At 59.0% G+C, this 458,196-nt stretch carries 419 protein-coding genes, 3 tRNA genes and 3 pseudogenes (1 of these 425 only partly in view); 154 read left to right on the top strand and 271 right to left on the bottom strand.

Annotated elements, in window-relative coordinates; genetic code table 11:
- Positions 1-29, bottom strand: partial view of a hypothetical protein gene (locus J0G10_RS07200; protein ID WP_077571372.1) — the start only. Its footprint begins 166 nt before the window's first position; 29 of the gene's 195 nt are visible here — the first part of the coding sequence; the start codon lies at positions 27-29; its stop codon lies off the left edge, out of view.
- Positions 30-379: 350 nt separating this feature from the next.
- Between J0G10_RS07200 and J0G10_RS07195 the strand changes: the two genes are divergently transcribed.
- A complete protein-coding gene (locus J0G10_RS07195) occupies positions 380-1,498 on the top strand; it encodes an LOG family protein (protein WP_220558217.1) in 1,119 nt (372 codons plus the stop codon).
- A gap of 55 nt (positions 1,499-1,553) precedes the next feature.
- On the opposite strand, the gene recX is transcribed toward J0G10_RS07195, so the two are convergent.
- From recX to J0G10_RS06945, 50 genes are all read right to left on the bottom strand, one after another.
- Positions 1,554-2,024: a recombination regulator RecX gene (gene recX / locus J0G10_RS07190; protein WP_095050442.1), complete on the bottom strand. Its 471-nt coding sequence runs from the start codon at positions 2,022-2,024 to the stop codon at positions 1,554-1,556.
- Positions 2,025-2,032: 8 nt separating this feature from the next.
- A complete protein-coding gene (recA, locus tag J0G10_RS07185; RefSeq protein WP_007908746.1) occupies positions 2,033-3,088 on the bottom strand; it encodes a recombinase RecA in 1,056 nt (351 codons plus the stop codon).
- 83 nt (positions 3,089-3,171) lie between these two features.
- A complete protein-coding gene (locus J0G10_RS07180) occupies positions 3,172-3,672 on the bottom strand; it encodes a CinA family protein (protein WP_095050441.1) in 501 nt (166 codons plus the stop codon).
- 67 nt (positions 3,673-3,739) lie between these two features.
- Positions 3,740-4,258 carry a lysis system i-spanin subunit Rz gene (locus tag J0G10_RS07175; RefSeq protein ID WP_220558215.1) on the bottom strand — a complete coding sequence of 173 codons (519 nt, stop codon included), beginning with the start codon at positions 4,256-4,258 and terminating at the stop codon, positions 3,740-3,742.
- Positions 4,237-4,803, bottom strand: a complete 567-nt coding sequence (locus J0G10_RS07170) for a glycoside hydrolase family 19 protein (protein WP_095050439.1) — start codon at positions 4,801-4,803, stop codon at positions 4,237-4,239. Before J0G10_RS07170 ends, J0G10_RS07175 begins: the two co-directional genes overlap by 22 nt.
- Before the next feature lie 36 nt (positions 4,804-4,839).
- The gene (locus tag J0G10_RS07165; RefSeq protein ID WP_220558213.1) at positions 4,840-5,094 is read right to left on the bottom strand and encodes a hypothetical protein; all 255 of its coding nucleotides are present in this window, start codon (positions 5,092-5,094) and stop codon (positions 4,840-4,842) included.
- A complete protein-coding gene (locus J0G10_RS07160; RefSeq protein WP_220558211.1) occupies positions 5,094-6,254 on the bottom strand; it encodes a glycine-rich domain-containing protein in 1,161 nt (386 codons plus the stop codon). Before J0G10_RS07160 ends, J0G10_RS07165 begins: the two co-directional genes overlap by 1 nt.
- A gap of 18 nt (positions 6,255-6,272) precedes the next feature.
- Entirely contained in the window at positions 6,273-6,719 is a 447-nt protein-coding gene (locus tag J0G10_RS07155; protein WP_093436448.1) for a tail fiber assembly protein, read from the bottom strand.
- Entirely contained in the window at positions 6,720-7,616 is an 897-nt protein-coding gene (locus J0G10_RS07150; RefSeq protein WP_220558209.1) for a gp53-like domain-containing protein, read from the bottom strand. It lies immediately after the preceding gene.
- A 35-nt stretch (positions 7,617-7,651) separates the two neighbouring features.
- Positions 7,652-8,119 (bottom strand): phage tail assembly chaperone, encoded by a 468-nt coding sequence (locus tag J0G10_RS07145; RefSeq protein WP_220558208.1) that lies wholly within the window; start codon positions 8,117-8,119, stop codon positions 7,652-7,654.
- Positions 8,119-9,042, bottom strand: coding sequence for a hypothetical protein (locus J0G10_RS07140; RefSeq protein ID WP_220558206.1), 924 nt, complete (start codon positions 9,040-9,042; stop codon positions 8,119-8,121). The genes J0G10_RS07145 and J0G10_RS07140 overlap by 1 nt, the downstream gene beginning before the upstream one ends.
- Before the next feature lie 83 nt (positions 9,043-9,125).
- A complete protein-coding gene (locus tag J0G10_RS07135; RefSeq protein WP_220558205.1) occupies positions 9,126-9,686 on the bottom strand; it encodes a tail fiber assembly protein in 561 nt (186 codons plus the stop codon).
- A gap of 7 nt (positions 9,687-9,693) precedes the next feature.
- Positions 9,694-10,734, bottom strand: a complete 1,041-nt coding sequence (locus J0G10_RS07130; RefSeq protein WP_220558203.1) for a phage tail protein — start codon at positions 10,732-10,734, stop codon at positions 9,694-9,696.
- Positions 10,735-10,873: 139 nt separating this feature from the next.
- Positions 10,874-11,389 (bottom strand): phage tail protein, encoded by a 516-nt coding sequence (locus J0G10_RS07125; RefSeq protein ID WP_220558201.1) that lies wholly within the window; start codon positions 11,387-11,389, stop codon positions 10,874-10,876.
- A complete protein-coding gene (locus J0G10_RS07120; protein ID WP_220558199.1) occupies positions 11,386-12,537 on the bottom strand; it encodes a phage tail protein in 1,152 nt (383 codons plus the stop codon). Before J0G10_RS07120 ends, J0G10_RS07125 begins: the two co-directional genes overlap by 4 nt.
- A gap of 14 nt (positions 12,538-12,551) precedes the next feature.
- The gene (locus J0G10_RS07115) at positions 12,552-13,151 is read right to left on the bottom strand and encodes a YmfQ family protein (protein WP_016985041.1); all 600 of its coding nucleotides are present in this window, start codon (positions 13,149-13,151) and stop codon (positions 12,552-12,554) included.
- On the bottom strand, positions 13,139-14,185 hold the full coding sequence (locus J0G10_RS07110; RefSeq protein WP_093436475.1) for a baseplate J/gp47 family protein: 1,047 nt from the start codon (positions 14,183-14,185) through the stop codon (positions 13,139-13,141). Before J0G10_RS07110 ends, J0G10_RS07115 begins: the two co-directional genes overlap by 13 nt.
- Positions 14,175-14,573: a phage GP46 family protein gene (locus tag J0G10_RS07105; RefSeq protein WP_093436478.1), complete on the bottom strand. Its 399-nt coding sequence runs from the start codon at positions 14,571-14,573 to the stop codon at positions 14,175-14,177. Before J0G10_RS07105 ends, J0G10_RS07110 begins: the two co-directional genes overlap by 11 nt.
- On the bottom strand, positions 14,573-15,082 hold the full coding sequence (locus J0G10_RS07100) for a phage baseplate assembly protein V (protein WP_220558197.1): 510 nt from the start codon (positions 15,080-15,082) through the stop codon (positions 14,573-14,575). Before J0G10_RS07100 ends, J0G10_RS07105 begins: the two co-directional genes overlap by 1 nt.
- Positions 15,083-15,219: 137 nt before the next feature.
- Positions 15,220-16,269 (bottom strand): phage baseplate assembly protein, encoded by a 1,050-nt coding sequence (locus J0G10_RS07095; RefSeq protein WP_220558195.1) that lies wholly within the window; start codon positions 16,267-16,269, stop codon positions 15,220-15,222.
- Between the two features lie 2 nt (positions 16,270-16,271).
- Positions 16,272-17,510, bottom strand: coding sequence for a DNA circularization protein (locus J0G10_RS07090; RefSeq protein ID WP_095126528.1), 1,239 nt, complete (start codon positions 17,508-17,510; stop codon positions 16,272-16,274).
- Positions 17,497-19,269 carry a phage tail tape measure protein gene (locus J0G10_RS07085; protein ID WP_220558193.1) on the bottom strand — a complete coding sequence of 591 codons (1,773 nt, stop codon included), beginning with the start codon at positions 19,267-19,269 and terminating at the stop codon, positions 17,497-17,499. The genes J0G10_RS07090 and J0G10_RS07085 overlap by 14 nt, the downstream gene beginning before the upstream one ends.
- 130 nt (positions 19,270-19,399) lie before the next feature.
- The gene (locus tag J0G10_RS07080) at positions 19,400-19,696 is read right to left on the bottom strand and encodes a phage tail assembly protein (RefSeq protein WP_095050430.1); all 297 of its coding nucleotides are present in this window, start codon (positions 19,694-19,696) and stop codon (positions 19,400-19,402) included.
- A complete protein-coding gene (locus J0G10_RS07075) occupies positions 19,693-20,040 on the bottom strand; it encodes a phage tail tube protein (RefSeq protein WP_007908779.1) in 348 nt (115 codons plus the stop codon). The genes J0G10_RS07080 and J0G10_RS07075 overlap by 4 nt, the downstream gene beginning before the upstream one ends.
- A gap of 67 nt (positions 20,041-20,107) precedes the next feature.
- Entirely contained in the window at positions 20,108-21,604 is a 1,497-nt protein-coding gene (locus J0G10_RS07070) for a phage tail sheath subtilisin-like domain-containing protein (protein ID WP_220558192.1), read from the bottom strand.
- Complete coding sequence (locus tag J0G10_RS07065; RefSeq protein ID WP_034154909.1) at positions 21,604-21,783, bottom strand: DUF2635 domain-containing protein; 180 nt, start codon at positions 21,781-21,783, stop codon at positions 21,604-21,606. Before J0G10_RS07065 ends, J0G10_RS07070 begins: the two co-directional genes overlap by 1 nt.
- Entirely contained in the window at positions 21,780-22,364 is a 585-nt protein-coding gene (locus tag J0G10_RS07060) for a phage tail terminator protein (RefSeq protein WP_095126525.1), read from the bottom strand. Before J0G10_RS07060 ends, J0G10_RS07065 begins: the two co-directional genes overlap by 4 nt.
- 141 nt (positions 22,365-22,505) lie before the next feature.
- Entirely contained in the window at positions 22,506-23,534 is a 1,029-nt protein-coding gene (locus tag J0G10_RS07055; protein ID WP_220558190.1) for a phage late control D family protein, read from the bottom strand.
- Positions 23,535-23,543: 9 nt separating this feature from the next.
- Positions 23,544-23,756, bottom strand: a complete 213-nt coding sequence (locus J0G10_RS07050) for a tail protein X (protein WP_095050426.1) — start codon at positions 23,754-23,756, stop codon at positions 23,544-23,546.
- Complete coding sequence (locus J0G10_RS07045; RefSeq protein ID WP_095050425.1) at positions 23,749-24,132, bottom strand: phage tail protein; 384 nt, start codon at positions 24,130-24,132, stop codon at positions 23,749-23,751. Before J0G10_RS07045 ends, J0G10_RS07050 begins: the two co-directional genes overlap by 8 nt.
- On the bottom strand, positions 24,132-26,351 hold the full coding sequence (locus J0G10_RS07040; RefSeq protein WP_220558188.1) for a phage tail tape measure protein: 2,220 nt from the start codon (positions 26,349-26,351) through the stop codon (positions 24,132-24,134). The genes J0G10_RS07045 and J0G10_RS07040 overlap by 1 nt, the downstream gene beginning before the upstream one ends.
- A 129-nt stretch (positions 26,352-26,480) precedes the next feature.
- Positions 26,481-27,062 carry a phage tail assembly protein gene (locus J0G10_RS07035; protein ID WP_137217533.1) on the bottom strand — a complete coding sequence of 194 codons (582 nt, stop codon included), beginning with the start codon at positions 27,060-27,062 and terminating at the stop codon, positions 26,481-26,483.
- A 155-nt stretch (positions 27,063-27,217) separates the two neighbouring features.
- Positions 27,218-27,724, bottom strand: a complete 507-nt coding sequence (locus J0G10_RS07030) for a phage major tail tube protein (RefSeq protein ID WP_134825665.1) — start codon at positions 27,722-27,724, stop codon at positions 27,218-27,220.
- Complete coding sequence (locus tag J0G10_RS07025; RefSeq protein WP_220558186.1) at positions 27,724-28,890, bottom strand: phage tail sheath protein; 1,167 nt, start codon at positions 28,888-28,890, stop codon at positions 27,724-27,726. The genes J0G10_RS07030 and J0G10_RS07025 overlap by 1 nt, the downstream gene beginning before the upstream one ends.
- A gap of 2 nt (positions 28,891-28,892) precedes the next feature.
- On the bottom strand, positions 28,893-29,078 hold the full coding sequence (locus J0G10_RS07020) for a hypothetical protein (RefSeq protein WP_007964321.1): 186 nt from the start codon (positions 29,076-29,078) through the stop codon (positions 28,893-28,895).
- Positions 29,079-29,180: 102 nt separating this feature from the next.
- Positions 29,181-29,618, bottom strand: a complete 438-nt coding sequence (locus J0G10_RS07015) for a phage tail protein (RefSeq protein WP_245398027.1) — start codon at positions 29,616-29,618, stop codon at positions 29,181-29,183.
- A 2-nt stretch (positions 29,619-29,620) separates the two neighbouring features.
- Positions 29,621-32,089 (bottom strand): phage tail-collar fiber domain-containing protein, encoded by a 2,469-nt coding sequence (locus tag J0G10_RS07010; protein ID WP_245398026.1) that lies wholly within the window; start codon positions 32,087-32,089, stop codon positions 29,621-29,623.
- Positions 32,090-32,725 carry a phage tail protein I gene (locus tag J0G10_RS07005; protein WP_220558184.1) on the bottom strand — a complete coding sequence of 212 codons (636 nt, stop codon included), beginning with the start codon at positions 32,723-32,725 and terminating at the stop codon, positions 32,090-32,092.
- Positions 32,722-33,717, bottom strand: a complete 996-nt coding sequence (locus tag J0G10_RS07000) for a baseplate J/gp47 family protein (protein ID WP_220558183.1) — start codon at positions 33,715-33,717, stop codon at positions 32,722-32,724. Before J0G10_RS07000 ends, J0G10_RS07005 begins: the two co-directional genes overlap by 4 nt.
- Positions 33,714-34,046 (bottom strand): phage baseplate protein, encoded by a 333-nt coding sequence (locus J0G10_RS06995; RefSeq protein WP_220558181.1) that lies wholly within the window; start codon positions 34,044-34,046, stop codon positions 33,714-33,716. The genes J0G10_RS07000 and J0G10_RS06995 overlap by 4 nt, the downstream gene beginning before the upstream one ends.
- Before the next feature lie 15 nt (positions 34,047-34,061).
- Positions 34,062-34,670 carry a phage baseplate assembly protein V gene (locus J0G10_RS06990; protein WP_095126492.1) on the bottom strand — a complete coding sequence of 203 codons (609 nt, stop codon included), beginning with the start codon at positions 34,668-34,670 and terminating at the stop codon, positions 34,062-34,064.
- A gap of 3 nt (positions 34,671-34,673) precedes the next feature.
- Positions 34,674-35,195 (bottom strand): hypothetical protein, encoded by a 522-nt coding sequence (locus tag J0G10_RS06985; RefSeq protein ID WP_095050417.1) that lies wholly within the window; start codon positions 35,193-35,195, stop codon positions 34,674-34,676.
- Between the two features lie 70 nt (positions 35,196-35,265).
- Positions 35,266-35,604, bottom strand: coding sequence for a phage holin family protein (locus J0G10_RS06980; protein WP_095050416.1), 339 nt, complete (start codon positions 35,602-35,604; stop codon positions 35,266-35,268).
- A 143-nt stretch (positions 35,605-35,747) separates the two neighbouring features.
- Positions 35,748-36,188 carry a tail fiber assembly protein gene (locus J0G10_RS06975; RefSeq protein ID WP_095126491.1) on the bottom strand — a complete coding sequence of 147 codons (441 nt, stop codon included), beginning with the start codon at positions 36,186-36,188 and terminating at the stop codon, positions 35,748-35,750.
- Between the two features lie 554 nt (positions 36,189-36,742).
- Positions 36,743-37,477: an XRE family transcriptional regulator gene (locus J0G10_RS06970; RefSeq protein WP_007908821.1), complete on the bottom strand. Its 735-nt coding sequence runs from the start codon at positions 37,475-37,477 to the stop codon at positions 36,743-36,745.
- A 138-nt stretch (positions 37,478-37,615) separates the two neighbouring features.
- Complete coding sequence (locus tag J0G10_RS06965; RefSeq protein WP_007908822.1) at positions 37,616-37,798, bottom strand: hypothetical protein; 183 nt, start codon at positions 37,796-37,798, stop codon at positions 37,616-37,618.
- Between the two features lie 89 nt (positions 37,799-37,887).
- Positions 37,888-38,268: a DUF1090 domain-containing protein gene (locus J0G10_RS06960; RefSeq protein ID WP_220558178.1), complete on the bottom strand. Its 381-nt coding sequence runs from the start codon at positions 38,266-38,268 to the stop codon at positions 37,888-37,890.
- Positions 38,265-38,624, bottom strand: coding sequence for a hypothetical protein (locus J0G10_RS06955; RefSeq protein ID WP_220558176.1), 360 nt, complete (start codon positions 38,622-38,624; stop codon positions 38,265-38,267). Before J0G10_RS06955 ends, J0G10_RS06960 begins: the two co-directional genes overlap by 4 nt.
- 201 nt (positions 38,625-38,825) lie before the next feature.
- Positions 38,826-39,317, bottom strand: a complete 492-nt coding sequence (locus tag J0G10_RS06950; protein ID WP_095050412.1) for a hypothetical protein — start codon at positions 39,315-39,317, stop codon at positions 38,826-38,828.
- Complete coding sequence (locus J0G10_RS06945) at positions 39,284-40,039, bottom strand: winged helix-turn-helix domain-containing protein (RefSeq protein WP_095126499.1); 756 nt, start codon at positions 40,037-40,039, stop codon at positions 39,284-39,286. The genes J0G10_RS06950 and J0G10_RS06945 overlap by 34 nt, the downstream gene beginning before the upstream one ends.
- Before the next feature lie 250 nt (positions 40,040-40,289).
- On the opposite strand from J0G10_RS06945, the gene mutS reads away from it, so the two are divergent.
- Positions 40,290-42,860: a DNA mismatch repair protein MutS gene (gene mutS / locus J0G10_RS06940; RefSeq protein WP_220558838.1), complete on the top strand. Its 2,571-nt coding sequence runs from the start codon at positions 40,290-40,292 to the stop codon at positions 42,858-42,860.
- Between the two features lie 163 nt (positions 42,861-43,023).
- The gene (gene fdxA / locus J0G10_RS06935) at positions 43,024-43,347 is read left to right on the top strand and encodes a ferredoxin FdxA (RefSeq protein WP_007908827.1); all 324 of its coding nucleotides are present in this window, start codon (positions 43,024-43,026) and stop codon (positions 43,345-43,347) included.
- Between the two features lie 526 nt (positions 43,348-43,873).
- On the opposite strand, the gene rpoS is transcribed toward fdxA, so the two are convergent.
- The 8 genes from rpoS to J0G10_RS06895 form a co-directional block, all read right to left on the bottom strand.
- Positions 43,874-44,884: an RNA polymerase sigma factor RpoS gene (gene rpoS / locus J0G10_RS06930; RefSeq protein WP_038357938.1), complete on the bottom strand. Its 1,011-nt coding sequence runs from the start codon at positions 44,882-44,884 to the stop codon at positions 43,874-43,876.
- A gap of 106 nt (positions 44,885-44,990) precedes the next feature.
- Complete coding sequence (locus J0G10_RS06925; RefSeq protein WP_220558837.1) at positions 44,991-45,860, bottom strand: peptidoglycan DD-metalloendopeptidase family protein; 870 nt, start codon at positions 45,858-45,860, stop codon at positions 44,991-44,993.
- Between the two features lie 212 nt (positions 45,861-46,072).
- Positions 46,073-46,708, bottom strand: coding sequence for a protein-L-isoaspartate(D-aspartate) O-methyltransferase (locus J0G10_RS06920; RefSeq protein WP_171057346.1), 636 nt, complete (start codon positions 46,706-46,708; stop codon positions 46,073-46,075).
- Between the two features lie 41 nt (positions 46,709-46,749).
- Positions 46,750-47,499, bottom strand: coding sequence for a 5'/3'-nucleotidase SurE (gene surE / locus J0G10_RS06915; protein ID WP_007908831.1), 750 nt, complete (start codon positions 47,497-47,499; stop codon positions 46,750-46,752).
- Complete coding sequence (gene truD / locus J0G10_RS06910; RefSeq protein WP_220558175.1) at positions 47,487-48,545, bottom strand: tRNA pseudouridine(13) synthase TruD; 1,059 nt, start codon at positions 48,543-48,545, stop codon at positions 47,487-47,489. The genes surE and truD overlap by 13 nt, the downstream gene beginning before the upstream one ends.
- Complete coding sequence (gene ispF / locus J0G10_RS06905) at positions 48,542-49,015, bottom strand: 2-C-methyl-D-erythritol 2,4-cyclodiphosphate synthase (protein WP_038979164.1); 474 nt, start codon at positions 49,013-49,015, stop codon at positions 48,542-48,544. The genes truD and ispF overlap by 4 nt, the downstream gene beginning before the upstream one ends.
- Positions 49,016-49,058: 43 nt before the next feature.
- Positions 49,059-49,910, bottom strand: a complete 852-nt coding sequence (gene fghA, locus J0G10_RS06900) for an S-formylglutathione hydrolase (protein WP_220558836.1) — start codon at positions 49,908-49,910, stop codon at positions 49,059-49,061.
- A 90-nt stretch (positions 49,911-50,000) separates the two neighbouring features.
- On the bottom strand, positions 50,001-51,113 hold the full coding sequence (locus J0G10_RS06895) for an S-(hydroxymethyl)glutathione dehydrogenase/class III alcohol dehydrogenase (protein WP_093436558.1): 1,113 nt from the start codon (positions 51,111-51,113) through the stop codon (positions 50,001-50,003).
- Positions 51,114-51,228: 115 nt separating this feature from the next.
- On the opposite strand from J0G10_RS06895, the gene J0G10_RS06890 reads away from it, so the two are divergent.
- Positions 51,229-52,125: a LysR substrate-binding domain-containing protein gene (locus tag J0G10_RS06890; RefSeq protein ID WP_095050408.1), complete on the top strand. Its 897-nt coding sequence runs from the start codon at positions 51,229-51,231 to the stop codon at positions 52,123-52,125.
- A 117-nt stretch (positions 52,126-52,242) separates the two neighbouring features.
- Here the strand turns inward: J0G10_RS06890 and ispD are convergent, their stop codons facing one another.
- From ispD to rpsB, 23 genes are all read right to left on the bottom strand, one after another.
- Positions 52,243-52,950 carry a 2-C-methyl-D-erythritol 4-phosphate cytidylyltransferase gene (gene ispD / locus J0G10_RS06885; RefSeq protein ID WP_220558173.1) on the bottom strand — a complete coding sequence of 236 codons (708 nt, stop codon included), beginning with the start codon at positions 52,948-52,950 and terminating at the stop codon, positions 52,243-52,245.
- Positions 52,947-53,225, bottom strand: a complete 279-nt coding sequence (gene ftsB / locus J0G10_RS06880; RefSeq protein WP_007908838.1) for a cell division protein FtsB — start codon at positions 53,223-53,225, stop codon at positions 52,947-52,949. Before ftsB ends, ispD begins: the two co-directional genes overlap by 4 nt.
- A 171-nt stretch (positions 53,226-53,396) precedes the next feature.
- A complete protein-coding gene (eno, locus tag J0G10_RS06875) occupies positions 53,397-54,686 on the bottom strand; it encodes a phosphopyruvate hydratase (RefSeq protein WP_220558171.1) in 1,290 nt (429 codons plus the stop codon).
- A 157-nt stretch (positions 54,687-54,843) separates the two neighbouring features.
- Positions 54,844-55,689, bottom strand: a complete 846-nt coding sequence (gene kdsA, locus J0G10_RS06870; RefSeq protein WP_095050406.1) for a 3-deoxy-8-phosphooctulonate synthase — start codon at positions 55,687-55,689, stop codon at positions 54,844-54,846.
- 5 nt (positions 55,690-55,694) lie between these two features.
- On the bottom strand, positions 55,695-57,326 hold the full coding sequence (locus J0G10_RS06865; RefSeq protein ID WP_093436570.1) for a CTP synthase: 1,632 nt from the start codon (positions 57,324-57,326) through the stop codon (positions 55,695-55,697).
- Between the two features lie 274 nt (positions 57,327-57,600).
- Positions 57,601-58,929, bottom strand: coding sequence for a tRNA lysidine(34) synthetase TilS (gene tilS, locus J0G10_RS06860; RefSeq protein ID WP_220558169.1), 1,329 nt, complete (start codon positions 58,927-58,929; stop codon positions 57,601-57,603).
- Positions 58,930-59,061: 132 nt separating this feature from the next.
- Positions 59,062-60,009, bottom strand: coding sequence for an acetyl-CoA carboxylase carboxyltransferase subunit alpha (locus J0G10_RS06855; RefSeq protein ID WP_038357918.1), 948 nt, complete (start codon positions 60,007-60,009; stop codon positions 59,062-59,064).
- Positions 60,010-60,148: 139 nt separating this feature from the next.
- The gene (dnaE, locus tag J0G10_RS06850; RefSeq protein WP_038357916.1) at positions 60,149-63,670 is read right to left on the bottom strand and encodes a DNA polymerase III subunit alpha; all 3,522 of its coding nucleotides are present in this window, start codon (positions 63,668-63,670) and stop codon (positions 60,149-60,151) included.
- 76 nt (positions 63,671-63,746) lie between these two features.
- Positions 63,747-64,373 (bottom strand): ribonuclease HII, encoded by a 627-nt coding sequence (gene rnhB / locus J0G10_RS06845; RefSeq protein ID WP_093436573.1) that lies wholly within the window; start codon positions 64,371-64,373, stop codon positions 63,747-63,749.
- Between the two features lie 11 nt (positions 64,374-64,384).
- Positions 64,385-65,515, bottom strand: coding sequence for a lipid-A-disaccharide synthase (gene lpxB, locus J0G10_RS06840; RefSeq protein ID WP_220558167.1), 1,131 nt, complete (start codon positions 65,513-65,515; stop codon positions 64,385-64,387).
- Between the two features lie 2 nt (positions 65,516-65,517).
- Positions 65,518-66,294, bottom strand: coding sequence for an acyl-ACP--UDP-N-acetylglucosamine O-acyltransferase (lpxA, locus tag J0G10_RS06835; protein ID WP_038357910.1), 777 nt, complete (start codon positions 66,292-66,294; stop codon positions 65,518-65,520).
- Complete coding sequence (fabZ, locus tag J0G10_RS06830) at positions 66,291-66,731, bottom strand: 3-hydroxyacyl-ACP dehydratase FabZ (RefSeq protein ID WP_003222142.1); 441 nt, start codon at positions 66,729-66,731, stop codon at positions 66,291-66,293. Before fabZ ends, lpxA begins: the two co-directional genes overlap by 4 nt.
- A 106-nt stretch (positions 66,732-66,837) precedes the next feature.
- Complete coding sequence (gene lpxD / locus J0G10_RS06825) at positions 66,838-67,893, bottom strand: UDP-3-O-(3-hydroxymyristoyl)glucosamine N-acyltransferase (protein ID WP_095050403.1); 1,056 nt, start codon at positions 67,891-67,893, stop codon at positions 66,838-66,840.
- A gap of 3 nt (positions 67,894-67,896) precedes the next feature.
- Complete coding sequence (locus J0G10_RS06820) at positions 67,897-68,400, bottom strand: OmpH/Skp family outer membrane protein (RefSeq protein ID WP_007908849.1); 504 nt, start codon at positions 68,398-68,400, stop codon at positions 67,897-67,899.
- A 45-nt stretch (positions 68,401-68,445) separates the two neighbouring features.
- Positions 68,446-70,821 (bottom strand): outer membrane protein assembly factor BamA, encoded by a 2,376-nt coding sequence (gene bamA, locus J0G10_RS06815; RefSeq protein ID WP_095050402.1) that lies wholly within the window; start codon positions 70,819-70,821, stop codon positions 68,446-68,448.
- Between the two features lie 74 nt (positions 70,822-70,895).
- Positions 70,896-72,248 carry a sigma E protease regulator RseP gene (gene rseP, locus J0G10_RS06810; protein WP_220558166.1) on the bottom strand — a complete coding sequence of 451 codons (1,353 nt, stop codon included), beginning with the start codon at positions 72,246-72,248 and terminating at the stop codon, positions 70,896-70,898.
- 54 nt (positions 72,249-72,302) lie between these two features.
- Positions 72,303-73,493, bottom strand: coding sequence for a 1-deoxy-D-xylulose-5-phosphate reductoisomerase (ispC, locus tag J0G10_RS06805; RefSeq protein ID WP_220558164.1), 1,191 nt, complete (start codon positions 73,491-73,493; stop codon positions 72,303-72,305).
- Positions 73,490-74,296, bottom strand: coding sequence for a phosphatidate cytidylyltransferase (locus tag J0G10_RS06800; RefSeq protein ID WP_093436592.1), 807 nt, complete (start codon positions 74,294-74,296; stop codon positions 73,490-73,492). The genes ispC and J0G10_RS06800 overlap by 4 nt, the downstream gene beginning before the upstream one ends.
- Positions 74,296-75,051 carry a polyprenyl diphosphate synthase gene (gene uppS, locus J0G10_RS06795; protein WP_007908854.1) on the bottom strand — a complete coding sequence of 252 codons (756 nt, stop codon included), beginning with the start codon at positions 75,049-75,051 and terminating at the stop codon, positions 74,296-74,298. The genes J0G10_RS06800 and uppS overlap by 1 nt, the downstream gene beginning before the upstream one ends.
- Positions 75,052-75,065: 14 nt before the next feature.
- Positions 75,066-75,623 carry a ribosome recycling factor gene (gene frr, locus J0G10_RS06790; RefSeq protein ID WP_095050399.1) on the bottom strand — a complete coding sequence of 186 codons (558 nt, stop codon included), beginning with the start codon at positions 75,621-75,623 and terminating at the stop codon, positions 75,066-75,068.
- Positions 75,620-76,363: a UMP kinase gene (pyrH, locus tag J0G10_RS06785; RefSeq protein WP_003222124.1), complete on the bottom strand. Its 744-nt coding sequence runs from the start codon at positions 76,361-76,363 to the stop codon at positions 75,620-75,622. The genes frr and pyrH overlap by 4 nt, the downstream gene beginning before the upstream one ends.
- Before the next feature lie 210 nt (positions 76,364-76,573).
- Positions 76,574-77,437 carry a translation elongation factor Ts gene (gene tsf / locus J0G10_RS06780; RefSeq protein ID WP_093436595.1) on the bottom strand — a complete coding sequence of 288 codons (864 nt, stop codon included), beginning with the start codon at positions 77,435-77,437 and terminating at the stop codon, positions 76,574-76,576.
- 192 nt (positions 77,438-77,629) lie between these two features.
- Positions 77,630-78,367 carry a 30S ribosomal protein S2 gene (rpsB, locus tag J0G10_RS06775; RefSeq protein ID WP_003222119.1) on the bottom strand — a complete coding sequence of 246 codons (738 nt, stop codon included), beginning with the start codon at positions 78,365-78,367 and terminating at the stop codon, positions 77,630-77,632.
- 373 nt (positions 78,368-78,740) lie between these two features.
- On the opposite strand from rpsB, the gene map reads away from it, so the two are divergent.
- From map to dapC, 3 genes are read left to right on the top strand one after another with little or no spacing between them, the layout of a single operon-like run.
- Entirely contained in the window at positions 78,741-79,523 is a 783-nt protein-coding gene (gene map / locus J0G10_RS06770) for a type I methionyl aminopeptidase (protein WP_007908857.1), read from the top strand.
- 41 nt (positions 79,524-79,564) lie between these two features.
- Complete coding sequence (locus tag J0G10_RS06765) at positions 79,565-82,267, top strand: [protein-PII] uridylyltransferase (protein ID WP_093436598.1); 2,703 nt, start codon at positions 79,565-79,567, stop codon at positions 82,265-82,267.
- A 43-nt stretch (positions 82,268-82,310) separates the two neighbouring features.
- Positions 82,311-83,510, top strand: coding sequence for a succinyldiaminopimelate transaminase (gene dapC, locus J0G10_RS06760; RefSeq protein ID WP_095126487.1), 1,200 nt, complete (start codon positions 82,311-82,313; stop codon positions 83,508-83,510).
- Positions 83,511-83,555: 45 nt separating this feature from the next.
- Here the strand turns inward: dapC and J0G10_RS06755 are convergent, their stop codons facing one another.
- Positions 83,556-85,187: a Na+/H+ antiporter gene (locus J0G10_RS06755; protein ID WP_220558162.1), complete on the bottom strand. Its 1,632-nt coding sequence runs from the start codon at positions 85,185-85,187 to the stop codon at positions 83,556-83,558.
- A gap of 286 nt (positions 85,188-85,473) precedes the next feature.
- Here J0G10_RS06755 and J0G10_RS06750 point away from each other — a divergent pair, with 286 nt between their 5' ends.
- From J0G10_RS06750 to J0G10_RS06735, 4 genes are all read left to right on the top strand, one after another.
- Positions 85,474-85,836, top strand: coding sequence for an ArsC family reductase (locus tag J0G10_RS06750; RefSeq protein WP_003222107.1), 363 nt, complete (start codon positions 85,474-85,476; stop codon positions 85,834-85,836).
- Between the two features lie 33 nt (positions 85,837-85,869).
- Positions 85,870-86,904 carry a 2,3,4,5-tetrahydropyridine-2,6-dicarboxylate N-succinyltransferase gene (dapD, locus tag J0G10_RS06745; protein ID WP_095050395.1) on the top strand — a complete coding sequence of 345 codons (1,035 nt, stop codon included), beginning with the start codon at positions 85,870-85,872 and terminating at the stop codon, positions 86,902-86,904.
- 133 nt (positions 86,905-87,037) lie between these two features.
- Positions 87,038-88,243: an aminotransferase class V-fold PLP-dependent enzyme gene (locus tag J0G10_RS06740; RefSeq protein WP_220558160.1), complete on the top strand. Its 1,206-nt coding sequence runs from the start codon at positions 87,038-87,040 to the stop codon at positions 88,241-88,243.
- A complete protein-coding gene (locus tag J0G10_RS06735) occupies positions 88,240-88,644 on the top strand; it encodes a SufE family protein (RefSeq protein WP_095050393.1) in 405 nt (134 codons plus the stop codon). The genes J0G10_RS06740 and J0G10_RS06735 overlap by 4 nt, the downstream gene beginning before the upstream one ends.
- 126 nt (positions 88,645-88,770) lie before the next feature.
- On the opposite strand, the gene tcdA is transcribed toward J0G10_RS06735, so the two are convergent.
- Positions 88,771-89,589 carry a tRNA cyclic N6-threonylcarbamoyladenosine(37) synthase TcdA gene (tcdA, locus tag J0G10_RS06730; protein ID WP_095050392.1) on the bottom strand — a complete coding sequence of 273 codons (819 nt, stop codon included), beginning with the start codon at positions 89,587-89,589 and terminating at the stop codon, positions 88,771-88,773.
- Positions 89,590-89,803: 214 nt separating this feature from the next.
- On the opposite strand from tcdA, the gene J0G10_RS06725 reads away from it, so the two are divergent.
- The 4 genes from J0G10_RS06725 to J0G10_RS06710 all read left to right on the top strand — a co-directional run bounded on the left by J0G10_RS06725 (position 89,804) and on the right by J0G10_RS06710 (position 95,008).
- Positions 89,804-92,392 (top strand): glycosyltransferase, encoded by a 2,589-nt coding sequence (locus J0G10_RS06725; RefSeq protein WP_220558153.1) that lies wholly within the window; start codon positions 89,804-89,806, stop codon positions 92,390-92,392.
- 202 nt (positions 92,393-92,594) lie between these two features.
- Complete coding sequence (gene dapE, locus J0G10_RS06720; RefSeq protein WP_220558151.1) at positions 92,595-93,746, top strand: succinyl-diaminopimelate desuccinylase; 1,152 nt, start codon at positions 92,595-92,597, stop codon at positions 93,744-93,746.
- Positions 93,746-94,555: a putative RNA methyltransferase gene (locus J0G10_RS06715; RefSeq protein WP_220558149.1), complete on the top strand. Its 810-nt coding sequence runs from the start codon at positions 93,746-93,748 to the stop codon at positions 94,553-94,555. Before dapE ends, J0G10_RS06715 begins: the two co-directional genes overlap by 1 nt.
- A gap of 75 nt (positions 94,556-94,630) precedes the next feature.
- Complete coding sequence (locus J0G10_RS06710) at positions 94,631-95,008, top strand: hypothetical protein (RefSeq protein WP_220558148.1); 378 nt, start codon at positions 94,631-94,633, stop codon at positions 95,006-95,008.
- 200 nt (positions 95,009-95,208) lie between these two features.
- Here J0G10_RS06710 and J0G10_RS06705 read toward each other — a convergent pair whose 3' ends face one another.
- Entirely contained in the window at positions 95,209-95,418 is a 210-nt protein-coding gene (locus J0G10_RS06705; protein ID WP_007908870.1) for a cold-shock protein, read from the bottom strand.
- A 237-nt stretch (positions 95,419-95,655) separates the two neighbouring features.
- Between J0G10_RS06705 and plsB the strand changes: the two genes are divergently transcribed.
- The 3 genes from plsB (at position 95,656) to J0G10_RS06690 (ending at position 99,402) form a co-directional block, all read left to right on the top strand.
- Positions 95,656-98,157 carry a glycerol-3-phosphate 1-O-acyltransferase PlsB gene (plsB, locus tag J0G10_RS06700; protein ID WP_095050388.1) on the top strand — a complete coding sequence of 834 codons (2,502 nt, stop codon included), beginning with the start codon at positions 95,656-95,658 and terminating at the stop codon, positions 98,155-98,157.
- Positions 98,158-98,273: 116 nt separating this feature from the next.
- A complete protein-coding gene (locus J0G10_RS06695) occupies positions 98,274-98,672 on the top strand; it encodes a YbaY family lipoprotein (RefSeq protein ID WP_093436640.1) in 399 nt (132 codons plus the stop codon).
- Positions 98,673-98,712: 40 nt separating this feature from the next.
- Positions 98,713-99,402 (top strand): DUF4197 domain-containing protein, encoded by a 690-nt coding sequence (locus J0G10_RS06690; protein WP_007908873.1) that lies wholly within the window; start codon positions 98,713-98,715, stop codon positions 99,400-99,402.
- Positions 99,403-99,462: 60 nt separating this feature from the next.
- On the opposite strand, the gene J0G10_RS06685 is transcribed toward J0G10_RS06690, so the two are convergent.
- The 3 genes from J0G10_RS06685 to J0G10_RS06675 all read right to left on the bottom strand — a co-directional run bounded on the left by J0G10_RS06685 (position 99,463) and on the right by J0G10_RS06675 (position 104,880).
- Positions 99,463-99,720, bottom strand: coding sequence for a DUF6124 family protein (locus J0G10_RS06685; RefSeq protein ID WP_160038485.1), 258 nt, complete (start codon positions 99,718-99,720; stop codon positions 99,463-99,465).
- Positions 99,721-100,704: 984 nt separating this feature from the next.
- A complete protein-coding gene (locus J0G10_RS06680; RefSeq protein ID WP_220558146.1) occupies positions 100,705-103,773 on the bottom strand; it encodes an efflux RND transporter permease subunit in 3,069 nt (1,022 codons plus the stop codon).
- A 6-nt stretch (positions 103,774-103,779) separates the two neighbouring features.
- On the bottom strand, positions 103,780-104,880 hold the full coding sequence (locus J0G10_RS06675; protein WP_095050385.1) for an efflux RND transporter periplasmic adaptor subunit: 1,101 nt from the start codon (positions 104,878-104,880) through the stop codon (positions 103,780-103,782).
- 94 nt (positions 104,881-104,974) lie between these two features.
- Here J0G10_RS06675 and J0G10_RS06670 point away from each other — a divergent pair, with 94 nt between their 5' ends.
- A complete protein-coding gene (locus J0G10_RS06670; protein WP_007908881.1) occupies positions 104,975-105,610 on the top strand; it encodes a TetR/AcrR family transcriptional regulator in 636 nt (211 codons plus the stop codon).
- 132 nt (positions 105,611-105,742) lie between these two features.
- Here the strand turns inward: J0G10_RS06670 and J0G10_RS06665 are convergent, their stop codons facing one another.
- A complete protein-coding gene (locus J0G10_RS06665) occupies positions 105,743-106,525 on the bottom strand; it encodes a class I SAM-dependent methyltransferase (protein WP_408980827.1) in 783 nt (260 codons plus the stop codon).
- Positions 106,526-106,617: 92 nt separating this feature from the next.
- Here J0G10_RS06665 and J0G10_RS06660 point away from each other — a divergent pair, with 92 nt between their 5' ends.
- A complete protein-coding gene (locus tag J0G10_RS06660; protein WP_093436665.1) occupies positions 106,618-107,238 on the top strand; it encodes an energy transducer TonB in 621 nt (206 codons plus the stop codon).
- 3 nt (positions 107,239-107,241) lie between these two features.
- Here the strand turns inward: J0G10_RS06660 and J0G10_RS06655 are convergent, their stop codons facing one another.
- The 7 genes from J0G10_RS06655 to ppc form a co-directional block, all read right to left on the bottom strand.
- Positions 107,242-107,934, bottom strand: a complete 693-nt coding sequence (locus tag J0G10_RS06655; RefSeq protein ID WP_220558137.1) for an extensin-like domain-containing protein — start codon at positions 107,932-107,934, stop codon at positions 107,242-107,244.
- A gap of 2 nt (positions 107,935-107,936) precedes the next feature.
- Positions 107,937-108,758, bottom strand: a complete 822-nt coding sequence (locus J0G10_RS06650) for an isocitrate lyase/PEP mutase family protein (protein WP_095050383.1) — start codon at positions 108,756-108,758, stop codon at positions 107,937-107,939.
- A gap of 31 nt (positions 108,759-108,789) precedes the next feature.
- A complete protein-coding gene (locus J0G10_RS06645; protein WP_095126477.1) occupies positions 108,790-109,650 on the bottom strand; it encodes a DUF72 domain-containing protein in 861 nt (286 codons plus the stop codon).
- Positions 109,650-109,961: a hypothetical protein gene (locus tag J0G10_RS06640; RefSeq protein ID WP_220558127.1), complete on the bottom strand. Its 312-nt coding sequence runs from the start codon at positions 109,959-109,961 to the stop codon at positions 109,650-109,652. Before J0G10_RS06640 ends, J0G10_RS06645 begins: the two co-directional genes overlap by 1 nt.
- Positions 109,962-110,183: 222 nt before the next feature.
- Positions 110,184-110,858, bottom strand: coding sequence for a tRNA (adenosine(37)-N6)-threonylcarbamoyltransferase complex dimerization subunit type 1 TsaB (gene tsaB / locus J0G10_RS06635; protein ID WP_095050380.1), 675 nt, complete (start codon positions 110,856-110,858; stop codon positions 110,184-110,186).
- Between the two features lie 93 nt (positions 110,859-110,951).
- Positions 110,952-111,602 (bottom strand): adenylate kinase, encoded by a 651-nt coding sequence (gene adk / locus J0G10_RS06630; RefSeq protein WP_095050379.1) that lies wholly within the window; start codon positions 111,600-111,602, stop codon positions 110,952-110,954.
- A gap of 299 nt (positions 111,603-111,901) precedes the next feature.
- Positions 111,902-114,532 (bottom strand): phosphoenolpyruvate carboxylase, encoded by a 2,631-nt coding sequence (gene ppc / locus J0G10_RS06625; RefSeq protein WP_095050378.1) that lies wholly within the window; start codon positions 114,530-114,532, stop codon positions 111,902-111,904.
- Between the two features lie 213 nt (positions 114,533-114,745).
- Between ppc and J0G10_RS06620 the strand changes: the two genes are divergently transcribed.
- From J0G10_RS06620 to J0G10_RS06610, 3 genes are all read left to right on the top strand, one after another.
- Complete coding sequence (locus J0G10_RS06620) at positions 114,746-115,090, top strand: pilin assembly protein (RefSeq protein WP_095050377.1); 345 nt, start codon at positions 114,746-114,748, stop codon at positions 115,088-115,090.
- 367 nt (positions 115,091-115,457) lie between these two features.
- Positions 115,458-115,862 carry a DUF4398 domain-containing protein gene (locus J0G10_RS06615; protein WP_093436697.1) on the top strand — a complete coding sequence of 135 codons (405 nt, stop codon included), beginning with the start codon at positions 115,458-115,460 and terminating at the stop codon, positions 115,860-115,862.
- Positions 115,863-115,917: 55 nt separating this feature from the next.
- Positions 115,918-116,706, top strand: coding sequence for an OmpA family protein (locus J0G10_RS06610; protein ID WP_016983302.1), 789 nt, complete (start codon positions 115,918-115,920; stop codon positions 116,704-116,706).
- 361 nt (positions 116,707-117,067) lie between these two features.
- Here J0G10_RS06610 and J0G10_RS06605 read toward each other — a convergent pair whose 3' ends face one another.
- The 15 genes from J0G10_RS06605 to J0G10_RS06535 all read right to left on the bottom strand — a co-directional run bounded on the left by J0G10_RS06605 (position 117,068) and on the right by J0G10_RS06535 (position 134,251).
- Positions 117,068-117,397, bottom strand: a complete 330-nt coding sequence (locus J0G10_RS06605) for a hypothetical protein (protein ID WP_095050376.1) — start codon at positions 117,395-117,397, stop codon at positions 117,068-117,070.
- Positions 117,394-118,299 carry an alpha/beta hydrolase gene (locus J0G10_RS06600; protein ID WP_095050375.1) on the bottom strand — a complete coding sequence of 302 codons (906 nt, stop codon included), beginning with the start codon at positions 118,297-118,299 and terminating at the stop codon, positions 117,394-117,396. Before J0G10_RS06600 ends, J0G10_RS06605 begins: the two co-directional genes overlap by 4 nt.
- 147 nt (positions 118,300-118,446) lie before the next feature.
- Complete coding sequence (locus J0G10_RS06595; protein WP_175559644.1) at positions 118,447-119,697, bottom strand: flavohemoglobin expression-modulating QEGLA motif protein; 1,251 nt, start codon at positions 119,695-119,697, stop codon at positions 118,447-118,449.
- Positions 119,698-119,757: 60 nt separating this feature from the next.
- Entirely contained in the window at positions 119,758-120,312 is a 555-nt protein-coding gene (locus J0G10_RS06590) for a hypothetical protein (protein WP_220558125.1), read from the bottom strand.
- A gap of 157 nt (positions 120,313-120,469) precedes the next feature.
- On the bottom strand, positions 120,470-121,183 hold the full coding sequence (locus tag J0G10_RS06585; RefSeq protein WP_095050372.1) for a TetR/AcrR family transcriptional regulator: 714 nt from the start codon (positions 121,181-121,183) through the stop codon (positions 120,470-120,472).
- Positions 121,184-121,288: 105 nt separating this feature from the next.
- Positions 121,289-122,791: a lysine--tRNA ligase gene (gene lysS / locus J0G10_RS06580; protein ID WP_095126473.1), complete on the bottom strand. Its 1,503-nt coding sequence runs from the start codon at positions 122,789-122,791 to the stop codon at positions 121,289-121,291.
- A gap of 114 nt (positions 122,792-122,905) precedes the next feature.
- A protein-coding gene (gene prfB, locus J0G10_RS06575; RefSeq protein ID WP_102900567.1) for a peptide chain release factor 2 occupies positions 122,906-124,001 on the bottom strand; the annotation gives its coding sequence in 2 pieces (ribosomal slippage) (positions 122,906-123,928 and positions 123,930-124,001; 1,095 coding nt in all).
- A 710-nt stretch (positions 124,002-124,711) separates the two neighbouring features.
- Complete coding sequence (locus J0G10_RS06570) at positions 124,712-125,713, bottom strand: response regulator (protein WP_095050370.1); 1,002 nt, start codon at positions 125,711-125,713, stop codon at positions 124,712-124,714.
- Between the two features lie 48 nt (positions 125,714-125,761).
- Entirely contained in the window at positions 125,762-126,772 is a 1,011-nt protein-coding gene (gene cheB / locus J0G10_RS06565; RefSeq protein ID WP_095050369.1) for a chemotaxis response regulator protein-glutamate methylesterase, read from the bottom strand.
- Positions 126,769-129,057, bottom strand: coding sequence for a hybrid sensor histidine kinase/response regulator (locus J0G10_RS06560; RefSeq protein WP_220558123.1), 2,289 nt, complete (start codon positions 129,055-129,057; stop codon positions 126,769-126,771). The genes cheB and J0G10_RS06560 overlap by 4 nt, the downstream gene beginning before the upstream one ends.
- A complete protein-coding gene (locus J0G10_RS06555; RefSeq protein WP_095050367.1) occupies positions 129,054-129,737 on the bottom strand; it encodes a chemotaxis protein CheW in 684 nt (227 codons plus the stop codon). Before J0G10_RS06555 ends, J0G10_RS06560 begins: the two co-directional genes overlap by 4 nt.
- Positions 129,734-131,005, bottom strand: coding sequence for a CheR family methyltransferase (locus J0G10_RS06550; protein WP_220558113.1), 1,272 nt, complete (start codon positions 131,003-131,005; stop codon positions 129,734-129,736). The genes J0G10_RS06555 and J0G10_RS06550 overlap by 4 nt, the downstream gene beginning before the upstream one ends.
- On the bottom strand, positions 131,002-131,538 hold the full coding sequence (locus tag J0G10_RS06545; RefSeq protein ID WP_095050365.1) for a chemotaxis protein CheW: 537 nt from the start codon (positions 131,536-131,538) through the stop codon (positions 131,002-131,004). Before J0G10_RS06545 ends, J0G10_RS06550 begins: the two co-directional genes overlap by 4 nt.
- Positions 131,538-133,160, bottom strand: a complete 1,623-nt coding sequence (locus J0G10_RS06540; protein WP_095050364.1) for a methyl-accepting chemotaxis protein — start codon at positions 133,158-133,160, stop codon at positions 131,538-131,540. The genes J0G10_RS06545 and J0G10_RS06540 overlap by 1 nt, the downstream gene beginning before the upstream one ends.
- A 368-nt stretch (positions 133,161-133,528) precedes the next feature.
- Positions 133,529-134,251 carry a tellurite resistance TerB family protein gene (locus J0G10_RS06535; protein WP_095050363.1) on the bottom strand — a complete coding sequence of 241 codons (723 nt, stop codon included), beginning with the start codon at positions 134,249-134,251 and terminating at the stop codon, positions 133,529-133,531.
- Between the two features lie 178 nt (positions 134,252-134,429).
- On the opposite strand from J0G10_RS06535, the gene J0G10_RS06530 reads away from it, so the two are divergent.
- The 9 genes from J0G10_RS06530 to J0G10_RS06490 all read left to right on the top strand — a co-directional run bounded on the left by J0G10_RS06530 (position 134,430) and on the right by J0G10_RS06490 (position 145,724).
- Positions 134,430-135,344, top strand: a complete 915-nt coding sequence (locus J0G10_RS06530) for a LysR family transcriptional regulator (RefSeq protein ID WP_053117503.1) — start codon at positions 134,430-134,432, stop codon at positions 135,342-135,344.
- A 131-nt stretch (positions 135,345-135,475) separates the two neighbouring features.
- Positions 135,476-136,933 carry a gamma-aminobutyraldehyde dehydrogenase gene (locus tag J0G10_RS06525; RefSeq protein ID WP_095050362.1) on the top strand — a complete coding sequence of 486 codons (1,458 nt, stop codon included), beginning with the start codon at positions 135,476-135,478 and terminating at the stop codon, positions 136,931-136,933.
- A gap of 83 nt (positions 136,934-137,016) precedes the next feature.
- Entirely contained in the window at positions 137,017-138,168 is a 1,152-nt protein-coding gene (gene ydcS / locus J0G10_RS06520; RefSeq protein ID WP_220558111.1) for a putative ABC transporter substrate-binding protein YdcS, read from the top strand.
- 364 nt (positions 138,169-138,532) lie between these two features.
- Complete coding sequence (locus tag J0G10_RS06515; RefSeq protein ID WP_220558109.1) at positions 138,533-139,570, top strand: ABC transporter ATP-binding protein; 1,038 nt, start codon at positions 138,533-138,535, stop codon at positions 139,568-139,570.
- A 1-nt stretch (position 139,571) separates the two neighbouring features.
- A complete protein-coding gene (locus tag J0G10_RS06510; RefSeq protein WP_220558107.1) occupies positions 139,572-140,507 on the top strand; it encodes an ABC transporter permease in 936 nt (311 codons plus the stop codon).
- Positions 140,497-141,324: an ABC transporter permease gene (locus tag J0G10_RS06505; protein WP_095050358.1), complete on the top strand. Its 828-nt coding sequence runs from the start codon at positions 140,497-140,499 to the stop codon at positions 141,322-141,324. Before J0G10_RS06510 ends, J0G10_RS06505 begins: the two co-directional genes overlap by 11 nt.
- Before the next feature lie 160 nt (positions 141,325-141,484).
- Positions 141,485-142,909 carry a gamma-aminobutyraldehyde dehydrogenase gene (locus J0G10_RS06500; RefSeq protein WP_095050357.1) on the top strand — a complete coding sequence of 475 codons (1,425 nt, stop codon included), beginning with the start codon at positions 141,485-141,487 and terminating at the stop codon, positions 142,907-142,909.
- A gap of 225 nt (positions 142,910-143,134) precedes the next feature.
- The gene (locus J0G10_RS06495; protein WP_095050356.1) at positions 143,135-144,619 is read left to right on the top strand and encodes an APC family permease; all 1,485 of its coding nucleotides are present in this window, start codon (positions 143,135-143,137) and stop codon (positions 144,617-144,619) included.
- Positions 144,620-145,217: 598 nt separating this feature from the next.
- A complete protein-coding gene (locus J0G10_RS06490; protein ID WP_095050355.1) occupies positions 145,218-145,724 on the top strand; it encodes a BRO-N domain-containing protein in 507 nt (168 codons plus the stop codon).
- 49 nt (positions 145,725-145,773) lie between these two features.
- On the opposite strand, the gene J0G10_RS06485 is transcribed toward J0G10_RS06490, so the two are convergent.
- Positions 145,774-145,959 carry a hypothetical protein gene (locus tag J0G10_RS06485; protein WP_007908956.1) on the bottom strand — a complete coding sequence of 62 codons (186 nt, stop codon included), beginning with the start codon at positions 145,957-145,959 and terminating at the stop codon, positions 145,774-145,776.
- A gap of 392 nt (positions 145,960-146,351) precedes the next feature.
- Here J0G10_RS06485 and J0G10_RS06480 point away from each other — a divergent pair, with 392 nt between their 5' ends.
- Entirely contained in the window at positions 146,352-147,980 is a 1,629-nt protein-coding gene (locus tag J0G10_RS06480) for a glucan biosynthesis protein D (protein WP_095050354.1), read from the top strand.
- A gap of 202 nt (positions 147,981-148,182) precedes the next feature.
- Here the strand turns inward: J0G10_RS06480 and J0G10_RS06475 are convergent, their stop codons facing one another.
- The 3 genes from J0G10_RS06475 to J0G10_RS06465 all read right to left on the bottom strand — a co-directional run bounded on the left by J0G10_RS06475 (position 148,183) and on the right by J0G10_RS06465 (position 151,887).
- Positions 148,183-149,289 (bottom strand): NADH:flavin oxidoreductase/NADH oxidase, encoded by a 1,107-nt coding sequence (locus J0G10_RS06475; protein ID WP_095119340.1) that lies wholly within the window; start codon positions 149,287-149,289, stop codon positions 148,183-148,185.
- Between the two features lie 290 nt (positions 149,290-149,579).
- Entirely contained in the window at positions 149,580-151,289 is a 1,710-nt protein-coding gene (recJ, locus tag J0G10_RS06470; protein ID WP_220558099.1) for a single-stranded-DNA-specific exonuclease RecJ, read from the bottom strand.
- 55 nt (positions 151,290-151,344) lie between these two features.
- Positions 151,345-151,887 (bottom strand): YaeQ family protein, encoded by a 543-nt coding sequence (locus tag J0G10_RS06465; protein ID WP_007908961.1) that lies wholly within the window; start codon positions 151,885-151,887, stop codon positions 151,345-151,347.
- A 146-nt stretch (positions 151,888-152,033) separates the two neighbouring features.
- Here J0G10_RS06465 and J0G10_RS06460 point away from each other — a divergent pair, with 146 nt between their 5' ends.
- Together J0G10_RS06460 and J0G10_RS06455 are read left to right on the top strand one after the other, a co-directional pair.
- Positions 152,034-153,233, top strand: a complete 1,200-nt coding sequence (locus tag J0G10_RS06460; RefSeq protein ID WP_095050351.1) for a CaiB/BaiF CoA transferase family protein — start codon at positions 152,034-152,036, stop codon at positions 153,231-153,233.
- Positions 153,160-154,140 carry a TIGR02285 family protein gene (locus J0G10_RS06455; RefSeq protein ID WP_220558834.1) on the top strand — a complete coding sequence of 327 codons (981 nt, stop codon included), beginning with the start codon at positions 153,160-153,162 and terminating at the stop codon, positions 154,138-154,140. The genes J0G10_RS06460 and J0G10_RS06455 overlap by 74 nt, the downstream gene beginning before the upstream one ends.
- 176 nt (positions 154,141-154,316) lie before the next feature.
- Here the strand turns inward: J0G10_RS06455 and J0G10_RS06450 are convergent, their stop codons facing one another.
- The 7 genes from J0G10_RS06450 to xerD all read right to left on the bottom strand — a co-directional run bounded on the left by J0G10_RS06450 (position 154,317) and on the right by xerD (position 161,564).
- Positions 154,317-154,598 (bottom strand): DUF3509 domain-containing protein, encoded by a 282-nt coding sequence (locus tag J0G10_RS06450; RefSeq protein ID WP_093436783.1) that lies wholly within the window; start codon positions 154,596-154,598, stop codon positions 154,317-154,319.
- Positions 154,599-154,762: 164 nt separating this feature from the next.
- Positions 154,763-155,170 carry a response regulator gene (locus tag J0G10_RS06445; protein ID WP_095050349.1) on the bottom strand — a complete coding sequence of 136 codons (408 nt, stop codon included), beginning with the start codon at positions 155,168-155,170 and terminating at the stop codon, positions 154,763-154,765.
- 117 nt (positions 155,171-155,287) lie between these two features.
- On the bottom strand, positions 155,288-156,661 hold the full coding sequence (locus tag J0G10_RS06440; protein WP_095050348.1) for a transporter substrate-binding domain-containing protein: 1,374 nt from the start codon (positions 156,659-156,661) through the stop codon (positions 155,288-155,290).
- Between the two features lie 120 nt (positions 156,662-156,781).
- Positions 156,782-158,191 carry a threonine synthase gene (gene thrC / locus J0G10_RS06435; protein ID WP_093436796.1) on the bottom strand — a complete coding sequence of 470 codons (1,410 nt, stop codon included), beginning with the start codon at positions 158,189-158,191 and terminating at the stop codon, positions 156,782-156,784.
- Between the two features lie 66 nt (positions 158,192-158,257).
- Positions 158,258-159,562, bottom strand: a complete 1,305-nt coding sequence (locus J0G10_RS06430; protein ID WP_095050347.1) for a homoserine dehydrogenase — start codon at positions 159,560-159,562, stop codon at positions 158,258-158,260.
- 131 nt (positions 159,563-159,693) lie between these two features.
- A complete protein-coding gene (gene dsbC / locus J0G10_RS06425) occupies positions 159,694-160,425 on the bottom strand; it encodes a bifunctional protein-disulfide isomerase/oxidoreductase DsbC (RefSeq protein WP_095050346.1) in 732 nt (243 codons plus the stop codon).
- 242 nt (positions 160,426-160,667) lie between these two features.
- Complete coding sequence (gene xerD / locus J0G10_RS06420) at positions 160,668-161,564, bottom strand: site-specific tyrosine recombinase XerD (RefSeq protein ID WP_095126459.1); 897 nt, start codon at positions 161,562-161,564, stop codon at positions 160,668-160,670.
- Between the two features lie 107 nt (positions 161,565-161,671).
- On the opposite strand from xerD, the gene J0G10_RS06415 reads away from it, so the two are divergent.
- Entirely contained in the window at positions 161,672-163,480 is a 1,809-nt protein-coding gene (locus J0G10_RS06415; RefSeq protein ID WP_095050344.1) for a cation:proton antiporter, read from the top strand.
- Positions 163,481-163,599: 119 nt separating this feature from the next.
- On the opposite strand, the gene J0G10_RS06410 is transcribed toward J0G10_RS06415, so the two are convergent.
- The 6 genes from J0G10_RS06410 to ffh form a co-directional block, all read right to left on the bottom strand.
- Positions 163,600-164,013 (bottom strand): acyl-CoA thioesterase, encoded by a 414-nt coding sequence (locus J0G10_RS06410; RefSeq protein WP_093436815.1) that lies wholly within the window; start codon positions 164,011-164,013, stop codon positions 163,600-163,602.
- Positions 164,014-164,104: 91 nt separating this feature from the next.
- On the bottom strand, positions 164,105-164,455 hold the full coding sequence (gene rplS / locus J0G10_RS06405) for a 50S ribosomal protein L19 (RefSeq protein WP_003175895.1): 351 nt from the start codon (positions 164,453-164,455) through the stop codon (positions 164,105-164,107).
- A gap of 45 nt (positions 164,456-164,500) precedes the next feature.
- Entirely contained in the window at positions 164,501-165,253 is a 753-nt protein-coding gene (gene trmD, locus J0G10_RS06400; RefSeq protein WP_008081628.1) for a tRNA (guanosine(37)-N1)-methyltransferase TrmD, read from the bottom strand.
- Between the two features lie 2 nt (positions 165,254-165,255).
- Positions 165,256-165,792 carry a ribosome maturation factor RimM gene (gene rimM, locus J0G10_RS06395; protein WP_093436819.1) on the bottom strand — a complete coding sequence of 179 codons (537 nt, stop codon included), beginning with the start codon at positions 165,790-165,792 and terminating at the stop codon, positions 165,256-165,258.
- 5 nt (positions 165,793-165,797) lie between these two features.
- Positions 165,798-166,049, bottom strand: a complete 252-nt coding sequence (rpsP, locus tag J0G10_RS06390; protein ID WP_016986371.1) for a 30S ribosomal protein S16 — start codon at positions 166,047-166,049, stop codon at positions 165,798-165,800.
- A 311-nt stretch (positions 166,050-166,360) separates the two neighbouring features.
- On the bottom strand, positions 166,361-167,737 hold the full coding sequence (gene ffh, locus J0G10_RS06385) for a signal recognition particle protein (protein ID WP_007908988.1): 1,377 nt from the start codon (positions 167,735-167,737) through the stop codon (positions 166,361-166,363).
- A gap of 210 nt (positions 167,738-167,947) precedes the next feature.
- Between ffh and J0G10_RS06380 the strand changes: the two genes are divergently transcribed.
- The 3 genes from J0G10_RS06380 (at position 167,948) to J0G10_RS06370 (ending at position 171,641) form a co-directional block, all read left to right on the top strand.
- On the top strand, positions 167,948-168,760 hold the full coding sequence (locus J0G10_RS06380; RefSeq protein WP_095050342.1) for a cytochrome C assembly family protein: 813 nt from the start codon (positions 167,948-167,950) through the stop codon (positions 168,758-168,760).
- 12 nt (positions 168,761-168,772) lie between these two features.
- Positions 168,773-170,014, top strand: a complete 1,242-nt coding sequence (locus tag J0G10_RS06375; protein ID WP_095050341.1) for a transporter associated domain-containing protein — start codon at positions 168,773-168,775, stop codon at positions 170,012-170,014.
- Between the two features lie 310 nt (positions 170,015-170,324).
- Positions 170,325-171,641 carry an MFS transporter gene (locus tag J0G10_RS06370; protein ID WP_095050339.1) on the top strand — a complete coding sequence of 439 codons (1,317 nt, stop codon included), beginning with the start codon at positions 170,325-170,327 and terminating at the stop codon, positions 171,639-171,641.
- A gap of 120 nt (positions 171,642-171,761) precedes the next feature.
- On the opposite strand, the gene purT is transcribed toward J0G10_RS06370, so the two are convergent.
- The 5 genes from purT to J0G10_RS06345 all read right to left on the bottom strand — a co-directional run bounded on the left by purT (position 171,762) and on the right by J0G10_RS06345 (position 175,226).
- Positions 171,762-172,943: a formate-dependent phosphoribosylglycinamide formyltransferase gene (gene purT / locus J0G10_RS06365; RefSeq protein ID WP_093436840.1), complete on the bottom strand. Its 1,182-nt coding sequence runs from the start codon at positions 172,941-172,943 to the stop codon at positions 171,762-171,764.
- 100 nt (positions 172,944-173,043) lie between these two features.
- Complete coding sequence (locus tag J0G10_RS06360; RefSeq protein ID WP_220558097.1) at positions 173,044-173,511, bottom strand: 7-cyano-7-deazaguanine/7-aminomethyl-7-deazaguanine transporter; 468 nt, start codon at positions 173,509-173,511, stop codon at positions 173,044-173,046.
- Between the two features lie 322 nt (positions 173,512-173,833).
- Complete coding sequence (locus tag J0G10_RS06355) at positions 173,834-174,043, bottom strand: DUF1289 domain-containing protein (protein ID WP_093436849.1); 210 nt, start codon at positions 174,041-174,043, stop codon at positions 173,834-173,836.
- The gene (locus tag J0G10_RS06350) at positions 174,040-174,564 is read right to left on the bottom strand and encodes a gamma carbonic anhydrase family protein (protein WP_134174792.1); all 525 of its coding nucleotides are present in this window, start codon (positions 174,562-174,564) and stop codon (positions 174,040-174,042) included. The genes J0G10_RS06355 and J0G10_RS06350 overlap by 4 nt, the downstream gene beginning before the upstream one ends.
- A gap of 62 nt (positions 174,565-174,626) precedes the next feature.
- On the bottom strand, positions 174,627-175,226 hold the full coding sequence (locus tag J0G10_RS06345; protein WP_099758082.1) for a CoA pyrophosphatase: 600 nt from the start codon (positions 175,224-175,226) through the stop codon (positions 174,627-174,629).
- A gap of 147 nt (positions 175,227-175,373) precedes the next feature.
- On the opposite strand from J0G10_RS06345, the gene J0G10_RS06340 reads away from it, so the two are divergent.
- The 7 genes from J0G10_RS06340 (at position 175,374) to nagE (ending at position 184,110) form a co-directional block, all read left to right on the top strand.
- Complete coding sequence (locus J0G10_RS06340; RefSeq protein WP_007909002.1) at positions 175,374-175,925, top strand: NUDIX hydrolase; 552 nt, start codon at positions 175,374-175,376, stop codon at positions 175,923-175,925.
- Between the two features lie 113 nt (positions 175,926-176,038).
- Positions 176,039-176,554 carry a L,D-transpeptidase family protein gene (locus J0G10_RS06335; protein ID WP_095050942.1) on the top strand — a complete coding sequence of 172 codons (516 nt, stop codon included), beginning with the start codon at positions 176,039-176,041 and terminating at the stop codon, positions 176,552-176,554.
- A 283-nt stretch (positions 176,555-176,837) separates the two neighbouring features.
- Positions 176,838-177,569 (top strand): GntR family transcriptional regulator, encoded by a 732-nt coding sequence (locus J0G10_RS06330; RefSeq protein ID WP_093436861.1) that lies wholly within the window; start codon positions 176,838-176,840, stop codon positions 177,567-177,569.
- Between the two features lie 40 nt (positions 177,570-177,609).
- Positions 177,610-178,716, top strand: a complete 1,107-nt coding sequence (gene nagA, locus J0G10_RS06325; protein WP_095126660.1) for an N-acetylglucosamine-6-phosphate deacetylase — start codon at positions 177,610-177,612, stop codon at positions 178,714-178,716.
- Complete coding sequence (locus J0G10_RS06320; protein WP_220558095.1) at positions 178,697-179,719, top strand: SIS domain-containing protein; 1,023 nt, start codon at positions 178,697-178,699, stop codon at positions 179,717-179,719. Before nagA ends, J0G10_RS06320 begins: the two co-directional genes overlap by 20 nt.
- Before the next feature lie 138 nt (positions 179,720-179,857).
- Positions 179,858-182,371, top strand: a complete 2,514-nt coding sequence (gene ptsP, locus J0G10_RS06315; protein ID WP_220558077.1) for a phosphoenolpyruvate--protein phosphotransferase — start codon at positions 179,858-179,860, stop codon at positions 182,369-182,371.
- 23 nt (positions 182,372-182,394) lie between these two features.
- On the top strand, positions 182,395-184,110 hold the full coding sequence (gene nagE / locus J0G10_RS06310; RefSeq protein ID WP_220558075.1) for an N-acetylglucosamine-specific PTS transporter subunit IIBC: 1,716 nt from the start codon (positions 182,395-182,397) through the stop codon (positions 184,108-184,110).
- A gap of 244 nt (positions 184,111-184,354) precedes the next feature.
- On the opposite strand, the gene J0G10_RS06305 is transcribed toward nagE, so the two are convergent.
- The 3 genes from J0G10_RS06305 to purL form a co-directional block, all read right to left on the bottom strand.
- Positions 184,355-184,717, bottom strand: a complete 363-nt coding sequence (locus J0G10_RS06305) for a DUF6124 family protein (protein WP_220558073.1) — start codon at positions 184,715-184,717, stop codon at positions 184,355-184,357.
- Positions 184,718-185,940: 1,223 nt separating this feature from the next.
- A complete protein-coding gene (locus J0G10_RS06300; RefSeq protein ID WP_016986104.1) occupies positions 185,941-186,252 on the bottom strand; it encodes a YqfO family protein in 312 nt (103 codons plus the stop codon).
- Positions 186,253-186,257: 5 nt separating this feature from the next.
- Entirely contained in the window at positions 186,258-190,154 is a 3,897-nt protein-coding gene (gene purL / locus J0G10_RS06295) for a phosphoribosylformylglycinamidine synthase (RefSeq protein WP_095050949.1), read from the bottom strand.
- 285 nt (positions 190,155-190,439) lie between these two features.
- On the opposite strand from purL, the gene mltF reads away from it, so the two are divergent.
- A complete protein-coding gene (gene mltF / locus J0G10_RS06290) occupies positions 190,440-191,900 on the top strand; it encodes a membrane-bound lytic murein transglycosylase MltF (protein WP_093436891.1) in 1,461 nt (486 codons plus the stop codon).
- 124 nt (positions 191,901-192,024) lie between these two features.
- On the opposite strand, the gene pdxJ is transcribed toward mltF, so the two are convergent.
- The 8 genes from pdxJ to lptF all read right to left on the bottom strand — a co-directional run bounded on the left by pdxJ (position 192,025) and on the right by lptF (position 200,591).
- The gene (gene pdxJ, locus J0G10_RS06285; protein WP_093436895.1) at positions 192,025-192,768 is read right to left on the bottom strand and encodes a pyridoxine 5'-phosphate synthase; all 744 of its coding nucleotides are present in this window, start codon (positions 192,766-192,768) and stop codon (positions 192,025-192,027) included.
- A 204-nt stretch (positions 192,769-192,972) separates the two neighbouring features.
- The gene (gene recO, locus J0G10_RS06280) at positions 192,973-193,662 is read right to left on the bottom strand and encodes a DNA repair protein RecO (RefSeq protein ID WP_093436899.1); all 690 of its coding nucleotides are present in this window, start codon (positions 193,660-193,662) and stop codon (positions 192,973-192,975) included.
- 166 nt (positions 193,663-193,828) lie between these two features.
- Complete coding sequence (gene era / locus J0G10_RS06275) at positions 193,829-194,731, bottom strand: GTPase Era (RefSeq protein ID WP_007909024.1); 903 nt, start codon at positions 194,729-194,731, stop codon at positions 193,829-193,831.
- On the bottom strand, positions 194,724-195,413 hold the full coding sequence (gene rnc / locus J0G10_RS06270) for a ribonuclease III (protein WP_093436904.1): 690 nt from the start codon (positions 195,411-195,413) through the stop codon (positions 194,724-194,726). Before rnc ends, era begins: the two co-directional genes overlap by 8 nt.
- A 169-nt stretch (positions 195,414-195,582) precedes the next feature.
- Entirely contained in the window at positions 195,583-196,437 is an 855-nt protein-coding gene (gene lepB / locus J0G10_RS06265) for a signal peptidase I (RefSeq protein ID WP_095050950.1), read from the bottom strand.
- A 5-nt stretch (positions 196,438-196,442) separates the two neighbouring features.
- Positions 196,443-198,242: a translation elongation factor 4 gene (lepA, locus tag J0G10_RS06260; RefSeq protein ID WP_008083639.1), complete on the bottom strand. Its 1,800-nt coding sequence runs from the start codon at positions 198,240-198,242 to the stop codon at positions 196,443-196,445.
- 173 nt (positions 198,243-198,415) lie between these two features.
- Complete coding sequence (gene lptG, locus J0G10_RS06255; protein WP_093436914.1) at positions 198,416-199,477, bottom strand: LPS export ABC transporter permease LptG; 1,062 nt, start codon at positions 199,475-199,477, stop codon at positions 198,416-198,418.
- Entirely contained in the window at positions 199,470-200,591 is a 1,122-nt protein-coding gene (lptF, locus tag J0G10_RS06250; RefSeq protein WP_095050952.1) for an LPS export ABC transporter permease LptF, read from the bottom strand. Before lptF ends, lptG begins: the two co-directional genes overlap by 8 nt.
- 576 nt (positions 200,592-201,167) lie before the next feature.
- Here lptF and J0G10_RS06245 point away from each other — a divergent pair.
- The 4 genes from J0G10_RS06245 to J0G10_RS06230 all read left to right on the top strand — a co-directional run bounded on the left by J0G10_RS06245 (position 201,168) and on the right by J0G10_RS06230 (position 206,589).
- Positions 201,168-202,658: a leucyl aminopeptidase gene (locus J0G10_RS06245; RefSeq protein WP_095050953.1), complete on the top strand. Its 1,491-nt coding sequence runs from the start codon at positions 201,168-201,170 to the stop codon at positions 202,656-202,658.
- A 57-nt stretch (positions 202,659-202,715) separates the two neighbouring features.
- Positions 202,716-203,144: a DNA polymerase III subunit chi gene (locus J0G10_RS06240; protein WP_064118423.1), complete on the top strand. Its 429-nt coding sequence runs from the start codon at positions 202,716-202,718 to the stop codon at positions 203,142-203,144.
- A gap of 8 nt (positions 203,145-203,152) precedes the next feature.
- On the top strand, positions 203,153-203,548 hold the full coding sequence (locus J0G10_RS06235) for a DNA polymerase III subunit chi (RefSeq protein WP_127925934.1): 396 nt from the start codon (positions 203,153-203,155) through the stop codon (positions 203,546-203,548).
- Between the two features lie 194 nt (positions 203,549-203,742).
- Entirely contained in the window at positions 203,743-206,589 is a 2,847-nt protein-coding gene (locus tag J0G10_RS06230) for a valine--tRNA ligase (protein ID WP_095050955.1), read from the top strand.
- Positions 206,590-206,647: 58 nt separating this feature from the next.
- Here the strand turns inward: J0G10_RS06230 and J0G10_RS06225 are convergent, their stop codons facing one another.
- Positions 206,648-207,055, bottom strand: a complete 408-nt coding sequence (locus J0G10_RS06225; protein ID WP_220558054.1) for a hypothetical protein — start codon at positions 207,053-207,055, stop codon at positions 206,648-206,650.
- Between the two features lie 218 nt (positions 207,056-207,273).
- Between J0G10_RS06225 and rlmF the strand changes: the two genes are divergently transcribed.
- Positions 207,274-208,293: a 23S rRNA (adenine(1618)-N(6))-methyltransferase RlmF gene (gene rlmF / locus J0G10_RS06220; protein WP_220558046.1), complete on the top strand. Its 1,020-nt coding sequence runs from the start codon at positions 207,274-207,276 to the stop codon at positions 208,291-208,293.
- Between the two features lie 178 nt (positions 208,294-208,471).
- Here the strand turns inward: rlmF and J0G10_RS06215 are convergent, their stop codons facing one another.
- A complete protein-coding gene (locus J0G10_RS06215; protein WP_003221909.1) occupies positions 208,472-208,753 on the bottom strand; it encodes an HU family DNA-binding protein in 282 nt (93 codons plus the stop codon).
- Between the two features lie 395 nt (positions 208,754-209,148).
- On the opposite strand from J0G10_RS06215, the gene yejK reads away from it, so the two are divergent.
- Together yejK and J0G10_RS06205 are read left to right on the top strand one after the other, a co-directional pair.
- Positions 209,149-210,153: a nucleoid-associated protein YejK gene (gene yejK / locus J0G10_RS06210; RefSeq protein ID WP_016984999.1), complete on the top strand. Its 1,005-nt coding sequence runs from the start codon at positions 209,149-209,151 to the stop codon at positions 210,151-210,153.
- Positions 210,153-210,503, top strand: coding sequence for a glutaredoxin family protein (locus J0G10_RS06205; RefSeq protein WP_108226232.1), 351 nt, complete (start codon positions 210,153-210,155; stop codon positions 210,501-210,503). Before yejK ends, J0G10_RS06205 begins: the two co-directional genes overlap by 1 nt.
- Before the next feature lie 116 nt (positions 210,504-210,619).
- Here the strand turns inward: J0G10_RS06205 and J0G10_RS06200 are convergent, their stop codons facing one another.
- Entirely contained in the window at positions 210,620-211,555 is a 936-nt protein-coding gene (locus J0G10_RS06200) for a glutathione S-transferase family protein (RefSeq protein WP_220558036.1), read from the bottom strand.
- 536 nt (positions 211,556-212,091) lie between these two features.
- Between J0G10_RS06200 and J0G10_RS06195 the strand changes: the two genes are divergently transcribed.
- Complete coding sequence (locus J0G10_RS06195; protein ID WP_095050959.1) at positions 212,092-212,475, top strand: DUF6124 family protein; 384 nt, start codon at positions 212,092-212,094, stop codon at positions 212,473-212,475.
- A gap of 51 nt (positions 212,476-212,526) precedes the next feature.
- On the opposite strand, the gene J0G10_RS06190 is transcribed toward J0G10_RS06195, so the two are convergent.
- The 7 genes and pseudogenes from J0G10_RS06190 to J0G10_RS06165 form a co-directional block, all read right to left on the bottom strand.
- The gene (locus J0G10_RS06190; RefSeq protein WP_220558028.1) at positions 212,527-212,763 is read right to left on the bottom strand and encodes an ogr/Delta-like zinc finger family protein; all 237 of its coding nucleotides are present in this window, start codon (positions 212,761-212,763) and stop codon (positions 212,527-212,529) included.
- 158 nt (positions 212,764-212,921) lie between these two features.
- The gene (locus tag J0G10_RS06185) at positions 212,922-213,149 is read right to left on the bottom strand and encodes a hypothetical protein (protein ID WP_220558026.1); all 228 of its coding nucleotides are present in this window, start codon (positions 213,147-213,149) and stop codon (positions 212,922-212,924) included.
- Between the two features lie 158 nt (positions 213,150-213,307).
- Positions 213,308-213,535, bottom strand: a pseudogene (locus tag J0G10_RS29945) (phage portal protein); the annotation flags it as partial.
- 8 nt (positions 213,536-213,543) lie between these two features.
- A complete protein-coding gene (locus tag J0G10_RS06180) occupies positions 213,544-213,846 on the bottom strand; it encodes a GIY-YIG nuclease family protein (RefSeq protein ID WP_095050962.1) in 303 nt (100 codons plus the stop codon).
- Positions 213,847-213,886: 40 nt separating this feature from the next.
- Positions 213,887-214,357 (bottom strand): nuclear transport factor 2 family protein, encoded by a 471-nt coding sequence (locus J0G10_RS06175; protein ID WP_077571232.1) that lies wholly within the window; start codon positions 214,355-214,357, stop codon positions 213,887-213,889.
- A gap of 204 nt (positions 214,358-214,561) precedes the next feature.
- A complete protein-coding gene (locus tag J0G10_RS06170; RefSeq protein WP_093436962.1) occupies positions 214,562-215,866 on the bottom strand; it encodes a CynX/NimT family MFS transporter in 1,305 nt (434 codons plus the stop codon).
- The gene (locus tag J0G10_RS06165; RefSeq protein WP_095050963.1) at positions 215,856-216,515 is read right to left on the bottom strand and encodes a FadR/GntR family transcriptional regulator; all 660 of its coding nucleotides are present in this window, start codon (positions 216,513-216,515) and stop codon (positions 215,856-215,858) included. Before J0G10_RS06165 ends, J0G10_RS06170 begins: the two co-directional genes overlap by 11 nt.
- A gap of 166 nt (positions 216,516-216,681) precedes the next feature.
- Here J0G10_RS06165 and J0G10_RS06160 point away from each other — a divergent pair, with 166 nt between their 5' ends.
- The gene (locus J0G10_RS06160) at positions 216,682-216,993 is read left to right on the top strand and encodes a type II toxin-antitoxin system MqsR family toxin (protein ID WP_099758064.1); all 312 of its coding nucleotides are present in this window, start codon (positions 216,682-216,684) and stop codon (positions 216,991-216,993) included.
- Positions 216,990-217,478 carry a type II toxin-antitoxin system MqsA family antitoxin gene (locus J0G10_RS06155; protein ID WP_095050965.1) on the top strand — a complete coding sequence of 163 codons (489 nt, stop codon included), beginning with the start codon at positions 216,990-216,992 and terminating at the stop codon, positions 217,476-217,478. Before J0G10_RS06160 ends, J0G10_RS06155 begins: the two co-directional genes overlap by 4 nt.
- Positions 217,479-217,531: 53 nt before the next feature.
- Here J0G10_RS06155 and J0G10_RS06150 read toward each other — a convergent pair whose 3' ends face one another.
- From J0G10_RS06150 to J0G10_RS06135, 4 genes are all read right to left on the bottom strand, one after another.
- The gene (locus J0G10_RS06150; RefSeq protein WP_008080191.1) at positions 217,532-218,296 is read right to left on the bottom strand and encodes an amino acid ABC transporter ATP-binding protein; all 765 of its coding nucleotides are present in this window, start codon (positions 218,294-218,296) and stop codon (positions 217,532-217,534) included.
- Positions 218,297-218,307: 11 nt separating this feature from the next.
- The gene (locus J0G10_RS06145) at positions 218,308-219,402 is read right to left on the bottom strand and encodes an amino acid ABC transporter permease (protein ID WP_220558024.1); all 1,095 of its coding nucleotides are present in this window, start codon (positions 219,400-219,402) and stop codon (positions 218,308-218,310) included.
- Positions 219,403-219,412: 10 nt separating this feature from the next.
- On the bottom strand, positions 219,413-220,594 hold the full coding sequence (locus J0G10_RS06140; RefSeq protein ID WP_095050967.1) for an amino acid ABC transporter permease: 1,182 nt from the start codon (positions 220,592-220,594) through the stop codon (positions 219,413-219,415).
- A gap of 66 nt (positions 220,595-220,660) precedes the next feature.
- Positions 220,661-221,692 (bottom strand): amino acid ABC transporter substrate-binding protein, encoded by a 1,032-nt coding sequence (locus J0G10_RS06135; RefSeq protein ID WP_095050968.1) that lies wholly within the window; start codon positions 221,690-221,692, stop codon positions 220,661-220,663.
- A 467-nt stretch (positions 221,693-222,159) separates the two neighbouring features.
- Here J0G10_RS06135 and J0G10_RS06130 point away from each other — a divergent pair, with 467 nt between their 5' ends.
- The 5 genes from J0G10_RS06130 to J0G10_RS06110 all read left to right on the top strand — a co-directional run bounded on the left by J0G10_RS06130 (position 222,160) and on the right by J0G10_RS06110 (position 227,469).
- A complete protein-coding gene (locus J0G10_RS06130) occupies positions 222,160-222,816 on the top strand; it encodes an alpha/beta hydrolase (protein ID WP_220558012.1) in 657 nt (218 codons plus the stop codon).
- Between the two features lie 97 nt (positions 222,817-222,913).
- Positions 222,914-224,392 carry an ATP-dependent RNA helicase RhlB gene (gene rhlB / locus J0G10_RS06125; RefSeq protein WP_095050970.1) on the top strand — a complete coding sequence of 493 codons (1,479 nt, stop codon included), beginning with the start codon at positions 222,914-222,916 and terminating at the stop codon, positions 224,390-224,392.
- A 136-nt stretch (positions 224,393-224,528) separates the two neighbouring features.
- Positions 224,529-225,473 carry an ornithine cyclodeaminase family protein gene (locus J0G10_RS06120; RefSeq protein ID WP_220557993.1) on the top strand — a complete coding sequence of 315 codons (945 nt, stop codon included), beginning with the start codon at positions 224,529-224,531 and terminating at the stop codon, positions 225,471-225,473.
- 150 nt (positions 225,474-225,623) lie between these two features.
- Positions 225,624-226,751, top strand: coding sequence for an NAD(P)/FAD-dependent oxidoreductase (locus J0G10_RS06115; protein ID WP_220557991.1), 1,128 nt, complete (start codon positions 225,624-225,626; stop codon positions 226,749-226,751).
- A gap of 91 nt (positions 226,752-226,842) precedes the next feature.
- The gene (locus tag J0G10_RS06110) at positions 226,843-227,469 is read left to right on the top strand and encodes a helix-turn-helix transcriptional regulator (protein ID WP_220557989.1); all 627 of its coding nucleotides are present in this window, start codon (positions 226,843-226,845) and stop codon (positions 227,467-227,469) included.
- Between the two features lie 107 nt (positions 227,470-227,576).
- On the opposite strand, the gene J0G10_RS06105 is transcribed toward J0G10_RS06110, so the two are convergent.
- From J0G10_RS06105 to J0G10_RS06080, 6 genes are all read right to left on the bottom strand, one after another.
- Positions 227,577-228,353, bottom strand: a complete 777-nt coding sequence (locus J0G10_RS06105; RefSeq protein WP_007914314.1) for an ABC transporter substrate-binding protein — start codon at positions 228,351-228,353, stop codon at positions 227,577-227,579.
- 264 nt (positions 228,354-228,617) lie between these two features.
- Positions 228,618-229,070, bottom strand: coding sequence for a molybdopterin synthase catalytic subunit MoaE (gene moaE / locus J0G10_RS06100; protein WP_038357637.1), 453 nt, complete (start codon positions 229,068-229,070; stop codon positions 228,618-228,620).
- Positions 229,071-229,073: 3 nt separating this feature from the next.
- A complete protein-coding gene (gene moaD / locus J0G10_RS06095) occupies positions 229,074-229,316 on the bottom strand; it encodes a molybdopterin converting factor subunit 1 (RefSeq protein ID WP_077571219.1) in 243 nt (80 codons plus the stop codon).
- The gene (gene moaC / locus J0G10_RS06090) at positions 229,313-229,786 is read right to left on the bottom strand and encodes a cyclic pyranopterin monophosphate synthase MoaC (protein ID WP_093437022.1); all 474 of its coding nucleotides are present in this window, start codon (positions 229,784-229,786) and stop codon (positions 229,313-229,315) included. Before moaC ends, moaD begins: the two co-directional genes overlap by 4 nt.
- A gap of 227 nt (positions 229,787-230,013) precedes the next feature.
- The gene (locus J0G10_RS06085; RefSeq protein WP_016985016.1) at positions 230,014-231,408 is read right to left on the bottom strand and encodes a PhoH family protein; all 1,395 of its coding nucleotides are present in this window, start codon (positions 231,406-231,408) and stop codon (positions 230,014-230,016) included.
- A gap of 337 nt (positions 231,409-231,745) precedes the next feature.
- Positions 231,746-232,885 carry a polysaccharide deacetylase family protein gene (locus J0G10_RS06080; protein ID WP_425355397.1) on the bottom strand — a complete coding sequence of 380 codons (1,140 nt, stop codon included), beginning with the start codon at positions 232,883-232,885 and terminating at the stop codon, positions 231,746-231,748.
- Between the two features lie 312 nt (positions 232,886-233,197).
- Between J0G10_RS06080 and yaaA the strand changes: the two genes are divergently transcribed.
- The 13 genes from yaaA to J0G10_RS06015 all read left to right on the top strand — a co-directional run bounded on the left by yaaA (position 233,198) and on the right by J0G10_RS06015 (position 251,630).
- Positions 233,198-233,977, top strand: a complete 780-nt coding sequence (yaaA, locus tag J0G10_RS06075; RefSeq protein ID WP_095050977.1) for a peroxide stress protein YaaA — start codon at positions 233,198-233,200, stop codon at positions 233,975-233,977.
- 809 nt (positions 233,978-234,786) lie between these two features.
- Entirely contained in the window at positions 234,787-236,103 is a 1,317-nt protein-coding gene (locus J0G10_RS06070) for a nucleotide sugar dehydrogenase (protein ID WP_095050978.1), read from the top strand.
- 228 nt (positions 236,104-236,331) lie between these two features.
- Complete coding sequence (gene alg8 / locus J0G10_RS06065; protein ID WP_371857746.1) at positions 236,332-237,813, top strand: mannuronan synthase; 1,482 nt, start codon at positions 236,332-236,334, stop codon at positions 237,811-237,813.
- Positions 237,814-237,848: 35 nt separating this feature from the next.
- The gene (locus J0G10_RS06060) at positions 237,849-239,018 is read left to right on the top strand and encodes an alginate biosynthesis protein Alg44 (RefSeq protein WP_007914303.1); all 1,170 of its coding nucleotides are present in this window, start codon (positions 237,849-237,851) and stop codon (positions 239,016-239,018) included.
- A gap of 9 nt (positions 239,019-239,027) precedes the next feature.
- Entirely contained in the window at positions 239,028-240,539 is a 1,512-nt protein-coding gene (gene algK, locus J0G10_RS06055; RefSeq protein WP_245398024.1) for an alginate biosynthesis TPR repeat lipoprotein AlgK, read from the top strand.
- On the top strand, positions 240,536-242,017 hold the full coding sequence (locus tag J0G10_RS06050) for an alginate export family protein (RefSeq protein ID WP_095050981.1): 1,482 nt from the start codon (positions 240,536-240,538) through the stop codon (positions 242,015-242,017). The genes algK and J0G10_RS06050 overlap by 4 nt, the downstream gene beginning before the upstream one ends.
- A 26-nt stretch (positions 242,018-242,043) precedes the next feature.
- Positions 242,044-243,615: a mannuronan 5-epimerase AlgG gene (algG, locus tag J0G10_RS06045; RefSeq protein ID WP_095050990.1), complete on the top strand. Its 1,572-nt coding sequence runs from the start codon at positions 242,044-242,046 to the stop codon at positions 243,613-243,615.
- Positions 243,616-243,625: 10 nt separating this feature from the next.
- Positions 243,626-245,086: an alginate O-acetyltransferase gene (locus J0G10_RS06040; RefSeq protein WP_220557956.1), complete on the top strand. Its 1,461-nt coding sequence runs from the start codon at positions 243,626-243,628 to the stop codon at positions 245,084-245,086.
- Between the two features lie 8 nt (positions 245,087-245,094).
- On the top strand, positions 245,095-246,219 hold the full coding sequence (locus tag J0G10_RS06035) for a mannuronate-specific alginate lyase (RefSeq protein WP_095125434.1): 1,125 nt from the start codon (positions 245,095-245,097) through the stop codon (positions 246,217-246,219).
- A 329-nt stretch (positions 246,220-246,548) separates the two neighbouring features.
- Positions 246,549-248,114: an MBOAT family O-acyltransferase gene (locus J0G10_RS06030; protein WP_095050984.1), complete on the top strand. Its 1,566-nt coding sequence runs from the start codon at positions 246,549-246,551 to the stop codon at positions 248,112-248,114.
- 10 nt (positions 248,115-248,124) lie between these two features.
- Positions 248,125-249,300: an alginate O-acetyltransferase gene (locus J0G10_RS06025; RefSeq protein ID WP_095125432.1), complete on the top strand. Its 1,176-nt coding sequence runs from the start codon at positions 248,125-248,127 to the stop codon at positions 249,298-249,300.
- A 14-nt stretch (positions 249,301-249,314) separates the two neighbouring features.
- On the top strand, positions 249,315-249,971 hold the full coding sequence (locus tag J0G10_RS06020) for an alginate O-acetyltransferase AlgF (protein ID WP_007914291.1): 657 nt from the start codon (positions 249,315-249,317) through the stop codon (positions 249,969-249,971).
- A 207-nt stretch (positions 249,972-250,178) separates the two neighbouring features.
- Positions 250,179-251,630 (top strand): mannose-1-phosphate guanylyltransferase/mannose-6-phosphate isomerase, encoded by a 1,452-nt coding sequence (locus J0G10_RS06015; protein ID WP_095050986.1) that lies wholly within the window; start codon positions 250,179-250,181, stop codon positions 251,628-251,630.
- 281 nt (positions 251,631-251,911) lie between these two features.
- Here the strand turns inward: J0G10_RS06015 and J0G10_RS06010 are convergent, their stop codons facing one another.
- Complete coding sequence (locus J0G10_RS06010; protein WP_095125431.1) at positions 251,912-254,746, bottom strand: RHS repeat domain-containing protein; 2,835 nt, start codon at positions 254,744-254,746, stop codon at positions 251,912-251,914.
- 178 nt (positions 254,747-254,924) lie between these two features.
- Between J0G10_RS06010 and J0G10_RS06005 the strand changes: the two genes are divergently transcribed.
- The gene (locus J0G10_RS06005) at positions 254,925-255,389 is read left to right on the top strand and encodes a multidrug transporter (RefSeq protein ID WP_095050988.1); all 465 of its coding nucleotides are present in this window, start codon (positions 254,925-254,927) and stop codon (positions 255,387-255,389) included.
- A 35-nt stretch (positions 255,390-255,424) separates the two neighbouring features.
- Complete coding sequence (locus tag J0G10_RS06000) at positions 255,425-256,249, top strand: SDR family oxidoreductase (RefSeq protein WP_220557954.1); 825 nt, start codon at positions 255,425-255,427, stop codon at positions 256,247-256,249.
- A 109-nt stretch (positions 256,250-256,358) separates the two neighbouring features.
- Here J0G10_RS06000 and J0G10_RS05995 read toward each other — a convergent pair whose 3' ends face one another.
- Positions 256,359-257,240 (bottom strand): LysR family transcriptional regulator, encoded by an 882-nt coding sequence (locus J0G10_RS05995; protein WP_095049817.1) that lies wholly within the window; start codon positions 257,238-257,240, stop codon positions 256,359-256,361.
- A 109-nt stretch (positions 257,241-257,349) separates the two neighbouring features.
- Here J0G10_RS05995 and J0G10_RS05990 point away from each other — a divergent pair, with 109 nt between their 5' ends.
- On the top strand, positions 257,350-258,798 hold the full coding sequence (locus J0G10_RS05990; RefSeq protein WP_245398023.1) for an MFS transporter: 1,449 nt from the start codon (positions 257,350-257,352) through the stop codon (positions 258,796-258,798).
- Positions 258,716-259,114, top strand: a complete 399-nt coding sequence (locus tag J0G10_RS05985; protein ID WP_220557952.1) for a DUF4440 domain-containing protein — start codon at positions 258,716-258,718, stop codon at positions 259,112-259,114. Before J0G10_RS05990 ends, J0G10_RS05985 begins: the two co-directional genes overlap by 83 nt.
- Positions 259,115-259,234: 120 nt before the next feature.
- Here J0G10_RS05985 and J0G10_RS05980 read toward each other — a convergent pair whose 3' ends face one another.
- From J0G10_RS05980 to J0G10_RS05965, 4 genes are all read right to left on the bottom strand, one after another.
- Positions 259,235-260,101 (bottom strand): efflux RND transporter periplasmic adaptor subunit, encoded by an 867-nt coding sequence (locus J0G10_RS05980; protein WP_095049814.1) that lies wholly within the window; start codon positions 260,099-260,101, stop codon positions 259,235-259,237.
- Between the two features lie 10 nt (positions 260,102-260,111).
- Positions 260,112-260,312, bottom strand: coding sequence for a DUF1656 domain-containing protein (locus J0G10_RS05975; RefSeq protein WP_007914106.1), 201 nt, complete (start codon positions 260,310-260,312; stop codon positions 260,112-260,114).
- Positions 260,302-262,494, bottom strand: coding sequence for an FUSC family protein (locus J0G10_RS05970; protein WP_095125429.1), 2,193 nt, complete (start codon positions 262,492-262,494; stop codon positions 260,302-260,304). Before J0G10_RS05970 ends, J0G10_RS05975 begins: the two co-directional genes overlap by 11 nt.
- A gap of 140 nt (positions 262,495-262,634) precedes the next feature.
- Positions 262,635-264,134 carry an efflux transporter outer membrane subunit gene (locus J0G10_RS05965; protein WP_095049812.1) on the bottom strand — a complete coding sequence of 500 codons (1,500 nt, stop codon included), beginning with the start codon at positions 264,132-264,134 and terminating at the stop codon, positions 262,635-262,637.
- Between the two features lie 276 nt (positions 264,135-264,410).
- Here J0G10_RS05965 and J0G10_RS05960 point away from each other — a divergent pair, with 276 nt between their 5' ends.
- From J0G10_RS05960 to J0G10_RS05935, 6 genes and pseudogenes are all read left to right on the top strand, one after another.
- On the top strand, positions 264,411-265,379 hold the full coding sequence (locus tag J0G10_RS05960; RefSeq protein ID WP_007914118.1) for a LysR family transcriptional regulator: 969 nt from the start codon (positions 264,411-264,413) through the stop codon (positions 265,377-265,379).
- 404 nt (positions 265,380-265,783) lie between these two features.
- On the top strand, positions 265,784-266,158 hold the full coding sequence (locus J0G10_RS05955; RefSeq protein ID WP_220557950.1) for a DUF6124 family protein: 375 nt from the start codon (positions 265,784-265,786) through the stop codon (positions 266,156-266,158).
- Positions 266,159-266,498: 340 nt separating this feature from the next.
- Positions 266,499-266,963: a hypothetical protein gene (locus J0G10_RS05950; RefSeq protein WP_220557943.1), complete on the top strand. Its 465-nt coding sequence runs from the start codon at positions 266,499-266,501 to the stop codon at positions 266,961-266,963.
- An 83-nt stretch (positions 266,964-267,046) separates the two neighbouring features.
- Positions 267,047-267,262: pseudogene (locus J0G10_RS05945) on the top strand (DUF6124 family protein); the annotation flags it as partial.
- A gap of 611 nt (positions 267,263-267,873) precedes the next feature.
- Positions 267,874-268,848, top strand: a complete 975-nt coding sequence (locus tag J0G10_RS05940; protein ID WP_220557941.1) for a 2-hydroxyacid dehydrogenase — start codon at positions 267,874-267,876, stop codon at positions 268,846-268,848.
- A 148-nt stretch (positions 268,849-268,996) separates the two neighbouring features.
- Positions 268,997-269,506, top strand: coding sequence for a DUF2165 family protein (locus tag J0G10_RS05935; RefSeq protein ID WP_123451815.1), 510 nt, complete (start codon positions 268,997-268,999; stop codon positions 269,504-269,506).
- Between the two features lie 19 nt (positions 269,507-269,525).
- Here the strand turns inward: J0G10_RS05935 and J0G10_RS05930 are convergent, their stop codons facing one another.
- Positions 269,526-270,428 carry a DMT family transporter gene (locus J0G10_RS05930; RefSeq protein WP_220557939.1) on the bottom strand — a complete coding sequence of 301 codons (903 nt, stop codon included), beginning with the start codon at positions 270,426-270,428 and terminating at the stop codon, positions 269,526-269,528.
- 139 nt (positions 270,429-270,567) lie between these two features.
- On the opposite strand from J0G10_RS05930, the gene J0G10_RS05925 reads away from it, so the two are divergent.
- Positions 270,568-271,443: an AraC family transcriptional regulator gene (locus J0G10_RS05925; RefSeq protein ID WP_220557912.1), complete on the top strand. Its 876-nt coding sequence runs from the start codon at positions 270,568-270,570 to the stop codon at positions 271,441-271,443.
- A gap of 12 nt (positions 271,444-271,455) precedes the next feature.
- Here the strand turns inward: J0G10_RS05925 and J0G10_RS05920 are convergent, their stop codons facing one another.
- The 7 genes from J0G10_RS05920 to J0G10_RS05890 all read right to left on the bottom strand — a co-directional run bounded on the left by J0G10_RS05920 (position 271,456) and on the right by J0G10_RS05890 (position 278,568).
- Positions 271,456-271,995: a hypothetical protein gene (locus J0G10_RS05920; RefSeq protein ID WP_220557910.1), complete on the bottom strand. Its 540-nt coding sequence runs from the start codon at positions 271,993-271,995 to the stop codon at positions 271,456-271,458.
- 168 nt (positions 271,996-272,163) lie between these two features.
- Complete coding sequence (locus tag J0G10_RS05915; protein ID WP_220557908.1) at positions 272,164-274,593, bottom strand: TonB-dependent siderophore receptor; 2,430 nt, start codon at positions 274,591-274,593, stop codon at positions 272,164-272,166.
- 206 nt (positions 274,594-274,799) lie between these two features.
- The gene (locus J0G10_RS05910; RefSeq protein WP_095049804.1) at positions 274,800-275,789 is read right to left on the bottom strand and encodes a FecR family protein; all 990 of its coding nucleotides are present in this window, start codon (positions 275,787-275,789) and stop codon (positions 274,800-274,802) included.
- Positions 275,786-276,352, bottom strand: coding sequence for an RNA polymerase sigma factor (locus tag J0G10_RS05905; protein ID WP_095049803.1), 567 nt, complete (start codon positions 276,350-276,352; stop codon positions 275,786-275,788). The genes J0G10_RS05910 and J0G10_RS05905 overlap by 4 nt, the downstream gene beginning before the upstream one ends.
- Position 276,353: 1 nt before the next feature.
- Positions 276,354-276,680: a DUF3325 domain-containing protein gene (locus J0G10_RS05900; protein WP_095049802.1), complete on the bottom strand. Its 327-nt coding sequence runs from the start codon at positions 276,678-276,680 to the stop codon at positions 276,354-276,356.
- On the bottom strand, positions 276,680-278,266 hold the full coding sequence (locus J0G10_RS05895) for a PepSY-associated TM helix domain-containing protein (RefSeq protein WP_220557906.1): 1,587 nt from the start codon (positions 278,264-278,266) through the stop codon (positions 276,680-276,682). The genes J0G10_RS05900 and J0G10_RS05895 overlap by 1 nt, the downstream gene beginning before the upstream one ends.
- Positions 278,263-278,568 (bottom strand): DUF3649 domain-containing protein, encoded by a 306-nt coding sequence (locus J0G10_RS05890; RefSeq protein WP_095125425.1) that lies wholly within the window; start codon positions 278,566-278,568, stop codon positions 278,263-278,265. The genes J0G10_RS05895 and J0G10_RS05890 overlap by 4 nt, the downstream gene beginning before the upstream one ends.
- A 190-nt stretch (positions 278,569-278,758) precedes the next feature.
- On the opposite strand from J0G10_RS05890, the gene J0G10_RS05885 reads away from it, so the two are divergent.
- From J0G10_RS05885 to J0G10_RS05870, 4 genes are all read left to right on the top strand, one after another.
- A complete protein-coding gene (locus tag J0G10_RS05885; RefSeq protein ID WP_095125424.1) occupies positions 278,759-279,247 on the top strand; it encodes a sigma-70 family RNA polymerase sigma factor in 489 nt (162 codons plus the stop codon).
- On the top strand, positions 279,244-280,176 hold the full coding sequence (locus tag J0G10_RS05880) for a DUF4880 domain-containing protein (protein WP_220557904.1): 933 nt from the start codon (positions 279,244-279,246) through the stop codon (positions 280,174-280,176). The genes J0G10_RS05885 and J0G10_RS05880 overlap by 4 nt, the downstream gene beginning before the upstream one ends.
- A 90-nt stretch (positions 280,177-280,266) precedes the next feature.
- Positions 280,267-282,600: a TonB-dependent Fe(3+) dicitrate receptor FecA gene (gene fecA, locus J0G10_RS05875; protein WP_220557902.1), complete on the top strand. Its 2,334-nt coding sequence runs from the start codon at positions 280,267-280,269 to the stop codon at positions 282,598-282,600.
- 331 nt (positions 282,601-282,931) lie between these two features.
- Positions 282,932-283,300, top strand: coding sequence for an endonuclease domain-containing protein (locus J0G10_RS05870; protein WP_095125421.1), 369 nt, complete (start codon positions 282,932-282,934; stop codon positions 283,298-283,300).
- Between the two features lie 387 nt (positions 283,301-283,687).
- Here the strand turns inward: J0G10_RS05870 and J0G10_RS05865 are convergent, their stop codons facing one another.
- Positions 283,688-284,092, bottom strand: a complete 405-nt coding sequence (locus tag J0G10_RS05865; RefSeq protein ID WP_095125420.1) for an HPF/RaiA family ribosome-associated protein — start codon at positions 284,090-284,092, stop codon at positions 283,688-283,690.
- 200 nt (positions 284,093-284,292) lie between these two features.
- A complete protein-coding gene (locus tag J0G10_RS05860) occupies positions 284,293-285,240 on the bottom strand; it encodes a LysR substrate-binding domain-containing protein (protein ID WP_093436172.1) in 948 nt (315 codons plus the stop codon).
- Positions 285,241-285,375: 135 nt separating this feature from the next.
- Between J0G10_RS05860 and J0G10_RS05855 the strand changes: the two genes are divergently transcribed.
- The 3 genes from J0G10_RS05855 (at position 285,376) to J0G10_RS05845 (ending at position 288,762) form a co-directional block, all read left to right on the top strand.
- Positions 285,376-286,752 carry an L-serine ammonia-lyase gene (locus J0G10_RS05855; protein WP_095049795.1) on the top strand — a complete coding sequence of 459 codons (1,377 nt, stop codon included), beginning with the start codon at positions 285,376-285,378 and terminating at the stop codon, positions 286,750-286,752.
- Between the two features lie 86 nt (positions 286,753-286,838).
- Positions 286,839-288,140 (top strand): serine/threonine transporter, encoded by a 1,302-nt coding sequence (locus J0G10_RS05850; protein ID WP_095049794.1) that lies wholly within the window; start codon positions 286,839-286,841, stop codon positions 288,138-288,140.
- Between the two features lie 304 nt (positions 288,141-288,444).
- Entirely contained in the window at positions 288,445-288,762 is a 318-nt protein-coding gene (locus J0G10_RS05845; protein WP_220557900.1) for a DUF3509 domain-containing protein, read from the top strand.
- A gap of 88 nt (positions 288,763-288,850) precedes the next feature.
- On the opposite strand, the gene J0G10_RS05840 is transcribed toward J0G10_RS05845, so the two are convergent.
- The 3 genes from J0G10_RS05840 to J0G10_RS05830 all read right to left on the bottom strand — a co-directional run bounded on the left by J0G10_RS05840 (position 288,851) and on the right by J0G10_RS05830 (position 291,801).
- Positions 288,851-289,741 carry an HNH endonuclease gene (locus J0G10_RS05840; protein ID WP_220557898.1) on the bottom strand — a complete coding sequence of 297 codons (891 nt, stop codon included), beginning with the start codon at positions 289,739-289,741 and terminating at the stop codon, positions 288,851-288,853.
- The gene (locus tag J0G10_RS05835) at positions 289,734-291,236 is read right to left on the bottom strand and encodes an AAA family ATPase (protein ID WP_220557896.1); all 1,503 of its coding nucleotides are present in this window, start codon (positions 291,234-291,236) and stop codon (positions 289,734-289,736) included. The genes J0G10_RS05840 and J0G10_RS05835 overlap by 8 nt, the downstream gene beginning before the upstream one ends.
- A gap of 64 nt (positions 291,237-291,300) precedes the next feature.
- A complete protein-coding gene (locus tag J0G10_RS05830) occupies positions 291,301-291,801 on the bottom strand; it encodes a phosphate-starvation-inducible protein PsiE (protein WP_026000737.1) in 501 nt (166 codons plus the stop codon).
- Positions 291,802-292,128: 327 nt separating this feature from the next.
- Between J0G10_RS05830 and J0G10_RS05825 the strand changes: the two are divergent.
- A pseudogene (locus tag J0G10_RS05825) lies at positions 292,129-292,383 on the top strand (YebG family protein); the annotation flags it as partial.
- A gap of 144 nt (positions 292,384-292,527) precedes the next feature.
- On the opposite strand, the gene J0G10_RS05820 reads toward J0G10_RS05825, so the two are convergent.
- Positions 292,528-293,547 carry a Leu/Phe/Val dehydrogenase gene (locus J0G10_RS05820; RefSeq protein WP_095049791.1) on the bottom strand — a complete coding sequence of 340 codons (1,020 nt, stop codon included), beginning with the start codon at positions 293,545-293,547 and terminating at the stop codon, positions 292,528-292,530.
- Between the two features lie 185 nt (positions 293,548-293,732).
- Here J0G10_RS05820 and J0G10_RS05815 point away from each other — a divergent pair, with 185 nt between their 5' ends.
- Positions 293,733-294,536, top strand: coding sequence for a SirB1 family protein (locus J0G10_RS05815; RefSeq protein ID WP_095049790.1), 804 nt, complete (start codon positions 293,733-293,735; stop codon positions 294,534-294,536).
- An 87-nt stretch (positions 294,537-294,623) separates the two neighbouring features.
- Here the strand turns inward: J0G10_RS05815 and J0G10_RS05810 are convergent, their stop codons facing one another.
- From J0G10_RS05810 to hmgA, 4 genes are all read right to left on the bottom strand, one after another.
- Positions 294,624-295,979: an MFS transporter gene (locus J0G10_RS05810; protein ID WP_095125417.1), complete on the bottom strand. Its 1,356-nt coding sequence runs from the start codon at positions 295,977-295,979 to the stop codon at positions 294,624-294,626.
- Between the two features lie 163 nt (positions 295,980-296,142).
- Entirely contained in the window at positions 296,143-296,778 is a 636-nt protein-coding gene (gene maiA / locus J0G10_RS05805) for a maleylacetoacetate isomerase (protein ID WP_220557894.1), read from the bottom strand.
- Positions 296,779-296,790: 12 nt separating this feature from the next.
- Positions 296,791-298,095, bottom strand: coding sequence for a fumarylacetoacetase (gene fahA, locus J0G10_RS05800; protein WP_095125414.1), 1,305 nt, complete (start codon positions 298,093-298,095; stop codon positions 296,791-296,793).
- A 3-nt stretch (positions 298,096-298,098) separates the two neighbouring features.
- Entirely contained in the window at positions 298,099-299,403 is a 1,305-nt protein-coding gene (gene hmgA / locus J0G10_RS05795) for a homogentisate 1,2-dioxygenase (protein WP_220557892.1), read from the bottom strand.
- A 164-nt stretch (positions 299,404-299,567) separates the two neighbouring features.
- Here hmgA and J0G10_RS05790 point away from each other — a divergent pair, with 164 nt between their 5' ends.
- Positions 299,568-300,356, top strand: a complete 789-nt coding sequence (locus tag J0G10_RS05790) for an IclR family transcriptional regulator (RefSeq protein WP_095125413.1) — start codon at positions 299,568-299,570, stop codon at positions 300,354-300,356.
- A gap of 52 nt (positions 300,357-300,408) precedes the next feature.
- Here J0G10_RS05790 and J0G10_RS05785 read toward each other — a convergent pair whose 3' ends face one another.
- From J0G10_RS05785 to J0G10_RS05770, 4 genes are all read right to left on the bottom strand, one after another.
- Entirely contained in the window at positions 300,409-303,921 is a 3,513-nt protein-coding gene (locus J0G10_RS05785) for a dermonecrotic toxin domain-containing protein (RefSeq protein ID WP_220557890.1), read from the bottom strand.
- Positions 303,922-304,096: 175 nt separating this feature from the next.
- On the bottom strand, positions 304,097-306,649 hold the full coding sequence (locus tag J0G10_RS05780; protein WP_095125411.1) for a LuxR C-terminal-related transcriptional regulator: 2,553 nt from the start codon (positions 306,647-306,649) through the stop codon (positions 304,097-304,099).
- Between the two features lie 139 nt (positions 306,650-306,788).
- A complete protein-coding gene (locus J0G10_RS05775; protein ID WP_220557888.1) occupies positions 306,789-308,156 on the bottom strand; it encodes a DUF1329 domain-containing protein in 1,368 nt (455 codons plus the stop codon).
- Positions 308,157-308,179: 23 nt separating this feature from the next.
- The gene (locus J0G10_RS05770) at positions 308,180-309,973 is read right to left on the bottom strand and encodes a DUF1302 domain-containing protein (protein WP_095049782.1); all 1,794 of its coding nucleotides are present in this window, start codon (positions 309,971-309,973) and stop codon (positions 308,180-308,182) included.
- Between the two features lie 669 nt (positions 309,974-310,642).
- Here J0G10_RS05770 and J0G10_RS29940 point away from each other — a divergent pair.
- Positions 310,643-311,266, top strand: coding sequence for a hypothetical protein (locus J0G10_RS29940; protein WP_245398022.1), 624 nt, complete (start codon positions 310,643-310,645; stop codon positions 311,264-311,266).
- Between the two features lie 48 nt (positions 311,267-311,314).
- Here J0G10_RS29940 and J0G10_RS05760 read toward each other — a convergent pair whose 3' ends face one another.
- From J0G10_RS05760 to J0G10_RS05740, 5 genes are all read right to left on the bottom strand, one after another.
- Positions 311,315-312,226 (bottom strand): SDR family oxidoreductase, encoded by a 912-nt coding sequence (locus tag J0G10_RS05760; protein ID WP_095049781.1) that lies wholly within the window; start codon positions 312,224-312,226, stop codon positions 311,315-311,317.
- Between the two features lie 225 nt (positions 312,227-312,451).
- Complete coding sequence (locus J0G10_RS05755) at positions 312,452-313,354, bottom strand: alpha/beta fold hydrolase (protein WP_220557886.1); 903 nt, start codon at positions 313,352-313,354, stop codon at positions 312,452-312,454.
- Positions 313,354-314,136, bottom strand: coding sequence for a class II aldolase/adducin family protein (locus tag J0G10_RS05750; protein ID WP_093436071.1), 783 nt, complete (start codon positions 314,134-314,136; stop codon positions 313,354-313,356). Before J0G10_RS05750 ends, J0G10_RS05755 begins: the two co-directional genes overlap by 1 nt.
- Before the next feature lie 131 nt (positions 314,137-314,267).
- A complete protein-coding gene (locus J0G10_RS05745; protein WP_095125407.1) occupies positions 314,268-314,954 on the bottom strand; it encodes an LrgB family protein in 687 nt (228 codons plus the stop codon).
- On the bottom strand, positions 314,944-315,330 hold the full coding sequence (locus tag J0G10_RS05740) for a CidA/LrgA family protein (RefSeq protein ID WP_095049777.1): 387 nt from the start codon (positions 315,328-315,330) through the stop codon (positions 314,944-314,946). Before J0G10_RS05740 ends, J0G10_RS05745 begins: the two co-directional genes overlap by 11 nt.
- Positions 315,331-315,425: 95 nt before the next feature.
- Here J0G10_RS05740 and J0G10_RS05735 point away from each other — a divergent pair, with 95 nt between their 5' ends.
- On the top strand, positions 315,426-316,313 hold the full coding sequence (locus J0G10_RS05735; RefSeq protein ID WP_220557884.1) for a LysR family transcriptional regulator: 888 nt from the start codon (positions 315,426-315,428) through the stop codon (positions 316,311-316,313).
- Here J0G10_RS05735 and J0G10_RS05730 read toward each other — a convergent pair.
- A complete protein-coding gene (locus J0G10_RS05730; RefSeq protein WP_095049775.1) occupies positions 316,303-316,758 on the bottom strand; it encodes a flavodoxin in 456 nt (151 codons plus the stop codon). The two genes, J0G10_RS05735 and J0G10_RS05730, sit on opposite strands and share 11 nt — an antisense overlap.
- A gap of 154 nt (positions 316,759-316,912) precedes the next feature.
- Between J0G10_RS05730 and J0G10_RS05725 the strand changes: the two genes are divergently transcribed.
- Positions 316,913-317,389, top strand: coding sequence for a PAS domain-containing protein (locus tag J0G10_RS05725; RefSeq protein WP_095049774.1), 477 nt, complete (start codon positions 316,913-316,915; stop codon positions 317,387-317,389).
- 54 nt (positions 317,390-317,443) lie between these two features.
- Positions 317,444-318,049: a hypothetical protein gene (locus J0G10_RS05720; protein WP_016987019.1), complete on the top strand. Its 606-nt coding sequence runs from the start codon at positions 317,444-317,446 to the stop codon at positions 318,047-318,049.
- A gap of 3 nt (positions 318,050-318,052) precedes the next feature.
- Here J0G10_RS05720 and J0G10_RS05715 read toward each other — a convergent pair whose 3' ends face one another.
- Positions 318,053-319,012, bottom strand: coding sequence for a MerR family transcriptional regulator (locus J0G10_RS05715; RefSeq protein ID WP_095049773.1), 960 nt, complete (start codon positions 319,010-319,012; stop codon positions 318,053-318,055).
- Positions 319,013-319,226: 214 nt separating this feature from the next.
- Between J0G10_RS05715 and J0G10_RS05710 the strand changes: the two genes are divergently transcribed.
- The 6 genes from J0G10_RS05710 to J0G10_RS05685 all read left to right on the top strand — a co-directional run bounded on the left by J0G10_RS05710 (position 319,227) and on the right by J0G10_RS05685 (position 322,314).
- Positions 319,227-319,793, top strand: a complete 567-nt coding sequence (locus J0G10_RS05710) for an antibiotic biosynthesis monooxygenase (RefSeq protein WP_093436046.1) — start codon at positions 319,227-319,229, stop codon at positions 319,791-319,793.
- A 133-nt stretch (positions 319,794-319,926) separates the two neighbouring features.
- Positions 319,927-320,637 carry a dihydromonapterin reductase gene (folM, locus tag J0G10_RS05705; RefSeq protein WP_093436042.1) on the top strand — a complete coding sequence of 237 codons (711 nt, stop codon included), beginning with the start codon at positions 319,927-319,929 and terminating at the stop codon, positions 320,635-320,637.
- Positions 320,638-320,657: 20 nt separating this feature from the next.
- Complete coding sequence (gene folE, locus J0G10_RS05700; RefSeq protein ID WP_220557883.1) at positions 320,658-321,218, top strand: GTP cyclohydrolase I FolE; 561 nt, start codon at positions 320,658-320,660, stop codon at positions 321,216-321,218.
- A complete protein-coding gene (gene folX, locus J0G10_RS05695) occupies positions 321,219-321,590 on the top strand; it encodes a dihydroneopterin triphosphate 2'-epimerase (RefSeq protein WP_007914273.1) in 372 nt (123 codons plus the stop codon). It begins immediately after the preceding gene.
- Between the two features lie 96 nt (positions 321,591-321,686).
- Entirely contained in the window at positions 321,687-321,983 is a 297-nt protein-coding gene (locus J0G10_RS05690) for a DUF1244 domain-containing protein (protein ID WP_093436032.1), read from the top strand.
- A complete protein-coding gene (locus J0G10_RS05685; RefSeq protein ID WP_095049771.1) occupies positions 321,976-322,314 on the top strand; it encodes a HopJ type III effector protein in 339 nt (112 codons plus the stop codon). The genes J0G10_RS05690 and J0G10_RS05685 overlap by 8 nt, the downstream gene beginning before the upstream one ends.
- A 171-nt stretch (positions 322,315-322,485) precedes the next feature.
- Here the strand turns inward: J0G10_RS05685 and trxB are convergent, their stop codons facing one another.
- Positions 322,486-323,448, bottom strand: coding sequence for a thioredoxin-disulfide reductase (gene trxB / locus J0G10_RS05680; RefSeq protein ID WP_007912350.1), 963 nt, complete (start codon positions 323,446-323,448; stop codon positions 322,486-322,488).
- Between the two features lie 311 nt (positions 323,449-323,759).
- Between trxB and cysZ the strand changes: the two genes are divergently transcribed.
- Complete coding sequence (cysZ, locus tag J0G10_RS05675; RefSeq protein ID WP_220557880.1) at positions 323,760-324,515, top strand: sulfate transporter CysZ; 756 nt, start codon at positions 323,760-323,762, stop codon at positions 324,513-324,515.
- Between the two features lie 27 nt (positions 324,516-324,542).
- Here cysZ and J0G10_RS05670 read toward each other — a convergent pair whose 3' ends face one another.
- Positions 324,543-325,118: a hypothetical protein gene (locus J0G10_RS05670; RefSeq protein ID WP_095049768.1), complete on the bottom strand. Its 576-nt coding sequence runs from the start codon at positions 325,116-325,118 to the stop codon at positions 324,543-324,545.
- 116 nt (positions 325,119-325,234) lie between these two features.
- Here J0G10_RS05670 and J0G10_RS05665 point away from each other — a divergent pair, with 116 nt between their 5' ends.
- Positions 325,235-326,434, top strand: coding sequence for a glycosyltransferase family 4 protein (locus J0G10_RS05665; protein ID WP_095049767.1), 1,200 nt, complete (start codon positions 325,235-325,237; stop codon positions 326,432-326,434).
- A 108-nt stretch (positions 326,435-326,542) separates the two neighbouring features.
- On the opposite strand, the gene J0G10_RS05660 is transcribed toward J0G10_RS05665, so the two are convergent.
- The 3 genes from J0G10_RS05660 to J0G10_RS05650 form a co-directional block, all read right to left on the bottom strand.
- Complete coding sequence (locus tag J0G10_RS05660; protein ID WP_093436019.1) at positions 326,543-327,646, bottom strand: NADH:flavin oxidoreductase; 1,104 nt, start codon at positions 327,644-327,646, stop codon at positions 326,543-326,545.
- Between the two features lie 194 nt (positions 327,647-327,840).
- Positions 327,841-328,323 carry a glutathione peroxidase gene (locus J0G10_RS05655; RefSeq protein WP_095049765.1) on the bottom strand — a complete coding sequence of 161 codons (483 nt, stop codon included), beginning with the start codon at positions 328,321-328,323 and terminating at the stop codon, positions 327,841-327,843.
- A 123-nt stretch (positions 328,324-328,446) separates the two neighbouring features.
- The gene (locus J0G10_RS05650; RefSeq protein WP_008085027.1) at positions 328,447-328,932 is read right to left on the bottom strand and encodes an FKBP-type peptidyl-prolyl cis-trans isomerase; all 486 of its coding nucleotides are present in this window, start codon (positions 328,930-328,932) and stop codon (positions 328,447-328,449) included.
- On the opposite strand from J0G10_RS05650, the gene J0G10_RS05645 reads away from it, so the two are divergent.
- Genes J0G10_RS05645 through J0G10_RS05635 form a run of 3 tightly spaced genes read left to right on the top strand, consistent with a single transcriptional unit; the run spans position 328,901 to position 332,290 of the window.
- Complete coding sequence (locus tag J0G10_RS05645; protein ID WP_093436299.1) at positions 328,901-329,227, top strand: DUF3565 domain-containing protein; 327 nt, start codon at positions 328,901-328,903, stop codon at positions 329,225-329,227. The genes J0G10_RS05650 and J0G10_RS05645 overlap by 32 nt on opposite strands.
- A 60-nt stretch (positions 329,228-329,287) precedes the next feature.
- Positions 329,288-331,387, top strand: coding sequence for a phosphate acetyltransferase (gene pta / locus J0G10_RS05640; protein ID WP_095049764.1), 2,100 nt, complete (start codon positions 329,288-329,290; stop codon positions 331,385-331,387).
- Positions 331,388-332,290: an acyltransferase gene (locus J0G10_RS05635; protein WP_095125402.1), complete on the top strand. Its 903-nt coding sequence runs from the start codon at positions 331,388-331,390 to the stop codon at positions 332,288-332,290.
- Positions 332,291-332,592: 302 nt separating this feature from the next.
- On the opposite strand, the gene cysN is transcribed toward J0G10_RS05635, so the two are convergent.
- The 3 genes from cysN to J0G10_RS05620 all read right to left on the bottom strand — a co-directional run bounded on the left by cysN (position 332,593) and on the right by J0G10_RS05620 (position 336,424).
- Entirely contained in the window at positions 332,593-334,491 is a 1,899-nt protein-coding gene (gene cysN / locus J0G10_RS05630; RefSeq protein WP_095049761.1) for a sulfate adenylyltransferase subunit CysN, read from the bottom strand.
- Between the two features lie 9 nt (positions 334,492-334,500).
- Positions 334,501-335,418: a sulfate adenylyltransferase subunit CysD gene (cysD, locus tag J0G10_RS05625; RefSeq protein ID WP_007912374.1), complete on the bottom strand. Its 918-nt coding sequence runs from the start codon at positions 335,416-335,418 to the stop codon at positions 334,501-334,503.
- Between the two features lie 247 nt (positions 335,419-335,665).
- Positions 335,666-336,424, bottom strand: coding sequence for a Nif3-like dinuclear metal center hexameric protein (locus J0G10_RS05620; RefSeq protein ID WP_095049760.1), 759 nt, complete (start codon positions 336,422-336,424; stop codon positions 335,666-335,668).
- A 103-nt stretch (positions 336,425-336,527) separates the two neighbouring features.
- On the opposite strand from J0G10_RS05620, the gene algW reads away from it, so the two are divergent.
- From algW to J0G10_RS05600, 4 genes are all read left to right on the top strand, one after another.
- A complete protein-coding gene (gene algW, locus J0G10_RS05615; protein ID WP_038357545.1) occupies positions 336,528-337,685 on the top strand; it encodes a Do family serine endopeptidase AlgW in 1,158 nt (385 codons plus the stop codon).
- Positions 337,686-337,773: 88 nt separating this feature from the next.
- A complete protein-coding gene (locus J0G10_RS05610; RefSeq protein WP_095049759.1) occupies positions 337,774-339,879 on the top strand; it encodes a TonB-dependent siderophore receptor in 2,106 nt (701 codons plus the stop codon).
- A 12-nt stretch (positions 339,880-339,891) separates the two neighbouring features.
- Positions 339,892-340,611: a DUF4198 domain-containing protein gene (locus J0G10_RS05605; RefSeq protein ID WP_095049758.1), complete on the top strand. Its 720-nt coding sequence runs from the start codon at positions 339,892-339,894 to the stop codon at positions 340,609-340,611.
- Positions 340,612-340,729: 118 nt separating this feature from the next.
- Positions 340,730-341,872, top strand: a complete 1,143-nt coding sequence (locus J0G10_RS05600) for an IS481 family transposase (protein ID WP_220556126.1) — start codon at positions 340,730-340,732, stop codon at positions 341,870-341,872.
- A gap of 353 nt (positions 341,873-342,225) precedes the next feature.
- Here J0G10_RS05600 and hisC read toward each other — a convergent pair whose 3' ends face one another.
- The 10 genes from hisC to J0G10_RS05550 all read right to left on the bottom strand — a co-directional run bounded on the left by hisC (position 342,226) and on the right by J0G10_RS05550 (position 350,182).
- A complete protein-coding gene (hisC, locus tag J0G10_RS05595) occupies positions 342,226-343,278 on the bottom strand; it encodes a histidinol-phosphate transaminase (RefSeq protein ID WP_220557868.1) in 1,053 nt (350 codons plus the stop codon).
- 3 nt (positions 343,279-343,281) lie between these two features.
- Entirely contained in the window at positions 343,282-344,619 is a 1,338-nt protein-coding gene (hisD, locus tag J0G10_RS05590) for a histidinol dehydrogenase (RefSeq protein WP_095049756.1), read from the bottom strand.
- 125 nt (positions 344,620-344,744) lie between these two features.
- The gene (gene hisG / locus J0G10_RS05585; protein WP_007912384.1) at positions 344,745-345,380 is read right to left on the bottom strand and encodes an ATP phosphoribosyltransferase; all 636 of its coding nucleotides are present in this window, start codon (positions 345,378-345,380) and stop codon (positions 344,745-344,747) included.
- A gap of 124 nt (positions 345,381-345,504) precedes the next feature.
- The gene (gene murA / locus J0G10_RS05580) at positions 345,505-346,770 is read right to left on the bottom strand and encodes a UDP-N-acetylglucosamine 1-carboxyvinyltransferase (protein WP_007912385.1); all 1,266 of its coding nucleotides are present in this window, start codon (positions 346,768-346,770) and stop codon (positions 345,505-345,507) included.
- 22 nt (positions 346,771-346,792) lie between these two features.
- Positions 346,793-347,032, bottom strand: a complete 240-nt coding sequence (locus tag J0G10_RS05575; RefSeq protein ID WP_008085051.1) for a BolA family protein — start codon at positions 347,030-347,032, stop codon at positions 346,793-346,795.
- A 115-nt stretch (positions 347,033-347,147) separates the two neighbouring features.
- A complete protein-coding gene (locus J0G10_RS05570; RefSeq protein ID WP_034154488.1) occupies positions 347,148-347,453 on the bottom strand; it encodes an STAS domain-containing protein in 306 nt (101 codons plus the stop codon).
- Positions 347,450-348,097, bottom strand: coding sequence for an MlaC/ttg2D family ABC transporter substrate-binding protein (locus tag J0G10_RS05565; protein ID WP_220557859.1), 648 nt, complete (start codon positions 348,095-348,097; stop codon positions 347,450-347,452). Before J0G10_RS05565 ends, J0G10_RS05570 begins: the two co-directional genes overlap by 4 nt.
- A gap of 11 nt (positions 348,098-348,108) precedes the next feature.
- Entirely contained in the window at positions 348,109-348,576 is a 468-nt protein-coding gene (gene mlaD, locus J0G10_RS05560) for an outer membrane lipid asymmetry maintenance protein MlaD (protein ID WP_007912400.1), read from the bottom strand.
- Positions 348,576-349,373, bottom strand: coding sequence for a lipid asymmetry maintenance ABC transporter permease subunit MlaE (gene mlaE / locus J0G10_RS05555; protein WP_064119368.1), 798 nt, complete (start codon positions 349,371-349,373; stop codon positions 348,576-348,578). The genes mlaD and mlaE overlap by 1 nt, the downstream gene beginning before the upstream one ends.
- A complete protein-coding gene (locus J0G10_RS05550) occupies positions 349,373-350,182 on the bottom strand; it encodes an ATP-binding cassette domain-containing protein (protein ID WP_007912403.1) in 810 nt (269 codons plus the stop codon). Before J0G10_RS05550 ends, mlaE begins: the two co-directional genes overlap by 1 nt.
- 275 nt (positions 350,183-350,457) lie before the next feature.
- On the opposite strand from J0G10_RS05550, the gene J0G10_RS05545 reads away from it, so the two are divergent.
- From J0G10_RS05545 to J0G10_RS05500, 10 genes are all read left to right on the top strand, one after another.
- Positions 350,458-351,432 carry a KpsF/GutQ family sugar-phosphate isomerase gene (locus tag J0G10_RS05545; protein ID WP_007912405.1) on the top strand — a complete coding sequence of 325 codons (975 nt, stop codon included), beginning with the start codon at positions 350,458-350,460 and terminating at the stop codon, positions 351,430-351,432.
- Positions 351,432-351,956, top strand: a complete 525-nt coding sequence (locus J0G10_RS05540) for a KdsC family phosphatase (protein WP_095049755.1) — start codon at positions 351,432-351,434, stop codon at positions 351,954-351,956. The genes J0G10_RS05545 and J0G10_RS05540 overlap by 1 nt, the downstream gene beginning before the upstream one ends.
- 8 nt (positions 351,957-351,964) lie before the next feature.
- Entirely contained in the window at positions 351,965-352,537 is a 573-nt protein-coding gene (gene lptC / locus J0G10_RS05535; RefSeq protein ID WP_038357537.1) for an LPS export ABC transporter periplasmic protein LptC, read from the top strand.
- Positions 352,524-353,069 (top strand): lipopolysaccharide transport periplasmic protein LptA, encoded by a 546-nt coding sequence (gene lptA / locus J0G10_RS05530; protein ID WP_038357536.1) that lies wholly within the window; start codon positions 352,524-352,526, stop codon positions 353,067-353,069. The genes lptC and lptA overlap by 14 nt, the downstream gene beginning before the upstream one ends.
- Complete coding sequence (gene lptB, locus J0G10_RS05525) at positions 353,069-353,794, top strand: LPS export ABC transporter ATP-binding protein (RefSeq protein WP_008085069.1); 726 nt, start codon at positions 353,069-353,071, stop codon at positions 353,792-353,794. Before lptA ends, lptB begins: the two co-directional genes overlap by 1 nt.
- A 187-nt stretch (positions 353,795-353,981) precedes the next feature.
- On the top strand, positions 353,982-355,475 hold the full coding sequence (locus J0G10_RS05520) for an RNA polymerase factor sigma-54 (protein ID WP_038357535.1): 1,494 nt from the start codon (positions 353,982-353,984) through the stop codon (positions 355,473-355,475).
- Between the two features lie 73 nt (positions 355,476-355,548).
- Positions 355,549-355,857: a ribosome hibernation-promoting factor, HPF/YfiA family gene (hpf, locus tag J0G10_RS05515; RefSeq protein WP_008085073.1), complete on the top strand. Its 309-nt coding sequence runs from the start codon at positions 355,549-355,551 to the stop codon at positions 355,855-355,857.
- An 11-nt stretch (positions 355,858-355,868) separates the two neighbouring features.
- Positions 355,869-356,333, top strand: coding sequence for a PTS IIA-like nitrogen regulatory protein PtsN (gene ptsN / locus J0G10_RS05510; RefSeq protein ID WP_095049754.1), 465 nt, complete (start codon positions 355,869-355,871; stop codon positions 356,331-356,333).
- A gap of 2 nt (positions 356,334-356,335) precedes the next feature.
- Complete coding sequence (gene rapZ / locus J0G10_RS05505; protein WP_038357533.1) at positions 356,336-357,193, top strand: RNase adapter RapZ; 858 nt, start codon at positions 356,336-356,338, stop codon at positions 357,191-357,193.
- A 15-nt stretch (positions 357,194-357,208) separates the two neighbouring features.
- A complete protein-coding gene (locus tag J0G10_RS05500) occupies positions 357,209-357,484 on the top strand; it encodes an HPr family phosphocarrier protein (protein WP_008085079.1) in 276 nt (91 codons plus the stop codon).
- A gap of 79 nt (positions 357,485-357,563) precedes the next feature.
- Here J0G10_RS05500 and J0G10_RS05495 read toward each other — a convergent pair whose 3' ends face one another.
- From J0G10_RS05495 to pmbA, 6 genes are all read right to left on the bottom strand, one after another.
- A complete protein-coding gene (locus J0G10_RS05495; protein ID WP_095049753.1) occupies positions 357,564-358,457 on the bottom strand; it encodes a ZIP family metal transporter in 894 nt (297 codons plus the stop codon).
- 30 nt (positions 358,458-358,487) lie between these two features.
- Complete coding sequence (locus tag J0G10_RS05490; RefSeq protein ID WP_220557856.1) at positions 358,488-359,099, bottom strand: superoxide dismutase; 612 nt, start codon at positions 359,097-359,099, stop codon at positions 358,488-358,490.
- Position 359,100: 1 nt separating this feature from the next.
- On the bottom strand, positions 359,101-359,541 hold the full coding sequence (locus J0G10_RS05485) for a hypothetical protein (protein WP_016984162.1): 441 nt from the start codon (positions 359,539-359,541) through the stop codon (positions 359,101-359,103).
- A 27-nt stretch (positions 359,542-359,568) separates the two neighbouring features.
- Positions 359,569-360,945 carry a class II fumarate hydratase gene (locus tag J0G10_RS05480; protein WP_220557855.1) on the bottom strand — a complete coding sequence of 459 codons (1,377 nt, stop codon included), beginning with the start codon at positions 360,943-360,945 and terminating at the stop codon, positions 359,569-359,571.
- Entirely contained in the window at positions 360,926-361,333 is a 408-nt protein-coding gene (locus J0G10_RS05475) for a FagA protein (protein WP_095049750.1), read from the bottom strand. The genes J0G10_RS05480 and J0G10_RS05475 overlap by 20 nt, the downstream gene beginning before the upstream one ends.
- 251 nt (positions 361,334-361,584) lie before the next feature.
- Complete coding sequence (pmbA, locus tag J0G10_RS05470; protein WP_093435945.1) at positions 361,585-362,931, bottom strand: metalloprotease PmbA; 1,347 nt, start codon at positions 362,929-362,931, stop codon at positions 361,585-361,587.
- 108 nt (positions 362,932-363,039) lie between these two features.
- Here pmbA and yjgA point away from each other — a divergent pair, with 108 nt between their 5' ends.
- Positions 363,040-363,564, top strand: a complete 525-nt coding sequence (yjgA, locus tag J0G10_RS05465) for a ribosome biogenesis factor YjgA (protein ID WP_007915377.1) — start codon at positions 363,040-363,042, stop codon at positions 363,562-363,564.
- Between the two features lie 51 nt (positions 363,565-363,615).
- Here the strand turns inward: yjgA and tldD are convergent, their stop codons facing one another.
- The 8 genes from tldD to mreB all read right to left on the bottom strand — a co-directional run bounded on the left by tldD (position 363,616) and on the right by mreB (position 374,778).
- Positions 363,616-365,058 (bottom strand): metalloprotease TldD, encoded by a 1,443-nt coding sequence (gene tldD, locus J0G10_RS05460; RefSeq protein WP_220557853.1) that lies wholly within the window; start codon positions 365,056-365,058, stop codon positions 363,616-363,618.
- 4 nt (positions 365,059-365,062) lie between these two features.
- Complete coding sequence (locus J0G10_RS05455; RefSeq protein ID WP_095049749.1) at positions 365,063-365,923, bottom strand: carbon-nitrogen hydrolase family protein; 861 nt, start codon at positions 365,921-365,923, stop codon at positions 365,063-365,065.
- A gap of 58 nt (positions 365,924-365,981) precedes the next feature.
- Positions 365,982-369,788 carry a YhdP family protein gene (locus J0G10_RS05450; RefSeq protein ID WP_220557842.1) on the bottom strand — a complete coding sequence of 1,269 codons (3,807 nt, stop codon included), beginning with the start codon at positions 369,786-369,788 and terminating at the stop codon, positions 365,982-365,984.
- Positions 369,789-369,863: 75 nt separating this feature from the next.
- Positions 369,864-371,321 (bottom strand): ribonuclease G, encoded by a 1,458-nt coding sequence (gene rng / locus J0G10_RS05445; RefSeq protein WP_007915369.1) that lies wholly within the window; start codon positions 371,319-371,321, stop codon positions 369,864-369,866.
- A 58-nt stretch (positions 371,322-371,379) separates the two neighbouring features.
- The gene (locus J0G10_RS05440) at positions 371,380-371,976 is read right to left on the bottom strand and encodes a Maf family protein (protein WP_095049747.1); all 597 of its coding nucleotides are present in this window, start codon (positions 371,974-371,976) and stop codon (positions 371,380-371,382) included.
- 37 nt (positions 371,977-372,013) lie between these two features.
- The gene (mreD, locus tag J0G10_RS05435) at positions 372,014-372,505 is read right to left on the bottom strand and encodes a rod shape-determining protein MreD (protein ID WP_034154468.1); all 492 of its coding nucleotides are present in this window, start codon (positions 372,503-372,505) and stop codon (positions 372,014-372,016) included.
- Positions 372,505-373,599 (bottom strand): rod shape-determining protein MreC, encoded by a 1,095-nt coding sequence (mreC, locus tag J0G10_RS05430; protein WP_220558833.1) that lies wholly within the window; start codon positions 373,597-373,599, stop codon positions 372,505-372,507. The genes mreD and mreC overlap by 1 nt, the downstream gene beginning before the upstream one ends.
- A 141-nt stretch (positions 373,600-373,740) precedes the next feature.
- On the bottom strand, positions 373,741-374,778 hold the full coding sequence (gene mreB / locus J0G10_RS05425) for a rod shape-determining protein MreB (protein ID WP_002555108.1): 1,038 nt from the start codon (positions 374,776-374,778) through the stop codon (positions 373,741-373,743).
- Between the two features lie 211 nt (positions 374,779-374,989).
- On the opposite strand from mreB, the gene gatC reads away from it, so the two are divergent.
- The 6 genes from gatC to J0G10_RS05395 all read left to right on the top strand — a co-directional run bounded on the left by gatC (position 374,990) and on the right by J0G10_RS05395 (position 380,203).
- Positions 374,990-375,277 carry an Asp-tRNA(Asn)/Glu-tRNA(Gln) amidotransferase subunit GatC gene (gene gatC / locus J0G10_RS05420; protein ID WP_007901429.1) on the top strand — a complete coding sequence of 96 codons (288 nt, stop codon included), beginning with the start codon at positions 374,990-374,992 and terminating at the stop codon, positions 375,275-375,277.
- A 16-nt stretch (positions 375,278-375,293) separates the two neighbouring features.
- The gene (gene gatA / locus J0G10_RS05415; protein ID WP_220557806.1) at positions 375,294-376,745 is read left to right on the top strand and encodes an Asp-tRNA(Asn)/Glu-tRNA(Gln) amidotransferase subunit GatA; all 1,452 of its coding nucleotides are present in this window, start codon (positions 375,294-375,296) and stop codon (positions 376,743-376,745) included.
- A gap of 10 nt (positions 376,746-376,755) precedes the next feature.
- Positions 376,756-378,201, top strand: a complete 1,446-nt coding sequence (gene gatB / locus J0G10_RS05410) for an Asp-tRNA(Asn)/Glu-tRNA(Gln) amidotransferase subunit GatB (protein WP_095125392.1) — start codon at positions 376,756-376,758, stop codon at positions 378,199-378,201.
- Positions 378,202-378,346: 145 nt separating this feature from the next.
- Positions 378,347-378,721 carry a septal ring lytic transglycosylase RlpA family protein gene (locus tag J0G10_RS05405; protein ID WP_095112682.1) on the top strand — a complete coding sequence of 125 codons (375 nt, stop codon included), beginning with the start codon at positions 378,347-378,349 and terminating at the stop codon, positions 378,719-378,721.
- A gap of 46 nt (positions 378,722-378,767) precedes the next feature.
- Positions 378,768-379,829, top strand: coding sequence for a calcium/sodium antiporter (locus tag J0G10_RS05400; RefSeq protein WP_095049742.1), 1,062 nt, complete (start codon positions 378,768-378,770; stop codon positions 379,827-379,829).
- Positions 379,826-380,203 carry a carboxymuconolactone decarboxylase family protein gene (locus J0G10_RS05395; RefSeq protein WP_007915345.1) on the top strand — a complete coding sequence of 126 codons (378 nt, stop codon included), beginning with the start codon at positions 379,826-379,828 and terminating at the stop codon, positions 380,201-380,203. Before J0G10_RS05400 ends, J0G10_RS05395 begins: the two co-directional genes overlap by 4 nt.
- An 84-nt stretch (positions 380,204-380,287) precedes the next feature.
- On the opposite strand, the gene J0G10_RS05390 is transcribed toward J0G10_RS05395, so the two are convergent.
- From J0G10_RS05390 to kdgD, 5 genes are all read right to left on the bottom strand, one after another.
- On the bottom strand, positions 380,288-381,229 hold the full coding sequence (locus tag J0G10_RS05390; protein WP_016984178.1) for an AEC family transporter: 942 nt from the start codon (positions 381,227-381,229) through the stop codon (positions 380,288-380,290).
- Positions 381,230-381,509: 280 nt separating this feature from the next.
- Positions 381,510-383,063 (bottom strand): galactarate dehydratase, encoded by a 1,554-nt coding sequence (garD, locus tag J0G10_RS05385; protein ID WP_034154460.1) that lies wholly within the window; start codon positions 383,061-383,063, stop codon positions 381,510-381,512.
- A gap of 11 nt (positions 383,064-383,074) precedes the next feature.
- A complete protein-coding gene (locus J0G10_RS05380; RefSeq protein ID WP_095049741.1) occupies positions 383,075-384,436 on the bottom strand; it encodes an MFS transporter in 1,362 nt (453 codons plus the stop codon).
- Between the two features lie 146 nt (positions 384,437-384,582).
- On the bottom strand, positions 384,583-386,028 hold the full coding sequence (locus J0G10_RS05375) for an aldehyde dehydrogenase family protein (protein WP_093435896.1): 1,446 nt from the start codon (positions 386,026-386,028) through the stop codon (positions 384,583-384,585).
- Between the two features lie 75 nt (positions 386,029-386,103).
- Positions 386,104-387,015 carry a 5-dehydro-4-deoxyglucarate dehydratase gene (kdgD, locus tag J0G10_RS05370; RefSeq protein ID WP_093435890.1) on the bottom strand — a complete coding sequence of 304 codons (912 nt, stop codon included), beginning with the start codon at positions 387,013-387,015 and terminating at the stop codon, positions 386,104-386,106.
- 296 nt (positions 387,016-387,311) lie between these two features.
- On the opposite strand from kdgD, the gene J0G10_RS05365 reads away from it, so the two are divergent.
- Positions 387,312-387,692, top strand: coding sequence for a hypothetical protein (locus J0G10_RS05365; RefSeq protein ID WP_095049740.1), 381 nt, complete (start codon positions 387,312-387,314; stop codon positions 387,690-387,692).
- Positions 387,693-387,696: 4 nt separating this feature from the next.
- Here J0G10_RS05365 and J0G10_RS05360 read toward each other — a convergent pair whose 3' ends face one another.
- The 4 genes from J0G10_RS05360 to J0G10_RS05345 form a co-directional block, all read right to left on the bottom strand.
- Entirely contained in the window at positions 387,697-388,446 is a 750-nt protein-coding gene (locus J0G10_RS05360; RefSeq protein WP_175559635.1) for a FadR/GntR family transcriptional regulator, read from the bottom strand.
- 190 nt (positions 388,447-388,636) lie between these two features.
- Positions 388,637-390,364: an ABC transporter ATP-binding protein/permease gene (locus J0G10_RS05355; protein ID WP_095125389.1), complete on the bottom strand. Its 1,728-nt coding sequence runs from the start codon at positions 390,362-390,364 to the stop codon at positions 388,637-388,639.
- Positions 390,365-390,460: 96 nt separating this feature from the next.
- Positions 390,461-391,021, bottom strand: a complete 561-nt coding sequence (locus J0G10_RS05350) for a response regulator transcription factor (RefSeq protein ID WP_003221630.1) — start codon at positions 391,019-391,021, stop codon at positions 390,461-390,463.
- Entirely contained in the window at positions 391,014-392,276 is a 1,263-nt protein-coding gene (locus tag J0G10_RS05345) for an ATP-binding protein (protein ID WP_038357512.1), read from the bottom strand. The genes J0G10_RS05350 and J0G10_RS05345 overlap by 8 nt, the downstream gene beginning before the upstream one ends.
- Before the next feature lie 315 nt (positions 392,277-392,591).
- On the opposite strand from J0G10_RS05345, the gene J0G10_RS05340 reads away from it, so the two are divergent.
- The gene (locus J0G10_RS05340) at positions 392,592-393,308 is read left to right on the top strand and encodes an SIMPL domain-containing protein (protein WP_220557795.1); all 717 of its coding nucleotides are present in this window, start codon (positions 392,592-392,594) and stop codon (positions 393,306-393,308) included.
- 171 nt (positions 393,309-393,479) lie between these two features.
- Here J0G10_RS05340 and J0G10_RS05335 read toward each other — a convergent pair whose 3' ends face one another.
- Positions 393,480-393,836, bottom strand: a complete 357-nt coding sequence (locus J0G10_RS05335; RefSeq protein WP_099757991.1) for a DUF6124 family protein — start codon at positions 393,834-393,836, stop codon at positions 393,480-393,482.
- Positions 393,837-394,815: 979 nt separating this feature from the next.
- Here J0G10_RS05335 and J0G10_RS05330 point away from each other — a divergent pair.
- The 9 genes from J0G10_RS05330 (at position 394,816) to J0G10_RS05290 (ending at position 407,455) form a co-directional block, all read left to right on the top strand.
- Positions 394,816-396,417 (top strand): ABC transporter substrate-binding protein, encoded by a 1,602-nt coding sequence (locus tag J0G10_RS05330; RefSeq protein WP_095125388.1) that lies wholly within the window; start codon positions 394,816-394,818, stop codon positions 396,415-396,417.
- A 260-nt stretch (positions 396,418-396,677) separates the two neighbouring features.
- A complete protein-coding gene (locus J0G10_RS05325) occupies positions 396,678-398,303 on the top strand; it encodes an ABC transporter substrate-binding protein (protein ID WP_007917611.1) in 1,626 nt (541 codons plus the stop codon).
- Between the two features lie 301 nt (positions 398,304-398,604).
- Complete coding sequence (locus tag J0G10_RS05320) at positions 398,605-400,203, top strand: ABC transporter substrate-binding protein (protein ID WP_095049736.1); 1,599 nt, start codon at positions 398,605-398,607, stop codon at positions 400,201-400,203.
- 176 nt (positions 400,204-400,379) lie between these two features.
- Complete coding sequence (locus J0G10_RS05315) at positions 400,380-401,801, top strand: OprD family porin (protein ID WP_093435862.1); 1,422 nt, start codon at positions 400,380-400,382, stop codon at positions 401,799-401,801.
- 77 nt (positions 401,802-401,878) lie between these two features.
- Positions 401,879-403,474, top strand: coding sequence for an ABC transporter substrate-binding protein (locus tag J0G10_RS05310; protein ID WP_095049735.1), 1,596 nt, complete (start codon positions 401,879-401,881; stop codon positions 403,472-403,474).
- A 73-nt stretch (positions 403,475-403,547) separates the two neighbouring features.
- Positions 403,548-404,558 (top strand): ABC transporter permease subunit, encoded by a 1,011-nt coding sequence (locus J0G10_RS05305; RefSeq protein ID WP_075947650.1) that lies wholly within the window; start codon positions 403,548-403,550, stop codon positions 404,556-404,558.
- A gap of 11 nt (positions 404,559-404,569) precedes the next feature.
- Complete coding sequence (locus J0G10_RS05300) at positions 404,570-405,496, top strand: ABC transporter permease subunit (RefSeq protein WP_095049734.1); 927 nt, start codon at positions 404,570-404,572, stop codon at positions 405,494-405,496.
- A gap of 10 nt (positions 405,497-405,506) precedes the next feature.
- Positions 405,507-406,475, top strand: coding sequence for an ABC transporter ATP-binding protein (locus tag J0G10_RS05295; protein ID WP_095125386.1), 969 nt, complete (start codon positions 405,507-405,509; stop codon positions 406,473-406,475).
- Complete coding sequence (locus tag J0G10_RS05290) at positions 406,475-407,455, top strand: peptide ABC transporter ATP-binding protein (RefSeq protein ID WP_007917625.1); 981 nt, start codon at positions 406,475-406,477, stop codon at positions 407,453-407,455. The genes J0G10_RS05295 and J0G10_RS05290 overlap by 1 nt, the downstream gene beginning before the upstream one ends.
- 198 nt (positions 407,456-407,653) lie before the next feature.
- Here J0G10_RS05290 and J0G10_RS05285 read toward each other — a convergent pair whose 3' ends face one another.
- From J0G10_RS05285 to J0G10_RS05275, 3 genes are all read right to left on the bottom strand, one after another.
- A complete protein-coding gene (locus J0G10_RS05285; RefSeq protein ID WP_095049732.1) occupies positions 407,654-407,911 on the bottom strand; it encodes a hypothetical protein in 258 nt (85 codons plus the stop codon).
- A 160-nt stretch (positions 407,912-408,071) separates the two neighbouring features.
- Positions 408,072-409,268, bottom strand: coding sequence for an MFS transporter (locus J0G10_RS05280; protein WP_220557784.1), 1,197 nt, complete (start codon positions 409,266-409,268; stop codon positions 408,072-408,074).
- Positions 409,269-410,109: 841 nt separating this feature from the next.
- Positions 410,110-411,693, bottom strand: coding sequence for a peptide chain release factor 3 (locus J0G10_RS05275; protein WP_064387905.1), 1,584 nt, complete (start codon positions 411,691-411,693; stop codon positions 410,110-410,112).
- A gap of 357 nt (positions 411,694-412,050) precedes the next feature.
- Between J0G10_RS05275 and J0G10_RS05270 the strand changes: the two genes are divergently transcribed.
- The 5 genes from J0G10_RS05270 to J0G10_RS05250 all read left to right on the top strand — a co-directional run bounded on the left by J0G10_RS05270 (position 412,051) and on the right by J0G10_RS05250 (position 417,271).
- Positions 412,051-412,740: an ABC transporter permease gene (locus J0G10_RS05270; protein ID WP_169844036.1), complete on the top strand. Its 690-nt coding sequence runs from the start codon at positions 412,051-412,053 to the stop codon at positions 412,738-412,740.
- Between the two features lie 21 nt (positions 412,741-412,761).
- Complete coding sequence (locus J0G10_RS05265; protein WP_220557782.1) at positions 412,762-413,655, top strand: glycine betaine ABC transporter substrate-binding protein; 894 nt, start codon at positions 412,762-412,764, stop codon at positions 413,653-413,655.
- Between the two features lie 12 nt (positions 413,656-413,667).
- Complete coding sequence (locus tag J0G10_RS05260) at positions 413,668-414,321, top strand: ABC transporter permease (protein WP_007915307.1); 654 nt, start codon at positions 413,668-413,670, stop codon at positions 414,319-414,321.
- Positions 414,318-415,475: an osmoprotectant ABC transporter ATP-binding protein OsmV gene (locus J0G10_RS05255; RefSeq protein ID WP_095125383.1), complete on the top strand. Its 1,158-nt coding sequence runs from the start codon at positions 414,318-414,320 to the stop codon at positions 415,473-415,475. The genes J0G10_RS05260 and J0G10_RS05255 overlap by 4 nt, the downstream gene beginning before the upstream one ends.
- 632 nt (positions 415,476-416,107) lie before the next feature.
- Positions 416,108-417,271 carry a type III PLP-dependent enzyme gene (locus J0G10_RS05250; protein ID WP_034154440.1) on the top strand — a complete coding sequence of 388 codons (1,164 nt, stop codon included), beginning with the start codon at positions 416,108-416,110 and terminating at the stop codon, positions 417,269-417,271.
- 265 nt (positions 417,272-417,536) lie between these two features.
- Here J0G10_RS05250 and J0G10_RS05245 read toward each other — a convergent pair whose 3' ends face one another.
- Both J0G10_RS05245 and J0G10_RS05240 read right to left on the bottom strand, forming a co-directional pair.
- On the bottom strand, positions 417,537-418,277 hold the full coding sequence (locus J0G10_RS05245; RefSeq protein ID WP_095049727.1) for a tetratricopeptide repeat protein: 741 nt from the start codon (positions 418,275-418,277) through the stop codon (positions 417,537-417,539).
- Positions 418,274-418,954, bottom strand: coding sequence for a Fe2+-dependent dioxygenase (locus tag J0G10_RS05240; protein ID WP_220557780.1), 681 nt, complete (start codon positions 418,952-418,954; stop codon positions 418,274-418,276). The genes J0G10_RS05245 and J0G10_RS05240 overlap by 4 nt, the downstream gene beginning before the upstream one ends.
- Positions 418,955-419,161: 207 nt before the next feature.
- Here J0G10_RS05240 and J0G10_RS05235 point away from each other — a divergent pair, with 207 nt between their 5' ends.
- The 3 genes from J0G10_RS05235 (at position 419,162) to J0G10_RS05225 (ending at position 425,651) form a co-directional block, all read left to right on the top strand.
- Complete coding sequence (locus J0G10_RS05235; RefSeq protein ID WP_095125380.1) at positions 419,162-421,483, top strand: TonB-dependent receptor; 2,322 nt, start codon at positions 419,162-419,164, stop codon at positions 421,481-421,483.
- 235 nt (positions 421,484-421,718) lie between these two features.
- The gene (locus J0G10_RS05230; protein ID WP_095125438.1) at positions 421,719-424,247 is read left to right on the top strand and encodes a PepSY domain-containing protein; all 2,529 of its coding nucleotides are present in this window, start codon (positions 421,719-421,721) and stop codon (positions 424,245-424,247) included.
- A gap of 258 nt (positions 424,248-424,505) precedes the next feature.
- Complete coding sequence (locus tag J0G10_RS05225) at positions 424,506-425,651, top strand: integrase core domain-containing protein (protein ID WP_220557779.1); 1,146 nt, start codon at positions 424,506-424,508, stop codon at positions 425,649-425,651.
- An 88-nt stretch (positions 425,652-425,739) separates the two neighbouring features.
- On the opposite strand, the gene J0G10_RS05220 is transcribed toward J0G10_RS05225, so the two are convergent.
- From J0G10_RS05220 to ptsP (J0G10_RS05205), 4 genes are all read right to left on the bottom strand, one after another.
- Positions 425,740-427,281: an alkaline phosphatase D family protein gene (locus tag J0G10_RS05220; RefSeq protein WP_095049724.1), complete on the bottom strand. Its 1,542-nt coding sequence runs from the start codon at positions 427,279-427,281 to the stop codon at positions 425,740-425,742.
- A gap of 186 nt (positions 427,282-427,467) precedes the next feature.
- Entirely contained in the window at positions 427,468-429,201 is a 1,734-nt protein-coding gene (locus tag J0G10_RS05215) for a PTS fructose-like transporter subunit IIB (protein ID WP_095049723.1), read from the bottom strand.
- A gap of 11 nt (positions 429,202-429,212) precedes the next feature.
- Positions 429,213-430,154: a 1-phosphofructokinase gene (gene pfkB, locus J0G10_RS05210; protein WP_093435812.1), complete on the bottom strand. Its 942-nt coding sequence runs from the start codon at positions 430,152-430,154 to the stop codon at positions 429,213-429,215.
- Entirely contained in the window at positions 430,154-433,015 is a 2,862-nt protein-coding gene (gene ptsP, locus J0G10_RS05205; protein ID WP_220557768.1) for a phosphoenolpyruvate--protein phosphotransferase, read from the bottom strand. Before ptsP (J0G10_RS05205) ends, pfkB begins: the two co-directional genes overlap by 1 nt.
- A 308-nt stretch (positions 433,016-433,323) precedes the next feature.
- Here ptsP (J0G10_RS05205) and cra point away from each other — a divergent pair, with 308 nt between their 5' ends.
- Entirely contained in the window at positions 433,324-434,319 is a 996-nt protein-coding gene (cra, locus tag J0G10_RS05200) for a catabolite repressor/activator (protein WP_220557757.1), read from the top strand.
- A 3-nt stretch (positions 434,320-434,322) separates the two neighbouring features.
- Entirely contained in the window at positions 434,323-435,099 is a 777-nt protein-coding gene (locus J0G10_RS05195) for a TatD family hydrolase (protein WP_095049721.1), read from the top strand.
- Here J0G10_RS05195 and J0G10_RS05190 read toward each other — a convergent pair whose 3' ends face one another.
- The 5 genes from J0G10_RS05190 to J0G10_RS05170 form a co-directional block, all read right to left on the bottom strand.
- The gene (locus J0G10_RS05190; protein ID WP_095049720.1) at positions 435,100-435,489 is read right to left on the bottom strand and encodes a hypothetical protein; all 390 of its coding nucleotides are present in this window, start codon (positions 435,487-435,489) and stop codon (positions 435,100-435,102) included. It lies immediately after the preceding gene.
- Between the two features lie 246 nt (positions 435,490-435,735).
- Positions 435,736-437,766, bottom strand: coding sequence for a methyl-accepting chemotaxis protein (locus J0G10_RS05185; RefSeq protein WP_220557754.1), 2,031 nt, complete (start codon positions 437,764-437,766; stop codon positions 435,736-435,738).
- A 198-nt stretch (positions 437,767-437,964) separates the two neighbouring features.
- On the bottom strand, positions 437,965-438,804 hold the full coding sequence (ampE, locus tag J0G10_RS05180) for a regulatory signaling modulator protein AmpE (protein ID WP_095049718.1): 840 nt from the start codon (positions 438,802-438,804) through the stop codon (positions 437,965-437,967).
- Positions 438,801-439,361, bottom strand: a complete 561-nt coding sequence (ampD, locus tag J0G10_RS05175; RefSeq protein WP_007915273.1) for a 1,6-anhydro-N-acetylmuramyl-L-alanine amidase AmpD — start codon at positions 439,359-439,361, stop codon at positions 438,801-438,803. The genes ampE and ampD overlap by 4 nt, the downstream gene beginning before the upstream one ends.
- A gap of 64 nt (positions 439,362-439,425) precedes the next feature.
- Positions 439,426-441,606 (bottom strand): DUF1631 domain-containing protein, encoded by a 2,181-nt coding sequence (locus J0G10_RS05170; protein ID WP_220557752.1) that lies wholly within the window; start codon positions 441,604-441,606, stop codon positions 439,426-439,428.
- Between the two features lie 370 nt (positions 441,607-441,976).
- Between J0G10_RS05170 and nadC the strand changes: the two genes are divergently transcribed.
- Positions 441,977-442,825 carry a carboxylating nicotinate-nucleotide diphosphorylase gene (gene nadC, locus J0G10_RS05165; RefSeq protein WP_220557749.1) on the top strand — a complete coding sequence of 283 codons (849 nt, stop codon included), beginning with the start codon at positions 441,977-441,979 and terminating at the stop codon, positions 442,823-442,825.
- 51 nt (positions 442,826-442,876) lie between these two features.
- On the opposite strand, the gene J0G10_RS05160 is transcribed toward nadC, so the two are convergent.
- The 16 genes from J0G10_RS05160 to ftsH form a co-directional block, all read right to left on the bottom strand.
- Positions 442,877-443,176, bottom strand: a complete 300-nt coding sequence (locus tag J0G10_RS05160) for a DUF6388 family protein (protein ID WP_220557721.1) — start codon at positions 443,174-443,176, stop codon at positions 442,877-442,879.
- Positions 443,177-443,417: 241 nt separating this feature from the next.
- A tRNA-Thr gene (locus tag J0G10_RS05155) sits at positions 443,418-443,493 on the bottom strand.
- Between the two features lie 129 nt (positions 443,494-443,622).
- On the bottom strand, positions 443,623-445,728 hold the full coding sequence (gene pnp, locus J0G10_RS05150; RefSeq protein WP_220557719.1) for a polyribonucleotide nucleotidyltransferase: 2,106 nt from the start codon (positions 445,726-445,728) through the stop codon (positions 443,623-443,625).
- 193 nt (positions 445,729-445,921) lie between these two features.
- Positions 445,922-446,191 (bottom strand): 30S ribosomal protein S15, encoded by a 270-nt coding sequence (gene rpsO / locus J0G10_RS05145; protein ID WP_003197723.1) that lies wholly within the window; start codon positions 446,189-446,191, stop codon positions 445,922-445,924.
- 142 nt (positions 446,192-446,333) lie between these two features.
- A complete protein-coding gene (gene truB, locus J0G10_RS05140) occupies positions 446,334-447,251 on the bottom strand; it encodes a tRNA pseudouridine(55) synthase TruB (RefSeq protein ID WP_034154423.1) in 918 nt (305 codons plus the stop codon).
- Between the two features lie 4 nt (positions 447,252-447,255).
- Entirely contained in the window at positions 447,256-447,657 is a 402-nt protein-coding gene (gene rbfA / locus J0G10_RS05135; RefSeq protein ID WP_220557717.1) for a 30S ribosome-binding factor RbfA, read from the bottom strand.
- 159 nt (positions 447,658-447,816) lie between these two features.
- Positions 447,817-450,348: a translation initiation factor IF-2 gene (gene infB / locus J0G10_RS05130; protein WP_095049713.1), complete on the bottom strand. Its 2,532-nt coding sequence runs from the start codon at positions 450,346-450,348 to the stop codon at positions 447,817-447,819.
- Positions 450,349-450,375: 27 nt separating this feature from the next.
- Entirely contained in the window at positions 450,376-451,857 is a 1,482-nt protein-coding gene (gene nusA, locus J0G10_RS05125) for a transcription termination factor NusA (RefSeq protein WP_093435760.1), read from the bottom strand.
- Positions 451,858-451,904: 47 nt separating this feature from the next.
- Positions 451,905-452,363: a ribosome maturation factor RimP gene (gene rimP / locus J0G10_RS05120; protein ID WP_007915250.1), complete on the bottom strand. Its 459-nt coding sequence runs from the start codon at positions 452,361-452,363 to the stop codon at positions 451,905-451,907.
- A gap of 139 nt (positions 452,364-452,502) precedes the next feature.
- Positions 452,503-452,579 (bottom strand) — tRNA-Met (locus J0G10_RS05115).
- Between the two features lie 97 nt (positions 452,580-452,676).
- Positions 452,677-452,762: transfer RNA gene (locus J0G10_RS05110), tRNA-Leu, on the bottom strand.
- Between the two features lie 22 nt (positions 452,763-452,784).
- On the bottom strand, positions 452,785-453,171 hold the full coding sequence (secG, locus tag J0G10_RS05105) for a preprotein translocase subunit SecG (RefSeq protein WP_027610782.1): 387 nt from the start codon (positions 453,169-453,171) through the stop codon (positions 452,785-452,787).
- A 4-nt stretch (positions 453,172-453,175) separates the two neighbouring features.
- The gene (tpiA, locus tag J0G10_RS05100) at positions 453,176-453,931 is read right to left on the bottom strand and encodes a triose-phosphate isomerase (RefSeq protein WP_016986498.1); all 756 of its coding nucleotides are present in this window, start codon (positions 453,929-453,931) and stop codon (positions 453,176-453,178) included.
- A gap of 65 nt (positions 453,932-453,996) precedes the next feature.
- Complete coding sequence (gene glmM / locus J0G10_RS05095) at positions 453,997-455,334, bottom strand: phosphoglucosamine mutase (RefSeq protein ID WP_064119464.1); 1,338 nt, start codon at positions 455,332-455,334, stop codon at positions 453,997-453,999.
- 16 nt (positions 455,335-455,350) lie between these two features.
- Complete coding sequence (gene folP, locus J0G10_RS05090) at positions 455,351-456,202, bottom strand: dihydropteroate synthase (protein ID WP_220557715.1); 852 nt, start codon at positions 456,200-456,202, stop codon at positions 455,351-455,353.
- A gap of 8 nt (positions 456,203-456,210) precedes the next feature.
- Entirely contained in the window at positions 456,211-458,118 is a 1,908-nt protein-coding gene (ftsH, locus tag J0G10_RS05085) for an ATP-dependent zinc metalloprotease FtsH (RefSeq protein ID WP_095049711.1), read from the bottom strand.
- Positions 458,119-458,196 lie beyond the last annotated feature (78 nt).

Raw genomic sequence — 458,196 nt, 5'->3', positions numbered from 1 at the left:
GTATCGATCTCCAGAATCACTCTGGCCATATGTCCCGCCTCCTTGCCACCCACGAATCCTTGAATTGCATGCGCCTGGCGTACGATCGTTGACGCAAAGCTGTCGTACGGCGCCTGTACGTTAGTTAATCAGAGGGATTGCCCCTCGGCGCACGTTCGGACGAGCGGTGAAGCAACACGCGGAAAATCAATAAACGATTGCCAGCCAAAACTTTACAGCGCAATGATCAAGTCAGCGCAAATGCGCGCGAGGGTCTAGATTCAGTGTATTCCCGATCTTTTTTCAACGGCAGGCAAGGAACTGCCGATCGTGTGTTTTTTGCAGCGCGGCACTGACGCCGCTCGTCAGGGCCGACGCCCTGTGCAGAAGGAGACGTTGAATGCCTTACCAACCGAATGACTTGCTCAGTCGTCATTTTCAGGAAAGCGGCCCCGACCTCATCAGCAAGGTCGAAGAACAACTCAACCGTGTTTCCCCCAACAGCCCGAATATCCCTATCTACCGCGACATGATCCTGACCGTGCTGCGCATGGCCCAGGAAGACCACAACCGCTGGAACGCCAAGATCACCTTGCAAGCCCTGCGCGAACTGGAGCAGGCGTTTCGGGTACTGGAGCAATTCAAGGGCCGACGCAAAGTCACCGTATTCGGTTCGGCGCGCACACCGGTCGAACATCCGTTGTATGCGATGGCCCGCGAACTCGGTGCAGCCTTGACCCGCTCGGGAATGATGGTCATCACCGGTGCTGGCGGCGGCATCATGGCCGCCGCGCACGAAGGTGCCGGCCGCGATCACAGCCTCGGGTTCAATATCACCCTGCCCTTCGAACAGCATGCCAACCCGACGGTGGACGGCACCGGCAATCTGCTGCCGTTCCACTTCTTCTTTACCCGCAAGTTGTTTTTCGTCAAAGAGGCCGACGCACTGGTTTTATGCCCCGGTGGCTTCGGCACGCTGGATGAAGCGCTGGAAGTGCTGACATTGATCCAGACCGGTAAAAGTCCATTGGTGCCGGTGGTGCTGTTGGATGCGCCAGGCGGCACGTTCTGGCAGGGCGCGATGGACTTTATCCGCCAGCAACTGGAGAGCAACCGCTACATCCTGCCGACCGACATGAAACTGATGCGACTGGTCTACAGCGTCGACGAGGCGGTGGAGCAGATCAACCAGTTCTACAGTAACTTCCACTCCAGTCGCTGGCTCAAGCGGCAATTCGTGATCCGCATGAATCATAAACTCAGCGATCAAGCGCTGGAGCACATGCAGGAGGCCTTTGCCGATTTGTGCCTGAGCGATCGGTTTCATCAACACGCCTACGCCGGCGAGGAACACGATGAAGCGCAGTTCAGCCATCTGGCGCGACTGGCCTTCGCTTTCAACGCGCGCACTCACGGGCGTCTGAGGGAGTTGATCGATTACATCAACCTGCCGGAAAACTGGGCAGATTCCCAACCGCAAACAGCGCAACGCAGCCGCGAACCGTCAAAGGCAATTTGAGGGCAAAAAAAAACGGCCCGCTATTTTCATAGCGGGCCGTTTTTATTGAATCGGTTTAATCGTCTATCCCTCGACCGCTGAACAAGCGGTTGATCATCTCCATCGAAAACCCCCGATAGGCCAGGAACCGGCCCTGTTTGGCCCGTTCTTTCGCATCAATCGGTAAATGCCCGGAGAACTTGCGTTGCCACGTCTCCTGCAATTGCTCCTGCCAACTGATACCGCTTTCGCGCAGGGCGAGTTCGATATCGGCGCGCTGCAAACCGCGCTGGCTCAGCTCTTCGCGAATCCGCAGAGGGCCATAGCCGGAACGGGCACGGTAGGAAACAAAGCTTTCAAGGTAACGGGCTTCGGAAAGCAGCCCCTCTTCCGTCAAACGGTCGAGGGCTGTTTCGATCATCTGCGCCTCAGCGCCGCGTTGACGCAGTTTGCGCGTCAACTCGACTCGACCATGCTCGCGACGTGCGAGCAGGTCCATGGCAGTTCGCCGCACCGCGACGAGGGTATCGAGTACTGCAGTGGTCATCGCTGCAATCAGATGTCAGCGTCGGCCAGGTCGTCTTCAGTCTCTTTGACTGCTGAGGCCTTGGAGTCGATCACGGCTGGAGTAAGCAGCTTGTCACGCAGTTGCTTCTCGAGCTTCGCGGCAATTTCCGGGTTGTCCGCCAGGAACTTGGCCGAGTTGGCCTTGCCCTGACCGATCTTGGTGCCTTCGTAGGCATACCAGGCGCCGGACTTCTCGACGAAACCGTGCAGCACGCCCAGGTCGATCATCTCACCGTTGAGATAAATGCCCTTGCCATAAAGAATCTGGAACTCGGCCTGACGGAATGGCGAAGCGACCTTGTTCTTCACAACCTTGACGCGGGTTTCGCTACCAACCACTTCGTCGCCTTCTTTCACCGCGCCAGTACGGCGGATGTCGAGACGGACCGAAGCGTAGAACTTCAGCGCGTTACCACCGGTAGTGGTTTCCGGGCTGCCGAACATCACGCCGATCTTCATACGGATCTGGTTGATGAAGATCACCAGGCAGTTGGCGTTCTTGATGTTACCGGTGATTTTACGCAGCGCCTGGGACATCAGACGGGCTTGCAGGCCCACGTGCATGTCACCCATTTCGCCTTCGATTTCAGCCTTTGGTACCAGAGCTGCCACGGAGTCGACGATGATCACGTCAACCGCGTTGGAACGCACCAGCATGTCGGTGATTTCCAGTGCCTGTTCGCCGGTGTCCGGCTGGGACACCAGCAGGTCGTCGACGTTGACGCCCAGCTTGCCGGCGTATTCAGGATCGAGGGCGTGTTCGGCGTCGACGAATGCGCAGGTCGCGCCGGCTTTTTGCGCCTGAGCGATCACGGACAAGGTCAGTGTGGTTTTACCGGAGGATTCAGGACCGTAGATTTCAACGATACGGCCTTTTGGCAGGCCGCCAATGCCGAGCGCGATGTCCAGACCCAGAGAGCCAGTGGAGATAGCCGGGATCGCCTGACGGTCTTGATCGCCCATACGCATCACGGCACCCTTGCCGAATTGACGTTCGATCTGACCCAGGGCCGCAGCCAAGGCTTTCTTCTTGTTGTCGTCCATTAAAGTCCTCACGTAATCAATAAGGCCTGACGGCCAACACCTGTATAAGTAGCCAGTATTATTCCACAGCGTTCGCGGATCGCCTACCCCTGATTTTCGATTTCTCGTGCCGCTAGTCGCAGGAGCCCCTCTAGCGCGGCCTTCACCGTTTGTCGGCGGACTTCATCGCGGTTGCCGGGGAAGTGCTGAACCTCAGTGATGACCGTCTCGCCAACGCCCCAGGCCAGCCACACCGTGCCGACCGGTTTGTTCGGCGATCCACCGTCCGGCCCGGCCACACCACTGACGGCTACGGCAAATCGCGCCAGGCTTTTGTCCTGAGCGCCACGCACCATCGCCTCGACCACCTCGCGACTGACCGCGCCCACCGTTTCGAACAACTCGGTCGGCACATTCAATTGCTGGGTTTTCTGCCGATTGGAGTACGTGACGTAGCCAGCCTCGAACCACGCCGAACTGCCCGGGATCCGCGTAATGGCTTCGGCAATTCCGCCACCGGTACAGGATTCAGCAGTGGTGACGTGGGCATTGAGCAGTTGCAGACGTCGGCCAAGGTCGGCGGCCAGTTGAGTGATCTCTTTCACGGCGTGCTCCGGATCGTGTGGAATGCCTCCACCGTACACGAGCCGGTTGCGCTTTCAATACACAGACTCATTCAAAATGTTCGGGCGCCAGCGCTCTGACATAGGCCTGACAAGCCTGCAAGGCGATCAGTCCACGGTCGCCGGTGTCGGTGATGGCGATAATTCGTTGAGCATGCGCCGGGTCAAGTCGGGCGCGTACGGTTGCATGATCCACGCCGCTGGCGCCGGCGGTGGCTGGCACGTTGCAGCCTGGGGCAACGTCGCTGGCGTCGAGAAGGACTGACAGGCGCACATCAGCAGTGGCAAGACGATCGCGCAGGCGATCCTGATCACGTTGGGCATCGCTCAGCGCTCGGTAGTGGGTTTGTTCACTGGTCGCGAGCCGTTGCTCCAGCGCCAGACGTTTATCCTGCTCAGCCTGTTGCGCAGTGGCGGCGGTCTGCGTCAGTTGATTAATGGTTTCGGCGTTTAACCGGGCCTGCTCGGCCAGCTGTCGGCCGTAGCGCCACTCCTGAAACTGCCAGGCCGCTGCAAACGCACCAGCAGCCAGCAACACAACAGCGATCACTCGCCAGGGGATTGGCATAGCACCGCCCTCGCCCGTGCCCAGATTTCCAGGCGATCCTGTAAACCGTTCAACCCGCCGTTGATGCGACGGGTAATGGTGTTGAACTGATCGCGATCAGCCAGTTCGTTCAAGCCGTTCTGCTCCCAGAACCATGCCGCAGACTCGGCGGCCCATTGTGGCTGTTCGAGCAGTTCGGGCAGGGACAACAGACGCTCATCGCCGAACAGGCCAACGCTGCACTGGCGATAGTTGCTGCGGCCAGTGATCTGGATCAGCCCGCGCCCTCGGTATTTTTGCCCGTCGCCGTCAGCCTCTGGTGTGTTGCCCAGACGCAAGGCCAACGTACCGGTGTCGTATTTGCTCAGGTATTGGTTGTTGCCCAGTTCGCGCACGTAGCGCAATTGCCCGGACTCGTGACCGACTTGCGCAAGGAACGCCGCGACGCGTTTGGGCGAGTCGATATGACGGCGCGCCATCGCGCTGTTGAGTGCAGAAACAAAAACGCCCGCTTGGGAGCGGGCGTTAGGCATGATGTCGATAAGGTTGTTTTCAGTTATTTGCATAATGCTTGATCCTCCCTGGATATTGCCCCGATTGAATCACGGTTGACGGTTAATCCCTGTCAGCCATTTTTTTGCCAGAGTTTTCAGGGTGCTGTCCGGCGCAGGTTCTTCGGGTGATGCGAAGAACCAACCGAGGGTGCCGAAGTTGGCGCTCCAGTCGATTTGCGGTGCAGGAGTGATTTCAGTGATGTCGACCCAGAGCAGATCCGGATGAAACATCTCGGCCATATTGCCTTCGGTGGAGAACAGCTCGACCACAGTGGAGTTGACGATGCGTGCGTAGGTTTTCATCAGGCGTACTCGTAGATGATCACGGCGCCCGAGGCACCTGCGCCACCTGGTCTGCCAGGCTGATTGGGGGCGTTGGCGATTCCTCCCGCACCGGAGCCGAAACCGGAACCGGGTGCAGCCAGAGAGCCTGCTGCACTGCTGCCAAAACCGCCTCCGCCCAATGGCGAGTTACCACCGTGTCCAGCAAGGGTTGAGCCGTTGACAGAGATCCCGGGAGCACCGGCGTTTCCCGCGCTATTGACGATGTTGCCGCCACTGGCCGACTGGCCGGGATAGCCTCCGGTATAAAGTCCCATCCCCTGGTTCGCAACAAAGCCAATCCACGGCGCCCCTCCACCACCGGCAGCCGAAACCAGCGAGCCGAAAGAACTGGTGCCTCCTCCCCCGGCATTCGCCGCGGCCTGTCCCGCGCTTCCCCCAGCCCCCACAGTGACAGCCTGACGAGAACCAATCGCCTCGGAAGGTAACCACGCTTCAGCATAACTACCGGAGGCACCGCCACCCACGGTTGCATATTGGGAAGTTGTGGTCGCCCCGACTCCCGCACTTCCACCACCACCGCCCACAACCTTGACCAGAACGTGCTTCGTCCCGGCTATCGGCTCATAGGTGCCGGATACGGTAAACGTCTTTACCCCCAACAACCGGCCGCTCGCAGCATTACCACCGCTCGCATACACCAGCACCCAACTGTCCAGCGCCGCGCTGTACACCACCGAACACACACTGCTGCCGACAATCTCCGCTGGCCGCAATGCACTCAGCCCAAGGCTCAATAACGGCTTGGGCAGCAAGCCATTGGGTGCGAACGTGCTGGCTCCAGTGTTGGCATTACCAGCGGTAAAGCGCAGCGCCAGACCGTCTTTCAACGTAGTGATGGCCGGCACGTAGTTGGCCATGTACAGATTGGCCGCGCCGATATCAGTCGCATGCTTGTCTTCACCGGCCTGACTGAGTTTTTTCAGCGCCTGCAATAGCTGCGTCGCATCGGTTTCGTTTGGTTCAAGACCCGCAGATTTGACGACGTTCAACAATTCATCGGTAACGCTGTTGCCCCAGGTCGCCGGGATCAACGATCCGGGCAATCCCGCGACAACATCTTCATTGACGAACTTGCCATTCACCAGCCCGACGCTGGGAGCGCTTTTCGGATAATCCATTGCAACCCTCCTGATGACTTACAGCGCTGCAGCCAACCACTTCGGCGCAACCGGCCGATGCTCGCCGAACGGAAAAAAGGAACCCTGCGGCCAGTCGCGCAATTCACGGCGATACGTCTGCAATTGGGCATATTGCTCTGTGGTCAGCGTCGTGCCGCCACCGTCTTCCAACTCATCGCGATCACGCGCCACCAACCCGTCGGTGGCGGCCAGTTGCGCGGTGCGCCAACGGCGCTCGGCGTCAGCCGCTTCATCGGCCGAAGGAGGCGCAGGATCGACCAGAATCGGATAGCCGTTATCCGCACGCACGCCGATCACCTTTGCCGCAACGGCCAATTGCTGCAGCAGCGAGATCCAGTAAGTCTGAGGAATCTCGATGACATCGTCGGGAATGTCAGTTGAGTTGATACCCGGTACATAAACGCCCCGGGTGCTGGCGCTGAACAAAACGTTGAACGGATTCATTCAATAGCCCTTTGCGTAATAATTGATGCCCCAACCCGCAGCGACGCTGCCGCTGTAATCACGAACCTTGAGCTTGCAGCCTTGTTGCTTTCCAGAACCCGCAATCAGGATGACCATCGCCCCGTCACCGCCGGCATGAGTGGCCACCAGAGAAGAAAAGGCTGTAGGAAAAGAGATTGGGAAAATGACGTCGACTTCGCCCTTCGCATCCGTTGTGCCGACACCCCATTGCTCAATGTTGCCGCTGGCAAACCGTTGGTAACCGACGTTGCCATAGACGCCCGAATGGGCCGTGGCATAACGATCGCTGATCGACCCTCCGTACAGCCGCCATTGGCTCGCCAGTTTGATCAGGCATGCGGAGTCGCCGAGTCCGAGTTTCAGCGACCCGAACGTGCCGTTGCAGGTTTCAATTTGCTCGTTTGCGGCGGGGTTGATGGTCAGAACACCGTTGCCCGCATTGATCACGTGTAGCGTGCTGGCATGGGCAATGCCATTGATGGAGGGCAACGTTGCCGTGATCGGCGTTGCGCTGGCGAAACTCGCCACGCCCCCCACGTGGGCTACGGTCAGGACAGTGCTGGTCGGGTAAGAAACGAAGCTGGAAAACTGCAGACCCGCGCGGGCGACGAACTCGGTAGTGGCAACCGCTTTGCCTTGATTGAATTGCGGCGCCGTGACGAACAGGTTGTTGCTGCGCAGCGCACTGAGCAGTTGATTATTGGCGGCCTCCGTCGGTGTCAGCCCTGCGCTCTGGATGACCGTCAACAACTCTTGCGTAACACCATTACCCCAACTGGCCGGAATCAACGACCCTGGCTTGCCCGTCAGTAAATCTTCATCGACAAACTTGCCATCTACCAACCCGGCGCTAGGAACACTCTTTGGATAATCCATGATTCAACTCCTTGTTTAAAAATGCCTGAGACCAGTCAATCCGCATTGGCGACCCACCATTGCGGTGCTGTCGGGCGAGAAACCGCCGTCGGGAAACCTTTAGCCTCAGGCCAGTCACGCAGTGCCTGGCGATATTCCAGCAACTCCAGATACTGCGCGGCCTTGAGCGTCGTCCCACGCCCCAGCGCCTGCTCGTCGCGATGCCGCGTCACCCACCATTCAGTGGCCGACAGACTGGACTGACGCCACGTTCGCGCTGCCGTCAAAGGCTCTTGCTCCTCGACGACAGTTTCAGGAATGACGACAGGATTGCCCATGACCGGTAACGGCGCGAGCTCATGGCGCAGTTCACTGAGGGGCGCGCCGATATCAACGTGCATGCCCTCCGGCACCTGCACCATCGTCTCGACGAAAGCGGGGGCAAACAGTTGAGTAATCGCGTAGTCGCCGGTATCGATCAATTCGACCGCGACACCGTTTTCCACTCGTGCATAACAGGCCATTATTCGTACTCCCAGATTTCACAGAAGGCGTCACCGCCAGCACCACTGACGACCGAAGCCGAAGCATTGACCGAGCATGAACCGCTGCCACCCGAGCCACGGATGCCTGCGTTACCAGCCGTGTTGGATCCGGTAAAAGATGCTCCGCCGTCGAACGGACTCGGAGCCCCGCAACCTGAAAGCAGCCCCCAATTAGCGTTACTCATCCCGAATCCACCCGTGATGCCCCGGGAGCTGCACAGATTGCCCCCGGTTAACATTCCGCCTACCCCGCCTTGAATGAATCCAGACGATGTAGCCGAGGTCACGATCGCCAGTTTTTGCCCACCGCCGCCTCCCGAAACGCTCATGTAGGCGCCAAAAGAAGCACCTCCACCCGCCAGACCTGTGGTGTTGCTGACCGCACCACCGGCGCCCAGCGAAACCGGCACGCCGGCGAGCATTTGTGCAGTAACGTCATACAGGCTTTCCGCGTAAGCACCGGAGCCACCACCGCCACCAAGGATTTGGTTTCCTGCCGATACAGGCCCACACCCGCCACCCGAACCACCCGCCCCCACCAACCTCACGCGAATCCGTTTGGCCCTTGGGTTGGGCTTGTAAACCGTAATCCCGACCGTCTCGATCTGCCGGACCGCCAGCAGCCGCCCGACCGCGTCGGTGATGCCGTAACCACTCAAGGTCGTCGGGGTGTTTTTCAGTTTGGTGAAATCGACCAGTGCACCGATCGCGGTCGCCAACTGATCGGTTTTCGTCTCATCGGGCGTCAGCCCGGCCGCCTTGATGGCATTGAGAATTTCCTGTGTGACGCTGTTGCCCCACGCTGCGGGAATCAGCGATCCCGGTGTTCCGACGAGCGGGTTTTCATCGACGAAGCCGCCGTTGACCAGCCCCACGCCGGGAATGTTTTTTGGATAGTCCATGTCGGCACCTTCGAGGTTTTACAGGCAGCCGAATGCCGGCAGCAAAGGGCCGTCTGTAAGGTTTTTATTAAGTGAGTGGCGAGTTACGCGGTTGGCGGCGCAGGCCAATCAATAACCGATGGATAATCCGGCTGCTGCTCGATCCGGGCCAACGTCAGCGCATAACGCTTCCACGCTTGCAGAGTGGTTAACTGATCACTGCTCGCCTCGCCCAACTCATAGGCATATTGCAGAGGCGCAACCCGAATGACTGCTTCGCGCAGTCTGCTGTCCCGATCGATTTGCGCGTGCGCGATCAGGCCTGTGCGCTCGGCTTCGACATCCAGTTCCCAATCGCCACTCTTCCAGAAGTGATAGATACCCGGTCTAGGCTTGGCAGTGAGGTGATCGGGTAGGCAACCCAATTGCGCCCAGTACTGAGGATTGCCATTGTCTTTGCGAAAAACCGTGCGGTTGCGCAAGTCGACCATTTGCAGGGCGCGCTCATTGCGCCAAACCCAGGCATGCCCGGAGTCCGCAGCAGGCAATACTTGCGGCAACTTGATTGCATTGCCCGGTATAACAACTCCCATGCCTGGGCAAATCGGCAGTTCGACGGGCCCGGTCAGTTCCCCGGTGAGTTCGTTGACATAGTAATAAGCCATAAATACCTCAAATCAGTTTCAGGCGACCTGGATACGCAATGTTTCTAGGTCGGGCCATTCCCCAATACGGGGCGCTGAAGTTTTCAGCATTAGTGGCAGTGACGTAGTACGTCAGGCCGAGGAAAACGGTCGGATCTGCCCCGATCGTCGCCAGATTGCCGATCGCGTGAACCGCCGGTGCAGAGCCGTTATCACCGGCGATGTTGGTTCCCGTCTGCCATGAGCCGGCCACTCGGCCCGCATCAATATTGCGTTGCTCATCCAGCATCCGCAGGAACTCGCCGCGAACCTCAGGCCCGCGAAAGGTCTTGATGCCGTCACCGCTGCTCCAGCCACCCGCGCGGTCAGCTTCGGCACGCAACATTCCCGATTGAACAGCGTGATCCCAGAGCCACGGCCATTCGGCACGCAGAAACTCACGACCGTTGAGTGCGCCATATCCACCTGGGCTGAGCGCAGTCGACGTCTCAAATACAATTCGTCCCAACGCACTGCCATCGAAGCGCCCCACCGGCCACCAGTTACCCGAACCATCGCTGCGCAAGTGCCACCAGTCGCCCGCCCCCATCAGCACCAGAAACGGGTAGCCGTTTGCCGACAAATGAGTATGAAAGCGAATTCGATCATTGCCCGCGGCTTGCACCACCAAGCGATTAGCGCTGTTGTCGGTTCGACGGACAATGACGTCGCGCACACCGGAAAGAGCGTTCACCGCCGGCAACGTGATCGTTGCATCGGCCCCATTGGCACTGATCAAGACCAGCCCAAGTTCATCGGCAATCAACGTCTTTGTTCCGGAAACTTCCGTCACGCGCGATGCCATGGGGCTGGCCAGGCTGAGAAGTTTTTTGAATGCTGCCAACAATTGATCCGTAGCGGCTTCGGCCGGAATGATTCCGGCGGCTTTGATAACGCTTAGCAACTCTTCGGTGACACTGTTACCCCACACCGCCGGAATCAACGACCCCGGCGTACCCGCCACCGGGTTTTCATCGACGAAGCGACCATCAACCAGGCCGACGCTGGGGACGCTTTTTGGATAATCCATAAGTTGCTCGTTCCTTTGAAATGACAAATGACCGGCGTCGACACAGCGTCTTCTGCGTGCCTGTACACGGTCCGTTTTTCTGAAAATAAAAAGCCCACAACGAAGTGGGCTTGGGTGACGCTGAACGAAGGCTTTCGGCTTAGTTGGAAAGGCCGCTGGCCAATTCGCGAATGGCGACCAAAGCTTCGTCACCAGCGCTGCGCGCCAGATCCATGTTGCCTTTGGCAGCCTGCGCGCGAATCTGCGCTTTGGCCTTCAAGCGCAGCGTACGCAGCGCCAACAGATGGTCGGTCAGTTGATCGGCCTTGCTCAGAATCTGCTCGGCGGCCTGTTTGGCGGTGCGACCTTTGACCACCCAGGCAGCGACCGACAGCGGCACTTCCTTTTTCGGGTAGCCGGCATCCTGATAGGCCTGAGCATCGGCGGCGGCCTGGGCGTATTCCATGGCTTTGAGCGGGTCGCCGGCCAGTGCAGTACGAACATTGTCAGCGGCGGCATCAACTTTGCTGCATAGGCGTTCGGCTTCCTGCTGTTCCAGCTCGGCGACTCTGGCGAGATTCAGCTGCCACTTTTCGCCATCCCAATCATGAGCAACAGATGGTTGTGCCGGGCGCAAGCCGTCCTCGAACTGATGCAGTTCTTGAAGGATGATCATCGAATCAACTCCCAGGAAAAACTGATGTTGACCGCTGCGGTGAAATTGACAGCGATACCCGATGCATAGTCAGACAAACCGTGACTCTTGAGCCCCATGCTGAACAGCAGTTCATCGCTTGCGGCGTTGCTGGCGCCCCAAGTGTGTTCTGTCTGGTAGCTCTGCCAAAGCGAGCGCAATTCAGAGTGGTCAAAGCTGGCAGTGAGGGTCGAGACGGTCGTGTCGCTCACGACGTTGCTGGAGAAAATCAATACAGGTGCATTTGCAGTTGCCCAGCCGTCCCAGTTACTGGATGTTCCAATCGTCGGGTTCAAGAAACAGTAATTGCCGCCGAGCCACCCTGCGGGTGCAAACCCGACAGAACTGATAGCCGTCGGATGTGGCGTCGCATTGCCCACCACCAGCCGCGCCGCACGCGCATGTGGATCGAGTGGAAGGTAAACCACACCATTGCCGTTAACTGTCTGCGTCCACGACAAGCGACTGCGGTTATAAATCGGCCGGACAATCGGCACCGAGCCGGGACCAGCCGTCACCACCCACGCCAGACAAAGATCCAGCGTCGTCGATTGGAAACCGCCTCCCGCCGCTCCATTGATCGCGCCTTTCAAACCTTCCGGAGTAGCGTCATAGATCGTGCCGCGCTGCATGTAGAAGGTCAGCGCGCCGCCAACCACTTGCGCACGCAGAAAGTAACCAGAGTTAGGCAACAGATCGGCACTGCTCCAGGCTTGTGTCGTAAACGTACGCGGACGACCCAATTGACCTGCCAGCACTTCCTGGCCCAGGCTGATCAGTACACCGGGCAGAATCGATAACCGCCCGCCACTGGTAGCAAACGCGGTCGGCGTGATTGGCAATCGCCCGTCTGCCGTAGCAACGGTAGCGGTTGGCAAGGCGCCAATCGGCAACGCCGAATCCAGATTCCAGCCCTTGGCCGAAACGCTCTGAATCGCCTGCAACAACTGATCGTATTTCTTCTCGTCCGGGGTCAACCCCCCGGCATTGATCACGTTGAGAATTTCCTGCGTAACCCCATTCCCCCAGTCCGCCGGAATCAGCGATCCCGGGGTTCCGGTCATCGGGTTTTCATCAACAAACTTGCCATTCACCAAACCGGCGCTGGGCACACTCTTCGGATAATCCATCCCCTCATCCCTCCCTAGTCATAATTGATGTGCACCTTGGTATGCGCCGGTGCGCTGCGGTGAATCAGGCATTCCAGCGCCGAACCCGGGTTGACGCCGAAGCGCTCACCCCAATAGCTCGCGCCGAAACGCCGGCCGAGCAGCAAGCGGCCGCCGGTGTTGAGCGTCCACATGAACTGCGCCTCCCACGTGCCCCAGTGCGCCGAGCCGAAACGCGAGCGGCCCATGCGCGGGGCTTCGAGTTCGGTGATGGTGGCGTTGGGGTAACCCTGGCTTTTGGCGATTTCGAGGTAATAGCCGACGGCCTGGCTGCCGACCGCGAGCAAGCGACGGCGGACGGCGAGGCGGCGGTCGTCGAACAGTGGCGTGGCGCCCAGGCACGGGTCGGGCAGGTTCATCACCCGCTCCCAGTCCGGCACCAGTTCGCTGACGCCGGCCGGGTCCATTTCGTTGAGCAGGTCGGCGGCGCGGGCATCGAGGCGGGCCAGTTCGACGGCGACGCCTTGCAGCACTTCTTCGAGTTCCGGTACGCGTTCCGGGTCCCACGCCGGGCCACTGGGCAGCAAGGCGCGCAGTTGCGCCTGATATTGCGCGGCGGTTCTTATGCCCCCCATACGCAGCCTCCGAAGGTGAGCAGTTCGCTTTGCCCGGCAGGCACGTCAGCGGCCGGCGCGGTCAGGGTGTGATCGTACTCACCACCGGCGCTGCTGATGGCTTCGCGGATATGGCTGATCAGCAACGGCACACCCAGATCGGCCTCACGGTTGTGCAGGTCGCGCAATTGCGCTTCAACGGCGGCACGCACGGCGGTGGTGTCCGGATTGACGCTCTTGAAGCGATACACCACCGGCACCTGAATCGGCCGCTGCACGTGCACTTCCGCAGTCACCGGACGCAGCGGTTCGATGTAGTCCTGAACCTCCGCCAATTGCTCATCGTTGGGCACCGGTTGCGGGTCTTCATCACGCATGATGAACACCGTCACTGTGCCTGGCCCGAGCAGGCCGCCACGACACCAGGCGCGCGTTACGCCCGGCACTTCCAGTGCCCAGGTCTCGTAGTCACTGGCCGAGCCGCCATGGGGAATAACGCGGTAGGAACGGATCACCCGCGAACGCAGCGACTCCAGACTTTCCCGCGCCACGCCGCCGCTGAGTCCCGGTGCCAGCACGACAAAGCTGTTGCCGACCACACCGGCAATCGGCTGCACCGGTGTCAGCGCCAGACCGGCGTCGGCATTGCCCAGACTGCCGGCATCGAGCGCGGCGATCGTGGTGGTGTTGCTGCCATTGACGGTCGTGCGTGCGGTGGTGACTTTGTAGGTGCGGCCATCGCTCGCTTGGAGCAGCGTATCGACATCCAGCACGGCACCGGCCGTGGCGGTAAAGCTGACGCTGCCGGTGGCGACTTGCGCGGGTTTGCGCGGCTGGTTCAAACGCAGTGCGGCGATGCGCTCCAGGGTCGACTCATCAGCCTTGTCGGGCAGGATCTGCTCGGCAATCCAGTCGAGATAACCGTACAGACCATAAGCCGCACCACCGAGGGTACGGGCCAGCACTTGCGCATCGGACTGGCGCAGCGAATCGCCGGCCAGGTCGCTTTGGGTGCGCTTGATCAGCACCGGCAGCGAAGGGGTTTCAAACGGCATAGATCACCTGCCAACTGTTATCGGGGTTGATGTCCAGACGTTCGCCGTCGGCCAGGGTCAGGACCGTGCGCAGGTTCAGGCGCTGGGCGTCGAGGCGTTCGCTGATGATGTCGATGGCGCTGCAGTGGCCGTCGTCGATCAGCCATTGCAAGGCTTCGCGGGCATAGAACTCGGCGTCCATCTGCGTTTGTCGGGTCAGCTTGACCCGGCGCAACAGCCACAGCCGCGAGCCGATGCGATCGTCGGCGACGGTGGGAAAGGTATCGCCCCACCAGCCAAAACGTTCTTCGTCGTCGAGGGCGTCGTCATCGGCGGCGCGGCGCCAGGTGAACAGGCTGATGAGTACGGCGCGGGTCAGCGCGGCGTGGAGGTTCGGGCTGATCAGCATCACTTGCCTCCTGCCGGCGCGCCGGTCTGGCCGCTGCCGGCCTGTACGCCGACGTGCACGTGTTTGATCTGGCTGATGCCGCCGGCCAACTGATCGCCGGTGGAAACGATCTTGCCGGTCTGGTTGATCACCGGCGTATCGAAGTTCACCGCGCTGCTGGCGCGGATGTTCAGCGTGGCGGTTTCGATGTCGATGATCCGCCCGCGTTTGAAATGAATCTTGTCGCCCTCGTCGGTGTAGATCGCCACTTCGCCCGACGCCAGCGATTGCAGGCGATAGCGGCGGTCGGCGATGACCAGAGCGATGGCGTGGGAACGGTCGCCGCCGAGAAAGGTGACGACACCTTCGGCACCGGCCAGCGGGTGGCTGGTGAAGCCGTAAGGTTCGAAGTGCTCCATGTCGTCGTTCACTTCGCCGGCGGTGAGGCGCATTTGCAGCGATTGCAGCTTGGATGCCGAATTGGCGAGCACGACAGTGCCGCGCGCCAGCAGGCGTGTCAGTAGGCTCATGGGGTGTCCTTCAAAGAGGCGGCCACGACGCGATCAACTGTAGGAGTGAGCCTGCTCGCGATGGCGGTGGGTCAGGCACTGTGATGTTGAGGCTGCCGACGCTATCGCGAGCAGGCTCACTCCTACAGGGTTCGGTGTCAGGCCGGGGATTTTTTCGGTGGCATTGGATTGGCATCGAAGGTATGCGGCGGCGCCACTTGCAGCGTGGTCACCGAGCCTTGCGCCGACAGCGAATACGTGACTTTGGAAATCAGCATGTCGCCATCAAATCCAAGCACCGGATCCGTGACCTTGACCAGCGTGTTGTGGCGCCACAGATCGCCGTTGGACTGGCGCCAGCCCTGCACCTGATAAGTGGTGGTCTGCGCCCGCCCCATACGGGTGGCGCTCTCCCACAGGGCGCGCTGCTGGGCCAGTTCGAACGTCAGCGCGGTGCCCTCGTTGATGATCGTGGTTCGTCGTCTTTTGAAGCTCAGATCGGTCGCGCTGGATTCAACCTCGCTGACCGCCGCCCCGCTCTTCTTGTCCGAACCTTTCTGCTGGCCGATCACCCGGTATTCGGAAAACACCTGGCTCTGATCCATCGACGCGTTGGCCGACAGAATGTTCTTGCCCAACTCCAGCGCATCACTGGCCCGCCCACCGCTGCCCGGCTTGGCCAGCACCAGCCGACCCTGCTCGTCATCGGTGGAAAACACCCGCAGCAGCGAGAGCAAACGGTCGATCGACTGAAACACCGTTTCTCCCGGCACAATCGTGTGTTTGGTCAGCCGCGCGGTCTCGGGGATTTCATTGACCACCATCAGCCCGTACTCCATCGCCAGCGCCTGAACAATGCTCAGCAGCGGTTGTTCCTGCCACTGGTTCGGCGTGTTCCTGGCAGCGCAATCGACCAGATCCTGAGTCTTGGAACTGCCCTCGATGCTCAGGCTGATCTGGCGTCCGTCATAGCGAATCGGGGCCTTGAACACATAGCCGGTGAGCACCAGGTCCTGGCCGATTTTCACTTCGCAGGGGTCACCCGGTTTGATCCGCTGATCCACCGTCTGCCCTGGCCACTGCCAGGTGATGTCGAGTTTGAAGGTGCGGAACTGGCGCTCCAGATCAGCGGTGATTTCCACGTTTTTCCAGCCGCCGTATTCCATGTTGTTGACGGTCAGCGTGACATGGTTGTCCATTACGTCCATGACTACTCCCGAGAGACTTTCACGTCGTTGGGTGGCAGGTACAACGGGTTGGTCGCTCCGTTACGCTGGACCACTTCGGTCACCCGTGTCGCATCACTGAATTGTTTGTAAGCCACTACCAGTGCCGGCAAACTTTCCTGAAACGACTTGGTGACCAGACGCACCCCCGATGACGCTACGGCTTTGAGGTGCGCCACCAGAGCATCCTGCACGTCGCTGATAGCCTGATAGTGCGCTGGACCGGCTTTGTTTTTGGCCATTTGGAGCGCCTCGACCAAGTCCTTTTGAAGCGCCTGTAAATCGTCGGTAGCCGGCACTTCCTGTCGAGAAATCGGCTGCTTCGACTGCTGATCCAAGGAAGGGGTCGACAGCAACTTCACCGGTTTCGCCGCCACCGGCATTGAGGCAACCCATTGCGCCACTTTGACAATCAGAGTGTCCTGCACCAGATCGGCCATGGCTTGCGCCGCCGCATTGGTGTCCTTGCCCGTGGTGATCTTCGGCGCATCAGCCTTGCGGATCGCTTCGAGTTGTTGGGACACATCGGCAATCACGCCACGGTAGCCCTCCTTCGCGAACGCCTTGAGCTCCTTGATATCGCCGAGCAACCCCTTGAACTCCGCCGCCACTTCCTTGGGCAACTCCTTGACGGCTCTGACCAGTTCAGTGATTTCCTTGTATTGCGCGATCAGTGGTTTCAGCTGTTCCTTAATCACATCGAACACCCCGGTCAGGCTGTTTCGCAGATTGTTAATGCCAATCCGTGCCGCTTGAATCCGGACAATGACCTCTTCGAAACGCGACACTGCTGACCCCAGCAAAGTGTCAGCCTTGGCCAACAGGACTTTTTGCGTACTGACGGTGGCAGTCGGAAACGGCAACGGCCGGTCGGGGTAGAACTTCAGGCTGAACGTCACCAGCCCGCCGTCCTGGCGGGTATGGGTCATGTCGCATTCACCGACCTTGACTTGCAGGCGCCCGAGCCACGGGTGCACCAGTTCACCATTGCCCGCTTCCAATGCCTTGAGCAGCTTGTCGCGCTGCTCCAGGCAATCGGCGCCGATGATGAATGCCGTGATTTCGTGAGTCTTGGCCTGCTGGCCCAGATCCTCGAAATACGGCAGGTCGCGTTGCGGGTATTCATGCAACTGACCTTTGCGACCGACCGGGGTTTTCGCCTGATCGATCCAGAAGCCGACACCACGAAAGGATGCCGGCAACAAACGGTCACGCCAGTTCATTGGAACCTCCTGCCGACAGCGAGCGATAGCCGATGCGCGAAGACAGCGCCAGCCCTGGTTGATTGGTTTGCGGTTGATCGGTACGCAGCCCTGCCGGCGCATTTTCGAAGCGCACGGTCAGGCCGCCTTCGAGTTGCGTGCGGTTGTTGATTGCGCTTTGTTGAATCAGTGCGCCAGAACTCTGTGGCAACGAACCACTTTGCAGTGCACCGTTGGCTGCTTGCGGTGTTGCTCCGAAGAACGCGGGTGCCAGTTCGCCTTTGCCTTCGGCATTGGTCTGGCGTTGCGCTTCGGTGAACGTTTCAACCTTGCCGGTGACCTTGGCGATCAGTCCGGCAAAGCCGCCGTCGAACAGCTCTTTGATCGGCGCAATCACGGTTTGCAGTTTTTGCCACAACTCGCCGAACCACTCGGTGATCGGCCCCCAGTTCTTGATGATCTGCCCCAACGGCGTCCATTCGAACATGTTGTGCAAAAACTCGAGTACCGGTGCGGCCAACGCCTGCACCACGCCCCACAGCGCCGAAAAGACTTCGCTGATCGGTTGCCAGTACATCGCGATCTGTTCCAGCGGCGACCATTCGAACAGGCTCTGGAAGAAGCTTTTGATCTGCTGCGCCGAGGTTTGCAATGCGGCCCAGATCGGTTCGAAGAACGTGACGATGCTGCCCCAGTTGTTGACGATCATCCCCAGTGGGGAATAGTCGAACAACGTGCCGAAGAAGTCCTTGATCGCTTGCGCCGCAGGTTGCAGCGCCGCCCAGATCGAGGCGAAGAACCCGGTGATCGATCCCCAGTTGTTGATGATCATCCCCAACGGTGTCCAGTCGAACAGACCTTTGAGGAACGTCATCACCGGCACACTCAAGGCCTTGAGCAAGTCCCAGATTGCCGAAAACAGACCGGTCAGCGGCGCCCAGTTTTCCAGGATCATGCCGGCGGGCGTCCACGAGAACACCGATTTGAAAAAGTCGATCACTGGCGCGGTGACCGCTTTGACCTTGTCCCAGATCCCGGAGAAAAATCCCTCGATCGGTGACCACAGCGCCGCCAGCGCATCCAGCGGTCGCCAATCGAGGATCGAGCGCAACGTCGCCATCGCACTCAAACCGATGTTTTTCACGCCCTCCCACATGCCTTTGAAGAAAGCGCTGATCGGCGTCCAGTTGGCATAAACCAAACCGGCTGCCACTGCGATACCCATGGCGATCAACATGATCGGATTGGTCTTGAGCACCATGCTCATGACGTCCATCACCTGGGTCATGCCGGTAACGGCGGTTTGCATGGCAGAGAAGGCAATCGCCCCCGCCGCCAGGCCTTCGACCAGTTTCGGGTTGTCGGCGAGCAGGCTGCCGACCTGGGTCAGCATCGGTTCCAGCCCGACCACCAATGCGCCCACCGCCGGCACCAGTGCGGCATCGACGGCTGCGGAAACCTTTTCCATCGATGCACTGAACACGTTCATGTTTTGCGCAGCGACTTTCGGCGTAGCGGGCAGGTCGACGGTTTTTGCCGTGTCGCTGACTTCGGTCAATTTGCCCTGAAACGCCGCCGCCGATTTGATCCCGTCCACGAACGGCGTGATCACGCTGCCGCCCTTGAACAGACCACTGATGTCCAGCTTACCGAGGCCGGTCTGTTCGAGATTGTTCTTGAAGCTCTCGACCTTGACTCGCAGGGCGCCGAGTTTGGGCGACAGTTCATCGATGCCCGTAATCAGCACCGGCGTTTTCACTTTGTTTTCTTCGTCTGCCATCACTGCACCTGCTGCATCGCATTGATCCGTTGCGCGTGCTCCAGCGATTCGCGGAGCACATCCAGTGGCCTGGCCATCATCTGTTCGGGGTCAACCTTCCAGAACCAGGCCAGGTCATAGGCGACGGCGATCAGGTCGGTGATGGCGCCGACGCCGCACTCATGAAAAAACTCGCAACGGCCCAGCTCAGCGCATTGAGGTCAGCCAGATCCAACTGGTTGACCGACGACGGTGGAATACCGGCGCACACGGCGATGTATTTGGCCGCCACGTCCATGTCGAGGCTGACTTCTTCGCTCTTGTCGATCTTGTACGGCAGCGCCTTGATCGCTCGCACCTCCTGCACCGTCGGACGGCGCAGAAGGAGTTCGGTCAGGGGCTCGCCGTGAGCTTCGATCGCAACCTGAAGCTTCACGGCGCCGCTCATTGCCAAGTCCCCTTGATGCCTTCGAATTTCAGTTCGATGGTGGCGTCATCACCTTTGGAGACTGGCTCCTCGACCAGATAGGCGCCGGCCAGTACGTAGACTTTGCCGTTGCTGAATTCGCAGGTGACGGTAATGTCGGTGCCTTCAATCAGCTTCTTCAGCGGGAAGTCGGCGGTGTGCAGCGCGGTCACTTTGAACGACGGCGCAATGTCGGTTTCCTTGTAGAAGCCGGGTACGACGGTTTCGCGTTTGACCGCCATCAGCGGGGCTTCGCAGCCGCCATTGATGGTCAGTTGTGCGCCGTCGACTTTGACGTAGCAGGTGCCTGCAATCAGTTGACCCATGGTGTTACTCCCTTGAATAAAAAAGCCCACACGCGGTGGGCTGAAAACTTGCCGTCAAACGCGCTTATCAGGCCGCGTCGTCGTACTGCAGACGGAATTGGTTGAGCAGTGCGAACACGCGAAGACCGTTGATGTAATCCGGCGGGAACAGCACGTTCACGCGGCTCGGGTCCTGCACGTCGCGCTCGACGATCAGGTGCTCGGCGAACAGCTCGGCGTTCTCGACGTGACCTTCCAGTTCGAGCTTGGCGTACTGCGCGATCAGTTCACCGCGAATGGTCGCCGGGGTGACGATCGGCTGGCCGGCGCCGAAGCGGGTGCCGTCGGAGGCCAGTTTGTGCCGGCCGTACTTGCTGGTGATCACGCTTTGCAGACGGCGCACGATGAACGCCGACTGGTGCATGGTTTCGCTGTCCAGGTAGGAGTTGTCAGCCTGACCGTAAGCGTTTTTCTGGTAGGTGGTGATCGAGCGCTGGATGCGCACGTAGCCGCCCTCGTAGTACGCGGTGGCGATGCCGTAGTTGAGCAGCGACTGACGCTCGGTCAGGGTGAAGCGCTCACTCGCCGGTGCCGGGTCAACGCCCGGCAGGCTGCCGCTCTGGGTCGGACGGCTGGCGTCGGCAGAGATGAATACGGCGGTGCGTGCAGCCAGTGCGGCGGCTTGTACCCAGAACGGTTGCGGAACGCCCGGCTCCAGCGCCTGAATGGTCATGTGCTGATCGTTACGCGCCTGGCCTGCTGCGACCAGCGTACCGACGGTGCCGCGTTTGGCGCTGTAGACGTGACCGAACAGTTGCTTGGCCCACGACCAGCGACCGGTGCTGTCATCCATGACCGCTTGCCAGGTGTTGAGGGTCGACAGATCGGACCATGGCAGTGCGATGAATTCGAACGGCTCGTCACCCAGCGCGGCAATGGCTTCAACCTGATCCGGCACACCGGCACCGCCGGTCATGGCAGTGACTGCAGTGGTCAGGCCAGCCGGGGTTTCTTCGCCGTTGCTCTTGCCCAGGCGATTGAATTGCAAGCTGATGTCGTTGCCGCTGTCGCCAGTCCATTTGGCGTTCAGGGTGACCACACCTTCGGCAGCGGCAGCGCTGACCGGCAGGTCGGCGGTGGCGTTGATTTTTTGCGCCAGGGCGGTGGCCGCTTGGGCAGCGGTGGCACCGTTGACCACGGTGGCTTGCACACGCACGCCGCCGACATACAGATTGAGCACGCCGGCCTGAGTGGCGTTGCCGGTCAGGGTCAGCACGCCTTTGGCGATCGCGCCTTCGGTGTTGTGCAGCGGCAGGCACCAGATCTCACCGATCGGGTCGGCCTTGCGGAAGGTATCGTACATCGAGGCGAGCATCGAGCCTTGGCCGCCGATGCTCTTGGCCAGCGCAACGCTGGACACCAGCACCAGTTTGCCGACTTCCGTCGGCGCGATGTTGTCGTTGACCTGAGCGACGATCAGACGACGCAGGGTCGAACTCGCGCTATTGGCGGCCGAGTTGTCCATTTCGGCATAGAACAGCGGTACACGAATGTCCGCGGGGATGTTGCTGAATCCGATCGCCATTATTTGGCTCCCTTTTGTTTGGCTGGTGCGGTTTTGAGGGTGATATCGCCGTCGGCCAGACGTCGGCGCCACCAGGCGCTGTCCAGCACTTCACGGCCTTCGAGCGGCAGCAGATCGCCGGCCTCCGGGTCCGGTACGACACGGCCAGCGGCCGGCAGTACGGTGATGCGATTGCTCATGGGGTTACGTCTCCAGAGAAAGTCATTTCCACGCGCCCATCGGGGCCCGGGCGTTTCAGGTTGGGGTCGGCCGGGTCGATCGCATCGACCCGCACGGTGACCCCGGTAAAGGACGACAAACCGTCCAGTTCGCGTTCGTGCCAACTCTCCGCAGGCTGACTCGGCAGATTGCGGCCAAGCTGGAACTCGGCAAAAAAGCGCAGCCGGTAAAAGGCGCGGCTGCTGTTGATCGAGACCATCTCGCCGCCGTCGTAAACGATGGCGCTGTAGGTCGAATCTGGTTTGAAACCGACCAGCGCGCGCCACAACTCGGCGCGCAGGTCGTGCAACAGATCCAGCGCTTTTGTAGCGTCGGTGGCGTCAAGCACCAGGACGATTTCGAAGCGGTCGCGGATCGGTTGAGTGGTGAGGTTTTGGGTGGTGCTTTCACTCGCCAAGTCGGCCAGTGGCAGCATGTGGGCCGAAGGTGTCGGCAGATCCGGGTTGCCTTGTAGCAGCGCCAGATCGACACCCACCGAAATGTGATTGGCAAAGCCAGGGCATTGCCCACGCAATTGCGTGAGGATCGGGGTGATCTTCATGGGGGTGTTCCAAAATAGTGGGAGTTACCGCAGGCCCCTGTAGGAGTGAGCCTGCTCGCGATAGCGGTGTGTCAGGCGCGTTGGTTTTGAATGTGGCACCGCTATCGCGAGCAGGCTCACTCCTACAGGGTGGCTCGTGGGTCAGTCTTTGGACTCGGCTTTGGGGTCGAGGCACGACGCATCGATCAGGCAGCGATAGCTGTTCTCTCGATTGCCACTGGCGGTGACCCTGTCGATCGACCAGCGTCCGCGCATGAAGTCCGGCCAGGTGTCATCGAGCAGCACCAGGCCTTCGGCCGCCAACCGTGGATCGCCCGGGCAGGTGATCTTCACCTTGAACTTTTGCCGGAGCATCTTGCGCACTTCACCCTCGCCGACGGCGATGGCATCCGCTTCGTTGGGTTGCTTCTGGCGGATGGTCTTGAACGGCGCAAGCCCGGTTTCGACCCAGCGCAACACGCCTGTCGCCGCATCGACAAAACAGGTCTTGCAGCCTTTGGCCTGCTCGCGGGCGGATTCTTCCAGAGTGGCGCTGATAAAGGCATGATCGCCGGGGCGGTTGTTGCGGGTCACCGACAAGGTCACATCCGCCAGCGTCTGCCCCGACAACGATTTGGTCTGGCCGGACCGCGCCAGCACGTAAATCTGATCGTACGGTTTGGCGACCACGTTGTACTTCATCGCCAGTCGCGTCAAAAAGCCCATGTCGGTTTCGTTGGTCTGATCAATGTGCTCGATACGGATCAACGACACATCGGAAGCGACCCGCGGTGAAAAGCCGTGTCGCAATACCAGCTCGCGAAACAATCCACCCAGCGTCGTTGGCCCGTGACTGGCGGTACGTCGCTGCTTGAAGCCGGTTTCATCATCCTTGCTGAATGGCGCCGCAGTGGCTACCAATGTCAGGCGGAACGGGAACAGCGTCGGCGTCAGGCGAGTGACTTTGAATTGGCCTTTGTCGACCATGCCCGATTCCAGGTAACCGACTTTCAGGCCGATTCGGCCACCGAGACTCGGCAAACCGTCGAGACCTTCAAGGTCCACCGTCAATGTCAGTTGGTCCGACTCGATGCCCGCGGCATCGATATGTTCCCAACTGATCAGACGCTGATTGAGCAGGGCCGCATGGGCGCCGTAGATTTCTACCGCCGGGGTAAAACCCAGTGTCATGCGACCTCCTTAATCCCAGGCTGTGAGCGGTTTGATTGCGGCGGGTTTGCTGTCGAGTTCAGGCAGTGCGATCCAGATGCCCGCAGGCAGGATCGGACCATGCTCGGCCAGCGTCGGATTAAGTTTCCACAGCGCTTCTTCAGCCACATCATCGCTGCGCCCCGTTTCGCGGTAGAGCAGCAGATTCACCGAATCACCGGCCACGCTTCGTACCTTACGCATTGTTGAACTCCGCCAATTCGATGACCCAATCGACCACCATCGCCGTACCGTCATCGATGATCTGGGTCTGGGTTTCCTGAACGCTGTTGATCCGCCACAAGCCCCAATTGCGACCGATGCCGTCAATCAATGGCAGCGGTATGCGCAGTGCCTGTAAGGCGCGCAATTCATCCAGCCGATCCATGGCCACGGCGTACATCGACTTGCCGGTGATGGTCAGGGTTTCCGGCTTCTGCCCGGTCTGACTGGATTTGGGTTTGCTAGTGAGAATCTGTATTTCTGTCCAGCCGCCATCGGACTTGCGCAACAACGAGTGGTACGCAAACTGGCGCGAGAGGCCAAAGATGAAACTGCCCAATGCCATTTGTTGTTTCATCAGGCGACTCCATCGGTCAGGGCTGCGTCACGGCGGGTGGCGAGAGGGTTGTTGGTCAACAGCGGCAGGAACTGGCCGTGGAATTGCCCACTCAGTTGCTGCCCGATGATTGTGCGGATTTGTTCAGCCGTGTCCGGAGCCGGACAGGTGACCTGGATCAAGGGCGAGAAGGTGACTTGCTGGTTTTGGCTTTGGGAGGGAGCGTTGACCAGATTTTTCGCGACATCTCCCGGCGCAGAGAGTTTGTCGGCGGGCGGGCTGGCGAGTTTTTCCCCCAGGTATGATCCCGCTAATCCACCCAGGACTCCCCCGATGGCTGTACCGACAACGGGAAGAAAAAGCGAGCCGACGGCCGCGCCAATGGCTGTACCCGCTAACTCACCTGTTGCCGCTCCCACGGCTTTGTCATCGCCCTCACGCCAGCCTTTCAGGCCTTTGTAAGCGGCGTGTGCAATCATCAATGGTGCAGCGACTTTACCTACAATAGGCGCAGCTCGAGACAGCATAGGCATAACCTTGGCGCCTGCGCTCCGCACTGCGGGCAAGACCTTGGCAGCCGTGCTTTCGATGGCAGGCATAACCTTGAGCGCTGCACCGCGTAAGCGATTGCCCAGGCTTTGGCGAGCAGTTGGAGTGCGCGGCGAAGCACTTTTCGCCGGGGTCTTGGCCCGTTTGCCTTGACCCGGCCTGCGTGCTGATCGTTTCTTTTTGCGACCGCCATTGTCGTCATCCTCACCGACGATCATTTCGCCGATTTCAGACGGTAAACGCGCAGCCGCCAAGCGCAAAAGTCTTGTCGAAACCGCGTCGAGCACTGAGGACACACCGGTCTTCAGCGCGCCCGCTACGAACGGCGTGGCAGCTACCCCAAGCAAAGTCAGTGCAGCGGTGACGAACGGGAAGGATTCGGCCGCCGCGCTCAGTTCATTGACCACCGCAGTCAGCCCGACTGCAAAGCCGTCTGTCACCGGGGCCAATGAATTGCCGACCGCCGTGGACAGCCTGTTCAGACTCGCATCCAGCGCATTCCAGCGTCCCTGCGATGTATTGCCATAAGCCTCAGCGGTTTGTGCCGCCGAACCTGCATCCTCACCGCGTTTAGATGTTGCATACAGGGACTTGTCAGAAACCAGTTTGAACGCAGTTTGAGCATCCTCAGGCTTCTTCAACAACTCAAGGATTGCATCGTTGTTGCCAAACAACGTTTTTGTGAGTGAAGCCTGTTTCTCTTCAGGTTGTTTCCTGAGTTCTTCCAGAACCAACTTAATCGTTTGGGGGGCATCTTCACTCATCCCACGTGCCAGCGACTCGGGGTTCAGCCCCATTTCGGCCCAGGCCGAGCGCTGCGCCGATGAGGCGGACTGACCTTTACCCAGAACCGTCGTGAAACTCTTCAGCGCCGCTGCGGCATCTGTCTTGTTAGCGCCACTGTTCAGAAATGCTGCCGCAAGTGCAGCCACTTGCTCGGGCGTCATCCCTGCAGCTTTGGCGCCCTCCCCGGCACTTTGAACGACGGAACCGATGTCAGCGGTTTTGACGTTCAGGCCACTGTTGCCAAGGTAGCTGGTCGCGTCTGCCAGATCCTGGCTCTGCACCCGATCAAGCTTCAGAGCGGTGCGCCAGCCCGCCAACATCTCGCCAGCAGCCTTGACATCGATCTTGAAGGCCGAGGCATTGATGGCGGCATCACGAGAGAAGTCCTGTAATGCCTCCTTTTTCTGCTCGCCCTTCAGACCATCACTGATGCCGGACCGCAGCGCTGTGAGTTGCACTTGCAGCAAATCCGCGCCAGTAGACCCACTAGGGGCAACCCGTTTATCACTGGCGATTTCCAGGTTCGTTTCCGAGAGCGCCTGAAGCGATTCGTTACTCAGGTGAAGCACCTGATTCAATTCAACCAGCACCGTTTCGTTGGCCATTGCCGACTGAGTGATTTTCGGCGGCGGACGCTGCTCGATCTCGGCGTTGAGTTTTGACTTTGGTTCGCTCGTGGCGGGGGCGGGGGCGGCGGCGCCAGCCTTGAACAACGACTGCTGGCTGACCAGTAGCTCGCGCAGCTTGACCTGCTCCTGAGTCAGCAAACGAATATCCACGCTTGCCAACGCCAATGTGACGTTCAAATCCTGCAGCGGTTTACCGAGGTTGTCGGGCAGTGTTAATCCGCCCGATGCATTGCTGCTCTCACCGGCGTATGTGAGCGCATATCTGTTCTCTGCCATTGCCGCTCTACTCCTGTTTCACGCCAAGGCGAGTGATCGCTATGTCGTAGCGGCGCAACGCCTTTTCGGCGTCCCATTCGAGAATCTCCGCTTCACTTACCGGGTAAATGAGCGGGACGATATCGAGGATTACTTCGATGTCGCGTTCCGAAAGTAGGCCGCCGGCTGGTTTAAAAAATCGTCGATGCGCACCTGCAATTGCGTCCAGTCCGGGACGGTCATCAGGGCCAAATCGGGGATCATCAGGCCGGTGCAATGGGCGGTGATGAACTCGGCGCGTTCCTTGGCCGTTTTCAGTTTCTTCATCACTTTGGTGGCGCGCAGCACAGGCATTTCCAGCGACAGCGAGGTCACGGTGCGGCCGGTTACGGCGAGCGGTTGCAGCAGTTGCACCTGATCGGGATCGTCGGACTTTTGCGCGTCCTCGACCTGGTCGAGAAAGTACGAAGCCGGGCGTGTCGACATCTCGTGCACATACTGGGCGATGCTCACGTAGTCCGGGCGTTTGAGCTGGTCGAGTTCCTTGACCGACAGGCCGGTGGCGAGCAGCGCCAGTTCGAAGAACTGATCGTCTTCGTCATCGCCGGCGCGTTCCAGCGCTTCTTTTTGCGCGGCGTAGAACAGCGGCTTGAGCTGAATCGTTTCGATCTGCGAACCGTCATCGCCGGTGATCGGCGACAGCAGGTCATGCTGGGGTGGCATCCACGACATGTATGAATTCCTTGGTGATTCTTGAGGGGTGTAACAATTCCCTTGTAGGAGTGAGCCTGCTCGCGAAAGCGGTCGTTCAGTCACATTGATGTTGAATGTGCTGGCCTCATCGCGAGCAGGCTCACTCCTACAGGGTTTTGCGGTATCGGGAGGGGTTACGGCATCAGCACCGCACGACGGGCATCACCGAGGATGTCGACGCCGTTGAGCACGAACTTCTGGGTACGCACGTCGATGTCGATCACCGGCACGCCGTTTTCCAGGCGGTTGTAGGTGCGGCAGGACAGTTCCAGGTTGGTCTTGGGTTTCTCCCCCATCTTCACCGCGGTTTCCTCAAGGGATTTCAGCTTGCCGCCAACGGTGTGGTAGGTGAACCAGGTGTTGCCATCCTGATCCTGACCGGCTTCACGCACGTTCAGCAGGATGTCGTCGCCCAGCTTCACGCCCAGTGCGAGCATGACTTCTGTGCCCATGCCTTGCAGGGTCAACTTGGCGTTGAGCGCTTTGCCGCCCTTGACCATTTCTTCAACAATGAAGCGGCCGCCACGCATCTCTTCCACATCGAATTCGATCTTCGGCGGAGTAAATTCTTCTACTGTCGCCGACAGCGGCAGGCCTTGCAGGGTGGCCGCGATGGCCTGGCGATTGCGGTTGGTAAACATTAGAGAACGTCCTCCAGGAACTGCTCGATGATTTCATCGCGGGCGTTGAGTTGGTAAATCATGTGTTCGTTCGGCGCGTAACGGCCGTAGTCGATGACCACGTACCAGGTGCCGTTTTTGTACTTCTCGACGCTGTTGAGTTCCGGGTGCAGATAGACGCTGCCGCCAGGAATGGTTTCGTCGGCGACCAGGGTTTGCAGCCAGTCGTTGATGCGCTTGACCTCTTGATCCATGAACGACTTGGTGAGGTTCTTGGCCATGGCTTTCTGGCCGGCCTTGACCAGCTTGCGGCTGATCGCATCTTCGAGGCCGACGTAGCTGATGAACTTGCCGGTGATCGAGCGGTTACCCAGCAGCGAGAAGCCACCGAGCACGGTGCGGGCGTAGTAGCTGACGCCATAACGGTTGAGCAGATCGCCTTCGGTCGAAGTGTCGAGGATGTTGTATTCGACGACGCGGGAGACGTCTTCGGCGTAGGTCACCTGGTTACCAGGACTTTCCCATTGCTTGACCTTGGCCAGCGCGGCGATCGCCAGGCTGGATGGCGCGATGAAGACATTTTTCTTCGCCGCTTTCGAGTACACCGCCGGCATGTTGTGCACCACCAGGCAACGGTCGAAACCGAGATCAGCGCCGCCCAGTTCCTGGCTGTACAAGACTTGGTCAGCGACCGAGGCGTCCTTGCCATCGAGTACCACACGAGCCTTGATGCGCTTACCGAACGAGGCGAACTCGCTAGCCACCGCTTTGGTGCCGGTGAAGCCCGGCGCGCCGATGATGGTCAGGTCTTCCGGGACACTGCCCAGCGCGGCCAGACCGAGCTTGCGGCCGGTCAGCGGATCAACGCCGCCGATCACATTGTTGACGGTGTCAGCCGGGGTTGCGCCCGCTTCGACGATCACCACGTAGACCGGCACCTTGACCACTTTGAGGATCTGGTAAACCGCGTGGTACAGAGTGCCTTCTTCCGAACCGGTAGGATCGAGCAGCGCGTGGGTGGTGAAGCTGTTGATGCGGAACGGTGCGTTACGCGGAATCAGCAGATCGGCTTTCGGCGCAGTGCCGACCAGACCGATGACGTTGTCACCCAGGCCACCCATGGCCTCAGGGGATTCGGTGGCATTGACGGTAATGCCGTTGTGCTCGAAGTTCAGAACTTCAGCCATAGTCAGTCAGCCTTCTTGGCAGCGGCCTTTTTGGCCTGGGTGGAGGGGGTTTTCAGTTCCAGTCGACCGGCGCTGTGCAGGGCACTGGCTTCGACGTCGAGAAGATCAAGGTCTTGACCGACGCTCGACCAGTGCCCACCGCCGGTGGGGAATGGGACGAGCACGGTGTAGGTTTGGCGGGTTGCCATTTTTCGTTTCTCCATAAACGGGAAAGCCCCTCTTGGGGAGGGGCTTGGCGGGTGTTGAGTGTTTTTTAAGCAGGCAAGAAAACGCCCCGGGGTGCGGGGCGTTTATTGAAGAGCTTCAAGCATCCATGACGGAATGACAGGCCGATGTTCAGCAAGGGGAAACTCTTTCCCTTCTGGCCAGCTACGGAGCCGGCTGCGAAATACCTGCAATTCGACATATTGCTCTGAACTCAGCGTTGTCGGAATGCTTTGTTCTTGCTCATCACGGTGACGCGCCACCAAATTGTCCGTATGCAATAACTTGTTATCGCGCCAGGCTCGTTCGGATGCAGCCAGCGCCTCTTCAGACAAACTCGGCCCATCTACCATTTGAGGCAATCCCTCTGCGCTTGGCCTTACGACCTTTCCAGCCGGAAGCGGTTGGGCAAAAAGATTTCGATAGATTTCATCGGCAATCAACAGCGCGTCTGGGGGAATCTCGCTATGGAATCCCTTCAGATAGACCCCGCCTGTTGCTGCTGAATAAAGGTACTTTCCCATGATCAATTTCCTATTGCGATGTATGAAAGCACGGGGGTATTACCTGTTACACCGCACGCGTACATCCAGAGAGCGCCCACGTTAGTTCTGTTTTCAAGTGATGTATTAGTAAATGTATTCGCCGTAATTCCGGTCGCGATACCGGTTGTCGTGGCAAATACACCATTTGGAAATGCGATGGGCCATGTAACCGGTGTAGCGAGAAAGTTGTTCACGCTGCTGTAAGTAGCCCCTTTCACTTGCCCCCACTGAATGATCAAACCACCGAGCCAATTCGGCAACGCGATATAACCGTTTACAGCCAAGCTGATTGCAAACCCTCGACGCAATTTTTTGGGCGTGACAATTGTAGAGTCATCAGTCCCCTCTAACGTTTGAGTCTGGGTGGCAACCTTCGCCGTACCCTGATTGGTTTCCGATGCTTGCTGCGCGAGAACGGTCAGCGGTGCAATGTCGATGCTTCCCTGGTTGATCGGTGCGCTCCAGGCTTTGATGCACCACATGACCGCAAGGTTGCGGGGACGTGCTTCAGCTCCACCCGACGCCCTTGTTACGACATCGTCAACATTGTTGTATTGCTGAAGATAATTACGTCTGACATCTCCGGCCGCGAAAATATCGGCGATGACGTCATAGGTAGTCCCGTGAATGTGGGATTTATTGTCGTCAGCTTGCCAAGTGCCGATGCCACGCCCGGCGTCCACGCCGCGTCCGTGATCCCAGCCACGAAGGAACTCACCGCGCGACTCAGGCAAACGGAAGTTACCGGCACCCTCATTGCCCTTGTTGTAAGTAACACCGAGATAAGCGGCCAGATCCGGATAAGTCGCAATGCTCTGCACACTGCCATCCAGCTCCAGATAACCGGGTGCAACGATCCCTGTCGGGAATGCCAGAACAGCGCCCACCGGCACAGCAGACTTGAGCCGTTCGACTTCCTTGGCCAGTGCGGCAACATCGATGGTCCCCTGATTGACCGGGGCATTCCAGGCTTTGATGCACCACATGACGGCGATGTTGCGGGGGCGGGTTTCGCCGTTACCCAGCGAAATGGCTGGACCTGTCTTCAGCCAACTGTCCTCACCGGAAGGGATGTAAGTTGCATTGGAACTGACAGAGTTGGTGCCGGCGACTCCTATAGCTACCGCACCGTACGGCCAGTTTCCCGCACTCGCTCCCAGGCCGCGCGCACTCTGTACTGCCGCAATCGCCGCCGTATCATTTACACCTGTTACATGGGAGTGATCCTCAGCCTGCATGGACTGCACGCTACCGAGACCGCGTCCGGCATCGACTCCACGTCCATGATCCCAACCGCGCAAGAATTCCCCGCGCGCCTCGGGCAAGCGGAAATTACCAACCCCCTCATCACCCTTGTTGAACTTGCTACCCAGATAAGCGCTCAAGTCTGGATACGTCGCGCTGCTCTTGACGCTGTTATCCAACTCAAGAAACCCCGGAGGCGGCGCATCAACCGGGAACGCCACAATCGAGCCCACCGGCAACGCCGACGCCTTGGTAATCAACGCTTCAACTTCAGCCTTGGTGTACGAATCCTTGATACCAAATCCGGCCAGCGTCTCCGGGTTTGCACCCGCAGTAGCGCGACCATATTCGTCGACGGTCAGACTCTTGTAAGTCCCGGCAGCAATCCCGGTACGCCCCGCCAGCATCTTGAACGTCAGCGCTGTGGTACCCAAAGTGATCGGCGCGTTAGTCGTGAGATGCCACAACGAATCTCCATTCGCCGTGCCCTCCTCGACCATGACCGTAAGTCCCGGTGTGACCTTGGCGCTGCTGTTGGCATCCGTCGCCCGCACCCAGTCACCATTGGCAACGACCCACAAGCCGTTGTCCTTGGCCAGCGTCTGATTCGCAACAAGCACGCGGTCGCCAGCAATCACTGCGACACCGTCGATTTGCTGCGCACCGTTCAACACGATGTTGCTGGATGCAGCAACACGCACCGATTGCTTACCATCGAGTTTGCCGAGTTCTTCGGCGAGGTAACTCATGACCCAGGCACGGGTTGCTTTGACGACGGTGTCATCGATCAGCAACGTCACCAACGACGCATTACTCGTCTCGAAAATCGAGCGAATATAGAACTCTTTACCCGAACCCGACGTCGCCAGCACCGGTTTGAACGACTCCGGATATTTGACGATGGCATAGAGAATTCCAGTGTCAGTCCACAACCCGGCCTCTCGTACATACCAACCGCCGACGTCCGGCGGAATGGTCACTTCGGCGAGCAGCCAGCTCGGATTTTTCTCGTCCTGGAACAGCGCATTGAGCGGCCCGCGCCAGACTTCGCGTTTCAGCGCGGTGGCGGTCGCGGCCGGGTTGTAGACCGTGCCGCCGCCGTCACCGACGGAAATCTGCGTCAACTTGATCGGCACGCCCGCAGCCTTGCACGCCGTTTCGTAGGCAATCCCTGCGTTGGTGAGCAGGGTGTAATAGTCAGCCATTCAGGCCCCCTGAGGATAAATAGTGGATGTTTCGACGGTGTACATGCCGGCAGCCATGAACGCCTCTCCCGAGGTTTCGAGCCCTTCGATGAACACCGGATAAACCGTGGTCAGCTCACCGCAGAACGTCGCGGCGCCGATGACGTGATTGCCGAAAGCGCTCAAGCCGACCGAGACCGTCAGCACATCGCGTTCGCTCTTGGCATCCGCCAGGCGTCGGTCGAGACGGGCGTCGATTTCTTCGCTGTAGGGCTGGTCGCTAAAAGCTCGTACGGAAAAGCTGTACGGCGCACCGGGCGGTGTCTGTTCGTACCAGGCGCGGATCTCGGGTCTTAATTGCAAACCCTTGGCGGCGTTTTCCAGCGCCTTGCGGGTACCGGCCTGACGCGCGGTGGGCCAGGCCAGTTCAACGGTCAGGCGCTTTTCAGCTTCCGGTGCGGCGGTGCTCCATTCAGCAACACCGCGATCCGCTGCCAGATACGGCAGAAAGGCGACTGGTGTTTCTGCTGGGTTCATCAGTTCCGGGAACGGCGGCGCGATGCGGTCAAGCAGTGCGCCGAAGCCCAGATCCAGACCTCGTTCGAGTGCCGAGCTGTTGGCAGGCAGCAGCGTCGGACGCTGAGTTTGCTCACTCATAGCGTCAGCACCTCGACTTCGACTGCGGTGCAGTACGGCGCCTGAAACGCCGTCGTCACGATCGGCGCCAGCGGTTCGAGAATCTGCAATTGCACAGCGCCGGCGCTGTGCAGCGTGTAGTCGATCCAGCTTGGATCAACGCGGCCTTCAAGACGATGGCAACTGTCGGCGTAGGCCTGCAATTGCTGTTGCGCGGCGACTTTGGTCAGACCCGAATCGGGGCCGGAATTTATCTTCGCGACCACGCGAATCTTGTAGCGCTGAATATCGGCTGCCTTGACGGTGACGAGGTCGGTTTCAGGTCGTACATCAGGCCGCGCGAAGTGCTGACGAACGCCGTCAAGCAATGTCGCGGAAGGCGTGCCATCACCGTCGCGGGACAGCACAGTGACCTGCACTTCGCCCGGCGCGGTGCGGCGGCCATTGCCGTCCTTGACCTGCGCGGCGAGGCCATCCGGGTTGAAGGTGTAAGTGACATTCACCACACCGGCGTCGGTGGATTCGACTTTCACCTTTGGCCGCTCGCCGAGGGTGAAGACCTCGCGGCGATACTGCATCCGCGAACCGGCTGCCGGTGCATGGGGCGCCAGGTAATAACGCAACCGGGCGTCGTCGTCGCTTTCGTAAATCGCGGGGACCGGCGGGAAGGCCGCTGGATCTCCCGGATCAAGCAACTGCCGTTCCAGGCCCATATCCGCCAGACGCGCATCGAGATTGCTGTCGGTCGCCCACCACGCCAGCATCTGCTTGATGCGGGCGTTGTATTTGCGTTCGTGGGTTTGCAGCCGAACGCAGAAGGCTTCAAGCGCCAGGGTGAGCAGTTCGCTTTCGTTTTCCAGGCTGGTCTTGAGTTTCGCGGCGCTTTCCGGCGAACGCACACCGACGTATTCAATGACGAAAGTCTTGAACTCGGCGAGCAAGTCTTCAAAGGCTTCAACGGTGATCAGCGCGGGTTCGGCCAATTGGTTCTGGCCGGGGATCAACATGCTCATGTCACGACCTCGAAGGTTTGTTGACGGTTTTTCCAGGTGCCGGCGAAGCGCAGCAGCAGACCCGCGCCCTGGCGGCTGGCGACGATCACTTGTGGCTGAAAATGATCGATACCGTTTTGCTTGTTGTAGAACGCTTGCGCGGCGTGGCTCTGGGCCAACAGCAGAACGTCGTCACCGAGGTTCTGCCCCAGCAGCGTGGGGATCAACGATCCGTACAACGGGCGTTTTTGCCGGGTGCCCAGCGGTGTGGTCAGGGCCCGGGTCGCGCGCTGCACAAATTGCAGCCAGTCGTCGACCGCGGCCCCGCTGTCTCTATCGATTCCGATCATGTGGAGGCTCTTGAATCAGGGGCTGATGACACGGCCCTGGTGATCGACCAATGGACCGCTGAAGTGCACGCCCGAAGGGTCGATGGTCATGCCGACGGCACCCAGTTGCAGGGTGATCAGTTGTGGCGTCATCGCCAGTCGCGCCGGGCCGATGCTCAGTTCCAGCGACTCGCGAGAACCGCTGAAAGCCGTTGGGCCGTTTTGCCAGTGGAGGGTGTGCGTGGCATCGTCGTAGCCGCTTTCGCTGCCGTCGACATGAACCCGCCGCGTCAGCGTGGGGACAGTCGAAACGGGTGGAAAGCGATCACTGTTCAGGCCGAACAGGGCGACACTTTGTGCGCCACTTTCGCCGCTGCCGTAGTTGAACAGCAGACACTGCTCACCCACGGTCGGAATCCGCGACTCACTCTGTGCGCCGGCGCTGGGGTTGAAAAACTTGATCGCTGGCGTGAGCAAGCCACCGTGGCTGACCTGGCAGGTATTGCTCGCCGCATCGACTGTCTGGCAAATGCCGATGCGGCAGAAGCTTTCAGCGCGGCGGTGCAGGTCGTCGATTTCCGCTTCCATTTCGGCCAGGCGTTCGATGATCGGACCCAGTTGCATGCGCAATAACGCGTCGAACATCGGTCAGGCCTCCAGCGCGGTGTATTGGTCTGGATCGTCGATGTTGCTGACTTCCCAGGTGCGGGCGAATTTCGGTGTGCCCAGCGGGTCGTCGAGCAAGGTCGGGCCGAGGTAGAGGGTCTGGTTGAACGTCAGGGTCCAGGCCTTGAATTGCTGGTCGGCGCGAATGAGCATGGACGGCAAACCATCCATGTTCATCGGCAGATCGCATTGATCGCCCGGCAGGCTCCAGCGATTGTCGGTAATCAGATTCTTCAGTACAGCGATCAGATCGCAGGCGGCAAAGGCACTGGCCGATAGCGCCGGAACAACTTGCAGCGACAATGTCAGGACATGAGCGATACGCCCATCTGCGGCACGCTGTCCTGATGCATTTCGGTCGAAGTCGATCAACACCCAAGCCTGATCGCCCGGTGCAGTGAAATCATCGTGATTGCCGACATTGATGTTGAGCCCGGCAGTGTTGCGCAGCGTCGTCGCGATGGCTGTGAACAGTTGCGACGGCTGCTGGATCGGTGTGGGCATACATGACCTCCTTTTCAATCGTCCACGCGCAGCCCTGCCGCCCAAAGGGCGGCACGAATCACATTCGAGGTTAAGGCTGGTCGCGGGGTGGGACTTCGCAGACGCCGATGCGTTTGGCGGCCCAGCGTTCGTACAGACCGATGGCCACATCGGCCCCGGCCATTGCGGTGAGACAGCCGAAGGCGCCAGCGGCCCAAATCGACATGCCAGCGGCGTACAGCAGCATGATTGCCGACACGCCGCAGATCATGCAGGCGCCAGAGCGCAAGGCCAGACGCCGCATAAGCGGCCAGCCGCGGGCGCCCTCCTTGTCCGCACGCCACATTTCGCCGGAGACCCCGCCTACCACTGCGAGCAGGATGACCAGCCAGATCGGCATGTCCGCCAACGCTTGTTGCTCGTTTGTCATGTCACGCCTCCGGGAGTGTTGGATGAATGGTGTGTGTAGGGTTCAATCGTTTTCTCTTGAGGTAGGCATTCCAAAAAGCCCGGCGCAGGGCCGGGCTTTTCAGTAATGCGCTCTCGATAGAGGCCATGAAGGTGATGATCGAATCAGAACGGTGCCACCGGCCAGTTGACGGTGGACGGATAGCCGGATTGTTTCTTCATGTCGCTGAGACCCACGCAGTACTGTTTGTAGGCGAGCAACAGCGCTTGTTCTTCAGGGGTGGCAACATCCAGGTCGACCTTGTAATGCAGAGAATTCAACATCAGCCACTGGCCAGCAGCAGACAGAAGCTCCAGCGCTTCTTGCGCCACATCCTTTTCGAGCTCTTGATAGGTGGGTTCACTGAACTCCCAATCAACGAAGTTTGTCGTCGCCCCCTTCCATCCCACCTGGACTGCCGGGTTTGCTGTGATATCCACCCAAAAACCATTCGATAACTGTGCTTCTACTGGCATGGCCGTAGGCTTCTCTACAGCGTCGACAATCACCAGAACTTTGTTGAAGGCTTTGGAATAGTTGAATCGAACAAAAGCGTAGCGGTTCATTTGTTTCTCCTGTTTGCACTCATCGCGAGTACTGTCCTTGGGTTTTGCTTACTTGCCTCTCCGTCAAGGTTCTTCAACGGGATATCCATCAGGCAGGCATTCCAAAAAGCCCGGCAGTCCGCCGGGCTTTTCAGTAATGCGCTCCTTCGCCTTCCTTCAAATCCTGTGTTCAAGAAGGAAGCTGACTTTTCGGCGCTACTGGCGCGGTACGAGTCCGTTCAAATTGTTTTTCCGACCGCGGTCCCTGCCCGCCGGATAACTGCTTCTGGTGCTTTACGCTGCACACCCGGGTCAGTTGCCAACCCTCTGAACCGTTGAGGCCGGTTCATCGCTGCCTGTTCTTGTGGAACTAAAGAGCTTTCTTGCCAGCCGCTTTGTCGAGCGGCTTGGTGGCAAGGATATGCATGTATGCATATACAGTCAATGCGCAAATGCATTTATTTATGCATGAAAATGCGCAGATGCATGGAAGCCCCGCAGCTCAAGGGTTTGGCGGTTTCATCAAGGCGAAAAAAAACCCGCCTGCGAGGCGGGTTTATCTGAGAAGGGTCGGGTTAGCGGGCGTACATGCCCCACCAGAAGACGTGACCGAGGATGACGATCTGCTCTTCCTGGATTTCCTGGAAGCTGTAGTCCTCGTCCGGATGCTCATCGCGATTGAAGCTGCGCAGACGAATGCCGGTAGGCAAGCGGTAAAGCTGCTTTACGCGTAACTGGCCGTTGTGATTGATCGCGTACAGGTCGCCATCAATGATGTCGCCGATCCCGCACTTGCCCGCATTCACGCCGACAGTGGCGCCATCACGCAACACCGGCAACATGCTGTTGCCGCGTACAGTCACGCATTTGGCCTGGTCGAACTGCACACCATTATGGCGCAGGCTGCGCTTGCCGAAGCGCAGGCTAGAGCGCTCGCTCTCTTCGATGACGAATCTTCCTGATCCAGCAGCCAATTCAACCTCGCGAAGGAACGGCACCGATACTTCGTCATCATCGACAGGCGTATCGTCGTCCCACAGCATTATGTCCTTGAGTTCCGCGTGTACGTCATCACGCGCGGCACCGGCCGACGGCGCGACATCCGCGCGCCCGCGCAATTGATCGGTGCTCACGGCGAAGTACTCGGCGATCTTCGAGATGTGTTTATCCGAGGGATCGACGATCTTCCCGCTGAGAATCCGCGAGAGAGTTGATTGAGGCACGCCGGTGCGACGGTGGAGCTCCGTGGGGGAGATCCCGTGCTGGTCGAGCAGTGCTCTTAAGACGGAGGCTACGTTGCGTTTTTGCATAACGCGCATAGTGCTTGAAGTTATTCGTTAAGACAAATGCTGATTTGCATAATTAACGCATAAATATGAATTCAGCTGCAAAATGATATTGCCGAGCCATCATTCTGCATTGAATAACGGCCCGGCTCCAACGTGTGGTCAGCCTTTGACGCGACGCGCGGCAGCATTGGCTTTTTTAAGCCGATCGGTTCTGGCCTTTCTGTCGTAATCGTCCTTGGCGCCCATGATTCCACCGGCAGCATGCACCCAGTCGGTGGCGGTACAACCAGAGATCAGCACAGCAGAAGTAAAGACTGAAGCAAAGATAAGGATGTTTTTCATATTCGATTTTCCGGTGTCGCTGATGAGCGCGTTGAATTGCAGAGTTGAAAAAGAACACCTGCTGCGGTTTGTTGGCCGTGGTTGCCCCTTTACTCATCCATGAGCTTTTGCAGTTTTGTCTGAGCTCGTTCGAGCCTCGCTTCCTGTTTCTTGATGACTTTCACATCGCCATACTGACGCGCGGCCTTCAGATAGTTCTGTCTGCGCCGTACTTCGGCTTCGGCCTTTTCGATAGCGCTCGAACGGTCATCCTGTGCAGAAGGCTCGCGACAGTAACGCTCCACATTAGCAAGCGCCTGTTCCAGACCGGACTTGCGATAAACATTGTCCGCCTTATCAGCACGTTCAATTTGGAATACAAGTTCGGCGCGACGCTGCGCACAATTTTCTCGCGCGCCGGCCCAAGAACTATCGATGATCAAAACACCACCAACTAACAGAGATAGATTCCAGAGCAGAGTCGATCTCATGAGACACCCCCCAGATAACTTTTTTCTCCAGCGCGGCCACGGAAGTTGCTCACCCGAGACCATGCATTACGACAACCTAACGTTTCTTGTAAGCCAGAAAGTGCTGTGATCATCATGTCGCGACAGCGAGCTCTGCACGTTGGATAGTGTTCGACCATCCACGCTACTGGTACGTAAACATGATCGAAACACAGCAGAACAGGAGTGCGATCAAACAATGTGGAAATACTCACATCCTTTTCTTTTCCAGCAATAACCGCCGGCACAAACACAACACCTTCCCGGCTTATTGCAATCGATCGCTTCCAGGCGGGAGACTTGATCCCATGAGAACTGCGCACGCAAAACCAGAGCATTTATAACGTTCCTCAACAGCCTAAACATCATCATGTTATTCAAGGCAACTAAACAGCCGCACTGCGCTGACTCTCCGTTAGTCGCAGGAGCTGTTGGCTTGACTCGAATCACATTAACAACGCGGGGGGCGTCGAGGCCTTACTGACGTCTTACTCAGTCTTACTTAGTCGCCCAGAGGCCTTGCACCCTGGGGTTTTGCGCTAGCGAGGAACGTGGCATACGCCATTGATCAGATTATTGATATTGTAGTAATACTCGGCATCGGAGAAGTAATTGAACGTCACCATACCGCCTTGAAAACCTCTTTCCATAAACGGAAGTTCATCGCCTGCAGTGTCCGCGTCAAACTTTACAATCGAACGCGTCTTGAACAGAAACCTGGAAGTATCCAGATGAGTTAATGCAATCTCGAACTTGCGATCATAGGTGTAAACTTTGCCTTCAGGGGTTTTGACGACGTAGTACACATAAAGAGCGCCTTCCCTTGGATCGATCGTCATATCACCGACGCCATGCCAACGAACTTTGTGATCATGAGTATGGACAAAATCGATGGATGCAAAACAGGGGGCGCGTGGAATATCGCGACTGATCAAATAAAAATGCTTGATAACCAGAGCACCGAAGATACAGACGGACGAGACGCCAAACAGTGCTACTATTTTTTTCCAACGAGTTGATAGTTTACGCATATAGCCTCCCCCTTACTTTCCGGCTTGACGCACTTTACCAGCAATTGGGAGAGCGGCTTTCGCACATAATAATTGATATCGGTAAGTATAATCGGCGGCTCAAACTCGCTGAGCGCTTTGACAATATCCTCTTTGGACATTCTTTCACTTTCTTCTACATACAACTTCGCTTCGCCTTCTTGCCAGATGAGTTTCCACTCCTCCAGGTCGGCAGGTTTTTTAAACACCAGATAGGCGTAAAAGACCGGAAGAGCAATCGCCGGCACTACCGTTGCAGGCAGAAGGAAACGCCAGTAACGCTTTGCAGACGTCTTCACTGTAGGAGCGTCGCTGATTGCCGCCGCATCGCTTACGACCGCAAGTGGGGGTTCAGGGGGTTGAATCTCCGGGCTGAGCAAGCGGATTTCACATAACAGCACCACGCCACGGCGAGGCAAGGTCTTGAGACTGTCCCGAGGTAACCCGACATCAGCGAAATGCGCGCGGAGCATGTGCAGGGTCTTGTAATAACTGCTGTCGGAAATCACCAGCCCGCGCTCCCCCCAGACTCGGGAGATAAGCTGCTCCTTATCGGTCACGCCGGCTATGAGGGCCAGCAGCAGGTCACCTTCATTGCTGCCTAGCAAGGCTGACTGCCCCGACCGGCTGAGGGTCATTTTTTCCGCATCGTAGTAACAACCGCTCGCTGATGCTCCTGAGCCGATGCCCTCTGACTGTTCCAAGCTGACTCCTCGACTGGCCTTCACCCACGCATTCTGATCATTCGATAGCTTTTCGGCACTATAGGACACAATGCCAACCCAAGCGGCGGTGCGTTGCTGCATCCACCTCAAAAAAACTTCATACTCGGCTCCACTGAATCAACTCACGGGCCGCATCGCTGGCAAACACTCGCCATTTCGTAGATGCAAACGACCCCGTTTTTGCCTTGTCACTTTTTCCGGTAAAGCTAAACCCCTGATGAATAAAGCTATTTCAGACCTGTCCTCCCACACCCCGATGATGCAGCAGTACTGGCGCCTGAAGAATCAGCATCCAGATCAGCTGATGTTCTACCGCATGGGCGACTTCTACGAGATCTTCTACGAAGACGCGAAGAAGGCAGCCAAGTTGCTGGACATCACTCTGACCGCGCGCGGACAGTCGGCGGGGCAGGCGATTCCGATGTGTGGGATTCCTTACCACGCGGCGGAAGGCTATCTGGCGAAGCTGGTGAAGCTTGGCGAGTCCGTGGTGATTTGTGAGCAGGTCGGCGATCCGGCCACCAGCAAAGGCCCGGTTGAGCGGCAGGTCGTACGGATCCTTACGCCGGGTACGGTCAGTGATGAAGCGCTGCTTGATGAACGCCGCGACAACCTGATTGCAGCCCTGCTGGGTGACGAACGTCTGTTCGGCCTTGCCGTGCTGGACATCACCAGCGGCAGTTTCAGCGTGTCGGAAATCAAAGGCTGGGAAAACCTGCTGGCGGAACTGGAGCGGATCAACCCGGTGGAGCTGCTGATACCAGATGACTGGCCAAGAGACCTGCCAGCGGAAAAACGCCGTGGCGTCAGTCGTCGTGCGCCGTGGGATTTCGAGCGTGATTCAGCACTGAAAAGCCTTTGCCAGCAGTTCTCCACCCAAGACCTGAAGGGTTTTGGCTGCGAGAACCTGACCCTGGCAATCGGCGCGGCCGGTTGCCTGTTGGCCTACGCCAAGGAAACCCAGCGCACCGCCCTGCCCCACCTGCGCAGCCTGCGCCACGAACGCCTGGATGACACCGTGGTGCTGGACGGTGCAAGCCGTCGCAACCTCGAACTCGACACCAACCTGGCCGGTGGTCGCGATAACACCCTGCAATCGGTGGTTGATCGCTGCCAGACCGCCATGGGCAGTCGCCTGCTGACCCGCTGGCTGAATCGTCCGTTGCGCGATCTGACCGTACTGCTGGCGCGCCAGACCTCGATCACGTGCCTGCTCGATCGCTATCGTTTCGAAAAGCTGCAACCACAGCTCAAGGAAATCGGCGACATCGAGCGAATTCTCGCGCGGATCGGCCTGCGCAACGCACGTCCTCGTGACCTTGCTCGCTTGCGCGACGCCCTCGGTGCCCTGCCTGAACTGCAAGTGGCGATGACTGACCTGGAAGCACCGCACCTGCAAAGTCTGGCGACCATCACCAGCACCTACCCGGAACTGGCGGCACTGCTGGAAAAGGCCATCATCGACAATCCGCCGGCGGTGATCCGTGACGGCGGCGTGCTGAAAACCGGTTACGACAGCGAACTCGACGAGCTGCAATCACTGAGCGAAAACGCCGGCCAGTTCCTCATCGATCTCGAAGCCCGCGAGAAAGCTCGCACCGGTCTTAGCCACCTGAAAGTCGGTTACAACCGCATTCACGGCTACTTCATCGAATTGCCGAGCAAGCAGGCCGAGTCGGCACCGGCGGACTATATCCGTCGGCAAACCCTGAAAGGCGCCGAGCGCTTCATCACGCCGGAACTGAAAGAGTTCGAAGACAAAGCCCTCTCTGCCAAGAGCCGTGCCTTGGCGCGCGAGAAGATGCTTTACGAAGCCCTGCTGGAAGACCTGATCAGCCAGTTGCCACCGCTGCAGGACACCGCCGGCGCGCTGGCCGAACTGGACGTGTTGAGCAACCTCGCCGAGCGTGCGCTGAATCTTGACCTGAACTGCCCGCGCTTCGTCAGCGAGCCGTGCATGCGCATCTCCCAGGGTCGTCACCCGGTGGTCGAGCAAGTGCTGACCACGCCGTTCGTGGCCAACGACCTGAGCCTGGATGACAACACCCGTATGCTGGTGATCACCGGCCCGAACATGGGTGGTAAATCCACCTACATGCGCCAAACCGCATTGATCGTGTTGCTCGCTCACATTGGCAGCTTCGTGCCCGCAGCCAGTTGCGAACTGTCGCTGGTCGACCGCATCTTCACTCGAATCGGTTCCAGCGATGACCTGGCCGGTGGCCGTTCGACCTTCATGGTCGAGATGAGCGAAACCGCCAACATCCTGCACAACGCCACCGAGCGCAGTCTGGTGCTGATGGACGAAGTCGGGCGCGGCACCAGCACCTTCGACGGTCTGTCGCTGGCATGGGCGGCGGCCGAGCGTCTGGCGCATCTGCGCGCGTATACGCTGTTTGCCACCCACTACTTCGAACTGACCGTGTTGCCGGAAGCCGAGCCGTTGGTGGCCAACGTCCACCTCAATGCGACCGAGCATAACGAACGCATCGTCTTCCTGCACCACGTGCTGCCGGGACCTGCCAGCCAGAGCTACGGTCTGGCGGTGGCGCAACTGGCCGGTGTGCCAAGCGAAGTGATCGTGCGTGCCCGTGAGCATTTGAGCCGACTGGAAGAAACCGCTTTGCCGCATGAAGCGCCGAAACCTGCCACCAAGGGCAAACCGGCGACGCCACAGCAAAGCGACATGTTCGCCAGCCTGCCGCACCCGGTGCTCGATGAGCTGGCTAAACTGGATCTGGATGACCTGAGCCCGCGTCGTGCGCTCGAAATGCTCTATGCACTGAAGAACCGGATATAAGCACTGAAGAAGCGGATATAACGCAAACGGCTTCAAGCTGTTAGAATCTCGCGCGGTTTGGGATGCTGCTGGCTAATAGCCTGGCCAGCAGGTATCGCTCCCGAACCTGGCGACCCCAACCGTGAAGGGGCAACGCTGCCGCCGCCTGAGGAGAAAATTAGAAATGACCTTCGTCGTCACCGACAACTGCATCAAGTGCAAGTACACCGACTGCGTAGAAGTGTGTCCGGTGGACTGCTTTTACGAAGGCCCGAACTTCCTGGTGATTCACCCGGATGAGTGCATCGACTGCGCCCTGTGCGAACCGGAATGCCCGGCCGTAGCCATTTTCTCCGAGGACGAAGTTCCGGAAGAGATGCAGGAATTCATTCAACTCAACGTTGAGCTGGCTGAAATCTGGCCGAACATCACCGAGAAGAAAGAATCGCTGCCGGATGCCGAAGAGTGGGATGGCGTCAAAGGCAAGATCAAAGACCTCGAACGCTGATCTGTCGCGCGTTCAATAAAAGGCCCCTTGCGGGCCTTTTTGCTTTTTGCGGGTTCTACTATTCTGCAGGCGAAAAAAGGGGCGGTATGACCCGCCCACATTTTTTCCCTATTCCCTGTATTCCTTTTCATCGTCCTGATGAATCGCGTCCTGCGATGTCCGTTCCCCTCTTCCTTGAAGGGCGTGTCTGTCCGTCGACACAACCCAGATACTAAAGAGTTCCCTGCCAAGAGCAATCGGCCGCAGGAGCGAAAGAGCGCTGTAATAAGCACTTCACATTAAAAAATATATATAAAATTCAATAAGTTAGAATTAGCCATCTAGAGCAATCGACGTCTGCTCCCGCGTAAAGATAGTGAACACTTACGAAAGAGTAAGCCAAGGCTTACACCGCGAGACTACAAACGATGGAAATGCCAACCATACGTCCGGCAATGCGCAGGGTGGTGCTGGATTGCCAGCAAACTCAGGTCAACAAAAAACCCCGAACCAGTCGGGGCTTCTTGCGGGCACGCGTGGAAGGCGCTTACTGGAACAGCGACTCGCTCGACAGGCCATTCTTCTCGAGGATTTCACGAAGGCGCTTGAGACCTTCTACCTGGATCTGCCGCACCCGTTCCCGGGTCAGGCCGATCTCCAGGCCTACATCTTCCAGCGTGCTGCTCTCATGGCCGCGCAGGCCGAAGCGGCGTACGACCACCTCGCGCTGCTTGTCGGTCAACTCCGACAGCCATTGATCGATGCTCTGCGACAGGTCGTCATCCTGCAGCAATTCACAAGGATCGGTCGGACGATCGTCGGTAAGGGTGTCCAGCAGGGTTTTATCCGAATCCGGACCCAGCGAGACGTCGACCGAAGAAACCCGCTCGTTCAGGCCAAGCATGCGCTTGACCTCGCCCACCGGTTTTTCCAGCAGGTTGGCAATTTCTTCGGGTGAAGGTTCGTGGTCGAGCTTCTGCGTCAGCTCCCGTGCAGCCCGCAGGTACACGTTGAGCTCCTTGACCACATGGATCGGCAACCGGATGGTCCGGGTCTGATTCATGATCGCGCGCTCGATGGTCTGACGAATCCACCAGGTCGCGTAGGTCGAGAAGCGGAAGCCGCGCTCGGGATCGAACTTTTCCACCGCCCGGATCAATCCGAGGTTGCCCTCTTCGATCAGATCCAGCAGCGACAGCCCCCGATTGACGTAACGCCGGGCGATTTTGACCACCAGCCGCAGGTTACTTTCAATCATGCGCTTGCGTCCGGCCGGATCGCCACTTTGCGACAGTCGCGCAAAATGAACTTCTTCTTCCGGAGAGAGCAGTGGGGAAAAGCCGATTTCGTTGAGATACAACTGCGTGGCATCAAGTGCACGCGTGTAGTCGATGTACTTATGTTGTTTAAGTGAAGCGGAGTGTTTGGATTTGGAACGAACGGAAGGTGGAGCAGCCCCTTCATCATTCGACATCGAAGATTCCGAATCGATGCCGGTCTCCATAAGGAGAACCTCATCGTCGATGTCAAACTCCGGCACTTCTTTACTGAGAGCCATTGTTATAGTCCTTTGGTGAGTTCGACCCCAAGCTCAAGCGACGCCTTTATCCTTGGCAGCGCTGGAGCCTGTCCCCTCTACGCGACGGAACAGGCTGGCTTACAAATCAACGTCTTGGCAGGAACTGCAGCGGATCTACAGGTTTACCTTGGCGGCGAATCTCAAAATGCAGTTTCACCCGGTCTGTACCCGTTGACCCCATTTCGGCAATTGTCTGTCCGACCTTGACCTGCTGTCCCTCCCGAACCAACAGCCTGCGGTTATGTCCGTAGGCACTGACGTAGGTTTCGCTGTGTTTGATGATGACTAATTCGCCGTAGCCCCTTAAGCCACTCCCGGCGTATACCACCGTCCCATCAGACGCAGCTAAAACAGGCTGTCCCAAATCTCCGGCGATATCAATTCCTTTATTCAAACTACCGTTTGAAGAGAATTTTCCAATCAGAATGCCATTAGATGGCCATCCCCAGCCGGTCGGGGCTGGGCCTGCCGGAGGCAACGGCGCGGGCGCTTGCTTGTTGGCGACGGACGGTACAGCCCCCGCAGAACCGGTGGTTGTAGTGGTAGTGGTGCCATTTGCCTGGCGCCGGATTACCGTGGTTTTACTCGACGAAGAAGGTGAAGAACTGCTGTTGCTCACCACCGCCGTCGGCGTTGAACCGGTGCGGCCGTCAAAGCGAATTGTCTGACCCGGATGGATCGTATACGGCGTAGGAATATTGTTCCGGGCAGCGAGGGCTTTGTAGTCCCAGCCGTAGCGAAATGCGATCGAAAACATCGTATCGCCCGGACGGACTACATATTGTCCGGTCGTCACCGTAGGACGCTGGGCCACCGCGTTGTTGCGATCGACCACCCGCACATTGCTCGATTTGGTGCTGGAGCAACCGACCAGCAAGGTGCTCAAGACGAGGCCAGTCACCAGGCGCTGAAAGCTCGTGTTACCCATACGCTGCGCAATGACTGTGAGACTCACCCGCCGCTCCCTTTGTGGTGGCTGAAAAATGTGGAATGCCGGATTTCGGCATGAGGTGTCGCAAGTATAACGGGCCGGATCGGCTTTACCTTTAATGAAGCGAAATCGCTTCACGCACACGTTTGCCAGCTGACAATCTGCTGCGTTTAAACCATCGTCGCCGAAGTAAGACACAAGCGAACGAAAGGAATTCAGCGCACGCAAACAAAAGCTCAGGCCAGTGGCCCATTGAGCAACGGCACAAAACGGACAGCCCCGAGAACATGCCGGGAAAAGCCGTTTTCCTCACGCACGATCAGCAACAATTGCTGCACTTCCCCGGAGCCCACCGGAATCACCATGCGTCCGCCCGGAGCTAGTTGGTCAAGCAAGGCTTGCGGTACATCCGTGGCCACGGCGGTGACGATAATACCGTTATAAGGTGCCAGCGCCGGCCACCCTTCCCAACCATCGCCCCAGCGGAACACCACGTTGCGCAGGTTAAGTTCAACCAAACGTTCCTTGGCGCGATCCTGCAGTACCTTGATGCGCTCAACCGAGAACACCCGCTCAACCAGTTGTGACAACACCGCCGTCTGGTAACCGGAACCGGTGCCGATCTCCAGCACCTTATCCAGTGGGCCCGCCTCCAGCAGCAGCTCGCTCATGCGCGCCACCATATAAGGCTGGGAAATCGTCTGGTTATTGCCGATCGGCAGCGCCGTGTCTTCATAAGCACGGTGTGCCAGCGCTTCATCGACGAACAGATGACGCGGCGTACGCCGGATCACTTCCAGCACCTTGGCGTTGGACACGCCCTCTTCGTACAGGCGCTGGATCAGCCGCTCGCGGGTACGCTGAGAGGTCATGCCGATCCCGCTGCGCAGCCTGTCTTCATGTTCACGGGCCATCAGCGCAGTCCCTCCAGCCAGCCGTCGAGGCTTCTGAACGCATCGTTGAAGGTGCGATCGAGCTGCAACGGCGTGATGGAAACATAGCCCTGCATCACTGCGTGAAAATCAGTGCCCGGGCCGCCATCTTCGGCATCACCGGCCGCGGCAATCCAGTAACCGGCCTTGCCCCGTGGATCGACCACTTTCATCGGCGCCGCTGCACGGGCGCGATGGCCGAGGCGGGTCAATTGAATACCGCGAATATGGTCGATCGGCAGATTGGGAATGTTCACGTTGAGCACCGTGCGCGGTGGCAGATCAAGCCCGGCATGGGCCTCGACCAGTTTGCGCGCAAAGTAGGCCGCCGTCGGCAGATTATCCACCTGCCGCGAGACCAGCGAAAAAGCGAACGACGGACGCTCGAGAAAACGTCCCTCAAGGGCGGCCGCCACTGTCCCGGAATACAGCACGTCATCGCCAAGATTGGCGCCGAGGTTGATCCCGGAAACCACCATGTCCGCCTCGCGCTCCAGCAAGCCGTTGAGGCCCAGGTGCACGCAGTCGGTCGGGGTGCCGTTGAGGCTGATAAAGCCGTTGGCCAGGTATTGCGGGTGCAGCGGACGGTCGAGCGTCAGCGAACTGCTGGCGCCGCTTTTGTCCTGCTCCGGGGCGATAACCACGCACTCGGTGTAATCCGCCAGCGCAGCATAAAGCGCGGCGAGACCGGGTGCGGTTACCCCATCGTCGTTAGAAATCAGAATACGCATGGGCTGTCCGTCTGCCCCACCGGCACCAGATCAACAAGCTCGCGCACCAATACGGTGGCGAAGCATCCGGCCGGGAGGACGAATTCCAGTTGCAGAATGTCAGGCTGGGGATAATGCCACGTCAACCCGGCAATGGGCAGCCGCAGGATGCGACGTTCGTGGCTCATGCCGGCATGAATCAACCAATCGCGCAGCTCTGCTTCATCGGCGGCGATCCCCTGCTCCAATTCATGGACAACGCCTGCGGTCGGCGAGTCACCTTCGCCCCACTGAGGACCGGTCGGGTGCAGATCGAGAATCGCCAGACGCGGGTCGCTGCATTCAGCTTCTCCGGCCGGGAAAAAACTGCGGCTGTCGGTGAACGCGAGCAGGTCGCCGACCTGGGCTTTTTGCCAGGTGCCATCGGCCACTCGTGCGGCGAGCACCTTGTTGAAGAGAAAACTGCGCGCGGTCGAGAGCAGGCGCGAACGAACATTGCGTTGCTCCGGCAACGCCTTGCGCGCCGCCCACGAACGCGCATCAACAACATTGCCGCCGTCGTGGCCGAAACGCTGGGCGCCGAAATAATTGGGGATGCCTTGTTGGGCTATCAGCTGCAGACGCTGCTCAATCGCTGCTTTGTCGCCATCGAACTGAGTCAAACGCAAGGTGAAACCGTTGGCCGAATGCGCACCGCGTTGCAGTTTGCGTTTGTGGCGAGTGGTCTTGAGAATCTTCAGCGTGTCGTTTTCCGCCGCCGACAAATCCGGATCGGCCTTGCCCGGCAATTGCACGCTGAACCACTGGCGAGTCAGCGCCTGACGATCCTTGAGGCCGGCATAGCTGACCGTGCGCAACGGCACACCGGCAGCCTTGGCGATACGCCGTGCGGCTTCTTCAGTGTTGAGGCCGCGTTTCTCGATCCAGATCCACAGGTGTTCACCGTCGCCGCTGAACGGGATATCGAGGACTTCATCGACCTGAAAATCTTCAGCGATGGCTTTCAGTACCCCACTGCCGAGGGGTTCGCCATAGGCGCGCGGGCCGAGCAATTGCAGTTCGTTCATGCGCGCAGCAACAAGGCAACGGAGTGCACGGCAATGCCTTCTTCGCGACCGACAAAGCCAAGCTTTTCGGTGGTGGTAGCTTTCACGTTCACTTGATCCAACTCAACTTGTAGATCCGCCGCGATCAACGCGCGCATCGATTCGATATGCGGGGCCATTTTCGGTGCCTGGGCAACGATAGTGTTGTCGACGTTGCCGACTTTCCAGCCTTTGGCATGGATCAGCGCGACCACATGACGCAGTAGCACACGGCTGTCGGCGCCCTTGAATTGCGGATCAGTGTCCGGGAAGTGTTTGCCGATATCACCCAGCGCCGCGGCGCCGAGCAAGGCATCGCTCAAGGCGTGCAGCAGGACATCACCGTCGGAATGAGCGAGCAGCCCGAAGCTGTGTGCAATGCGCACGCCGCCCAGAGTAATGAAATCGCCTTCAGCGAAACGGTGCACATCATAGCCGTGGCCAATACGCATAAAAAAACGCCCCGATTTTTGTCAGGGCGTGATTCTACCTGCATTAACCGCGCAGGGCGCGTGCGTGATGCTGCAAGTGGTCGTCTATAAAGCTTGAGATGAAGAAATAGCTGTGGTCGTAGCCCGGTTGCAGACGCAATGTCAGCGGATGGCCCGCTTGTTTTGCCGCTTGTTGCAGGGCTTCGGGTTTGAGCTGATTTTCGAGGAAGTCGTCGCGATCACCTTGATCAACCAGCAGCGGCAATTTTTCATCCGCTTCGGCGATCAGTGCGCAGGCATCCCACTCTTTCCACTTCGAACGGTCTTCGCCTAAGTAACGGGAGAACGCCTTCTGGCCCCAAGGGCAATCCATCGGATTGTTGATTGGCGAAAACGCAGACACCGATTGGTAACGCCCCGGATTGCGCAACGCGCAGACCAGCGCTCCGTGGCCGCCCATCGAGTGGCCACTGATGCTGCGCTTGTCCGATGCCGGGAAATGCGCTTCAACCAGTGAAGGCAATTCCTGCACGACATAGTCATGCATCCGATAGTGGCGCGACCAAGGTTCTTGCGTGGCATTCAGATAGAACCCGGCGCCAAGGCCGAAATCCCAAGCGTTGTCCGGATCACCCGGGACATCGGGGCCGCGCGGGCTGGTGTCCGGCGCAACAATGATCAAACCCAGTTCGGCAGCCGTGCGCATCGCGCCGGCCTTCTGCATGAAGTTCTCATCGGTGCAGGTCAGGCCTGACAGCCAGTACAGCACCGGCAACTTACCGCCCTGCTCCGCCTGTGGCGGCAGGTACACGGCGAACACCATGTCGCAACCGAGCACGTCGGAGCGATGGCGATAGCGCTTGTGCCAACCGCCAAAACTCTTCTGACAGGAGATGTTTTCCAGACTCATGGGGATTCTCCCAGCTGCAAGCGGCAAGCTTCGAGCTTCAAGAAAAGGCAAAAGCGGCCTGACTTGCAGCTTGAAGCTCGTAACTTGGGGCTGCTTTTAGAAATGAATGACGGTACGGATGCTCTTGCCTTCGTGCATCAGGTCGAACGCCTTGTTGATGTCTTCCAGGCCCATGGTGTGGGTGATGAACGTATCCAGCGGGATCTCACCGCTCTGAGCCATGTCGACATAGCTTGGCAATTCGGTACGACCGCGCACGCCACCGAATGCCGAACCGCGCCAGACGCGACCAGTCACCAGTTGGAATGGACGGGTAGCGATTTCCTGGCCGGCACCGGCCACACCGATGATCACCGACTCGCCCCAACCTTTGTGGCAGCACTCAAGGGCGGCGCGCATCAATTGCACGTTGCCGATGCACTCGAAGGAGAAGTCGACGCCGCCATCGGTCATGTCGACGATCACTTCCTGGATCGGACGATCGAAATCTTTCGGGTTTACGCAGTCGGTAGCGCCGAGTTGTTTGGCGATCTCGAACTTGGCCGGGTTGATGTCGATGGCGATGATTCGCGCAGCCTTGGCTTTCACCGCGCCAATGACTGCGGACAAACCAATGCCGCCCAGACCGAAGATGGCCACGGTGTCACCGGGTTTGACCTTGGCAGTGTTGAGCACCGCACCGATACCGGTGGTGACGCCGCAGCCCAGCAGGCAAACCTTTTCCAGCGGCGCATCTTTGGAGATCCTGGCCACGGAGATTTCCGGTAACACGGTGTATTCCGAGAATGTCGAAGTACCCATGTAGTGGAAAATGGTTTCGCCCTTGTAGGAAAAACGCGAAGTGCCGTCCGGCATCAAACCCTTGCCCTGAGTCGCGCGAATCGCCTGACACAGGTTGGTCTTGCCCGACTTGCAGAATTTGCACTGGCCGCATTCCGGGGTGTACAGCGGAATGACGTGATCGCCCACCGCAACCGAGGTCACGCCTTCGCCGATCGCTTCGACGATGGCGCCGCCTTCGTGGCCGAGGATCGACGGGAAGATACCTTCCGGGTCTGCACCGGACAGGGTGTAGGCATCCGTGTGGCAAACCCCGGAAGCCACCACGCGCAGCAACACTTCACCAGCCTTGGGCATGGCGACATCGACTTCTACGATTTCCAGCGGCTTCTTGGCCTCGAAGGCAACGGCGGCGCGCGACTTGATCATGCTGACTCTCCAGTGAATCGAATAATAAAAAACCAGACAAGGAGTGTAATACACAGCCTTACGATGAATAATCAGGACAAAAGCAAAACATTATTGCCACACAGGGATAATCCCGATGTCCGAAAATCGCTGGGAAGGCATCGACGAGTTCGTTGCCGTTGCCGAATGCAGCCAGTTCACCGCCGCCGCCGAACGCCTTGGGGTTTCGTCCTCGCACATAAGTCGACAAATCGTACGGCTGGAAGAAAGACTTCAGACGCGCCTGCTCTATCGCAGCACACGCCGGGTGACGCTGACCGAGGCCGGGCAGACCTTCCTGCAACATTGCCAACGCTTGCAGGATGGCCGCGAAGAAGCCTTGCGCGCCGTCGGCGATCTGACCAGCGAACCGAAAGGCATGCTGCGCATGACCTGCGCCGTGGCTTACGGCGAGCGTTTTATCGTGCCGCTGGTGACGCGGTTTATGGGGCTTTATCCACAACTGCGCATCGATATCGAACTGAGCAATCGCCAGCTCGATCTGGTGCATGAAGGCCTGGATCTGGCGATTCGCCTGGGTCGTTTGCAGGACTCGCGATTGGTCGCAACACGCCTGGCGCCACGGCGAATGTATCTGTGTGCGTCACCGTCCTACGTCGAGCGGTACGGTCGCCCACATAGCCTGTCGGAATTGAGTCGGCACAATTGCCTGATTGGCAGCTCGGACATCTGGCAGCTTGAGCAAAACGGACGGGAGTTTTCCCAGCGCGTGCAGGGCAACTGGCGCTGCAACAGCGGGCAAGCGGTGCTGGATGCGGCGTTGCAGGGGGTTGGGCTGTGTCAATTGCCGGATTATTACGTGCTGGAGCATTTGCACAGCGGCGCGCTAATTTCGTTGCTGGAGGCGCATCAGCCACCAAATACGGCGGTGTGGGCGCTATACCCGCAACAGCGGCACTTGTCGCCGAAGGTGCGCAAGTTGGTGGATTTTCTCAAGGAAGGATTGGCTGAGCGGCCGGAGTATCAGGAATGAGTGTTGCGTTGGCTGTAAATGCGCTATCGCGAGCAGGCTCACTCCTACAGGGGAACGCATTTCAAAATGTAGGAGTGAGCCTGCTCGCGATGGCGATTCAACAGGCACCACAAAAATTCAGCGGCGATTCGCCCAACGCTGACGCAACCACTCCAGATCTTCCGGCCGGGTCACCTTGAGGTTATCCGCCCGCCCTTCAATCAGACGAGGCTTAAGCCCCGCCCACTCCATCGCCGAAGCTTCATCAGTGATCACAGCATCCGCCACCAGACTGTCCGCCAACGCCCGATGCAACGCGCCGAGGCGAAACATCTGCGGCGTATACGCCTGCCAGATCACGCTGCGATCCACGGTCTCCAGCACACGACCGTGCTTGTCGACTCGCTTCAAGGTGTCGCGCGCCGGAACGGCGAGCAGGCCGCCGACCGGATCGTCCGCCAGTTCATCCAGTAACTTGTCGAGATCTTCGCGACTCAGATTCGGTCGTGCCGCATCGTGCACCAGCACCCAATCCTCATCATCGGCACCCTGCGCATGCAAATGCAGCAAAGCATTGAGCACCGAGCCGGAACGCTCGGCGCCGCCCTCGACGCGCTGAATACGCGAATCGCCAGCGCACGCCAGGTTCGGCCAATAAGGATCATCAACAGCAAGACTGACCACCAGGCCCTTAAGGCTTGGGTGATCGAGGAAACAGCCGAGGCTGTGTTCGAGAATTGTGCGTCCGCCCAGTTGCAGGTATTGCTTGGGACGGTCCGCGGCCATTCGGGCACCGATGCCCGCAGCAGGAATCACGGCCCAGAAGGCCGGCAGGGAATTGATCATTGGGCCAACTGGTAAAGGGTTTCGCCGTCCTTGACCATGCCCAGTTCGTGACGAGCCCGCTCTTCAACGGTCTCCATGCCCTTTTTCAACTCGCTGACTTCAGCGTCCATCACGCGATTGCGCTCCAGCAAACCTTCGTTCTCGGCGTGTTGATCAGCTATCTGCTGATTCAGCTCGGCGACTTGCGCCAGACTGCCATTGCCCACCCACAGGCGGTACTGCAAACCGGCCAGTAGCAAGAGCAAAACGAGAAACAACCAGTAAGGACTGCGCATCGAATATCAGGTATCCAGTGAAAAAAGACAGCCACGCCAAAACTTTGAAGCATCTGATAGCACGAAGCCTGGAAGACCCAGGCTTGTGCTGTTAAGGCATCAGATTAGTGGCAAATCCATCGCTGTCACGACTTTTTCGACACAATCCGGTGTCCTTCCATCGATTTGTACTTAGCCGCGGAACTCGCTGCGACCGTTGTACTTGGCCTTGCCATTCAACTGCTCTTCGATACGCAGCAGTTGGTTGTACTTGGAAACGCGGTCGGAACGGCACAGGGAACCGGTCTTGATCTGGCCAGCCGAGGTGCCCACAGCCAGGTCGGCAATGGTCGAATCTTCGGTTTCGCCCGAACGGTGCGAGATCACTGCGGTGTAACCGGCAGCCTTGGCCATCTGGATGGCTTCCAGGGTTTCGGTCAGGGTGCCGATCTGGTTGAACTTGATCAGGATCGAGTTGGCGATCTTTTTATCGATGCCTTCTTTCAGGATCTTGGTGTTGGTTACGAACAGGTCGTCGCCCACCAGCTGAGTCTTCTCGCCGATCTTGTCGGTGAGGATCTTCCAGCCAGCCCAGTCGGACTCGTCCAGACCGTCTTCGATCGAGATGATCGGATAACGTTCGGTCAGGCCTTTGAGGTAATCGGCGAAACCTTCAGCGGTGAACACCTGGCCTTCGCCGGACAGGTTGTACTTGCCGTCTTCGTAGAATTCGCTAGCCGCGCAGTCCAGCGCCAGGGTCACGTCGGTGCCCAGCTTGTAACCGGCGTTGGCCACAGCTTCCGAGATCACTTTCAGCGCGTCTTCGTTGGACGCCAGGTTCGGTGCGAAACCGCCTTCGTCGCCAACGGCAGTGCTCAGGCCACGGGCCTTCAGCACAGCTTTCAAGTGATGGAAAATCTCGGTGCCCATGCGCAGACCTTCCGAGAACGACTGGGCGCCAACCGGCTGCACCATGAATTCCTGGATGTCGACGTTGTTATCGGCGTGCTCGCCACCGTTGATGATGTTCATCATCGGTACCGGCATCGAGTAAACACCCGGAGTGCCGTTGAGGTTGGCGATGTGTGCGTACAGCGGCAGGTCCTGATCCTGTGCAGCAGCCTTGGCCGCAGCCAGGGACACGGCGAGGATGGCGTTGGCGCCCAGGGTTGCCTTGTTTTCGGTACCGTCGAGCTTGATCATCGCGTGATCCAGGGCTTTCTGGTCACTTGGGTCGGTGCCCAGCAGCAGATCGCGGATCGGACCGTTGATGTTGGCTACCGCTTTGAGCACGCCCTTGCCCAGGTAACGGCTCTTGTCGCCATCACGCAGCTCGAGTGCTTCACGCGAGCCAGTGGATGCACCGGACGGCGCGCAAGCGCTGCCGATGATGCCGTTGTCGAGAAGCACGTCCGCTTCCACGGTGGGATTGCCACGGGAGTCGAGAACTTCACGACCTTTGATGTCGACGATTTTTGCCATTGTTGTAAACACTCCAAAGTTGACGAAAACGACGCAGCTAGAGGAAATCTTTTTACCGTCGGCAAGGGGTGTGCAGCGGGCAGGCTTGCAGACGATAACGCTCATGCCCGAGGGCATGAGCGACAAATCGTGCGGTACTTTACCGGAGAATTGAGTGTTACGCGGTTTCTACCGTCGGAAAACTCTTCACCAGTTCGTCCAAAGCCTTGAGCTGGGCCAGGAATGGCTCCAGTTTGTCCAGACGCAAGGCGCAAGGGCCGTCGCATTTGGCATTGTCCGGATCCGGGTGCGCTTCGAGGAACAGACCTGCCAACGACTGGCTCATGCCCGCCTTGGCCAGATCCAGAACCTGGGCACGGCGACCGCCAGCGGAGTCGGCACGACCGCCAGGCATTTGCAGCGCGTGGGTCACGTCGAAGAATACCGGGTACTCGAACTGCTTCATGATGCCGAAGCCGAGCATGTCGACCACGAGGTTGTTGTAGCCGAAGCTCGAACCACGCTCGCAGAGGATCAATTGATCGTTACCCGCTTCCACGCACTTGTTCAGGATGTGTTTCATTTCCTGAGGCGCGAGGAACTGGGCTTTCTTGATGTTGATCACTGCATTGGTCTTGGCCATCGCGACGACCAGATCGGTCTGGCGCGACAGGAAGGCCGGCAGTTGAATGATGTCGCAGACCTCAGCGACGACCGCGGCCTGATCAGGCTCGTGGACGTCGGTGATGATCGGCACGCCAAAGGCTTGTTTGATGTCCTGGAAGATGCGCATGCCCTCTTCCAGGCCAGGACCACGATAAGAGGCCACAGAAGAACGGTTAGCCTTGTCGAAACTGGCCTTGAACACGTAAGGGATACCGAGTTTTTCGGTGACCTTTACGTACTCTTCGCAAACCTGCATGGCCATGTCACGGCTTTCCAGCACGTTCATGCCGCCGAACAGCACCATGGGTTTGTCGTTGGCAATTTCGATGTCGCCGACGCGGATGATCTTCTGTGCCATCGGGGTTACGCCTTCTTCTGGTGTTGAGCCAACGCTGCTTTGACAAAACCGCTGAACAGCGGATGGCCATCACGTGGTGTCGAGGTGAACTCAGGGTGGAACTGGCAAGCAACGAACCATGGGTGATCGGCCGCTTCAACCACTTCAACCAGCGCCGCATCAGCGGAGCGACCGGAAATTTTCAGGCCAGCTTCGATCAGCTGTGGCAGCAGGTTGTTGTTCACTTCGTAACGGTGACGGTGACGCTCGACGATCACGTCCTTGCCGTAGCAGTCGTGGACCTTGGAACCGGCTTCAAGCAGGCAGTCCTGAGCGCCAAGGCGCATGGTGCCGCCCAGGTCGGACGATTCGGTACGTACTTCAACGGCACCGGTCGCGTCTTCCCACTCGGTGATCAGACCGACCACCGGATGGCCGCTGGCGCGATCGAACTCGGTGGAGTTGGCGTCTTTCCAGCCCATCACGTTACGGGCGAACTCGATGACCGCCACTTGCATACCGAGGCAGATACCCAGATATGGAACCTTGTTTTCGCGAGCGTACTGAACGGCAGTAATCTTGCCTTCCACGCCACGCAGACCGAAGCCGCCCGGTACGAGGATCGCGTCGACACCTTCGAGCAGCGCAGTGCCCTGGTTTTCGATATCTTCGGAATCGATGTAACGCAGGTTGACCTTGGTGCGGTTGCTGATGCCGGCGTGACTCATCGCTTCGATCAACGACTTGTAAGCGTCCAGCAGCTCCATGTACTTGCCGACCATGGCGATGGTCACTTCGTGTTCCGGATTCAGCTTGGCGTCAACCACCGCGTCCCACTCGGACAGATCCGCGCTGCCGCATTGCAGGCCGAAACGCTCAACGACGAAATCGTCCAGACCCTGCGAGTGCAGGATGCCCGGGATCTTGTAGATGGTGTCGGCGTCTTCCAGTGCGATCACCGCACGCTCTTCAACGTTGGTGAACTGAGCGATCTTGCGACGCGACGAGATGTCGATCGGGTGATCGGAACGGCACACCAGCACGTCTGGCTGCAGGCCGATCGAACGCAGTTCTTTTACCGAGTGCTGGGTTGGTTTGGTCTTGGTTTCGCCAGCGGTGGCGATGTACGGCACCAGTGTCAGGTGCATCAGCATCGCGCGCTTGGCGCCGACTTCGAAACGCAGTTGACGGATGGCTTCGAGGAACGGTTGCGACTCGATGTCACCGACGGTGCCACCGATTTCAACCATCGCCACGTCAGCGTCACCGGCACCCTTGATGATGCGGCGCTTGATTTCGTCGGTGATGTGCGGGATCACCTGGATGGTTGCACCCAGGTAGTCACCACGGCGCTCTTTGCGCAGCACGTGCTCGTAGACACGACCGGTGGTGAAGTTGTTGTTCTGGGTCATGGTCGTGCGGATGAACCGCTCGTAGTGCCCCAGGTCCAGGTCGGTCTCGGCGCCGTCGTGGGTGACGAACACTTCACCGTGCTGGAACGGGCTCATGGTGCCCGGATCGACGTTGATGTACGGATCCAGCTTCAGCATGGTGACCTTAAGTCCCCGCGCCTCCAGGATGGCTGCCAATGAAGCCGATGCAATGCCTTTCCCCAATGAAGAAACAACACCGCCCGTGACGAATATGTAGCGCGTCATGAAAAACCCTAGAAGTCTGCGTTAAAGCGGTACGAGCCGCCGGGGAAAGCGAAGGAAGGCCGAAGCCCCCGATCACCTGCATTAATCACAGTGCACCTTTCAAAAAAACCGCCGCGTTGGGACAGACCGGCAGGTGAAACACCGGTACGTTGCTCGCTACACATTTTTTGGAATCGCCCAGCAAAGACTGCTTGGTAATCGGCAACTCCTGCAATTCAGGCGAATCCACAGAAGTTGTATCAAGAAGGGAGCGTAGTCTACCGGAATGCTCCTTTCAGCTCAAACCTTGATCTTCGTCTGTTGGCAGCCAATGCAATTTCCAGCCGTCCTGTGCATGACCATCAAGTCCCGGCAGGTTCGCCACCGCGAGCAATTCATCGCCGCGAAACAGCAGCGGCAATCTGCCACGCATGAAGCCCGGGACCGCGCGCTCATTGAGCAGGCGCTTGAGGTCACGGTGGCCGCGATCCGCCAGCTGCATGACTTCACCGCCCTGACGATAGGCAATGCGCAAAGGCCCGACGGGAGTCTGCCCGCTGAACGTGACATGTCCGTTATCGGCCAAGCGTAGCGCTGACGCCGGGCTCTGCCACTCGACGCCGATCACTGGCGTGCGCAACCAGTTGCCACTCAGCCACCACAGACGCCCGGCGCTGCGGTGAAGCTCGCCATCGGCCAGACGCCATACCGGTGAAGCATCGTGAGCGGCATCGCACAGATTTTTCCAACCCGACCAGTGGTCGGTATCTGGCAGTTGCGTGAAGGGTTCGAGCCAATGGCTGATCGCGTTTCGTTGCCGGGCAGCAGACAGTGCGGCGAGTGGCGCCAGTTCCAGCGACGGTAAAACCAGCCATTCATAATCATGAGCAGTCGCGGCTTGCGCCAGATCGATCTGCGCCAACTCATCGAGCAGCCCCTGAGCTTCACGCAGATGCGCGGCGCTGCGGGCCATGTTCGCCTGCGCTTGCGGCCAGCGCTCGCTCAGCACCGGCATGACCTGATGGCGCAGGTAATTGCGCGAGAACTGTCGATCCTGATTTGACGGATCTTCGATCCAGCTTAACGAGTGAGCCTGCGCGTAACGTTCCAGCTCGGCTCGAGTGACATCCAGCAACGGGCGAATCAACATGCCCTGCCCCACTGGCCTTTGCTGCGGCATTCCCGACAATCCGCGCACTCCCGCACCACGCAGCAGCCGGAACAGCAGTGTTTCCGCCTGATCATCACGGTGCTGACCAGTGATTAACGCCTCATTAGCTTGGGTCAGCGCACTGAACACGGCGTAACGCGCATCCCGCGCCGCCCGCTCCAGACTCGCGCCTGGTTGCACCGTCACCTGCTCGATCAGCAACGGCACTCCCAGCGCATCACACACGGACTGGCAATGTTGCGGCCACGCATCAGCCGCAGCCTGAAGGCCGTGATGGATATGGATAGCGCTTAGCGCGGGGATGGATTCGGTTTTTGCCAGATCGGCAAGCAGGTGCAGCAGGACGGTGGAATCGAGACCACCGGAAAACGCGATACGCCAATGAGCGGCATTGCGCCAAGGCTCAAGGTTGTGCAAAAGCCGTGAAGGCAAATCAATCATGGACTGCCCCATATTTAACTCTTTGCCCCAAAACAAATGTAGGAGTGAGCCTGCTCGCGATAGCGGTGTGACAGCCAACACATTGGTTGAATGTTACGCCCTCATCGCGAGCAGGCTCACTCCTACAGGGGTATTGCGCTCGACTTAGAGACCGTAGCTCATCAGTCGATCATAACGGCGCTTCAGCAACGCTTCGTTATCGAACTTCTTCAGCATCGCCAGTTGCGAGCTCAGCTCGGCACGGATCGATGCAGCCGCAGCCGCCGGATCACGGTGCGCGCCGCCCAGAGGCTCGCCAATCACCTTGTCGACAATGCCCAGGCCTTTCAGACGCTCGGCGGTGATGCCCATTGCTTCAGCAGCATCCGGCGCTTTTTCGGCGGTTTTCCACAGAATCGAAGCGCAACCTTCCGGCGAGATTACCGCGTAGGTCGAGTACTGCAGCATGTTTAGCTGGTCGCAGACGCCAATGGCCAGTGCACCACCGGAACCACCCTCACCGATAACGGTGGCGATGATCGGGGTCTTCAGGCGCGACATCACGCGCAGGTTCCAGGCGATCGCTTCGCTCTGGTTACGCTCTTCAGCGTCGATGCCAGGATAGGCACCCGGGGTGTCGATGAAGGTCAGGATCGGCATTTTGAAACGCTCGGCCATCTCCATCAGACGGCAAGCCTTGCGGTAGCCTTCCGGACGCGGCATGCCGAAGTTACGGCGCACCTTCTCACGGACTTCACGACCCTTCTGGTGACCGATGATCATCACCGGCTGGTCTTCCAGACGGGCGATACCGCCAACGATGGCCGCGTCGTCAGAGAAGTGACGGTCACCGTGCAGTTCGTCGAACTCGGTGAAGATATGCTCGATGTAGTCGAGGGTGTACGGGCGTTTCGGGTGACGCGCCAGGCGTGCGATCTGCCAGCTGGTCAGCTTGCCGAAGATGTCTTCGGTCAGCGTTTTGCTCTTGTCCTGCAGGCGGGAGATCTCATCGCCGATATTCAGCGAATTGTCATTACCGACCAAGCGCAACTCTTCGATCTTGGCTTGCAGGTCGGCGATCGGCTGTTCGAAATCTAGAAAATTCGGGTTCATAGGCGTCCGTCTTGGGTCGTGTCCCAAATGAGCTTGGGCCGGCCGGTTGTCTATTCGCGCCCTACCTTAAGGGAGAGGCGCGCTGAGGTCGAGATTAAAAATTCAGGTTGCGGGCAAGCGCCATGATGGCACTTGCCGGTCAACGGTATTGGAGGAAGACGTTGTCTCGCCCGAACTGGTCACGCAGGGCTTGAATCAACGCATCCGCCGGATCGATCCGCCAGGTCTCGCCGAACTGCAGCAAGGTCTTCGCATCCGGGCTGGTGTACTCCATGGTGATCGGGCACGCGCCGCGATGACGCTTGAGCAAATCCCCCAACCAGCGTAGCTGATCGCCTTTCAGATCCTGGGTTTGCAGCTTCAGGCGCAGGCTTTCGGCCAGATTGGTGCGCGCGTCTTCCATGCTCATCACACGTTTGACCCGCAGGCGCAGGCCACCGGAGAAGTCATCGTTGCTGACTTCGCCTTCGACCACCACCATCGCGTCGGTCTGCAACAACGACTGCGCAGAATGGAACGCATCGGCAAACAGCGACGCCTCAATCCGCCCCGAACGGTCGTCGAGGGTGATGAAACCCATCTTGTCGCCCTTCTTGTTCTTCATCACCCGCAGGGCAATGATCATCCCCGCCACGGTTTGCGTATCGCGCGCCGGCTTCAGGTCGATGATGCGCTGACGGGCGAAACGGCGGATCTCGCCTTCGTATTCGTCGATCGGGTGACCGGTCAGGTACAGGCCCAAGGTGTCTTTCTCACCTTTGAGGCGCTCCTTGAGAGTCAGCTCCTTGGCCTTGCGGTGCGACGCATACACGTCGGCGTCTTCCTCGACAAACAGCCCGCCAAACAGGTCGGCGTGACCAGAGTCGTGGGTACGCGCGGTCTGCTCGGCCGCCTTGATCGCCTCTTCCATCGCTGCCAGCAGCACGGCGCGGTTGCGGTCGATGTTGGCCTGATAAGCCTTCTGTTCGTCATGGAAGTACGGCCCCAGACGATCCAGCGCACCGCTGCGGATCAAGCCGTCGAGGGTACGTTTGTTGATGCGCTTGAGGTCGACCCGCGCGCAGAAATCGAACAGATCCTTGAACGGACCTTCCTGACGCGCCTCGGTGATCGCCTCAACCGGGCCTTCACCAACACCTTTGATCGCGCCCAGGCCGTAAACGATGCGGCCGTCGTCGTTCACCGTGAACTTGAACTCCGAAGTGTTCACGTCCGGCGCATCGAGGCGCAGCTTCATCGTGCGCACTTCCTCGATCAAGGTCACGACCTTGTCGGTGTTGTGCATGTCCGCAGAAAGTACCGCTGCCATGAACGGCGCCGGGTAGTGAGCTTTCAGCCACGCAGTCTGGTACGAGACCAGGCCGTAGGCGGCGGAGTGGGATTTGTTGAAGCCGTAACCGGCGAATTTTTCTACCAGGTCGAAAATGTTACCGGCAAGGTCGGCGTCGATGTTGTTGGTCGCGCAACCTTCAATGAAACCGCCGCGCTGCTTGGCCATTTCTTCGGGTTTTTTCTTACCCATCGCCCGACGGAGCATGTCCGCACCGCCAAGGGTGTAACCGGCCATGACCTGAGCAATCTGCATCACCTGTTCCTGATACAGGATGATGCCGTAAGTCGGTGCCAGAACCGGCTTCAAACCTTCGTACTGGTAATCCGAGTGCGGATACGCCAGTTCGGCGCGGCCGTGCTTACGGTTGATGAAGTCGTCCACCATGCCGGACTGCAGCGGGCCCGGACGGAACAGGGCCACCAGTGCGATCAAGTCTTCCAGGCAGTCGGGCTTGAGCTTTTTGATCAGCTCTTTCATGCCGCGCGATTCAAGCTGGAACACCGCGGTGGTTTCAGCTTTCTGCAACAGCGAGTACGTCGGTTTGTCGTCCAGCGGGATAAACGCGATATCCAGCGGCGGCTCGTTGACCTTGGCGCGATCACGGTTAATGGTTTTCAGCGCCCAGTCGATGATCGTCAGGGTCCGCAGACCGAGGAAGTCGAACTTCACCAGACCGGCCGCTTCAACGTCGTCCTTGTCGAACTGGGTCACCAGACCGTCACCGGCCTCATCGCAATAGATTGGCGAGAAGTCAGTCAGTTTGGTCGGCGCAATAACCACACCACCGGCGTGTTTACCAACGTTACGCACAACGCCTTCGAGCTTGCGCGCCATTTCCCAGATTTCCGCAGCTTCTTCATCAACCTTGATGAAGTCACGGAGGATTTCTTCCTGCTCGTAGGCTTTTTCCAGGGTCATGCCGACTTCGAACGGAATCATCTTCGACAGACGATCCGCCAGGCCGTAGGACTTGCCCTGCACCCGCGCTACGTCACGCACCACCGCTTTTGCGGCCATGGAACCGAAAGTGATGATCTGGCTTACCGCGTTGCGGCCGTACTTCTCGGCCACGTAGTCGATCACCCGGTCGCGACCGTCCATGCAGAAGTCGACGTCGAAGTCGGGCATGGATACCCGTTCCGGGTTAAGGAAACGTTCGAACAGCAGGTCGTATTCCAGCGGATCGAGGTCGGTGATCTTCTGTACATAAGCCACCAACGAACCGGCACCCGACCCACGGCCCGGACCTACCGGCACGCCGTTGTTCTTGGCCCACTGGATAAAGTCCATAACGATGAGGAAGTAACCGGGGAAACCCATCTGGATAATGATATCCAGCTCAAAATTCAGTCGGTCGACGTAGACCTGACGCTTGGCTTCGTAGTCTTCGGTGGTGTCCTTGGGCAGCAGCACCGACAAGCGTTCCTCCAGACCGTCGAAGGAGACTTTGCGGAAATACTCGTCGATGGTCATGCCATCGGGAATCGGGAAGTTGGGCAGGAAGTGAGTGCCCAGTTTCACTTCAATGTTGCAGCGCTTGGCGATCTCGACGGTGTTTTCAATCGCGTCGGGAATATCGCTGAACAGCTCGATCATTTCCTCGGCGCTTTTCAGGTATTGCTGATCGCTGTAATTCTTCGAGCGCCGTGGATCGTCGAGGGCACGCCCCTCACCGATGCACACGCGGGTTTCGTGGGCGGCGAAGTCTTCCTGCTTGATGAAACGCACATCGTTGGTCGCCACCAGCGGCGCGCCGAGCTTGTCGGCGAGGGCGACGGCACCGTGCAATTGTTCTTCATCGTTGGGACGGTTGGTGCGCTGGATTTCCAGATAGAAACGATCCGGGAATACCGCCATCCATTCGCGCGCCAACGCTTCAGCTTCAGCCGGGTTGCCGCCGATCATGGCCATGCCGATCTCGCCTTCTTTGGCGGCGGACAGCATGATCAGGCCTTCGTTGGCTTCAGCAACCCACTCGCGCTCGACGATGATCATGCCGTTGCGCTGGCCTTCGATGAAGCCGCGCGAGATCAACTCGGTGAGGTTGCGATAGCCCTTGGCGTTCATCACCAACAGGCTGAGCCGGCTCAGCGGTGCGTCCGGGTCCTTGTTCGACAGCCACAGGTCGGCGCCGCAGATCGGCTTGATGCCCGCGCCCATGGTGTTTTTGTAGAATTTGACCAGGGAACACATGTTGTTCTGGTCGGTGACCGCGACCGCCGGCATGTTCATGGCCGTCAGTGCCTTGACCAGCGGCTTGATCCGCACCAGCCCGTCGACCAGGGAGTATTCAGTGTGCAGGCGTAGATGAACGAATGAAGCCGGCATAGTGATCCTGTCCAGTTACATAGAGACAACAAGGCCCGGATTGTACCGGGCCTCGAACAAAACATCAGCCTTGCGACTAAACCTGCGTCAGACCTTCCAGCGCTTCGTAAGCCAGACGCACCGGGGCGAACGAGCGCCGGTGAATCGGCGTCGGGCCAAGACGCGACAAGGCTTCCAGATGAACGGGCGTCGGGTAGCCTTTATGGCCACCGATGCCGTAACCCGGATAGATCAATTCGAAGGCAGCCATTTCGCGGTCGCGGCTGACCTTGGCCAGAATCGACGCAGCAGCAATCGCCGGCACCTTGCCGTCGCCCTGCACCACCGCTTCGGCGCGCATCGGCAGTTGCGGGCAGCGGTTGCCGTCGATCATCGCCAGTTTCGGCTGAATGTGCAGGCCGGCCACCGCGCGCTGCATGGCCAGCATGGTCGCGTGCAAGATGTTCAGCTCGTCGATTTCTTCGACTTCGGCGCGCGCAATACACCAGCTCAAGGACTTTTCGATGATTTCGTCGTAAAGCTTTTCGCGCTTGGCCTCAGTGAGTTTCTTCGAGTCGTTGAGACCGAGGATCGGCCGGTTCGGATCGAGGATCACCGCCGCCGTCACCACCGCACCGCACAACGGGCCACGACCGACTTCATCAACGCCGGCCACCAGCTCTTCAACTTCGGCGACCAGGGTGAAATCCAGGCCCATCTGCATGCTTGTCTTGCTCATCGCGTTTGACCGATCAGGTTAAGGACGGCGTCCGCCGCCTGATTGGAGGCATCCAGCCGCAACGTGCGGTGGATCTCGTCGAAACCACGGGTCTGTTCTTCGCCACCTTCGATCAGTGGCGACAGGGTCTGTGCCAGCGCGTCGACTGTCGCATCATCCTGCAACAATTCCGGGACCAGCAGGCGCTGGGCCAGAAGATTCGGCAAGGACACGTAAGGGCTCTTGACCATGCGTTTGAGAATCCAGAACGTCAACGGCGCCAAACGGTACGCCACCACCATCGGCCGCTTGTACAACAGCGCTTCGAGAGTGGCGGTGCCGGAGGCGATCAACACGGCATTGCACGCTGCCAAGGCCAGATGGGATTTGCCGTCGAGCAAGGTCACCGGCAGATCACGCCCAACGAGCAGTTCTTCAAGTTGCGCACGGCGTTCAGGATTGGCGCACGGGATGACGAAGCGCAAACCCGGGCGCATCGCACGCAGACGTTCGGCGGTGTCGAGGAACAATGCCCCCAGACGGGAGACTTCGCCGCCGCGACTGCCGGGCATCAACGCCACCAGCGGGCCGTCGGGCAGGCCCAGCTCGGCACGCGCCGCAGCGCGATCAGCTTCCAGCGGAATGGTATCGGCGAGGGTGTGACCGACGAACCGAACCGGCACGCCCTTTTCTTCGTAAAATTTTGCTTCGAACGGCAGCAACGTCAGCATCAAGTCGCAGCCTTCGCGAATCTTCAGCACACGCTTCTGCCGCCACGCCCACACCGACGGGCTGACGTAATGCACGGTCTTGATCCCGGCCTGACGCAGCTTGAGTTCGATATTGAGGTTGAAGTCCGGAGCGTCGATACCGATGAAGACATCCGGTTTCTCGGCGACCAGCGTGGCGATCAGATCCTTGCGACGCTTGAGCAACTCACGCAAACGGCCGAGAACCTCCACCAGGCCCATGACCGACAAACGTTCCATGGGAAAGTAGGACATCAGACCTTCAGCCTGCATCAACGGGCCACCGACGCCGATGAACTCGACGGCCGGATGCTGAGCCTTGAGCGCGCGCATGAGGCCGGCACCGAGAATGTCACCGGAAGCTTCACCCGCCACCAGCGCAATACGCAGATTGGCCATGATCAGCGCGTGATGCCGCGAGTCGACGACTGGATGGAGTCGCGGAATATCGCAACTTCCGGGTATTGCGCAGCCGGTTCAGCCAGTTCGGCCAGCGCCTGCTCAACCGTCAGACCTTGGCGATAAACGGTTTTGTAAGCGCGACGCAGGGTATGAATCGCGTCTTCGCTGAAACCACGACGGCGCATGCCTTCGAAGTTCATGCTGCGCGCTTCTGCGGGATTGCCGAACACGGTGACGAACGCAGGAACGTCCTTGCCGATCGCAGTGCCCATACCGGAAAAGCTGTGAGCGCCGATGTGGCAATACTGGTGAACCAGGGTGAATCCGGAAAGGATCGCCCAGTCATCCACGTGCACATGCCCGGCCAACGCGGTGTTGTTGACCAGAATGCAGTGATTGCCGATGACGCTGTCATGCCCGATGTGGGCATAAGCCATGATCAGGTTGTGATCGCCCAGCGTGGTTTCCGAACGGTCCTGCACGGTGCCACGGTGAATGGTCACGCCTTCACGGATGACATTGTGGTCACCGATCACCAGGCGAGTTTCTTCGCCTTTGTACTTCAGATCGGGCGTGTCTTCGCCTACCGAGGAAAACTGGTAGATGCGATTGTGCTTGCCGATGCGGGTCGGGCCTTTGAGGATTACATGCGGCCCGATCACGGTACCCTCGCCGATTTCCACACCTGCGCCGATGATCGACCACGGGCCGACCTCGACGCCATCAGCCAGAACGGCCGACGGATCGATGATTGCGCGAGGGTCAATCAAACTCATAGCTTGCGTTCCGCGCAGATGATTTCAGCCGAGCAGACCGGCTTGCCATCAACCGAGGCCTGGCATTCGAACTTCCAGATCTGACGCTTGCAGCTGATGAACTTGGCTTCGAGGATCAGTTGATCGCCCGGCAACACAGGCTGGCGGAAGCGCAGCTTGTCGGAACCGACGAAGTAGTAAAGCGTGCCGTCGGCAGGCTTCACATCAAGCATTTTGAAACCGAGGATCCCGGCAGCCTGAGCCATCGCTTCGATGATCAGTACGCCCGGCATGATTGGATGCGCAGGGAAGTGACCATTGAAGAACGGTTCATTGATGCTGACATTCTTGTAGGCGCGAATGCGCTTGCCCTCAGTGTCCAGTTCCACCACCCGGTCCACCAGCAGGAACGGGTAACGGTGAGGCAGGTATTCGCGAATCTCGTTGATGTCCATCATTTCGGGGGGAAGCCTATGTAAAGATTGGGAGCGCGACTGACGCGCACTCCTCTAGCAAATCAAGGAGGCAGTCTAGAGGCTGTGCACACTTGATATGGAAATGGTATCAGCCATCAGATGAAGCATTGCCGTCAGGGGTCACTTCCCCTACGCGCTTTTCCAGCTGTTTCAAACGCCGCGCGATGTCATCGAGCTGACGGATGCGGGCCGCGCTTTTGCGCCATTCGGCCGCCGGTTGCATGGCTGTGCCGGAAGAATAGGCACCCGGCTCGGTAATCGAGTGAGTCACCATGGTCATCCCGGTCAGGAAAACGTTGTCGCAAATATCAATATGGCCGACCAGGCCAACACCGCCGGCCAGCATACAATGCTTGCCGATTTTGGTGCTGCCGGAGATCCCGACGCAGGCCGCCATGGCAGTGTGATCACCGACCTGAACGTTGTGGGCGATCTGGATCTGGTTGTCGAGCTTCACGCCATTGCCAATGACGGTATCGGCCAGCGCGCCGCGATCGATGGCGGTATTCACGCCAATCTCGACATCGTCACCGATGGTCACGCCACCGATCTGGGCAATCTTCTGCCAGATGCCTTTTTCGTTGGCAAAACCGAAGCCTTCACCACCGAGCACCGCACCGGACTGGATCACAACACGCTTGCCGATGCGCACGTCGTGATACAGCGTCACGCGTGGGGCGAGCCAGCCGCCTTCACCGATTTCGCTGCGGGCACCAACAACGCAATGTGCACCCAGTGTCACCTGCGCGCCAATTCGCGCACCGGCTTCGATCACCACAAAAGGGCCAATGCTGGCGCTTGGATCAACCACCGCGTCCGCCGCAATCACCGCTGACGGATGGATACCCGCAGAGGCTTTTGGCTTGGGATCGAACAGGTGGGAGATACGCGCGTAAGCCAGGTAAGGATCAGGCACCACCAACGCATTACCGGCAAAACCTTCGGCATCGGCCTCTTTGAGCAACAGTGCTGCCGCCTGCGAGCCCGTCAGGTATTTGCGATATTGAGGATTTGCCAGAAAGCTCAACTGAGCTGGGCCAGCCTCTTGCAAAGTGGCTAGCCCAGTAATTTGCTTCTCAGGGTCGCCACGCAGGGTGGCGCCGAGGAACTCGGCCAACTGGCCGAGCTTGATAGTCACGGTCATGGGTTACTTCAGCTGATTCATGCGCTCGATTACCTGGCGCGTGATGTCGTACTGAGGCTTGACATCGATCACTGCGCCACGCTCGAACACCAGGTCAAAACCACCTTTCTTGATGACTTCTTCCACTGCGCTATCCAGTTTCGGCTTCAGTTGCTTGAGCATTTCGCGGTCGGCAACGGCCTTGGCTTCGTTCAGTTCCTTGGACTGGAACTGGAAGTCACGGGCCTTTTGCTTGAATTCCAGCTCCAGACGCTCGCGCTCACCTTGCTGCATTTTGTCACCACCGGCCATCAGACGGTCCTGAATGCCCTTGGCGCTGCTTTCCAGCGTCTTCAGCTTGGTCAGTTGCGGACCGAACTTCTTCTCGGCATCAACGGCGTATTTCTTGGCCGCGTCGGATTCGAGCAAGGCCATCTGATAGTTCAGAACAGCGATTTTCATGTCGGCAAATGCCGGGCCTGCCACCATCAAGGAGGCCAGGAGAACCAATTGAGTCAACTTACGCACGATGCACTCCTACAAAATCCATTGTCGTTATCTTGGGTCAGACGCTTAGAACGTCTGGCCGAGGGAGAATTGGAACACTTGAGTTTCAGCCTCATCCGGCTTCTTGATCGGCATGGCCAACGCGAAGCTCAGAGGACCCAGTGCGGTGACCCAGGTCACACCCACACCCACGGAACTGGCCATGTTGCTCAGGCTGATGTCGTTGCACTTGGTGTTCGACGTCGAGCCGTTCGCATTGGTAGTGTCCTTGCACTGCGAGTCAAATACGTTACCCACATCCCAGAATACCGAAGTACGCAGGGAGCGCTGATCTTTTACGAATGGCAGCGGGAACAGAACCTCGACACCACCCTGGATCAGGACGTTACCACCGAACGGCAGCGGATCCTGGTCGGGGTCAGCCAGCGTGCCCGGGTTGGTACCACGGCTCGGCGTACTGCGTGGGCCGAGGGTGCTGTCCTTGAAGCCACGAACCGAGTTGAAACCACCAGCATAGTAGTTTTCATAGAACGGCAAGCCGTCAGTCCCGCCGTAACCGTCGCCATAACCCAATTCGGTGTGCAGACGCAGGGTGTAGTTCTCGCTGATCGGCTGGAACAGCTGACCGCGGTAATCAAGTTTGTAGAACGACAGGTCACTGCCCGGAATGGTGGATTCCAGAGTCAGGCTCTGGGAACGGCCACGGGTCGGCAATACACCTTTGTTCAGGGTGGACTCGGACCAGCCGGCCGACGCCTTGAAGTTCAGGTACTTGTCGCCTTCCTTGTTAACGAAGTCGAAAATCTCGTCAACGGTGTAGGTACCGGTCTTGATCTCGTCCTGTTGAACCGACAGGCCAAAGGTCAGACGCGAAGTTTCGCTGATCGGGTAGCCAACGTTGACGCCGGCACCCAGGCTGTCTACCGCATAGCTAGCTACATCGACGTCGAGGTCTTTGTAGTCAGTGGTGCGATAGAACGCGTTGTAACCCAGGCTCACGCCATCGGCGGTCCAGTACGGGTCAACGTAGCCGAAGTTGTAGCGGCTCTGGTATTCGCTGCGAGTCAGGCCGATGCTGACGCGGTTACCGGTACCGAGGAAGTTGTTCTGGGTGATCGAACCACCGAGGATCAGACCGGCGCTCTGGGCGAAACCGACGCTGGCGGTAATCGAACCGGAAGCCTGCTCTTCAACGCTGTAGTTAACATCTACCTGGTCGTCGACACCCGGAACAGCCGGGGTTTCAACGTTGACCTCTTTAAAGAAGCCCAGACGCTCAAGACGGGTCTTGGACTGGTCGATCAGGTAAGTCGAAGCCCAGCCGCCTTCCATCTGACGCATTTCACGACGCAGCACTTCGTCTTCGGACTTGGTGTTGCCACGGAAGTTGATGCGGTTGACGTAGGCACGCTTGCCCGGATCAACAGCGAACAGGATATCGACGGTGTGATCTTCATCGTGCGGCTGAGGTACGCCGTTGACGTTGGCGAAGGTGTAACCCTCGTTACCCAGACGACGGGTGATCAACTCAGACGTGGTGGTCATCAGTTTGCGCGAGAACACCTGCCCCTTCTGCACGAGCAGCAGGGACTTGACCTGATCTTCAGGGACTTTCAGATCACCACTGAGCTTGACGTCACGAACGGTGTACTTCTCGCCTTCGGTAACGTTGACAGTGATGTAGACGTGCTTCTTGTCCGGGGTGATCGACACCTGGGTCGAAGCGATATCCATGTTGATATAGCCACGATCCAGGTAGTAGGAACGCAGACGCTCCAGGTCACCGGACAGTTTTTCACGGGCGTACTTATCATCGTTCTTGAAGAACGACAGCCAGTTGGTGGTCTTCAGTTCGAACAGGTCGGTCAGGTCTTCCTCAGGGAAAACCGTGTTGCCCACCACGTTGATGTGCTGAATCGCCGCAACGGTGCCTTCGTTGATCTTTACCTTCAGACCCACGCGGTTACGCGGTTGCGAGACCACTTCGGTATCAACGGTAGCCGAGTAGCGACCTTGCGCGACGTACTGACGCTGCAGTTCGTTACGCACGCCCTCAAGGGTGGCACGCTGGAAGATCTCGCCTTCGGCCAGACCGGACTGTTTGAGACCTTTCATCAAGTCTTCAGTGGAGATCGCCTTGTTGCCTTCGATCTCGATACTGGCGACCGACGGGCGTTCAACGACCGTGATTACCAGAACGTTGCCTTCGCGGCCCAGCTGGATATCTTGAAAGAAACCGGTTTTGAACAACGCACGAGTGGATTCCACCAGGCGACGATCATCCGCCTGCTCACCGACGTTCAACGGCAAGGCACCAAAGACGCTACCCGCGGAGACCCGCTGGAGGCCATTGACGCGAATATCAGAGATAGTGAAGGACTCGGCGTGAACTTCGGCGATCATCAATACGGTGAGAACCGCAGTTAGCAGCAGACGTTTCATGAAGTCCTTTCTTATTCCAACTGGCAATAAACAAACTGCCGCAAAATGCGGCAGATTCGCAATTCAGCGAAGCGTTACAGACGACCCAGATCGTTGACCAGAGCAAGCAACATCACCCCGACCACCAAACTGATACCGATCTGTATCCCCCAACCTTGCACCCGATCCGACAAGGGGCGACCACGCGCCCACTCGATCAGATAAAACAACAAATGCCCCCCATCCAGTACAGGAATGGGCAGCAAATTCAGAACGCCCAGGCTAATACTCAGATAAGCAAGGAAATTCAGGAAATCAGCGACGCCCGACTGGGCAGAAGCGCCCGCCACTTTAGCAATGGTTATCGGTCCACTCAAGTTTTTTACCGAGAGCTCGCCGAACAGCATTTTCTTCAGAGAATCGAGCGTCAGAATGCTCATGGTCCAAGTGCGACGGGCACCCTCACCAATCGCGGCCAACGGACCATAACTGACTTCGCGAATCATCTCCGGTGGCCAGTCGACAGCTTTTACGCCAGCCCCTAGATATCCGCTGGGCGATTTGCTCTCACCGCGCGCCGCAAGGGTCACAGGGACGTCGATTTGAGCATTGTCGCGCTCAATGCGCAGCATGATTTTGGTATCAGGGCGCGTACGTACCGTATCAACCACTTGCTGCCAGTCATTGAGCACCTGACCGTCGAGCGCCAACAGACGATCGCCGGTCTTCAGGCCGGCCGCCTGGGCCGGGCCTTTCGGATCAAGCTCGGCAAGCACCGGCGGCAAGGCCGGGCGCCATGGACGAATCCCCAGAGAGCGAATCGGATCCGGTTCATCTGCGCCTTTGAGCCAGTTATCCAGCTTCAGTTCTCGTGGTGAATCGACAGTCGTGCCCTGTTCGCGCACCAGCAACTGCAGGGAACCGCTTTCACCAAGGCGCCGGACCAATTGCAGATTGACGGCAGCCCAACCGGTAGTCGGCTCACCATCGACAGCAACAATTTCCTGACCAGCGCTCAAACCGGCACTGGCGGCGATACTGCCGGACTCAACTGCACCAATGACCGGGCGAATCTGCTCGCTGCCGAGCATGGCCAATACCCAAAAGAACACCAACGCCAACAGGAAGTTGGCAATGGGGCCGGCGGCAACAATGGCGATACGTTGACGCACGGATTTGCGGTTGAACGACTGGTCAAGCTGATCGACTGGCACTTCGCCTTCGCGCTCATCGAGCATCTTGACGTAGCCACCCAACGGTATCGCCGCGATTACAAATTCGGTGCCTTGCTTGTCATGCCAGCGCAGCAACGGCATGCCGAAGCCTACGGAAAAGCGCAGAACCTTGACGCCACAGCGACGCGCGACCCAGAAATGGCCGAATTCGTGAAAGGTGACCAGCACACCCAAGGCGATCAGGGTGCCGGCAATCATATAGAGCGCGCTCATCTACTTTCTCCGCAATCCTGTTCAGTGTCGCGTGTAGCCATTGTGTTGCAAATTCTATCGATCGTGACGCTTCAACCATTGCTCAGCCAGGACTCGCGCCTTGGCATCAGCCGTAAACACGGCATCGAGATCTGCCAATGCAACAACCGGCTCGAGGTTCAAGGCTTCCTCGATGATACTCGCGATTTCCAGGTAACGGACCCGTCCGTCGAGAAACGCCGCCACCGCCACTTCATTGGCCGCATTGAGCATCGCCGGAGCGCTGTCGCCAGCCTCGGCAGCTTGCCGCGCCAGACGCAGGCAAGGGAAGCGTTCTTCATCCGGCGCCTCGAAATCCAGACGCGCGACGGCGAACAGATCCAGCGGTGCTACACCGGAATCAATGCGCTCCGGCCAGGCCAGGGCATTGGCAATCGGCGTACGCATATCGGGATTGCCCAACTGCGCCAGTACCGAACCGTCGACATAATCGACCAGCGAGTGAATCACGCTCTGCGGGTGAATCACCACCTCGACCTGCGAAGGCTTTGCATCAAACAACCAACAAGCCTCGATCAGTTCAAGACCTTTATTCATCATGCTGGCCGAATCGACCGAAATCTTGCGCCCCATGGACCAGTTAGGGTGCGCACACGCCTGATCAGGTGAAACATGCGCCAATTCACTCATGGGCGTCTGTCGGAACGGACCACCAGAGGCCGTGAGTAAAATCCGACGGACACCGACCGAGCTCAATCCACGAGCAAAATCCTGTGGCATGCACTGGAAAATCGCGTTGTGTTCGCTGTCGATCGGCAGCAGTACTGAACCGCTCTTGCGCACCGCTTGCATGAACAAGGCGCCGGACATCACCAGCGCCTCTTTATTGGCCAGAAGAATCTTCTTGCCCGCTTCAACGGCCGCCAAGGTCGGACGCAGCCCTGCTGCACCAACGATTGCTGCCATCACCGCGTCGACTTCCGGAGCAGCAGCGACCTGACACAGGCCCTCCTCCCCTACTAATACGCGGGTCGGCAAACCGGCGGCACGCAAATCGTCCTGCAAACTGCGCGCGGCAGTTGCCTCGGGCACCACAGCGAATTGCGGCACGTGGCGCACGCACAAGGCGAAAAGCTCGCTCAAACGCGTGAAACCACTCAACGCGAAAACCTGATATCGCTCAGGATGACGAGCAATGACATCGAGCGTGCTCAGGCCGATCGAGCCCGTCGCACCCAAAACGGTAATCTGTTGTGGGCGACTCACGGTGCAGCCATCCACAGCAGCACGGCGAAGACCGGAATGGCCGCGGTCAGACTGTCGATACGATCAAGCACGCCGCCATGACCGGGCAGCAGATTACTGCTGTCCTTGATACCGGACTGACGCTTGAACATGCTTTCGGTCAGATCGCCAACCACGGAGATGAAGACGATCAGCGCAGCGCCAATCAAGCCTTTAAGCAACTCGGCGACGGTCCAGTCGCGGACAAACGCGACAATGGCGGTAATCAGCAGACTCAGCACCAGACCACCGTACACGCCTTCCCAGCTTTTACCCGGACTGACTTGCGGGGCGAGCTTGCGCTTGCCGAATTTGCGCCCGGAGAAGTAAGCACCAATATCGGCACCCCAGACCAACACCATCACCGCCATGATCAGCCAGTTACCTAGCGGGTACTGCTTGATCTGCACCAAACCCTGCCAGGCCGGCAACAGAATCAGCAAGCCAATGACCAGTTTGGTGGCAGCCGTGGACCAATGCTCGCTGGAACGCGGATACGTCAGCACAAGGTAAGTCGCCACCGCCCACCAGAGCACCGAAGCCCCCAGCACCCACGGTGCCAGGCCCGGCAGTACATACATGACGAACAACATCAATGCGACGACCGCAGCATACCCGACGCGGAACGATTGAGCGGTAAATCCCGCCAGACGCGCCCATTCCCAAGCCCCCAGACTCACGACCAGACCGATGAACAGGGCAAAACCCGAACCTTCGAGCAAGAAAAAACCGCACAAGGCGATCGGCAGCAGGATCAGCGCAGTGATGATTCGTTGTTTAAGCATTAAACCCGGGCTCCAGCTTCGACCTGTTCGCTCGTTTTACCGAAGCGACGCTGGCGCGAAGCGAAATCGGCCAGCGCATTACGCATGGCATCGTGTTTGAAGTCCGGCCAGAACAGGTCGGAGAAGTACAACTCGGCGTAAGCCAGTTGCCACAGCAAGAAGTTGCTGATGCGGTGTTCGCCACCGGTACGGATGCACAGGTCCGGCAATGGCAGATCGCCGGTCGCCAGACAGGTTTGCAGCAGATCCGGGGTGATGTCTTCCGGGCGCAGGTGCCCAGCCTGAACTTCACGCGCCAGACGCTGGGCAGCCTGTGCAATATCCCACTGACCGCCGTAATTGGCGGCGATTTGCAGGATGAAACGGTTGGCACCCGCCGTCATCGCTTCAGCTTCACGCATTGCTGCCTGAAGCTCCGGATGAAAGCGTGAACGATCGCCAATGATGCGCAGGCTAATGTTGTTGTCGTTGAGGCGCTTGGCCTCACGACGCAATGCCTTGAAGAACAGATCCATCAAGGCACTGACTTCATCGGCCGGGCGCTGCCAGTTTTCACTGGAAAACGCGAACAGGGTGAGCACCTCGACCTTGGCCTCGGCGCACACCTCGATGACGGCCCGCACAGCATCCACACCCGCTTTATGCCCGGCGACACCCGGCATAAAGCGTTTTTTCGCCCAGCGATTGTTGCCATCCATGATGATCGCGACATGGCGCGGCACCGCGGACGGCGCAGTCTGCTTGGTCTTGTCCATTAAAAGCTCGAACCTTATACGGCCATCAGATCCGCTTCTTTTTGCTTGGTAGCCGCGTCGATATCAGCTTCAGCCTTGTCGGTGATTTTCTGAATATCGGCAGCAGCACGACGTTCTTCGTCTTCGCTGATTTCTTTGTCCTTGACCAGTTTCTTCAGCTCACCCAAAGCGTCACGACGAATGTTGCGCACGGCAACACGCGCGTCTTCGGCAGCACTGCGCGCCTGCTTGGTGAAGCCCTTGCGGGTTTCTTCAGTCAGGGCAGGCATGGAGATCAGCAACAACTCGCCCAGGTTGGTCGGGTTGAGGTTCAGACCAGCGCTCTGGATTGCCTTGTCGACTGCGGCGAGCATATTGCGCTCGAAGGCAACGACTTGCAGGGTGCGCGAGTCTTTTACAGTGATATTGGCCACTTGGGTGATGGAAGTGTCTGCGCCGTAGTACGGCACCATCACGCTACCCAGAATGCTTGGGTGAGCCTTGCCGGTACGAATCTGACCAAAGGCGTGTATCAGAGAGTCCAGGGATTTCTGCATGCGCTCTTGAGCGTCTTTTTTGATTTCGTTGATCATTGTTGACCTTCCTCGATCAGGGTGCCTTCAGCGCCGCCATGGACGATGTTCAGCAGGGCACCGGGCTTGTTCATGTTGAATACGCGCAGCGGCATTTTGTGGTCGCGGCACAGGCAAATAGCGGTCAGATCCATAACGCCCAGCTTGCGATCCAGTACTTCATCATAAGTCAGATGATCGAACTTCTCGGCATGCGGGTCTTTGAACGGGTCAGCGGTGTAGACGCCATCGACCTTGGTCGCCTTGAGCACGACATCGGCATCGATTTCGATTGCACGCAGGCAGGCTGCCGAATCCGTGGTGAAGAACGGGTTGCCGGTACCGGCAGCGAAGATCACGACGTCTTTGGAGTTCAGGTGACGCATGGCTTTGCGGCGATCGTAGTGATCGGTCACACCCACCATGGAAATCGCCGACATCACGATGGCCGAGATGTTGGCTCGTTCCAGCGCATCGCGCATGGCCAGGGCGTTCATCACAGTGGCCAGCATGCCCATGTGGTCACCCGTCACCCGATCCATACCGGCTTTGCTCAGGGCTTCGCCACGGAACAGGTTGCCACCGCCGATCACCAGACCGACCTGTACGCCGATGCCGACCAGTTGGCCGACTTCCAGCGCCATCCGATCCAGCACTTTTGGATCGATCCCGAACTCTTCCGAGCCCATCAGGGCCTCGCCGCTAAGCTTGAGTAGAATGCGTTTATAGCGAGCCTGATAACCACTGCCCTGCTGAGCCATTGCGAATCTCTCCTGCGGCGTATTTAAAAATTCTTTGCGAGCTGTTTACAGCTGGCGTTCACTCTAGCTTGGCGCTGCTTCAGCGCCATCGGAACATGGCTTTGTAAGTCAGTTCCAAGTGGAAACCAATTAAAAATTGGCAACCCCATCTGAAAAGAGGCTGCGCGCGTAAGCGGGCAGCCTCTTTCGGGCGACAGTTGAAAAACCGTCTTATTGCTTGGCGGCAGCCAGCTGGGCAGCAACTTCTTCAGCGAAGTTGTCGACCGGCTTCTCGATGCCTTCGCCTACTTTGTAGTAAGTGAAGGAAACGATTTCTGCGCCGCCTTTCTTGGCCAGCTCGCCAACCTTGATTTCAGGGTTCTTGACGAACGCCTGCTCAACCAGGCTTGCTTCTGCCAGGAACTTGCTGATACGGCCTTTGACCATGTTCTCAACAATGTTTTCTGGCTTGCCTTTGATCTTCTCTTCGTTCAGCTGCAGGAACACAGCTTTTTCACGCTCGATCGCTTCAGCCGAAACTTGCGAAGGCAGCAGGAACTCAGGGTTGCTAGCAGCGACGTGCATCGCGATGTCTTTGGCCAGCTCGACGTCACCGCCTTTCAGAGCCACAACAACACCGATCTTGTTGCCGTGCAGGTACGAACCTACAACGTCACCTTCGATACGGGTCAGACGACGGATGTTGACGTTCTCGCCTACTTTGGCAACCAGCGCTTCACGAGCAGCTTCTTGCGAAGCGATCAGCGGAGCAGCGTCGGTCAGCTTGTCAGCGAAGGCTTTTTCAACGCTGGCAGCAACGAAGTTTTTGAAGTCGTCTTGCAGGGCCAGGAAGTCGGTCTGCGAGTTCACTTCCAGGATAACGGCAGCTTTACCGTCGTCCTTGATTGCGATTGCGCCTTCAGCGGCAACGTTGCCAGCCTTTTTCGCAGCCTTGATCGCGCCCGAAGCACGCATGTCATCAATGGCTTTTTCGATGTCGCCGTCAGCCTTTTCCAGGGCTTTCTTGCAGTCCATCATGCCTTCGCCGGTACGCTCGCGCAGTTCTTTAACCAACGCTGCAGTAATTGCTGCCATTTTCAAATTCCTCTTGGATAGGTTTTCAACCATTCCACCCGATCGAACGGGCGTTCAATTCTTCCCGAGCCCCACCTTGTAGCTGCTGCACGTTACAGGAGCTGTAGCTGCGCTGCCGACAAATGGTTTTCGAGGTGGCAAAAAGGGGGCCAAGCCCCCTTTTTGCTTACTGAGTTAACGCCAGGGCGCTAATTACTCAGCTGCAGCCTGAGTTTCTTCAGCTGCGAATTCTACAGTGCCGCCAGCAACATTGTTGCGACCACGGATCACTGCGTCAGCCATCGAACCCATGTACAGCTGGATAGCGCGGATTGCGTCATCGTTGCCTGGGATGATGTAGTCAACGCCTTCCGGGCTGCTGTTGGTGTCGACAACGCCGATTACCGGGATGCCCAGCTTGTTGGCTTCGGTGATCGCGATGCGCTCGTGGTCAACGTCGATCACGAACAGTGCGTCTGGCAGACCGCCCATGTCCTTGATGCCGCCCAGCGAACGATCCAGCTTTTCCAGGTCACGGGAGCGCATCAGCGCTTCTTTCTTGGTCAGCTTGGCGAAAGTACCGTCTTCGGCTTGAACTTCAAGGTCACGCAGACGCTTGATGGAAGCACGAATGGTTTTGAAGTTGGTCAGCATGCCGCCCAACCAGCGGTGATCGACGTACGGCGAACCGCAACGTGCTGCTTCTTCAGCAACGATCTTGCCAGCGGAACGCTTGGTGCCGACGAACAGAATCTTGTTTTTGCCCTGGGCCAGACGCTCTACGAAAGTCAGAGCTTCGTTGAACATTGGCAGGGTTTTTTCAAGGTTGATGATGTGAATCTTGTTACGCGCGCCGAAAATGTACTTACCCATTTTCGGATTCCAGTAACGGGTTTGGTGACCGAAGTGCACACCGGCCTTCAGCATATCGCGCATATTGACTTGGGACATGATAGTTCCTTAATAAGTCGGGTTTGGCCTCCACGTATCCCAATGACCAACCAGTGGCATAAAGCCAAAAGCACCCAGGTCATCGTGTCGACACGTGTGTGGATTTAAGCTTTTCGGGGTATCCCCGGAAAGCGGCGCATTTTATACCACAGGGTGCGCAGAAACGGAACCCGGAATCTGTATTCGCACCAAGGACATGGGCGCAGCCCCCTTGGAATCGGCCCCGAACGCACCATTGTATAGAGAGAAGCGATACACGCGGGCGCTGAATTGCGCCGTGCGTCTGTTAGAATCGCGTTTTTCAGGGTCGCCAATCGAACACTCGCCACCCTATTCGTATCAGCAAGCGCCGCCGAGCGCAGAGAGAGCCTGTATGACCGTCAACCTCAAAACTCCCGAGGACATCGCTGGCATGCGTGTCGCCGGCAAACTGGCCGCCGATGTGCTGGAAATGATTGCCGAACATGTCAAGCCGGGCGTCACCACCGATGAGCTGAACCAGATCTGCCACGACTACATCGTCAACGTGCAGCAAGCCATCCCTGCCCCGCTCAACTACAAGGGCTACCCGAAGTCGATCTGCACCTCGATCAACCACGTGGTCTGCCATGGCATCCCGAACGACAAGCCGCTGAAAAACGGCGACACCCTGAATATCGACGTGACCGTGATCAAAGACGGCTACCACGGCGACACCAGCCGCATGTTCCACGTCGGCGAAGTGCCGGTCTGGGCCGAGCGTCTGTCGCAGATCACCCAGGAATGCATGTACAAGGCGATCGAGATCGTCAAACCCGGCTGCCGCCTCGGCGACATCGGCGAAGTGATCCAGAAGCACGCCGAGAAGAACGGTTTCTCGGTGGTTCGCGAGTTCTGCGGTCACGGCATCGGCAAGGTCTTCCACGAAGAGCCGCAGATTCTCCACTACGGCCGCGCGGGCACCGGCATGGAACTGAAGGCCGGCATGACCTTCACCATCGAGCCGATGATCAACCAGGGCAAGGCCGACACCAAAGTACTGGGCGACGGCTGGACCGCGATCACCAAGGACCGCAAGCTCTCGGCACAGTGGGAACACACCCTGCTGGTCACCGACACCGGCTACGAGATCTTCACTCTGCGCGCCGATGACACCATCCCGCGCGTCTCGGCCTGATCCAGACAACGCTCCCAGCCTTATAGAAGGAAAGCCAATCGATGCCGCAGGTGGATCCCGAACTCTTCGACCGCGGCCAGTTCCAGGCTGAACTGGCCCTGAAAGCGAGTCCTATCGCGGCGTTCAAGAAGGCGATCCGCCAGGCTCGCGAGGTGCTCGACACGCGTTTTCGCAATGGCCGCGACATCCGCCGCCTGATCGAAGACCGTGCCTGGTTCGTCGACAACATCCTGCAAAAGGCCTGGGAGCAGTTCAACTGGAGCGAAGACGCCGACATCGCGCTGGTCGCGGTCGGCGGCTACGGTCGCGGTGAGCTGCACCCGTATTCCGACATCGACTTGCTGATTCTGCTGGACAGCGCCGACCACGAAGTTTTCCGCGACTCCATCGAGCGCTTTCTGACGCTGCTGTGGGACATCGGCCTGGAAGTCGGTCAGAGCGTGCGCTCGGTCGACGAATGCGCCGAAGAGGCCCGCGCTGACCTGACCGTCGTCACCAACCTGATGGAAAGCCGCACCATCTGCGGTCCCGAGCGTCTGCGCCAGCGCATGCTCGATGTCACCAGCACCGCGCACATGTGGCCGGCCAAAGAGTTCTTCCTGGCCAAGCGCGCCGAGCAAAAAGCCCGTCATCACAAATACAACGACACCGAATACAACCTGGAACCCAACGTCAAAGGCTCGCCCGGTGGCCTGCGGGATATCCAGACGATTCTGTGGGTGGCCCGGCGTCAGTACGGCACCCTGAACCTGCGCGCCCTCGCCGGCGAAGGCTTCCTGGTCGAAAGCGAAAACGCCCTGCTCGCCTCCTCTCAGGAATTCCTCTGGAAAGTGCGCTACGCCCTGCACATGCTGGCGGGCCGCTCCGAAGACCGCTTGCTGTTCGATCATCAGCGCACCATCGCCGGGCTGCTCGGCTTTGAAGGCGACGACGCCAAACAGGCCGTCGAAAACTTCATGCAGCAATATTTCCGTGTGGTGATGAGCATTGCCCAGCTCAGCGACCTGATCATCCAGCACTTCGAGGAAGTCATTCTTGCGCCGGAAGACGAAGCTGCGCCGCAGCCGATCAACTCACGCTTCCAGTTGCACGACGGTTATATCGAGGCACGCAACGACAACGTGTTCCGCCGCACGCCATTCGCCATGCTCGAGATCTTCGTGCTGATGGCCCAGCAGCCGGAAATCAAAGGCGTGCGTGCCGACACTATTCGATTGCTGCGGGAAAACCGTCACCTGATCGACGACAACTTCCGCAACGATATTCGCAACACCAGCCTGTTCATCGAGCTGTTCAAGTGCAAGATCGGCATCCACCGCAACCTGCGCCGGATGAACCGTTACGGCATTCTCGGGCGTTATCTGCCCGAATTCGGCTTTATCGTCGGGCAGATGCAGCACGACCTGTTTCACATCTATACGGTCGATGCGCACACGCTGAACCTGATCAAGCACCTGCGCAAATTGCAGTACACCCAGGTCTCGGAGAAATTTCCGCTGGCCGCCAAACTCATGGCCAAACTGCCTAAGCCCGAACTGATCTACATGGCGGGCCTGTACCACGACATCGGTAAAGGCCGGCATGGCGATCACTCGGAGATCGGCGCAGTCGATGCCGAGGCGTTCTGCCAGCGTCATCAGTTACCGGTGTGGGATAGCCGTCTGATTGTCTGGCTGGTGCAGAACCATCTGGTGATGTCGACCACCGCCCAGCGCAAGGACTTGTCCGACCCGCAGGTGATCCACGATTTTGCCTTGGCGGTTGGCGATGAAACCCGCCTCGACTATCTCTACGTGCTGACCGTGGCCGACATCAACGCGACCAACCCGACGCTGTGGAACTCGTGGCGCGCCAGCCTGTTGCGCCAGCTCTACACCGAGACCAAGCGCGCCTTGCGCCGTGGCCTGGAAAACCCGGTGGACCGCGAAGAGCAGATCCGCCAGACCCAAAGCGCCGCGCTGGATATTCTGGTGCGTGGTGGCACCGACCCGGACGACGTCGAGCAGTTGTGGGCGCAATTGGGCGATGACTATTTCCTGCGCCACACCGCCGGCGACGTGGCCTGGCACAGCGATGCGATCCTGCAGCAACCAGTCGATGGCGGGCCGCTCGTGCTGATCAAGGAAACCACCCAGCGCGAGTTCGAGGGCGGCACGCAAATCTTCATTTATGCACCGGACCAGCACGACTTTTTCGCCGTGACCGTGGCGGCGATGGATCAGTTGAACCTGAACATTCACGACGCCCGGGTCATCACTTCGAGCAGCCAGTTCACCCTCGACACCTACATTGTGCTCGACAACGAAGGCGAATCCATCGGCGACAACCCGGCACGGGTCAAGCAGATCCGCGAAGGCCTGACCGAAGCCCTGCGCAACCCAGACGATTACCCGACGATCATCCAGCGCCGCGTGCCGCGCCAGCTCAAGCATTTCGCCTTTGCGCCGCAGGTCACCATCCACAACGATGCGCAGCGTCCGGTGACCGTGCTGGAGTTGACCGCCCCTGATCGCCCGGGCCTGCTGGCACGGATCGGCGGGATTTTCCTCGAGTTCGACCTGTCTCTGCAGAACGCCAAGATTGCGACCCTCGGCGAGCGGGTGGAAGACGTCTTCTTCATCACCGACGCCCACAACCAACCGTTGTCCGACCCGTTGCTGTGCAGCCGTTTGCAGGATGCGATCGTTGAGCAACTGAGCGTCAATCAGGAACCCGATATCAAACTGTCGCGCCTCAGTATTTGATGGCGCCCCGGATTCAAATGGCTTTGCACGAGACCCAGCCCCAATGAACAACGCTCTGAACCAGCTCCAGCCGTACCCGTTCGAAAAGCTCCGCGCCCTGCTCGGCACCGTCACGCCGAACCCGGACAAACGCCCGATCGCCCTGTCGATCGGCGAGCCGAAACATCGCTCGCCAAGCTTTGTCGCCGAAGCGCTGGCCAACAGTCTGGATCAGATGGCCGTCTACCCGACCACCCTCGGTATCCCCGCCCTGCGCGAGGCCATTGCCGGCTGGTGCGAGCGTCGTTTCGGCGTGCCAAGCGGCTGGATCGATCCGGCGCGCAACGTGCTGCCGGTCAATGGCACCCGTGAAGCGCTGTTCGCGTTCACCCAGACCGTAGTCAACCGTGGCGATGATGCGTTGGTGGTCAGCCCGAACCCGTTCTACCAGATCTACGAAGGCGCCGCGTTCCTCGCCGGGGCCAAGCCGCACTACCTGCCGTGCCTGGACGAGAACGGCTTCAACCCGGATTTCGATGCCGTTTCGCCGGACATCTGGAAACGTTGCCAGATCCTGTTCCTCTGCTCGCCGGGCAACCCGACCGGCGCGCTGATCCCGGTCGACGCCCTGAAAAAACTGATCGCTTTGGCCGACGAGTACGACTTCGTGATCGCCGCCGACGAGTGCTACAGCGAGTTGTACTTCGACGAGCAAACGCCGCCGCCGGGCTTGCTGACGGCCTGCGTTGAATTGGGTCGCAAGGACTTCAAACGCTGCGTGGTGTTCCACAGCCTGTCCAAGCGTTCCAACTTGCCAGGCCTGCGCTCCGGCTTTGTGGCGGGCGACGCCGATATCCTCAAAGGCTTCCTGCTGTATCGCACCTACCACGGCTGCGCAATGCCGGTACAAACCCAACTGGCCAGCGTTGCCGCGTGGAACGACGAGGTCCACGTGCGCGCCAACCGCGCTCTGTACCGGGAAAAATTCGATGCCGTGCTGGAAATTCTCAGCCCGGTGATGGACGTGCAGCGTCCGGATGGCAGCTTCTATCTGTGGCCGAACGTGCAAGGTGATGACGCCGCATTCTGCCGCGACCTGTTTGAGCAAGAGCACGTGACCGTGGTGCCGGGTTCGTACCTGTCCCGTGATGTCGATGGCGTCAACCCGGGCGCAGGCCGTGTGCGCATGGCACTGGTTGCCCCCCTGGCCGAATGCGTCGAAGCCGCCGAACGGATTCGCGCCTTCATCACTCGCCAGCAGTAATCATCAAGAGTCCGCACCAGGCATCTGGTGCGGACTCTTGATGGGTTATTTGACCTTCCCCAGATTGGCCTCACTCAAATCCAGATCGGCCAACACTTCTCTGAGGACGTCATCACCTATCTGGTGATGACGACTGAGGCTATAGAGTTCCAGACGCTGTGCCCTGAGCGCTTTCAGGCGCATGCGCCGCTCGAGTAAATCCATCTGAAACGCGAGGGCCTGCGCTTCGGCGGAATCGTTGAAGACATCCAGTTGATGGCGATATTCGGACATGATCCGCGCCTTCAACTCGGCCGACAGCGCAGCCTGAGCAGCGTCCTGCGGGGTGGCTTCCTCGGTCTCCAGCGCATGTATCGCCGCTTCCGCGGTTTTGCGCCAGGCATCGCGCACTTCCTGGCGTCGCTTGTCGTCCGGGCTTTTTTCAATCCCGCGCAACAACAGCGGCAGCGCGATGCATGCCGAAATCAGCGACAGCAGAATCACCCCGGCGGCGATGAAAATCAGCAGATCACGCTCAGGAAACGTATCCGTGCCCATCAACATCGGCACCGACATCACGCCGGCCAGCGTTACTGCACCGCGCACACCGCCGACAGTCAGCAGCCAGCAGGAGCGCGCGGTCGGGACTTGCGTCAGCTCGCCCTTGCCGCGCAAGCGGCGCAACAGCACCGATAAACGCCAGATGCTCTGCACCCAGATAAACCGCAACAAAACCAGCGCAAGAAAAATCGCCACGACATCGAGGCAGCGATAGAACAACGTCGGCCACAACGTCGGCTCGTGACTGACCACGGCTTTGATGATGTCCGGCAATTGCAGGCCGAGCAGGAGGAAAATCAAACCATTGAAAGCGAACTCCAGCAACGACCAGACGCTGCGATTGAGCAATCGGGTGCTGGTCTGCCGTGGCAACAGATCGAGCCAGCTCTGCATCATCCCCGCCGCCACGGCCGAGAGAATGCCCGAGACGCCAAGACGTTCCGCCAGCACATAAGCCGCGAACGGCAGCAACAACATGAACACCACATGAGTCGCCGGATCATCCCAGCCACGGGCAATCATCCACGCCCGCAAGCGCCCGACCAGCCAGCTCAAGGCCACACCGACCGCCAACCCGCCGAGCGCCACCAGGACGAAAGTCAGGCTGGCGTTGGTCAGCGAGAACACGCCTGTGATGGCCGCCACCAGGGCGAACTTGAAGGTCACCAGACCGGAGGCATCGTTCATCAGCGCCTCGCCCTGCAATATATGCATCAACGGGGTCGGCAAGCGGTTTTGCGAAATGGCCGACACCGCCACAGCGTCGGTGGGCGACAACACCGCCGCCAAGGCGAACGCTACCGGCAGTGGAATGGACGGCAACAGCCAATGAATGAAGTACCCGGCGCCGACCACAGTGAACAACACCAGCCCCACCGCCAGCGTGAGGATCGGCCCGCGCAAATGCCAGAACTCGCGCTTGGGCATGCGCCAGCCATCGGAAAACAGCAGGGGCGGCAGGAACAGAAACAGGAACAATTCGGGATCGAGGGCCACATGCAGACCCAAGGTCGGCCAGGCGAGCAAGGCGCCGGCGGCAATCTGGACCAGTGGCAGAGGCAGCGGAATGACCCGCCCGACCAGACGCGAAACGCTAACCAGCATCAGCAGGATCAGGACGGTGTAAGCAGTTTGCATATAGCGGAAATCTCAGACAGTCGACAGCGTTGAACTGCCATATTAGCCGCTTAGGATGCGTCTGACCGTTGCACCTATGTCGCACGCACCAAAGCCAAACCTGTAGGAGCTGCGGCACGCTGCGATCGTTTGATCTTTGAAACAAAATCAAAAGATCGCAGCCTCGTTTCACTCGACAGCTCCTACAGGGATTTATGCAAGGAAATGAAGCCGGGCGCCCGAAACCGTTCGGTCATGGCATAATCCGACACCATTTTTCTCCAGCACCTGTAAAGGGGGCGATTCCTTGACCGTTTCAAGTAAAACGTTGCACCTTTTCGGCATCAAAGCCTGCGACACCATGAAGAAGGCGCGCACCTGGCTCGATGAACACGCTGTCAGCTACGACTTTCACGATTACAAAACCGCCGGCATCGACCGTGAGCACCTGACCCAATGGTGTGACGAACATGGCTGGCAAACGGTGTTGAACCGTGCAGGCACGACCTTTCGCAAACTCGACGACGAACGCAAAGCCGATCTCGACCAGTCGAAAGCCATCGAACTGATGCTCGCTCAACCCTCGATGATCAAGCGCCCGGTGCTCGATCTCGGTGATCGAACCCTGATTGGCTTCAAGCCAGATATCTACGCGGCCGCTCTGAAGTAAGCAGCCCGTCACTCTTTGTAGAGGTGTATTTACATGTCCAATTCCCTGTTCAGCATCGCCTTTGGTGTCGGCACTCAGAACCGTCAAGGCGCGTGGCTGGAAGTGTTCTACGCACAGCCACTGCTCAACCCTTCGGCCGAACTGGTCGCGGCGGTTGCGCCGATCCTCGGTTACACCGATGGCAACCAGGCCATCACCTTCACCACCGCTCAGGCGGCGCAACTGGCTGAAGCCGTGAAAGGCATCGACGCCGTACAAGGCAAGCTGCTGACACGTCTGGCCGAAAGCCACAAGCCGCTGGTCGCCACCCTGCTGGCCGAAGACGCGCAACTGACCTCGACACCTGAGGCTTACCTCAAGCTGCACCTGCTGTCGCACCGTCTGGTCAAGCCGCACGGCGTGAGCCTGGCCGGGATCTTCCCGCTGCTGCCGAACGTAGCGTGGACCAGCCAAGGCGCCATCGACCTGAGCGAACTGGCGGAAATGCAACTGGAAGCCCGTCTGCGTGGCGAGCTGCTGGAAGTGTTCTCGGTGGACAAGTTCCCGAAAATGACCGACTACGTGGTACCGGCTGGCGTGCGCATCGCTGACGCCGCGCGTCTGCGTCTGGGTGCTTACGTGGGCGAAGGCACCACCGTGATGCACGAAGGCTTCATCAACTTCAACGCCGGCACCGAAGGCCCGGGCATGATCGAAGGCCGCGTTTCCGCTGGCGTATTCGTCGGCAAGGGCTCGGACTTGGGCGGCGGTTGCTCGACCATGGGCACCCTGTCGGGCGGCGGCAACATCGTGATCAAGGTCGGCGAAGGCTGCCTGATCGGCGCCAACGCCGGTATCGGTATCCCGTTGGGCGACCGCAACACCGTTGAGTCGGGCCTGTACGTGACGGCCGGTACCAAGGTTGCGCTGCTCGACGAGCACAACAATCTGGTTAAAGTCGTGAAAGCGCGTGAGCTGGCCGGTCAGACTGACCTGCTGTTCCGTCGCAATTCGGAAACTGGTGCAGTGGAGTGCAAAACCCACAAATCGGCGATCGAACTGAACGAAGCGCTGCACGCTCACAACTAAGTGCTTGAATAATCCATTGTAGGAGTGAGCCTGCTCGCGATGCTTTTAGCGCCCTCACGGACGCCATCGCGAGCAGGCTCACTCCTACAGGATTTGGCGTACATCCCGCCCCTCTTCACCAGGGCTAAAAACTGTGATGATTCCCTCCCCGTGGCGTGCCGATTTCCCGGCCATCGCCGCGCTGCAACGGCAAGACCAGACCTATCTGGACAACGCCGCCACCACGCAAAAACCCCAAGCCCTGCTCGACGCACTGACGCATTACTACGCCAATGGCGCAGCCAATGTGCATCGCGCGCAACACTTGCCCGGCGCCCACGCCACGCAGGCTTTCGAGGACAGTCGGCTGAAGGTGGCCCAGTGGCTGAATGCCGGTGACAGCGGGCAGATCATCTTTACTCACGGCGCCACCAGTGCGCTGAACCTCCTGGCGTATGGCCTGGAACATCTTTTCCACCCGGGCGACGAAATTGTCATCAGCGCCCTGGAGCACCACGCCAACCTGCTGCCATGGCAGCAACTGGCACAACGGCGCAATCTGAAGCTGGTGATTCTGCCGCTGGATGCCGACGGCCTGATCGACCTCGCTGCCGCTGTGCATCTGATTGGCCCGCGCACGCGATTGCTGGCAGTCAGTCAGTTGTCCAACGTGCTCGGTTCGTGGCAGCCATTGCCGGCGTTGCTGAGCATGGCCAAGGCGCAGAACGCGCTGACCGTGGTCGATGGCGCGCAAGGCGTGGTGCATGGTCGGCATGACGTGCAGGCGCTGGGTTGCGACTTCTACGTGTTTTCCAGCCACAAGCTGTATGGGCCGGATGGTTTAGGCGTTCTGTTCGGGCTCAATGCAGCGCTTGAACAACTGAAGCCTTGGCAGTTTGGCGGCGAAATGGTGCTGGAAGCCAACTACCACGACGCGCGCTTCCGCCCTGCTCCGCTGGGTTTTGAAGCGGGCACACCGCCGATTGCCAGTGTGATCGGCCTAGGTGCGACGCTGGATTATCTGGCCGGTCTGGATCAGGACGCGGTGTCCGCCCACGAGGCTGCGCTGCATGACTATCTGCTGCGTGGCCTTGCCGCCCGTAACGGCATTCGTTTGCTCGGCAAGCCGCAATTGGCGCTGGCGAGTTTTGTTGTCGAGGGTGTGCATAACGCCGATCTCGCGCATCTTTTGACTGAGCAAGGTATTGCCGTGCGCGCCGGGCATCACTGCGCGATGCCGCTGCTGAAAAGCTTCGAACTGGCTGGGGCGATTCGGGTGTCGCTGGCGCTGTACAACGATTCCGAGGATCTGGAACGCTTCTTTGAAGCGCTGGATCAGGCGCTGGAGTTGTTGCGATGAGTTTGCCGGTTGAGGCCGCCGAGGCGCTGCAGACTTTTCAGAATGCAGCGGGCTGGGAACAACGGGCGCGGTTGTTGATGCAGTTTGGTGATCGTTTGCCGCCACTAAGTGACGCCGACAAGTGTGACGCTAACCGGGTGCATGGCTGTGAGAGTCAGGTCTGGCTGGTTGGTGAACTGCACGACGGTCACTGGCAATTCAGCGCCAGCAGCGATGCACGGATGATTCGTGGGTTGGTGGCGTTGTTGCTGTTGCGGGTTAACGGTTTGTCGGCCACTGAACTGCAGCAGGTTGATTTACCGGACTGGTTCAATCAGCTAGGGCTTTCGCGACAACTATCGCCATCGCGCAGTAATGGCCTCAATGCCGTGCTCCAGCGAATGAATGATCTGGCGCGCTAACTGATCGTTCCCATGCTCTGCGTGGGAATGCCTCATCGGACGCTCCGCGTTCGGCTCTGGATGGGACGCGGAGCGTCCCGGGCTGCATTCCCACGCGGAGCGTGGGAACGATCAAGGCCTCACCGATCAAACCTGAGGTTTGACTCGGTCAGCCGGGCGCCGAACACCCGCGACAATCTTGTCCACAGCCTTGGTCGCCGCAACCATGCCGAACGTCGCTGTGACCATCATCACCGCACCAAACCCGCCGGCGCAGTCGAGCTTCACGCCATCGCCGACAAAACTCTTCTGCAAACAAATACTGCCATCCGGTTTCGGGTAGCGCAGCTGTTCCGTGGAAAACACACACGGCACACTGTAATGGCGGGTCACGGTGCGCGAAAAACCATAATCACGACGCAACGTCGAACGCACTTTCGAGGCCAACGGGTCGTTGAACGTGCGGTTGAGATCGCACACCTGAATCAGCGTCGGATCGATCTGCCCGCCCGCACCGCCGGTAGTGATGATCTGGATCTTGCGGCGCTTGCACCAGGCAATCAGCGCAGCCTTGGCGTTGACCGCGTCAATGCAGTCGATCACACAGTCGATGTTCGGCGTGATGTATTCGGCCATGGTCTCGCGGGTGACAAAATCCGCCACAGCGTGCACGGTGCAATCCGGGTTGATCCCGCGCAGACGCTCGGCCATCACTTCGACCTTGGGCTTGCCGACGGTGCTGTCCAGCGCGTGCAACTGGCGGTTGGCGTTGCTGACGCAAACGTCATCAAGGTCGAACAGCGAAATCTCGCCGACGCCACAACGGGCCATGGCTTCCGCCGCCCAGGAACCGACGCCACCGACGCCGACAATCGCCACATGGGCCGCGCGCAAGCGCTCCATGCCTTCGATGCCATACAAACGGGCGATGCCTGCAAACCGCGGATCTTCTGTACTCATGACCATTACCCCAAAAACCGGCGCGCATTATAGGGCTACACAGCGACAAGTTTTAAGCTTCGAACTACAAGTGTAAGAACTTAAGTCAAAGTCGGCTGCCCAATGTCGGGCATTTCCCTGTCTGATGTACGACTTGCGAACTGCCGGTGTAGGATGCGCGCCCCTCGGGCGTATAGCCGACCGATCCTCCGTTCCACAGCCTTTGGAACCCGAAATAGCTATGTCATCGCGTAAATTTGGACTCAACCTGGTGGTGGTTCTGGCAATCGCCGCCCTGTTCACCGGTTTCTGGGCGCTGATCAATCGCCCGGTTTCCGCGCCGAACTGGCCGGAGCAGATCTCCGGTTTCTCCTATTCGCCGTTCCAGCAGGGACAATATCCGCAAAAAGATCAGTACCCGACTGACGACGAAATGCGCCGCGACCTGGAGATCATGAGCAAGCTGACGGACAACATCCGCATCTACTCGGTCGACGGCTCGCTGCAAGACATCCCGAAACTGGCTGAAGAATTCGGCCTGCGCGTGACATTGGGGATCTGGATCAGCCCCGATCAGGAACGCAACGAACGGGAAATCACCCGCGCCATCGAACTGGCCAATACTTCACGCAGCGTGGTTCGCGTGGTGGTCGGTAACGAAGCGATCTTCCGCAAGGAAATCACCGCCCAAGAGCTGAGCGTATTGCTCGATCGCGTGCGCGCGGCGGTGAAAGTGCCGGTGACCACCTCCGAGCAATGGCACGTCTGGGAAGAACACCCGGAACTGGCCAAGCACGTTGACCTGATCGCTGCGCACGTTCTGCCGTACTGGGAATTCATCCCGGTCGACAAGGCCGGGCAGTTCGTTTTCGACCGCGCCCGCGATCTGAAAAAGATGTTCCCGAAAAAACCGCTGCTGCTCTCCGAAGTCGGCTGGCCGAGCAACGGTCGCATGCGCGGTGGCGCCGATGCGTCGCCGGCGGATCAGGCGATCTACCTGCGCACACTGGTCAACAAGCTCAACCGCCAAGGCTTCAACTACTTCGTGATCGAAGCGTTTGACCAGCCGTGGAAGGCCAGCGACGAAGGCTCGGTCGGCGCGTACTGGGGCGTGTTCAACGCTGCGCGTCAGCAGAAATTCAACTTCGAAGGCCCGGTGGTCGCGATCCCGCAATGGCGAGTGCTGGCAGTCGGTTCGGTGGTATTGGCGTTGCTGTCGCTGACCCTGCTGATGATCGACGGCTCGGCGCTGCGTCAGCGTGGGCGGATCTTCCTGACCTTTATCGCCTTCCTCTGTGGTTCGGTGCTGGTGTGGATCGGTTACGACTACAGCCTGCAATACAGCACGTGGTTCAGTTTGACGGTCGGCTTCCTCTTGGCACTGGGTGCGCTCGGAGTGTTTATCGTCTTGCTGACGGAAGCCCATGAACTGGCCGAAGCGGTGTGGATTCACAAGCGGCGGCGTGAGTTCCTGCCGGTCGAGGGCGACTCCAGCTATCGCCCGAAAGTCTCGATCCATGTGCCGTGCTACAACGAGCCGCCGGACATGGTCAAACAGACCCTCGACGCCCTCGCCGCCCTCGATTATCCGGACTACGAAGTCCTGATCATCGACAACAACACCAAGGACCCGGCGGTGTGGGAACCGGTGCGCGATTACTGCGCAACCCTCGGCCCGCGCTTCAAGTTCTTCCACGTCTCGCCCCTGGCCGGTTTCAAGGGTGGCGCGCTGAACTACCTGATTCCGCACACCGCCAAGGATGCCGAAGTGATCGCGGTGATCGACTCCGATTACTGCGTGCATCCGAACTGGCTCAAGCACATGGTGCCGCACTTCGCTGACCCGAAAATCGCCGTGGTGCAGTCGCCGCAGGATTACCGCGACCAGAACGAAAGCACCTTCAAGAAGCTCTGCTACGCCGAATACAAAGGCTTCTTCCATATCGGCATGGTCACTCGTAACGACCGTGACGCAATCATCCAGCACGGCACCATGACCATGACCCGCCGCTCGGTGCTGGAAGAATTGGGCTGGGCCGACTGGTGCATCTGTGAAGACGCCGAACTCGGTCTGCGCGTGTTCGAAAAAGGCTTGTCGGCGGCGTATTACCACGACAGCTACGGCAAGGGCCTGATGCCGGATACGTTTATCGACTTCAAGAAACAGCGTTTCCGCTGGGCCTACGGTGCGATTCAGATCATCAAACGCCACACCGGCAGTCTGCTGCGTGGCAAGGACACCGAGCTGACCCGTGGCCAGCGTTACCACTTCCTCGCGGGCTGGTTGCCGTGGGTCGCGGACGGCATGAACATCTTCTTCACCGTCGGCGCGCTGTTGTGGTCGGCGGCAATGATCATCGTGCCGCAACGGGTCGATCCGCCGCTGCTGATCTTCGCGATCCCGCCACTGGCGCTGTTCGTGTTCAAGGTCGGCAAGATCATCTTCCTCTACCGTCGCGCGGTCGGCGTGAACCTGAAAGATGCGTTTTGCGCGGCACTGGCCGGGCTGGCGTTGTCGCACACCATCGCCAAAGCGGTGCTGTATGGCTTTTTCACCAGCAGCATTCCGTTCATACGCACGCCAAAAAACGCTGACAGCCACGGCTTCTGGGTGGCAATTTCCGAGGCACGGGAAGAGCTGTTCATCATGCTGCTGTTGTGGGGCGCGGCGCTGGGGATCTTCCTGGTCAACGGCATGCCGAGCAACGACATGCGTTTCTGGGTGGTGATGTTGCTGGTGCAGTCGCTGCCGTATCTGGCGGCGCTGATCATGGCGTTCCTGTCGTCGCTGCCTAAACCGGCCACTGCGCCTGAGCCGGCAACAGCATAATCAGTAACGGATACGTCAAACGGCGGCCTTCGGGCCGCCGTTTTGCTTTAGAATGACCGCCTTTTTCAATGCCAACAAACTCGGTAGGAGCTGCCGAAGGCTGCGATCTTTTGATCTTGCTGTTGATTTTAAAAAACAAAATCAAAAGATCGCAGCCTGCGGCAGCTCCTACAGGTTTACCGTGCGCACCCGGAGTTATTACATGACGGCCCACGCCGACCTTTCGCCGACCCTCCAACTCGCCATCGACCTGATCCGCCGTCCGTCCGTGACGCCGGTCGACGCCGATTGCCAGAAGCAGATGATGCAGCGCCTGGGCGATGCCGGTTTCAGCCTCGAGCCGATGCGCATCGAAGATGTGGATAACTTCTGGGCGACCCACGGCAACAACGACGGCCCGGTGCTGTGCTTCGCCGGCCACACCGACGTGGTGCCGACCGGCCCGGTCACGGCGTGGCAGATCGACCCGTTCAACGCGCTGATCGACGAACACGGCATGCTCTGCGGCCGTGGCGCGGCGGACATGAAAGGCAGCCTGGCGTCGATGACCGTCGCCACCGAGCGCTTTGTCGCTGACTACCCGAACCACAAGGGCAAGGTCGCGTTCCTGATCACCAGCGACGAAGAAGGCCCGGCGCACCACGGCACCAAGGCTGTGGTCGAGCGTCTGGCAGCACGCAACGAGCGTCTGGACTGGTGCATCGTCGGCGAACCGTCGAGCACCACTTTGGTTGGCGACGTGGTGAAAAACGGCCGTCGCGGCTCGCTCGGTGCCAAGCTCACCGTCAAAGGCATTCAGGGCCACGTAGCCTATCCGCACCTGGCGAAGAACCCGATCCACCTCGCTGCTCCGGCGCTGGCCGAACTGGCCGCCGAGCACTGGGATCATGGCAACGATTTCTTCCCGCCGACCAGTTTCCAGATCTCCAACGTCAATTCCGGCACTGGCGCGACCAACGTGATTCCGGGTGATCTGGTGGCGGTGTTCAACTTCCGCTTCTCCACCGAATCGACCGTCGAAGGCCTGCAGAAACGCGTGGCCGATATTCTCGACAAGCACGATCTGGACTGGCACATCGACTGGGCACTGTCCGGCCTGCCGTTCCTCACCGAACCAGGCGCACTGCTCGACGCGGTGTCGGCGAGCATCAAGGACATCACCGGTCGCGAGACTAAAGCGTCCACCAGCGGCGGAACGTCCGACGGCCGTTTCATCGCGACCATGGGCACGCAAGTGGTTGAACTGGGCCCGGTCAACGCGACCATCCACCAGGTCAACGAACGCGTACTGGCAGCCGATCTCGACGTACTGACCGAGATCTACTACCAGACCCTGATCAAGTTGCTCGCCTGATGCTCGCTTGCCCCATCTGCAGTGAACCGCTGAATGCGGTGGACAACGGCGTGGTCTGCCCCGCCGACCATCGCTTCGACCGTGCGCGCCAGGGTTACCTGAACCTGTTGCCGGTGCAGCACAAAAACAGCCGCGACCCTGGCGACAACCAGGCCATGGTCGAAGCACGCCGGGACTTCTTGAACGCAGGGCATTACGCGCCGGTGGCCAAGCGTCTGGCCGAGCTGGCGGCGAGTTATGCGCCAGATCGCTGGGTCGATATCGGTTGTGGCGAGGGTTACTACACCGCGCAGATCGCCGAGGCCTTACCGAACGCTGACGGCTACGCACTGGACATTTCCCGCGAAGCGGTCAAACGTGCCTGCAAGCGTAATCCGGCGATCACTTGGTTGATCGCCAGCATGGCCCGCGTGCCGTTGGCGTCGGGCAGTTGCCAGTTTCTCGCCAGCGTTTTCAGTCCTCTGGACTGGGAAGAAGCCAAGCGGCTGCTCAGTGTCGGCGGCGGTCTGATGAAAGTCGGCCCGACCAGCGGCCACCTGATGGAGTTGCGCGAACGTCTTTATGACGAAGTGCGCGAATACACCGACGACAAGCATCTGGCCCTGGTGCCGGAAGGCATGACGCTGGCGCACAGTGAAACCCTGGAATTCAAGCTGACGCTGGAAAAGCCTGAGGATCGCGCCAACCTGTTGGCGATGACACCCCACGGCTGGCGCGCCAGTGCCGAGCGTCGTGCCGCGGTGATCGAACAGGCTGAGCCGTTCGTGACCACCGTGTCGATGCGCTACGATTATTTCGTTCTTCAATAACTTTTGGTCTCGGGCGAGTGCCCGGGGCCGGCTAAATCCGCGAATGGATTTTTCAGACCCGCAGTGAGGACATCCATGCGCCAACCGGACATCGAGATTTACCTGAAAGACGCCGACGTCGACCACAAGGCCATTTCGGCCTGGCTGGGCGAAGCGTTGGGCCCGTGCAGTGACTGGGTACAGAAAGGCCAGACCTACAAATGCACGGCCGGCAACGTGCCGGTGACCTGGCTGCCGAAAGCCGTGGGCAAGTGGAACAGCCTGTACCTCGAAAGCGACCAGACCCCATGGGACGACGACATCGCCTGCGCCCGCGCCGCGTTTGCTGCGCTGAACGTCGAAGTGCGTTGCGCGCCGGGGACGTGGGTTGAAGAGGAAGGTGAAGAGACGGCGGATCGCTGGATGCGCATCAGCGAAGACGGTGAAGAAGAAATCACCTGGAAAACCGCTTAAAAGCAAAAGATCGTCCGATCGCGGCCCGAGCCTTCGGCAGCTCCTAAAGGGCTATGTGTACAGCTGTAGGAGCTGCCGAAGGCTGCGATCTTTGATCGTTCCCACGCTCCGCGTGGGAATGCAGTCCGGGACGCTCTGCGTCCCAAAGCGAACGCGGAGCGTCCGTTGAGGCATTCCCACGCAGAGCGTGGGAACGATCATTACAGGCCTACAACATCCTCAGCCTGCAACCCCTTCTCGCCAGTAATCACTGCGTATTCAACCTGCTGGCCTTCAGTCAGCGACCGATGCCCTTCGCCGCGAATCGCGCGGTAGTGCACGAACACGTCCACCCCGTCTTCGCGCTGGATAAAGCCGTAGCCCTTGGCGTCGTTGAACCACTTCACGTTGCCGGTTTCGCGTGTTGCCATCTGTTCATACTCCTTTTTTATTATTGGACAGGCTTTTCGCAGGAAAGCCTTTGCGGAACGTCAGCCTGCGTCCGACGTCCATAAAAGGCCCCCGGCGACAGACCGCCGAGTATATGACAGGTGCGGAAAGTCTCAACAGGAGATTACTTCGCCGCTTTTTTGCCGATTTTCGGTGAATACGGCAAACTGTCGCCCTCCCGAGCAACCGCTCGGTTTATCCACTCACGCAGAAGCCGTATGACCCGTTCCCCGTTCCGCCGTCTAGTGTTTGGCACCTTGCGCCGACTGTTGTACCTCTGGGTTCGCTCGGAGACGATCAACCAGTCGTCGCTCACCCTCAACCTCGACCGCAGTCGTCCGGTGTTCTACGTCCTGCAAAACCCTTCGCTGACCGATCTGGCCGTGGTCGATACCGAGTGCACCAAGGCCGGCCTGCCGCGTCCGGTGCTGCCGGTGTCGGTGGGTTCGCTGATCGAACCGGCGGCGTTTTTCTACCTGACGCCGGATCCGGACTGGCTCGGTCGCCAGGACAAGCGCGGCGCACCGCCGACCCTGACTCGCCTTGTCAGCGCACTGACGCAGAACGCTGCTGAAGACGCGCAGATCATTCCGGTCAGCGTGTTCTGGGGCCAGTCGCCGGACAGCGAAAACAGTCCTTGGAAATTGTTGTTCGCCGACAGCTGGGCGGTCACCGGGCGTTTACGTCGGCTGCTGAGCATCATCGTCCTCGGGCGCAAAACCCGCGTGCAGTTCTCCGCACCGATTCACCTGCGCGAGCTGATCGAGCACAACAAGGGCCACGAACGCACCGTGCGCATGGCCCAGCGCATCCTGCGCGTACACTTCCGTAACCTGAAAGCAGCGGTCATCGGCCCGGACATTTCGCACCGTCGCAACCTGGTCAAAGGCCTGCTCAACCAGCCATTGGTCAAGCAAGCAATCCTCGACGAAGCCGAGCGCGAAAACATCTCCGCGGAAAAAGCCAAGGCCCAGGCCTTGCGCTACGGCAACGAGATCGCCTCGGACTACACCTACACGGCGATCCGCTTCCTTGAAGTGGTGTTGAGCTGGTTCTGGAACAAGATCTACGACGGTATCAAGGTCAACCACATCGAAGGCGTGCAGAAGGTCGCCCAAGGTCACGAAGTGATCTACGTGCCGTGCCACCGCAGCCACATCGACTACCTGCTGCTCTCGTATTTGCTGTTTCGCAACGGCCTGACCCCGCCGCACATCGCCGCCGGGATCAACCTGAACATGCCGGTGATCGGCAGCCTGCTGCGCCGTGGCGGTGCGTTCTTCATGCGCCGCACGTTCAAGGGCAATCCGCTGTACACCTCGGTGTTCAACGAATATCTGCACACGCTGTTCACCAAAGGCTTCCCGGTCGAGTACTTCGTCGAGGGCGGCCGCTCGCGCACCGGGCGCATGCTGCAACCGAAAACCGGCATGCTCGCGATCACCATGCGCAGCTTCCTGCGTTCGTCGCGCATGCCGATCGTGTTTGTGCCGGTGTACATCGGCTATGAGCGCGTGCTGGAGGGTCGCACCTACCTCGGCGAATTGCGTGGCGCGAGCAAGAAGAAAGAATCGATCTTCGACATTTTCAAAGTCATCGGCGCGCTCAAGCAGCGTTTCGGTCAGGTCGCCGTCAACTTCGGTGAGCCGATCAAACTCGCAGAATTCCTCGACGCCGAGCAACCGGACTGGCGCCAGCAGGAACTCGGCCCGCAGTACAAACCAGCGTGGCTCAACGAAACCACCAATCGCCTCGGCGAAAAAGTCGCGCAGCATTTGAACGAAGCGGCGGCGATCAACCCGGTCAACCTGGTGGCGCTGGCGCTGCTGTCGACCACACGTCTGGCGCTGGACGATCGCGCCATGGCGCGAGTACTGGATCTGTACCTGGCGCTGCTGCGCAAAGTCCCGTATTCGCCGCACACCACGCTGCCGGAAGGCGACGGCCGTGCGCTGATCGAGCATGTGAAAGACATGGACCTGCTCGCCGAGCAGAACGATGCCTTGGGCAAAATTCTCTATCTGGACGAGCAGAATGCCGTCCTGATGACTTACTACCGCAACAACGTGCTGCACATCTTCGCGTTGCCTGCACTGCTGGCGAGCTTCTTCCAGAGCGCTTCGCGCATGAGCCGCGAACAGATCCTGCGCTACACCCGCGCGCTGTATCCGTACCTGCAATCGGAGCTGTTCATTCGCTGGACGCTGGACGAACTGGACGGTGTGGTCGATCAGTGGCTGGAAGCGTTCGTCGAACAAGGTCTGTTGCGTTTCGAGAAAGACGTCTATCTGCGTCCGGCGCCAAGTTCGCGGCATTTCGTGCTGCTGACGCTGCTGTCGAAGAGCATCGCCCAGACCTTGCAGCGTTTCTACATGACCGTGTCCTTGCTGCTCAACAGCGGCCAGAACAGCATCAGCGCCGAAGAGCTGGAAGATCTCTGCACGGTCATGGCCCAGCGCCTGTCGATCCTCCACGGCCTCAACGCCCCGGAGTTCTTCGACAAGAGCCTGTTCCGTCACTTCATCCAGACAATGCTCGACCTCGACGTGCTGCGCCGCGACGAGGCCGGCAAACTGAGTTATCACGAACTGCTTGGCGAGCTCGCCGAAGGTGCAGCCAAACGCGTATTGCCGGCGGAAATTCGCTTGTCGATTCGCCAGGTCGCGCTGCATCGCAGTGAGGATGCTGCCGATCAGGTCGTCGCCCAACCCGAGACCTGATGCAAACCTGGTGGGAGTGAGTTTGCTCGCGAAGACGGAGTGTCAGACAACTGAAATGTTGAATGCTAAACCGCTATCGCGAGCAGGCTCGCTCCTACAATTGAATGGAGAACACCATGAAAAAACTGACTCTGCTCGCCGCCGCTACACTGCTCAGCGCCTGCCAGTCGACCACACCTGCCGGCAAGGTAGGCCTCGACGGTGAAGTGTTCTACCTGCAGCGCATCGCCCTGCCTCCGAGCGCGACCCTCAGCGTCAGCCTGCAAGACGTTTCGTTGGCCGATGCGCCAGCCGTAGTACTGGACGAGCAAAAAGGTCCGGTCAAAGGCCAGGTGCCACTGCCCTTCCACTTGAGCTACGATCCAGCGCAGATCAAACCTGGCCACCGTTACTCGGTCAGCGCGCGCATTGAAGTCAACGGTGAGTTGATGTTCATCACCACCGAAAACCACGCCGTGCAACTCGACGGCAACGACCCGCAGCCGCTGAAAATCCGAGTCGACGCCGTTCGTTAATTCATTTTCCGCAACCCTTTTCCGCAACAAGGAAGCCGCCATGCTCCGCCCTACCCTTCGCTTCGCTGGCCTGTGCGCAGGCCTGATGATCTCCGCCAGCGCGCTGGCCCTGTCGCTCAGTGACCTGTCGCAAAAAGACGCCACCGGCGGCCTCAAGGATGCCCTGACCCAAGGCGCGCAAATCGCCGTCAAGCAACTGGGTACACCCGGCGGCTTCAGCAACAACCCCGACGTGAAGATCGAGCTGCCGGGCAAACTCGGCAAGGCCGCGAGCAAGATGAAAGCCTTCGGCATGGGCGCTCAGGTTGAAGAACTGGAAACCGCGATGAACAAAGCGGCGGAAAGCGCTGTAACTCAAGCCCAGCCCATCCTCGTCGACGCCGTGAAGAAAATGAGCGTGGCAGACGCCAAAGGCATCCTCAGCGGCGGCAAGGACTCGGCCACGCAATACCTCGACAAATCCAGCCGCGAACAGATCCGCGCCAAGTTCCTGCCGATCGTCAAACAGGCGACCGACAAGGTTGGCGTAGCACAGAAGTACAACTCGTTCGCTGGTCAGGCTGCTGCGTTTGGCGTTGTCGATGCGAAGAGCGCCAACGTTGAAAACTACGTGACCGAGCAAGCGCTGAATGGCTTGTTCGAGATGATCGGCAAACAGGAAGAAACCATCCGCCAGAACCCGGCCGCTGCGGCGACCAGTCTGGCGAAGAAGGTGTTCGGCACGTTGTAATGTGCTGAACGACAAAAAGCCCGCTGACCTTTACCGGTTCAGCGGGCTTTTTTGTGGGCGTCAGTTTTGCGGATCGACTTGATCGAGGACGCGATTCACCGACAGCTCAGCGAGGGAAATCATCTGCTGAATACCCAGAAGCTGACTACACGTCGGGCCATTCAGGGTGAACGCCAGTTCGCTGGCCATGATGTTGGCTGAGGCCAGAGTTTCACAGGCGTGAGCGAGTAATGTTTCGGAATCGACTTCGGGAAGGACGGTAAAAATTGTGCTGGGATGGCTGACGGGTTTGGGGGGATTGGGAGTGGTTTTGAACATGGCGAAATCTCCTGAAGTAGTGGAGCCGCCACCGTTCGCTGCGAAACGAAAGTTAGGTGGCAGCTGTACGCAGGTTCGCAGACCGGGACTTCAGGCACCCGGCATACCCGAAGGTATCCCGCGCACAACCGCCATGACACAGGCATAAAAAAGCGCCCGCTTTCGGATGGTGGACGCTGTGCGTCTGAAGTTTAACCGGGCTGCGAAACCCGGTCGCTGATTTTTGCAGCGACAGACCTAGCCTAGAGATCGCGCTTCCGACGGACAACCTGAAAACCTTGTGGGAAGGTTCTGTGTTTTCGCAACACGGTTAAACAATTTTGCCTGTCCGATCGTCATCGCCAGCAGGCTGGCTCCCACAGGTTGGAAGGAGTCCATGCAGAGAGAAATTGGACAGCTGGCGGGCCGTCATCGCGAGCAGGCTCACTCCTACAGTTGGATCGTGAGCAATCCGCTGGAGATCGGTCGGCTGTCAGACCGCCATCGCTGGCAAGCCAGCTCCCACAATTGGATTGGGTGTATGCAGGTAGAGATTGGGCGGCTGTCAGGGCGTCATCGCGAGCAGGCTCACTCCCACAGAAGAGCAAGAGCAGACCGCTTCTGCTCCTCACCACTCAACAGGATGAGCGTTAGCTCGGCTGCAGCTTTTGATCTTGATCTGAAGGCCCGTCGGCAGGCTGAGTGGAGGGATTGATCCGGGGGTGGGAGCGCAGCGACCGTTCGACGAAGTCGAACACATCGAGAGGAGGTGCAGCGAAGCAAACCGTAGGCGATGCCCCCGGATCGATCCCGGAGCGAAGGAACCCCGAGCCCCAGCGAGCGGGCCGAACGTCAGGGCAAAGCCTTTTGGGTTACCTTTTCGGCGTTTGGAAAAGGTGACTCGCCGTAAGGGCGAAACCGCCAGCGGCAGCACCCACAAAAACGGATATTCACCCAAAACCCCAAGAACATGGTCGGCCCGAAGGCCGCCACGTCACAAAAGAATCAAGCGTCCTTACGCACCCGGAACCAAGCCGCATACAACGCCGGCAAAAACAACAACGTCAGCGCAGTCGCAACAATCAACCCACCCATGATCGCCACCGCCATCGGCCCAAAAAACACACTACGTGACAACGGAATCATCGCCAAAACCGCCGCCAGCGCCGTCAACACAATCGGCCTGAAGCGTCGAACCGTAGCCTCGATAATCGCCTGCCAAGGCTTAAGCCCCGAGGCAATATCCTGCTCGATCTGATCCACCAGAATCACCGAATTACGCATGATCATCCCGGACAACGCAATCGTCCCCAACATCGCCACAAACCCGAACGGCTGACGGAACACCATCAAAAACAGCGTCACCCCGATCAACCCCAGCGGCGCCGTCAAAAACACCATCACCGTGCGCGAAAAACTGCGTAACTGCACCATCAGCAAGGTCAGCACCACCACGATGAACATCGGCACCCCGGCATTCACCGACTTCTGCCCACGCTCGGAATCCTCCACCGTACCGCCGACATCCAACAGATAACCATCGGGCAACTCGGCGCGAATCGAATCCAGCGTCGGCATGATCTGCTTCACCAACGTCGCCGGCTGCTCCTTGCCATAAATATCCGCGCGCACGGTCACGTTCGGCAGGCGATTACGATGCCAGATAATCCCCTCCTCAAAGCCGTATTCCAGCGTGGCAATCTGCGACAACGCCACACTGCGGCCGTTGTCCGTCGGCACCGCCAGACTCGGCAACAAGGACAATTCAGTGCGCTCATGCACCGTGCCGCGCAGCAGAATCTCGATCAATTCGTTGTCTTCGCGATACTGACTGACACTCGACCCGGTCAACGAACTCTGCAGGAATTTCGCCAGATTGGCCGTGCTTACACCCAATGCTCGCGCGCGATCCTGATCGATGTTCAGGTACACGACCTTGCTCGGTTCTTCCCAATCCAGATGCACATTGACCACATGCGGATTCTCGCGAACCTTGGCCGCGACCTTGCGCGCCAACGCCCGGACTTCTTCGATATGTTCACCGGTGACGCGGAACTGCACCGGATAGCCAACCGGAGGACCGTTCTCCAGACGCGTAACCCGCGAACGCAGGGCCGGGAATTGCTCGTTAAGCGTCTCGATCAACCAACTGCGCAGCGCTTCACGCTCCTCAATGGTTTTCGCCAACACCACAAACTGCGCAAAACTGGCCGCCGGCAACTGTTGATCCAAAGGCAGATAAAAACGCGGCGATCCGGTGCCGACATACGCCACATAATTATCAATACCGGCGTGACCCTTGAGCATCGCCTCCAGACGTTTGACCTCGCCAGTGGTATTGGCCAACGACGCGCCTTCAGCCAGTTTCAGATCAACCATCAACTCCAGTCGATTCGAGGCCGGGAAAAACTGCTGCGGGACGAAACGGAACAACATCACAGAGGCGATAAACAGCCCCACCGTCAGCACGATCACGGTCTTGCGGTGCGACACGCACCACTCCACCAAGCGCCGAACGCGCTGATAGAACGGCGTGCCATACGGGTCAGCCTGACCATCGGCGGTACCGTGTTTGGCCGCATGGATTTTCGCCAGATCAGGCAGGAGTTTTTCCCCCAGATACGGTACGAACATCACCGCCGCGACCCAAGACGCGAGCAAGGCGATGGTCACCACCTGGAAGATCGAACGTGTGTATTCGCCAGTGCCGGATTGCGCCGTGGCAATCGGCAGAAACCCGGCGGCGGTGATCAAAGTACCGGTGAGCATAGGGAACGCGGTGCTGGTCCAGGCATAGCTCGCCGCGCGGATACGGTCAAAGCCCTGCTCCATTTTGATCGCCATCATTTCCACGGCGATGATCGCGTCATCCACCAGCAAGCCCAACGCCAACACCAACGCGCCAAGGGAGATCTTGTGCAGGCCGATGCCGAGGTAATACATGCAGGCGAAGGTCATCGCCAGCACCAGCGGAATGGTCAGCGCCACGACCATGCCGGTGCGCACGCCGAGGGAGAAGAAGCTCACCAGCAAGACAATCGCCAGTGCCTCGACCAGCACCTGGACGAACTCGCCGACCCCGGTTTTCACCGCCGCCGGCTGATCGGAAACCTTACGCAATTGCATGCCGGCCGGGAGGTTTTTCTGGATGCGCGAGAACTCGCCTTCCAGCGCCTTGCCGAGCACCAGAATGTCGCCGCCATCCTTCATCGCCACCGCGAGACCAATCGCATCTTCGCCCATGAAGCGCATACGCGGCGCCGGTGGATCGTTGAAACCGCGACGCACGTCGGCGACATCGGAGATGCGGAACGTACGATCGCCGACGCGGATCGGGAAGTTTTTTATCTCATCGACCGTCTGAAAATTCCCCGAGACCCGCAGTTGCAGACGCTCGCTACCGGTTTCAAAGAACCCGGCGGTGGACACCGCGTTCTGCTCTTGCAGCGCTTGTTGCACCGCCGACAGCGGCAAGCCAAGGGTCGCCAGCTTGACGTTGGACAGCTCGACCCAGATTTTCTCGTCCTGCAAACCGAGCAGGTCGACCTTGCCGACATCCTTGACCCGTTGCAGCTGGATCTGGATGCGATCGGCGTAATCCTTGAGCACCGCGTAATCGAAACCGTCCCCGGTCAGCGCATAGATATTGCCGAACGTGGTGCCGAACTCATCGTTGAAAAACGGCCCCTGAATATCCGGCGGCAAGGTCTGGCGAATATCACTGACCTTCTTGCGCACCTGATACCAGAGGTCGGGGATTTGCTTGGAATGCATCGAGTCGCGGGCAATGAACGTGACCTGCGATTCGCCGGGGCGCGAGAACGACACGATGCGCTCGTACTCGCCGGTTTCCATCAGTTTCTTTTCAATACGCTCGGTGACCTGCCGCGAGACTTCCTGCGCGGTCGCCCCCGGCCAACGGGTTTGAATCACCATGGCTTTGAACGTGAACGGCGGGTCTTCACTCTGGCCGAGTTTGGTGTAGGACAACGCACCGACGATGGCCAGCAAAAGCATCAGGAACAGTACGATCTGGCGATTACGCAGCGCCCATTCAGAAAGGTTGAAGCGCATCGGGACTTACTCCTTGTTCGCCAGATTGACGACGCGATTGGAGCGATCCACCGGACGCACCTGCTGCCCTTCGAGCAACACATGCACGCCAGCAGCCACCACCCAGTCACTGGCGTTCAAGCCTTCGAGCACCGGCACGGTTTTCTCGCCGAACGGGCCGATACGCACCGGGGTTTTCTTCAAGGTGTTATTGGCGCTGACGACCCAGACGTAGGTCGCGCCGTTTTCGGCGGTGAGTGCCGAGAGCGGCACCGACAGGGAAACGCTGTCGGCCGATTGCACGAACACTCGGGCGCTCTGGCCCAGTTCGGCCGGGACTTTGCCGCTCACGAAAGAAATGCGCGCAGCGAAAGTGCGCGAGCGTGGATCGGCGGCGGGCGACAGTTCGCGGATTTGCCCGGCGAAGCGCTGGTTCTGTTGCGTCCACAGTTCGACGGTCACAGGCTGACCGACCTTGAAGCGCCCGAAGCTCTGCTCCGGCAGGCTGATCAGTACTTCGCGCTCGCCATCAGTGGCAAGGGTAAACACCGTTTGCCCGGCGGCAACCACCTGCCCAACCTCGACCGAACGCTTGGCCACCACGCCATCCTGCGGCGCACGCAACACGGCGTAACTGGCCTGATTGGTCGAAACGTTGAATTCAGCTTTGATTTGTTTGAGACGGGCCTCACCGGAGCGGTAAAGGTTTTCGGCGTTGTCGTAGGCCGAGCGGCTGACCATCTGCCGATCCATCAGGGTCTTGTAGCGATCACGTTCGGCGCGGACCAGATTGAGATTGGCTTCGGCGGCAGCCACCTGGGCGCGAGTGGCTTCCAGTTGCAGGCGCACGTCCTGCGGATCGAGTTCGGCGAGTGGCTGATCAGCCTTCACGCGCTGACCTTCATCGACCAGTCGTCGGCTGACTTTGCCGCCAATGCGGAATGCCAGATCCGGTTCATAACGGGCGCGCACCTCGCCCGGATAACTTTCCATCGCCTGTGCCGAAGGCTCTGGCTGCACCACCATGGCTGGTCGCACGGCGACTTGCGTCGCCTCTTCCTGACCGCATGCTGACAAAAGGAACGCCAGACTCACTGGCAACGCGAGGGACAACGCATGGCGGAACATGGTGACGGACCTTTCGCTAATGGTGCTTGGAATAATTATACTGGCGGGTATGTTATTAATAGCAAACTCACCAGTCCAGTATTAAAAGCGAAGAATGTCGAACAATCTTTCAGCTCCAAACGGCCCGGGCCGCCCCAAGGATCTGGCCAAGCGCCAAGCGATCCTCGACGCGGCGAAAATTCTGTTTCTGAGTCATGGCTACGCCAACACCAGCATGGACGCGGTCGCAAGCGAGGCCGGCGTGTCGAAGCTGACGGTCTACAGCCATTTCAACGACAAGGAGACGCTGTTCTCCGCTGCCGTGGTGGCCAAATGCGAGGAGCAATTACCGCCGCTGTTCTTCGAATTGCCCGAAGGCATCGCCGTGGAAAATGTGTTGCTGAACATTGCGCGAGGCTTTCATCACCTGATCAACAGCGATGAATCGGTGAATCTGCACCGTTTGATCATGGCGCTCGGCAGTCAGGATCCGAAGCTGTCGCTGATCTTCTTCGAGGCGGGTCCGCAGCGCATGGTGCAGGGCATGGAACGGCTGTTGACGCGCATCCACGAGACCGGCGCGCTGAGCATTGATCTGCCGCGCAATGCCGCCGAGCATTTCTTTTGCCTGATCAAGGGTGCGGGGAATTTTCGGCTGTTGTATGGCTGTGGGGAGCCGTTGACTGAAGAGGCAGCGGAAAGCCATGTGCAGGAAGTGGTGGGGTTGTTTATGCGGGCGTACAAAGCCTGATTTCTGCGGTGTCGGCACTGACGCCATCGCTGGCAAGCCAGCTCCCACAAGGATTTGGGTGTGATCACAAATCGTGTACACACCACCAAACCCTGTGGGAGCTGGCTTGCCAGCGATGAGCGCGACTCGGTATCAAGCCTTGAGCGCTTTCTTCGGATAAATGTCATAGCGGCTCGATTTGCCATCCAGCGCATGACTCGGCTTCGGCCCCGCAATGCACGGCGCCTTGCGCGGTCGCTTGACCACCACCCGGTGCGTGGCCAGTGCCAACGCGGCTTCGAGCAACGCCGGCGCATCCGGATCATCGCCCACCAGCGGCCGGAACAGACGCATCTCCTTTTTCACCAGCGCGGTCTTCTCTCGGTGCGGAAACATCGGGTCGAGGTAGATCACCTGCGGCGCCTCACCCTCCCAGTTCTGCATGACCTCGATGGAGTTGCCCTTGAGCAATTTCATCCGCGCCACAATCGGCGCCACGTCGAAATCTTCCGCCGCGCGCGCCAGACCATCCTCCAGCAAGGCGCCGATCAGCGGCTGGCGCTCGATCAGGCTCATCTCGCAACCGAGGCTCGCCAGCACAAACGCATCCTTGCCCAATCCTGCCGTGGCATCCAGCACGCGCGGGCGCACGCCTTGGGCGATGCCGACAGCCTTGGCGATCATCTGCCCGCTGCCGCCGCCGTATAGCCGACGATGCGCAGCGCCGCCCTCAACAAAGTCGACCCGCACCGGCCCCGGTGCGTCCGGGCCGAGCTGTTGCAGTTGCAAACCCTGCTCGCCGACCTGCAAGGCGAACTCGCCGTCCGGCACGTCACGCGGCAGACCAAGGCGTTCGGCCCACTGCTCGGCTTGCGCTTCAAACGTCGGGCCGAGGGCCTGGACATGGATGCGGCAGGCCGCGGGTTGCTCGATCATGGAAAACACGCTCAAAAATTCAAGGATCGGCAAATACCGCCGATAATTCATTCAACGCGCATTTTGCCAGAGCTGAGCGTCAACCGAAAAAAATGTCAGGCATTCTTCCCACATCGATTGGCTACATCTCGCCCCATGGCGACTTTAGCCGTCACAACACTCAAGCACTGAGCGGCGTCAGTCACCTGTGGCAGGATTTCTTCGCCCAAGCGATGGCCGAACAGACGAGTGAAGTGGTGCCTGCCTGCGGTACATTTCCGCCGGTTGACCTGAGCAGCCCGGAAGAACCGACCATCGGCAGCGAGCTGCACGCGCACATCGTCAGCCAGCGCGAGTGCGATGTGGTGGAAACCGAAGTGCGTCCGCCAGAGCCGCTGTTCCTGCCAATCGCCGAATTCGAAATGGAACTGCTGGACAAGCCGTTCCCGCCATTCCCGCCAGAAGAACTGCAAGCTCAGCAGGCGCAGCAGGATTTCGACAGCAGTTGGGTTCGCCCGGTGGTGATCAACAATGGTCAGCCCGTTCCAGAGCCTGGCCCGGCCCCGCAGAAGAAGCCGCTTTACCTGCCGATTGCCGAGTTCGATCTGGATCTGTTGCAAAAGCCTTACCCGCCGTTCCCGCCGGAAGAAATCGTCGAGCAACAGAAAGCACTGGACTTTGATAACGGTTGGGCGCGCCCGATCGTTCTGCAGAACCTGCGCCTCGCCGCCTGACCCTCAGCGACACACGCTCCAGCGTCCGACATCGACATGAAAGTGATTGCGGTGGGCGGTGTTGTAATCCGGCCCCAAGACAACACTGAACGCCTCGCAGGCGCCATCGCGCACCTGACGCAGAAACTGCGCGTCCTGATTTTGCTTCGGCCAGTCCTTGAGCACGCTGATGCTGCGACCATCGGTCAGACGAAAACCGGCAATATCCAGCGCATCGGCACTGGCGTGGCGACTGAGCGCGCCGCTTTCGCGGTTGTAGACATTACGACAGGCGAAGCTGCCGAGGTGATCAATCCGCGCGACCTTTTGCCCGTAAACGGATTGTGCAGCAGGTCGCAGCGTGTGCTGTTCAAACATCGCGTAGGCCACCGCCAGCGGACAACTGGCGAGGAAACTGCTGCTCAACGCCACCTCACCGCCCTGTACGCGCAAGGCACCGATCAGCGGGCACTTGGCGTCGGGACTGTCGGCTTGCCGCGTGACCCGCAGATCAGAGCTGTTCAACGCCTGGGCACAGAGTTCAGGATCACTGCGCAAACGCATCAGCTTGTAGCCGGTCAGCCAGTTGGGCGCGGCTTTTACATCCAGTGGCGCCCATGGATTCCATGACGGCGGCACGTCCAGCCAACCGCGCCACACACTGATCAACGCGCCGCCAGTGATCAGCAACACGGTCAGTGCGATCCACCGCCCCATGCTCAGCCTTTGAAGAATTGATTGGCTTTGGCGTACGGCATCGACTGCGAGGTAAACCCGAAAGTGCCGGATTGCTGGATTTCTTCAGCGGCACGGAAGAATTCGCCGAACGCCGCCAACGCCAGTGCCGAACCGGTACTGATGCGCCGCACGCCCATTTCTTGCAGCTCCTGCACGGTCAGTTTCAAACCGCCGGACATCAGCACATTGACCGGTTTTGGCGCCACTGCACGCACCACTGCCAGCACTTCTTCGGCGTTGCGCAAACCTGGCGCATACAACACGTCGGCCCCTGCCTCGGCGAAGGCCTGCAGGCGGCGAATGGTGTCGTTGAGATCGGGATGACCGTGCAGGTAGTTTTCCGCCCGCGCGGTGAGGATGAAGGGAAAGGGTAGCGTGCGCACCGCAGCGACAGCGGCTTCGATGCGCGCCACAGCGTGTTCGAAGCAATAGATTGGCGCATCCGCGCGGCCCGTGGCGTCTTCGATCGAACCACCAACAGCGCCGGCCTCGGCAGCACGCAGCAGACTCTTGGCGCATTCAGCCGGGTCATCGGCGAAACCGTTTTCCAGATCCACCGCTACCGGCAAATCGGTGGCGGCGACAATCGCGCGGACATTGGCCAAGGTCTCATCAAGGCTTAACACGCCGTCGGCCTTGCCTTGGGAAAACGCATAACCGGCACTGGTGGTCGCCAAGGCCTGATAGCCGAGACTGGCGAGCATTTTTGCCGACCCCGCATCCCATGGATTGGGAATCACGAAAACCCCCGATTGTTCATGCAGGGCTTTGAAGGCGTGGGCTTTACGGGCTTGGGCATCCATCGGCAGGCTCCTGGGCAGAAAAAAATCCGCTTCAGAGCAGGCCAAGTTGCTCCGCGGCGGGTTCTCTGTATAGCGCAGGCAGCGCTGGCAGGCCAGGCAAACGTTGCATCAGTTGTGCGTGAAAACGTTGCGCCAGCTTCGCCGCCAGCAGGTTATCGGCGGTGTGCAGGAAGATGTAAGGCGTGCGGCCCTCTTCGATCCACTCGGCGATTTTCGCCACCCACGGCACTAGGAACGGGTCGTTGGCTTTCAGTTCCGGATGGCCAATGAAGCGCACTTGCGGGAACTGGGTGAACGCCGCCGGGCGCGTCGGCACGCGTGGCTTTTTCGATTGCGCGTGGATTACCGAAGATTCAGTCGACAGGCAACTGAACAGCGCACGCGGGTCGAGGCAGATGCGCTCAACGCCACGATCCAGCAGCAGGCGATTGAGCAGACGTTCACTCTCGCCCTTGGCGAAGAACTGTTCATGGCGCACTTCCACCGCCAACGGGCAATCTAGCGCATCAATAAACCCCGCCAGTTCCGGCAGTCGATGCGGCGTGAAGCTTTTCGACAATTGCAGCCACATCGGCGAGACGCGCTCACCGAGGGGTTTGAGTAATTGCAGAAATGTTTCGGCGGCGGTCAGTTGCTCGCGCAGGTCACCGCTATGGCTGATGTCGCCGGGGAATTTGGCGGTGAAGCGAAAGTGCTCGGGCATGACCTCGGCCCAACGCTGCACCGTGGCGGGCGACGGGCTGGCGTAGAAGGTCGTGTTGCCTTCAACGGCGTTGAACACTTGGGAATAGAGACCGAGGAAATCGGAGGTTTTGGCGTCTACCGGGTACAGATACTCGCGCCAGGCGTTTTCGCTCCAGGACGGACAACCGAGGTAGTAAGGCAGATCCATCAGATATACAGATCGAGGCCCAGCACGTCTGCATCCCAATCGACAAAACCGGCGGTGCTCAGGTAGCTGGCGAGGGCCATCGCTACGCTTTTGCTCATGGCGCGGTGGTAAATCATGTCTTGTTGGCGGGCGGGCAGATTGCTCAGGCGTTGCGCGGCGGCTTTGGCGGCAGCACGGGCAGCCAGTTGCTCTTCAGTCGGAAATTCCAGCTCACCGTCGATGTCATCGACGGACTCATCCACGATCACATGGCCTTTGCGAAGCTTGCGCTTGATGGGGTAGGACTGAGAGGAAAGGCCGTCTATACGCATAATTTCATGCTCGGTATCAATGATGGCAATTTAGCGGCACTTGACCGACTTAGCAAACTGCCGAGTGATAACTAGAACACATAAAGCGCAAAAGGTTTAAAGCGAGGGGTTAGAAACTGACGATTGGCTTCAGAAGATCAAAAGATCGCAGCCTTCGGCAGCTCCTACATTTGGAATGCGATCCTTGTAGGAGCTGCCGAAGGCTGCGATCTTTTTAAAGGCTCAACGAGCCTTGGGGGTGGCGACTTTGTCGCGCAGGTAAACCGGTTGCGCGTCATCCGCCGGAATCGATTCGCCGCGCTCCCAAGCGAAGCGCGCCAAGGTCAGCAAGTCTTCGGCGTGGGGCAGCATGCCGGCGTCGGAGCCTGTCAGATTGACCGCGATGCGCTCGGCATAACCCCAACCGGTGCCAGCACCGAACCAGTCGCCACTGGCATCGGCCGGCAGCGCAGCAACTTCTGGTGGCAACACCGCTTCGGCACCGACCAGACGCATCTCCCCCGCCGTCTCGCGGTAGCAGCCCCAATACACTTCATCCATCCGCGCATCGATGGCCGCCGCGACCTGGCTCACGCCATGCTCGCGCAGCGCACGCTGGGCCAATACTGCAAGGTTGGACACCGGCAGCACCGGGCGATCCAGCGCGAACGCCAGCCCCTGCACCACACCAATGGCGATCCGCACGCCAGTGAACGCGCCAGGCCCACGACCGAAAGCGATCGCATCGACCGCTTGCAACGTGGTGCCAGCGTCGGCCAGAAGTTGCTGGATCATCGGCAGCAGTTTCTGCGCGTGCAGGCGCGGGATCACCTCGTAATGGCTCGTGACCTTGCCGTCATGCAGCAAGGCAACGGAGCAAGCTTCAGTCGCGGTGTCCAGGGCCAGCAAGGTGCTCATCGATGTTTCCAAAACAGGTGTGGGAAAAAGGGCGTCAGTATAAACAACTACGGCCCGCAAGCGGGCCGTGGATGATGCAGCCGATCAGACTTTTCAGCTCAGCGCGGCCAGCACCTTGGCGGTGATCGCATCAACCGAACCAACGCCCGGAATGTGGCTGTACTTGGGCTTGCCAGCGTTTTTGGCGGACAGGCTCTGATAGAACTCCACCAAAGGCTTGGTCTGCGAATGGTAGACCGACAGGCGATGACGCACGGTTTCTTCGGTGTCGTCCTTGCGCTGTACCAGCTCTTCGCCGGTGATGTCATCTTTGCCCGCGATTTTTGGCGGGTTGTAGACGATGTGGTAAACGCGGCCGCTGGCTTCGTGAACACGACGGCCGGCGATGCGTTGAACGATTTCTTCGTCTTCAACAGCGATTTCAACCACTGCATCCAGCTCAACGCCGGCAGAAACCAGAGCTTCAGCCTGCGGAATGGTGCGCGGGAAGCCGTCGAACAGGAAACCGTTGGCGCAGTCTGGCTGAGCGATGCGGTCCTGAACCAGTGCGATGATCAGGTCATCCGACACCAGGCCGCCGGCATCCATAATGCTCTTGGCTTGAACGCCCAGTGGAGTACCGGCCTTGACCGCTGCACGCAGCATGTCGCCGGTGGAAATTTGTGGAATGCCGAATTTTTCGGTGATGAACTTAGCCTGAGTACCTTTACCGGCCCCGGGAGCTCCCAGCAGAATGACGCGCATTAGATGTGCTCCTCAATTTTTTTATAAAAAGCTTTTACAAAACAAAGGATTCGCCTCTTGGGACGAATCCTGAAAATACGGGTCGTGGCCGCATAAACGGCCAAAGGCTGATCAAGATACACAGCAGGCTGCGCCCACACAAGACGCCAAAAGTCGGAGAAACCGACGTCCCCCGCGACCTCGCGACGCGGTAACCCAAGTCGCAACCCCGTCATTAACTGTCGCCTGACGGCACTTTCGCCGGTCAGGCAACGCGACAGCCAAGTCTTCATCCGGCTACCGCGCACCCGACAAAAACCTTAGCCGGTATTTCGCAAACCGGCGGCAATGCCCGCCACAGACACCAGCAACGCCTGTTCCACCGGGCTGCCCTGCTCGACATCCTGCTGCCGCGAACGGGCCAGCAGTTCGGCCTGCAATAGATGCAGCGGGTCGAGGTAGGTGTTGCGCAGACGGATAAATTCAAGGGTGTCAGGGCTATGTGCCAGCAGCTGCGACTGGCCAGTCAGGCCGAGCACCACCGCGCACGCCTGCGACAATAGGTCGCGTAACTGCGCGCCCAACGGCAGCAGATCAGGCTCGACCAGACGCTGATCGTAGGACAGCGCAATATCCGCATCAGCCTTGGCCAGGACCATTTCCAGCATGTCGATACGCGTACGGAAGAACGGCCATTGTTCGCGCATCTGCCCAAGCAACTCGCCTTCGCCGCGTTCCAGCGCCTTGCTCAGTGCCGACTCCCACCCCAGCCACGCCGGCAGCATCAGCCGCGTTTGCGTCCAGCCGAAGATCCACGGAATCGCCCGCAGACTTTCGATCCCGCCGGCGCGGCGTTTGGCCGGACGACTGCCCAGTGGCAAGCGACCCAACTCCTGCTCTGGCGTGGACTGACGGAAGTACTCGACGAATTGCGGATTTTCCCGCACGACCTGGCGATAAGCGCTGACGCCATCGGCGGCCAATTCGTCCATCAAGTGACGCCACTCTGGTGTCGGCGGCGGCGGAGGCAGCAGCGTTGCTTCAAGCACCGCCGCCAGATACAGATTGAGGTTTTGCTCGGCGATGTCCGGCAGGCCGAATTTGAATCGAATCATTTCCCCCTGCTCGGTGGTGCGGAAACGCCCGGCCACCGAGCCCGGCGGTTGCGACAGAATCGCCGCATGCGCCGGGCCACCGCCCCGGCCCACGGTGCCGCCGCGACCGTGGAACAGCAGCAGTTCGACTTGTTGCTCGCGGCAGATTTCCACCAAGCGTTCCTGCGCGCGATATTGCGCCCAGGCCGCTGCCGTGGTGCCAGCATCCTTGGCCGAGTCGGAATAACCGATCATCACTTCCTGCGGGCCTTGCAGCCGTGCACGGTAACCCGGCAGCAGCAACAGCCGCTCCATCACCGGCCCGGCGTTGTCGAGGTCAGCGAGGGTTTCGAACAGCGGCACCACGCGCATTGGCCGCAGCACGCCAGACTCTTTGAGCAGCAGTTGCACGGCGAGCACATCAGAAGCAGCGCCGGCCATGGAGATCACGTAGGAACCGAGCGAGGCGCCCGGTGCGGCAGCGATTTCCTTGCAGGTGTTGAGCACTTCGGCGGTGTCAGCGGACGGTTTGAAATGCGCTGGCAGCAGTGGCCGACGATTGCTCAGTTCGCGGGTCAGGAAGCTGATGCGCTGCTCTTCGTCCCAATCTTCGTAGCGACCGAGGCCGAGGTAATCGGTGATTTCAGTCATCGCCGAGCTGTGGCGCGACGAGTCCTGGCGCACATCCAGACGCACAAGGAACAAGCCGAAGGTCACCGCCCGACGCAGGCAGTCGAGCAACGGACCATCAGCGATCACGCCCATGCCGCACTCGTGCAGCGAGTTGAAGCACAGCTCCAGCGGATCGAGCAGATCGCGGTTGTTGTGCAGCACGTCTGCCGGCGCTGGCGTCGGTGCAGTCAGCGCAGCGTGTGCCCAATTGCGCGTGGCGCGCAGGCGTTCGCGCAGTTGTTTGAGCACCGCACGATACGGTTCGGCGCTGTCGCCGGCCTTGGCTTTGAGGGCGTCGCTGGCTTGTTGCATCGACAGTTCGGCTGCCAAATGATCGACATCACGCAGGTACAAATCGGCGGCCATCCAGCGCGCCAACAGCAACACTTCGCGAGTCACCGCAGCGGTAACGTTGGGGTTACCATCACGGTCGCCGCCCATCCATGACGCGAAGCGAATCGGCGCGGCTTCCAATGGCAGACGCAGGCCGGTCGCTTCATACAACGCCTTGTCGGCCTTGCGCATATGGTTGGGAATCGCCTGCCACAGCGAATGCTCGATCACCGCGAAACCCCATTTGGCTTCATCGACTGGCGTGGGGCGCGTGCGGCGGATTTCTTCGGTGTGCCAGGCTTCGGCAATGAGCCGCTGCAGGGTGTTTTGAATCTGTTCGCGTTCGGCTGTGGTCAGGTCGCGATGGTCCTGCGCGGCGAGTTGCGCGGCGATCGCGTCGTATTTCTGGATCAGCGTGCGCCGCGCCACTTCCGTGGGGTGCGCGGTCAACACCAGTTCGATTTCCAGCCGCGCCAGTTGCCGCGCCAGCGATTCGGCACTGTGGCCTTCGTTGCGCAAACGCGCGAGCAATTCCGGCAGCACGCGGGATTCGAACGGCGCCGGCTGCGACTCCTCGCGACGATGAATCAACTGATACTGCTCGGCGATGTTCGCCAGGTTGAGAAACTGGTTGAACGCGCGCGCCACGGGGAGCAATTCGTCTTCGCTCAATTGATTGAGGCTGGCGCTCAGTTCGGCGTCCATCGAACCACGCCGATCGGCCTTGGCGCCCTTGCGGATCTGCTCGATCTTGTCGAGGAAAGCCTCGCCGTACTGATCTCGAATGGTGTTGCCCAGCAGCTCTCCGAGCAGGTGAACGTCTTCGCGCAAGCGTGCATCAATATCGGTCATCAGCAATTCCCCAGCAGTAATCCGGACGGCTTAGAAACGAGTGCATGACCTAGAGAGTGCCGCTCTACGACGCTTCTTACAAGCAGCCGACGAAGGGACGTTAAACCTTGTGGGCGAAAGCTAGTCTCAACAGTAAGCCGCACAACGGCTTGCCGCCGGCCCCGGCGGACACTCACCCAGACCTGCCATGAGCAGGTGCGAAATGAGGTCATCATGAAAATTCGTGAACTCGCCCAGCATTGGGAAGAAAACGCCAAAGGTCGCCTGACCGACACTGGCTACGCGATTCATCTGGACGTTGAAGCTGCTGCGCGTCTGGGAGCGATTACCGAGATGTACCCCAAACGTCATGTCGAAGAGTTGCTTGGCGAACTGATCGGCGCGGCGCTTGAAGAGTTTGAAGCGAGCCTGCCGTATGTGAAGGGTTCGACGGTAGTGGCGACCGATGAGGAAGGTGATCCGTTGTATGAAGACGTCGGGCCTACGCCGCGTTTTCTGGCCCTTTCGCGCCGGCATTTGCATGACCTCTCGGCCGCAGCAGGCAAGCAAAAACACTGATCCGACATTGCGTTAAACCTGTGGGAGCTGGCTTGCCAGCGATGGCGTCCGTTCAGTCACCGATGTGTTGGATCTGACGGCCCCATCGCTGGCAAGCCAGCTCCCACAGGGAATGTATTTTTCCTCCAGAACTACGTCGTTTGTTCCCCGCGCGTACCCCTCTCTGCCGCCAAAGTTCCCGCTTTAGAGCCTTGTCCATTCGGTCAAAGTTTTTTTTGGCGATAGGCCATCTTTTCTGAACTTTTGAAAAACGCCTCCGGTCGGAACCTGTAACCACGCCTGGAACGAGCGTTTCAAAAACGCGCTTTCACACGTCGCTTGCGGCTCCTCGACCAGGATGGATTCAGATGTATTCAGGAGATGCCTAATGGAGTTGAAGACCATGAAAAACCAAACCTCGTTTACCCACCTGCGCGGTCTGAAACTGGCGGCTCTGGCCATCGGCACCAGCTTCGTACTGGCCGGTTGCGCCGGTAACCCACCAACCGAGCAGTACGCCGTGACCCAGTCGGCGGTGAACAGCGCCGTCAGCGCTGGCGGTACCGAGTTCGCTGCCGTTGAGATGAAGCAAGCGCAGGACAAACTGAAACAAGCCGAAATCGCCATGCACGACAAGAAGTATGACGAAGCTCGCATCCTGTCCGAGCAAGCCGAGTGGGACGCTCGCGTCGCCGAACGCAAGGCTCAGGCCGCTAAAGCCGAACAGGCTGTGAAGGATTCCCAGAAAGGTGTTCAGGAACTGCGTCAGGAAAGTCAGCGCACCGTGCAGTAAGCGCGCATCCCGACCGCAAAGCTGAATCTCTTACCGATAGAAAGGACGACAAATTATGCGTAAGCAACTGATGATCCCCGCTCTCCTCGCCGCAAGTGTTGCTCTGGCTGCCTGCTCCACCCCGCCTAACCCGAACCTGGAACAGGCACGCACCAACTACGCCGGCCTGCAAGCCAACCCACAGGCGAGCAAAGTCGCGGCGCTGGAAACCAAAGACGCCAGCGATTATCTGGACAAAGCCGACAAGGCCTACCTGGACAAGCAAGACGCTGCCAAGGTTGACCAACTGGCCTACCTGACCAACCAGCGTGTGGAAGTGGCCAAGCAGACCATCGCCCTGCGCACCGCTGAAAACAATCTGAAGAACGCTGCAGCCCAACGTGCCCAGGCGCGTCTGGATGCTCGCGATCAGCAGATCAAACAGCTGCAGGACAGCCTGAACGCCAAGCAGACCGATCGCGGTACGCTGGTGACTTTCGGTGACGTGCTGTTCGCCACCGACCGTGCTGACCTGAAGTCCAGCGGTCTGGTCAACATCAACAAACTGGCGCAGTTCCTTCAGGAAAACCCGGATCGCAAAGTGATCGTCGAGGGTTACACCGACAGCACCGGGACCGCGAGCCACAACCAGTCGCTGTCCGAGCGTCGCGCCAACTCCGTGCGCACCGCACTGGTGAAAATGGGCGTTGATCCAGCGCGCATCGTCACCCAAGGCTACGGCAAGGAATACCCGGTTGCCGAGAACGGCAGCGCTTCCGGCCGTGCGATGAACCGTCGCGTGGAAGTAACCATTTCCAACGACAACCAGCCAGTGATGCCACGTTCGGCTGTTAGCTCGAACTAAGCGTCACGCGGTAATGCAAAAGCCCCGCCTGAGTGATCAGGCGGGGCTTTTTTGTGAGGACTGAAATCGCAAGCCCCTCACCCCAGCCCTCTCCCGAGGGAGAGGGAGCCGATTTGTGGTGCTTTCAGAATTTATGTTCGACACGATGGATCAGGCTGGTTTTTTTTGTGCGGACTGAAATCGCAGCCCCTCACCCCAGCCCTCTCCCGAGGGAGAGGGAGCCGATTCGCGGTGCGTTCAGAATTTGGTTCGACACGATGGATCAGGTCGGCGTAACTCGAATGACACCTCGGTCAGTCCCCTCTCCCTCTGGGCGGTCCGACGTTTCGAGAGGGTTAGGGTGAGGGCTGGTCCTGCAGAATCACTGCTCAAGCTTCTGCGGGGTTTCTTCGCCCATGCAACGCACGGCTTTTTTCTGTGCGTTGATCAGCACACCGGTCAGACCTTTCTGCTCGGTATCGAACAACACCAGCACCCCATCAATGCACTGCGCCACCTGCGCCGCCGGGTCCAGCGAGACTTTGTAGTCTTCACCCGGAACAGTCTTGAGCATGGTGAATTCGTTGAGCAGCAACGCATCCTCGGGTTTGGCGAAGTGCAGGTAGCCGTAATACCACAGCGCCCCGACGGTGCCGAGGATGCTGCAGATACCGGTGATGATCAACGGGATGGCGTTACGTTCTTCACTCATTGCGGACTCTCATCTTCAGAATTCGGGGGTTGCGGATAATTGGGGATTTCGCCGAGGCGGCGCAGGCCGTTGAAGTGCTCGGGGTCGTCGAGATAGCGCAGCATGACTTGGCGCCAGACCGGGTCGCCGAATGTCTGCACATGACCGCCACGGGTCAGTTGCAGCACGCGCGGTGGCGGCGCAGCTTGATACAGACGGATGCCGTTGGACAGCGGCACCAGTGGATCGTCGATGCTGTGGAAGATCAGTTTCGGCACACCGTTGAGTTGCGGCATCGAGTTGATCGCGCTGTCGCTGTCCGGCACCAGCCAGGACAATGGCACCTGGAACGGCCAGGTCAGCCACGAGGTGCTCAGCGCATACTGGCCGACGCTGCGGTAACTGGCGGGCACGCCGTCGAGCACCAAGGCCTTGAGCTGTTTTTGCCGCTCGGGATGCTGCACCAGCCAATGCACCGCCATCGAACCGCCGAGGCTTTGGCCGAGCAGGATCAGCGGTTTGCCTTTGACTTCCGGCGCCTTGTCGAGCCAGGCGAATGCGGCGTCGATGTCCTGATAGATCGCCGGCAGGCTCGGTTTGCCCTCGGACAAGCCATAACCACGATAGTCGACCAGCAGCACTTGATAGCCGTTTTTCGGCAGCCACCAACTGCCGCCCAGGTGCATCGGCAGATTGCCGCCATTGCCGTGCAAGTGCAGCACGGTGCCTTTGACCTCTACGCCGGGTTTGGCCGGCAGCCACCAGGCGTTGAGCTTCAAGCCATCCGCCGTGACCAGGGTGACGGTGCGGTATTCGAGCTTGGCTTTTTCCGGGGTGAAGATCTGGCCCGGCTCAGGGTAGAACAACAGCGAACTACAACCGCCGAGGGTCAGGAGCAGGCAAATGATGCCGAGGATTCTCATCCGGTGAAACCTCGCAAAAATTCAGGTTCAGATCGTTCCCACGCTCTGCGTGGGAATGCATCCCGTGACGCTCTGCGTCACAGTGGACGCGGAGCGTCCATGGCGGCATTCCCACGCGGAGCGTGGGAACGATCGGTCTGTAGTGGGCTAGAGGATATTGGAGTAATCCGCTTCGATCCGGTCCAGGCTCAAATGGTTGAGGAAGTTGGAGAAGCACATCCACGCCGACAACGCATTCAAATCGCGGAACTGGTCCGGCAGATACTTCGGCGGCACCACCAATCCTTCATCCACCAACTGGCGCAAGGTACGCATGTCTTCCAGCGTGGTCTTGCCGCAGAACAACAACGGAATCTGCTCAAGCTTGCCCTTACGCACGGCCAACTGAATGTAGTTGTAAACCATGATAAAGCCCTTGAGGTAGGACAAGTCTTTGGTGAATGGCAGCCCCGTCGGCGTCGATCCACGGAAAACCCGACTGGCATTGCCGTAACTTTCCGCCATCTCGAAGCCCTGCTCACGGAAGAATTCGAAAACCTGCAGGAAGTCCGCGCCCTCCTCGACCATGTGAATGGCGCGGGTGCGGTTGGTCAGTTTGCGCAGGCGGCTCGGGTAGGAGGCGAAGGTGATGATTTCCATCAGGATCGCCAGGCCTTCCTGGGTCACCGTCGACGACGGTGGGCCTTTGGACAGGAAGGTGCAGATCGGCTGGTTCAAACCGTTGAGCGTGGTGCCCACGTGGACCAGGCCTTCGTGGACTTCCAGCGCGCGCACGTCACGGTCGTTGAACATCGCGTCGGTGCGGATCTTGATGTAGTCCGCACCGGCCGCCGCGTCAGCAACAATACCGTCGGACTCGAACACGCGGATGGTTTCTTCGGCCTCGCCGAACACCTTGTTCAAACGGGTCTGCAGCAAGTGCACAGCGTCTTTGGCGGTGAGGATTTTCGGTTCATCCTTCAAATCGCCACGGCCATCGATGTTATTCAGGTAGTCGGACATCATCAGGCCGAGGTCGGCCAGGGTCGGGTCACCGGCGTGGAACGCATCGGACGCGGCGCCATACAACTCTTGGGAGATCAGACCGAAATCTTCGGTGCCGCGCGCTTCGAGCATGCGCACCACCATGCGGTATTCCTTGCACATGCGCCGCATGATCTGCCCGACCGGGTTGAACTGGCCAAGCTGGCGGGTGATGTCGCGCTCGATGTTCTGGAATTCCAGTTTGACTTTGCTCGAATCAAAACTCAGCGGCCGATTGAGGTAATAGTCGCGATCCACCGCCGGCATTTCCTTGCCTTTGGCCTTGAGGAACCCTTTGCGAATGTTCTCGTCCCACTTGACCGCGTCGAGCACACGGATCGGCGTCTGCGCCAGCACAATGCGATCGGACAACATGCGTATCGTCTGCTGGTAATCGTCCACCCGAAACTCCTGTAGAAAACCTGACGTAATGAATTATTGGGCGCGGGCCTGGCGCTGGTAGCGCACGGCTTCAACGAAGACGTCGGAATTGGCCGGATCGTCGAGGTAAGCAAAGACCTTGTCGAGATTACTGTCGACTTGCACGCCGTCGCCATCGTCGGCCTGGAAGGCCTGACCGTCGAGGGCTTTTTGTTTGATCGCCTGGTTGATCTGCTCGAGATCGAGGTTGTAGACCACCAGTTCGTGTTTGTCGGTGAGTTCGAAGCCGGCGATGGTGAAGTGGCCACCGTACTGCGCCGGGACTTTCGCCGACAGATACCAGCGGTTGCCATGGCGCGACACGGTGAAGGGATAGGCTTCGCGTTCGCGGGGTTTGGCCTTGAAGTAAGTGACAGCCTGATAGCGGTCGTTGCCCAGGCGCGTCAACTCAAGGTTCATCGGCTCGCCCCAGGCGTTGGTGCTCGACCATTTGCCGAGCAGGCCCTTGGGCGCCGGGTCACTGGCGGTCAGCGGCTCCTTGAAAGTCACCAGACAGCCACTGAGCAGCAGGAACGACAAGGCGATCAGCACGCCACGCCAGGCTTTCATTCAATACTCCCTATGAACATTGGCCGCCCTCATGGTGATCGATCGTTCCCACGCTCTGCGTGGGAATGTATCCACTGACGCTCTGCGTCATGTCGACGAAGGGACGCGGAGCGTCCCCTGCGGCATTCCCACGCAGAGCATGGGAACGATCTTGTGGTCAGACCGACGCAAGCACCAGGTGCATATAGCGCGTCAGAATGCCGAGCATGTCCTCTTCGGCCAAAGGCTCGGCGTCGTTGAGCAGGCCCTGATATTCCATCCGACCGATAATCGCCGTCAACACCTTGGCATCCTGTTGCGGTTCACGCGAGCCCAATACCTGGAACAACTGGCAGGTGCCCTGCAACAGAATCTGCTGATGCGAGCGCACCAGAATCGCCAGACGCGGGTTGAGCAGCGCTTCCTGACGGAACGCCTGCTCGGCCATCAAATGCTCACGACGGTTAACCAACTGACGATGCACGTAATCGGCCATCAACCGTGCAATGTCATCGGCTAGTTGCGAGCGCGATTCGGGGCTGCCGTCACCGCTGACGACCATGTCACGCAGCAGACCTTCATTGTTGACCCATAGCTTGGCCATGTACGCCGCGCTGCGTTCAACGTATTGAGCGAAGGTATCGGTGAGCAGGTCATCGATATCCTTGAAGTAATAGGTGGTCGCCGACAGCGGCACTCCAGCCTCGGCCGCCACCGCACGATGGCGCACGGCACGCACACCATCACGCACGACAATGCGCATCGCCGCGTCGAGAATGTCCTGGCGACGCTGCTCACTGCCCTGTCGGCTGGCCTTGCGACCCTGGTACTGAACGCTTTCAGCGACCGCAGTGGCGATACCCGCTGCACCTTCTTGAGCTATTGCACCCATCACGACAGAACTTCCTCTGCTATTGCAAAATTAACCAATTGATACATTTGTACCAGACAGGCAATAAAAAGCCGCCTGTTTTAGGCGGCTTTTTAACTGAAACGTTTACGCTTGCGGTCGCATGTGCGGGAACAGGATCACATCGCGAATCGACGGCGAGTTGGTCAGCAACATCACCAGACGGTCGATACCGATACCTTCACCGGCCGTTGGCGGCATGCCGTACTCCAGCGCACGCACGAAGTCGGCGTCGTAGTGCATGGCTTCATCGTCGCCGGCGTCCTTGTCGGCCACCTGCGCCATGAAGCGCTCGGCCTGGTCTTCCGCGTCGTTCAACTCGGAGTAGGCGTTGGCGATTTCACGGCCGCCAATGAACAGCTCGAAGCGGTCGGTGACGTTCGGGTTGTCGTCGTTGCGACGGGCCAGTGGCGACACTTCGAACGGGTACTGGGTAATGAAGTGCGGCTGTTCCAGCTTGTGCTCGACCAGTTCTTCGAAAATCATCACCTGCAGTTTGCCCAGACCTTCGAAGCCCAGCACCTTGGCGCCGGCCTTCTTGGCGATGGCGCGCGCCTTGTCGATGTCGTTCAGATCATCGGCGGTCAGCTCAGGGTTGTACTTGAGGATCGAGTCGAACACCGACAGGCGTACGAACGGCTCGCCGAAGTGGAACACCTTGTCGCCGTACGGCACGTCGGTGCTACCCAGTACCAACTGCGCCAGTTCGCGGAACAGTTCTTCGGTCAGGTCCATGTTGTCTTCGTAGTCGGCGTACGCCTGGTAGAACTCCAACATGGTGAATTCCGGGTTGTGACGAGTCGAAACGCCTTCGTTACGGAAGTTGCGGTTGATCTCGAACACTTTCTCGAAACCACCGACCACCAGACGCTTCAGGTACAGCTCCGGGGCGATACGCAGGAACATTTCCATGTCCAGCGCGTTGTGGTGGGTTTCGAACGGCTTGGCCGCAGCGCCGCCCGGAATGGTCTGCAGCATCGGCGTTTCGACTTCGAGGAAGTCGCGCTTCATCAGGAAGCTACGGATGTGCGCGATCACTTGCGAACGTACGCGGAAGGTCTGACGCACTTCGTCGTTGACGATCAGGTCAACGTAGCGCTGGCGGTAGCGCTGTTCGGTGTCGGTCAGGCCGTGGTGCTTGTCCGGCAGCGGACGCAGCGATTTGGTCAGTAGACGCACGCTGGTCATTTCAACGTACAGGTCACCCTTGCCGGAACGCGCCAGGGTGCCTTCGGCGGCAATGATGTCGCCCATGTCCCAGGTTTTCACCGCGGCCAGGGTGTCTTCCGACAGGGTTTTACGGTTGACGTAGACCTGAATGCGACCGGTCATGTCCTGGATCACCATGAACGAGCCACGGTTGAGCATGATGCGACCGGCAACCTTGACCGGGATTGCAGCCTCTGCGAGCTCTTCCTTGGTCTTGTCCGCGTACTGTTTCTGCAGTGCGTCGCAGTAGTTTTCGCGGCGGAAGTCGTTCGGGAAGGCGTTGCCCTTGGCGCGCTCGGCAGCCAGCTTTTCCTTGCGCAGGGCGATCAGGGAGTTTTCTTCCTGTTGCAGGGCTTGCGGGTCGAGTTGTTGGTCGCTCATGTCTTTAGATATTCCATCAGGTTCGTTGCCCCCGGGCCTTGCGGCCCGGGGATCGCCAGCAGGGCTGGCTCCTACAGGGATCGTACTGAATCAGCCGATGCTGTATTGCGTCTTTTACAGGCCCGATTTCAGGCTGGCATACAGATATTCGTCGATATCGCCGTCGAGTACCTTGTCGCAGTCGCTGCGTTCGATGTTGGTGCGCAGATCCTTGATCCGCGACGCATCGAGCACGTACGAGCGAATCTGGTGACCCCAGCCGATGTCCGACTTGGTGTCTTCCAGCGCTTGCGACGCGGCGTTGCGTTTCTGCATTTCCTGCTCGTACAACTTGGCCCGCAGCATTTTCATGGCGGTGTCCTTGTTGGCGTGCTGGGAACGTTCGTTCTGGCAGCTGACCACGGTGTTGGTCGGTACGTGAGTGATACGTACGGCCGAGTCGGTGGTGTTTACGTGCTGACCACCGGCACCGGAAGAACGATAGGTGTCGATCCGCAGGTCTGCCGGGTTGATTTCGATTTCCACCTTGTCATCGATCTCTGGCGAGACGAAAACCGCGGAGAACGAGGTGTGACGACGGTTGCCGGAGTCGAACGGGCTCTTGCGCACCAGACGGTGTACGCCGATCTCGGTACGCAGCCAGCCAAAGGCGTATTCGCCCTTGATGTGCACGGTCGCGCCTTTGATACCGGCGACTTCACCGGCCGACAGTTCCATGATGGTCGCGTCGAAACCGCGTTTATCCGCCCAGCGCAGGTACATGCGCAGCAGGATGTTGGCCCAGTCCTGGGCTTCGGTGCCGCCGGAACCGGCCTGGATGTCCAGGTACGCGTTGTTCGGGTCCATTTCATGGCTGAACATGCGGCGGAATTCCAGCTTGGCCAGATTTTCCTCGAGACGGGCCAGTTCGGCGACGACATCGCCCACTGCGCCTTCGTCGTTTTCTTCGACGGCCATGTCCAGCAGGTCACGGCAATCGGCCAGACCGCCGTTCAGTTCATCGAGGGTATCGACGATCTGCGCCAGCGCAGCGCGCTCGCGGCCCAGTTCCTGGGCGTATTCAGGTTTGTTCCAGACGCTCGGATCTTCAAGCTCGCGATTGACTTCGGTCAGACGCTCATGCTTTTGATCGTAGTCAAAGATACCCCCGAATAGTTTCGGAGCGCTCGGACAGGTCCTTGATGGTGTTCAGGATCGGGTTGATTTCCATGACGGGCAGCACTCGTTGGCGAACTTTTGAAAGCCGGCGAGTATAACGTAATCAGGCTGTGACGGCAGCCCGTCTGGCGGGTGTGGGGATCATTAAAGCCTTTGCCCTCACCCTAACCCTCTCCCAGAGGTAGAGGGGACTGATTGGGGGATGTTCGGGAGGTACACCGACGTGAAAGGTCTTTGCCGAATCCATGATCGCCAAGGATTTCAGGCGGAAATTGGCGCATGGGCCTGCCCCTCACCCTAGCCCTCTCCCGGAGGGAGAGGGGACTGATTGGGGGATGTTCGGGAGGTACACCGACGTGAAAGGTCTTTGCCGAATCCATGATCGCCAAGGATTTCAGGCGGAAATGGGCGCATGGGCCTGCCCCTCACCCTAGCCCTCTCCCGGAGGGAGAGGGGACTGATTGGGGGATATTCGGGAGGTACGCCGACGTGAAAGGGCTTTGCCGAATCCATGATCGCCAAGGATTTCAAGCGGAAATTGGCGCATGAGCCTGCCCCTCACCCTAGCCCTCTCCCGGAGGGAGAGGGGACTGATTGGGGGGTGTTCGGGAGATACGCCGACGTGAAAGGGCTTAGCTGAATCCGGAACTGCCAAGCTTGAAGATCCATAATCGACTCGTTCGATCAGGTCGATGTACAGCGCCAGACACCTCCGTCGGCCCCCTCTCCCTCGGGGAGAGGGCTGGGGTGAGGGGAAAGCCGTTACTCGATCCCAACCTGATTACGCCCACTGTTCTTCGCCAGGTACAACCCACGATCCGCCGCCGAAATCAGCAACCGACAATCACTACCCGCCTGCGGCACCATGGTCGCCAGGCCAATACTGATGGTCAGGCTCGCCCCTTCCGCCGGGGTGTTGTGCGGGATTTTCAAGGATGCCACGGTCTGGCGCAGTTTCTCCGCGACCAGCCGCGCGCCGCCCGGCGAGGTGTTCGGCAGCACCAGCACAAACTCCTCACCGCCATAACGCGCCGGCAAATCCGACGGTCGTGCGCTGGCCTCGCGGATCGCCGTAGCGACCTTGCGTAACGCTTCGTCGCCTTCAACGTGACCAAAGCTGTCGTTGTAGGACTTGAAGTAATCGACGTCGATCATCAACAGCGACAATTGAGTCTGATCCCGCAGCGAGCGGCGCCACTCCAGTTCCAGGTACTCGTCGAAGTGGCGGCGGTTGGACAGCCCGGTCAGGCCGTCGGAGTTCATCAGCCGTTGCAGCACCAGATTGGTGTCGAGCAATTGCTGCTGGCTGACCCGCAGCGCGCGGTACGCGGCATCCCGCTGCAGCAAGGTCATGTACGAGCGCGAGTGATAGCGGATGCGCGCCACCAGTTCGATGGTATCCGGCAGTTTCACCAGATAATCGTTGGCCCCGGCCGAAAACGCCGCGCTCTTGATCAGCGGGTCTTCCTTGGTCGACAGAACGATGATCGGGATGTCTTTGGTCGCCGGGTGATTGCGGTATTCGCGCACCAGGCTCAGGCCATCGAGGCCGGGCATCACCAGGTCCTGGAGAATCACCGTCGGTTTGATCCGCACCGCCTGGGCAATGGCCTGCTGCGGGTCGGAGCAGAAGTGGAAGTCGATGTTTTCTTGATTCGACAGCCCACGGCGCACCGCTTCGCCGATCATCGCTTGATCGTCCACCAACAACACCATGGCGGCGTTTTCGTCGGTTTTAATGTCGTCGATCTGTAAGTCATTCATGGGCGGTCACCTGAGTACTGCGGGGGCCAGGATTGCGGATAAACCTGTTCATTTGGGAAAAACCTCCAGCAATCGTGGCGCTATCTTTTCCAGTGCACGGATTTCAACCGCGGCATCAATCGCCGCGGCGGCTTTGGGCATGCCGTACACCGCACTGCTTTGCTGATCCTGCGCGATGGTCAGGTAACCCTGCTGGCGCATGAGCTTAAGCCCTTGCGCGCCGTCGCGTCCCATCCCGGTCAATAAAACCCCGATCGCGTCGCCATTCCAATAACTGGCGACACTGTCGAAAAACACATCGATCGAGGGGCGGTAGATCTCGTTGACCGGCTCGGCGGTGTAGGCCAGCGTGCCGTTTTTCAATAAGCGAATATGGTGATTGGTGCCGGCCAGCAGCACCGCGCCGGCCTGCGGCGGTTCGCCCTCGCGGGCCAGGCGCACATCGAGGCCGCTGGCGCTGGCCAGCCATTCGGCCATGCCGGCGGCGAACACCTGATCGACGTGCTGCACCAGCACAATTGCCGCCGAGAAGTCACGGGGCAGGCCTTTGAGCAAGACTTCCAGCGCTGCCGGGCCGCCCGCAGACGATCCGATCGCCACCAGCCGCTTGCACGAAGCGGAGCTGCGCTGGGGTGTAGGCGCCGGGCGTGAGCGTTGCGGCTTGTCGCCGATCAGCCAGCCAATATTGAGGATTTTACGCAGCAACGGCGCCGCCGCTTCCTGCGCATTGCCGGCGCCGAGAGCCGGGGTATCGACCACGTCCAGCGCGCCGTGCCCCATGGCTTCGAAGACCCGGTGCACGTTCTGCTGGCGATCGACCGTCACAATGACGATCGCGCACGGGGTTTCGGCCATGATCCGGCGCGTGGCTTCGACGCCGTCCATCACCGGCATGATCAGGTCCATCAGGATCAGGTCCGGAGTATTTTCAGCGCACAGTTGCACTGCCTCGGCACCGTTGCGGGCGACCCAGACCACCTGATGCGCCGGCTCGAAGGCCAGCGCCCGGCGCAGGGCCTCCACCGCCATGGGCATGTCGTTGACGATGGCGATCTTCATGCCCGCGCTCCTCCAATAAGCTCGACCACTGCGTCGAGCAGGGCGTCGTCATGAAAACTGGCTTTGGCTAAATAATAGTCGGCGCCGGCATCGAGGCCACGGCGGCGGTCCTCTTCCCGATCCTTGTATGACACAACCATCACCGGCAGCGATTGCAGGCGGTTGTCGCGGCGCAGCAGGGTGACCAGCTCGATGCCGTCCATGCGCGGCATGTCGATGTCGGTGATCAGCAAATCGAAGTCCTCCGAACGCAGCGCGTTCCAACCGTCCATGCCGTCCACCGCCACCGCGACGTCGTAGCCGCGATTGAGCAGCAGTTTGCGTTGCAGTTCGCGCACGGTCAGCGAGTCGTCGACCACCAACACCCGCTTGCGCGCCGCCTCGGCGGCTTGATTGCCATGACGCGCGATGCGCTCAAGGCGCCCGGTATTGAGCAGTTTGTCCACCGAGCGCAGCATGTCTTCGACGTCGACGATCAACACCACCGAACCGTCGTCAAGCAAAGCGCCGGCGGAGATGTCCTGCACTTTGCCCAGACGCTCATCGAGTGGTAAGACCACCAGCGTGCGCTCGCCAATGAAGCGCTCCACGGCAACGCCATAAACCACATCACGCTCGCGGATCACCACGACTTTAAGGGTTTCGCCGGTGTTCTGGCTGGCCGGGCGGTTGAGCAACTGGCTGGCCGCAACCAGCCCGACGTGCTGGCCTTCGTGCCAGAAATGCTGACGGCCTTCGACCTGCACGATGTCCTCCGGCGCCAGATCGCACATGCGTTCGATGTGCGCCAGTGGGAAGGCGTAGGCCTCTTCGCCAACTTCCACCACCAGACTGCGTACCACCGACAAGGTCAGCGGTACCTCCAGATGAAAGCGACTGCCCTCGCCCGCCGTCTGCTCCAGCACCACCGCACCGCGCAACTGGCGAACCATGTGTTGAACAGCATCGAGGCCGACGCCCCGCCCGGACACTTCGGTGACCGTGTCGCGCAGGCTGAAACCGGGGAGAAACAGGAACGTCAGCAGTTCTTCCTCGCTCAACTGCGCCGCCGTTTCCGCTGGGGATAGCTGCCGCTCGACAATGCTGCGGCGGACCTTTTCCAGATCGACGCCATTGCCGTCATCGCTCAATTCCAGCACCAGCAGGCCGGCCTGATGCGAGGCGCGCAGGCGGATCAGGCCCTCTTCTGATTTGCCTTTAAGCAGACGCTGCTCAGGGGTTTCAATACCGTGATCGACGGCGTTGCGCAGCAAATGGGTGAGCGGCGCTTCGAGTTTTTCCAAGACATCGCGATCGACCTGGGTTTTCTCGCCTTCGATCTCCAGCCGCACCTGCTTGCCGAGGCTGCGGCCCAGATCGCGGACCATGCGCACCTGACCGGTCAGCACGTCCGCAAAGGGCCGCATGCGGCAGGCTAACGCCGTGTCATAGAGCACTTGTGCGCGCTGGCTGGCCTGCCAGGCGAACTCGTCGAGTTCGGCGTTTTTCTCGCTCAGCAATTGCTGGGATTCGGCGAGCAAACGCCGCGCGTCTTCCAAGGCTTCGAGCGCTTCAAGGCTCAGCGCGTGTTCCTTGAGGTGCACGTTGAGATTTTCCAGCGCACGCAAGCCGTTGTTCTGCATGCGTTTGAGGCGCTGCATGGTGGCCAGATGCGGTTTGAGGCGCTGGGTTTCCACCAGCGACTTGCTCGATAGATCGAGCAAACTGTTCAGCCGTTCAGCGGTGACCCGCAGCACCCGCTCGCCACCTTCGGTGGTGCGTTTGCTTTTGCGTGGCGCCGATTCAGAGGTTTCGACCGGGGCTTCGATGATCGGCGCTGGCGTCAGTTCAAATACGGGCGGCGCTTCAAGTTGCAACTCGGCCATCGGCGGCGCAACGAACGCTGCCAGCGGCGTCGACGGATCGAGCAAACCCGCCATCAACGCCACATAAGTTTCAATATCGCTCGGCTGCGGCGCATTGGCCGGTGTAGCGATGCGCATCAGCAAATCGGTGCCCTGCAACAGCGCATCGATATGTTCGGGCCGCAGCAACAAGCGCCCTTCCTGCGCGCTGACCAGGCAATCTTCCATGACATGGGCGACGCTGACGCCGCTGTCGATGCCAACAATTCGCGCCGCGCCTTTGAGCGAATGCGCCGCGCGCATGCACGATTCCAGTTGATCGGCCTGGGTCGGGTTGCGCTCCAGGGCCAGCAATCCGGCGCTGAGCACTTGGGTCTGGGCTTCGGCTTCGAGGCTGAACAGCTCAAGCAGCGAGGCGTCGCGCATTTGCTCAGGGGTCATGTGAGGCTCCGGGTCACGGCGGACAGCAGCTGTTCTTCATCCAGCCAACGCAGGCTACGACCGCGATACTGCAGAACACCACGGGTGTATTTGGCACTGGCTTGCACGCCGGACTGCGAGGCGGCATCAAGAATGCGCTCGTCGATGGCATGAATACCGTCGACCTCATCCACCGGCACCACCACCGGCCCGCCATGGGCGGCGATGATCAGCATGCGCGGCATGATGCGCGCGCCGGTGGCTGGCGCGGCGTTGCCATCCAGATCGAGCAATTCAACCAGCGACAGGCACGCCACCAACGCGCCGCGCACATTGGCCACACCGAGCAATGCGCGTGAGCGCTGGTGCGGCAACGAGTGAATCGCCTGCAGTGGCGCGACTTCGACGAGACTGCGCGTCGCCAGCCCCAGCCATTCTTCACCGAGCCGGAACATCAGTAGCGAGCGGGTTTTCACGTCGCTTTCCACAGCGATCGCCACCGGGTCGCGTTCGTCCTGCTGCAACGCATAACGGTCGAGCAGGCGCGTGGCGGCGGCGGAATACACCGAACAATTGCGGCAATGAATGTGGTCGTCGAGCAGCGGACAGGACTTGTCGCCATGAATGCCGATGCGGTTCCAGCAATCGTCGATGGCCCGGGCGTCTTCGTGGGTGACGTTCAAGGTGTCGGACGGGATCATCGTTTACGCTCACTGTCGGCAGTGCGGCCGCTGCGAGCGGCGCGTTCCTGCAATCGTCTGGCACCCGTTGTATCGCCCTGAGCCTGCAGCAGCGCGGCCAGGTGCATCAACGCTTCGGGATGTTGCGGTTCGAGGTACAACGCTTTGCGGTAGAAACCCTGAGCTTCGAGGGTCAGGCCGGCGACATCGCTGAGCAAGCCGAGCCAGTAAAACACCTGGGCCACCGGTTCGTGGCTGCGCAAATACTGTTCGCAGGCAGCGCGGGCCTCGGCACTTTTGCCTTCGTTGGCCAATGCAGCGATGTTGGCCAGCAGGGTCGCCGCGTCCGGGTTGGCACTTTTGCTGGCGGTCGGCAGTGGCGTTACGGCGGCAAACGGTCGAGTGCGCACCGGTGCTGGCTGCGTGCTGCGAGGCGGTTGGCTGACCGGCACCACGATGGGCTTGGGCGTTGGCAACGGCTCGGGGTGCGGATCGCTATGGCGACTGAACGCGAAGGATTGCGGGATACCGATCGAACGCATGCCCAAACGTCCGAGCAAACTGCCCTCGGCCGGGCCGATAAACAGCACGCCATCGAAATGCGTCAGGCGCTTGAGCACCTCGAACACCAGTTTTTGCGTCGGCTGATCGAAATAGATCAGCAGATTGCGGCAGAACACGAAATCGAACGCCGGCTCGCTGACCAGCAGCGTCGGATCGAGCACATTGCCGACCTGCAAACGCACCTGCTCACGCACGTCGTCATTGACCCGATGGCCGTCCTGCTCAGGCGTGAAGTGCCGTTCGCGAAAGTCCAGTTCCTGGCCGCGAAACGAATTCTTGCCGTACACCGCGCGCCGGGCCTTCTCCACCGACAGCGGGCTGACGTCCATGCCATCGACCTTGAACTGATGCGGTTTGAGCCCGGCATCGAGCAAGGCCATGGCAATCGAATAGGGTTCTTCGCCGGTGGAACATGGCAGGCTGAGGATGCGCAGCGCACGCATGTTATTCAGCTCGGCGAGGCGATTGCGCGCCAGCTTGCCCAGCGTGGCAAACGATTCCGGGTAACGGAAAAACCACGTTTCCGGAACGATCACCGCTTCGATCAGCGCCTGTTGTTCGTCTCGCGAGCCTTGCAGCAGTTGCCAATACTCATCGGCATGCGCCGCTTGCGAGAGTGTCGTGCGCTGGCGTACGGCGCGTTCGATGATCGCCGGCCCTACCGACGTCACATCGAGGCCGATGCGTTCCTTGAGAAAGTCGAAAAAACGCTGATCGCTGCTCATGCCTGCGCCTCAAGCTGCGCCGGACTCAGCGGCGGATCGGGGAACAGCAAAGTACGCACGGCGTCATCGAGCAAGTCATTGACCCGTACCCATTGCACCAATCCCTGGGCATCTTCACGCACCGGGCCGAGGTAAGGCGCCGCGCGGTTGTCGAGGCCGTAAGGCTGAAACTCTTGCGGATGGCAACGCAGGGTGTCGGTGGCCTGTTCGAGAATCAACCCGAGCCATTGCGCGGGTTGCGCTTCATCCGGCCGATAATTGACCAATACCAGACGGGTGCTGGTGCGCGCCTCGGCGGTATGGCCGAAGGTCAGCGCACTGAGGTCGATCACCGGCACCACCGCACCGCGATAGGCAAATACGCCAGCAACCCACTGCGGCGCCCGGGCGATTGGCTTGAGCGGCAGGCGCGGCAGCACTTCCGCCACTTCGGTGGCGCGCAAGGCGTAGCGCTCGCTGCCGATGCGAAACAGCAGGAACAACGCCGGCTTCGCCACCTGCGCGGCGCTGCGTTTGGCGATGATTTCGCTCATCAGACTTTGAATCGCGAAACGCCGCTGCGCAGCCCGACGGCTACCTGGCTCAGTTCGTCGATGGCGAAACTGGCCTGACGCAACGACTCGACGGTCTGGCTGCTGGCGTCGCCCAACTGCACCAGCGCGTGGTTGATCTGCTCGGCACCGGTGGCCTGAGCCTGCATGCCTTCGTTGACCATCAACACCCGCGGCGCCAGCGCCTGCACCTGATGGATGATCTGCGACAGCTGCTCGCCGACCTGCTGCACCTCGGACATGCCACGGCGCACTTCTTCGGAGAACTTGTCCATGCCCATCACCCCGGCTGATACCGCCGACTGGATTTCGCGCACCATCTGTTCGATGTCGTAAGTGGCGACAGCGGTCTGATCCGCCAGGCGTCGCACTTCGGTGGCGACCACGGCAAAACCGCGGCCGTACTCACCGGCCTTCTCGGCTTCAATCGCCGCGTTGAGCGACAACAGGTTGGTCTGGTCGGCAACCTTGACGATAGTCACCACCACCTGATTGATGTTGCCGGCCTTCTCATTGAGGATCGCCAGTTTGGCGTTGACCAGATCGGCCGCACCCATCACCGAGTGCATGGTGTCTTCCATTCGCGCCAGGCCTTGCTGGCCGGAGCCGGCAAGCACCGAGGCCTGATCGGCGGCGGTGGACACTTCGGTCATGGTGCGTACCAGATCGCGCGAGGTAGCGGCGATCTCGCGCGAAGTCGCGCCGATCTCGGTGGTGGTCGCGGCGGTTTCGGTGGCGGTGGCTTGTTGTTGCTTGGAGGTGGCAGCGATTTCGGTCACCGAGGTGGTGACTTGCACCGACGAACGTTGCGCCTGGGATACCAGCGCAGTCAGCTCGGTCATCATGTCGTTGAAGCCGGTTTCGACGGCGCCGAACTCGTCCTTGCGGTCGAGATTGAGGCGCGAACTGAGGTCCCCGGTGCGCATGATTTCGAGAATCTGCACAATGCGGCTCATCGGCGCCATGATCGCGCGCATCAGCAACAGACCGCACAGGCCGGCGGCCAGGACGGCGACCAGCAGTGAAATGAACATGCTGACTTTGGCAGCCGCCACGGCATCGTCGATATTGTTCATGGCCTGATCGGCGACTCTCTTGTTCTCGCCGATGATGTCGTTGAGCTTCATGCGCCCGGAATACCAGGCTGGCGTCAGCTTTTCGTGGAACATCCTGACCGCGTCCGCTTCCAGGTTGCGCTTGTGCAGGTCCAGCACGGCATCCTGAATCTGGAGGTAGGCGTCGTGGTACTTCTCGAACGCGGCAAACTCGACACGATCCTCCTCGGTTGCCATGGTCTTGCGATAGTTCCCCATCTGCTCCTGCAAACGCGCCTCGAAAGCCTTGTAGTCGGCCGCGTCCTCGCTGGAAACCCCCTGACCTTCCTTGAGTCCGAGCAGTTCTTGCGTCTGCATGTAACTGTCGACCCAGGCGCCACGGATCATCGAGCTGTAATAGACGCCGGGAATCGCGTCATCACGCACGCTGTTTTCACTGGCCTCGATCTTCAACAGTCGCGAATACGAAACGACGACCATCAGCAACATGATGGCGATAATCACCGCAAAGCTCGCCAAAATGCGTTGGCGCAACGTCCAGTTCTTCACAGTGATTCCTCGTGCCTAGTCGAAATGCGGGGAGTATAGCCGAGGGCGGTGTTTCATTTATAAGACGCTTTGTAACCCTCGGGCCTGTCCGCCTTGGTCGCGGGAGGGCTCTGGGCTGGGACTGTCCGACAATTGCGGGTGGGCGTGCCAGTGGGGTAATGGCAAAAAGAGGCGATAGATCGGCCATGGCGTATGCAGTGAGGCTGAAACATCATCGCGAGAAGGCTCCGTGCACGCCGGAATAACCTGTGGGAGCGAGCCTGCTCGCGAAGAGGCCGGAAGGGTCAACATTGATGTCGTCTGACCCGGTGCTTTCGCGAGCAGGCTCGCTCCCACAGGGGATTTGCGATTGTTGAAGCACGCCGTCTCTACACAGAAGCCAACCGCACCTGCTTCTCCAGCTCCACCTTCAACCCCGGCTCCAGCTTCAACTGCCGCGCCAGTTCATCCAGATAGCTCTTCTCCATGAAGTTCTCCTCATCCACCAGCATCACGCTGGCGATGTACATCTCAGCCGCCATCTCCGGCGTGCTCGCGGCGCGGGCCACGTCAGTCGGGTCGAGAGGTTTATTGAGTTCCGCGTGCAGCCAGTGTTGCAGTTCCTGGTCGTTGTCGAGTTTGGTGAATTCGCCTTCGATCAGTTGGCGCTCACGGTCATCGATGTGGCCGTCAGCCTTTGCGGCGGCGACCAGCGCCTTGAGAATGGCTTGGCTGTGTTGCTCGGCTTGCGCGGGTGGAAGGCGATCAAGGGTTTGTGGTTCGCGTTGTGGTGCGGTGCCTTTTTGCGCGTTGTAGTTGCCGTAGGCTTTGTAAGCCAGCACACCCAGCGCAGCGAGGCCACCGTAGATCGCGACTTTCCCGCCGACCTTGCGCACTTTCTTGTTACCGAGCAACAAGCCCATCGCGCCGGCCGCCAATGCGCCACCACCTGCGCCTGAGAGCAAACCGCCAAGGCCACCGGAGCCTGAAGCGCCGCTGAGCAAACCGCCCAAGCCACCGCTGGCCGATTTGTTCTGCGAACCACCGGCCTTGTTCTGCAACAGATCCTGGCCGGACTTGAGTAGTTGATCGAGCAATCCACGGGTGTTCATGTTCCGCCTCCAAAACAGGGGTTATCCGGATCTATAAGGCCTCCAGCCTAGTTCGAAAGTGCCCCAGCCCTGCTTGCGAGTGTGCTTCCAGATGTTGCTCAGTACGCCCAAGCCGTTCGTGAAAATAGATATACACTCAGCCCAATCTATAAAAACCGCCCACTGGGTAGCCCTTCTCATGATGACCCTGCGTCAGATCCGTCATTTCATCGCTGTGGCCGAAACCGGTTCGATCTCCGCCGCCGCGCAAACCGCGTTCATATCCCAATCAACCCTGACCCTGGCGATCCAGCAACTGGAAGAGGAAATCGGCGTCAGCCTGTTCAGCCGCCACGCCAAGGGCATGACGCTGACACACCAAGGTCATCAATTCCTACGCCAGGCGCACCTGATTCTGGCGACCGTGGATAACGCCAAACGCAGCCTGCAACAGAGCACTGATCAGGTTGCCGGGCAGTTGATCATCGGCGTGACCAGCCTCGTCGCCGGTTATTACCTGGCGGATCTGCTCACCCGTTTTCAGCGCGCGTATCCCAATGTCGAAATCAGAGTGATGGAAGACGAACGCCCCTACATCGAGCATTTGCTGGTCAGTGGCGAGATCGATGTCGGCGTATTGATCCTCTCCAACCTCGAAGATCGCCACGCTTTGCAGACTGAAGTACTGACTCACTCGCCCCACCGTTTATGGTTGCCAGCCCAGCACCCGCTGCTGGAACACGACAGCATCAACCTCGCCGACGTCGCCCGCGAGCCGTTAATTCAGCTAAACGTCGATGAGATGGATCGCAATGCCCAGCGATTGTGGCGCGGCGCCGGGTTGCAGCCAAAAATCACCTTGAGAACCGCCTCGACCGAAGCGGTGCGAAGTCTGGTCGCCGCCGGTCTGGGCGTATCGATTCAACCCGACATGACTTACCGCCCATGGTCGCTGGAGGGCGACATCATCGAAGCGCGTCCCATCGCCGACCTCAATCAGACCTTGGACGTGGGCCTGGCCTGGCGACGTGGCACTGCGCGCCCCGCTCTTGTCGACCCATTCCTGACCGTAGCCCGTGAGCAACCCCACGGCGGGCGCAAGCCATCTATTTAATCGAATGCCGCCTTCAGTATTTAGTATTTGTCGACCTCGGAGCCGCGCACTAGTCTTGCTGCATCTATAAGACGGTCGGCTCCCGGTTTCAGGGAGCAACAATGGCCACACAAGAAAAGAGATCGCGGAAAATGGCTGGCGCGCAGACCCCGATGTGTACCGCGTTGTTGATTGACGGCGAACTGGTCGCCGGGGAAGGTTTTGTCGAGCCGATTCTCAATCCGGCCACCGGCGAAATCCTCACGCACATCGCCGAAGCCAGCACCGAGCAAGTCGAAGCCGCCATCCTCGCCGCCCACCGCGCATTTGCCGAGTGGTCGCGCACCACACCTCAGCAACGTTCGAACCTGTTGCTCGAGATCGCCAACGCCGTGGAAAAACACGCCGACCACCTCGCCCGCCTCGAATCGCTGAACTGCGGCAAGCCGTTGCACCTGGCGCGTCAGGACGATTTGACGGCGACCGTCGATGTGTTCCGTTTCTTCGCTGGCGCCGTGCGCTGCCAGACCGGTCAGCTCAGCGGCGAATACCTGCCGGGCTACACCAGCATGGTGCGTCGCGATCCGATTGGCGTGGTCGCCTCGATTGCGCCGTGGAACTACCCGATCATGATGGCCGCGTGGAAAATCGCCCCGGCCCTCGCCGCCGGCAACACGCTGGTGTTCAAACCGTCCGAACACACGCCGCTGTCGATCCTCGCTCTGGCGCCAGCGCTGGCCGAAATCCTCCCGCGCGGGGTCATCAACATCATCTGCGGTGGCGGCGAAGGCGTTGGCAGCCATTTGGTCGGCCACGCTAAAGTGCGCATGGTGTCGCTGACCGGCGATATCGTTACCGGGCAGAAAATCCTGCAAGCCGCCGCGAAAACCCTGAAACGCACGCACCTCGAACTCGGCGGCAAAGCCCCGGTGATCGTCTGCAACGACGCCGACATCCAGGCCGTGGTCGATGGCGTGCGCACTTACGGTTACTACAACGCCGGGCAGGACTGCACCGCTGCCTGTCGGATCTACGCGCAGGCCGGGATTCACGACAAATTGGTCGCCGAACTCGGCGCCGCCGTCAGCAGCCTGCGCTTCGCCGGCAAACGTGATGCCGATAATGAGATCGGCCCGCTGATCAGCACCCGCCAGCGCGACCGCGTCGCCAGTTTCGTCGAGCGCGCCCTCGGCCAGCCGCACATCGAACGCGTGACCGGTGCGGCGGTGCACTCCGGTGCCGGTTTCTACTATCAGCCGACGCTGCTCGCCGGTTGCAAACAGAGCGACGAAATCGTCCAGCGCGAAGTGTTCGGCCCGGTGGTCACGGTGACCCGTTTCGACGAACTCGCCCAAGCCGTCGACTGGGCCAACGACTCCGAATACGGCCTCGCCTCGTCGGTCTGGACACAGAATCTGGACAAGGCCATGCAGGTTGCCGCGCGCTTGCAGTACGGCTGCACCTGGATCAACAGCCATTTCATGCTGGTCAGCGAAATGCCCCACGGCGGGCTGAAGCGCTCCGGTTACGGCAAAGACTTATCCAGTGATTCGCTGCAGGACTACAGCGTGGTGCGGCACATCATGGCCCGCCACGGCCAGCATCTCTGACTACGCTAATAACAAGCCGCCAACGGCATGCTTCACCGCGTTCACAACTGCCCCGACCATAATTTAAAGAAGAGGGTTCAACCATGTTCGTGCACAAGACCGCACTGCTCAGTGCAATCACCACGGCCCTGCTGGCCAGCGCCAGCCTGCAAGCGGCCGAGCCGTTAAAGGCTGTCGGTGCTGGCGAAGGTCAGCTGGATATCGTTGCGTGGCCGGGTTACATCGAACGTGGCGAGAGCGACAAGGCTTACGACTGGGTCACCGGTTTCGAAAAAGAAACCGGCTGCAAGGTCAATGTGAAGACCGCTGCGACCTCGGACGAAATGGTCAGCTTGATGGCCAAGGGCGGTTACGACCTGGTCACCGCGTCGGGTGATGCCTCGCTGCGGTTGATCGTCGGCAAGCGGGTGCAACCGATCAACACTGCCTTGATCGCGAACTGGAACACTCTCGACCCGCGCCTGAAAGATGCGCCGTGGTACGTAGTCAACAAGCAAACTTACGGCACCCCGTACCAGTGGGGCCCGAACGTGCTGATGTACAACACCAACGTGTTCAAGACTGCGCCGAGCAGTTGGAACGTGGTGTTCACCGTTCAGGATCTGCCCGACGGCAAGCCGAACAAGGGCCGCGTGCAGGCGTATGACGGCCCGATCTACATCGCAGATGCGGCGCTGTATCTAAAGTCGACCAAGCCTGAACTGGGTATCAAGGATCCGTATCAACTGACCGAAGATCAGTACAAAGCCGTGCTTGATCTGTTGCGCGCACAGCAGCCGTTGATCCACCGCTACTGGCATGACACCACGGTGCAGATGAGCGACTTCAAAAATGAGGGCGTGGTCGCCTCCAGCGCCTGGCCGTATCAGGTCAACGGCCTGATGAACGAGAAACAGCCGATCGCTTCGACCATTCCGAAAGAAGGCGCTACGGGTTGGGCTGATACCACCATGTTGCACGCCGAGGCCAAGCATCCGAACTGTGCGTACAAGTGGATGGACTGGTCGCTGAAACCGAAAGTCCAAGGCGATGTGGCGGCGTGGTTTGGTTCGTTGCCGGCCGTTCCTGCGGCGTGCAAAGAGAGTGAGTTGCTTGGCGCGGAAGGTTGCAAGACCAACGGCTTCGACCAGTTCGACAAGATCGCCTTCTGGAAAACCCCGCAGGCTGAGGGTGGCAAATTTGTGCCGTATAGCCGCTGGACCCAGGACTACATCGCGATCATGGGCGGCCGCTAGCTCTCAATAACGACGCGGCCTGCCCCCTTTCCCCCTTGGGGGAGAGGGCTGGGGTGAGGGGGTAGCTTTTGCCTTTGCTCTTGATCTCAGAGCAATGACCGAAACCGCCACCCTCACCCCCCGCCCTCTCCCGGAGGGAGAGGGCGCTCAAAGCGGATCGCATTCACCGTTAGATGCCGATCGCTCCCACGCTCTGCGTGGGAATGCATCACCGGACGCTCCGCGTCCATTTGCACGAGGTGACGCAGAGCCTCACAGGCAGCATTACCACGCAGAGCGTGGGAACGATCATTCGAAAGACTGTTTTTTCAAAAGGCTGGGCAGGGCCGCTGCGACGGCCTTCGCCTTTTTGGAGCACCGCACCATGACGCTTGCAGTCCAGTTCACCAACGTTTCCCGGCAGTTCGGCGAGGTGAAGGCCGTTGACCGGGTTTCCATCGATATCGAGGACGGCGAGTTCTTTTCCATGCTTGGCCCTTCCGGCTCGGGCAAAACCACCTGCCTGCGCCTGATTGCCGGTTTCGAACAACCGAGTGCCGGCTCGATCCGTATCCACGGCGTCGAAGCGGCCGGTTTGCCGCCGTATCAACGTGACGTCAACACGGTGTTTCAGGACTACGCGCTGTTCCCGCACATGAATGTCCTCGACAACGTCGCCTACGGTTTAAAGGTCAAAGGCGTCGGCAAAAACGAGCGGCATAAACGCGCCGAAGAAGCCTTGGACATGGTCGCCCTCGGCGGTTACGGCGCACGCAAACCGGTGCAGTTGTCCGGCGGTCAGCGCCAGCGTGTGGCCCTCGCCCGCGCCCTGGTCAATCGCCCGCGTGTGCTGCTACTCGATGAGCCGCTCGGCGCGCTGGATTTGAAACTGCGCGAGCAAATGCAAAGCGAATTGAAGAAGCTGCAACGCCAGCTCGGGATCACCTTCATCTTCGTCACCCACGATCAAACCGAAGCGCTGTCGATGTCCGATCGCGTCGCCGTGTTCAACAAGGGCCGCATCGAGCAGGTCGACACGCCGCGCAATCTGTACATGAAACCGACCACCACTTTCGTCGCCGAATTCGTCGGCACCTCGAACGTGATTCGCGGCGATCTCGCACGCCAAATCAGCGGTCATCCGCAGCCGTTTTCGATTCGTCCGGAACATGTGCGTTTCGCCGAAGGCCCCTTGGCCAGCCATGAAATCGAAGTCAGCGGTTTGCTCCACGACATTCAGTATCAGGGCAGCGCCACGCGTTATGAATTGACCCTGGAAAACGGCCAGACCCTGAGCATCAGCCACGCCAACACTCATTGGGTCGACAGCAGCGCACAGCACCAGACCGGCCAGCGCCTGAGCGCACGCTGGGCGCGGGAAGCGATGATCCCGCTGCACGACACCGTGACGAGCGGGGTGTGAAATGAGCACGCTCGCGATGACTCAATCGCCGCCGTTGCGCCGGTTTTCCAACCTGCTCTACCGCAAGCCAAACCTTTATCTGTCGATGCTGCTGGTGCCGCCACTGCTGTGGTTTGGCGCGATTTATCTCGGCTCGTTGCTGGTGCTGCTGTGGCAGGGTTTCTACACCTTCGACGACTTCACCATGGCGGTCACGCCTGACCTGACCCTGGCGAATTTTGCTGCGCTGTTTCAGCCGTCGAACTTCGACATCATCCTGCGCACGTTGAGCATGGCCATCGTTGTGTCGATCGCCAGCGCCATCGTCGCGTTCCCGATCGCCTATTACATGGCGCGCTACACCACGGGCAAGACCAAGGCGTTTTTCTACATCGCAGTGATGATGCCGATGTGGGCCAGTTACATCGTCAAGGCGTATGCGTGGACGTTGCTGCTGGCCAAGGGCGGTGTGGCGCAATGGTTCGTGCAGCACTTGGGGATGGAGCCGGTGTTGCAGTTCATTCTGGGGATTCCCGGCGTCGGTGGCAGCACCTTGTCGACCTCGCATCTGGGGCGATTCATGGTGTTTGTTTATATCTGGCTGCCGTTCATGATTCTGCCGATTCAGGCTTCGCTGGAGCGTCTGCCGCCGTCGCTGTTGCAGGCTTCTGCCGACCTCGGCGCCAAGCCGCGCCAGACCTTTATGCAGGTGATCTTGCCGCTGTCGATTCCGGGCATCGCCGCGGGGTCGATCTTCACGTTTTCGCTGACCCTGGGCGACTTCATCGTGCCGCAACTGGTCGGGCCGCCGGGTTACTTTGTCGGCAGCATGGTGTACGCGCAGCAAGGTGCGATCGGCAATATGCCGATGGCGGCGGCGTTCACGTTGGTGCCGATTGTGTTGATCGCGGTTTACCTGTCGATCGTCAAACGTCTGGGGGCTTTCGATGCGCTCTAATTCAGAAAAGCAGGGGGAGAAAGCCTCTCTAGGTCTGAAAGTCGCTGCTTGGGGCGGGTTGGTATTTCTGCACTTCCCGATCCTGATCATCTTCCTTTACGCCTTCAACACCGAGGAAGCCGCGTTCAGCTTTCCGCCGAAGGGCTTTACGTTGCACTGGTTCAGCGTGGCGTTTTCGCGGCCGGACGTTTTGGAGGCAATCAAGCTTTCGTTACAGATCGCAGCCATCGCCACGTTGATTGCGATGGTCCTCGGCACCTTGGCTTCAGCAGCGTTGTACCGCCGCGATTTCTTCGGCAAACAGGGCATTTCGCTGATGCTGATTTTGCCGATTGCGCTGCCGGGAATCATCACCGGGATCGCCTTGCTGGCGACGTTCAAGACGCTGGGGATCGAGCCAGGGATGTTCACCATCATCGTCGGCCACGCGACCTTCTGCGTGGTGATCGTCTACAACAACGTCATCGCCCGATTGCGCCGCACTTCGCACAGTTTGATCGAGGCCTCGATGGATCTTGGCGCCGATGGCTGGCAGACCTTTCGCTACATCATCCTGCCCAACCTCGGCTCGGCATTGCTGGCCGGCGGCATGTTGGCGTTTGCGTTGTCGTTCGACGAGATCATCGTCACCACGTTTACCGCCGGGCATGAACGCACGTTGCCGTTATGGCTGCTCAACCAACTGAGCCGCCCACGGGATGTGCCGGTGACCAACGTCGTCGCCATGCTGGTGATGATGGTGACGATGCTGCCGATCCTCGGTGCTTATTACCTGACGCGTGGTGGCGAGAGTGTCGCCGGCAGCGGTGGCAAATAACCGAATAACTGAAGAAACCGAATCCCGTGTAGGAGCTGCCGAAGGCTGCGATCTTTTGATATTGCTTTGAAGATCAAGATCAAAAGATCGCAGCCTTCGGCAGCTCCTACATGGGTTCGGTTTCGGCAGAACAATAAAAGTGTTAGTGAGGACAACAGACATGCAAACCAAACTCTTGATCAACGGCCAACTGGTCAACGGCGAAGGCCCGGCGCAACCGGTGCTCAATCCTTCGCTCGGCGAAGTCCTGATTGAAATCAACGAAGCCAGCGAAGCCCAGGTCGATGCCGCCGTGCGCGCTGCCGACAACGCGTTCGCCGACTGGTCGCAAACCGCGCCGAAAGACCGCTCGCTGCTGCTGCTCAAACTCGCCGATGCCATCGAAGCCCACGGCGAAGAACTGGCCAAGCTCGAATCCGACAACTGCGGCAAACCCTACAGCGCCGCGCTCAACGACGAGATCCCGGCGATTGCCGACGTGTTCCGTTTCTTCGCCGGCGCCAGCCGTTGCATGAGCGGCTCGGCCGCTGGCGAATACCTGCCCGGCCATACCTCGATGATCCGTCGCGACCCGGTCGGCGTGATTGCCTCCATCGCGCCGTGGAACTACCCGCTGATGATGGTCGCCTGGAAAATCGCCCCGGCGCTGGCGGCCGGTAATACCGTGGTGCTCAAGCCGTCGGAACAAACCCCGCTGACCGCGTTGCGTCTGGCTGAACTCGCGTCGGAAATCTTCCCGGCCGGTGTACTCAATCTGGTGTTTGGTCGCGGTCCTACAGTTGGCAGCCCATTGGTTACGCACCCGAAAGTGCGCATGGTTTCGCTGACCGGTTCGATCGCCACGGGCGCCAATATCATTTCCAGCACCGCCGACAGCGTTAAACGCATGCACATGGAGCTGGGTGGCAAGGCGCCGGTGATCATTTTCGACGACGCTGATATTGATGCGGCGGTTGAAGGCATTCGCACCTTTGGTTTCTACAACGCCGGGCAGGACTGCACCGCCGCTTGCCGGATCTATGCCCAGCAAGGCATTTACGACAAATTCGTCGAGAAGCTCGGCGCGGCGGTCAGCAGCATCAAGTACGGGTTGCAGGATGATCCGTCGACCGAGTTGGGGCCGCTGATTACTGCGCAACATCGTGACCGGGTTGCAGCGTTCGTCGAACGTGCCGTGGCGCAGCCGCACATTCGCTTGATCACTGGCGGCAAGGCCGTGGACGGCAATGGTTTCTTCTTCGAACCGACCGTGTTGGCCGATGCGCAGCAAGACGATGAAATCGTCCGTCGTGAGGTGTTTGGGCCGGTGGTTTCGGTGACCAAGTTCACCGATGAAGCGCAGGCGCTGGAATGGGCCAACGATTCGGACTACGGCCTCGCGTCCTCCGTGTGGACAGCGGATGTAGGACGTGCGCATCGCATGTCGGCGCGTTTGCAGTACGGCTGCACGTGGGTGAATACGCACTTCATGCTCGTCAGCGAAATGCCCCATGGCGGTCAGAAATTGTCCGGTTACGGGAAAGACATGTCCATGTACGGGCTGGAGGACTACACCACGGTTCGGCATGTGATGTTCAAGCACTAAGCCTTTAAAAGCTTCGCGAGCAGGCTCGCTCCCACAGGGGTAAGTATTCCAAATGTGGGAGCGAGCCTGCTCGCGAAGGCGTCACCCCGGTATCAGGAAAGAAACCGGCACTACGCACCACCAGGATTCCACACCTAACAATAACTACCGAACCGGGCGGCGCCCACAAAGCACCGCCACGGCCTCGGCCATCCGAAATCTGCCGATTTCACGGAGCAATCACACATGAGTTCCTCACCCGATCTCGCCGCAGCCATCGCCGACAGTGATGCCGAACAACTGCGCAAGCTGGGCTACACCTCGAACTTCAATCGCAGCATGAGCCTGTGGGAAAACTTCGCTTTAGGCTTCACTTATCTGTCACCGGTCGTAGGAGTTTATACCCTGTTCGGCCTATGCCTCGCCGCCGGCGGCCCACCGATGTTCTGGGCCTACTTGCTGGTCGGTTGCGGCCAGTTGCTGGTGTGCCTGATCTTCGGCGAAGTGGTTTCGCAGTTCCCGATTTCCGGCGGGGTTTACCCTTGGGCACGCCGATTGGTCGGTAAAAAATGGGCGTGGATGGTCGGCTGGATCTACTCCATCGCCCTGTGCGTCACCATCGCCGCCGTTGCGGTCGGCGCTGGCCCGTACCTGGCCGCCATGCTCGGCTTTGAGCCAAGCAACAACACCAACATCGTCATCGCCCTGGTGCTGACCCTGTTCGCCACACTGGTCAACCTCAGCGGCACCAAAGTGCTGGCGCGCATTGCCATGTTCGGCTTTCTCTGCGAACTGGTCGGCGCGGTGATCGTCGGTGTTTACCTGCTGGTGTTCGAACGCCATCAACCGCTGAGCGTGCTGTTCAACACCTTCGACATCAGCGTCGACGGCTCGTACCTGCCGGCGTTCCTCACTGCCTCGCTGGCGGGAATGTTCCTCTACTACGGCTTCGAGGCTTGCGGCGACGTCGCCGAAGAAACCCCGAACCCGAGCGCAAAAATCCCGGTGGCCATGCGCATGACCATCTACATCGGCGGCATCGCGGCGATGTTCGCCTGCCTGGCGCTGATCCTCGCCGTGCCGGACATGCAAGCGGTGATCAACGGCACCGACAAAGACCCGGTCACCACCATCCTCAACAACGCCTTCGGCCCGGTCGGCTCGAAAGTGGTGATGGGCGTGGTAATGATTTCCTTCATCTCCTGCGTCATCAGCCTGCAAGCCGCGGCGAGTCGCCTGCTGTACTCCTACGCTCGCGACGAAATGGTCATCGGCAGCCGACTGCTGAAAAAGATTTCTCCTACCACCCAAGTACCGGTTGCCGCACTGTTCGTGTCCGGCGTCCTGCCGGCCCTGATCATCGCCCTCGGCTTCTTCCTGCAAGACGCCGTCGCCACCATCGTCAGCTTCGCCGCCATCGGCATCTACCTCGCGTTCCAGATGATCGTCCTAGCCGCGCTGTACGCCCGCAGCAAAGGCTGGAAACCCAGCGGCAAATTCACCCTTGGCGCATGGGGCTGGCCGGTGAACATCGGCGCGCTGGTGTACGGCGTTGGCGCAATCATCAACATGGCCTGGCCACGTACGCCGGATGCGGCGTGGTATGTGAACTATGCGATGGTGTTGAGCACAGCGATCGTGATTGGCTTGGGCTTGGTTTATATGTGGATTGGCAAGCCGTATGACCATGGCAAGGCGCCGGCTGGGGATGCTTGGAAGGTGAGTCGCTAAGAAGAATCACCCCGGAATCGAGATTTGATTCTGGGGTCTCCTCGAAGCACTGTCATCAATTCATCAGTACGCCATTTGATATCGGCTTTACCTCTAACAGCTTCGAAGCGATCCAGATCGATCACCTTTCTCTTTTTACCCTTCGCTTCATCTTTGCTCACAGAATTGCTTCTCCCTTTTCCCGATTGCTAACTCATAAAGGAAAATCTTCGGTGCAGTGATGGTTTAGCAGCGTAATCTAAAAAAACAGGCATTTCCTACAGACACAGCCTGCCTGAAAAAGCCCCATTTCCTACGATGTGTGGCGAAAGGGTAGACTTGTCGCCGCAAGCGCCTGACCGATAGGCTTTATCCCGTCGCTGTTAATTCAGCGATCCGGGGTCGAAGCCGGAAACTGTCAAAACGGTGCTTGCATGCCCTCCATTGAACTGCGGCTTTTTCACAACTTCAGTTCTGCTTTATGGCGGGCCGTGTGGCGCGGGCCTTCCGGCTTTACCGTTTCGACAGGAAGTAACCCGACTTCGAACGCCACTCGGCTCGCCACCCAATTTTTCGAAGAATTGGTGGCGACTTTCCAACTCGAAACGGAAGTCACTACATGTCTACGCAAATCCAGAATCCACCTTCAACGCACTTCACCCCCACCGTCTTCACCCGCCACAACCGCTTCCTCCACGCCTTCATGCAAGACCACGAAGCCTGGTTCTGCGTGCAAGATCTCGGTCGCTTGATGGGTTACCCCCTGAACGAACGCCTCACCCTGAAACTCGATCCCGATCAGCGTCGCCATGTCCTTCTGCGTCGTGACGGCGAAATCATCGATTGCGCGATGGTCAGCGAGTCCGGCCTGTTCGCGCTGCTCGTCCATCACTTCGTTCCGGAAAACCGTCACCTGCGCCATTGGCTGAGCCATGAAGTCATTCCGATGCTGCGCGAAACCCATTCAAGCCCAGTGGAAAACCATCCGAGCCTGAGTTCGATGCATTGGGCTGGCGTCACCGTGCCGTTGCTGCACTGGCAACAGCAGGCGTGGGTCAAATGGCGGGATGTGCCGGAGTTGATGCACGGCCAGCGGCCGTATCCAGTATTGGGAACGTGTAGCTGATCCGAATAAAAAGGGGCGGACCTTTCAGTCCCCCCCTTTTTATTTCGACTCAAAACCGCGAAACACTCCGCATCGCATCCACCAGATACCTCATCGCAATCCGGTCATTCTCCGAAAGCTCCCGATAACGCTCCACCAGTTTCACTTCGTCAGAGCTGAGCCGACGCCTTTTGCGGCCGCTGCCGAGGCAGGGAAAGATGCCCAACATGTCGGTGATCCCTTGTATTTTTGCCATGGACGATGTCCTTCAATACTTCAAAGAATTGCTAAACCACCACATCGCCCTGCCCCTTACAGCAGCGCCGTGTGCCCTACCGGTCAGCACCGGTCATGCCCATAGAATAGAAATTAAATCGGCGCTGAAAAGCGGTTTTTAGAGTAATTAGTCGAAAAAAGCAGATATGCCGTGTAAATCAGAATGCCCTGTCAGATATTTAACCGACATGTCTTGTTTCATTGACACACTGGCGCGGTGAATCAACGAATTTTGCATTGCGAGCGAACCGTTTAAGCTAGCGGGCATCTGTTAATAGTCCGTTGCGTTTGGCCGAAGGCTTGTCCGAACCGTTATTTCTGATCCAGCACGTGCCAGGAACGGCGCGGGATTGCTCACGACAGGTTGTATTTATGCACCGCAGGAATTTGCTCAAAGCGTCCATGGCCATTGCGGCTTACACCGGTCTTTCGGCCACTGGCCTGCTGGCCACCCGCGCGTGGGCGGCCAATGGCGGCGCCGCCGATGGCGAGGCGCAGGCCTTCGACTTCGAAGCGCTGAAGCGCCAGGCCAAGCAACTCGCTGGCAGCGCCTATCAGGACACCAAACAGGTGCTGCCGCCAACCCTGGCGACCATGACCCCGCAGAACTTCAACGCGATCCGCTACGACGGCGAGCATTCGCTGTGGAAGGAAAACAAGGGCCAACTGGACGTACAGTTCTTCCACGTCGGCATGGGGTTCCGTCAGCCGGTGCGCATGTACAGCGTCGACCCGAAGACCCGCACCGCGCGCGAAGTGCACTTCCGCCCGGCGCTGTTCAACTATGAAAACACTTCGGTCGACACTCAGCAGTTGAAAGGCGATCTGGGTTTTGCCGGGTTCAAACTGTTCAAGGCACCAGAGCTGGATCGTCATGACGTGGTGTCGTTCCTCGGCGCCAGTTATTTCCGCGCGGTGGATGCGACTGGCCAATATGGCCTCTCCGCTCGCGGCCTGGCGATCGACACGTACGCGAAAAAACGCGAAGAATTTCCTGACTTCACCAAGTTCTGGTTCGAGACACCGGACCAGAACGCCACACGTTTTGTGGTCTACGCACTGCTCGACTCGCCGAGCGCCACTGGCGCTTATCGTTTCGACATCGACTGCCAGGCCGAGCGCGTGGTGATGGAAGTCGATGCGCACATCAATGCGCGCACGGCGATCGAGCAATTGGGCATCTCGCCGATGACCAGTATGTTCAGCTGCGGCACCCACGAACGCCGTATGTGCGACACCATTCACCCGCAAATCCACGACTCGGATCGCTTGGCGATGTGGCGCGGCAACGGCGAGTGGATCTGCCGTCCGCTGAACAACCCGGCGACCCTGCAGTTCAACGCGTTTGCGGACAAGGATCCTAAGGGTTTCGGGCTGGTGCAGACTGACCATGAGTTCGCCAACTATCAGGACACCGTCGACTGGTACAGCAAGCGCCCGAGCCTGTGGGTAGAACCGACCACCGCGTGGGGCGAAGGCTCTATCGATCTGCTGGAAATCCCTACCACCGGCGAGACTCTCGACAACATCGTGGCATTCTGGACCCCGAAGAAACCGGTGGCTGCCGGGGATTCGCTGAACTATGGCTACAAGCTCTACTGGAGCGCATTGCCGCCAGTGGGTACGCCGTTGGCACGGGTGCACGCGACCCGTTCCGGCATGGGCGGATTCACCGAAGGCTGGGCACCGGGCGAGCATTACCCGCCAGTGTGGGCGCGTCGTTTTGCCGTGGACTTCACTGGCGGTGGTCTGGATCGACTGCCGCAGGGCACCGGGATCGAGCCCGTGGTGACGTGCTCGAACGGCAAGGTGCAGGACTTCAGCGTCTTGGTGCTGGATGACATCAAGGGCTATCGGATTCTGTTTGACTGGTACCCGACCAATGACAGCGTGGAGCCGGTGGAGCTGCGGTTGTTTATTCGCACCAACGATCGCACGTTGAGCGAGACCTGGTTGTACCAGTATTTCCCGCCGGCGCCGGACAAGCGCAAATACCCTTGATGATTTGAGGCGCCTGCACGGGCCTCATCGCTGGCAAGCCAGCTCCCACAGTGTTTGGTGTTGATCACAATTTTTGTGTACGACGCCAAACCTGTGGGAGCTGGCTTGCCAGCGATGACGGCAGTATTTCAACAAAAGATCAGCAGACAAAACAAAGCCCCGACCATCACTGACCGGGGCTTTTTGCCTTACCGCTACCAACTCAATCGCGTAAATCAGACTCATGAATCGGCTGATCCCGATGAGTCGCGCGCTGATACTGCGCCGGCCACACCGCTTTGCGCCCACCGAGATCATCGTCGGCATGCAGTGGCCAGTAAGGGTCACGCAACAGCTCCCGAGCGAGGAAAATGATGTCAGCCTGACAGGTGCGCAGAATATGCTCGGCCTGCGCCGGTTCGGTAATCATTCCCACGGTGCCGGTGGCGATGCCTGACTCCTTGCGCACACGTTCGGCGAAACGCGTCTGATAACCCGGCCCAACCGGAATTTCCGCGTTGGCCGCCGTCCCGCCCGACGACACATCGATCAGATCCGCGCCGAGGGTGTGCAGACGTCGCGCCAGTTCCACGGTTTCATCCGGGTTCCAGCCGTCTTCCACCCAGTCAGTGGCCGACACGCGAACAAACACCGGTAACTCCTCCGGCCAGACCGCCCTTACCGCTTCAGTCACCTGCAACACCAGACGAATGCGGTTTTCAAACGAACCACCGTACTGATCGCGGCGCTGATTACTCAACGGCGAAAGAAACTGATGCAGCAGATAACCATGCGCCGCGTGCACCTCAACCACACTGAAACCCGCCTTCAACGCACGTTTGGCGGCATCGACAAAGGCCTGAATAACGTCGGCGATCTGCCCTTCATCCAGCTGTTTCGGTTGCGTGTGTTGTGGGTCAAAGGCAATCGGTGACGGCCCTACCGGGGTCCAGCCACCATCATCGGGTTTGACGCTGCCATGCTTGCCGATCCACGGCCGATGAGTGCTGGCCTTGCGCCCGGCGTGGGCCAGTTGAATGCCGGCAACCGCGCCTTGGGACGTGATGAAGCGGGTAATGCGTTGCAGCGGTTCGATCTGTTCATCGTTCCACAGGCCAAGGTCTTCGGCGGTGATCCGCCCGTCGGCCGTGACCGCCGTGGCTTCGGTAAATACCAGACCCGCGCCACCTACCGCGCGACTGCCGAGGTGTACCAGATGCCAGTCGTTAGCGAGGCCGTCGACACTGGAGTATTGGCACATCGGTGACACCGCGATGCGGTTGGGCAGGGTCAGTTGGCGAAGAGTGAAGGGTTCAAGCAGCAGACTCATGGGGCACCTCTCAAATCAGTGGGCAGGCTCCAGGGTTCTGTTTGAATAGTCGACGAGTGACAGGAAAAAGGTGCAGCACCCGCCCCCGCGGGCAAAAAATCGACAAGACGTCACAAGGCCAATCAAGCAGTGCTTAGAGCCTAGTCGACAACCGGGGATGAGGGAGGGTTCAGAGTGATTCAGTGTGTGAAAGGACACTTTCGCGAGCAGGTCGAATCGTCGTATCGGCGCTCCCACATTTGGAACGCATTCCAATGTAGGAGCTGCCGCAGGCTGCGATCTTTTGATCTTCAGCGCGGTTCGATGTGGGCAATCATCAACTGAACAGTCTCGTTACCCCGAAACTCGTTAACGTCGAGCTTATAAGCCAGTTCAACCCACTGAATCGTCGGGTTCGGCCAGATATCGCGGTCAACGCCAAAGGCAATACCATCCAGCTTCACCGAGCCACATTCGCTCTTCAGCACCACTTTCAGGTGCCGTTCGCCGACCACTCGTTGTTCGACCAACTGGAACACGCCATGAAACAGCGGCTCCGGGAAGTGCTGCCCCCAAGGCCCGGCATGGCGCAAGGCGCGGGCCAGTTCGAGGTGGAATTCTTCAACCGCCAGCGTGCCATCGGTTAGCATGCGCCCGGTCAGGTCTTCTTCGCGAAGTTGCCTACGCACCTCAGCGTCAAAGGCCTCGGCGAAAAGCGGAAAATTCTCCTGCGGCAGGGTCAGACCAGCGGCCATTGCGTGGCCACCATACTTGGCGATCAGGTTTGGATGCTGCGCCGCCACCACGCTCAACGCGTCACGAATGTGGAAGCCCTGTACCGAACGGCCCGAGCCTTTTAGCAAACCATCTCCCGCATCGGCGAAAGCAATGGTCGGACGGAAATAGCGCTCTTTCATCCGCGACGCGAGAATCCCGATCACTCCCTGGTGCCACTCCGGGTCGAACAGGCACAGACCAAACGGCATCGATTCGACCGGCAAGTCCTTGAGCTGCGCCAGCGCCTCGCGCTGCATGCCTTGTTCGATAGACTTGCGATCCTGGTTCATGCCGTCCAGTTGCGCGGCCATTTCCCGGGCCAGGTTGGCGTCGGCAGTGAGCAGGCATTCGATGCCCAGGCTCATGTCATCCAGACGCCCGGCCGCGTTCAGGCGTGGGCCAACGATAAACCCGAGATCGGTGGAGGTAATGCGTGCAGCATCTCGCTTGGCCACTTCAAGGATCGCTTTGATCCCCGGCCGTGCGCGCCCGGCGCGAATCCGCTCGAGGCCCTGATGCACCAGAATCCGATTGTTGGCGTCCAGCGGCACCACGTCGGCGACGCTGCCCAACGCCACCAGGTCAAGCAGTTCGCCGATGTTCGGCTGAGGCTTGTTCTCGTACCAGCCAAGGCTGCGCAGGCGCGCGCGCAACGCCATCAACACATAGAAAATCACCCCGACGCCGGCGAGCGCCTTGCTCGGGAATTCGCATCCGGGCTGGTTCGGGTTGACCAGCGCATCGGCCAGCGGGAGTTCATCGCCGGGCAAGTGGTGGTCGGTGATCAGTACTTTGAGGCCAGCCTTTTTGGCTGCGGCCACGCCTTCGACGCTGGAGATGCCGTTGTCGACGGTGATCAGCAATTGCGGCTCGCGGGTCAGTGCGACCTCGACGATTTCCGGGGTCAAGCCGTAGCCATATTCGAAGCGGTTCGGCACCAGATAGTCGACATGCGCCGCACCGAGCAAGCGCAAACCGAGCATGCCGACAGTGCTGGCGGTCGCCCCGTCCGCGTCGAAGTCGCCGACGATGAGGATGCGCTGGCGTTGCTCCAGCGCCGTCACCAGCAGGTCTACCGCCGCATTGATGCCCTTGAGTTGCTGAAACGGGATCAACCGCGCCAGGCTCTTGTCCAGCTCCGCCTCGGACTGCACGCCCCGCGCCGCGTACAAGCGGGTCAGCAAGGGTGGCAGATCACCGAGAAACGGCAGAGTGGCAGGCAGTTGACGAGGTTCGATACGCATGGGGTGACAGAGACTTCTCTTGATTACGTGGGATTATTGCGGTGGTGACGCGGGATCAGCCGCGCTCACCTTGCAGCCATTGCAACTGGACTTCGTGCTGACCCCGGTCGTCAGTGACGAAGATCGTCCCTTCGCTGATCATCACGTCCCACTTGATAACGCGGGGCATGTCCTTGGCCAGGGTTTCCAGCACTTCTTGCGGGACCGCTGCGATGTTGACGTTCTTCAGGTTTTTGATCGCCGGGATCACTTTGGTTTCCCAGACACGCAGGCTGCCGTAGGCCAGCAGGCTGGTGCGCTCAGTGCGACGCGAGCACCAGGTCAGGCGATCAGCGTCAGGCTGGCCAACTTCGATCCAGTGCAGAACACGGTCGTCCAGGCTCTTTTCCCACAGTGCAGGTTCATCCACGTCTGACAGACCGCGACCAAACGACAACTGCTCGTTGTACCAGAGGGCGTAGGCCAGCAGTCGCACGGTCATACGCTCTTCGGTTTCCGAAGGGTGACGGGCGATGGTCTGCTTGACGCTCTCGTAGACACTGCGGTCGAGGTCGGTGAGGTTCAGTTCAAATTTGTAGGTAGTGGACGGCTGGGCCATGAACGGGCTTCTTGATACGAGGAAAGTCGGCAAGTCTAACCGATGCGGTAGGCAATCATCGAATTGATGGCGATCAAGCTGCGGCGTCTGACAGCCGGCTATGTTAAAACGCTGTATCTGCTTAGCCTTGTCCTACAGGATTCAGTATGCCGTTCGCCAACAAACCGCTCAGCGGTGTGAAAGTCATTGAATTGGGTACATTGATTGCCGGGCCGTTTGCCTCGCGCATTTGCGGCGAGTTCGGTGCCGAAGTGATCAAGATCGAATCGCCCGACGGCGGGGATCCACTGCGCAAGTGGCGAAAACTGTATGAAGGCACGTCGCTGTGGTGGTTCGTCCAGGCGCGCAATAAAAAGTCGCTGACGCTGAACCTCAAACACCCTGACGGCTTGGCGATCCTGAAAAAACTGCTCAGTGAAGCCGACATCCTCATCGAGAACTTCCGCCCCGGTGTCCTGGAAAAACTGGGCCTGGGTTGGGAAACCCTGCACGCCTTGAACCCGAAACTGGTGATGGTGCGCCTGTCCGGTTTTGGCCAGACCGGGCCGATGAAGGATCAGCCCGGCTTCGGTGCGGTGGGTGAGTCCATGGGCGGCTTGCGCTACATCACCGGTTTCGAGGACCGTCCACCGGTGCGCACCGGAATTTCCATCGGCGATTCGATTGCCGCGCTATGGGGCGTGATCGGCGCGCTAATGGCGCTGCGTCATCGCGAAGTCAATGGTGGCACAGGCCAGGTTGTCGATGTCGCGTTGTACGAAGCGATTTTCGCGATGATGGAAAGCATGGTGCCGGAGTTCGACGTGTTCGGTTTTATCCGCGAGCGCACCGGCAACATCATGCCCGGCATCACGCCCTCCTCTATCCACACCAGTGCCGATGGCAAACACGTGCAGATCGGCGCCAATGGTGACGCGATCTTCAAACGCTTCATGCTGATCATCGGCCGTGAAGACCTGGCCAATGACCCTACGCTGGCCAGCAACGACGGGCGCGACAATCGTCGCGACGAGTTGTACGGCGTGATTGATCGCTGGGTCAATTCGTTGCCGCTGCAAACCGTGCTCGACCTGCTCAATCAGGCCGATGTACCGGCCAGCCGGATCTTCAGCGCCGAGGACATGTTCAGCGATCCGCAGTACCTGGCCCGAGAGATGTTCCTGCAGGCCAAGCTGCCCGGCGGCAAAGATTTCAAGATGCCGGGCATCGTGCCGAAACTCTCAGAGACACCCGGCAGTTCGGAATGGGTCGGACCGCAATTGGGTGAACACAATGCGCAGGTACTTCACGATCTTGGCTACGACGAGAGACAGATCGCCAAGCTGCGCGAAGACGGAGCCATTTAAGCTGAAACGCCGGCAGACATCGCACGCCAACCACGCCCATCAATGGTGGACGTGGCGGCTGTTCGGCTTGTTGTTTCTACTCATGTTGTCGAACGGCGCGCAGGCGAAACCGACGCTGATCTGGTTACTGCGCGACCTGCCGCCACTGACCATTTTCGAAGGCCCGAAAAAAGGCCAGGGTGTCATTGATCACCTCATGCCGATGCTGATTGCCGGCATGCCGCAATACGAACACAAGTTGATACGAGTCAATCGAGCCCGAGGCATCCAGATGCTTCACGAAGCCTCCTTCACCTGCGACCCGTCGCTGATCTGGAGCAAGGAGCGCGCGCAATGGATCGCGTACTCCATCCCGGCCTTCCGCGCCGTCAGTAATGGGCTGGTGGTGCGTCAGAAAGATCGCGAAGTGTTGGCACCGTTTCTCGTGGAAGGTGAAATCGATCTGGCATCGCTTCTAGCCAATGGCCAAGAGAAAATCGGGGTCGTGGCGGAACGCAGTTACGGTGAAATAGTCGATGACTTGCTGCGTCAGGCCCCCAAGGACGCCCTGACGCCTCATTACGGCAACGAGGCCCTGAACAATCTGCTGCTGATGCAGCGCCTGGGACGATTACAGGTGGTGCTGGGCTATTGGCCAGAAATTCGTTATCAGGCTCATCTGGCGCAAATCGCCGAAGACGAGTTGCTGTTCTATCCGATCCGCGGCACCGGTAAATACCTGTCGGGCTACATCGGCTGCTCCGACACACACCAGGGCCGTCAGGCAATCAGCGAAATAAACCAACTGCTGCGCACCCTTCCCCACGATCAACTGAACCAGTTGTACGCCGACTGGCTGGACCCCGCGATGCGAAGCGACTACCTCGAACAGGCCCGATCGTTCTTCGAGCAACAAGCGGCGCCATGAGCAAATCGCAGACAAAAGAAACCCCGAGAAGTGGGGAGACGACTCGGGGTTAAACGTGGCCTACATAAAGACCCGTAGCAGCAAGCGACAAGCACCGGAGCACAATGCTTGATCCTGCTGTTACCGGGTCTGACTGACAGGGATGCAGGAAGGTTCCCACAAAAAATATTTCATCTTTACAGCGCCGCACGTTTATCCAGCGCGGCGTTGCGCAATGCCGCGATTACACAGGGTTCCAGCCTTCCCTCCGCAATCAGAACGTCGCGGTGCAAGCCGTCAACGACATCGGTCAACTGGCGCTTGTCGGTCAGTTGCGCCTGATTGAATTCGCGTTCCACCACAATGGCGCCGTGACTGTTCTTCAAGGTCACCAGGCATTCGCCATGGGAACCGTTTGGAGACAACGAAACCTGATACGGGCTCAGAGCCTCACCGAGCAATAGACTGATACTTTCCATCTCGATCTCCACTCAATAGTCCGAAAACTGTGTGCCTGGGGCGTGTTCACAATAAATGACCACCGGCCCGAGAAGAAAGTTCTGCATACCGATCGCTCCGCTCCTGGAGTCACCGGTCTGTCAGAGCATGCACGGCGAAGATGACAGAAAAATAACCGTCCCCGTCAAACCTGGAGAGTTGGCGAAGCGGCGCTCAGGTAACTGTCGAGCAAACCGCGCATCAGCACCGCAGACACCGGGGTTTGCAGGCGCCCCAGCAGCCGCAGGCGGTGTTCACACAGCAAAGGCTCTAGATCGTTCAGCAGGCTTGGTGCGACCGTCCCCAGCAGGATCAACGCACGCGCATCATGCCGTGTCGCCAGATGATGAATCAGCGCCAAGCCATCGCCACCCTTGAGTTGCGGATCGCAAATGGCGATGTCGACCGCGCCGCGATGGCCCAGCGAAGACAGCGCAGAGCCCAGCGACGGCGCCGTCAGCACGTCATAGATGCCAATGGCATTGAGCATTTGATGCAATGCCATCAGCTGGAACGGATTGGGTTCAAGTATCAGGACTTTAAGCGAGCGCATAAGCGACCTCTGGAGGCGACAATCGCGGACTCTCACCGCAGTTGTTGTCACTCTAGGGCAGCCGTCCTAAGCCTCCCATCGGAAAAGTAGTCGTGTCTTATAGGACATTTCCCATCTTCATTGCAGACATCGACACCCGCTCTCTGTACGACGCTGGGTGATGTCCGTCCAGCCCCCCAAAAGCCCACGCAGTTTGCCGTCGGCGCTGTAGAACGGCACTGTCCACTGATAGACCTCGCGGTGACCACTCTTGAATTGCAATCGGCGCTTGCTGAAGCGCGACTTGCGGGTACGCAACTGCACCAGGAACTCGTCGTGCAGCATCAGCGCCGTAGCCTGCGGCAGCGCGTCAACCTCGATCAGTAACTTCCCGAGCACCTGATCCAATCGAATCGACAAGGCCTCCTCATAGCTGCGATTGCACATGATCAGCCGCCCTTGCAGGTCACGGACAAACACCGGGTCGGGCATGGAGTCGATCAACGCGTGCTGAAACGCCAGTTGATCGCCCAGATCCTTTTCCGCCGCGCGACGCAGTTTGATCACGGCCGTCAGTCGCCGATTCCATATCAGGAAAAGCAGGCCAAACACGCCGAGTCCGCCCATGCCCCAGCAACCCCATTCGAGCATCTGCTGCCAGACCGACGGCACGGGCACCGGAGCAACACCCTCCAGCCATTTCAGGCGGATCGCCCGTAATTCCGCCGCAGGAAAAGCCTCAAGGGCCTTGTTGAGAATACTCAAGAGCACTGGCATGCCCTTGCGCACGGCCAGGTTATCCGCTTCCCATTTGCCTTCGACCAGACCGCCCACCTTGAGCAACCCCAAAGGATACAGCTGAGCGCCGATTTCGTTCTCGATGGTGGCGTAAGCTTCACCGCTCTCGACCAGTGCCCGCGCCTCGGCGTAGGTCTTGACCGAGCGAATCTCGATCGAAGGGAAGTCACGCCGGATCATGTCTTCCAGCGCATGCCGGGCCGGCAGCACCAACACCCGTTTACTCAACTGCTCAAAAGCCTCCAGCCGGGGCGCGTCAGCGCGGCCGACAAACACCCAGCCCGCACCACCAAATGCGTGGCTGTAATCCAGAAACGCCTTGCGCTCCTCGCTCATGGCCAGGGTCGTACTGATATCCGCCGATCCGCTTTCCAGACGTTCAAGCATGTGATCGGTGGAAAACGACTCCTGATGCACAAACCGCAACCCGGTCATCGCCGTCACGCGCTTGAGTACATCATTATTCAAGCCGCTCCACTGCCCGTGCTCATCCTGGAACAGATACAACGGGTACTGCAACGACGTCACCTTCACCTCCGGGTTGTCTTGAATCCACTGACGCTCGTGCGCAGCCAGTTCGATGGGCTGGACCCTGGAAGTCGCGGCATCGTCTTGCAGCGCCAGTTGCGCCGCCTCGCTGCTGCGCATCAAAGCCAGTAATCCGAACAAGAACAGCCCACTCAGTGCCGGTTTCAAACCTCTATAAAACAGCATTGCCACTTCCTTCGTGATCGACTCACCCGTCCTTCGTGGGTGAAAACCCGAACAGTGTGGCAGCAGAAACAAAAAAGCCCGTCAGGAGACGGGCTTCAAAATGTGACAGCTTTTACCGGCTTAAAGCGGCTTGCCGCGGTTGCCATGCTGACTGACAAAGGCTTGCACGGCTTTCAGCTCGTTTGGCAAAACGGTGCAACGCTCGTTTCGCTCAAACAAATCAGAAAGATGTGCAGGTAGCTCGAGCGCTTTTCCTACACCGGCTTTCTCTACCGCATCCGGGAATTTCACCGGATGTGCGGTGCCGAGAATCACCATCGGGATATCGAGGCTGCGACGGCATTCGCGCGCGGCCTTGACGCCGATCGCGGTATGCGGATCCAGCACTTCACCGGTCTGCTCGTAAACTTCGGCGATGGTTTCGCAGGTTTGCGCGTCGTCCACGGCCAGCGAGTCGAACAGTTTGCGGGCTTCGGTCCAGCGCTCCTGCTCGACGCTGAAACCACCACCCTGCTTGAACGTGTCCATCAGACCGGCGATGGCCGCGCCGTTGCGACCGTGCAGGTCGAACAGCAGGCGTTCGAAGTTCGACGAGACCATGATGTCCATCGACGGCGACAGCGTGGCGTGCAGGGTTTCCTTGACGTACTGATTGCCGCTCATGAAGCGGTGCAGGATGTCGTTGCGGTTGGTGGCGACGATCAACTGGTTGATCGGCAGGCCCATGTTGCGCGCCAGGTAACCGGCGAAGATGTCGCCAAAGTTGCCGGTTGGCACCGAGAACGACACCGAACGCGCCGGACCGCCCAACTGCAGGGCCGCGTGGAAGTAGTAGACGATCTGGGCCATGATCCGCGCCCAGTTGATCGAGTTCACCGCCACCAGACGCGTGCCTTTGAGGAAGCTCTGGTCGGCGAAGCTCGCCTTGACCATTTCCTGGCAGTCATCGAAGTTGCCTTCGATGGCGATGTTGTGGATGTTCTCGCCGAAAATCGTGGTCATCTGGCGACGCTGCACTTCGGACACACGGTTATGCGGGTGCAGAATGAAGATGTCGACGTTTTCGCAGTGCTTGCAGCCTTCGATGGCCGCCGAGCCGGTGTCACCCGAGGTGGCGCCGACGATGACCACGCGCTCACCGCGTTTTTCCAGCACGTAGTCGAGCAGACGACCGAGCAGTTGCAGAGCGAAGTCCTTGAACGCCAAAGTCGGGCCGTGGAACAACTCCAGCACCCATTCGTTGCCGTTCAACTGACGCAGCGGCGCCACGGCGCTGTGCGAGAACACACCGTAGGTTTCTTCAAGGATTTTTTTGAAATCGGCATCCGGAATGCTGCCGGTAACGAACGGACGCATCACCCGGAAGGCCAGCTCGTGATACGGCAGGCCGGCCCACGAAGCGATTTCTTCCTGAGTGAAACGTGGCAGGTTTTCCGGAACGTACAGACCGCCGTCGGTGGCGAGACCGGCCAGCAGGACGTCTTCGAAATTCAGGGCCGGTGCCTGGCCGCGGGTACTGATGTAACGCATGACTGACTCCAATGGAGGGTGTTCACGACACCCGCCCCGTGCACGGGACGGGTGCAGGACAACGACTTAGTTCAGGTGCTCGACGCGGATCCGTACAACCGGACCATTCACACCGGCCAGGGCTTCGAGGGCGGCGATCGCATCGTTGATACGTTGCTCGACCACGCGGTGGGTCAGCAGGATCATCGGCACCAGACCGTCGTGCTCTTCAACTTCCTTCTGCATGATCGACTCGATGTTGATGCCGCGCTCCGAGAGGATGCTCGCCACCTGAGCCAGTACACCCGGATGGTCCTTGGCCTGGATGCGCAGGTAGTAGGCGCTTTCGCAGGCTTCGATCGGCAGGATCGGATGGGCCGACAGCGAATCCGGCTGGAAGGCCAGGTGCGGTACGCGGTTTTCCGGGTCGGAAGTCATGGCGCGAACCACGTCAACCAGGTCGGCAATTACCGAAGAGGCGGTTGGCTCCATGCCGGCGCCAGCGCCGTAGAACAGCGTCGAACCAGCCGCATCACCGTTGACCATTACTGCGTTCATCACGCCGTTGACGTTGGCGATCAGGCGATCGGCCGGGATCAGCGTCGGGTGCACGCGCAACTCGATGCCGGCAGCGGTGCTGCGAGCGACACCGAGGTGCTTGATGCGGTAGCCCAGCGCTTCGGCGTAGTTGACGTCGGCGGTGGTCAGTTTGGTGATGCCTTCGGTGTAAGCCTTGTCGAATTGCAGCGGAATGCCGAACGCAATGGAGGCCAGAATCGTCAGTTTGTGCGCGGCGTCGATGCCTTCAACGTCGAAGGTCGGATCGACTTCGGCGTAACCCAGTGCCTGGGCTTCGGCCAGCACGTCTTCGAAGGTACGGCCCTTCTCGCGCATTTCGGTGAGGATGAAGTTACCGGTGCCGTTGATGATCCCGGCCACCCAATTGATGCGGTTGGCGGACAGGCCTTCACGGATCGCCTTGATCACCGGAATGCCACCGGCCACGGCCGCTTCAAACGCCACGATCACGCCTTTCTCGCGAGCCTTGGCGAAAATTTCATTACCGTGAACGGCAATCAGAGCCTTGTTCGCGGTGACCACATGCTTGCCATTCTCGATGGCCTTGAGTACCAGCTCGCGGGCAACGGTGTAGCCGCCCATCAGCTCTATGACGATGTCGATCTCAGGGTTCGTGGCCACTTCGAAGACATCGTTGGTAATCGCAATACCGGTCGTCTGGAACTGAGGCTTTGGCGTGCGCATGGCAATTTGTGCCACTTCGATTCCACGCCCGGCACGACGAGCAATTTCCTCGGCGTTGCGCTGAAGTACGTTGAAGGTACCGCCACCGACGGTCCCTAACCCACAGATGCCTACTTTGACCGGATTCACTGTGAACTCCCCATAAAACGGCCGACACGGGGTCGGCCGGAAAACAACCGCGTGCTCGCGGCTCTCTATTAATGGCCCGGCGATGCTGCTGCCGGACCATGATCGTCACGGCTGACCGTGACGATGCGAATTTACTTCGCGCCCAGCGCCAGTTTGGCGACTTGTGGCGCAGGCTGGTAGCCCGGAATCACTTGTCCGTCAGCCAAAACGATGGCCGGTGTACCGTTCACGCCGATCGACTGACCGAGGGCAAACTGTTTGGAAACCGGGTTTTCGCACTTGGCGGCCTTGATTTCCTTGCCATCGACCATTTTGTCCATGGCGGCTTTCTTGTCTTTCGAGCACCACACGGCTTGCAGTTGCTCGTCACCCGGCGAGTTCAGACCCTGGCGCGGGAACGCAACGTAACGCACTTCGATGCCGCGCTTGTTCAGCTCCGGCACTTCCGCGTGCAGCTTGTGGCAGTACGGGCAGGTGGTGTCGGTGAACACGGTGATGTGCGATTTGGTTTCGCCCACAGCTGGGTAGACCACGGTTTCGGCCACCGGTATGGCATTGATCAGTTTGGAGATGCCCAGGCGTTCGGTCTTCTCGGTCAGGTTGACCGGTTTGCCGTCCTTGAGCTGGAACAGGTAACCCTGAACGATGTACTGGCCATCGGCGCTGGCGTAGAGCACGCGGCTGCCCTTGAGCTTGACTTCGTACATACCCGGCAACGGGCTGGCGCTGATGCTTTCTACCGGAACCTCGAGTTCGAGTTTTTCCAGGCTTTGACGAATGGCTTTGTCGGCCGCGTCATCGGCGACGGCAAAGGTGCTGACCAACGCAATGGCTGCGGCGGCGAAAATCTGGGTCAGACGCATGAGAACTCCTGAAGGCGGACAAATGGAACGATCAGAACGCCCGTGCCGGAACACCGGGTCATAACCGTCCATCGTGCAAACCGGCAAAGCCTAACACATAAGGTCACGGTGGCCGAATGCGCCTGTCGCCACTCATCACCCCCGCCTTATGTAGGAGCTGCCGAAGGCTGCGATCTTTTGATTCTGTTTTTAAGATCAAAAGATCGCAGCCTTCGGCAGCTCCTACAGGGGGAGGTATGTAGTCAGCCGCGCGGGTGGTGTTTGGCGTGCAGATCCTGCAGGCGCGCGCGGGCGACGTGGGTGTAGATCTGCGTCGTGGAAAGGTCGCTGTGGCCGAGCAACATCTGCACCACGCGCAAATCCGCGCCATGGTTGAGCAAGTGCGTGGCAAACGCATGGCGCAAGGTGTGCGGCGACAGCGACTTGCCGATCCCGGCGACCTTGGCCTGATGCTTGATCCGGTGCCAAAAGGTCTGGCGGGTCATCTGCTCGCCGCGCTGACTGGGGAACAGCACATCGCTGGGCCGGCCACCGAGCAATTCGCCGCGACCGTCACGCATGTAGCGCTCGACCCAGACGATCGCCTCTTCGCCCATGGGCACCAGCCGTTCCTTGCTGCCCTTGCCCATCACCCGCAACACACCTTGACGCAGGTTGACCTGTTCCAGCGTCAGGCTGACCAGTTCTGTCACGCGTAAACCGCAGGCGTACAACACCTCAAGCATGGCGCGGTCACGCTGGCCGATCGCTTCGCTCAAATCCGGGGCCTTCAACAGCGCTTCCACATCGGCTTCTGAGAGCGACTTGGGCAGAGGCCTACCGAGTTGCGGCATGTCGACGCGCAATGTCGGGTCGACGCTGATCATCTTTTCCCGCAGCAAATAGCGATAAAAGCCACGCACCCCGGAAAGAAATCTGGCAGTGGAGCGCGGTTTGTAGTTCTGCTCCAGACGCCAGGCCAAGTGATCAAGGATCAGCTCACGACCGGCATTGATCAGTTCCAGGTTTTTCTCCTGCAACCAGCCATTGAACAGCGCCAGATCACTGCGATAAGCGCCACGGGTGTTATCGGACAGGCCTTTCTCCAGCCATAAAGCGTCGAGGAATTGATCAATCAGTGGATGGTCGATGGCAGGCATGGGCGCTCAAGTCACACAGCCTCAAGACTGTGCGCAAATGTAGAGTGAACTGTAGGAATGGGCGCTAGTCTTTCATAGCCCGCTAATTCAAGGAACAGGGAGCATCAATGAACGAGCAGCAAATTCTCTTGGCATTTGGCGGGATCGGCGCGGCCGCGCTGGGTTGCCAATGGCTGGCCTGGCGCCTGAAGCTGCCGGCGATTCTGTTTCTGTTGTTGACGGGGATTCTGGTCGGCCCGGTGCTGGGCTGGCTCGATCCACAGGAGATGTTCGGGCCGCTGCTGATGCCGCTGGTGTCGCTGGCGGTCGCGCTGATTCTGTTTGAGGGCAGCTTGACCCTGCACCTGTCGGAGTGGAAGGAGATCGGCAGCGTCGTTCATCGCCTGGTGACCATTGGCGCGATCTCGACCTGGATCGTCATCGCGGTCGCCACGCATTTTCTGCTCGGCTTCGACTGGATGCTGGCCATCCTGTTCGGCAGCCTGACACTGGTCACCGGCCCGACCGTCATCGTGCCGATGCTGCGCGTGGTGCGGCCGAAAGCCTCGATCGCCAACATTCTGCGCTGGGAGGGCATTGTCATCGACCCGATCGGCGCCCTCCTCGCCGTGGTGGTTTACAGCTTCATCATTGCCAGCGCCGAAGGGCACGGCCTCAAGCAGAGTCTGTTCACCTTTGGCGGGGTGATTCTCTGCGGCGCGGTGTTCGGCATTGTCGGTGGCTGGCTGCTTGGCACCGTGATCCGCCGGCAATGGCTGCCGGAGTATCTGCATAACCTCGCCTCGCTGGCAGCGGTGCTGGGGATTTTCATTGCCGCCAACGAAGTGATGCATGAATCCGGCCTGCTGGCGGTAACGCTGATGGGCATGTGGCTGGCGAACATGAAAGGTGTGGATGTACGGCACATCCTGCACTTCAAGGAAAACCTCAGCGTGCTGCTGATTTCCGGGTTGTTCATCTTGCTGGCGGCGCGACTGGACTTGTACGCCTTGATCGGTTTGGGGCCGCTGGTGCTGATTCTGCTGTTGGTGATTCAACTGATCGCTCGACCGCTGAACGTGCTGCTCAGCACGGCCGGTTCCAGCCTGAGCTGGCGTGAGCGCGCGTTGCTGTGCTGGATTGCGCCGCGCGGGATCGTTGCAGCGGCGGTGTCGGCGATTTTCGCGATTCGCCTGCACGAGGCCGGGCACGAGGGAGCATTGCTGCTGGTGCCGCTGACGTTTGCGGTGATCATCGGCACTGTGGTCCTGCAAAGTGCGACTGCGCGGCCACTGGCACGACTGCTCAAAGTTGCGGAGCCAGCACCGAGTGGCTTCCTGATCGTCGGTGCCAACGGCCCGGCGCGGGAGCTGGGCAAGTCGCTGCAGCAACTCGGCAGTCGCGTGCTGCTGACCGACTCGAGCTGGGAAAACATTCGTGCGGCACGCATGGAGGGTTTGCCGACCTACTTCGGCAACCCGGCTTCGCAACATGCCGATGCGCATCTGGATCTGGTCGGACTTGGGCATTTGCTCGCGCTGTCGCCGTCGGGTGAACTCAATACCTTGGCGGCGATGCGCTTTCGGCATGATTTCGGCCATCAGCGCCTGTTCGGTCTGGCCAGCGGCCATGAAAGCCGCCGCAGTGACAAGCACCGCGCCAGCCTTGAACATCGTGGCAATCAGTTGGGCAGCGAGGCGTTTACTTACGCGAAACTCGCCAGCCAGATGGGCCAGGGTGCGGAGTTATACAGCACGACGCTGACGGATGGTTTTGGCTGGGAGGATTACCGGGCGCTGCATGGTAATCGTGCGACCTTGCTGTTCATGCGCGATGACAGCGGGTGGGTGCATGTGGTGACGCCGGAGACTGCTGTGAAACCAGGATCCGGGTGGACGCTGCTGGCGTTGATTCAGCCTGAGGCCAGCGGCGCCTGAGCTGACGCCTTCGCGAGCAGGCTCGCTCCCACAGGTTCTGTGCCGGACACAAATGTTGTGTTCACCCCCGATCACTGTGGGAGCGAGCCTGCTCGCGAATGGCGCGACTCGGTATCAGATCAAGCCGCAAAACCCGGCAGCACCGGCACTGGCCGCTTGTCATCATCAATAGCAACAAAGCTGAACTGCCCATGAATCGCCTTCTCGCGGCCATCGCAGCTCATGCTTTCGACGAACACTTCCACCTCGACCTTGAGGCTGGTGTTGCCGACCTTGATCACCTTCCCCACCAACTCAACGATCGAGCCCGCTGGGATCGCGTGGTTGAAGTCGATACGGTCAGTCGACACGGTCACCAGCGGCAAGCGGCAGAAACGCGTGGCGGTGATGAAGGACACTTCATCCATCCATGCCAGCGCTGTGCCGCCGAACAAGGTGTTGTGGTGGTTGGTGGTCGGCGGGAAGACGGCTTTGGTTACGCGAGTTACCGAGAGTTCGGTACGGCGCTGGATTTCCTGGTCGCGGGGAGTCATGGTTCTGGCCTGAAACGAAGGTACGGTGAATAAATTGCAGGCAACAAAAAAGCAGCCCGTAGGCTGCTTTTTTCTGCATCGGAAGCTGGACTTAAGCCAGTTTTTCCTTGATGCGAGCTGCTTTACCCGACAGGTCGCGCAGGTAGTACAGCTTGGCTTTACGTACGTCACCGCGACGTTTAACAGCCATGCTGTCGATCTGCGGGGAGTAGGTCTGGAAAGTACGTTCTACGCCAACACCGTTGGAGATTTTACGAACGGTGAACGCACTGTTCACGCCGCGGTTACGCTTGGCGATTACAACGCCTTCGAACGCTTGCAGACGGGAACGATCGCCTTCCTTCACTTTCACCTGAACGACAATAGTGTCGCCTGGGGCGAAGGTAGGGATTTCTTTGGTCATCTGCTCTGCTTCGAGTGCAAGGATGATTTTGTTGGTCATGCTGTGCTCCTAAGGTAAATCGTTCGATCTACCATCGATACGTTGTTAACTATCGTCCCGCTCGCGGATGTATTCCTCGAGCAGCTTCTTCTCTTCTCCAGAAAGCGAGCGGCTTTCCAGAAGATCGGCGCGTCGTTCAAAGGTCCTACCAAGGGACTGCTGTAAACGCCAACGCCGGATATGCGCGTGATTGCCACTCAGCAACACGTCGGGAACACGCTGATCCGCATACACCTCAGGTCGGGTGTAGTGCGGGCAATCCAGCAGACCATCCGTAAAGGAATCTTCCTCAGCGGAATCCGCATGCCCTAAAGCTCCAGGCAGCAGTCGTGTAACCGCATCGATCAGGACCATGGCCGGCAGCTCGCCGCCAGACAGTACATAGTCGCCAATCGACCACTCTTCATCGACATGAGCCTCAATAAAGCGCTCGTCAATGCCTTCATAGCGGCCGGCAATCAGGATCAATGCATCCGATTGTGCCAGCTCGCGTACCGCCGACTGAGTCAGTTGACGGCCTTGGGGGGACAGGTAAATCACCTTCGCCGCCTCCCCGGCTGCTGCCTTGGCCTGAACCAGAGCATCTTCCAGGGGCTTGATCTTCATCACCATGCCCGGACCACCGCCAAACGGGCGATCGTCCACAGTGTGATGCCGATCCGTCGTGTAATCTCGCGGATTCCAACAGGTCAGCTGCAAGAGCCCCTGTTTGACCGCACGACTGGTGATGCCGTAGTCGCCGATGGCGGAAAACATCTCGGGAAACAAACTGATCACTTCTACGCGCAAATTAGCCACGTTTAGAAGTCCGCGTCCCAATCCACCTTCATCTCGCCCGCGGCCAGGTCGACAGCCAACACACATTGCTCCGTATAGGGCAACAGGCGTTCGCGATCATCCAGGCTGCCAGCGCAAGGCTTGACGACCATTACATCATTGGCGCCGGTTTCCAGAAGATGATCGATTTTCCCGAGCAATTGCCCAAGGGTGTCGATGACCTTCAGACCTTCCAGCTGGTACCAGTAGTACTCGCCTTCGGTCAATTCAGCGAACAGATTGCGCGGCACGCAGATCTCATAACCGGCCAGAAGACGAGCTTCTTCACGATCATCAAGACCCTTGAGCTTTGCGACCAGGAACTTATCGTTCCCGCGTCCACTGACCAGCTCGACCTGTTTCACATTGCCTTCGCGCTTGAGCGTCCAGGTTTTGTACTGCAACAGGTTTTCAGTCGGATCAGTAAAGGAATAAACCTTCACTTCGCCGCGAACGCCATGAACAGAATAAATTTTGCCAATAACGATCAAATCATCGGCAACAGCAGGCGTCGCGTTCATATTGCTCAGGCCGCAGCCTTGGCAGATTCCTTCAACAACTGAGCAACGCGCTCAGAAGGTTGTGCACCAACGCTCAGCCAGTAGGCTACGCGCTCTTGGTTCACGGACAGACGGGTTTCCTGACCACGTGCAACAGGGTTGAAGAAACCAACCTGTTCTTTGTGGGAGCCGTCACGCGGGTTACGCGAGTCGGTTACGGTCAGGTGGTAAAACGGGCGCTTTTTGGAGCCGCCAAGGGCAAGACGGATTGTTAGCATGTGAACATCGTTCCTGTAGTCGGTGCTGCAAATCTAAATGCACAGCGGGCATGGGTGCCCGAAAGGCCGCATATTCTAAGGAATATCCGGACTTTTGCAAATGACTTTTTCCGGCGCCTATGGCATGCCGTGCAGATCTGCATATAGAGCCGTCGATGAAAACGGCCAGTCAGCTCCCGCCGAGTGCGGGTTTGCTGTTGATCCCGCATCCTTGCGGGGCCTGCGCCGGTGCGACGACCGGCGAGATTCCAGTATCCCGTTTCACCCATTTCACTCACTTTTGGCGAGTGAAATAGGTGAGACGGGACACCTTACATTTTTGGCATGCCGCCGCCGGGCAACATTCCGCCCATGCCGCGCATCATTTTCGCCATACCGCCCTTGGCGGAGAATTTCTTCATCATCTTCTGCATCTGCTTGTGCTGCTTGATCAAGCGACCGATGTCCTGCACCTGGGTGCCGGAACCCATGGCGATCCGACGCTTGCGCGAACCGCTGATCAGCTCAGGGTCGCGGCGCTCGGCCGGGGTCATGGAGTTGATGATGGCTTCCATCTGCTTGAACTGCTTCTCTGCGGCGTTCTGGGCATTGCCCATTTGCGACAGGTTGACGCCGCCGATGCTCGGCAGTTTGTCCATGAGCCCGCCGAGGCCGCCCATGTTCTTCATTTGTTGCAACTGATCGCGGAAGTCTTCGAGGTCGAAGCCCTTGCCCTTCTTCAGCTTCTTGGCCAGTTTGTCGGCCTTGTCCTTGTCGAGCGTCGCTTCAGCCTGTTCGATCAGGCTGAGCACGTCGCCCATGCCGAGGATCCGCGAGGCGATACGCTCAGGGTGGAACGGATCGAGCGCTTCGCTCTTCTCGCCCATACCGATGAACTTGATCGGCTTGCCGGTGATGGCGCGTACCGACAGGGCGGCACCGCCACGGGCGTCGCCGTCGACCTTGGTCAGGATCACACCGGTCAGCGGCAGTGCATCACCGAAGGCCTTGGCCGTGTTGGCCGCATCCTGACCGGTCATGGCGTCAACCACGAACAGGGTTTCGACCGGGTTGATCGCGGCGTGCAACGCCTTGATCTCGCCCATCATCTCTTCGTCGATATGCAGACGACCGGCGGTATCGACGATGACCACGTCGATGAATTTCAGTTTTGCTTCTTTAATAGCTGCGGTGGCGATGTCGACCGGTTTCTGGCTCAGGTCGGACGGGAAGAACGTCACGCCGATGTCGTTGGCCAGGGTTTCCAGCTGCTTGATCGCCGCAGGACGGTAGACGTCCGCCGACACGACCATGACCGACTTCTTCTTGCGCTCTTTAAGGAAGCGCGCCAGTTTGCCAGCGGTGGTGGTTTTACCCGCACCTTGCAAACCGGCCATCAGAATCACGGCGGGCGGCACAGCGCTCAGGTTCAGATCTTCGTTGGCCGCGCCCATCAGGCTTTCGAGTTCAGCCTGGACGATCTTCACGAACGCCTGGCCCGGCGTCAGGCTGCGCGACACCTCGGTGCCGACAGCGCGCTCCTTGACCGAATTGACGAAGTCCTTGACCACCGGCAGAGCGACGTCGGCTTCGAGCAACGCCATGCGCACTTCACGCAGGGTGTCTTTGATGTTGTCCTCGGTCAGCTTCGCCTTGCCGGTGACATGGCGCAGCGTCTGCGAGAGACGGTCGGTTAAGTTTTCAAACATTGCGCGATCCTTTCAGGCCCTGTGTAGACCGGGATAATGGCGGCCCAGACCGGAATCAACATGTGCTCGGCGAGCCTGCGGCGTGGGCAGGTCGCGGATTATAGCGAAGACTGCGGCTGGCGGACACCTCGCTGTCAGCTTCCTGAGTCTTTCGTGCCATGGCGGTTCTATGCCAAACTCAGCCCCTTTCGGGCTTGCCTAACAGGATTTATGCTCCCCTTGTCACCCAGTTTATTGACCACTCTCGCCGCCGCCCTTCTATATGCCGCTGCGACCCTTTATCAGAGCACTCGTCTGGCCACCGGCGCCAAGGCGAACAAGCGCCTGCTGGTTACCCTCGGCGTCTTCGCCGTGTTGGCCCACGGCGCCAGCCTGCTCACTCACTTGCTGACCCCGATCGGTCTAGGCCTGGACTTCTTCAGCGCCTCGAGCCTGATTGCCGCGGCAGTGATCGCGCTGACACTGATTGCCTGCTCGCGAATCCCGGTGGAAAACCTGCTGGTGCTGCTATTTCCGCTGGGCGCGATCACCGTGCTGCTGGCGCAATTCGCGCCGACCGGCACCGTGCAGATCATCGACGAAGAGCCGGGCATCCTCGCGCACATTCTGTTGTCGATCCTCGCCTACGGCATGTTCACCATCGCGGTGTTCCAGGCCTTGTTGCTGCTGGTGCAAGACCACCAACTCAAACACAAGCACCCGTCCGGGCTGATCAAGAATTTCCCGCCGCTGCAAACCATGGAAAGCCTGCTGTTCGGTTTCCTCTGGGCCGGCTGGACACTGCTGTCGCTGTCGCTGATTTCCGGCTGGCTGTTCGTTGAGAACCTGTTCGCCCAGCATCTGGTGCACAAGACCCTGCTGGCGTGCCTGGCCTGGATCGTCTTCAGCGTGTTGTTGTGGGGCCGCAATCGCCTCGGCTGGCGCGGTCACAAGGCGATTCGCTGGACCCTCGCCGGTTTCTGCCTGCTGATGTTGGCGTACTTCGGCAGCAAACTGGTTCGTGAATACATCCTGCACATCTGACGGGCGGCATAAATGGACGGTTTGCCCCTTGGGCCGATGCTCGCGGTATTTGTCCTGCTGATTTTATGGTCAGGGTTGTTTACCGCCGTCGAAATCGCGCAGCAACACCTGCTCGCGCAACGCACCGCCTCGCGCGCCAGCGATAAGCCGCTGGCGAAGCTGAGCTTCCCGCTCGACAGCCTCATTCTCTGCAATACCCTGTGCCGCGCTCTCGCGGTCGTCATCGCGACACTGCTGGCGATTTTCCTCTGCGAAGAAAACGGCCCTTGGGCTGCGTGCCTCGGTGCCGGCGCAATTCTGCTGGTGTTTGCCGATTACTTCCCGCGCACCGTCGCCCAGCGTTATCCCGATGCGGTGCTGGCGTTTGGCAATACCTTGCTGACCGTGCCACTGAAGATTGTCTATCCGTTTGCCTGGTTGTTCAGCCGTATCAGCGGTTTGCTGATGACTCCATTTGCACGCAAGGTTCAGGTCGTGCAGCAAAGCGAAGATGACTCGCCTGCCGATCGGTACGACGATCCAGAACACCCGGTCCGGGCGCACCCGGTCTCAGGCATTCATGCGCTGGACAATATTACGGTCAACGACATTCTGGTGCCGCGCAGTGACGTCGACGGCATCAACCTCGATGACTCGATCGAAGAAATCATCGAACAACTGCGGCATAACAAGCGCACACGCCTGCCGGTGTTCCATAGCGACATCAATCAGGTTGAAGCGGTGCTCAACACCCGGCAGATCCGGCACCTGCTGAACAACGGTGATCTGACGCGCGAAGCGCTGCTGGCCGCTAGTTACGAACCGTACTTCGTGCCGGAAAGCACGCCGCTGCAACTGCAACTGCTGAACTTCCACAAGCAGCAGCGGCGCCTGGGCATGGTCGTGGATGAGTACGGCGAAGTGCTCGGCATCGTCACGCTGGAAGACATTCTCGAAGAAATCGTCGGCGAGTTTGAAAGCGAGCACAGTCTGGATAATCCGCATATTCATCCACAGGGCGATGGCCGCATGGTCATTGACGGTGCCGCGTCGATCCGCGAGCTGAACAAGTGCCTGGGTTGGCATTTGCCGAGCGATGGGCCGAAAACGCTGAATGGGCTGGTGACTGAAGCGTTGGAGACGATTCCTGAGAGCGCGGTGTGCTTGAAGATCGGGCGCTATCGGCTGGAGATTCTCGAGACCGAGGAGAACCGGGTGAGCAAGGTGCTGATTTGGCATACCTCGTCTGTGCCTGCTTTGCTGCCTGCCCGATAAAAGATCAAAGATCAAAAGATCGCAGCCTTCGGCAGCTCCTACATTTGAAATGCGTTCCCATGTAGGAGCTGCCGCAGGCTGCGATCTTTTTGCTCTTGTTCAATCGTTAGCCCCCTTCCTATAATCGAGGCGCTTACCCAAGCCCCGCCGAACCTCGTGCTTACCCCGCACCTGACAGGTTTCGGCCATTTCTGCATTACACCGGCGACTGTTCCTACCTGAAACAGCGACCGCGCCTCATCCCACATCCCTGGGTGCTCGACCATAATAATTCGCTCCAATGGAGCTCATGACTGTCAGGGATCACCGCATGACGACCAGTACCGCTTACAGTGCCACCGCGCCTGCCCAACCGACGAATTCCGCCACCCGCGTGGCGACGGCGAGTTTTATCGGCACCGCGATCGAGTTCTACGACTTCTATGTTTACGCCACCGCCGCCGCTTTGGTGATCGGGCCGGTGTTCTTTCCTCAGACCTCTGGCACCGCGCAGATGCTGTCGGCGTTCCTGACCTTCGGCATCGCCTTCCTCGCCAGACCGCTGGGTTCGGCGCTGTTCGGCCACTTCGGTGACCGTATCGGGCGCAAGTCGACGCTGGTGGCCTCGCTGCTGTTGATGGGCGTGTGTACGACGCTGATCGGCGTGCTGCCAGGTTACGCCACGATTGGCGCCTGGGCGCCGATTCTGCTGTGCGTGCTGCGCTTCGGACAGGGCCTGGGATTGGGCGGTGAATGGGGTGGCGCTGCATTGCTGGCCACGGAAAACGCGCCGAAAGGCAAGCGTGCGTGGTTCGGCATGTTTCCGCAGCTCGGACCTTCGATCGGCTTTCTCGCCGCGAACGGCTTGTTTCTGACCTTGGCCATGACCCTCGATGACGAGCAGTTCCGCAGCTGGGGCTGGCGGATTCCGTTCCTGCTCAGCGCAGCGCTGGTGATGGTCGGTCTGTATGTGCGATTGAAACTGCATGAAACACCGGTGTTTGCCAACGCCATCGCCCGTCAGGAGCGGGTGAAGATACCGCTGGTCGAGCTGTTCAGTCAGTACTGGGCGCCGACATTGCTGGGCGCGGCGGCGATGGTGGTCTGTTATGCGCTGTTCTATATCTCGACGGTGTTCTCACTGAGTTACGGGGTTTCCACACTTGGCTATAGCCGCGAAACCTTCCTCGGGCTGCTGTGTTTTGCCGTGCTGTTCATGGCCGCCGCCACGCCGCTGTCGGCTTGGGCCAGCGACCGTTACGGGCGCAAACCGGTGCTGATCATCGGTGGCGTGCTGGCGATTCTTTCCGGGTTCCTGATGGAGCCGTTGCTGACTCAGGGTTCGACCTGGGGCGTGGCGCTGTTTCTGTGCATCGAGCTGTTCTTGATGGGCGTGACGTTTGCACCGATGGGCGCGCTGTTGCCGGAGCTGTTTCCGACTCACGTGCGTTATACCGGTGCTTCGGCGGCGTATAACCTGGGCGGCATAGTCGGGGCCTCGGCGGCGCCGTTCTTTGCGCAGAAACTGGTGGCGATGGGCGGTTTGAGTTATGTCGGTGGGTATGTGTCGGGGGCGGCGGTGCTGAGTTTGATTGCGGTGCTGTGCCTGAAGGAAACGCGTGGCAACGATCTGAATCAGGTTGCCTGACAGAAGATCAAAAGCTTCGCGAGCAGGCTCGCTCCCACAGGTTTTTGGGGTTGGTCACAGATTCTGTGTTCACCCAATCCCATGTGGGAGCGAGCTTGCTCGCGAATGTCGCGACTCGGTTTAGAGCTCGACCACAACAGCCTGAGCAGCGCGGGTCGCCTTGGCACGAGCGGCTTCGATCGACTCATCTCGCGCCAGCGCCACGCCCATGCGGCGCTGGCCATTCACTTCCGGCTTGCCGAACAGTCGCAGCGCCGTGTCCGGCTCGCTCAACGCCGCGCCGAGGTTGGCGAAAGCGGTCTGAGTCGACTGCCCTTCCACCAGAATCACCGCCGAAGCCGATGGCCCGAACTGACGGATCAGCGGTACCGGCAGGCCCAGAATTGCGCGAGCGTGCAGGGCGAACTGCGACAGATCCTGCGAAATCAGCGTTACCAGACCGGTGTCATGCGGGCGCGGCGAAACTTCGCTGAACCACACCTGATCACCCTTGATGAACAGCTCAACGCCGAACAGACCGCGACCACCCAGCGCTTCAGTTACCGCTTTGGCAACGCGCTCGGATTCAGCCAGGGCAACCGGGCTCATGGCTTGCGGCTGCCAGGATTCCTGATAGTCACCCTTCTCCTGACGGTGACCGACCGGCGCGCAGAACGTAGTGCCGCCGATGTGGCGCACGGTCAGCAGGGTGATCTCGTAATCGAAATCGATGAAACCTTCGATGATCACCCGGCCTTTGCCGGCGCGACCGCCCTCTTGCGCATAATCCCATGCCTTCTGCACGTCATCAGCGCTACGCAGCAGGCTCTGGCCTTTGCCCGACGAGCTCATGACTGGTTTGACGACGCATGGGAAGCCTAGGTCCTGAACGGCTTTGCTGTAGTCCTCGAAGGTGTCGGCAAAGTGGTACGGCGAGGTCGGCAGGTCCAGCTCTTCGGCGGCCAGACGACGGATGCCTTCGCGGTTCATGGTCAGTTGCGCAGCGCGCGCGGTCGGGATCACGGTGAAGCCTTCGGCTTCCAGTTCGACCAGCGTGGCGGTGGCGATCGCTTCGATTTCCGGCACGATGAAGTGCGGTTTCTCGGCTTCGATCACGGCACGCAGGGCAGCGCCGTCGAGCATATTGATCACGTGACTGCGATGGGCAACCTGCATGGCTGGCGCATTGGCGTAGCGATCGACGGCAATCACTTCAACGCCCAGGCGTTGCAGCTCGATCACCACTTCCTTGCCCAACTCACCACAGCCACACAGCAATACGCGGGTCGCGGTTGGCGACAATGGAGTTCCGATACGGGTCATCTCAGGTCCTCAAAGAAGCGGATCATCGAGGAAAGCAACGCTAGACGCGCTTTCCATGGGGAGAAAGCGCGGCATTTTACATGAACCTGAGGCTTTGGCTTCAGCCGGCGACGGCCTGTTTACGCTCGCGCCAGGCCATGATCAGCCAGACGGCGGTGACACCGGCGAATTTCGAAGCCAGTGCGGTGATGATCACCGGCGGCGTCAACAGGTCGATCATGCCGAAGAAGATGAAGGTATCGATAGGAATGCTAAGTGCCGAACTGATCCACAAGCGGTCGCGCAAGGGGCGCTTGGTGATGCTGAACACCAGCCAGTCGATGATCTCGGACACTGCGAACGCTGTGGCGCTGGCAAGGGCAATGGAAGGATCTGACGTGACATAAGACAGCACCAGCGCCGCCAGCATCGCCACGAGTGCGCCGTGACCGAAGCGGGTTTGCACCATGTCGCGCAGTATGAAGACCAGACCGCCCCAGGCCGACCAGATGACGTCCAGGTGTGGCGCGGTAGAGAAGGCGAAGTTGATCAGCACAACGCTGCTGATGTAGGCGATGAGGAAAATCATGGAGGCGACCTGGCAGATTGGCGCACAGATTACTGGACCCGCAGATCAAGAGCCACCCCCTCACCCCAGCCCTCTCCCCCAGGGGGCGAGGGGGAAAGGGAGCCCATCTTCCCTGGATTCCAATCCGAGCTCGACTCGATAACGCAGATAGGTGCAGCTTGAACAATCCCTTTCCTTCAGGCGAGGGGGAAAGGGAGCCGATCGGGGGCTTTTCAAACCTGAGTTCGACTCAATCGTTCAGGTCGATGTAGTTCGAACTATCAACTCGGTCAGTCCCCTCTCCCTCTGGGAGAGGGTTAGGGTGAGGGCACCCTCAAGCCGATCACGATTTCGAAGGGATCATCCACACCAACCCACTCGCCTTCGCCCGCTCATGACACAACCCCAGCACCACGCGGCGCTCGTCGTTGGTCATACGGCCCCAGCGGGTGATCTCCGCGACCGTACGCTGGCAGCCAGTACAAATGTCATCCTCATCCAGCGCACAAATATTCACGCACGGCGAGGCAACGGGTCTTTCGGCGGTATTCATTCTTCTTGCTCAACCAGATCACGAGCATAGCGCTGCGAGTTATGCACATAGTGGGCGGCGCTGGCTTCGAGCATCTTCTTCTGCGCCTCGGTCAGTTCGCGCACGACCTTGCCCGGTGAGCCCATCACCAGCGAACCGTCGGGAATCTCTTTGCCTTCGCCAATCAGCGAGTTGGCGCCAATGATGCAGTTTTTGCCGATCTTCGCGCCGTTGAGAATCACCGCGTTAATGCCGATCAGGCTGTAATCGCCGACGGTGCAGCCGTGGAGCATGGCGTTGTGGCCGATGGTCACGCCGGTACCGATGGTCAGCGGAAAGCCCATGTCGGTGTGCATCACCGTGCCGTCCTGCACATTGCTGTTCTTGCCGATCAGGATCAGTTCGTTGTCGCCGCGCAGCACGGCGTTGAACCAGACGTTGGCGCCCTCTTCGAGTTTGACCTTGCCCACCAGTACGGCATTGGGGGCGACCCAGCTTTGTGGATGGGTCTCGACACGGGCGTCGCCCAAGCGGTATTTCATCTTGTTTTCCTCAGGGCTCACGGTGAATGGCCATTCTGCCGATGGCTCAGGTATTGATGCGTTCAAATATCAAGAAAGCTTTTCGGCGGTTGGTGCAGGCTGATCTTGGCGTCATAGAGCAGATTGATCAACTCGACGATCATGATCGCGGTCAGCCCCCAGATCTTGTACTCGCCAAAGCGGTAGCTCGGCACGTACCAGCTGCGACCCTGATAGTCGATGCGGTGCGTGTGTTCACGGGGGTCTTTGCGGAAGAATTCCAGCGGCACAGTGAACACCGCAGCAATCTCGGCATCGTTGGCCAGATACTCGACAAAATCAGGGATGACGCCGACATACGGCGTGACCTTGATGCCGTGCAGGGAGATCAGCGGACTGAGCGGGCCGATGATTTCAACCAGGCCGGGTGGCAGGCCGATCTCTTCTTCGGCTTCGCGTAGCGCGGTGAAGATCAGGTCGGGGTCTTCCGGGTCGCGACGGCCACCGGGGAACGCGACTTCGCCGCCGTGGGTCGAGAGCCCGCTGGCGCGCAGGGTCAGTACCAGTTCCGGCTCGTCACTGCGGGTGATCGGCACCAGAACGGCGGCCTCGGGGAAACGGGTGTCGGTCTCCAGCGTGCGCGGTGTGTGGTTGCTAACCCTATGCAGTAGCTCGTCCAGCATGAGTGTTCTCGATCTGTGCCTTACTCTGCATCATGCACCAATCGTTGCAAGCGCCCAAGCCCCCGAAACCCGCCGTGTCGCGAAACGACAACTTGCCGACCGGCACCGCTGCACGCCAAGATAGGCGCAGCATTCAGGAAGCCCAGCATGAAATTTTGCAGCCACTGCGGTAACCCGGTCACCCAGCGCATTCCCGAAGGCGATTCGCGGCTGCGATTTGTCTGTGACAGCTGTCAGACCATTCACTATCAAAACCCCAATATCGTCGCCGGTTGCGTGCCGACCTGGGGCACGAAAGTGTTGCTCTGCCGCCGCGCCATCGAGCCGCGTCTCGGCTACTGGACCTTGCCCGCCGGCTTCATGGAGAACGGCGAGACCATCGAGCAGGCCGCCGTACGCGAAACCGCCGAAGAAGCCTGCGCCCGGGTGCGCAACCTGAGTATCTACACGCTGATCGACGTACCGCACATCAGTCAGGTGCATGTGTTCTTCCGCGCCGAACTGGTCGACCTGGACTTTGCCGCCGGCCCCGAGAGCCTCGAAGTACAACTATTCGACGAAGCCGACATTCCCTGGGACGAGCTGGCTTTCCGCACGGTGGGGCGTACCTTAGAATGCTTCTTCGCTGATCGGCGTATCGAGGCGTATCCGGTTCGGTCTGAATCGATTCCTCCGTTGGCGCAGCCGGTCATTATTTAATCAAGACATTGGCATGATGGCCGACAAAAAGATCGCAGCCTTCGGCAGCTCCTACATGTACACATACATATAAAATGTTGGTTATCTGCGTCACTCCTTGGGGAATCGTTTCAATGCGCTGGTTGCTTGCCCTGTTTTGCCTGTCGTTCGTTACCGTCTCCCAAGCGTCATTCGTGACCACCGTGACGCCGTCGAATACACCTCTTATCGAAAAAGTTCTGGTGCTTAAATCCGCGCATCAACTGCAGCTGATCGCCGACGGCAAGCCGCTGAAGACCTATCGCATTTCCCTGGGCAAAGGCGCGAAGAAAGGTCCGAAACTGATAGAAGGCGACAAGCGCACGCCAGAAGGTTTCTATTGGATCGACTGGCGCAAGACCAGCGACAAATTCAATCTGTCGATGCACATTTCCTACCCGAACATCAGCGATTCGGCCCGCGCCCGGCGTGAGGGCGTCGAGCCCGGCGGGATGATCATGATCCACGGCACGCCGGATTCGGAAGAGACCCCGGAAGACCTGTTCCACACCCTGGACTGGACTGACGGCTGCGTCGCCATGCGCAACGTTGATATGCGCGAAGTATGGAACCTGGTGCCGGACGGCACGATGGTCGAAATTCGCCCTTAAACCCTGACCACTGGTCACCTGCAAAAAAATAAATCAAAAGATCGCAGCCTGCGGCAGCGCCTACAGAGGTGATACCACTCTCAACTGTAGGCGCTGCCGCAGGCTGCGATCTTTTGCTTTTTATAGGCCAACACTAATACCACTTGAAACCACACCCCCTAAAACCCTCCATTCCATTGGGCCAAAGGCCATTTCCGTGCGTTGACATGGTATTCAAGTGGTATTAATTTCCGCCCCACAAGCGAGCCACAACAATCCTATACTCGCGACGGAAATGCCCTACATGAACGACCTCCATACCCTACGCCCGGACGACTCCCAGCCGACGCCGCTGTACCTGCAGCTAGCGCGCAATCTGGAAGCAGCGATTCATGCCGGGCAGTGGAAGTCCGAGCAGGCGATGCCTTCGGAACGCAACCTCAGCGAGCAACTGGGCATTTCCCGAGTGACTGCGCGCAAGGCGCTGGAAGTTCTGCTTGATCAAGGCCTGATTCGTCGCCTGCAAGGTTCCGGCACTTTCATCACCCCTCGCCTCGAACAACCGCTGTCGCGCCTTTCGGGTTTCAGCGAGATGCTGCGCCTCAAGGGTTTCGTACCCAGCTCGCAATGGCTGGAACGCGAAATCACCCTGCCGACCCACGAAGAACTGATCCGCCTCAGCCTGTCGCCGAACGACAAGGTCGCGCGCATGAAGCGTCTGCGCAAAGCCGATGACACAGTCATGGCCATCGAAATGAGCACCCTGCCCGCCTCGATCATGCCCAAGCCGCAATTGGTTGGCGATTCGCTCTACGAATACCTCGACGGCATCGGCAAGCCGATCGTCCGCGCCCTGCAGCACATCCAGGCGATCAACGCCTCTGACGAGTTCGCCGCACTGGTCGGCATCGCACCCGGCACCGCGATGCTTCTGATGACCCGGGTCGGCTACCTCGAAGACAACACACCGATTGAAGTCACCGACACCTATTGCCGCAACGACTACTACGACTTTGTTGCAGAGCTTCGTAGATAAAGAGCTGCGTCGTTAAGCGCGGCCAAAAGCGAGAACCAAAATGTCCGAAGACAACATCCTTACCGCCAGCGGCTGGGTTCGCGGCCGGCTGGTCCACGAACACGGCAAAGTCGTGTCGATCGAAGGCGTGCCCTGCGATCCGACCGACAATGACCTGCCGTATCTGCTGCCGGGTTTCATCGATCTGCACGTCCACGGCGGCGGTGGCAAAGACATCATGGAAGGCGCCAGCGCCTTCGAGACCATCACCAGAACCCACGTGCGTTTCGGCACCACCTCGCTGCTGGCCACCACCATGACCGCGCCGAGCGCCGAGATCTCCAGCGTCTTGAAAGAAGTCGGAGAGTTCTGCGAACAGCGTCCGAAAGGTGCCGCGCGAGTCCTCGGCGTACACCTCGAAGGCCCGTACATCAACCCCGGCAAACTCGGCGCGCAACCGAACTTCGCCCACACCGCATTGATGGCCGAAGTCGAAGAATACCTGGCACTGGCGCCGATCCGCGTGATCACCATCGCCCCGGAAATCGCCGGCCATGACGGTTTGATCCGTGAGCTGAGCAGCCGTGGCGTGCGCATGCAGATCGGCCACACCCTCGGCAGTTACGAGGAAGGCGTTGCCGCACTCGATGCCGGTGCGACCAGTTTCACCCATCTCTATAACGCCATGAGCCCGCTGCATCACCGCGAGCCAGGCATCGTCGGCGCCGCGCTGGCCCACGCCAAATTCGCCGAGCTGATTCCGGATTTGCTGCATGTGCATCCCGGCGCCATTCGGGTGGCCCTGCGCTCAATCCCGTGCCTGTATTGCGTCACCGATTCGACTGCCGCCGCCGGCATGCCCGACGGTGAATACAAGCTCGGCAGCCACACCGTGACCAAATGCCTGGGCGGCGTACGCCTGCCCGACGGCACGTTGGCCGGCAGCACGCTGACCATGGATCAAGCCCTGCGCAATCTGGTGAAGATCGGTTTGCCGATCGCCGAGGCCTCGCAACGCCTGTCGCAATTTCCCGCCGACTATCTCGGCATTACTGAACGCGGGCGCCTTGCACCTGGCGCCTGGGCCGACTGCGTGCGGCTGGACCGCTCACTCACACTGACCGCCGTCATGGTCGAAGGAGAAGACATTGACTTCAAAAATGCTTGAAGAGGCGCTGTCCTCGTTCGAGGCCGTGCAAGCCCAACTGCAACAGCTCGACCCGCAAATGATCGAAATTGCCGGGCGCCTGCGCCGTCAGCCGCCGCAAGTGGCAATGACTGTGGCTCGCGGCAGCTCCGACCACGCGGCGAGCTACTTCGCCTACCTGACCATGCAGCAACTTGGCGTCCCGGTGGCGTCGTTGCCGATGTCGGTGGTGACCATGCAGCAGGCGCCGTTGAAGGTCAGCGGTCAGGTCGCGTTCGCCTTTTCCCAGTCGGGGCAGAGCCCGGATCTGGTCAACAGCTTGCGTCTGTTGCGCAAGCGTGGCGCGTTAAGCGTGTCGATGGTCAACGCCGCCGATTCGCCACTGGAAGCCGCGTGTGAATTCAGCGTGCCACTGCTCGCCGGGACTGAAAGCAGCGTCGCCGCGACCAAAAGTTTTATCGCCACCCTCAGCGCCAGCGCTCGTTTGATCGCGCACTGGAAAGAGGACAACGAATTGCTCGAGGCCGGCAACGCCCTGCCTGAAGGCCTGCGCGAAGCGGCGAAACAGGACTGGAGCATGGCCATCGAAGCGCTGCTCGATTGCGAGCGTTTGATGGTCATCGGCCGGGGAGCCGGGTTTGCCATCGCCCAAGAGGCAGCGCTGAAATTCAAGGAAACCTCGGCGATTCAAGCTGAAGCGTTCAGCAGCGCCGAAGTCCGTCACGGCCCGATGGCGCTGATCGACGAACACTACCCGTTGCTGGTTTTCGCCCCACGCGGCGCTGAACAGGCTGGCCTGCTGAGTCTTGCGGCGGAAATGCGTCAACGCGGCGCCCGCGTGTTGCTGGCAGCGCCGGACGATGTGAACGAACGCGATCTGACCCTGACCCGCGCCGAGCACCCGGCCCTTGATCCGATTCTGGCGATCCAGAGCTTTTACGTGATGGCCGCCGGTCTGGCCGTGGCCCGTGGCATGGACCCGGATCAGCCACGTCACCTGAGCAAAGTGACCCGCACGCATTAATTGAAGCAAACCTGTAGGAGCTGCCGAAGGCTGCGATCTTTTGATTTTGATTCACAGAAAGACAAGATCAAAAGATCGCAGCCTTCGGCAGCTCCTACAGGGGACATCGAACCGAGATATAACCGATGAGACCGAGCCATGCACAACAACAATAAAGAGCTGACCCTCAGCGCCCCGCTCAGCGGCCCGGTGCTCACGCTCGCCAAAGTCCCGGACGCGGTGTTCGCCAGCGGCGCCATGGGCGACGGCATTGCTATCGACCCGATCAACGACACGCTGTATTCGCCGTGCGCCGGAATGATCATTCACGTCGCCCGCACCGGCCACGCGCTCACCGTGCGTGCCGACAACGGCGCGGAGATCCTTCTGCATCTGGGCCTCGATACCGTTGAGTTGAACGGCGAAGGCTTCTCGATGCTGGTCAAGGATGGCACCCGCGTCAGCAAGGGTCAGCCGTTGTTGCGCTATGACCTGGACAAGGTCGGCCAGCAATGCAAAAGCCTGGTCAGCCTGTTGATCCTGACCAACAGCCAGGATTTTCAGGTGCGGCCGATTACGCTCAAAGCAGTGAAAGTCGGCGAGCCGTTGCTGCACATTATTGCGCGCAACGGTCTGGCGGCGAGCGCAGCAGTCATCGGCGGGCCTGAGGTTCATGGCCATGTTCTGGTGGCCCATCGCGGTGGTTTGCATGCCCGCCCGGCTGCGCTGATTCGGCAGACTGCGCAAGGGTTCAAGAGCCAGTCGCAACTGCACTTCGCCGGCAAATCGGCGCCGTGCAACAGCCTGATCGGTTTGATGGGCCTGGCCGTTGGCGAGCAGGATGAGGTGCAGGTCAGTTGTCAGGGGCCGGACGCTGAAGCCGCGCTGCAAGCGTTGCTCAGCGCGTTGGCCACGGCGCTGCCGGATGATCATCACGCGGTGGCGCCGGTCAATGTTGCCGCTCTTAAGCGCCCGGCCGAGGCTGGCGTGTTGCACGGTGTATGTGCTGCGCCGGGACTGGTTGGCGGGCCGCTGTTTCGTTTGAACGCGATCAGTTTGCCAGCGGATGCGGGCAATCATGATCCGCTGCAGCAACAGCAGGTGCTCGACACAGCGCTGACTCAGGTCCGCAACGAAATCGACGCCACCCTCATGCAAGCGAAAAAAAACAGGAATGCCGACGAAGAAGCGATCTTCGCCGCGCATCTGGCACTGCTCGAAGACCCGGCGCTGCTCGATGCTGCACAGCGATCCATCGAACAAGGTTGTGCGGCAACTCACGCCTGGAGCCAGTCGATCGACGTGCAGTGCGAAATGCTGCAGCAAACCGGCAGCGCGCTGCTGGCCGAACGCGCCAACGATCTGCGTGACCTCAAGCAACGGGTGTTGCGGGCATTGCTTGGCGAAGCCTGGCATTACGATGTGCCGGCCGGCGCCATTGTTGCCGCTCATGAACTGACGCCTTCGGATCTGCTGCAACTCAGCGCGCATGGCGTTGCCGGGTTATGCATGGCCGAGGGTGGCGCGACGTCGCATGTGGCAATTCTCGCTCGCGGCAAAGGTCTGCCGTGCATGGTGGCGTTGGGTTCTGCCTTGCTTGATCAGCGACAAGGCCAAGCGGTGGTGCTTGATGCCGACAGTGGACGCCTCGAACTGACGCCAGATGCCGAACGCCTGGCTGAAGTTCAGCAGGCGCAACTCGACCGTCAGCAGCGCCGCAACGCACAGCAAGCCAAGGCTCACCTGCCTGCAGAAACCCGCAACGGCGTGACCATCGAAGTCGTCGCCAACGTTGCCTCCAGCGGTGAAGCGGCAGATGCCTTCGCCAACGGCGCTGATGGCGTTGGTCTGTTGCGCACTGAGTTTTTGTTCGTCGATCGTCAGACCGCGCCGGATGTCGAAGAACAGCGTGCGGCCTATCAAGGCGTACTGGATGCGATGGGCGATCACTCAGTGATCATCCGCACCATCGACGTTGGCGGCGACAAGCAACTCGATTACCTGCCGCTGCCCGTCGAGGCCAACCCGGTGCTCGGCCTGCGCGGCATTCGTCTGGCTCAGGCGCGCCCGGAAATCCTCGACCAGCAACTGCGCGCGCTGCTGCAAGTCAGCCCGCTGCGCCGCTGCCGGATCCTATTGCCGATGGTCACCGAAGTGGATGAGTTGCTGCACATCCGCCAACGCGTCGATGCGCTGTGCCTGGAGATGGGCATCACGCAACGCCCGGAAATCGGCGTGATGATCGAAGTCCCGGCCGCCGCGCTGCAAGCCGAACAACTCGCCGAACACGCCGACTTCCTTTCGATCGGTACCAACGACTTGTCGCAATACACCTTGGCCATGGATCGCGATCACGCAGGCCTGGCCGCCCGCGTCGACGCCCTGCACCCGGCGCTGCTGCGCCTGATCGCCATGACCTGCGAAGGCGCGGCGGTGCACAAGCGTTGGGTCGGCGTCTGCGGCGCCCTCGCCTCCGACCCGCTGGCCACACCCGTTTTGATCGGCCTCGGCGTGAGCGAACTGTCGGTCAGCCCGGTGCAGATCGGTGAAATCAAGGACCGCGTGCGTCAACTGCACGAAGCCGAATGCCAGCGCCTCAGTCGTGACCTGCTCAAGCTGAGCAGCGCCACCGCCGTGCGTCACGCCTGTCATCAACATTGGCCTCTGCGCTAACAAAAACAAAAAGGACAAACGCCATGTACCAACTCTTCATCGAAGGCCTGCAACGCCTCGGCCGCGCGCTGATGCTGCCGATCGCGATCCTGCCGATTGCCGGCCTGCTGCTGCGCCTGGGTGACACCGACCTGCTGAACATCGCGATCATTCACGATGCCGGCCAAGTGATCTTCGCCAACCTGGCGATGATCTTCGCCATCGGCATCGCCGTCGGTTTCGCCAAGGACAACAACGGCACCGCCGGCCTGGCCGGGGTGATCGGTTATCTGGTGATGATCTCCACGCTCAAGGTGCTCGACGCGAGCATCAACATGGGCATGCTCGCCGGTATCGTCAGCGGCCTGATGGCCGGCGCGCTGTACAACCGCTTCAAGGACATCAAGCTGCCGGAGTATCTGGCTTTCTTCGGTGGTCGACGGTTTGTGCCGATTGTCACAGGGTTCGCGGCGGTCGGTTTGGGTGTGGTGTTCGGTTATATCTGGCCGCCGATCCAGCACGGCATCAACGCGTTTGGTGCGCTGATGATGGAAAGCGGCAGTATCGGCGCGTTCGTGTTTGGCGTGTTCAACCGCCTGCTGATCGTCACCGGCCTGCACCATATCCTCAACAACATGGCGTGGTTCGTGTTCGGCAACTTCACCGATCCAACTACCGGGGCTCTGGTGACGGGTGACCTGTCGCGCTACTTCGCCGGTGATCCGAAGGGCGGCCAGTTCATGACCGGCATGTTCCCGATGATGATCTTCGGCCTGCCCGCCGCGTGCCTGGCGATGTATCGCAACGCCCTGCCGGAACGGCGCAAGGTGATGGGCGGGATTTTTCTGTCGATGGCTTTGACGTCGTTTTTGACTGGGGTGACCGAGCCGATTGAATTCGCCTTCATGTTTCTGGCGCCGTTGTTGTATCTGCTGCATGCGCTGCTGACCGGGTTGTCGATGGCGATCACCAATGCGTTGAACATTCACCTCGGTTTCACCTTCTCCGGCGGTTTTATCGACATGGTGCTGGGCTGGGGCCGCTCGACCAATGGCTGGTTGGTGATTCCGGTCGGGCTGGCGTATGCCGTGGTGTATTACGCGGTGTTTGATTTCTGCATTCGTCGCTTCAATCTGAAGACGCCGGGGCGTGAGGATGTCGCTGTCAGTGAAAAAGCCGTACTGACTGAGAACGAGCGCGCCAGTGCCTACATCAAGGCGTTGGGCGGAGCAGAGAACTTGCTCACCGTCGGCGCCTGCACCACGCGGTTGCGACTGGAGATGGTTGATCGCAACAAGGCTTCGGATGCAGACCTGAAAGCGTTGGGGGCAATGGCGGTTGTGCGTCCGGGTAAAGGTGGGAGTTTGCAGGTTGTGGTTGGGCCGATGGCGGACAGCATTGCGGATGAGATTCGCTTGGCGATGCCTTCTCTGGGACGTGCCGCTCTTGTTGAAACTGCTGTTGTTGCTGATGAGCCTAAAACCGTAGTGGTCGCCGGTTCCGAGGCGCAGCAATGGCTGAATGCATTGGGCGGTGGCGACAATGTGCTGCAACTGGATTGTATTGCGATGACGCGGATTCGGTTGCAATTGGCGGATGGCAAGGCGTTGTCTGAGGCGCAGTTGAAGGATCTGGGGTGTCACGGTGTCAGCCAGTTGGATGGCGGAGTCTGGCATTTGCTGGTGGGTGATAAAGCAGCGAGTTTGAGCGGGGCACTGGAAACGCTGGTCAACCGCAGCGAAGTCAGCGCCAAAGCCTGACCCCAAACATCACCCAAGGAGCTGCCGCAGGCTGCGATCTTTTGATTTTGCTTTTTACAATCATAAGCAAGATCAAAAGATCGCAGCCTCGTTTCACTCGACAGCTCCTACAGGGAAGCTAACTATACGAAGAATCAGGCCGTCATCGCTGGCAAGCCAGGCTCCCACAGGTTGTGCTGAGTTCTCAAAATTGTGCACGACCTTGTGGGAGCCAGCCTGCTGGCGATGAACGATGACGCGGTCGTCAGGTTTTTGGATCGACTCGATCCAGTGCCCGGTTTACCGCGAGTTCGGCGAGCATGATGATTTGCTGAATGGCCAGTGCGGTGTTGCGTTGCAAACCGCCTAGTTCGGTTGCGAAGTTGCTGGCCATGGCGTTTGCTGAGGCCAACGATTCACAGGCGTGGGCGAGCAGGCTTTCGGTGTCGACGCTGGGGTGGACGAGGAACATGGTGCTCGGTTGTCGGGGTTTGGCGGGTTCGGGGCTAAGGTAGAAATCGAGGGCGCGTTTGATGGCTTCGCGGTTTTTTGCCAAGTCTTCAGCGCGGATAGCGGCTTCGAGTGGGGTGGTGGTTTCGGGGGGTGGATCAGGTATTAGCTTGTCCAAAATTCAACTCCTGCTACTGCAAGTGGGGATGCCATCGTTCGCCGGATCTCACGCGGCGAAGAGGTGGCAGCTATGTGCAGGGTGAGATCCACCGGAGCAGGCAACCGGCCAGACCGAAGTCTGCCCGCACACAGCCGCCATAAAACAGGCAGCAGATTGAGCTGGCGCCAATTATCGTGGTGTTGGCGCTAGTGGCAAGCATTCCGGGGATCTCACGCCCGGTCGCTGAATTGGCAGCGACAGGCAAAGCCTAGAGAGCGGGCGTCCGACGGACAACCTGAAAACCTTGTGGGAAGGTTCTGGCTATTCGACACATCATTAAACAGCCAAAAGCAAACCCTCACCCTAGCCCTCTCCCAGAGGGAGAGAGGACTGACCGGGGTGTTTGGTGGATGTTCGCCGACGTGAAATACCGAGTCGAATTCAGATTCTGAAACAGATCAAAAGCCCCTCACCCTAGCCCTCTCCCAGAGGGAGAGGGGACTGACCGGGGTGTTTGGTGGATGTTCGCCGACGTGAAATACCGAGTCGAATTCAGATTCTGAAACAGATCAAAGCCCCTCACCCTGCCCTCGCCCAGAAGGAGAGGGGACTGACCGGGGTGTTTGGTGGATGTTCGCCGACGTGAAATACCGAGTCGAATTCAGATCCTGAAAAGCCCACAAATCGGCTCCCTCTCCCTCGGGAGAGGGCTGGGGTGAGGGGCAGCTCCAACACAAATCAAAAGCCGAACACCCCGTGCTCTTCACCACTCAACAGGATGAGCGTTAGCTCGGCTGCTGCTCTTGATCTTGATCCACAGGCCCCGTCGGCAGGCTGAGTGGAGGGATTTATCCGGGGGTGGGAGCGCAGCGACCGTTTGGCGCAGCCAAATGCATCGAGAGGAGGTGCAGCGAAGCAAACCGTAGGCGATGCGCCCGGATGGATCCCGGAGCGAAGGAACCCCGAGCTTTAGCGAGTGGGCCGAACGTTGGGGCAAGCGTTTTTGGTTACTTTTTAGGCGTTTGTAAAAAGTGACCCGCCGTAAGGGCGGAACCCTAAGAAGCCGTTACCGCAGCAACGGATATGTACCCGGTCAGCCAGAACATCATTACCTGATCCGACGCCTTCGCGAGCAAGCTCGCTCCCACATTGGATTCCCATTGCCTGGAAAATCGGGGGGCAACAAAAAACCCGCAGACAATCACTCATCTGCGGGTTTCCCGTTTCAGCAGCAAGAAAAGTCAGAAATCTTCCAGCCGCCACACCTCATACGCCGGTGTCTCGTAGGGATGGCTCAACTTGAGAGCCGCCACCACAGCAACGATCAACTCATCCGCCACCACAAGCTCAACCTTCCACTCCTCAACCCGCTCAACCCGCCCCGCCTCGCCCATGAACGGCTGACTGCCGTCCAACGGTCGAAACTGGCCCAGACCGAGCACCTGCCAAGCACAGTGGTCATAGTCACCGATCCGCCCACCACCGGCAGCGAACACAGCCCCTTTGACCACCTCGACATGACTGTCAGGAACAAAAAAGGCGAGCTTGTACACAGGCCTTAGTTAACCCAGACGCGCGCGTTACGGAACATACGCATCCAAGGTGCATCCTCGTTCCAGTCTTCCGAACGCCACGAGTTCTGCACCGCGCGGAACACACGCTCCGGGTGCGGCATCATGATCGTCACACGGCCATCACGGCTGGTGAGACCGGTAATCCCGCGCGGCGAACCGTTCGGGTTGGCCGGATAACGCTCAGTGACCTTGCCATGGTTGTCGACGAAACGCATCGCCACGCAACCGGACAGATCGGCTTCCAGCAGGGCTTCTTCGCTGGAGAACTCGGCGTGACCTTCACCGTGAGCAATGGCGATCGGCATACGCGAACCGGCCATGCCTTGCAGGAAGATCGAGTTCGACTCCTGAACCTGAACCATCGCGACACGCGCTTCGAACTGCTCGGAGCGGTTGCGCACGAAGTGCGGCCAGAATTCGCTGCCCGGAATCAGCTCGTGCAGGTTGGACATCATCTGGCAACCGTTGCACACGCCGAGGGTGAAGCTGTCGTTACGCTCGAAGAAGCCCTGGAACGCATCGCGGGCGCGGCTGTTGAACAGTGCCGACTTGGCCCAGCCTTCACCGGCGCCGAGAACGTCGCCGTAGGAGAAACCACCGCAGGCCACCAGACCTTTGAACTCGTTCAGGTCGACACGGCCGGCCAGAATATCGCTCATGTGCACGTCGATCGCGTTGAAACCGGCGCGGTCGAACGCGGCGGCCATTTCCACCTGACCGTTGACGCCCTGCTCACGCAGCACGGCAACCTGAGGGCGGATGCCTTTCTTGATGTAAGGCGCGGCGATGTCCTGGTTGACGTCGTAGCTGAGCTTGACGCTCAGGCCCGGGTTGTCTTCTTCCAGCAGCACGTCGAACTCTTGCTCAGCGCAGTCGGCGTTATCACGCAGACGCTGGATCTGGTAGCTGGTCTCGGCCCACTGACGTTGCAGCAGACGACGCTGACCTTCGAACACGGTGTCACCGTTGAAGGTGATGTTGATCTGGCCATTGTTGATCGGTTGACCGATCACCGACACGCAGTCGCCCAGACCGGCCGCGCTGAATTGCGCGAGGATATCTGGCGTGGCGTCCTGACGAACCTGGATCACGGCACCCAGCTCTTCGTTGAACAGGATCGCAGCGATTTCCGCCGAAGACTCGGCAACGCTGTCCAGGTTCAGGCTCAGACCGCAGTGGCCGGCGAAGGCCATTTCCACCACGGAGGTCAGCAGACCACCGTCGGAACGGTCGTGGTAAGCCAGCAGGTGACCGTCGGCGTTGAGGCCCTGGATCACTGCGAAGAAGGCTTTCAGGTCTTCGGCGTCATCGACATCCGGCGCATGTTTGCCGAGCTTGCCGTGAACCTGAGCAAGGATCGAAGCACCCATACGGTTCTGACCGCGACCGAGGTCGATCAGGATCAGGTCGGTGGTGCCCTTGTCCATGCGCAGTTCCGGAGTCAGGGTCTGACGGATGTCAGCCACTGGCGCGAAACCGGTCACGATCAGCGACATCGGCGAGGTCACGGTTTTTTCTTCGCCGTTATCGTTCCAGCGGGTGGCCATGGACATCGAGTCCTTGCCCACCGGAATGGTGATGCCCAGCTCAGGGCACAGTTCCATACCGACCGCTTTCACGGTGTCGTACAGACGCGCGTCTTCGCCCGGGTGGCCGGCAGCCGACATCCAGTTCGCCGACAGTTTGATGTCGGAGAGCTTGTTGATGCGCGAAGCAGCGATGTTGGTCAGGGTTTCGCCAATGGCCATGCGGCCCGACGCCGGAGCGTCCAGCAGTGCCAGCGGAGTCCGCTCGCCCATTGCCATCGCTTCACCGGTGTAGACGTCAAAACTGGTGGCGGTGACAGCAACGTCGGCAACCGGAACCTGCCATGGGCCAACCATTTGGTCACGGGCCACGAGGCCGGTGATGGTGCGGTCGCCGATGGTGATCAGGAAGCTTTTGCTCGCCACGGCCGGGTGATGTAGAACGCGCTCGATGGACTCGGTGATGTCGAGGTTCGACGGATCGAAGTCATCGCCCAATTCGGCTTCACGAACTACCGAACGGTGCATGCGCGGGGCTTTGCCCAGCAACACTTCCAGTGGCATGTCCACCGGGTTGTTACCGAAGTGGCTGTCGGTCACGGTCAGTTGCGGCTCGGCAGTGGCTTCGCCGACTACAGCAAACGGGCAACGCTCACGTTCACAGATCGCCTGGAAGCGCTCGAAGTCCTCAGGGCCTACCGCCAGAACGTAACGTTCCTGGGATTCGTTGGACCAGATTTCGTGCGGGGCCATGCCCGGCTCGTCGTTGGGAATGTTGCGCAGTTCGAAACGGCCACCGCGGTCGCCGTCGTTGACCAGTTCCGGGAAGGCGTTGGACAGACCGCCCGCGCCGACGTCGTGGATGAAGCTGATCGGGTTTTTGTCGCCCAGTTGCCAGCAACGGTCGATGACTTCCTGGCAGCGACGCTCCATTTCAGGGTTTTCACGCTGCACGGAAGCGAAGTCGAGATCCGCCGAGCTGGTGCCGGTGGCCATCGAGGAAGCAGCGCCGCCGCCCAGACCGATCAACATCGCCGGGCCGCCGAGGACGATGAGCTTGGAGCCAACGACGATCTCGCCTTTCTTGACGTGTTCTTCACGGATGTTGCCCATGCCGCCGGCCAACATGATCGGCTTGTGGTAACCGCGAACTTCGTCACCGTGCGGGGTGGTGATCGATTGTTCGAAGGTACGGAAGTAGCCGGTCAGGGCCGGACGACCGAATTCGTTGTTGAACGCAGCGCCGCCGAGCGGGCCTTCGATCATGATGTCCAGCGCGGTAACAATGCGCTCAGGCTTGCCGTACGGCACTTCCCACGGCTGTTCGAAGCCCGGAATCTGCAGGTTCGACACGGTGAAACCGGTCAGGCCAGCCTTTGGCTTGGCGCCACGGCCGGTTGCACCTTCGTCGCGGATCTCGCCACCGGAACCGGTCGATGCACCCGGGAACGGGGCAATTGCGGTCGGGTGGTTGTGGGTTTCAACCTTCATCAGGATGTGCACCGGCTCCTGCACCGCGCCGTACTGGCGGGTTTCAGGATTCGGGAAGAAACGGCCGGCAACGTTGCCGACGATCACCGAGGCGTTGTCCTTATAAGCCGACAGAACGCCTTCGCTGTGCATCACGTAGGTGTTCTTGATCATGCCGAACAGGCTTTTTTCCTGGTTCTCACCATCAATATCCCAACTGGCGTTGAAGATTTTGTGGCGGCAGTGCTCGGAGTTGGCCTGGGCGAACATCATCAGTTCGATGTCGTGCGGGTTGCGCTTGAGACCGTTGAAGGCATTGACCAGGTAATCGATCTCGTCTTCAGCCAGAGCCAGGCCCAGCTCGGTGTTGGCTTTTTCCAGCGCAGCGCGACCACCACCGAGGATGTCGATTGCAGTCAGCGGCTTCGGCTCGGCGTGGCTGAACAGACCGGCGGCCTGCTCGAGGTTGGCCAGCACGATCTGGGTCATGCGGTCATGCAGCACGTCGGCAATCTGCTGCGCTTCGGCTTCGCTGAACTGACCGGCAACGTAGAAGGCGATACCGCGTTCCAGACGCTGGATCTTGCTCAGGCCGCAGTTGCGGGCGATATCGCTGGCCTTGCTCGACCATGGCGAGATGGTGCCGAAACGCGGCAACACCAGAAACAGACGGCCGGTCGGCTCTTGTACCGGAACGCTTGGACCGTACTTCAGAAGGCGCGCAAGCACCTGCTGTTCGTCGCCGGTCAGGACGCCGGTGACTTCGGCGAAGTGAGCGAATTCAGCATACAAGCCACTGACAGCCGGAACCTTCTGGCTCAGTTGCTCAAGGAGTTTGCTGTGGCGAAAGGCAGAAAGGGCAGGAGCGCCGCGCAGGATCAACATCTTCGGGACAGCCTCGGGAAGGGGTGTGCTTTGAGGCCGTGCATTCTAGCCTAAACCGCCCTCAACATCACCCGAAACGCTACGCACGGTTGCACTCGGGTATCAATCTGTGTTTCCGACTTCAGAGTCAGGTAAATCAGCTATTCAGATGCCGCTTATTTTTACTGTAACAAAATGCCGTCAAGCCCCGTTCCTGCGGGGTTTCGTGCAGTTTTGTGATCGCTAGCAGACTCGCCCTGCACTGTCGAGATATGGCGCCCGCAGCCGTTTGCGTATACTGCGCAGATGTTTTTCCCAACGGCTTTGCGTCCGCGGTACGCCAAATGGCTGATCGCAACCGGACTCTTCCTGATGCTCGGTGGCTGTGTTGATAAACCCAACACACTCGAGCGCGTAAAGGAGGATGGTGTGCTGCGGGTGATTACCCGTAACAGCCCCGCCACCTACTTTCAGGATCGCAGCGGTGAAACCGGCTTCGAATACGAGCTGGTGAAGCGCTTCGCCGACGATTTGGGCGTAGAGCTGAAGATCGAGACCGCCGACAACCTCGATGACTTGTTCGATCAGATCGGCAAGCCGAACGGCCCGGTGCTGGCCGCCGCCGGTCTGGTCAGCAGCGAACAGCGCAAGCAGCAGGTGCGGTTCTCGCACTCCTACCTTGAAGTCACCCCGCAGATCATCTATCGCAACGGCCAGTCACGGCCGACCGATCCTGGCGATCTGGTCGGCAAGAAGATCATGGTGCTCAAGGGCAGCACCCACGCCGAGCAACTGGCGGAGCTGAAAAAGAAATTCCCCGGCATCGAATACGAAGAGTCCGACGCGGTTGAAGTGGTCGATCTGCTGCGCATGGTCGATGAAGGCCAGATCGACCTGACCCTGGTCGATTCCAACGAAGTGGCGATGAATCAGGTGTATTTCACCAATATTCGCGTGGCCTTCGACCTCGGCGATGCACGCAGCCAGAGCTGGGCCGTGGGCCCGGGCGAAGACAACAGCCTGCTCAACGAAATCAACGCGTATCTGGACAAAGTGCAGAAGAACGGCACCCTGCAACGCTTGAAGGATCGCTATTACGGCCACGTCGATGTTCTCGGCTATATGGGTGCCACGACTTTCGCCCAGCACTTGCAGCAGCGCCTGCCGAAATACGAACAGCACTTCAAGAACTACGCGAAGAAAGAGAAAGTCGACTGGCGTCTGCTGGCGGCCATTGGTTATCAGGAATCGCTGTGGCAGCCGACGGTTACCTCGAAGACCGGCGTGCGCGGGCTGATGATGCTGACCCAGAACACGGCACAGGCAATGGGCGTGTCCAACCGCCTCGATCCGAAGCAGAGCATCATGGGCGGCGCCAAGTACCTGGCTTATATGAAGGACCAACTCGACGATTCGATCAAGGAGCCGGACCGCACGTGGTTCGCCCTCGCGGCCTACAACGTCGGCAGTGGCCACCTGGATGACGCGCGTAAGCTAACGGCCAAGGAAGGGCTGAACCCGGACAAATGGCTGGACGTGAAGAAAATCCTGCCGCGCCTGTCGCAGAAACAGTGGTACAGCAAGACGCGTTATGGCTACGCCCGAGGCGGCGAGCCGGTGCACTTTGTGGCGAACATTCGTCGCTACTACGACATTTTGACTTGGGTGACCCAACCGCAACTTGAAGGCGATCAAGTGGCTGAGGGCAATCTGCATGTGCCGGGCATCGATAAGTCAAAACCCGCACAAGAACCTGCCCCGCTCTAATCAACACCCCAAATCAATTGTAGGAGTGAGCCTGCTCGCGATATCGGTGGGTCAGTCAATTAATTTTGTCTGACACACCGATATCGCGAGCAGGCTCACTCCTACAAGGGTTTTGAGTTGAAGCTTAAGGCTTGGCAGCAGCCAGGATCAGCGCCTTCATTTCCGCTACCGCAGACTTGAACCCGACGAACAACGCATGCGCCACCAGCGCATGGCCGATGTTCAGTTCGTTGATGCCTTTGATGGCCGCTACGGCTTCAACGTTGTGGTAGTGCAAGCCGTGACCCGCGTTAACGATCAGGCCTTGGGCCAGACCAAACGCCACGCCATCGGCGACACGCTTGAGCTCTTCAGCCACTTCGGTCGGGGTTTCGGCATCGGCGTAACGGCCGGTGTGCAGTTCGATGGCCGGCGCACCGACACGCTTCGACGCTGCAATCTGGCGCTCGTCGGCATCGATGAACAGCGACACTTCGCTGCCGATCTTCGACAGACGCTCAACCGCTGCCTTGATGCGCTCCTCCTGTCCTGCCACATCCAGACCGCCTTCGGTGGTCAGCTCCTGACGGGTTTCCGGGACGAGGCAGATGTGCGCCGGACGAATGCGTTCGGCAAACGCCATCATTTCTTCGGTGACGCCCATTTCGAAGTTCATGCGGGTTTGCAGCACATCCTTGAGCAGCAAGACATCGCGCTCCTGAATGTGCCGACGGTCTTCACGCAGGTGCACGGTGATGCCATCGGCCCCCGCCTCTTCCGCGTCCAGCGCCGCCTTGACCGGATCCGGGTAGCGCGTGCCACGAGCCTGACGCAGGGTGGCGACGTGGTCGATGTTCACGCCAAGAAGAATGCGATTGCTGGTGGTCACGGATGTGCTCCTGAAGGGAAAGATTCGGCGCACAGCATACACGGTGAAGGGTCTGTTTACGTCTGGGCGCGGCGCAACGGGATGCTGGCTGAGTGCAGGGCAAGGCGCGAGGAACGAAGTTTGGTTGCGCCAAATGAGTTCCGAGCAACGCGGCCCTGCGCGCAGCCAGCGCCCGTTGCGCCGCGTCCAGACGTAAACAGACCCTTAGGGCTTGCGAAACAGCTCGCGACTGACGAGAGGGCGACCGCCCAGGTGAACAGCCAGTGCCTGACGCATCAAGCGCTTGGCGGCGGAGAGCGCGCCGGGGGCGGTCCAGTCGGCTTCGGCCATGGCCAGTAATTCGACGCCGTTGAACAGGCCGGGTTGCAGCAGGAAGACCCGCTCAAGACCGGCATCCACTTGCAGACGATAAAGACCATCCGGCGCAACAGGTTCGCCATGGACATCGGTATTCAACGAAAAGCCGTAACCGAGATCGTCCAGCAGCCGCCATTCAAAGGAGCGCAGCAACGGCTCCAGCGGACGACCTTCGGCCAATGCCAGCAAGGTCGCGGCGTAGTGATCGAAGACACCCGGGTGCGGGTCTTCGGCAGGCAGCAGGCGAATCAGCAATTCATTCAGATAGAGACCGCTGAACAGCGCTTCACCGTTGAGCCACGCCGAGGTGCCAGAGCTCTCCATGCGCCCGACGTTCTTAAGCTCGCCCTTGCCACGAAACTCGACTTCCAGCGCCACGAACGGCCGCGCCAATGTCCCGGCCTTGCCCCGCGCACTGCGCAACACCGCCCGCAGCCGACCTTGCGGCGTGAGGAAGTCCACCAACGCACTGGTTTCGCGGTAGGCGCGAGAATGCAGGACATAGGCGGGTTGGGCCGGAGGCGGGTTTTGCGACATTAGGTTCTCGATGAAGAAACGCAGTTTTACACACAACCCAAAACCACTGTGGGAGCGAGCCTGCTCGCGAAAGCGGAGTGACAGTCAACATCAAGGCTGAATGTTACATCCTCTTCGCGAGCAGGCTCGCTCCCACAGTGGGTATCGGTGTTCTCTGGATCGGTGATTACAGGTCGCCGTAACCCAGCGAACGCAGCGCACGCTCGTCATCGGACCAGCCGCCCTTCACCTTGACCCACAGGTTGAGCATGATCTTGGAGTCGAACAGCAGCTCCATGTCCTTGCGCGCTTCGGTGCCGATGCGTTTGATACGCTCGCCCTTGTCGCCAATGATGATCTTCTTCTGGCCGTCGCGCTCAACGAGGATCAAAGCATGAATGTGCAGGGTCTTGCCCTGCTGCTTGAACTCTTCGATTTCGACGGTGATCTGGTAAGGCAGCTCAGCGCCCATCTGGCGCATGATTTTCTCGCGTACCAGTTCGGCGGCAAGGAACCGGCTGCTGCGGTCGGTGATCTGGTCTTCCGGGAAGAAGTGATCGTTCTCCGGCAGATGATCAGCGATAACCTTTTCCAGCGCGTCGAGGTTGTGCCCGTGCTGCGCGGAGATCGGGATGATCTGCGCGTTCGGCAACTGCTCCTGCAACCAGCTCAGGTGCGGCATCAGCTCGGCTTTGTCTTCGATGCGGTCGGTCTTGTTCAGCGCAACGATCAATGGGCCGGTAACGTACTGCACACGCTCGAGAACCATCTGGTCTTCGTCGGTCCACTTGGTCCGATCGACTACGAAGATCACCACGTCGACGTCTTTCAACGCTGCCGAAGCGGTTTTGTTCATGTAACGGTTCAGGGCCTTTTCGCCACCCTTGTGCATACCAGGGGTATCGACGTAGATCGCCTGCACGTCACCTTCGGTTTTGATCCCGAGCATGTTGTGGCGAGTGGTCTGCGGCTTGCGCGAGGTAATGGCGAGCTTTTGGCCAAGGATGTGGTTCAGCAGCGTCGACTTACCGACGTTGGGACGGCCGACGATGGCAACATAGCCACAGCGAGTTGCGTTTGTATCAGTCATTGCCATTCTCCACGCCCAGGGCAATCAGTGCTGCGGCGGCCGCTACCTGTTCGGCAATACGACGGCTTACACCCTGACCTCGGCTTTTTTCATTCAGTAAGACAACTTCGCACTCGACGAAGAAGGTTCGGCAGTGCGGCTCGCCCTGGATATCCACCACTTCGTAGCGTGGCAGTTCACAACCGCGCGATTGCAGGTGTTCCTGCAGGCGGGTCTTCGGATCCTTGTTGGTATCGACCAGCGTCAGGCCTTCGAACTCGCCAGCCAGCCAGGCCAGCACGCGCTCGCGCGCCATATCCATGCCGGCGTCAAGGTAGATCGCGCCGATCAAGGCTTCGAGGGCATCGGCCAGAATCGATTCGCGACGGAAACCGCCGCTTTTCAACTCACCGGAACCCAGTCGCAGGTAATCGCCAAGGTCGAAACCGCGAGCCAGTACGGCCAGCGTCTCACCTTTTACCAGGCGTGCGCGCAAACGCGATAACTGGCCTTCGCGTGCCAGCGGGAAGCGATCGAACAGTGCCTCGCCGGCGACAAAATTGAGGATGGCATCGCCGAGGAATTCCAGGCGTTCGTTGTTGCGCCCGGCAAAACTTCGGTGCGTCAGGGCCAGCAGCATAAGCTCCTGATCCTTGAAGGTGTAACCGAGCTGGCGCTCGAGACGGCTTAGAGAAACGCTCACGGTTTACCCACGCTGAGTTCGTGGCTGGATTCCACTGCCATCGCCGGGATGCGGCGCAGGCCTGGGACAATTAACGCTGTGTTCAAAAATTAAATCCTGGCGATTGCGAAGCCGATTGTGCCGGCTCCAGAAATGCATTCGGCGCTGTGGTCAACAGCGCCGTGTGTAATTACTTGATCAGGCCAACCCGCGAAAAATTCGGCAGGTGACTGAGTTTTGATTCCGGCCAGCTCATCCAGACCGCGAAGGCCTTGCCGACGATATTCTGGTCTGGAACCATGCCCAGCAGATCCTTGGGAATGTTCGGATCATCCCAGTAGCGACTGTCGTTCGAGTTGTCGCGGTTGTCGCCCATCATGAAGTAGTGCCCGGCCGGCACGGTCCAAGTATGGTCCGGCGTGGCGCGGTAACGGCTCATTTCCTTGCGGATCAGGTGTTCGGCAGCGCCGAGCTTTTCTTTGTAGAACTCGGCGCTGCCGAGCATGCCCGGCTCCGGGCCGACCAACTGTTCGGCCACCGACTCGCCATTGATGAACAGACGCTTGTCGGCGGTGTAACGCACCGTATCGCCCGGCAGGCCGACTACACGCTTGATGTAATTGACGCTCGGATCACTTGGATAGCGGAACACCATCACGTCACCGCGCTGCGGATCACCCACTTCGATGATTTTCTTGTCGATCACCGGCAGACGGATCCCGTAAGAAAATTTGTTCACCAGAATGAAGTCGCCGACGTCCAGGGTGGGTTTCATCGAGCCCGAAGGGATCTGAAACGGTTCCACGAGGAACGAGCGCAGCACCAGCACGATGAACAACACCGGGAAGAACGACTTGCCGTATTCGACCAGCAGCGGCTCTTTGTTCAGTTTTTCAACGACCACTACATCAGGCTGGCTGACACTGCCTTGATAGGAGGCAATGGCAGCACGCCGACGCGGCGCCAGAATCAACAGATCAAGCAACGCCAACAGGCCGCAGACGAACACGGCGATGACCAGCAACAGCGGGAAATTTAGTGACATAGGACCTAACTATCCAACCTGAGCACTGCGAGGAAGGCTTCTTGTGGAATTTCCACGTTGCCGACCTGCTTCATGCGTTTCTTACCGGCCTTTTGCTTCTCGAGCAGTTTCTTCTTACGGCTGACGTCACCGCCGTAGCATTTGGCCAATACGTTCTTTCTGAGCGCCTTGACGGTTGTCCGGGCAACGATCTGACCACCGATGGCGGCCTGAATGGCTACGTCGAACATCTGACGAGGAATCAGTTCTTTCATCTTCTCGGTCAACTGGCGACCTTTGTAGTGCGAGTTGTCACGGTGCACGATCAACGCCAGGGCATCGACCTTGTCGCCGTTGATCAGCACGTCCAGTTTCACCAGATTAGCCGATTGGTAACGATCGAAATGGTAATCCAGCGAAGCATAGCCGCGGCTGGTGGATTTGAGACGGTCGAAGAAGTCCAGGACCACTTCGTTCATCGGCAGGTCGTAGGTGACCTGCACCTGATTGCCGAGGAACAGCATGTCGACTTGAACGCCACGCTTCTCGATGCACAGGGTGATGACGTTGCCCAAGTGTTCCTGCGGCACCAGAATGTTGGCCCGCACGATCGGCTCGCGCATGTCTTCGATCGACGACACATCCGGTAGCTTGGATGGGTTGTCGACGTAAATCGTTTCACCGGTTTTCAGCACCAGCTCGAAAATTACCGTTGGCGCAGTGGTAATCAGGTCCAGGTCGTACTCGCGTTCGAGGCGCTCCTGGATGATTTCCATGTGCAACATGCCAAGGAAGCCGCAACGGAAGCCGAAGCCCAGTGCGTCGGAGCTTTCCGGGGTGTACTGCAACGACGAGTCGTTGAGGGTCAGCTTCTGCAGCGCTTCGCGGAAGTCCTCGAAGTCGTCGGAACTGACCGGGAACAGACCGGCGTAAACCTGTGGCTGGATGCGTTTGAAGCCGGGCAGCACTTCAACATCCGGGGTCGAGGCCAGGGTCAGGGTGTCACCGACCGGTGCACCGTGAATGTCCTTGATGCTAGCGATGATGAAGCCCACTTCGCCGGCTTTCAAATCAGTGGTGGCGGTGTGTTTCGGGTTGAACACGCCCACGCTGTCGACCAGATGGATCTTGCCGGTGGACTTGACGAGGATCTTGTCGCCCTTCTTCACGCGGCCATGACGTACACGCACCAGGGAAACAACGCCCAGGTAGTTGTCGAACCAGGAGTCGATGATCAACGCTTGCAGCGGATCTTCAATGTTGCCGGTCGGCGCAGGAATGGTGTGCACCAGACGCTCGAGGACTTCGTCGACACCCAGGCCGGTCTTGGCGCTGCAGGTGACGGCGTCGGTGGCATCGATGCCGATGATCTTCTCGATTTCGTCTTTTACGCGATCAGGATCGGCCTGCGGCAGGTCGATCTTGTTCAGCACCGGCATGACCTCAAGGCCCTGCTCGATCGCGGTGTAGCAGTTGGCTACGGACTGAGCTTCAACGCCCTGACCGGCATCGACCACCAGCAAAGCGCCTTCACAGGCAGCCAGGGAACGGCTGACTTCGTAGGTGAAGTCGACGTGGCCCGGGGTGTCGATGAAGTTCAACTGGTACTTGATGCCGTCTTTGGCGGTGTAATAGAGGGTAACGCTGTGGGCCTTGATGGTGATCCCGCGTTCACGCTCCAGATCCATGGAATCCAGTACCTGGGCTTCCATTTCACGCTCGGCCAGGCCGCCGCACATCTGGATGAAGCGATCGGCCAGCGTCGACTTGCCATGGTCAATGTGGGCGATGATGGAGAAATTGCGGATATGACTCAAATCACTCACGGATCAACACTCAAAAAGGCTGCAGGCATAGCCCGCCGAAAAATAGCCGGGAATTGTACCTGATACACGGCGCAAGCGTCACGTTCGCCTGTCACCCGGATTGCATGCAAAAACGCCCCGATCTGTCGACCGAGGCGTTTTCGAGGTTTAAAGCACAGGTCAATCGCCTGTCATCAACCGGCTCTTCGCAGCAGCCAGACACCCGCCAGCGCACAGACCCCGGCCGGCACCAGCACCGCAAACAGCGGCGAGAAACCGAACACCAGGCTCGACGGGCCGAGCAAATCCTGGACGATACGGAAAGTGAAGCCCACCAGCACGCCGGTAAACACCCGCTGACCGAGGGTTACCGAGCGCAGCGGACCGAAAATGAAGGAGATCGCCATAAGCACCAGTGCTGCGGTCACCAGCGGCTGCAACACCTTGACCCAAAATGCCAGCCAGTAGCGGCCGTTGCTCAGGCCCTGCTCGGACAGATAGTGGATGTAGCCCCACAAACCACTGATCGACAGCGATTCCGGTGCCATGACCACGGTGCTGAGCAATTGCGGGCTCAACGCCACGTCCCATTGCTCGCTCGGGGTATTGACGACTTCGGTGCTGCGTTCATGGAACAGCGTGGTGGCAACGTCGGTGAGTTGCCACTTATTGCCGTCGAACTCGGCTTTCTTGGCGAAACTCGAACTCAGCAGGTGACGCTCTTTGTCGAAGTGATAACGGGTCACGCCATACAGCAGGCCGTTGGGTTGCACGGCGTTGATGTGGATGAACTCTTCACCCTGACGGTGCCACATACCGTGCTTGGCGCTTTGCGCGTCGCCGCTGCCTTGCGCCAGCGAGCGATTGGCCTGGGCCATGCTTTCGGTCGCAGGAGCAACGTACTCGCCGATCAGTACGCCGGCCAGCATCAGCACCAGCATTGGTTTCATTACAGCCCAGACGATCCGGCCGATGGACACGCCAGCGGCGCGCATGACGGTCAGCTCACTGCTGCTGGCCAGACTGCCGAGGCCGATCAGGCAGCCGATCAGTGCGGCCATTGGCAACATTTCGTAGAGACGGCGTGGCGCGGTCAGCAATACGAAGCTGAGGACATCGACGAGGGTGTAGGTGTCGCTGACGTCGCCCATCTCATCGATGAAGGCAAACAAGGTCGCCAGACCAAGAATGATTGCCAGCACGGCGATGATCGCCATGAACACGCTGCTGCCGATGTAACGGTCGAGTTTAACCACGGGCCACCTCCAGCGCTGCAGCGCGACGGCTGGCCATCTTCAGACGCAGCGGCTCCCAATAGAGCAAACCGAGACCGATGAACAGGAAGATCGCATGCACCCACCACAGGCCCAGGGCTGGCGGGATCTTGCCTTTTTCAAGGGCGCCGCGGGCGGCAATCAGAATGGTCAGGTAAGCCATATAAAGAAGAATCGCCGGCAGCAGCTTGAGGAAACGCCCTTGGCGCGGATTGACTCGCGACAGCGGCACCGCCATCAGGGTCACGATAAACACCAGCAGCGGCAGGGACAAACGCCATTGCAGTTCGGTTTTGGAGCGGATGTCATCGCTGCCCAGCAGAGACGAGGTCGGCATGGCGTCACGGTCGGTGACTTCTTCGCTGACATCCGGCTTGGGCAGCAGCACACCGTAGGTTTCGTAATGAATAGCGCGGTAATCGGCCTGACCCGGACTGCCGTCGTAGCGGTAGCCGTTATCGAGGATCAGGTAGCGGTTGCCGTCGGGACGCACTTCCTGGCGACCGCTTTCGGCCACCAGCACGGAAATCCCGCGATCCTTTTGATCGGCACCGAGGTTCTTTTGCGAAATGAATACGCTGCCCAGATTGACGCGATCGTCGCTCAAGGTCTCGGTATAGGTGACCCGAGTGCCATCACGCAGGGCCTGAAAGCGACCCGGCTCGAGGGTGTCGAATTCGGTCAGGGCGTCCTGCTTGTTCAGCAGCAACTGGAACTGGTTAGCGCCTTGCGGGGCCAGGCCCAGACTCAGCCACGCGACGACCAGCGCGACCAGGGTCGCCGGGAACAAGGTCATGCGAAACAGCTTCTGCTGGCTCATGCCGGTGGCCGAAAGCACAGTCATCTCGCTTTCCAGGTACAGGCGACCGTACGCCAGCAGGATCCCGAGGAACAGGCCCAGCGGCAGAATCAGTTGCAGGAACCCCGGCAGACGAAAGCCCATGATCAGGAACAGCGAGCCCGGATCGAGCTGGCCAGCAGCGGCCTGAGCGAGGTATTTGATGAAGCGACCGCTCATGATGATGACCAGCAGCACGGCACTCACGGCGCTGAGGGTCAACAGGACTTCGCGGGACAGATAACGGAAGACGATCAAACCAGACACTCCAGGGTTGTCAGGCTAAGGCGGCCAAACAAGCAAACACATCGACCGGCCCGCAACGCAGAGCCGTCGAAAAAAGATGCGGCATTATCCTGTGATTGAGGGCGCCTGTCACTGCGCACACTCATCCATGTCTGTAATCCTTTGCAGATCGTACAACCTAGGGGGCTTTCTCAATTAGTTTTCACACCGCGCCGGGTCTGCTGTTGTGCTGGGCAAGGCGCGAGAAGCGTGGTTTGGTCATTCCAAATAAGCTTCGAGCAACGCAGCCCTGCACAACAGCAGGCCCGGCCCTTCGGGTTGTGCCTTAAAGCCGGCCAGTCTGCGTTGCAGGCCTTGGAAAGGGAACAACCATTCCCAGCGGCCTGCGCCTTGCCTGGCTGGCTTTAAGGCGACAACGCGGTGTGAAAACTAATTGAGAACGCCCCCTAGGGTTGTCAGGCGCGGGGAGCGGGGTTCAAACTGCGGCCCTTGTCGCAGGCTTTGGCCTGCGCCTCTTCTCTCTATAAGCAGGCGACTGCGGACACCGTCGAACGCCTGCGTGTTGACCATTCATTCAGGGATCCGGACATGGAACTGGTTGTAAAAAGCGTTAGCCCAGAAACGTTGAAAACCGCCACCCTGGTGGTTGCCGTCGGCGAAGGCCGCAAACTCGGTGTCGCCGCCAAACAGGTCGACGAACTGAGCGGTGGCGCGATCAGCGCCGTCCTCAAGCGTGGCGATCTGGCTGGTAAAGTCGGTCAAAGCCTGCTGCTGCACAGCCTGCCGAACCTGAAAGCCGAGCGCGTGTTGCTGGTCGGCGTGGGCAAGGATGAGGAACTGGGCGACCGTCCATTCCGTAAAATCGTTGCCGGCATCCTTAACACCCTGAAAGGTCTGGGCGGCAGCGACGCCGTGTTGGCACTGGATGAAATCATTGTCAAAAACCGCGACAGCTACGGCAAAACCCGTCTGCTGGCAGAAACCCTGGTGGATGGCGAATACACCTTCGACCAGTTCAAGAGCCAGAAAGCCGAACCGCGCGCCCTGAAGAAAATCACCCTGCTGACCATCAAGGCTGCTCAGGCCGAAGTGCAGCGCGCGGTGAATCACGCTACCGCGATCGCCAACGGCATGGCATTCACCCGCGACCTGGGCAACCTGCCGCCGAACATCTGCCACCCGACCTTCCTTGGTGAACAAGCGAAGAATCTGGGCAAAGAGTTCAAGGACCTGAAAGTCGAAGTCCTCGACGAGAAGAAGATCAAATCCCTGGGCATGGGTTCGTTCTATGCCGTCGGCCAGGGCAGCGCCCAGCCGCCGCGCCTGATCGTCATGCAATACAACGGCGGCAAGAAATCCGAGAAGCCGTACGCACTGGTTGGTAAAGGCATCACCTTCGACACCGGCGGCATCAGCCTGAAACCGGGTGCCGGCATGGACGAAATGAAGTACGACATGGGCGGCGCAGCCTCCGTGTTCGGTACCCTGCGTGCCGTGCTTGAGCTGAAACTGCCAATCAACCTGGTGTGCATCCTTGCCTGCGCGGAAAACATGCCGAGCGGCAATGCCTCGCGTCCGGGCGACATCGTCACCACCATGAGCGGCCAGACCGTGGAAATCCTCAACACCGACGCCGAAGGCCGTCTGGTGCTGTGCGATGCGCTGACCTACTCCGAGCGTTTCAAGCCGCAAGCGGTGATCGACATCGCCACCCTGACCGGCGCTTGCGTCGTGGCACTGGGCGCGCACACCTCGGGCCTGCTGGGCAACAACGACGAACTGATCGGCCAACTGTTGAGCGCTGGCCAGACTGCCGACGACCGCGCCTGGCAATTGCCGCTGTTCGACGAATACCAGGAGCAACTGGACAGTCCGTTCGCCGACATCGCCAACATTGGCGGGCCGAAAGCCGGCACCATCACTGCTGCGTGCTTCCTGTCGCGTTTCACCAAGAACCTCAACTGGGCGCACCTGGACATCGCCGGCACCGCGTGGACCAGCGGCGGCAAGGACAAGGGCGCCACTGGCCGTCCGGTGCCTCTGCTGACCCAGTACCTGCTGGATCGCGCCAAAGCCTGAACCCGCTGACCGGCGGCGTCACTTTCGGGTGACGCCGCCTGCTGCTCTGGAACCGCAATGACCAAAGTCGACTTCTATATCCTGCCCAGCGCCGATCCTTCGGCTCGCCTGGACTTTGCCTGCAAGCTCACCGAAAAAGCCTGGCGCATGGGGCACCGCATCTACCTGCATTGCAGCGATGCAGCTCAGCGCGATGATCTCGATGCGCGCCTGTGGGCATTCAAGGGAGAGACCTTCGTGCCGCACGGTCCGGCCGACAGCGAACCGGACGGTTTGATTGTGTTGGGATTGGGTGATGACTGCGGTCAGCACCAGGATTTGCTGGTCAACCTCGACCTGAAAGTCCCGGCCTTTGCCAACAAATTCGCCCGGGTGGCGGAAGTGGTGGTTGAAGATCCGACAATTCGGGCGGCTGCGCGGGAGAGTTTCCGTTTCTACCGCGAACAGGGCTATCCTCTGCAAGACCACCGTTTACAGCGACTCTGAGCATTCCAATGGACACTCCGAAACCGCAACAAAAGTCCGCGCACCTGTTGGATGATCTTGAATCGATCCGCCAGTTACTCGGCGATGACAACCTGCAACCACCGCTGTTGACCGACACCGTCGACGACGGTGAACAGGAACAGATTCCGATGTTGTTTGATTCGGTCGGCGCCGAACCCGCCGCTGTCGAACCACCACCCGCGCCAGCTCCGACACCCGCCGCACCACCGGCTGCGACCGCCGCTAAAGGCCCGGACGCCCTGCTCCACCTCGACAGCGAACTGCGCGCCGCCGCGCAATTGATCATGCAAGACGTGATCGACGACTTCGCGCCGCACATCGAAACCGAAATCAAACGCCGCCTCGACGCGCGCATGGAACGGCTGCTCAGCCAGTACGAATAACGCGCCCCGTGTAGGAGCTGCCGCAGGCTGCGATCTTTTGACCTTTGTTTTTTAAAGACAAGATCAAAAGATCGCAGCCTGCGGCAGCTCCTACATTTAGATCTCCACCCAGTCCTCCCCGCTCGCCCTCGGCCCCATGCCCCGCTATACTCGTCGGCTTTTCCTGAATTAATGCCAATAGGGTCCCGCCGCGCATGGATAAGACCTACCAGCCGCACGCCATTGAAACTTCCTGGTACAACACCTGGGAGTCCGAGAACTACTTCGCCCCGCAAGGCGCGGGCGACTCCTACACCATCATGATCCCGCCGCCGAACGTCACCGGCAGCCTGCACATGGGTCACGGTTTCAACAACGCGATCATGGACGCCCTGATCCGTTTCCGCCGCATGCAGGGTCGCAATACCCTGTGGCAGCCGGGCACCGACCACGCCGGCATCGCTACGCAAATGCTGGTGGAGCGTCAACTGGAAGCCACCGGCCAGAATCGTCACGATCTGGGCCGCGAGAAATTCCTCGAGAAGGTCTGGGAGTGGAAGGATCAATCCGGCGGCAACATCAGCCGTCAGATCCGCCGCCTCGGCTCGTCCGTCGACTGGAGCCGCGAGCGCTTCACCATGGACGACGGTCTCTCGGAAGCGGTCAAAGAAGCCTTCGTGCGCCTGCACGAAGACGGCCTGATCTACCGCGGCAAGCGTCTGGTCAACTGGGACACCAAGCTGCACACGGCGATTTCCGACCTCGAAGTGGAAAACCACGACGAGAAAGGTTTCCTGTGGAACCTGAAGTACCCGCTGGCTGACGGCGCAAAAACCGCCGATGGCAACGATTTCCTGATCGTCGCGACCACCCGTCCGGAAACCATGCTCGGCGACTCCGCCGTTGCGGTGAACCCGAACGATGAGCGCTACCAGGCCCTGATCGGCAAGTTTGTCGAGCTGCCACTGGTTGGCCGCCGCATCCCGATCATCGCCGACGATTACTGCGATCCTGAATTCGGCACCGGCTGCGTGAAAATCACCCCGGCCCACGATTTCAACGACTACGAAGTCGGCAAGCGCCACAACCTGCCGCTGCTGAACATCTTCGACAAGAATGCCAACGTGCTGCCGGCAGCCCAGGTGTTCAACCTCGACGGCACGCTGAACGACAGTATCGATGGCGCGATTCCGGCTGAGTACGCCGGCCTTGAGCGTTTCGAAGCGCGCAAGCAAATCGTGGCTGCGTTCGACGCCGCCGGCCTGTTGGTCAGCGTCAACGACCACGGCTTGAAAGTGCCGAAAGGCGACCGCTCCGGCACCATCATCGAGCCGTGGCTGACCGACCAGTGGTACGTGTCGACCAAACCGCTGGCCGAGCCTGCGATTGCTGCCGTTGAAGACGGCCGTATCCAGTTCGTGCCGAAGCAGTACGAAAACATGTACTTCTCGTGGATGCGCGACATCCAGGACTGGTGCATCAGCCGTCAACTGTGGTGGGGCCACCGGATACCGGCCTGGTACGACGAGTCGGGCAAAGTCTACGTCGGTCGCGACGAAGCCGAAGTGCGTGCCAAGCACAACCTCGGCCCGGACGTTGCCCTGCAGCAGGACAACGACGTACTCGACACCTGGTTCAGTTCGGGTCTGTGGACGTTCTCCACCCTGGGCTGGCCTGAGCAGACCGAGTTCCTGAAGAAATTCCACTCCACCGACGTGCTGGTGACGGGCTTCGACATCATTTTCTTCTGGGTTGCCCGGATGATCATGCTGACCATGCACCTGATCAAGAACGAGGACGGCACGCCGCAGGTTCCGTTCAAGACCGTGTATGTGCACGGTCTGGTGCGCGATGGCCAGGGCCAGAAGATGTCCAAGTCCAAGGGCAACGTCCTTGACCCGCTGGACATCATCGACGGTATCGAACTGGAAGAACTGGTGCAGAAGCGCACCTCCGGCATGATGCAGCCGAAACTGGCGAAGAAGATCGAGAAGCAGACCCGCGACGAGTTCGCCGATGGCATCGCCAGCTACGGCACCGACGCCCTGCGCTTCACCTTCTGCTCGCTGGCCTCGACCGGTCGCGACATCAAGTTCGACATGGGCCGCGTCGAAGGCTATCGCAACTTCTGCAACAAGATCTGGAACGCCGCGCGTTATGTTCTGGACAAGGGCGAAGACTGCGGCCAGAACGGCGAAGCCTACGAGCTGTCGCTGGCGGATCGCTGGATCATCTCGCAACTGCAACGCACTGAAGCCGAAGTGACCCGTCAGCTGGATCAATTCCGTTTCGACCTGGCAGCACAAGCGCTGTACGAGTTCATCTGGAACCAGTACTGCGACTGGTACCTGGAGCTGTCCAAGCCTGTGCTGTGGGACGAGAACGCACCGGTTGAACGTCAGCGCGGCACCCGTCGTACGCTGGTTCGCGTGCTGGAAGTGGCGCTGCGCTTGGCGCATCCGTTCATGCCTTTCATCACTGAAGAAATCTGGCAGCGCATCGCGCCGCTGGCCGGCATTCAGGGCAAGACGATCATGCTGCAAGCGTGGCCAGTGGCCAACGAAGAGCGCATCGATCCGGCTGCCGAAGACGACATCGAATGGCTCAAGGAACTGATGCTCGGCACGCGCAACATCCGTGGCGAAATGAACATCGGCCCGGGCAAACCGCTGCCGATCTACCTGAAGAACGTCAGCGCTGAAGACCAGCGCCGTCTGACCGAGAACGAAGCGCTGCTGAAGAAGCTGGCGCGTCTGGAATCGATCACCGTTCTGCAGGCTGGTGAAGAAGCACCGCTGTCCGCCACCGCTCTGGTTGGCGAGATGGAAGTGCTGGTACCGATGGCCGGCCTGATCGACAAGGGCGCCGAACTGGCGCGTCTGGACAAGGAAATCCTGCGTCTGCAGGGCGAAGTCCAGCGCGTTGGCGGCAAACTGTCCAACGCCGGTTTCGTCGACAAGGCCCCGGCCGAAGTCATCGAGAAGGAACGCGCCAAACTGGCCGAGGCAGAACAAGCCCTGGGCAAACTGGCCGAGCAACACGCGCGAATTGCCAGCCTGTAACGGCAAATCGCAATGAAAAAGGGAGGCCGCATTGGCCTCCCTTTTTTGTGCCCGCCAGTTACTCAGGACATGTCCCGCCACCTGGAAGATTCAAGTCGATTTTCACTAGCGCTCTTTTCGACTCCCCAATATCCACTCCATTACGCTCGACTGAATACTGAGCGCCTAGCGATCCGCTCCGAATGGGTTTGATCGCCGTTGCGTAGGGGCCTACATTCAGTTCCACGAACGACTCTCCACCAATAGAACCCAAGGTGTAAACAACCGTGGTTTCTGTGCCGGGAACAGGATCCATTCCGTTGGCCGTCGAATAGCCTTGCGTTTTTAACTCAATCCGATCCCCAGCCATCATGCCCGGTTGAATCATTATACGAACAGGAACACCGTTGACAGGACTGGGATTACTGGAACATGCGATGAATCCATGGTTAGCACTGGGAAAGGTGGCAGCAGTCAATTCAATCATTATCATCACTCTCAGAAAGAGCCCTGAACCTTTACAAGGCGTCTAACCAAGTAAAATCAAAAATGCAGCCGCTGCCAACTGTCAAATCTGACAGGTTATCAAGACAAATTTGGAATAAAGAATTTCATTTACCCTGCAAATACACCCGTTTGGTCGCGTGCGGTTTAGATGTGGGACAATACCCGCCACTTTCAGCCATACCCGAATCGACCACGCCCATGAACGCCCCCCGCACACACAAACCTGCGCGCAAGAAGCCTGACTCCGCGACCCCGGCCAAGACCGTTGAGCCGCGTGAAAAGGCCAGCCTGCACCCGCGCAATCGCCATCAGGGTCGTTACGACTTCCCGGCGCTGATCAAAACCACACCGGAACTGGCGAAGTTCGTGATCACCAATCCGTACGGCAAGGAAAGCATCGACTTCGCCAGCCCCGATGCGGTGCGCGTGTTCAACAGGGCGTTGCTCAAGTCGTTCTATGGCATCCAGCATTGGGACATTCCGGCGGACTACCTCTGCCCGCCGGTGCCGGGCCGTGCCGATTACGTGCACTTCCTCGCCGACTTGCTGGCGAGCATGAACGACGGCAAGGTCCCGCGCGGCGCGATCGTCAACGTGCTGGACATCGGCATGGGCGCCAACTGCGTTTATCCGCTGATCGGTAACAGCGAGTACCGCTGGCATTTCCTCGGCTCGGAGATCGACCCGACCGCCGTGGCCGCAGCCAAAGCCATCGTTCAGTCCAACGATCTGAACAAGGTGATCCAGCTGCGCCAGCAGGAAAACCGCAAGCACATCCTGATCGGCTTGCTGGAACCGGGTGAGCGCTTTGACCTGACCATGTGCAACCCGCCGTTCCACGCCTCAATGGATGAAGCGACCAAGGGCAGCGAGCGCAAATGGCGCGCACTGGGCAAGGCTGATCCGAAACGCAAACTGCCGGTGTTGAACTTCGGCGGGCAATCGGCGGAGTTGTGGTGTGAAGGTGGAGAAGCGCGTTTCGTGACGCAACTGATCGCCGAGAGCGCGAACTTCCAGCATAAAGTGCTGTGGTTCAGCACCTTGGTGTCGAAAGCGTCGAACCTGCCGGCCATCGAAACCGCGCTGAAGAAGGCCGGTGTGCTGGAGAGTCAGGTCGTGGAGATGTCGCAGGGCCAGAAGCAAAGCCGTTTCGTCGCCTGGACGTTCCAGACCAAGTCCGAGCAGCAGATCTGGCGCCGCGAGCGCTGGGTTCGCTAACACACAGCAGGTCCCCTGCTCGCGAAGGCGGCGTGTCAGTTAGCTTCAATATCGACTGAACCACCGCATTCGCGAGCAGGCTCGCTCCCACACTGGCCCTGCGACTCAGTCGCCAAATCGCAGACACAAAAAAACCGTGCCCGGATCGCTCCGGTGCACGGTTTTTTATTGCTGCGTCTTACTTGTTCACAGCGTCGGTCAGGCCTTTGGCCACAACCAGCTTGATCACTTTCTTAGCAGGGATTTCGATGGCAGCGCCAGTCGAAGGGTTACGGCCAGTGCGGGCAGGACGCTCGGTCACTTTCAGCTTGCCGATACCTGGCAAGGTGATTTCGCCGCCGTTTTCCAGCTGATCGGCAACGATTTGGCCCAGTTGGTCCAGAGCGTTACGCGCGGTGGTTTTCGGCGCGTCGATAGCTTCAGCGATGTCGGCGATCAGTTGGTCTTTAGTAAGAGCCATGTAGTGTTCCTTCCCTATCAAATTCATATGGATTGCAGAGTGCAGTGTCAGCCATCGAGCCCGATCTTCTGGATCTGGCACCCTCGGCGATAACCACGACGAGTCGGGTTATAGATGCCGAAATCAGGGTTTGGTTCGACCTGACAAATGCTGATTGCACGCTTAACGCAGTGACTTCGCGTAAGACCGGGCAAAACTAGCACAGAGACGGGGAAATATCCGCCTCTAGCTACCCATTTGGTCAGCTTTATTGCGCTAAATCGGTAAAAAACTGCATATGCGTCAGTGCGCGCCCCGGTTTTGCCCTACAACCCGCGCCAAAACCAGTGGTTGCGGTACACTTAGCGCTTTTTCGGGGGAGCCTGCCCTCCTCCCTTCCTACAGCCGAGAAGCCCATGCCGATCCGTCATTGCATCGTCCACCTGATCGACAAAAAACCCGACGGCACGCCCGCAGTTCTGCACGCCCGTGACACGGAGCTGGCCGAGTCTGCAGCCATCGAGAACATGCTCGCCGACCTCAACGAGAGCTATAACGCCAAACAGGGCAAAGCCTGGGGCCTGTTCCATCCGGAGTCCGGTGCGTTCCCGTTCAGCGGCTGGCTGAAGGAATACATGGAAGGCGGCAAGGACTTCACCGCGTTCAGCAAAGTCGCGGTCGAGCACCTGCAGAAGCTGATGGAAGAGTCGAACCTGTCGGTCGGCGGTCACGTGTTGTTCGCCCACTATCAGCAAGGCATGACCGATTACCTGGCCATCGCCCTGCTCCACCACAGCGAAGGCGTGGCGGTGACCGATGAGCTGGACGTGACCCCTTCGCGCCACCTCGACCTCGGCCAGTTACACCTGGCGGCGCGGATCAACGTTTCCGAGTGGCAGAACAACAAGCAGTCCAAGCAATACATCTCGTTCATTAAAGGCAAGAACGGCAAAAAGGTCTCCGAGTACTTCCGCGACTTCATCGGTTGCCAGGAAGGCGTCGACGGCCCGGGCGAGACCCGCACGCTGCTCAAGGCTTTCAGTGACTTCGTCGAAAGCGAAGACCTGCCGGAAGACTCCGCCCGCGAGAAGACCAAGACCCTGGTCGATTACGCCAGCAGTCAGGCCAAACTCGGCGAACCGATGGGTCTGGAAGAGCTGTCGGAGCTGATCGACGAAGAGCGCCCGAAAGCCTTCTATGATCACATTCGCAACAAGGACTACGGCCTGTCGCCAGAGATTCCGGCGGACAAACGCACCCTGAATCAATTCCGCCGTTTCACCGGCCGCGCCGAAGGCCTGTCGATCAGCTTTGAAGCACACCTGCTGGGTTCGAAGATCGAATACGACGAAGAGGCTGGCACGCTGGTGATCAAAGGCCTGCCGACGTCGCTGACCGATCAGTTGAAGCGGCGTAACTGATGCTCGGCAATGTGCTGAAGAAGGTTGCACTGGTTCTGCTGGTGGTGGTCGTCTATCAGAACTGGGGCAAGATCGAGCGGGTGTTCAACCCGTCGCAAATGGTTGCAGAGCAGACGCGCGCACAGGCCAGCGTCGTGCTCTACGCCACCGACTGGTGCGGCTACTGCAAGCAGACCAAACGCTTTCTCGACAGTAAGGGCATTCCCTTCAAGGAGTTCGATATCGAGAAGGATGCCGAGGCGCGCAAGGCGTATGAGGCATTGGGTGGACGCGGGATTCCGTTGATCGACGTTAACGGTACGTTGATTCGCGGGTTCGACCCGGACGAAATCCTCGCCGCCCTGAAATAACCTGTAGGAGTGAGCCTGCTCGCGATAGCGGTGTGTCAGTCGATAAATCCGCCGATTGACACAACGCTATCGCGAGCAGGCTCACTCCTACAAAGTTTTGCATCAGACTTGAGAGATCAGCGGGCTTCGATGCGGAAACCAAAGCGCGGGAAGTGCACATGCACCACACCGCCACGCTCGTCTTCACGACGAATGATCAACTCCTCGCTACCGGCAAACAGCAACTCACCCACCACCGGATCAACTCCGTAATCCGTCGCGGCAATCGCCACTTGCTCGCCAGCCTTGTAGCCGTTCGGATCAACAAACTGCTCATCCGGCAATGCCGCCGGTGTCGCGTTGCGTGCAATCTCAAGCGCCTCCTCGGAGGTCATCGCACTCGCCGCGCCATGACCAAAGCCCAGCACTCGACTCAGCCACGCCGAAACCGCCGGATACTCATCCACCAGCGGCGCCGTCACATGCGTCGCCTTGAGGAACCACATGGGATGCGCCAACGCAAAGTCGGCAATCGACGGCTCGCCAAACAGGAAGTCACCCTGCTCGCGCTGTAACTGCTGCTCCAGCCGCGCCATGATCGTCGGCCACTGATGCTTGGCTTGTTCGGCAGACAGACGCGTGGCGCTGCCACCACTGAACAAACCGGCGCGGTCGGCAATAAACGCTTTGATCGCTTCCGGCGGCAACTTGGCAAAACGCACGGCCACAGATTCCGGCTGGAACACCAGACTCACCGCATGCTGGAACACTACCGAGTCAGCCCAAGTGGCGAAACTGGCGGTGGTGAACTCCTGACCTTCGGGGAAGAACGCTGGCAAAGCCTTCTCTTGCTCGAGACGACGAGCGATCAACGACGTGTCGCAATAGATGTCAGCGCCAATCTGCAACACCGGTGTCTTGCGATAGCCGCCAGTGAGCGCGGTCAGATCCGGTTTCGGCATCACCGGCGAAATATGCACCGAGCGCCACGACAAGCCTTTGAAGCCCAGCAGCAGACGGGCCTTCTCGGCAAATGGAGAGGTCGGGTAATGATGGAGAATCAACTCGGACATGCTCGGCTCCGCCGCTCAGATAGTGAGCTGGCAGCTTAGCGCGCATTTGCTTAGCAGCCTACAGATCTGCCTGATGGGAACTGATCAGTCAGATTGATAAGAGTGCTGCAGTGATCGCGTCATCCAGATATGGCGTTAACGCACTGTCCGACTGATAAAGTCATGGAACTCTTCGGTAATTACACGCAATTTTCCACATCCGTTTAAAGACACTCAGTGTTACGCGCAAAGGCCCACAAATTCTTGCGCCACTGCCTACGCGTGCGCCAGAATCCGCCGGCTTGTGCGCCTTGGACTGGCTGCGTAACTTGGAACCGTCACTGATTTCCAGTGATCGAGCTTAGCGGCTTGGTTTCGTTCACTTCCGGTTGCACAAGTATCATCCCGTCAGGCATTCGCCTGCGCTTGATGGTGGCTGTGCGCATGGCACCCTCGGGTGCGCCGGGTTTCGGAGTGACCGGTCCGCTAACTTGCGCATAGCCGCCACCCTTTCGCTTAGCGGCGGGAAGGTTACGGCCTCATCGAGGTACACTCCCATGTTCAAGATAACGCCAAACCCGCCGACCATAGACCTGGCAGCCGTCACCGATCCGACATCCCCCTACGAATCCCCCGATTCGAAAAAACTCAACGAAGCCGCCGAACGCGCACTCGACCATTATTTAGGCCCACCCACGGCCCGGATCATGGAGACGCCCTATCAACCCAACCGCCTCTACATGGCCAACCCGCAATCGGATGCCGAATCCCTGCTGGTCGACGCGTGTGAAACCTTGGGGTCGGCGAGTGTGATGCTCAATGATTTTGCCGGCCAGTTAGAAGGCCCACGTCGTAAAACACTGCAAGGCATAGCGCAAATCGTCATGGTGGCGGAGATGGCTGTCAATCAGGTGGTGGATAAATTAGTGCCCACTGAGTAAATGAAATTAGTGGCGAGAGGTGTACTCTCGCCACTATGGTAAAGACCTAAGTTACTCAAATAAATCATGTTGTTTTTCGCGTGGTAAAGCTCGTAGTCGGTCGAACAGTAGGCGATCAACCGCTTGAGCAAGCGGATTGAGTGTGTGTAAAAATTTAAGATTAGTGACCCAAGTATGCCCACATGCAGTCGAGCCGCATTGACAGTAAAGTCGAGCGAACTCCAATGAAAGCTCTTCTCGAGAAACAATCCGACCTTTCTCATCACAGGCTTTGCAGCTCACCGTCATTTAGACCGACTCAGACATGACAAAACCTAAATTCCAACACCATTAAATCCACTCCTCGCCAACTTACCCCTAAAGCCTTTAAAACAGCAGCACACGCTAATTGATAAATGCAAACTCTGCACCCGCCGACCAACCAACACTAAAAGATAAGAATACAATCATCTTTTGATAGTTGTCGTTTTTTCTATTGAGGGCGCGCTGTAAGCATCAACGCCACGCGCGCTAAGCTGAATATCATTATAAACAACCGTGGCTATGTTTCGCGCCCAGTCGAGACGAACCTCAACTATTGGAGTAGACAACCCATACTCTTTCGCAAACTTATCCCTAACGGACACCTCGGTATCAATAGCTTTCACGATCGAAAACTCTGCTGCCTTCGACATTTTGAAGCTCCTAAACACTAGCCAGCTAAATTAAAGTCTTAGTATTGGTAAGACTGGAGCCTTTAGCCTGTCATTAAAAGAAGATCGAAACCACTGTCAAACCTGACAGGTCTTTAGTAGATTTTGCGATTTAAAATTATATTAATACAATTGATTTACTATAAAGATGCCCAATAAATTTTCCTGTCATGTCGCAGCGATCTGTTCACCTGATTGAACAACTGGCTAATCGGTCGTATCTCATTATTTATATAAACCCGATCTATCTTCTCGATATCACCAAACCCCGCCGCATTCTCTGGCATCCCCCCCAGCGCTGGGTTCATTCGCCACGCAGCGATCACGTCATTGCTTGTGATGCTGTTGATGCGCTCGAACTCGTCTTTTGTTGCAATCAGTCAGATTGATAAGACGCGACCAGGCATTCCTTGGCGCTCTTCCTGAGTTTTTTGATCAAACGTTCCTGGCGCAGCGCATCGCTCTTGTCGCGGCACAGTTCGGTATAAACCAGCGCCATCGCCGGGCTGGAGAGGAAGAACCGTGCGCCTTTGCCACTTTGATGCTTGGCGAAACGACGCACCGGATCGTCGCTGATCCCGCAGTACAACGAGCCATTGGCGGCGCGAACGAGGTAGACGAACCAGGACTTGCTCACGGGTTCGGCGACGTCGACAGGTTTTTCGCTAAGGCTGGTCACTTCGGGATCTGAACGTGTAGGAAAACAGGCGGCGATCTTATCAGCGACCGGCCTGAAATGCCTTCAGTCCCTTCAATGCCTGGGCGCGCACGGCGTTGCGCACCAGTGGCGTCCAGCCCAGCAGCAGGCCTTTGAAACCGAGGGCCTGACGCGACCAGCGCCACAGATCGAAGTGATCGTGGTGCTCGCAGATCTTGCCGTCACGGAAGACGAAACGGGCCTGGATATCGTTGATGACAATGTTGCCGGTCTGGCTGAACAGGTAGGTCGCGACCCAATGTGCGCCACCGCTGCGCTCATCGGCGCGGACGTTGTCGAAGGTCAGCGAGAAGTCTTTGGCGCGGGTGGTGAGCATGCGCCACATGTCGCCGGCATCGCGCCCGCGCAGTTCGCCGAAGGCCGGATCACTGAACACGACGTCGTCGGTGTAGCAGGCGGCCATGGCTTCGGCATCGAGGCGCTGGAAGGCCTGGTAGAAGCGGGTGATCAACGCGGCGTGGGCTTCGCTCATGGGCAAACTCCAAAATAGGTACAGAGTGCCAGCACCATAATCTGCAATGCGCAGAAACACTATCGGCATTCGTAAACCGAATACCCGCTGTACACAAAACCCATGTAGGAGTGAGCCTGCTCGCGATAGCGGTGTGTCAGTCAGCGCAACGTTGACTGGTATAAAGCTATCGCGAGCAGGCTCACTCCTACAGTTTGAACCGCGTCAGATTTTTTCGCTTTGCACTTGCACGTACAACGCACGCCCGGCGCCGAGGCCAGCGATGATCGCACCGGTGCCAATGATGCCGAAGATCCAGCCCACGGCATTCCAGCCGCCGGTCCAGTCATGCACCACGCCGACCGCAAACGGCCCCATCGACGCCAACGTGTAACCGAAACCCTGCGACATGCTCGACAGATTCGCCGCAACATGCGAATCACGCGAACGCAGCACAATCAACGTCAGCGCCAGACTGAACGTACCGCCCTGCCCCAGCCCCAACAGAATCGCCCAGCCCCACAGGCCTTCGATCGGCGCGTACAGGCAACCGAACAGCCCGCCAAGAGTCAGCGCCATGACCACGACGATCGCCAGACGCTGATCCTTGCCGCGCGTCGCCAGCCACGGCGCAGCCAACGAACTGGCGAGCTGGATGATCACCGAACCGGACAACACCAGACCGGCCTGGGTCGGCGTCAGGCCGCGACCAATCAGGATCGACGGCAACCAGCCGAACACAATGTAGGCCAGCGACGATTGCAGGCCCATGTACAAGGTCACCTGCCAGGCCAACGGATCACGCAGCAACCCGCGCACACGGTAGGCGACGTTGTGCGCGCCATGTTTCTGCCCGACTTGCGGCAGCCAGAACACTGCTGCAACCAGCGCCGGAATCACCCAGAAACCCAGGCCCATCGCCCAACTGTGACCGAAATGTTCACTCAGCGGCACGCTGGAACCCGCCGCCATCGCCGCGCCCAGACACAACGCCATGGTGTACACGCCGGTCATGGTGCCCGCATGTTTGGCGAAGTCGCGCTTGACGATGCCCGGCAGCAAAACTCCGATGATGCCGATACTCGCGCCGCCCAATACGCTGCCAGCGAACAGGCCGATCTCGCCGAAGTTGCTGCGCAAGATAATCCCACCGGCCAGTGTCAGTAGAATTCCCAACACCACCCGTTCAGCGCCAAAACGCCGCGCCAGAATCGGTGCCAGTGGGGCGAACAATCCCAGGCACAGCACTGGCAGTGTGGTCAGCAAACCGGCCTGAGCCGCCGACAAACCGAGGCTCTTCGACACATCACTGAGCAGCGGCGCCATGCTCGACAGCGCCGGACGCAAATTCAGCGCGACCAGAATCAAGCCGAGCAGCAGCAACCACGGCCGGCGCACCAGCGGATGGCTTTGTTGCACTTGCTCGTCGTCAGCCTCGGCATCGATCAGCAGCTCTTCGAGTTCTGCCGTGCGTTTGGGGGTTGTGGATAGCTCACTGCGGGACATGGATTTCTCGGTTTCAAGGTTCATTGATCAACTGCCTCGACAAAGCTTTGGCCCGTTCCGGGTCGCGTTGCTCGACCGCATCGAGTAACTCGATATGCAAGTCGAACACTTCCTGACGGCGCGGGACGATATTCAGGGTCTGGCGCAATTGCGCACCGACGATGCTGGAGAAATAGCGATAAAGCTCGCTGAGGGTCGGGTTGTGCGCGGCATCGACCAAACGACGGTGGAACACGAGATCGCAGGCGATATAGGTGTCGAGATCGCCGTGGTAGTGGCTGCCGCTGGTGCCGAGCGCTTCACGCAATGCGACGAGGTCCTCGTCGGTACGGCGCAACGCCGCCAGGCCGATGGCCTCGACTTCGAGAATGTGCCGGGTTTCCCGTGCCTGATCCAGCGAGCAGCGTGACAACGCTTTTAGCGTATCGAGCGGATCGACCACGGCGCGCAAGTAACTGCCATCGCCCTGGCGAATCTCGATCAGTCCGGAAAACGCCAGCACGCGCATGGCTTCGCGCACGGTGTTGCGGCTGATGCCCAGCTCGGCGCACAGCTCGGGTTCGGTCGGCAAACGCTCGCCAACCTGCCAGGCACCGCTGTTGATGCGCTGACGAAGCTGATCCAGAGCCTGATCGACCAGGGATCGCTTAACGAGTGGAGAGATATCTGACATAGGATTTTCCCTTTCATCCAATCATAGGATGAATTTTCTGACATGTTAGTCAGACCCGTGTAGGACGGCAACCACCTAGGGTCAATCGGAGACACATGGAGCGATATTTTCGATTGGTGAAAATTACCCTTTAAGGGTAATTTCAGGGACAGGGTTTTGGTTTCTTATGGAAAAGAACACACCCCATTATGAGCTGGCGGTGATCAAGGCTGAGGTCAGGCGGCTTGGAAGAAGGGCCTTTACCAGAAGCTCTGCAGAATCCGGTGATCTTCTCGGCTTTAGCATAAGAGAGATGCAAGAAATCGTTTACGAGCTGCAGAACAGGATGTTGTACAAGTCGATGACCAGCTATGACGATCATCGAGTCTGGCAGGACGTGTATCACACCCATTCACAAGATCTGGAGATTTACATCAAGGTGACATACCGCCCTGCCGGCGGCGCACCGGTAATCTCCTTCAAGGAGAAAAACCCATGAAAACCCGGCAATGTTTCAGCTGTGGTGCCCGTGAGGGAATGAGGCATTTCGAGGGGCGAGGCGAGACCCTGAGTGTCAAAGGCATGGAGCGCCGTGTAACCGATCTTTCTGGCTGGGAATGCCAGCAGTGCGGCGAAGTCGAGTGGGATGACGATACCGATAGCGCGGAACGTTATACGAAAGCAGGCGATGAGCTGGTTATCGCCGCCAGACAAATGATCGGTGCCGAGATGAAACGTATTCGACGCAAATTGCACCTGACGCAAAAAGAGACGGTGCAACTGCTCTCCGGCGGCGGGCATAACGCGTTCTCTCGTTACGAGCGGGGTGAATTACTTCCACCCAGAGCATTGGTGCTGCTCATGCGCCTGCTGGACCGACATCCCTACATGCTTGTCGATATTCAAACCTTGGCAGAAGGCGCAGACCTGCGAGGTTTCAAGCACACAGTCCACAAAGAACACGAAACCCTCACCGTATCCTGACCCACAAAAAAACAAACCCGGCACAAGGCCGGGTTTGATTTACACACAAACCATCAATGCAAAATCTGACTCAAGAACAACTTCGTCCGCTCGTTCTGCGGATTATCGAAGAAGTCATTCGGCGCCGCCTGTTCAACGATTTCACCTTTGTCCATGAAGATCACGCGGTTGGCCACAGTACGGGCAAAGCCCATCTCGTGAGTCACGCAAAGCATGGTCATGCCGTCTTCAGCCAGGCCGATCATGGTGTCCAGAACCTCTTTCACCATCTCCGGATCGAGCGCTGAAGTCGGTTCATCGAACAGCATGATTTTCGGTTTCATGCACAGCGCGCGGGCGATCGCCACACGCTGTTGCTGACCACCGGACAGTTGCCCCGGAAACTTGTGCGCCTGCTCAGGAATGCGAACGCGCTCCAGGTAGTGCATGGCGATTTCTTCGGCCTTGCGCTTGGGCATCTTGCGTACCCACATCGGCGCTAGGGTGCAGTTCTGCAAAATGGTCAGGTGCGGGAACAGGTTGAAGTGCTGGAACACCATGCCGACTTCACGGCGGATCGCTTCGATCTGCTTGAGGTCGTTGGTCAGCTCCACGCCATCGACGACGATGCGGCCCTGCTGGTGTTCTTCCAGACGATTGAGGCAACGAATCGTCGTCGACTTACCGGAACCCGACGGCCCGCACAGGACGATACGCTCGCCTTGTTTGACGTTGAGGTTGATGTCTTTGAGCACGTGGAACTGGCCGTACCACTTGTTGACGCCCTGCATCTGAATAATGCCTTCAGGACCTACAGGCTTTTTGATTGCTTCACTCATTTACAGAACTCCTAACGCTTGTGGCCAGTGTCGAGCTTGCGTTCCAGATGCATGGAATAGCGCGACATACCAAAACAGAAAATCCAGAACACCAGGGCGGCGAACACGTAGCCTTCGGTGGCCATGCCCAGCCATTTGGGATCGGCAGCGGCTTGTTTGACGCTGTTGAGCAGGTCAAACAGGCCGATGATGATCACAAGGCTAGTGTCCTTGAACAGCGCAATGAATGTGTTGACGATGCCGGGGATTACCAGCTTCAGGGCTTGCGGCAGAATCACCAGGCCCATCGAACGCCAATAACCGAGGCCCATCGCGGCAGCGGCTTCGTACTGTCCTTTGGGGATCGCTTGCAGACCGCCACGCACCACTTCGGCGACGTAGGCCGACTGGAACAGGATCACGCCGATCAGCGCCCGCAGCAGCTTGTCGAAATTCATGCCTTCAGGCAGGAACAACGGCAGCATCACCGAAGACATGAACAGCACCGTGATCAACGGCACGCCGCGCCAGAACTCGATGAAGGTCACGCAGACCACCCGAATCGCCGGCATGTTCGAACGACGGCCCAGCGCCAGCACAATCCCCAGCGGCAACGCACCGGCGATACCGACAGTGGCGATCACCAGGGTCAGCATCAGACCGCCCCACTGGCTGGTTGCCACGGTGGTCAGACCGAAACCGCCGTGCAGCAAGGTGAAGGCAATGATCGGATACAGCACCAGAAAGCTCAGCCCGTAGATCGCTTTACGCGGCACACGCGAGATGAACAATGGTGCCGCGCCGATCACCGCCAGCCACACGGTCAGGTCGACACGCCAGCGCAGTTCCGTCGGGTAGTAGCCGTACATGAACTGGCCGAAACGCTGCTGAATGAACACCCAGCAGGCGCCCTCCTTGGTGCAGTCGGCGCGGGTGGTGCCGACCCAGTTGGCATCGACAATCGCCCAGCTGAGGATCGGAGGCACCACGAGATAAATCAGGTAGAACGCAAACAGCGTCAGCAGGGTGTTGAGCCAGCTGGAGAACATGTTCGCGCGCATCCACGCCACCACGCCGATGCTGCTGTTCGGTGGTGGCATGTCAGGTTTGAAAGTATGAGTACTCATGCGCTTTTCCTTACCGCTCGATCAGCGCAATGCGCTTGTTGTACCAGTTCATCAGCAGAGAGATGCTGATACTGATCGCCAGGTACACGCTCATCGTGATGGCAATCACTTCGATGGCTTGACCGGTCTGGTTGAGCACGGTGCCGGCGAACAGCGACACCATTTCCGGGTAACCGATACCGGCCGCCAGCGAGGAGTTCTTCGCCAGATTGAGGTATTGGCTGGTCAGGGGCGGAATGATCACGCGCAGGGCTTGCGGAATGATCACCTTGCGCAGCGTCGGGCCGTTGCGCAGGCCGAGCGAGCGCGCCGCTTCTGTCTGGCCATGGCTGACCGATTTGATGCCCGAACGCACGATCTCGGCGATAAACGCCGCGGTGTACACGGTCAGGGCCAGGGTCAAGGCGAGCAGTTCCGGGATCAGCACCCAGCCGCCAACAAAGTTAAAGCCTTTGAGTTCAGGCATTTCCCAGTGCAGCGGAGCGCCGAAGATCAGTGCGCACAAGGTCGGGATCACCAGCAGAATCGCCAGGCCCACCCAGAACTTGTGGAACGGCACGCCGGTTTCTTCAAAGCGCTTGTTGGCCCAGCGGCACATCAGCACGATGCCGACGATGGCCACCACGATGCTGATCACGAACGCCCAGAAACCATCAGCGGCCAACGCGGCCGGCATGTTCAGGCCTCGGCTGCTGACGAAGAAGGTGTCACCGAAGTTATGACTGTTGCGCGGTCCCGGCATGGTCAGGAATACCGCGAAGTACCAGAACAGGATTTGCAGCAGCGGCGGAATGTTGCGGAACACTTCCACATATACAGTCGCCAGTTTGCTGATGATCCAGTTCTGCGACAGCCGCGCCACGCCGATGATGAAACCGAGGATCGTCGCCAGAATCACGCCGATCACGGTCACCAACAGGGTGTTGAGCAGACCGATGACAAAGACGCGGGCATAGCTGTCCGCTTCCGTGTAGTCGATCAGGTGTTGAGCGATGCCGAACCCGGCACTGCGCTCCAGAAAGCCGAAACCGGAAGTAATGCCCCGGTGCTGAAGGTTGGTTTGCGTGTTGTCGAACAAGTACCAGCCCAGCGAGACCACCGCCACAACGGTGATGATCTGGAATAGCCACGCACGCACTCGTGGATCGCTGAGGCTGAGCCTCTGCTTTGGTGCGCCGATTGAATTTTGCATGAAGTGCCCCGGAAGAAATGGAACAAGAACATCACCCGGCGGTTGGCCCGCCGGGTGATAGAACCATTAGCGCACTGGTGGTGCGTACTGAATGCCGCCGTTGTTCCACAGGGCGTTCAAGCCGCGGTCAATTTCCAGCGGAGTGCTCTTGCCGAGGTTTTTCTCGAAGATTTCGCCGTAGTTGCCGACTTGTTTGACGATCTGCACAACCCAGTCTTTCGGCAGTTTCAGGTCTTTGCCGTACTCGCCGTCAGCGCCGAGCATACGGGCAACGTCCGGGTTCTTGGTCGACTTGGCTTCGGCTTCGACGTTCTTCGAAGTGATACCGGCTTCTTCAGCATTGAGCAGCGCGTAGCCAACCCAGCGCACGATGGCCAGCCACTCATCATCACCGTTACGTACGACCGGGCCCAGCGGTTCTTTGGAAATGGTTTCCGGCAGAACCACGTAGTCCTTCGGCGAGGCCAGCTTGGAGCGCTGGGCGAACAGTTGGGACTTGTCGGAGGTCAGCACGTCGCAACGACCGGATTCCAGCGACTTGGCGCTTTCATCGGAGGTGTCGAAGGTGATCGGGGTGTATTTCAGACCGTTGCCACGGAAGTAGTCGGAAACGTTCAGCTCGGTGGTGGTACCGGCCTGGATGCAGATGGTTGCACCGTCCAGCTCTTTGGCACTTTTCACGCCCAGCTTGTTGTTAACCAGGAAACCGATGCCGTCGTAGTAGGTAATGAAGCCTGGGAATTTCAGGCCCATGCCCGCGTCACGGGAACTGGTCATGGTGGTGTTGCGCGACAGGATGTCGATCTCGCCCGATTGCAGCGCGGTGAAGCGCTCTTTGGCGTTCAACTGACTGAATTTGACCTTGGTCGCGTCGCCGAATACGGCAGCGGCCACAGCGCGGCAGACGTCAGCGTCGATCCCGAGGATCTTGCCGGTTGCGTCCGGTACCGAGAAGCCCGGCAGACCGTCGCTCACGCCACACTGCACGAAACCTTTCTTCTGCACGGCATCCAGGGTTGCACCCGCCTGAGCGAACCCGCTGACGCCGAGAACTGTTGCTGCAGTCACGATCGCCAGAGTGGATTTCAACATCTTCATTCAAACCTCCAGTTTTGCTCTTGTTGTGTCGGAGCTTGAGTCCAGTCGCACCCTTTTGAGGCGTTGTTGACCCGTGTTGGCTTTTTTTGGGGTCAACCGACGTAAGACCTTCGCTATGAGTCTAGTAGGAGAAAATCCACATCATGGACAACTCACTTCTCACCAATCGGCCGAACGGGCTGTAGCCCTTTCACATTCGCTAAGCCCGTAGCGGCCATTGGCGAACATCCATCACCGGATTCTTTGCAATCCCGTCGCGGGTCGTACACTGATAGTGTTACCGCCCACGCAAGATCGGTTGCACGGTTCAAGCCATAGCAAAGCCCGTACCACACCGCTCACCGAATCGATTCGGCGACAGGTCAATAGCAAAACTTGTAACCTTGCGACATCTTCTTAACGGATCAACCGGACGCGCACTCGAACCACGCACTTAATGAGAGCGCCCGCACATTTTTGGAGCAGACATGACCGAGCCCTTGATTCTTCAGCCTGTTAAGCCCGCAGACGCCTGCGTGATCTGGCTGCACGGCCTCGGCGCCGACCGTTACGACTTCCTGCCGGTGGCCGAGGCATTGCAGGAAAGCCTGCTGAGCACTCGCTTCGTGTTGCCACAGGCGCCAACTCGTCCAGTGACGATAAATGGCGGATATGCCATGCCAAGCTGGTACGACATCAAAGCCATGAGCCCGGCGCGCGCGATCGATCGTGATGAGCTGGAAGCGTCGGCGGATCGCATCATTGAATTGATCGAAAACGAGCGCGCCAGCGGAATAGACGCCTCGCGAATTTTTCTCGCCGGGTTTTCCCAGGGTGGCGCGGTGGTGTTGCACACTGCATTTATGAAATGGCAGGGGCCATTGGGCGGCGTGCTGGCGTTGTCGACATATGCGCCGACCTTCAGTGATGAGATGGAGCTGTCAGCCAGTCAGCAGCGGATTCCCGCGATATGCCTGCACGGCCAGTTCGATGGCGTGGTGCAAAACTCGATGGGGCGCAGTGCTTATGAGCATTTGGTGAAGCATGGTGTCACCGTGACATGGCAGGAATACCCAATGGAGCACGAAGTGTTACCCGAGGAAATTCGCGACATCGGTGCCTGGTTGACCGAACGTTTGCGCTAAGCGTCGAGATTAAAGCCGCCCTTTGATCCCTCCCACTACGCCGCGCCCGTTTCTTGCATTACACTGGCCGGCGTACATTCCTTAACCAATTGATGAGATGACCGTGCTCAAAGCACTCAAGAAGATGTTCGGTAAAAGCGAGGCTGAGCAGCTCGCGCCAGTTCCCAGTGCGCCGTCGCACGCCCCCGGTCATCGCAACGATGCGCCACAGGCCGACCGCCCCGCTCACGTAGCGGCACCGAAGGCAGAACCACAACCTGCACCGGCCGCGCCAATCGCTGCCGAACCTGCCCGCAGCGAAGCGCCGAAACCGGCCAGACCGCGCCGCGAACCGAAGCCCAAGGCACCGGTTATTCCGTGGAAACTCGAGGATTTCGTCGTCGAGCCACAGGAAGGCAAAACCCGCTTCCACGATTTCAAGCTGTCTCCAGAACTGATGCACGCCATCCAGGATCTGGGTTTTCCGTACTGCACTCCGATTCAGGCGCAGGTCCTGGGTTACACCCTCGCCGGCAAAGACGCCATTGGCCGTGCGCAGACCGGCACCGGTAAAACCGCCGCGTTCCTGATCTCGATCATCACCCAGCTGCTGCAGACCCCGCCGCCGAAAGAACGCTACATGGGCGAACCCCGTGCGCTGATCATCGCGCCGACCCGTGAGCTGGTGGTACAAATCGCCAAGGACGCCGCTGACCTGACCAAGTACACCGGCCTCAACGTCATGACGTTTGTTGGCGGCATGGACTTCGACAAGCAGCTCAAGCACCTCGAAGCGCGTCACTGCGACATCCTCGTCGCCACACCGGGCCGTCTGCTCGACTTTAACCAGCGTGGCGACGTGCACCTGGACATGGTCGAAGTGATGGTGCTGGACGAAGCCGATCGCATGCTCGACATGGGTTTCATCCCGCAGGTACGTCAGATCATTCGCCAGACGCCGCCGAAATCCGAGCGCCAGACCTTGCTGTTTTCCGCGACCTTCACCGAAGACGTGATGAACCTCGCCAAGCAGTGGACCACCGACCCTGCGATCGTCGAAATCGAAATCACCAACGTTGCCAACGAAAACGTCGAGCAGCACATCTATGCGGTGGCCGGTGCCGACAAGTACAAACTGCTCTACAACCTGGTCAACGATAACGGCTGGGAACGAGTGATCGTGTTTGCCAACCGCAAGGACGAAGTACGCCGCATCGAAGAACGCCTGGTGCGCGATGGCATCAACGCCGCGCAACTGTCCGGCGATGTGCCTCAGCACAAACGCATCAAGACCCTGGAAGGTTTCCGCGAAGGCAAGATTCGCGTGCTGGTCGCCACCGATGTGGCCGGTCGCGGCATCCACATCGACGGCATCAGCCACGTGATCAACTTCACCCTGCCGGAAGTCCCGGACGACTACGTGCACCGCATCGGCCGGACCGGTCGTGCTGGCGCCGACGGTGTGTCGATCAGCTTCGCCGGTGAGGACGACTCCTACCAGTTGCCGTCCATCGAAGAGAAGCTCGGTCGCAAGATCAGCTGTGAAACGCCGCCGACGCATCTGTTGCGCGCGGTTGAGCGCAAGCGTCCGCAGTAAACGACGTTTAAAGGAAAAGCGCAGCCGGCAACGGACTGCGCTTTTTTTTCGCCCGGTGTTTCATCAGGTGCTTGCGAGAGAAAACTAAAAGTCCATAATGGACTAATAAGTTTATCTTTCATCTTCGGAGCCTGATATGTCCAATACGCCCTACGTGATCGACCAGCATCAGGCCCGTGAGCTGCTGGCGCGCATTGATGTGCCGCAAATCCTGCGCAAGCTGTTCCGTGATCTTGCGGCGGGTAACGCCGTGCAACCGGCGCAGCAACTGGTGGAATTTCCGCAAGGTGCCGGCGACTTCATCAATTATCTGGGCGTGCTGGCCGAAGAAGGCGTGTACGGCGTGAAGACCTCGCCGTATATCGTTCGCGAGCAAGGTGCGCTGGTGACGGCATGGACCTTGTTGATGTCGATGAAAACCGGTCAACCGCTGCTGCTCTGCGATGCCGCCGAACTGACCACCGCGCGCACCGCCGCGACCACGGCTGTGGCGGTCGACACCCTCGCTCCGACAAACGCCACGCGACTGGCAATCATCGGGAGTGGCAAGGTTGCGCAGGCGCATCTGCACTATGTGAAAGGTCTGCGCGACTGGCAGAGCATCAGTCTGTATTCGCCAAGCCTGTCCGCCGACGCTCAAACCAAGGCACTGTTGAAAGCCATCACTCCCAACCTGAGGATCGTTGACAGCCGTGAAGCCGCTCTCGTCGAGGCCGACGTGATCATGCTGTGCACCTCGTCCGCCGGCCCGGTGATCGATCCGGCCGCGCTGAGCAAACCAGCCCTGATCACCTCGATCAGCACCAACGCCCCGCGTGCCCATGAAGTGCCGCCGCAGAGCCTCAACGACATGCAGGTGTTCTGCGACTATCGTCTGACCACGCCGGGTTCGGCAGGTGAGATGCTGATTGCCAGTGAACAGCATGGCTGGAGCAAGGATTCGATTGTCGGCGACCTCGCCGACTTGCTCAGCGAGAAAGTGCAGCGCCCCGATTACGATCGTCACGTGTTCTTCCGTTCAATCGGCCTGGGACTGGAAGACATCGCCCTCGCCAATGCGATTTATCACTTGACTCACTAACACCACAAATCCCCTGTAGGAGTGAGCCTGCTCGCGATAGCGGTCTGACATTCACCGAAGATGTCGACTGATATACCGCTTTCGCGAGCAGGCTCGCTCCCACAAGGGACTAGCGAACGCCTCGATATTGCGTATCCACTGGAGACCTACATGAGCCAGGCAGATTTCATCATCATCGGCGGCGGGATTGCCGGCGCATCCACCGGTTTCTGGCTGTCGCCGCACGGCAAAGTGATCGTGCTCGAACGTGAATCCCACCCGGCCTATCACTCCACCGGGCGCTCCGCCGCGCTGTTTACCGCCGCGTACGGCACGCCACAAGTTCGCGCGCTGACCCAGGCCAGCCGGGCGTTTTTTGACCACCCGCCAGCCGGTTTCTGCGAACACCCACTGCTCACCCCACGCGGTGAAATGACCGTGGATTTCACCGGTGATGCCGCCGAACTTAACAACCAATATCTCAGCGCCAAAGCCACCGTGCCGGAGATGCAACTGCTCAGCGCCGACGAAGCCTGCGCGCGACTGCCGATCCTGCGTCGGGAAAAAGTCCACGGCGCGATCTATGACCCGAGCGCCAGCGACATCGACACTGACGCCTTGCATCAGGGCTACCTGCGCGGGATCCGCCGCAACAACGGCGAAGTGCACACCGATTGCGAAGTGCTAGGCCTCAGTCGCGATACCGAGGGCCTCTGGAGTGTTCAGACCAACGGCCAGACGTTCAGCGCGCCAGTGATCATCAACGCCGCCGGCGCCTGGGCCGACAAGATCGGCACACTGGCCGGCGCCCAACCGCTGGGCCTGCAACCGAAGCGCCGCGCCGCGTTCATTTTCGCCGGGCCGGAAGGCGTCGACATTCATCACTGGCCGATGCTGGTCAGCCTCGACGAATCCTTCTATATGAAGCCCGACGCCGGCATGTTTCTCGGCTCGCCCGCCAACGCCGACCCGGTCGAGCCTCACGATGTGCAGCCGGAAGAACTGGACATTGCCATGGGCATCTACCAGATCGAAGAAGCCACCACGCTGACCATCCGCCGTCCGACGCGTACGTGGGCCGGCCTGCGCAGCTTCGTCGCCGACGGTGATTTGCTCAGTGGCTTCGATCAGCAGGTGCCGGGGCTGTTCTGGGTGGCGGCACAGGGTGGTTACGGCATTCAGACTTCCCCGGCGATGGGCCAGGCCAGCGCGGCGTTGGTACGCGGCGAGCCGTTGCCCGAGCACTTGCAGCAGTTCGGGCTGGACAGCACCATGCTCGCCCCCGCTCGCCTCGCCTGATTGTCCACGGATGACGCGCCCAACGGATTGCGGCACACTCGCAACGCCTCCTGATCACGGGGGCGTTGACGCTGCCTGGAGCTCCACTGTCATGACTGCCCCTGAATTCGACCCGGCGCTGGATAACTTCCGCGCCGTCGCCGACGCCATCGCCACGCTGTTCTTTCCCCACGCTGAAGTGGTGCTGCACGACCTGCGCACGCAAAAGGTCGACTACATCGCCAACAACCTGTCCAAGCGCGAGATCGGCGACGACTCGTCACTGGAGGACATGCTCAGCGAGGATGTCAGCGACCGTAATATCGGCCCGTACGAAAAGCTCAATTGGGATGGCCAGAAGATTCGCAGCCTGAGCACCGTGCTGCGCGACAGCGAAGGCCGCCCGCTGGCGGTGTTGTGCATCAACCTGAATATTTCGCTGTTCGAGAATGCCAAGGCCGCGCTGGACCTGTTCCTCTCGCCGAGCAAACTGATCCCGCAACCGGACTCACTGTTTCGCGATGACTGGCAGGAGCGCATCAACACTTTCCTCCACGCCTGGCTGCGCGAACGGCAGCTGAGCCTGAACCTGCTGACCCGCGATCACAAACGCGAACTGGTGCTGGCGCTGCACGCCGAGGGCGCGTTCAAGGGCAAGAGCGCCTCGAACTATGTGGCCAATGTGCTGAACATGGGGCGGGCGACGGTGTACAAGCATCTGAAAGAAATGAAGGCCTAGAGATTTGCGGTGATTGATCCGGCCCCATCGCTGGCAAGCCAGCTCCCACAAGGATTTACGGTGTACACAAAACCTGTGGGAGCTGGCTTGCCAGCGATAGCGGACTATCAGTCGCCGTAGATGTCGGACTTGAAATACTTCTCGGAAATCTTCTGGTACTCGCCACTCGCGCGAATGCCATCAATGGCGCCATTCAACTGGCTGACCAATTCTGCATTACCCTTGCGCACTGCAATCCCTGCGCCCTCGCCCACGTACTTCGGATCCTTCAACTCAGGCCCGACAAACGCATAACCCTTGCCACGCGGCATCGACAAAAAGTCATTCAGCGGAATGGTGTCGGCAAAAATCGCATCAAGCCGCCCCGCTGCCAGGTCCATGTAGATTTCTTCGTTGTTGCTGTAGCGCTTGACGTTAATGCCCTTCGGCTCGAACACCTCGGTGGCATAACGATCGGTGGTGGTCGCGCGCTGCACGCCGACATTCTTGCCCTTGAGGCTCGCGTATTGATCGTCGACCGTGGCGCCTTCCTTCATCACCAGTCGTGACGAAGTGAAGTAGTACTTGTGGGTGAAATCCACCGACTTCTTGCGGTCTTCGTTGATGGTCATCGAGGACAGCGCCATGTCGATCTTTTTCACTTTCAGCGAAGGAATCAGACCGTCGAACTCACCTTCGACCCACACACACTTGACCTTCATCTGCGCACACAGGGCATTGCCGATGTCGTAGTCGAAACCGACGATTTCGCCTTTGTCGGTTTTCGACGCAAATGGCGGGTAAGCGGCTTCGATACCGATGCGCAGGGTTTGCTCGGCGGCGAACACGCTGGCGGAGGCCAACAGACTGAGGGCCAGACCGGTGATGAGGGGGAGTTTCTTCATGTTCGTTCTCTCGCGGGTTGTTGTTGGTTTGGCAAGATGAAGAAGAGCAACCGGAAGCGGGGAGCTTCGAGCGGCAAGACTGAAGCTTTTTTGTACTTGTAAATCCATATTGGACTTATATGTACAATGCGTCAATCGGGCAAAGATGGAGGATTTGGTGATGCAGATGACGTCATCGCGAGCAGGCTCACTCCTACAGGGGAACGCATTCCAATTGTAGGAGTGAGCCTGCTCGCGATAGCTGATTTGAAGGCGCTACAGGAGTTATTTCTTCCAGCGATCCGCCGCTGCATGATCACTGTCCCGCCCCTCAACCCAACGCGGCCCGTCGCTGGTGTTTTCTTTCTTCCAGAACGGCGCGCGGGTTTTCAGGTAGTCCATGACAAAGGCGCAGGCATCGAAGGCGGCCTGGCGATGGGCGCTGGCGGCGCCGACAAACACGATGGGTTCGCCCGGCTCCAATGCGCCGATGCGGTGCAGCACTTCCAGTTTCAACAACGGCCAGCGCTGTTCGGCTTCGATGGCGATTTTACCGAGGGCTTTTTCGGTCATGCCCGGATAGTGTTCGAGGAACATCCCCGCTACATCGAGGCCGTCGTTAAAGTCGCGCACGTAGCCGACAAAACTCACCACCGCGCCGACGCCGACATTGGCCGCATGCATCGCGTTGACTTCAGCGCCCGGATCGAACGGCGTGGCCTGCACGCGAATCGCCATGGATCAGCCCCCGGTCACGGTAGGGAAAAACGCCACTTCGTCGCCATCGACCACCGGCTCATCGAGTTGGCAGAGGTCTTCGTTGCGTGCGCACATCAGGTTCTGCTCGCTCAGTACCTCGGCGCCGTCACGTTGCGCGAGCAGTGCGCGAACGTCCTCGACGGTGGCGAAATCACCTTCAATCTTTACCGAATCCACGCCCAGCGCTTCGCGGTAACGGGCAAAAAACTTCACGGTCAGGTTCATGGCTGCTCCGCCTGAAAGTGCCCGCTCTTGCCACCGACCTTCTCCAGCAGACGCACGCTTTCAATGGTCATGCCGCGATCGACGGCTTTACACATGTCGTAAATGGTCAGGGCGGCAACACTGGCAGCGGTCAACGCTTCCATCTCAACGCCGGTCTGCCCGGACAGCTTGCAGCGGGCAACGATGCGCACGGTGTCGTCGCCATCAGCACTGAGTTCGACTTTGACGCCGGTGAGCATCAGCGGATGGCACAGGGGAATCAGATCGCTGGTTTTCTTCGCCGCTTGAATGCCGGCAATGCGCGCCACGGCGAACACGTCGCCCTTGGGATGGCCACCGCTGACGATCATCTGCAGCGTTTCGGGGAGCATGCGCACCAGCGCTTGGGCCGTCGCTTCACGGAACGTCACGGCTTTTTCGGTGACGTCGACCATGTTGGCGCGACCTTGGGAATCGAGATGAGTCAGCACGGGATTACTCCTGATCAGGAGCGACGATTGTAAACCTGCGGGTCAAATTTCTGCGAGTCGGATTATCACGCAACCTGTGTAGGAGCTGCCGAAGGCTGCGATCTTTTGATCTGGCTTTTGAAGATCAAGATCAAAAGATCGCAGCCTTCGGCAGCTCCTACATCTGGATTTGTGCAGGGCCATAAAAAACCGGGCGGCTTTTAGGCCGCCCGGTTTTGGTTGAAAGGTTACAGATGGGTTTCGGCGTATTCGGCCAGAATCGAGCGAGGCACCCCTTGCAGGGTGATGTGCACACCGTTGGGGAAATCCTTGAAGCGTTCGGTCAGGTAGGTCAGCCCGGAGCTGGTCGCGGACAGGTAAGGGGTGTCGATCTGTGCGAGGTTGCCCAGGCACACCACTTTCGAACCGGCACCGGCCCGGGTGATGATGGTTTTCATCTGGTGCGGCGTCAGGTTCTGACATTCGTCGATCAGGATCAGGCTCTGCTGGAAGCTGCGACCGCGAATGTAGTTGAGCGATTTGAACTGCAACGGCACTTTGCTGAGGATGTAATCGACGCTGCCATGGGTGTTTTCGTCATCCATGTGCAAGGCTTCGAGGTTGTCGGTGATGGCGCCCAGCCACGGCTCCATTTTTTCCGCTTCGGTGCCGGGCAGGAAGCCGATTTCCTGGTCCAGGCCCTGCACACTGCGGGTCGCAATGATGCGGCGATAACGCTTGCTGACCATGGTCTGCTCGATCGCCGCGGCCAGCGCCAGAATGGTTTTACCGGAGCCTGCCGCACCCGACAGGTTGACCAGATGAATGTCCGGATCCAGCAACGCGTACAGCGCCAGACTCTGATAGATGTCGCGTGGCTTCAGCCCCCAGGCCTCTTGATGCAGCAGCGGTTCCTGATGCAGGTCGAGGATCAGCAGCTTGGCCTCGTCGATCTCCTTGATCCAGCCGACAAAGCCCTGTTCGTCGATGATGAACTCGTTGATGTGCACCGCCGGCAGGTTGTCGATCAGTTGCACTTGGTGCCAGGTGCGGCCGTGATCCTGGCGGGTGTCGACCTTGCTCACGCGGTCCCAGAATGAGCCGGTCATGTTGTGATAGCCGTTGGGCAGCAGAGACACGTCATCGACCAGTTGGTCGGTGCTGTAATCCTCGGCATCGATGCCACAGGCGCGCGCCTTGAGGCGCATGTTGATGTCTTTGGTGACCAGCACCACAGGCTTTTTCGGATCGCGGGTGTGCAAATCGATCAGTTGGTTGATGATTTTATTGTCGTTCAGATGCTCGGGCAGAATCAGATTCGATTCGGCCTGTTTGCTCATCAGAATTGACAGCAAGCCCTTCGGCCCGCCTTTACCGCGCTGGATCGGCACACCCAGCTCGACGTCTTCAGGGGAAGCGTCGCCCAGGGTCTTGTCGATCAGCCGGATGGCCTGACGGCATTCGGCGGCAACGCTGTGATGCCCGCTCTTGAGCTTGTCCAGCTCTTCAAGCACGGTCATCGGGATCGCGACGTGGTGTTCTTCGAAATTCAGCAGGGCATTTGGATCGTGAATCAATACGTTGGTATCGAGTACATAAAGGATTGGCTGGTTGGAGGAAGGGCTACGTCCGTGATCATCCATACTCGGTCACCTTTGTCAGAGCCATTGGACGCAATACCTGAGCGGTGCTGCGCCTCGAAGTGACTGCCGAAATCTCACCTGCGGAGATTCAAGTGACTGCAAACAAACGGGTCTTGGAAGACGCCACCTGTGTTGCAGGTTTCGGCGGTCTGTCTTCGTAATACTCCAAAACCGATGACATAAAAAAGTACTTTGACGGTTTTTTTAAGTTTATTTTGCAGAGTGACGAAAAGCCCTTGGCGGACTGCCCAGACCCCGCTAAAGTCGGAAGTCCGCCTGCATCGATTTCTTCAAAAAAATCGCCCCAAGCCCAATGTTTCCGGGCTTTTTTCGTTTCTCAGCGAAAAGCGTCCTGACAGTCTTCCCAACCGATACCGCTCTGCGCGGTTTGCGTGATCAGCCACGGTAACGAGGTCTTCACCGCGTCCTGTTTCATGTTGAAATTGATCACCCCGTGTCGCCACAGCAGCATCAGGGTCAGTACCCTCTGCGCGCTCGCTGTGCCCTTGAGTTTGCCGGCACCGTCCTGGGCATCGATGTCCCACAGCGCCACTTGCAGGCCTTGTGTGTTGAAGAAACCTTGCGCATCGCTGCGGCGCTGCCCTTCCGGCGGACGGAACAGCGGCACGTAGTTTTCCGGCAACTTGTTCTTCACCAGATCAGCGCTACGCCGCACCGAATCCTGCCAGTCCTGCCAGTGGCTGTGGGAGCGGAACTCCCAACCTTGAACGCCAACGCACTGTTTCGAGAACCCCGCTTGCAGGCTGCTCACCGAACGATCGGCCAGCCGCGCCTGAATATCCTTGCCCAGCACGAAGAACGTGCCGCTCAGGTTCGATTTGCGCAGGTATTCGGTGAGCCAGCCGGAGTTGTCCGGTTGCAGATTGGCGGCGCTGTCGAAGGTCAGCAGGAACAGCCGGTCGTGCATCGCGTCGCCGTTGCGCTCGTAGTCACCGAAACGATCGAATTCGTTGCTGCTCTGCGGCGACAAAGCGGCCTTGCGCAACAACTCGTCGAGGTACTGCACATGGAAGATCCGGCTCGGCTCGGCCCACTTGGTGTAATAACTGTCGTCACTGACGACGAACTTGGCAGCTTGCTCGCGCAGCGTTGGCAAGTCTTCTACAAGGAAGCAGAACGAGGCGTCCTGATCGCAGCTTTGCTGGGCGAAGTTGTAGTTGGCCAGCAGGCGCTGCCAGAGGCGTTGGCGCAGAATGTTGACCGCATCGATATTGACCGTGCGCAAGCCTAGACGCTGCGTCAGAGCGGCCTCGTCCATCGACTCGGTGCCCAGCAGGACACGGGCGAACATCAGGATTTCCGCCCGTGACGCCACGTCAAACAGGGTCGGGTTGCTAAGCTGCTCCGGCCAGGTGCTGCGATCCATCGTCGCCACATCGCCCGGCGCCGCGACGGCACCGAAGCTCAACAGCCACGCGGTGAATAAAAGAACAATGCGCAAAAGGGATGTCTCCATAACAAAACCCGCGCGGCACTATAGCTGATGTGCAAGGCTGAAGGACGCCGCCCTCACCCCAGCCCTCTCCCGGGGGGAGAGGGAGCTGACCGAGTATCGCTTTCGATATCCGCCAATCTGAACTATCGAGTCGCACTCAAATTTTGAAATCAATGAGATCGGCTCCCTCTCCCTCTGGGAGAGGGCTGGGGTGAGGGAAAAATCCACCAGCCGTCGCAAATGCCCGAGCTTACCCATACCTATAACCCCCATAGCTGGAGTCAACACCGACAACCCCCTAGAATCGCCCCCACGATTAAAGGAGACGACTTCATGCTGATGGTGATTTCCCCCGCCAAGACCCTCGATTACGAAACACCGCCGGCGACCCAGCGCTTCACTCAGCCGCAATACCTCGACCATTCCCAGGAACTGATCCAGCAACTGCGCGACCTGACCCCGGCGCAGATCAGCGAACTGATGCACGTGTCAGACAAAATCGGTGGACTCAACGCCGCGCGCTTCGGCAGCTGGACGCCCGCGTTCACGCCAGACAACGCCAAACAGGCACTGCTCGCGTTCAAGGGCGACGTCTACACCGGTCTCGACGCACAGTCCTTCAGCGAAACCGATTTCGATTACGCGCAAAAACACCTGCGCATGCTCTCCGGTCTCTACGGGCTGCTGCGCCCGCTCGACCTGATGCAACCCTATCGTCTGGAAATGGGCACCAAACTGGCCAACGCCCGTGGCAAAGACCTGTACGCCTTCTGGGGTACGCGCATCAGCGAATGGCTCAATGAAGCGCTGGCCGATCAAGGCGACGACGTGCTGCTCAACCTCGCCTCCAATGAGTACTTTTCGGCGGTGAAACGCACAGCCCTGAACGCGCGGATCATCAACACCGAGTTCAAGGACCAGAAGAACGGCCAGTACAAGATCATCAGCTTCTACGCGAAAAAAGCCCGGGGCCTGATGAGCCGTTTCGTGATCCAGGAAAAGATCAACGATCCGGCCCAGCTCAAACAGTTCGATGTGCAGGGTTATCGCTACAGCGTCGAACAGTCGAAACCCGACAATCTGGTGTTTTTGCGCGACCACGCCCCGGAATAATGCATGCCCAATGCACGACTCTTTCTATAAAGAGTCGTGCAGCTCGCACGATGTCAAAAAACCCTCGCACCTTTTCGCCATTTTAATGGCGCCAGAAAATCCTCCCTGTCTTTTCTAAGATTAGTTTCACTCGACACTGATCATTTTTTTCAGTAGTGGCACCTAACTTTTTTCAGCGTAGTGGCACAAAACTATCTAACGTGATTTTTCGCCTGTTATTAAAGGTCGAAAACGAAAGTGCTATCAAATTGAGACTAGTGCCATCTCTGACAATATTTCAAGAAATTTCAGATTTCGCGATGAGCGGACAGGAACTTCGTCCAAATGCATAGCTCATACCACCGGTAACGATTCTCGCCGAGTTTGTACGAGATAACTTACGCAGAGCAGATAGCCATGTAACCAAGTTGTCACAGCAACTTGCCTAGATGACTAACTAGTCTCAAAACAGACGATGGACAGGAGATACGCACCATCTATATCCCCTACAAAGGCCATGGCCGCGCCCTAATAAACGTGCTCGCCTGAGCACCCAACCGCTTGATTTACAGGACTTTCCTCCTGACATCAAGCGCGCAAGACGATTGCACAAGAGTCTTCTCCAAAGAGGATCGGCTGCATAACAGGGCAAGTCATAACAACAAGGCCTGGTTGCGCACATCTTGAGTGCACTTATTTAGACACTCGAAACTTAGTATGCCTGCACACGGCACTGTGGCGCCTGTGTGCCGCACTTTCGAGTGCACTAATAAACGCTGAACACCATTAACTCCGGCCTCTAAGGCCTGATATATACAGAGGTAATTGCGATGCGCATCAGCATATTTGGTTTGGGTTACGTTGGCGCAGTATGTGCCGGTTGCCTGTCTGCACGGGGCCATGACGTAGTTGGCGTCGATGTTGCCAAAGACAAGATCGACATGATCAACGCCGGCAAGTCGCCGATTGTTGAACCCGGCCTGGGCGAACTTCTGCAACAGGGTATCCAGACCGGTCGTCTGCGTGGCACGACCAACTTCGCCGAGGCGATTCGCGACACCGACCTGTCGATGATCTGCGTGGGTACGCCGAGCAAAAAGAACGGCGACCTCGAACTGAACTACATCGAAGCGGTATGCCGCGAGATCGGTTTTGTCCTGCGTGAAAAAACCACCCGCCACACCATCGTCGTGCGCAGCACCGTGCTGCCGGGCACCGTGGCCAACGTGGTGATCCCGATTCTCGAAGACTGCTCGGGCAAGAAGGCTGGCGTCGACTTCGGCGTTGCGGTCAACCCGGAATTCCTGCGTGAATCCACCGCCATTGCCGACTACGACCTGCCACCGATGACCGTCATCGGCGAGTTCGACAAGGCTTCGGGCGACGTTCTGCAATCGCTGTACGAAGAACTCGACGCACCGATCATCCGCAAGGACATCGCCGTTGCCGAGATGATCAAGTACACCTGCAACGTCTGGCACGCGACCAAAGTGACCTTCGCCAACGAGATCGGCAACATCGCCAAAGCGGTCGGCGTCGATGGCCGGGAGGTGATGGAAGTGGTCTGCCAGGACAAGACCCTCAACCTGTCCCAGTACTACATGCGCCCTGGCTTCGCCTTCGGCGGTTCGTGCCTGCCGAAAGACGTGCGTGCGCTGACCTACCGCGCCGGTTCGCTGGACGTCGAAGCGCCGCTGCTCAACTCGCTGATGCGCAGCAACGAATCGCAAGTACAGAACGCCTTCGACATCGTTGAAAGCCACGACAAACGTAAAGTCGCCCTGCTCGGCCTGAGCTTCAAGGCCGGCACCGATGACCTGCGCGAAAGCCCACTGGTAGAACTGGCCGAGATGCTGATCGGCAAGGGTTACGACCTGAGCATCTACGACAGCAACGTCGAGTACGCCCGTGTTCACGGCGCGAACAAAGACTACATCGAGTCGAAAATCCCGCACGTGTCGTCCCTGCTCAATTCGGACTTCGATTCGGTGATCGACAACTCCGACGTGATCATCCTCGGCAACCGCGACGAGAAATTCCGCTCGCTGGCTCAGGAAGCACCGCACGGCAAACAGGTCATCGACCTGGTGGGCTTCATGGCCAAAGCCACCGACGCTGGTAAGCGCACCGAGGGTATCTGCTGGTAAAGCAGACGTTGCGCGGCGCCGCACACCGCGACGCCACGCAACCACTGTGTGAACCCGTTGTAGGAGCTGTCGAGTGAAACGAGGCTGCGATCTTTCCGGGAACACTTGAGATCCGAGTGAACCCAGGAAAATCAAAAGATCGCAGCCTTCGGCAGCTCCTACAGGGGGCATCGATAAGCCTGCCTTAACCCCATCGGGCCCGGCCCGAGATAGAGACGGATGCAGATTATGCACAGGCTAAAGCACGGCCTACTTCAGGCCGCCGGTTGGCTGTTTTACCTAAGTTTGTTGATGGGCCTGGCCTTGATGCTGCCCACATCCACATTCGACTCCGAGTCGAAGGACTTCATTTTCCTGATTGGCGCCGTGGGTATCTGGCGCTACTCGATGGGTGCAACGCACTTTGTGCGCGGCATGATTTTTCTCTACATCGTTTACCCGCACCTGCGCCGCAAAGTGCGCAAGCTGGGTAAGGCGGCAGACCCGTCGCATGTGTTCCTGATGGTCACCAGTTTCCGTATCGACGCGCTCACCACCGCGCAGGTCTACAGCTCAGTGATCCGCGAAGCCATCGACTGCGAACTGCCGACCACCGTGGTCTGCTCGATCGTCGAAATGTCCGATGAACTGCTGGTCAAGGCATTGTGGGCACGGATGAATCCGCCAGACCGTGTGAAGCTCGACTTCGTGCGCATTCCCGGCACCGGCAAACGTGATGGCCTGGCCTATGGTTTCCGCGCGATTTCCCGCCACCTGCCGGACGACCGCGCCGTGGTCGCCGTGATCGATGGCGACACCGTGCTCGGCGAAGGCACCGTGCGCAAGACCGTGCCGTGGTTCCAGCTGTTCGGCAACGTCGGCGGCCTGACCACCAACGAGTTCTGCGAAGTGCGCGGCGGCTACATCATGAGCGAATGGCACAAGCTGCGTTTCGCCCAGCGCCACATCAACATGTGCTCGATGGCCCTGTCCAAACGCGTGCTGACCATGACCGGTCGTATGTCGGTGTTTCGCGCCACCGTGGTGACCAACCCGGAATTCATCGCCGACGTGGAAAGCGACTCGCTACAACACTGGCGTCTAGGCCGCTTCAAGTTTTTGACCGGCGACGACAAGTCGAGCTGGTTCAGCTTGATGCGCCTCGGTTACGACACCTTCTACGTGCCTGACGCGGCGATCAACACCGTTGAACACCCACCGGAAAAAAGCTTCATAAAGGCCAGCCGCAAACTGATGTTCCGCTGGTACGGCAACAACCTGCGCCAGAACTCGCGAGCACTGGGCCTGGGTGTGAAACGCCTCGGCGCCTTCACCTCGGTGGTGCTGTTCGATCAGCGCGTATCGATGTGGACCTCCTTGCTTGGCCTGACCGTGGCGATGATCGCCAGCTTCAAGTACGGCACCGCGTTCATCCTGGTTTACCTGCTGTGGATCGGCATCACCCGCCTGATCCTGACGTTGCTGTTGTCGTGTTCCGGTCACCGGATCGGCCCGGCTTACCCAGCGATTCTGTATTACAACCAGATCGTCGGTGCGCTGGTGAAGATTTACGTGTTCTTCCGCCTCGACCAACAATCCTGGACTCGCCAACCCACATCCCTGACCCGTGATCTCGCCAGCTTTCAACGTTGGTTCAACACCTGGTCGTCTCGGACCATGACCTTCTCCGCCGGCAGCATTTTTGTCGCCGTGCTGCTGATGATGGTCTGACCCGCCCCTATTGAATTAACAAGGAAATCGCCCCTATGAATACCGCCGTCAACGCCAACGTAGTGCATGAATCCGAAGCCCAGCGCCAACACGCCCGCGTGAAAATCCCGGCCAAACTGCGCTTCTTCGGTCCTGACCGGACGCCGGTCGAAGCGCGGGTCATCGACCTGTCTGCCGGTGGTCTGGCGTTCAACGCCGGGCAACTGCCGCTGACCATTGGCCAGGTGTACAAGGCGCGTTTGCAATTCGTCATCGACAACCTCGGCATCGCCATGGACGTTGAATTGCAGGTGCGTTCCTTCGACCGCCAGACCGGCCGCGCCGGCTGCCAGTTCCAGAATCTGGAACCGCAGGATATTTCCACCCTGCGCCACTTGATCACCTCGCACCTGGCCGGCGACATCGTCAGCATCGGTGAAGTGCTGGCGACCCTGCAGCGCGACAACTTCACCAAAGCGCGCAAGGTCAAGGACGGCGGCTCCGGCATGACTCCGTTCGGGCGCCTGAAAGCGGTGACGTTCAGCGCCGGTATCTTCGCGGTCGGTCTGGTCGCGGCGGGTTTCATTTTCAAATCGGTGTACGGCATGTACTTCGTCAGCCACGCACAGGCCGGTCTGGTCAGTGTGCCGGGGATGAACATCACCATGCCGCGTGACGGCACCGTGCAGAGCCTGGTCAAGTCCGACGGCGTTGCAGCCAAAGGCGCGCCACTGGCGACCTTCAGCACCAGCATGCTCGACGTGCTCAAGGGTCATCTGGAAGAAGATCAACTGTCCCCGGCCAAGGTTGAAGAACTGTTCGGCAAGCAAATGACCGGCACCTTGACCTCGCCATGCGATTGCACCGTGGCCCAGCAACTGGTGGCTGACGGTCAGTACGCGAGCAAAGGCGACGTGATCTTCCAACTGGTGCCGCGCAACACCCAGGCCACCGTCGATGCGCGCTTCTCCTATCGCCAGTTCGGCGACGTGCGTCCGGGCACCCCGGTGAGCTTCCAGATCGCCGGCGAAGACAAGACCCGCACCGGCAAGATCGTCAGCAGCACCAGCCTGAAAAGCGCCGACCTGTCCTCCGACATCCGCGTACAGATCCAGCCTGACGAGCCGCTCGACAGCAGCTTGGCCGGCCGCCCGGTGGAAGTGAACAGCGACCGTGGCCCGAACCTGAACTGGCTGATCGACAAAGCCATGGCTGCCGGTCTTTAAGTCGAGGACATGCCTGTGACTACTCCACCCATCCTGAAAACACCGCGATCCCTGTGGGAGCTGGCTTGCCAGCGATTGGATCAGCGCGGTATGTCTGATGTACCGAGTCGCCTGAATCGCTGGCAAGCCAGCTCCCACAGAGTTCATGTGGTGTGCTCGCTGGCGCTGGCGGTGAGTCTGGCCGGTTGTGCCGGCCTGCCCGATCAGCGTCTGGCCAACGAAGCGCTCAAACGTGGCGACACCGCCACCGCTGCGCAGAATTATCAGCAACTGGCCGATCTCGGTTACAGCGAAGCGCAAGTCGGCCTCGCCGATATCCAGGTCGACAGCCGCGACCCTGTGCAAATGAAACAGGCCGAAGCGACTTACCGCGCCGCCGCCAGTGTTTCGCCGCGTGCTCAGGCGCGTCTCGGCCGCTTGCTGGTGGCCAAGCCGGGTTCCACCGAAGCGGAGCATCACGAAGCCGAAAGCCTGCTGAAAAAAGCCGCCGCCAATGGCGAAGGCAACACGTTGATCCCGCTGGCGATGCTGTACCTGCAATACCCGCACAGCTTCCCCAACATCAACGCCCAGCAGCAGATCGATCAGTGGCGCAAATCCGGTTACCCGGAAGCGGGTCTGGCGCAGGTGCTGCTGTATCGCACTCAGGGCACTTACGACCAGCACTTGGATGACGTGGAAAAGATCTGCAAAGCCGCGCTCAACACCACCGACATCTGCAACCTCGAACTGGCCACGGTCTATCAGAAACGTGCCCAGCCAGAGCAGCAGGCCGAGCTGATCAAGCAGATGCAGGCCGGTTACAGCCGTGGCACGGTCACCGCGCAGCGTGTCGATTCCGTGGCCCGTGTATTGGCCGATTCGACCCTCGGCAAGACTGACGAGAAAACCGCGCAGTCGTTGCTCGAGCCGATCGCTCCGGGTTACCCGGCGTCGTGGGTGACCCTCGCACAACTGCTCTACGACTACCCGGAACTGGGCGACGTCGACCAGATGATGAAGTACCTCGACAACGGCCGCGCCGCCGACCAGCCACGCGCCGAGCTGTTGCTGGGCAAGCTCTACTACGAAGGCAAACTGGTCCCGGCCGACGCGAAAGTCGCCGAAGAACACTTCCAGAAAGCCGTCGGCCGCGAAGTCGCCGCCGACTACTACCTCGGCCAGATCTATCGTCGTGGTTACCTCGGCAAGGTCTACCCGCAGAAGGCGCTCGATCACTTGCTGACCGCTGCGCGCAACGGCCAGAACAGCGCCGACTTCGCCATCGCCCAGCTGTTTTCCCAAGGTAAGGGCACCAAGCCCGACCCGCTCAACGCCTACGTGTTCAGCCAATTGGCCAAAGCACAAAACACCCCGCAAGCCGATGAGCTGGCGACCACCCTCGCCGCGCAACTGCCGCCCGAGCGTCTGGCCGAAGCCCAACGTCTGCTGCAACAAGAGCAAGCCAGCCGTGGCGCTCTGAACCCGAACACGCTGCAACTGCACGCCCTGCAAGAAGAAGACGGCGAGGAAAAATTATGAAGTTGAATCCATTCGTGAAGGCCGGCATTGGCCTTTCGTTCGCGCTGATCTGGTCTTGCCCGACACTGGCCGCGATGACTGAAACCAAGAACTTCGGCCTTGAAGTGAAAGTCACCGGCCAGTCCGAAGACGACCGTGACCTCGGCACCGCCAAGGGCGGCGACGTCAACGGCGTCGGCCTCGACCTGCGTCCGTGGATCTACGGCGAAAGCGGCGCGTGGAGCGCCTACGCCATGGGCCAGGCCGTGACCTCGACCGACATCATCGAAACCGACACCCTGCAACAATCCGACGGTGAACAAGCCACCGACAACAGTGATCGCAAAACCAAGAAAAACTACCTGGCGATGCGCGAGTTCTGGGTCGGCTACAGCGGCCTCACCCCGTACCCGGGCGAGATGCTCAAGTTCGGTCGCCAGCGTCTGCGCAATGACGACGGCCAATGGCGCGACACCAACATCGAAGCGCTGAACTGGACCTTCGACACCACCCTGTTGCGCGCCAACGCCGGTGTGGCCGAACGCTTCAGCGAATACCGCACCGACTTGAAAGAGCTGGCGCCGAAAGACAAGGATCGCCTGCACGCCTACGCCGATGCCGCCTATCAGTGGACGCCGGGCAACTGGGTCGGCATTCGCGGTCACCACACCCATGATGACGGCAAACTCGATTACGCCGAGCCGGGCGTAGCGCGCGATTCGTTGGATAAAACCGAGAACGGCGACGTCAGCTGGCTCGGCCTGACCGCTGACAGCGACGCCTACAACTGGCGCAACACCAACACCGTCAACTACTGGGGCAGCATCACCGGCATGAGCGGCGACCGCGATACGGTCAACGCCTTGAACGCCGATGGCTCGCGTCCGGCGCAAGCCAAGCGTAGTGATGACGTCAACGGTTGGGCCACCGACATCGGTGTGCGCCTGCGCCTCGATCCGCAATGGCAAGTCGGCGGTGCGTATGCCCGCGCCAGCGCCGATTACGAACAGAACGGTCTGGAGAGCAACCGCTCCAACTACACCGGTACGCGCTCGCGTGTGCACCGTTTCGGCGAAGCCTTCCGCGGCGAAATGAACAACATGCAGACCGCAACCCTGTTCGGTTCGTGGATGGTCAACGACGAGTACGACGCCAGCCTGATCTACCACAAGTTCTGGCGTGTCGACGGCAACAAGCCCGTGGGCAGCAACGGCATCAACGCCGTGGAAAACAACACCGACGACGCCACCGGCGCGATCCTCTCCAGCACCTCGCTGCCGCTTGAAGACGGCAACAAGGATCTGGGTCAGGAGATGGACCTGGTCGTCACCAAGTACTTCAAGCAAGGCCTGTTGCCGGCGGCGTTGAGCCAGTCGATCGACGAGCCATCGGCCCTGGTGCGTTTCCGTGGCGGTGTGTTCAAACCGGGCGATGCCTACGGCAAGCAGGTTGATTCGTACATGCACCGCGCGTTCATCGACGTGATCTGGCGCTTCTGATGCAAACCGCCAAGGGAGTGCCCGACATGATCAGCACCAGGACAGGCTCACTCAGCCTGCTGGCCGGCGCGATGCTGCTGGCCAGCGCCAGCACCTTCGCGACTGTGGAGCCGGTTAAACCGGTGACCACCGCGAAAGAGCTGCAACAAGCCAAGACCTACACGGTCAGCAGCGCGCCGACCGAAGCGCTGAACCTGGCCGCGCCGAAACTGCCGGACATTTCCGGCTACACCGCCGAAGCCGCTGCGGCGAAAATCGTCCGCAGCAAAGCAGGCAAAGTCAGCGTGCGCCGGATGATGCAGGAAGACGCGCTGAAGGACTTTATCGGCGGCGACAACAAGATGGCCGAATGGGTGGTGCGTCAGCACGGCATCCCCCAGGCGATCTTCGTCGATGACGGCTACATGAACCTCAAGGACCTGGCGCAGAAACTGCCCAAGCAGTACTTCAGCGAGACCTCGCCGGGCGTGTACCTGTCGAAGCTGCCGATCGTCGTCGGCCGTAAAGGCATCCTCGAAATCGACGGTCAGACCCAGGAACTGCGCCTGTCGCAAGAGGCCGGTGCATTCATGGTCAACGACGGCCAACTGTTTGTGCGTGACACCAAAGTCACAGGCTGGCGCGAACAGGACAACGGCCCGGCGACCTTCCGTTCGCCGAAGGAATTCCGTCCGTTCCTGCTCGCCTGGGGTGGCACCGAGACCTACATCGTCAACAGCAAGATGGCCAGTTTCGGTTACGCCAACAGTAAGTCGTACGGGGTGAGTATTTCCCAGTACACGCCGAACATGGCCAAGGTGCTCAAGCGTCCTGAACCGACCGGCTGGATCGTCGGCTCCGAGTTCTCCGACATGTGGTACGGCTTCTACTGCTACGAGACCCGCGACTTTGTGGTCAAGGGCAACACCTACAAAGACAACATCGTCTACGGCATCGATCCACACGACCGTTCCCACGGCCTGATCATTGCCGAGAACACCGTGTACGGTACGAAGAAGAAGCACGGGATCATTATTTCCCGTGAGGTCAACGACAGCTTCATCTTCAACAACAAAAGCTACGACAACAAACTCTCGGGCCTGGTGATCGACCGTAACAGCGTCAACAACATCATTGCCTACAACGAGATCTACAAGAACCACACCGACGGCATCACCCTCTACGAGTCTGCCGACAACCTGCTGTGGGGCAACAAGGTCATCAGCAACAAGCGTCACGGCATCCGTATTCGTAACAGCGTGAACATCCGCCTCTACGAAAACGTCGCCATGGCCAACGGTTTGACCGGTGTTTACGGCCACATCAAAGACCTCACCGACACCGACCGTGACATCAAGCTCGACCCGTTCGATGCGCAGGTGTCGCTGATCGTCGTTGGCGGTGAACTGGCGGCCAATGGCAGCGGCCCGCTGTCGATCGATTCGCCTTTGAGTGTCGAGCTGTATCGCGTGTCGATGCTGGCGCCGACCAAATCCAGCGGCATCAGCTTCAACGGCATCCTCGGCGAGCGCCAGGATGAAATTCTCGACCTGCTGGTGCGCCAGCAGAAAGCCGTGCTGATCGACCCTGTCGAACGCCAGACCGAAATGCAGGACTGAGGATAATTTTATGCACCCACACTTGATCAGATTACTCAGCCTGTCGGCCCTGACCGTGGGCATTCTCGCGGCCAGCAACGGTGCGCGCGCCGATGAAGGCGCCGCCGCCACGCCACCGAAGTTCAGCGCCGAACCGTGCTGCAACCTGTGCCCGGCCGCCCATGACGCGAAGAACTACACCACGCGTTATCAGCAGAACTTCACCACCCTGGTGCAGGCGCAAGGTGACTGGCTGTTCCGGACGCAGGAAGACCTGCGTACCGAGTTCAACACCACCCCGGCCGGCTACAAACGCCTGCAACAACTGCACGATGCGTTCAAAGCCAAAGGCGTCGAGCTGGTGATCGTTTACCAGCCGACCCGTGGCCTGGTGAACCGCAACAAGCTCAACCCGCAGGAAAAAGCCGCGTTCGATTACGAGAAAGCGCTGGGCAACTACAAGACCATGCTCGGCCGTTTCGCCAAGATGGGTTACGTGGTGCCAGACCTGTCGCCGCTGACCAACGAATCGCTGCCGGACACCCTGCCCGCCCACGATTTCTACTTCCGCGGCGACCAGCACTGGACCCCTTACGGCGCACAGCGCACGGCGAAAATCGTTGCCGAGAAGGTCAAGCAGATTCCGGCCTTCGCCGACATTCCCAAGCGTGAATTCGAAACCAAGCGCTCCGGGCGCATGGGCAAGACCGGTACCCTGCACAACATGGCCGGGCAACTGTGCGGCACCAGTTACGCGATCCAGTACATGGATCAATTCACCACCGAGCCTAAGGGCGAAGCAGGCGACGGCGATCTGTTCGGCGATTCCGGCAACCCGCAAATCACCCTCGTCGGTACTTCGCACAGCGGCAAGAACTACAACTTCGCCGGTTTCCTCGAACAAGCCATCGGCGCCGACATTCTCAACGTCGCCTTCCCCGGCGGTGGTCTGGAAGGTTCGATGTTGCAGTACCTGGGCAGCGACGAATTCCAGAAGACCCCGCCGAAAATTCTCATCTGGGAATTCTCGCCGCTGTACCGCCTCGACCAGGAAACCATCTATCGCCAGATGATGTCTCTTCTCGACAACGGCTGCGAAGGCAAAGACGCGCAAATGTCCGCGAGCACCACGCTCAAGCCGGGCAGCAAACAAGAACTGCTGGTCAACAGCAAGAACCTGAACCTGCAGAACAGCAGCCATCAGGTCGACATCCGCTTCGCCGACCCTTCGGTGAAAACCCTGCAAGCCACCCTCTGGTACATGAACGGTCGCCACGAGGACATCAAGATCGAGAAACCGGAAACCTCCGACACCGACGGTCGTTTCGCCTTTGAGCTGCGCACGGACGAAGACTGGGCCTCGCAAAACCTGCTGGCGGTCGAAGTCCAGGGCCCGGAAGCGGGCACCGCGCCACAGAAAGTCGAAGCGAAAATCTGCAAACGCAACGTATTCCCGGGCGCTGGGCAACAAACCGCTCAGGTCGGGCAATGAGGTCTGCTATGCGAAACTCGAAACTGAAAACTCTTTTAGCGCCGACGCTGCTCGGGCTGGCGATCTTCGCCGGCACCGCGCAGGCCGCCGCGCCACTGCGTCCACCCCAGGGCTATTTCGCGCCTGTGGATAAATTCAAGACCGGTGACAAAAGCGAAGGCTGCGATGCGATGCCGACGCCGTACACCGGGCCGCTGCAATTTCGCAGCAAATACGAAGGTTCGGACAAGGCCCGCGCGACGCTGAACGTGCAGTCGGAAAAAGCCTTTCGCGACACCACCAAAGACATCACCACGCTGGAACGCGGCACCGCCAAACGGGTGATGCAGTTCATGCGCGACGGTCGCCCGGAGCAGCTCGATTGCACGCTCAATTGGCTGACCGCGTGGGCCAAGGCCGATGCGTTGATGTCGAAGGACTTCAACCACACCGGCAAGTCGATGCGCAAATGGGCGCTGGGCAGCATGGCGTCTTCGTACATTCGCCTGAAGTTCTCCGACTCGCACCCACTGGCCCAGCATCAGCAGGAAGCGCAGTTGATCGAGGCGTGGTTCAGCAAAATGGCCGATCAGGTCGTCAGCGATTGGGACAACCTGCCGCTGGAAAAAACCAACAACCACTCGTACTGGGCCGCCTGGTCGGTGATGGCGACCTCGATCGCGACCAACCGCCGCGACCTGTTTGACTGGGCAGTGAAGGAATACAAGGTTGGCGTCAACCAAGTCGATGCAGACGGCTTCCTGCCGAACGAACTCAAGCGCCAGCAACGCGCCCTCGCCTATCACAACTACGCCCTGCCGCCGTTGGCGATGATCGCCAGTTTCGCCCAGGTCAACGGCGTTGATTTGCGTCAGGAGAACAACAGCGCGCTGAAACGTCTCGGTGATCGAGTGTTGTCGGGGGTGAAAGACCCGGACGAATTCGAGAAGAAGAACGGCAAAGAGCAGGACATGACCGATCTGAAAGAGGACATGAAATTCGCCTGGCTCGAACCGTTCTGCACGCTCTACACCTGTGCGCCTGATGTGATCGAGAAGAAGCACGGCATGCAGCCGTTCAAGACCTTCCGCCTCGGCGGCGACCTGACCAAGGTCTACGACCCATCGCATGAGAAGGGCAACAAAGGCTCATAAAGCAAAAGCCCCTCACCCTAACCCTCTCCCAAAGGGAGAGGGGACTGACCGAGGTGGTTGTACGAGTTACGCCGAAATGAAATACCGAGTTGATCTCAGGCGTTGAAAAACAACCGAGATCAGGCTGCACAGAAATACCGAGTCGATCTCCATTTTTGAAAACCATGGAGATCAGGCTCCCTCTCCCTCCGGGAGAGGGCGGGGGGTGAGGGCAAGTTTTCAAGGCCCGGCACAACCCTGACAGAAACACCGTTTTGCCCCTCCACTACCACGGGGGGTTTGGGGGGGCTTTGGCCCTTGACTGTTGGTTCAAACATGGAGAGATCGGGATGGTATTTTCATCCAACGTGTTCCTGTTTCTGTTCTTGCCGATCTTTCTCGGCTTGTACTACTTGAGCGGGCAACGCTATCGCAACCTGCTGCTGCTGATCGCCAGCTACGTGTTCTACGCCTGGTGGCGTGTGGACTTCCTCGCGCTGTTCGCGGCCGTCACGCTGTGGAACTACTGGATCGGCCTCAAAGTCGGTGCCGCCGGTGTGCGGACCAAACCGGCGCAGCGCTGGCTGTTGCTTGGCGTCGCGGTGGACCTGTGCATCCTCGGCTACTTCAAGTACGCCAACTTCGGCGTCGACAGCATCAACGCGATGATGACGTCGGTCGGTCTTGAGCCGTTCATCCTCACCCACGTGCTGTTGCCGATCGGTATCTCGTTCTACATCTTCGAGTCGATCAGCTACATCATCGACGTGTATCGCGGCGACACCCCGGCCACGCGCAACCTGATCGACTTCGCGGCCTTCGTGGCGATCTTCCCGCACCTGATTGCCGGCCCGGTGTTGCGTTTCCGCGACCTCGCCGACCAGTTCAACAACCGCACGCACACCCTCGACAAGTTCTCCGAGGGCTGCACGCGGTTCATGCAGGGTTTCATCAAAAAGGTCTTCATCGCTGACACCCTCGCGGTGGTCGCTGACCATTGCTTCGCCTTGCAAAACCCGACCACCGGCGATGCCTGGCTTGGCGCGCTGGCCTACACCGCGCAGCTGTATTTCGACTTCTCCGGCTACAGCGACATGGCGATTGGTCTGGGCCTGATGATGGGTTTCCGTTTCATGGAAAACTTCAAGCAGCCGTACATCAGCCAGTCGATCACCGAGTTCTGGCGTCGCTGGCACATCAGCCTGTCGACCTGGCTGCGTGACTATCTGTACATCACCCTCGGCGGTAACCGTAAAGGCACGCTGATGACGTATCGCAACCTGTTCCTGACCATGCTCCTCGGCGGTCTGTGGCACGGCGCGAACATCACCTACATCGTCTGGGGCGCCTGGCACGGCATGTGGCTGGCGATTGAAAAAGCGCTGGGCCTGAACACCTCTCCGCGCAGCCTCAACCCGATTCGCTGGGCGCTGACCTTCCTGCTCGTAGTCATGGGCTGGGTGATCTTCCGTGCCGAAAACCTGCACGTTGCCGGGCGCATGTACGGCGCGATGTTCAGCTTCGGCGACTGGTCGCTGTCGGAACTCAATCAGGCCAGCCTTACCGGTCTGCAAGTGGCGACTCTGGTTGTTGCGTACGTGACGCTGGCGTTCTTCGGTCTGCGCGATCTGTACACCAATCAGCCGCCAGCCAAGAGCAAACCTGAAGTCAACGTCGAGGCCAACGGCCCTGCCACCGCGACCCCGGGAATGATCAAAGCCGCTCCTGGCGAAAACCCGGCAAGCATCCACGAGCCTGGCTACACCGTCGGCGTCGAAGCCCAGGTGCAACCGGCTTACTGGACGGCGGACTGGTCGCGCTACGTGATGCGCGGCCTGATCCTGCTGCTGTTCATCGCCTCGATTCTCAAACTCTCGGCGCAAAGCTTCTCGCCGTTCCTTTACTTCCAGTTCTGAGGGATCTGACATGACCCGCTCATTACGCATCTTCTACATCGCCCTGTTCCTGGTGACCCTGTTGGTCCTCGGTCTGTGGTCGGTTCGCAGCTTCTTCGGCTTCAGCACCAACGCCGATGCGACGGTGCTCAACGGCCGCTGGACCAAAGCCGTGGAAACCCACTATGACGAAGAGTTTCCGATCAAGCGTCTGGGCACCAATCTCTGGGCCGCGCTGGATTTCAAACTGTTCAACGAAGGTCGTCCGGGCGTGGTGCTCGGTCGCGACCAGTGGTTGTACAGCGATGAGGAATTCAACCCGATCGTCAACGAAGAGCTGAACCTGCAAGGCAACTACGCGCTGGTTGAAGGCGTGCGCCAGACCCTGAAAGCGAAAGGCGTGAAACTGGTGATGGCGATCGTGCCGGCCAAGGTTCGTCTGTACCCGGAGCATCTGGGTGAAGTGAAACCGGCGAGCATCCACGAAAACCTCTATCAGGATTTCCACCAACGTGTGGCGGCCGACAAGATCCTCGCCCCGGACCTGCTCAAGCCATTGCAACAGGCCAAGCAGAATGGTCAGCAAGTGTTCCTGCGTACCGATACGCACTGGACGCCGGAAGGCGCCGAGATTGCCGCGAACACCCTGGCGAAAACCATCGCCGACAAGTTCCCGCTGAGCGGCGAGCCGCAACGCTTCGTTACCACGCCAGCGGAGAAGGTCACGCACAAGGGCGATCTGCGTCTGTTCCTGCCGCTCGATCCGCTGTTCGAAAACCTGATGCCGGCGCAAGAGCCACTGCAAAAGCGCAACACCGTCGCGGCTGGCGATCAGCCTGCCGGTGACGACGCGCTGTTCGCCAGCAATGAAGTGCCGGTGGCACTGGTCGGCACCAGCTACAGCGCCAACCCCAACTGGAACTTCGTCGGTGCGCTGAAACAAGCGCTGCACAGCGACGTGGTGAGCTACGCCGAAGACGGCCACGGCCCGATCCTGCCGATGCTCAGCTACCTGAAAAGCGATGACTTCAAGAACAGCCCGCCACAGGTGCTGATCTGGGAGTTTCCTGAACGTTATCTGCCTGTGAACAACGAAATCGGCGACGCCGACCCGCAGTGGGTCGCAGAGCTTAAACAAGCCGGCGCACGCCAACAAAACGTAGCAATCAACACTAACTCCGAGACGCCCGATCGGGCGCAAAACTGAAAGAGAGGTACACCATGACTTTCACTACTACTCCTCGTCGTCTCGCTAAAAGCTTCGCACTGGTTGCTGGCCTCAGCGTGCTTTCCGTCCCTGCCTTCGCCGGTGGCGACGCCGCGCTGTACGGCCCGACCGCGCCGAAAGGCTCGACCTTTGTGCGTGTCTATAACGCCAGCAATGCTGAAGTCAGCGCGACTGTCGGCAGCACCAACCTGAGCGACGTTGCGCCACTGGCCAGCAGTGACTTCAGCTTCATGCCGGGCGGTGATTACAGCGCCAAAGTTGGCAGCCAGACCCTGCCGGTGAAACTGGCTGGTGACCACTACTACACCCTGGTCAACAACGCTTCCGGCGCGCCGCAATTGATCGAAGAACCACCGTTCAAGAACAAGCAGAAATCCCTGGTGCGTGTGCAGAACCTCAGCGACAAACCGCTGACCCTGAAGACCGCCGACGGTAAGACCGACGTGGTGCCGAACGTGGCCGCCAAGGGCCGTGGCGAACGTGAAATCAACCCGGTGAAAGTCAGCCTGGCGCTGTACGAAGGTGACAAGAAAGTCGGCGACGTAAAACCGGTCGCCTTGGAGCGCGGTGAAGCCGCAGTGCTGTACGTCACCGGCAGCGGCAGCAGCCTGTCGCCAGTCTGGGTGAAACGCCCGGTATCGACTCGCTAATTATTTTTCCGATGAGACGCTGACCCCTGTAGGAGCTGCGGCACGCTGCGATCTTTTGACTTTGTTTTTGAAGATCAAGATCACCAGATCGCAGCTTTCGGCAGCTCCTACAGGGGAATGCGGCGGCCTCTCGGTACGAGACAAAAACAAGAGTGAAACGACACAGCGTTCGTGCCTCTAACCAATCGATTTTATGGAGTAAACAATATGATTCCGGTGATCTTGTCAGGTGGTAGCGGTTCGCGTCTCTGGCCGCTTTCGCGTAAGCAGTTCCCTAAGCAATTCCTCGCCCTGACCGGCGAACACACCCTGTTCCAGCAGACCCTCGAGCGCCTGGTGTTCGAAGGCATGGACACCCCGATCGTGGTCTGCAACAAGGATCACCGCTTCATCGTCAACGAGCAGTTGGCCAATCGCAAACTGGAATGCCAGCGCATCCTGATGGAACCGTTCGGCCGCAACACCTCGCCGGCCGTGGCGCTGACCGCGATGATGCTGGTCAATGAAGGCCGTGACGAACTGATGCTGGTACTGCCGGCCGACCACGTACTGGAAGACCAGAAAGCCCTGCAACGTGCTCTGGCCCTGGCTACCGTTGCCGCCGAAAACGGCGAAATGGTGCTGTTCGGCGTGCCGGCGACCAAACCGGAAACCGGTTACGGCTACATCAAATCCACCGGCGATTCGCTGCTGCCCGAAGGCGTCAGCCGCGTTTCGCACTTCGTCGAAAAACCTGACGTCAAACGTGCCACTGAGTACGTCGAGTCCGGCGGTTACTACTGGAACAGCGGCATGTTCCTGTTCCGCGCCAGCCGCTTCCTTGAAGAGCTGAAAAAGCACGATCCGGACATCTACGACACCTGTCTGCTGACCCTTGAGCGCAGCCATCAGGACGCCGACACCATCACCTTCGACGAAGCCACCTTCGCCTGCTGCCCGGACAATTCCATCGACTACTCCGTCATGGAAAAAACCCAGCGCGCCTGCGTCGTGCCACTGACCGCTGGCTGGAGCGATGTCGGTTGCTGGTCGTCGCTGTGGGAAGTCAACGAGAAGGACGCCAACGGCAACGTCACCAAAGGCGATGTAGTGATTCAGGACAGCAAGAACTGCATGATCCACGGCAACGGCAAACTGGTGTCGGTGATCGGTCTGGAAAACATCGTCGTGGTCGAAACCAAAGACGCCATGATGATCGCCCACAAAGACAAGGTTCAGGGCGTCAAGCAGATGGTCAACACGCTCAACGAGCAAGGCCGCAGCGAAACCCAGAACCACTGCGAGGTTTACCGTCCGTGGGGCTCGTACGACTCGGTGGACATGGGCGGGCGCTTCCAGGTCAAGCACATCTCGGTGAAACCGGGCGCGTGCCTGTCGCTGCAGATGCACCACCACCGCGCCGAACACTGGATCGTGGTCAGCGGCACCGCCGAAGTGACCTGCGATGAAAACGTGTTCCTGCTCTGCGAAAACCAGTCGACCTACATCCCGATCGCCTCGGTGCACCGCCTGCGCAACCCGGGCAAGATCCCGCTGGAAATCATCGAAGTGCAATCGGGCAGCTACCTGGGTGAAGACGATATCGAACGCTTCGAAGATATCTACGGCCGCTCCACCCCGATCGAACGCGGCGTGTCGGTGAAAACCATCGCGCAATAACTGATCGATAAAACAAGAAGCCCCCGTCCAGCCCGCTGCGTCCCCTATCCGCAGCGGGTTGGGCGGGGGCTTTTTTTAAAACGCTACCGAGCTGAACAGTGTTGCCCTTTTTTCGACAGCGTCCCGATTGATCAATACGAAGTATCGCTGACTGACAGTTTTTTCCTCCGTGTTGAGTCATGAGGACAGGAGCGCGAAATCTCTTTCCCCGATTCAACATTTTTACGCGGCGCTGATGTTTATGCTTTGCGACTCTCGCCACATCGATTCAGGCAGTTGTTTTACCCGTGTGGGCGTGCGCGGACGGTAACCGCTTGCTTGCTCATCGTCCTTCGCACCTTCGGTTTCTCCATCACACTGGCAAAGGACTTCGATCCTCCGAACAGTTTTCGTTCTCTGGAATAAACCCCGATCGTTGCCGCCCCCTGACTGCTCTGATAGTGGATATCCCAAGACTTGGTTTTGGGTTCGTACTTCATGAAAGCGAAAGCAGTTAGTTGGGTTACGACCTTGCCACCTTCATTATCGAAGCCATAGTCCATGTATTCCATGGCCACACTCATGCCCATTCCATGATCGGCTGATGACAAGCGATTGTATTGGTCTGCCTCTTTATTACCCTCAACATGCCGTACCCTCAAAGTGTTGTCATTCAGCTGATCGACGGTCAGCGAGCAACCACTGAACCCGGGCGTAAAAACGTATTCGGGTTCGGTCCCCTTTGGATGCATCGGTATGTCGATATAACCACCCTGAGCCACCCAATAACCTGACACGGCGCTGGATTGGTCAGGTATTTCCCCGCCAGGAATATCGACAACCTTGATCGCATTGAACTCTCCGCGTACAGGGCCGCTGTAACTTATTCGCTGCATGGAAAATATCAAGCTGGCGCCACCCTGCTTCTTCGCAAGTTGCGAAGCGATGTCCTTGGAATACCCAGCCTTTTGGGGCATGAACAAGTCGGTATTGACGGTCTGTTGACTGAATTGCGGAACCGTTAACGCCTCGCGAATATTGGTCGCTTTGGCGGTGAACGACACCGAGTTGTGCGCTTTACCTGCATCAACAGGAACCGCCCCTGGAATGTCACGATCCGCGCCGACCGCGAGCACTGGCGTCCATAAACCGTTGGCCTGTTTTTTTCGGGTTTCGGCTCCATCCGCATCCTTGTAAGTCAGCGGATTGTTGCGCACCATCCGGTACAGATTAAGACCGTCGATAGCACCCGCCGGATCCGGGTTAAGCCACCGCTGCAAGCCAGGCATGTAATAGCGATAACCGTAGCAGTACAGCCCCGTCGCATCCCGTTCCTTGCCCGAATAACGAATGGTTTTGTAACTGACTTCGGTGTCCTTGCTCCACGCCGTCTCACCGAAGGGATCAAAGGTTTCCTGACTGATAATCCGGGCATCCTTGCCCAGTTCCAGACTGGTCGATCCCAAATGATCAGTAAGGCTGTAGCGATAATGGTCATTGGCACTACCGGGCAGTGCACTTTCCCAATGCAGCACGCGCACACTGTTGAGTACACCCTCGGCGATGATCACTTGCAGCTGTTCTGCAGTACCGGTGTTGCTGCGCAGTTCCAGTCCTGGCAAATAGCGCACGTCGTAAACCAGGCCACGGATGTTTGTCTGCAACGAGCGAGTTTTGCGCACCCTCAAGCCTCCACCGTCGTAGACATATTGTTCAACATCATTGCGCTCATCGCCCCGCTCCACAGGAGTCACCGACTGCAGTTGATTACGCAGACTCCACATCAGTGGCCGCCCAGGCTCCAGTGCCCGCAGGTTGCCTCGGGGATCGAATGCCGCCGTGATTTCATCTTCCGTGGGCGGAACATCATCTCTGTAAGGTAGACAGCGATTGCTGAAAAGAGAGGCTTTCATCTTGCGACCGTTACGCACGCCGACATGAGTCAACTCCAGCAGGTTGCCGGACTCGTCGTAGCGGTAGGTCTGGCGGTAGTTACTCAGCGCCGCCGGATCGAAACGTTGAATGGAGGCTGGGCCTTGGCTCGCAGAGCCCGCCTCCCAGCCGGTTGCATCCCTCAGCTGATAAAGGCTGTCGTAGTTGAAACGACTGATCGGATCGATGCGTTGATTGGCGAAATAGCGGATCGGCAGGGCCTTGTCCTCAATGCTCAGTACGTTGCCCATCGCATCATAGTCATAGAGCAAATGTTGCAATGCTTCACCAGCGCTGTTGGCGGCGTAGCGCTTCAGCAAGCGACCGTCTTCGGGTCGATAAGTCAATGTCGTCACGACGCCATTAATCGCCCGTTCGTACTCGACTTGCCCCTGCGCGTTATAGCGGATATCGCTCACCAGCGTTCGCGGTTCAGATTGGTGCTTCAATTGCAGGTGACTGGCCCGCAAGCGCCCATCGAGTGACAATTCACTGCCTTGGCGATTGCCCCGTGCATCGAGCTGGTCGATCACTTGGCCCAGCGGCCCGAAACGCCATAGGGTTGTTGCCCCCTCGCCGGGTTCCAGTAACCGGCTCCGTTCAGCCACCGATTCGGGCCAGTCAGGAGTCACCGGATCCTGCGTGAATTGCCGGATGTTTTCAGTGCATTGACCGCTGATGGCAAAGGCTTCCAACAACACGCTGCCCGCCGGGTCGTCATGGCGAAGTAGTTGCCCGAGCTGGTTGCGGACCGGGTCAGCGACGCCGGGCTGGCCGTACAGGAAACGTTCGACGCAGCGTCGCGGTTGGGTCTGTCCTTCTTCGAATACCACCATCGGACGCAACAACTGATCGTATTGCACTTCGCGAGAGGTACCGCGGCTGTCCCACTCGAACAGCACTTGCTGAGCGAGCCCGGGCAAGGCGATTTGCCTTCCGGCATCAACGCTGTCCGAGCGCAGTACTTGTCGGCTCAACGCAAACACCGTGGTCAGGTTGGCGCGGACCAGCGAATCGTCTGCGTGCAGGGTCCATAACCGCGGATCCCACTGAGCGACCGGCCGCCCCGCCGGATCATGAAAGGTGCGGTGCACCAGAGCCTGAGCCGGGCCAATCTCTTCGCTGCACCAATAATCGACCGTACGTATCGACAGTCCACGCGGGTCGCGCACCAGCAGTGACGGTGTTTTGCTATGCACGCCCACGATATCCCTCCGCAACCATAGCGTCCTTTTGTCTGCCAGTAGCAAAGCAACTCGAGGCGCACATGCCAACTGTCAGAAATTACAGTCCCGACCAACGGTGCAGTGGTTTGACAGCCGAATGTCCATTCCGACAGCCCTTCGGTAGGATGGTGTGCACGAACTCAAGGAGCGTTCCAACATGTTCATCGGCATTCTGCTGGTCATCACCTGGTTGATCCTGCTGTTGCGCTACCCGGCCAAAGCTTTGCCGGTTTCGGTGGCGGCGGCGATTGGCCTGGGTTTTGTGGCCATGTGGGTGGTGTGGCTGGACAACCGCGAGGTCAAGCAACTGGCGCGTCTTGAGATGCGTATCGCTTACGCCCCGGAACAATGCCCGGCCGATCGTCCGCTGCAACTGAAAATGAAAAACGGCAACGACGTGCCCCTGACCGAACTGCGCTGGCGCATCGCTGCCTACGCGCCGGGCGACACGGTCAATCTGGCCGACAACCAATACACCGCCCCGCGCTATCGTGGCCCCGGCGAATTGCAGGCCGGCGGCGACTGGGAAGACTGCCTGCCGATGCCGCCGCTACGCTCCGGTTATCGCCCGCAAACCCTGGAGTTTCGCGCCGAGCGATTGCAAGGTAGTTTCTCCGACTGATCCCCTCCCACGATTTTTTGCACAAGGAAAGCGCCATGCCCGTTGCGTTGATTACCGGTTGTTCCAGCGGCATCGGCCGCGCCCTCGCCGATGCGTTCAAAGCTGCTGGCTACGAGGTCTGGGCCAGTGCGCGCAAGGCTGAAGACGTGGCGTTGCTGGCGGCAGCCGGGTTCACAGCCGTGCAACTCGACGTCAATGACAATGCGGCGTTGGAGCAGCTTGGCGAGCGGATCAACCAGCAACACGGCGGCCTCGATGTGCTGATCAACAATGCAGGGTATGGCGCCATGGGGCCTCTGCTCGACGGCGGCGTGCCGACGATGCAACGCCAGTTCGAGACCAACGTGTTTTCGATTGTCGGGGTCACGCGCGCGCTGTTCCCGGTGCTGCGCCGGGCCAAGGGTCTGGTGGTGAATATCGGCAGTGTTTCAGGGGTTCTGGTCACGCCGTTCGCCGGTGCCTATTGCGCATCGAAAGCGGCGGTGCATGCGTTGAGCGATGCACTGCGCATGGAGCTCGCACCGTTCGGCATTCGCGTTATGGAAGTTCAACCGGGGGCGATCCAGTCGAGTTTTGCCAAGAACGCCGGGCATGAAGCTGAGCAGTTGATCAATGAACAATCGCCGTGGTTTCCACTGCGTGAAGGCATTCGCGCGCGGGCCAAGGCGTCGCAGGACAAGCCGACCCCGGCCAGTGAGTTTGCCGCTGAACTGTTGAAGGCTGTGCAGCAGAGCAAACCGCCACGGCGGGTTCGTATTGGTAATGGCAGCCGGGCGTTGCCGTTGTTGGCGGCGTTGCTGCCTAAAGGGTTGCTGGAGTGGACATTGATGAAGCGGTTCGGGTTGCGCGCAAAGCTCTGAGACCGGGTTGACGCTTTCGCGAGCAGGCTCGCACACATTGGATATCTGTCATGCCGAAGGTCCCCTGTGGGAGCGAGCCTGCTCGCGAAGAGGCCAGATCAGCCAACACTCATCCCCAGCCCTTCATGAAATCAATGAACGCCCGCACTTTCAGCGGCAAATGCCGGGTGTCAGGGTACAGCGCATACACCCCCTGCTGCGCAAACCGGTAATCCACCAGCAAACGCTGCAACCGCCCGGCATCGAGATCGTCCTGAATCAACCATTGCGGCAGTATCGCCACACCTTGCCCGGTCAATGCAAAGGCCCGCAGCGTTGCCGAGTTATCCGCAACAATCGCGGTGTTCCCCGGTTTAGGCTGATAGAAATGCTCCACACCGGCCGGATCGCTCACGGTCATTTCCGGCACCCGCCCATGCCCTAACGTCGGCATCGACTCCAGCGTTGCCAGCGTGGCCACCGGCGCAAAGCGTTCGACCAACCCCGGCGCCGCCACTGCAAACACTTCGAACGTCGATAACTGCACTGCACGCAGATTGGAGTCGTGCATGCGCCCCAGACGAATCGCCAGGTCAAACCGCTCGGAAATCAAATCGGCATGGGTCGATGATGTGGACAAATGAATATTCAGTTGCGGTTGCTGCTGGCGAAACACTTCCAGCGCCGGCACCACCTGGGCCAGAGCAAATTCGACAGTCGTGGTGATGCGCAAGGTGCCCTTAAGCTGAGCGTGCTCCGAACGCGCCTCTTCGATCGCCAGCCGCGCCTCATCCAGCGTGCGCAAACAGCGTCGATAAAAGCGCTCACCGGCATCGGTCAGCGCCAGTTGCCGCGTATTGCGGGTGAGCAAGGTCACGCCCAGCTCCTCCTCCAGGCGCTTGAGGTTGAAACTGACCACGGCTCGCGTTTGCCCCAATGTGTCAGCAGCAGCCGTGAGTGATCCCGCCTCGACCACCGCTTTGAAGGTGTCAAACCGATCCAGACTGACCATATCCAAGGCACCCATTGTCAAAATAATTTTGACAAACTAGCAGCCAAACCAGCGTTTTCCTATGACCAGAAGCGCCCTACCCTGCACGTCTCATCACAGGGAAGCTGCCATGGCTTATCGTTCGAAAGTCGCGCTGGTGTATTTGTTGGGCTTCGCGCTCGACCTGCTGAACATGTTCGTCGCCAGCATCGCCTACCCCGACATCGCGCAACAATTGCACGCCTCGGTCACGCAACTGGCGTGGATCAGCAACGCCTACATGCTTGGCCTCACGCTGATCATTCCGCTGAGCGTGTGGCTGGCGACCCGGATCGGCGAGCGGCGCTTGATCCTCGCCTCGCTGCTGCTGTTCGGTGTGGGCTCGGCACTGGTGGCGCAGGCGGGATCGATTGAAAGCCTGATTGCCTGGCGACTGCTGCAAGGCCTCGGTGGCGGACTGCTGCTGCCGGTGGGCCAGGCCTTGGCGTATCGACAGTTCCCGGCGACGCAACGCGCGCACTTCACCGGAGTGGTGTTGCTGGTGGCGCTGCTGGTGCCGGCACTGTCGCCGGCGGCCGGTGGACTGATCGTTCAAGCGCTGTCGTGGCGCTGGATTTTTTACCTGAATCTGCCGGTGACACTGCTCGCACTTGGGCTTGGCCTGCTCTGGTTGAAAGCCGATCAACCGTTGACTGAACGCCCGACGCTGGACGCGCGCGGCCTGCTGCTGGCAGCCTCGGCGCTAAGTTTACTGTTGATCGCCATCAGTCTGTTGAGCGACGCCGACACCCGTAACCTCGGCATCATTGCCCTGCTGCTGAGCCTTCTGACCCTGTGCATTTACCTGCGCGATGGCTGGCGCAAACCCGGCGCGATCCTCGACCTGCAACTGATCAAGAACCCGTCGCTGCGTGTGGCAATGCTGATCTACCTGTGCGTGCCGGGAGTGTTCACCGGCACCCACATGATTGCAGTGTTGTACCTGCACAACCTCGGTGTCGGCGCGGCACAAACCGGCGCGCTGATGCTGCCGTGGGCAGTCGGTTCGGGCGTGGCGATCATGCTTGGCAAGCGCAGCTTCAACCGCCTTGGCCCCAAGCCATTGCTCAGCGCCGGCATGCTCCTACAATGCCTGGGCATCGTTTTGCTGATGCGCAGCGAACAACCCGCCAGCACGCCGCTGATCATCGCCTATGCCCTGATGGGGCTGGGCGGTAGCCTGTGCAGCGTCACCGCGCAGACCTTGGCCTTTGTTGGCATCGCGCCAGAAAAAATGGGCCACTCCAGTGCCCTGTGGAACATCAATCGTCAACTCGGTTTCTGCCTCGCGGCGGCACTGCTCGGTTCACTGCTGGGCGCCTTGGGCGGTGTTGGTTTCCAAGCCTGTTTTATCGCTGCCGCCCTGCTCACGCTGTTGCCGATGGTCGCCGTCCTGCGTTTCGACTCGACCCACGTGCTCGCGCTATTGAACCCGACTGCCCTTGAGGAAAAACTGCATGAACGACGCCACACCCTACCTGGACGAAGTGATCCAGGCGCACGAAGCCATCGAACGATGGTTTGCCGTAGAAGAAGATGACGCCGCGCTGCAGCGCTTGCTGGCGCGTTTTTCGCCACGCTTTTCCATGGTGACGCCGTTGGGCAGAGCGCTGGATATCGATGCCTTGCGCCTGCTGTTCCGAGCCGCAGGCGGACAGAAGAAAGGTTTCAGAATCCAGCTCAGTGAGTTACGTGTGATTGCCCTGCATCAGCGCGGCGCGACCGTGAGTTACCGCGAACAGCAAAGCGATGCGAGCGGTGTGCACACGGATCGGCGTTCGACCGTGGTGTTTGAAAAACTCGAAACCGGGCGGGTGTTGTGGCTGCATTTGCAGGAGACGTTTTGCGCTGAGTGATTGCTCGGTGTTGGTCTGAAATACCGAGTCGCCCCCATTCGCGAGCAGGCTCGCTCCCACATTTGAAATGCATGACCTCTGTGGGAGCGAGCCTGCTCGCGAAAGGAGCCACACGGTCTGTCAGTTAACCACCGTGCTCTGATTCACCACCACCGTGCAGGTAATCCCCGCCGCCAGCAGCACACCTTCCGGCACTTCATCAATATGAATCCGCACCGGCACCCGCTGCGCCAGTCGTACCCAGTTGAACGTCGGGTTCACATCGGCGATCAGCTCGCGGCTTTCCGGGTTGTCGCGGTCATAAATGCCGCGCGAGATGCTCTCCACGTGGCCCTTGAGCACTTCGCCGCTCATTAACTGCATGTCGGCCTCGTCACCGACTTTGACGTGGGGCAGTTTGGTTTCTTCGAAGAAGCCGTAAACCCAGAACGAGTTCATGTCGACCACGGCCATTTTCGCCTCGCCGATGCGCGCGTAGTCGCCGCGATGCACATTGAGGTTAGTCACATAACCGTCGACCGCCGCGCGTACTTCGGTGCGTTTGAGGTTGAGTTCGGCGGCTTCCAGTTGTGCTTGGGCGTGTTGGTAATCGGCCAGCGCGGCGTCGGCGATGTTGCTGGCGTCATCGCGGTTTTCCTTGGAGATCACCAGGTTGTCCAGATCGGCGCGGCGATGGGCGTTGACCTTGCGCATCTCCCACGTCGACTTGCGCGAGGCGACCAGCGACTGCGCCTGTTTGACCGCGATGCGGTAGTGCTCGGGGTCGATCTGCATGAGCAAATCACCCTTCTTCACTAACTGGTTGTCGCGCACCGGCACATCGATCACTTCACCGGTGACGTCGGCGGCGACGTTGATGATGTCGGCGCGGACTCGGCCATCTCGAGTCCACGGCGTGTTCATGTAATGCTCCCACAGCGTGCGGCCGATCCACAGTGCCAGGGCCAGCACCAACAGGGTTGCGAGCAGGCTGAAAAACTTTTTCATCACGATGTTCTCAACGGTAGACAGTCAGCGCCATGGCGCCGAACAGACAGGTAAACAGACTCAGGCGCAACAGCGCCGGGTGCCAGAAGAAGCGGTACAGATCGAACCCGGACAAGAAGCGGTCCACCGCCCAGGCCAGTGCCGCAGCGATGAAAAACATCAAGGTCATGGTCGGCATGTACACGCCGTGGAAGGCGATTTCACGAGGCATGGGCAAGTCCTTCGGGCTTGGCGACGGCGTAGGCAGCGAGTGGAGATTGCGGGTCGAGCAGCGAAGTGCGGATGAAGTGCAGATAGCTTTTCACCCGACGCAGCGCCGAGGTATCGAAGTGCGGCGCGAACGGTTCGTCAGTGGCCGCTACGCGACTGATCGCATGGTCGACCGCGACCAGTGCGCGTTCGAGATTGCTGGCGTTCGGTTGCAGGAACAGTCGCACCAGCGCGCGGCCCATCACGCGGATTGCCTGCCGCCACGGTTGCGATTCGGCATAGGCCGGGTGCACCGGCAAAATCGCCTGTTCCTTGCGCAACTCGATGATTGCGTGGCCGACTTCCAGGACCACGAACATCCAGCGCAGCAGGTTCTTCTGCACCTTCGGTTGACCGGCCGCGAGACCGTAGGCCTGGTGCAGCAAATCGCGGGTACGGCTCTCGAAACTCGAGGCCAGACCTTTGAGTTTGCCGCTGATCGCATAGACCACTTGACCACGCAGATCCTGCTCCAGGCGCTTCCACAACCAGCGACTGTTCGGCGGCAGAATAATCGCCCCGGCAGCGGCACAGACCAGCATGCCCATGACCATGGCGATGTAGTCGTTGATGAAGGTGTAAGGGTTGTAAATGGTCAGGTTGTCCGGCACAGAACCGGTGCTGAAGAAGATCAGCAGACCGAGGCCGACACCGGCGTATTGCGGGCGCGAGGTGAGGAACGAGCCGAGCACGATCACCGGCGCGAGCATCACGCACAGCAGCGGGAAACCATCGATCCACGGGAAGATGAAAAACATCTCGACAAAGCCGATCAGCGCACCGAGAAACGTGCCGCACGCCATCTGGAAAGCCATGCGTTTCGGGTTCGGTGTAGCGGCGGACAGGCCCACGGTGGCGGCGGCGATCAGGGTCATCGTCGCACCGCTTGGCCACGCAGTGGCAACCCAATAACTGCCGAGCACCACCAGAATGAACGAGGCGCGAATGCCCGACGCGGCGGCGGCCCACCAGTTGGTTTGCGGGGTGAATGGCTCGTCCCAGCGCTCACGTTCGTGGCGGTGATCGGCCAATGACGCGTGGGTCTGTGCATAACTGTGCAGGTCGTCGACGAAGCGATAAAGCAGTTCGTAGGCGGTGTGGAAATCCAGTTGCTCGGCTTCGCTTGGATCGGTTTCCTGGAAGATTGCTCGCAAGCTTCGAACCCGTGCCGGCAGCCCCTCCTTGTAGGTCGCCAGCGCTGTCGCCAAACGGGCGGCGTCGGGGCTGGTCAGAGCACGACCGCTGAAGCCGTCGAGCACTTCGGCGAGATCCTGCAGACCCGGTCTGATCGCGGCAACCACATGTTCTTCGCCGTTGCCGCGCAAGCGTTCAAGCAACTGATGCAGCGCGTTGAAGCGCGTGGTGATGCCCATGAACTCGCTGTTCAAACGACTCAATCGGCCGTTGCGCCGACGCATGTGCGGGTCTTCGAACACGGTCACGCTGCGCAAGCCTTCAAGGCCCACGGCTTCAGCGATGAAGCGTACGTTACTGGCCTCGAAAGACTCGGCTTTGCTGCGCCCGCGCAGGCCATCGGTGACGAACAGCGCGAACACGCCGAAGCGCTGATACAAGGCGTTGCGCATGGCGGCGCTGGCGGTTTGCGGCAGGATCGCGGCGCTGATCAGGGTCGAGCAAAGAATCCCCAGCGAGATCTCCAGCACCCGCCACACCGCCGCCATAAATGCGCCGTCCGGGTGCGCCAGCGCCGGCAGCCCGACCATCGCCGCGGTATAGCCGGCGAGGACAAAACCGTAAGCGCGAAAGTTACGGCAACGCGCGGCACCGGCCGAGCAGATGCCGACCCAGATCGCCAGCGAGCCGAGGAACAGCTCAGTGTTCTGCGCAAATAACGCAATCAGCGTGACCATCATCGCCGACCCGGCCAACGTGCCGAGGAAGCGATAGAAACTCTTGGCAAACACCTGGCCGCTCTGCGGCTGCATGACGATGAACACGGTGATCATCGCCGTGCGCGGTTGCGGCAATTCCAGGCGCATGGCCAGCCACAGGGTGAGGAATGCGGCGATCAACACCTTGAAGATGTAGACCCAGGTCACGCCATCGCTGCGCGCCCAGTCGAAGAAACCACGGCGCCATTCCAGGGAGTAGAGCCAGCGCAGAGGTGCGGGCAAGGGAGTCATTTAATTGTGCTCAAGAATTCAGGCAAGACGCGATACCTGTAGGAGTGAGCCTGTTCGCGATGGCGATTTTACATCCAACATTTCTGTTGACTGATACACCGCTATCGCGAGCAGGCTCACTCCTACAATTTGATGTGTGTTCAATGCAGGAGAACCGGGGTTTTCGGCGCTTGGGTTTTCTCGGCGGTCGGCACGTCGTTGCCTGCCCCCAGCCCACCACCCAGCGCCGTCACCAGTTCGGCATGCGCACTCAACCGCGCCGCCTGCACCTGCTGCTGCACCTGCTGCTGCTTGAACAGCAACGTCTGCGCATTGAGCACGTTGAGGTAATCGGTGAGGCCGCGCTGATAAGCGATCATCGCGATGTCGTAGGTCTTCTGCGCCGTGGCCACCGACTCGGCGGCGAAGCCTTGCTGCTTGTCCATCGACTCGCGGCGGATCAACTGATCGGAGATGTTCTTCAGCGCATTCACCAGCGTCTGGTTGTAATGCGCCACGGCGATGTCGTAACCGGCGGAGGCCTCACCCAATTCGGCGCGCAGTCGGCCACCGTCGAAGATCGGTAGCGAGATCGCCGGACCAACGTTGTAGTTGAGTTTCTTGCCGGTCAAAAACTCCAGCGCGCCCCCGCCGGTAGCCATGTAGCCGAGGCTGCCGACCAGATCGACGTTGGGGTAAAACCCGGCATGCGCCACATCGATACCGCGCGCCTGCGCCGCCACTTGCCAGCGACTGGCGACCACATCGGGCCGCTGGCCGAGCAATTCGGCGGGCAATGCCGATGGCAGTTTCAGCGCAGCACCGAGGGACAATGTCGGGCGCTGCAACTGTGCGCCCGCCCCCGGACCTTTGCCGGCGAGCGCAGAGATCTGGTTGCGACTCAGGGCGATTTCTTCATCCAGCGCATCGAGCTGACGATGGGTTTCCGGCAGTGGCGTTTCGGCCTGGCTGACTTCGAAGTGCGTGCCGATTCCGCCGTTCAAGCGCTTCTGCGCCAGATCGAGAATCTGTTGCTGCTGCTTGAGCGTCGCGGCGACGATGTCGCGCTGCGCGTAATGCAGCGACAGTTCGATGTAGGCGCGGACGATGTTGTTCTGCAATTCCAGCTGCGCCAGCCGCGCCTCGGCGGCGCTCATGTGCGCCAGATCCACCGCCCGCTCGCTGGCATTGCTTTCACGGCCCCAGAGATCGAGCGCGTAGCTGAAACCCAACGCGGCGTTGTTATCCCAGGTGGTGGTGTTGGCCAGATCGCCCGGGCCGTAGAACTGATCGGTCGGCCAGTTGTGGCGTTTGAGGGTCGACTCGCCATTGATCTGCAATGACTCGGCGGATTCGGCGACACCGGCCATGGCTTTGGCTTGACGTACTCGCGCAGCGGCCATGGCCATGCTCGGGCTGCCCTGCACGGCGAGGTCGATCCAGCGATTGAGTTGCGGGTCGCCGTAGGCTTGCCACCATTGCGCGGTAGGCCAGTTGGCGTCACGGGCGGCGTGGGCGATGGCATCGTCGGTGGCCAGTGTATTGGCCTCCATTGCCGTGCCCTGTGGGGCAATTCCGTCCGTTGAGATGCAGCCGCCAAGACCCAGGGTAAAAGCCAGAACACTGAGCGGCAAAAGCGCTCTGTTGATGCGACGCGGCACAGCTGCGAATTCCTGAGAGAGGGGTAGATCGAGAACCCGTGTTGGAGCTGCCGCAGGCTGCGATCTTTTGATCTTGATTCCCTTAAAACAAAATCAAAAGATCGCAGCCTTCGGCAGCTCCTACAGGGATCGGCGCAATTCTATGGAAGGCCCCGTACGGCGATAAGCTGGGATTTCTGTGAATCTTTGTTACGGTTAACGAGATAATCCTTAAGTCTGGGGTCTCAGCCCCCGAAACTTCGTGTCACAATTTGCCATCTCCCTTGAGAGCACCCCATGGACACTTTGCAAAACATGCGCGCCTTCAGTTGTGTCGCCGAAGCCGGCAGCTTCACTGCCGCCGCCGTGCAACTCGACACCACCACCGCCAACGTCTCGCGCGCGGTCTCCAACCTGGAAGCCCACCTGCAAACCCGTTTGCTCAATCGCACCACGCGGCGCATTGCCCTCACCGAAGCGGGCAAGCGCTACCTGCTGCGCTGCGAGCAGATCCTTGCCTACGTCGAAGAGGCCGAAGCCGAAGCCAGCGACGCCCACGCACGCCCGGCCGGGCAATTGAAAGTGCACACCATGACCGGCATCGGTCAGCACTTCGTCATCGACGCCATTGCCCGCTACCGCAAAACCCACCCGGACGTGACCTTCGACCTGACCCTGGCCAACCGCGTGCCGGACCTGCTCGACGAGGGCTACGACGTGTCCATCGTGCTCGCCAGCGAGTTGCCGGACTCAGGTTTTGTGTCGCAACGCCTGGGCATCACCTACAGCATCGTCTGCGCCTCCCCGGCCTACGTGAAAGCCAACGGCGCCGCGCAAAAGCCCAGCGACCTGCTCAACCACGCCTGCCTGCGCCTGGTCAGCCCGGTGATCCCCCTGGAAAAGTGGGCCTTCGACGGCCCGGAAGGCCAGGAAATGGTCACCATCAACAGCTCGCCGTTTCTGGTGAACTCCGCCGACGCCATGAAAACCGCGATCACCAGTGGCATGGGCGTGGGCGTGTTGCCGGTGTATGCGGCGATCGAAGGTTTGCGTAACGGCACACTGGTGCGGGTCATGCCGAACTACCGCTCGCAAGAGCTGAACCTGTATGCGATCTACCCCTCGCGGCAATATCTGGATGCGAAGATCAAGACGTGGGTTGAGTATTTGCGCGGCTCGCTGCCAGAGATTCTCGCCGCCCACCAAGCCGAATTGGCCGCCTACGAACTCAGCGGCAGCCTCGCCGGCGCACGCGTCGCCAACTGATTTTCAACACACCACGAAACCCGTAGGAGCTGCCGCAGGCGGCGATCTTTTGATCTTGATGTTTAAAAATCAAAAGATCGCCGCCTACGGCAGCTCCTACAGAACGGGGATTTCGCGGATGTTTCCGACAGGTTTTGCAGGTTGTCCGTCGGAAGTGCGGTGGCTAGGATTTGGGTGTCGCTGACGCATCAGCGACCGGGTCTGGAAAACCCGCAGGATCACAGCACATGACATAATGCCGCGCTTTTTCGGCGCCGAAGTTTTGTTATGGCGGCTGTACGTGGGAGACCTTCGGGTCTGCCGGGTTTGATCCTTTGCCGGTTTTTCCAGTCCGCGTACAGCTGCCACCCCTTTCGCCTGGAAAACGAAACATGGCAGCTCCATCTCTTTAAAAGGATATTGCCATGATCAAACACAGTCCCAATCCGCCAGAAGCGGAAGACACCACCCCCTACGAATTCCCCGGCTCAAAGAAATTCCACGAAGCCGCCGAGCGCGCCCTCGACCACTACCTCAAACCCAACGCACTCACCCTGCGCTTCCACAAACCCAGCACCATGTTCCAGATCGCCCCCGAACAGGACAGCGAAAGCCTGCTGGTCCACGCCTGCGAATCCCTGGCACAGGCCAGCCTCATGACCAGCGACATCGCCGCGTACATCGACCTGCCGCAACGACGGACGATTCTGGCGATTCAGCAGATCATCATGCTCGCTGAACTGGCGGTGAATCGCGTGCTGGATAACCACGAAATTTCCCAATCTCCGACACACAGCTAAAAGACCCTCACCCTACCCCTCTCCCAAAGGGAAAGGGGACTGACCGAGGTGTTTGGGTGAGCTACGCCGACGTGCGATACCGAGTCGAATTCAGATTTTGAAAGGCCCACAAATCGGCTCCCTCTCCCTTGAATGATGCCGGATGACGGCCTGACACAACTTAAGCATCGTTCAATGGACGCAAACCTGAAGTGGGCAATCAAGTTCCAAAAATCATCTTCCGATCAATTTTTAATAGCCAATCTATATAGAAAACCTGTCAGATCTGACAGTACCCATTTTATCGCTTTAGCTGAACAATGGATGTCGTCACACCGACCTAACCTTGAAGGAGCAAGACATGCCTATTAAAGATCTGGAACTCGACAAACTTAAGAAATCAGGTGAAGGCACTGTAATTGCCAAACTAAACAAAGACTACGTCACCGACAAGTTCGAAGGAAAACCCGACCATTTTGTTACCGATAATAAGATAGTCGCACTAAAAGCAACTTACCAGAAATCCTCTACCATCTCATTCACTATCAACCTCACTTTTGACGCAAACATTAAGCCTGGAAGGCATGAATTCAGCACGGAGCACTTTCCCTCTCCGTTCAGATTTTCATATACATCAGGCTCACATACAAAAGGCTATACAAGCGCTAAAAACGCAGGATTTATTGTTGTAGAAGAGTTCAACATTGCCAAAGGCATTTTCAAGGCCGTCTTCAACTTCACATTCTTGGATTTCGATACATGGGAGTTGCATCAAGTTCATGATGGTCAGATTGATGTCAAAGGCCTTGAAATTATCGAGGGGTAAAGGTAGGTCGCAAAGTCTGCCCCAAGTGCAGGAACAAGCAGGTATCAGCCAATGTTGATACCGCTTCCCAAAGCCACCGTGTTCAGATGTCCCCCGAACAGGACAGCGAAAGCCTGCTGGTCCACGCCTGCGAATCACTGGCCCAAGCCAGCCTCATGACCAGCGACATCGCCGCCTACATCGACCTGCCGCAACGGCGGACGATTCTGGCGATTCAGCAGATCATCATGCTCGCTGAACTGGCGGTGAATCGCGTGCTGGATAACCACGAAATCCCGCAATCCCCGTCACACAGCTAAAATCCCCTAACCCTCTCCCCGAGGGAGAGGGGACTGACCGAGGTGTTTGGCAGACCTACGCCGACGTGCGATACCGCGTTGAACTCAGGTTTTGAAAAGCACACAAATCGGCCCCCTCTCCCTCGGGAGAGGGCTGGGGTGAGGGGCAAGAACACCACAAACCCAAAGCCAAGCGCGCCGCGCTCTTCACCACTCAACAGGATGAGCGTTAGCTCGGCTGCAGCTCTTGATCTGTAGGGCGACGTCGGAAGGCTGAGTGGAGGGATTGATCCGGGCGTGGGAGCGCAGCGACCGTTTGGCGCAGCCAAACACAGCGAGAGGAGGTGCAGCGAAGCAAACCGTAGACGCTGCGCCCGGATCAATCCCGGAGCGAAGGAACCCCGAGCCCCAGCGAGCGGGCCGCACGTAGGAGCAAGCGTTTTTTGCTTACTTTTTTAGGCGCTTGTAAAAAAGTGAGTCGCCGTAAGGGCGAAACCGCCAGCCGCAGCCCCCGAAGCAACGGATATACACCCAAAAACCCCAAGAGCATGGTCGGCCCAAAGGCCGCCAAGACACCCCAAAACAAAAATGTTAGCGTGCTTGGTATCAAGCCCGAACAAGAGCCAAAAACGATGAAAAAAACTGTCCTGGCCTTCAGCCGCATCACCCCGCCCATGATCGAACACCTCCAGCAAGAGTTCGACGTCATCGTCCCCAACCCAAAGAACGGCGACATCAACGCCCAATTCAATGAAGCCCTGCCCCACGCCCACGGCCTCATCGGCGTCGGCCGCAAACTCGGCCGCGCACAACTGGAAAACGCCGCAAAACTGGAAGTGGTCTCAAGCGTCTCCGTCGGCTACGACAACTACGACCTCGCCTACTTCAACGAACGCGGGATCATGCTCACCAACACCCCCGACGTGCTCACCGAAAGCACCGCCGACCTCGCCTTCGCCCTGATCATGAGCAGCGCCCGCCGCGTCGCAGAACTCGACGCCTGGACCAAGGCCGGCCAATGGCAAGCCAGCGTCGGCGCCCCGCTGTTCGGCTGCGACGTCCACGGTAAAACCCTCGGCATCGTCGGCATGGGCAACATCGGCGCCGCCGTCGCCCGCCGTGGCCACTTCGGCTTCAACATGCCGATTATCTACAGCGGCAACAGCCGCAAGACCGACCTGGAACAACAACTTGGCGCGCAATTTCGCAGCCTTGATGAACTGCTCGCCGAAGCCGACTTCGTCTGCCTGGTGGTGCCACTCAGCGACAAGACCCGCCACCTGATCAGCCATCGCGAACTGGCGCTGATGAAGCCCGGCGCGATTTTGGTGAACATATCTCGTGGCCCGGTCGTCGATGAACCGGCGTTGATCGAAGCCCTGCAAAACAAACGCATTCGTGGCGCCGGCCTCGACGTCTACGAAAAAGAACCGCTGGCCGAATCGCCACTGTTCCAGCTGAGTAACGCCGTCACTCTGCCGCACATCGGCTCGGCGACGCATGAAACCCGCGAGGCCATGGCCAATCGTGCGCTGGCCAATCTGCGTAGCGCCCTGCTCGGCGAACGCCCGCAGGATCTGGTCAACCCGCAAGTCTGGCGCGGATAAAAAAATACGGGCAAGTGCAACAACGCACTTGCCCGTTAGTTACTGCCATACACAACTTGAAATTGAACAACACACCAAATCAAATAACAGCATTATAAGCTCCATCTGGCCATCGAATCATCGACAAGCGCTAAGGAGAGCTAAAACCTTGAACACCCTGACCACCGAAAAACTTATCCGCTACAGCAAAGTTATATTGATGGCTTACATCAGTTTCTTTGGCCTGCTGGTGATGTTCCACAATTTCACCGACTATGGCTCAAACTACACTTACGTGGCCCACATCCTGAGCATGGACACCACCACAGCCAGTGAAACCCTCAAGTATCGAGCCATTGAATCGCCGATGATCCATCACCGTATCTACTGGTTCATCATCACCCTCGAAGTCACCTATACGGTGTTGTGCCTGATAGGTACCTATCAGCTATACCGCAACATCAACGCTTCCGCCGAGGTATTCCACGAGGCAAAAAAGTTCTCGATCATGGGTATACTCGCGGCCATCTTCATTTATTACGTGTGCCTGCAAACCGTGGGGGTTGAATGGTTTGACATGGACACTTCGCAATCATGGAACGCCAAGGACTGGGCACGACATATTGTTGACTTCATATTCCCGGTGATGATTTACATCACCCTGAAAGTCGAGCGCTGAAGTTCAGCGCTCGTTTATTTCAGGCCAACTTTCCCTGCACTGGCGCCGCAACTCTTTTCGGTTTACGAAACACCAGCACATTGCCCAGCATCACTAACACCAGCCCGACCAGCGCCGGTGCTGTCCACTGATAGCCTTCAGCAAACGCCGAAACGTTCAGCGCCACCACCGGAAACAGCACCGTGCAGTAAGCCGCACGCTCCGGCCCCATGCGCCCGACCAGCGTCAGATAAGCAGTGAAGCCGATGACCGAACCCGGAATCACCAGATACAGCAGCGCGCCGACATAACGCGAGCTCCAATCCATGTCGAATGGAATGCCTTTGACCAGGCACCACACCGACAACATCGCTGCACCATAGGCCATGCCCCAGGCGTTGGTGGTCAGCGGTCTGAGTCCAGCCTTCTGTTGCAGACTCGACAGCATGTTGCCCGCCGAGAAACACAACGTCCCGCACAGTGCCAGGCCGAGCCCCAGCAAGGTTTGCGGGCTGGCCTGATGCCCGACCAGTTCTGGCCAGAACAACATGCCCAGGCCGAACAGCCCCAGCGCACCGCCCATCAGCACATTGCGCGCGATGCGCTGACCAAAGAACACCCGCGCATTCAGCGCGTTCCACAGCGTCGCGGTGGAAAACACCACCGCGACCAGACCACTGGGGATCCACTGACTGGCGGTCAGGAAGCACATGAAATTGACGCAGAACAGGCACAAGCCCTGCGCCACGCAGATCAGATGCCCGCGGCGGTTCATCGGTTGCAGGCGCCGACTGAGCAGCAACAGCGCAAACAGCACCAGCGCGGCGAGCCCGAAGCGATAGACGATCGACACCGGAATCGCCACCACGCCAAGCTGCCATTTCAGGGCAATCCAGGTGGTGCCCCAGATCAGCACGGTCAGCAAATACAACGACAGGTTCATGGCAGACACTCCTCGATAGGCCTTGAGTGTCTGCCCGAGCCAGGTTTGTGCGCTTGCAGATTCTTGCGCTTTTGTCTGGCGGCAGGCTGGCAGCGCGGTGTCTACGGAGTAGGATGCAAGGCGTTGAAGAGAACCGACCATGGCCACCATCGATACCCTGCAAGTCTTTCAAGCGTTGAACAGCTCGCCGAACGCACGCCTGGTGCACAGCGCCGAGCTCGGTGACGGCTTGTCTGCCGCTTTGTGGACCAACCACCACGATGCACAGGATTACGAAGCGCCAAGCCACCACACGTTGTCCTGCTACATTGCCGGTGGCACCGGCACTTTTCGTCGCGATCAACCTGGGCAAAAAGGCGGGCCGGACAAGTTGTGCATCCTGCCGGCCGATCATGAATCGGGCTGGGTGATCAACGGTGATATTCGCTTGGCGCACCTGTATTTCAGCGCCGAACAATTCGCCCTCGGTTGCGTCACGCTGCTCGATCGCGAACCCCGCGAGATGCTGTTGCGCGAGCAGACCTTTCTCGAAGATCCGCAACAGGCGCAACGCTTCCGGCAACTGCTGACGCTGAATTGGGACGAACCCGCCGAACGCTTGCTGACCAGCAGCCTCGCCCATGAGTTGATCAGCCACACTTTGCTCAGTCAGGTCGGCGCGCGTCAGGGTTTGCGATTGAAGGGCGGACTGGCACCACACCAGCGTCGGCAACTGGTGGAGTTCATCGACAACCAGTTGGCCGAGCCGATCAGCCTGGGTCAATTGGCCGGATTGTGTGCGCTGTCGGAATACCACTTTGCGCGGATGTTTCGCACCAGTTTCGGCCTGCCGCCGCATCAATATGTGCTGGCGCGGCGCCTGAGCCGGGCGCGGGAGTTGTTACGCGGGACGGCGTTGCCGTTGGGTGAGATTGCGCTGGCGTGCGGGTTTGCCAGCGCGAGTCATTTCACCAATCGGTTCAAACAGGTTTTGGGAGGAACACCTGGCGAGTATCGACAGGCGTTTTTACGATGACTTATTCCGCAATTACTCAAAGCTCTGCCATCGCCACAGCTCAAACGAATCAATATACGGTGTCCCAAAATAGACCCTATAGTAGATAGAAACACGCGCAATACTCGCTATTTCTTTGTCCAGCAGGGGTACCTGATAATCGATCCACCCGAGCTTGTTTTCGAAGCGTTTCAACACGTTTCCAGATGGCTCGTAAAACTCGATATGCGATACATTCTGGGTCGCAAAAACATCTAATGCAAAGCGCAAACGGTGAACTTTTTCAGGTTTCAGAACAATCCGAAGTTCGGCAGAATCATTTTCATTCTGGTGGTCACCGCTGCATTGAATCCCGGTCCCCTCGAACTGACCCTCCACATAACGCTGATCCGACTCAAACAAAATCGTCGACATAGAAGCGCCGTTTTCGCCACCGAGCGTTTGTAGAGAAAAATGTTCAAGATCCAGACTCGAAAAGTTCTCCGGTGAATCAGGCTTCACACCGTTGAAGTCTTCTTTCGCAATGAGCTTTAAAAAATAACCCTCGGCTCCAGCTACATGGTCATTTGACATGGCAATACTCTCTTCCAAAGATATTGAGAAGACAGTACACATTTAAATCCTCACCAAAGCACCTGTCATAACTGACAGGTAATTAGATCGTTTTACAATTACCATGCAGTAGCTGAGAACGAAAATATCTATAAGGGGCCGCCGAAAAGCGCATTAACTTCTCTGTTCTCAAAACTCCAAGGTACTCGACAACGAAACCTGCCGCGCATCCCCCATCGACACAAAGAACCGGCTCGCCGCCGAGGTGTAATACGTGCGATCAAACAGGTTCTTCACATTGAGCTGAAACTTGACCTTCTGCCCCTCAACCCTGGTGTCGTAAGTGGCAAACGCATCGGCCACGGTATAGCTCGGCAGATCAAAATCATTCACCGCGTTACCCGCTCGTTCGCCGACATAACGCGCCCCGGCGCCGACGCGCAATTGATCGCCGCCGATCACACTGCCGAAGTCATACACCGCCGACAACGAACCGGAATTCTTCGCTACGTTCTGCAGGCGCTTGCCTTTGTAGTCCGGGTCTTCGGTCACTTCGGCATCGGTGTACGCGTAGCTGCCGATCATGCTCCAGTGGTCGCTCAACTGACCGGTCAGGTCCATTTCCAGACCGCGCGAACGCACCTCACCGGCCGCACTGTAAATCGTCGTCGGGCCTTCGGAATTGGCCACCAGCACGTTGCGTTTCTTGATGTCGAACAACGCGATATTGCCGGTGACACGCCCCGGCATGTCCAGCCGCGCACCCAGCTCCCACGACTTGGCTTCTTCCGGTGCGATGCTGCCGTCGAGTACGGTGCTGCTGCCACTCAGCGGGGCGATGGTCGAGTTGGGTTTGAACGATTCGGTATAGCTGCCGTAGAACGACAAGGCGTCGGTGTAGCGATACACCAGACCGGCGCGCGGCACCCATTTCTGCCCGTTGCTGTCGGTGTTGGCCTTGAACGGCACGCCTTTGCCGGCGTACTGGTCATACTCCTGAAAGCGTCCGCCAGCGACCAGAATCCACTGATCGTTGAGGTGAATCGAGTCCTGCATGAACACCGAATCGCTGCGCAGTTCATCGGTCTGCGCGCTGTCGGGGGCGCTGACGGTCGTACCGGCAACTTCACGGCCATACACCGGATTGAGGTAACTGAACGTGGTCAGGCTTTTCTGTCGGATCAAGTCCTCGCGGTAGATCTTGCGGTACTCGTCATCGACGCCGAACACCAGATCATGCTGCATGCCCAGCACGTTGACCTTGCCTTCGAGACTGGCGGTGGTGAAACGGTCAGTGCTGATCGCGTTCTGGGTGCCGTCCATGCTGCGGGTCAACGTGCCTTTTTTGGTGTCGATTGCAGTCACGCGGACCTGGCTGGCGTCGTAGGTCTCGCGGTTCCAGCTGTAACCGAAGTGGGCTTTCCAGTCGTCGTTGAGGTCGTGGTCGGCTTCAAAGTGATACAGGTCCGAACGGCCTTCCATGTTATTGAACGGCTCGTCGAGGCGCTCTTTGCGCGAGATGTCCAGCGGGTGATTGGTGCGTGGATCGATCAGCGTGCCGCGGTCGAACGGCGTGAGAAATTCGCGGTGCTCGTAGGCGAACAACAGCTTGGTGCTCTCGCCGAACCAGGCCAGCGACGGGGCGATCAGGGTTTCACGGTGGGTGCCGAAGTTGCGCCAGTAATCTTCGTCTTCGTGGTCGAGCACCATGCGATAGGCCAGCCCGGAATCGCCCAACGGGCCGGTGCTGTCGAAGGTGCCGCCGCTGCCGTTCTTGCCCTCGCCGTAGGTCGAGCCGCGCAAGGTCAGCGCATTGTATTGAGTAAGTTCAGGCTTCTTGCTGACCAGGTTGACCACGCCACCCGGGTCTTGAATGCCGTAGAGCAACGAGGCCGGGCCTTTGAGCACTTCAACCCGATCGACCGTGGCGTTCATGCCACGCCCCTGCACGATCGGCATACCGTCGCGCATGATCGAGCCATTTCGGTTGTCACCGAAACCGCGCGTCATCACCGAGTCCTGAGTGCTACCCAAGGTGTTGCCCTGGGTGATGCCGCTGACATTGGCCAACGCGTCATCCAGATTGCGCGGCGCCTGATCGCGGATGACTTGCGCCGGGATGACGTTGACGGTCTGCGGGATTTCCTGAAGCGAGGCCGAGGAGCGCATCACCGAACTGGTTTCCGGTGGCTGGTAGCTCATCGATTCATCGCGGGTCGAGGTGATGGTCGTGGCGCCGAGATTCAGCGCACCTTCAGTAGGCTGAGGCTCCAGCGCCAGCGTGTGGCTGTCGGTGCGGCGGAAGTTGAGGCCGGAACCGCTGAGCAAACGTTGCAGTGCCTGTTCAGCACTCATCTGGCCATTGACGGCCGGAGCTGTAAGGCCGTAGGGCGCTTCGTCGGTGTAGACCACGCTCTGCCCGGTGACGCGGCTGAAGTCGCTCAAGGCTTGCGGCAGCGGTTTAGCGACCAGGGAAAAGTTGAACTGCTTTTGCGCCTGACTGCTGGCGGTTTCAGCGGCGAGCGCGACGGTCAGCGGCAACAGCGCCAATGCTGAAAAGCTCAGTGCCGACACGCCTAACCATTGTTTGACCGAACCCGATTTTGCCCTGGACTTCATTGCTCAATGACCTGTGTAGAACCGCAACGGATGCGAATGACTCGCAGTTTCAGTCACTACACGGATGGGGCTGATGTTTACCTCACCAACATTTGAAAATTATTTTTTGTGGTGTTCGATCGGGCGCCATCGCGAGCAGGCTCACTCCTACATTTGGAATGCGTTCCCCTGTAGGAGTGAGCCTGCTCGCGATGGCTTTAGCCGCCTCAGCGCAAAATAATCAGATGACCCAACACCTGATGCTGCTCAAACCCCATCACCCCTTGCAGCGAACTCAAAACCGCCTGCGGATCCTTGCTCGGAAAACTGCCACTGACCTTGCGCGCCGCCAGCTCATCGTTGAGCAACACAATCCGCCCGGGGTAATAACGGCGCAAATCCTCCACCACATCAGCCAGTGTCGACTTGTAATAAGTCAGCCAGCCCTGACGCCATGCCAGTTGCGCGTCGCTGTCCACCGAGTGAAGCTTTTGCGCTGTGCCTTCGCCGTAAGCAACCTGCTGGCCAGCGATGAGGATCTGTTGTTCACCCTCGCGATCCGCCGTCACACCAACGCGCCCCGACAACACCGTAACCTGCGCACCGTGAGGCTGCAGTCGCACTTCGAACTGCGTGCCAAGCACCCGCGCCTCGCCCTGCTCCGCCGCGACCACAAACGGATCCCCCGTATGTGTGACGCTGAAGAAACCGGCACCACGACGCAATTGCACATGCCGCTCGCCATGACTGAAATCCACGGCAATCGCACTGTCGCCATCCAGCGTCACTTGCGATTGATCGGCGAGTGTCACCGTGCGGATCTCACCGGGTGCCGAGACATAATCGGCGCCCAGGTCATCGATCCAGCGCTGCGGCTGCCAACCGGTGCCAAGGCTGATCATCAGCAACAAGCACGCGGCCATCGCCAGCGCGCCCGACCAGCGCAAAACGGGCGAATGACGCGGGCGGTCCATCGCATGAAGGTAACCCTGCAACGCGAAGGCTTCTTCATCGGCCAATGTTCGCGCCGGGCCTTCACTCAACTCCCACACAACCTGAGCCTGTGCGTAAGCTTCGGCGTGCGCCGGATCGGCACGCAGCCATTGGCTGAAGGTCAGTTGATCGCCCGCGCTCGGCCGGTCATGCAACAAGCTCAGCCAGGCGAACGCAGCCTGCTCTTGCGCGGGCGTGGGGATGACGGAATCGGATGGCTTCACGGTGCTTTCCCTGGCAGGCGTGGCGCGGGTTCGCGCAGGCTGGCCTTGCAGGCCTCGAGGGCGCGCATCATATGTTTTTCCACGGCACTTTGGGACAGGCCCATGGCTTTGGCGATTTCCGCATACTTGCGGCCGTGAATGCGATTGAGCAAAAAGATCTGCCGGGTGCGCTCTGGCAAGGCGCGCAACGCCGCTTCGACATACTTCAGATCATTGCCCGCTTCCAGCGCTGCTTGTGGTTCGCTGCCGTGGCTGTGCGGCTCGTCCGGTTGCCAGCCTTCGTTGACCCGCGTGCGCGTGCCTTCGCTGCGCAGATGGTCGATGGCGATGTTGCCGGCGCAGCGCAACAGATAGGTGCTGAGCTCTTCGACCTGCACCAGCGGTCGCCGCCAAAAACGCAGAAACAGATCCTGGACCAGATCCGCCGCCGTCGCCCGACAACCGACGCGCCGGTTTACCAGCGCTTCCATTTGCGAACGCTGGGACAGGAACACCTGAAGAAAATGCGCACGTGCCCCACGCGGCTCATCGTCGCGGGATTCCGGTGGCAGACCGATCAGCACTTCAGCACTGCGCCCATGCGGCGACCGGGCTCGCCAGCAGACTGACCCCGGCCAGCGTCAATGCGAACCGCGGGCGATACGGCAGCAACAAAACCAACACCAAGGCGCTGAGCATCAGCACGGCAAACCAGTCGACCAGGCCGAAGCTCCAGCCGTTGGCCTTCACCGCCGCCCAAAGCGACAAACACAGCAATAACCATCCGCCGACTTTCAGGCCCTGACGGCGACGCGTGGACGGTTTGTGACCGAGCAATTCATCGTGGTGGCGAGGCATCGACAGGCACAACGCGGTGAATCCGGCGTAGGTAAGCAACAAGGGCAAGAGCATCAGTTCGCCCCTTGTTCAAGGGTGATCGGCCGGGCCTGTTCGCGGCGGGGCTTTTTAATGCTGACGGTGTTGCCGGCGCGCTGCATTTTCCACGCGGCCCAAGCCAGGAACAAACCGGTTGCGAGGCACGTCAGATCAAAACCGGCCAATGCCCAATCCCTCTGCATCAAGGTAACGCCGAGATTCCAAGGGGTGGTCAGCGCATTGACCAGCGGCACCGCGACAAACAGGGCGGCGCTCAGGGTGAGTTGCTCAACCCAGGCCTTTCGTCCCGGACGCAGCAGCGCGTGCAGCACACTCAAAGCCCAAGCGATAAAGAACGCATTCACTTCCCAATCTGCGCGCTCGGCGAGGCTCACTGGCAACAGACGATTGGCCAGGAAGAATACAGCCACCGCCGCAACCAACCCGGCCATGCTGGCGATGTTCAGCACTTCAACCAGCCGCAGTTCGAACGGCATCACGCCGCTCTTGGCATGTTTGAGTTGACGCTTGCCCAACCAGATCACCAGCCCGGTGCCGATCATCGCCGTGCCGGCCAATCCGCAAATGAAATACAGCCAACGCAGGAGCGGCCCGGCGAAGTGACCCATGTGCAAGCCATAGAACGCACCACCCACCGCCATCGCCATTGGCTGCTCCGGTGTGCTGCCGAGCATCTGCCCGGTCACCCCGTTGAACGTCACGGCACGGCCGAAATCATGCACCACGCGATCCCCCGCACGGGACAGCACCACCGTGGCATTGGCATCCCCCGGATTGCTCACCGACAGACGCGCCGTGTGGCCGCCCGACCATTGCTCGCTGGCCTTGCTCAACAGCGGCGCCATGGCTGCCAAAGGTGCCGCGATGTTGGCGCGCTCCGGGGTTTTCGACGCGGGGAACACTTCATCATAGAACGTGCGCACGTCACTGCCGTACGACGCGACGATGCTCGCCGGCATGACCATCGACATGAAAATCACCAGGCTGCTGTAGGTGATCATCAAGTGAAACGGCAACACCAGCACACCCACCGCGTTATGCCCGTCGAGCCAGGAGCGCTGACCCTTGCGCGGGCGGAACGTGAAGAAGTCCTTGAAGATTTTCTTGTGGGTGATGATCCCGGTGATCAGCGCGACGAACATCACCATCGCGGCAATCGTCGCCAGCCAGCGGCCCCACGGATAAGGCATTTGCAACTGGAAGTGGAAGCGATAGAAGAACTCGCCGCCCATGCTGTCGCGGCCCTGCACTTCGGCGCCGGTTTGCGCGTCGAGGGTTTTCGACTCGAAGCGCCCGCGCTCACCGGGATTGGCCGGCACTGGCTGCCAGCGCACGGTCAGGCCGGGATCTCGGGCATCAGGCAAATCGATCAGCCAGCGTGAGGCGCCGGCCGCGTGTTGCTGCAGATAATCCTGGGCCAGCGTCAGGCTCGTCTCGGCACTCACCGATCGCGCGGGGATTTCCGGCTGCATCCAGTGGCTGATCTCATCTTTGAAATAGGCCAGCGTCCCGGTCAGGAAAATCGCGAACAGCAACCAGCCGAACAGCAGTCCGGCCCAGGTGTGCAGCCAGGCCATCGCCTGACGAAAGCCCTCTTTCATGCCAGGCCCAATCCACGTGCTGCGCCAGAGATGGTCGCCAGAATAACGCTTGGCACCAGCAAACCGACCCAGGCCGACCACGCCGTACGACAGGCGAAACACCAGAGCACCGCCACCAGATAGACCAGAAAGGAAATGGTCATGCCGGTCACCACCGCTTCGGCGCGGCTCAACGGCAGCCACAGCGTCAGGGTGACACTGGCCAGCGCCGCAACGAGATAGCCGCCAAACACCGCCGCCAGCACCCGTGAGGTGACGGCCAGACGATAGGAGATGGGAAGTGTGGCGAGCTTGCCTTTCATGTTTCGACCCTGAAACGAAAAACGTCCGGCCGATGAGCCGAACCTACAGGCGAGCAATATTAATGATAAATATTCTCATACGCAAAAGCATCTGATTGCCGGTTAAGCGTTTCGCCCCTTACAATGCGAACAGTTCTTGTTCTCTAACGCATACTCTCTACCGCGCCATCAAGCGCCCGGAGTAATACCGTTGTCGTCCGCCCATCCTGTCGAATCGCTCTATCAGGCCCATCACGGCTGGCTCACCAGTTGGCTGCGGCGCAAACTCGGCTGCCCGGACAGCGCGGCGGATCTGGCGCAGGACACGTTTATCAAGGTGCTGACCGCCCGCGAACCTCCGGTGATCATCGAGCCGCGCGCCTTTCTGACGACGTTGGCCAAGCGCGTTCTGTTCAATCATTACCGCCGTCAGGATGTCGAACGCGCTTACCTCGACACCTTGGCGCAGATGCCGGACATGGTCGCGCCGTCGGAAGAAGACAAGGCGATCATCCTGCAAACCCTGATGGAGCTGGATCAGTTGCTCGACGGTTTGCCGCGTCAGGTCAAACGCGCCTTTTTGCTGGCGCAGGTCGATGGCCTGACTTATCCACAGATCGCCGCTGAACTGGGCATATCCGTGGCCACGGTCAAACGTCATCTGAACAAAGCCGCCATGCGCTGCTACTTCGCCTTATGAACCGCGTGCCGGATTTCTCCTCCCAAGTGGCTGAACAGGCCGTGCATTGGCTGATGGAAATGCAGCAGGGCACGCTCTCCCCGCGCCAGCAACAGGCCTGGCAACAATGGCTGGAGGCACACAGCGAACACCGGCGGGCGTGGGAGCATATTCAGCGGGTCAATCAGCGTTTGCGCGGTGTGTCTTCGCCGCTGGCACACGCGGCGTTGAACGGGCCGAAGTCCGGCAGCCGTCGTCAGGCGCTGAAACTGCTGCTGATTCTCGGCGCCGGATCGGCTGTCACCTGGGGGGTGCGTGAGCACAATCCATTGCCGTCGCTGCTCGCTGATTACCGCAGTCCGATCGGGCAACGGCGCAAGGTGGCGCTCGGTGCGGGCGATCAGTTGCAACTCAACACAGCCAGTGCCGCCGATGTGGATGTCTCGGCGCGACTGATCCGCTTGCTCGAAGGCGAAATCCTCCTGACTGCCGCGCAATCTTTCGAAGTGCGCACCGCTCAGGGCATTCTTGAAACTCACGGTGCACGTCTCAATGTGCGTCAGTTTGCCGATCGCACGCAGGTTGCGCTGTTTGACGGCCGCGTCGAACTGAGCAGCAATGGACGCGCGCCGATGCTGCTGCCGCTTGCACGGCAACTGAGTTTCACCTCGAAATCCATCAGCGAAGCCAAACCGCTGGATGCCAACAGCGGCGCCTGGGCCGACGGCATGCTGGTGGCCGCGCATATGCGTTTGGGCGACTTCCTCGATGAACTCGGCCGCTATCGTCGCGGCCAGCTCAATTGCGACAGGAACGTCGCCGACCTGCTGATTTCCGGGACTTACCCACTGGACGACAGCGAGCGGATTCTCGACCTGCTGGAAATCAGTTTGCCGGTGAAGGTGAAGCGCTTTACCCGTTACTGGGTGAGCGTCGAAGCGCGGGTTTAAAAAACATCAAAAATAAATGAGCCGTTTTTCAGATCTGGCGTGACAGAGAAGGAAAGCCCCCTTGATTCAACCTTCTCAGGATCATCCGACATGCACTCCACCCGCCTCACGCCACTGGCTCGTACCCTGCGCAATCTTGTCCTCGGCGCCAGCCTGAGTTTCAGTGCCCTGCCCGCCGCGCTGGCCGCTGATGCCAAGGCTTATCACATCGCGCCGTCGTCGCTGGAGAACGCCCTCAACCAGTTTGGCCGTGAAGCGGGCGTGCTGATTTCGTTTGGTTCGCAAGTCACCAGCGGTGTGCAAAGCCGTGGCCTGGAAGGCAGTTACACACCTGAGCAGGGTTTGAATGCATTGCTTGAAGGCACCGGTCTGCAAGCGCGCGCCGAAGGCAACAATGCGTTCAGCCTGCAACCGGTGGCGGATGCCGCGCTGGAGCTGGACACCTCGAAAGTCGTCGGCGACTGGCTCGGCGACGCTGCGCAAATCAATGTGTTCGAGCACCCGGGCGCGCGCGATGTGATCCGCCGCGAAGAGTTCGAACGCCAGGGCGCCACTCAGGCGCGGGATGTGCTCAATCGCATCCCCGGCGTCAACGCTCCAGACAACAACGGCACCGGCAGCCACGACATGGCGCTGAATTTCGGTATCCGTGGCTTGAACCCGCGACTGGCCGCGCGCTCGACCGTGTTGATGGACGGCATTCCGGTGCCGTTCGCGCCCTACGGCCAGCCGCAGTTATCGTTCGCGCCGATCAGCATGGGCAACATGGATGCCGTGGACGTCGTGCGCGGCGGCGGCGCGGTGCGTTACGGCCCGCAAAACGTCGGCGGCGTGGTCAACTTCGTCACCCGGGCGATTCCCAACGAGCCAACGGTCAAGGGCGGTTTCCAAACTGAAACCAGCCCATCGTCGAGCCACGACGGCTTCAAGACCAGCGCCAACCTGCTGGCCGGCGGCACCAACGCCAACGGCCTCGGCGGCGCGTTGCTCTACTCCGGCACCCGTGGCGGCGATTGGCGCGAACACAGCGACACTGAAATCGACGACCTGATCCTCAAGGGCAAATACCAGCTCGACGAAGCCAACAGCTTCAACGCCATGGCCCAGTATTACGAAGGCAAGGCTGACATGCCCGGCGGTCTGAACGTGGCCGATTACGACGCCGATCCGTATCAATCGACGCGTCCGAAGGACCAGTTCTGGGGCCGCCGCACGATGTTCAATTTCGGCTATCGCTATCAGGAAGATCGCCGCGAATTCACTGCCAACACGTTCTTCACCAAGACCTTGCGCAGCGGTTATCTCGATCAGGGCACCTTCCTTTCGCTGTCGCCGCGCGAGTATTGGGTGCGTGGCCTGGAAACCCGATTCGCCCAAGGTTTCGACCTCGGCCCGACCAGCCATGAAGTCGGCGTCGGCTACCGCTACATCAACGAGGCCGGTCACGAACTGCGCTATCGCACGCCGATCAGCAGCAACCAATACCCAACCACCAACAGTCGCAATGACCGCGACACCCGTGGCGGCACCGAAGCCAATGCGTTCTTCGTCGACGACCGCATCGACATCGGCAAATGGACCATCACCCCGGGCGTGCGCTACGAGATGATCGAGTCGCAGCAGACCAACAACCTGACCAACGTCAAATACAAGGGCGACTACAACACCGCACTGCCAGCGTTGAACGTGCTCTATCACCTGACCGACAGCTGGAACCTGTACGCCAACACCGAAGGCTCGTTCGGCAGTGTGCAATACAGCCAGATGCCCAACCGGGTGACCAGCGGCGAAGTAAAACCGGAGAAGGCGCGTACGTGGGAACTCGGCACGCGGTATGACAACGGCGCGTTGCGCGCGGAAATCGGCGCGTTCCTGATCAACTTCGACAACCAGTACGAAAGCAACCAGACCAACGATTCGGTGATCGCCCGTGGCGAAACTCGCCATCAAGGGATCGAGACCAGCGTCAATTACGCGCTGGATGACTTGAGCCCAGCGCTCGCCGGTTTCGATGTCTACGCCACTTACGCTTATGTTGACGCGACTATCCGCGAAGACGGACCAAACAAGGGCAATCGCGTGCCGTTCTCGTCGAAACACAAAGGCACGATTGGCGTGGGTTACACCGAAGGACCGTGGAAGCTGAATCTCGACAGCAGCTTCCAGAGCGACCAATTCGCCGACAACGCCAACACCTCGAAGGAAAGTGCTGATGGCAGCACTGGCAAGATCCCCGGTTACATGCTGTTCAGCAGCCGCGCGGGGTATGACTTCGGGCCGCAGTTGTCGGACTTGAATGTGGCGGTGGGCGTGAAGAACATCTTCAACACGCAGTACTTCACGCGCTCGTTTGATGACAACAACAAGGGCAAGTATGTGGGTGAGCCGCGTACGGTGTACGTCCAGACTTCTGTAGCGTTCTGAGGATTGAAAAGCCCCTCATCGGAACGCCGCCCGCCTAGCCCTCTCCCTAAGGGAGAGGGTACTGATTGGGGGATGCTTGCGAGGTACGCCGACCTGAACGTGCTGTGCCGAATCCATAATCGACTCGACCTTAAACCGCTTTGCCGAATCCATAATCGACTCGACCTGAAACCGCTTTGCCGAATCCATAATCGACTCGGTCTTTCAGGTCGATGTACCCCGCAATACGACTCGGTCGGCCCCCTCTCCCTCCGGGAGAGGGCTGGGGTGAGGGTCAGCGGGTCATGGTCTACAGTAAAACTTCAAACCAACTTCACAAGGATCGTGAAGCATGCAAACTCGCCCCACCCTCGCCCAATTCGCCCGCCAGTTACGCGTTAACCAAACCGACTGTGAACACCTGCTCGGGCAAAAACTCCACTCCCGCCAAATCGCCAATCTGAAATTTCGTCGGCAATTTCCGTGTCCGCCTTACGTGCTGGATTTTTACTGTGCGGAGTTGAAATTGGCGATTGAGCTGGATGGCGGTCAGCACTTTGAAACGCAGGGACTGATTCATGACCAACGCCGGACGCACTATCTGAATCAGAAGGGCATTGAAGTCGCGCGCTTCAGTAATCTCCAGGTGATCCAGCAGATGGACGATGTGCTGGAGCAGATCATAAGAACTGCAGCGAATCGAAAAATGCCCTCACCCTAACCCTCTCCCAGAGGGAGAGGGGACTGACCGGGGGATGCTTGCGAGCTACGCCGACCTGATTCTGCTTTGCCGAATCCATAATCACTCGGTCTTTCAGGTCGACGTACCTCTTCAGACACCTCGGTCGGCCCTCTCCCGTAGAGAGGGGGGACTGATTGCGGGATGCTTCAGAAATACATCAACCTGAAGTGCTTTGCCGAATCCATAGTCGACGCTGTCTTTCAGGTCGATGTAACCCGCAACACACCTCGGTCGGCCCCCTCTCCCGGAGGGAGAGGGCTGGGGTGAGGGGCCGCGCTCTTGTGCCTTGCGCAAAAAACCGCCGCAAACAAAAACGGGCCTGCTTTCGCAGGCCCGCTCTCATTGGGTGGCTATAAAATCAGCGCATCAACTGTTGATCGCTGCCTGTTCATTCTCAAGAAATTCTTCCTCCAGCAGAGCGTCATTCGCCTTGCTAAATGGCACCACAGCGGCACGTGGTTTACCTCGCAGTTTGCCGAAAAGGTGCTCCAGGGCGTGCTCGAGTTTTTCGGCAGCGCCGTCGATCGCCAGTTCCAGCGAATCGGCTTTATGGGTCACGGAAATCGGTTGATGGCCTTTTGGCCGCGCTTCCAGTTGGCAGCGCAAGTCATGGGGACCTGGTTTGTCACCGTTCTCGTCGCTCAGGTGGACTTCGACACGGGTCAGGTCTTCTTCATAACGTTCGAGCGTGCTCTCAATGGTTGTACGTACCCACTCCTCCAGTCGTTGACTACTTTGAATATGGTTATCGCTGTTGACTTGGATTTGCATAGTTCATCCCTTATTTCAGCTAGCTCGTGAGAGGCCTTGAGTTGAATTTCCTGACCTCCTGGTTACAACAATCGGCCCGACCGACGAACATTTCAACCCCTGAAAAAAGATAAATATTCATTCGCAAAAAAAGCCGGACAACCGAGCAAAGCACTGGTAAGGTCGGGAGTTGGGTCGCCTCGCACCCCGGCAAAATTTGCTCACAACTGCCCGTCGTTCAACGGGTGCAAACTGCGAAATATCCCCGCCTCCTCGACCAGCCAATCATGCACCGCACGCACACCCGGATGGCTTAAAGCCCCGGGTGCATAGAGCAACACATAGCGTTTGTGATTAGGCACCGACAGGCCAAACGGCACAATCAACGTCCCTCGCTCCAATTCATCGTTAAGCAAGGTGCGGCGGGCAATCGCCACGCCCATGCCGGCAATCGCCGCTTCGATGGTCAGATGATTGCGATTGAAGGTATGCCCACGCCGTACGTCGGCGCCCTCAAAACCAATCGCGTTCAAATAGAATTCCCATTCCGCGTATTCATAACTGCCACGCCACGCGGTGATGTCGTGCAGTACCGGGAAATGCACCAGATCCGCCGGCCCGTGCAACGGTGGTCGCCCGCGCAACAGGCTCGGTGCGCACACCGGGAAAATCTGCTCGTCGAGCAAGGCTGTGGATAACAATCCCGGGTAACTGCCGTCGTTCAAATCGATCGCCAGATCAAAATCGCCTTCGTGCAAGGGCACGCTGCTGTCCTCTGCCACCAAACGCAACTGAATGTCCGGATAGCGTTGCTGCAGGCGTGGCAAGCGCGGCGTCAGCCACTTGCTGAGGAACGACGGAATCGAGCGCACTCGCAAAATCCCGCTGATCATTCCGGCATCAAGTCGACGCAATTCGGCATCGATGCTGCCATATGCCTCGTTGACGGTAATCGCCAGCCGCTGCCCCTCCGCACTCAGCTCCACACCACGCGCGCGCCGATGAAACAGACGGAAACCAAGTCGTTCTTCAAGTTGACGAATTTGCTGACTGACCGCCCCCGGGGTGATGTGCAGCTCTTCGGCACAACGGGTGAACGACAGGTGCCGCGCGGCACAGGAAAACACCTGCAGCCAGACATAGGTCTGCGCATGCAATTGACGACTCATCGTTTAGTCCTGCTAAAGGCTTACTTAGGAAGTTTCGTTAGTCACGTAGGACCGAGGTAGGCAGTATCGCCGACATTGCGCTTGTCCTACAAAAAATGGCAGCGATTCCTACTCCATTGCTTGTAAGGGTTTAGCATGGCTATCAGTGTTTTCGATCTATTCAAAGTCGGCATCGGCCCGTCCAGTTCCCACACCGTAGGCCCGATGCGCGCCGCCGCGACCTTCGCTCAGGAGCTGATTGATCAACGTTTATTGAACGATGTGCGCCGTGTGGAAATCCGTTTATACGGCTCACTGTCGGCCACCGGCGTCGGGCACGCCACCGACCGCGCAACGGTGATGGGCCTGATGGGCGAATGGCCGGACAGCATCGATCCGGCGACCATCGATTCACGTATCCAGCAACTGCGCGAGACAGGCCAACTGTCCCTCGCCGGTCAGAGAGAAATTGCCTTCGACTGGCAGCGTGATCTCCTGCTGCTGGATGAGAGCCTGCCCTACCACCCCAACGCCATGTCGCTGACAGCCTTTGGCGAAACGGCCGAGCTGTTCGAGCAGACCTATTACTCGGTTGGCGGCGGTTTCATCATCGAGGCGGCAGAAGCCGAGTCCGGTGTCGCCCCGGCGAGTGAAGTGGTGTTGCCGTACGATTTCTCCAGCGCCGCCGAACTGCTGTCGCTGTGCAAACAGCACAACCTGCGCGTCTCCGAGCTGATGATGGCCAACGAACGCGCGTGGCGCACTGACGCGGAAATCCGCCAGGGCCTGCTGCACATCTGGTCGGTGATGCGTGAGTGCGTTGAACAGGGCCTGCGCCACGAGGGGATTCTGCCCGGCGGTCTGAATGTGCCGCGTCGTGCAGCGAAATTGCATCGCAGCTTGTTGGAAATCGGCAAGCCGAACGTGATCAGTTCCACTCTGTCGGCAATGGAATGGGTCAACCTGTTCGCCCTCGCCGTCAACGAAGAGAACGCCGCCGGCGGGCGCATGGTCACCGCGCCGACCAACGGTGCAGCCGGAATCATCCCGGCCGTTCTGCACTACTACATGAAATTCAATCCGGACGCGTCTGACGATGATGTCGTCGCTTTCTTTCTGGGCGCGGCTGCTGTCGGCATTTTGTGTAAGAAAAATGCTTCGATCTCCGGCGCTGAAGTCGGCTGCCAGGGCGAAGTCGGTTCGGCCTGTGCGATGGCCGCTGCTGGCCTGGCCGACGTGCTCGGTGCCACCCCGGAACAACTGGAGAACGCCGCCGAAATCGGCTTGGAACACAACCTTGGCCTGACCTGCGACCCGGTCGGCGGCCTCGTACAGGTGCCGTGCATCGAGCGCAATGCCATCGCCGCCGTGAAAGCGATCAACGCCACGCAAATGGCCCTGCGCGGCGACGGCAAACACTTCATTTCCCTCGACCGGGTGATCCGCACCATGCGCGACACCGGCGCCGACATGCACGATAAATACAAAGAGACTTCACGGGGCGGCCTGGCCGTGAGCTGGGTGGAATGCTGAGGCCCATTCCCTGACCGCCCCGGCAGGCCGCACAAAGCCGCCTGCCAACCGTGAGCCCGAGCAAAAATAATAACGAGGCGATACCGATGACCGATGTACGTACACCTGCTGCCGAAAATCCCGCTGTAGACCGCACACGCAATGCAGAAACGGCCCACAAGGGCTGGAACAAATTCGACACCACCTGGATGCTCGGCCTGTACGGCACTGCGATCGGTGCTGGCACCTTGTTCCTGCCGATCAATGCCGGCGTCGGCGGTTTCTGGCCTTTGCTGATTCTCGCCGTACTGGCTTTCCCGATGACGTTTTTTGCCCACCGTGGGCTGACCCGTTTCGTGTTGTCCGGGCGTTCCGGGGACATCACCGAAGTGGTCGAAGAACACTTCGGCATCGGTGCCGGCAAGCTGATCACGCTCCTGTATTTCTTCGCGATCTTCCCGATTCTGCTGGTGTACAGCGTGGCGCTGACCAACACCCTGAGCAGTTTCCTCGAACACCAATTGCACATCACTCCGCCACCACGGGCGATCCTCTCGCTGGTGTTGATCCTCGGTTTGATGGCGATTGTGCGCTGTGGTCAAAGCGTCATCGTCAAAGCCATGAGCGTGCTGGTTTATCCATTTGTTGCCGCATTGCTGCTACTGGCGCTCAGCCTGATTCCAAACTGGAACGGTGCGTTTTTTGCCAGTGCCCAAGAAGCCATGCCAATGTCCGCTTTCTTCAAGACAATGTGGCTGGCGATTCCGGTGATGGTGTTTTCATTCAACCATTCGCCGATCATTTCCGCGTTCGCGGTTGAGCAGAAACAACGTTACGGCGAGCAGGCCGAACGCAAAAGCAGCGGCATCCTCGCTATGGCTCACGGCATGATGGTCGTCACGGTGATGTTCTTCTGCTTCAGCTGTGTGCTGGCGCTGTCGCCGGCGGATCTGGCAGCGGCCAAGGCGCAGAACATTTCGATCCTGTCGTACCTGGCCAACCACTTTCAGACCCCGGTCATCGCTTACGCCGCGCCGCTGATTGCGCTGGTGGCGATCACCAAATCCTTCCTCGGCCACTACATCGGCGCCAGTGAAGGCTTCCAGGGCATGATCGTGAAAAGCCTGCGCAGCCGTGGCCGGGTGATGTCAGCGAGCTGGCTGAACCGTGCGACCGCCGTGTTCATGATCCTCAGTTGCTGGGCCGTGGCAACGTTCAACCCGAGCATCCTTGGCATGATCGAAACCCTCGGCGGGCCGGTGATTGCCTGCCTGTTGTTCCTGATGCCGATGTACGCCATCCGCCGCGTGCCGGCCTTGCGCCAGTATTCGGGGCAGGTGTCCAACGTGTTTGTGGTGCTGATCGGCCTGATTGCACTGTCAGCGATCATCTACTCGGTTCTGCCCTGAAAACGGGCCACTAAAAAAGGCGAGCCGCGTGGCTCGCCTTTTTAATCCCCGTGTTCATTGTTCGACAATTTTCCCGGCACAGCCCTTGCTACATACCTTTAGGAGCTGCCGCAGGCTGCGATCTTTTGCTCTTCGTGACCGAAATCAAAACACTGAAGAGCAAAAGATCGCAGCCTCGTTTCCTCGACAGCTCCTACATGAAAGCAACAAATACAGGCCACGGAATGGCCGATGATCCGGTTGGGCGAACCAACCCGATCACGGCCGGTCAACAACTGCACGTTCAATCAGGCGGTGACGCATCATGGACAATCCTTTTCAGATCATTACCGATGCCTTTGCGCCGGACTATCAGATCAACCTGAGCATTCAAGGCCTGGACGGCAGCATCATGCTGACCCTGTCCAACAGCGGCCGGATCGTGGCCAAGCGCATGATCAGCGCCGAGCAGCGCAACGACCCCGTGCGCCTCAAGCGTCTGGTGCAAAGCATCCAGTTCGGCATTGCCATCGAGCAGGGCCACAGCGCCATGGCAATCCTCGAAGCGATGACCAGCGGCGACGGGCTGACCCCGCCACCGCCACAAGTCGTCGGGAGAACTGGATCGACAATGGGTCTTTGATTAACAATTTTTACTAATCGCGATACTCTCGGGAAGATCCTGACTTTCCGTTAGGACGGAACCTGAGAGGTATCACGTAATTTTTAAACTAAGTAAAATCGTGATCTGGCAAAACATATTGACTTTGACGACCAAAAATACCTACCCCTCCGTTCAGAAATCTATTAGATGCCAGCAACGCCCTACACGTAGCAACCTTCCACTGCTCAAACGTATACATTGACTTATTAAAGCCGCGCGAATTATCTTTTATTTTTGTTAGTTCCAACTTTAGCAGCTCCTCAAGCCCTTCTCCCGTTTGTTTTGAGACACTAACGATTCGCCGAACCTCTCGCATAGCGAGAGTTTCGTACAACTCGTGCAACCCATGTACTGCAAGGTGTTTCGCAATACGCGCATAATTTATGCTTTTTTCAGGATACAAAATAACATTTGGCCTAAAAACAACCTCATCCAAAGAGTCTACATAATCTGCCTGCAACCAATCCCCATCATAAAAATTATCAAACCTTGGATGAATTGTTTGCTCGCCAGGCGATCGAGGCACATAAGTGAGCTTTTTTCCATTGCACGGAAAGCAACTGGGTATCAAATTGAATGCGGATATTGACAATGATGGAAAAAATTTTTTCGGCAGATAATGATCCAGGCTATAAACGTCACCATGGTGACATATCTGGCATTTTTTATCTGGAGCTAACGCGCGAAGCTTCTCATAATAAAATCTGCCAGCGGTATTTTTTGCAGCCAACTTATCTTCATACATCTCGTTTAAATAGGCTGGCAAGCCAACGCCACGACGACTAGACTGCTCCGGATATAAATGACACATAACCAACTGACAATGCAACTTGAAAACCTTATGCGAGCCGCGCAAAAACACTTTCAACTTCTCCTCATCAGGAGTGAGCGCTATTCTTCGCCGCCCTAAAACACACGCATCAAATACCTCATTAAACGAATAGGTTACTTTAGCCATGATAACGCCCCTTCCGCATACTGGACGACACCACTGCTCGACCTTCCAACCCTATTGCCCTATTATACTTTTCGAGTAAGTCATCATAGCTCCGAAAATTCTTCGAATCATTTGCCAACAACTTATAAAATCCAGAATTCCTGACATCAAGATTGAATACTTCCGTAGTGATTTCCCCGACACTTTCACCGAACGTTTCTATGCAAGGACGCGACACCTCCAGTCCTCCCGCGAGGCGATTTACCTTCCATACGCATGACCTGGGAGCTTCTTGAACGATTACAGGTGAATGCGTAGCAATTATTGCCAGTCCATTTTTGACGGCGAGCAATTCAGACAACACTCGAACGAAGGTCGATAGCAAAGGTGGATGTAGATGGTTTTCCGGCTCATCGAACAAGCATATAGTACGGTCCTCCACCAGTTCCACAACGCTAGTAACGTAGTAGATAACAGCAGCATGCCCCGAACTTAAAGAAACAAACAATTCACGCGCAGCTACTATGAGCCTATTTTCATCCAACTCTTCAAGCAGAGACGAAATATTCAACTCTTGAAAGTTAACATCCACACTTAACGATCGAACTGCACTCAACCAAAGTTCTTTCTTAACCTCAGATCCCAGCAAGCAGTTCTTCAAGGACTCAGCAAACTCAACCGCCATACCACCGGTAACACTTTTTAGCTGTCGAGTCTTCTGATCATATATACCGATGTATTTTTTCTTGGTTTTATACTTATCAATCTCTGAATCATTGAAATCAATATCATCGAGAGGATTACCAAATACACCAAGCGAAAAATATAGCAACAATCCAAAATCCTCAACACGCACCGTAGTACGATCACGATTAGTGACCGCGCCATCATTCTTGTCGATTGAGTTGGCTACACGCTTTAATATATAGCTTTTACCTACACCATTCCTTCCGATCAGGACATGTATATTACTCGGAGGTCGGGAATCAGGGAACACTGAAAAATCCATCTCAACCCCGGTTGCCTCTTCGGTAAACTTTAGCCCATAACTTCGCAAAGCACCAGGCGCATGAAGAATACCTCTAAAGTGCCCTTTAATCGAAGACAGACTGACAAATCTTGTCAGCGATTGAACAAACGAAGCTTCTCTATATGCAAGATCAAAAAGCCGATTATCATAAACAACATCTTTTAGAGCAACCAAATACGCAGTTAGCACATTATTAGAAAGATTTTTTTCAAGCGTCTCATAGTATTCAGGGCTTTGGCCAAGTGAAAAAAAACCTGTTTCTAAAGACGAGAATTCAGACGGTATGAAATCCGCTGTACGCTGCTGTTCATCCTGACCTGCAAACCCTACTTTCAACTCTCCCACAAACAGCTCTTGACCATTCGAGTCAACATAAAAAGAGCGAAACAACGTAACAAACGAATAATCATTCCACCCTAGATTGGGAAGAATAAAAAAATACGGTCCAGCGGCACCGCCAATTGGACGCCCTTTAAAAATCAACATAATTACTCCCTGTAAATAAATTATAAAATTTCGCTATCCCTAACGTTATTCTAACTTTAGGGTCCTACAACTCGCCCTTCTCGACTTCCGGATGTTCGCTGGAACCGGCGCCAAGTTTGCGCTGCGGTTTCTCGATCTTCACCGAAGGAAATTGTGACGAGGCGTAACGCACCACAAGAATCGAGAACGCCAGCAACAGAATGCCGCCGCACAGGTAGATAATGCCCATGTCCGGCGGGTTGTGGTGCGAGACGTTGGAGATCAGCAAACGGGTCAGCGCGGTGATCGCCACGTAGATCAGGAAGCGCACCGGCATGTGGTTGGTCTTGAAATAAATTCCGACCATCGCCCCAAGTTCGAGATAGATGAACAGCAACAAAATGTCATCGATCTTGATGTGGCCTTCCTCGAGCATCCCGAGAAACTCCATCACCGCCGCCCACGCCGTCACCGCACCGATGGCGAACAGCGCCAGATAGTGAAAGGTTTCGACGAACAGGTTGCCCAGGGACTCGGCCAGTTGATGCACGTTTTGCCGCAGTTTCTCGGCCCAGTTGATTTTCACGATGATGTTCCTTAGCTCGAATGCGAGCGGATGATGCGTGTTGGACGTGACGGTTTTCTGCACGTAACGGTTTTCATGCAGAAAAGAGGCCACGCCATCATGGCGAACCGCCGCCAGACCCGCGCCGTGGCGTTTGGTCGCACCGCTGTGCTTTTGTGGGAGCGAGCCTGCTCGCGAATGCAGCGACACGGTCGGCCTGACAAACCCGAAATCCGGTCTACATTGAAAAGCCACTACCCATGGCGCAGGGATTCGCTTATCCTTTTCGCTGTATATGGATACAGTAGTCGTCAAGACAACTTAATGTGAAGGCATGTGAGGTGGTGAATGGCCGTCGAAGTGGTATACCGCAGCAGCCGAGATCTGGAGCGCTTGTTCATGGATAAAGCCGAAGCTGACCGTCATGACAAAATGCTCGAACTGGCCGAATATCTGGCCGATGTGCTGCAAAAAGCCGTTCCGTCCCTGACTGAACAGCAAGTGGAAGAAGCCGGGATCTACATGGCGAAGAATCGCGATGTGTTCGCCCGGGCGTTCAAGAGCCAGCCGGATGCACTGTCCGAGCTGCTCAATGCACCGGCAGAACCAGTTGAACAAGCTGAGGCGGCGGAACCTGCTGAAGCACCGGCCAAGCCAGCCAAAGCGGCGAAGGCTGCGAAGTAATCCAGCCCGAATTGAATAGGCCCTGAGTCGAATGGCTCAGGGCCTTTTTCATGCCTGTGAAACTCAGCGATACAAAACTTTCTCCGCCAACTCATCTGCCACCCGCGCCGGTGAACGCTTTTCCGCCTGTGCATGGGCGAACACCTCGGTCAGCCGCGAACTGATTTTCGACAGATGCGCAGTAATCGTCGGCAATTCCTCGCCACGATGTTTCAGCGAAACGTAGATCAAGCCACCGGCGTTGATCACATAATCCGGCGCATACAGAATCCCGCGCCGTTCCAGTTGATCGGCGACATCCAGATGCGTCAGTTGATTATTCGCCGAACCTGCCACGGCAGAGCAACGCAGTTGCGTGACGCTGTGGCTGTTCAGCACACCGCCCAGACCGCACGGCGCAAGAATGTCGCACGGTGTACTGAGTAATGCATCGTTGGCAATCGGGTGCGCGTTGAGCTGTTCCATCGCCAGTTGTACCTTGCCGTGGTCGATATCGCTGACCAGCAGTTCCGCGCCGGCGGCGTGCAATTGCTCGGCCAAGGCAAAACCGACATTGCCCAGCCCCTGAATGGCGATGCGCAAGCCTTCCAGGTTGTCGCTGCCCAGCCGCGCCATGGCCGTTGACCGAATGCCGGCAAATACACCCATCGCGGCATGCGGAGCGGGGTCGCCGGCCGAGGTGGTGCTGGTGACGTGCTGAGTCTGTTGGGCGATGCAATCCATATCCGCCACCGAGGTGCCGCTGTCGATGGCGGTGATGTAGCGACCGTCGAGCTGTTCGATGCAACGGCCAAAAGCTTCGAACAGCGAGCCACGGTTTTCCACATGAGCCGGGCGCACGATCACTGCCACGCCTCCGCCCTGCGGCAGCCCCGCCAGCGCAGCCTTGTAGCTCATGCCCTGAGCGAGGCGAATGGCATCTTCGACGGCGGATTCGTCATTGGGATAGGCGAGATAACGACATCCGCCCAAGGCTGGCCCGAGGCGACTGTTATGGATGGCAATGACCGCCTTCAACCCGGTGACCGGATCAACGCTAAGGTGCAGCGATTCCAGGCGAGTGCTTTGCATGAGCGCAAACATCGTTGGGCTCCCGAATCACTTCTTGTAGAACGCCAGTATAGGCCTGCGCCTGAAAATTGCTGGAGCGCACCGGAATAAGCGCCCTCGCCGACAACGGCTTTGCGGCATAACCTGACACCTGCGCAGCAGGGGACTGGACGAATCTTGCGGGCGGGGCTAAAACGAGGCATTCCCCGGAGATTTCGATGAGTGCGCGTCAACGTTTTTTCGAATGCCTGCACCGTTCACCGCCCGCGCTGTTCGAAGCCGCGCTGTGGATGGCGGCCGAGCACGAAAAAACGGTCGATCCCGACGCGCTGTTACAAGAATTCAGAGACCTGCAACAACGAGTCAGTTACGGCTTGCCGATGTTGCCGGTCAGTGAACTGGCGCAGCCCCTGTTGCGCCGCATGACTGATCTGGGCTTTGCCCAGGACCACTTCCTGCCGCTGCGCCCGCAAGCAGCGCTGTTGCACAAGGTGTTGCAGACCCGTCGCGGCCAGCCGTTGGCATTGGCGCTGATTGCCCTGGAGCTGGCGCGTGGCCTGGAGATTCCTCTGGTCGGGATCAACTTCCCCGGACACTTCCTGTTGCGGGTGCCCGGCGCTGATCACTTGCTGGATCCGTGCGGCGGCCGGCGTTTGTACCCAAACGATTGTCGCGAACTGTTGCAGCGCCAGTACGGGCCGAACATGAAGCTGACCGCCGAGCATCTGCTGACCGCCTCGCCGGTGCAAATGCTTCAGCGCCTGTCGCGCAACCTGCGGCAGTTGCACCTGACGCATGATGACTTCATTGCCGCGCTGATCGACGCCGAACGGGTGCTCGAACTGGGTGACGCCGGCGCCGCCGATTACCTGGCACGGGCCAGTCTTTATCAGCGGCTCGACTGCCCGAATGCCGAGCGCTTTGATCTGGAGCATGCGCTGATGCTCAGCGACGATCCGATTCAGCGCCTGCGCCTGACTGAACGCCTCAGCCACCTGCCGCCCAACTCCGTCGTCCATTAAAAACAAAAGATCGCAGCCTTCGGCAGCTCCTACATTGAAATGTGTATTCCCATGTAGGAGCTGCCGAAGGCTGCGATCTTTTGCTCTTCAGGATTTGACAGATATCCCCATTCCAACTGCCGAACTTCCTTCGGTGGGCGAACGCACCTGAATGATCAGCAGCGCGGCGATGACCGCCGGAATCGCACAGAAGAAGAAAATCTGCGCCACTGGAATGTGCATCGCCAACAACAGGCTGCCGAACAGCGGCCCGAGAATCGAACCGAAACGCCCCACGCCCAATGCCCAACCGGTGCCGGTCGCACGCACATGCGCCGGGTAGAAATTACTGGCAAACGCATTCAGCGTCAGTTGCCCGCCAATGATGCAGAACCCGGCGGCGAACACGCAGGCGACCAGATAACGCGGATTGTCATGATTGAGTCCGAGCAGAATCGTGCACAGCGCCGCACCTGCCAACACCGCCGACAGCAAACGCACCTTGCGCTTCAAGCGGTCAGCAAACCAGGCCATGCAGATCGCGCCCAAGGTGCCGGCGAACAGGAACATCGACGTCACCAGATTGGCTTCGTTGAGTTTCAGGCCGCTTTCCAGGAGCAACGTCGGCAGCCAGCTGATCATGAAATACAACAGAATCAGGCTGACGAAAAACGTTGCCCAGATCAGCAAGGTCGGTCGCGCGTAGCCATTGCGGAACAACTCGACTACGGTCAGTTTGCTGCCCTGCTCGCGTTCGTTCTGTTCGACGCTGGCAACGGGCGGCTGCCAATCCGGCAGCATGCGCGCGGTGACTTTGCGCAGCCGCGCGTACGGCGGCGCATCGCGCAGCAGACGTGGCAACGACTCCGGCAGCATCCACCAGAGAAACGGAAACAGCAGCAACGGCGTGACGCCACCGGCGAGGAACACCGCCTGCCAGCCGAACTGGTCGATGAAGCCTGCGGCGACGAAACCACCGGCTGCGCCACCGAATGAAAAGCCACAGGCCGCCAGCGTCACCATCAAGGTGCGCAAACGCGGTGGTGAGTATTCCGACATCAACGCCATAGCACTGGGCATCGCCCCGCCCATGCCGATGCCGCAGATAAAGCGCGCGATCATCAGCGTGTTCAACGAGTCGGCGAAGACCATCAGCACCGTCAGCGTGGCGTAGATCAGCACGCAGGCGAGCAGAATGCGCCGCACGCCAAAGCGGTCGGCGAGTGGCGTGACAGCCAGGGAACCGAGGGTGAGGCCGAGCAAGTTGGCACTGAAAACAGGTCCGAATGCAGACTTTTCCAGCCCCCAGTCCTGCGCCAGCGCGGGCACTACATAACCGAGCACCTGGGCGTCATAGCCATCGGTGACCAGCAGCAAGGCGAGCAGGATCAAGAGCAACCACTGATAACGGGACACAGGACGGGCGTCGAGTGCCGCGCGGAAGCTGGCAATCTGGTTGTGCATCGCAAGGTACCTGTTTTGTTTTTATGATTTTTTGATGTGGCAACCGGATCGTTCCCACGCTCCGCGTGGGAATGCCGCCGGGGACGCTCTGCGTCCACTGTGACGCAGAGCGTCACGGGATGCGTTCCCACGCAGAGCGTGGGAACGATCAGTTACAGGGGAATTACGGGGTGTCTGGTTGATTGGCAGGATGGGCCTTGATGAATGCTAAATGTTCAGCCGCCAGTGCGGCGACCCGACGAATTTTCGGATACGCCTCAAGGCTGACGTTGAAGCGCTCAGCCGCATACAACTGCGGAATCAGGTACACATCGGCCACGCACGGCCACTCGCCGAAACAGAAGCCCTCGTCGCCAATCAATTGCTCCACCGTCGCCAGCCCCTGGCTGATCCAGTGACTGATCCACTCGACCACCTGCGGCTCGTCGTGCCCTGACTGGCGCAGGCGATTGAGCACGCTGACGTTGTGCAGCGGATGCACATCGCAACCGATCACCGCCGCCACACCGCGCACCTGCGCGCGGGCGAACAAATCTTCCGGCAGCAACGGCACCTGTGGATAACGTTCTTCCAGGTACTCGATGATGGCCGGCGATTGAATCAGCAAACCGCCCTCATCAGTGCGCAAGGCCGGCACCCGCCCCTGTGGATTGATCGCCAGATACGCCGCTTGCCGATGCTCGCCGCCGGGTGGCACGATCAGATTGACTGGCAACGCCTGATAGTCGAGGCCCTTCAGCGCCAGCGCGATTCGCACGCGGTATGACGAGGTCGAACGGTAATAGGTATAGAGATCCATAACCCGCTCCTGTCAGCGCGCCGCCAGCACTTTGCCGCGGCACTCGCCGAAGCCGATCGAGGCGAAACCGTCACGGGCACAACGCGCACGCAGGATGATTTCATCACCGTCCTCAAGGAATTTACGCACCTCGCCAGAAGCCAGTTCGATCGGTTTTTTACCACCCTCGGTGATTTCCAGCAGGCTACCGAACTGACCGCTCTGCGGGCCGGACAACGTGCCCGAACCGAACAGGTCACCGGCCTGCAACTGGCAACCGTTGACGCTGTGGTGCGCGACCATTTGCGCGACGGTCCAGTACATGTAGCGGGTGTTGCTCAGCGTCAGGCGATGGGCCGGCAGGTTTTGCTCGCGCATGGCTTCGGTGAGCAGCAAAACTTCCAGTTCGATGTCGAAGGCACCGCCGTCCTGATCGCGCTTGTCGAACAGGTACGGCAGCGGCTGCGGATCACCTTCAGGACGCTTCGGTTGCGCGGTGCGGAACGGTTCCAAGGCTTCAGCAGTTACAACCCATGGCGAGACGCTGGTGATAAAACTTTTCGAAAGGAACGGCCCCAGTGGCTGGTATTCCCAGGCCTGGATATCGCGCGCCGACCAGTCGTTGAGCAGGCAGAAACCGGCAATGTGATCAGCCGCGTCACCGATGGCGATCGAGTCACCCATCTCGTTGCCTTGACCGATCCAGATGCCCAGTTCCAGCTCATAGTCCAGGCGCGCGCACGGGCCAAACACAGGCTCGGTCTGACCGGCCGGTAGCGTCTGGCCTTTAGGGCGACGCACGTCGGTACCGGAAGCACGCACGGTGGAGGCGCGACCGTGATAACCGATCGGCACATGCTTGTAGTTCGGCAGCAGCGGGTTATCCGGGCGGAACAGTTTGCCGACGTTCTGCGCGTGCTCGATGCCGACGTAGAAGTCGGTGTAATCGCTGATGCGTGCCGGCAGATGCAGCTGGCAATCGGCGGCCAGGGGCAGCAATTTTGCGCCTTGGGCTTCGATGTTGCCGCGGTGTGTGCTGCCTTCGCTGAACAGTTCCAGCAGACGGGTGCGCAGTGCCACACGCACCTCGCGACCGAGTTCGAAGAATGCGTTCAACTGGCCGCCGTGCATGGCTTCGACAGCGCTGCGCGCGACACCGTCGAACAGCCCGGCTTCCAGCGCTACTTGCAGATCGAAGATATGGTCACCAATCGCCACGCCAGCGCGCGGCATCGCACCGTTGCTGCTGAACACACCCAGCGGCAGGTTCTGCAGCGGGAAATCAGCGTGGCCGTTGGCCGAGGCAACCCAACTGCGGGTGATGGAATTCTGCGTCATGGGTTATCTCCGGGTCGGGTCGAACGTGGCGGGCAAAGTGGCCCAGCAGGCGTCATAAGTGGATTGCAGTTGCGGACAGTCGAGGGCGAAGCGGCTTGGGCGCAGCACCTGACTGGTCTCGAACATGAAGGCCATGGTGTTGTCGATCCTCGCCGGTTTGAGTTCGGCGTTGATCGCTTTGGTGCAGGTCTCGCCATCCGGGCCGTGGGCACTCATGCAGCTGTGCAGCGAGGCACCGCCGGGCACAAAACCTTCGGCCTTGGCGTCGTATTCGCCCTGGATCAGGCCCATGAATTCATTCATCAGATTGCGGTGGAACCACGGCGGACGGAAGGTGTTCTCGGCGACCATCCAGCGCGGCGGGAAGATCACGAAATCGAGGTTGGCCAGACCGTGCACGCTGGTCGGCGAAGTCAGCACGGTGAAGATCGACGGATCCGGGTGATCGAAGCTGACGGTGCCGATGGTGTTGAACCGGCGCAGGTCGTATTTGTACGGCACGTTATTGCCGTGCCAGGCGACCACGTTCAACGGCGAGTGATTGAGCTCGGTGGCCCACAACTGGCCGAGAAACTTCTGTACCAGCGTGGTCGGTTGCTGGAGGTTCTCGTAAGCGGCAATCGGAGTCAGGAAGTCACGCGGGTTGGCCAGACCGTTGCTGCCGATCGGTCCCAGATCCGGCAGACGCAGCGGCGCGCCGTGGTTCTCGGCAACATAGCCGCGCGCTTGTGGGTCGAGCAATTCAACACGGAATTTCAGGCCGCGCGGCAGCACGGCGATTTCCAGCGGCGCGACTTCCAGCACACCCAATTCGGTGGCGATGCGCAGACGGCCGAGTTGCGGCACCAGCAGCAGTTCGCCGTCGGCGTTGAAGAACACCCGCTCCATCGAGCGGTTGGCGACGTAGTTGTAGATGCTGATGCCGGCCGGTTTCTCTGCACCCGCGTTAGCGGCCATGCTCACCAGACCGTCGATGAAATCGGTCGGCTCGGCCGGGATCTCCAGCGGATTCCAGCGCAGGCGATTAGGCGTCACTTCACCCAACGGGCCACCGGCCAGTTGCCGCTCCAGTTTGACGAAGGCCGGGTGATTGGCCGACGGCTGAATGCGGTACATCCAGGTGCGCCGCGCTTCACTGCGGGTCATGGTGAACGCGGTACCGGAAAACAATTCGGTATAGAGGCCGTAGGGGGCTTTTTGCGGCGAGTTCTGGCCGACGGGCAGCGCACCGGGCAACGCTTCAGAGCTGAATTCGTTACCGAAACCGGACTGATACGCCAGCGCCTGAGCGGTTGAATCGAGGTTCATGGAGCCTCCTGAACAGGGAGTCGGCAGTGGCCCATCGCTCTGGCTCAGAGGTTTCGGCACGCCGGGGTTGTTATTATCGTAATTCGATTACGCATAACGTAATTTGCTCGCTATCCAGCGTCAAGCTATAAAGACGCCCATTCGTTTCGGAACCCGGCCGCACCATGGAAAAAACCAGCGACAGCAACGGCAAACAGAAAGTCCGCTCCGCCGAAGTCGGCACCGACATCCTCAAGGCTCTCGCCGAGTTGTCGCCGTCCACTTCGTTGTCGCGTCTGGCCGAACATGTGCAGATGCCGGCGAGCAAGGTTCATCGCTATCTGCAAGCGTTGATCGCTTCAGGATTCGCCGAGCAGAACACCGCTACCAACCATTACGGGCTCGGCCGCGAAGCCTTGCGCGTAGGCCTGGCCGCACTCAACAGTATGGACGTGCTGAAAGTCGCCGCCCTGCCGTTGGCCGAACTGCGCGACGAACTCAACGAAACCTGCTTTCTGGCGGTGTGGGGCAATCAGGGCGCGACCGTGGTGCATATCGAACCGGCGGTGCGCGCGGTGACGGTGGTGACGCAACTGGGTTCAGTGTTGCCACTGCTCAGTTCATCGACTGGACTGGTGTTCAGCGCCTACTTGCCCCATCGGGAAACCGATGAGTTGCGCGAGCAGGAAATTGCCGCTGTGGATCATCCATTGAAGGACGAAAAAACCTACGCAACCCTGTGCGAACAGATCCGCGAACGCGGTCTGCATCATGTGCATGGCCTGCTGATGCCGGGTGTGGATGCATTGTCCGCCCCGGTGTTCAACGCCGTCGGCCAGGTCGCCGCCGTGTTGACCATCGTTGGTCCCACTTCATTGTTCCATGCCGACGAAAACGGCCCGGCGGCGCAGCGGTTGCTGGCGGCGACGCGGGCCGTGAGTTGGCGGATGGGTTATGAACCTCTGCAGGCCTGAACGGCGCCAATCGAGCGAGTAACGAGGGCCGTTACTCGCGCAGCTTCATCTGTCAGTTGAGCAGACGAGTGGTGCTGTTCACGACCGCTGGAGGTGCGGTGATTGCTGTCACGTAGTTGATGCTGACTTCAACACCGGTGACGCCTGCCATCACATCGGCGAAATCCCTGACGCTCGATAGCAGAGCAATCGGGTTCACGGGCGCGCCGATCGCCGCCACTTTGCCAACGTACAACAGAATCGCCCCTCGCCACGCCGATGCAAAGTGTGCGTTCGCAGCCTCATCGGAGCCCTGACTGGAAGCCACAATGCCCAGCACAACCGACTGAGTAATGCGCAGTACAGTCAGTGCCAGGCCAAGTGGCGCAATGAACATCGAAGCCACATCCAGGGCAAATTCGGCCAGTACCCTCACATCCTTCCACAGCGCTTCCAGATAACTGCTCGTCTGAAAATCTACATCGGCGACGAGTTGCCCGATTTTAGCCAGGTACTCCTGTTTGAAAGCCAGTACTGGATAACTGTTAGTCAATTCCGGATTACTGGTCGCTACCGGGTTCGAGTCCCAGTAGGTGTCCAGGAGGTTTTTCACTGCTTGCTGATGTTCCAGACGAGCGAGGCTCAAGACCTTTTTGTTGAAGGTCACGCTTTTCAATCGACCAGCAAGTTCCTGGACAGGGAAGAAATCCTTGCCACCAGGCGTATCGGGAATATAGACAAAAAACTCATCACGCCCGCTGACTTTGCGCCCAAAAACGTAAGCCCCGACAAGGGCGCGTCCCCTTAGAGTGAACTCGTATACGCCAATGCCCGGCTTCCCACCCGTGGTGATGATGCCCTGACGAGGCAGATCGCGATCAAATCCGTTAATGAGTCCCTGCAACCAGCTGAATTGGTCGAGGGAGAGCTCGCCTTTGATTTTCTGAATCAATGCAGCCCGGAGCATTTCATTTTGTTTTGTTTTTCGATACAGACTGGCTTTCAAGTCAATGTCGGACGCATTGAGGAATTTATCTTTCAGATATTGAAGATACTTTTCACCAGGCCTCAGATCGATCAGATCATTGATAACTCTGGCATTCAGTTGGGCAATGGGCTGTCCGGTAAACGTCCAGAAGGTGGCCTGCCTGAGTTGCTCTCGCAAATTTTCAATCCCGGCTAATTGAGGGTTCACCCAGGTGAAAAATTTCTCGAACGCGCTTACGTCACTGCGCCACTTTTGCCACTGAATAAACAGATCGGTCAGGCTGATCTTCGAGTCTGCGTGAAATTTGACCCATACCTCGTCAGGGTTAATGTCCACAGATGAACCTGTCCGGGCAAAATACTGCTTCAGCTCCTTCTTCACCAAATGGCTGGAAAACTGTTTGAACGGCTCGACCGCCAGCATTTCCCGGGAATGATGATGAATAGCCTTGAAATCAGCGTTCAGACGATTGAGCAGGTGCTGATCGTTCGAGCTGGCCTTTCTGTACCATTGAGGGGTGGCAGCTTCGGTTTGATCGATACTCCACAAAATGTGATTTTGAACGGCTCCGAACAAAGGCTCCTCTTCGGGTAAATCGACCAACTTAATCTTCGACCACCATTCATTCAGTACCTCAGATGGTTTTAGACTCAGATAATCACTTTGCATCTGCGCACTGTCGCTGGCGTGTGCCTGACTCAGCAAGTACGCCCAGGTTTCAGCCTTGGCCGCCCATTGCGCCAACTTGTGCTGCAGGCTTTTCAGGTCGGTGAATTCAAACCACTCCTGCCCGGCTGGCGAACCCGGTATGTGCAGGACATGAGCGCTGCGATCGGCTGCCACACCTTTCCTGCGATAAACCAGCAAACCATTGAAAGGCTTGAACCAGTGTTTGAGCGCCACGCCCAGCGTTTCAATGGACGTATCGCCGAGGTTATAACCCATCACCAATTTATGAGCTGAAGGTCCCACGTGTTTCTGCAGGATCGCCGCGAACAGGGTCAGCGCTGTTTTACGGCTAAGGACCACTCGCAGCGACCCGGTAACTTCGGCTTGCGAATACAGAAGACGTTGAGCCGTGGTATAGGCAACACGAACGTCCAACGACTTGATGGCACGCAGGATGTTCGATGGACTCAACTTTGGCAGACTGGAGGGGACCTCCGGAACGATCTGATATTGCCCTGCCAGATCATGAGCACCTTGCATAAAGGCCTGAGTCAGCGTTTTGCGCTCGGTGAGTTCCACCTTTTTTCCATCCGCCAGAGGCACGGTATGGGTGACTTTCACGAATACCGTGTCCGGGTCGATACGTTCATCTTTACCCGGCGATATGAAGTCCTCTACGGCCAACCGCGCGTAGTCTTTCAGCGAAGCAACTCCGTGAGTGACCTCATGAAGTTTGACTTCGGCTTCAAGCAGCTCTTTTTGCAGGGAAACATACACTTCCTGATTGACATCGGAAGTGCTTTTCAACCATTGCGGCCAAGCATTCCGCTCGACATGCTTAATCAGTTGTACCTGGCGTTTTCTGGCCTGATGATTCAAATCGGGCAACGATTGTGCGGCCTCTACGGCGACAACAGTTTTATCAAACTCCGAGCCTGGCTTACCGACAGATTCAAGATACCCAGTGATGTCGCTGTACATCGTCTGAATCCGCTTACCAACGAATCTCTCAAACAAATTCGCACGAACTTTCAAAAAACGAATAGCAGGGACGTATGCGAACCCAACGCGTTCACTGAACGACAGCGTTTGCAGAAACTCTTCCTGAGTTTCCGAGGAGCCCAGTCGGCTCAACAACGCTTGTTCAAGTTTCCAAATGGAAGAGAACAATTCGAGACCACGATTCGCGCAGTAGAGTACGACAGCGCCCTGCTCACCGGGAACCAACTGTTCATAGATAGGGGTTGTAAGGGGCAATACAAACATCGCGTTCTGCTCGATGTATTTGCCATTCTGACCTTCAATGAAAACCCCGTAACAAGTGCCGGTCAGACTGGGTTGTACGGTCGTACTGATCAGCGCTCGTTGTTGCTGAGTAATGACCCCTTGAATCGTCAGCGCCTCCAGCTCACTAATGAAAAGGTTAGCTTCGAGTACACCTAAAGCAGACTTTCGCGTTAACTGAGGATAAGCTCCACTTGTTTTTTGAACGGTCGGATTTTCCCAGTACTGCCGCACAGTCGCCGTGTAATCAACCGCCAGTTTCTTCAGCAGATCTGCTACTACTTTTTCAATAGCCGAGATCGGGACTTGCGTAAGAATGTCTTCACGACTGGTAAAATTCGGGTGATTGAAAACACCATAATCATTGACATCATAGTTTGGCGGCCGACCACTTTGCAGGCACTCAAGCGCGACATCCAGCAAACGTCCAACCGGCTGTTTATTTTTCGGTTTGGCGCCCGCCACGACATTGACGAACAGGCTGCTTAGCCGCACACCTTCGGAGATCTTCCATAGCGCTTCACGCAACGTGTCCTGCACCACCACTGAAAATGACGGAACAAGCTTCAATTCCTGCGAGATACTTTCCAGGGCTTTCCCCACTTCACGCAGACTTTGGCTTTCGGCTTCTTTATTAATATCCATAATGGAATCTCTATCAGCTTGATAATGACAAGTGACCAATTACAACTTGCCTCGCCAAATCAAGCTAATTCAGATCCAGAACAAAAAGATACCCACCGCACTGTTTCCAACAGTGTTTAATTACAACACCAACAAGCCCCTAAGTTACAACTACAAACATCTAACAACCTCACACCTACATCAAACCCAATGTTCTGGCCCTGGCCACTGCATGCGTTCTACGCATCACCCCCAATTTTATATAGATCCTTCGGACATGAGTTTTAACGGTATGCAATGAAAGGAAAAGTTTTTCTGCGATTTGTTGATTGGAATCACCTGCCGCAATCAATACCAAGACTTGTAACTCTCGCTGACTCAGTGAACTTTCAGCTTCAGACTCGGCTACAACTTGCTGCTTTTCCTCCAGCACAATTGTCGGATCAAATATTTTCGGCGAACGCAGGGTGGCCTGGCGTATCAGCAATTGTGACCCCGAGCGCCGGACAATCTTCAACGCGCACTCCACATGCTCAACCACCCGTAACGACTCGCTGTGCAGCAATGCCACTTCGGCGAGGGCAAAATGCAACTCCGCCTCAAGTGTCTGCGCCCCGCACTTGCGGGCTTTATCCAGCAACACCTGAAGTTGCTCCGAGAGATCACTACCGCGTTGCAAAGATGCCGTGGCCAATATCAGCAAATACTGAATACGCGCAATCAGTTGAACCGTCGCCGGAGGTGCCTGCAACGCGTTCGGCGGTTGATAGTGGCGCAGCACCCGGCTCAACGCCTCATGTGCCAACTGCGCCCGCCCCTGCTGCAGCCAGATCTGGCTACTGACCTGTAACAACACACCACGGTAAACCGTGTCTGGAATCCTGCGTTGCTGCATCAACCGCTCGGCCTCGTGCAAGCGCTCGAATGCTTGCGTGTATTCACAGTGGTTGGCCGCTATCTGCGCCAGCCCCAGATAGCCGAACAACACCCGTTTATCGTGACTGCGCAGACAATCCTCCAGGCCACGTTTGAACAGAACGGCGGCTTGTTCCTCCAGCCCCATGACCAACGCCAATCGACCACGACGCAGGGCGATACGACCGAGCAGCGGCGACGGCCGCTCAGCGCGCTGGCCAAGTAACTGCTCAATGCTCAGTAGCAGGTTGTCAGCGCGGGCTGGAGCACCACGCTGCTCAAGCAACTGCGCGTGATCAAGTTCCAGCAAGCCTTCAAACAGCAAGGAGCCTTGTGCCCGCGCCAGACACAACGCTTCGCGACTGATGGCGTGCGCTTGTTCGAGTTCATCACAGAGCAAGGCTTGTTGAGTCAGCCCTGACAGGCACAGCAACCTTGTGGCCCAGGCATCGCCATCGAGCGCTTCCAGAGCTTGCTGAAAGAGTTCGCGCGCAGGCGTCATGCGCCCCTGCAAATGCATCAGCCAGCCTTGTTGCGCTTGCCAGCGTGCAATCAGTTGTCGTTCCAGTGCCGCCGAAGGTTGCGGCATGAACCTCGCCAGGTGCGCGATGCACTGCGTGGCCTGTTCAAAACGGCCGGCAAACAAAAGAGCTGCGGTAATCAGCCCAACCAACTGCGGTGATCCCAAGGTCACTCCTTCGCCCTGAGATTCATGCAGGCGCAACAACAGCACCACCGTTTGCTCTTCAAAAAGATGCTCGAAGTTGAAGTGCTGCAACAGACTCACTGCCGTTTCGAATTCCTCGGCAAGCAACGCCTGCTCGAAAGCCGAGCGCCAGTCCCCGGCAGCGGCGAACCATTGGCATGCCCGACGATGCCATGAGCGGGCCGCAGGCCAGCGCTCATCGCGCATCACCTGAGCCAAAGGTGCAAAGATCTGCAACCACTGGGACGAGTCATTCCATGGTTCGATGAAGCAACCCAGCGTTTGCAGGGTGCGCAGGTAGTCCGCGCCTTCTCCGGCACCGAACAGGTGCTCACACAACTCAGCATTGAAACGCGGCAGATTCGCCAGTACCCGCCAGACCTCCGCCAACTCCGGCGTCAGGCCGCTGAACAGTTCGTGCTGCAAATAATCCAGCAGCGTTTCCACCCTTTGCTGCGGCTGAAGGGTTTGCGACCAGTCGCATTTTTGCAGCAGCGCCATGCGCACCCCGGCGCACCAGCCACCGGTTCGATGAACAATCCGCGCGGCCACACTGGCAGCCTGCTCCGCGGACAGGTGTTTTAACGCCTGAGCGATTTCTTCCGGGGTCAGCGCCAGCGTCGCGCTTTCGCATTCAAACAATTCGTCGTCCAGCAGCAACCGTGGCCAATTGCACTGGGGGCGTCGACGCGCGCCGATCCACCAGATCAATGCCGGGCTGCTGAGCGCCAGCAAGCGGTCCAACAATGCATCGAGAGCCGGATCGGGGAGCCGACAATAGTCGTCGATAAACAGCCAGGTGGGCGCTGACCAGCGTGCCAGTGCCGCCGCCAATTGCGCCTCATCCATTGCTGCCAGCCCCAATGCCAGGCTCAGCCGCCGACAGAACTCCTCCGTACTCAACGACACGCCCATCAGTGGCAGCCAGTGCACCGCACAGTGTGCCGGTGCCTGTGACAAGCATTCGGAGAGCAACGCGCTTTTGCCACTGCCGGGCGGCGCGCAGATCAGCCTGATCCGCGCCACAGTCGTCAGTAGCGGCTCACTCAGTCGAGGGCGAAGTTGATGATGAGAAGAAAGTCTGGGCAAGAATCCGGGGCGATCCAGACAGGCAGTCATGGCGGTCATCGGGTGAGCCTTTTTATCGTTGTGCCCTCACCCTAGCCCTCTCCCCTGCACTTGTTGACGAGTATTCAGCGCGCTGATTGGTGTCCATAAAAAAGGCGACCGAGCGGTCGCCTTTTGCCTCGCTTGTGTATCACAACCGTTACCGCACGCCCTCTGCGCGCAAGGCCGCTGGCGTGTAGTCGGCAGCCTTGGCTTCGAAGCCGAACTCGAAACTGTGCTTCTCTTCGTTCTTCATTCCCAGGGCAATGTAGCGACCGGCAATGATGTCGTAGAGCGCTTCGAGGGTGTAGGCCTGCGCCTGATGATCGTAGTAGTACTGAGCGTGACCTTCGGCGACACGCCACAGTTGCCCGCGACCGTCGTAGTGGTCTGCCAGCGCCACTTGCCAGCTGTCTTCATCGATGTACATGTGACGCTTGGCGTAGATGTGCCGCTCGCTCGGTTTGACCGTGCCGATCACTTCCCAGACGCGGTGCAGTTCGTAACGGGTCAGGTCCTGATTGATATGCCCGGCCTTGACGATGTCGTCGTACTTGAGCTTCGGCGAATCGAGTTTGTAGCTGTTGTACGGGATGTACATTTCCTTTTTGCCGACCAGTTTCCAGTCGTAGCGATCCGGAGCGCCGGAGAACATGTCGAAGTTGTCCGACGTGCGCAGGCCATCGGCGGCGGTGCCCGGGCCGTCATAGGCCACTTGCGGCGCCCGACGCACGCGGCGCTGGCCGGCATTGTAGATCCACGCCAGACGCGGTTCCTTCACCTGATCGAGGGTTTCGTGAACCAGCAGCACGTTACCGGCCAGACGTGCCGGCGCCGTTACCGACTGCTTGAAGAAGGTCAGCACGTTGGCGGCTTTTTCCGGGTCGAGATCCTTCATCAGTTGTGGCACGGCGATCTCTTCTTCGAAGCGGATCGGCGTGTAGCTGCCGTTGGTCTGCGGGGTCACCTGGGTGATGATGCGCCGCAGGTTACCACCGTGATATCGGGTGATGTGGTTCCACAACACCTCCACGCCAGTCTTCGGAATCGGGAAGGCGTAGTAGCGGTTACCAGTGAAATTGGCCAGGCCATTACCATCGTTAATGCTGGTGACATTGAGCGCGCTGCGTTTGGCCGACTCATAGATTTCCGCTGGCACGGCGACCGTGCGGTGGGTCGGATAGACAGGGATCTTGTAGGTTTCCGGGTAGCGTTTGAACATCGCCACCTGCCCGTCCGAGAGCTTGTCCTTGTACTTGTCGACGTTGGAAGCAGTAATGGTGAACAGCGGCTTTTCATTGGCAAACGGGTCGGCGAGGAAGCCTTTGCTGTCCACCGCCCCGGCGTTTTTCGGGATGCCGCTGGTCCATGCCGGTATCGAACCGTCAGCATTGCCGGCCTTCTCGGCGCCGAGCGGCGTCAGACTGGTGCCGAGTTTGTTGGCCTCCTCCGGCGACACCGCAGCCATCACGTTGGCCGCCAGCAGACTCAGGGCCAGCACACCACATTGCAGAATCATTTTGCGCATTGCATTCATCCTTCTCGGGCAGATCAGAAGTTCACGCCGAAGCTCAGGGCGACGAAGTCACGGTCTTCGAGGACGTTGTAGTCGCCACCGAAAAAGTCGGTGTAACTGAGGCTTGCGGTGTAGGTGTTGCGGTAGTCGGCATCGACGCCGACGCTGATCGCTTTCGCACCTTCGTTGAACAGGCCGTTGGGGCCATAACCGGCGACGTCATGCGACCACGACAGGTTGGGTTTGAAGTTGACCCCGCCGATCACGTTGGCGTAATCGAGGATCGCCCGGGCACGGTAGCCCCATGAGGTCGAGGTGACGAAACCGTCGGTATCACCACCGAAACCGTATTGGCCATACACCGAATCGCGGCCATAACGCAGCTCGCTGCGCGACTCCAGGCCACCGACATGCACCACCGCAGCTTCGCCGACCACGGTCAGGCGTTCCGCGCCTAACACCTGATCGAAAAAGTGCGTGAGGGTGCTCTGGATTTGCGTGACTTCTTTGCGCCGATAGCCTTTGTTGTCGGCTCCCGCAGTGGTGGCGATCGGCGAAGCAGCGCCACCGGCAATCGGGTTGAGCAGCGCCAGCGTCAGGTCGTTGGTGTTGACCTGCACCGGTGCATTCGGGCGGTAGCTGATCTCGCCGGTCCATGCAGTGCCGGTGGGCAACGTGGTGGAAAAACTCGCGCCGTAGAGGCGAATGTCTTCCGGGTATTCGAGGTAGTAGCCACCGCGCCCGAGCATCACGCTCTGCGCCAGGCCGGAACCGCTGCCGGGTGCCAGGCCATTGGCGATCCCGACCATGCCCGGCAATGCCGCCAACGTCGAAAGACCGGCCGTGGTTGTGCCTACCGCCGGCGTACGGCTGTGGTAGTTCATGAAGTACAGGCCATATTCGGTGTCATCCCCGAGCCAGCGCAACGCCGTCCCCCATTGCCCGGAATCCCGCGCATCACGGTCGCCGCCACGGGGAATCACCACCCCCTCACGGGTGACCTGAATACCTTGGCCAAAGGCCTGGGTCAGCGGCACAAACGGCGCAATCGCCGGGTTGCCAACGGTGTAGCCGTTGTTGCAACCGTCCGCCGCCACATCGACCCCGAAGAAAGTGCCGCAGTTGTCGAGAACGGTCTGGTCCCATTCCAGTTGATAGAAACCTTCAACGGTCAGTTGATCGGTCAGGCCTTGGGAGCCAAACAGCATGTTGACCGGAATCAGACCTTCCTTGATCTCGGCACCGGGACGACGAAACGCTGAAACGTCGATCGGGTTGATGCTGTTGATCGAGTTACCGATAAACGTACTTTCGCCCCAACTCACCACCTGCTTGCCCGCGCGCACGGTGCCTGGCAGATCGGCAATGGAATAGTTGTGATAGACGAACGCATCAAGAATCTGCGCGCCGGAGGACTTCGCACCTTCCTTGCGTCCGCTGTCGCTGATCGGCTTGAACTCGCGGTCTTCGTCCTTCAGCTCGAAGTCATACCAGTACTTGCCACGCACGAACACACCGGTGTCGCCGTACTTGAGTTCAAGATCGTGAATACCTTTGAAGATCTTCGAGAAGGTCTCACCCTTCTTGAAATTCAAACGCCCGTCATCACCGGTCGAGGATTGCCCGGTCCCGCCATTGACCGTGCCGACCAGCGACTTGTCGGCATCGCGCATGCCCCAGCTCGCACCGATCGACAGTGACGAATCGAAGGTGCCCTCGATCTCGCCAATGTTGAACGCAACCGCGTGCGCCTGGGCGCAGCAACCCAAAGCCACCGCGGCGGCCAGCGCCTGCGGTGTGAAGATGGCGCGCATTGTTGTTTTTGTCATGCGTCTTCCCCGGTGAGTGACAGAAGGCCCCACCCTACTGCCGGGCAACCGCGTCGATAAGCGCACCAAGGAGGTATTCGTGTTGTCGCTCGAAAGGATGAATGGCCTTGAACGACGGGGCTTTGCGCCGTTCATGGATCGGCTGGATGGAAGATCATCAGTGCCGCGCATGGTGCACATCAGCACATGGGACTGTTACGTGCCCCGCAACAGTGCATGTCCGGAATCGGTATTTTTCCTACGTGTTCAACACCTTATTCTGAACGCGCTTTCACGGGACACGCCGCAAAGCACGAAGCACTGGCCTTTGAGCGACTCAGGCCATTGCTGACAGATTTCAGATGAATCGAAGACTTCGGTTTATCGCCCCGGTGTTCACTGACGTTGATTTGTAGCTCCTTGATCCAACGTCTTACCTTGGCCGCTGCGTTTGCAGCGGCCTTTTTTATGGGCGCCGTTTTACTCACCTCACCTGCATCAGCGGGAAGATCCCCCCATTGCTGTAGGAAATATCCTTTTGGTCTTTTAATGCCAAGCTATCAAACCGCTTTCCACATTATTCATACAACCAGGCAGGTCATTACTGACGATTGATGCAGATATTTCCGTTCGAAAGCTGATGTAGGTTAATTGCTCCGCAAACCGAAAAATTCGCAGTGAGCAAAACGAATGTTGGAGCAAAGTTTTGTTGAGGGCGCCGAAATAAAAATTGAAGGAAAAGGGTCTACAGCCAACCTCATCATGATCAAGCGTCTTGACGCCATACTGGAGCGCAAGCTCGAGATGACCGATACCGATCGACGGTTCTATGCCTATTCACTTCGAATGATGGAGCGATTCAGAGCGATGGGATTCGCCGACGACTACATTCCCAAAAGTAATCCGTCCCTTTGGAATAACCTCCATACCGCCAAACTTGAAGACTTCAAACTGAGCGACGATGAGTCATTACGCTATACGGAAGAGGCCATCGACGCGGCGAAAAAACAAGAATTGGAAGCATTTGAATGCGTCAGCAGATCCAAGAGTTCGACTGCCAAACTCGAACAAGCTGTCAGGCAAGAAAATCTCAGAGATTTGTTATCAGTTTTGGCTATCGGTTTGGCATTTCCCTCCATCGACACACTGTTCGGACGTTATCGTTTTGAAGTTATCGCGCGCGGTGAATTGTGGAGAACATACGAGGAATTATTTCGTGAGGGTGTACTGGCTGAGGGTAATGCGGCTGTTGCCATTCCGGGTCCAAACTGGGAAATCCCGGAATTCATGATTGATAAGCGGTACGAGGAGTAATAGAAGGAGCCTCGCCGCATCCAGAGCGCAGCGAGGCTCAAACGTTTCTTAAAGCGAATACTTCTGCAAATTCGCCATCATTTCCTTCAACGCCTCAATATTGTCCTTCGGATGCGCCGCCCCTTCGAAATCACAAATCTGCTGCCAGTGCGCCGCGACATCTTCCGGCGAGAAGCCTACGTGCGGATCAAAGCCGGCACCGAGGCTGCGCTCCCAACGCACCTTGCCCATCCAGCCGCCACCGACTTCGAACAGCCCTGACGTTTCCTGGCATTGTTCACTAGCCAGATATACCACCAGCGGGCTGACCAGTTCTGGCTTCAATTGCTCGAATACTTGCGGCGGGATCAAGCCTTCGGTCATGCGGGTGCCGCCGGTAGGCGCGATGGCGTTGACGAGGATGTTGTTCTTGCGACCTTCGATGGCCAGGGTGCGGGTCAAACCGTAAAGACCCAGTTTGGCCATGCCATAGTTGGACTGGCCGAAGTTGCCGTAGATGCCTGAGGTCGAGGCGGTGAAGATTACCCGGCCGTAGTTTTGCTCGCGCAGGTGTGGCCACGCGGCGCGGGTGACTTTGTAGGCGCCTTCGACGTGGACGCGGTAAACCAGATCCCAGTCGGCGTCGTCCATTTTGTGGAAGGTCTTGTCGCGCAGGATCCCGGCGTTGTTCACCACGACGTCGACGCGACCGAAGACATCAAGGGCGTTTTGCACCAATTTGTCGCCATCGGTGACTGAGTCGTGGTTGGCTTCGGCAATGCCGCCGGCCTCGCGGATTTCGGCGACGACGCGGTCGGCAGCGGACGCATTGGCGCCCTCGCCCTGGGTCGAGCCGCCGAGGTCGTTGACCAACACTTTGGCGCCCTGTTTGGCGAACAGCAATGCGTGGGCGCGTCCGAGGCCACCACCGGCTCCGGTGACGATGACGACTTTTTCTTCGAAACGCACAGACTCATTCATCGCAGCAACTCCAGCAGGCCAGTAATGACCCCGAGTGTCAGGCACGCGGCTTTTGGTCACAACGAACACGGCTGAGGCTGAATGGTGTGCGATAAGGTTGGGGGATGATGAAGGCGTCAAAAGATCAAAAGATCAAAAGATCAAAAGATCAAAAGATCGCAGCCTGCGGCAGCGCCTACACAAATTCAATGTAGGAGCTGCCGCAGGCTGCGATCTTTTGATCTTTCAGGAGCAGGCGACTTTGCGCGGTGGCAGCACAAAACGATCGCGAAACTCCAGATAAAGCTTGAGCACCTGCACCGGCGCCTCGGTCTGTGGATAGTGGCCGATGCCCGGCAGCAACACCGTGTCGGCGTCAGGGATCAATTCACGGTAACGCTCGACCATGTGCGCCCCGGAAATCGGATCGACTTCGCCATCGATCACCCGTAACGGGATTTCGCCGCGCTGCATCGCCGTCACCCAGCGATCACGCTGCACACGGCGTTCGGGAATGTAGCTGATCAACTTGTGCATGATCCGTGGCCCGCGATTGCTGTCGACCAGGCTCCAGAAATCGTCCAGCTCGCTTTCGCTCGGCCGGGTTTGCGGGCCGAAGATCTGCCGGAAGCTTTTCACCAGAGCATCGCGAGTGAACGCACGACCGATCATCCAGCCCAACGGGCTGAGCAGCAGTTTCTGCATCAGCACCGGGCGATGGGTTTCCGGAAACAACCCGCCGTTGAGGAACACGCAACTGGCGATCTCGATCTTGTCTTCGTAGTGCCTGGCGAGCAGTTCCTGGGCAACGCTGTCGCCGTAGTCGTGAGCAAGCAAGTGAACCGGTTGCCCGACCTGCAGATGCGCGAGCAATGCCTGCTGCAGGTCAGCCTGCTCCAAAAGGCTGTAGGTGTGATTGAGCGGTTTGGCCGAATCACCAAAGCCCAGCATGTCGCAGGCAATCACTCGATATCGCTGGGCCAGCGGCTGCCACAGATAATGCCAATCCCAACTGGCGGTCGGGAAACCGTGGATTAGCAACAGCGGCTCACCCTGCCCCGCCGTCCAATAGCGGATCGGCTGGCCACGAAAAACAAACGTCTGGCTGCGTTTACGCCAGACACACAGAGGAATCTCGGCAAGAGGCATTAGAGTTTATATCCGGGGTCTTGTTTATCGAGTTTGCGCAGCAACGCTGGCCAGGCCAGCGCGCCACCCATGCCTTGAGCACTTTTGGTGACACCGGCGATCATCGCTTTGGCGCCTGCCAGGATTTGCGGTTCGATGGCGATGAGTTCAGCGCCACCGGTTTGCGCCATGACCTGAATGTCGCAGGCGCGCTGGAAGGTGAACATCATCAGAAAAGTGTCGGCGATGGTGCCGCCACAGGTCAGCAGACCGTGGTTGTGCAGCATCAGGAAATTGTTCTCGCCAAGATCGGCTTGCAGGCGCGCCTTCTCTTCGTGGTTCAGCGCCACGCCTTCGTAGCCGTGATAGGCCAGGCTCGAAAGCACGAACAGCGACTGCTGGCTGATCGGCAACACGCCCTGCTTTTGCGCCGACACCGCGACACCGGAAGCGGTGTGGGTATGCAGCACGCAAACCACATCGTGCCGCACTTCGTGCACGGCGCTGTGGATGGTGTAGCCGGCGGGGTTGATTTCGTAAGGGCTGTCCATGAGTTTGTTGCCGGCCTGATCGACTTTCACCAGGCTCGACGCGGTGATCTCATGAAACATCAGACCAAACGGGTTGATCAGGAAATCTTCGGTGCCCGGCACCTTGGCGGAAATATGGGTGAAGATCAGATCGTCCCAGCCATGCAGCGCGACCAGACGATAACAAGCGGCGAGATCGACACGGGTCTGCCACTCTGCGGCACTGACCTGGTCTTTGACATTAAGGGACGATTGGACGGGGGCTACGCTCACTGTATGCACCTCTGCGTTCTTATTGTTCTGCACGTACGAGCAGTCTAGTCAGGCGCAGAGCATTGCGTAGTTGCATTGCCAGCCAGCTTGATGACTGAGCGGGTCAGCCAGGCAAACTCCTTGGATCCATGTCAAAGCCACGACGCCAACAAAGGCGCGGCAAACAGATTGAGCAACCCGGTCAAAACCATCACCAGCCCGGCGACAGAGCCTTCTTCGCCGCCCACTTCATGGGCCCGACTGACACCGGCACCATGCGCGCCAACCCCGAACAACGCGCCGCGCGCCAAGGCACTGCGCAACGGCAACCACTTCAACAACACGCCGCCGAGCATCGCCCCGAACACACCGGTGAACATCACGAATACCGCGGTCAACTCCGGCACGCCGCCGAGGTCCTGCGCCAGCGGCATGGCGAACGGTGTGGTGATCGAACGCGGCACCAGTGACAGCGTCACCGAGCTGTCGAGCGCCAGCGCCCTGGCCAGCCAGAATGAAGTGCCGATCGACGCCGCACTGCCGGCAACCATGCCCAACAGCAGCGCCGACCAATGCCGCATCAGCAAGCGCCGCTGCTGCCAGATCGGCACAGCAAACGCGACAGTGACCGGGCCGAGCACCCGCATCAGCCAATGGGTGTTGCTGGAATATTCGGCATAAGCGGTGTGCAACGGCACAGCGAGCGCCAACAGCAACGCCGGCACCAGGATCAGCGGCGACAACACGTAGTGCCCAGTGCGCCGATAAATCCAGCGGCTGAACAGGTACGCCAACAGGGTGAAGGCCAGCCAGAACATCGGCATCCATTCAAGCTTCATGGGAACGCCTCATGCGCACGGCAAGTTCTACGGTGAAAGCCGTCACCAGCATGACCATCAATGTACTGGCGGCGATCACCAACAGGATTCGCCAGCCGTCATTGCGCAACAGTGCGCCATAGTCGAGCAGGCTCATCAGCGCCGGAATGAAGAACAACAACATCTCGGCCATCAGCAACCCTGCGCCCAATTGCAGGGCGGCGGGTTTTATCCAGCCAAAGGCGAAGGCCAGCAGCAACAGCGCCATACCGATCACACCACCAGGAATCGGCCACGCCAGCCAGACCGCGAGTTGGCAGCCGAGCAAGTAGAGGCCGAGCAATACAGCGAGTTCAGCGAGAAGACGAGACAGATGTTTGAGCGGGACGGCGTTCATGATTTTGCTCCAGACAGGCGCTTATTTTACGAAGCGCCCTGCCATCCCCGAAGCGAATTGTTAGACTCAACACCATTCCAAAATGGAATCGGACAATGGAATTCAAACAACTGCGCAGCTTTGTCGAAGTCATGCATCAAGGCGGTTTTACCCAAGCCGCAAAAACCCTGCACATCAGCCAGTCAGCGGTGAGCAAACAGATCGCGCAACTGGAACAAAGTCTCGGCACGCCTTTGCTGGAGCGGCTGGGTTCGCAATTGCGCCTGACGGCCGCTGGCAGCGTGGTGCTGCAACGGGCCGAAGGCATGCTGCGCTTGCACAACGAACTGCTCGCGGAGCTGGATGACCTGAGTCATTTGGCACGCGGAGAGTTGCGCCTCGGCCTGCCATTACTCGGCAGCGACGCGCTATTCGCCGAACTGTTTGCCGAATACCGGCGGCGCTATCCGAATATCAGCATCCAGTTGCTCGAGGGCGGTAGCCGCAACATCGAGCAGGCTGTGCTGAGCGGTGAACTGGAGTTGGGCGGCAGTCTGTTGCCAAAGGATCCGCAATTCGACTGTCAGCCGTTTTGCGATGAGCAACTCGACGCCCTGCTGCCGGTGGATCATCCACTGGCCGATCGAGGTGAAATCGGTCTGGAGGAATTGGCCGAGACGCCCTTTCTGCTCTATCAGCGCAGCTTCGTGCTCAACGACCGCTTGCTGCAGGCGTGCCAGCAACTGGGCTTTACGCCGAAGGAAGGCGGGCGCAGCGGTCAGGCGGATTTTCTTGCGGCGCTGGTGGCCGCCGGGCAAGGCGTGGTGCTGCTGCCCAGCGTGGTTGCACGCGGTCTGGTGCGGCCAGGCGTGGTGCGCCTGACCTTACGCGCGCCGGATTATCTGCGTTGGGATATCGCGTTTATCTGGCGGCGCGGCGCGTATCTGTCAAAAGCGGCGCAGGCATGGCTGGCGCTGTTGCGCGAGCGTGGAATCAGCCCTTGAGCGTGTCGATCAACTGCGCCAGCCAAGGCTCGGCGTCGGTTTCCGGGGTGACGCTTTCGCTGGCGTCGATGCGCAGCATCTCTTGCACTTCGCGCACACCGAGCTCGCCGAACAGTTCACGCATTTGCTCGCCACCGCCGCAGAAAGTGTCGCCGTAACTGGCGTCGCCCAAGGCAATCACTGCGCCCGGCAAACCGAGCAGTGCGGCGGGCAACTGGTCGCGAATCGCTGAGTACAGCGGTTGCAGGTTGTCGGGCAATTCGCCCATGCCGGTGGTCGAGGTCACCGCAAGCAATGCTTCAGGGCCGAACGCCTGGATGTCGGCCAGGCTGGCGCGCGAGTTGTGGAAGGTTTCAAAGCCAGCGGCTTTCAACAGATTCTCGGCGTGACGGGCGACTTCTTCGGCGGTGCCGTAGACCGAACCGGAGAGGATGGCGACTTTCATCAATCTGATCCTGAAACTGAAAAAAAAGAGCCGCGATAGTAACAGTCTCAAGCGCAAAGCTGCGACTGGATCTCAATTGGCGGTAATGGCCAGTAGACAGGCCGTGCGGTTCTTCTAGAATGCCTGCCACTGACAACTCTGAAAGGATTCAAAGATGATCAACGCCAGTCTGCTGCAAATGGTGATCAATGCGTCGAATGACGGGATAGTGGTCGCGGAGAAAGAAGGTGAACAGAACGATATCCTGATCTATGTGAACCCGGCCTTTGAACGACTGACCGGCTACACGAGTGAGGAAATCCTCTATCAGGACTGCCGCTTTCTGCAGTCTGGAGACCGCGATCAGGACAGCCTGAAACTGATTCGCGAGACGCTGGATAACGGCGGCTCGTGCCGGGAAATCCTGCGTAACTATCGCAAGGACGGTACGCCGTTCTGGAATGAACTGTCGATTTCGACGGTGAAAAACGTCGAAGACGGGCAGACATATTTCGTTGGCGTGCAGAAGGACGTCACCGTTCAGGTCAAGGCACAACAGCGCGTGATTCAACTGGAAGCTGAGGTCGTTGCCCTCAAAGCAGAACTGGCTGCATTGAAAGCGACAAACGGTCAAAACAAAATCGCGAACTAAGTGTCATTAACTACAATCACCAATGACTTTGTATCTATATCTTTCGAGTTAGCCATGCAGCGCGACGCCCTCCTCACTCAGGATGAGCTGGATTTCATCCAGACCATGCAGCACAACCCGCAACTGAACGTGCGGGATGCGACGTCGAGTCTGCTGGTTAACGGCGGTTCGCAGATCCGTGATTTGCTCACGCGTCTGGCCGCTCACGAGCAAGTGACCATTCAGGCCAACTTCGAAAATCAGCAGATGACCTTCCCGTTGCATCTGGTCGAAGACGAGTTTCACGCGTTGCACCTGCGTCTTGGCGTACCGAGTATTTACGAAGACGGCCCGATGGTGCGGCCATGGCGTTTGACTCTCGAAGAGCCGGTAGCTCTGGAAAACGCCAAAGGTCAGCCGGGTACCTTATGGGTCCACGAGGTTTCGCACAAAGGTGTGCTGCTGGAAGTGCGCAACAAGACCAAACCGCCCAAGCATTTCGCCCTGTGGTTCAGCCCTTCGGGTTACGAGCGGATTTCATTGCGCGGCAATTTCGAACGGGAAACCGAGAGCGGCTTCTACGCCTACGAACTGAGCCAGACCGACACCGATGAAACCGAGCGTCTGCGCCAGTTCATCCTGCAGCAACATCGCCTGACGCATCCCGCCCTTCACACCTGAGTTTCAGGTATCCAGATTGCCGGCCAGAAACTGCAGCATGCGCTGACGCATGTTCGCGCCTTCATTGCCCAGACAGGCAACAGAGGATCCGGCCAGGCTGTCCTGCGCCAGATCCGAAGCGTCGCCCGCCAGCATCAACTGACAATCGAGACTCAATGCCAACCGGTTCAAACGCCGAGGCAATTCGGCGCTGGGCGCGTGATTGGAAAACAGCACGAGTGCATCAGGTTTGATCTTTTCGCACACCAACGTCAGCTCATCGAATGGCTGACCTGTCGTCAGCACCCGAACACCGGAATTGCTGTCGCTGAGAAACAGCGCCGCCACCAACAACTCCAGCTCTCGACATTGCCCGGCCAGCGCGCTGACGATCACTCGGCGCGGTTGCGTACCACGCAGCATGACGATCCGCTGCAATACCCGCGCCCGCAGGAATCCATCGAAGAACAGCCACTCGCTGGTTTGCCCGAAAGCCTCCTGGCGCTGCAACAATTGCAGCCACAAAGGCATGAGGATGTCCTGAAACACCACCGGCAATGAGTATGAAGAGAAAATCTGCCCATAGACGCGGTCCAGTTGCTGGTCGTCGAACGCACTGACCGCCTGCTGGATCTGCTCCTGCCATTGCAGATAATCCGCCTGCACCAAGTCATCCGGGATGATGTGCGCCAATACTTTCATCGGTTCGGTCTTGGCGAGGATCTTGCCGACCTTGCTCACGGCGACCCCGCGATCAATCCAGTCGACGATGCTGCGCACGCGCTCGATATCGGTCATCGAATAGAGCCGATGCCCACTTTCGGTGCGTGTCGGCTGAATCAGACCATAGCGCCGCTCCCACGCGCGCAAGGTCACCGGGTTTACACCTGTCAGGCGTGCGACCTCACGGATAGGGAACAGATCCTCGCGCTCGAGCGCAGAGGATGTCTGCAAAGCAGGCTTTGCGTCCGTGATGACAGGCATAGGGTGTTCAACTTCCATGTCGGAGATATTTGGATCCCATTCTAACGCTTATGTCCCGATTGCGATCAAGTGCAGAAATGCGACGAAAGTCGCTGGTTTAATCGGGAAAAACCGGAATAATCCTTGCTTGTTGAAAAACGCAGGCCTCTACCCCGGCCCTGCGTCAGGCGAAACTCCTACCCGGAGCGACGCAACTGAAATACGGAGATACATAATGTCTACTTCCCCTGTCACGCTGATGGTTGCCCGTCGCGTCGCTGATGGCCGTTATCAGGACTTGATCGCCTGGCTGCGCGAAGGCGAACAACTGGCCACTGATTTCCCCGGTTACCTGGGCTCTGGCGTGCTCGCTCCGCCGCCCGGCGATAACGAATTCCAGATCATCTTCCGCTTCGTCGATGAGCAGACGTTGCATGCGTGGGAGCATTCGGTTTCACGTACCGCGTGGCTGAGCCGTGGCAGCGACCTGTTTGCCCACCCGAAAGAACATCGAGTCAGTGGCATCGAAGGCTGGTTCGGCGCTGCCGGGCAACGTCCTCCACGGTGGAAACAGGCCGTCGCGATCTGGCTGGCGTTCTTTCCGGTGTCACTGCTGTTCAACTTTGTCCTCGGCCCGTTGCTCGCAGAACTGAGCCTGTTGCCGCGTATGTTGATCAGCACGGCGTGCCTGACCCCGCTGATGGTTTACTTCTTTATTCCGCTGTCGACCCGATTGCTGGCGAACTGGCTGAACAGTACGCCGGTACGACTGCCTGTATCGGCGACACCTCAGAAACATTAAAGATCGCAGCCTCGTTGCACTCGACAGCTCCTGCAGGACTGAACACAGACCAGGGCAGGAGCTGCCGCAGGCTGCGATCTTTTCGGGCTCGTCGCTGTTATAGTTTTTGCTCCAACCGCGATGCGAGCCGTTCATGCCTGATTCCTCAGCCCCGATCCTCATCACCGGTGCCGGCCAGCGTGTCGGCCTGCATTGTGCGCAGCGGCTGCTCGAGGATGGCTATCGCGTCATCTTCACTTACCGCAGCGAACGCCCCGGCGTGCAAACGCTGCGCGATCTGGGCGCCCTCGGCCTGTTCGCCGACTTTTCCAGCGAAGCCGCGATTCTCGCTTTCATCGCCGAACTGAAAACCCACACCGACAGCTTGCGCGCCATCGTGCACAACGCCTCCGAGTGGCTGGCCGAAACCCCGGGCAGCGAAGCCGAAGCCTTCACGCGCATGTTCAATCTGCACATGCTCGCACCGTACCTGATCAACCTGCACTGCGGTGAACTGCTAAAGCACTCGACGCCCGCCGACATCATTCATATCAGCGACGATGTCACCCGCAAGGGCAGCAGCAAGCACATTGGCTATTGCGCCAGCAAAGCCGGGCTCGACAGCCTGACCCTATCCTTCGCCGCCCGCTATGCGCCGACCATCAAGGTCAACGGCATCGCCCCGGCCCTGCTATTGTTCAACCCCGACGACGACGCGGCGTACCGCGCCAAGGCACTGGCCAAGTCCGCGCTGGGCATCGAACCCGGCAGCGAAGTGATCTACCAGAGCCTGCGCTATCTGCTCGACAATCCCTATGTCACCGGTACGACCCTGACCGTCAACGGCGGACGGCACGTCAAGTAAGCCGACTCGCGAGGATGTCCATGACCCGCTCACTGCCCGAGAATTACCGCGAAATCCTCATTGACCTGGGTGAAGATCCCGACCGCGAAGGACTGCAAGACACACCGGTGCGCGCGGCCAAGGCCATGCAATACCTGTGTCATGGTTACGAACAGAGCGTCGATGAGATCGTCAACGGCGCGCTGTTTGCCTCGGACAGTGAAGAGATGATCATCGTCGCCGACATCGAGTTGTATTCTTTGTGCGAACATCACCTGCTGCCCTTCATCGGCAAGGCCCATGTGGCTTATATTCCGACGGGCAAGGTGCTGGGTCTGTCGAAAATCGCGCGACTGGTGGACATGTTCGCCCGGCGCCTGCAGATTCAGGAAAACCTCACCCGACAAATCGCCGACGCAGTGCAACAGGTCACCGATGCCGCTGGCGTCGCGGTCGTCATTGAGGCCAGACACATGTGCATGATGATGCGCGGTGTCGAGAAACAGAATTCGACCATGAACACCTCGGTCATGCTCGGCGCGTTCCGCGAGTCGAGCAACACCCGCCAGGAGTTCCTGCAATTGATTGGACGGAGCAAGTAAATGCCACAACTTCAGCCGGGAATGGCGCGCATCCGGGTCAAGGATCTGCGCTTGCGCACCTTTATCGGGATCAACGAGGACGAAATCCTCAACAAGCAGGATGTGCTGATCAACCTGACCATTCTGTACGCCGCGCAGGAGGCGGTGCGTGACAATGATATCGACCACGCGCTGAATTACCGCACGATCACCAAAGCGATCATCGCCCACGTCGAGGGCAACCGCTTTGCGCTGCTCGAACGCCTGACGCAGGAGTTGCTCGACCTGGTGATGAGCAACGGTTCAGTGCTGTATGCCGAAGTCGAAGTCGACAAGCCGCACGCGCTGCGTTTTGCCGAGTCGGTGTCAATCACGCTTGCAGCGAGCCGCTAGCTTCAAGCTTCAAGCGGCAAGCTGTAAACTTCGTATCACCGCCACCCATTTTGCAGCTTGAAGCTCGTCGCTTGAAGCTGTCTCGCAGAGACTCCCATGAACGAGCAACAACGCCTCGAACTCGAAGCTGCCGCCTTCCGCCGCCTGGTCGCCCACCTGGACAGCCGTAAGGACGTGCAGAACATCGACCTGATGAACCTTGCCGGGTTCTGCCGCAACTGCCTGTCGAAGTGGTACAAGGCCGAAGCCGACGAGCGCCAGATCGAGATCAGCCTCGACGACGCCCGCGAAGTGGTTTACGGCATGCCGTACGCCGAGTGGAAAGCCCAATTTCAGCAAGAAGCCAACGCCGAGCAACAAGCCGCGTTCGCCAAAGGAAAAACCCATGAGTGATCTGAACACCCTGCGCACCAGCCTCAAGAGCGGCGAACACGCTTTCGCCGACACGCTGGCCTTCATCGCCGCCGGTTACGACTATCAGCCGCAGGCGTTCAACAACGGTGGCGTGGAAAACGCCGCCGGGCAGAACGAAGGTTCTTGCAAGACCCTGGGTCTGGCGCTGCTGGAAGGCCTGAGCGATGAAGAAGCGCTGTTGGCGTTCGGCGAGCATTACCGCTCGGTAGTGGCGACACCTGAGGGCAGTGATCACGGCAATATCCGTGCGTTGATCCAGCATGGTCTGGCCGGCGTCAAATTCACCGCTCAACCCCTGACCCGCCGCTGATACAGATCCAACACTATCTGATCGTTCCCACACTCCGCGTGGGAATGCTTCATCGGACGCTCTGCGTCCATTGGGACGCGGAGCGTCCCCGGCTGCGTTCCCACGCAGAGCGTGGGAACGATCGGGCACAAAAAAACCGGCCAATCTGGCCGGTTTTTTTATGTCTGCGATTTAGAACGAAGCGTTCTGCAGACCGTCCAGGTAACGCTCGGTGTCCAGTGCCGCCATGCAGCCGGCGCCGGCCGAGGTGATCGCCTGACGGTAAACGTGGTCAGCCACGTCACCAGCAGCGAAGATGCCTTCGACGCTGGTCGCCGTAGCATTGCCTTCACGGCCGCCGTGCACCACCAGATAACCGTCTTTGAGGGTCAACTGGCCTTCGAACAGCGAGGTGTTCGGGGTGTGACCAATGGCGATGAACACGCCGTCGACGGTGATTTCGTCGAAGCTGCCATCGTTGTTCTTCAGGCGCGCACCGGTCACGCCCATGTTGTCGCCCAACACTTCGTCGAGGTTGGCGTTCAACTTGAGGATGATCTTGCCTTCAGCGACGCGAGCGTTGAGCTTGTCGATCAGGATCTTCTCGGCGCGGAAGGTTTCGCGACGGTGGATCAGGGTCACGGTGCTGGCGATGTTGGCCAGGTACAGTGCTTCTTCAACAGCGGTGTTGCCGCCGCCGACCACTGCAACAGGCTTGTTGCGGTAGAAGAAACCGTCGCAGGTTGCGCAGGCGGAAACGCCTTTGCCCATGAACGCTTCTTCCGATGGCAGGCCCAGGTAACGCGCGCTGGCACCGGTGGCGATGATCAGGGCGTCGCAAGTGTAGGTCGCGCTGTCGCCGGTCAGGGTGTACGGCTTGGCAGCGAAGTCCACGGCGTTGATGTGATCGAAAACGATCTCGGTTTCAAAACGCTCGGCGTGCTCGCGCATCCGCTCCATCAGGGCTGGACCCGTCAGGCCGTGAACGTCGCCCGGCCAGTTGTCGACTTCAGTAGTGGTGGTCAGTTGACCGCCAGCCTGCATGCCGGTGATCAGCAGTGGCTTGAGGTTGGCGCGAGCCGCGTATACCGCAGCGCTGTAACCGGCAGGGCCGGAACCGAGAATAATCACTCGCGAATGACGGACTTCAGACATGACCTGCTCCTGTTGACCGGGCCGAAAAACTGGCACGGATCGCCGGACTGCCGGCGGGAATAAAAAAGGACCGTGGAAAACCTTGGGGAAGGCTTGAGCTCGACAGTCCTGTAAAAAGTTGGGTGCAGCGTATCGAGGGGGGCAAGATTAAGGAAATACGGTTTAACAATCCAGCTCATAGGTGGTCTCTATGCCGACACACTGACGAGATGGACGTCTTTGTTACAGTGAATGTCGATCGCTCTACCGCGCTTTCGCCGTCGTTGCAAAGCCGGTAAGGTCGGCGCGTTTTCCCTTGCTCGGAGCACCTTATGCCCGCCCCTGTTCTGTGCGGCCCGCAATACCTGCGCGAAGGCCTCAAACTGGTTCTCAGCCCTGGCTTGCGCCTGTTCGTTTTGCTGCCGCTGGCGATCAACCTGGTGCTGTTCGTCGGATTGATTTATCTGGCCGGCCACCAGTTCAGCCTGTGGGTCGATACGCTGATGCCCTCGCTGCCCGAATGGCTGAGTTTCCTCAGCTACATCCTCTGGCCACTGTTTGTAGTGCTAGTGGCGCTGATGGTGTTCTTTACTTTCACCATGCTGGCCAACGTAATCGCCGCACCGTTCAACGGCTTCCTTGCCGAGAAAGTCGAAGTGGTGGTACGCGGCACTGATGACTTCCCGGCGTTCAGCTGGGGCGAACTGATCGCGATGGTCCCGCGCACCCTCGCCCGGGAAATGCGCAAACTCGGCTACTTCCTGCCACGGGCGATCGGACTGTTCATTCTCTCGTTCATCCCGGTGGTGAATATCATTGCTGCACCGCTGTGGCTGTTGTTCGGCGTGTGGATGATGGCGATCCAGTACATCGACTACCCGGCGGACAACCACAAACTCGGCTGGAACGAGATGCTCGCCTGGCTGCGGCAGAAGCGCTGGCAGAGCATGAGTTTCGGCGGGATCGTCTATCTGGTGCTGCTGATTCCGGTGGTCAACATCCTGATGATGCCGGCGGCTGTGGCCGGCGCGACGTTGTTCTGGGTGCGTGAGCGCGGTGGCGAGGTGCTGGCTCAGGAAAAGGCCTGAGCCAGACGCTGTTGTTTTGCCGCTGCCTCAGTGGAAAAAGCTCCACGTCCCGATCAGCACCAATGCCCACAGGCCGATGCCTGGAACGATGATCAAAAAATTCCAGGCATTCAGGCGGTTGTTGCCCAAGCCTTGCGGATCGTTGGCGGCCAGGTTGATCAGTTGCTGGCCTTCACTGGCGACATAAGCTCTGAGCGGCAGCAGTGCCATAGCAAACAAACTCAGGTACAACAAGCCTTCGAAATGGCTCGATAGTTTATCGAGCACCACTGCAAGCAACGTCAATACAACAAACACCGTTGCCCACTGCTCAAGATCCCAGCTGGATTTTCGGCCGCTGTCGTGAATCGTTTTGTCTGCATGACGATACAGCCTGTGCACGAAAAATATATAGAAGATACCGCGCGCCACAGGCCACAGCTCTTCCTGCGTCCGCTGCTTGTACAGGCTCCAGTTTTTGTACGACCAATAATAGAAATACAGGCCAAAACTGAGCACCGACAGCAGAATGAATTTCCATCTGGCAACCACGTAAAATCCCGCAGCCTGCACATCTTCGTTCAACAGATTCGCCTCAGGGGACGCGTAGACATTTTCCGCCATAGCCATTTCCTTGGTTCAAACGTTCAATCAAGGCTAACGACCGACTGGCGAAAATATTGAGCCCAGCGGGGCCAGTGACTGTCATCAATCCATCATCAACTCGACACAATGACGACATGGCCTCAGTCGACACTGGGGTCATGACGACAGCTCTACATATCACTCTGATCAGCGAAACCTTCCCACCGGAAATCAACGGGGTGGCCAATACCCTTGGCCGCTTGTGCGATGGACTGCGCGCGCGTGGGCATCAGGTTGAACTGGTGCGGCCGCGTCAGGCCGGTGATCCGCAGCGCAGTGAAGATGACGCGCTGCTACTGTGTCGGGGCTGGCCGTTGCCGGGATATCCGGGGCTGCAATGGGGTCAGTCGTCGATGCACAAACTGCTGCGGCGCTGGAAGCGCCAGCGTCCCGACGTGTTGTACATCGCCACGGAAGGCCCGCTCGGGTTGTCGGCGCTGCGTGCGGCGCGCCGTTTGGGGATATCGGTGGTCAGCGGTTTTCACACCAATTTTCAGCAATACACCAGCCAATACGGGCTCGGTCTGCTGACGCGGATGCTCACGCATTATCTGCGCTGGTTTCACAATCGCTCGGCCATGACGTTGGTGCCGAGCGTCAGCCAGCGCCTGGAACTGGAACGGCGGCATTTCGAGCGCTTGGCGCTGTTGTCGCGTGGTGTGGACAGCCAGTTGTTTCATCCGAGCAAACGGCTGAATGCCTTGCGTGAGCAATGGGGCCTGTCCGAGCAGGACATTGCGGTGATTCACGTAGGACGACTCGCGCCGGAGAAGAACCTTGGCCTGCTCAAACGCTGCTTCGAAAACCTGCGTGACACTTATCCACAGCGCAATCTGAAACTGATCGTGGTCGGTGACGGACCGCAACGGCTGGCGCTGGAAAAGGATTTGCCCGGGGCGGTTTTCTGCGGTGCGCAGCGCGGTGAAGCGTTGTCGGCGCACTATGCGTCTGGTGATTTGTTTCTATTTCCGAGTCTGACCGAAACCTTCGGCAATGTGGTGCTGGAGGCACTGGCCTCGGGACTGGGTGTGGTGGCTTACGATCAGGCTGCGGCGGCGCAGCATATTCGCCATGGCTACAACGGCGTGCTGGCGATGCCTGGTGATGAGCAAGCCTTTTGCGAGGCGGCGGCATGGTTGCTGGAAGAGGATGAGAGGTTGCGCTGCGTGCGCCTGAATGCGCGCCAGCATGCGAGTCGCCAGGGCTGGCCGGCGGTTATCGAGCAGTTTGAAAAGCATTTGCGCGGGGCTTGTGTGGGGGAGCAAGTGGTGCCGAATGCGCAGACATTGCCTTGAATCCAGGCGACTTGGAGACCGCTATCGCGAGCAGGCTCACTCCTACAGGGGAATGCATTCCAATTGTAGGAGTGAGCCTGCTCGCGATGGCGTCAGTACAGCCGCTGGTTAAACCAGCGTCATCAACGCCTCACGGCTGAACGGCAAAATATCCTGTTCACGCCCTTCGCGGACTTTCTGCGCCCAATCCGGATCGACCAGCAACGCACGCCCCACCGCCACCAGATCGAACTCCTCTTTATTCAGACGCTCCAGCAGATTCTCCAGACTGGCCGGTTGTGCGACCTTGTCGGTGTTGACCATGAACTGCAGGAACTCACCATCAAGGCCAACACTGCCAACGGTGATGGTCGGCTTGCCCGTGAGTTTGCGGGTCCAGCCGGCCAGGTTCAGCTCGGAACCGTCAAATTCCGGCTCCCAGAAGCGGCGCGTCGAGCAGTGGAAAATATCCACGCCTGCGTCAGACAGCGGCTTGAGGAATTCACCCAGCGCTTGCGGGGTTTGCACCAGACGCGCCGTGTAGTCCTGCTGTTTCCATTGCGAGAAACGGAAGATGATCGGGAAGCCTTCACCGACCGCCGCACGCACCGCTTGAATCAGTTCGATGGCGAAGCGCGAACGGTTGGCCAGGCTGCCACCGTATTCGTCGGTGCGCTGGTTGCTGCCCTCCCAGAAAAACTGGTCGATCAGATAACCGTGGGCGCCGTGGATTTCCACGCCGTCCATGCCGATGCTCTGTGCATCTTTGGCCGCTTGGGCGAAGGCTGCGATCACATCTTGAATGTCTTGTTTAGTCATGCCGTGCACCACGACCTGACCGTCTTTGATTTTTTCCGACGGACCGTAACCCGGCACGCTAGCGTCCGGCTCGGTGCCGATTCGGCGCACGCTGCCCACGTGCCACAGTTGCGGAACAATCTTGCCGCCTTCGGCGTGAACCGCGTCGACGACTTTCTTCCAGCCGGCCAATGGCGCGTCGCCAAAGAACTGCGGTACGTTCGGATAACCGTTGGAGGCAATGTGGCCGACGGTGGTGCCTTCGGTGATGATCAGGCCAACGCCCGCGGCGGCGCGACGACGGTAGTACTCGATGACTTTCGAATTAGGCACGCCGCCCGGGGAAAAGGAGCGAGTCATCGGCGCCATGACCACGCGGGTCGGCAATTCGAGGGCACCGAGTTGGAACGGTTTGAACAAGGCTTGAACGGGCATCGAAGGACTCCACAGAAAAGGCTTTATGACGGCGATAATATGGAGACGCGAACCCTTTGAACAGCACTATTGATTTGGGTGATTAAGGATTAAAAGACGCAAAGCAAAAGATCGCAGCCTCCGGCAGCTCCTACACGGGGTTTGAGGTCACCTGTAGGAGCTGCCGAAGGCTGCGATCTTTTGATCTTGCTGTTTCAGCTCAGCGCTTTTTCAATCGCATGCACAATGGTCGGATCATCCGGCGCCGTGCGCGGCGAGAACCGCGCCAGCACGCGGCCGTCCTTGCCGAGCAGAAACTTCTCGAAATTCCAGGTGATGTCCCCAGGAAACTCCGCGCCCTCGCCCGCCAGCAGACGGTAGAGCTGGTGACGATCATGACCGTTGACTTCAAGCTTGCTCGACAACGGAAACGTCACGCCATAGTTGAGGCTGCAGAAATCCTGAATTTCCTGTTCGGTACCTGGTTCCTGGCCGGCAAACTGGTTGCACGGCAGGCCCAGCACGCTGAAACCTTTGCCTTTGTATTGCTGATAGAGGTTTTCCAGCGCCGCGTACTGTGGGGTCAAGCCGCATTTGGAGGCGACGTTGACCACCAGCACGACTTGGCCCTTGAACGGCGCCAGCGGTAGCTCCTGACCATCCAGGGCTGTCAACTTAAGGTCGTGAAAAGCACTCATGACGAACTCCAAGATTCCCGTGTTCTACTCGAAACAGCCACTTGGCGAGGTCACCAAGGACAGCCGCGGACTAAAAAGGCGCCCGCAGGCGCCTCTCCAGTACTCGAAGCTTAGCGCAGAAAATCAGTGGTGATGGCCACCTTCGCCATGGACGTGGCCATGAGCGATTTCTTCCTGGCTGGCATCACGGATGTCAACGATCTTCACTTTGAAGTTCAGGCGCTGACCGGCCAGTGGGTGGTTGCCATCAACGGTCACGTCATCGCCGTCAAGGTCACGGATGGTGACGATTTGCATCTGGCCGTCCGGCGCCGAAGCGTGGAACTGCATGCCGACTTCCAGCTCGTCAACGCCTTCGAACATGCTGCGGCTCAGGGTGCTGACCAGCTCGGCGGCGTATTCGCCGTAAGCGTCTTCCGGCTCAACGGAAACTTCCAGCTCGTCACCAACAGCTTTGCCATCCAGAGCTTTTTCCAGGCCCGGGATGATGTTGCCTGCGCCTTGCAGGTAGACCAGCGGAGCGCCGCCGGCGGAGCTGTCGATGACCTCACCAGCGTCGTTGGTCAGGGTATAGTCGATGGAGACAGCCTTATTGGCGGCGATCAGCATGGGGCGAGACCTTTTGCATAAGAATATAGAAAGGCCAAGTTTAGCGAAGCAATCGCGCGAAAGCGAACACAACCCGGACAAACGGGTTTCGACGATCGCAGGCTTTCATCAGGACGAGGACGGTCACTGGGTCGTCGAGCTTTCCTGTGGCCACACCCAGCACCTGCGCCATCAGCCGCCCTGGCAATCGCGCGCCTGGGTGCTGGACCCGGCGCAACGTATTGAAAAAATAGGCCAACCCTTTGCCTGCGGTTGGTGCGCACAAGGCTCGGTTAGCGATAACCTTGGCGACTGAATTTCGGTAGGTCGTCAGCTATAGGCGATCGCCATTGCCATGCAACTTTAGAGAATTCGCATGCAAACTTTTTTTATCGCGCCCACCGATTTTGGTGTGGGTCTGACCTCCATCAGCCTCGGGCTGGTGCGCACGCTTGAGCGCGCCGGGCTGAAAGTCGGTTTCTTCAAACCGATTGCGCAGCCGCATCCGGGTGACACCGGCCCCGAGCGTTCCACCGAACTGGTGGCGCGCACCCACGGGTTGAAACCGCCACAACCGTTGGGCCTGGCGCACGTCGAGCGGATGCTCGGCGACGGTCAGCTCGATGAGCTGCTCGAAGAAATCATCACGCTGTATCAGCAAGCAGCTATTGGCAAAGACGTGCTGGTCGTCGAAGGCATGGTGCCGACCCGCAGCGCCAGTTATGCCGCACGGGTCAATCTGCACTTGGCCAAGAGCCTGGATGCCGAGGTGATTCTGGTCTCGGCACCGGAAAACGAAGTGCTCGCCGAACTCTCCGGCCGTGTCGAATTGCAGGCGCAATTGTTTGGCGGCCCGAAAGACCCGAAAGTCCTCGGGGTGATCCTCAACAAGGTCAAGACCGAAGAGAGCATGGACGCCTTCGCTGCGCGCCTGAAGGAGCATTCGCCGTTGCTGCGCAGCGGTGATTTCCGCCTGCTCGGCTGCATTCCCTATCAGCCGGAACTCAACGCACCACGTACCCGTGATGTTGCCGACCTGATGGGTGCACAAGTGCTTAATGCCGGTGATTACGAAACCCGCCGGATGACCAAAATCATCATCTGCGCGCGGACCATGCGCAACACCGTCGAGCTGCTCAAGCCCGGCGTGTTGGTGGTGACGCCGGGCGATCGCGACGACATCATCCTCGCCGTCAGTCTGGCCGCGATCAACGGCGTGCCGCTGGCCGGCCTGCTGCTGACCAGCGACACCCTGCCCGATCCGCGCATCATGGATCTGTGCCGTGGTGCGTTGCAGGCCGGTTTGCCGGTGCTGTCGGTGAGCACCGGTTCCTACGACACCGCCAACCTGCTCAACGGTCTGAACAAGGAAATCCCGATCGACGACCGCGAGCGTGCGGAGATCATCACCGATTTCGTCGCCAGTCATCTCGATGCCAAATGGCTGCACCAGCGCTGTGGCACGCCACGGGAAATGCGCCTGTCGCCAGCAGTATTCCGCTATCAGTTGATCCAGCGTGCGCAAGCGGCGAACAAGCGCATCGTCCTGCCTGAAGGCAGTGAGCCGTTCACCGTGCAAGCGGCGGCAATCTGTCAGGAACGCGGCATCGCCCGCTGCGTGTTACTCGCCAAACCGGAAGATGTCGAAGCCGTGGCCCGCGCCCAAGGCATCGTGTTGCCGCCGGGCCTGGAGATCCTCGATCCTGACCTGATCCGCGAGCGCTATGTCGAACCGATGGTTGCCTTGCGCAAGACTAAAAGCCTCAACGCGCCGATGGCCGAACAGCAACTGGAAGACACCGTAGTGATCGGCACCATGATGCTGGCGCTGGACGAGGTCGACGGCCTGGTCTCGGGCGTGATCAACACCACTGCCAACACCATTCGCCCGGCCCTTCAGTTGATCAAGACTGCGCCGGGCTGCACGCTGGTGTCGTCGGTGTTCTTCATGCTCTTCCCTGAGGAAGTGCTGGTTTACGGCGACTGCGTGATGAACCCGCACCCGAGTGCCACCGAACTGGCCGAGATTGCCCTGCAAAGCGCCGACTCGGCAGCGGCCTTCGGCATCACCCCGCGCGTGGCAATGATCAGTTACTCCAGCGGCGAATCGGCCACCGGCGAAGAGGTCGAGAAAGTCCGCGAGGCCACCCTGCTCGCCCACGAACAACAGCACTCGCTGCTGATCGACGGCCCGCTGCAATACGACGCTGCCGCCAACGCAGACGTCGCCCGGCAACTGGCGCCAAACAGTCAGGTGGCTGGTCGCGCCACGGTGTTCGTCTTCCCCGATCTGAACACCGGCAACACCACGCACAAAGCCGTGCAACGCAGCGCCGATTGCGTCAGCCTCGGCCCGATGCTGCAGGGCCTGCGCAAACCGGTGAACGATTTGCCGCGTGGCGCGCAGGTCGATGACATCGTCTACACCATCGCCCTCACCGCGATTCAAGCCGCCAACCGACCTATGGATGTGTAAATGCTGGACTTTCTACCTGCACCCGTGCGCGGCGTGATCGCTTCGCTGCTGTTAGCACTCAATACGATTCTGCTGTGCTCGTTTCTGTTTTGCGTGGCGCTGATCAAAGTGCTGCCATTCGACCTCGCCCGACGCGCCTCGCTGTGGCTGATGAGCCACACCCACGAAGCGTGGATCAGCAACAACAAGGGCTGGATGAATCTGGTTCGGCGTACACGCTGGCACCTCAGCGGTCTGCAAGGACTCGATTACCAACACTCGTACCTGATCACCAGCAATCATCAGAGCTGGGTGGATATTCTGGTGCTGCAATACGTGCTCAACCGAAAGATCCAACCGTTGAAATTCTTCCTCAAACAGGAGCTGATCTGGGTGCCGGTGATCGGTCTGGCGTGGTGGGCGCTGGGCTTTCCGTTCATGAAGCGCTACTCCAAGGCGTATCTGACCAAGCATCCGGAGAAGAAAGGCAAAGACCTCGAAACCACCCGCAAGACGTGTGCGAAATTTCGCAATAACCCGGTGGGGATTTTCAACTTCGTCGAAGGCACACGCTTCACCGAAGGCAAACATGCGCAGCAGCAGTCGCCGTTCAAATATTTGCTCAAGCCCAAGGCTGGCGGGATCGCCTTTGTGCTGGATGCAATGGGCGAACAGCTGGAGTCGATCGTCAACGTGACGATCCACTACCCGGCCGGGCGTCCGGGGTTCTGGGATTTGCTCTGCGGTAATGTGCGCGATGTGGTGGTGCACTTTGAAGAGCTGAAGATTCCGCAGCAGTTCATTGACAAGAACTACGATCAGGACGGTGAATATCGCCTGCAGTTCCAAGGCTGGATCAATCAGCTGTGGCTGGACAAGGATGCGCTGCTCGAACAGATGCACCGCGAATATCCTTCCGTATGATCGTTCCCACGCTCCTCGTGGGAATGCCTCACTGGACGCTCTGCGTCCGCTTTAGATGGGACGCGGAGCGTCCCGGGCTGCATTCCCACGCAGAGCGTGGGAACGATCACGAAATATCCGGGCAAACACTAACCCCCTGTAGGAGTGAGCCTGCTCGCGATAGCGGTGTGTCATTCAACATTGTTGGTGGCTGATCCACCGCTATCGCGAGCAGGCTCACTCCTACAATGGACCGAGTTGGCCCCAATAAAAAAGCCCGCCGATGATTGCTCATCGGCGGGCTTTTTGTTTGTCGCTAACGCTTAGATCGCGCCACGCTTGCGCAGCAGATCCAGCACTTGCTTGACGCTGTCTTCCAGACTCAGCGTCTGCGTGTCGATCACCAGATCGGCATCCAGCGGCACGTCGTACGGGAAGGATTCGCCCGGGATGTTGTCGCCAGCGGCGGCATACAGACCTTGCGGATCACGCTCGGCGCAGACAGCCGGCGAGGCCTGCACGTAGACCGTCAGCAGACGATCCTTGCCGATCAGATCCTTGGCCTGCTCGCGACCTTCAGCGCTTGGCGCGACGAACGCCGCCAACGTCAGCAAACCGGCTTCGTTGAACTGACGCGCGACGTGCGCGGCACGACGCCAGTTTTCGGTACGCCCGGCGCGATCCTGTGGCAGACCTTTGTTCAAGTCATGACGCAGGTTCTGACCATCCAGTACAAACACCGCACGCCCCATGTCGAACAACTTGCGCTCGACGGCGTAAGCCAGCGTGCTCTTGCCCGCGCCCGACAGGCCGCTGAACAGCACGGTCGCCGGTTGCTGGCCGAAGCGCTGGGCGCGTTCTTCAGTGGCCACGTGCGCCAGTTTGCCGTGATGCGTGGCAGTGCCATGCGTCACCGGTTGCGCGACGATCATGCCGGCGCCGACGGTGCCGTTGGTCAAGCGATCGATGACGATGAACGCGCCGGTGGTGCGGTTGCTTTCGTAACCGTCGAGGGCGATCGGCGCGTCGAGCGCAATCTTCACCTTGCCGATTTCGTTGAGCTGCAACGCGCTCGCCGGGCCTTCTTCCAACGTGTTCACGTCGACCTTGTTGACGATGCTGGCAATCGAGCCCGGCACGTAGCTGGTGGCGCGTTTGATGTCGTATTTCTTGCCCGGCAGCATCGGCTCTTCAGCCATCCACACCAGCATCGCTTCGAAGCTGTCGGTGACCGGCGGCACGTTGTCGGCATGCACCAACAGGTCGCCACGGGAGATGTCGATTTCGTCTTCCATGGTCAGCGTTACGGCCTGACCTGGACCGGCGTGTTCCAATTCACCTTCGAAGGTGACGATGGATTTCACCCGACTGCTTTTGCCCGACGGCAGCACCACGACTTCGTCACCCTTGTGCACGATGCCGCTGGCCAGGGTGCCAGCGAAACCACGGAAGTTGAGGTTCGGACGGTTGACGTACTGCACCGGGAAGCGCAGATCGGTGAAGTTGCGATCGCCCGCCACTTCCACGGTCTCGAGGATTTCCATCAGCGACTGGCCGGTGTACCACGGCGAGCGCTCGGACTTGTTCACCACGTTGTCGCCCTTGAGGGCAGACATCGGCACGAAGTGCATGCTGGTCGGCTTCATCTTCAAGCCTTCGGCGAACTTCAGGTAGTCAGCCTTGATCGACTCGAACACGCCTTCATCGAAGTCTTTCAGGTCCATCTTGTTGATGGCGACGACGATGTGTTTGATCCCCAGCAAGGACGCAATGAAGCTGTGGCGACGGGTCTGGGTCTGCACGCCGTAACGCGCGTCGACCAGAATGATCGCCAGGTCACAGGTGGACGCACCGGTGGCCATGTTGCGGGTGTACTGCTCATGGCCGGGGGTGTCGGCGATGATGAATTTGCGTTTGGCGGTGGAGAAATAGCGGTAGGCGACATCGATGGTGATGCCCTGCTCGCGCTCGGCCTGCAGGCCGTCGACCAGCAACGCCAGATCGATGTCGTCACCGGTGGTGCCGACTTTCTTCGAGTCGCGGGTGATCGCTTCGAGGTGATCTTCGTAGATCATCTTCGAGTCGTGCAGCAGGCGCCCGATCAGGGTGCTCTTGCCGTCATCGACGTTACCGCAAGTCAAAAAGCGCAGCAGCTCTTTACGTTCGTGCTGGCCCAGGTAGGCGAGGATGTCCTCGCTGATCAAATCAGATACGTGCGACATGACAGCCCCTTAGAAATAGCCTTGACGTTTTTTATCTTCCATCGAGCCGGCGCCATCGTGGTCGATGACTCGGCCCTGGCGCTCGGAAGTTCGCGTCAGGAGCATTTCTTGAATGATGTCCGTGAGGCTTTCGGCCTCGGACTCCACGGCGCCCGTCAACGGGTAGCAGCCAAGGGTACGGAAACGCACTTTCTTTTTGACGATGCGCGCTTTGTCTTCGTCGGACAGGTGCTCGAGGATGCGCTCGTCGTCGATCATGATCAACGTGCCGTTCTTCTCGATCACTTCGCGTTCAGCGGCGAAGTACAGCGGCACAATCGGGATGCCTTCGAGGTAGATGTACTGCCAGATGTCCAGTTCGGTCCAGTTCGACAGAGGGAACACACGAATGGATTCGCCCTTGTTGACCTTGCCGTTGTAGACGTTCCACAGCTCTGGACGCTGGTTTTTCGGGTCCCAGCGGTGCTTGCTGTCGCGGAACGAGTACACGCGCTCTTTGGCACGGGATTTCTCTTCATCGCGACGGGCGCCGCCGAAGGCTGCGTCGAAACCATGCTTGTCGAGTGCCTGTTTCAGGCCCTCGGTCTTCATGATGTCGGTGTGCTTGGCGCTGCCGTGGGTGAACGGGTTGATGTTCTGCGCCACGCCATCGGGGTTGATGTGGGTGATCAGGTCCAGGCCCAGTTCTTCGACCATCTTGTCGCGGAACTTGTACATCTCCTGGAATTTCCAGCGGGTGTCGACGTGCATCACCGGAAACGGCAGTTTGCCCGGGAAGAACGCCTTGCGTGCCAGGTGCAGCATCACGGCGGAGTCTTTACCGATGGAGTACAGCATCACCGGGTTATCGAACTCGGCGGCCACCTCGCGGATGATGTGGATGCTTTCCGCCTCCAGCTGTTTCAGATGCGTCAGTTTGTCGACCATGGCTACTCACGAAAACTTTCTTATGAACGGCCAGCGGGCCGTGTTCGAGCGGGGAATCCTAGCACAGCGACCTTCTTCTAATCAGGACGCCAGCTAGATCGAAAGGGCATATGAATATGCCCACTCGTTTGGGCGACGATCCCGTGTAGGAGCTGCCGAAGGCTGCGATCTTTTGATCTGATCTTTTAAAAAACAAGATCAAAAGATCGCAGCCTTCGGCAGCTCCTACACAGGGGAGAGGTGATGATCAGATCGGGTTGGGGCAGTCGATGAAGATGTGTTCGACAGCAAAGCGTTTTGCCAGATAGTCACCCAGGGCCTGTACGCCGTAGCGTTCGGTGGCGTGGTGGCCGGCGGCGATGAAGCTGATGTCGTTCTCGCGGGCGCTGTGGAAGGTCTGCTCGGAGGCTTCTCCGCTCAGGTACAGATCAACGCCTGCCGCGACGGCCTGATCGATATAGCCCTGACCGCCACCGGTGCACCAGCCAACCCGACGGATCATCGGATTACCTTCTATCAGCAAAGGTTCGCGACCCATGACTTCTTGCACCTTGCGGGCGAAATCGCGTGCGGTCATCGGTTCTTTCAAAGACCCGACCAGACCAACGATTTTCAGATTATCCGGGTCCAGCGGCCCTTCCACAGTGATGTCCAGTTGACGCGCCAGTTGCACGTTGTTGCCGACATCAGGATGCAGATCCAGCGGCAAATGGTAAGCGAGCAGACTGATGTCGTGCTTGAGCAATGTCTTCAGTCGACGCTGCTTCATGCCAGTGATGCACGGGTTCTCGCCCTTCCAGAAGTAACCGTGGTGCACCAGCACCAGATCCGCCTCGGCTTCGACGGCGGCATCCAGCAACGCCTGACTGGCGGTGACGCCGCTGACGATGCGCATCACTTGCGGCCGGCCTTCGACCTGCAAGCCGTTGGGGCAATAATCGGCAATTTTCGAGCTGCTGAGGTAACGGTCGGCTTCTTCGACGAGGGTGCTGAGGGCAACGGCCATGAAAGACTCCTAAATATCCCGTTCAGAGGCGCGCGCGGCCTCGTATAATGCGCGACATTATGGGCGGTCTGACCCCGCCTGCAACTTTTCCAGGACGTGCTTAATGCTCAAGGCGCTGCGTTTTTTCGGCTGGCCGTTGTTGGCCGGTGTGCTTATCGCTCTGTTGATTATTCAGCGTTACCCGCAGTGGGTCGGGCTTCCGAGCCTCGACGTCAACCTGCAACAGGCCCCGCAAACCACCAGCGTGCAACAGGGCCCGGTGTCCTATGCCGACGCGGTGACCATTGCCGCGCCTTCGGTGGTCAACCTCTACACCACCAAAGTCATCAACAAACCGGCGCATCCGCTGTTTGAGGATCCGCAGTTTCGGCGCTTCTTCGGTGACAACTCGCCAAAGCAGAAACGCATGGAATCAAGCCTCGGTTCCGGCGTGATCATGAGCCCGGAAGGCTACATTCTGACCAACAATCACGTGACCAGCGGCGCGGATCAGATTGTGGTCGCCCTGAAAGATGGCCGCGAAACCCTCGCCCGCGTCATCGGCAGCGACCCGGAAACCGATCTCGCGGTGTTGAAAATCGATCTGAAAACCCTGCCGGCCATCACTGTCGGCCGCTCCGACAACATTCGCATCGGCGACGTTGCATTGGCCATCGGCAACCCGTTCGGCGTTGGCCAGACCGTGACCATGGGCATCATCAGCGCCACCGGGCGTAACCAGTTGGGCCTGAACAACTACGAAGACTTCATCCAGACCGACGCGGCGATCAACCCGGGTAACTCCGGCGGTGCGCTGGTCGACGCCAATGGCAACCTCACCGGCATCAACACGGCGATCTTTTCCAAGTCCGGCGGCTCGCAAGGCATCGGCTTTGCGATTCCAGTGAAGCTGGCAATGGAAGTGATGAAGTCGATCATCGAGCACGGTCAGGTAATTCGTGGCTGGCTGGGCATCGAGGTGCAGCCGCTGACCCAGGAACTGGCCGAGTCGTTCGGCTTGTCCGGGCGTCCGGGGATTGTTGTGGCGGGGATTTTCCGCGATGGCCCGGCGCAGAAGGCTGGCCTGCAACTGGGTGATGTGATTCTGAGCATCGATGGCGAGCCGGCCGGAGATGGCCGTCGTTCGATGAACCAGGTTGCGCGGATCAAACCGACCGACAAAGTGACGATCCAGGTGATGCGCAACGGCAAAGAACTGAAGCTCACCGCAGAAATCGGCCTGCGTCCGCCACCGGCGCCGGTGAAAGAAAAAGAAGAATAAAACTTTTTTCGCGCCAGCCGCGCGAATAAAAGACATTCTCAACAGGCATGTTATATTGTTTCAATTCTAAGAATTGGAACAATATAACATGTCGTCTCGAACAAAGGCCTCCCTGCTCGGTCTGAGCCTTGGCTTGCTGGTCGATCCAGCCTTCGCCGAAGAACCCAAGCCGCTTGAACTCGACGCCATCAGCGTCATCTCCGACTACGAATCGCCGACCGGCCCGGTCAAGGGCTATCGCGCCACACGCTCATCCAGCGCAACCAAAACCGACACCGCGATCCGCGATATACCGCAGGCGATCAGCGTAGTGCCCGCCAGCGTGCTCAAGGATCTGGGCAGCACCAGTGTCGAGCGCGCGCTGGATTTTGCCGGTGGCGTATCCAAGCAAAACAACTTCGGCGGCCTGACGCTGTACGAATACAGCGTGCGCGGCTTCACCACGTCGGAGTTCTACAAGGACGGCTTCAGCGCCAACCGGGGTTATCCGAGCACGCCGGACGCGGCGAATATCGAGCGCATCGAAGTACTCAAAGGCCCCGCCGCCAGTCTGTATGGTCGAGGCGATCCCGGCGGCACGGTGAACATCGTCACCAAAAAACCGCAGCCCGAAGCCTTCACCACTCTGCAAACCAGCGCCGGCAGTTGGGATCGCTATCGCACCGCGCTGGACGTCAACACACCGCTGGATGATGAGGGTGATGTGCTGTCGCGAATCAACCTCGCGGTTGAGGACAACAACAGTTTTCGCGATCACGTCGACAGCCAGCGCGTATTCGTCGCGCCCTCGATCAGCTGGCAATTGAACCCGGACACGTCGCTGCTGGTGGAAAGCGAAATCGTTCGTCACAGCTCGACCTTTGATCGCGGCATCGTCGCGCCCAACAATAAATGGAGCGGTGTTTCGCGCTCGACTTTCCTTGGCGAACCCAACGACGGAAACATCGATAACCACAACAATCTGCTTCAGGCCACGCTGGAACATCACCTCAACGACAGCTGGAAGCTGCGTCTGGCCAGTCATTACAAGGAAGGCAAACTCTGGGGCGATGCTTCGGAAAGTCGTCCATTGAACGCCAACGGCCACACCGTCAACCGCCGCTATCGCGAGCGCGACACGAACTGGCACGACAGCATCACCCAACTGGAACTGCGCGGTCTGTTCGATCTCGGCCCGTGGCAACACGAATTGCTGATTGGCACCGAGTACGAAAACTTCCGCAAGAACGAGCGCGTCACCACTATTGCTGGCGGCCCCTACGCCCTCGACATCTACAAGCCGATCTACGGCCAGCCGAAACCCAACGGCGCGCGTTCGGGTACTGACTTCTTCGAACAGGTCGAAAGTCATGCACTGAACCTGCAAGACCAGATCGTCTTCACCGACAAACTGCGCGGGATGGTCGGCGCGCGCTTCGAGCATTTCGATCAGCACATCGACGATCACAGCCGCAACGCCACCAGTAATCAACGTCACGACGCGCTCACCCAGCGGGTCGGCCTGCTCTATCAACTGACGCCGGAAACCGGGTTGTTCGCCAACGCCTCGACCTCGTTCAAACCGAACAATGGCCTCGACGCCGCCGGCAAATCCTTCGACCCGGAAGAAGGCGTCGGCTACGAAATCGGCATCAAGAACGAACTGTTCGACGAACGCCTGAGCAGCACCCTCGCCTTCTTCCACATCGACAAAGAAAACGTTCTCGCCCTCGACCCGGCCACCGACACCAGCCGCGCCATGGGCAAGGCACGCAGTCGCGGCTTCGATTGGCAGGTCACCGGGCAAGTCACCGATGCGGTGCGAGTCATCGGCGCCTTCGCCTACATCGACGCCGAAGTGACCAAGGGCGACGCGGTGATTTCCACCGGCAGCCGCATCCTCGGCGTGGCCAAGCGTAGCGGCAGCCTACTCGGTGTTTACGAATTTCAGGACGGCCATTTGCGTGGTTCGGACGTCGGTGCAGCGTTCACCTACGTCGGCGATCGCTCGGGAGAATCCGGCAGCGACTTCAAATTGCCGGCGTATCACACCGTCGACCTGCTCGCGCATTACAAGGCCAGCGACAACGTCACTGTCGGCCTGAACCTGAACAACCTCTTCGACGAGAAGTATTACGAGCGCTCCTACAGCAACTACTGGGTCAACCCCGGTGAGCCGCGCAATTTCACCGTCAGCCTGACTCTCAACCTGTAAAAGGACGTCACCATGCAATACGGCAAATCCCTTGTGCTTATCGCCGCGCTGTTCGCCGGTCAGGTATCGGCCCATGGCCTGTGGACCGAACAACGTCGTGGCAACATCGAAGTGGTCTACGGTCATGGCGCTGAGGACAACGCGTTCAAGGCGCAGAAGATCAGCGGCGCGTGGGCTTACAACGCGAGCGGCAAGATGATTCCGGTGAGCGTCGAGCGCCTGACGGATCACGCACGACTGAAACCACTGAAAGCTCCGGCCGTCCTGGCCGTGGCGCTGAACAACGGCATGTGGTCGCAGACTGCTGACAAAAAGTGGGTCAACGAAGGCCGGAGCAAAGTGCCGGGCGCTGTCGAAGCGACGCAGACGTTCAAATACAGCCTGGCGATTTATCAGCCGGGAGCGAAGTTGCCAAAACTGGATCAGATCAAATTGCTGATTCTTCCGGAGGTTGATCCGCTCACCGTGGGGCCGGGCAAGTCATTGCCGGTGCGGGTGCTGCTCGATGGCAAACCGGCGGCGGGGGTGAAGTTGATTGGCGATTATCGCAGTGCACCGAACACGTTGAGCACCGAGACTGACAAGGATGGTCGGGCGCAGGTGTTGGTGAGGAATGAAGGGTTGAATGTGATTGCGGCGCAGGTCGAGGTGCCGGTGAAAGGCAGCGCAGATGTGGATAGCCGCGGCTTGTTCACCTCACTGACCTTCCTCGGCGAACCGCATCACGAATAAAAACCCACCCTCACCCCAGCCCTCTCCCTGTATGTACCGGAGACATGGTGGACAGGTGTTCGGAGACATGGTGGACACATTTTAATAGACACATTGCTCATCGCGAAGGAGATGGCCTGTGTCTTGGGAAGAGGTGTCCACCGTGCAGCTTCGTTCAGAATTCGTGCTGTTGGCTCGGCAAGAAGGGGCCAATGTTCGGCAGCTTTGCCGTCGATTCAATATCAGCCCAAGCACTGCCTACAAATGGCTCAACAGGTTTGAGACCTCAGGTGCAGAGGGATTGATCGATCAGTCTCGACAACCAAAGACATCACCCAAACGTTGCGCTGACGATGTTGAGCAGCAGATTCTGACCGTGAGTCAGGAGTACGCCGCTTGGGGCGCTCGCAAGCTCAAGCGTGTGCTGGAAGACGACGGCAAAGTGATGCCTTCGGTCAGTACCGTGCATGCGGTTTTACAGCGTCATTCGCGCGTTGATCCAAAGGCCGCTGAGATCAAACCGTTTATCCGGTTCGAGCATGAAGCGCCCAACGATCTTTGGCAGATGGACTTCAAGGGACATATCAGCCTGGCTCAGGGGCGTTGCCATCCGTTGACGATATTGGACGATCATTCACGGTTTTCGCTGTGCATCGCGGCATGCATTAATGAGCAGCGCCAAACCGTTCAGGAGCATCTAATCAGGACCTTTCGGCGTTTCGGCCTGCCTTTACGCATGACGATGGACAACGGTTCGCCATGGGGTGATCAGACAGGTGTTTATACCGCACTGGAGGTCTGGCTGATGAGCCAGGGCATCAAGGTCGGCCACTCCCGACCTTATCACCCGCAAACCCAGGGAAAGCTGGAGCGCTTCCACCGCAGCCTGAAAAGGGAAGTCCTGCAAGGCCAGCTCTTCATCGATCTGGACGATGCGCAACGGGCGTTTGATATCTGGCGTGAGATTTACAACCAGAAGCGCCCGCATCAAGCACTGGGCATGCAGGTTCCTGCTACTCGCTACAGTAGTAGCCCGCGGGAATATCAGGAGCAACCGGCGGCGCCTGAGTACGATGATGGGGATGTGGTCAGGAAGGTTCAGGTGAAGGGCGAGATCTACTGGGGCAATCGTGAATACACAGTTGGAAAGGCATTTTACGGGAGGTCAGTGGCTATCAGGGAAACGACGGAGGACGGCATCCACGATGTCTACTGGAGTAGACATCGTATCGCCCGAATCGACTTGAACTTGCAGATCGTTACGGCAGGTAAGAAGATCTAAAACCGTCCACCATGTCTCCGAACATGTGTCCACCATGTCTCCGGTACATACACTCCCGGAGGGAGAGGGAGCCGACCGAGTTGTCTTGCGAAGTACATCGACCTGAAAGACCGAGTCGATTATGGATTCGGTAAAGCAGCATCAGGTCGGTGCAATTCAACAGCATCCCCCAATCAGTCACCTCTCCCTTTGGGAGAGGGTTAGGGTGAGGGGATCTTGTGAGGTACATCGACCTGAAAGACCGAGTCGATTATGGATTCGGGAAAGCAGCATCAGGTCGGTGCAATTCAACAGCATCCCCCAATCAGTCCCCTCTCCCTCTGGGAGAGGGCTAGGGTGAGGGGCTTTTGCTTTTATAGGTCGCCGAGGCCATCGATCAACGCCTGATTCTGCTCCGGCGTGCCAATCGAAATCCGCAGGAACTGCGCAATCCGCTCCTGCTTGAAGTGCCGCACGATCACGCCCTGCTCACGCAGCTTGGCCGCCAGCCCCGCCGCATCATGCTGCGGGTGCCGAGCGAAAATGAAGTTCGCCGCCGACGGCAGCACTTCAAACCCCTTGGCCTGCAACTGTGCAATCACCCACTCACGGCTCTCGATGACCAGACGGCAAGTCTTTTCGAAATACTCACGATCTTCGAACGCCGCTGCCGCACCGACAATAGCCAGACGATCCAGCGGATAGGAGTTGAAGCTGTTCTTGATCCGCTCCAGCGCCTCGATGAGATCGGGATGGCCGACCGCCAGACCAACGCGCAAACCCGCCAAAGAGCGCGACTTGGACAAGGTCTGCGTCACCAGCAGGTTCGGATAACGGTCCACCAGACTGATCGCGGTTTCGCCGCCGAAGTCTATATACGCCTCGTCCACCACGACCACCGAATCCGGGCTGGCCTTGAGGATCTGCTCAACCGCGTCCAGTGCCAGCAGGCAGCCGGTTGGCGCGTTCGGGTTAGGGAAGATGATCCCGCCATTCGGCTTGGCGTAGTCGGCCGGATCGATCTGGAACTGCGCGTCCAGCGGCACCGCATCAAACTCGATGCCGTACAAACCGCAGTAAACCGGATAGAAGCTGTAGCTGATGTCTGGGAACAGCAGTGGCTGATCGTGTTGCAGCAGACCGTGGAAGATGTGCGCGAGCACTTCGTCCGAACCGTTGCCGAGGAAAACCTGATTGCTCTGCACACCGTAATACTGGGCGACGGCGGTTTTCAGCAGGTCGCTGTTCGGGTCCGGGTACAGACGCAGGTTGTCATTCAGTTCGGTCTGCATCGCTGCCAAGGCTTTTGGCGACGGGCCGTACGGGTTTTCATTGGTGTTGAGCTTGACCAGTTTGGTCAGCTTCGGTTGTTCGCCCGGCACGTAGGGCACCAGATCCTTGACGAACGGGCTCCAGAATTTACTCATCGCTCAGTTCCCCTGCCCTTTTAGAAAGTCTTCGTCTTTGATGCGGTATTCAGCACTGCGCGCGTGGGCGCTCAGCGACTCGCCACGGGCCAGCACCGATGCAGTTTTACCCAGTTCGGAAGCTCCGGCCTCCGAGCAGAAGATGATCGACGAACGCTTCTGGAAGTCGTATACGCCCAGCGGCGAAGAAAACCGCGCGGTGCCCGAGGTCGGCAACACGTGGTTCGGGCCAGCGCAGTAATCGCCCAACGCTTCGGAGGTGTGACGGCCCATGAAGATCGCACCGGCGTGGCGGATCTGCGGCAGCCAGGCTTGCGGATCGGCGACCGACAATTCCAGGTGCTCCGGTGCAATGCGATTGGCGACTTCGATGGCTTGGGCCATGTCCTTCACGTGAATCAACGCACCACGACCATTGATCGAGGTTTGGATGATGGTGGAGCGATCCATGGTCGGCAGCAGCTTGTCGATGCTCGCAGCGACCTTGTCGAGGAATTCGGCATCCGGGCTGACCAGAATCGCCTGGGCGTCTTCGTCGTGCTCGGCTTGCGAGAACAAGTCCATGGCGATCCAGTCCGGATCGGTCTGGCCGTCGCACACCACGAGGATCTCCGAAGGGCCGGCAATCATGTCGATGCCGACCTGACCGAACACGTGACGCTTGGCAGTGGCGACATAGATGTTGCCCGGGCCAACGACTTTGTCGACTTGCGGAACACTTTCGGTGCCGTAGGCCAACGCAGCGACGGCTTGCGCACCACCGATGGTGAACACCCGGTCGACGCCAGCGATGCATGCGGCCGCCAGCACCAGTTCATTGATTTCACCACGCGGGGTCGGCACGACCATGACCACTTCGGTCACGCCGGCGACCTTGGCCGGAATCGCGTTCATCAGCACCGACGACGGGTACGACGCCTTGCCACCCGGCACGTACAGGCCTGCGCGATCCAGCGGCGTGACCTTCTGGCCCAGTACAGTGCCGTCAGCTTCGGTGTAGCTCCAGGAATCCTGCTTCTGTTTTTCGTGGTAGCTGCGCACACGGGCCGCGGCTTTTTCCAGGGCTTCGCGCTGGGGCACGGTGATGCGGGTCAAAGCCAGTTCCAGACGCTCACGCGGCAGGATCAGGTCAGCCATCGAAGCGACTTCAAGGCCATCAAACTTTTGGGTGAACTCGACCAGCGCCGCGTCGCCGCGTTCGCGCACAGCCTTGATGATGTCCAGCACGCGCTGATTGACCGAGTCGTCAGACACACTTTCCCAGCTCAGCAGATGATCCAGATGATGCGCGAAATCCGGGTCAGCAGCGTTGAGTCGGCGAATTGCAGTCGGTGCGGTCATAGCGAGAGCCTCATAGGAATGGCAAAAACTCAGGCGCCCTAACTTAGCAGTCGTTTCCGCTTGGGCACCTGAGATTCTGGCTATGAGGCGGATAGACGGGCGCGACTTAACGTCGCGCAGGTGAATCAGCCGCGGTGTCGCGATTCCACTGCGTTGCGCAGGGTATCGATCAACGCCTGGATTCTGGCGTGTTGCATTTTCATCGAAGCCTTGTTGACCACCAGGCGCGAGCTGATCGTGGCGATCAGTTCCTGAGGTTCCAGGCCGTTGGCGCGCAGGGTGTTGCCGGTGTCGACCACGTCGATGATCTTGTCGGCCAGACCGATCAGTGGCGCCAGCTCCATTGAGCCGTAGAGCTTGATGATGTCGACCTGACGGCCCTGCTCGGCGTAGTAACGCTTGGCCACATTGACGAATTTGGTCGCCACGCGCAGACGGCCTTTTGGCTCCGGCGCGCCGATCTTGCCGGCGGTCATCAGCTTGCACTGGGCGATCTGCAGATCCAGTGGCTCGTACAGACCCTGGCCGGTGTATTCCATCAACACGTCTTTACCGGCAACGCCAAGGTCGGCCGCGCCATGCTCGACATAGGTCGGCACATCGGTGGCGCGCACGATCAGCAGACGAACGTCGTCCTGGGTCGTGGGAATGATCAGCTTGCGGCTCTTGTCCGGATTCTCGGTCGGCACGATGCCCGCTTCGGCAAGAAGCGGCAGGGTGTCGTCAAGGATGCGGCCCTTGGACAGTGCGATGGTCAACATGGGAAACGTCAGTCCTTATCAAGGTACTCATGTCCGGTCGCAATCGGCGCCGGACATACATCGAGCCGGAAACCGGCTCGACTCTTAAAATCAGTGGACACGTCCCTGTGTCCCAATGCAGCAATCAGCCCGGAACGCGACGGATCTTGGCGCCCAGCATCTGCAGTTTTTCTTCGATGCACTCGTAACCACGGTCTATGTGGTAGATGCGGTCGATCAGCGTGTCGCCTTCGGCAACCAGTGCCGAGATTACCAGGCTGGCCGAAGCACGCAGGTCGGTCGCCATCACTGGCGCGCCTTTCAGAACTTCAGTACCGGTGACGATGGCGGTATTGCCTTCGACCTGGATCTTGGCACCCATGCGGTGCAGTTCGTACACGTGCATGAAACGGTTTTCGAAGATCGTCTCGATCACGGCACCGGTGCCTTCGGCAATGGCGTTGAGCGAGATGAACTGCGCTTGCATGTCAGTCGGAAACGCCGGGTACGGCGCGGTGCGCACGTTGACGGCTTTCGGACGCTTGCCGTGCATGTTCAGCTCGATCCAGTCTTCACCGCAGGTGATTTCTGCGCCGGCTTCACGGAGTTTTTCCAGAACGGCTTCGAGGATGGTCGGATCGGTGTCCTTGACCTTGACGCGACCGCCGGTCACGGCAGCGGCGACCAGGTAAGTGCCGGTTTCGATACGGTCAGGCATGACCTTATAGAAAGCCGAACCCAGACGCTCGACGCCATCAATGGTGATGGTGTCAGTACCAGCGCCGGACACCTTGGCGCCCATGGCGTTGAGGAAGTTCGCCAGGTCGACCACTTCAGGCTCGCGAGCAGCGTTCTGCAACACGCTGCGGCCCTTGGCCAGAGCAGCGGCCATCATGATGTTCTCGGTACCGGTCACACTGACGGTATCGAAGAAGAAGTGTGCACCGCGCAGGCCACCTTCAGGCGCCTTGGCCTTGATGTAGCCGCCTTCGACGTCGATAACCGCGCCCATGGCTTCGAGGCCACGGATGTGCAGGTCGACCGGACGCGAACCGATGGCGCAACCGCCAGGCAGTGCGACTTCGGCTTCACCGAAACGAGCAACCATCGGGCCCAGTACCAGGATCGACGCACGCATGGTTTTCACCAGTTCGTACGGGGCGATCAGGGTCTTGATGGTGCGCGGGTCGATTTCGACGCTGAGTTTTTCGTCGATCACCGGCTCGATGCCCATGCGACCGAACAGCTCGATCATGGTGGTGATGTCGTGCAGGTGCGGCAGGTTGCCAACGGTCACCGGGCCATCGCACAGCAGGGTGGCGGCCAGGATCGGCAGGGCGGAGTTTTTTGCGCCGGAAATGCGGATCTCGCCATCAAGACGAGCGCCACCGGTAATAATCAATTTATCCATAAGAATCTCGACGCCCTTAGGCTCAGGTGCGCTCGGCCCAGGCCGCGCTGCTGAAAAATTTCATAGTGACCGCATGGATGCTGCCATCGGTGATCCATGGGTTCAAATGGGCATAGACCTGCTGCTGACGCTTCACCGGGCTCAACGCCGCCAGTTCATCGCTAATCACGTTCAGCTGGAAATTGCAGCCTTCGCCCTCAACTTCTACCAACGTTCCGGGCAGCTTTCCTTCAAGGAAGCTCTTCACTTCTACGGCCTGCATGCTCAACCTCAATCGGCGCCCTGTGCGCACGGGTCGGACATCATACAAAAAAGCCCCGCGCCTGCGAACCCCGCATGGCAGGACTCTGACGGGGGGCTTCTTTATAGATGTGGGTTCAGGGGTGCGCCAACAGTTCGGTCAGTTCACTGACCTGAGCAATTTCGCGCATATCTTCGGGCATCGCACGGATGCTGACAGCCTTGCCGGCCGCATTCGCATCGCGCATGAAGCACAGCAGCAACGATAAACCGACGCTGCTGGACTTCTTCACCGCCGAGCAATCGATCACCAGCGAAGAGGCCTTGCTGGACTTGATCAGCGCCTGGCCTTGCTTGCGCAGGTCAGCGCCGGTGCGATAGTCCAGCACTCCGCTAAGCAGAAGCTCGTCGACATCACTCATACGAACTGCGGCCTCATTCATTGCGCGGGGTTCTTTTCGGTGGCTTCTTTGGCCTTGGCCACTTCCCCGGCCCAACCATTGATGGTCTTGTCCAGATCGTTGCCATTGCGCTGCATCGCGTCGGCGAACTGATCGCGGAACAGTTTGCCGATGTTGATGCCGTTGATGATCACGTTGCGCAGTTTCCACTCGCCGTTGATCTTCTCCAGCGTGTACTGCACAGGATAGATTGCGCCGCTGCTGCCCTTGACGGTCATGTTTACGCTGGTGCGATCGCCCGATTCGTCCTTGGCAGGGTCAACGGTGATGCCCTGGTTGTTGTACTCAAGCAAAGCGTTGCCGTAGAACTGGAACAGGCCTTTCTTGAAGTTTTCCTGGAAGGTCTGCATCTGCGCAGGCGTGGCCTTGCGCGAGTACTTGACCGTCATGATGCTCTTGGAAATGCCTTCGGCATCCACCACTGGCCCGACGATGTCGTTGAGCGCCTTGTAGAAATCCGTCGGGTCCTGCTTGTATTTCTCTTTGTTGGCAGCCAGGTCGGCCAGCAACCGGGTGGTGGTGTCCTGCACCAGATCATGTGCCGAAGTCGCAGCAGCCACGGCGTTACCCATCAACGGTAAGGCCGCCAACAGCACCAACAGGCTGCGTCGCAAGATAGAGATCATTCAAAAGCTCCTCATTTGGCGTCTTTGCTAACGGTATTGAGCAGGAATTTACCGATAAGGTCTTCCAGTACCAGTGACGACTGCGTGTCATGGATGGTTCCACCATCCTTTAACGGTTTGTCTTCCCCGCCGACGCTGATACCGATGTACTTCTCGCCCAGCAGACCAGCGGTCAGGATAGACGCTGTGGAGTCGGTCGGAAGATTGTCGACCTTTTTATCCACTTGCAGAGTGACCCGACCGGTGAAGCTGTCGCGATCCAGATCGATCGCCGTGACCTTGCCGATAGTTACACCGGCCATGGTCACTTTGGCTCTGACCGTCAAACCGGCAATATTGTCAAAGTAGGCATAAAGTTTATAGGTGTCGGTGGTCGACGTCGGAGACAGACCACTGACCCGCAAAGCAAGCAGCAACAAAGCCAGGATCCCTGCCAGCAGGAACAGGCCGACACCGATTTCCAGGGTGCGGTTTTGCATCAGAAATCTCCAAACATCAAAGCGGTCAGAATAAAGTCCAGGCCGAGCACTGCCAGCGAGGCAAACACCACGGTCTTGGTGGTAGCACGACTGATACCCTCGGAAGTGGGCTCACAGTCATAGCCTTGGAATACGGCAATCCAGGTCACTACAAAGGCGAAAACAATACTTTTGATCACGCCATTGAGCACATCACTGGTGAAATTCACGCTGTTCTGCATGTTCGCCCAATAAGAGCCTTCATACACACCCAGCCAGTCGACGGCCACCCACGAGCCGCCCCAGATGCCTACCACGCTGAAAATCATCGCCAGCACCGGCAGGGAAATGAAGCCGGCCCACAGGCGCGGGGCAATGATGTACTTGAGCGGATCGACACCGATCATTTCCAGGCTGGACAGCTGTTCGGTGGACTTCATGTTGCCGATCTCGGCGGTCAGTGCCGAACCGGCACGACCGGCAAACAACAGCGCAGTCACCACCGGCCCCAGCTCACGCAGCAAGGTCAGCGCAACCATCTGCCCCACGGCCTGCTCCGAACCGTAGCTCGACAGAATGCTGAAGCCCTGCAGCGCCAGCACCATGCCGATGAAAATACCCGAAACGACGATGATCACCAGCGACATCACGCCGACCGAGTGCAACTGTTTGACCAACAGACCAAAACCGCCGCTGATACCACCACGCCCCAGCAAGGCATGAAACAGGAACAGCGTCGCACGACCGAACACCGCGACGGCGTCGATCGCAGACTCGCCGAACCGGCGTACGCGTTCTATTAATGAAATTCTGCGCATCAGCGCTTCCCCAGAAGATCTGCGCGGTAATCCGTCGCTGGAAAATGGTACGGCACCGGGCCATCGGGATCGCCGGTCATGAACTGACGGATACGCGGCTCGTCCGAGTTCATCAACTCGTCCGGCGTACCCTGCCCCAGCACCTGACCATCACCGACGACATAGATGTAGTCGGCAATGCTCGCGGTTTCGGCCAGATCGTGGGACACCACGATACTGGTGATCCCCAGCGCGTCGTTGAGCAGGCGAATCAGACGGACCAGCACGCCCATGGCGATCGGGTCCTGCCCGACGAACGGTTCGTCGTACATGAGGATCTGCGGATCGAGCGCAATCGCTCGCGCCAGTGCGACGCGGCGCTTCATGCCACCGGACAGTTCATCCGGCATCAACTCGATGGCACCGCGCAGACCGACCGCCTGCAATTTGAGCAGGACGATGTCGCGGATCATTTCTTCCGGCAAATCGGTATGAACACGCAGGGGGAAAGCCACGTTCTCGAAAACATCGAGATCGGTGAACAGCGCGCCGCTTTGAAACAGCACACCCATGTGCTTTCGCGCATCGAACAGATCACTGCGCGAAAGCGCAGGCAGATTCTGGCCGTTGACCCAGACTTCGCCGCTGGCAGGGCGCAGTTGTGCCCCCATCAATCGCAGCAGCGTGGTCTTGCCACACCCGGAAGGTCCCATGATGCCGGTGACCTTGCCGCGCGGTATGCGAATATCGACGTTATTGAAAATGCTGCGCGCACCGCGCTTGAAGGAGACTCCCTTCAGCTCGACCGCGTAGGCGTTATCGGCACTCATCTAAACTCCTTGCGATGCAGCCTCTCACTCGGACGCCTGTCTTTACTTAAAAAGTACGTACATCCCGGGCAGGCCGAACTGGCGGCGAACTATATCACTGCAAAGGCTACGCGCCCAAGGCTTGTACCAGCCTGCGTTCGGCGATATGACAGGTGCGCAGGCTCTTTTCCCGGGTTTTGGTAACGAGTAATGACAAAGCACGACGAACTTGCGTGAGGCTTTGCAACATAACCGCTATAATCGCCGCCTTTTCATCGGGCTATACGATTTCTGACATGAGCCAATCCAGCGACCTGATTCAATCGGCACAACGCACCATCCAACTCGAAGTGGAAGCCGTACAAGGCTTGTTGCCCCATATCGACGCCGATTTCGTACGCGCTTGCGAGATGATTCTGGCCAGTAAAGGCCGTGTAGTCGTGGTCGGCATGGGCAAGTCCGGGCACATCGGCAACAAGATTGCCGCCACCCTGGCCAGCACCGGCACCCCAGCCTTTTTTGTCCACCCGGCCGAAGCCAGTCATGGCGACATGGGCATGATCACTCGTGACGATGTGATTCTGGCCCTGTCGAACTCCGGCTCGACCAATGAAATCGTAACCCTGCTGCCGTTGATCAAACGTCTGGGCATCCAGTTGATCAGCGTCACCGGCAACCCGCAATCGCCGCTGGCCAAGGCTGCCGAGGTCAATCTCAATGTTCATGTCGAGCATGAAGCCTGCCCGCTGAACCTGGCACCGACCTCGTCGACGACCGCAGCACTGGTCATGGGCGATGCACTGGCCGTGGCACTGCTGGAAGCACGCGGCTTCACCGCCGAAGATTTCGCTTTCTCGCACCCGGGTGGCGCCCTCGGCCGTCGCCTGCTGCTGAAAGTGGAAAACGTCATGCACGCCGGACAAGAGTTGCCGCAAGTCCAACGCGGCACGCTGCTCAAAGACGCATTGATGGAAATGACTCGTAAAGGTCTGGGCATGACCGTCATCCTTGAAACCGACGGCAAACTCGCCGGGATCTTCACCGACGGCGACTTGCGCCGCACGCTGGATCGCAGCATCGACATCCGCAGCGCCACCATCGACCAGGTAATGACGGCCCACGGCAAGACTGCCCGCCCGGAAATGCTGGCCGCCGAAGCCCTGAAAATCATGGAAGATCACCGAATCAACGCATTGGTAGTCGTAGACGAGGAAGATCGCCCGGTCGGCGCCTTCAACCTCTCCGATCTGCTGCGCGCAGGAGTCATGTAATGAGCAACGATCTGCTGCAACGCGGCAAAGCGATCAAACTGGCGGTTTTCGACGTCGACGGCGTCCTCACCGACGGTCGCCTGTACTTCCTTGAAGACGGCAGCGAGTTCAAGACCTTCAACACCCTCGACGGTCAAGGCATCAAAATGCTGATGAACGCCGGCGTGCAGACCGCTATCATCAGCGGTCGCAAGACACCCGTCGTTGAACGTCGAGCGAAAAACCTGGGGATTCCCCACCTGTTTCAGGGCCGTGAAGACAAACTGGTCGTGCTCGACGGCCTGCTTGCGCAACTGGGCCTAAGCTATGAAGAAGTCGCCTACCTCGGTGACGATCTGCCCGACCTTCCGGTGATTCGCCGTGTTGGTCTGGGCATGGCCGTAGCCAACGCCGCCGATTTCGTCCGCGAACACGCCCATGGCGTAACCCGGGCCCGTGGTGGCGAAGGCGCCGCCCGCGAATTCTGCGAATTGATCCTGCGCGCCCAGGGCCGCCTCGATGCGGCCAACGCCGCGTACCTGTGAGCCAAACCATGTTCAGCAAAAAATTTCGTAACTTCCTGCTGTTTGGCTGCATCGCTGCGATTTTCGCAGCGGTCGGCTATTGGAATATCAGCCCGGAACGCTTTCTCGACAAACCACCGGTCACCTCGGTTGAAACGCCTATCGACTGGTATGCAACCAACACGCATACCCTGCAATACCTGCCGGATGGCAAGGTGCAGTATGAAATGACGTCCGAAAAAGCCGAGCACGTTAAGGCAACCGACGTCACGCTCGTGACCAAACCCGACCTGAACATGTATCGCGGAACAGAATTCCCGTGGCACGTGACCAGTGAGCGCGGTGAAGTGAACTCAGGCGGCACCGAAGTCGAACTGATCGATTCGGTACGCGTTGCGCGCACCGATGAAAAGAAGCGTGACATCCTGATCACTTCCACTCGCATGACCGTGTTCCCGCAGCAGGAATATGCGCAGACCGAGCAACCCGTTAGAATCGACGGCGCTGGCGGTGTATCGACTGGCGTTGGAATGAAAGCGTACCTGAAGGAAAGCAGGATACACCTGCTATCGAACGTAAGAGGACAGTATGAGGCTCGTTAAAACCCTCCCTATTTTGCTCAGTCTGGGCGCAGCACTGGGAAGCGTGAGCGCCTGGGCTCTGCCGAACGATCAGCAGCAACCTATCCGCATTCAGGCCGACGACGCCCAACTGGACGACAAGAACGGCATCGCCACCTATAAAGGTGATGTGATCATCACCCAAGGTTCGATGATCGTTAAAGGCAACACCGTCACCATGACTCGCGCCCCGAATGGAGATATCGACGTAGTGACCTCCGTGGGCAACCTGGCTTATTTCGAGCAGCTGCAAACCCAGGGCGACACCAAACCGGTTCAAGGCTACGGCGTGACGATTCAATACCACGCCCAGCAAAACCGCGTCGTGCTGATCGATAAGGCCAAGGTCGTCGACAAAGACGGCAACGTCACTCAGGGCGAGAAAATCGTCTACGACACCGTGAAGAAACTGGCCAGCGCTGGTCGTGCTACCGGCAGCAAGGTCACCGAGGCGCGTCCGCGCATCGACATGGTGATCCAGCCGAAGAAGAAAACCGACGAGAAAACCCAGTAATGGCAACTCTGAAAGCTCAGCACCTGGCCAAGGCCTATAAAAGCCGCCAGGTCGTGCGTGACGTCAGCCTGTCGATCGACAGCGGCCAGATCGTCGGCCTGCTCGGCCCGAACGGCGCCGGCAAGACCACGTGTTTCTACATGATCGTCGGCCTGGTACAGGCCGATCAGGGTCGCGTGCTGATCGACGATCTGGACGTCAGCCACCAGCCGATGCACGGTCGCGCCAAGGCCGGTATTGGCTATCTGCCGCAAGAGGCGTCGATCTTCCGCAAACTGTCGGTGGCCGACAACATCATGGCCATCCTCGAGACCCGTCAGGAGCTCGACAAGGCCGGCCGTCGCAAGGAGCTGGAAAGCCTGCTGCAGGAATTCCACATTAGCCACATCCGCGACAACCTTGGCATGAGCCTGTCCGGTGGTGAACGTCGCCGGGTGGAAATCGCTCGTGCATTGGCAACGGCACCGAAATTCATCCTGCTCGACGAACCGTTCGCCGGTGTCGATCCGATCTCGGTCGGCGACATCAAGCAGATCATCCACCACCTCAAGGCCAAGGGCATCGGTGTATTGATCACCGACCACAACGTCCGTGAGACGCTGGACATCTGCGAAACCGCTTACATCGTCAACGATGGTCAACTGATCGCCGAAGGCGATGCAGAAACCATCCTGGCCAACGATCTGGTCAAGGAAGTGTATCTGGGCCACGAGTTCCGCTTGTAAGCGTAACAGTGCCCGGTGCGCCGCCCGGGCGCTGTATCGATTCAAGCAGGAATTAATACGCTTTAATTGTTACAGCGCTCTAGGCAAACACTTCAGTTTCAGGCATATAATTTGCTTAAGTTTGGCGCCCCGGCGCCCTGTAGTGGATGGCGCATAGCGCCGGCGAATAAGGTGTTAAGCCCCTGCCATGAAACCATCGCTAGTCTTGAGAATGGGCCAGCAGCTGACGATGACACCGCAGCTGCAACAGGCCATCCGCCTGCTCCAATTGTCGACCCTGGATCTGCAACAGGAAATCCAGGAGGCTCTGGAATCCAATCCGATGCTCGAACGCCAGGAAGAAGGCGACGACTTCGACAATTCCGATCCCATGGCCGACAACGCCGAACAGAAGCCCAACACCGAGATCCAGGAACCCTCGTATCAGGAAACCGCGCCCACGGTGGACAACCTGGAGGAAGGTGACTGGAGCGAGCGTATCCCCAACGAACTTCCGGTCGACACCGCCTGGGAAGACGTCTACCAGACCAGCGCCAGCAGCCTGCCCAGCAGCGATGACGACGAATGGGACTTCACCACCCGCACGTCCGCCGGCGAGAGCCTGCAAAGCCACCTGCTGTGGCAACTGAACCTGGCACCGATGTCCGACACCGATCGCCTGATCGCCGTGACCCTGATCGATTGCATCAACAATCAGGGCTACCTGGACGAAACCCTCGAGGAAATCCTCGAGGCGTTCGATCCGGAACTCGACATCGAACTCGATGAAATCGAAGCCGTCCTGCACCGCATCCAGCAATTCGAACCGGCCGGTATCGGCGCGCGCAACCTTGGCGAATGCCTGCTGCTGCAATTGCGTCAGCTACCCGCCAAGACGCCGTGGCTGGCGGAAGCGAAACGTCTGGTCAGCGATTACATCGACCTGCTCGGCAGTCGCGACTACAGCCAGTTGATGCGGCGCATGAAGCTCAAGGAAGACGAGCTGCGCCAGGTCATCGAACTGGTGCAAAGCCTCAATCCGCGCCCTGGCTCGCAAATCGAATCCACTGAAGCCGAATACGTTGTCCCTGACGTCATCGTGCGCAAGGACAACGAGCGCTGGCTGGTCGAGCTGAATCAGGAATCGGTACCGCGCCTGCGCGTCAACGCCCAGTACGCCGGTTTCGTCCGTCGCGCCGACACCAGCGCCGACAACACCTTCATGCGCAATCAGTTGCAGGAAGCCCGCTGGTTCATCAAGAGCCTGCAGAGCCGCAACGAAACCCTGATGAAAGTAGCGACCCAGATCGTCGAGCATCAACGCGGTTTTCTGGAGTACGGCGACGAAGCCATGAAGCCGTTGGTTCTGCACGACATCGCTGAAGCGGTCGGCATGCACGAATCGACCATTTCCCGGGTGACCACACAGAAATTCATGCATACCCCGCGCGGTATTTATGAACTGAAATATTTTTTCTCCAGCCACGTCAGCACCTCCGAAGGCGGCGAATGCTCGTCCACGGCGATCCGCGCGATCATCAAAAAACTGGTTGCCGCGGAAAATCAGAAAAAGCCGTTGAGTGACAGCAAGATCGCTGGTTTACTGGAGGCACAAGGCATTCAGGTGGCTCGCCGCACCGTCGCCAAGTACCGCGAATCCCTCGGGATCGCGCCTTCGAGCGAACGCAAGCGGTTGATGTAAGCCACGTTACAGCGTTCCAGTGGCAGGCTATCCGGCCTGCCGCTTTATGCACTGGCAACGAAGGAGAAGCTGTATGCAAGTCAACATCAGTGGACACCAACTGGAAGTGACCCAACCTCTGCGTTCCTACATCGAGGAAAAACTCCAACGACTGGAGCGCCATTTCGACAAGATCACCAACGTGCAAGTCACGATGTGCGTCGAAAAGCTGAAGCAGAAAATCGAAGCCACCTTGCATATACCCGGCAGCGAAGTGGTCGCCAACGCGGAACATACCGATATGTACGCGGCGATCGACGCCTTGACCGACAAGCTGGATAAACAACTCAAAAAGCATAAGGAAAAGACCCAGAGCCTGCTCCAGGGCGCTACCGGTCGATAACCCCCCACCCCATGATCCGACTTGAAAGTATCCTGACCCCCGGCCGTTCCCTCGTGAACGTGCCGGGCGGCAGTAAAAAGAAAGCCCTCGAACAAATTGCCAACCTGATCGCCCGCGAAGTGGCGGATCTGGAGATGCAAGATGTCTTCGAGGCGTTGATTGCCCGTGAAAAACTCGGTTCCACCGGTTTTGGTAACGGCATCGCCATTCCCCATTGCCGCCTCAAGGGTTGCACTGCACCGATCAGTGCGCTGATGCACCTTGATGCTCCGATTGATTTCGACGCCATTGACGGCGCACCGGTTGACCTGCTGTTTGTTTTGCTGGTCCCGGAGGCTGCCACCGATGCGCACCTGGAGCTGCTGCGCCAGATCGCAAGCATGCTCGATCGCAAGGAAGTGCGTGAAAAACTGCGCAGCGCTCCAAGCAATGAAGCCTTGTATCAGGTTGTCCTGGACGAGCAGAACGGGCACTAATCATGCGCTTGATCATCGTCAGCGGCCGTTCCGGCTCGGGTAAAAGTACGGCTCTGGATGTCCTTGAGGACAACGGCTATTACTGCATCGACAACCTGCCCGCAGGTTTGCTGCCGGAACTGGCCGAACGCGCGCTGATTCACACGGAACTGGCGCAGCCGCTGGTAGCCGTGTCCATCGATGCGCGCAACCTGCCGAGCCACCTGACACGCTTTCCCGAACTGCTTGAAGATGTCCGGGCCAAACACATCCAATGCGACGTCCTGTATCTGGACGCCGACGAAGAAACCCTGCTCAAGCGTTTCTCCGAAACCCGCCGTCGTCACCCGCTGAGCAACGCCAACCGCTCACTGGCCGAGGCGATCCAGGATGAAACCGCCCTGCTCGGCCCGATTGCCGACCTCGCCGACCTGAAGATCAACACCACCAATCTGAACCTGTACCAGTTGCGCGACTCCATCAAGCTGCGTCTGCTGAACCAACCGGAGCCGGGGACCGCATTTCTGGTCGAGTCCTTCGGCTTCAAGCGCGGCATGCCGGTGGATGCGGATCTGGTGTTCGATGTGCGCTGCCTGCCCAATCCGTACTGGAAGCCGGAACTGCGCGCGCAATCGGGTCTCGATGCGCCGGTGGCTGAATACCTGGCGGCACAGCCGGAGGTCGAAGAAATGTTTCAGGACATCTTCACCTACCTGCACAAGTGGCTGCCGCGCTTCGCCGCGAGCAACCGCGCTTACGTCACCATTGCCATTGGCTGCACCGGCGGGCATCACCGCTCCGTCTACCTGACCGAACGTCTGGGTCAGGCCCTGCAGAAAACCCTGAAGAACGTCCAGGTTCGCCACCGCGACCTCACTTAAAGGATTCACACCGCGATGCCTGCTCTGGAAATCGAAATCATCAACAAGCTGGGCCTGCATGCCCGCGCATCGGCCAAGTTTGTTGGAGTGGCCGGGCAGTATCCGGATTGCACGATCAGAGTGGGTCGTACACCAGAGACCACGGTTGATGGCAAAAGCATCATGGCGATGATGATGCTGGCGGCTGGCAAGGGCACCAAGATCTATCTGAGTACCGAAGGGCATCAGGAACAGGAAGCGCTGGATGCGCTGGTGGCGTTGATCAACAACTACTTCGACGAAGGCGGCTGACAGCCAAAATCAAAAAGTCGCAGCCCATGTCGCACCAATCCCCTCGTAGGAGCTGCCGCAGGCTGCGATCTTTTGATCTTCAACCCAACGCCGTATCCATCACCATCATCAGACAAAACCCGATCAACAGACCAAGACTGGCCAGTTTGTCATGACCATTGCGTCGCGACTCGGGAATCACTTCGTGCGTCACCACCAGCAACATCGCCCCCGCAGCCAATGCCAGACCTAACGGCAACAACACCTGCGCCAGACTGACCAGCCAGGCACACAACAGCGCAAACACCGGTTCGACCAGACCTGACGCCGCGCCGATCAGAAACGCCCTGACCCGCGACATCCCCGCCCCGGCCAACACCAGCGCAATCACCAGACCTTCCGGGACATCCTGCAAAGCGATACCCATGGCCAGGCTGTCCGCATCCGGCATGCCGCCGCCAGCAGAAACGCCAACGGCCATGCCTTCAGGGATGTTATGGGCAATGATGGCGAACACGAACAGCCAGATCCGTGGCGGAATCACCGGATGCTCGACGGTGCCGACGAGCATTTCCGGGGACGCGCCGGAAACCTTGCGATCGACCAGATACAGCCCGAACGCCCCCAGCATGATGCCTAAGCAGATCAGGCCGCTGGCGCCCCACGGTGTCAGTCCGAGGTTTTCGGCGGCAGCAATGCCCGGCACGATCAGCGAAAACGCCGTCGCCGCGAGCATCACCCCGGCACCAAAACCCAGCAACGTATCACTGAGTGTCTGCGGCATCCGCCGAATCACCAGCACTGGCACAGCTCCGAGCGCCGTGCCGAGGGCGCAGATCGCGCCGCCCTGCAACGCCCGCAACAGCCTCGGTTCCAGATTCAGCCATTCCAGTCCGTGGGCGACCAGCAAAGTCATGCCCGCCAACAGCAACAGCGATCCTACTGCGTAACGAAACATACGCCCACTTCCGATCGCCAGTGTTTCAGTGCCCATAGTCAGCCTTGGATTGTTTTTATAGAAGACTTAAACCAGCGCAGCCTGATAACGCGCAGCGACTTCAGGCCAATTGATCACGTTGTAAAAAGCGTTGATGTATTCCGGCCGACGGTTCTGATACCGCAGGTAGTAGGCGTGCTCCCAGACATCGAGTCCGAGAATCGGCGTATTGCCATTCATCAACGGACTGTCCTGGTTGCCGCTGCTTTCCACCACCAGTTTTTTCTCCGGGGTCACGCTCAGCCAGGCCCAGCCGCTACCGAAGCGGGTTAGCGCGGCTTTGGTGAAGGCTTCCTTGAAACTGTCGAGGCCGCCCAATTGCTCATCGATGGCCTTGGCCAGCGCACCGTCGGGTTTGCCGCCACCGTTGGGTACCATGACCTCCCAGAACAATGAGTGGTTGGCGTGACCGCCGCCCTGATTGATCACCGCCGCACGCAGTTTTTCCGGCAATTGCTGAACACTGGCGACGAGTTTTTCCACCGGCCACTCGGCGTATTCAGTGCCTTCAACGGCGGCGTTGAGGTTGTTGATGTAGGTCTGGTGATGCTTGGTGTAGTGGATCTCCATAGTCTGCGCATCGATGTGCGGTTCGAGCGCGTCGTAGGCGTAAGGCAAAACAGGCAAGGTAAAAGCCATTTCAATGGACTCCATGGTGATGGGGGGCAGGCGCGCGGCGCGCATTGCCGGTATCCGGATGCAGCAGGCGTTGGGTGCGCGGGTATTCACCGTGCTCGCTGATGAAATTCAACAGCTCGACGTAAGTCTTGCTGCTCTGGCGCAGCGCTGCTTCACGCAAGGCCAGGCGCTGACGTTCGTCCTGCATGGTCTGCAACAAGCGTTGATGGATGGCGCAGAGGTATTCGGCGCTCTCCTCCGGCTGATTCAGGCGCAAGTGCAGATCGGCCAGGTTGTGGTGGGAGATGACGCAAGCCGCCACCGCCTCGTCGGCATCCGCCCAGCGTTCGAACAACACTTGCGCCAGGGCCAGGGCTTGCAGGTAAGCCTCACGGGCGTCGATCAGTTCGCCGAGCATGAAGCAGCGATTGGCCCGTTCGATCGTGCGTTTCCAGTGCTCCATGGTGAGCCTCCAAAGCGGTTGCGGGGTTTACACGCCGCCGGCGGTGAGTTTCTCGGGGTTGAGCAACTCTTCCAGTTGGCTGCGCGACAGGTCGGTGTGTTCCAGGGCGACGTCGATCACCGCACGGCCTTCCTTGTAGGCCTGCTTGGCGATTTCGGCGGCTTTCTGGTAACCGATGATCGGGTTGAGCGCGGTCACCAGAATCGGGTTGCGCGACAACGCTTCTTTAAGGCGCGACTCGTTCACCTTGAAGCTGGCGATGGCTTTGTCGCCGAGCAAGCGGCTGGAATTGGCCAGCAGCTCGATGCTGCTCAGTAGGTTCTGCGCGATGATCGGCAGCATCACATTCAGTTCGAAATTGCCCGACTGACCGGCGATGGTAATCACCGAGTCGTTGCCGATCACTTGCGCGGCGACCATGGCGGTGGCTTCCGGGATCACCGGATTGACCTTGCCCGGCATGATCGACGAACCCGGTTGCAGGGCTTCCAGTTCGATTTCGCCGAGGCCGGCGAGCGGGCCGGAGTTCATCCAGCGCAGGTCGTTGGCGATTTTCATCAGCGACACCGCAGTGGCCTTGAGCTGGCCGGAGACGGCGACGGCGGTGTCCTGCGAGCCGATCAGCGCGAACAGATCCTTGCCCGGGGTGAATTCCACGTCGGTCAATTGACTCAACTGGCGGCTGAAACGTGCGGCGAATTCAGGATGCGCGTTGATCCCGGTGCCGACCGCCGTGCCGCCCTGCGCTAGGGATTGCAGGCTTGGCAGCAAATCCTGCAGATGACTGATGTTGGCCTTGAGCTGCTGCGCCCAACCGTTCAGTACCTGGCTCATGCGCACCGGCATCGCGTCCATCAAATGCGTGCGACCGGTTTTGACGTGGTGATGCACTTGCGCAGCTTTTTGCTCGATCACTTGCACCAGGTGCAGCAGCGCCGGCAGCAGTTGTTCGTGCAGGGCCAGCGCAGCACTGACGTGGATGGTGGTCGGGATGATGTCGTTGCTGCTTTGCCCGCAGTTGACGTGATCGTTGGCGTTGACCGGCTCGCCGAGCAGACGGCTGGCCAGGGTGGCGATCACTTCGTTGGCGTTCATGTTGGAACTGGTGCCGGAACCGGTCTGGAAGATGTCCACCGGGAAATGCTGCATGAAGTCGCCTTCGAGCAGACCTTGCGCGGCGTCGCTGATGGCTTTGCCCTGGGCGGCGCTGATCTGGTTGAGTTCAACGTTGGCGCGGGCGGCGGCGGCTTTGGCGAGGATCAGCGCGCGGATGAATTGCGTCGGCATCGGTTTGCCGCTAATCGGGAAGTTATCCACCGCGCGCTGGGTTTGCGCGCCGTAGAGAGCGCCCACCGGCACCTGCAGTTCGCCCATGCTGTCGCGCTCAATACGTGTCTTGGTCATCTGAAAATCCTTGCACCAGTTCAATAAGAGGAATCGAGGGCAGCAGTTCGCACGTGGCGAGCTGCCAGGTGTAGCGTTGCCAACGTTGGAGCCGGCATTTGCACAGGGACAGGCGCTCCATTTCACGCAGCGGACGCCAAGCTTGATCGAGACAGAAGCTGCGCCAGTGCCACGGCAAGGCGATATCGGTGGCCGTGTCGAGCAGCAGACGGAAGGAGGTTTCAGCGATGGTCCAGGGAGAAGTTGCCGTACAACAGGCCAGATACCGGCCTTCGGCCAGATAGTGTTCGATCAGGCGCGGTTCGTCGGGATCCATCGCGCAACGGATCTGGCGACTCATCCAGCGCCAGCTTTCGAGGTACGGCTGCTCGTGCAAGGCAGAACTCATGATCCGGGGCTCATCCGATAATGAGATTTATTATTAGATGATAATGAGAACCAAAACAAGAGTGCCGAGCGATGCAGATTTCAGGGTGCGAGCGAGCCTGCTCGCGAAGGCGTCCTGTCAGTCACCACTGCGGTCGGCCGTGAAATCGCTTTCGCGAGCAGGCTCGCTCCCACATTGGTTTTATATGGAGCCAATAAAAAAGGCGCGCCACCCGATGAGGTGGCGCGCCTTTTGTGTGTGACGGCCGGGGTTTAGCTGCCCGCGACGGTCATCCGCTCGATCAACACCGAACCGGTGCGAATGTTGCTGCGCAGCTCCAGATCATTACCGACCGCGACGATCTGCTTGAACATGTCGCGCATATTGCCGGCGATGGTCACTTCCTGCACGGCGAACTGAATTTCACCGTTCTCGACCCAGAAACCCGCCGCCCCGCGCGAATAGTCGCCGGTGACCATGTTCAAGCCATGGCCCATCAATTCAGTGACCAGCAAGCCACGGCCCATGCGCTTCAACAGTGCAGCCTGGTCTTCATCGCCATGGGTGACGAACAGGTTGTGTACGCCGCCTGCGTTGGCCGTGCTCGGCATACCGAGTTTACGTCCGGAGTACGTGCCGAGGATGTACGACACCAACTCGCCCTTTTCGACGAACGGTTTGGCATACGTCGCCAGACCATCACCGTCGTAGGAAGCACTGCCCATCGCGCGCATCAGGTGCGGACGCTCATCGATGGTCAGCCATTCCGGGAACAGCTTCTGCCCCAGAGTGCCTTCAAGGAAGGACGACTTGCGATACAGGCTGCCGCCGGACACCGCCGAGAGGAAACTGCCAAACAGACCACCCGCCAGTTCTGCGGAAAACAGCACCGGCACTTCGCAAGTCGGCACCGGACGCGCGCCCAGACGGCTCGCCGCCCGTTGCGCAGCACGCTGGCCGATGCTTACCGGATCCGCGAGCAAAGTGCCCTGACGGTTTACGTCATACCAGTAATCGCGCTGCATCTGGCCATCGGCCTCGGCAATCATCACGCAACTCAGGCTGTGCCGCGTCGATGCGTAGCCACCAATGAATCCGTGGCTGTTGCCGTACACGCGGCAGCCCTGATGAGTGCTGAGCGTGGTGCCGTCGGCGTTCTTGATCCGCGCATCGGCGTCGAATGCCGCCGCTTCACAGAGCAAGGCCTTCTCGATGGCCTGCTCCGGGGTGATATCCCACTCGTGGAACAGGTCAAAATCGTGTTGTTCCTTGGCCATCAACGCCGCATCAGCCAGGCCCGAGGCTTCGTCTTCGGAAGTGTGTTTGGCGATTGCCAGTGCGGCAGCGACGGTTTCGCGAATCGCGTCAGGCCCGGTGGCGGACGTGCTGGCCGAGCCCTTGCGCTGGCCCACATACAACGTGATGCCAAAACCCTGATCGCGGTTGAATTCGACCGTTTCGACTTCGCGCTGACGCACCGACGTCGACAGTCCCTGCTCCAGCGACACCGCGACTTCACAGGCACTGGCGCCCTGACGCTTGGCTTCGGCGATGATCTGCTCGACTTGTTCCTGCAGTGCCGGCAATGCCTGCGGGCCGACGCTTTGAACTGCACTCATGCTCATCTCCACTCAAATTCTGCTTTCGGCTGGGGTCATCGAGCGACCGGGCCGGACAAGCGGCCCCCGACTGGTTATCATGGCGGCGTTTCTTTGCGGACTGCCACCATGGTTGATTCTTACGACGACTCCCTCGATACGGGAGAAAAAAGCAAATCTCAGGTCAAACGCGAGCTGCATGCTCTGGTTGACCTCGGCGAGCGCCTGACAACACTCAAGCCAGACTTGATCGCAAAACTGCCGCTGACCGACGCCATGCGCCGGGCTTTGGCCGATGCGCCCAAGCACACCGCGAACATCGCGCGTAAACGGCACCTGCAGTTCATCGGCAAACTGATGCGCGATCAGGACACTGACGCGATTCTGACCTTGCTCGATCAACTTGATGCCTCCACTCGCCAGTACAACGAGCGTTTCCACAATCTCGAACGCTGGCGTGATCGCCTGATCGCGGGCGACGATGCCGTGCTGGAAAAATTCGTCGTCGAGTATCCGGACGCCGATCGCCAGCAACTGCGTTCCCTGATCCGTCAGGCTCAGCATGAGGTTGCGCAAAACAAACCTCCTGCTTCCAGCCGCAAGATCTTCAAGTACATCCGTGAGCTGGACGAAACTCAACGCGGTCTGCGTTGATATTCGCCACCGGGTGGCCGCCCTGCGCGCCACCCGAAGCTCCACCTCTTCTTATGCGCCCGTGCCACCCACGGTGATCGCATCGATCTTCAACGTCGGCTGACCGACGCCTACCGGCACCGACTGCCCATCCTTGCCGCACGTGCCCACACCGCTGTCCAGCGCCAGATCGTTACCGACCATCGACACCCGGCTCATCGCCTCGGGGCCGTTGCCGATCAACGTCGCGCCTTTGACCGGCGCAGTGATCTTGCCGTCTTCGATCAGATACGCCTCACTGGTGGAGAACACGAACTTGCCGCTGGTGATGTCGACCTGACCACCGCCGAGGTTGGCGCAGTAAATGCCCTTCTTCACCGAAGCAATGATTTCCGCCGGATCGCTTTCGCCGCCGAGCATGTAGGTGTTGGTCATTCGCGGCATCGGCAGATGCGCATAGGACTCCCGGCGCCCGTTGCCGGTGCGAGCCACGCCCATCAGGCGCGCGTTGAGTTTGTCCTGCATGTAGCCTTTGAGTACGCCATTTTCGATCAGCGTGGTGCACTCGGTCGGCGTGCCCTCGTCGTCAACGCTCAGCGAACCGCGACGGCCGCTCAAGGTGCCGTCATCGACGATGGTGCAGAGTTTCGACGCAACCATTTCACCCATGCGACCGCTGTACGCCGAGCTGCCCTTGCGGTTGAAATCGCCTTCCAGACCGTGGCCGACCGCTTCGTGCAACAGCACACCGGACCAGCCCGAACCCAACACCACCGGCAACGTACCGGCCGGCGCCGGAATCGCTTCCAGATTCACCAGCGCCTGGCGCAACGCTTCACGGGCATAGCCCATGGCGCGGTCTTCGGCAAGGAAATAACGGTAATCGGTACGCCCGCCGCCGCCATGCCCGCCACGCTCGCGACGGCCATTCTGCTCAACGATCACGCTGACATTGAATCGCACCAGCGGCCGTACATCCGCCGCCAGCCCGCCGTCGGTGGAGGCCACCAGAATCCGCTCCCAGACCCCTGCCATGCTCACACTGACCTGCTGGATACGCGGGTCGAGCGCGCGGGTGGCGACATCGATGCGCTTGAGCAGCTCGACTTTCTCGGCGCGGCTCAACACTTCCAGCGGGTTATCCGGCGCGTATAAGTGTGCAACATCTTGAGTGGTAAACGCCTGGACTGTGCCGTTCTGCCCGGCCCGGGAGATCGACCGCGCCGCGCGGGCGGCTGCGCCGAGGGCTTCGAGGGTGATCGCGTTGCTGTAGGCGAAACCGGTTTTCTCACCGGACTGCGCGCGTACGCCGACACCCTGATCAAGGTTGAAGCTGCCTTCCTTGACGATGCCGTCTTCCAGCGCCCAGGACTCGGAAATCTGCCCTTGGAAATACAGATCCGCCGCATCGATGCCGGGGCCGGCCAGATCGCCGAGCACGCCTTGCAGACTCTCGATCGTCACGCCGCCGGGCGCCAACAGGTGATCACTGACTGAGGACAACAACTCGCTCATAGGTTTACGCCTTAAATTCGTGTTCTGAGGCAGGCCGCTGTGCGCCCTGCGAGAAAAACCGCCGATGACGCGTCACCGGCATTCGCGCCCTGATGGACGCTTGTTCATTGCTATCGCGCTCGGCCAACAACACCGCTTCGCCTTGATCCTGACTCGCCAGCACACGGCCCCACGGATCGATAATCGCCGCATGGCCGAAGGTTTCTCGCGGCCCCGGATGGGTTCCGCCTTGTGCTGCGGCAAGCACATAACACTGTGTCTCGATGGCGCGTGCGCGAATCAGCACATCCCAATGCGCTGCGCCGGTCACCGCAGTAAAAGCTGACGGTGCGGTAATCAACTCTGCACCGGCGGCACGTAATTCGCTGTACAGCTCGGGAAAGCGCAAGTCATAACACACGGTCAGACCGACTCGCCCCACGGGCGTATCGGCAACGACAACGCCACTGCCATAAGCATAGTCATCGGATTCGCGATAACGGCCGCGATTGTCCGCCACATCGACATCGAACAGATGCAACTTGTCATAGCGTGCAACGACTTCGCCCTGTTCATCGACCAGCAGCGAGCAGGCATTGGCTTTGGCCGTCGGCTGATCCACTGGAGGCAAGGGCAAAGTACCGGCCACTATCCATAACTTGAGGTCGCGGGCGGTCTGTTTCAACCACGGCAGGATCGGTCCTTCGCCCAATGCTTCGGCACGGCCGATGTCAGCGACGTCGCGACGGCCCATGGCGGCGAAGTTTTCCGGCAGCACCGCCAGCTTCGCGCCACCGGCCGCTGCCTGTTCGAGCAGGCGCCGGGCCTGAGCCAGATTGGCCAGCACGTCGCTCTGGCTGACCATTTGAATCACCGCTAAAGACATGGCGAACTCCGCAAGAGATATGCGGCCATGCTACTCCATCGGTTCAGTGGCTGGCTGTTCAAAAAGGCTTGTCGAAGGTGATTTTCGGCTCTTTCCATGGGCCTTTGACGGTGTATTTCACACTGGCAAAGCGCGCCACACGGTCACCGATCAGTTTGTCGATCAGGAACAACGCGCCGCCGACCGCCGGTGCGCCAACGATCAACGCGGCAATCGGCAGGTTGTTGGTCACCGGCAAGGTCACCAGCAACTTGGCATCGACCTTGTCGCCGACCAGGTCCAGCGTACCGTCCAGCTCAAGGTTGCTCGAAGGACCGGTCAGGCGAATCGGCTCACGGGTGACATACACACCATTGTTCGCCACCAACAGGCCTTTGACCCGGTCGTAGCTCAAGCCTTTGCCGAACAGATCGGAGAAGTCCAGACGCAGACGCCGGCCGATGGAGTTGAAGTTAAGCAGGCCAAATACTCGCAACGCCTGCGCGCCGCCCTCTACTTCAACAAACTGACCTTTGTTCAACGACGCATCGAGCGTGCCGGAGAAGCGCTTGGTCGCCAGCCAGGCCGGCGAGCCCGGCCAACGGCCGTCGACGTCCATATGAAATTCTTCGCTGGTCACGCTCGGCGCAAAGCCCCAGCCCTTGAGCACATCGGCGAGGTTCTTGCCGCCAATCCGGCCCTTGAACCAGCTATTGGTCGCCCCGGGCGCACCCTCCCAGCCGCCATTGCCCTGCAACAGGATGCCTTTGAGGCCCATGTCGAGATTATTCAGGGCGATGCCCTTGGCGGTTGGTCGCACTTTCAAAGACCAGCCACCGACCAGATCCGGCCCCAGAAACAGTTGATTGATCGTGATATCCAGCGCTGGAATCTTCGTCGGATCCACCGAAACCAAAGGGTCCGGCGAATTCTCGTCAGCCTGCACCGTCGGGTCCGGCGCCGGCAGCTTCACGTATTGCAGATTGACCGCAATCGGCACGGCTTTGGCATCCGGCAGGTTCGCCGAGCCTTTGGCCTGCTGGCTATCGAGGGACAGATTCCACGCGCCCGGCTTGCGATTGACCTGAACCGACGCCTGATCCAGCGTGGTCCCGAATGCCGTGAGCTTACCGACCTTGAAATCAGCACTGTTGAGCAATTGCTTGGCGCTGCCGCCCGGATCCTGCCCGGCGTATTTGTTCACCAGATCCTGCCACGGCGCGACGTCCAGTTCCGAGAGCACGCCGCGAATCCGCAAGCCTTTGGCGCCCGGCAGCACCGCTTCGCCGGCACCGAGGAACAATTCACCCCGGCCCTCGGCAAAATTGCTCGGCGGTGCCGCGAAGGTGAAATTGGCCAGTTGGTCGTAGTTGAACCAATAACGCCGCTCCTGCCCCTGCAAGGTCATGCGGAACACGGTATCGCGTCCGACATCTGCCGCCATACCGAACGGTGCCGGCAGATCCACCGCCACACCCTTCATGCTGGAGCTGACCATCAACTGGCTGTCGGCGCCGTCCAGATTCAATTGCAACTGATAAGGAATGGTTCCGGAGACCGGCAGTGGTTGTGTCACGCCCAGCCAGTCGGTGAGTTTCTTCACTTCGACCTGACCGGATGCGGCGACCCGGGTCTTGAGCTTGCCGGGGCTGCCATCGGCGAAGATCTGTGCGGTTACCGGTTTGTCGAACGCCCGCGCGGCGATGTTCTGCCCGCTGAGTCCTTTGGCGCTGTCGAAACGGAAATCGCCTTTGAGTTGCGTCAGCTCCAGCTTTGGCTCGGCGAGTTTCAGGCGCGCATTGGCGGTTTTGAAGTCGACCAGAATCTTCGGCAGATCGCCGCCCTTGTCCAGCGGGATGTCCAGTTTGAGCTTGCCTTGCAGATCCCCCGCCCCTTCCCATCCGGCAAAGGTTTCACCGGTGCCGATCGGTGCGTCCTGAAGAATTTTCAGACCATCACCGAGGCCGCCGGCAAACCCGCCATCGAGATACATGTGCGTATGTTGTCCGGCCGGCACATGGGGAATATTGACGAAGACATCGCTGACCTGAGTGTCGAGCAACTGGCCCTTGTCAGCCCAGATCCGCACACCGCTGTCTTCGATAAACACATCGCCACTGACCTTGCTTACGTGCGGCCAGCCCGGCTGGAAGGCCAGTTCAGCGTCGTGCACTTTGAAGAACAGGCTGATGCTGCGGTCGGCCTCCCCGGCATTTTTGCTCAGCGATCCCTGATACTGGAAGAAACCCTGGTCGACCGCACCTTTGAGAATGGCCGTACGCAGCCACTCGTCGAGTGCTGGACTAAGCACTTCGGGGAGATATTTGGCGGTATAACGACCGTCGCCATCGACCAGACCGACCCGCAGGTCCATGTAGTCTTCCTGGCTATGGTCGAAATGCAGGCGTATCAGGAAATCGCCGGCAATCTTGCCCTCCTCGCCAAGCACCTTCAGGTACGGAGCGATCAGGGTGAAGCCGTCTTTGTCGAGCTTCCAGGTCAGGCGTGCATTGGCCTGAATGTACTGCCATGGCTTAGCGAAAATCGGGTCGAGGTGCAGGACAAAATCCTTGCTGTCCATGCGCAACTCGCCACCGTCGAGGTTGCCGCTGAGGCTACCGCTGACGTTTCGAGCCGCCGGAGCGCCGTGATAGGCGTCGAAACCGACATTGTCCAGATTGGTGGCGAAACTGAACTTATTGCCATCGGTGGCATTGGGGCGGAAATCCAGCAGCACGTTACGCAGGCCACCGGTGACTTTCAGATGATCGACAGCCGTAGCGAAACCTTGCGGCAACGGCCCCAACGCATTGAGCAACGGGGTGATCGGAGTCAGATCGAGACGATCCGCTTGCAAGTGCCAGAGCTCGTCCACCTTGTCGGTCGCGCGCGTCTGCTTCAGTTGTACATGCGACTCCCAACGGCTTTCGCCGAAACTCATCGCCAGTGCATCGAGGGTAACGGTCGCGCCCTCGGCACTGTTCTCGTAGTAGGCGTTAAGCGCCAGATTATTGATCTGGATCGGCTTGCGATCGGCATAGGCGCCGGTCAGTTGCGGAGCATTCAAGCGTAACGCAGCACTCTGCAGCGTGCCCTTGGCCCAATTGACCCAGAGTTCGCCGCCGGCTTTGATCTCGGAAAAATTCCATTGTTGGGTAAGACGCTCTGGCAGCCATTTCGACCAGTCGCTTTGCGGCAGGCTGGCGTAACCGTCCACCACACTGTCCTTCAATTGCTCGGGGCGAATCCGCGTGCGCAGGCTCAGTGCAACGGGCTGGCCATCCGGCAAGGTCAAACGCGCATCGAGCCGTTGACGGCTGGCGCCGGTTTTCAGATTAAGGCCGACATAAGTTAGGGTCAGCGGCGCGTGATCCAGCGGTTGCAGGGTCACCTGACTGTCGAGCACCGACAGTTGCTGAATCATTTGCGAGCGATTGAACAGTTGCTGCGGGTCGAGCGGTTGATCGTTCTGCACCGGCAAGCCTTCCAGCGCCCAACTGCCGTCCTCGGCTTCCTTGAGGCTGATTTTCAGGCCGTTGAGTTCAAGGTGGGCAATGCGCACTTCGCGCGCCAGCAGGCTGGCCCACAGATCCGGTACCGCCCGTACCCGATCCAGACGCAACGCATTGGCGCCAGCGCCGACCATCACATCATGGGCCAGCAGGATCGGCGCAAAACCGCTCCAGTTGCCTTCAAGTTCGCCGATCTGCAACGGCATGCCGAGGGCGGCACTGGCCTTGTCTTCGATGTCGGCGCGATATTCGGCCACCAACGGGGTCAGCTCACGACCGAGACTGACGTACAACGCCATCAACACCAGAACCAACGCGCACAGGCCCAGCCCCCAGCGGGTGAATGTGGCCAAAATGCGTGTCAGACGCTCCATGTCAGTTGGCTCCCATGGCAAAAATACTGCGAAAAGCTGAGGCCAGCCGCGGTGGAATAAAAGTGACGCAGGGGATCAGAGCAGCACCACGTCATATTGTTCCTGGGAATACATGGTTTCCACCTGGAAGCGTATGGTGCGACCGATAAACCCTTCAAGCTCGGCGACGTTACCGGATTCTTCGTCAAGCAAGCGATCCACCACTTTCTGGTTCGCCAACACACGATAACCCTCAGCCTGATAGGCCCGGGCCTCGCGGAGAATCTCGCGGAAAATCTCGTAACAGATGGTTTCTGCAGTCTTCAGTTTTCCGCGCCCCTGACAGCTGCTGCACGGTTCGCACAGCACCTGCTCCAGACTTTCCCGAGTACGCTTGCGCGTCATCTGCACCAGGCCCAATTCGGTGATGCCGATGATGTTGGTCTTGGCGTGATCTCGTTCCAGTTGTTTTTCCAGCGTGCGCAACACTTGGCGTTGATGCTCTTCATCTTCCATGTCGATGAAGTCGATGATGATGATCCCGCCCAGGTTGCGCAGGCGCATTTGCCGGGCAATCGCGGTGGCCGCTTCGAGATTGGTCTTGAAGATGGTTTCTTCGAGGTTGCGATGGCCGACGAAAGCCCCGGTGTTCACATCGATGGTGGTCATGGCTTCCGCCGGATCCACCACCAGATAGCCACCGGATTTCAGCGGCACCTTGCGTTCGAGGGCTTTTTGGATTTCGTCTTCGACGCCATAGAGGTCGAAAATCGGTCGTTCACCCGGGTAGTGTTCCAGACGATCGGCGATTTCCGGCATCAGTTCGGCGACGAACTGCGTGGTTTTCTGGAAGGTTTCCCGGGAATCGATGCGAATCTTCTCGATTTTCGGGTTAACCAGATCGCGCAATGTACGCAGCGCCAAGCCGAGGTCTTCGTAAATCACACTTGGCGCGGCAATGGTTTTGATCTGTTCGTTGATCTGATCCCACAGACGTCGCAGGTAACGGATGTCCATGAGGATCTCATCGGCGCCAGCGCCTTCGGCGGCGGTGCGCAGAATGAAACCACCGGCCTCCTTGATGCCTTCCTTGGCCACGCAATCACTGACCACCTGCTTGAGGCGTTCGCGTTCGGCTTCGTCTTCGATTTTCAAAGAGATGCCGACGTGGGCGGTGCGTGGCATGTACACCAGATAACGCGAAGGTATCGACAGCTGCGTGGTCAAGCGCGCGCCTTTGGAACCGATCGGGTCCTTGGTGACTTGCACCACCAGGCTTTGACCTTCGTGCACCAGCGCGCTGATACTTTCGACCGCAGGACCTTCACGTAGAGAGATTTCGGCGGCGTGAATGAATGCCGCGCGGTCCAGGCCGATGTCGACAAACGCTGCCTGCATACCCGGCAGCACGCGGACGATCTTGCCTTTATAGATGTTGCCGACAATCCCGCGCTTTTGTGTGCGCTCAACGTGGACTTCTTGCAGCACACCGTTTTCGACCACCGCCACGCGCGACTCCATCGGCGTGATGTTGATCAGAATCTCTTCACTCATGGCAGGATCTCGTTCAGGCATGTTCACGATAATGGCCGCATCTGGATGGGTACGACGCTTATGGCGCGTTCAGGTTTTGCCAACAGGGTATGCCGAAATGGCCTAACAGTTCTGCGGTTTCGCAAACAGGCAACCCGACCACCGCCGAGTAACTGCCATTGAGGCCCGCGACAAACACCGCGCCGAGTCCCTGAATGCCATAACCACCGGCCTTGTCCCGTGGCTCGCCACTGGCCCAGTAAGCGGCCGCTTCCTCAATGCTGATCGCGCGAAACCGCACCAGACTGCGCACCACCCGCGACTCGCAGCGCTCGTCTTCAAGCACGGCGATGGCGGTCAGCACTTCATGCTCCTTGCCGGACAACATCATCAGCATGGCGCATGCATCGGCTTCGTCCACCGGTTTGCCCAGAATTTTGCCGTCCAGCACCACGGCAGTATCGGCACCCAGCACGCAGAATGGCTGAGTGGACACGACCGTGTGGCGTCCGGCCTCGGCTTTGCCGCGCGCCAAGCGTTCGACATAGGCCGAGGGCAATTCTTCGGGTGATGGGGTTTCGTCGATATCCGCACTGATGGCGGAGAACGGAACGCCGATCTGCGTGAGCAATTCACGGCGACGCGGCGATCCGGAGGCGAGGTAAAGCGGCTTCATCAAAACATCTCCCTGTTCAGTGCCCAACTTCACCGGCTCAATTGATTTTGTAGCGTCGGCGCAATCCGCGTAGGGCAAAGCTGACCCAAGGCCAGAGCAAGGCGCTGACCAGCGCCGGAAGTACCAGCGCCAGGGTTGGTTGACGGTTACCGGTCAAGGCACTGAGCCACAATTGCACCAGTTGCGCGAGGCCGAAAATCACCAGAATTACCAGGCATTGCTGCCACATCGGGAACATCCGCAGGCGTTGTTGCAATGACAATACGAGGAAGGTGATCAGGGTCAGGATCAGCGCATTCTGACCGAGCAGATCGCCCTGCAGCACGTCTTCGGCCAGGCCCAGGCAAAACGCCGTGACCATGCCCACCGTGTGCGGCATATACAAAGCCCAGAATGTCAGGAGCAAAGCCAGCCAAAGCGGGCGCAGGATCTCCATGAAAATCGGTAATGGCGACACGCTCAGGAGTATGCCGACAACAAACGTCAGCCAGACAATCCAGCCGTTACGCGATGCGGTAGCCCCGACCATTATTCTTGTCTCCCGGTTGTCGCTGGTGCATTGACGGGCGGTTTGGCCGCAGGTCGCGCAGCCGGCTGGGCAGCTGGCGGTTTGCTTACCGCGGGCTTGGCCGGTGTGGCGCTAGCGGCGGCGGTCGGTGCGGCAGGCGTCGCGGGCGTCGCAGTGGCTGCGGCAGGCGGGGTCACGGTTTTCGGTACAGTGGCCGGAATAATCGGGCCGCCGCCAAAAGCATCAAGATTTTCCTGCGCTTGCGCCGCATCGTTGGCACGCTCTTCGGCGGTGCGGTTGTCGCTGAACACCAGCAACATGTAGCGGCTGCGGTTCAGCGCGGCGGTCGGTACGGCGCGAACGATGGCGAACGGCTGACCGGAATCGTGGATCACTTCCTTCACCGTCGCGACCGGATAGCCTGCCGGGAAACGCTGACCAAGGCCGGAGCTGACCAGCAGATCGCCTTCCTTGATATCGGCCGTGTCGGCGACGTGGCGCAACTCCAGGCGCTCAGGGTTGCCGGTGCCGCTGGCAATGGCCCGCAGCCCGTTGCGATTGACCTGTACCGGAATGCTGTGTGTGCTGTCAGTGAGCAGCAAGACACGCGAGGTGTAAGGCATCAACTCGACCACCTGGCCCATCAGACCGCGCGCATCGAGCACCGGCTGACCGAGCACCACACCGTCACGCTCACCTTTATTGATGATGATGCGATGGGTGAACGGGTTGGGGTCCATGCCGATCAACTCGGCCACTTCGACCTTTTCGTTGACCAGTGCAGAGGAATTGAGCAACTCGCGCAACCGAACGTTCTGCTCGGTGAGGGCGGCAAGCTTTTGCATGCGCCCCTGCAGCAGCAGGTTTTCGGTTTTGAGTTTTTCGTTTTCGGCGACAAGCTCGGTGCGGCTGCCGAACTGGCTGGCGACACCTTCCCACAAGCGACCCGGCAGGTCGGTGATCCAGTAGGCATCCATCAGCACCAGCGACGCTTGCTTGCGCGCAGGCTTGAGCAGGTCAAAGCGGGCATCGACCACCATCAGCGCGATCGATAGCACGGCCAGCACCAACAGGCGCACGCCCAACGAAGGGCCCTTGGCGAAAAGCGGTTTAATAAGCCGCTCCTCCCAGGCAAATGTTCTGTTTATTCATACGGCATCAAACCGGCCTGGATGAAGACTGACAGAAGATAAACGCCAACAGGCAGCACTGCAAAGTGCTGCCTGCGCGCTCACCCACGTATTGCACTCGGCGACTTATTCGCTCGAGAGCAGGTCCATGGTGTGCTTATCCATCATTTCCAATGCACGGCCACCGCCGCGAGCCACACAGGTCAGCGGATCTTCGGCAACGATCACTGGCAGACCGGTTTCCTGGGCCAGCAACTTGTCGAGGTCACGCAGCAGCGCGCCACCACCGGTCAGCACCAGGCCACGCTCGGCGATGTCGGAAGCCAGTTCCGGCGGCGATTGCTCCAGGGCACTTTTCACAGCCTGAACGATGGTTGCCAGGGACTCTTGCAGAGCTTCCAGCACTTCGTTGGAGTTCAGGGTGAATGCGCGTGGAACGCCTTCGGCCAGGTTGCGACCGCGAACGTCGACTTCGCGAACTTCGCCGCCCGGGTAGGCCGTGCCGATTTCCTGTTTGATGCGCTCAGCGGTGGATTCACCGATCAGGCTGCCGTAGTTACGACGCACGTAAGTGATGATCGCCTCGTCGAAGCGGTCGCCGCCAACGCGGACGGATTCGGCATACACCACACCGTTCAGGGAGATCAGCGCGATTTCAGTGGTACCACCACCGATATCCACGACCATCGAGCCGCGCGCTTCTTCGACCGGCAGGCCGGCACCGATCGCAGCCGCCATTGGCTCTTCGATCAGGAACACTTCACGGGCACCGGCACCGAGGGCCGATTCACGGATGGCGCGACGCTCAACCTGGGTGGATTTGCATGGAACGCAGATCAGCACACGAGGGCTAGGCTGCAGAAAGCTGTTTTCATGAACCTTGTTAATAAAGTATTGCAGCATCTTTTCGCAGACGCTGAAGTCGGCGATCACGCCGTCTTTCATCGGACGAATGGCAGCAATGTTGCCCGGCGTACGGCCGAGCATGCGCTTGGCTTCGGTGCCGACAGCAACGACACTTTTCTGGTTACCGTGTGTCCGAATGGCCACAACCGATGGCTCATTCAGGACGATACCGCGCTCGCGCACGTAAATAAGGGTGTTGGCAGTGCCCAGGTCAATGGAAAGATCGCTGGAAAACATGCCACGCAGTTTCTTGAACATGGGAAAGGGACCCTAGGCAACGCGTGGGTAAAAAAGTGCGGCAAACTCTAACAACGACAGGGATTTTGGGCAAGGCGCCAATATGTTAAATTGGCCGCTTTTCTGTGCACCAAGCCCCACAATCGCGGCCTTATGACCGTAGAAGTGCGGTAGTGTTCCGACAATCTAACACACGGACGCCGTCCGTTCTGTTTTCCACAGGAGAATCCCGATGGCGCTAGAACGCTCCGACGTGGAAAAAATCGCTCATCTGGCCTGCCTTGGCCTTAATGATGCCGATCTTCCACACATTACTTCCGCCCTCAACAGCATTCTCGGTCTGGTCGACGAAATGCAGGCTGTTAATACCGACGGAATCGAGCCTCTGGCCCACCCGCTGGAAGCCAGTCAGCGCCTGCGCGCCGACGTTGTGACCGAGACCAATCACCGCGAGGCCTACCAATCCATCGCACCAGCGGTCGAAAACGGCCTGTATCTGGTTCCGAAAGTCATCGACTAAAGGGAAAGAGCCTGCAATGCATCAAATGACTCTGGCCGAGATCGCCCGCGGTCTCGCCGATAAAAAGTTTTCCTCCGAAGAGCTGACCAAAGTCCTGCTGGCGCGCATCACCCAGCTCGATCCGCAGCTCAACAGTTTCATCAGCCTCACCGAAGAGCTGGCGCTCGAGCAGGCGAAAGCCGCCGATGCACGCCGGGCCAACGGTGAGAGCGGCGCCCTGCTCGGCGCGCCGATCGCTCACAAAGACCTGTTCTGCACCCAGGGCATTCGCACCAGCTGTGGCTCGAAGATGCTCGACAACTTCAAGGCTCCGTACGACGCCACCGTGGTTGCAAAACTGGCGGCTGCCGGCGCTGTGACCCTGGGCAAGACCAACATGGACGAATTCGCCATGGGGTCGGCCAACGAGTCGAGCTGGTACGGCGCGGTGAAAAACCCGTGGAACCTGGAACACGTGCCGGGCGGTTCGTCCGGCGGTTCGGCGGCGGCAGTAGCCGCTCGTCTGTTGCCTGCGGCCACGGCCACCGACACCGGCGGCTCGATCCGTCAGCCAGCTGCGTTCACCAACCTCACCGGCCTGAAACCGACCTACGGTCGTGTTTCGCGCTGGGGCATGATTGCTTACGCCTCCAGCCTTGATCAGGGCGGCCCGTTGGCGCGCACCGCCGAAGACTGCGCGATTTTGTTGCAAGGTATGGCCGGCTTCGATCAGAACGACTCCACCAGCATCGATGAGCCGGTGCCGGATTACTCCGCAAGCCTCGGCGACTCGCTGCAAGGCCTGCGCATCGGCGTGCCGAAGGAATACTTCAGCGCCGGTCTCGACCCGCGCATAGCCGAGCTGATCCAGAACAGCATCAAAGAGCTGCAGAAGCTCGGTGCGGTGATCAAGGAAATCAGCCTGCCGAACATGCAGCACGCGATCCCTGCGTACTACGTGATCGCGCCGGCAGAAGCGTCTTCGAACCTGTCGCGTTTCGACGGCGTGCGTTTCGGCCATCGCTGCGAGCAACCGAAAGACCTGATCGACCTGTACAAGCGCTCCCGTGGCGAAGGCTTCGGCGCGGAAGTGCAGCGCCGGATCATGGTCGGTGCCTACGCGCTGTCCGCCGGTTACTACGACGCCTACTACCTGAAAGCGCAGAAGATCCGTCGCCTGGTGAAGAACGATTTCATGGCTGCCTTTAATGAGGTCGACATCATCCTCGGCCCAACCACGCCGAACCCGGCCTGGAAACTCGGCGCCAAGAACAGCGACCCGGTCGCTGCCTATCTGGAAGACGTCTACACCATCACCGCCAACCTCGCGGGCCTGCCGGGCCTGTCGATGCCGGCCGGTTTTGTCGACGGTCTGCCGGTGGGCGTGCAGTTGCTCGCGCCGTATTTCCAGGAAGGTCGCCTGTTGAACGTTGCCCACCAGTATCAGCTCAACACTGACTGGCACACCCGCACCCCAACCGGCTTCTGAGGAGACACACATGCAATGGGAAGTCGTGATCGGGCTGGAGATTCACACTCAGCTCACTACCCGGTCGAAAATCTTTTCCGGTAGTTCCACCACATTCGGTTCCGAGCCGAACACTCAGGCCAGCCTGATCGACCTGGGTATGCCCGGCGTTCTGCCGGTGCTGAACCAGGAAGCGGTGCGCATGGCGGTGATGTTCGGTCTGGCGATTGACGCCGAGATCGGTCAGCACAACGTGTTCGCGCGCAAGAACTACTTCTACCCGGACCTGCCGAAGGGCTACCAGATCAGCCAGATGGAGTTGCCGATCGTCGGCAAGGGCCACCTGGACATCGCCCTGGAAGACGGCACGGTCAAACGTGTCGGCATCACCCGCGCGCACCTGGAAGAAGACGCCGGCAAGAGCCTGCACGAAGAGTTCAACGGTGCCACCGGCATCGACCTGAACCGTGCCGGCACACCGCTGCTGGAAATCGTGTCCGAGCCGGACATGCGCAGCGCCAAGGAAGCCGTGGCTTACGTCAAGGCGATCCACGCGCTGGTACGTTATCTGGGTATCTGCGACGGCAACATGGCCGAAGGCTCGCTGCGTTGCGACTGCAACGTGTCGATCCGTCCGAAAGGCCAGGTTGAGTTCGGCACGCGCTGCGAGATCAAGAACGTCAACTCGTTCCGCTTCATCGAGAAGGCGATCAACTCCGAGATCCAGCGTCAGATCGAGCTGATCGAAGACGGCGGCAAAGTGATCCAGCAGACCCGTCTGTACGATCCGAACAAGGACGAGACCCGTCCGATGCGTTCGAAAGAGGAAGCCAACGACTACCGTTACTTCCCCGATCCGGACCTGCTGCCGGTGGTCATCGAAGAGTCGTTCCTCGGCGAGGTGCGCGCCACCCTGCCGGAACTGCCACCGCAAAAACGCGAGCGCTTCCAGAGCCAGTTCGGTCTGTCGGCGTACGACGCCAACGTGCTGGCCACCAGCCGTGAGCAAGCGGACTACTTCGAGAAAGTCGCAGCCATCGGCGGCGACGCGAAACTGGCGGCGAACTGGGTGATGGTCGAGTTGGGCAGCCTGCTCAACAAGCAAGGCCTGGACATCGACGAGTCGCCGGTTTCCGCTGAACTGCTGGGCGGCATGCTGCTGCGCATCAAGGACAACACCATCTCCGGCAAGATTGCCAAGGTTGTGTTCGAAGCGATGGCCAACGGTGAAGGCAGCGCAGACGAGATCATCGAAAAACGTGGCCTGAAGCAGGTTACCGACAGCGGCGCGATCTCGGCCGTGCTCGACGAAATGCTCGCGGCCAACGCCGAGCAAGTTGAACAATACCGTGCGGCTGATGAAGCCAAACGCGGCAAGATGTTCGGCTTCTTTGTCGGTCAGGCGATGAAAGCGTCGAAAGGCAAAGCCAACCCGCAGCAAGTGAACGAACTGCTGAAAAGCAAGCTCGAAGGCTGATTCTGGCCCCGCGCTCGGGGATCGTTCCCACGCTCTGCGTGGGAATGCCGCCCCGGACGCTCCGCGTCCATTGCGGTGTGACGCAGAGCGTCACGGGATGCATTCCCACGCTGGAGCGTGGGAACGATCACTTTGGAGTATCTGAATGAAACGTCTGCTCGGCGCCTGCGCCCTGCTCTCCTTGCTGGCCGGTTGCGCCAGCACCGACATCATCGACCCGCACGGTTACGACCAGACCGGTGTCGCCTCTTATTACGGTGCCAAGCACCACGGTAAACGGACCGCCAGTGGCGAGCCGTTCAACCAGAATTCCCTGACCGCCGCCCACCGCCAGCTACCCTTTGGCACGCGGGTGAAGGTCACCAACCTGAAAAACGATGAATCTGTTGTGGTCCGCATCAACGACCGTGGCCCGCATACCCGTGGACGCCTGATCGATGTGTCCCGTGAGGCCGCCGAACAACTCGGCATGCTGCGCAGCGGCACCGCGCGGGTTCGCGTGCAGGCTCTCGACGACTGATGGAGCGCTGACCATTTTCGGATTAGCCGATTTACCCCTGATCAGCGTGATCGAACTGCTCGCCGGCCTGTGCCTGCTGATCTTCGGCGCCGAACTGATGGTGCGCGCGGCGGTGCGCCTGGCAGCACGCCTGCATGTGCGACCGCTGATCATCGGCCTGACCATCGTCGCCCTCGGCAGCAGCGCACCGCAAATGGCCGTCAGCCTGCAAGCGGCGCTGGCGCATAACCCGGACATCGCCGTCGGCAGTGTGGTCGGCAGCAGCATCTTCAATATCCTTGTCACCCTAGGGCTTTCCGCGCTGATCATTCCTCTGCGCGTCTCGCGGCAACTGGTGCGCCTGGATATTCCGCTGATGATCGGTGCCAGCCTGCTGGTATTCGTGCTGGCATGGAATGAAGAGATCGGGCGCTTCGACGGCATCCTATTGTTGGCGGCTTTGGCGTTGTATCTCGGTTTACTGCTGCGCCAGTCACGGCATTCGACGCGACCGCATTCGGAACATCCTGAAACGGCGCAAGCCTCGTGGTTCAGCAGCCTGTTAATGATCGTTATCGGTCTGGCGATGCTGGTGTTTGCCGGGCATCTGCTGCTGGGCGCCGCGGTTGTGGTAGCTACTGATCTTGGATTCTCCGAGCGCGTCATCGGCCTGACCGTGGTGGCCGTCGGCACGTCGCTGCCGGAACTGGCTACGTCATTGATCGCAGCCTTGCGCGGACAACGCGACATCGCCGTCGGCAACGTGATCGGCGCCAACCTGTTCAACCTGCTCGGGGTGCTCGGCCTGACCGCATTGATCGCACCGACGCCGCTGTCGGTGTCGCCGAACGCACTGGATTTCGACTTGCCGGTGATGCTCGGCGTTGCCGCACTGTGCCTGCCGGTGTTCTATTCCGGCTACCGCGTGACGCGCGCCGAAGGTTTGCTGTTGCTCGGTTTGTACCTGGCGTACGGGCTGCACGTGGTGTCGTTTACCACCGGCATGCCGCTGGCCGGCAAGCTTGAGCGGCTGATGCTGTTTTATGTCTTGCCGACGCTGTTGACGTTCCTGCTGTTCACGTCGATCCGCGCCTGGCGCCGCCAACACCACAAGAGTGATAAACCATGACCGAATCGAAGAAGTCCGGGGTTGAAGTCCGCCGCCAGGTAATGGGCGATGCGTTTGTTGATCGCGCGCTGGGCAACGCCACCGAGTTCACCCAGCCGTTGCAGGATTTCGTCAATGAACATGCCTGGGGTGGCGTGTGGAATCGTGAAGGTTTGCCGCTGAAAACCCGCAGTTTGATCACCCTCGCCGCGCTGACCGCATTGAAGTGCCCGCAAGAGTTGAAAGGTCATGTGCGCGGCGCGCTGAACAACGGCTGCACGGTGGACGAGATCCGTGAGGCGTTGCTGCATTGCGCAGTGTATGCCGGCGTGCCGGCGGCGATCGATGCGTTTCGGGCAGCGCAGGAAGTGATCGACAGTTACGAGAAAAGCTAAAAGATCGCAGCCTTCGGCAGCTCCTACATGGAAATGCGGTCTCCTGTAGGAGCTGCCGCAGGCTGCGATCTTTTGATCTTGCCTTTATATCCACCCACCCCACTGCAAAACGAAGATCCCGACGTTGGTGGTAATCGCCGCCATCAACGTGGTCATTACGATAATCGCCGCCGCCAGTTCATGATTGCCCTGCGCCGCCCGCGCCATGACGAAACTTGCCGCCGCCGTCGGGCTACCGAAATACAGAAACAGAATCCCCAACTCCGCCCCACGAAAGCCCCACAACCACGCCCCCAGGGTCGCCAGCACTGGCAAACCAACCATCTTCACCAGACTCGAACTCAGCGCCATGTTGCCGCTCTTGCGCAGCGCCGCCAGCGACAGAGTGCCGCCAATGCAGATCAGCGCCAATGGCAAGGTGGTCTGCGCCAGATACTGGCCGGAAGTTTCCAGCCAGCCCGGCAAACCAATCTTGAAATAGGCAAACGGTGCTGCCGCAATCACGCTGATGATCAACGGATTGCTGAACACGCTTTTGCAGATGCTCCACGGATCGGATTTGATCACCGGGCTGTATACCGCGAGCACGATGGTCGACAGCGTGTTGTAAAACAGGATCACCAGCGCCGCGAGAATCGCCCCGAGGGAAATCCCGTAATCGCCGTACATGCTCGCCGCCAGCGCCAGACCGATCACGCCGTTATTGCCGCGAAACGCGCCCTGGGTGTAGATGCCGCGATCTTCGCGCGGGCATTTGAAAATCGCCCAGCCCCAGGCCAGGGCAAAACTCACCAGCGTGGCGAGGGAAAAGTAGATCAGCAGGGACGGTTGCAACGCGGCGTGCAGGTCGGCATGCAGAATGCCGAGGAACAGCAGCGCCGGCATGGTGACGTTGAACACCAGCGACGAGGCCGTGTGGATGAAGTTGTCGTTGATCCAGTCGATGCGCTTGAGCAGCACACCGAGAAACAGCATGGCAAAAACCGGCGCGGTGATGTTCAGGGTTTCGAGAAAGATTGCCAGCATGCCGGGGAGCCTTGGGTGAGCGTCGTTAGGGGGCTAATGATAAGCCAAAAGCTTGAAAAGCCCCTCACCCTAACCCTCTCCCCGAGGGAGAGGGGACTGACCGAGGTGTTTTGCGGCATACATCGACCTGCAAGACCGAGTCGATTATGGATTCGGCAAAGCACTTTCAGGTCGATGTACTTCTTAAATATTCCCGGATCGGCCCCCTCTCCCCCCGGGAGAGGGATGGGCGGGCGGCGTTCCGATGAGGGTAGCTTTTACTCCCCCCGTCAAAAAACCATCAGGTAATCGGCGCCGGATTGAACAACGTAATGTCGTTATGCAGCTTGTGCTTCTCCGCCCATGTCTGCTGCTTGCCGCTCGCCACATCCAGGTAATAGTGAAACAGCTCCCAACCCAACTCCTCGATGGTCGCCCGCCCGGTAGCAATCCGCCCGGCGTCGATATCGATCAGATCCGGCCAGCGCTGCGCCAACTCCGTACGCGTCGAGACCTTCACCACTGGCGCCATCGCCAAACCATACGGCGTACCCCGCCCGGTGGTGAACACATGCAGGTTCATCCCCGCCGCCAACTGCAACGTCCCGCAAACAAAATCACTCGCTGGGGTCGCACAGAAAATCAAACCCTTCTGCTTGAAGCGCTCGCCAGGGCCAAGCACGCCATTGATTGCGCTGCTGCCGGACTTGACGATCGAACCCAGCGACTTCTCGACAATGTTCGACAGCCCGCCCTTCTTGTTGCCTGGCGTGGTGTTGGCGCTGCGATCCGCTTCGCCCTTGGCCAGGTAACGGTCGTACCAGTCCATCTCGCGCACCAGCTCCTCGGCAACGGTTTTGCTTTCGGCGCGTGAAGTCAGCAGGTAAATCGCATCGCGCACTTCGGTGACTTCGGAAAACATCACCGTCGCCCCCGCCCGCAACAGCAAATCCGAGGCGTAGCCCAGCGCCGGGTTGGCGGTGATGCCGGAAAACGCATCGCTGCCGCCGCACTGCATGCCGAGGATCAACTCGGACGCTGGCACGGTTTCGCGGCGGCGCTGGTCGAGTTTCTTCAAACGGACTTCGGCCAGCGCCATGATCTGCTCGATCATCTCGGTGAAACCGTGACTGGAGTCCTGCAAGCGATACAGCCACGGATCGCTGAGATCCACCGAAGCATCGTCCTCGTGCATGACCTGCCCGGCCTGCAATTTCTCGCAGCCCAGACTGATCACCAGCGCTTCACCACCGAGGTTCGGGTTGCGCGCCAGATTGCGCACGGTACGAATCGGGATGTAGGCGTCGGTGGCGGTAATCGCCACGCCGCAGCCATAGCTATGAGTCAGCGCCACCACATCATCGACGTGCGGATACTTCGGCAGCAGCTCTTCCTTGATGCGTTTTACCGCGTGATCAAGCACGCCGGTGACGCACTGCACGGTCGTAGTGATGCCGAGAATGTTGCGCGTGCCGACGGTGCCGTCGGCGTTGCGATAACCCTCGAACGTGAAACCTTCCAGCGGTGCCTGCGCGTCCGGCACCTCGGTGGACAGCGGCAAGCTGTCCAGCGGCGGCGCGGTCGGCATGCGCAGTTGATCTTCCTTGACCCAACTGCCTCGGCGAATCGGCTGCAACGCGTAGCCAATCACCTGACCGTAGCGAATCACCTGGCCGCCCTCGGGAATGTCTTCAAGGGTGACCTTGTGGCTCTGCGGCACAAATTCCAGCGTCACCAGGCCATCGGCAAATTCAGTGCCGGCCGGAGCGCCCTGGTCGTTGACCACGACCACCACATTGTCCCGCTCGTGCAGGCGGATGTGGCGCGGCGAGTCGGAATGTTCAATCAACTGCATGACGCCGCTCCTCAGGAATGCGCTTGAGACAATTTACCGGTGGCTTCAGTACCGCCATTGGTTGGCGGCTCTTTGAGGACCACACGTTTGATAGGGCCAACGATGACCAGATAGCTGAACACCGCGACCAGTGCGTTGGCACCGACAAACACCAGCGCCCATTTGAACGAGCCAGTGGAGCTGATGATGTAGCCAATCACGATCGGCGTGGTGATCGATGCAATGTTGCCGAAGGTGTTGAACAGGCCTCCACTCAGGCCGGCGATCTGTTTTGGCGAAGTGTCGGAAACCACTGCCCAGCCGAGTGCACCAACGCCTTTGCCGAAGAAGGCCAAAGCCATGAAGCCAACGACCATCCATTCCACTTCAACATAGTTGCAGGCAACGATGCTGCTGGAAACCAGCAGGCCGGCAATGATCGGCGCTTTGCGCGCGAAGGTCAGCGAGTGGCCCTTGCGCAGCAGATAGTCGGAAATCACCCCGCCGAGTACGCCGCCGATAAAGCCGCAGATTGCCGGTAACGAGGCAATGAAACCGGCCTTGAGAATGGTCATGCCACGCTCTTGCACCAGATACACCGGGAACCAGGTCAGGAAGAAATAGGTGATGCCGTTGATGCAGTACTGGCCCAGATACACGCCGAGCATCATGCGATTGGTCAGTAACTGACGGATGTAATCCCACTTCGGACCGTCGGACTTTTTGCCCTTTTGGTCCATATCGACCATGCCGCCGTTTTCAGCGATGTGTTTGAACTCGGCTTCGTTGATACGCGGGTGTTCACGCGGGCTGTAGATCACTTTCAGCCAGACCAGCGAGAAGATGATCCCGAGAATCCCCATAACGATGAACACGTGCTCCCAGCCAAAGGAGTAAACGATCCAGCCCATCAGCGGTGCGAACAACACGGTGGCAAAGTATTGCGCCGAGTTGAAGATCGCCGAAGCGGTACCGCGTTCAGCGGTCGGGAACCACGCGGCGACGATGCGCGCGTTGCCGGGGAACGAAGGCGCTTCAGCCAGGCCCACGAGGAAGCGCAGCATGAACAGCGCAACGATGGCGGTGGACATGCCGAACTCACCGACAAAGCCTTGCAGCACGGTGAACAGCGACCAAGTGAAAATGCTCAGGGCATAGACTTTTTTCGAGCCGAAGCGATCGAGCAGCCAGCCGCCGGGAATTTGCCCGGCCACATAGGCCCAACCGAATGCGGAGAAGATATAGCCGAGGGTGACCGCGTCAATGCCCAGATCTTTTTGCAGGCTGGAGCCGGCGATGGCGATCGTGGCGCGGTCGGCGTAGTTGATCGTGGTCACCAGAAACAGCATGAGCAGGATCAAATAGCGGACGTGAGTCGGCTTGGACGATTGCATGTAGATGTACTCCCACTGATTATTTTTATGCGCGGGTGAATCTTCTTTGGTCTTGCATCTATTCCCTGTAGGAGCTGCCGAAGGCTGCGATCTTTTGATCTTAAAAGATCGCAGCCTTCGGCAACTCCTACAGGGGTATTGCCTTATCAGGAACCGATGTAGCTGGTCTTCACGACCGTGTAGAACTCTTGCGCATAGCGGCCTTGCTCACGTGATCCATAGGATGAACCTTTACGGCCGCCGAACGGAACGTGGTAATCGACGCCAGCGGTCGGCAGGTTGACCATCACCATCCCGGCTTGCGAATGACGTTTGAAGTGGTTGGCGTACTTCAGCGAGGTGGTCGCAATACCCGCCGACAGACCGAACTCGGTGTCGTTGGCCATCGCCAGCGCCGCGTCGTAATCGGCCACGCGAACAATGTTGGCCACCGGGCCAAAGATTTCTTCGCGGCTGATGCGCATCGACGCTTCACTGTCGGCAAACAGGGTTGGCGCGAGGAAGTAGCCTTCGGTGTCGCAGGTCACCAAGCCACCGCCGCTGACCAGACGCGCACCTTCGGACTGGCCGATATCGATGTACTTCATGTCCTGTTCCAGCTGCGCTTGCGAAACCACTGGGCCGATATCAGTGCCGGATTTCAGCGCGTGGCCGACCTTGATCGACTTCATGCGCTCGGCCATGGCTTCGACGAATTTGTCGTGGATCCCGGCAGTCACGATCAAGCGGCTCGACGCGGTGCAACGCTGGCCGGTGGAGTAGAACGCGCTCTGCACCGACAGCTCGACCGCTTGTTTGAGGTCGGCGTCATCGAGAATGATCTGCGGGTTCTTGCCGCCCATTTCCAGCTGAACCTTGGCCTGGCGCGACACGCAGTTGACCGCGATCTGACGACCCACACCCACCGAACCGGTGAAGCTGATGCCGTCGACTTTCGGGCTCTGCACCAACGCATCGCCAACCACGCGACCGCTGCCCATCACCAGGTTGAACACGCCAGCCGGGAAACCTGCGCGGGAAATGATTTCCGCCAGTGCCCAGGCGCAGCCCGGAACCAGATCGGCGGGTTTCAATACCACGCAGTTGCCGTAGGCCAGGGCCGGGGCGATTTTCCACGCAGGAATCGCGATCGGGAAGTTCCACGGGGTGATCAGACCGACCACGCCCAGCGCTTCGCGAGTCACTTCTACATTGACGCCCGGACGCACCGAAGGCACGTAGTCGCCGGACAAGCGCAGGCATTCACCGGCGAAGAATTTGAAGATGTTGCCGGCGCGGGTCACTTCACCGATGGCTTCGGGCAGGGTCTTGCCCTCTTCCCGGGCCAGCAGGGTGCCGAGCTCTTCGCGACGGGCGAGAATTTCGCTGCCGACTTTATCCAGCGAATCGTGACGGGCCTGAATGCCCGAAGTCGAGTACGCCGGGAACGCGGCGCGGGCGGCGTCGATGGCGGCGTGAACCTGAGTCAGATCAGCCTTGGCGTAGTCGCCGATGGTGTCGCTCAGTTCCGAAGGGTTGATGTTGGCCGAGTAGTCGGCACCGGCAACCCATTCACCGTTGATGTAGTTGTCGTAGCGTTTTGCAGTTGTCACAGGGGCAGCCCTCACATCTCAAAGCCTTCACGCAAAAAGCCGCTGATTGCTCAGCGGCCTCGCTTTTATCGGGTGTTACTGCGCACCTTGCTTGTCGATCAGCGCGGCGAGCATTTCGTACTCTTCGCCGGTCAGATCGGTCAGCGGCGCCCGCACCGGGCCTGCGTCATAACCGGCGATTTTCGCGCCTGCCTTGACGATGCTCACGGCGTAACCGGCCTTGCGGTTGCGGATGTCGAGGTAAGGCAGGAAGAAGTCGTCGATGATCTTACCGACAGTGGCGTGATCTTCACGGGCGATCGCGTGGTAGAAGTCCATCGCGGTTTTCGGGATGAAGTTGAACACCGCCGAGGAGTAAACCGGCACGCCCAGCGCCTTGTAGGCAGCGGCGTAGACTTCGGCGGTCGGCAGACCACCCAAGTAGCTGAAGCGATCACCGAGGCGGCGACGGATCGACACCATCAACTCGATATCGCCCAAGCCATCCTTGTAACCGATCAGGTTCGGGCAGCGCTCGGCCAGACGTTCCAGCAGCGGCGCGTTGAGGCGGCAAACGTTGCGGTTGTAGACGACCACGCCGATGTTGACCGATTTACACACGGCTTCAACGTGAGCGGCAACGCCGTCCTGGCTGGCTTCGGTCAAGTAGTGCGGCAGCAGCAACAAGCCTTTGGCGCCCAGACGCTCGGCTTCCTGAGCGTATTCGATGGCCTGGCGAGTCGAACCGCCGACGCCGGCCAGAATCGGCACGCTGGTTTCGCAGGTGTCGACGGCAGTCTTGATGATTTCCGAGTATTCGCTGGCGGCCAGGGAGAAGAACTCACCGGTGCCGCCGGCGGCGAACAAGGCTGAAGCGCCATACGGAGCCAGCCATTCCAGGCGTTTGATGTAGCCCGCGCGGTTGAAATCACCCTGCGCGTTGAAATCGGTCACCGGGAAAGACAGCAGGCCGGCAGAGAGGATGGACTTCAGTTCTTGTGGATTCATTATTCGAACACCCTGGTAGCAACGTTTTTTGTGATTGGTCCGTTCAGCCTTCGCTGAAGTTGTAGGTCATCGTACAACTTAAAAGATAACCGTCAACTGCATTTCATCGTTGGGGGTGTTTTTTTGTCGGACAAAAGTGTTTAAGCCAAATGGCGAATCAGCGTAAAGGCCCGTTTTTACTGGGCTACATTGCAGAAATGTCTGGTCAAGATTCGTTTACTGAGCGCAGCTACCACGCCGGGTAAGGTGCGACGACTGCCACGAAGGATCGTGGCGGACCACCGAAGGAAACCGAAATGTCCACGAATTACGCTGCCCCGACCCTTTCGCAAATCGCCGCTTCGTCCTCCGACATCCTCACGCTTCAGCTATCGACACTGCCCGATGTGTTGACCGCACTCGTCCCGGATTCCAGCGACTTCCCGGCGAACTGGAGCGTTTACCCGATTCTCGGCGACGACCCGGAAACGCCCCTGTGGGCAGGCGAAGAAGTGGATACCGGCACCTGGGACGATGCCGAAGACGAGATGGAGAAACTAATGGGGATCGAATTGCAGATCCCCAAAGAGGCACTGCGTCCGTACCTGAACACGGATGTCGAATTGCGCTACAAGTTTGTCGATGAGTCGAGTATGGAGCCGTTTTCGCAGGTGTTGATGTTGCGGATCGAGGCCTGACGGCTTAACCCCGCTGCGCCTGCGCCTCTTCATGAGCCTGGCGCAGTCTTTCACGGCTGTTGGTCAGGTGCAGACGCATCGCCGCACGCGCCGCATCGGAATCCTGACGGGCAATCGCGTCGTAGATTTCTTCGTGCTCACGGCTCAGGCGACTCATGTAGTGCTGTTGGTCATCGTGGGCCAGTCGTGCCGAATTCAGCCGCGTACGCGGAATGATGCTGGTGCCCAGGTGGGTCATGATGTCGGTGAAGTAACGGTTGCCGGTGGACAGCGCGATTTCCAGATGGAAGGCAAAGTCCGAAGCAACAGCATCACTGGCATGGGCAGCGCTTTCGTTGAGCGCATCAAGGGCGGCACGCATGGTCGCCAGTTGCTCGGCACTGCGACGTTGCGCGGCAAGGCCGGCAGATTCCACTTCAAGGCTGATGCGCAATTCGAGAATCGCCAGAACATCACGCAGGGTAACGACGGTGGCCGGGTCGATGCGGAAACCACTCGGGCTTGGCGTGTCGAGCACGAAAGTGCCGATGCCGTGGCGGGTTTCCACTTGCCCTGCAGCCTGCAAACGCGAGATCGCCTCGCGCACCACGGTGCGGCTGACGCCATGGGCTTCCATGATCGCCGACTCGGTAGGCAGTTTGTCACCGCGCTTGAGCAGGCCATCGCGGATCTGCTCGCTCAGCACCGTCACCAGTTCCTGGGCCAGGCTGCGGCGCTTGCGCGGGAGACGCGGGGTGTCGATCAGGTTTTCCATGGTGTGCATCTTGTCTCGAAAATTCGGCTTGTGGGCATGATAGCTCAAGCGGGTTGTACGATCACTTTCCGGTTTACATCGCTTTATGTAGGAGTGAGCCTGCTCGCGATGACGTCCGCACATTCAGCATCAATGTGACTGACCCAACGCTATCGCGAGCAGGCTCACTCCTACAGGGGGTTAGCGGTGATCAGGCGGTCACGGTCTGTTCAACCAAATGGCCGCTGTCGATCCGCACGTGCCGTGGATGGAAGCGTTTCAAGCTGCTGCGATGGCCAACGCTGACAATACTCAGCCCCGGCAACTGATCGATCAGCGCCTGATACAGCGTCGCTTCATCCTCTTCATCCATCGCCGAAGTCGCCTCATCCATGTACAGCCACTGCGGTGCATAAAGCAACGCACGGGCGAAAGCCAGTCGTTGCTGCTCACCCGGCGAGAGCATGCGTTGCCAGTGATTGGCCTCGTCCAGTCGCCCAATCAGATGCGGCAAGCGGCAGGTTTCCAGCACTTGTGCATAACGCTCCGGCGCGTAACTGTCGCCCGGCTGTGGATAACTCAACGCCTCGCGCAGAGTGCCGATCGGCAGATACGGTTTCTGCGGCAGGAACAGATACCGCGCCGCCGGCAAACGAATGTTGCCGTGCCCCGCCGGCCACAAATGCCCCATCGCCCGCAGCAGCGTCGACTTGCCGCTGCCGGAACGGCCGCTGAGCATCACCCGCTCACCGGGTTCCACAGTCATGTCGGCATTGGTCAACAGATGGCGACCATCGGCCAGATCCAGTCCGAGGTTGTGCACCTTCAATTCGCTGCCCTGATTCTGCACATCGATGGCCGGGGTGCGTTCTTCGTTGTTGCTCATCGCATTGCGGAAACTCAGCAACCGGTCACACGTAGCGCGCCACTCTGCCAGTCCCTGATAAGCACTGATGAACCAGCTGAAGTTCTCTTGCACATTGCCGAAGGCCGAGTTGATTTGCATCAGCTCACCGAGTTCGATTTTGCCGCTGAAGTACCGTGGGGCAGCCACCATGAACGGAAAAATGATCGCGATCTGCTCATAACCCGAGGTAAAAAACGTCAGCCGCTTGGACACTCGCATGATGTCCCAGAAATTGTGCCAGACCAGCCCGAAACGGTTACTCAGGCGCCGGTTTTCATTCGGTTCGCCGTTGTACAAGGCGATACTCTCTGCATTCTCGCGAACCCGCACCATCGAGAAACGCAGGTCGGCTTCAAAACGTTGCTGGTTGTTGTTCAAACCGATCAGACGCCTGCCAATCAAATGCGTCAGCCAACTACCAATCACCGCGTACACCAATGCACACCAGAACATGTAACCGGGAACCGTGAAACCGAACACCTCAATGCTTCCGGAAACGCCCCACAGGATGATCGAGAACGACACCAGACTGACGACTGTGCGGATCAGACCCAAGCCAAGGGCCAGTGTGTTGGCCGTGAATTTATTAAGGTCTTCGGAGATCCGCTGGTCCGGGTTATCGGTATAGCCACCCTGCTCCAGCTGGTAGTAGTTCTTGTGCTCCAGCCACCGGGTGAAATGCTTTTCGGTGAGCCAGGCACGCCAGCGGATGGTCAGCATTTGCGTCAGATACTGGCGATACACGGAGCCGAGAATCGCCACCGCCGCGATACCGCAGAAATACAGGATCAACTGCCAGAAGGCCGCCTCGTCCTTCTTCTGCAAGGCGTTGTAAAAATCCTTGTACCAACTGTTGAGCCACACCGCGATCCATACGCTGAACAGCGTAAGCGCGATCACGGCAATCAGCAGCGTCCAGGCCTTGCCCTTCTCTTCGCTGCGCCAGTAAGGCGTGATCATCGCCCAAACCTTGCGAAAAAACTGCCCGCGCACAGCATCGTTGACCGCGGAATATTCAGCGTTCTGATTCATGGATAAGGCTCGAAATAGGAAAGAACAGACACGCACCGATCATAGATGATCGGTGCGTTTTATCGCGAGGGCTGGCGATAGTCGTTCAGCGCAGGTTCAGCGACGAACCGGGCGCTTCTGCAGTTTGCGCTGCAGGGTGCGGCGGTGCATGCCCAGGGCGCGGGCAGTGGCGGAAATGTTGCCTTCGTGTTCGGTGAGCACACGCTGGATGTGTTCCCACTGCAGGCGATCGACCGACATCGGGTTTTCCGGCACCAGACTGTCGAGGTCGGCGTGCTCGGAGAGCAACGCAGCCAGCACATCGTCGGCGTCGGCCGGTTTGCACAGATAGTTGCAGGCGCCGCGCTTGATAGCCTCGACGGCGGTGGCAATGCTCGAGTAACCGGTGAGGATCACCACGCGCATTTCCGGGTCCAGCTCCAGCAGTTTGGGCAGCAGCACCAGGCCGGAGTCGCCGTCCATTTTCAGGTCGAGCGCGGCATAATCAGGCAGGTCTGCCTGGGCGATGGTCAGGCCTTCTTCGGCCGAGCCGGCAGTGCTGACGCGAAAGCCACGACGAGCCATGGCACGGGCCATTACTCGGGTGAACGTTGCGTCGTCGTCGACCAGCAGCAAATGCGGCAGTTCTTCGCCTTCGACTTGGATTTCGTCACTCATGTTGGTCTCCTCGGGCGCCGTGGGGCAGGCGCAGCTCGGTGAGCGTGCCGCCTTCCTCATGACTATAGAGTTTCACTGAGCCGCCGGCGCGTGTCACGCTGGCCTTGCTCAAAAACAGGCCCAGGCCGAAACCTTTGCCCTTGGTGGTAAAAAACGGTTTGCCGATTTGCTCGGCGATGGCCAGCGGCACACCGGCGCCGTGGTCACGAATGCTGATGGTCACGGTTTCCGCGTCCCAGTCCAGGGTCACCTTGAGGTTTTCCGGGCAGGCGTCGGCGGCGTTGTTGAGCAGATTCAACAGCGCCTGAGTCAGATCCGGCGGCGGCGCCATGCGCGGCACAGTGCCTTGGCCGAGGCGGTGGAAGCGATAACTGGCCTCCGGACGCATCAGATGCCAGCGGTTCAGCGCTTCGTCGAGCCAGTCAGTGACGTCCTGCATCTCGACAGCCAGACGCCGGTTGGCTTCGGCGGCCCGCACCAGTTGTTGCAAGGTCTCCTTGCAGAGTTTGACCTGATCCTGCAGCACCTTCAGATCGTCCTGCAGCATCGGGTCGGGATGGTCCTGCTGCATTTCCTTGAGCAACACGCTCATGGTCGCCAGCGGCGTGCCCAGTTCATGGGCAGCGCCAGCGGCCTGGGTGGCGACGGCGAGCAATTGCTGATCGCGCAGACCTTCTTCACGACGGATCGCCCGTAACTCTTCCTGACGGCGCAGCTCCTCAGCCATGCGCGCGGCGAAGAAGGTGATCACCGCAGCGGCCAGCGCAAAGCTCAGCCACATGCCGTAGATCTGCAGGTTTTCACGGGCGACCGGCAAGGTTTCCAGCGGATAGAAACGCGTCAGCATCACGGTGTACAGCGCCAGCGCGATGCCGGACAGGATCACCGAATAGCGCCATGGCAGCGTCACGGCGGCGATGGTCAGCGGCACCAGGTAGTAGGAAACAAACGGATTGGTCGAACCGCCGGAGAAATACAGCAGCGCACTGTGGATCACCAGATCACAGGCCAGTTGCAGCGCATATTCGAGTTCGGTCACCGGCCACGAAGTGCGCAAACGCACGGCAGTGAACACGCAGAGCAGCGTCGAGCAGCCAAGGGTCATCGCCAGTTGCACCCACGGCAACGGCAACAATTGCAGCCAGTAGGCCAGGCCTACGGAGCCAGCCTGCGCGGCGAGCACCAGGGTGCGGATGAAAGTCAGCCGCCAGAGGTTCTGGCGAGTGGCGGAAGTCAGTTGTACGGGGGCGAGCATGAGCTCTCCTGATGAGCGCTCCAGGCGGATCGCACGGAGTATAACCAACGCGCGGCCTTGAGAGGCGAAAGTGCGGCAAACGACCACATGGCGGAAACATCTTCGGCGACTATAAGGACGCCTTCGCGAGCAGGCTCGCTCCCACCTTTGAAATGCATTCCCCTGTGGGAGCGAACCTGCTCGCGAAGGGCTGCGCAGCAGCCCCGGCCATCTGTATAGAAGTTGTAACTGGGCGAACCGGATCATAAAAGCTAGAGTCTGATGGTTTCACGCAGGCCCCCGAACCATCACCTGCGCCCTCATCAAGGAGCTTTCATGCACACATTTCGCCGCAGCGCCGCCCTTCTCGCCCTGACCGTCGGCAGCATCGCCAGCCTTCCGGCCCTGGCCGCCGATGAGCTGCACTACAACCAGATTTCCCTGCGCGCCGAAGTCAGCACGGAAGTGGCCCGCGACCTGATGATCGTCACCCTCTACACCGAAGAACAAAACACCGACCCGGCCAAACTCGCCGCCGACGTCAGCACCACCATGAACAAGGCCCTGGCCCAGGCCAAGCAAGTCAAAGACATCACCTTGCGCCAAGGCAGCCGCAACAGCTACCCGATCTACGACACCAAAGGCCAGAAGATCACCGGCTGGCGTGAACGCGCCGAACTGCGCCTGGAAAGCGCCGACTTCGCCGCCCTGTCCAAACTCACCGGCGAACTGCTGGGCGACCTGAAAATGGGCGGCATGGACTTCGCCATCGCCGACCCGACCCGCAAATCCAGTGAAGACCAGTTGCTCAAAGAAGCAGTGACCGCCTTCAAGGCCCGCGCCCAACTGGCCACCGACGCACTGGGCGGCAAGGGCTACAAAATCGTCAACCTGAACCTCAACAGCAACGGTTATCCGCAGCCGTACCTGCGCGCACCGATGATGATGAAAGCGGCGGCGATGGATTCGGCGCCGGTGACGCCGGAAGTTGAAGCAGGTACGAGCCAGGTCAGCATGACGGCTGATGGTTCGATTGAAGTGTTGATGCCGTGATTTGATTTGCGCTGAATGAAAAACCGCCGATCGGTGAATGATCGGCGGTTTTTTTGTGCCTGGGATTTGCTGTGGATGAACCACCGTCTTCGCGAGCAAGCTCGCTCCCACAGTTTGAAATGCATTCCACCTGTGGGAGCGAGCTTGCTCGCGAAGAACGATAACGCGGTCTCAGGTCTGCGGGTCAACCCGATCCAGCGCCCGATTCACCGCCAACTCGGCCAGCATAATGATCTGCTGAATCGCCAACGCCGTATTACGCTCGGGCCGACCCAGTTGATCGGCAAAGTTACCGGTAAGCGTGTTCGCCGACGCCAGTGACTCACAGGCATGCGCCAGCAGGCTTTCGGTGTCGATGTTTGGCTGGATCAGGAACATCGTGCTGGGCTGCCGGGGTTTGACCGGGTCGGGGCTGAGGTAGAAATCCAGGGCGCGTTTGATGGCTTCGCGGGTTTTGATCTGGTCTTCGGCGCGGATGGCGTCTTCGAGTGGGGTATCGAGGGGTGGGTCAGGTATCAATTTATCCATGGAAAATTTCCTTATGAACTGACGCCATTCATTTCCGATCTCACTCGAGAAATGAGGTGGCAACTATGTACGGAGTGAGATTACCGGTAAGGAAACCAACCCGGCCGGACAAAGTCCGCCCGTACATAGCCGCCATAAAAACTGCTGACAGCATGAGCTGGCGGCGATTATGGAGGGGCTTGTGCAGGTTTCCAAATTCAATAACCGGGAATCTCACCTCCCGATCGCTGAGTTTTCAGCGACACCCAGAGCCTAAAGAGCGCACGTCCGACGGACAACCTGAAAACCTTGTGGGAAGGTTCTGGTTATTTGCATCAGATTTAAACAGCCAAAAGCCAACCCTCACCCTAGCCCTCTCCCAGAGGGAGAGGGGACTGACCGTGTTGTTTGGGAGAGTTACGCCGACGTGCGATTGCCGTGTTGAACTCAGATTCTGAAACAGATCAAAAGCCCCTCACCCTAGCCCTCTCCCGGAGGGAGAGGGGACTGACCGAGTTGTTTGGGAGAACTACGCCGACGTGCGATACCGCGTCGAACTGAGGCTTTGAAAAACACACAAATCGGCCCCCTCTCCCTCCGGGAGAGGGCTGGGGTGAGGGGCGAATCCACCAAAAAACCAAAGCCGAACACCCGCTCTTCACCACTCACTAGGCCGAGTGTCAGCTCGCCTGCTTTTGATCTTGATCCACGGGCGACGTCGGAAGGCTGAGCGGATCGTTCCCGCAGCGAAGGGACCCCGAGCCCCAGCGAGCGGGCCGCACGTAGGAGCAAGCGTTTTTTGCTTACTTTTTTGGCGTTTGAAAAAAAGTGAGTCGCCGTAAGGGCGAAACCCTAAGCCGCCGTTACCGCACCAACGGATATACACACAAGCGCTAGATATACCGAGATAGACACTTCAACAGGAAAAACGATATTTCCGCCAACACCCCCGCCCCAGCTACTCTTCCACGATTACCACCGCCGATTCCCCGGGGACCCCATGCCAAGATCCACCCTAAAACCGCTCTTGATCTCCCTCGCACTAACCGCCATAGCCCCAATCGCCAACGCCGCCACAACCCTGGTCTACTGCTCCGAAGCCAGCCCCGCCGGCTTCGACCCCAGCCAATACACCAGCGGCACCGACTTCGACGCCTCCGCCGAAACCGTCTTCAACCGCCTCACCCAATTCAAACGCGGCGGCACCGACATCGAACCCGGCCTGGCGACAAAATGGGACGTCTCCAGCGACGGCCTGCAATACACCTTCCACCTGCGCCAAAACGTAAAATTCCACACCACCGACTACTTCAAACCCACCCGCGACTTCAACGCCGACGACGTCCTCTTCACCTTCCAGCGCCTGCTCGACCCGGATAACGCCTTCCGCAAGGCCTACCCCGCCGAGTCCCCGTACTTCACCGACATGGGCCTCAACACCACAATCAAATCGGTAGAAAAAATCGACGAGCAAACCGTGCGCTTCAACCTCAACAACGTCGACGCCGCCTTCGTGCAAAACCTCGCCATGAGCTTCGCCTCGGTGCAATCTGCCGAATACGCCGCGCAACTGTTGAAGGAAGGCAAAGCCGCCGACCTCAACCAGAAACCGATCGGCACCGGCCCGTTCGTGTTCAAGCGCTACCAAAAGGACTCGCAAATCCGCTACGCCGCCAACACGGCCTACTGGAAACCCGAAGACGTGAAGATCGACAACCTGATTTTCTCGATCACCCCGGACGCCGCCGTGCGCCTGCAAAAACTCAAGGCCGGCGAATGCCAGGTCAGCGGCTACCCACGCCCGGCCGATATCGAAGTGATGGAAAAAGACCCGAATCTGCGCGTGCTCAAACAGGCCGGTTTCAACCTCGGTTTCCTCGCCTACAACACCACCCACGCGCCACTCGACCAGCTCAAGGTGCGACAGGCGCTGGACATGGCCATCGACAAACCGGCAATCATCAAAGCCGTCTACCAAAGCGCCGGCCAGCTGGCCCAAAACGCCTTGCCGCCGGCGCAATGGTCGTATGACCCGAACATCAAGGACGCTCCCTACGACCCGGCAAAAGCACGGGTGCTACTGAAAGAAGCAGGGGTTGCGCCGGGTACAACCATCAACCTTTGGGCGATGACAGTGCAACGCGCCTCAAACCCGAATGCGCGGATGTCGGCGCAGATGATCCAGCAGGATTGGGAGAAAATCGGCATCAAGGCCAACATCGTCAGCTACGAATGGGGCGAGTACATCAAACGCGCAAAAAATGGCGAACACGACGCCATGATCTATGGCTGGACAGGTGACAACGGTGACCCGGACAACTGGCTGGGCGTGCTCTACAGCTGCGCGGCGGTAAAAGGCAGCAACTACGCCAAATGGTGCGATCCGGCCTACGACAAACTGGTGCAACAGGCCAAGTTGTCCACCGACAAAGATCAACGGGTAAAACTGTATCAACAGGCGCAACTGATCCTCAAACAGCAGGTGCCGATCACACCGATTGCCAACTCCACGGTGTTCCAGCCGCTGCGCAAGGAAGTCACTGACTTCCGGATCAGCCCGTTCGGTCTAACCCCCTTCTATGGCGTGGGTATAAATAAGTAACACCAAGCCCCAAGGCGGCGCGCACAACGTGACCAGCGCACCGTTTTGGGGCTTCATTTGCACCGTAAAAACCACCCGCAAACGGTCAAATGCGTCAGAAGTTATACAGATGCGACATTAAGGTACGTTCGTGCCACGCTTTGAGGCCAGCAGTCGTTCTGGATCTTGCAATGGGTATGGCCCCTGCATAAGTATCCGCAGGCACGACTCACGAGGTCGTACCTCACAACTAAAAAATGACAACAAATCATGAGGCCAACATGCTTAAACACGCGGTCATTCCGTTTTTAGTCGGCGCAGGCTTGTTAGCCTCCGCACCTTTCGCATCCGCTGCGACTAACCTGGTGTTCTGCTCCGAAGGCAGCCCGGCCGGTTTCGACCCAGGCCAGTACACCACCGGAACCGACTTCGACGCCTCAGCCGAAACCATGTTCAACCGTCTGACCCAGTTCGAGCGCGGCGGCACCGCCGTGATTCCTGGTCTAGCGACCAAGTGGGACATCTCCGATGACGGCCTGACTTACACCTTCCACCTGCGTGAAGGCGTCAAGTTCCACACCACCCCGTATTTCAAGCCGACTCGTGAGTTCAACGCCGACGACGTGCTGTTCACCTTCAATCGCATGATTAACAAGGATGACCCGTTCCGTAAGGCGTACCCGACCGAATTCCCGTACTTCACCGACATGGGGATGGACACCAACATCACCAAGATCGATAAAGTCGACGACCACACCGTCAAGTTCACTCTGAAAGAAGTTGATGCCGCGTTCATCCAGAACATGGCGATGAGCTTCGCCTCGGTACAGTCCGCCGAGTACGCAGCGCAGCTGCTGAAAGAAGGCAAGGCTGCCGACATCAACCAGAAGCCGATCGGCACTGGTCCGTTCGTGTTCAAGAGCTATCAGAAAGACTCCAACATCCGTTACACCGGCAATAAGGATTACTGGAAGCCTGAGGATGTGAAGATCGACAACCTGATCTTCGCCATCACCACTGACCCGTCGGTACGTATTCAGAAGCTGAAAAAGAACGAGTGCCAAGTCACCCTGTTCCCGCGTCCGGCCGATCTGAAAGCGCTGAAAGAAGACAAGACCCTGAAGATGCCTGACCAGGCTGGCTTCAACCTGGGTTACATCGCCTACAACGTGATGGACAAGGTCAAGGGCAGCAACGAGGCCAACCCGCTGGCAGACCTGCGCGTACGTCAGGCGCTGGACATGGCCGTCAACAAGCCACAGATCATCGACTCGGTTTACCAGGGCGCCGGCCAACTGGCCGTCAACGCCATGCCGCCGACCCAGTGGTCTTACGACACCACCATCAAGGACGCCAAGTACGATCCTGAGAAAGCCAAGCAACTGCTGAAGGAAGCTGGCGTCAAGGAAGGTACCGAAATCGTTCTGTGGGCGATGCCGGTGCAGCGTCCGTACAACCCGAACGCCAAACTGATGGCTGAAATGCTCCAGTCCGACTGGGCCAAGATCGGCTTGAAAGTGAAGATCACCAGCTACGAATGGGGCGAGTACATCAAGCGCTCCAAAGGTGGCGAGAACCAGGCCATGATCATTGGCTGGAGCGGTGACAATGGTGATCCGGACAACTGGCTGAACGTGCTGTTCGGTTGCGACTCGCTCAGCGGCAACAACTTCTCCAAGTGGTGCGACAAGAAGTTCGATGGCCTCGTCAAAGAAGCCAAGCGCACGACCGATCAGGGCAAGCGCACCGAACTGTACAAACAGGCGCAACACGTCCTCAAAGATGCAGTCCCTATGACACCTATCGCTCACTCGACGGTGTACCAACCCATGCGCGCCAACGTGCAGGATTTCAAGATCAGCCCATTTGGCTTGAACTCCTTCTACGGCGTCAGCGTCAGCAAATAAGGCACTGCAGCGGCGACGTTTTTAACGTCGCCGTTGTTTTACCTGCCGGGAAGCTAGGAAATTGCCTACAACCAATTCCGCTGCGGATTACTGCAGAGGTATAGGACGCGTCGCCTTTTCCTACGAGATTTGAGGCATTTACGCATTTACTGCCAGAACCGCGGCCCCTACCGTCGGGTACTGACCAGTGTCTGCGTGGGCCACCGGTTTGCCGTACGTACTGGATTGAGCTCGATGCAACCAAAACGTCTCTGGATGAGGTGACGGTGCATTGAACAACACTAAAAAAAGAGGGAGCGTCATGCGCCATACCTTGATCTATTCCGCATTGCTGGGTGCCGGCCTGTTGGCCGCCTCGTCCGCCAGTTTCGCCGCCAGCAAAAGTCTGGTGTTCTGCTCTGAAGGCAGCCCGGCGGGCTTTGACACTGCGCAGTACACGACAGCGACCGATAACGACGCCGCAGAACCGATCTACAACCGTCTGGTCGAGTTCGAAAAAGGCGCGACCAATGTCGTTCCGGGCCTGGCAACCACGTGGGACATTTCCGAGGACGGCCTCAAGTACACCTTTCACCTGCGTGAAGGTGTGAAATTTCATACAACGCCGTACTTCAAGCCAACCCGCGATTTCAACGCCGACGACGTGCTGTTCACGTTTAATCGCATGCTCGATGCCCAGCAACCTTTCCGTAAGGCGTACCCCACCGAATTCCCGTATTTCAACGGGATGAGCCTGAACAAGAACATCGCCAAGGTCGAGAAGACAGGGCCGCTGACCGTGGAGTTCACGCTCAACAGCGTCGACGCCGCGTTCATCCAGAACATCGCCATGAGCTTCGCCGCCATCCTGTCCGCCGAATACGCCGACAAGCTGCTGGCCGAAGGCAAGCCAAGCGACATCAACCAGAAACCGATCGGCACCGGGCCGTTCGTGTTCAAGAGTTATCAGAAAGACTCGAACATTCGTTACACCGGTAATAAACATTACTGGGATCCGAGCCGGGTCAAACTCGACAACCTGATCTTCGCGATCAACACCGACGCCTCGGTGCGCGTGCAGAAGCTCAAGGCTGGCGAATGCCAGATCACCTTGCATCCGCGCCCAGCCGATGTTGAAGCGTTGAAGGCCGACCCGAAACTGCAACTGATTTCCAAGCCGGGTTTCAACCTCGGCTACATCGCCTACAACGTTCGCCACAAGCCATTCGACCAGCTCGAAGTGCGCCAGGCGCTGGACATGGCGGTGAATAAACAAGGGATTCTCAACGCTGTTTATCAAGGCGCCGGCCAACTGGCCGTCAACGCCATGCCGCCGACTCAATGGTCCTACGACGACAGCATCAAGGACGCCGCCTACAACCCGGAAAAAGCCAAAGAGCTGCTCAAGGCTGCCGGCGTCAAGGAAGGCACCGAGATCACCCTGTGGGCGATGCCGGTGCAGCGCCCGTACAACCCGAACGCCAAACTGATGGCCGAAATGCTCCAGGCGGACTGGGCCAAGATCGGTCTGAAAGTGAAGATCGTCAGCTATGAATGGGGCGAGTACATCAAACGCACCAAGAACGGCGAGCACGACGTCAGCCTGATCGGCTGGACCGGTGACAACGGGGATCCGGACAACTGGCTCGGCACGCTGTACAGCTGCGATGCCATCGGCGGCAACAACTACTCCATGTGGTGCGATCCGGCTTACGACAAGCTGATCAAAGAGGCCAAGGTCGTCACCGACCGCGACCAACGCACCGTGCTCTACAAACAGGCTCAGCAATTGCTTAAACAGCAAGTGCCGATCACGCCTGTCGCCCACTCGACGGTCAACCAACCGTTAAGCGCCAGGATCGAAGGCTTCAAAGTCAGCCCGTTCGGTCGCAACGTGTTCTCGGGTGTCGGTATCGATTAAACCAAATGATTAGCCGCAATGCTGGGGGGCGCTGTCTAGCCCCTCACGCAAGCGCTTTGCCGAAATTCGCCAATCCGGCTTTTGGCAAACGTTTGCGATGTGTGAACGAGTTCTAAACCAATAACCGGCATACCAAAAAAAAGCCGGCATAAAAAGAAAGTAAAGGAGCTTCACCCATGAAACTGAGCAGCACCGCGATACTGGCCCTGGCCATTAGCAGCATCACCGCCACGGCGTACGCAGAACCTGCAAGTCAGGAGTTCGTCCCTACCACATTGGCCGGCAGTAGCGCCCAAAGCGAGGCCAAAGGCTTTATCGATGGACAAAGCCTGGGCGGCACAACCCGTAACTGGTACGCCAATGAACTGCGTCGTCGTGACGACAGCTTCAGCTACGTGAAAAACAGCGACAAATACACCTCGCCAACGGTAAGAACAAAGACCCCGCGTCGTATCAACTGGGTTCAGGGCACCATCGTCAACTACACCTCGGGCTTCACCCAAGGCACCGTTGGCGTGAGCACCGAAGTTGCCGCTTACAACGCCATCGTTCTCGACCGTGACCGCAAGGATATTGCTGGCGGCTCCAACCGCACCCTCGCCCATTCCGACGGTGATGCGGTCGACCAGTGGAGCAAACTGGGTCTGGCCAACGTCAAGTTCCGCGTGTCCAACACCACGTTGACCGCAGGTCGCCAGAACTTCAGCACGCCGATTGTCGATGTTATCGGCAACCGTCCGCTGCCTTCGAGCTTTGAAGGGATCAGTCTGCATAGCGAAGAGTTGAACAACCTGTCGTTCGACCTCGCCGGTTTCGACCGCGTCTCGCCACGTACCGAGCAGAGCCTGTCGAAATTCCGTTCCGAATACGGCGCCAACGGCGAAGAAACCGACAAGGTCTACACCGCGGGCGTGAACTATCAGCCGCTCAAAAGCCTGAAAACCAGCCTGTACGTCGCCAACGTCGAAGACTTCTGGAACCAGTACTACTTCGGCGGAACCCACGAATTGGGTGACAGCCAGGTATTGAGCCTGACCACCGGCCTGAACTACTACAAGACCGTCGACGAAGGCAAAAAGTTGATGGGCAACATCGACAACGATACCTACTCGCTGTCCTTGGGACTGACCCACCAGGCCCACAGCCTGACCTTCTCGTATCAGCAAGTGAACGGTAACGAGTACTTCGACTACCTGCACGAAACCAACGGCATCTACCTGGCCAACTCCCTGCTGTCGGACTTCAACGGCCCGAACGAGAAATCCTTCCAGATCGCGTACGGCATCAACATGGCCGAGTATGGCGTGCCAGGTCTGAAGTTCAACATCTACCAGGCTCGCGGCTGGGGCATCGACGGTACTCACTACCGTGGCACCGCTTACACCATTCCAGATGACAAGCGCGGCGATCTGAGTCTGATGGACGGCGAATCCCACTACGAATACGGCATCGGTGCTTCCTACGCCGTGCAGAGCGGTCCGCTCAAAGCCACCGCGATTCGCGCGACGTACACCACGCACCGCGCCAGCGAGCATCAGGCTGACGGCAACATCAACGAGTTCCGTCTCGTGACCACGATTCCATTCAACATCCTGTAAAAACGCCAGCCGACGGCTGACTCATGATGAGTCGGCCGTTCGGCTTTTTGTCTTCAACCGATTGCAGAGGGTTATCGATGAAAATGCTTCCCCTACGTGCGGCCATCGCGGCTGCGTTGCTGAGTGTCGCTGTCGGCGTCTCGGCCAAACCCTTGGTGGTCTGCACCGAAGCCAGTCCGGAAGGCTTCGATATGGTCCAGTACACAACTGCAGTCACGGCGGACGCTGTGGCCGAAACCATCTTCAACCGCCTGGCCGACTTCAAGCCCGGCACCACTGAAGTGATCCCGGCTCTCGCCGAGTCCTGGGACATCAGCGAAGACGGCCTGACCTACACGTTCCACCTGCGCAAAGGCGTCAAGTTTCACACCACCGAATATTTCAAGCCGACCCGCGACATGAACGCCGACGACGTGGTCTGGAGCTTCCAGCGTCAGCTGGACCCGAATCACCCATGGCACAAACTGTCGAGCGTGGGCTTCCCGTACTTTGAAAGCATGGGTTTCAAGGAACTGCTGAAAAACGTCGAAAAAGTCGACGACAACACCGTCAAGTTCACCCTGACCCGCCGCGAAGCGCCGTTCCTGGCCGACATCGCGATGGCGTTCTCCTCGATCTACCCGGCCGAATACGCCGACCAATTGCTCAAGGCCAACAAGACAGGTGACTTGAACAACAAGCCGATCGGCACCGGCCCGTTCATCTTCCAGCGTTATGCAAAAGACGCGCAGGTGCGTTTCAAGGCCAACCCAGATTACTTCCGTGGCAAGGCGCCGGCTGATGCGCTGATCCTGGCGATCGCCACTGACAACAACGTGCGCCTGCAGAAGCTCAAGGCCAACGAGTGCCAGATCGCCCTGTATCCGAAACCGGATGACATCCCGAGCATCAAGAAAGACAGCAACCTGAAAGTCGATGAACTCGACGCGATGACCGTCTCGTACATCGCCATGAACACCCAGCACAAGTACATGAGTGACGTACGCGTGCGTAAGGCGATCGATATCGCCTTCGACAAAGAAGCCTATGTCAACGCGCTGTTCGGCAAAGGCAATGCGTCGGTCGCGGTCAACCCGTACCCGCCGACCCTGCTCGGCTACAACCACGACCTGAAGAACCCGCCACGTGACCTCGACGCCGCCCGCAAGCTGCTCAAGGAAGCCGGGGTTCCGGAAGGCACCGTGTTTACCCTGTTTACCCGCAACGGCGGCGGCCCGACCAACCCCAACCCGATGCTCGGCGCGCAAATGATGCAGGCTGACCTGGCGAAAGTCGGGATCAAGATCGACATTCGCGTGATGGAATGGGGCGAAATGCTCAAACGCGCCAAGGCCGGCGAACACGATATGGTCTCGGCCGGATGGGCGGGCGACAACGGCGACCCGGATAACTTCCTGACGCCTATGCTCAGTTGCGAAGCGGCAAAAAATGGCGAGAACTATGCTCGCTGGTGCAACGAGAAATTCCAGGCACTGCTGGATGAAGCACGGGCTAAAGTAGATCCGGCCGAACGCGCAAAGCTCTACGAACAGGCGCAAGTGCTGTTTAATCAGGATCAGCCATGGATCAGCATGGCCCACACCAGGATGTTTACTGCAATGCGTAACAACGTAGAGGGCTATCACATCAGCCCTCTCACCACTAATAACTTCGCCACCACCCAGGTGAAGTAGATAAGAAACTCCCGGCGTCCCTGACCCCAGGGATGCCGGGCACGCCTAACCGGCTGATGAGGTACCACACACGATGTTTAGTTTTATTGCCCGCCGACTGGGGTTGTTGATCCCCACGTTTTTCGGCATCACCTTGCTGACTTTCGCGTTGATTCGCATGATTCCGGGCGACCCCGTGGAAGTGATGATGGGCGAACGTCGGGTCGACCCCGAAATGCACGCTCAGGCAATGGAACGCCTAGGTCTGAACAAGCCGCTGTATGCCCAGTATCTGGACTACATCGGCAAACTGGCTCACGGCGATCTCGGCGAATCCCTGCGCACGCGTGAAAGCGTATGGACCGAGTTCACCTCCCTCTTCCCGGCGACCCTGGAACTGTCCATGGCCGCCCTGCTGTTCGCCGGCATTCTGGGCCTTCTGGCCGGGGTGATCGCGGCACTCAAGCGAGGATCATTGTTCGACCACGGGGTGATGGGCATCTCCCTCGCGGGTTATTCGATGCCGATCTTCTGGTGGGGCCTGATCCTGATCATGTTCTTCTCGGTGAGCCTGGGCTGGACCCCGGTTTCCGGGCGGATCGACCTGCTCTACGACATCGAGCCGCGCACCGGCTTCATGCTGATCGACACGCTGCTGGCCGATGACGTCGGGGCGTTCTTCGACGCGCTGCATCACCTGATCCTGCCGGCCATCGTCCTCGGTACCATCCCGCTGGCAGTGATCGCGCGGATGACCCGTTCGTCGATGCTCGAAGTGCTGCGCGAAGACTACATCCGCACCGCCAGGGCCAAAGGCCTGTCGCCGTCGCGCGTGGTGTTCGTCCACGGTCTGCGTAACGCACTGATTCCGGTACTCACCGTGGTCGGCCTGCAAGTCGGCACTCTGCTCGCTGGTGCGGTTCTGACCGAAACGATTTTCTCCTGGCCCGGCATCGGTAAATGGCTGATCGAAGCCATCGGCGCCCGGGACTACCCGGTTGTGCAAAACGGCATCCTGTTAATCGCCTGCCTGGTGATTCTGGTCAACTTCGTAGTGGACATCCTCTACGGCTTTGCCAACCCACGCATCCGTCATCAGCGCTGAGGTCAATAACCATGAGCACTCCAACATCCTCAGTAGCGACTTCCGCCACCAGCGCGGATCAAAGCCTGCTGTACCCGTCACCATACAAAGAATTCTGGCAAGCCTTCTCCAAGAACAAGGGCGCAGTTGCCGGCCTGCTGTTCATGCTGTTGATCATCTTCTGCGCGCTGTTCGCGCCGTGGGTTGCGCCGCATAACCCGAGCGAGCAATACCGTGATTTCCTGCTGACGCCGCCGGCGTGGCTGGAAGGCGGTCAGATGCAATTCCTGCTCGGCACCGATGAACTGGGTCGTGACCTGCTGTCGCGTCTGATCCAGGGCTCGCGCCTGTCGCTGCTGATCGGTTTGTCGTCGGTGGTGATGTCGCTGATTCCAGGGATCCTCCTCGGTCTGTTCGCCGGTTTCTTCCCGAAGATGATTGGCCCGACCATCATGCGTCTGATGGACATCATGCTGGCCCTGCCGTCGCTGCTGCTGGCGGTGGCGATTGTTGCCATCCTCGGCCCTGGCCTGATCAACACCGTGATCGCTATCGCTGTGGTTTCGCTGCCGTCCTATGTGCGTCTGACCCGTGCGGCCGTGATGGGCGAACTGAACCGCGACTACGTGACCGCCGCGCGCCTGGCCGGTGCCGGTCTGCCACGTCTGATGTTCATCACCGTGTTGCCGAACTGCATGGCGCCGCTGATCGTGCAGGCGACCCTGAGCTTCTCGTCGGCGATTCTCGATGCCGCAGCGTTGGGCTTCCTCGGCCTTGGCGTACAACCGCCAACCCCTGAGTGGGGCACCATGCTGGCCTCGGCCCGTGACTACATCGAACGCGCCTGGTGGGTGGTGAGCCTGCCTGGTTTGACCATTTTGCTCAGCGTGCTGGCAATCAACTTGATGGGCGACGGTCTGCGCGATGCGCTGGACCCGAAACTCAAGAACGCCGCCTGAGGAGATTCCCATGTCACTGCTAGAAATCAAGAATCTCAACGTTCGCTTCGGCGACAAGACCGCGACCCCGGTGGTCGACGGCCTCGACCTGAAAGTCGACAAAGGCGAAGTACTGGCCATCGTTGGCGAGTCGGGTTCGGGTAAATCCGTGACCATGATGGCGCTGATGGGCCTGATTGAGCATCCCGGCATCGTCACCGCCGACTCGCTCAGCTTTGACGGCAAAGACATGCTCAAGCTGAGCAATCGTCAGCGTCGGCAAATCGTCGGCAAAGACCTGTCGATGGTCTTTCAGGACCCGATGACCGCACTGAACCCGAGCTACACCGTCGGTTTCCAGATCGAAGAAGTGCTGCGTCTGCACCTGAAAATGTCCGGCAAGCAAGCGCGCAAACGTGCGATCGAACTGCTGGAAAAAGTCGAAATCCCGGGCGCCGCCAGCCGTATGGACGCCTACCCGCATCAACTGTCCGGCGGTATGAGCCAGCGCGTTGCGATCGCCATGGCGATTGCCGGCGAACCGAAACTGCTGATCGCCGACGAACCGACCACTGCTCTGGACGTAACGATTCAGGCGCAGATCATGGATCTGCTATTGGCGTTGCAGAAAGAACAGAACATGGGCCTGGTGCTGATCACCCACGACCTCGCGGTCGTGGCAGAAACCGCCCAGCGCGTCTGCGTGATGTACGCAGGGCAAGCCGTTGAAGTCGGTCAGGTGCCGCAACTGTTCGACATCCCGGCGCACCCGTACAGCGAAGCGCTGCTCAAGGCGATTCCCGAGCACAGCCTCGGCGCCTCACGCCTGTCGACCCTGCCGGGTATCGTTCCGGGCCGCTACGATCGTCCACAGGGTTGCCTGCTGTCGCCGCGCTGCCCGTACGTGCAGGACAGCTGCCGCGCGCAGCGTCCAGGCCTTGATCCGAAAAGCCACAGCCTCGCCCGCTGCTTCTTCCCGCTGAACCAGGAGGTGGCGTAATGGCCGTCGTACTTACCGCCCGCGACCTGACCCGTCACTACGAAGTCTCCCGTGGCCTGTTCAAGGGCCATGCGACCGTGCGCGCACTGAACGGCGTGTCGTTCGAACTGGAAGCCGGCAAGACCCTCGCTGTTGTAGGCGAATCGGGCTGCGGCAAATCCACCCTCGCCCGTGCGTTGACGCTGATTGAAGATCCGTCGTCCGGATCCTTGAAAATCGCCGGCCAGGAAGTCGCCGGCGCCGACAAGGCCCAGCGCAAGCAACTGCGCAAAGACGTGCAGATGGTCTTCCAAAGCCCGTACGCCTCGTTGAACCCACGGCAGAAAGTCGGTGACCAGCTCGGCGAGCCGCTGCTGATCAACACCAACCTTTCCGCCGCCGAACGTCGCGAAAAAGTCCAGGCGATGATGAAGCAGGTCGGCTTGCGCCCTGAGCACTATCAGCGCTATCCGCACATGTTCTCCGGCGGTCAGCGTCAGCGTATCGCCCTGGCTCGCGCCATGATGCTGCAACCGAAAGTGCTGGTGGCGGATGAGCCGACCTCGGCACTGGACGTGTCGATTCAGGCACAGGTGCTCAACCTGTTCATGGATCTGCAGCAGGAGTTCAACACCGCTTACGTGTTCATCTCGCACAACCTTGCGGTGGTGCAGCATGTGGCCGATGACGTGATGGTGATGTACCTCGGTCGCCCGGTAGAACTGGGGCCGAAGAACGACATCTACGAGCGTCCGTTGCACCCATATACCCAGGCGCTGCTGTCGGCGACCCCGACCATTCACCCGGATCCGAACAAGCCGAAAATCAAGATCGTCGGCGAACTGCCTAACCCGCTGAACCCGCCACCGGGCTGCGCTTTCCACAAGCGCTGCCCGTACGCGACCGAGCGTTGCAGCACTGAAGAGCCAGCCTTGCGCCAGCTCGACAGCCGGCAGGTGGCTTGCCACTACGCCGAGCAGTTCCTTGATGGCGCGGCGTAAAAACCGCACTGAAACAATGTGGGAGCGAGCCTGCTCGCGAAAGCGGTGTGTCAGTCACCATTAATGTTGACTGAGAGGACGCCTTCGCGAGCAGGCTCGCTCCCACAAGGGGATGTGAGTTGTTCCTGAGTTAACCAAACCCCTTCCATCTCGATTGCGCATCAGTCGAGGCAGAAGGGGTTTTCTTTTGTCTGCGATTTACGATTGGCTATCGCCTTCGTCGTCATCAGTGTCCGGATCATCGGTGGTCGAGTCGTCGTCATCGGCGCTGCCGCCCTGCCCCTGATCGCCCGGCTCGGACTCAGACTTGGCGAGCATCAAGCCGCTGTGCCCGACCTGTCCGTTGAACGCCTGAGAATCGTGATCCTCGCACTCGGCCCAGGCCGTCGCGGTGCCGAGGGACAGCATGACCATCACTTTCAACAGCAATAAAACCCGTAGCAACCTGCTTTTCATAGCTGACTCCATCCATTTTCAGGTGAGACATTCGTGCCTGACTGGCGCTGTGTAAAATCTAGTTCCGATCCATCGGGTTCACCAGATAGGACGCTATCGAGCGCGCAGAAATGCCCTCGACAGACAGATTGCTTTCGAATAATGCCAATAGCGGGATCAGCTAAGCGACCGGGCGCACGCGCGTGGCCTGCCAAGTCAGCGGGATGGAAATCAACACCATCAGCGCACTCGCCAGCCACACACTGTGGCCGCCGAAATGACCGTACAACTGGCCACTGAGTACCGGTGACAACAGCGCACTGGCGCTCCAGCTCATAAAGAACAGGCCGAAGTACTGACCGCTTTTACCGCCTTGGGCAAAACGCATGGCCAGCACATTCAGCGGCGGCATGAAAAAGGCCTCGCCCAAGGTCCAGATCAGCGTCGACAAGCAGACGTAAAACAGCCCGGAACCGAACGGCAGCATGCCCAACCCGCACGCCAGCAACACACTGCCGAGCAGCATTTGCCGGCGCATCCCCCAACGTTCGCCCCAGTGCGACAGCGGAATCTGCAGCGCGATCACCAGCAACGCATTGAGCCCGAACTGCCAGCCGATCGCCTGGGTGCTCAACTGGTAGTAATCACGCAAATAATTGCCCAGCGTGCTGTAGACCGTATCAAACGCGATGCCAAGCACGGCCGTCGCCGCCAGCAACCACAGGAACGGTTTGTCGCGATACGGCACCCCGGAGCCTGCGTCATCCGTGGACTTTTCGTCATTGATCAGCACCGGTCGTTGCCACGTGGTACGAACAAACCAGAGCAGCGCCAACAACGTCATCGCCGCACTGCCGAAAAACACCCAGCGAAAATCGGTCTGCGCCAACACCCCGCCCGCCACACCGGCGGCGGCCATTCCAAGGTTGCGCGCAACCCGACTCAACGCCTGCGCACGCGAGCGCTGCGTCACCTCGCAATACTCCATGATCAGCCGCTGATGCAGGGTGCGGATGGCCCCATCGATCATCCCACTAAGCAACAGTAATGCAGCGAGCAAAGGCACCTGCGTCACCAGCCCCAGCAGGATCAGCACCCACACCGAAACAAAGAACAGCGCCGCCGTCAGCCGCGCCGTACGCACATGATCACTGAGCCAGCCACCGAGCATCGATCCCACCAACAAACCCGCGCCGTACGCCGACAGCAACCAGCCAACCGTCTCGATCGCCAGCCCCAGTTCCTGACGCAGGTACAACGCCATGAACAGCTTGACCATGCTGCTCAAGCGATTGATGAACAACAGCGCTGCGAGCACCCAGGCCATCACGCCGAAATAACCGTTCAGCCGTAGCAGGTGAGTCAGTCGACTCGTCATTCCATTGACCTCTCAAAGCGACTTGCGTGGAGCTGGAACACTAACGGTCAGCAGGCGGGTTGTCGCGTTCGAGAACATCGAGATCACAAAAAACCGAGTCGTCCTACAGCCATTGCGCGCGTTAAAACCGTGCCGAAGATCAAAAGCCCCTCACCCTAACCCTCTCCCGGAGGGAGAGGGAACTGATCGCGGTGCTTGGGAGAGCAACGCCGACATGACATACCGAGCCGAACTGAGATTCTGAAACAGATCAAAAGCCCCTCACCCTTCCCCTCTCCCGAAGGGAGAGGGGACTGACCGCAGTGATTACGAGAGCAACGCCGACGTGCAATACCGAGTCAAATTCAGATTCTGTAACAGATCAAAAGCCCCTCACCCTCGGGAGAGGGCTGGGGTGAGGGGTAGCCACAACACAAATCAACAGCCGAACACCGCTTGGCTCTTCACCACTCAACAGGATGAGCGTTAGCTCGGCTGCAGCTCTTGATCTGTAGGGCGACGTCGGAAGGCTGAGTGGAGGGATTGATCCGGGCGTGGGAGCGCAGCGACCGTTTGGCGCAGCCAAACACAGCGGGAGTAGGTGCAGCGAAGCAAACCGGAGACGCTGCGCCCGGATCGATCCCGCAGCGAAGGAACCCCGAGCCCCAGCGAGCGGGCCGCACGTAGGAGCAAGCGTTTTTTTGCTTACTTTTTTTAGGCGTTTGTAAAAAAAGTGAGTCGCCGTAAGGGCGAAACCGTAATCAGCAACACCCGCAGAAACGGATATACCCCCAAAACCAACCAAACAAAAAAAGCCCCCTAGGCATACACCTAGGGGCTTTCGAACAAACCAGCTCAGTGCTTAGTGATGCTCACGCGTCGCCCGGAATTTCACATCCGGCCAACGCTCTTCCATCAACGCCAGATTAACCCGCGTCGGCGCCAGGTAAGTCAGGTGACCACCGCCATCGACCGCCAGGTTCTCCACAGCCTTGTTGGAAAACTCCTCAAGCTTCTTCTTGTCAGCGCATTCAATCCAGCGCGCGGAGTACACAGTAATCGGCTCATACGAGCACTCAACCTTGTATTCCTCCTTCAAACGGCTGGCGACCACATCAAACTGCAGCACACCCACGGCGCCAAGAATGATGTCGTTGCTACGCTCCGGGAAAAACACCTGCGTCGCGCCCTCTTCAGCCAGTTGCTGCAGCCCCTGACGCAACTGCTTGGACTTCAGCGGATCACGCAGACGCACACGACGGAACAGCTCCGGCGCAAAGTGCGGAATACCGGTGAAACCGAGGGTTTCACCTTCACTGAAGGTATCGCCAATCTGGATCGTGCCGTGGTTGTGCAGACCGATGATGTCGCCGGCAAAGGCTTCTTCAAGCTGCTCACGCTCGGAGGAGAAGAACGTCAGGGCGTCGCCGATGCGCACGTCCTTGCCGGTACGCACGTGGCGCATCTTCATGCCTTTCTCGTACTTGCCGGAGCAGATGCGCATGAAGGCGATACGGTCGCGGTGTTTCGGGTCCATGTTCGCCTGGATCTTGAAGATGAAGCCCGAGAACTTCTCTTCCACCGGCTCAACGGTACGCTCGTTAGCGACACGGGCCAGCGGACGCGGCGCCCAATCAACAACGGCGTCAAGTACGTGGTCAACACCGAAGTTGCCCAGTGCCGTACCGAAGAACACCGGGGTCAGTTGACCGTCGAGGAACTCCTGCTGGTTGAATTCGTGGCAGGCGCCTTGAACCAGTTCCAGCTGTTCGATGAAGCGGTCGTACTCGTCGCCCAGATGCGCGCGGGCTTCGTCGGAGTCGAGCTTCTCGATGATCTTGGTTTCGGTGCGTTCGTGACCGTGACCGGCGGTGTAGACAATGATGTAGTCGTCAGCCAGGTGGTACACGCCCTTGAAGTCGCGGTAGCAACCGATCGGCCAGGTGATCGGCGCCGCTTTGATCTTCAGAACGGCTTCGATTTCGTCGAGCAGTTCGATCGGGTCGCGGATGTCACGGTCGAGTTTGTTGATGAAGCTGACGATCGGCGTGTCACGCAGACGGCAGACGTCCATCAGCGCAATCGTCCGTGGCTCAACACCTTTACCGCCGTCGAGGACCATCAATGCCGAGTCCACCGCTGTCAGGGTGCGGTAGGTGTCTTCGGAGAAGTCTTCGTGGCCCGGGGTGTCGAGCAGGTTGATCATGTGTTCGCGATACGGGAACTGCATGACCGACGTGGTAATGGAAATACCCCGTTGCTTCTCCATCTCCATCCAGTCGGATGTCGCATGGCGATCGGATTTACGGGATTTCACCGTACCGGCCACTGCAATCGCCTTGCCCATCAACAGGAGCTTTTCGGTGATCGTGGTTTTACCGGCATCGGGGTGGGAAATAATGGCGAAAGTGCGGCGTTTCGCGACTTCGGCGGCCTGGTTGGTCATGGGAAATCGCCTGGCGGTGATTCAAAAAAGGGCCGCGATTATAGCCCAACTCGATGCAATAACCGAACCGTTGAGCACATTAAGGGTGGCCAAATGCTGCCGCAGATGGGAACCTTTTAAAGCCCGGAGACGTCCATCCCCTGTTACGAATTTTCGTCAGGGGCTGAAAAATCAGCAAGTTAGCCTGACGAGGCTGCGCTCATGGCTCGCTTTCAGACCGCTTTATCGGCTTTGAAAAACGGCTACTTTTCGCGAACGACACTCCCGGCAGCCATGTATGGCATGCCACACGGGACTGCGCTCGCCGACTACAAAAAAAGGAGTCCGCCTGTGGCTATCCGCTATGGCAAAGGGCTGATGGGAGGTGCGGTGGTGATCGCGCTCCTGGCCCTGCTGGTCCACTGGATCGGCATCAACACGATCGAACACTACCGCGACGATTTGTTGTTTTACCTGCAAGCTCATCTGATTCTCGTCCTCGCTTCAATGCTGGCCGCCCTTGTCGTGGGCATCCCCGCCGGCATCTTCCTCAGTCGCCCGACCATGGTCGGCCGTGCTGAACGCTTCATGCAAATCTTCAATATCGGCAACACCGTGCCACCGCTGGCCGTGCTTGCGATTGCCCTGGGCGTCCTCGGCATCGGCAGTGGCCCGGCGATCTTCGCGTTGTTCCTCGCTTCCTTGTTGCCGATTGTGCGCAACACCTACGAAGGCCTGAAAAATGTGCAGGGTTCGCTGAAAGAAGCGGCCGTCGGCATCGGCATGACCCCGCGCCAGGTGCTGTGGAAAGTCGAATTGCCCAACGCCGTGCCGATCATCGTCGGTGGTGTGCGCGTGGCGTTGGCGATCAACGTCGGCACCGCGCCGCTGGCGTTCCTGATCGGCGCCAACAGCCTCGGCAGCCTGATCTTCCCTGGCATCGCCCTGAACAATCAGCCGCAACTGCTGCTCGGCGCCGCGTGCACCGCGCTGCTGGCCTTGCTGCTCGATGGCGTCGTCACCCTCGCCAGCCGCCTCTGGCTGGAACGCGGTTTGCGCCCTTCTTAAGGCTTTTGCGAAGGAATGAATATGAAACGACTTAGTTTGATCTTAGGTTGCATCCTGCTGTTCGCAGGTGTCGCGCAAGCCGCCGACAAACCAGTGATCCGCCTCGGCGCCCGAGTCTTCACTGAGCAAACCCTGCTCGCCGAAATCACCGCGCAATACCTGCGCAGCAAAGGTTACGACGCGCAGATTACCGGCGGTCTGGGCAGCAACCTCGCCCGCAGCGCCCACGAAAGCGGACAACTGGACATGCTCTGGGAATACACCGGCGTGTCGCTGGTGGCCTACAACCATGTCACTGAAAAACTCGACAGCGCCCAGTCCTACGCCCGGGTGAAAGAACTCGACGCGAAAAAAGGCCTGGTCTGGCTGACGCCGTCGAAATTCAGCAATACCTACGCTCTCGCCTTGCCGAAGAAAGTCGCCGAGGAATATCCGCAGATCAACAACATCAGCCAGTTGAACGAAGTGCTGCGCGCCGAGGCCAAGACCAATCATCTGGTGGCGCTGGACACCGAGTTTGCCAACCGCTCCGACGGTCTGATCGGCATGGTCGATCTCTACGGCATGAACCTGACCCGCAAGAACATTCGTCAGATGGACGCGGGGCTGGTTTACACCGCGCTGCGCAACGGTCAGGTGTTTGCCGGTCTGGTCTACACCACCGACGGTCGCCTCAACGCCTTCGGCCTGAAACTGCTGGAAGACGACAAGCATTACTTCCCCGACTACACCGCCGCACCGGTGGTGCGTCAGGCTTACCTCGACGCGCACCCGCAACTGGCCGAGCAACTCAAGCCATTGGCCGAACTGTTCGATGACGAAACCATGCGCCAGCTCAACGCGCGGGTCGACGTCGATCACGAAAGCCCATCGAAAGTTGCCGCCGATTTTCTGCGCCAGCACCCACTTAATTAAGGAGGAAAAGTCATGGAATTTCTGAACGCCTTTTCCCACCTCGACTGGCAGCAGGTGATGCACCTGACCTGGCAGCACATCACCCTGGTCGGCATCGCCGTGACCCTGGCGATTGTCGTTGGCGTGCCACTGGGCATCCTGATGACCCGCTTTCCGACCCTTGCCGGGCCGTTGCAGGCCAGCGCCACGGTGCTGCTGACCGTGCCGTCGATTGCCCTGTTCGGTTTGCTGCTGCCGTTCTACTCCAAGTTCGGCCAGGGCCTCGGGCCGATGCCGGCGATCACCGCCGTATTCCTTTATTCACTGCTGCCGATCATGCGCAACACCTACCTCGCCCTCACTGGCGTGGAACCGGGCATCCGTGAAGCAGCACGCGGCATCGGCATGACCTTCGGCCAGCGCCTGCGCATGGTCGAACTTCCGATCGCAGTGCCAGTGATCCTCGCTGGTGTGCGCACCGCCGTGGTGATGAACATCGGCGTGATGACCATCGCCGCGACCATCGGCGCCGGCGGCCTCGGTGTGTTGATCCTCGCCTCCATCAGCCGCAGTGACATGTCGATGCTGATCGTCGGCGCGCTGCTGGTCAGTCTTCTGGCCATTTTCGCTGACCTGTTTCTCCAATGGCTGCAACGCTCGTTGACTCCAAAAGGACTGCTCAAATGATCGAACTTCAAAACCTCAGCAAAACTTTCCAAAGCAACGGCAAAGACGTCAAAGCCGTGGACTCGGTAAGCCTGACCGTCAATGAAGGCGAAATCTGTGTGTTCCTCGGGCCATCGGGTTGCGGCAAAAGCACCACGCTGAAGATGATCAACCGCCTGATCAAACCGACTTCGGGCAAGATCCTCATCAACGGTGAAGACACCACCGATCTCGACGAAGTGACCCTGCGTCGCAACATCGGTTACGTGATCCAGCAGATCGGCCTGTTCCCGAACATGACCATCGAAGAGAACATCGTGGTCGTGCCGAAACTGCTCGGCTGGGACAAACAGAGATGCCATGACCGCGCCCGCGAGTTGATGAGCATGATCAAGCTGGAGCCCAAGCAATATCTGCATCGTTATCCGCGTGAACTGTCCGGTGGTCAGCAACAACGCATCGGTGTGATCCGCGCACTGGCTGCTGATGCGCCCCTGTTGTTGATGGATGAACCGTTCGGCGCGGTCGACCCGATCAACCGCGAAATGATCCAGAACGAATTCTTCGAGATGCAGCGCGCGCTGAACAAGACCGTGATCATGGTCAGCCACGACATCGATGAAGCGATCAAACTCGGTGACAAGATCGCCATCTTCCGCGCCGGCAAACTGCTGCAGATCGATCACCCGGACACGCTGCTCGCGCACCCGGCAGACGACTTTGTCAGCAGCTTTGTTGGCCAGGACAGCACGCTCAAGCGCCTGCTGTTGGTGAAAGCCGAAGATGCGGCGGACAACGCGCCGTCGGTGAGCCCGGAGACGCCGGTGGCCGACGCTCTGGAGTTGATGGACGAGCATGACCGTCGCTACGTGGTGGTCACCTGTGCCGAGAACAAGGCGCTGGGTTATGTGCGTCGTCGCGATCTGCACCGCCAGACCGGCACGTGCGCGCAGTTCCTGCGTGAGTTCAACGCCACGGCGGCGTACGACGAGCATTTGCGCATCCTGCTGTCGCGGATGTACGAGTTCAACCGTTCGTGGCTGCCGGTGATGGATGCCGAGCGGGTGTTCCTCGGGGAAGTGACTCAGGAGTCGATTGCCGCTTATCTGAGTTCGGGTCGTTCGCGCGGGATGAAGACCAGCATAGTCTCGCCGGCTGAGGCCGTAGTCGCATAAAACACGAAACCTGTGGGAGCGAGCCTGCTCGCGAAAGCGCAATATCAGTCAACAATGATGTTGGCTGTGAAAATGCCTTCGCGAGCAGGCTCGCTCCCACAGGATCTGCGTGATTTTTTCTTCATTCGCCTAGCGGAAAAGAATCTCAACACCTGCGGATCGAACAGCATGTATGAGACAACCCGCGAAACAGCCAAAATCCCCCTCACCCTCTCCCCTCGCGGCCAACGTCGCCGATATTGCCGCCATCACACTTACCCACGACTTCGCCGACAAAAGCCGCGAACGTGCAGGTATTTTTAACACTCGAAAATTCCCGGGGAACATCTGCCCGTCATCTCGGTCGGCTACAAAGAGTGCTGAACGCGACGCACGTCAGAAGCGTGCAAAAACGCGACATTTTTAGTTGATCTCACGCCCCTCACGCCCTAAAGTTCGCGCCGAACGTCCATGCTGGAAACGATCCATCCGGCTCAAGTACTGACGACGAGACAGCAAGGCCAAGGGCAACGCCCCATGGCCTTTTTGCTTTCGGCGACATGCCTTGGGAAGTAGGCGAACCAAAGTGGGGATACGGAGGACGTTCATTTGCACCCATTGATTAACGACGTTTGCCACTAGGAGTCCCAAGTATGTCGATCCAGGTCGAAGACTATTTCGCGCGCGCTACATTCGACAAAATGAAGGCGTTCGCCGACAAACAGGAAACCCCGTTCGTGGTGATCGACACCGCGATGATCGCCCAGGCCTACGATGACCTGCGCGCCGGTTTCGAATTCGCCAAGGTCTACTACGCGGTCAAAGCCAACCCGGCCGTCGAGATCATCGACCTGCTCAAAGAAAAAGGTTCGAGCTTCGACATCGCCTCGATCTACGAGTTGGACAAAGTGATGGATCGCGGCGTCAGCGCCGACCGTATCAGCTACGGCAACACCATCAAGAAATCCAAGGACATCCGTTACTTCTACGAGAAGGGCGTGCGTCTGTTCTCCACCGACTCCGAAGCCGACCTGCGCAACATCGCCAAGGCTGCCCCGGGTTCGAAAGTCTATGTGCGCATCCTCACCGAAGGCTCGACCACGGCTGACTGGCCACTGTCGCGCAAATTCGGCTGCCAGACCGACATGGCCATGGACCTGCTGATCCTCGCTCGCGACCTCGGCCTGGTGCCTTACGGCATCTCCTTCCACGTCGGTTCGCAACAGCGCGACATCAGCGTCTGGGATGCGGCGATCGCTAAGGTCAAAGTAATCTTCGAGCGCCTGAAAGAAGAAGACGGCATCCACCTGAAGCTGATCAACATGGGCGGTGGCTTCCCGGCCAACTACATCACCCGCACCAACAGCCTGGAAACCTACGCCGAAGAAATCATTCGCTTCCTGAAAGAAGACTTCGGTGATGACCTGCCGGAAATCATTCTCGAGCCGGGCCGTTCGTTGATTGCCAACGCCGGTATTCTGGTCAGCGAAGTGGTACTGGTTGCACGCAAGTCGCGCACCGCCGTCGAGCGTTGGGTGTATACCGATGTGGGCAAGTTCTCCGGCCTGATCGAAACCATGGACGAAGCGATCAAGTTCCCGATCTGGACCGAGAAAAAAGGCGAGATGGAAGAAGTCGTCATCGCTGGCCCGACCTGTGACAGCGCCGACATCATGTACGAGAACTACAAGTACGGCCTGCCGCTGAACCTGGCGATCGGTGATCGTCTGTACTGGCTGTCGACCGGTGCGTACACCACCAGTTACAGCGCGGTTGAGTTCAATGGCTTCCCGCCGTTGAAGTCGTTTTACGTGTAAGAGCAGCTGCGAGTTTCAAGCTGCTAGCTGCAAGTGAAAAGCCCATGACGTGTCATGGGCTTTTTTGTGTCTGGCTTCAAAATTTGTGGTGTGCTTTCGATCTATCCCCCTCACCCCAGCCCTCTCCCCCAAGGGGGCGAGGGGGAAAGGGAGCAGATCGGGGGCTTTTCAAAACCTGAGGTCGACTGGATATCTCAGGTCGGTGTAGTTGGAACATCCAACTCGGTCAGTCCCCTCTCCCTCTGGGAGAGGGTTAGGGTGAGGGCTATTGGCACCGAAGCGCATACCGCCCAGCCAACGCCTGAATCTTCGGATCTACAGCACTCGCCAACGTCTGACTCGCCACCCGCAGAAAATTCAGATTGCCGCCGGCCAAAGCTTTCTCAAGCCAATCGACCGCCTCATCAATCCGCCCCTCATCCGCTAAAACTGCAGCGAAACTGAACTGCCCACGAAAATCCCCACCGTCGGCCGAACGCCGATACCAATCGCGCGCCGCAACCGGATCCGCCGGGCACACCAGCCCTTCTTCCAGATACCGCCCCAGCAGATTCATCGATTTCGCATGGCCCAGTTCAGCCGCGCGGCGATACAGCGCCAGCGCCTGCAGATGATCCACCTCCACTCCCCGCCCGGTCGCGAGCAGATTGGCGAGGTTGTACATCGCCCAATCCAGTCCGGCCTCCGCTGCAATCCGATAATGCTGCGCAGCAACCGACGCATCCGCCACGCAACCCCAACCATGCTCATGACAACGCCCGAGCATGTTGCGCGCCATCAGGTGCCCACGCCCGGCAGCGATGCCGAACCAGCGCAGCGCCAGCGCTTGATCCTGGGCGATGCCTAGGCCGTCGAGCAGGATTTGCCCAAGCAACGCCTGTGCTTCAACTTCACCCTCGCCCGCCGCTAGCAAAATCGCCTGCGCGGCACGGGCCGGGCTTTCGGCGAGCATGGAGCTGAGTTGTTCGCCGTCGAGGACTTCTTCACGACGCAGTTGAAAACTCATACCTCGACCCAGCGACGGAGCAAGTTGTGATACGTGCCGGTGAGGCGAATCAGTGACGGGTGATCAGGCAGATCTTGAGTCAGTTGCTGCATCGCCCCGTCCATCTCGAACAACAGCGCGCGCTGGCTATCTTCACGCACCAGACTTTGTGTCCAGAAGAACGACGCATAACGCGCGCCACGCGTGACCGCGTTGACCTTATGCAGGCTGGTGCCGGGGTACAAAACCATGTCGCCGGCCGGCAACTTCACCCGTTGCGTGCCGAAGGTGTCCTGGATCTCCAGCTCGCCGCCGTCGTAATCATCGGGCTCGCTGAAGAACAGCGTCGCCGACAGATCGATGCGCACCCGCTCGATGCTGCCCTTGGGTTGGCGCACGGCGTTATCGATGTGGAAATCGAAACTGCCACCGGCCGTGTAACAGTTCACTAACGGCGGGAAGACTTTGTGCGGCAACGCGGCGGACATGAACAGTGGATTTTTCCACAAACGCTCCAGCATCGCTGCGCCGATCTCTTTGGCCAGCGGATGGCCTTCGGGCAGCTGCAAATTGTGCTTCGCCTTGGCCGACTGAAAGCCGGCGGTGATCTTGCCATCGGCCCAATCGGCCTGCTCTAGCGCCTCACGAATGCGCTGCACTTCGTCTTTTGCGAACAGTCCGGGGATGTGCAGCAGCATGGCGATGTCACCTGATGGCAAAGAGGCGGCAATGGTATTGATTCTTATTGACTGTGTAAAACCCGAGAGACGAATGAACTGGCAAAAACCGTAAGGTTAAATTGTAAAGAATGTAAATTCAGTGCGAATAACAATGTTTCGCAATTGATACGAATACTTGTTTAACCTATATTCCGCCGCCTCAAATCCTTGGGGAGGGGAATAAAAATGGCACGTCAACACGCACAATTACCGGTCAGTTCACCACGTCTGCTCGCCTCTGCAATCGGTGTGGCAATCACCGCCGGTTCCGCTGGCCAGATGGTGTTCGCCGCTGAAAAAACCGACAGCAAAGCCACCGGCAATGCCATCGCCCTGGACGCCACCGCCATCACCGGCGAAGCGCAGGACTCAACGTCCTACCAGGTCGAAAAAGCCTCCTCGCCCAAGTACACCGCGCCGTTGGTCGACACGCCGCGCTCGGTCACCGTTATTCCGCAACAAGTGCTCAAAGACACCGGCGCCCTGAACATGCAGGACGCGCTGCGCACCGTGCCGGGCATCACCTTCGGCGCCGGTGAAGGCGGCAATCCACAGGGCGACCGTCCGTTCATTCGTGGTTTCGACGCGCAGGGCGACACCTACCTCGACGGCGTGCGCGACACCGGTTCGCAAAGCCGCGAAATCTTCGCCGTGGAAAACATTGAAGTCAGCAAGGGCCCGAATTCCGCCATCGGCGGTCGTGGCGCGGCAGGCGGCAGCATCAACCTGGTGAGCAAGAAAGCGCACCTGGGCAATTCGTTCGATGGCGGCTTCACCTGGGGCTCCGACCAGACTCAGCGCTACACCCTCGACGGCAACTACCAGTTCAGCGACACCGCTGCTGGCCGTCTGAACCTGATGAGCCATGAGAGCAACGTCGCCGGTCGCGACAAAGTCGATTACGACCGCTGGGGCATCGCCCCGTCCCTGGCGTTTGGCCTGGGCACCGACACCCGCGTCAACCTCGACTACTACCACCTCGAAAGCAACGACACCCCGGACTCGGGCGTGCCGTACACCATTCCGGCCGGCGGCTCCGCTGCACGCACCAAGTCCAATCCGGACAAGCCTTACGCTGGCGGTGACCACAGCAATTTCTACGGCCTGGATCGCGACTTCCGCAAGGGCCGCACCGACACCGCGACCTTCGCCATCGAGCATGACCTGAGCGACTCGCTGACGATCAAGAACACCCTGCGTCACGGCACCAGCATGCAGGACTACATCCTGACCCAACCTGACGACAGCAAGGGCAACGTCAACAATGGCAGCCTCTGGCGCCGGGCCAATACTCGGGTGAGCAACACCGAGACCACCACCAACCAGACTGACCTGTTCGGCAACTTCTACGTTGCCGGCTTCAAGAACAGCTTCTCCACCGGTGTCGAATACACCCGTGAGGAAAGCCAGAAGTCTTCGTACAACGTCAACACCGACACCACACCGCGCACCACTAATGTGGCCGCGAGCAGCAACTGCACGCCGTCGATGATCGGCGCGTCGAGTAACTACAACTGCACCTCGCTGTCGAACCCGAACCCGAACGATCCGTGGAACGGCGCAATTTCGCGTAACTACGCCGGCACCGACACCCAGGCCAACACCTACGCGCTGTATGTGTTCGATACGCTGGAGCTGAACGAGCAGTGGCTGGTGAACATGGGCCTGCGTTACGACCACTTCGACACCGACTACAAGACCTACAACGCCGCTGGCACCACCACGTCCAAGGGCGATGACACCAGCGAGTTCGTCACCGGTCAGTTCGGCGTCGTCTACAAGCCGGCGGAAAACGGCAGCATCTACGCCTCCTACGCCACCTCGGCCACGCCACCGGGCAACACCTTGGGCGAGGGTCAGGAAGGCAACCCGTTGGGCGGCACCCCGGATCGCAGCGGCAACCTGCTGAGCAGCGACATGGAGCCGGAAACCACCAAGAACTATGAAATCGGCACCAAGTGGGATCTGCTCAACGATCGCCTGTCGCTGACCGCTGACATCTTCCGCACCGAGAAAGAAAACGCTCGTGTGCAAGTCGACACCACGTCGTACGAAAACGCCGGCAAGACCCGTGTGCAAGGTGTCGAGCTCTCGGCCAGCGGCAAGATCACTGACAAGTGGCAAGTGTTCGCCGGTTACGCCTTCATGGACAGCGAACAAGTCGATGGCGGCCCGCTGGGCAAAGCCAACGACGGCAACGAACTGCCTAACACGCCAAAAAACAGCGCCAGCCTGTGGACCACTTACCAGGTCACGCCGAAGCTGACCATCGGTGGCGGCGCGTTCTACGTCGACGACGTGTACGGCAGCGTGGCCAACACCACCATGGTTGACTCGTATGTTCGCTACGACGCAATGGCCGCGTACAAGCTGACCAAGAACGTCGACCTGCAACTCAATGTGCAGAACCTGACCAACGAAACCTACTACGACAAAGCCTTCTCGACCCACTTCGCCAACCAGGCGGCGGGCCGTACGGCACTGTTGAGCACCAACTTCCACTTCTGACCGATGTGGAAACCTGTGGGAGCGAGCCTGCTCGCGAAAGCGCTGGGTCAGTCAAGTAGAGGCTGACTGACACGACGCCTTCGCGAGCAGGCTCGCTCCCACAAGGTATGCGCCGCAAGGCTTGGCCCCGTTCATTCAATTGAACGGGGCTTTTGTGCGTAATAAAGAACGCTTCTCGATAACCCACGGCATAATGCGCGCCGTGAAGACAATTTCCGAATGGACGGCGAGTGACGTGTTGAAGAAAACCCTGTTCCAGTTGCACTGGTTTTTTGGCATCACCGCAGGCCTGGTGCTGGCGTTGATGGGCATCACCGGCGCGGCCTATTCGTTTCAGGACGAAATCCTGCGGGCGCTGAATCCCTCCGTCCTGCAGGTAGAGAAACAAGTCGCCGGTGTCTTGCCGCCCGTCGAACTGGTCGAGCGTATCGAAGCCACATCCGGCAAAAAAGTCTCGATGCTCTGGGTCGAAACCGACAGCGGCAACGCGGCGAAAGTGTTCTTCACCCCGCCCAAGGGTGAACGTCGCGGCGAGATGCGCTACTTCGATCCGTACACCGCCGAGTTCATGGGCGACGCGGTCGGCCAGGATTTCTTCGGCCTGATGCTGCAACTGCACCGCTTCCTCGCCATGGGCGATACCGGGCGCAACATCACCGGCGCCTGCACGCTGATCCTGCTGTTCTTCTGCCTGTCCGGCCTGTACCTGCGCTGGCCGCGTCAGTGGCATAGCTGGCGCGTCTGGCTGACGCTGGACTGGAAGAAAAAGGGCCGCGCCTTCAACTGGGATCTGCACTCGGTGGCGGGCACCTGGTGCCTGCTGGTCTATCTGTTGCTGGCGCTGACCGGGTTGTCGTGGTCGTACGAGTGGTACAACAAAGGCCTGACCCGACTGCTTTCCGACTCGCCACAAAACGAGCGCGTGCGCGGTGGTCGCGGCCCGGCGCCGGAAGGCCCGGCACCGATCGCCGATTACGCAGCGATGTGGAGCAGCATTTACAGCGCTGCCGGCCCGGGTCTGGCGGCGTACAACATCCGTATGCCGGCCGTCGCTGGCCAACCGGCGACCGTGTTCTACCTGCTCGACAGCTCGCCGCATGATCGCGCGCTGAACCAGATCACCCTCGACCCGGCCACCGGCATCGTCAAACGTGTCGACCGTTACGCCGACAAGAGCTTCAAGGCGCAATTGCTCACCAGCATTTATGCGCTGCACGTCGGCAGCTATTTCGGTCTGGTCGGGCGGATCATCATCACCCTCGCAGCGGTGTGCATGCCGCTGTTTTTCATCACCGGCTGGCTGCTGTACCTCGACCGTCGGCGCAAGAAAAAGCAGATCAAGGATGCCCGCCAAGGCCTCGCACAGCCGGGCGGCGATGCTTCGGCATGGCTGATCGGTTTCGCCAGCCAGAGCGGGTTTGCCGAGCAACTGGCATGGCAGACCGCCGGCCAATTGCAGGCTGCCGGACTGCCGGTGAAAGTGCAGCCGCTGGCGAATGTCAGCGAGCAGGATCTGCGTGAATCGAACAACGCACTGTTTGTGGTGAGCACGTTCGGCGACGGCGAAGCGCCGGACAGCGCGCGCGGATTCGAGCGCAAAGTGCTGGGCAAAGCGGCAACGCTCGACAGTCTGAATTACTCGGTGCTCGGTCTCGGCGATCGTCAATATCAGCACTTCTGTGGTTTCGCCAAACGCCTGCACCAATGGTTGGCGGAGCACGGCGGCAAGACATTGTTCGCGCCGGTCGAAGTCGACAGCGGTGATCCCTATGCCCTGCGCCACTGGCAAACCCAACTTGGCCTGCTCACCGGCCAAGCACCGGTCGATACCTGGCAAGCACCGAGTTACGACAACTGGACGCTGGTACGCCGCGAACTGATGAACCCGGATAGCAGCGGTGCGCCGGTTTACTTGTTGGGCCTGAGCGCACCGAACACCAGCAGTTGGCTGGCCGGTGATCTGGTCGAAGTGCTGCCGCGTAACTGCCCGTGGGCCATCGAACACTTCCTCGACGGCCTCGGCATTCGTGGCGAAACCACTGTGAAAATCAACGGCCTCGACGAGCCGCTGGAAGTTGCGCTGGCCTCGCGGCAATTGCCCGAGCACCGCGCACATCTGGTCGGTCTGCATGCGCAATCGCTGGTCGACGCGATGGTGCCGCTGGCCATGCGCGAATACTCGATCGCCTCGATTGCCGCCGACGGCGTGCTGGAGTTGATCGTGCGTCAGGAACAGCATGCCGACGGCACCCTGGGCATCGGTTCCGGCTGGCTGACTGAGCACGCGCCTGTGGGCGGCAGCATCAGTTTGCGGGTTCGACGCAACAGTGGCTTCCATCTGCCGAACGAACCAGTGCCGATGATTCTTTTGGGCAACGGCACCGGCATCGCAGGACTGCGCAGCTTGCTCAAGGCACGGATTGCCGATGGTCAACAGCGCCAGTGGTTGCTGTTTGGCGAGCGCAATCGTGAACACGATTTCCTCTGTCGCGCGGAGCTGGAAGAGTGGTTGATCAATGGTGATCTGGAGCGGCTGGATCTGGCGTTTTCGCGGGATCAGGCTGAGAAGGTTTATGTGCAGGATCGCTTGCGTGAGTCGGCTGCAGAGTTGAAGAAATGGCTGGCGGACGGGGCGGTTATTTATATCTGTGGCAGCTTGCAGGGAATGGCTTCGGGGGTTGATCAGGTGCTAAACGATATTCTTGGTGCCGCCGAAGTCGAACGCCTGATTGAGCAGGGCCGTTATCGGCGTGATGTCTATTAAAGAGCCCCTCACCCTAACCCTCTCCCAAAGGGAGAGGGGACTGACCGTTAGAGATTCACGCAATACGCCGACCTGAACGTCCTCTGCCGAATCCATAATCGACACGGTCTTCCAGGTCGGCGTACCTCTTTAGACACCTCCGTCGGCCCCCTCTCCCTCCGGGAGAGGGCTGGGCGGGGTAAAGACCGGGTACATCCTTTACGTTTGAGACCGGGGACATGGTTTACAGGTATTAATCATGGTCAGGAGGTGCTGACCATGCCCTGGAATCAAGAGTCCCCAATGGATCAACGAGTGAAGTTAGTCAGCGACTGGCTTGGCGGCAGTTACACCAAGAGCCAATTAAGCCGGCGCTATGGTGTCAGCCGTCCAACCATCGACAAGTGGCTGGAACGATACGCAGCGTTAGGCGTAGATGGCTTGAAAGAGCAATCGCGCAAGCCGTTGAGCTGTCCTCATCAAACGTCCGACGAAATCATTGCCACGCTGCTGGCCAAGAAAAACGAACATCCCGATCGGGGACCCAAGCAGATCATTGATCGCCTGCGCGATTCCGATCCGCATATCCAATGGCCGGCGGCGAGTACCGCCGGGGAGTGGTTGAAGAAAGCTGGTTTGGTGGTGGCGCGACGGCCCTATCCCCCGCGTCCCCGTGCTCCAACGCATTTGCGTCCGGTCGACGCGCCCAACCAGACTTGGTGTGCTGATTACAAAGGGCAGTTCAAAATGCAGGACGGCAATTGGTGCTATCCGCTGACCATTACCGATCAGATGAGCCGCTTTTTATTCGTCTGTCGCGCTTTGCCCAGTACGCACGGAGCGCCGACGCGGGAAGGCTTCGAGTGGGCTTTTCGAGAATATGGGCTGCCGGATGTGATCCGCACTGACAATGGCGCTCCTTTCGCATCGACAGGTCTGGCGCGACTTTCGAAGTTATCGGTTTGGTTCATCAGGCTTGGAATCCATGTCGAAACGATTACGCCTGGCCGTCCCGACCAAAATGGTCGACATGAACGGATGCATCGAACGCTAAAGGCAGCAGTGCCACCGGCGGAAAACCTGGTGCGCCAGCAGTTGGCTTTTCAGGAATTCATCCAAGACTTCAACCACCACCGACCGCACACCGCGCTGGGTATGAAACCGCCGGCATCTGTCTATAGCCCATCGACACGCGCTTATCCTGGTTACTTGCCTGCGCTTGAATACAGTTCCGACGTTGAAGTACGCAAGGTTCGGTCAAATGGGGAAATCAAATGGAAAGGACAGCTGATTTTTCTAGGAGAGGCTCTAATTGGAGAGGACATCGCGTTGAAGGAAGTGGCTGATGACGCTTGGGAACTGTACCTTTGCAGCCACTGTTTAGGCAGGCTTGAAAGAGGCGCCAAACGCGTTTCAAGCCTGTAAAGGTGTAAACGATGTCCCCGGTCTAATTTGTAAAGGATGTACCGGTCTCTACACGGGCGGCGTTCCGATGAGGGTTAGCCTTTGATCTTTAAGCAGGCTGCAATTTTTTCTCGAAAACCGCCACCCCATTCAAATCCCGCAACACCACGCTCATCTCCCCACTCCCCCCTTCAATATTCACCTCGCCAAAAAACTGAAACCCGGCAAACGGCGAAGTGTTCTGCGCCGGCGGCGCCTTCTCGAACACCACCTCCGGGCCAAAGGTTTTATCCAGTGGATTAGGCCCGAAACTCCCGGCATTCAGCGGCCCCGCGACAAACTCCCAGAACGGTTCGAAATCCTGAAACGCCGCGCGGTCCGGGTGATAGTGATGCGCCGCGCAGTAATGCACATCCGCCGTGAGGAAGACGAAATTGCGCACCTGCTGCGCACGCAGATAGCCGAGCAATTCGGCGATTTCCACCTCGCGCCCCTGGGCCGGTCCCGGGTCACCGTTAGCCACCGCTTCCCAACGCGGGACACCCGGGCTGACCTCACCATCCGGCACGCCAAGGCCGATTGGCATGTCGGCGGCAATGACCTTCCACTGGGCTTTGGATTTCTTCAAGCCGCGCTTGAGCCAGTTCAGTTGCTCACGTCCCAAAAACGGTTTCGACGCGCCGAGGTTGTCGTCATTGGCGCCGCGATAACTGCGCATGTCGAGCACGAACACATCGAGCATTGGCCCATAGCTCAACTTGCGATAAATCCTTCCGCCAGCATCGGCAGCCTGCAAACGCATCGGCGAGTATTCCAGCCACGCCTTGCGTGCGCGCCCGACCAGGGTGTGGATATCTTTTTCCTGATAACGCTCGTCGAGCTGCTTGCCGGGCGACCAGTTGTTGACCACTTCATGGTCGTCCCACTGCCAGATCTGCGGCACCTCGGCGTTGAAGCGGCGGATGTTTTCGTCCATCAGGTTGTAGCGGTAATTGCCGCGATAGTCGGCGAGGGTCTGCGCGACTTTGCTCTTGGCTTCGGTGGTGAGGTTACGCCAGATGCGACCGTTTTCCGTGGTGAGCTGGGCCGGCACCGGGCCGTCGGCATAGATGGTGTCACCGCTGTGGATGAAGAAGTCCGGCAGACGCAAACGCATCGCTTCGTAGATGCGCATGCCGCCGATGTCCGGGTTGATACCGAAGCCCTGGCCGACGGTGTCGCCGCTCCAGACGAAACGAATATTGCGCCGCGCCGTCGGAGCGCTGCGCAGGTGACCGAGCCACGGCTCGCTGGCGACGCCGGTACGGGCGTCCTTGAAATACACGCGATAGAAAATCGCCTGATCGGCGGGCAGCCCGGCCAGTTCAACGCGGGCGGTGAAGTCGCTGCGGGCATCGGCCAGCGTCGAGACTACCCGGCGCGGGTGGCGAAACTGGCTGCGGGTGTCCCACTCGACCACCATATGCGCGGGGCGATCGCTGCGGCTCCAGATCATCGCGCGGTCGCCTTGCAGATCGCCGGACTGCACGCCGTCGGTCAACTGCGGGCGATCCTTGACCGACGCAATCACCGCCGGCGCCAGGCTTGGCATCAGCAGACCGGCACCAACGACTTGCATGACACGCCGGCGACCGGGGTTGAAATCGCTCATGGTGTTCTCCCTGAAAAAAGGAAAACTTAAGCACGCGATCATGAAACAGACATGACACCAGACACACCACAGAACCAATTGTAGGAGTGAGCCTGCTCGCGATATCGGTATATCTGCCAACATTCATGTCACTGACAGACCGCTATCGCGAGCAGGCTCACTCCTACAAGGGTTTTGTGTTGTCGGTCAGGCCTTCGCCGGTTCCAGCGCCAGCTCAACGGCCTCCGGGCGTTTGACCGTCGCATAGACAACGGCGGTCAAGAGGCTCCCCGCGACAATCGCCAGCAAATACAGCAACGCATGGTTGATCGCATTCGGAATCGCCAGCACAAACAAGCCACCGTGCGGCGCCATCAGTTTGCAGCCGAAGTACATCGACAACGCACCGGTCAGCGCGCCACCGGCGATGCTCGCCGGAATCACCCGCAACGGATCTTTCGCGGCAAACGGAATCGCCCCTTCGGAGATGAAACACAGCCCCAGCACGAAGGCAGCCTTGCCGGCCTCGCGTTCAGTCTGGGCGAATTTGCGCCGCGCAATAAATGTGGCGATGCCCAGGCCAATCGGCGGCACCATCCCTGCGGCCATGGTCGCGGCCATCGGTGCATAACTCTGCGACGCCAGCAGACCTACCGAGAACGCGTACGCGGCTTTATTGATCGGCCCGCCAAGGTCGACGCACATCATGCCACCGAGCAGCACACCGAGCAGAATCGCGTTGGTGGTACCCATGCTGTCGAGGAAATGCGTGAGCGCACCGAGCATGCCGGCGACCGGTTTACCGACCACGTAAATCATCACCAGACCGGTGATCAGGCTGGCAAACAACGGGATGATCAGAATCGGTTTCAGCGCTTCGAGACTTTGCGGCAAGGCGACATATCGACTGATAGCCTTGGCCGCATAACCGGCGATAAACCCGGCGATGATGCCGCCGATAAACCCGGCGCCCAGCGTACTGGCAAGCAAACCACCAATCATCCCCGGCGCCAGGCCCGGACGGTCGGCGATCGAATAAGCGATGTAACCGGCCAACAACGGCACCATCAACTTGAACGCGGTCTCGCCACCGATCTGCATCAACGCCGCCGCCAGCGTGCCTTCCTCCTTGAACGCGGTGATGCCGAAGACGAACGACAGCGCGATCATCAAACCACCGGCCACGACCATAGGCAACATGAACGACACGCCGGTCAGCAGGTGTTTATAGATGCCGGTTTTCTCTTGCTTGGCCGGTGCCTTGCCGTCACTCGCGGCGCTTTCCACTGCACCTTCGGCCAAGGCTTTTTTCAGCGTGGCTTCGGACTGCTTCAAGGCGATCCCGGTGCCGCAGCGATAGATCTTCTTGCCGGCAAAACGCTCGGTGGCGACTTCGATATCCGCCGCCAGCAACACCACGTCTGCTTCGGCAATCGCCGCTGCGCTCAACGGGGTTTTCGCGCCCACCGAGCCTTGGGTTTCGACCTGCAGTTCGTAGCCCAGACGCTTGGCGGTCTGCTGCAAGGCTTCGGCGGCCATGAAGGTGTGGGCTACACCGGTCGGGCACGCGGTGATGGCGACGAGGCGTGGCGCGCGCGGCGCATCAGCAACCGGTTCTGCCGCGCTGGCGACGTAAACCTCAGCCTCTTCAGCACCACGACGCAGCACCGCCTCGACATCTTGCAATGCCTGCGCCGGAGCAATCTGGAAAACCCGTTTGCCGACAAAACGCGTCATATCGACCGCGCCTGTGGCGACCAACAAAACCCACTCCGCCGCTGCAATGGTCGCCGCCGACAACTCGCGTTCCGGGTGCGCCGCATCGACCACTTCCACGCTGGTGCTCCAGCCCTGACGCTGCGCTGCCGCATCGAGCAAACGTGCGCACAGCACACTGGTGACCATGCCGTTCGGGCAAGCCGTAACAATGGCTAATTTCATGACAAACCCTCTTATTGTTCTGTCAGGGGACGCACGCGCACGCCCTGTTCGAGCTGCGCCAGTTGCGCCGCATCGTTGATGCCAAAACCGATCTGGGTCACCGCCATCGCCGCAATTGCGGTGGCCGTGCGCAGGGTTTGCTCGGGCGTATCGGCGCTGAGCAAACCGTGGAGCATGCCGGCCAGCAACGAATCACCGGCACCGACTGTGCTGGCGACGCTGACCTTGGGCGGCGTGGCATGCAGTGCCGAACCGACGCTGAACCAGTTCACGCCGTCAGCACCGTGGGAGATCACCACGTGCTCGATACCTTGCGCATGCAAGCGCGCCGCTGCCTGAGCCTCGGCCGCGTGAGAAACCACGTCGCAACCGAGCGCGTCGGCGAGTTCTTCAGTGTTCGGTTTGATCAGCCATGGACTGGCTTTCAAAGCTTCGCGCAATGCTGCGCCGCTGCTGTCGAGAGCGACTTTCAGGCCAAGTTGATTGAGCCGTTCGATCAATTCACGCAACCACTGCGCCGTAACGCCACGCGGCAAACTGCCGGCGACCACCACCGCATCGTGACCCGGTGCAATCTGCACCAGTCGATCGAGCAACGCTTGTTGCGCGGCGGCATCGACCACCGGTCCAGGGCCGTTGATGTCGGTGATGCGGCCACTCTGTTCAGCTACTTTGATGTTGCTGCGCGTCTCGCCCGGCACGCGGATAAACGCGTCGACAAAACCACGCTTGGCGAACAGGGTTTCGAACGCTTGCAGGTTGTCTTCACCGAGAAAGCCGCTGACCGTCAGTTGATGGCCAAGGTCGGCCAGCACTTGCGCGACGTTCACGCCTTTGCCGGCAGCGTGGGTGTGCATCTCGTCGCTGCGATTGACCTGACCCGCCTCCAGGCGTGGCAGTTCGACGGTGAGGTCGAGCGCCGGGTTGAGGGTCAGGGTAAGAATCTTGGCCATTACAGGGCCTCCACTAATGCGCGCACTTCGTTCGCGCTGCCCACGGCCAGGGCGTGTTGAGCAAGGGTTTGCGCCTGGGTCAGGCTGAGTTCGCGGATGCGTGCCTTGACTTCGGCAATGCTGCGCCCGGAGACGCTGAGTTCATCGACACCGAGACCGACCAGCACCGGCACCGCCAGCGGATCTGCCGCCAGCTCACCGCAGACGCCGACCCATTTGCCGTGGGCATGGGCCGCGCGCACGGTGATGTCGATCAGTTGCAACACCGCCGGATGCAGGCCATCAGCCTGCGCCGACAACGTCGGGTGACCACGGTCGATGGCCAGTGTGTACTGGGTCAGGTCGTTGGTGCCGACACTGAAGAAGTCGACTTCCTTGGCCAGTACCGGCGCGAGCAGAGCGGCGGACGGCACTTCAATCATGATCCCCAGTTGCAGATCAGCAACCGGGATTTCCAGGCGCAGACGTTCAGTCATGTCGCGGGCCTGACGCCACTCTTCGACGCTGCCAACCATCGGGAACATGATCCGCAGCGGACGGTTGTCCGCCGAACGCAGCAAGGCGCGCAATTGCGCTTCCATGATCTGCGGACGCTGCAAGGTCAGGCGAATACCGCGTACGCCGAGGAACGGGTTTTCTTCCTTGGCGATCGGCCAATACGGCAGCGGTTTGTCGCCGCCGACGTCCAGCGTGCGCACCACCAGCGGTCGACCGGCGAGACCATCAAGAACGCGGCGGTATTCGGCTTCTTGCGTGGCCTCGTCCGGCGCTTGCGGGTGGGCCATGAAAATCAGTTCGGTACGCAGCAGGCCAATGCCTTCGGCGCCCTGCTCCACTGCACTGATCACACCGGCGCTTTCGCCGATGTTGGCGAACACTTCGACCGCATGACCATCGGTCGTGTGTGCCGGTTGATGGCGTTGTTCGGCGGCAATTTTCAAGCGTTGCTCACGGGTGTCGCGTTCTTCGGTGGCGCGTTGCAGGGTCGCCGCATCGGCGTCGACGTGCAGGCGACCGCGTTGGCCGTCGAGCAGCAACGGTGTGCCCGGCGCCAGCAACAACACCGCTGCGCCAGCGCCGACCAGCGCTGGAATCCCGAGAGCACGCGCAACGATTGCACTGTGCGCCGTGGCGCCGCCGCGCGCGGTGAGAATCCCCGCCACGCGCGCCGGATCCAGCCGTGCGACATCGGACGGACCGACCTCGTCCATCACCAGAATGTACGGTTGCTCAGGCTCGCTCGGAGTTTGCACGCCACACAGTTGCGCCAGCACGCGACGACCGACGTCACGCAGGTCCGCCGCCCGTTCGGCGAGCAACGCGTCCTGTAGCGATTCCTGTTGTTTGGCCGCCGCTTCGATCACCGCCATCCACGCTGCTTCGGCGCTTTCGCCTTGCTTGAGGCGGGTGTCGACTTCATCGGTGAGTTCCGGGTCGTCGAGCATTTCCTGATGGGTGATAAAGATCTCGCGGATGGCTTTGGCTTTGCTGCGTTCGATCAGGCCCTGAATATCACTGCGCACGTCGCTGAGCGCTTGCTTGAGGCGTTCGCGCTCAACGGCGGCAGACTCGCCGCGCAGCGGGTAATCGATGGTTTGCTGAACCTGAATATGCGCAGGTCCGATGGCAATGCCAGGGGCTGCCGGGATCGCCTGCAACTGAGCGCCGGACGCCGGGGCGATCAGCACTTCGGCGATGTCGGCAATGACCTCGCGCTGCTGGCTTACGGCTGGCAGCGGCTCGACCTCTTCGCCAAGGCCTTCTTCGATCGCGGCCAAGAGTGCCGGCAAGGCGTCAGCGGCGACGCTTGGTTCAGCGATCAACTCCAGCACCTGACCGCGACGGGCGCCGAGGCTGAGCAGCTTGCTCAGGCTCTTCACCGACACGGCGCTGTCCTGGCTGTCGACGATGCGCACACGAATTTCGCCATCAAAACTCTTCGCCAGTTGCGCAAGGATCTTTGCCGGGCGCGCATGCAAACCATGGGCGTTGGCCAGGGCAATGCGTGCGCTTGGCCAGTCGGCGGGCAATTCACCGCCGAGCACTTCAAGGACTTTGCGGCTGCTGGTGGCGCGGCCCAGCTCATGGCCGCGACCTTCGATCAACAACGCGCAAAGACGTTCAAGCAACGCCTGATGCGCCTCGCCAAGGCTGGCCAGACAGAACAGACCGCTGAGCGGTTGACCGAGGTAGCGCATCGGTTTGTCCGGCGTCACGAACGCCAGCCCCGGACGCTTCACGGTTTGCTCGCTGTGCAGCCACCACAAGCCATCGCCCAGGGGCAGCGCTTCGACCTGCTGCAACACACCGGCAAAACCGTTGCTCACACAATCGGCCTGCCGTAACAGACGTGCACCACGCCAGACCAGTTCTTCGAAATCGTCAGCCGACACGCCGAGGCCGATCATCTGCGCATCCAGCGCCAGTTCCTGTGGCGCGCCTTGCAGCAATTTCAGCAGCGCTTCGGGGGAACTGGCACGACGCAGAGCCTGGCCCAGATCGGTCTCGCCGAGGGCGCGGGTCAGCAGTTGCAGCAGGCGCAGGTGTTCGTCGGATTTGGCGGCGATGCCGATGGCCAGATAAACGATCTGGCCATCGCCCCAATCCACGCCTTCCGGGAACTGCATCAGGCGCACGCCAGTGGCGAATACCTGATCACGGGTTTGCGGCGTTCCGTGGGGAATGGCAATACCTTGACCGAGAAAGGTCGAGCCCTGGGCTTCCCGTGCCTGCAATCCAGCGAGGTAACCGTCGGCAACCAGACCATCGGCCACCAGGTGATTGGCGAGCAGTTGCAGGGCAGCGGGTTTATCCACAGCCGATTGGCCCATGGATATCTGCTCTATAGTGAGCTCGAGCATGCGATCTCCTTTTTGGCGCTGTATGAGTGCCAGGTATTGTTTTGGATGGTTTGCAGCTTAGGCGCTTTACCGCTTTGCTTTTCAGCGGCAGTTTTGGCGGTTTCACGGCAGAACCGGCCAAAGACGTCTAAAACGTAGAAAATACGCTTGCTGAAACGTTTAATCTAGATTGATCGGCACGTTACTCGATAATGTCCCATCCTTGAAGTCCAACTTGTCGGATGCGCTGCGACAATAGTCGCCTGCCCTAATCGGGTAGGATTGGCGAAAATGTCGCGGCAAGCTCGAAAAAACAAGGAAATCCCGGGTTGAAACTCAGTGATATCGCGCGGTTGGCCGGAGTGTCCGTGACCACCGCCAGCTACGTCATCAACGGCAAGGCCGAACAGCAACGCATCAGCACCGCCACCGTCGAGCGGGTGCGCGCAGTGGTCGATCTGCACGGCTTTACGCCAAACCCTCAAGCAGCCGGGCTACGCAGCCGGCACACGCGCACCCTGGGCTTTATTCTGCCGGATCTGGAAAACCCCAGTTACGCGCGGATCGCCAAGCTGCTCGAGCAAGGTGCGCGGGCGCGCGGCTATCAATTGCTGATCGCCAGCTCCGACGATGCGCCAGACAGCGAGCGGCAGTTGCTGCAACTATTCAAGGCGCGCCGCTGCGATGCGCTGATCGTCGCCAGTTGCCTTCCGGCCGGCGATGACAGTTATCGGCAGTTGCAGGCCAAAGGTCTGCCGATCATCGCCATCGACCGCGTCATGGAACCCGAGCATTTCTGCTCGGTGATCAGTGACGACCGCGAAGCCAGCCTGCACCTGACCCAGAGCCTGCTCGATCCGCAACCGAAGCAGATCGTGCTGCTCGGTGCGCGCCCGGAACTGAGCATCAGCCAGGAACGTGCCGCCGGTTTCAAAGAGGCGCTGGCCGACTTCAAAGGCGAAGTGCTGGTCGAACACGCCGAATCCTTCAGCCGTGAGTGCGGCAAGCAATTGATGGAAGAACTCCTGCAACGTCTGGGGCATTTGCCGGATGCGCTGGTGACAACGTCCTACGTGCTGCTGCAAGGCGTGTTCGATGCGCTGCATGACTTCCCGCTGAAATCGCGGCCGCTGCGCCTCGGCACCTTCGGCGATACGCAGTTACTGGATTTCCTGCCGCTGCCGGTCAACGCCATGGCACAGCAGCACCAGTTGATCGCCGACAAGGCGCTGGAACTGGCCCTGGCGGCGGTCGAGCAGTCGGAGTACAAGCCCGGCGTGCAAGCTATCGCGCGGACCTTCAAGCAGCGTATTCACCGGGACTGAACCGTGGAGCTGATCGACAGCCACACCCACCTCGACTTCCCCGACTTCGACGCCGATCGCTTAGCGTTGCTCGCCGAAAGCCGCGCCCTCGGGGTGCGGCGGATGGTGGTTTTGGGCGTCTATGAGGGCAATTGGCAACGGATGTGGGATCTGGTGCAGAGCGATGTCGATTTGTACGCGGCATTCGGTCTGCACCCGGTGTATCTCGATCAGCATCGTCCTGAGGATTTGTCGGCGCTTGGTGATTGGCTGACTCGATTACGCGGTCATCGGCAGTTGTGTGCGGTGGGCGAGATCGGTCTGGATTACTTTATCGAAACCCTCGACCGCGAGCGGCAACAGGCGCTGTTCGAGGCGCAACTGCAATTGGCCGCTGACTTTCAGTTACCGGCGCTGATCCATGTGCGTCGCAGCCACGCGGCGGTGATTGCGACGCTCAAGCGCTTCAAGCTCAAACGCGCGGGGATCATCCACGCCTTTGCCGGCAGCCGTGAAGAGGCTCGGGAATACATCAAACTCGGTTTCAAACTGGGCCTCGGCGGCGCACCGACCTGGCCACAAGCGTTGCGCATGCATCGGGTGCTGGCGGAACTGCCACTGGATTCGATTGTGCTGGAAACCGATTCACCGGACATGGCACCTGTCATGTTTCCCGGTCAGCGCAACAGTCCGGCGCACTTGCCGGCGATCTGCGAGGCGCTGGCCGGACTGATGAATATCAGCCCGCAACAACTGGCGACGGCCAGTACCGCCAATAGCTGCCAAGTATTCGGCTGGTAATCAGTCGGCGTGCGCCTTGGCGGCCTCCAGAATCAGCGTCAGGTGTTGACGCTGGCGCGCGTAACGGACGACCAAGAAGTACACAAAGATCGTGATCAGTGACGCGTTCAGTTGCTCAGTGACGCTAAGTAGCCCCACCCACTCCATCACCAACGCCACCAGCAGCGCAGTGCACACCGCCAACGAAGCGCTGAAGCGCAGCAGCGCCAGTGAGTCGAGCGACTTGAAGCGTTTGATCTGTTGCGGGCATCGCAGCTCCAGCGCTTTCTGGCAATGCTCGCAGGTAAACGGTTCATTGATCGAGATGGCATTGAGCTGCCAGGGTTTGAGCAGCAGCGTGGTCAGGCAATGAGCACAACGGCCCCGCACCCCCAAGGTTGCGGCAGACATGAGCGACCTCCTCTACGCGAACGATTGGGTATGGATACTGGCTCATTGATGGGGAAATGCCAGAGCCTGGAGGGAAACAGGATTAGGCTTACGGTCGGAAGTGAAGAAGTACTACAAAGGGTTCTGACAAAACCCAAAACCCTGTGGGAGCGAGCCTGCTCGCGAAGGCGGTGTGTCAGGTGACAGAGATGTCACTGACAGATTGCATTCGCGAGCAGGCTCGCTCCCACAGTTTTCGTGCGTGCCTCAGACGCGGAACGCGCTGATCAGTTGTTTAAGCTCAACGACCTGGGCTGACAGCGCCCGGCTGGCATCTTCGGTCTGATGCGCACCTTGCGCCGTGCGCTCGCCGGCGCGGTTGATCTCGACGATGTTCTGATCGATGTCGTGGGCCACCGCAGTTTGCTGTTCAACCGCAGCGGCGATCTGCTGGTTCTGATCGACGATCATACCGACCGCACCAAGGATGTTTTCCAGCGCCTGCTGGACCTTTTCCGACTGCCCGACCGTGCCATTGGCCATCTGATGGCTGACGCCCATGGCCTTCACGGCCGCGCCGACACCGCCGTGCAGTTTGGCGATCATCTGTTCGATTTCTTCAGTTGATTGCTGGGTGCGTTTGGCCAAGGTGCGTACTTCATCGGCGACCACAGCAAAACCGCGCCCCTGCTCGCCAGCACGGGCGGCTTCGATCGCGGCGTTGAGCGCCAGCAGGTTGGTTTGTTCGGCAATACTCTTGATCACTTCCAGTACTCGACTGATCGCCTGGCTGTCGCTGGCTAACTGGTTGATCACCAACACCGACTGGTCGATTTCGCTGGCCAGCGCAGCAATGCTGCCCTGCTGCGACTCGACCAGGCCACGGCCACTGATGGTCTCGTCATTGACGCTATGGGCGCTGCTCACCGCTGCCGCCGCACTGCGTGCCACCTCCAGTGAAGTCGCCGACATCTGGTTCATCGCCGTCGCCACTTGCTCGATCTGCGTGCGTTGCCCGGCGACCGCCTGATTGCTTTGCGCAGAGACGTTTTCAACCTGCCCGGCCTGGCGCTCGACCTCAGCGACAGTCTGACCTACGCGCTCGATCAAGTCGTGAATCTTCCTCACCGTGCCATTGAAGACTTCGCCCAACTCGCCCAGCTCATCGCGGCTATTGGCCTTGAAGTTGACGGTCATGTCGCCGGCCGCGACCTTGTCCATCATCGCCCCGAGGCGTTTCAGCGTGGTGCGGGTCGAGGCGTAGAAACCGCCGTAGAGATAGAAGATCAGTACGAACACCACCGACAGCGCCACCGCCTGCAAGACCATGTGTGTGCGGTTCTGCGCCAGACGCTGCTGCAATTGCGTGTCGAGGAATTTGAGGGTGGCTTCGTTGAGCTGGTAAGTCCTGTCGATCAGCACGGTGACCTGATCGTAGAACGCCTGCCACGGCGCATCGAGGGTGTCGGCCATCACCACCTGCTCTTCGAACAGCTCGCTGGCCTGTTTCAGCGAGGCCTTGCTGCTGTCGGCCACCGTGCTGAGGGTATCCCGCGCGGCTTTGCTGGAGCCGAGGGCGTCCTGCAGTTTAAGCGCGTACTCGGCCTGGAGTTTTTCGATCTGCACCATCAGCTCATCGAAACGGGTGCTCGAAGAACTGTTGAGAAAACCCTGGCCCAATGAATACGAGCCCATGGCCCGGCCTTCACCGAGGGTTTGCGTGACGGTCGGCGTGATCAGGGTGACCAGTTCGCTGAGTTGACGGATATCGCTCTGGTTGTCGCGGCTCAGGCCGGCCTGGCTGGTGATGATCTGGCTGAAAATCTGCGCACTGGCGAGCAATTTGCCGATCAACGCACTTTTGCTTTGCAGCGAGTTTTCCGTTTGCTGGGCCTTGAACGCGGCAATCATTTCATCGCGTTTACCGTCGAAGACCTGAATCTGCTCGGGATCCTCGGTCATCGCCGTCAGCCCTTGCAGGCGCGCCAAAACGGCTTGTTCGAGGGTGGTTATCTGCGCCTCGACGTTGCCGGCCTTGCCGGACTGGCCGAGGGTGACGTTGATTTGTACCAGGTTATTGAGGGTTTCCAGATCCCGACGCAGGGCCAGGCTACTGCCCAGCAGATCAAGGCTTTGCAGCTCGACCCGAGTGCCCTGGAATTCGCGATAGGAATCGCGCACCAGATAAAAATTGGTCACCAGCATTGGCACCAGAAACAGCACGCTGATCAGGCTGAACTTCATGCCGAAGCTCAGACGGTTCATCAGCGAGACGGCGGGATAGAGCAAGCTCTTCACTGGAAGTCTCCCTTGGTTTTTCTTGTTTTTATTGGCAGGCGCGGGGCGACAGCAGATAGCCACTATCGATCGCCATCTCTGTATAGCTCAAATCGGAGGGAGGTTTTGTAACTTAAGGTTAACGACATCGCAGCCCGCGACACACAGATCTCCTCGTAGGAGCTGCCGCAGGCTGCGATCTTTTGATCTTTCTTGAAATCAGTGAACCAGAACCGTCCACAAGGCAAACCCGGCATACCACAACACCGCCGCGCGCAGCAGCAATTCCCACAAGCAATCGAGGGTGTTGATGCCGTCCGGCCCGACCACGGGAGGTGGAATCTCGCCCGCCGCCAGACCGACCCGGTTGATCAATTGCGCAGCGCTGATGTTCCAGTTCAGCAGTTCATGCAGCATCACCCGACTGACCGCGACAAAATTGCCGACCAGCGCCAGGCTCGCCGCCAACAAGCGCACCGGCAGCCAGTCAAAGGCATGCCGCAGTTGCGCCGCGCGCTCGACCAGCGCCGGGTTCTGGCCGTGCTCCTGCGCCAGCGCCAACAGGCGATACGCCAACGCCGCGACCGGGCCAAGTACGAAATACCAGAAGATCACCGCAAAAAAGCTCTGATAGGCCTGCCACAGCAGATGCCCCTGCACGCTTTCAAGCAACTGCTCGCCGCTGTCGGCGCAAATATCCAGATCACGCTTGGCCACATGCGCTGCGGCTTGCAAATCCTCACGTCGCCAGGCATCACGGAACGGCCCGAGACCGCCGAGCAAATCGCCGCGCCCCAGGCTGTAAATCACCACCAGCAAATGCACCGGCAACGCCAGCAAGCCGTAGGCCACAGGCTCCAATACCAATAGCAACAACGCCAGCAGCGCCACCGGGAACAGCACCAGAATCGTCAGCACCAGCCAAGGCTGTCTGGCCAGGCGCGTGCTGGTTTCGAGTTTGTTCAGTTCGCGGATCCATCCGCCATCGCGTTGAACCCGATGACGCAGGGCCGAAAACTTCTCGATCCACAACGCCAGCAGTAACACCAGAAAACTCATTGTCCTTCCTCTTGTGCCAGGGCCGCGCGGTAACGCGCCCAGTCGAATGCCGGGCCAGGATCGGTCTTACGCCCGGGTGCTATGTCGCTGTGCCCACAAATGCGGGCGCCGGTGATGGCCGGAAATGCGCTTTGCAACTGGCGGGTCAACGCCGTCAACGCCTGATACTGCGCGTCGGTGAACGGCAGATCATCGGTGCCTTCGAGCTCGATGCCCACGGAAAAATCGTTACAGGTTTCCCGTCCTTCGAAGACCGAGACGCCGGCATGCCACGCGCGCTCAAGACAGGAGACAAACTGGGTGACCTTGCCGTCACGTTCAATCAGAAAGTGCGCCGAGACGCGCAGGTCAGCAATCCCTGCAAAATAGGGATGTTCGGTGACATCCAGACGATTCTGGAAAAATTCCTGCACCTTGCCCGTGGCGAACTGCGCCGGCGGCAGGCTGATGTTGTGGATGACCAACAGGGAAATTTCGCCCGCCGGGCGCTCATTGAAGTTGGGCGATGGGCAGACCTGCACCCCGTGACACCACCCGCTAGCGGGATCCAACTGCATACCGATTCCTTCAACGCCGACTGTGTTGGCGCCCAGTATGCCGTGATCGGCCCCCGGCGCGCGATCACTTGCCGCGATTGAGTCGTCGCAGATTGCCCAGCACCGACTCCAGCGCGCGATCGAACAACAAGGTGTCGTCCAGCGTACGCACCGCGCCACGCTGGAACTCCAAGGCCAGCGCAACGCGGCTGCGCTCGAGCACCTTCATCCCGGTGCGATCGACAAATACATACTTGCCCGTGGCTTCGATGATGGCTGCCAGCTTGCAGCGCAGGCTATGGTCTTCGTCTTCCTGAAACGCCACCCAACTGCCCAGGCGCAGTTGTTCGACCTGACGCAGACCGGCGGCGTCGTGGGGCAAACGTACCGAGGTTAGCGCCATGCTGCTGTCGTCGGCGGTTTGCAGCATGATCTGTTGCGACACCTCGACCATGGGCAAAGCCTGATCGGCCTGCTCGGAGCGCTCTAGCACCCGCACATGCAGGGCTTCCAGCTCACTGAAAAACTCGCTGGTGGCGAACGGATCGAACGCCGAACTGCTCAGACCATCACGCAGTGCCTTGAGCAAACCCGGCACAAGTGCCAGCAAGCGCAGGCTGGATTCAGCGTCGTCATGGCGCTGCACACTCCAGATCAGCTGCTCCATGGTCTGCACATCGGCCTGCCATTCAGCGGACTGATCGCCATGCTTGAGACAGGTCAGCAGCAGTACTTTGCTCCAGGCGTCCTGGACGAAGGTGACCACGGTCGGCGGCAGAGTCTTGCCCAGCAGCGCTTGATTCAACGCGCGCTCGACCCGACGCCGCGCCAGTTCGGTTTTTGCCCGCCCCTCTTCAGCATCACGCAGGCGCTGTTCAAGCAGCTCGCTGCGGCGGCGTTCATCGCTGGTGAAGGCGAGAAAGTCAGCCAGCAACTCGGAAAAAATCGCCGGGTCGTCGACGAAATCGTTGAGCAGGCGCTGCACCACTTGTTCGATACGCAGGTACAAGCTGTCGCGTGCCTCACCGTCGCAATCGCCCCAGCCCATGGCCGCCGCAGCGATTTCGTTGAGCAGGCGCCGCGCCGGATGGGTGCTGCGGCTGAAGAAACTCTTATCAAGTACCGCGACCTTGAGCATCGGGATCTGCAACCGGGCGATCAGCGCCTTGAGCGAATCCGGCACATTACGGTCTTCAAGAATGCAGTCAAAGACCATCGCGATCAGGTTGATCACGTCTTCGTCCGCATCGCCGACGATCCGCGATTTGCCGCTTCTGACGCTGACCCGGGTCAGCAGTTGTTCGAGCTGATTGCGCAGATCGAAGTCATCCTGAGCCGCCAGCGCCGGCACGTACTGTTGCAAGTGCGAGAGCAGGCGCAGCAGGTCGCGGGAGGAAATCGGTTGCGCCGCGACGCTGGACTCCAAGGTCGGCGCAACACTGCCGCGCACCTGCGCGAGCAACTGCTGCAACGCGGCGAAAACCTCCTGCACGCCTTCGTCGACGGGCGGCGTGTCGTCGCGTTCCTCGCTGTGCACATTGGCGATCGCACGATCAATTGCGCGACGTGCAGGGGCTGCTTTCAACTCGGGCAACACACCGGTGGCGAGCAACAATTGATTGGCTTCGGCGTAAAGCTGTTCGGTGTCGGCCAAGACATAACGCTCGAACAGTTTGAGCAGGATCAGCTTGACCTTGATTTCCACGCCCAGATTACGCCCGGCCTGGAGAAAAAACTCGCAGAGCCGCGCCGGGCCGAGCGGGTTGTGCTGATCGTCGAGGGTGTTGCCGAGCAGCGCGTTAAGGCGCGCGGTCAGTTGATCGAGGGCGAAGCCGTCACGCTTGAGCACGCGACCGACCATGGTCTCGACCGCCACGCTGCGCTCCATGTCGTCGCTGCGCGGTGCCAGTTCGTCGTAGATCAGGGCGTGCGGCAGCGTGTTGTGCGTGGGGTCGTATTGCGTCAGGCCGACGAAGGCTTCGAAAAATTGCTCAAGGAAGCCACGCTCGATGTTTTTGCGCTTGAGGCGCAGGTCGCGCATGGCTTCGAAGAAGATGTTCTGCTCGACGTCGTTGCGCGCCCGGTCGGCCATTTCAAACAGCGTGTCGTCAGCGTTATCGAACAGTTCCTGCAAGCCGTGGCGCAGTTGCTGGGCAGCCTTGTCGCGAACCTGAAGCAGAATCACAGGCAGGCGGGCGAGCAGCGAGTGATTCGCCTGATCGGTAGCGCCCTTGTGCAAAGGCACCACTTTCCCGTCGTTGTGCATCCAAGCCTCCTGAAACGGTGATTCGTTCGGGTAAGCCAACCCGGATCCCGTGTGGGAGCGAGCCTGCTCGCGATGGCGGTGTGTCAGCCGCAGCAATGTCACTGAAAGAATGCATTCGCGAGCAGGTTCGCTCCCACCAGTTCAATCAGGACGTCAAAGCTATGACGTCAAATGCAAGGCAGATTATCTTTCATAACTTGCCCACGGCGCCATAGTCGTCAGGGTTTCCCCTATGCCCTCTCAATGACCCTGTCCGGGCGCGTTTTGCTCAAAGAAAATCGACCGGATGCAGGCAAGCACGCGCGTTCTCGCCTTGGGTTGGCTCGCGCCATGCCCCTATAATCGAACCACTTTGTTTGTGGAGCCCGTTATGCCGAATCTACGTCTCGCCGATTTGACCGCCGAAATCGAAGCCAACGTGCGCCGTGCGCTGCTCGAAGACATCGGCAGCGGCGACATCACCGCGCAACTGATCCCGGCCGAACGTCTGGCCAAAGCCACCATTATCACGCGCGATGCCGCCGTCATCTGCGGCACGGCGTGGGTCGATGCCGTGTTTCGTCAGCTCGATCCACGGGTCGCGGTGCACTGGCAAGTGGTCGATGGCGAGCGGGTGAAACCCAATCAGCCGCTGTTTCATCTGGAAGGGCCGGCCCGTTCGCTGCTGACCGGGGAACGCAGTGCGCTGAACTTCTTGCAAATGCTGTCGGGTGTGGCGACTCGCGCGCAGTACCTGGCGGATTTCGTCGGCGCTACTCAGGTCAAGTTGCTCGACACCCGCAAAACCCTGCCGGGCCTGCGTCTGGCGCAGAAATACGCGGTGACCTGCGGTGGCTGCCATAACCATCGCATCGGTCTGTACGACGCGTTCCTGATCAAGGAAAACCACATCGCCGCCAGCGGTGGCATTCCACAAGCCATTGCCGCCGCGCACAAGATTGCGCCGGGCAAACCGGTGGAAGTCGAAGTGGAAAGTCTGGATGAGCTGAAAGAAGCACTGACCGCCGGCGCCGACATCATCATGCTTGATGAGTTGAGCCTGGATGACATGCGCGAAGCCGTGCGCCTGAATGGCGGCAAGGCGAAGCTGGAAGCCAGCGGTGGCATCAACGAAAGCACGCTGCTGCCGATCGCCGAAACTGGAGTGGATTACATCTCGATCGGTGCGATGACCAAGGATGTCAAAGCGGTGGATCTGTCGATGCGTTTGAGCCTTTGAAGGTTTCACGCAATAAAAAACGCCAGCCCGGTTGAGGCTGGCGTTTTTGTTTCAGACCACCAGATTATTCATCTCGCAGTATTCTTCCCACTCGACACCCAGCACTTCGGCCGCCTCTTTGTGCAGCACGAGGCGCTGCGCCTCGAACTCTTCCGGCGTGCTCGTGTACTTGAGCGTCAGTTCCCACGGCTGCAAGCCCTGGGCTTCGGCTTCATCTTCGAAGGCCCACTGGATCTGGTCTTTTTGATCGTCGGGACTGAGATCCTTGATCTCTTCCTTGAGGTCCGGTACGTCCAGAATGTACTTTCCCAGCGCTTGTTCGTGACGTTGCTCTTGAGTTAATTCGGTCATGGCGTTCTCGCTGATCTTAGGAATGGAGGATGGATCTGGATCATCAAGGATCTCTCTGACGCGGATTGACCGGCCTTCGGAACCATTCGGGATCATCTGAAAACTGCTAAGCGATGCTCATGCAGGCACCGAATATAGGACGTTTGCATGACGAATTACACGGGTCTTTACATCTCTCCCACAAAAAGCTGACCTGCGGAACATAAATCCGCATGGCGATAAGTGAGAGAGATGAATAAGCTGGTGCCCGAGACAGGAATCGAACCTGCGACCTTCGCGTTACGAGTGCGCTGCTCTACCGGCTGAGCTACACGGGCGATGGGCTAAACCTAGCACCGGTCTTGAAGTCCGGCAACTTCGCAGAATGTCCCGATATTTCGCAGACAAAAAAATGCCCCGCCGTTTTCACGGCGGGGCATTTTTATTGCGCTAACGCTTTGGGGTGATTAAACGCCCGAAGCCTTGGCCGCTGCCACGTCTTTGATGGACAGCTTGATACGGCCGCGGTTGTCCACGTCCAGTACCAGCACTTCCACTTCCTGGCCTTCTTTCAGGATGTCGGTCACTTTCTCTACGCGAGCGTCGCTCAGCATCGAGATGTGCACCAGACCGTCCTTGCCCGGCAGGATGTTGACGAATGCGCCGAAGTCGACGATGCGCTCAACCTTGCCGACGTAGATCTTGCCGATCTCGGCTTCAGCGGTGATACCCAGAACGCGCTGACGTGCTGCTTCAGCCGCTTCCTTGGTTTCGCCGAAGATCTTGATCGAACCGTCGTCTTCGATGTCGATCGAAGCCTTGGTTTCTTCGCAGATCGCACGGATGGTCGCGCCACCTTTACCGATAACGTCACGGATCTTGTCGGTGTCGATTTTCATCGCGATCATGGTCGGAGCGTTGGCCGACAGTTCGGTACGCGACTGACCGATGATCTGGTTCATCTGACCGAGGATATTCAGGCGCGCTTCCAGGGCTTGGCCCAGAGCGATTTCCATGATCTCTTCGGTGATGCCCTTGATCTTGATGTCCATCTGCAGCGCAGTAACGCCTTTGGCGGTACCGGCTACTTTGAAGTCCATGTCGCCCAGGTGGTCTTCGTCACCCAGGATGTCGGTCAGGACGGCAAATTTCTCGCCTTCTTTAACCAGACCCATGGCGATACCGGCAACCGGCGCCTTCATCGGCACACCAGCATCCATCAGGGCCAGGGAAGCGCCGCAAACGGAAGCCATCGAGCTCGAACCGTTGGATTCGGTGATTTCCGAAACTACACGGATGGTGTACGGGAACACGTCAGCGGCTGGCAGCATGGCCGAAACCGAACGACGGGCCAGACGGCCGTGACCGATTTCACGACGACCAGCACCACCCATGCGACCACACTCGCCCACCGAGAACGGAGGGAAGTTGTAGTGCAGCATGAACGGGTCTTTTTTCTCGCCTTCCAGGGTGTCCAGCAGTTGTGCGTCACGGGCAGTACCCAGTGTTGCAACGACCAGAGCCTGAGTTTCACCACGGGTGAACAGCGCCGAACCGTGAGTCTTCGGCAGAACGCCGACTTCGATGTTCAGCGGACGTACGGTTTTGGTGTCGCGACCGTCGATACGTGGCTTGCCGTTTACGATGTTTTCGCGAACGGTGCGGTATTCGATTTCGCCGAAAGCAGCTTTGACTTCGCTGGACGAAGGCTGGCCTTCTTCACCGGACAGCTTGGCAACGACTTGCTCCTTCAGCTCACCCAGGCGAGCGTAACGGTCGGCCTTGATGGTGATGGTGTAAGCCTGGGAGATCGCTTCGCCGAACTCGGCACGGATAGCGCCCAGCAGTTCGGTGGCTTCTGGAGCCGGAGCCCAGTTCCAGGTTGGCTTGGCAGCTTCAGCGGCCAGTTCTTTCACAGCGTTGATCACAACCTGGAATTCGTCGTGAGCAAACAGTACCGCGCCCAGCATCTGGTCTTCGGTCAGCTCTTTGGCTTCCGATTCAACCATCAGTACGGCGTCGGAAGTACCGGCAACGACCATGTCCAGGCTCGAAGCAGCTTGCTGCTCGTAAGTCGGGTTCAGCAGGTAGCCGGTGCTTTCGTGGAAAGCTACACGAGCGGCGCCGATCGGGCCGTCGAACGGAATGCCCGAGATGGCCAGGGCAGCCGAGGTACCGATCATCGCAGCGATGTCCGGATCGGTTTTCTTGCTGGTGGAAACGACGGTGCAGACAACCTGCACTTCGTTCATGAAGCCTTCAGGGAACAGTGGACGGATCGGACGGTCGATCAGTCGGGAAGTCAGGGTTTCTTTCTCGGAAGGACGGCCTTCGCGCTTGAAGAAACCGCCAGGGATCTTACCGGCAGCGTAAGTCTTTTCCTGGTAGTGAACGGACAAAGGGAAGAAGCCCTTGCCCGGATCGGCTTGTTTTGCACCGACTACAGTCACCAATACGCTGACGTCGTCGTCAACGGTGACCAATACTGCGCCGGAGGCCTGACGGGCGATACGGCCAGTCTCGAGGGTAACGGTCGATTGACCGAACTGGAATTTTTTGATTACCGGGTTCACGGTGTCCTACCTTCTTTGTGGCTCTTGGGGGAACTGGTTTCTTGCGAATTCTTGGGCAATGTCGGGAATCGGCCCAACCCTTGTCCGGGGTAAAACGTGCATCCAGATAAAACTTGAGGCTGGGAGCCTGCAAGGCGACCGCGGTAAACCGCGGACGTCTTGCAGACCACCAACCTCATAGCGCAATCGCTGATTAGCGACGCAGACCCAGGCGAGCGATCAGAGCGCTGTAACGGCTCACGTCCTTGCCTTTCAGGTAGTCCAGCAGCTTGCGACGCTGGTTTACCATGCGGATCAGACCACGACGGGAGTGGTGATCTTTACCGTTGGCCTTGAAGTGACCTTGCAGTTTGTTGATGTTGTGGGTCAGCAGTGCAACTTGCACTTCTGGCGAACCAGTGTCACCAACAGCTTGCTGGTAGTCAGCAACGATTTGAGCTTTTTCTTGAACGTCGAGAGCCATGAGGCAATCCTTTTATCAGGAAACTGTTTCAGGGAAACAGCTTCAACAGGCCAGGGACAAATCCCTGTATCTATAAATGAGTCGTGACCGTGCCTGTTAACAGCCACACTCGCCGACCTGCTGTTACACAGGCCGGTTCCGGTCATTCTGACCGAATCAAACGACGTGGCGCGATGCGCCCGTCTTCGCTCACTTCACCGATACCGATGAAGCGACCATTGTGATCCTGTACCCGTACCATGCCGAACTTCGGAGCATCCGGGGCACGTACCGGCTGGCCATTGAGCCAGTAGAACGCGCTCGCTTCCGAAAAGTGCAGCAACGGCCAATCCAGCAGGCCGCTGTCCGATGGCATCAGGAAGCGATCAACCGCTTCGTTGCCGCCTTCGGCATGTACTGCTTCCAGCTCTTCGAGGGTAACCGTCTGCGCCAGGGTGAAAGGCCCGGCCTGGGTACGACGCAATTCAGCGACGTACGCACCACAACCAAGTTGCTCACCGATATCCTCCACCAGGGTGCGAATATAGGTGCCCTTGCTGCAATCCACCGCAAGACGCGCAGTATCGCCTTCGAAGGCCAGTAATTCCAAGCGCGCAATAGTAACAGAACGCGGTTCGCGCTCCACTACTTCGCCTGCACGAGCCAGCTTGTACAGCGGTTGGCCATCACGCTTGAGCGCCGAGTACATCGGCGGTATCTGACTGATTTGCCCGCGAAATTTCGGCAATGCCGCTTCGACATCGGCGCGACCAACGGTCACCGGGCGTTCCTGCAAAACCTCACCTTCAGCATCAGCCGTGGTGGTGGTCTTGCCCAGTTGCGCCAGGGTTTCATAACCCTTGTCGGAATCGAGCAGGTATTGCGAGAACTTGGTGGCCTCGCCGAAGCACAACGGCAAGACGCCGGTGGCCAGTGGGTCGAGGCTACCGGTGTGACCGGCCTTCTCGGCATTGAGCAGCCAGCGGACCTTCTGCAACGCAGCGTTGGAGGTGAACCCCAACGGTTTGTCGAGCAAGATGATGCCGCTGACGTTACGACGGATACGTTTGACCTGAGCCACCGAATTACTCCTTGGTGTCTTCAGGTGCAGCGACGTCCAGGTGCTGATTGTCTTCAGCCACGGCGCGCTCGATCAGGGCCGACAGGTGCGCGCCACGCACGACGGATTCGTCGTAGTGGAAGTGCAATTGCGGCACGCTGCGCAGCTTCATTTCACGGGCCAGCTGCATGCGCAGGAAACCTGCGGCGGCGTTGAGCACCTTGATGCTTTGTGCGATATTTTCAGCGTTGTCCTGGCCCATCACGGTAATGAAAATCTTGGCGTGACCGACGTCACGGCTGACTTCCACAGCGGTAATGGTGACCAGACCCACGCGTGGATCTTTGACTTCGCGACGGATCAGTTGGGCCAGCTCACGCTGCATCTGATCGCCGATACGTTGGGTACGGCTGTATTCTTTTGCCATGATTTGTTACCTGTTACTGCCCTGCGGTGAAACCCGCAAGGTCTGAAAGCGGCAAACGCCCGGCCTGACAAAAGCCAGACCGGGCGTTGCGTTTAGAGTCCGGGTGATGCGCCGCACCGTTGAGTACGGCAGCCCATCACGGCTCCTGAAGTGCGCGAGTTAGAGGCTGCGAGCAACCTGAACCTTCTCGAAGACTTCGATCTTGTCGCCGACTTTGACGTCGTTGTAGCTCTTCACGCCGATACCGCATTCCATGCCGGCACGTACTTCGGAAGCGTCATCCTTGAAGCGGCGCAGGGATTCCAGCTCGCCTTCGAAGATAACGATGTCTTCACGCAGTACACGGATCGGACGGTTACGGTGCACAACACCTTCGATCACCATGCAGCCAGCGATCGCGCCAAACTTCGGCGAACGGAACACGTCACGCACTTCGGCCACACCCAGGATGTTCTCGCGAACATCGCTGCCGAGCATGCCGGTCAGGGCTTTCTTGACGTCTTCGATGATGTCGTAGATCACGTTGTAGTAACGCATGTCCAGACCTTCCTGCTCGACGATCTTCCGTGCGCCAGCATCGGCACGCACGTTGAAGCCGAACAGTACAGCATTGGAAGCCAGTGCCAGGTTAGCGTCGGACTCGGTGATACCACCGACACCGCCGCCGACGACGCGCACTTGCACTTCGTCGTTGCCCAGGCCATTCAGAGCGCCTTGCAGAGCTTCCAGCGAACCACGGACGTCGGATTTGAGGACGATGTTAAGCGTCTTCTTCTCGGCCTGACCCATGTTTTCGAAGATGTTTTCCAGCTTGCCGGCGTGAGCGCGAGCCAGTTTGACTTCGCGGAACTTGCCTTGACGGAACAGAGCCACTTCGCGGGCTTTCTTCTCGTCAGCAACCACGCTCATCTCGTCGCCAGCGTCCGGAGTACCGTCCAGGCCGAGAATCTCGACAGGGATGGAAGGACCGGCTTCTTTAATTGGCTTGCCGTTCTCGTCGAGCATGGCGCGAACGCGGCCATAGTTCGAACCGACCAGTACCATGTCGCCTTGGCGCAGGGTACCGTCTTGAACCAGGACGGTTGCAACCGGGCCACGACCTTTGTCGAGACGCGATTCAACCACAACACCACGGCCAGGAGCCGATGGAGTCGCTTTCAGTTCAAGCACTTCAGCTTGCAGCAGAACGGCTTCAAGCAGCTCGTCCACGCCAGTACCGACTTTCGCCGACACCGGTACGAACGGCGTATCACCGCCCCACTCTTCAGAAGTCACGCCGTGAACCGACAGTTCGCTACGGATGCGATCGAGATCGGCGCCCGGCTTGTCGATTTTGTTCACTGCAACAACCAGTGGAACGCCAGCCGCTACAGCGTGCTGAACAGCTTCAATGGTCTGCGGCATCACGCCGTCGTCCGCTGCAACCACCAGAATCACGATGTCGGTCGCCTTGGCACCACGGGCACGCATTGCGGTAAACGCGGCGTGACCCGGGGTATCGAGGAAGGTGACCATGCCGCGTTCGGTTTCAACGTGGTACGCACCGATGTGCTGAGTGATACCGCCGGCTTCGCCAGCAGCTACCTTGGCACGACGGATGTAGTCGAGCAGCGAGGTTTTACCGTGGTCAACGTGGCCCATTACGGTCACGACCGGTGCACGGGAGAACGTTTCGCCTTCAAACTTCAGGGACTCGGCCAGGGAATCTTCCAGGGCGGTGTCGCTGACCAGGGTCACTTTGTGGCCCAGCTCTTCAGCAACCAGTTGAGCAGTTTCCTGATCAAGTACCTGGTTGATGGTCGCTGGAGTACCCAGTTTGAACATGAACTTGATGATTTCAGCAGCCTTGACCGACATCTGATTGGCGAGATCGCCAACAGTGATGGTCTCGCCGATCTGCACGTCACGCACGACAGGGCCGGTAGGGCTCTGGAAACCGTGGGCGTTGCGCTTTTTCAGCTTGGCCTTGCCGCGACCACCGCGACGGAAGCCATCACTTTCTTCGTCGGTAGTGCGTGGCGCCACACGTGGAGCCGGCGCTTTTTCTTTGACCGATGCGCGATGCGGAGCGTTTTTGCGCTCGCCATCACCACCACCGCTGCGACGATTGTTGTCGTCAGCACGTGGTTTGTCCGGACGGCGCTGTTCGTTCTGCTTGTTACGAACTTCAGCAGACGGAGCTGGAGCAGCGGCAACCACCGGCGCGCTTTCGCGAACAGGTTCGGCAGCTGCAGCCGGCGCCGCAACGGCGTCGCTGGTAGCGGTCTGCGCAGCAGCAGGCTGGCGACGCGCTTCTTCTTCGGCGCGCTGCTTGGCTTCTTCTTCAGCCTTCTGACGAGCAGCATTTTCTACTGCGCGACGCTCATCCAGTTCACGCTTGCGTTCGGCTTCGATTTCTTCCGGGCTACGCTGTACGAAAACTTTCTTTTTGCGAACTTCTACGCTGATGCTTTTGCTACCAGCCACACGCAGGGTGCTGGTGGTTTTACGCTGCAGCGTGATCTTGCGTGGTTCTTCCACTTTCGCCTTGTGGCTGCTTTTCAAGTGAGTCAGCAGGGACTGCTTCTCACTGTCAGTCACATTTTCTTCGGCGGCGGTGTGCGGCAGACCTGCCTCACGCATCTGCTGCAACAGGCGCTCTACCGGTGTTTTGACCTCATCGGCCAGTTGTTTCACCGTGACTTGCGTCATGCACTTCTCTCCTCAGGCCGCGCCTAATTACTCGAACCAGTGGGCTCGGGCGGCCATGATCAACTTGCCGGCACGATCATCGTCAATGCCGTCGATGTCGAGCAGGTCGTCAATAGACTGCTCGGCCAGGTCTTCGCGGGTAATTACGCCGCGCACCGCCAGTTCCATCGCCAAATCCTTGTCCATACCCTCAAGCGAGAGCAGGTCTTCGGCCGGATGGGCGTCTGCCAGCTTTTCCTCAGTAGCGATGGCTTTGGTCAACAAACGATCCTTGGCACGAGCGCGAAGCTCGTTGACGATGTCCTCGTCAAAGCCGTCGATGTTGAGCATTTCTTCCAACGGTACGTAGGCAATCTCTTCCAGGCTGGTGAAGCCTTCATCTACCAGCACCTGAGCCAGTTCTTCGTCGACTTCCAGCTCGTCGATGAAGTTGCGCAGGATGTCGCCGGTTTCTGCTTGCTGCTTAGCCTGGATGTCCGATTCGGTCATCACGTTCAGGGTCCAGCCAGTCAACTGGCTCGCCAGACGCACGTTCTGACCACCTCGACCGATGGCCTGAGCCAGATTGTCTGCGCCAACGGCGATGTCCATGGCGTGGGCATCTTCGTCAACGATAATTGCCGCAACCTCAGCCGGGGACATGGCGTTGATCACGAACTGAGCCGGGTTGTCATCCCACAGGACGATATCAACACGCTCACCGCCCAACTCACCCGACACTGCCTGGACGCGCGAACCGCGCATACCGATGCAAGCGCCCTGCGGGTCGATGCGTTTGTCCTTGGAGCGGACGGCGATCTTGGCGCGCGAACCCGGATCACGGGACGCTGCCATTACCTCGATCAGGCCTTCGGCAATTTCCGGCACTTCGATGCGGAACAGCTCGATCAGCATTTCCGGCGCGGTACGCGACAGGATCAGCTGCGGGCCGCGGTTCTCGGTGCGGATTTCCTTGAGCAGCGCACGCAGGCGCACGCCGACACGGAAAGTTTCGCGAGAAATGATGTCTTCACGGGCCAGCAACGCCTCAGCGTTGTTACCCAGATCGACGATCACGTTGTCGCGGGTGACTTTTTTCACGGTGCCGGAGATGATTTCTCCCAGGCGCTCGCGATAGGCGTCGACCACTTGAGCGCGCTCGGCTTCGCGAACTTTCTGCACAATGACCTGCTTGGCAGTCTGTGCAGCGATGCGGCCGAACTCGATGGATTCGATCTTTTCTTCAACGACGTCGCCAACCTTGGCGCCAGGATGCGTTTCAGCAACCTTGGTTGGCCAGGTTTCGATGGCCGGATCGTCGAGATCATTCTCTTCAACGACCGTCCAGCGACGGAAAGTTTCGTAAGAACCGGTGTGGCGGTTAATTTCCACACGCAGGTCTACTTCGTCTTCAAAACGCTTTTTGGTAGCAGTGGCCAGAGCCAGCTCCAGCGCTTCAAAAATTACGCTTGCCGGTACGCCCTTTTCATTGGATACCGACTCAACAACCAGCAGTACTTCTTTGCTCATCGTACGCCTCGCCTTTCGCAAGCCATTGGATCCGCGGGATCCGCGTCTCAGTCAAAACTGGGAATAATGTTGGCCTTGTCGATCATATCGATCGGCAACAGGAACTCATGGTCGTCTACCTGCACCACGACATCCTGTTCTTCTACACCGCGCAGAAGGCCCTGAAAGTTGCGTCGACCTTCAAAAGGCGAGCGCAGCTTGATCTTCACTTGTTCACCGGCAAATTTTGCAAACTGCTCAAGAGTGAACAGTGGGCGCTCCATGCCAGGCGAGGAAACTTCGAGGGTGTATTCAACGGAAATTGGATCTTCAACATCCAGTACACCGCTGATCTGACGGCTGACAATGGCGCAATCGTCCACCAGCACGCCACCCTCTTTATCGATATAAACGCGCAACATCGAGTGACGACCCTGAGCCGAAAACTCGATACCCCAGCATTCATAGCCCAGGGCCACGACCACCGGGGCCAGCAAGGCCTGCAACTCTTCTAGCTTGCTCGACACCTGAACCCCCTAGTGCATGATATGTGCATGCTTTGCAAAATAAAAAAATGGGCTTAACGCCCATCCTTGAAACGCCGTCGAACAGCGGCGTTGAAAGTGTCCAGCTAACAAAAAGCCCCTTAAAAGGGGCTCCTTAAACTGGTTGCGGGGGCCGGATTTGAACCGACGACCTTCGGGTTATGAGCCCGACGAGCTACCAGACTGCTCCACCCCGCGACAAAGCTGGGGCGGAAGTATACGACCGATCCCTTATAGGGTCAATGTAACCTTCCACCTGCAAGAAAGCCCGCAACAGCGGGCTCTCCTGACTAATTGGTACCGAGAAGGGGACTCGAACCCCTACACCCTATGGGCACAACCACCTCAAGGTTGCGTGTCTACCAATTCCACCACCTCGGCAAAACTACGTTTGAAACCCTTCTTACTTCTGCTCTTGAGCTGGAGGTACGTCAGTCGCTGGAGTAGCCGACTTTTGCTCTTGAAGCACCGGGACATCATCAGAAGCCGGTTGTTGCTGCTTAGGCACTTCCAACACTGCTGGATCTGGCAAACCTGCTTGAGTCAGCTGATGAGCCTTCTCTTTAGCAAAGTATCCTAACCCCAAGCTGGTTATGAAGAAACCGGCGGCAAGTATAGCAGTAAACTTACTAAGAAAGGTAGAGGAACCTTGGCTTCCGAACACAGTATTTGAAGCACCTGCTCCGAAAGACGCGCCAGCGTCCGCACCCTTACCCTGCTGCAGCAAAACCAGAGCAACTACGCCCAATGCACCCAGCAGATGAAAAACGACTACGACTGTTTCCAGCATTTTTTCAGTTTCCCGCGGCGCGACAGATCGCACCGAACTCATCTGCATTCAGGGAAGCTCCACCAATGAGCCCCCCATCGATATCCGGCATGCCGAACAGTTCGACCGCATTGGCCGCCTTCACGCTGCCGCCGTATAGAAGCCGCACACCTCGTGCGACTTCAGAATTCTCTGCCGCCAGCTGCTCGCGGATGGCTTTATGCACATCCTGAGCTTGCTGCGGCGTAGCAGTCAGTCCGGTACCAATAGCCCAGACCGGCTCGTAAGCAATGACTGCCTTGGCAAAGGCACCTACACCCAGCTCCTCGATGATGCTGCCCAGCTGACGCCCGACAACCTCAAGAGTTTTTCCAGCTTCGCGTTGCTCCAGGGTTTCCCCTATACACAACACCGGAATCAAGCCACATGCCTGTGCCGCTGCGAACTTGCGATTCAGCATCCCGTCTCGCTCGCCCATTATCTGGCGGCGTTCGGAGTGCCCGACAAGCACAAGGGAACAACCTGCATCCACCAACTGACTCGGCGCAATCTCACCGGTCAATGCACCTTGCATGGATTCCACCGCAGAATTCTGCGCACCGACCGAAATCGATTTGCCTTTCAAGCCATCAATCACTTGATTGATATACAAGCAAGGCGGGAATACCGCGACATCAACACCGCTTGGCAAGGCCAGATGACGAAGGCCGTTGATCAGCTCAGCGACGCTGGCGCGGGTACCGTGCATCTTCCAGTTACCAGCTACCATAGGGCGACGCATGCTGTACCTCGTCGGTCAAAGTGGGCGCAGATGTTACCCAACACAATCATGGCTTGCAAGCCGTATCAGGCAGAAACTTCAGTTACCAGTTTTGCCAGCTCTTCGGCGTAGTTGCGAACCTGGGTTTCGTCCTCGCCTTCGACCATTACGCGCACCAGAGGCTCTGTCCCGGACTTGCGCAAAAGCACGCGCCCGCGCCCCGCCATTGCCTGGGTGACGCGCGCACTGGCCTCCTTGACAGCCGGGTGTTCCAGCGGACTTTCGCCACCACCAAAACGCACATTGATCAGTACCTGAGGGCACTTGCGCAATGCCTGGCGGGTTTGCGCCAAACCTTCATTACGGGTCTTCAGCGCCATCAGCACCTGCAACGCAGCGATGATCGCATCACCGGTCGTGGTGTGATTGAAGCAAACGATATGCCCCGAGTTTTCTCCGCCGACCAGCCAGTTGCGTTCAAGCAACTCGGCTATCACGTAGCGGTCACCCACATTGGCACGAATGAAAGGAATCGAAAGATCCGCCAGCGCGAGTTCCAGCCCCAGATTACTCATCAGGGTACCAACAACGCCGCCCTGCAATTTACCCCGCTCATGCAGATCACGAGCGATGATAAACAGCAATTCGTCACCATCGACGATGGCGCCAGTGTGATCGACCATCAGCACCCGATCACCATCACCATCGAAAGCGATACCCAGGTCGGCATGCTCGGCGAGCACCGCAGCCTGCAACTGACCCATATGGGTCGAGCCGCAGTTTTCATTGATATTCAGACCGTTTGGCTGCGCTGACAGCACAACGACTTCTGCCCCCAACTCGCGGAAGACACTCGGAGCCACCTTATAGGTCGCACCGTGCGCACAGTCGATAACGATCTTGAGACCGGAAAAACTGGTCCCGGTTGGCACACTGCTCTTGCAGAATTCAATGTAGCGACCTGATGCATCGTTGATTCGCGACACTTTGCCGATCTTGCTCGACTCGACCACAGTCATCGGGGTATCGAGCAACTCCTCGATCATCAACTCCAGCTCATCTGGCAGCTTGGTGCCCTTACCGGAGAAAAACTTGATGCCGTTATCGTCATGCGGATTGTGCGAGGCACTGATCACGATACCGGCCTCAGCCTGAAACGTGCGCGACAGATAGGCAATGGCCGGCGTCGGCATAGGACCCAGCAACATCACATCGGCCCCCGCCGATGTCAGACCAGCCTCAAGTGCCGACTCGAACATATAACCGGAAATCCGCGTGTCCTTGCCGACCAGCACCTTGCAAGCGCCCATTTTGCGGAACGCCATGCCGGCAGCCCAGCCGAGCTTGAGCATGAAGTCAGGAGTAATCGGGTATTCACCGACTCGACCACGAATGCCGTCAGTACCAAAGTATTTCTTGCTCATAAGTGCTCCATCATTCTTATTCGGCTGATTCCACGGCTGCGATCATGCGCACCACGTCTACCGTTTCCGCTACATCATGGACGCGCAATATACGCGCCCCCTTCACCGATGCCAGCGCCGCCAGTGCCAGACCACCATGCAGCCGCTCGCCGACAGGACGATTCAAGGCCTGCCCGATCATGCTTTTTCGGGAAACACCGACAAGCAAAGGCCTGCCCAGGGCATGGAGGGCTTCCATGTGCTTGAACAAGCTTAGGTTGTGCTGCAGGGTTTTGGCGAAACCGAAACCCGGGTCAAGAATGATCCGCTCCTCAGGAATACCGGCCGCCGCACATTGCGCCATGCGCTCGGCTAGAAAATCACCGACTTCGCGCGTGACATCCTGATACTGCGGATTGTCCTGCATGTCTCCAGGCTCACCGAGCATATGCATGAGACACACTGGCAAACCCGTAGCCGCCGCCGCATCCAGCGCGCCATCGCGCCGCAGTGACCGCACATCGTTGATCAACCCGGCACCCAATCGTGCGGTTTCGCGCATAACGGCTGGCGTAGAAGTGTCCACCGAAATGATCACATCCAACTCGCGATTGATCAGCTCGACGATCGGCGCCACACGCTCAAGCTCTTCGAGCGGTGACACTGCGCGCGCGCCTGGGCGAGTGGACTCGCCACCGACATCAATCAGCGTCGCACCCGCTGCAACCATAGCCTCGGCGTGGCGCAAAGCCGCATCGAGCTGGCTGTATTGGCCGCCGTCGGAGAAAGAATCAGGGGTGACATTGAGAATACCCATGACATGCGTCTGGGCCAAATCAAGAACCCGGTTGCCGCAAGGCAACCAGGTCAGGGACTGTACAGAAGTCATTTCAAACCTTAAACGTCAGCAGCCGGACCGCCAATCGGTGTTTCCGGACGCTCGTCATGAACCACCGGAGGTGGTGGTGTACCAGTGCCCCCCGACCAGTCACGTGGCTCGCGTGGTGTACGACCCGCCATGATGTCGTCGATCTGTTCAGCATCGATCGTTTCATACTTCATCAACGCATCAGCCATGGCATCAAGCTTGTCACGGTTGTCCGTCAGAATCTGTTTGGCCGTGCCGTAGCACTGATCAATGATGCTGCGCACTTCGGAGTCGATCAGCTTGGCTGTCTCACCGGAGAAGCTGGCAGCTTGACCGCCACCGCCGCGACCGAGGAACACTTCACCCTCTTCTTCGGCGTACATCAACGGACCGAGTTTTTCCGACAGGCCCCACTTGGTGACCATGTTCCGCGCAATCTGACTAGCACGCATAATATCGTTGGAAGCGCCGGTGGTCACACCGTCGAAACCGAGGGTCATTTCCTCAGCGATACGGCCACCGTACAGCGAGCAGATCTGGCTGATCAGCGCACGCTTGGACAGACTGTAACGATCTTCTTCCGGTAGGAACATGGTCACACCCAGCGCACGACCACGTGGAATGATCGACACCTTGTAGACCGGATCATGCTCAGGCACGACGCGACCGACAATGGCGTGGCCAGCTTCGTGATAAGCGGTGTTCTGCTTCTCTTTCTCGGACATGACCATGGATTTGCGCTCGGCGCCCATCATGATCTTGTCTTTGGCCAGTTCGAACTCTTTCATTTCGACGATGCGCTTGCCGCTACGTGCAGCGAACAAAGACGCTTCGTTGACCAGGTTAGCCAGGTCAGCACCGGAGAAGCCCGGAGTACCACGCGCGATAACGGCCGGAGCGACGTCGTCACCCATTGGCACTTTGCGCATGTGTACTTTGAGGATTTGCTCACGACCACGGATATCTGGCAGACCAACGACAACCTGACGGTCGAAACGGCCCGGACGCAGCAGCGCTGGGTCGAGGACGTCTGGGCGGTTGGTTGCAGCGATAACAATGATGCCATCGTTCATTTCGAAGCCGTCCATCTCAACCAGCAACTGGTTGAGGGTCTGCTCACGCTCATCGTGACCGCCACCCATGCCGGCGCCACGATGGCGACCGACGGCGTCGATTTCGTCGATAAAGATGATGCAAGGAGCATGCTTCTTGGCCTGCTCGAACATGTCGCGAACACGGCTGGCACCGACACCGACGAACATCTCGACGAAGTCAGAACCGGAAATGGTGAAGAACGGAACCTTGGCTTCACCAGCAATCGCCTTGGCCAGCAAGGTTTTACCGGTACCAGGAGGACCGACCATCAGCACACCGCGAGGAATACGACCGCCCAAGCGCTGGAACTTGCCCGGGTCACGGAGGAATTCAACCAGCTCGCCGACTTCTTCCTTGGCTTCGTCGCAACCGGCAACGTCAGCCAATGTGGTTTTCACCTGATCTTCGGAGAGCAGGCGCGCCTTGCTCTTGCCGAAGCTCATCGGTCCGCCCTTGCCGCCGGCACCGCCCTGCATCTGGCGCATGAAGAACATGAACACCGCGATTATCACCAGGATCGGGAAGCTGGCCACCAGCAACTGAGTCCAGATACTTTGCTGCTCAGGCTGCTTGCCTTCAACCACAACGTGGTTGTCGACCAGGTCGCCGATCAGGCCATTGTCCTGGATTGCCGGACGAATGGTCTTGAAGCTATCGCCATCATTGCGCTTGCCGGTAATCACATAACCATCAACGGCTACGCGCTCGACCTTGCCATCCTTGACCTGCTGGATGAAGTCGGAATAGTTGAGGGTCTGCGGCTCGTTAGGGCTGGAGAAGTTGTTCATCACCGTCACCAGGACAGCCGCGATGATCAACCACAGGATCAGATTCTTTGCCATATCGTTCAATTAACTACCCTCTGAAGCAAGCTCCGCTACTGGCGCGCGCTTCGCATGATATTCACCGGCCTAACTTAC

Source organism: Pseudomonas germanica, from assembly GCF_019614655.1.
Lineage (GTDB): Bacteria > Pseudomonadota > Gammaproteobacteria > Pseudomonadales > Pseudomonadaceae > Aquipseudomonas > Aquipseudomonas neuropathica.
Note: the sequence above shows the minus strand (reverse complement) of the source record. Positions and strands in the feature narration are given on the sequence as shown.

What these genes read in the sequence shown, in the direction of transcription:
- J0G10_RS07195 (WP_220558217.1), top strand. Translation starts at nt 380, where the DNA reads ATGCCTTACCAACCGAATGACTTGCTCAGTCGTCATTTTCAGGAAAGC.
- recX (WP_095050442.1), bottom strand. Translation starts at nt 2,024, where the DNA reads ATGACCACTGCAGTACTCGATACCCTCGTCGCGGTGCGGCGAACTGCC.
- recA (WP_007908746.1), bottom strand. Translation starts at nt 3,088, where the DNA reads ATGGACGACAACAAGAAGAAAGCCTTGGCTGCGGCCCTGGGTCAGATC.
- J0G10_RS07175 (WP_220558215.1), bottom strand. Translation starts at nt 4,258, where the DNA reads ATGCCAATCCCCTGGCGAGTGATCGCTGTTGTGTTGCTGGCTGCTGGT.
- J0G10_RS07170 (WP_095050439.1), bottom strand. Translation starts at nt 4,803, where the DNA reads ATGCAAATAACTGAAAACAACCTTATCGACATCATGCCTAACGCCCGC.
- J0G10_RS07165 (WP_220558213.1), bottom strand. Translation starts at nt 5,094, where the DNA reads ATGAAAACCTACGCACGCATCGTCAACTCCACTGTGGTCGAGCTGTTC.
- J0G10_RS07160 (WP_220558211.1), bottom strand. Translation starts at nt 6,254, where the DNA reads ATGGATTATCCGAAAAGCGCTCCCAGCGTCGGGCTGGTGAATGGCAAG.
- J0G10_RS07155 (WP_093436448.1), bottom strand. Translation starts at nt 6,719, where the DNA reads ATGAATCCGTTCAACGTTTTGTTCAGCGCCAGCACCCGGGGCGTTTAT.
- J0G10_RS07150 (WP_220558209.1), bottom strand. Translation starts at nt 7,616, where the DNA reads ATGGATTATCCAAAGAGTGTTCCTAGCGCCGGGTTGGTAGATGGCAAG.
- J0G10_RS07145 (WP_220558208.1), bottom strand. Translation starts at nt 8,119, where the DNA reads ATGGCCTGTTATGCACGAGTGGAAAACGGTGTCGCGGTCGAATTGATC.
- J0G10_RS07140 (WP_220558206.1), bottom strand. Translation starts at nt 9,042, where the DNA reads ATGGACTATCCAAAAAACATTCCCGGCGTGGGGCTGGTCAACGGCGGC.
- J0G10_RS07135 (WP_220558205.1), bottom strand. Translation starts at nt 9,686, where the DNA reads ATGGCTTATTACTATGTCAACGAACTCACCGGGGAACTGACCGGGCCC.
- J0G10_RS07130 (WP_220558203.1), bottom strand. Translation starts at nt 10,734, where the DNA reads ATGGATTATCCAAAAAGCGTCCCCAGCGTCGGCCTGGTTGATGGTCGC.
- J0G10_RS07125 (WP_220558201.1), bottom strand. Translation starts at nt 11,389, where the DNA reads ATGATCATCCTTCAAGAACTGCATCAGTTCGAGGACGGCTTGCGCCCG.
- J0G10_RS07120 (WP_220558199.1), bottom strand. Translation starts at nt 12,537, where the DNA reads ATGGATTATCCGAAGAGTGTGCCCAGCGCCGGTTTGGTGAATGGCAAG.
- J0G10_RS07115 (WP_016985041.1), bottom strand. Translation starts at nt 13,151, where the DNA reads ATGGGGGGCATAAGAACCGCCGCGCAATATCAGGCGCAACTGCGCGCC.
- J0G10_RS07110 (WP_093436475.1), bottom strand. Translation starts at nt 14,185, where the DNA reads ATGCCGTTTGAAACCCCTTCGCTGCCGGTGCTGATCAAGCGCACCCAA.
- J0G10_RS07105 (WP_093436478.1), bottom strand. Translation starts at nt 14,573, where the DNA reads ATGCTGATCAGCCCGAACCTCCACGCCGCGCTGACCCGCGCCGTACTC.
- J0G10_RS07100 (WP_220558197.1), bottom strand. Translation starts at nt 15,082, where the DNA reads ATGAGCCTACTGACACGCCTGCTGGCGCGCGGCACTGTCGTGCTCGCC.
- J0G10_RS07095 (WP_220558195.1), bottom strand. Translation starts at nt 16,269, where the DNA reads ATGGACGTAATGGACAACCATGTCACGCTGACCGTCAACAACATGGAA.
- J0G10_RS07090 (WP_095126528.1), bottom strand. Translation starts at nt 17,510, where the DNA reads ATGAACTGGCGTGACCGTTTGTTGCCGGCATCCTTTCGTGGTGTCGGC.
- J0G10_RS07085 (WP_220558193.1), bottom strand. Translation starts at nt 19,269, where the DNA reads ATGGCAGACGAAGAAAACAAAGTGAAAACGCCGGTGCTGATTACGGGC.
- J0G10_RS07080 (WP_095050430.1), bottom strand. Translation starts at nt 19,696, where the DNA reads ATGAGCGGCGCCGTGAAGCTTCAGGTTGCGATCGAAGCTCACGGCGAG.
- J0G10_RS07075 (WP_007908779.1), bottom strand. Translation starts at nt 20,040, where the DNA reads ATGGGTCAACTGATTGCAGGCACCTGCTACGTCAAAGTCGACGGCGCA.
- J0G10_RS07070 (WP_220558192.1), bottom strand. Translation starts at nt 21,604, where the DNA reads ATGGCGATCGGATTCAGCAACATCCCCGCGGACATTCGTGTACCGCTG.
- J0G10_RS07065 (WP_034154909.1), bottom strand. Translation starts at nt 21,783, where the DNA reads ATGAGCAATCGCATCACCGTACTGCCGGCCGCTGGCCGTGTCGTACCG.
- J0G10_RS07060 (WP_095126525.1), bottom strand. Translation starts at nt 22,364, where the DNA reads ATGAAGATCACCCCGATCCTCACGCAATTGCGTGGGCAATGCCCTGGC.
- J0G10_RS07055 (WP_220558190.1), bottom strand. Translation starts at nt 23,534, where the DNA reads ATGACACTGGGTTTTACCCCGGCGGTAGAAATCTACGGCGCCCATGCG.
- J0G10_RS07050 (WP_095050426.1), bottom strand. Translation starts at nt 23,756, where the DNA reads ATGCGTAAGGTACGAAGCGTGGCCGGTGATTCGGTGAATCTGCTGCTC.
- J0G10_RS07045 (WP_095050425.1), bottom strand. Translation starts at nt 24,132, where the DNA reads ATGAAACAACAAATGGCATTGGGCAGTTTCATCTTTGGCCTCTCGCGC.
- J0G10_RS07040 (WP_220558188.1), bottom strand. Translation starts at nt 26,351, where the DNA reads ATGGCAGAGAACAGATATGCGCTCACATACGCCGGTGAGAGCAGCAAT.
- J0G10_RS07035 (WP_137217533.1), bottom strand. Translation starts at nt 27,062, where the DNA reads ATGTCGTGGATGCCACCCCAGCATGACCTGCTGTCGCCGATCACCGGC.
- J0G10_RS07030 (WP_134825665.1), bottom strand. Translation starts at nt 27,724, where the DNA reads ATGTTTACCAACCGCAATCGCCAGGCCATCGCGGCCACCCTGCAAGGC.
- J0G10_RS07025 (WP_220558186.1), bottom strand. Translation starts at nt 28,890, where the DNA reads ATGGCTGAAGTTCTGAACTTCGAGCACAACGGCATTACCGTCAATGCC.
- J0G10_RS07020 (WP_007964321.1), bottom strand. Translation starts at nt 29,078, where the DNA reads ATGGCAACCCGCCAAACCTACACCGTGCTCGTCCCATTCCCCACCGGC.
- J0G10_RS07015 (WP_245398027.1), bottom strand. Translation starts at nt 29,618, where the DNA reads ATGGGAAAGTACCTTTATTCAGCAGCAACAGGCGGGGTCTATCTGAAG.
- J0G10_RS07010 (WP_245398026.1), bottom strand. Translation starts at nt 32,089, where the DNA reads ATGGCTGACTATTACACCCTGCTCACCAACGCAGGGATTGCCTACGAA.
- J0G10_RS07005 (WP_220558184.1), bottom strand. Translation starts at nt 32,725, where the DNA reads ATGAGTGAGCAAACTCAGCGTCCGACGCTGCTGCCTGCCAACAGCTCG.
- J0G10_RS07000 (WP_220558183.1), bottom strand. Translation starts at nt 33,717, where the DNA reads ATGAGCATGTTGATCCCCGGCCAGAACCAATTGGCCGAACCCGCGCTG.
- J0G10_RS06995 (WP_220558181.1), bottom strand. Translation starts at nt 34,046, where the DNA reads ATGATCGGAATCGATAGAGACAGCGGGGCCGCGGTCGACGACTGGCTG.
- J0G10_RS06990 (WP_095126492.1), bottom strand. Translation starts at nt 34,670, where the DNA reads ATGTTCGACGCGTTATTGCGCATGCAACTGGGTCCGATCATCGAACGC.
- J0G10_RS06985 (WP_095050417.1), bottom strand. Translation starts at nt 35,195, where the DNA reads ATGCCCACACCGATCCAGCAGCCGTCGCAACTGTTCACAGCCATCGCG.
- J0G10_RS06980 (WP_095050416.1), bottom strand. Translation starts at nt 35,604, where the DNA reads ATGACAAACGAGCAACAAGCGTTGGCGGACATGCCGATCTGGCTGGTC.
- J0G10_RS06975 (WP_095126491.1), bottom strand. Translation starts at nt 36,188, where the DNA reads ATGAACCGCTACGCTTTTGTTCGATTCAACTATTCCAAAGCCTTCAAC.
- J0G10_RS06970 (WP_007908821.1), bottom strand. Translation starts at nt 37,477, where the DNA reads ATGCAAAAACGCAACGTAGCCTCCGTCTTAAGAGCACTGCTCGACCAG.
- J0G10_RS06965 (WP_007908822.1), bottom strand. Translation starts at nt 37,798, where the DNA reads ATGAAAAACATCCTTATCTTTGCTTCAGTCTTTACTTCTGCTGTGCTG.
- J0G10_RS06960 (WP_220558178.1), bottom strand. Translation starts at nt 38,268, where the DNA reads ATGAGATCGACTCTGCTCTGGAATCTATCTCTGTTAGTTGGTGGTGTT.
- J0G10_RS06955 (WP_220558176.1), bottom strand. Translation starts at nt 38,624, where the DNA reads ATGCTCTGGTTTTGCGTGCGCAGTTCTCATGGGATCAAGTCTCCCGCC.
- J0G10_RS06950 (WP_095050412.1), bottom strand. Translation starts at nt 39,317, where the DNA reads ATGCGTAAACTATCAACTCGTTGGAAAAAAATAGTAGCACTGTTTGGC.
- fdxA (WP_007908827.1), top strand. Translation starts at nt 43,024, where the DNA reads ATGACCTTCGTCGTCACCGACAACTGCATCAAGTGCAAGTACACCGAC.
- rpoS (WP_038357938.1), bottom strand. Translation starts at nt 44,884, where the DNA reads ATGGCTCTCAGTAAAGAAGTGCCGGAGTTTGACATCGACGATGAGGTT.
- J0G10_RS06920 (WP_171057346.1), bottom strand. Translation starts at nt 46,708, where the DNA reads ATGACCTCTCAGCGTACCCGCGAGCGGCTGATCCAGCGCCTGTACGAA.
- surE (WP_007908831.1), bottom strand. Translation starts at nt 47,499, where the DNA reads ATGCGTATTCTGATTTCTAACGACGATGGGGTAACCGCACCCGGTCTC.
- truD (WP_220558175.1), bottom strand. Translation starts at nt 48,545, where the DNA reads ATGAACGAACTGCAATTGCTCGGCCCGCGCGCCTATGGCGAACCCCTC.
- ispF (WP_038979164.1), bottom strand. Translation starts at nt 49,015, where the DNA reads ATGCGTATTGGCCACGGCTATGATGTGCACCGTTTCGCTGAAGGCGAT.
- J0G10_RS06895 (WP_093436558.1), bottom strand. Translation starts at nt 51,113, where the DNA reads ATGATCAAGTCGCGCGCCGCCGTTGCCTTCGAGGCCAAGAAGCCGCTG.
- J0G10_RS06890 (WP_095050408.1), top strand. Translation starts at nt 51,229, where the DNA reads ATGTCCGAAAATCGCTGGGAAGGCATCGACGAGTTCGTTGCCGTTGCC.
- ispD (WP_220558173.1), bottom strand. Translation starts at nt 52,950, where the DNA reads ATGATCAATTCCCTGCCGGCCTTCTGGGCCGTGATTCCTGCTGCGGGC.
- ftsB (WP_007908838.1), bottom strand. Translation starts at nt 53,225, where the DNA reads ATGCGCAGTCCTTACTGGTTGTTTCTCGTTTTGCTCTTGCTACTGGCC.
- eno (WP_220558171.1), bottom strand. Translation starts at nt 54,686, where the DNA reads ATGGCAAAAATCGTCGACATCAAAGGTCGTGAAGTTCTCGACTCCCGT.
- kdsA (WP_095050406.1), bottom strand. Translation starts at nt 55,689, where the DNA reads ATGGCACAGAAGATCATCCGCGTCGGCGACATCGAAATTGCCAACGAC.
- J0G10_RS06865 (WP_093436570.1), bottom strand. Translation starts at nt 57,326, where the DNA reads ATGACGCGCTACATATTCGTCACGGGCGGTGTTGTTTCTTCATTGGGG.
- tilS (WP_220558169.1), bottom strand. Translation starts at nt 58,929, where the DNA reads ATGGGGCAGTCCATGATTGATTTGCCTTCACGGCTTTTGCACAACCTT.
- J0G10_RS06855 (WP_038357918.1), bottom strand. Translation starts at nt 60,009, where the DNA reads ATGAACCCGAATTTTCTAGATTTCGAACAGCCGATCGCCGACCTGCAA.
- dnaE (WP_038357916.1), bottom strand. Translation starts at nt 63,670, where the DNA reads ATGCCGGCTTCATTCGTTCATCTACGCCTGCACACTGAATACTCCCTG.
- rnhB (WP_093436573.1), bottom strand. Translation starts at nt 64,373, where the DNA reads ATGCAGATGGGCCTGGATTTCACCCTGGTCGCCGAAGTTGAAGAGCTG.
- lpxB (WP_220558167.1), bottom strand. Translation starts at nt 65,515, where the DNA reads ATGGCCAATCTGCGTATTGCGCTGGTGGCGGGTGAAGCTTCCGGTGAC.
- lpxA (WP_038357910.1), bottom strand. Translation starts at nt 66,294, where the DNA reads ATGAGTTTGATTGACCCTCGCGCAATCATCGATCCGTCGGCCGTTCTG.
- fabZ (WP_003222142.1), bottom strand. Translation starts at nt 66,731, where the DNA reads ATGATGGACATCAACGAGATTCGCGAATACCTGCCTCACCGTTACCCG.
- lpxD (WP_095050403.1), bottom strand. Translation starts at nt 67,893, where the DNA reads ATGACCGTGACTATCAAGCTCGGCCAGTTGGCCGAGTTCCTCGGCGCC.
- bamA (WP_095050402.1), bottom strand. Translation starts at nt 70,821, where the DNA reads ATGAAACGTCTGCTGCTAACTGCGGTTCTCACCGTATTGATGATCGCC.
- rseP (WP_220558166.1), bottom strand. Translation starts at nt 72,248, where the DNA reads ATGAGCGCGCTCTATATGATTGCCGGCACCCTGATCGCCTTGGGTGTG.
- J0G10_RS06800 (WP_093436592.1), bottom strand. Translation starts at nt 74,296, where the DNA reads ATGCTTAAACAACGAATCATCACTGCGCTGATCCTGCTGCCGATCGCC.
- uppS (WP_007908854.1), bottom strand. Translation starts at nt 75,051, where the DNA reads ATGGACAAGACCAAGCAGACTGCGCCGTCCGCGGTGCCGCGCCATGTC.
- frr (WP_095050399.1), bottom strand. Translation starts at nt 75,623, where the DNA reads ATGATCAACGAAATCAAAAAAGACGCTCAAGAGCGCATGCAGAAATCC.
- pyrH (WP_003222124.1), bottom strand. Translation starts at nt 76,363, where the DNA reads ATGGCTCAGCAGGGCAGTGGTTATCAGGCTCGCTATAAACGCATTCTA.
- tsf (WP_093436595.1), bottom strand. Translation starts at nt 77,437, where the DNA reads ATGGCAGCAATTACTGCAGCGTTGGTTAAAGAACTGCGCGAGCGTACC.
- rpsB (WP_003222119.1), bottom strand. Translation starts at nt 78,367, where the DNA reads ATGTCCCAAGTCAATATGCGCGATATGCTGAAGGCCGGTGTGCACTTC.
- map (WP_007908857.1), top strand. Translation starts at nt 78,741, where the DNA reads ATGACCGTCAACCTCAAAACTCCCGAGGACATCGCTGGCATGCGTGTC.
- J0G10_RS06765 (WP_093436598.1), top strand. Translation starts at nt 79,565, where the DNA reads ATGCCGCAGGTGGATCCCGAACTCTTCGACCGCGGCCAGTTCCAGGCT.
- dapC (WP_095126487.1), top strand. Translation starts at nt 82,311, where the DNA reads ATGAACAACGCTCTGAACCAGCTCCAGCCGTACCCGTTCGAAAAGCTC.
- J0G10_RS06755 (WP_220558162.1), bottom strand. Translation starts at nt 85,187, where the DNA reads ATGCAAACTGCTTACACCGTCCTGATCCTGCTGATGCTGGTTAGCGTT.
- dapD (WP_095050395.1), top strand. Translation starts at nt 85,870, where the DNA reads ATGTCCAATTCCCTGTTCAGCATCGCCTTTGGTGTCGGCACTCAGAAC.
- J0G10_RS06735 (WP_095050393.1), top strand. Translation starts at nt 88,240, where the DNA reads ATGAGTTTGCCGGTTGAGGCCGCCGAGGCGCTGCAGACTTTTCAGAAT.
- tcdA (WP_095050392.1), bottom strand. Translation starts at nt 89,589, where the DNA reads ATGGTCATGAGTACAGAAGATCCGCGGTTTGCAGGCATCGCCCGTTTG.
- J0G10_RS06725 (WP_220558153.1), top strand. Translation starts at nt 89,804, where the DNA reads ATGTCATCGCGTAAATTTGGACTCAACCTGGTGGTGGTTCTGGCAATC.
- dapE (WP_220558151.1), top strand. Translation starts at nt 92,595, where the DNA reads ATGACGGCCCACGCCGACCTTTCGCCGACCCTCCAACTCGCCATCGAC.
- J0G10_RS06715 (WP_220558149.1), top strand. Translation starts at nt 93,746, where the DNA reads ATGCTCGCTTGCCCCATCTGCAGTGAACCGCTGAATGCGGTGGACAAC.
- J0G10_RS06710 (WP_220558148.1), top strand. Translation starts at nt 94,631, where the DNA reads ATGCGCCAACCGGACATCGAGATTTACCTGAAAGACGCCGACGTCGAC.
- J0G10_RS06705 (WP_007908870.1), bottom strand. Translation starts at nt 95,418, where the DNA reads ATGGCAACACGCGAAACCGGCAACGTGAAGTGGTTCAACGACGCCAAG.
- plsB (WP_095050388.1), top strand. Translation starts at nt 95,656, where the DNA reads ATGACCCGTTCCCCGTTCCGCCGTCTAGTGTTTGGCACCTTGCGCCGA.
- J0G10_RS06695 (WP_093436640.1), top strand. Translation starts at nt 98,274, where the DNA reads ATGAAAAAACTGACTCTGCTCGCCGCCGCTACACTGCTCAGCGCCTGC.
- J0G10_RS06690 (WP_007908873.1), top strand. Translation starts at nt 98,713, where the DNA reads ATGCTCCGCCCTACCCTTCGCTTCGCTGGCCTGTGCGCAGGCCTGATG.
- J0G10_RS06685 (WP_160038485.1), bottom strand. Translation starts at nt 99,720, where the DNA reads ATGTTCAAAACCACTCCCAATCCCCCCAAACCCGTCAGCCATCCCAGC.
- J0G10_RS06680 (WP_220558146.1), bottom strand. Translation starts at nt 103,773, where the DNA reads ATGCGCTTCAACCTTTCTGAATGGGCGCTGCGTAATCGCCAGATCGTA.
- J0G10_RS06675 (WP_095050385.1), bottom strand. Translation starts at nt 104,880, where the DNA reads ATGTTCCGCCATGCGTTGTCCCTCGCGTTGCCAGTGAGTCTGGCGTTC.
- J0G10_RS06670 (WP_007908881.1), top strand. Translation starts at nt 104,975, where the DNA reads ATGTCGAACAATCTTTCAGCTCCAAACGGCCCGGGCCGCCCCAAGGAT.
- J0G10_RS06665 (WP_408980827.1), bottom strand. Translation starts at nt 106,525, where the DNA reads ATGATCGAGCAACCCGCGGCCTGCCGCATCCATGTCCAGGCCCTCGGC.
- J0G10_RS06660 (WP_093436665.1), top strand. Translation starts at nt 106,618, where the DNA reads ATGTCAGGCATTCTTCCCACATCGATTGGCTACATCTCGCCCCATGGC.
- J0G10_RS06655 (WP_220558137.1), bottom strand. Translation starts at nt 107,934, where the DNA reads ATGGGGCGGTGGATCGCACTGACCGTGTTGCTGATCACTGGCGGCGCG.
- J0G10_RS06650 (WP_095050383.1), bottom strand. Translation starts at nt 108,758, where the DNA reads ATGGATGCCCAAGCCCGTAAAGCCCACGCCTTCAAAGCCCTGCATGAA.
- J0G10_RS06645 (WP_095126477.1), bottom strand. Translation starts at nt 109,650, where the DNA reads ATGGATCTGCCTTACTACCTCGGTTGTCCGTCCTGGAGCGAAAACGCC.
- J0G10_RS06640 (WP_220558127.1), bottom strand. Translation starts at nt 109,961, where the DNA reads ATGCGTATAGACGGCCTTTCCTCTCAGTCCTACCCCATCAAGCGCAAG.
- tsaB (WP_095050380.1), bottom strand. Translation starts at nt 110,858, where the DNA reads ATGAGCACCTTGCTGGCCCTGGACACCGCGACTGAAGCTTGCTCCGTT.
- adk (WP_095050379.1), bottom strand. Translation starts at nt 111,602, where the DNA reads ATGCGCGTCATTCTGCTGGGAGCTCCCGGGGCCGGTAAAGGTACTCAG.
- ppc (WP_095050378.1), bottom strand. Translation starts at nt 114,532, where the DNA reads ATGACCGATATTGATGCACGCTTGCGCGAAGACGTTCACCTGCTCGGA.
- J0G10_RS06620 (WP_095050377.1), top strand. Translation starts at nt 114,746, where the DNA reads ATGAAAATTCGTGAACTCGCCCAGCATTGGGAAGAAAACGCCAAAGGT.
- J0G10_RS06615 (WP_093436697.1), top strand. Translation starts at nt 115,458, where the DNA reads ATGGAGTTGAAGACCATGAAAAACCAAACCTCGTTTACCCACCTGCGC.
- J0G10_RS06610 (WP_016983302.1), top strand. Translation starts at nt 115,918, where the DNA reads ATGCGTAAGCAACTGATGATCCCCGCTCTCCTCGCCGCAAGTGTTGCT.
- J0G10_RS06605 (WP_095050376.1), bottom strand. Translation starts at nt 117,397, where the DNA reads ATGAGTGAAGAACGTAACGCCATCCCGTTGATCATCACCGGTATCTGC.
- J0G10_RS06600 (WP_095050375.1), bottom strand. Translation starts at nt 118,299, where the DNA reads ATGAGAATCCTCGGCATCATTTGCCTGCTCCTGACCCTCGGCGGTTGT.
- J0G10_RS06595 (WP_175559644.1), bottom strand. Translation starts at nt 119,697, where the DNA reads ATGTTGTCCGATCGCATTGTGCTGGCGCAGACGCCGATCCGTGTGCTC.
- J0G10_RS06590 (WP_220558125.1), bottom strand. Translation starts at nt 120,312, where the DNA reads ATGAAAGCCTGGCGTGGCGTGCTGATCGCCTTGTCGTTCCTGCTGCTC.
- J0G10_RS06585 (WP_095050372.1), bottom strand. Translation starts at nt 121,183, where the DNA reads ATGGGTGCAATAGCTCAAGAAGGTGCAGCGGGTATCGCCACTGCGGTC.
- lysS (WP_095126473.1), bottom strand. Translation starts at nt 122,791, where the DNA reads ATGAGCGACCAACAACTCGACCCGCAAGCCCTGCAACAGGAAGAAAAC.
- J0G10_RS06570 (WP_095050370.1), bottom strand. Translation starts at nt 125,713, where the DNA reads ATGAATGACTTACAGATCGACGACATTAAAACCGACGAAAACGCCGCC.
- cheB (WP_095050369.1), bottom strand. Translation starts at nt 126,772, where the DNA reads ATGAAGATCGCCATCGTCAACGACATGCCCATGGCGGTGGAGGCCCTG.
- J0G10_RS06560 (WP_220558123.1), bottom strand. Translation starts at nt 129,057, where the DNA reads ATGACCCCTGAGCAAATGCGCGACGCCTCGCTGCTTGAGCTGTTCAGC.
- J0G10_RS06555 (WP_095050367.1), bottom strand. Translation starts at nt 129,737, where the DNA reads ATGATCCCGTCCGACACCTTGAACGTCACCCACGAAGACGCCCGGGCC.
- J0G10_RS06550 (WP_220558113.1), bottom strand. Translation starts at nt 131,005, where the DNA reads ATGAGCAGCGATCAGCGTTTTTTCGACTTTCTCAAGGAACGCATCGGC.
- J0G10_RS06545 (WP_095050365.1), bottom strand. Translation starts at nt 131,538, where the DNA reads ATGAGCGAAATCATCGCCAAACGCAGCGCCGCGCAGGTGGCGAAGCCG.
- J0G10_RS06535 (WP_095050363.1), bottom strand. Translation starts at nt 134,251, where the DNA reads ATGAACACCCGTGGATTGCTCGATCAACTACTCAAGTCCGGCCAGGAT.
- J0G10_RS06530 (WP_053117503.1), top strand. Translation starts at nt 134,430, where the DNA reads ATGATGACCCTGCGTCAGATCCGTCATTTCATCGCTGTGGCCGAAACC.
- J0G10_RS06525 (WP_095050362.1), top strand. Translation starts at nt 135,476, where the DNA reads ATGGCTGGCGCGCAGACCCCGATGTGTACCGCGTTGTTGATTGACGGC.
- ydcS (WP_220558111.1), top strand. Translation starts at nt 137,017, where the DNA reads ATGTTCGTGCACAAGACCGCACTGCTCAGTGCAATCACCACGGCCCTG.
- J0G10_RS06515 (WP_220558109.1), top strand. Translation starts at nt 138,533, where the DNA reads ATGACGCTTGCAGTCCAGTTCACCAACGTTTCCCGGCAGTTCGGCGAG.
- J0G10_RS06510 (WP_220558107.1), top strand. Translation starts at nt 139,572, where the DNA reads ATGAGCACGCTCGCGATGACTCAATCGCCGCCGTTGCGCCGGTTTTCC.
- J0G10_RS06505 (WP_095050358.1), top strand. Translation starts at nt 140,497, where the DNA reads ATGCGCTCTAATTCAGAAAAGCAGGGGGAGAAAGCCTCTCTAGGTCTG.
- J0G10_RS06500 (WP_095050357.1), top strand. Translation starts at nt 141,485, where the DNA reads ATGCAAACCAAACTCTTGATCAACGGCCAACTGGTCAACGGCGAAGGC.
- J0G10_RS06495 (WP_095050356.1), top strand. Translation starts at nt 143,135, where the DNA reads ATGAGTTCCTCACCCGATCTCGCCGCAGCCATCGCCGACAGTGATGCC.
- J0G10_RS06490 (WP_095050355.1), top strand. Translation starts at nt 145,218, where the DNA reads ATGTCTACGCAAATCCAGAATCCACCTTCAACGCACTTCACCCCCACC.
- J0G10_RS06485 (WP_007908956.1), bottom strand. Translation starts at nt 145,959, where the DNA reads ATGGCAAAAATACAAGGGATCACCGACATGTTGGGCATCTTTCCCTGC.
- J0G10_RS06480 (WP_095050354.1), top strand. Translation starts at nt 146,352, where the DNA reads ATGCACCGCAGGAATTTGCTCAAAGCGTCCATGGCCATTGCGGCTTAC.
- J0G10_RS06475 (WP_095119340.1), bottom strand. Translation starts at nt 149,289, where the DNA reads ATGAGTCTGCTGCTTGAACCCTTCACTCTTCGCCAACTGACCCTGCCC.
- recJ (WP_220558099.1), bottom strand. Translation starts at nt 151,289, where the DNA reads ATGCGTATCGAACCTCGTCAACTGCCTGCCACTCTGCCGTTTCTCGGT.
- J0G10_RS06465 (WP_007908961.1), bottom strand. Translation starts at nt 151,887, where the DNA reads ATGGCCCAGCCGTCCACTACCTACAAATTTGAACTGAACCTCACCGAC.
- J0G10_RS06460 (WP_095050351.1), top strand. Translation starts at nt 152,034, where the DNA reads ATGCCGTTCGCCAACAAACCGCTCAGCGGTGTGAAAGTCATTGAATTG.
- J0G10_RS06455 (WP_220558834.1), top strand. Translation starts at nt 153,160, where the DNA reads ATGCGCAGGTACTTCACGATCTTGGCTACGACGAGAGACAGATCGCCA.
- J0G10_RS06450 (WP_093436783.1), bottom strand. Translation starts at nt 154,598, where the DNA reads ATGGAAAGTATCAGTCTATTGCTCGGTGAGGCTCTGAGCCCGTATCAG.
- J0G10_RS06445 (WP_095050349.1), bottom strand. Translation starts at nt 155,170, where the DNA reads ATGCGCTCGCTTAAAGTCCTGATACTTGAACCCAATCCGTTCCAGCTG.
- J0G10_RS06440 (WP_095050348.1), bottom strand. Translation starts at nt 156,661, where the DNA reads ATGCTGTTTTATAGAGGTTTGAAACCGGCACTGAGTGGGCTGTTCTTG.
- thrC (WP_093436796.1), bottom strand. Translation starts at nt 158,191, where the DNA reads ATGCGTTACATCAGTACCCGCGGCCAGGCACCGGCCCTGAATTTCGAA.
- dsbC (WP_095050346.1), bottom strand. Translation starts at nt 160,425, where the DNA reads ATGCGTCTGACCCAGATTTTCGCCGCCGCAGCCATTGCGTTGGTCAGC.
- xerD (WP_095126459.1), bottom strand. Translation starts at nt 161,564, where the DNA reads ATGCCTGCCATCGACCATCCACTGATTGATCAATTCCTCGACGCTTTA.
- J0G10_RS06415 (WP_095050344.1), top strand. Translation starts at nt 161,672, where the DNA reads ATGAACGAGCAGCAAATTCTCTTGGCATTTGGCGGGATCGGCGCGGCC.
- J0G10_RS06410 (WP_093436815.1), bottom strand. Translation starts at nt 164,013, where the DNA reads ATGACTCCCCGCGACCAGGAAATCCAGCGCCGTACCGAACTCTCGGTA.
- rplS (WP_003175895.1), bottom strand. Translation starts at nt 164,455, where the DNA reads ATGACCAACAAAATCATCCTTGCACTCGAAGCAGAGCAGATGACCAAA.
- rimM (WP_093436819.1), bottom strand. Translation starts at nt 165,792, where the DNA reads ATGAACGCGACGCCTGCTGTTGCCGATGATTTGATCGTTATTGGCAAA.
- rpsP (WP_016986371.1), bottom strand. Translation starts at nt 166,049, where the DNA reads ATGCTAACAATCCGTCTTGCCCTTGGCGGCTCCAAAAAGCGCCCGTTT.
- ffh (WP_007908988.1), bottom strand. Translation starts at nt 167,737, where the DNA reads ATGTTTGAAAACTTAACCGACCGTCTCTCGCAGACGCTGCGCCATGTC.
- J0G10_RS06380 (WP_095050342.1), top strand. Translation starts at nt 167,948, where the DNA reads ATGCTCCCCTTGTCACCCAGTTTATTGACCACTCTCGCCGCCGCCCTT.
- J0G10_RS06375 (WP_095050341.1), top strand. Translation starts at nt 168,773, where the DNA reads ATGGACGGTTTGCCCCTTGGGCCGATGCTCGCGGTATTTGTCCTGCTG.
- J0G10_RS06370 (WP_095050339.1), top strand. Translation starts at nt 170,325, where the DNA reads ATGACGACCAGTACCGCTTACAGTGCCACCGCGCCTGCCCAACCGACG.
- purT (WP_093436840.1), bottom strand. Translation starts at nt 172,943, where the DNA reads ATGACCCGTATCGGAACTCCATTGTCGCCAACCGCGACCCGCGTATTG.
- J0G10_RS06360 (WP_220558097.1), bottom strand. Translation starts at nt 173,511, where the DNA reads ATGATTTTCCTCATCGCCTACATCAGCAGCGTTGTGCTGATCAACTTC.
- J0G10_RS06355 (WP_093436849.1), bottom strand. Translation starts at nt 174,043, where the DNA reads ATGAATACCGCCGAAAGACCCGTTGCCTCGCCGTGCGTGAATATTTGT.
- J0G10_RS06350 (WP_134174792.1), bottom strand. Translation starts at nt 174,564, where the DNA reads ATGAAATACCGCTTGGGCGACGCCCGTGTCGAGACCCATCCACAAAGC.
- J0G10_RS06345 (WP_099758082.1), bottom strand. Translation starts at nt 175,226, where the DNA reads ATGCTGGACGAGCTACTGCATAGGGTTAGCAACCACACACCGCGCACG.
- J0G10_RS06340 (WP_007909002.1), top strand. Translation starts at nt 175,374, where the DNA reads ATGAAATTTTGCAGCCACTGCGGTAACCCGGTCACCCAGCGCATTCCC.
- J0G10_RS06335 (WP_095050942.1), top strand. Translation starts at nt 176,039, where the DNA reads ATGCGCTGGTTGCTTGCCCTGTTTTGCCTGTCGTTCGTTACCGTCTCC.
- J0G10_RS06330 (WP_093436861.1), top strand. Translation starts at nt 176,838, where the DNA reads ATGAACGACCTCCATACCCTACGCCCGGACGACTCCCAGCCGACGCCG.
- nagA (WP_095126660.1), top strand. Translation starts at nt 177,610, where the DNA reads ATGTCCGAAGACAACATCCTTACCGCCAGCGGCTGGGTTCGCGGCCGG.
- ptsP (WP_220558077.1), top strand. Translation starts at nt 179,858, where the DNA reads ATGCACAACAACAATAAAGAGCTGACCCTCAGCGCCCCGCTCAGCGGC.
- nagE (WP_220558075.1), top strand. Translation starts at nt 182,395, where the DNA reads ATGTACCAACTCTTCATCGAAGGCCTGCAACGCCTCGGCCGCGCGCTG.
- purL (WP_095050949.1), bottom strand. Translation starts at nt 190,154, where the DNA reads ATGTTGATCCTGCGCGGCGCTCCTGCCCTTTCTGCCTTTCGCCACAGC.
- mltF (WP_093436891.1), top strand. Translation starts at nt 190,440, where the DNA reads ATGTTTTTCCCAACGGCTTTGCGTCCGCGGTACGCCAAATGGCTGATC.
- recO (WP_093436899.1), bottom strand. Translation starts at nt 193,662, where the DNA reads ATGTCGCAAAACCCGCCTCCGGCCCAACCCGCCTATGTCCTGCATTCT.
- era (WP_007909024.1), bottom strand. Translation starts at nt 194,731, where the DNA reads ATGACTGATACAAACGCAACTCGCTGTGGCTATGTTGCCATCGTCGGC.
- lepB (WP_095050950.1), bottom strand. Translation starts at nt 196,437, where the DNA reads ATGTCACTAAATTTCCCGCTGTTGCTGGTCATCGCCGTGTTCGTCTGC.
- J0G10_RS06245 (WP_095050953.1), top strand. Translation starts at nt 201,168, where the DNA reads ATGGAACTGGTTGTAAAAAGCGTTAGCCCAGAAACGTTGAAAACCGCC.
- J0G10_RS06240 (WP_064118423.1), top strand. Translation starts at nt 202,716, where the DNA reads ATGACCAAAGTCGACTTCTATATCCTGCCCAGCGCCGATCCTTCGGCT.
- J0G10_RS06235 (WP_127925934.1), top strand. Translation starts at nt 203,153, where the DNA reads ATGGACACTCCGAAACCGCAACAAAAGTCCGCGCACCTGTTGGATGAT.
- J0G10_RS06230 (WP_095050955.1), top strand. Translation starts at nt 203,743, where the DNA reads ATGGATAAGACCTACCAGCCGCACGCCATTGAAACTTCCTGGTACAAC.
- J0G10_RS06225 (WP_220558054.1), bottom strand. Translation starts at nt 207,055, where the DNA reads ATGATTGAATTGACTGCTGCCACCTTTCCCAGTGCTAACCATGGATTC.
- rlmF (WP_220558046.1), top strand. Translation starts at nt 207,274, where the DNA reads ATGAACGCCCCCCGCACACACAAACCTGCGCGCAAGAAGCCTGACTCC.
- J0G10_RS06215 (WP_003221909.1), bottom strand. Translation starts at nt 208,753, where the DNA reads ATGGCTCTTACTAAAGACCAACTGATCGCCGACATCGCTGAAGCTATC.
- yejK (WP_016984999.1), top strand. Translation starts at nt 209,149, where the DNA reads ATGCCGATCCGTCATTGCATCGTCCACCTGATCGACAAAAAACCCGAC.
- J0G10_RS06205 (WP_108226232.1), top strand. Translation starts at nt 210,153, where the DNA reads ATGCTCGGCAATGTGCTGAAGAAGGTTGCACTGGTTCTGCTGGTGGTG.
- J0G10_RS06200 (WP_220558036.1), bottom strand. Translation starts at nt 211,555, where the DNA reads ATGTCCGAGTTGATTCTCCATCATTACCCGACCTCTCCATTTGCCGAG.
- J0G10_RS06195 (WP_095050959.1), top strand. Translation starts at nt 212,092, where the DNA reads ATGTTCAAGATAACGCCAAACCCGCCGACCATAGACCTGGCAGCCGTC.
- J0G10_RS06190 (WP_220558028.1), bottom strand. Translation starts at nt 212,763, where the DNA reads ATGACGGTGAGCTGCAAAGCCTGTGATGAGAAAGGTCGGATTGTTTCT.
- J0G10_RS06185 (WP_220558026.1), bottom strand. Translation starts at nt 213,149, where the DNA reads ATGTCGAAGGCAGCAGAGTTTTCGATCGTGAAAGCTATTGATACCGAG.
- J0G10_RS06175 (WP_077571232.1), bottom strand. Translation starts at nt 214,357, where the DNA reads ATGAGCGAAGCCCACGCCGCGTTGATCACCCGCTTCTACCAGGCCTTC.
- J0G10_RS06170 (WP_093436962.1), bottom strand. Translation starts at nt 215,866, where the DNA reads ATGAACCTTGAAACCGAGAAATCCATGTCCCGCAGTGAGCTATCCACA.
- J0G10_RS06165 (WP_095050963.1), bottom strand. Translation starts at nt 216,515, where the DNA reads ATGTCAGATATCTCTCCACTCGTTAAGCGATCCCTGGTCGATCAGGCT.
- J0G10_RS06160 (WP_099758064.1), top strand. Translation starts at nt 216,682, where the DNA reads ATGGAAAAGAACACACCCCATTATGAGCTGGCGGTGATCAAGGCTGAG.
- J0G10_RS06155 (WP_095050965.1), top strand. Translation starts at nt 216,990, where the DNA reads ATGAAAACCCGGCAATGTTTCAGCTGTGGTGCCCGTGAGGGAATGAGG.
- J0G10_RS06150 (WP_008080191.1), bottom strand. Translation starts at nt 218,296, where the DNA reads ATGAGTGAAGCAATCAAAAAGCCTGTAGGTCCTGAAGGCATTATTCAG.
- J0G10_RS06145 (WP_220558024.1), bottom strand. Translation starts at nt 219,402, where the DNA reads ATGAGTACTCATACTTTCAAACCTGACATGCCACCACCGAACAGCAGC.
- J0G10_RS06140 (WP_095050967.1), bottom strand. Translation starts at nt 220,594, where the DNA reads ATGCAAAATTCAATCGGCGCACCAAAGCAGAGGCTCAGCCTCAGCGAT.
- J0G10_RS06135 (WP_095050968.1), bottom strand. Translation starts at nt 221,692, where the DNA reads ATGAAGATGTTGAAATCCACTCTGGCGATCGTGACTGCAGCAACAGTT.
- J0G10_RS06130 (WP_220558012.1), top strand. Translation starts at nt 222,160, where the DNA reads ATGACCGAGCCCTTGATTCTTCAGCCTGTTAAGCCCGCAGACGCCTGC.
- rhlB (WP_095050970.1), top strand. Translation starts at nt 222,914, where the DNA reads ATGACCGTGCTCAAAGCACTCAAGAAGATGTTCGGTAAAAGCGAGGCT.
- J0G10_RS06120 (WP_220557993.1), top strand. Translation starts at nt 224,529, where the DNA reads ATGTCCAATACGCCCTACGTGATCGACCAGCATCAGGCCCGTGAGCTG.
- J0G10_RS06115 (WP_220557991.1), top strand. Translation starts at nt 225,624, where the DNA reads ATGAGCCAGGCAGATTTCATCATCATCGGCGGCGGGATTGCCGGCGCA.
- J0G10_RS06110 (WP_220557989.1), top strand. Translation starts at nt 226,843, where the DNA reads ATGACTGCCCCTGAATTCGACCCGGCGCTGGATAACTTCCGCGCCGTC.
- J0G10_RS06105 (WP_007914314.1), bottom strand. Translation starts at nt 228,353, where the DNA reads ATGAAGAAACTCCCCCTCATCACCGGTCTGGCCCTCAGTCTGTTGGCC.
- moaE (WP_038357637.1), bottom strand. Translation starts at nt 229,070, where the DNA reads ATGGCGATTCGCGTGCAGGCCACGCCGTTCGATCCGGGCGCTGAAGTC.
- moaD (WP_077571219.1), bottom strand. Translation starts at nt 229,316, where the DNA reads ATGAACCTGACCGTGAAGTTTTTTGCCCGTTACCGCGAAGCGCTGGGC.
- J0G10_RS06085 (WP_016985016.1), bottom strand. Translation starts at nt 231,408, where the DNA reads ATGGATGATCACGGACGTAGCCCTTCCTCCAACCAGCCAATCCTTTAT.
- J0G10_RS06080 (WP_425355397.1), bottom strand. Translation starts at nt 232,885, where the DNA reads ATGGAGACATCCCTTTTGCGCATTGTTCTTTTATTCACCGCGTGGCTG.
- yaaA (WP_095050977.1), top strand. Translation starts at nt 233,198, where the DNA reads ATGCTGATGGTGATTTCCCCCGCCAAGACCCTCGATTACGAAACACCG.
- J0G10_RS06070 (WP_095050978.1), top strand. Translation starts at nt 234,787, where the DNA reads ATGCGCATCAGCATATTTGGTTTGGGTTACGTTGGCGCAGTATGTGCC.
- alg8 (WP_371857746.1), top strand. Translation starts at nt 236,332, where the DNA reads ATGCACAGGCTAAAGCACGGCCTACTTCAGGCCGCCGGTTGGCTGTTT.
- J0G10_RS06060 (WP_007914303.1), top strand. Translation starts at nt 237,849, where the DNA reads ATGAATACCGCCGTCAACGCCAACGTAGTGCATGAATCCGAAGCCCAG.
- algK (WP_245398024.1), top strand. Translation starts at nt 239,028, where the DNA reads ATGCCTGTGACTACTCCACCCATCCTGAAAACACCGCGATCCCTGTGG.
- J0G10_RS06050 (WP_095050981.1), top strand. Translation starts at nt 240,536, where the DNA reads ATGAAGTTGAATCCATTCGTGAAGGCCGGCATTGGCCTTTCGTTCGCG.
- algG (WP_095050990.1), top strand. Translation starts at nt 242,044, where the DNA reads ATGATCAGCACCAGGACAGGCTCACTCAGCCTGCTGGCCGGCGCGATG.
- J0G10_RS06040 (WP_220557956.1), top strand. Translation starts at nt 243,626, where the DNA reads ATGCACCCACACTTGATCAGATTACTCAGCCTGTCGGCCCTGACCGTG.
- J0G10_RS06035 (WP_095125434.1), top strand. Translation starts at nt 245,095, where the DNA reads ATGCGAAACTCGAAACTGAAAACTCTTTTAGCGCCGACGCTGCTCGGG.
- J0G10_RS06030 (WP_095050984.1), top strand. Translation starts at nt 246,549, where the DNA reads ATGGTATTTTCATCCAACGTGTTCCTGTTTCTGTTCTTGCCGATCTTT.
- J0G10_RS06025 (WP_095125432.1), top strand. Translation starts at nt 248,125, where the DNA reads ATGACCCGCTCATTACGCATCTTCTACATCGCCCTGTTCCTGGTGACC.
- J0G10_RS06020 (WP_007914291.1), top strand. Translation starts at nt 249,315, where the DNA reads ATGACTTTCACTACTACTCCTCGTCGTCTCGCTAAAAGCTTCGCACTG.
- J0G10_RS06015 (WP_095050986.1), top strand. Translation starts at nt 250,179, where the DNA reads ATGATTCCGGTGATCTTGTCAGGTGGTAGCGGTTCGCGTCTCTGGCCG.
- J0G10_RS06005 (WP_095050988.1), top strand. Translation starts at nt 254,925, where the DNA reads ATGTTCATCGGCATTCTGCTGGTCATCACCTGGTTGATCCTGCTGTTG.
- J0G10_RS06000 (WP_220557954.1), top strand. Translation starts at nt 255,425, where the DNA reads ATGCCCGTTGCGTTGATTACCGGTTGTTCCAGCGGCATCGGCCGCGCC.
- J0G10_RS05995 (WP_095049817.1), bottom strand. Translation starts at nt 257,240, where the DNA reads ATGGTCAGTCTGGATCGGTTTGACACCTTCAAAGCGGTGGTCGAGGCG.
- J0G10_RS05990 (WP_245398023.1), top strand. Translation starts at nt 257,350, where the DNA reads ATGGCTTATCGTTCGAAAGTCGCGCTGGTGTATTTGTTGGGCTTCGCG.
- J0G10_RS05985 (WP_220557952.1), top strand. Translation starts at nt 258,716, where the DNA reads ATGAACGACGCCACACCCTACCTGGACGAAGTGATCCAGGCGCACGAA.
- J0G10_RS05980 (WP_095049814.1), bottom strand. Translation starts at nt 260,101, where the DNA reads ATGAAAAAGTTTTTCAGCCTGCTCGCAACCCTGTTGGTGCTGGCCCTG.
- J0G10_RS05975 (WP_007914106.1), bottom strand. Translation starts at nt 260,312, where the DNA reads ATGCCTCGTGAAATCGCCTTCCACGGCGTGTACATGCCGACCATGACC.
- J0G10_RS05970 (WP_095125429.1), bottom strand. Translation starts at nt 262,494, where the DNA reads ATGACTCCCTTGCCCGCACCTCTGCGCTGGCTCTACTCCCTGGAATGG.
- J0G10_RS05960 (WP_007914118.1), top strand. Translation starts at nt 264,411, where the DNA reads ATGGACACTTTGCAAAACATGCGCGCCTTCAGTTGTGTCGCCGAAGCC.
- J0G10_RS05955 (WP_220557950.1), top strand. Translation starts at nt 265,784, where the DNA reads ATGATCAAACACAGTCCCAATCCGCCAGAAGCGGAAGACACCACCCCC.
- J0G10_RS05950 (WP_220557943.1), top strand. Translation starts at nt 266,499, where the DNA reads ATGCCTATTAAAGATCTGGAACTCGACAAACTTAAGAAATCAGGTGAA.
- J0G10_RS05940 (WP_220557941.1), top strand. Translation starts at nt 267,874, where the DNA reads ATGAAAAAAACTGTCCTGGCCTTCAGCCGCATCACCCCGCCCATGATC.
- J0G10_RS05930 (WP_220557939.1), bottom strand. Translation starts at nt 270,428, where the DNA reads ATGAACCTGTCGTTGTATTTGCTGACCGTGCTGATCTGGGGCACCACC.
- J0G10_RS05925 (WP_220557912.1), top strand. Translation starts at nt 270,568, where the DNA reads ATGGCCACCATCGATACCCTGCAAGTCTTTCAAGCGTTGAACAGCTCG.
- J0G10_RS05920 (WP_220557910.1), bottom strand. Translation starts at nt 271,995, where the DNA reads ATGTCAAATGACCATGTAGCTGGAGCCGAGGGTTATTTTTTAAAGCTC.
- J0G10_RS05915 (WP_220557908.1), bottom strand. Translation starts at nt 274,593, where the DNA reads ATGAAGTCCAGGGCAAAATCGGGTTCGGTCAAACAATGGTTAGGCGTG.
- J0G10_RS05900 (WP_095049802.1), bottom strand. Translation starts at nt 276,680, where the DNA reads ATGCTCTTGCCCTTGTTGCTTACCTACGCCGGATTCACCGCGTTGTGC.
- J0G10_RS05895 (WP_220557906.1), bottom strand. Translation starts at nt 278,266, where the DNA reads ATGAAAGAGGGCTTTCGTCAGGCGATGGCCTGGCTGCACACCTGGGCC.
- J0G10_RS05890 (WP_095125425.1), bottom strand. Translation starts at nt 278,568, where the DNA reads ATGAAAGGCAAGCTCGCCACACTTCCCATCTCCTATCGTCTGGCCGTC.
- J0G10_RS05880 (WP_220557904.1), top strand. Translation starts at nt 279,244, where the DNA reads ATGAACCGCGTGCCGGATTTCTCCTCCCAAGTGGCTGAACAGGCCGTG.
- fecA (WP_220557902.1), top strand. Translation starts at nt 280,267, where the DNA reads ATGCACTCCACCCGCCTCACGCCACTGGCTCGTACCCTGCGCAATCTT.
- J0G10_RS05870 (WP_095125421.1), top strand. Translation starts at nt 282,932, where the DNA reads ATGCAAACTCGCCCCACCCTCGCCCAATTCGCCCGCCAGTTACGCGTT.
- J0G10_RS05865 (WP_095125420.1), bottom strand. Translation starts at nt 284,092, where the DNA reads ATGCAAATCCAAGTCAACAGCGATAACCATATTCAAAGTAGTCAACGA.
- J0G10_RS05860 (WP_093436172.1), bottom strand. Translation starts at nt 285,240, where the DNA reads ATGAGTCGTCAATTGCATGCGCAGACCTATGTCTGGCTGCAGGTGTTT.
- J0G10_RS05855 (WP_095049795.1), top strand. Translation starts at nt 285,376, where the DNA reads ATGGCTATCAGTGTTTTCGATCTATTCAAAGTCGGCATCGGCCCGTCC.
- J0G10_RS05850 (WP_095049794.1), top strand. Translation starts at nt 286,839, where the DNA reads ATGACCGATGTACGTACACCTGCTGCCGAAAATCCCGCTGTAGACCGC.
- J0G10_RS05845 (WP_220557900.1), top strand. Translation starts at nt 288,445, where the DNA reads ATGGACAATCCTTTTCAGATCATTACCGATGCCTTTGCGCCGGACTAT.
- J0G10_RS05840 (WP_220557898.1), bottom strand. Translation starts at nt 289,741, where the DNA reads ATGGCTAAAGTAACCTATTCGTTTAATGAGGTATTTGATGCGTGTGTT.
- J0G10_RS05835 (WP_220557896.1), bottom strand. Translation starts at nt 291,236, where the DNA reads ATGTTGATTTTTAAAGGGCGTCCAATTGGCGGTGCCGCTGGACCGTAT.
- J0G10_RS05820 (WP_095049791.1), bottom strand. Translation starts at nt 293,547, where the DNA reads ATGTTTGCGCTCATGCAAAGCACTCGCCTGGAATCGCTGCACCTTAGC.
- J0G10_RS05815 (WP_095049790.1), top strand. Translation starts at nt 293,733, where the DNA reads ATGAGTGCGCGTCAACGTTTTTTCGAATGCCTGCACCGTTCACCGCCC.
- J0G10_RS05810 (WP_095125417.1), bottom strand. Translation starts at nt 295,979, where the DNA reads ATGCACAACCAGATTGCCAGCTTCCGCGCGGCACTCGACGCCCGTCCT.
- maiA (WP_220557894.1), bottom strand. Translation starts at nt 296,778, where the DNA reads ATGGATCTCTATACCTATTACCGTTCGACCTCGTCATACCGCGTGCGA.
- fahA (WP_095125414.1), bottom strand. Translation starts at nt 298,095, where the DNA reads ATGACGCAGAATTCCATCACCCGCAGTTGGGTTGCCTCGGCCAACGGC.
- hmgA (WP_220557892.1), bottom strand. Translation starts at nt 299,403, where the DNA reads ATGAACCTCGATTCAACCGCTCAGGCGCTGGCGTATCAGTCCGGTTTC.
- J0G10_RS05790 (WP_095125413.1), top strand. Translation starts at nt 299,568, where the DNA reads ATGGAAAAAACCAGCGACAGCAACGGCAAACAGAAAGTCCGCTCCGCC.
- J0G10_RS05785 (WP_220557890.1), bottom strand. Translation starts at nt 303,921, where the DNA reads ATGGATATTAATAAAGAAGCCGAAAGCCAAAGTCTGCGTGAAGTGGGG.
- J0G10_RS05780 (WP_095125411.1), bottom strand. Translation starts at nt 306,649, where the DNA reads ATGACCGCCATGACTGCCTGTCTGGATCGCCCCGGATTCTTGCCCAGA.
- J0G10_RS05775 (WP_220557888.1), bottom strand. Translation starts at nt 308,156, where the DNA reads ATGCGCAAAATGATTCTGCAATGTGGTGTGCTGGCCCTGAGTCTGCTG.
- J0G10_RS05770 (WP_095049782.1), bottom strand. Translation starts at nt 309,973, where the DNA reads ATGACAAAAACAACAATGCGCGCCATCTTCACACCGCAGGCGCTGGCC.
- J0G10_RS29940 (WP_245398022.1), top strand. Translation starts at nt 310,643, where the DNA reads ATGTTGGAGCAAAGTTTTGTTGAGGGCGCCGAAATAAAAATTGAAGGA.
- J0G10_RS05760 (WP_095049781.1), bottom strand. Translation starts at nt 312,226, where the DNA reads ATGAATGAGTCTGTGCGTTTCGAAGAAAAAGTCGTCATCGTCACCGGA.
- J0G10_RS05755 (WP_220557886.1), bottom strand. Translation starts at nt 313,354, where the DNA reads ATGCCTCTTGCCGAGATTCCTCTGTGTGTCTGGCGTAAACGCAGCCAG.
- J0G10_RS05745 (WP_095125407.1), bottom strand. Translation starts at nt 314,954, where the DNA reads ATGAAGCTTGAATGGATGCCGATGTTCTGGCTGGCCTTCACCCTGTTG.
- J0G10_RS05740 (WP_095049777.1), bottom strand. Translation starts at nt 315,330, where the DNA reads ATGAACGCCGTCCCGCTCAAACATCTGTCTCGTCTTCTCGCTGAACTC.
- J0G10_RS05735 (WP_220557884.1), top strand. Translation starts at nt 315,426, where the DNA reads ATGGAATTCAAACAACTGCGCAGCTTTGTCGAAGTCATGCATCAAGGC.
- J0G10_RS05730 (WP_095049775.1), bottom strand. Translation starts at nt 316,758, where the DNA reads ATGAAAGTCGCCATCCTCTCCGGTTCGGTCTACGGCACCGCCGAAGAA.
- J0G10_RS05725 (WP_095049774.1), top strand. Translation starts at nt 316,913, where the DNA reads ATGATCAACGCCAGTCTGCTGCAAATGGTGATCAATGCGTCGAATGAC.
- J0G10_RS05720 (WP_016987019.1), top strand. Translation starts at nt 317,444, where the DNA reads ATGCAGCGCGACGCCCTCCTCACTCAGGATGAGCTGGATTTCATCCAG.
- J0G10_RS05715 (WP_095049773.1), bottom strand. Translation starts at nt 319,012, where the DNA reads ATGCCTGTCATCACGGACGCAAAGCCTGCTTTGCAGACATCCTCTGCG.
- J0G10_RS05710 (WP_093436046.1), top strand. Translation starts at nt 319,227, where the DNA reads ATGTCTACTTCCCCTGTCACGCTGATGGTTGCCCGTCGCGTCGCTGAT.
- folM (WP_093436042.1), top strand. Translation starts at nt 319,927, where the DNA reads ATGCCTGATTCCTCAGCCCCGATCCTCATCACCGGTGCCGGCCAGCGT.
- folE (WP_220557883.1), top strand. Translation starts at nt 320,658, where the DNA reads ATGACCCGCTCACTGCCCGAGAATTACCGCGAAATCCTCATTGACCTG.
- folX (WP_007914273.1), top strand. Translation starts at nt 321,219, where the DNA reads ATGCCACAACTTCAGCCGGGAATGGCGCGCATCCGGGTCAAGGATCTG.
- J0G10_RS05690 (WP_093436032.1), top strand. Translation starts at nt 321,687, where the DNA reads ATGAACGAGCAACAACGCCTCGAACTCGAAGCTGCCGCCTTCCGCCGC.
- J0G10_RS05685 (WP_095049771.1), top strand. Translation starts at nt 321,976, where the DNA reads ATGAGTGATCTGAACACCCTGCGCACCAGCCTCAAGAGCGGCGAACAC.
- trxB (WP_007912350.1), bottom strand. Translation starts at nt 323,448, where the DNA reads ATGTCTGAAGTCCGTCATTCGCGAGTGATTATTCTCGGTTCCGGCCCT.
- cysZ (WP_220557880.1), top strand. Translation starts at nt 323,760, where the DNA reads ATGCCCGCCCCTGTTCTGTGCGGCCCGCAATACCTGCGCGAAGGCCTC.
- J0G10_RS05670 (WP_095049768.1), bottom strand. Translation starts at nt 325,118, where the DNA reads ATGGCGGAAAATGTCTACGCGTCCCCTGAGGCGAATCTGTTGAACGAA.
- J0G10_RS05665 (WP_095049767.1), top strand. Translation starts at nt 325,235, where the DNA reads ATGGCCTCAGTCGACACTGGGGTCATGACGACAGCTCTACATATCACT.
- J0G10_RS05660 (WP_093436019.1), bottom strand. Translation starts at nt 327,646, where the DNA reads ATGCCCGTTCAAGCCTTGTTCAAACCGTTCCAACTCGGTGCCCTCGAA.
- J0G10_RS05655 (WP_095049765.1), bottom strand. Translation starts at nt 328,323, where the DNA reads ATGAGTGCTTTTCACGACCTTAAGTTGACAGCCCTGGATGGTCAGGAG.
- J0G10_RS05645 (WP_093436299.1), top strand. Translation starts at nt 328,901, where the DNA reads ATGGAGACAGCCTTATTGGCGGCGATCAGCATGGGGCGAGACCTTTTG.
- J0G10_RS05650 (WP_008085027.1), bottom strand. Translation starts at nt 328,932, where the DNA reads ATGCTGATCGCCGCCAATAAGGCTGTCTCCATCGACTATACCCTGACC.
- pta (WP_095049764.1), top strand. Translation starts at nt 329,288, where the DNA reads ATGCAAACTTTTTTTATCGCGCCCACCGATTTTGGTGTGGGTCTGACC.
- J0G10_RS05635 (WP_095125402.1), top strand. Translation starts at nt 331,388, where the DNA reads ATGCTGGACTTTCTACCTGCACCCGTGCGCGGCGTGATCGCTTCGCTG.
- cysN (WP_095049761.1), bottom strand. Translation starts at nt 334,491, where the DNA reads ATGTCGCACGTATCTGATTTGATCAGCGAGGACATCCTCGCCTACCTG.
- cysD (WP_007912374.1), bottom strand. Translation starts at nt 335,418, where the DNA reads ATGGTCGACAAACTGACGCATCTGAAACAGCTGGAGGCGGAAAGCATC.
- J0G10_RS05620 (WP_095049760.1), bottom strand. Translation starts at nt 336,424, where the DNA reads ATGGCCGTTGCCCTCAGCACCCTCGTCGAAGAAGCCGACCGTTACCTC.
- algW (WP_038357545.1), top strand. Translation starts at nt 336,528, where the DNA reads ATGCTCAAGGCGCTGCGTTTTTTCGGCTGGCCGTTGTTGGCCGGTGTG.
- J0G10_RS05610 (WP_095049759.1), top strand. Translation starts at nt 337,774, where the DNA reads ATGTCGTCTCGAACAAAGGCCTCCCTGCTCGGTCTGAGCCTTGGCTTG.
- J0G10_RS05605 (WP_095049758.1), top strand. Translation starts at nt 339,892, where the DNA reads ATGCAATACGGCAAATCCCTTGTGCTTATCGCCGCGCTGTTCGCCGGT.
- hisC (WP_220557868.1), bottom strand. Translation starts at nt 343,278, where the DNA reads ATGAGTAAATTCTGGAGCCCGTTCGTCAAGGATCTGGTGCCCTACGTG.
- hisD (WP_095049756.1), bottom strand. Translation starts at nt 344,619, where the DNA reads ATGACCGCACCGACTGCAATTCGCCGACTCAACGCTGCTGACCCGGAT.
- hisG (WP_007912384.1), bottom strand. Translation starts at nt 345,380, where the DNA reads ATGTTGACCATCGCACTGTCCAAGGGCCGCATCCTTGACGACACCCTG.
- murA (WP_007912385.1), bottom strand. Translation starts at nt 346,770, where the DNA reads ATGGATAAATTGATTATTACCGGTGGCGCTCGTCTTGATGGCGAGATC.
- J0G10_RS05575 (WP_008085051.1), bottom strand. Translation starts at nt 347,032, where the DNA reads ATGCAGGCCGTAGAAGTGAAGAGCTTCCTTGAAGGAAAGCTGCCCGGA.
- J0G10_RS05570 (WP_034154488.1), bottom strand. Translation starts at nt 347,453, where the DNA reads ATGAATGAGGCCGCAGTTCGTATGAGTGATGTCGACGAGCTTCTGCTT.
- J0G10_RS05565 (WP_220557859.1), bottom strand. Translation starts at nt 348,097, where the DNA reads ATGATCTCTATCTTGCGACGCAGCCTGTTGGTGCTGTTGGCGGCCTTA.
- mlaD (WP_007912400.1), bottom strand. Translation starts at nt 348,576, where the DNA reads ATGCAAAACCGCACCCTGGAAATCGGTGTCGGCCTGTTCCTGCTGGCA.
- mlaE (WP_064119368.1), bottom strand. Translation starts at nt 349,373, where the DNA reads ATGCGCAGAATTTCATTAATAGAACGCGTACGCCGGTTCGGCGAGTCT.
- J0G10_RS05550 (WP_007912403.1), bottom strand. Translation starts at nt 350,182, where the DNA reads ATGAGTGCCGATAACGCCTACGCGGTCGAGCTGAAGGGAGTCTCCTTC.
- J0G10_RS05545 (WP_007912405.1), top strand. Translation starts at nt 350,458, where the DNA reads ATGAGCCAATCCAGCGACCTGATTCAATCGGCACAACGCACCATCCAA.
- J0G10_RS05540 (WP_095049755.1), top strand. Translation starts at nt 351,432, where the DNA reads ATGAGCAACGATCTGCTGCAACGCGGCAAAGCGATCAAACTGGCGGTT.
- lptC (WP_038357537.1), top strand. Translation starts at nt 351,965, where the DNA reads ATGTTCAGCAAAAAATTTCGTAACTTCCTGCTGTTTGGCTGCATCGCT.
- lptA (WP_038357536.1), top strand. Translation starts at nt 352,524, where the DNA reads ATGAGGCTCGTTAAAACCCTCCCTATTTTGCTCAGTCTGGGCGCAGCA.
- lptB (WP_008085069.1), top strand. Translation starts at nt 353,069, where the DNA reads ATGGCAACTCTGAAAGCTCAGCACCTGGCCAAGGCCTATAAAAGCCGC.
- J0G10_RS05520 (WP_038357535.1), top strand. Translation starts at nt 353,982, where the DNA reads ATGAAACCATCGCTAGTCTTGAGAATGGGCCAGCAGCTGACGATGACA.
- hpf (WP_008085073.1), top strand. Translation starts at nt 355,549, where the DNA reads ATGCAAGTCAACATCAGTGGACACCAACTGGAAGTGACCCAACCTCTG.
- ptsN (WP_095049754.1), top strand. Translation starts at nt 355,869, where the DNA reads ATGATCCGACTTGAAAGTATCCTGACCCCCGGCCGTTCCCTCGTGAAC.
- rapZ (WP_038357533.1), top strand. Translation starts at nt 356,336, where the DNA reads ATGCGCTTGATCATCGTCAGCGGCCGTTCCGGCTCGGGTAAAAGTACG.
- J0G10_RS05500 (WP_008085079.1), top strand. Translation starts at nt 357,209, where the DNA reads ATGCCTGCTCTGGAAATCGAAATCATCAACAAGCTGGGCCTGCATGCC.
- J0G10_RS05495 (WP_095049753.1), bottom strand. Translation starts at nt 358,457, where the DNA reads ATGGGCACTGAAACACTGGCGATCGGAAGTGGGCGTATGTTTCGTTAC.
- J0G10_RS05490 (WP_220557856.1), bottom strand. Translation starts at nt 359,099, where the DNA reads ATGGCTTTTACCTTGCCTGTTTTGCCTTACGCCTACGACGCGCTCGAA.
- J0G10_RS05485 (WP_016984162.1), bottom strand. Translation starts at nt 359,541, where the DNA reads ATGGAGCACTGGAAACGCACGATCGAACGGGCCAATCGCTGCTTCATG.
- J0G10_RS05480 (WP_220557855.1), bottom strand. Translation starts at nt 360,945, where the DNA reads ATGACCAAGACACGTATTGAGCGCGACAGCATGGGCGAACTGCAGGTG.
- J0G10_RS05475 (WP_095049750.1), bottom strand. Translation starts at nt 361,333, where the DNA reads ATGAGTTCTGCCTTGCACGAGCAGCCGTACCTCGAAAGCTGGCGCTGG.
- pmbA (WP_093435945.1), bottom strand. Translation starts at nt 362,931, where the DNA reads ATGAGTGCAGTTCAAAGCGTCGGCCCGCAGGCATTGCCGGCACTGCAG.
- yjgA (WP_007915377.1), top strand. Translation starts at nt 363,040, where the DNA reads ATGGTTGATTCTTACGACGACTCCCTCGATACGGGAGAAAAAAGCAAA.
- tldD (WP_220557853.1), bottom strand. Translation starts at nt 365,058, where the DNA reads ATGAGCGAGTTGTTGTCCTCAGTCAGTGATCACCTGTTGGCGCCCGGC.
- J0G10_RS05455 (WP_095049749.1), bottom strand. Translation starts at nt 365,923, where the DNA reads ATGTCTTTAGCGGTGATTCAAATGGTCAGCCAGAGCGACGTGCTGGCC.
- J0G10_RS05450 (WP_220557842.1), bottom strand. Translation starts at nt 369,788, where the DNA reads ATGGAGCGTCTGACACGCATTTTGGCCACATTCACCCGCTGGGGGCTG.
- rng (WP_007915369.1), bottom strand. Translation starts at nt 371,321, where the DNA reads ATGAGTGAAGAGATTCTGATCAACATCACGCCGATGGAGTCGCGCGTG.
- J0G10_RS05440 (WP_095049747.1), bottom strand. Translation starts at nt 371,976, where the DNA reads ATGAAGCCGCTTTACCTCGCCTCCGGATCGCCGCGTCGCCGTGAATTG.
- mreD (WP_034154468.1), bottom strand. Translation starts at nt 372,505, where the DNA reads ATGGTCGGGGCTACCGCATCGCGTAACGGCTGGATTGTCTGGCTGACG.
- mreB (WP_002555108.1), bottom strand. Translation starts at nt 374,778, where the DNA reads ATGTTCAAGAAACTGCGTGGCATGTTTTCCAGCGATCTTTCCATTGAC.
- gatC (WP_007901429.1), top strand. Translation starts at nt 374,990, where the DNA reads ATGGCGCTAGAACGCTCCGACGTGGAAAAAATCGCTCATCTGGCCTGC.
- gatA (WP_220557806.1), top strand. Translation starts at nt 375,294, where the DNA reads ATGCATCAAATGACTCTGGCCGAGATCGCCCGCGGTCTCGCCGATAAA.
- gatB (WP_095125392.1), top strand. Translation starts at nt 376,756, where the DNA reads ATGCAATGGGAAGTCGTGATCGGGCTGGAGATTCACACTCAGCTCACT.
- J0G10_RS05405 (WP_095112682.1), top strand. Translation starts at nt 378,347, where the DNA reads ATGAAACGTCTGCTCGGCGCCTGCGCCCTGCTCTCCTTGCTGGCCGGT.
- J0G10_RS05395 (WP_007915345.1), top strand. Translation starts at nt 379,826, where the DNA reads ATGACCGAATCGAAGAAGTCCGGGGTTGAAGTCCGCCGCCAGGTAATG.
- J0G10_RS05390 (WP_016984178.1), bottom strand. Translation starts at nt 381,229, where the DNA reads ATGCTGGCAATCTTTCTCGAAACCCTGAACATCACCGCGCCGGTTTTT.
- garD (WP_034154460.1), bottom strand. Translation starts at nt 383,063, where the DNA reads ATGCAGTTGATTGAACATTCCGACTCGCCGCGCCACATCCGCCTGCAC.
- J0G10_RS05380 (WP_095049741.1), bottom strand. Translation starts at nt 384,436, where the DNA reads ATGCAATCGTCCAAGCCGACTCACGTCCGCTATTTGATCCTGCTCATG.
- kdgD (WP_093435890.1), bottom strand. Translation starts at nt 387,015, where the DNA reads ATGAATCCACAAGAACTGAAGTCCATCCTCTCTGCCGGCCTGCTGTCT.
- J0G10_RS05365 (WP_095049740.1), top strand. Translation starts at nt 387,312, where the DNA reads ATGTCCACGAATTACGCTGCCCCGACCCTTTCGCAAATCGCCGCTTCG.
- J0G10_RS05360 (WP_175559635.1), bottom strand. Translation starts at nt 388,446, where the DNA reads ATGGAAAACCTGATCGACACCCCGCGTCTCCCGCGCAAGCGCCGCAGC.
- J0G10_RS05355 (WP_095125389.1), bottom strand. Translation starts at nt 390,364, where the DNA reads ATGAATCAGAACGCTGAATATTCCGCGGTCAACGATGCTGTGCGCGGG.
- J0G10_RS05350 (WP_003221630.1), bottom strand. Translation starts at nt 391,021, where the DNA reads ATGAGTGACGAAATCCAAGTCGAAGGCGAAGAACTGCCGCATTTGCTG.
- J0G10_RS05345 (WP_038357512.1), bottom strand. Translation starts at nt 392,276, where the DNA reads ATGCTCGCCCCCGTACAACTGACTTCCGCCACTCGCCAGAACCTCTGG.
- J0G10_RS05340 (WP_220557795.1), top strand. Translation starts at nt 392,592, where the DNA reads ATGCACACATTTCGCCGCAGCGCCGCCCTTCTCGCCCTGACCGTCGGC.
- J0G10_RS05335 (WP_099757991.1), bottom strand. Translation starts at nt 393,836, where the DNA reads ATGGATAAATTGATACCTGACCCACCCCTCGATACCCCACTCGAAGAC.
- J0G10_RS05330 (WP_095125388.1), top strand. Translation starts at nt 394,816, where the DNA reads ATGCCAAGATCCACCCTAAAACCGCTCTTGATCTCCCTCGCACTAACC.
- J0G10_RS05325 (WP_007917611.1), top strand. Translation starts at nt 396,678, where the DNA reads ATGCTTAAACACGCGGTCATTCCGTTTTTAGTCGGCGCAGGCTTGTTA.
- J0G10_RS05320 (WP_095049736.1), top strand. Translation starts at nt 398,605, where the DNA reads ATGCGCCATACCTTGATCTATTCCGCATTGCTGGGTGCCGGCCTGTTG.
- J0G10_RS05315 (WP_093435862.1), top strand. Translation starts at nt 400,380, where the DNA reads ATGAAACTGAGCAGCACCGCGATACTGGCCCTGGCCATTAGCAGCATC.
- J0G10_RS05310 (WP_095049735.1), top strand. Translation starts at nt 401,879, where the DNA reads ATGAAAATGCTTCCCCTACGTGCGGCCATCGCGGCTGCGTTGCTGAGT.
- J0G10_RS05305 (WP_075947650.1), top strand. Translation starts at nt 403,548, where the DNA reads ATGTTTAGTTTTATTGCCCGCCGACTGGGGTTGTTGATCCCCACGTTT.
- J0G10_RS05300 (WP_095049734.1), top strand. Translation starts at nt 404,570, where the DNA reads ATGAGCACTCCAACATCCTCAGTAGCGACTTCCGCCACCAGCGCGGAT.
- J0G10_RS05295 (WP_095125386.1), top strand. Translation starts at nt 405,507, where the DNA reads ATGTCACTGCTAGAAATCAAGAATCTCAACGTTCGCTTCGGCGACAAG.
- J0G10_RS05290 (WP_007917625.1), top strand. Translation starts at nt 406,475, where the DNA reads ATGGCCGTCGTACTTACCGCCCGCGACCTGACCCGTCACTACGAAGTC.
- J0G10_RS05285 (WP_095049732.1), bottom strand. Translation starts at nt 407,911, where the DNA reads ATGAAAAGCAGGTTGCTACGGGTTTTATTGCTGTTGAAAGTGATGGTC.
- J0G10_RS05280 (WP_220557784.1), bottom strand. Translation starts at nt 409,268, where the DNA reads ATGACGAGTCGACTGACTCACCTGCTACGGCTGAACGGTTATTTCGGC.
- J0G10_RS05275 (WP_064387905.1), bottom strand. Translation starts at nt 411,693, where the DNA reads ATGACCAACCAGGCCGCCGAAGTCGCGAAACGCCGCACTTTCGCCATT.
- J0G10_RS05270 (WP_169844036.1), top strand. Translation starts at nt 412,051, where the DNA reads ATGGGAGGTGCGGTGGTGATCGCGCTCCTGGCCCTGCTGGTCCACTGG.
- J0G10_RS05265 (WP_220557782.1), top strand. Translation starts at nt 412,762, where the DNA reads ATGAAACGACTTAGTTTGATCTTAGGTTGCATCCTGCTGTTCGCAGGT.
- J0G10_RS05260 (WP_007915307.1), top strand. Translation starts at nt 413,668, where the DNA reads ATGGAATTTCTGAACGCCTTTTCCCACCTCGACTGGCAGCAGGTGATG.
- J0G10_RS05255 (WP_095125383.1), top strand. Translation starts at nt 414,318, where the DNA reads ATGATCGAACTTCAAAACCTCAGCAAAACTTTCCAAAGCAACGGCAAA.
- J0G10_RS05250 (WP_034154440.1), top strand. Translation starts at nt 416,108, where the DNA reads ATGTCGATCCAGGTCGAAGACTATTTCGCGCGCGCTACATTCGACAAA.
- J0G10_RS05245 (WP_095049727.1), bottom strand. Translation starts at nt 418,277, where the DNA reads ATGAGTTTTCAACTGCGTCGTGAAGAAGTCCTCGACGGCGAACAACTC.
- J0G10_RS05240 (WP_220557780.1), bottom strand. Translation starts at nt 418,954, where the DNA reads ATGCTGCTGCACATCCCCGGACTGTTCGCAAAAGACGAAGTGCAGCGC.
- J0G10_RS05235 (WP_095125380.1), top strand. Translation starts at nt 419,162, where the DNA reads ATGGCACGTCAACACGCACAATTACCGGTCAGTTCACCACGTCTGCTC.
- J0G10_RS05225 (WP_220557779.1), top strand. Translation starts at nt 424,506, where the DNA reads ATGCCCTGGAATCAAGAGTCCCCAATGGATCAACGAGTGAAGTTAGTC.
- J0G10_RS05220 (WP_095049724.1), bottom strand. Translation starts at nt 427,281, where the DNA reads ATGAGCGATTTCAACCCCGGTCGCCGGCGTGTCATGCAAGTCGTTGGT.
- J0G10_RS05215 (WP_095049723.1), bottom strand. Translation starts at nt 429,201, where the DNA reads ATGAAATTAGCCATTGTTACGGCTTGCCCGAACGGCATGGTCACCAGT.
- pfkB (WP_093435812.1), bottom strand. Translation starts at nt 430,154, where the DNA reads ATGGCCAAGATTCTTACCCTGACCCTCAACCCGGCGCTCGACCTCACC.
- ptsP (WP_220557768.1), bottom strand. Translation starts at nt 433,015, where the DNA reads ATGCTCGAGCTCACTATAGAGCAGATATCCATGGGCCAATCGGCTGTG.
- J0G10_RS05190 (WP_095049720.1), bottom strand. Translation starts at nt 435,489, where the DNA reads ATGTCTGCCGCAACCTTGGGGGTGCGGGGCCGTTGTGCTCATTGCCTG.
- ampE (WP_095049718.1), bottom strand. Translation starts at nt 438,804, where the DNA reads ATGAGTTTTCTGGTGTTACTGCTGGCGTTGTGGATCGAGAAGTTTTCG.
- ampD (WP_007915273.1), bottom strand. Translation starts at nt 439,361, where the DNA reads ATGCAGTTGGATCCCGCTAGCGGGTGGTGTCACGGGGTGCAGGTCTGC.
- J0G10_RS05170 (WP_220557752.1), bottom strand. Translation starts at nt 441,606, where the DNA reads ATGCACAACGACGGGAAAGTGGTGCCTTTGCACAAGGGCGCTACCGAT.
- nadC (WP_220557749.1), top strand. Translation starts at nt 441,977, where the DNA reads ATGCCGAATCTACGTCTCGCCGATTTGACCGCCGAAATCGAAGCCAAC.
- J0G10_RS05160 (WP_220557721.1), bottom strand. Translation starts at nt 443,176, where the DNA reads ATGACCGAATTAACTCAAGAGCAACGTCACGAACAAGCGCTGGGAAAG.
- rpsO (WP_003197723.1), bottom strand. Translation starts at nt 446,191, where the DNA reads ATGGCTCTCGACGTTCAAGAAAAAGCTCAAATCGTTGCTGACTACCAG.
- rbfA (WP_220557717.1), bottom strand. Translation starts at nt 447,657, where the DNA reads ATGGCAAAAGAATACAGCCGTACCCAACGTATCGGCGATCAGATGCAG.
- infB (WP_095049713.1), bottom strand. Translation starts at nt 450,348, where the DNA reads ATGACGCAAGTCACGGTGAAACAACTGGCCGATGAGGTCAAAACACCG.
- nusA (WP_093435760.1), bottom strand. Translation starts at nt 451,857, where the DNA reads ATGAGCAAAGAAGTACTGCTGGTTGTTGAGTCGGTATCCAATGAAAAG.
- secG (WP_027610782.1), bottom strand. Translation starts at nt 453,171, where the DNA reads ATGCTGGAAACAGTCGTAGTCGTTTTTCATCTGCTGGGTGCATTGGGC.
- tpiA (WP_016986498.1), bottom strand. Translation starts at nt 453,931, where the DNA reads ATGCGTCGCCCTATGGTAGCTGGTAACTGGAAGATGCACGGTACCCGC.
- glmM (WP_064119464.1), bottom strand. Translation starts at nt 455,334, where the DNA reads ATGAGCAAGAAATACTTTGGTACTGACGGCATTCGTGGTCGAGTCGGT.
- folP (WP_220557715.1), bottom strand. Translation starts at nt 456,202, where the DNA reads ATGACTTCTGTACAGTCCCTGACCTGGTTGCCTTGCGGCAACCGGGTT.
- ftsH (WP_095049711.1), bottom strand. Translation starts at nt 458,118, where the DNA reads ATGGCAAAGAATCTGATCCTGTGGTTGATCATCGCGGCTGTCCTGGTG.